Here is a 461,373-nt window from a genome sequence, read left to right on the forward strand (position 1 = left end):
CACGTTCTTAGAAACCGCTATGTATAAAATTAACTAGCCATAAAAAAAGCCTAATCTGTGAAGACTAGGCTATAAACTTTGAATCTTTTTCGTTGGTAGCGGGAGCTGGATTTGAACCAACGACCTTCGGGTTATGAGCCCGACGAGCTACCAGACTGCTCCATCCCGCATCAACGAGTTAGCTTTATACGCCCTAAGCGTGCACAAAGCAAACTTTATTTGTAATATAAGCCGTTATTACATAAGCAGCATACAAAATACTAGTGTTTAACCAATGCTTGCTTCAGTGATAAAAGCAGGATGTAAAGCTCTATAGATGCTTAATCTTGTTTTTTCACTGTCTAAAAATGACCTAGGCTCTTCAGACCATATTGATTTCCTAGAATCAAGACCCGAATGACTTAAAGCCCAATCAGAAACAGTACTATAAACAAAAGTATTATCAGCGAAAACTAATTTTGTCTTCCTTCCTACACTACTTATAAGAACTTTATGTGTAGGTAATGATCCAAATGTACTAATTTGGGTGTAAATGTATTTATAGGTTTCAGACATAGAAAAAAGTACTTAAATGACAGCGCTACTATACCATTTTAACTCTTGAAAAAGCCCACCATTTGGCGAGCTTTTTCTTACTGATCTTTATCCATGGAATGTGGCGTTGTAGTTTTATCCTGCTCTTTCGTATCTGTATCTCTTTTTTGGCATGCCGTTAATCCCAGCATTAAAACTAAACTTACTATTGCAAATATTTTCATCATTTTTGCCTAGCACGATTTAAAAATATAACTTATCAAAATCTAGAGATTTAAATGTTTAATTTATGAAACAACATGATTCTCTTCTTACAAATGAGGTGCTTAGCGATTTAGAGCTTTATGTGCCCAATGAATAAATTTTTCCTTTTCATGGAAATGTGGAATATTTAATAAATGAATATGAGTAACCTCACCGAAATTACCTGAAATTTTATTCGGGGCCAAAACAACAAAATTCCTCTTATCCCCCACATGTAACTCCCTAAAGAATTCCATAACTTTAAAATGAAGATTCAGAGCAGTGAATCCTTCTCTTTCAATTAGAAAGTCATAGATTTGGCTGAGTACATGTAATTCAAATTTTTTGTTCATGATCTTTTATTCTCATAATTATTTTAACAATCGGTATAATTTAACCTAATTTTATTTTTTGTTAAAGCAGATAAAAAACCCAGCCTCTGGAGAATCAATAGAGCTGGGTTAATGAAACATCATTGTCAAATTTTATTTTATTCTTGAAATTGATTCTAACGCACAAACCCAATAAATGCAAATAATTCTCAATTACAATGCAGTGATTTCAAATATACCATGCCTAAAGATACATACAATTATCTACATCACCTATCAAACAGTGGGCTTACGATATAGATTAAGCAAAGAGAGTACGGGTATCGGGAGGTAGTTACCATTCACAGACACCTCTCCCCCATCTTTTCTGTGCTGTTCCCAGTATTCAATTAATAGTAAAGCAGCTTGTTTAATGGCAGATGGATATTCCGATCCAAAATTATCTGTAATATAATTTTTAATTATAGCGTCAGCAGCAACAATAAAGCTTTTTAATGAGGCATCATTGCTATCATCGGCATAGTGTAAGTGGCGCTTCACTTCATGTAATTCAACAATACTCATAAATCACTCCATTTTTCCGAGTCAGCTTTTACACTTTCATCACTAAACTCGTTCCTAGAGTCTTTTAGGGTGTCATAGCAAATATCACAATTTCACCTCATTCCTATTCTCATATTGATTACTTGGCATTGAAATCCCTTTATCTAGGGATTTTTCTACTATTCTTAATCAGTCCTTCAAAAGATTTCTTATAGATCAATTAATATTTGTTCATATATTTTTTAAATAAGCCATTCAGGCTAAAAAACTAAATCTTTTCGATCTGCTTTTAAATAAACTTCAGGTGCACTATATAAATCAGAGATAATTGCAACTTCTTGAGCACCTAACAAATCTTCATAAATTTTTCTTGCGAAGTTATTCACGCCTGTCGTCACCAGTACGTTTTTTATCTTCTGATTTCTTTGCAATAATTCATTCTCAACGTCCTTAAGCGAGTCTATAATTAGTTTTTTGCTTAATCCCAAACCTTGAAAATCTGGATGGATCGCTATTTGATCTAGTTCCAGTATCACTTCCTCTCGAAAGCCAGACTTTTGAGCCCAAAAAATATAGCCAACCGTTTTATCAGACACGATTACGTGACAAAAAACCGAGGATAAGCCGCAAGTGTTGATGCTATCCATTGCTTAGAATCTGCTTGACGTATAAATGATTTGTGATGAATTTCTGCGATGTCTGTTAAATCATTTTGATGTGCTTTTCTAACTAATTTTTCCATGAACTCATATCGTTACCTGTTTAACTGAAGATTCTATCAATCCCTAAAGGCAGCGGAATTACGGGATCTTAACAACGAATAGTAAACAAGCTGCCATTAAAAAACCCGCTAACTGAAGCGGGTTTTTTAATTCACAATATTCTTAGATTACTGTGATAGAGCTTGCTTGAGGGCCTTTTTTGCCAGCTACAATCGTAAACTGAACACGTTGACCTTCATTCAACACTTTGAAACCGTTTGATTGGATTTCGCTAAAGTGTGCAAAAACGTCTTCTCCAGTATCGCTAGAAATAAAACCAAAGCCTTTAGTTTCATTAAACCACTTAACGGTACCAGTTGTAATGTTTGACATAAATATTCTCTTAAATTTTGAAAAATATAAGAATTAATCTTTTAAATCATATACATCGGATAAACCGCAGAGTTGAATCAATTGCGAAATAACTTTAGTAAATACAATAAAATAAATAATTCTAATACACTATCACTATAAGCTTTTTAGCGCGCAATAGATAGACCTTAACATATTATTTTATTGCTACCACCCAACCCCACATGAAATGCTTTTTCATCGATATTGATAAGAAAATCTTCACTAAAAGCGAATAAAGCTTATTTACCCGCTTCTAGCTAATTTTTCTTTCCTAAAATCAACTCAACTTGATGAGTAACATCCCATATTTTCATTTCTGCATGTCGCCAAAAATTAAAGACTTGATCGCCCTTAACATACTTTTGCTTGATATAGCTCGATGATTTATTTTGATCTATCTCTTTTGCATTAAATCGCATCTTATTTAAAATCACTACTTGACCATCCAAGTCACCACCAATACAGATATTCATATTGTTCTGCCTGCTAAGTAACAATTAAACTATAGCACAAATAGAAAAGCCTACTCTTTGATAAGCTTTTGAGGCTTGTTATCGAGCCTTTGGCTGTACTCCATAACTATTGTTCATAGTTCATCGAAAATTAGAAACATCGTTTTGATATCTTTTTTGCATGATGGTCACGCCCAAAGATGACTTGTAATGACAAAGTAAGGCCTATCCTATCTCTTAAGCGTGAGTTGTATTAGGAATTAGATGCCTTTTAAAGTTGTCATCCTATTCATTGAACTATTTTCTGTTTAATTTATTAAAAAAAAGAATTTCAAAAAATGGAAATATCATAAGTTAAACTCTCCTCAATCTATTGCACAAATTTTGCGCCAGCCGTCATAATAAAACCGATAACAGACTAAATAATACTCATTATCCTTAATAATCGAACCCACCCAGCATCGGAACAGCAATCAAATGATTTGACAGTTGATATCGACCAATATACATATAAACTCATCACTTTTTCGACCGACATAGTATACTGCAACTGCTGTTTCGGCTCACCTTTTATCATGTGTTCTCTGTTTATGAATAAAAAGCTGTTTCTTTCTTCTGGTTTAAAAACACTAAGTGTCTTGGCCATATCTATAGGCTTAACTGCCTGCGGTGATCGTTCATGGTGGACAGATGATGAGCCTAAGCTCAATGCTGAACAAATCGCACGCATCATTCCTGGACGCGTAAATGACCGCCGTTCATGGGCTGAAGATATTTACGATATTTCAGAACAGTTTGGCATTCCTCAAAATAAAGAGAATATGTGTTCGATCATTGCCGTGGTTGATCAAGAGTCTAACTTTGTTGCAGATCCACAAGTTTATGGTTTAGGTGAAAAAGCGGTTAAAGAAGTCCAAGATCGCTTAGATGAAAAATTTAAAGATAAGCTCGGCGATGCCATTGGTGGCACCATCGCAGGCTATTTCCAACAGGTTTTAAAAGAGCAGCCGAGTCCTGAAGATAACTATTTAAGTCAAATGCGCCGCGTTAAAACAGAACGCGAACTGGATGAACTGTACCGTGAAATTTTTGACTATATGTCAAAGCACTATCACGTCAGTGCGCTCACAGGTGCAGCCAAACTTGTCGGTCAGGACGTAGGCGAAAAAATGAACCCGATTACCACGTTGGGTTCAATGCAAGTGCATATCGGTTATGCCAAAGATAATAAACGTGAAGGTGGCAGCATGGCTGACCTACGTACCGACCTTTATAGCCAATATGGTGGTCTGTATTACGGTATTCACCGCCTGATGATGTACCCTGCTGACTATGACAAACCGCTCTACCGTTTTGCCGACTATAACTCAGGTATGTACTCAAGTCGAAATGCAGCCTTCCAAAGTATGTTGAATGACTTAACTGAAGCAGAACTTGATTTAGACGGCGACCTGTTACTTTATGGCAAAGATGGCTCACCTAAATCTGCAAAAAGCCAATCAGAACGTGAACTCATCAGTGTTTTCGCTCAGCACAATATTTTGGTTACGCCGCGTCAAATTCGCTCTGACCTGAAAAAAGAGAAAGAGAAGAAATTTGAAGATACAGCAACCTATCGCGCGGTGGCTAAGCTTTATCAAGAAGTCACTAAAAAAGAACCTTTCTATGCCATGATGCCAGAAGTTGTCATTTCTGGTCCAAAGCTCAGCCGTGACTATAATACCAACTGGTTTGCCACTCGTGTCAATGGACGTTATCAAACATGCATGCAACGTGCAAAGCGCATAAAAATCTAGCCTTATTTGACTTTGATGGTACCCTGTATGACAAAGACAGTTTTACAGGGTTCATCTTCTATGTACATTCAAAACGGCATATTGCTCTACAAGGCTTAAAAGTTCTGCCTTATATTCAAAGTTATTATTTAGGTTTTTATCCTGCCCATCATATGCGCTCTAAACTCTTCCATGCGATGTTTAAGCAAGCTGAAGTGAGCGAAATTGACGCTTATGCAAAACGCTATGCAGAAGTCTTAATCAAAGGACTCAACCCAGCACTTTATAGGCAACTAAAACAACACCAAAGTTTGGGCGATGATGTGGTTTTGGTCTCTGCTTCAATTGATATCTATTTAAAATATGTGTGTGAAATACTCTCAATTGAACTGATCTGTACCAGAGTTGAACAAGACCAACAACGCTATACAGGGCGCTATCTGACTGCGGACTGTAGCTGTGAGTACAAAGCTCAACGTATCCAAGAAAAATATGAGCTAGATAGCTATCATGCCGTTTATGCTTATGGGAATAGCATTGAAGATAAACAAATGTTGTCTTTGGCTGATTTTAGCTATTTGGTAGGGACAGATTTAAGCCTTCCCGACTTGTCAAAAACATCAAATCATCGTCAAATAAGCTAATTATTAAGAATAGATTAATAATTAATCATGTTGAATTTTTTAAAATATTTATTATTAAAATTCAGCATGTTTTATTTACCAAAAAATATATTTATGATAAATTTTGCCTAATAAAAATATTTTGAGAACCATTCCACTTAAATTATAAAAAGGCATCAGTATGGAACAGTTATCTCCACCCAAGTATGTCAAAGGTCTTTCGATCAAATTCGGTGAAAGTCCCTTTGTATTATTGGCGCAGTTCGCTTTTAATGCTTCAAAACAAAAATGGTTAAAACACGAAATTGAACATGTGCTCAATATCGCCAAACAAGGTGATTACAATCATCTGGTAAAGACATTACGTCAATTTAGTAAATAACAAAAAAAGCCACTTCAAATGAAGTGGCTTTTTACTTACTTTTTAAAGGGAAACGCATATTTCACAATACGTTTGATGACGCTACCATACTGTTTTAATAAGCTGGCATTGTTATAGTTAATGCCATACTTTTCACACACCGCTTGTACTTTCGGTGCCATTTTGCGGTAACGACGCGCAGGTACGTCTGGGTATAAGTGATGCTCAATTTGATGACTTAAGTGCCCTGTCAAAATATGGAATGCTTCTGAACCAGTTAAATTCGACGAACCACGAATTTGGCGCATGTACCAGTGACCACGGCTTTCATTTTCCAGTACTTTTTTCGGGAAAACTTCAACGTCTTTGGTGAAGTGACCACAGAAAATCACACTAAATGTCCACATATTGCGGATACCATTTGCAACCAAATTCCCTGTAAACACAGGCAACGCCGCAGGCCCTGCAATGAGTGGGAAAAACACATAATCTTTAAACAATTGTTTACCAATTTTGCGCTGCATAGGTTTCCATTCAGCTAAAGTCTGCGCTTTGCTTTTACGTCCCTTGAAGTATTTGCCTAATTCCAAGTTTTGGATCGCAACGCCCCATTGGAACAACAAACAAAATGGAATGCTATAAATCGGTTGCAATAAAAAGCCCGGTTTCCAACGTTGTTCTGGGAATAATCGAAGCAGACCATATCCAATGTCATCATCCATTCCTTTAATATTGGTATAGGTATGATGCTTGTAGTTATGGGTCTGACGCCAATTGTCTGCTGTACCTACGATGTCCCACTCATAGTTTTGACCATTAAACTTAGGGTCGTTCATCCAGTCATATTGACCGTGCATCACGTTATGACCTAATTCCATGTTTTCCATAATCTTGGCAAAACTCAGCAAGCCCGTGCCCAACACCCATGCAGGTGGGAACCAACCTGCAAATAAACATGCACGACCTGCAATAGATGCATAACGCACCGCTGCATAGACACGACGAATATATTGCGCATCTTTCTCGCCAATATCATCCAGTACTTCTTGCTTAATGGCATCTAGCTCACGTGCAAGTTCATCTAACTCAAATGTCGTTAACTCACGATTCTTCGGGTTTTTAAAATATTCAACTTTAACAGGCATATTCATTGTATTTATTCCCCTTATAAATCAACAATAAGATCGGTTTGTGCCGTATTGACACAAATTTTTAGAAAATTTCCAGGCTCAGAATTTTGTGCACCATTGACCAAGTTTTTGGTTGAACCTTCCACTTTGTTGCAGGCACATTTGTTACAGATTCCCATACGGCAGCCATGTTGAGGCTTCACATTTTGCTGTTCCAAACTTGCAAGAATAGATTGACCTTTTGGAATGCTTAAAATCTTTTTCGACTTTGTTAAGGTAATATTCACAAAACCAACATCATCGTTTGCAAATGGACTCATGCTAAAAGCTTCAGTTTTTAAGGTGTTAGCATGAGCGAAAAGCTGCTCAACCGTAGCCACAAAACCTGAAGGGCCACATGCATATACCGTTGCATTTTCAATCTGATCCAATCCAGACATATGGTTTTGGTTTAAACGCTCACCTTCATCTGATTCTTGGGTATAAAACATGCTGAATGTAAAGTTTGAGTATTGTGCTGCCAACTGCTCAAAATATGCTTTGAAAGCTGCATCAGTATGTTTTTTCACCCAATACATCAAATGTACATGCTGCTTTTTAAGCTTGGCAGTCTTCTCTAAACGTTTCAGTAAACTCAGCATGGGGGTAATACCACTGCCCGCAGCAAGTAAAATTAGCTGTTGATCATTTACAGTCAATTGCATATCGCCATAAGGCTGGCCGAATTCTAAGACATCGCCGATTTGAGCCTGCTCACATAGCCAATGACTTGCCTTGCCTTGGTCTACCATTTTTACATTGAGTAAGACATGTTGCGTATCAATCTGGGTCAAACTATAGGTACGTTCATAACGTACGCCTTGCACCACGACATATACAGGATGGTGTTGCCCCGCTTGCCCCATTTGAAAATGACGATTGGTTTGCAGCGTTAAACTCACCATATCGTGTGCAACTTGCTCTTTTTTTACCACTTTACCCAAAGCTTGGTGTATCGACCAAAGTGGGTTGATTTTTTGAAGCCAAAAGTTAGCAGTGTGTCGGTCTATAACACTCTCAGCATACTCAGTTAAAGGAGATTTAGTTTTTTCAAGGATCTGCATAGTAAAGGACCACGCCATAGATTTTTAATTATTATACACATGTATATATATTTGTATATATACTCTGATTGTTTCGTTTCGTTTCACAATGCCGACCAGTGGGGCTATAATGAACCGATTGATTTAATTGCTTGATAAATATGACACCGACCACCATTCAAACCCATACAACCAACACAGAGCATGAAGCTTCAAAAAAACATGCACCAGTGCTTGCACGTAGTGTTGGTCGAAAAGCAACGATTACAAAAGATGAACTGTTTCAAGCTGCTTTAAATTTGATTGGTCCTGAAAAAAGTATTGCATCCCTGAGCTTGCGTGAAGTCGCACGTGAAGCAGGCATTGCGCCGAATAGTTTTTATCGTCATTTTAAAGATACCGATGAACTGGCTATCGAGTTGATTGAACGTGCAGGTGTTGTGCTACGCCAAATTTTGCATGAAGCACGGATCAAGGCCATTCGCCAAGAAAGTATTATTCGTAGCTCAGTCGAAGTTTTTATTGAACAACTCGATGCGGATGATGGCAACTTAAGCCTGCTATTACGCGAAGCATATACGGGTTCGGCATCTTATAAAAATGCGGTCGAAAGACAGTTGAATTATTTCCAACAAGAACTGAAAGACGATTTAATTCGTTTAGAACGTTTAAATAATAGCAAACTCTTCCACCCTGAATTGGTGTCCATGGCAATCACCCAATTGGTTTTCAATATGGGTGCCAAAGTGATTGATATGCCAAGTGTAGAGCGTAAAAAAATGGCTGAACAAACCATGATCATGATTCGCATGATTTTGGAAGGTTCACGTCATTTGGATGAGGCGATGATTCGCTAATCTGTTATTACACTCAACAGACTCACAGAAATATTTTCTTATTTGTTTCGCTGTTGCTCTTTAATGAGCTGGTGTACAAATTCTGCGGTCTGTTTCGGTTGTTCTAGCGGAAACATATGCCCGCCTTCAAGCACACTATAGTCGATCGCATAGGTTTTTTTCATCCCTTGGGGTAAACCTTGCTTATAGAAATGGCTATCTTTTGCAGTCAACACATGAATCGGCATATCAGGTGCTTTGCGTGGGGTACGCCACCACCATGCAGGCACTGTCCTGAAGATCTCAGCTTCAGTATGTTTGGGAATGGTTAGCGTCACCCCATTTCGAGTCGGATCACTTTTTAAACCACACGCTATAAAGTCTGCAAAACACTGTTCATCAAAGTCTTTAAAAATACGATTCGGTCTGAGCACCTGACTGGCCTGCTCAATACTTTCCCAATGATCACGCCGTTTGACGGTCACCGCAGCTGGGGTAAGTTTTTCAATGGACTTTGATCCCAGCTTTTGTAACGCTTCAAATAAAAAGGCTTTTGAACCGATCACAAACGGTGGGTCCATGATAATCACTTGAGAAAACAACTGTGGTTTTTTATAAGCCGCCATAAGCGTAAGTAAAGAACCAAAAGAATGCCCTAAACCAATCACTTGTTGCCGTGGAAACTGCTGTTCAATATCTGAAATAACTTGATCGACCAACGCTTCCCAACGGTATTCCACAGGATAGTGCGGATCTAGACCAATCATCGGGATCGCTTTGACATCAAAATCTTTATTTAAAAATTGGAAAAATTTTTGATAGCTGCCCGAGGGAATGCCGTTTGCATGGGTAAAGTGTAAGGCTGGTTTGCTCATGTCATTCAGATCTATTGTTTTATAGCCTATTTACCATAATCGTTTTTCAAACTAAACGAAATGGCGCAGGATGAATCCTAAGTCATGGACTTTGATCACTTCGGCCAATTTTTAAAAATATTCTGGGATAGATCTGAGATCACTTTGCAGAAACAGTTAGATTTTGATTGCCTAAGAAAGTAGCGCCACAGTTGGTTTTGTCTCCTGCAATCACCACAGCACGCCCCAAGACCGTTGTACTCTGATCTGCTGCAATCGCAGAAACCACCATTCGACACTTTGGACAAAAGTGCTTCATTCCATTTAAATGCACAGCAATACCATTGATCACAAAACTGTTTTCACACTCAGTGACTATGCCACCATGTGTTGTTTTTGAACCCATTGTTACTAGAGCTTTAGACATAATTTATTGTTCGATACATTAGAGTTTTAATGGCGAAAATTCTAGCATAAGCAAGCGCTTAAAATTTCAATGAATTACTTTTCAAATACAACTTAGACATCCCTTTTTTAAGGATCCATTAAAAAAGCACCCAAAGGTGCTTTTCATACAGCAATTCCAATTATGGTTTAACCACAACCATCACTTGAATTGCTTCTGGTGTAACCGATAGGCCATCTAGCAAACCAAGACCTTCTTTTTGCAGTTTTTGTAGACGTGAAATTTCGTCTTCACGAATACTCGGATTAAACTGCTTTAAGTAAGTCAGACGGTCAATTTCGTATTGCCACTTACTGCCGTAGACTTCTTTCGCCTGTTGCACAAAGCTCGGTAAAGCCGCACGTGCAAGCTCTAATGCTTGTACATAACGCTGTTCAATCACTTCACGGCGTGCTTTCACGACTTGGCGACAGCTATTACCATCCAAATGATGTAAATATGGTTTTAAGATTTCAGGCGCAATTTTCTGCGACAGGTCTTGACCCTTTTCACTCAACAAAACGCGAACCAGCTGCTGCGGTAAGCTTGAAGGCAAATTCAATGCTTTCGGTGCAACCACATCGACCTTAAACCACACTTCTAACAACACCGAACCTTGTGGTAAAGCAGCTGACTTCAACACTGCAACGTTGGTACTACCAAAACCTTGAGTGTTGATCATTTCCATCACACTTTCAGTAAATGGATGTTCAAGGGTTAAATACTGAGCATCTTCACGTATCTGAGCTTGATCGCGGTAGAAGGTTGCAGTCATGCCTTCTTCGTCCAAGGTTAAACCTTGAACTTGCATTTGATCGGTTGGTTTAATGATGACTGTACCATTGCTTTGCTCGTCAAAATCAATGTTTGTCGACGCCATAAAACGCTTCATAAACATTGGCAAAGTGGTGTTGTCATCATAAGACTCAAGCGCTTGCACAATTTCTTGCGCCACAATTGGACGACAAGAGTTGTATTCAAGCAAACGGTCGCGACCTGATTGTAACTCTGCTTCTAAGGCTTCACGTTGTACGCTGACCGCTTCGAGTAAGTCATCAAACTGCTGACCTTGATCTGTCAGTAAACAATCTTTCAATTCAACAATAAAGTTTTCTTGTAAAGTTTGAGCAGTTGGCGAGATATTACTGAAAATATTCAAGGCTTCGTTATACCAACGGAACATACGTTCTTGCGCTGTACCAATTAGATACGGCACATGAATTTGAATCCGGTTTTCTTGACCAATACGGTCTAAACGACCAATACGTTGTTCAAGTACATCTGGGTTTGCAGGCAAGTCAAATAAAATCAAATCTGATGCAAACTGGAAGTTACGACCTTCAGAACCAATTTCAGAGCACAGTAAAATTTGTGCACCATAAGATTCTTCAGCAAAGTAGGCCGACGCTTGGTCACGCTCAAGTAAACTCATGCCTTCATGGAACATAGCGGTACGAATACCCGCATGTAAACGGAGTACATTTTCAAGCGCTTCAACTACTGGACCACTACGTGCAATCAACAACACTTTTTTGTGTTTTAAATCTGTACGTAGTTTTTCCATGAGCCACATGACACGCGGGTCAGCTTCCATCCATGCACCGTCAAGCTGCGCTTCTTCTGGCCACATTTGTTCACGTAATTTACCATCTTTAGACCAGTTTTCTGGTGCAGGCAAAGGTGCAGGTTGACAGTCACGACCTGGGAAGCCTTGAATGGCCTCACGGGTGTTACGGAACAAAATACGCCCTGTACCATGACGGTCTAAAAGCTCATGAATGGCACGGAAACGTTGTTCGGGTGCATCTTCAATGCGATGCCCTAGCAAACCTTCCAATGCAGCCAAATGCCCTTCTTCAAGTGGCATATCTGACATCAGTACTTCAGCAATTTTTGCAGTTTGTTGATACTGGGTTTCTTCATCCAAGAAACGATCCAGTGAACTAAAACGCTGTGGGTCAAGTAAACGTAAACGCGCAAAGTGACTTTCCACACCCAGCTGTTCTGGAGTTGCCGTTAACAGTAAAACACCTGGTGTTTTTTCTGCTAACTCTTCGATCAAGTCATAGCGGTCATTACCACCGTCTTCTTCATTCCACATCAAGTGATGCGCTTCATCGACCACTAACAGATCGAAACCAGCTTCTAGGGCTTGTTCACGCAAGTCATCATGATCAATCATCAAATCGATTGACGCAATAATGCATTGTTCAGTCAGGAATGGATTCAGTTCAGGGTCATGTTCTTTGATTGAAGCCGTACGGGTTAAATCAAATAATGAGAAGTTCAAATTGAAACGACGACGCATTTCAATCATCCACTGATATTGCAGTGAATCGGGTACCAAAATTAGGATGCGTTCTGAACGGCCCGTTTTAAGCTGTTGATGGATGATTAATCCAGCTTCAATGGTTTTACCTAAGCCCACTTCATCGGCTAAAAGGACACGGGGAGCAAAACGCTGACCCACTTCGTGTGCAATATACAACTGATGAGGAATCAAACCGACACGTGAACCGACCATGCCACGTAAAGGGCTCGACTTCATATTGGCTTGCATCAGCATTGCTTCAATACGTAAGTCGTACCATTCTTTATAGTCAATTTGGCTTGCCAATAAGCGATCAAGCGGTTTAGACAGCTGAATTTGAGCGCCAATGCGAGTCTCATTCAGTGATTTACGTTCTTCCGTACTATCTTCTAAGCGACGAACAACATTATAACGCACCACACCATGACGGTCTTCATGTGATTCAACCGTCCACTTGGTGCCTTCTTGATCTTGTAATTCATCGTTCACGTTAAAAATGATACGTGATAAAGGTGCATTATTCCGTGCATATACACGTGTTTCATCACTTTTAGGGAATAAGATGCTGACAGATCGCTCATCTACATCAATAAGAACTCCTAGACCGAGTTCCGTTTCAGTATCTGATAACCAACGTTGACCAATAGCAAACTGCTGCAATTTTTCCACCTTCATCTACAAGTTAGGACTGCAAATTTAATGCTCAAACATTGTTTGATATTTGAGCAAAATTATACACCTTTAAGCAATATATTTTGACATAAAGCTCACTAAAAAAGTGAGCAAATTTGATGATTCCACGTACTTAAAATGGTACTGGACAAATAAATTCGATACGTTCATTGGTTTGGGGATGATGAAAACTCAAACGCTCTGCGTGTAAACACAAACGCGGCATCAAATCTTGCTGGTCAGGCGCAGCATAGAGCGTATCTCCCACGATAGGATGACCTAAAAACTGCATATGTACACGAAGTTGATGTGAACGCCCTGTAATGGGGGTGAGCGCCACACGAGTCACGGGCTGACCCTGTATTTCAAAATGTTCAATGGCTTTCCACTCCGTCAAAGCAGGCTTGTTATGACTGGGCTCTGCAATATGTAACGGTGGACGGGATGGATCATAAATCACAGGCACATCAACAGTGCCCTGACCATCTAAATGACCAGCCACAATCGCTTGATATGTTTTATCGGTTTGACGTTCTTGAAACTGACGAGAAATGGATTTTTGCCCCCAACGGCTGAGACCAAAAACCAAGATACCTGAGGTATCGCGATCAAGACGGTGGATCAGTAGTGTTTTAGGTTCTAGTTTGACTAAACGATTGATCATACAATCTTGTAAGTCTTCTGTCTTCCCCGGAACGGTGAGTATACCTGCAGGCTTATGGATGACCATAAAGTCTTCATCTCGATGAATCAGGTGTTCGGTTAGAAAATTACTCAAGGTTCCATTCCAAGCTGATCGCGAAAACAAGCGGGCAATAATAAAAAGCTTAAGCCAGAAATACAATGCAAAAATCGTTTTTTTTAATCATGAACCGATATTGATTGCATTATTTAACGTCAAATGCCTGATCACAGTCTGTATCGATAAGCGATACATAAAGATACACTCTATTATGACAAACGATTTCGAAATAACCACGCAGCCAAAGGCAAAGTAATTATGGCTAATATCAACATCGGTACAAAGTCCCATTTCACTTGCGCAAAACTCGCACCTTCCAAATACACCCGTTGTACCAAGTCTATGCCAAAGCGTAGCGGGTTGGCATAAGTCAGCCAATTCAACACTTTTGGCATATTTTGTACAGGAGTTAGTAAACCAGATAAAAGTGTCAAAGGCATGATCAAAAAGAAAGTATACAGCATGGCTTGTTGCATATTCAGTGCAATTGCTGAAATCGACAGTCCCACACCCACAACGGCAATATTAAAGGCAAATAATCCAAAATAAAGTAAGGTCAAGGAGCCATTCATCGGGATCTGAAACCAGAACAGAATAATCGCTAAAATAATGGAAGATTGAATAACTCCAATAATAATCGGCGGAATGGCCTTACCAATCATAATCTGCGTCGGGGTATAGGGTGTAACTAAGAGCTGATCAAAAGTCCCTTGTTCACGCTCGCGTGCTACTGAAAGTGCCGAAAGTAACAGTGTCTGCATCATACTTAAAGTTGCAATCAGAGATGGCATGATGCCCCATCTCGACTCGACATTCGGGTTATACCATGTCCGCGCTTGTACCGTAATCGCTAAGCTAGTTCCCAATCGTTCTTGATTGACCTGCCCCACCACACTACTGATGTAGGAGCCCGCCATACTTGCAGTCGATGAGTTTCTCCCATCTAGAATCACTTGAATCGGCGAAGACTCTTGATTATTTAGCTTATCCTCAAAATCAGCAGGAATGGTGATGACCGCCAAGGCTGTTCGATCATTAATCACCTGTTGGATTTGTTGATTATTTTGCAAATCTGCTGTTCGTTTAAAAATTCCTGAACCATCTAAATGCGCTAAAACTTGTTGTGAGCTTTGGCTTCGGCTTTGATCCAGCACGGCATAATCAACATGATTCACATCATAACTTGCGGCATAACCAAACAAGACCGCTTGGATAAATACAGGCGCGATTAAGGTCACCCGATTGGCTGGATCGACTAAAATAGCTAAAAACTCTTTTCGAATCAGTACCCAAAGATAACGAAACCAGCGCATTAACGTTGCCATAACACCATTTTTCCTTTCGTTAGCCCAAGCGCTTTTTCAGTGTACGCGCGGTCATTGCTGTGAATAGCACGATATAAATCAATAAAATGCCACACTCTTTGAGCCACAAAGACCAATCATCACCACCGAGTAATAGAGTTTTAATCAAAGTCATATAGTGCGTTGCAGGTAAAACATTGCTGACGATTTGCACAATTAGCGGTAGGTTTCGTGTGTCGAACACAAAACCTGAAAGCATCAAAGCGGGCATGAAGCTGGCAAGCAGTGCCATCTGACTGGCTTGAAACTGACTTTTTGATAGGCCTGAAATCATCAGCCCCAACAGTAACGACACCATTAAATATAAAAAAGAAGCGCTCATGACAGAGAGCAGTGATGCGCGAATGGGTACATCAAACAGAACATGTGCTGCAACTAAGCACATCACAATATCAATCATCCCAATCACGATATAGGGCGCCAGTTTTGAAAGTACAATTTCTAGAGGACGTACGGGCGTAACATATAATGCTTCTAAAGTGCCACGCTCGCGCTCACGTGCAATCAGCAAACCTGTTAAAAATGCTCCGACCAAGCTCAAAATCAAGACAATTAAACCCGGTACTAAAAACCACGTACTATTTGCGGACTCGTTAAACCACATACGTTGTTCAACCGTGATGACGCTACCCACCGAAGCTGCATTTGTTCGGTCTGCTTGTATCAAACTGGCGGTATTGAGCGCACTGGTAATATAGCCCTGCAAGGCCGAAGCAATACTGGTCGAACGGCCATTGGTAATGACCTGAACAACACCCTCTCCATTTGTATATTGCTCCGCAAAGTTGCTGGGTATATTGACGATGGCATCAATTTCAGCCTTGCCTATTGCGGCTTCAGCTTGGCTAAAGCTTGGATAGTGCTTGACGGTAATGTATTTAGAGCCGTTTAAGCCACTCATCAGTTGCTGACTCTGTGGCGTGGGCTGTTGCTCCACAACCCCAACTCGTCCGTTGGTTAAGTCGAAAGACAGCCCATAACCAAACAGCAAAATTAAAATAATCGGTAGAATGAAACCGATCGCCATACTACTTTTATCACGAAGCAGCTGTTTGGATTCTTTACGTGTCAAGGCAAACAGTCGTGTCCAGAAAGCTGAGAAATGATTCATCTGACGCTCCTCAGTGAGCCTGCATGTCCGCACGGGACTGTTCAACGATGGCAATAAAAGCGCTATTCATATCGTTTACACCCTCTAATTGTGCCATCCCACGAATCTGTTGAGGTGTGCCAATCGCCAACAATTTCCCTGCATCTTGAATCGCAATCCGATCACAATATTCAGCTTCTTCCATAAAGTGTGTGGTCACAATAATGGTTATGCCTTGGTTCGCTAGCTCTCCAATGGTGTACCAAAAAGAGCGCCTTGCTAACGGATCAATACCACTGGTCGGTTCATCTAAAAATACAATTTCAGGCTGATGTAACAGTGCTGCTGCCATCGACAAACGCAGTTTAAAACCATTTGGTAGATCACCGCTTTTTGCGTATGGCTTAATTTCAAATTGGAGCAACGCTTTATCAATTTGCTGCTTTAACTGTTTGCCCGATAAGCCATAAGCGCCACCAAAGAATTTTAAATTATCCAACACGCTCAAATTGCCATACAGGGCAAACTTCTGCGATACATAACCAATTTTTGCCCTTGCCTGCGCACGAGCTGTACGTAAATTCATGCCTGCCACTTCCAACACACCACTGCTGGCGGGCAGTAAGCCACAGAGCATACGAAACGTCGTGGTCTTACCTGCACCATTAGGGCCAAGTAAACCAAAAATTTCGCCTCGATACACATCAAACGAGGTACTGGCCACGGCGGTAAAATCACCAAAGGTGCGTACCAAATCCTTCACCACAATCACAGGTTTTTCAAGCTGCTGTTTTACACTCTGCTCTGTTTTCACTTGTGGTGGATCAGAGTTTTCTATCAAAGTTATTGAAGGGTCTAAAGCTAAATTTTCCTGTGCCAATACCATTTTTTGAGTATGCTTCGCCACATGTAAAAGCAACATAAATGCATCTTCTAATTCTGCTGGCCTCTGTTCCGCAACAAGGCCTTTGGGTAACAGATCTGTAGGAAGTGTTGAGCTTTCAGTTCGCGTAATAAAACGCACTACATCTCCTTTGGGCACTGTATCGGCAATATAATATTGATTATCAAGTAAATGTGCTTGTAACACCCGCGCCTTCATGTCAGGTCTGGGTTTTACTTGCCATGTTTGTCCCTGTGCCTGAGCCGTCAGCTCGTCGGGTGTACCTTGCTTTAAGACTTGCCCATCCAACATGACATAAACCTGATGACAGCGCTCAGCTTCATCCATATACGCCGTACTGAGAATGACACTCAGGCTCTCCTCCCTCACCAATTGTTCAATGATGATCCACAAATCACGGCGTGAGAGTGGATCGACACCGACACTTGGCTCATCCAACAGCAATAGTTCAGGTGAACGGACTAAAGTGCAGACCAAACCTAACTTCTGCTTCATACCCCCAGAGAGTTTTCCTGCGGGACGTTCAGTAAAGCGCGCCAAGTCGGTAATCTTGAGCAAACGTGCAAAACGCTCCTTGCGAACGTCCACTGGCACGCCATGCAAATCCGCATACAAGTCTAAATTTTCTTGAATACTGAGGTCTTCATACAAACCAAACTTTTGCGGCATGTAGCTGATACGATCTTGCACAAATTGCGGGTCTTTGGCGACATCCATTCCTAAGACTTTTAAGCTTCCAGTAGTTGGCTCATATAAACCTGCGATCAATCTTAAAAATGTAGTTTTACCTGCACCATCAGGCCCAACCAAAGCCGTCAATTGTCCTGTTTTGATCTGCATATTTATGCCTTGCAAAGCCTGCACATCATCCAAACCTTTTTGTTCTGCTTTAAAGGTTTTGTTTAAATCCGTGGCAATCACAATGCTCTCTACTGACATCGACATATTCCCCTGCCTTAAGGATTGTTCGTGGCCATTGGGCGAGATGATTTGGCTATGTTCACCGTCACAGGTTGTCCCATCTTCAGTTGGTCATTCGGGTCATCGACATAAATACGGACTTCATAAACCAAAGTCGTGCGAATATCTTCGGTCTGTACCGTTTTCGGGGTAAATTCCGCGACAGATGAGATATAACCAATTTTTCCTGTGATGGGCTGATTCGGTTGTGAGTCACGAATAACTTGTGCTGCTGCGCCCATGTTGATATGCCCAAGATCCATTTCATTGGCATAAACACGCACCCATTTAGGATGGATCAGGGCAATGGTATAGACGGACTTGTTTGAAGTCGTCATGTCACCAACTTCTTGTAAACGTGCACGAATTACGCCATTCACAGGTGCTTGCAGCTGACTTTGTGTAATTTGATAATCAATCAAATCAAGATTGGCTTTGGTCGATTCATATTGTGCTTTAGCCGCTTCACGATCTTCTGCGCGTGCACCTTTCAAAAGTAGCTCTAGGTTGGCTTTTGTTTCACCTACGGCCGCTTCCGCCATTTTCATATTGCTTTTTGCAGCATCAACCTCTTGCTTACTCACCGCTTGACCCGCAGTACTCCGATTCAAGACATTTAAACGTTGGTATTGTTTATCGGCATTTTCAAATTGGGCTTGGGCAGACTGTACTTTCGCTTTCGCTTGGGTAATCTCTTCAGGTCGATTGCCCGCAGCTTGTTCATTTAAGGTTTGCTGTTGAACTTGTAACTGCGCTTGGGCTTGCTGTGCTTGTATAGTCAGCGAGTCAGTATTCAGTTCTGCAAGAACCTGACCTTTTTGAACGCGATCACCTTCTTGAACAGCCAAGCTTTGAATACGCCCAGCCGTTTCAAATGCAAGCGAGACTTGTCGAATATCAACATTGCCATATAGCACCAGATGATCGGGATCGGCTTTGTCTCGACTGAACCACAACAATGCAGCCGCTACAGCAATGAGCAACACCCCAACCAGCAGTATGAACTTACTTTTGTTCATGCACACCAAACCTTCGCTTAGTTTTAATACAAGTTTAAATTTAATTTAAACTATAACAATTCAGTTAAGAAAGATATACTTCAAGTCTAAATTTTGATGCAGAGTAAATAATGTCTAGAGCTGGACGTAGCGATGGTGATTTAACCAAATCGAAAATTTTGGATGCTGCTGGCCGCCTAATTGCTCAGGATGGTTTTGCAAAAACCACGAGTAAAGCTATTGCCAAGCTGGCCGAAGTCGATTTAGCTGCCATTAACTATCACTTCGATGGTCGTGATGGCTTATATCGTGCCGTACTTGCCGAAGCACATACACATTATATTGATGAACAAGAACTCTTGACCTTGCTTAACAGCTCTAAAACGCCCACTGAAAAACTGGAAGCTTTTTTTGAAAGCCTGATCGGTAAACTGGTTGAAACCGATGTCTGGCACAGCAAAGTGTTTGTTCGCGAACTTTTTTCACCGACTACCCACCTATACACGTTTATGCAAAATGATGGTGCGCGAAAGTTTCTTTTGGTTAAAAAAATTATTAGCCAAGTTTCAGGTATCGATGAAAATCATCCTGCACTTTTGCCTTGTGTACTCAGCACCGTCGCGCCTTGTATGATGCTGATTTTGGCAGATGCAAATGGTCCAAGCCCTCTTAAAAATGTCTCCAAGCTTGAACCTGCACTTTTAGTCAAACATCTCATGACCTTTTCAGTCGCAGGTTTACAAGCCGCTAAACAACTTTATCTTTGATAAACCAACTGTCCTTGCTTATAAGTTGCAAGGACTTTGATATCTTTGATTTTAGACGGATCAATTGTGATTGGATTGTCACTTAAAATAACAAAGTCACCGTATTTCCCTGTACTTAAAGTGCCTTTAATATCTTCTTCAAAATACTGATATGCAGCCCAGTCCGTCATCGTTTTAAGTGCGATATACGGGCTGACTTTTTGTGCCTCACCCAAAACTTTGCCTGTTCGCGTGGTGCGATTAACCGTTGCATCCAACACCATCATGCTTTTCGGTGGGATAACAGGAGCATCGTGATGCTCGGTGAAAATCATGCCTTTTCTTAAGGCTGAACCTGTTGGTGAGATGTGTTCAGCACGCTTTTCACCTAAGGTTTGTGCCACATGCCAATCCCCCCAGTAGTAGGTATGCAAAGAAAAGAAGGATGGAATCAAATGAAGCTGCTTTGCTCGATCCAGTTGATCCTCTCGCATAGTTTGCGCATGAATAATGACATCTCGTCGCTGTGAGGCATCATATTTCTTTTGCGCATTGGCAATCACATTGAGGTATTGATCAATCGCAGCATCACCATTGGCATGTGCCAAAATGGGCCAATGCTGCCTGAAAGCCAAATCAATCATGTGCTGGACTGTTTTTTGCTCTGGAAATGCAGGATAGCCACGATAGTTCTTATCTTTCCCTTCAGGCGGAACCACATAGGGTTCAGTTAACCATGCTGTTTTACCTTGGGGTGAACCATCTAAGCTAATTTTCACGCCACCAATTCTAAAGTGATTGACATAGTTTTTGCTTACTCCTTTTTCAAGCATATATGCCTGTTCTGAACTGATATCAGGATAAGAGACGACATCAATCGCTAATTTGTTTTGATTAGCCAAACTGCGCCAAAGTTCTGAAGTACCACGATCAGCTCGTCCTTCTTGTACCGTGGTGTAACCATTTTTCATATAAGTCTGTACCGCAGTCAACGCCATCTGCTGCATCATTTCAGGTGGGACCGTTTTAAACGCCTGTAGCATGGCTTCAATCACAACACTTTCTTCCAGTACACCATTTGGAATATTTGTCCCGACTACTCGTCGAATCACACCACCACTGGGGTTACTACTTTTTTCATTAATGCCTAACAACTCTAGCACTTTGTGATTCACAGAGGCCAAATGTCCAGACTGATGCAAAATCAGTACAGGTTGAGTCGTTGAAATCTGATCTAAATCTGTGGCTGTTGGATGAGCTTTCTCTTGTAGCTGGGCATCATCATAACCATTGCCAATAATCCAGCCAGAAGTCGCTTGGACAAAGGTTGGCTTTTGCTTCGCCCACGCCTTCATTTCTTGGATAAGTGTGGCAATACTCACCACCTTGCCATCTGGCGGCGGATATAAATTTGCCACAGTTTGCTGCATACCGACAGAGTTTAAATGACTATGTGCATCGATGATGCCAGGGATGACGGTCTTGTTATTCAAGTTTAAGCGTTTCGCCTGTGGCGCAAGCTTTTCAGCCTCAGACAATGGGCCTGTATAACGGATCTTTCCATCTTGAATTATCATGGCATCGACATAGCTGGGCTGCATGCCTTGCATGGTTAAAATGTGGCCACCATAGACCAATAAGGCATTTTGCGCCTGTTGTTGTGTGTTTGAAGCGGTGCTAGACAGACTGGTTGCACAACCACTCATCATTACCACAGTGGAAGAAAGTAGAGCCGTGAGTGCAAAAGAAACCTTATTAAAAAGCATGGGTTAAACACCCCATATTGCTAAATATTATATTTTGCTCCGTACGAGCATTCGTTATAGTTATAAAACTTTAAATACAACACATCATCACTCTACCTTAGCACTTTAAGCCAGCTCTTGTCAGGCAGAATAAAGTGCTCAATATTCAACGAATTATTGCAATAACTTTAAGATGTGTTGCAAACGGACATTGTCTATATTTTCTTTATACACTGCATAAATCGGCGCAATACATGGGTTATTGGCCTTAAGCGTTTTATAAACAATCTGCTTATTCCAAAAGTCACGAATGGCCTCAGGCACGATGGATAAACCAATCCCTGCAGCAATCAAGTTTAAGCTTGAGGTTAAACGTGGCGCTTCTTGTACAATTTTGGGACTAAATCCAGCTTGGTAACAACTGGCCAAAATATTATCGAATAAATCTTGTCCAGCTAAACGTCGGTATAACACAAAATCATGCGGTTCAAGATCCAGCAAGTGAATCGGTTCGGCTTGTTCAGCCAAAGGATGATTGTTGGGTAAAGCCACAATGAGCGGTTCATCTAATACATGTAGACTGGTTAAACCAAGGCCAATCGGTGCAGGTTTGCGTAAGAACACAATGTCATTTTTTTCATTACTAATGGAGTCTATCAGCGAGCTACTGCCATCTTCTTCCAGATGAATTGAAACACGTGGAAAAGTTTCCCGAAAGTTACGCAGCAAGGCCGGTAAAAAAGGATGTAAGCCAACCGAGTTGGTAAAGCCAATATTAATCTGACCTTCGACCCCCAAAGAAATATCCTGCACACGTTTAGGAATTAACTGTGCATGCGCCAATATCGCAAGGGCTTCTTTGTACAATACCTTGCCCGCCTCCGTTACCTCAACACCACGCGGCAAACGCTTTAGCAGTTGTGTATTCAACTCTTCTTCCAAGCTTTTGATAATCCGTGTCAACGGTGGTTGTTGCATATTCAAACGAACAGCTGCATGCGAAATATTACTTTCTTCTACCACTGCAACAAATGCTCTGAGTTTATGGATATCGATCATGTCTGCCCTATTAAACATACTTTTTCAGTATATAAAACGTCAAAAATAGCATTTTTCAACATATCTCTACAGGTTCATACTGGGCACATTCCACAAAAGGCGAAAGACATGAACACTGAAGTGCTCCCTGCTGAACAAATAACCCATCCAACTTCACGGGAATTATTTGCAGGCTTTATGAAGCTGGGACTCATGGGCTTTGGTGGCGTATTGCCACTTGCACATCAAATGGTTGTAGTAGACCAAAAATGGCTCAACACGGAAGAGTTCACGCACTTATTGGGTGTCTGTCAAATCCTCCCTGGAGGAAACATCATTAATATGGCCGTTGCCATTGGTTATGAGTTTCAGGGGGTTAAAGGTGCGATTAGTGCCGTTCTCGGGTTAATTTTTGCACCGACGGTGATTGTGATTTTACTGTATCAGCTCTATAGCCAATTTCAAAGTATCCCCGTGATTCAGCACATGATACAGGGACTGGCAGCGGCAGCAGCAGGTTTACTATTTGCGATGGGGCTAAAAATGCTGAAACCCATTCTGAAAAGTTACCTCACGATCTTTACCATTGCGCTGACCATTGTCTTTATGCTGATCATTAAGATTCCCTTGGCATTAACGTTACTGATCTTAGTGAGCATCAATGTCGCAGTCTTAAGCTTGAAAAAAAGAGGAAAAAACGCATGATTTTACTCACCTTAGCTATCGTTTTTACCCAGCTTTCTATACTGGCCTTTGGTGGTGGCAATGCCATTTTGCCAGAAATGCAGCATCAAGTGGTTGAAGTGCATCGTTGGCTTACTGCCACAGAGTTCAGCACCATGTTTGCCATGGCTCAAGCGGCTCCGGGCCCCAATATGATGATTGTGCCACTGGTCGGTTGGCATGTGGCTGGACCTGCTGGACTGTTCGTGACTTCATTGGCAAAGTTTGGGCCCTCTTCTATACTGACTGTATTTGCACTCAAGTTTTGGAACCAGTTTAAGGATCATCCACTACGCAGCATGTTTGAAAAAGCACTGAAACCGATTACCGTCGGCTTGGTTTTGGTCAGTGCATATATTATTGCCGCAGCATCTGCTCAGAACTGGTTACTTATCGCGATCGTTATCGTTGCGACAGGGTTAAGCTTAGTGAAAAAAATTCATCCACTGTGGGTCATGCTCTTCGGGGCAGTGTCAGGCGCACTGTTTTTATAAACGGTGTGTCATAAAAGTTCGTGTTCAATAGTACATACTATCTATTTTATTATTACTTTCAAATACATAGTATAAGCCTTGCATCTGAAAACCAAGATGTAAGGCTTAATGGTTTGGTCAATCACCGATTGAAAAGAAAGCAAGTGTTTAGGAAATATTCCCACCCAAAGCAGTCATTAATTGCGCTGTATTTTTTAATTGCATTTGTTGTAACTCTAATGTGCTCTGTTCAGCTTGCAGCCTTAAATTCTGCGCCGTGACCACTTCCAAATAACTGACTAAACCTGCGTTATAACGTCGCATCACTACTTGTTCATTTTCTTTAGTTAGTTGCAGTAACTGAGCTTGCTCCAGTTGTTGTTGTTTCAAACTTGAAGTTTGCATTAAAGCATCATCAACTTCCTTCCAGCCCGTAAGTACAGCTTGCTTATAGGCTGCTAATTTTTCATCATAACTTGCCTGCGCTTGGGCAATTTCAGTTTGCCGTTTTCCACCATCAAAAATAACCGAAGCCGCTTCTAGTCCCGTAGACCATAAATATGCAGGGGCTTGGAACAACTGACCCAACACTTGACTATTTAAACTCGCATTAAGACCAATATTAATATCTGGCAACCATGCCGTTTGTGCTAAACCCAACTGTGCATGTGTACTCGCAAGCTCCCGCTCTGCACGAATCACATCAGGACGTTGCATGAGTAAGCGACTTGGTAACTGTGCAGGTACAGTAGGAATACTCAAACCTTGCTGACGTTTCACCAGTTGAAACTGAACCACACTTTTACCCTGTAAGACCGCCAGCACATTTTCCTGTAAATTACGTTCACGCTGCATTTCAATCTGCTGTATTTGCACTTGTTTCAACTGCGTTTCTGCCTGTATAACATCTGCCCGCGCAATCATCCCTGCTGTATATTGGTTTTTTAAAATTTGCACTGAACGCACGTAACTTTTTTGGGTTTGCTGCAATACATCAAGTTGCGCATCCAAAACACGAATGTTCCAATAAGCCTCAGTCGCCAATAACTGTTGATTCAGTTTCACTGCGGCTAAGTCCGCCTGCACCGCTTCTAAATTTGCCTGTTGTCCCTTTATCGCTTTCGCCACACGTCCCCAAACATCAGGAATCCAGCTGGCCTGAACCCCAGTACTAAACTGACTATTTGGAGAGGTATGCTTTGCGCCATTACGCTTGGCAGCACTTTCTAAGCTTAGACTGGCAGAACGACTGGCTTTTTGCTGCTCAAGTAAAGCATTGGCTTGTCTATAACGTGCCTCGGCCTGTTTCAAATTTAAGTTTTCTGCATTTAACTGTTGCAGCAGTTGGACTAAAACGGGGTCTTCATAAATTTTCCACCATGCGACTGTCGCTCCTTTTAAGCCTGCGGTTTCTGTCCAATTGAGCGCAGCATATTTATATTGCTCATCCGTGTGAATCAGCGGTGTTTTATATTCGGGAGGACGTATGACAGCTGTAGAACTACACGCAGTTAACAACAACACACAACGGCTTTGTTGCACAAACCTATCTCTAAAGGCTTATTCCACAATATAATTCTCAAATGAATAAGCCCACACCTAAAATCTATCGTACAACCAATTGGTCTTCTTATAACAGTGCATTAATAAATCGAGGAAATCTCTCAATTTGGTTTGATCCCAAGACTCAATGGTACGCTCAACCCAAAGGTAAACATGGTCGAAATCAAACTTATTCAGATACAGCCATCCAATGCTGTTTAATGATCAAATCCTTATTTCGTCTTTCTTTACGCATGGTCACTGGCTTTGTGCAAAGTCTCATTCATCTTTGTAGATTAGATTGGACAGCACCAGACTATTCCACCATCTGCAGAAGACAAAAGCATATTGATATTGCAATTAACTATCAAAAAAGCAGTAATGGTCTCCAGCTACTCGTCGATTCTACTGGCTTAAAGTTTCTAGGCGAAGGTGAATGGAAGCGTAAGAAACACCAACCTGAATATCGTCGCCAATGGCGTAAACTTCATATTGGTATAGATGCTGAAACCCTTCAAATACGCGCTATTCAACTCACTACAAATAATGTGAGTGATTCACAAGTGCTTGGTGATTTACTCGATCAGATTCCACAAGATGAGCAGATTGACTCTGTCTATACTGATGGGGCTTATGACACCAAGCAATGCCGTCAAGTAATTGCAGACCGACAAGCACATGCGGTGATTCCGCCAAGAAAAAATGCGAAACCTTGGAAAGATACAAAGACCAGCTCGCTAGAGCGAAATGAATTACTTCGAACAGTTAAACGTTTAGGAAGAACAATATGGAAAAATTGGTCAGGCTATCATCGCAGAAGTCTGATAGAAACCAAGATGCATTGCATCAAATTATTAGGCGATAAACTCCGTGCGAGAAACTTTCAAAGCCAAGTCAATGAGATTCATGCACGTGTGGCCGTATTAAATAAATTTACAGATTTAGGTCGACCTCACACCCAAGTTGCCACTTAAATTTAGATAACTTGGAAGAAGTTTAGCTTTTGAATGTTTGTGCAACAAAGCCGTTTTGAACTGCAACCCACCATTTATTTAGTCCTTGCAGCCTTTGCAATGGGTATGGGCTATGGCGCATGGAATATTGGTATATTGCATGGCAATGTCACGCTCTTGGCTGCTGCGTCGTATTTTATTCCTGTATTTTCCGCTGTAGTTTCCGCCTTCATTTTAAGTACCCATTTAACTTTCAGTTTTTGGCAAGGCGCGTTGATGGTCTGTCTTGGCGCTCTACTCTGTTGGGTTTCGACCAAAACCAAAGCTTAAATGATTCAAAACAGCGTCTCTTTCAAGCCAATTTTCAGCGCTAATCCTTATGTTTTAAACCAGTAACTTAATAAAAAAGCCAACGCATGTGATCTCATCGTTGGCTTTGTATTGTTTTAAACAAAGTGGATGGATATTAGCGTTCACGCAGTGCTTCTTTGGCTTTGTTAAACGGTTTAATTAGATAGTCCAACACAGTCTTATGCCCCGTTTTAATATCCACGACTGCCACCATACCCGGTGTAATGTTAAATTGTTTACCCTGCTTATTGATGAGTTTATCTGAATCTGTACGGATATAAGCACGATAATAGAACTGATCTTGTTTGACTTCGTCTCGTAATGTATCTGGTGAAATGACCGTCACTTTTCCATGCAAACCGCCATAAATTGAATAATCATAGGCCGTCACTTTCACCAAAGCTTCTTGGTCAGGTCGAATAAAAGCAATATCGCGTGGCGAAATGCGGGCCTCAATTAAAAGCTGTTCATCTAAAGGAACGATGGTCATCAACTTTCCATTTTGTGGAATGACACCACCAATGGTCATGACATCAATTTCTTTGACAATGCCCCGTACAGGTGACTTAAAAACAGTGCGCTGTAAGGTATCCGTTTTGCCTTTAATCACCTGTGCTTGAGTTTCAATATCAATATTGGCTTTGGCCAATTCTTCCCGTGCTTTCACATAATATTGATTGCGAATATCGTTCATCTGATTTCGAAGGTCATTGGCCTCTCGTTTCAAACGAAGCACCTCTACTTCACTAGCTGCCCCTTTTGCGACAAGGGGCTCTGTCATCGCAAGCTCCTGTTCCACCAAAACCAAAGCCTGACTTAAGCCAGATACCGAATCATTTAAATTCGAACGGCGAGATTGATATAATGCAGTTTCTTCACTGACTAACTTAGGTATTTTTAGCACATCTTCTGGAAATACCAAGGGAGTAGCGTTGACCTCCGCACGAAGTCGTGCAGCAGTCGCTTTTGACGCAATTAAGAGTGATTCTGACTCACCTACATTTGAAGCAAAACGCGTTGGATCTAGCTGTGCTAGAACTTGTCCTTGCTTTACAATTTCCCCTTCACTGACATACAGTTTAGTTAAAATCCCGCCTTCTAAGGATTGAATCGATTGTTCTTTAGATGATGGAATGACTTTACCTGAGCCTGTAGAGACTTCTTCTAATTCAAAAAACCATGCCCAAGCCAACAGCACAAGTAATCCAATACAAATCACCCAAATGAACTTGCTAACACTCGGTAAAGGCGGTTGAAAGTTGAGAGCAGAAACGCTTTTTTTACTAGATTCCGTTTGACTCATGACTTCAACACCTCAGCAGTTTTTTGTTGTTTTGATTGATTTAGAATCTGATCTCGTGGTCCATCCATTACAATCTTTCCGTCGTTCACCACAATAATCCGATCGACAAGTTCTAAAACCGCACGACGATGCGTCGCAATAATCATGGTTTTTGGTCTTAACCAGTGCTTTAAATGATCAATTAATTGTTTTTCTGTGACTTCATCTAAAAATGACGTTGGTTCATCGAGCAGTAAAATATTCGGCTGACAAATCAACAAGCGCGCCATTAACAAAGCCTGACGTTGCCCACCTGAAAACCCAGTACCACCTTCTAAAATTTGAAAATCAAGCCCTTCCTTTTTAGCTTGAATAAAATCGAGTGCACCTGTAATTTTTAAGACATTTAAAATTTCTTGATCACTGGCCAGAGGTGCTCCAAGCGTCAAATTCTCTCGAACTGTGCCAAAAAAGAGATGTGCATTTTGATTGAGCAATCCCATATCTCGCCTTACATCTGCGGGATCAATCAGTCTTAATTCCAGTCCATCGAGTTTAATTTTGCCTTGTGTGGGTTCTTGCATCCCCGATAACAACTGTAATAAGGTCGATTTACCTGCACCATTTCGTCCAAGAATCGCAATTTTTTCGCCAGCTCTTATGACCAATTTAGCAATGTGTAAGTTGGGCTTTTCATCTCCATCACTGTATTTAAAACTAACGTCTGTTAAGTCATAATCACCATTGATCACAGGTCGATGAATTAAATGTGCCCGCTCAGGTTGATCAACAGCACGTTTCATCAGTTCATCTAGACCTGTTTTTGCAACTTTTGCCTGTTGTAAGCGCCCAAGTACCCCTGCAATTTGGGCTATAGGTCCAAGCATGCGAGAAGACAGCATCGAACATGCCACCAATGCCCCCGTTGTCATTTCACCTTTCATGACCGCAAAACACCCCACTAACACGACAACAGCAAAGGTCAACCCTTGAATCTTCTGTGTCCATGCATTCAACACACCCACCAACTTTCTCTGACGCATGGAAATATCAGCAGAAATTTCATTCATACGGTTCCATTGATTTTGAAAGCGAGACTCAGCTCTAAGCAGTTTAATGTCTTCAATACCCTGTACCACTTCAACGAGCATGGCATTACGAATCGCACCTTCACGCATACCTTCTTTAGCCAATTTTGCTAAAGGCTTTTGAATCAGTAGACCCGGCAAAATCATCAAAGGAACAACCACAAGCATGACCCAAAACAGATTGCCGCCAATAAGCCAAAAGATTACTAAGAACATTAAGAAAAAAGGTAAATCGGCAATTGCTGAAATGGTGGTTGAAGTGACCAGTTCACGAACCCCTTCTAATTCTCTAATTTGAGAAATAAATGTCCCTGTTGATTTTGAGCGTTCTTTATTTTTAATGCGTAAAGCATGACCAAAGACCCGATCCGATATCTTTAAATCTGCTCTTTTACCAATAATGTCAGATAAAAAAACCCGTGCAACGCGTATCGAAAACTCAAAAATTGCCGCAATTAATACTCCACCTGCCAGCACCCACAACGTTGGGATTGACTGTGCTGGAATGACACGGTCATAGACATTCATAGAAAAGACGACGGTTGCTAATGCAAGGATATTCGCCATTAAAGAGGCAAACATAATGTCGATATAACGTTTCCAGTCTTGTAATACAATGCCCCAAAACCAACTGGCTTCATAAGGCTTGATGTATTCATCAACCCGGACATCACTCACCGATTTTTCAGGTCGAATGATATAAACAAAGCGAATATGTTCTTGTAGTTTCGTAATGGTATAGGTTTGTGTAAGCCCTGCGTCAGCACTAAATTGGATGCTGATATTGCCTTCTGAATCTGCTTTTTCAATTACAGCAACTTGTCCATCCGATAACTCGACAACAACAGGTAATAACCATGGATTGAGCAAATCTTGACTGAATGGTACTTGACGTAAACTCATCCCCAGTTGACGGGTCATGAGTGTCAGAGTCTCTACAATAGAATCACTTTGATTCCAGTTGAGTTGCAAACGCAGTTGTTCTTCTGATGTTTCAATACGATAGTGCTTTGCAATACTAAGCACTGCTTTTAGCCATGGTTGGTAATTTAATGAACTGCTCATGACACCACCTCAAGTCCCTGAATAGGCGTATTATTTAATTGATAAACAGCTCTACTACGGCCAGTAATTTCAATATATCGAATCAGTGCTGTATAAATATCATAGCGAGCAGCTTCAATTTCCTGAGCTGCACCATGTATTGCTTGTTCAGCATTGAGCAAGTCAACAACAGTTCGTGTGCCTAATTTATATTGTTCTTGATAGAGTTCTTTGGTTCGTTTTGTGGTTTCACGTCGTTGAGCAAGAACCACCATTTGCTTTTGCTTACTTTCCACTTCTGTCTGAATCAAACGAGTTTGATCCAATACATCTAAATAAACAGTACTGACTTGTGCTTTAGCTGCTTCCTCTGCATAACTAGCAGCACGGTTTCTCGCACTAATCGCTCCACCTTGAAAAAAGGTGCTTGAAGCTTCAAGCATGATAGAATTATAAAAACCATCATCTTCGTTATTATTTGGATTACGACCATTTACCGCCTGACTCAGGCTGCCTTTAATATTTAACGTTGGATAGACATTTAATTTGGTTTGCTGCTTCTGAAATTTCGCAATCTGAACTGCAGTTTGTGCGGCCATCATTTTGGAAACGTTATTAAAATCAATTTCATCGTATAGCCCTGCTTTTTCAACTAAAAAACTGGGCATATTTATATTTACATTTGAAACGTCGTATCCCAATAAAGTTCTGAGTTTTTGTTGATACTGATGTAATTGGGCTTCCTGAACCACCTTGGTCGATTGCGCTGCTTCTAAATTTGACTGCGCTTGAATCGGATCTGCTTGACTACTAATACCAGCTTGTGCACGTAACCGCGCTATTTCGGCGATACGACCAATACCACTAATTTGTTGATCAGCAATTTTTACGAGCTCTTCATAGCGTTTGATGTTCACAATTGCATTGGCTACTTGGTATGAAATATCATCAATTTCAAGTAATAACTGTGCTTGGTCTTGCATCAACTTTGCTTGTTCGACAGTCACAGCACTTTTTATTTTGCCGAAGTCATAAAGCATTTGTGTCGCAGAAATACTAAAAACTTGTCGGCCACGCTCTCCTGTCGTAAAGTCGCCAGTATTAAATCCTCCTGAAATTTGAGGAAAATACTGTGATTTAACGGTATCAATGTTTGCTTGCTGCTGAGCAACTTCCGCAATGCCTTGAGTAATTTCGGGACGACGTTGCAATGCCTGCCGAATCGCATCTAAAAAATCCAGTTGGCTTCTTTTTGTTACAGCGACAGTCCTTACACTACTACTAGGCATGTCAGTCGTCACTGCGGCACTTATTTTTGGTAACTCTTGGACTGACGATGTATTGGTGAATAAACGATTAAAATCATCAATTTTAATCGTATTGGCTTGATCGTCAGGTTTAGGCTGCCATATTTGATTGATTTTACTTTTAACAGAAGATGGTTGTTCTGTATTGGCACTTGCAAATGTCACGGGAAACAATAGAACTAAACTTAAATATAAAGAGGAGTGCCAAAAACCAGAACTCTTAAGCATACAAATAAAATACGTTCTTTTTTCGGCAATAGACCATTTGTTCATTAAAAAGATGGATTCAGATTTTAATTCAGAGCGAATCATTTCCTTTTTTTTCATTTATAAAATTTCTCATTTGCCAACATGCGCACTTGCTGTGTCTTCGGGTACTTTTTTTCTGTTAGCAATTTTTGCATGGCTTCTCCGCCTTGCTTTTTATATGTTTTACAGTAGGTTGCTGAAACAGCCAACTCATCTAATGCCCGCCATTCATAGACACTAGCATCAACAAATAAACCATCTGTTGGTACAGGAATATCAATTGCCTGAACTGCAAAATAACAAGCTAGATCAAAATCTTTTTTCAATCGGTAGTAACGAGCTAACTCGTAAAGTGGTTCTGCACGATGTTGCTTAGCTATCCAACTCTTTAAATATTCATGATGTACAACTCCTTCATCCAACCCCAAACGATCAGCCATTTGAGCTGCACGTAGCTGTGCCATCCAACGTTCTTCTTCCCAACCCTCTGCAGCTGCCCGCTTTAAATAGAACTCTCGACTCTTTTCAAACATCCCAGCATCACGGTAACTTTGTGCCAAATAAAAAACATAGCGTAAATTATCTGGCTCATCTATGAGTCCTTGTTCTAGCAAAGCAATATCATTGAGATATGTATTTTTATTTTTTGCTCGAGCACCATCATGCTGAACAAATATGTTCAAGCCTTCAAGTGTTTGCCAACGGTGTAATTGCTGTGAGTGAAGGTATTCATGTATGACCCCTTTCCAAGTCCATTCTAGAGCTGTAGAAATCATGGCATTGCGTCGATAACGCAAAGCGCCATAAATCACTGGAAAATAATAGGCTTTCGCCGTAAGTGCAGGTAAAACAAAATCTTCAGCGGCTTGTAACTGTTCATCCGCATCAATGAATAAGAGATAATCCGCAGCAGGCAGATCTTCTGAGACTGCAAGCTGTAGTGCCTCTGTACGGTTGTACCCAAAATTTTTCCAAGGCCGTTCATATAACTGCCCAGGAATGTCTTTTAAATAGTCTTGAATAATGTCCTGTGTTCCGTCACTAGAACCGGTATCTACAATGCACCATGAATCTATCCAAGGTTTAACTGACGCCAAACATCTTAAGATGACATGCGCCTCATTTTTAACAATCATATTTAGGCGAATATGCTTTTTCATTTATTACTTATATCCAATTCATCAAATACATAGAGAAGAGATGCTTTGTGTTTAAACCCACAAAGCATCCTTTTTATTCATTTCCTTCTGTTTAGAAAATGATTTGATTATTGTCTAACAGTGTTTTGAGTTGATCCTCAGCAGTAGCACCCAAATCAATAGCATTGATATTATTGAGAACCAAGAGATCTGCTTTACCAAAACCTCCTGCACTGCCATCACGGTCAATTGCAATCACTGCATGTCCATTCACATCAGTTGTCACAGAGATATAGTTACCTATATTAGTCGCAGTCTGTTGCCCATCAAGCAATGCAGAAACATCAATTTTGTCCGCCCCTGCACCGACAGTAAAGTCAGTCCAAGTATCGACTCCATTGCCACCTGTTGGCGCGTTACCTAGATTATCGAGTAGTTCATACAACACGGTGTCGCTACCTAAACCACCTATGAAGGTGTCATTTCCTGACCCTCCAATCAGTAAGTCATTCCCTGCACCACCAATCAGTGTGTCATCACCATCGCCACCACGTAACAAGTCATTGCCTGAACCACCTGTTAATGTGTCATTACCAGCATAACCATATAAACGCACCCCATCGGTTGCGGTAGATTGGTCTAAAGCATCTACACCTGTCGTACCCTCAAAAATAAACTCACTACCATTACTGAAGTTATCCAGTAGGTTGATATTAATTAGACTACCGCCACTCTCCGTTGAGGATGCACCTTGACTATCAATGGCTGTCATTGAAACTGAGTTCAGTACATTTGTAGTTAACAAAGTACCTGTAAGTAATGTGCCATCTTCCGCATGCATTTCAACGGCAGCCAATAACTCATTAATAGCCAAGTTACTAATGGTTCCACCATCTAGTGCCGTAATGATGAGTGTATTGCTATAGCCGAGTAGATTGAGTAAACCACCATCTGTCACTGAGGTCACTTTCAAACCCAGCTCAGTAGCCAACTCTGTACTTACGGTAAAGTAAGCACGTGTTAAGCCAACATTAACTACAGGTTGATAAACCAATTCAACACGTTGCAGGTTGTTGTTTACATCGACAACTGAATAAGCTTGGCGACTTAGATCAAGTAGACCTAGTGCATCTACACCGATTAAACCTAAGAGCGTAGATACTTCTAGGCTAATCTCCGGAGCCACATTATTTGGATCAAAGTTAGGTTGATATTGATTGGCATCCTCTAGACTACCCACGCCTAAATCCACAGTATGGGTATCGGTATCTCCATCGCCATCTTTAACTTCAATACCAATATTAAGCTCATTATCCGTTTTAATGGCATCATAAGTAGCTTGGTCAACCGTTTGCTCCCCAATCACCAATTTTCCAGATTTAAGCAAGTAAGAAATTAGTTCATCTTGAGACGCAAATTGCCCTACAAAGCCAGTTACACCTTCCAGAACAATAACTTGATCTACTCCACCATTTCCTGCTGTGCTGATATGAATTTCTGTATTGCCTGCTACTTCAACAAACGATACATAGTCCCCAATGTTGACTGAACTTGTACCTACTCGGTCTGCATTTGGCAACAACCCGGATAAATCAATAATGTCTCCACCTTGGGCAACTGAACGAATATCAAAATCGATGACTGTATCTCGTGCAGGAGTAACAGTCGTGCCTTGGTCGCCAGACTCCCACTTAAAGACATCACGACCTAGGCCGCCTGTAAGCGTGTCATCACCTTTGCCACCAATAATAATGTCATTACCTGCACCAGCATTAATTGTGTCATTTCCAGTACCACCGCGGATAATGTCAGCAAAGTTACTGCCAGTGATAGTGTCATCGCCATCTAAACCAAAGATTTGAACAGACGATGTCGCACCACTTTGGTTAAGATTGGAACCGTTATCTTTAATCACAGTAGTATTCGACTGGATTCCATCACTAAGTAGCCCTAACTGAATCGTTAAATCTTGAGATTCTGGAGCGCTTAGTGCCCCAGCCTGATCTGTTGCTTGTAGATTTAAAGTAGTGAGTAGATTCAAATTTGAATCAAGTAGATCTAACAAACCACCGCCACTATCTGTTGCTTCAACTGTCCCTAATAACTGATTGACAGCTAATGAGTCAATGACACCATTAGCAGTTAGCGACTCAATGACTAAGCTCGCTTTGAAGTTATTATTATAATCACCCGCAACAGCTGTAACTTTTAAACCTAACTCAGTTGCCATCTGAACATCATAATCAAGAACGAGTTTGCCATTTAATACCTCATTCAACAAGTCAGTTAATGGCTTAACAACTGGTGCTACTATCCCTGCAATTAAACCATTTGGATTTGTAATTAACTGATCTATAAGATCTGTAACACCCAAACCCTCCAAGAGATTAGCAACTACATCTCCTAACCCTAAAATATCTCCTGGAATATTTCTTAATCCATCAACAACGCTATTCAACTGCTGTGTAACCAATACATCTAATGCTGAGCTCAAATTAGAGGTTTCATATCCAACATTCACCTTGGTCAAGTTCTCATTGTTATCCGAAACGGAGAACGTCTGTGTTTGTGAAAGATCTATCACGCCCAATGCATCAGCATTGATAATGCCTCCACCAAGTAAGCCGCCAGCCCCTGCAATGTTTGCCTCAGGCGCTTCATTGACTGCAAGACCTTGACCTGTAACTTCAACAGTATAATTTCCGGTGTCTAAATTCACCGTAATTGTTTCACCACGAGCAGTAGTAACCACTAAAGACGTATCTGAACCATCCACTACAGTATGTGAGGCAACAACACCTGAGTTACCAAAGTCATTAGGTGTTGTCACTGTCGTACCATCATAAGTAAACTCGATACCTTCAATAGTTACTTTACTGACATGTGCTCCCTCAGCATCGCCACCAAAGGTTTCAACAGCAGAGCCACGGTAAGTTTGCGGTACGCTGATATCGAGCGTATCTGCACCTTGTGTAATTTGCTGTGTTAAGTTAGCAGTGCTATCTGTCGCTGCAGTAGGCACACCATCTACAACGTCTAGTATCAATACATCATGCGCAACACCACCATCGAGAACAGGTACAGTAATTGTGATTTTGTCTGCACCAGCCAATGCATGATCCAAACTATGGTTTTGAACAATCGTATAGTCGCCATTGTTATTGATCGTGATACTCAATACTGGTTCTGCAAGACCTGCTACCGTTGCAACAAATGGACTTGCTGCTGTTCCTGCCCCACTCCAAACCACAGCAACGCCACCTACAGCAAGTGTAACTGGGTCACCATTGCCATCCACAGCTGTGACTGGCGCTGTTGCATGATCCATCGTTAGGCTTGTACCTGTTTTAACAGTACTGCCTGTAACAGGTGGATTTAAACCAACTCCTGCAAGTTCAGAGTCATTCAGTACGGCTGGAATATCTAGGGTATAAGCCGCATCAGCCGTTGCAGGTGAAGCATTTCCTGCAGCATCTGTAAATACAGCCTCTACAGATACATTTCCTGCACCATCTGCAAACTGACTACCTGGAATACTGGCTGTCCACGTATTGCCCGTTACTATTGCTGGATAATCCGCTCCATTCACAGTAACTATGACGGTTGTAGTGGCTGCATCAGTTGGAGTCGTAAGCGTTCCTGTAACCGTGATAGTGCCACTCGCCTCGGTTGTGTCAACTACACCATCCACAGCGATAGGCGTATCAATTGAAACAGCGCCGCCTGTTGGTGCAACTGTATCAATTTCGAAAGTTAATGATGGTGACGAAGTCGAAGTATTCCCGTTAGTGTCCGATACCGTGTATGTAATAATATAATTATCATCATCCCAATCCGCTGCTGGGGTATAACTCCACTCACCATCAGGCTGAACGATAATTGGTGTTCCTGCTCCAGTGACTGGTGCTCCATTGACATAAAGGTTAATGGTTTCACCCGGAGCTCGACCAGTCCCTGTAATTTCAGGACGGCTATCATTGGTCACAGAATTATTGGCAATATTTCCAGTTTGAAGCTCAACATCATCTACTGCTGTAGGTGCAAGTGTTGGTGTAGCTGGTGGTAAAACATCGACAACAATAGCATCAGAAATTCGATCTACATTACCCCACTCATCTGTTGCACTAATTTCGATTGGGTTCTGACCTTCACGTACCGAAACATTGACATTTAAAGTTCCATTCGCAACTTCCGTTGCACTCAGAACATATTTGTCACCATTAACAACAACAATGTCTCCAACTTGAGCATCGGCTCCTAAAGTAATTTGAACAGGTGTATTGTTTTTACCATTGAGTTCTTGTCCATTTAGCGTACTGTTGTTATCTAAATCATCTGGGAAATCAATAGACTCCACAATATTACGAGCCGCTCCATCAATCTGCACATCCCTAGACGCATCGTCTAATACACCTCCTGCATCTGATATCGTAACCTGCAACGTTTCTGTTTGCCCTTGAGTGACTGGAACACCAGTAAAGTCAACATACATATTGGCTAAATCTGCTGCTGTAACCGTATGTGGAGGTTGACCCGCTAAAGTAACGATGTCTCCTTCGCGGACATCTGCACCAAGCTGGACGCGTACATCTATTGTGCCACCATTTCCTAGCTCACTGTTATCAATAATATTATTGCCATTCGCATCATTAATGATATTTACATCACCAATATATTGTCCGTCTAGCACTTCAAAGAATTTGAAATCTAGCTCTGTTTGTCCATCCGTATTAGAAGCATCTACACGGATGAAATTCAGACCATCTACTACAGTTACAGGAACGGTTATTTTTAAAGCATCAATTTCAGTTTGAGTTAAGGTGTACAAAGTTCCATTAACAACTATCGTATCCCCAACTTTAGCATCTGCCCCTAAAGTGATCGTGACTGTATTTGTTTGTTGGTCACGAATTTCTCCCTGAGTTAATTTTCCGTTTGTATCGGTATCTGCATTTAATGTAATGCCATTAGGGTCTGTTGACATTTACTGTTCATAATTAACCCTATAAAGGTAGCCATAAAAATATACAGGCTAAAGCAACAGAACTTTGATAATTTCTTTTGAGCTTGTCATATCGAGTAGCTATTCCTCTAAATTGCTTTAATCTACAAAACATATTTTCAACTAAATGCCTGATTTTATATAAATACCAGTCCATATGGTCATTGTTCGATTGGCTATTTGTTTTCTTTGGTATATTCGCTTTAGTCCCTGTTTTCCTGATCTGTTCACGCAGTGGTTCTGAATCATAGCCTTTATCTGCACATACCACTTTTGTCTCTTTTAAATCTAATGTTGATATTAAATCAGGTGCAACTTTAACATCATGTGTGGTTCCATCGGTAATCATGAAATCAATAGGATTGCCATGTGCATCAACAATCAAATGTATTTTTGAGGAGTTTCCTCCTACACCTTTAGAAATAGATTGATTCGCTATGCCGGCAGAATGTTGATGAGCACGTACATGAGAGCCATCAATAAAAATCCACTCCATATCGGGGCATGAGGCTAGTAATTTGAATAATCTAAGTAACTTACCGCTGCTTGACCAACGATTAAAACGTTTGAAAATAGAGTTTGAATGACCAAAACAACAAGGAATATCTCGCCACGGACAGCCTGTTCTAATTCTATAGAGAATAGCTTCAATAAAATTGCGTAAATTTGAGTTGTGGTGAATGGATAAATTACGCAGAATAACTTTCAACTTTTGCCAGTGTTGATCTGTCAGCATGGTACGAGGCATAGCGAATAGTAAAATTGGGTTTGGCGATTTGATTTTACTACTTCGCTATTTTTTTAAGCTAAAAGTGTCAACACACCCTAATCAAATCCGCAGATCCGCTCGCTCCCGTTGCGCCTGTCGAACCAGTGGCTCCTGTAGCACCTGTATCACCCGTTGCGCCCGTAGCGCCCGTAGCACCTGTGGCACCTGTAGCTCCCGTGGCACCATCAGCACCATCTGCGCCTGTGGCTCCTGTTGCACCATCAGCACCAGTAGCACCATCTACGCCAGTAGTGCCTGTAGCTCCCGTTGCGCCTGTGGCACCAGTATCACCCGTAGCGCCTGTTGCACCTGTGGCACCAGTATCACCTGTGGCGCCCGTTGCACCATCAGCACCATTCGCGCCAGTAGCACCTGTAGCTCCCGTGGCACCATCAGCACCGTCTACGCCCGTAGCTCCAGTGGCACCTGTTGCACCATCAGCACCCGTAGCACCTGTAGCTCCCGTGGCACCATCAGCACCATCAGCACCATTCGCGCCCGTAGCGCCTGTAGCTCCCGTGGCACCTTTTAAGTATTCTATAAGATCGTTAATGTCTGAACCCGGTGGTAATTCACCCGCATCAATCAAAAGCTCTAGTGCTGACTTACCATCTGCACCTGTGGCACCTGTTGCGCCAGTCGCACCATCTGCACCTTTGAGGTAGTCAATCAGATCGTTTGTATCTGAACCCGGTGGTAATTCACCCGCATCAATCAAAAGCTCTAGTGCTGACTTACCATCTGCACCTGTGGCACCTGTTGCGCCAGTCGCACCATCTGCACCTTTGAGGTAGTCAATCAGATCGTTTGTATCAGAACCTGGTGCTAACTCACCCGCATCAATCAAAAGCTCTAGTGCTGACTTACCATCCGTACCTGTGGCACCTGTTGCGCCAGTCGCACCATCTGCACCTTTGAGGTAGTCAATCAGATCGTTCGTATCTGAACCCGGTGGTAATTCTCCAGCTTCGATCAGCAACTCTAGTGCTGACTTACCATCCGCACCTGTGGCACCTGTTGCACCTGTTGCACCAGTCGCACCATCTGCGCCTTTGAGGTAATCAATCAAGTCATTCGTATCTGAACCCGGTGGTAATTCTCCAGCTTCGATCAGCAACTCTAGTGCTGACTTACCATCCGTACCTGTGGCACCTGTTGCGCCAGTCGCGCCATCTGCACCTTTGAGGTAATCAATCAAGTCATTCGTATCTGAACCCGGTGGTAATTCTCCAGCTTCGATCAGCAACTCTAGTGCTGACTTACCATCTGCACCTGTGGCACCTGTTGCGCCAGTCGCACCATCTGCACCTTTGAGGTAATCAATCAGATCGTTTGTATCAGAACCCGGTGGTAATTCACCTGCATCAATCAGCAACTCTAGTGCTGACTTACCATCTGCACCTGTGGCACCTGTTGCACCAGTCGCACCATCTGCACCTTTAAGGTAATCAATCAGATCGTTAATGTCTGAACCCGGTGGTAATTCACCCGCATCAATCAGCAACTCTAATGCTGATTTACCATCTGCACCTGTGGCACCTGTTGCGCCAGTCGCACCATCTGCACCTTTGAGGTAATCAATCAGATCGTTTGTATCAGAACCCGGTGGTAATTCACCCGCATCAATCAAAAGCTCTAATGCTGATTTACCATCTGCACCTGTGGCACCTGTTGCACCAGTCGCACCATCTGCACCTTTAAGGTAATCAATCAGATCGTTAATGTCTGAACCCGGTGGTAACTCACCCGCATCAATCAAAAGCTCTAATGCTGATTTACCATCTGCACCTGTGGCACCTGTTGCACCAGTCGCACCATCTGCACCTGTGGCACCTGTTGCTCCGGTTGCGCCATCTGCGCCTTTGAGGTAGTCAATCAGATCGTTTGTATCAGAACCCGGTGGTAATTCACCCGCATCAATCAGCAACTCTAATGCTGATTTACCATCTGCACCTGTGGCACCTGTTGCGCCAGTCGCACCATCTGCACCTTTGAGGTAATCAATCAGATCGTTTGTATCAGAACCCGGTGGTAATTCACCCGCATCAATCAAAAGCTCTAATGCTGATTTACCATCTGCACCTGTGGCACCTGTTGCGCCAGTCGCACCATCTGCACCTTTGAGGTAGTCAATCAGATCGTTTGTATCAGAACCCGGTGGTAACTCACCCGCATCAATCAAAAGCTCTAATGCTGATTTACCATCTGCACCTGTGGCACCTGTGGCACCTGTTGCACCAGTCGCACCATCTGCACCTTTGAGGTAGTCAATCAGATCGTTTGTATCAGAACCTGGTGCTAACTCACCCGCATCAATCAAAAGCTCTAATGCTGATTTACCATCTGCACCTGTGGCACCTGTGGCACCTGTTGCGCCATCTGCGCCTTTGAGGTAATCAATCAAGTCATTAATATCAGAGCCCGGTGGTAACTCACCCGCATCAATCAGCAACTCTAGTGCTGATTTACCATCTGCACCTGTGGCACCTGTGGCACCTGTTGCGCCAGTCGCACCATCTGCACCTTTGAGGTAATCAATCAGATCGTTTGTATCAGAACCCGGTGGTAATTCACCTGCATCAATCAAAAGCTCTAGTGCTGACTTACCATCTGCACCTGTGGCACCTGTTGCGCCAGTCGCACCATCTGCACCTTTGAGGTAATCAATCAGATCGTTTGTATCAGAACCCGGTGGTAATTCACCTGCATCAATCAAAAGCTCTAGTGCTGACTTACCATCTGCACCTGTGGCACCTGTTGCTCCGGTTGCGCCATCTGCGCCTTTGAGGTAATCAATCAAGTCATTAATATCAGAGCCCGGTGGTAATTCACCTGCATCAATCAAAAGCTCTAGTGCTGACTTACCATCCGCACCTGTTGCTCCCGTTGCGCCATCTGCACCTTTGAGGTAATCAATCAGGTCATTAATATCAGAACCCGGTGGTAACTTGCCCTCATCTATCAAAATCTCTAAAAGTGATTTGCCATCTGCTCCTGTGGCACCTGTTGCGCCATCCGCTCCTGTCGCCCCAGTAGCACCATCATTACCCGTAGCACCTGTTCCCCCTGTGGCGCCTGTTTCACCCGTAGATCCAGTGGCACCCATTTCACCTATAGCGCCTTTAGAACCAGAACCTGAATCATCATCTGAATCATTTGCTGCCCAAGCTATCATGCCTCCCGCAGCTAATGGAATTGCAATCCACGCTAATGCAGACATTCCATTATCATCGTAAAGTAAAGGTTCAATATCACTCAAAGTTGAATATGTTGCATTTATAGCATCGCCATTAGCAACAAAATCTACCCATATTAAGGCATTACTACCTTCTAAAACTAAACTATTATCCGATGCGAAAAAACCAACAATTGTTATAATCTCTCCATTATTTAAAATAACTTTGAGATCATTCCCTTCTTTTGAAAAACTCTTAACATCATCTTTATTTAGCTGAAGCTTGACTACCGAAGGGTTTTCTTTTGATAACTGAACTTTATTTGATCCTCCCATATTAGCCACAGCTTCTTTATGAGATTCCTTACCTACTATTGAAATTTGAGTAACCATACAAATAACCCTCTGAAATGGTATTGATTTGTTATTTCCATCCAAAAATAAAAAAACGTTTTCTAGTCTTATTAAACTTAAACAACTTTCAGCTACTCATAACCTGTATGTTCTTATGGTTCATTAAATAAAAAATGAGTATTAAAAGTAAATTCTTTCTTCTCTAAGTGTTTTTACACTAGTTTATTATTCTTTAAAATACACCTGCATAAACCCACTCAATTCTGACAAAAAATTATTAAGATTTTTTAAAAAATCTTATTAAACCTTTTAAAATCCACATGTTAAACCAATGTTTTAAAAATTATTTTTTATATAAAAAACAAATAGATAACAATAATTAATATTTTTAACAAATCGAAAGATATCTATTTTTAAAATTATACACATTAAAAATAAAATTGTTTTTTTATGTAACATTAAGAATGAAAATGCACATTTTTTTTATGGCTTTTTATGAGAACAAAATCACAATAATTTATATATACTGTATTTAAAAACACAATATTTTATACACTGAGTACAACCCACTCCCAAAACCACAAAATCACTATTTTGATTTTACACACACTTTTTTTTATTTTAGATACCCATACATCTAGTACTGAATTAAACGGCTTTGTTGCACAAACATTCAAAAGCTAAACTTCTTCCAAGTTATCTAAATTTAAGTGGCAACTTGGGTGTGAGGTCGGCCTAAATCTGTAAATTTATTTAATACGGCCACACGTGCATGAATCTCATTGACTTGGCTTTGAAAGTTTCTCGCACGGAGTTTATCGCCTAATAATTTGATGCAATGCATCTTGGTTTCTATCAGACTTCTGCGATGATAGCCTGACCAATTTTTCCATATTGTTCTTCCTAAACGTTTAACTGTTCGAAGTAATTCATTTCGCTCTAGCGAGCTGGTCTTTGTATCTTTCCAAGGTTTCGCATTTTTTCTTGGCGGAATCACCGCATGTGCTTGTCGGTCTGCAATTACTTGACGGCATTGCTTGGTGTCATAAGCCCCATCAGTATAGACAGAGTCAATCTGCTCATCTTGTGGAATCTGATCGAGTAAATCACCAAGCACTTGTGAATCACTCACATTATTTGTAGTGAGTTGAATAGCGCGTATTTGAAGGGTTTCAGCATCTATACCAATATGAAGTTTACGCCATTGGCGACGATATTCAGGTTGGTGTTTCTTACGCTTCCATTCACCTTCGCCTAGAAACTTTAAGCCAGTAGAATCGACGAGTAGCTGGAGACCATTACTGCTTTTTTGATAGTTAATTGCAATATCAATATGCTTTTGTCTTCTGCAGATGGTGGAATAGTCTGGTGCTGTCCAATCTAATCTACAAAGATGAATGAGACTTTGCACAAAGCCAGTGACCATGCGTAAAGAAAGACGAAATAAGGATTTGATCATTAAACAGCATTGGATGGCTGTATCTGAATAAGTTTGATTTCGACCATGTTTACCTTTGGGTTGAGCGTACCATTGAGTCTTGGGATCAAACCAAATTGAGAGATTTCCTCGATTTATTAATGCACTGTTATAAGAAGACCAATTGGTTGTACGATAGATTTTAGGTGTGGGCTTATTCATTTGAGAATTATATTGTGGAATAAGCCTTTAGAGATAGGTTTGTGCAACAAAGCCGGATTTAATCATACCTTATCAACAAAATTAAACTTATAAAAAAATCGTTAGTTTTATCATTCACCAACGATTTTAATATATAAAACTAAAATAGATATCATTAAAAAATAAGACTCAAATTTATAAAACCCGAGATAAAAAGTTTTGAGTACGCTCTTCTTTAGGATGTTCCAGAACTTGTTGAACGGTTCCTTGTTCAACAATTCGCCCTTGATCCATAAACACCACATGGTCGGCAACTTCTCGTGCAAAAGCAATTTCATGCGTTACAATCACCATGGTTTTACCTAATTTCGCCAAGTTTTTGATTACATTCAAGACTTCACCTACCAACTCAGGGTCTAAGGCGGACGTTGGCTCATCAAATAAAATTACTTTGGGGTCCAGTGCCAAAGCTCTAGCAATCGCAACACGCTGCTGCTGCTGCTGCCCCCCAGAAAGTTGTTTGGGCCATGCTTCAACTTTATCCCTTAGCCCAACTAGACCCAATAATTGATTGGCTTTTAAAATCGCTTGATCTTTACTAAGTTTTTTATGTGCTAAGGGTGCTTCAATAATATTTTGCAAAACATTTAAATGTGGAAATAAATTAAAATTCTGAAAAACATAACCCACCGATTTACGTTGTTTTAAAATGTCTCGTTCTTTTAACTCATAGAGTTTATCGCCTTTTTTATGATAGCCGATAAACTCATCATCAATTTGAATAAATCCTGCATCTACACGTTCTAAATGATTTATCGTGCGTAGTAAAGTTGATTTACCCGACCCAGATGGACCAATAATTACCGTGACAGATCCCGCAGGAATATCAAGACTAATATCCTGTAATGCCGCATGTCACGCATAGTTTTTAAATACATGGCTCACTTGAATATGACCATTTGTAGGCGATGCTGATTGATTAATTATCATAGCTGGCTCCTATACGCGGCTGAGTTGTGTGTGGCTGCGCTTTCTTGAAAAAAGCAAAGCTATTAATCGCTGATTTCCGTTCACCTTTCGCCAATATTTTTTCGATATACCATTGCACTATGGAAAAAACACTGGTGACGATTACGTACCAAACGGCGGCAACCATCAACAACGGAATCACTTCTTGGTTGCGGTTATAGATCATTTGTACTGTGTAAAAGAGTTCAGGCATTGCCAAAACATACACAATTGATGTGCCTTTAGATAAGCCCACACATTCATTGATAATCGCGGGGATAATACTGCGAATCGATTGTGGTAAAATAATGCGCGTCGTACGGCGCCACCATGACAGACCCAATGCTGCCGCTGCTTCAAATTGACCATGATCGACAGACAGAATCCCACCACGGATGACTTCCGCGGTATAGGCACTTTGTACAATCACCAAACCGACTAAAGCTGTTGAGAACTGATCTAGTGCATTGATGGTTTTAAACTGGGCAAAGACCGTGTCGGTAAAAGGTACACCGACATTAATGTATTCATATAAATAAGAAAAGTTATAGAGAATAATCAACACCAACAGCAATGGTAATGATCTGAACATCCAGATATACACCCATGCCAATGAGCGAATTAACCAAGATGAAGACAGTCTCATCATGGCTACAATGGTGCCCAAAATTAAACTAAACACGATACCCCACTGGTCGATGTGATGTTGGTGCTATTGATCGTGTTTATCATCACGGCGCCTTTATTAACCAATAGCGTCAAGGTCAACTTACCCAAAGCTGCACCGACACAATCTACAGATCAAAACAAAGCACTGGTGATTAGTGTAAAACCTGATGGCGCAATCTTTTTAGATAAAGACCCAGTCAAACTCGAAAATTTTGAGCAAGAAATCACACAGCGTAAAAATACCAACAGCAAGTTAGCATTAAACCTAAATGCCGATGAAACTGTCCCTTATGGCACTGTGGCTAAACTTTTAGCCAGTATAGAACGTGTCGGTGTAGAGAAGTTATCGGTGATTACTGAACCGAAATAATTGATTTTCCATTTGAAAATGAGACCTCTACAACATATCGGTCTGTATTGATAAAAAAGCACCTTCAGGTGCTTTTTTATTCATTCAATATAATCCAAATTCTCTATTGATAGACTTAGCGACTCACTCGCTGAATGGCCTCATCATAGGTCACACTTGGCTTGTATTGATTTGCCAATTGATAATGTTGTTTGGCTTGAACATAGTCCTGATTATTTTCATAAATTTTACCAATGTTGTAATGTGAATACGCTTTGGTATTGTCATTAGACGCTAAGGCTATCGCCTTTTGATTTGCCCATAATGCTTCAGATGAACGATTCAACTTTTGATAAGCAACAGCAAGATTGCTATAGGTTTGTCCAACGTTTGGATTATAATCAATGGATTGTTGATAAATCAGGGCAGCTTGTTCAAATTGATTGTTTTTATACGCTTTATCCGCTTTCAAATTCAGAGCTTTAGCCCTTGCCTGTGCGTTGGCTGAAACAGAAACAGAATGCAACTGCATCGCTTGGCTTTGATAACTCGATACAGTTGAACCAACTTGGCTTGCGCCAATAGTTGTCCCCGAAATACGGTTAATATCTTGGATTTCCCCCTCTGGACTAATGCGGAACACAGTCCATAAGTTCCCTGTCCGCCCGGTTGGAATATAATAAGAACGGATCAAAGACTCGCCAGCATAGACCATAACTTTTGCTTGGCTATTCGATAGGTTCGCAGTATTGGGTTTGGCGCGATCTGAATAATCATGCACTGAATAAACATAATATTGCCCGTCTAAACGTTTATCGATGGTTACGGTTTCAGGGCCATAAGAGTCTGTGTCGTCGACATCTAAATTGGCATCTTGCCCTTGTTTATTGTCCCAATAGACATGTTGATTTTTATAGCTTAAATGCGAGTCCAAATCTAAAGGACTCTGTCCCCAGTTTAAAACAATTCGCATACTGTTTAAGTCTTTCAATACAGGACTTAAAGCATAGGTCATACCATCACAGGGACATTTTGCAACCAGTGTTGAATAGCCTGATTTTTTGATAATCAATAAATTGTCTGCGCCATTCGCACTGCTACTGTTCACCGTTGCTCGGCCGTCTGCATTAGTTGAAGTTGATGCAGACTGTTCACCATTTTTTTGTAAAATGACTTGTGCATTCGCAATATTTTGATCTTTTACCGTTGCACTTAAAACATGAATATTGGTTGTATCTGCATAGCCCAAAGTAGGGATGCTTAAACCCAAGATAGAAGAATAAAGTAGATGTTTTTTAATTGCATATCTCTTATTAAATTGCTTATTTCATTTTAAAGTCTTTTTCAACGCTAGAACTTAAACATTAAATCATTCAAATTATGCGGTACATTTGATGCATATACTATGGCTTAAATATCGATAGTCTGCTTAGGCTATTTCAAAGATGCATCATCAATGTTTACTCTTCATCACCTATCTAACTCAGCATTAGCCATGCTCTAAGCTCTTTGAATGATGCTATTTTAATAAATTAAGCAAGCGTCTCTTCACTTTTTAGGACGGGTTCTAAACTCAGTTTCTGCGCAATAAACTGGATAAAGACCTCTATTTTCGGAGCTAAATAGCGTGTCGGTGGATATAGTAACCAAGCATCTCCACTATAATAAGTCTTGAAATGCCAATCTGGTAATACTTGAATCAGTGCTTGGTTATTTAAAGCATATCTCGCCATAAAATAAGGCAAACTTGCGACTCCCATATGCTTTAAAGCCGCATTTAGTCGGATACCCGTATGATTCGCCGAATATCGTCCTTTTACAGTCACACTGGTGGTTTTATTGCCTTTTTGGAATTTCCACTTTGAATCACTGACTTGTTCACCCAAATAAATACATTGATGTTGGCTTAAATCACTCGGTTGCTGAGGTGTTCCATTCTTTTTTAAATACTTGGCTGTCGCCACTAAGACATGGTCAATGCGAATGAGCTGTCGGCCCTTTAAGCCTAACGGTGGTTCATTGGTAATGCGTATGGCCAAGTCAATTTCATCATCAATAAAGTCTATGAAACGATCTTCCAACAGCAGTTGAATATCTATTTGAGGATAAAGTTCAAGAAACTCGGGTATATACGGATGAATCAGATAATGCCCTACGGCTTTCGGTACACTGATCCGAATGGTCCCACTCGGTTCAGTATTGAATTTGCCTGAATGCTCAATTACGGCTTGGGCAGCTCTAACCATCTCTAAACAATGGTCATACGTTTGTTTCCCACTCTCACTTAAACGCAATTTTCGTGTTGTTCTTTCGAGCAGCCGTGTTCCTAAAGCCCGTTCCAATCGGCTGATGGCTTTACTCACTGCGGACGGTGTATTTCCAAGCTGTCGAGCCGTTTCTGAAAAACTGCCAGTCTCCACAACTTTAACAAAAATAGCCATTTCTTGGAGTAAAGCCATACTTTGATTTGTGCTCATGAGGAAAAAGTAATTTAATTTTTTACTAGATTATCATCAATAATTAAGCCTCATATAATCTTTTCTGTGAAATTTTGACAGAGATAACCATGACTCAAGCTTTATATCTATCTGACATCACTCAGGCTGAGGTAGAAATTTTAAGATGTGAACCTACTGACGATGGACGATTTTCCATTCAGCTTGCCCAAACACCGTTTCATCCGCAAGGTGGTGGTCAACCTAGTGATTTAGGTAAAATCAATGGTGTGGATGTGCTTCATGTCGCTATGCAAGATGATCAAATTATTCATTATTCTAATCACGCGATTACTTTAGGTCTGGCACAGGCTCAAGTTGACCTCAACCGACGCCACTATCACAGTCGCCTACACTCCGCAGGACACTTAATCGGGCATGTGATGCAAGCCTTTGGTTGGCAACCCACCAAAGCACAGCACTGGCCAGACGAATGCAAAATCCAATTTATCAAACAAGACCATTCTGAAAACCAAGATTTAGAAACTTTACAGCAGATATGCAATCAATATATTTCAAGTCAACTCGTCAGACTGACCCAACAAAATGCTGATGGCTACCGTGAAGTCAGTTTTGGGAATTTACCTGCATTTTCTTATGGTGGAACTCATGTCCAAAATTTATCTGAAATTGGAACGCTCAAAATTACAGGCTATAAACTAAAAGAAGATAAGTTAACTGTGAGTTATCGCGTTTCGGATGAGCATCAATAATATGTGGATGCAATATAGTTCAGAATTTTTAGCTTTGGCTTTGGTGCATTTTCTTGCGGTCCTTTTACCCGGCCCCGACTTCGCAATTACAGTTAGAAATAGTGTGCGCTATGGCTATGCAATTGGGTGCATCACGGCTATTGGCATTGGTATAGGAATTTCAGTTCATGTTTTATATACCCTTGTAGGCTTGGGCATTATTATTCAACAAAGTCCGTGGTTCATGCTTATTTTAAGAATCTCAGGCGCACTATATTTAATTTATTTAGGTTGGAGTTTATTACGTGCCCCCTCTGTCAATATCGACCCCTCAATTGAAGAAACTGCCAATATACCTTTGAGTCAAAGCAAAGCCTTTATAACGGGCTTTATGACCAATGCACTCAATCCCAAAGCGACTATTTTTTTTCTGGCTATATTTACCACACTCGTCAGTCCTACAACCCCCATGAAAGTGCAATTTGCTTATGGGATATGGATGTGTAGCATCAATACACTCTGGTTCATGCTGGTCGCTGTTTTGTTTTCTCGACCCGTCGTTCGACAGCAATTTTTAAAGATGGGAAAACAGTTTGAGCGATTGATGGGCCTCATATTAATTGCTCTGGCGCTGAAGCTATTATTTATCCATTTATGATGTTTCATAGCACCAGCAACTGTGGATTATTCAGAATATCGGCGCTGCCGATATTCTGAATAAGTACATAAAAATATGAGCAGCATATTTAAATTATAAAATGTGCAATCATTTCACTAAATCTGGCTGTACATTGGTTTCTATTGATCTTCTAAGGATATCTTTTCGACTCACCCGACATTAAAATAAAACTGTGCTAAAAATAATCAAACAAGCCATACTCTATTTTTATATCATGTGGTAAAAATATATAAAAAAAGGAAATGACATGAAAATAAAAGTATATTCATTACTTTCAATCGGTATTTTTATGAGCCAAAGCACTCAGGCTAAACGCTTTATAGAAGGCTGGCACAGCGCGTTAAAACTGAACCCGAACATGTATGCCTTTGGTGCAGATGTAGACAACACAATAGGCCAAAAAAACTTGAATTTTTTTGCTGACTGGAAAACAACTACAACCTCTCAAGAAAAACATGCATTGTCCCTACCTATTGCTTTAAATACCCAATTAGATCAAACCAGTTATAGAATTTACAATCAAGCGTATCTATCTCCTGAGACTACACAATTCAAAGCAATCTAAAATAAATCTCGGAACGGGTTATCGTTATTTTGAACACAATTATAAAGCGAACAATTTTTATTAAGACATTTAACACCACAGTTACCTATTTTCTAAGAGAGCATGATAATGAACAATGTATTAAAAAAAGTATTATTTGCCGCAGGAATATTTGTGGTAGCAGAAGCTGCTATGGCATGTACTCGTGTGGTTTATCTAGGCAATAATGACGTCATGACAGCACGTTCGATGGACTGGAAAAGCGATATTGGAACCAACTTGTGGATTTTACCCAATAATGTCAAACGTAATGGTATGGCGGGGCCAAAATCGATTCAATGGACATCAAAATACGGCAGTGTGGTTGCAACGGGTTATGACATCTCCACTACCGACGGCGTCAATGAAAAAGGGCTAATGGCAAACTTACTGTGGTTGGTTGAATCTGAATATCCAAATGTGAAAACCTCTAAAAAGCCAACTTTGGGCATTTCACTGTGGGCGCAATACGTCTTAGATAATTATGCCACAGTGAACGAGGCCATTCAGGCATTGGAAAAAGAACCTTTCACGGTGGTGACCGACCAAGTCCCAGGTGAAAAACGGTTAGCGACACTGCATTTATCTATTTCAGATGCCACAGGCGACAGTGCCATCATTGAATATATTGGCGGAAAACAAGTGATTCACCACAGTCGCCAGTACCAAGTAATGACCAACTCACCAATCTTTGATCAGCAGTTGGCGCTAAATGCTTATTGGAAGCAAATTGGTGGAACAACCATGCTCCCGGGTACAAACCGCGCGGCCGATCGTTTTGCGAGAGCATCTTTTTATATCAATGCCATCCCGAAAAATGCGAATTATAAACACTCATTAGCGAGTGTTTTTGGTGTCATTCGCAATGCTTCCGTACCCTTTGGATTGAACACAGAAGAAGAACCAAATATTTCATCAACCCGTTGGCGTACAGTGGTCGACCATAAACGCGGTTTATATTTCTTTGAATCTGCTGTTTCACCCAATGTGTTTTGGGTCGATTTAAAGGAAATTAACTTTAAAGATGGTCAAACCAAGAAGTTAGAACTTGGCCCAGACCAAGCGATGACATATGCAGGCAAAGCCAATGCATCCTTTAAAGTCACCAAACCTTTTGAGTTTTTAGGAACTAATCTCTAAGTTTTCATTTAGATCATCGGCTTAACGATATAATCCCCCCCAATAGTAGCCCTGATCAAAGGGCTACTTATCATCCAAAAGAAAGTTTCTTACTTTTTCTTACCCGCGACCAAAATTGACGGAGCATTGTTTATTCAGCATTTTTAAATTTGAGATTTCTCCCACATCAGCATATTCTAAACAGACAGATTTCACTTCCAAACACGCCTTGTAGCGTAGGAGTATTCACCATGTCAAAGAAGTTACCCATCTACTTCTCGGACGACGCATGGTCGTCTTTACAAGATCTCATGGGGCCAGACGGCAAACCCAGCCCCACCATCAATAACATGCTCGAACAAATTGCGCAGCAAGCTGAACTTGCGGATCAACTTGGGCTGACTCCTGTTCTACCTCAGTCCAAAGTATCTATTCCTGTTTCTTTAGAACGCATTCCAGCAGGCCCAGCGTTCAGCACTAAAGATGAGCAAGGCAAAGCCATCGATCTCAATGAATTCTTAATACAAAACCCCATTTCAACGTTCATCGCTCACGTAGACAGTGAGTCAATGTTGGGCGTAGGTCTTGAAGTAAATGACCCGATTATTATTGATCGGAGTATTGAAGCCAAACACTACGACATCGTGGTGGCTTTAATTGATAATAAAGACTCCACTATTAAAAGACTGATGATGACAAACAAAATGTCAAAGTCGGACATCAAAGACATTTTTGGAGATGAAAACTACCCTCTGCCTCAACTTTGGTTGAAAGCTGAAAACCCTGAATATGAACATATTATTCCTACAGAAAATCAAACCTTTGTTATTTGGGGAGTGGTGACATTTAACTTAAAACGTTTGTATCACCGTTAAAAATAATAAGAAGAAGCAACATGAAAAATGAAACTGAAATATTCGCGCTCGTTGACGTGAATAATTGCTATGTCTCGTGTGAACGCGTATTTAATCCAAAGCTCAATGACCGTCCTGTGATTGTGTTAAGTAATAATGATGGTTGTGTGGTTGCTCGAAGCCAAGAAGCCAAGGATCTCGGCATTGGCATGGCTGTCCCTTTTTTTCAAATTCAAGAACTTGTCCAGCAGCATAATATTCAAGTGTTTTCGAGTAACTATGCTTTATATGGGGAAATGTCTCGCCGCTTCATGCAGTTATTGGGGCAATATGTGGCAGCCGATGAACAAGAGATCTATTCCATTGATGAATGTTTTTTAAAGCTAACGGCTTATGAGTATTTATTTAACCTCACTGACTATGCCAAAGACATGAAAGACAAGGCATGGCAGTGGCTTGGTCTTCCCTGCTGTATTGGAATTGGTCGTTCCAAAACAGAAGCCAAAATAGCCAATCATTTAGCCAAGAAAAATAAGGCGTTGAATGGCGTGTGCAATTTGGCACACATGGATCCATGTACTGCTGAATACATGCTTGCAGATGTGGAGGTCGGTGAAGTCTGGGGCGTCGGTCGACAGAACTGCAAAAAGCTGAACGCGATGGGTATTTATACGGTTTTAGATTTGATCGACTCCAAGCCGAGTGAAATTAAAAAGCAATTTAGCATAGTGATGGAAAAGACTGTCCGTGAACTTCAAGGGATGTCTTGCATCAATATTGAAAGTGATGCGGTTGCACATAAGCAAATTATTAGTAGTCGCTCATACGGTCAAGCTGTGTATGAAATTGATGACATCAAAGCCTCTGTACGCTTATACGTTGCCAGTGCAGTTAAACGTCTACGTCATGATGGCTCTATTTGTAAAATGATCGGGGTGTATATTCAAACAGGTCGTTTTAGTCAAAGTGAACGTTACTCGCCCTATACCATTGTGCACATGCATGAACATACCGATGATCTACTTGAAATTACACAAGCAGCTATGAAAGGCATTGACCAAATTTACAAGTCAGGGTTTAAATACAAAAAGGCAGGCATCGTCCTTTTGGAAATTATGGATAAATCTAAATTTGTGCATGATCTTTTTACCGACTATAGCCATAAAAATAACCGTGAAGAACTCTCCAATACCATGGATGCTATTACTGAACGTTTTGGTAAAAGTATGATTTCTTTAGGGGTTTGCCATGAGAAAAGAGAACCTTGGCAAATGAATCAGTGCAATCGCTCCCCTGCCTATTTAAGCAACTGGTCGGAGCTATTTAGAGTGGGTTGAAGTTAAGTCTTCATAAAAGTAGCTCACTTTATACTACACGAATACTCATAAGGATTTTTTAATGAACATCACGATTCGAGACGAACAGCCAGAAGATATTGAAGGCATTGAGAAGTTGACTCGCGCTGCATTTTTAAATGCAGAACATACCAGCCATACGGAACAATTCATTGTGAACAGTCTCCGAAAAAGTGGTCAACTCCCGATCTCTTTAGTTGCTGTTGAAGATGATTCAATTATCGGTCATGTCGCCATTTCACCTGTATCTATCTCGACAGGTACAACTGGTTGGTATGGCCTAGGCCCAATTTCTGTCTACCCAACTAAACAAGGTTTGGGCATTGGGTCACAGCTGATGCAGGCATCCCTTGAAAAATTAAAACAACTGGGTGCCAAAGGCTGTGTTCTACTAGGGGATCCCAATTATTATCATCGCTTTGGGTTTCGACCTTATCTAGAGTTGGTTTTACCTAGCGTTCCTAGCGAATACTTTCAATCCCTTAGTTTCAATGGAGAAATACCTCAGGGCGTTGTCAGTTATCATGACGCATTTAATGCCACTGAATAAATTGAACTTTTAAATATCAATTTACTCTGTTGTGTAAAGTTTGAATGAATACTTTAAACCGTATTTTGAACCGCTTAAGGTGAATAACAGTACGTTTATACAACGTAAAACTCCATTTATGTAAAGCGAATGTAAAGCAAACTTTTAAACTTAAGATATACCAAATAGTATATATGGACTTATGATTTATATATAAAAAGGTCATTTTTATGAAAAATGCTTTAGGTGCAACACTCGTTACTTTAGCCTTAGTGGGTTGTACTTCTGCACCAACAGGAAAAGTCACTCAAGAAAACACATCAAGCAATAATACTGCAGAAACACAAGTGATTCACTTCACAGGACCAATGGATTTAACCATTGAACTGAAGTCATCTGATAATTTTGAAACAGCGATGATGACGGATAACTCAGATCGAACATTCATGCTGAAAAGTGCACCAGCCGCAAGCGGTATGTTTATGACGGACGGCAAAGGCGTATCGATTCACATCAAAGGAAGTGAAGGCATTGTCGAGTTTGTCAAAGATAAGCCGATCCAGATTACTGAGTTTAAGAAATAAACGTCATAGCTAATACAGCTAATCGTTTATTAGAAAAGGTCATGTAGGACAACTCCCACATGACCTTTATTTTGTCTTTACTCAGGATACGTTAATCAGTTTTCAATATTTAGTGAACTAATACACCACTCAACTTTTGAAACTCATAAGGTGTGTGATTCATAGAGATCGTTTCAATTTAGCGATCTCTAAATCCATCTTGTAATTGGCGTGGGCTTTGTTGCACAAACCTATCTCTAAAGGCTTATTCCACAATATAATTCTCAAATGAATAAGCCCACACCTAAAATCTATCGTACAACCAATTGGTCTTCTTATAACAGTGCATTAATAAATCGAGGAAATCTCTCAATTTGGTTTGATCCCAAGACTCAATGGTACGCTCAACCCAAAGGTAAACATGGTCGAAATCAAACTTATTCAGATACAGCCATCCAATGCTGTTTAATGATCAAATCCTTATTTCGTCTTTCTTTACGCATGGTCACTGGCTTTGTGCAAAGTCTCATTCATCTTTGTAGATTAGATTGGACAGCACCAGACTATTCCACCATCTGCAGAAGACAAAAGCATATTGATATTGCAATTAACTATCAAAAAAGCAGTAATGGTCTCCAGCTACTCGTCGATTCTACTGGCTTAAAGTTTCTAGGCGAAGGTGAATGGAAGCGTAAGAAACACCAACCTGAATATCGTCGCCAATGGCGTAAACTTCATATTGGTATAGATGCTGAAACCCTTCAAATACGCGCTATTCAACTCACTACAAATAATGTGAGTGATTCACAAGTGCTTGGTGATTTACTCGATCAGATTCCACAAGATGAGCAGATTGACTCTGTCTATACTGATGGGGCTTATGACACCAAGCAATGCCGTCAAGTAATTGCAGACCGACAAGCACATGCGGTGATTCCGCCAAGAAAAAATGCGAAACCTTGGAAAGATACAAAGACCAGCTCGCTAGAGCGAAATGAATTACTTCGAACAGTTAAACGTTTAGGAAGAACAATATGGAAAAATTGGTCAGGCTATCATCGCAGAAGTCTGATAGAAACCAAGATGCATTGCATCAAATTATTAGGCGATAAACTCCGTGCGAGAAACTTTCAAAGCCAAGTCAATGAGATTCATGCACGTGTGGCCGTATTAAATAAATTTACAGATTTAGGCCGACCTCACACCCAAGTTGCCACTTAAATTTAGATAACTTGGAAGAAGTTTAGCTTTTGAATGTTTGTGCAACAAAGCCCTTTAAAGCTCAACTTGCTGAAATTACAAAAAAAGAGAAAAAACCTTTAGTCTTTATTGTTGATGAACTTGACCGCTGTAAACCTGAATTTGCGATTCGCCTAATCGAACGTATCAAGCACTTTTTTGACATTCCAAAAGTTGTATTCATTCTTGCTGTGAATAAAAATCAACTAGAAGAATCGATCAATAATTTTTATGGATTTTCGAGTACTGCAAATTATCTTGAGAAGTTTATAGATTTTTCTGTGATGTTGAAAAATAAAGACTTAGATGGGAGCAGGTATGCTGAAATACTAAATAACTATAATAAAGATTATCAACTTGACCTTCAGAGAAATGAACTTCATACTTTCATAGCCTTATGTAAGACATATTCCCCTAATCCAAGGCAACTTGTTAAAATTATTAATAAGTTTTCCTTATTAAAATATGATTTGAATGAGACACAAAAAGTTTTTCTATTTATTTTCCTAATCTATTCTGAATTAAGATTAATTACCTCCTTTACAGATACAGAATTTTCTACGCATTTCTACAATCACCATAAAAATGTTTTCCATAAATTCAATTTTAATAGTACTAATAGCCCAGCAGAAAAGAGAGCTTCATTTTTTCAATTCTTAACTAATGATATTTACTCTAAAAATTCAAACACTAATATTTTCGCTTATTTATCTGCGTACATTGAGTATCAAAATTTATCACCTGCTGAGTCAATAAATTCTAAATATCGCCACTATAAAGATTGCAAAAACCATTACTACCCTACTGAAAATCAATCAAATGATCTAATGGATGAGTGGTATAAGTATGTGCATATGATTGAGGGGTAAAACTTCGATTTTAGCAAAAGAAAAGTGCCTCTTAGGCACTTTTCTTTTGTTGTTTTTCTTCATTGTTATTCATATATTTACAATATTCTAAGTAATCAATGTTGTATTTAATAACTGTTAGTACGGTTTCCGTATATTCATTTTTTCTAAGCTCCTCCAAGAATGAATCAATCATTCCTAAGTAGTTATTTTTTTGCTCGATATGTTCTTTGCAAACGTCTATACTTGAATCCAAATCAGATAGTGAGTAAATTGAAGCTGAATTACATCTAACTTTTTCATAATATACTGGCTCTCTTCCCTCCACCTTAAAATAATTTTCAACATACTCAATCATACTCTTATACTCTTTTATATACCCCTCATAATCTTTAATTTCATTAATTTTTTTATAATATGAAATAGATTTTTCCTTAATAATTTCAATGTTATTTTCCGTGAAAATTAATTCATTCATCTTCCAAGAAATTAGTGAATTAATTGATGCAGCAACTCTAATTGAGTTTAAATTTAAAATGAACTTTACATCTTTTAGTTTTATACAAATACTATTAAAATCCTTCTCACTCAAACCAAATTTAATTCGACTTAACTCATCAAAATAAGATTTATATGCATCACTATCTTCGAAAGCAATTCCATTATATTTATACGCGAATCTAGATATTTTATTTATAGCCTTATGATCATAAACATTGTTTTCAAAAAGAATATGTTCAAATATCCCATATTTTTCAACTAAACTCTTAAAATTATCCTTGCCATATTTCCCTAAGCAATTAAAGAAAAATACTTCAAGCTCATATTGTGTCAATGTTGCTCTAAAGATATCAAAATATTCTTTTCTCTTTTTAGAGTAGTGTTCAGTATCAGTATGACCATTAAGATCATCTGTATTATCAATTAATTTTGTAATTTGATAGCAAATTCGAAAATAACTACCCATGTAATCTAAGAGGTTATGCCGATAGTATTCTTCCCAAGCCATAGAGGTTTGAGATTGTTTGAATCCTTCTATACCATATTTTATGGCTTCTTTTCCAACAAATAATTCTGCTTCCTGATGTCCTTTAGCTGTTCTAAAATATCTAATATCATTCGTAATATCAGTTTTTGCTTTTAACAACTGGAAAAAAAGGCTTTCAAAATTTTGAAGTGCAATTTGTTGTTGTTGTGCAATTGCTGCATCTTGCTGACTCTTCAATGTATCTTTATTTAACTCTAAAATCTCAACTTGAGTTTTTACGTTTTCACTTTCAAGCCTAGCAATTTCTTCTTGATGTTTTGCTGACTCTTCTTGAGCTTTAGTCGCTTTAGCCAACTCTACTCGTGTTTCTTTTAACTCTTTAATTTGTAGTCGAACTGAATATGTCAGCCAGTAAAAGGCAAATAATGCAAAAATTGGGTTAAGAATGCCCCCAAAGAAATCGCCTACTGGTCCCCAACTTTGAGCAGATTCAGTAACTTTAAGATTAATAAAAATCATATAAAAAAATATAGCTGTAATAAGAATCAGAAAAACCATGATTCGATGGAAATTGATATCTCTATCAATTTTGTCTAAATCAGCATTGTCTTTTTTATCAAGTTGGTTCATATCAAATTATTAGCAAGCAAGTCGATTCAAGCCACAAGTATAATTTGATACGCAGTATCTATCTATTTTTAATTAATATTTTTAAGTGATTTAGGCAGTCAAATTAATTTGAGTCAATCGGTACTGCTCTGCTTCATGAATAAAAATTTGAACATCCTGCTCATATTGAGCATGACTTTCTGATTTATAAAACTCAAGCACAAAATAATGATGTATACCGTTATGCTCGAAATAAGAATAAACTAAATAGCTATCGCTGGTGCATTCCCATTGGGTTTTCGCAGAACCATCAAGAAAGTCCCACTTAGAATGAGGTTGCTTTACGTGCAAGTGTTGAATATTCTGATTACTAGCTTCAGGGTATTTTTTATCGAAACGATCACGCCCAAACAAAGGAGATAAACTTTCGTAGGTTTCTTGTGCATGACGTCTAGGTGATGGGTGTTCATGAGGTTCACTATTTTCTTTGTAATAGCAAAACTCCTCAAAAACTTCTTTGAAATCTGAGTCATTATTAAATTTTGAGTGATATGCAAATACAAATTGAGACAATCTTAGCCTCGAAGACTAACAGACTGTCTCACTTTTTCCATACGTTCTGTACCACGTTGAGCTGCTTGTTCAGCAGTATTTACTAACGTAGCTAAACGTTCTGGTGACATTTCACGACGGTTGGTACGTTTTTCGGCTGGACGAGGTACTACCATAGTGTTCATAACAGACCTCCTTTTTTAATAAATGATGGGCATATAAGATACTATGCTTGGAAGTTCTTAAGAACTTCCAAGCATAGTATCTAAGTAGCATTTTTTGTTCAATTGTTTTTACAAAACTTATACTATTTCTTATCTATCTAAAAAAAGAAAAACTCCATGAACTACATGGCGATTATCTAAATAATCGCCATGTAGTTCATGGATTATACCAGAGTATCTAAGTACCCACAATTGCCGAAATGACATTTCTTATTTTTTTACACCTAATTTAGAAAATTGTATCACATTTAAACCCAACCACTCATTAATCGGGTTTGCAATTCTTTGCATGAGAGGTTCTATCTCCGCATTCCAATGAACTTCTTGCGCTTCCGTAATAGAGCCAAAACCACCCGTATTATTGGGAATAATGCCTAGTAACTGAGGTGGTGTACGCATAGCCGCCAATATGTCATCCCGAGTAATAGACTTAATATGTGCAAACTCATCCTTCGCTGCCACTTCCGACACGGGTATTAACTTAATACCATCGGGCTTACCACTGGGTGAGTACAAAAACAGATTTCTAAAGTTCCCTGGTCCTTTACTGTCTTTAAGTGCCTGACGTAAATTATTTACATCGTCTTCATTCTGCTGCGGATCGGTCAGGTACAAAATAAACCCAGCATGAGAACCATTGTTATAGTACTTACGACGGAACAAAGTCGCAGACTCATTTAACCAAGCAGACTGCAAAGCTGCCAAATATTCAGGTGTGCCATACACTTCCTGATTTATATCGCACTCACGTACCTGAAAAACTGAATCACGCTCAAAATGGTGGTACTTCCAGTTTTCTGTAATCATTAAAAATTCTTTCGGGTCTTGTTTACGTCGCATGTATTTGGCCAAAGGCGTAGTCACCTGCACCACTTGGTTTGAACGACTCTTTACTGCTTCCACATAGCCCATACCAAACACCAAAAAGTCCATGACCAACTGCTCAAAGGCTTTGGAAGACATCAACTTATTCGGCTTAAATGCAGAAACCAACTGATTGCGCTTATAAATAATAGCGGTCGACAAATAAGGTGTAGAACGGAAAGACTTTGCCAAGCCCTCAAGACTCACTGGCGGCTCATAGTAAGTCCCATTCCAATACACCTGAAACATACTCATGTAATCATGCGTATTCATGACAGGTTCAGGGTCACCAAAGGTAAAGGCTTGAATCGCATTGTTTTGCGCCACAGCAGGCAAGTTTTGAGTTTCAGACATTAGAATATTTCCATTGCAGCAGTATTGTGGACGTTACGCCCTTCCAGTGGTTCATTTGCAAAGACATGCATGCACGCCCAAGCAAGGTCGGCATGCCCTACTTCTTCTGAACGTGTAGCTTCAAAAGTGAATTGGCGACCTGAGCCTGTCATGGTCTTTTTGATGGCCATAAAGCTTTGTGCGACATCGGTCCAGCCTGCATCAAACTCAAAACGACCTTGATGAACCACATCCATGGCTTTCAGTACCAACATTGTTTTAACCTCTACCGAATAGCTAAAAGTGGTTAGTGCTGGGAAGAACTGGCGTACCAATTGGGCAACCCCTGTCCCCATGCCTGTGGTGTCTAAACCAATGTAGGTCACACGGTAGTTTTCACAAACTTTTTTGATGTAAGCCGCCTGCGCCTGAAAGTCCATACCTTTAAATTGATGACGTTCCAGTAGGCGGAATTTTGAATAATTAATCGATGGTGGTGCAATCACCACTAAACCCGCTGTGTCACCCGATTCAGCAGGGTCATAACCGACCCATACTTCCTGATAACCAAATGGCCGAAGGGCTAAAGGTTTAAAGTCTCTGTCCCACAGTACCCATGAGTCCACCATGCACGGCTGCATAACTGAAAGTGGAAAGACCGAATGTCCATCATCCATGAACATACACATGAGCAAGTTGGCAAAACTTTCTGCCGAATACTCAAAGCGTAATTCATCAATATCGAATAGGTCACAACCGCCGCGTTCAGCATCTAAAATAGTGACAATCTGTCGCCAAATTTTGTCTTCACAGAGTCGACCATCTTTTAAGGCTTCATGGCTGACATCAATATTCAGTCGTTTATCTTTAGGTCTGCCCTTGTTAAAGATTTCCCCTGTCCAAAAGTTAAAAGCTTCGTGGCTTTTTGATGATGGCGTAGAGAAATAGGTTTTGCGCCAGCGTTTGTGCATAGCCATACCAGAGGCAACTTTCTGTAAGGTCTGAAAACCATGTACCCAAAAGTATTCATCGAAGTAAAAATTGCCGTGGAAGCCCTGAGCTGTTTTGGCATTGGTACCTAAAAATATTAGTTCTGAAGGTGGACCTTCTTCAAAGTTCAGGACGATTGGATCGCCCTGTAGATCAAGATCAATCGACTCAGCAGCAAAGGACTTAATATAGGATTTAAAAACGTGTGCCTGTGCTTTGGAAGCAGAAAGAAAAATCTGATTACCTCCGCCTGTGATCGCATCAACGAAAGCTTCTCGCCCAAAGTAATACGTCGCGCCAATTTGACGACTTTTTAAGATATTGCGTGAGCGCTGATTTTTGGCTTTGAACCAAGTACGTTGATAGTCAAATAATCCCTCATCAAAATCTGCCTGAACCTTTTCAATCATGGCCTGCGTAATCAAGTTTCGCTTAGGCATCTTTTTCGGTTTGGCATTACGGTTTTGAATTTTGGGATTGATGTCGGCTTCATTACCGCCATCACTGAGGTATTTTTCGCGTCGGCTATATTTGTCTTTTTGACGTTCTAATAGGTCGATTTCTTTGAAATCCCCTGGTGTTTTTTTCTCGAGCAAATACAAGGTACACAAACGGGCTTCGAGTGCCTGTGCAGCAATTCCTTCAGGTGCTTCTTTGTCCCATTCGTCACGGGCTTTCCATGAATGAACGGTTTTTTCATTTTCCTGTAGGTATTCCGCAATGCTGCTGATACGCCAACCCATCCAGTAAAGGAACTTTGCCTTTACTCGGTTATCAAATGTTAGCTCGAAGCGTTCGGTGTCAAATGTATTCATGCGCCAATTAAAGCAATGCACTTTGTACAAAGCTTGATTTAGCTTTTGTATGATCCCCTCTTACAAAGGGCTTTATTTAAGAACTTGGATAAGGTTAGAAAGTGCTAAAAGGATTGGTGCAGCTTGAGTAATCAAAATTCCAATTAAAACGTAGGATATGACAACATAAGTCCAAGTACGTAATTCCTTATTTTTAGATTGTTTTTCCATCATTGAGGTAGGCCTACATAAAATGAAATTATATTTAAAAGTGTTCTTGTCGCCATTAGAGCTATAGCAATTAATGCAAGATTCCAGAATATTTTCACAAAACTTTCTGGTTTTAAGTTCATAGCTTCCATTGTCGCTCCTAGAAACTTAACTAAAAATTTAGTATTGTTATCTCTCATATTTTTGATCCTTACTTGATCTAAGGGTTGGAAATAAAAAAGCCAAGAATTGCCGTTCTTGGCTTTTTGCTTTTGTGCCTATTATTCAGTTTTCCTACCTCAGATCATTCCTTGTGATTTGTAGCATCCCCTCTTACAAAGCAGATTTATTTACTAATGCCGTCGGACTTTCAATGATGCTCATTATTTGATGAGCAAATTTCTGAACGGTTAAAACACCATGACAAATAAATCAAAGTTCTTTCGTGTTGCAGTCGAAGGAGAAACCATTGATAAGCGCGTGATTGAACGCTCTTGGATTGAACAAGCTGCAAAAAACTACAACCAGTCTGTATATGGCGCGCGTATTTGGGTTGAGCACCTACGTGGTGTAATGCCCGATTCTTCCTTCCGTGCTTATGGCGATGTGCTTGCAGTCAAAGCCGAAGAAGTCGACATGAACGGTGAGAAGAAGCTGGCATTGTTTGCACAAATTGACGCAACTTCTGACTTGGTCGAAATGAACAAAAAGCGTCAGAAGATTTTCACCAGTATCGAAATTGACCCGAATTTCCAAGGTAAAGGCGAAGCCTATTTAGTAGGCCTAGCAGTGACTGATTCCCCTGCTTCTATCGGTACTGAAAAACTCAGCTTTTCCAGCATGGTTGCTAAGTTTGGTGAAAACTCTGAGAAGAATGCCTTTTCCATTGCTGCAGAAACTCAAATCGAGTTTGAAGACGACAGCAAAGGCTTATTTGCTGGAATGGTTCAGAAGTTCAGTGACCTATTCTCCCCGCAAATTGAACAACAAGGCGCAGAAGCCAAACTGAACTTTACCGAAGTCAAAAAAGTACTCGAGCAAATTGCAGAAACCTTTGGCAAGCAAAGTACGGCTTTCTCAAAAATGCAGCAGGAACTAAACGAGCTGAAAACCCAATATAGCGAACTTGAGCAAAAACACAGCACCCTTTCAGACTCATTCAATCATCAACCTGACCCAAATCATAACAAACGACCTGAAAGCACTGGGCATTCAGGCAGTAATGCTGCTGTCGTTTACTAATACGGAATTTCTTAATCATGCGTAACGATACACGAAAAAAGTTTAATCACTACATGGGCGAAGTTGCCCGCATTAACGAAGTCGACAGTGCAGCGGTTCAGTTCACTGTTGCACCAACACCGGCACAAAAGTTGGAAGAAAAAATTCAGCTATCAAGCGAGTTTTTAGGTCGTATCAATGTCATTGAAGTGGTTGAGGCAACTGGTCAAGCCATTGGTCTTTCTGTAAATAGCACCATTGCTGGTCGTACTGATACCACAGGTGATGCCAAACGTAATCCATCCGATCCGACAGGTCTAACGGCTAACACCTATGCCTGTCAAAAAACAGACTTCGACATTGCCTTACTCTATTCAAAAATCGATGCCTGGGCAAAGTTTGCCGACTTCCCTGAAAAATGGGCAGGTGCTTGTGCCAAAGCGATTGGCTTAGACCGCATTATGATTGGCTGGAACGGTACAAGCATCGCAACAACCACCAACCGCAACACCAATCCATTGCTGCAAGATGTAAACGAAGGCTGGCTATATAAAATTCGTACCCGCAGCCCTGAACGCAATATGACCGAGGTCGTACAAGGCTCAGGCAAAATTACTGTGGGCTCTACAGGTGACTATAAAAACTTGGATGCCTTAGTGAAGCAAGCTGTTGATAGCTTGATTGATGAAGTTCACCAGGATGCGACGGATCTAGTAGTGATCTGCGGTCGTTCTCTATTGAACGATAAGAACTTTGCCATTTTGAACCAAGATCAAGACAACCAAAACACGCTTGCAGGTCAGGTTTTGGTAGGTCAAAAGCAAATTGGTGGCTTACCTGCCGTTCGCGTTCCCTTCTTCCCAGATAACACGTTCCTGATCACCTCTCTCGACAATTTGTCAATTTACTACCAAGAAGGTGGCAAACGTCGCTTCATTCGTGAAGAACCTGAGAAAAACCGTGTTGCAGACTATCAATCGAGCAACGAAGACTACGTGATCGAAGCCTATGAAAAAGTGGCTTTGGTTGAAAACATCGAAGTTCTGTAGGTGACAAATGAATCACGCACGTAACCACTTTCTTCGCGTTTTGGCAGAGAAATCTGCCAAGGCGGATGCCTTTGGAGCAACCCGCCATGATGCATCGATCTATCAACTCCAGTTGGCGGAACTGAAAAATGATAAATCACTGCTTTCACATATCAAATCAGATGAAAGCCGTGCTGAAGCTAAAGGCAAACTGATTCCAAAATACCAACCTTATGTCGAAGGTATTTTGGCGGCCAATCAAAAGGTGGACGACGAAGTTGTCACCACCATCATGCTGTGGTGTTTTGATGCTGGCATGTTCCATGAAGGCTTAAAGATTGCTGTGTTTGCTTTAGAACACGGATTAGATATGCCTGACTCTTTTAGCCGGGACACTCCAAGTATTGTGGCTGAAGAAATTGCTAATGCTGCATTGACCAAGCTGAAAGCAAGCGAAGTATTTGATTTAAATACTTTGCTTGATGCTGAAAAACTTACTGAAGGTTTTGACTTACATGATCCTATTCGCGCCAAGTTGTACTGCGCAATTGGGAAAGTTTTTCTGTCTGAAGACAATTATGTACCTGCAATTGAGTACATGAAAAAAGCGATTGCCAAGAAAGACAACGTCGGCTGTAAACAAGACCTTGATCGTGCTGAAAAGCTCTTGGCCAAACAATTAGAAGAACAGCAAGCTGCTGCATCTTCTTAACCTGTGCCCCCCGCACCTGGTCGGCATGATGGGGATGACAAAACTTTTAAGTTGTTGTTCTGAACCATCATCCACCGACCACCTAGGATATGACTATGACTGGTTTTAGCTTTAATGCACCTACAACCATGCCAGATGAGTCGATTAGCAATGATGGGTTCTTTCCCAATCTTCAATTGAATCTGATCCGGGAATCTGTGCGTTTAGATGGCAGCATTTCCAACCCTCGTCTAAAAGATGCCGCGATTGCAGCCATGTTAGAAATCAATGAGCAACTACGCTCGCTCAAATTTAAAGCATCGGCACTAAGTGAGCTCGCAACTTCGACCATCGATGGAAAGCCCAATACTGAACTTCTGTATTTACGTGCAATTCATTCTGCGATCGCAGCGGACATTAATGAAAAATATCGAAGCTATGACAGCACAGGTGATGGCCAGAAACGGGCTGAAGAATTGTCACCGACCATTGATGAACATCGACGTAACTTGCGTTGGGCGATTCGTGACTTGCTTGGTACCAGTCGCTGTACCGTGGAATTGATATGAAAACAGTGAAGTCCGTTCAGGGGGACACGATTGATCTGATCTGCTGGCGCTATTACGGTCGAACCGCTGGTGTTACTGAGACAGTGTTGGAAAGCAACCCGGCTTTGGCTGAACAAGGTCCAATACTGGTGCTTGGCACTGAGGTTGTTTTGCCTGATATCCCCGCCCAACAGCAGATGACAAAAACAATTAATTTATGGGATTAAGCATGCCTGAACCTACCACGACAACCACAACGGCAACAGCTATCAGTTTAAGTGCCGTTTCCATCCTGCCTTTTATTAATGGTAATGCCCTACTCGGCGCTGTTTTAGGTGCAGCATTTATTGCCACCTATGAAAAAGATTTATCTGCTTGGCAGCGCTTACGCACGATGCTGCTTTCAACGGGTATTGGCTATTTGCTTGCATCTGAAATTACCAGCCGAACTTTTATCACCAGCGATGCGACAGCAGCGCTTATTGCATCCACATTTTCACTTTTCATTTTGATTAAAGCAGTTGATTGGGTGAAGACATCCAAACTGTCTGACATTTGGAAGACTTTTAGAGGTGGAGGTGCCTCATGATCGAATTCTTATTTCAATTTATCGCTGTTTTGGCCTATCTGATTTGCGGTATCCGCATTGCTTGTTATAGCCCTAAAGAAACCGCTTTCCATCGTGGTTACTCATGGCTGGCAACATTGCTTATTGCCTCTTTTCTTGGGCAGTCGGTTCACATTCTCTTCTTTAAAGATCCCGTCACCCTATGGGATGCCATCTTTGCACTGCTTCTTGCTGTCATCGTGCTTCGCAGCAGAGGAAATGTGGCCAAACTAATTTGGAGTCCATCATGAAGCTACTTAAATTTGGAGCTAAGGGTTCAGCCGTTTCTGAGCTACAGCAACTTCTGATTAAAAATGGCATGAAAGGTAAAAATAATAAACCTCTATCTATCGATGGCCACTTTGGTGAAAGTACTGAATATGCCGTGATTCAATTCCAGAAGAAGATGGACATTAAAGTGGATGGCATTGTCGGGAATACCACATTGAATGCCCTCAAAGGTCTGGACCTATCTAAACATCTAAAAGATGCGGACTTAACGATTGGTGCAAAACGGCTTGATGTCCCTGAAATTGTGATTCGTGCGATTGCCGAAGTTGAAACACAAGGCGAAGGGTATTTGCCTGATGGTCGACCGAAGATTCTGTTTGAACGTCACCGTATGTATTTCTACCTCAGCCAGAAACGTGGCAAAGCTTTTGCAGACAAAATGATGAGCCAATATCCCAATGTGATAAATACCCAAACAGGTGGGTACCACGGCAATGCTGCCGAATACACACGGTTAGCTTTAGCAAAGCAAATTGATGAAGACTCTGCTCTGATGTCGGCTTCATGGGGGCGCTTTCAATTGATGGGCGAAAACTGGAAAGACCTCGGTTATTCCTCTGTTCAGGAATTTGTAGAGCAGCATTATCAAAGTGAAAGCCTACAGTTTGAAGCCTTTCTCCGCTTTTGTGAATTTAAGTCGGGAACGGTCGCTGGGAAAAAATGGACTTTGCTAGAAGCATTACGCCAAGAGAATTGGGATGCAGTCTTTAGCTTATATAACGGTCGCAACTATAAAAAGCTGGGCTATGACAGCAAGTTCCTTCGAGTGATGAATCGCCTCGATCCAAACTACCAGAGAAAAACTGCATGAAAAAGCCGATTAGTCTGCGCGAACATTTGGTGAGTCATCTGAAGTTCCTCCAGGACAACCCAGATAAGCTCAGCATGCATATTGAAAGCGGTCGTTATCGTACTACGCTTGCAAATGGCTACGGCATGGAAAGTATTTCACCTGTGAAGTTTGTCATTCAAGACTTTACAGGTGATGCTGACCTGATTGCCTTCTTACTGTTTCAATGGATTCGCGTACACCAATCAGAGTTACTCGCCAATTTAGATAAAAACAAAGATGCTGTGAAGTTCGAGGCTGAATTTATTGATAACGATAAAGTCGATGTCATGTTTGAATTAGAACTGACAGAACGTGTGATTATTCAACTGCAAGAGCATGGTGGCTACAACTTTTCTTATCCCGAAGAACCTCAGTACCAACCCGCTTCACCTGCAACCGAATGCGAATTGCTAGATGATCAAGGCAACCTCTTAGCAACGTGGACCAGTGTTGAAACTTTAAATATAGTCGCACTCGAAATGCCTTTAGCGAAGAAACCATAAGGGTCAAGCCATGCGTGATAACTTAGACGATTTGGTCAAATACCTAACGCCGATGCTGAATAAACTCAGCGATGCTGAAATGACGAAGCTGAATAAAAAGGTTGGAGCAGATTTAAGAAAAAGCCAACAGCAACGTATTGCGGCACAAGTTGGCCCAGATGGCTCAAGCTTTGCTCCGAGACGTTTACGCGAAGGCAAAAGAATTCGTCGTAAAATGTTCACCAAACTCCGATCGCAGCGTTATTTTAGAAATTTTTCAAATGCCGAGATGGTAAGCGTTGGTTTTCTGAGTAATGTCGTTTTTGTAGCTCGTATCCACCAAGATGGTTTACGTGCCCGTGTCAGTAAAAATGGGCCATCCATTACCTATCCCAAACGTGAATTGTTGGGGTTTGCTCCAACTGATATTCAAATGATTGAAGACTCAGTCATGAGGCATTTAAAGCCCTAAATCTTAGAGCAAAATGAAGTCTCTCTATTTGTAATATCCCCTCTTACAAATTGCCATTAATGCAAGCTTTGAACCCTTAACGCAAAGTAGGCACATGAGTGCTGAAATCCATCGCCGCTTAGAAAATTTGATCCGTTTAGGACGAATTAAAAGCGTTACCCCTGCTAAACCTTTTCATACCGTCACAGTCGACCTCGGCGATATCGTGACCGATGAATTACGTCTATTTAATTTACGCGCAGGTGCAGACCTAAGTCATGACTTACCTAGCATCAATGAGGAATGTGTCGTCTTCAGCCCAACTGGTGAGCTTGCCCTCGGCATTGTTTTGGTTGGTTTAAACAATGAATCTTTTCCGACTCCATCATTGAACCCAAATATTAAATTAAGAGTCTATGAGGATGGGGCCATGATCAGCTATGACACTGCTAATCATTCATTACAAGCCATCCTCCCCAATGGAGGAACGGCCATTCTTACTGCATCTGGAGGTATCACGATCAATGGCGATACCTCCATTAACGGTAATTTACAGGTCAATGGCAGTACTGCCATGACTGGAAATAATACAGTAGGTGGCAGCCAATTGATCCAAGGTAGCAGTCACTCTACTGGCAACTTCAGTACAGAATCTGATGTGAATGCCGGAAGCATTAGTCTTAAAAACCACAAGCATAGTGGGGTTCAATCTGGTGGATCAGATACAGGAGTGTCAAAAGCATGATGTCACGTGAAACTGGTCAAAGCCTCGAGGTCATTCCTCACATTAAACAATCCATTCAAGACATTTTATTTACGCCCATTGGCAGCCGAGTGATGCGTCGTGAATACGGTTCTATGATTTTTAAATTGCTCGATCAACCCTTTAATGATGCTGTCCGCCTTCAAGTGATGGCCGCAAGTGCTACAGCCATTTTGACTTGGGAAGACCGAATCAAACTGATCAATGCTCATTTTTCTAAGGCAGAAAATAGCCGTTTCCAATTGGATCTAGAAATGCAAATTGTTGGTTCTTCAGACATCAATAAATTATCAATTCCATTAACAATGGGCGCTTCAACATGACTCAATCGACTAATGCAATTGATCTATCTCAACTACCTGAACCAACAGTTGTAGAGCAAATAAACTACGAAACAATTTTAGATGCTGGACTACAAGAATATTATCGTCGTATGGATGCCCTTGGTATTTCTTATACACGACTTCGTGAATCTGATCCTGCTTACAAACTAGCAGAAGTCTTTGCATTTCGAGAAATGATTGTACGTCAGCATGTCAATGATTCGGCTAAAGCCGTATTACTTGCATATTCTTCAGGAATAGACCTTGAACATAAAGCTGCTGAAAAAAATCTAAAACGCCAATTAATTACTGCTGAAACCTCAACAACAAAAGCTATATACGAAACTGATGCATCACTCCGTAAGCGTGTGCAACTTGCACCTGAAGGCCAAACTACTGCTGGTAGTGAAGGTTCATACATTTTCCATGGCCTCAACGCCGATGTACGGGTTAAAGACATTTATCCTTATGCGCCATTAGATGAAAACCAAAACCCAATGGGTATTTGTAATATCTATGTGCTTTCTACTGAAGGCAATGGTACTGCATCAGAAGACCTTTTAAATGTTGTGAATACAGCTTTGAATGCTAAATCAGTTCGCCCTTTGACAGATCGTCCTATTATTTATTCGGCATCTATTATCAATTACATCATTGAAGCAGAAATTTATATTGATGAAGGTCCAGATGAAACTATCGTTTTGAACAGTTGCTATAAAGCCACAGAAGAATATATCCAAAAAGTCCATTCATTTAATGATGGCGTTTCATTGTCTGGGATTTACCAAGCACTCCACCAAGCAGGTGTCAGCCGTGTCAATTTGATTTCACCTGCAAGCAATATCGATACTTCAATCGGCCAAGTTGCGTATTGCACCAGCATTAATATTTCAAAGGTGGACACATGAGTAAATTACTGCCCCCAAACTCCACTAAATTTGAAATGAATTTTGAAAGTGCATTTTCACGTGTTTCAAATATTGAAGTAAATATACGCAGCTTTAATGATCCACTGAATGCACCAGTTGAAGTTTTGCCATGGTTAGCATGGGAACGTTCAGTTGATGTATGGAATAAAGATTGGACCGAAATTCAAAAGCGGCAAGTCATACAAACCTCCCTGAAGAACCATAGTATTAAAGGTACGATTGGATCGTTAGATGGCGCGCTTAATTCATTGGGGTTTCCAATTGTCGTACAAGAATGGTTCAACATGGTGCCACAAGGTAAGCCTTATACATTCAATATTTTTATTAAGACTAGTCAAAATAATATCAGTAAGTTTGATTTTAAAGAGTTAACGAAAGTTGTCCGTACTTATAAAAATTTACGTTCTCACCTTACTGGAATATCACTCGTTCTTGAAAGTACTTCGAGTATTTACACAGCAGCGGCCGTTATTACTGGCCAAGAAATTGAGTTCGCTCAGGCCGCAGGTGGATTGTATTTAGATGGTACTTGGTTACTCGACGGCAGTTATAGATTAAATGGAGTCAATTTAAGTGAGTGAAATAATCAGTAAATCAGAGTGGTCCCCAATTCGTTTACTTGAAAAAAATGAATTAGCTTTGGGCGGCATTAATGGCAACATGAATGAACAAGCAAAAGCACTAGGAAATCGAACTCTTTTTTTGAAAGATCAAATAACAGAGATAAGCAACTATTTAGGCCAAGATTCCACTCAAGAAGCTTTTCATATCATTGAAAGTACCATCCCTCGTTTTTCCGCCGACTGCTGGACAATTGATGGGCCACGAAGTATGTCCTTCTGCCTTGTGGGTGAGGCTGAAGATGCTTTTGATGTCTATTTTACTTCACGACGTCAAAACGATTTCGCTGCAGCTATTTTCTTTAGTGAAGATCAAGCGATGCACCCATATTTGGCCTATGAAACAAAAGGTGATTTTAGAAACTGTACTTTATCTTTTTCTATCGATACTTCAGGTGATGTGCCTGCAATTGATAATGAACATCTCGGGTTAGTCATGACGATTATTGTTAATGACGATAGCGAAACAGGCCAATCACCTTACTATTTACGATTAGCAAATCTTGCTGATCCAGTAACTTTAACAGCAACCCATGCCGATATCACGATTGATTGGAACACTGTAGTCAGTGGTTATGAGCAGAACATTCCATTTCCGAAAGAAGACATTCACCGTATCTTTATTGGATGTTTAACCCATGGATTTAATGCTGAGTTAAGTGATCCTTTGGAGCGACCACAACAAGGTGAATTGCATGTTAGCAAGATTCGATGTACTGGAAGCAATAGCACGTATAAGCGTAAATCTTTAAGTATTCCACAACATACTTTAGGCATGTGTACTGGCTATGACGATAGCTACAATGTGAACCCAGCTCGCTTGATAAAAAACTGCTATGACTTAGGTTATCGAGGTTTTATTAATCACTATTGTGGAATGTCTCATTTTTATGATTCCCGTTGGGATATAGAACAACAGCGGTTTATCGTCAGACGCGGTCCGGGTGACGACCAATTCGACTCTTACTTGAACCGAGAAGCAACAATTTGGCATACCCATTTTGCCCGTGCAGCACATAAACATTTCATGAAAATGATTTTTTCTATTTCATACGAGATTTATAGTGAAGCAGCAGAGCTTAGTTGGACGCAGCGGGATTGGGATAACAATTATGCATATACAGGTTATGAACCCCCTAGTTATTTGCTGAGTCCCTGTATTCCTGAAGCAATGAATTGGCTACAACAAGTCTTTATCGAGTTTGCAGGCATTTTAAATAATGAAGGTCATACTCCTTACATGCAAGTAGGTGAGCCGTGGTGGTGGATTAATCCCAATGATAAACCGTGTATTTATGACTATCCAACAAAGGTTAAATTTAATAACGAAACAGGTTTGTATGCACCAGAAATTGCCGATCGGATGAGTGATGTTTCAGGGGCGACAGAACAAGAATATTTGCTTTTCTTGCAAGAGGAGCTGGGCAACTCCGTGCGTCGCATACGCGCAGTAGTCAGGGATTATTATCCTAAGGCTCAGGTCTCCACACTTTTCTTTTTACCAAGCATCTTAGGTGAAGGTAGTGGCATTGCTTCAATCATGAATTATCCAATTGAACATTATCGTTATCCGAATTTGGATTTCATTCAAACTGAAACATACGATTGGTTGATCGTCGGAGAGTTTAATAAAGCGCTTCGGGGATTTACCTCAGCAATTGATGAATTGGGATATCCAGCGGACTTAGTACATTACTTAGCAGGATTTGTTCCTGATAATTTCTTAGGAAAGCTAGTAAACCCTGAATATGACTTAATCAATGATGGCCCTAAGGTTTGGCAAGCCATTATGGGTAGTGCCTATCTTGGTAAAGAGTACAACGTCGCAAAGCAATATATCTGGGCATATAACCAAATCATGCGAGATGGCTTAGTTGTACTGCCAGAAGACACGCTTAAACGGTTTTGGCTTGCAGATAAAGCTTATATGAGTCAAACAAGACAAAGTGAAATTACAGGTACTCCTATTCCTGGATTACCAGTCAATCCAACTCGCCCTCCGAAACCCGAAACACCAAATTATCCTGCATGACCTGAACATTGTGGAATTATAAGATTGGAGAATTTTTAGAATGTTATATAAAACTATTCATACAACAATAGGTCTGCAGCTATTAGCAAGTGCCGAGGCTACGGGTTCAAAAATTGAAATCACCCATATGGCTGTTGGTGATGGAAACGGTAATGAAATCATACCCAATCCGACGATGAAACAATTAAAACGTGAACGGTTTCGTGCACCAGTCAACCGAATATACCAAGATCCAGAAAATGAAAATTTATTCACTGCAGAGTTAATTATTCCCGTTGAAACAACGAGTTTTGTCGTTCGTGAAATTGCTGTATTTGACAGAAATGGCAATATGCTCATGATTGGTAATACACCTGAAGTACATAAACCATCTTTAAGTGATGGTGCATTCAGTGACTCTGCATATCGCATTCCATTTGTTGTGAGTAACAGTGACAGTATTGAGTTAAAAATTGATCCCAACGTGGTTACTGCGACACACAGTTGGATCATGAATACTTTGACAACAGCATATTTTTTCCCGGGTGGAACGATTGGTCAAGTTCTGAAGAAAAAATCGAACATTGAAGGAGACATAGAGTGGGATGATGCTTCTAATGCGGACGTCTTTGTTAATACAGTTGAAGAAGAGCAATCGCTAGTTGCTAACCAAACTATTGTAGATCTCACTAGCACGACTACCCGTGGTGCAGCGGTGTACATTAATGGCGAACGTATTACCAACAAAGTTGGTGCCAATGGTTGGCTTGCAACCTCAAATACGCAAATTACTTTGGGTAAGGCTTATGCTGGGGCCAAAATCCTGATTGTTCAAAATGAACCTTTAGGAGCTGCACCTTATCCTTTGGCTCAAAAAAATAACCTTTCCGACATCTTAAATAAACCTTTAGCACGCCAGAACTTAGGTGTCATGAGTTCGGATGAGGCGAGATACAATGACTGTCCACCTGGTACTGTTATCACTTTGGCTTCACAAAATATCCCGACTGGTTACCGATTATTAAAATGTAATGGTGCAGCTTATTCTCGGACTGCTTATGCAGATCTATTTGCTGCAATCGGTATTTATTATGGTGCTGGCGATGGCGTAAATACTTTTAACGTGCCTGATGCACGTGCAGAGTTTCCACGTTATGCAGATGATGGACGTGGTATTGATGTTGGTCGTTTAATCGGCAGCAAACAAGGTGATGCAATTCGAAACATTACAGGTGACACACCTGGTGGGTCAGGTGCAAGAGTGCCCGCATCTTCATATACTGGCGCTTTTTCTCTAAGTGAAAAAGCGGCTGGAAGAATTTCAACAGGTGAAAATTGGGGCTTACTCACAGCAACATTTGATGCATCGCGTGTTGTACCCACTGCAAATGAAAACAGACCACGTAACATCGCATGGCTTGCCTGTATCCGCTATTAAGGAATGAAACATGAATCAGATTACCGTGTATCAAACCAATTATTCAGGTTTATTTGTTGGAGAGACAATAGCCAATGAGTCACCACTTGAACCTGGTGTATTTGCTATCCCTGCAGGTTGTGTCGAGATAGCACCACCTTCTGAATGGTCTGAAGAACAATGGCCACGTTGGAATGGTTTCAAATGGGAACTGATCCAAAAGCCTGAAGTTCAGCAAGTGGAAACACCAGAAGAAAAACTGGCTGAATTTTTGAAAAACAATCCTGATGTTCTGTCTTTAATAAACTCCAATTTGTAGCATACCCTCTTACAAAACCTCGCGCTTAAAACGTGGGGTTTTGTATGTAAGCCTTTTGATGAACTAGAACATCAACAAAAGGTTGCCCTATGGCATTAGATGAATATCACCACGGTGTCCGTGTTGCAGAGGTCAATAACGGTACGCGTTCGATCCGTACAGTGGCCACCAGTATTATCGGTTTGATTGCAACCGCTTCAGATGCGGATGCTACCTCCTTTCCACTCAATACACCTATCCTCATCACCAATATCCAAAGCGTGATTGGTAAAGCAGGAAAGTTAGGTACCTTAAAGTCGTCGCTACAAGCGATCGTCGACCAAACCAATACAACGGTTGTAGTTGTCCGTGTGGATAGCGCTGAGACAGAAGCAGAACAAAGTTCACTTGTCATTGGAACTACAACAGCTTCAGGTCAATACACAGGCTTAAAAGCCCTACTCACGGCAAAAGCAAAACTGGGTGTGACTCCTCGTTTAATTGGTGCACCAGGACTTGATACCCAAGCAGTAACGACAGCACTGGCGAGCACTGCACAAAAGCTACGTGCTTTCGCTTATGCCTATGCTTATGGCTGCGGAACCAAAGAAGAAGTTGTGGCTTATCGTGAATCGTTTGCTGCACGAGAACTCATGCTGATCTGGCCTCAGTTCATTCATTTCAATACCGAGACTTCGCAAAATGAAGCTATCTCCCCTGTAGCTTATGCACTGGGGCTACGTGCCAAAATTGACAATTTAACAGGTTGGCACAAAGTTATTTCCAATGTCGCGGTCAGTGGTGTTGTTGGTATTAGTAAAGATGTCTGGTGGGATCTACAGCAAACTGGCACAGATGCCGACTATCTCAACTCAAATGGCATTACTACGCTCATTCGTGAAGATGGCTTTCGCTTTTGGGGCTCTCGTACCTGCGACGCGGAAGGACTATTTCCTTTCGAGAACTACACACGCACGGCTCAAATCATTGCTGACACGGTTGCTGAAGCGCATATGTGGGCAGTCGATAAACCACTTCATCCATCACTGGCCAGCGACCTCATTGAGGGCATTCGCGCCAAACTCAGTGACCTAACCAATAACGGCTACCTCATGGGTGGTGAAGCTTGGTATGACGAGACAAAGAACCCTGTAGAAAATTTAAAAGCAGGAAAATTCCGCCTCTCTTATGACTACGGTCCAGTTCCACCACTTGAAGATCTTGGCTTCTACCAAATGATCACAGACGACTACCTCGCAGATTTTGGCGCACGAATCACAGCATAAAGCTGTGATTTGTCCTCCCCCTATTTGAGTAAACACACATGGGATTACCAAACAAACTTAAAAACATGAACCTATTCAATGATGCTGAATCATTGGTCGGTGAAGTTGCGGAATGTACGCTTCCAACCTTAGGACGTAACTTCGAGAACTGGCGAGGTGGTGGTATGAATGGCCCTGTTGCCATCGACCAAGGTATGTCTGAAGACTCTATCGATTTTGAATGGAAAATCGGAGGTCTCAATCTGACATCACTACGTCAGTTCGGCATTACCTCTGCCTCTGGCGTCTTACTACGCTTCGCTGGTGCATATCAACAAGACGACACAGGTGCAGTCACTCCTGTCGAAGTTGTGATTCGTGGTCGTCATGAAGAAATCAGTATGGGTACCCAAAAGCCTGGTGATGACACTGAACAAACCATTAAAACCAAATGGACCTATTACAAGCTTACGGTCAACGGCAATAAAGAAATTGAAATCGATACTTTGGCCATGAAAGAAATCGTCAACGGTGTCGATCGTTTAGAAGCACAGCGTAAAGCCTGCGGTCTGTAATGCCCGACCTACTGCACAATTTTATGCAGTAGGTCTTTTTTAAACTTAGGAATTCAAACGCGATGAATATGCAACAACAAGCAGAAAACCTCGAAGTAATCAAAAACCCAAACGAAGCCCAATACACCCTTGAAACACCAATTCAAGTTGGTGGACAAACCATTTCGGAAATTATGATTCGTAAGCCAGGTACGGTCGCACTTTCTGGACTCTCCCTCCAGGACATTTACCGTTCCGATGTAAATGCACTCTGCCAAATCATTCCCAAATGTGTATGGCCACAAATCCCACGTGAAGCAATGCCCCTTTTAGACCCAGTTGATCTTGGTCAAATTGCAGGTCACATCATCTATTTTTTGATGCCGAAGTCGCAACGTGCAGCGACCGATATCCAATTATAGACAGTATTCCCGATGTCATGGCCAACATAGCTTTGGTCTTCCACTGGTCACCACGCGACTTCGCAGAAATGAGCCTCAGCGAATTATTTATGTGGCACCAAAAAGCTTTAGAGCGTAATCAAACCAACGAGTGAAGGTATTCCCACCAATGTCGACCTTAAATTTACGCGTTTTTTTTGACGCAAAGGACAATATGTCTGGCCCCATGAAGGCGATTATTGGTGGCTCACAGAACCTCGGTACCGCCTTTAAAAAAACGCGTACTGAGCTTAAAGCGCTTCAGGATCAACAAGGCCATATCAACCGCTATAAGGAAACGCAAACTGCCTTAGAGGCTACAGCCAATAAAACGGCAGAGTATCGGAGTGAATTAAAGCAACTACAAAGCTTACAGAAAAACGGTAACACCTTAACCGAGACTCAACTCAACAAAATTAAAAACCTCGAACAAGGGATTCGCCGGCTCAAGAGTACTGAAACCACCCAACGTAACGAATTGCAAAACCATATCCAAACTTTGCAAAAAGCTGGACTCAATGTCGACAAACTATCCAGAGGTGTAGAACAGCTCACTGACGAAGAAAGTGCGCTTAAAAATAAAATCCACCTCACCACCATGGAGTTGAATAAACGTCGTGATGCCTTGGATAAAAACAGTAAGGCGCAAGAGCGTTTTGCCAAAACCCAAGCCATCCTACAAAAAGGTTCAGACTTCGCCAAAAAAGGCTTAATGGTGGCAGGTGTTGGCACGGCAGCCATGACTGTGCCCGTAAAACTGGCCATCGATTATGAGTCCTCTCTAGCCGATGTCAAAAAGGTCTTTAACGGTACCGAAGCTGAGTTCAAATCCATTAATAATGAAATTGTTGAAATGTCGACTCGTTTGCCTATGGCAGCCAAGGACATTGCTGCGATTGTCGCCGCTGGTGCGCAGTCCGGTATTGCAAGTAAGGAGCTCACCACCTTTGCTGAAACGGCTGTAAAAATGGGTGTAGCCTTCGATATTTCGGCTGAAGAATCTGGTCAGTCGATGGCTGAACTACGAACAGCTTTTCGGATGTCACAGGCACAAGTAACCACCCTAGCCGACCAAATTAACTACTTAGGCAACAATACCCCAGCAGCAGCCAAAGGCATTTTAGAAATTGTACAAAGGATTGGACCCCTTGGTGAAGTCGGAGGCTTTGCTGCCTCTAGTATTGCCGCGTTAGGTGCGACCTTACGAGGTATGGGTATTCAAGAGGAAATTGCTGCGACTGGTATTAAAAATACTATGTTGGCCTTGGTTGCGGGCGAGTCTGCAACTAAGGGGCAAATCTCAGCCTATAAAGAGCTTGGTTTGGACTATGGCAAAGTCGCAAAAGACATGCAAAAAGATGCCAACGGGACGACTCTCATGGTGTTAAAGCAGATTGCTGCCTTAGACAAATACAAACAGGCTTCCGTTCTTTCAGATTTATTTGGTAAAGAGTCATTGAGTGCGATCGCACCGCTGCTCACCAACATGAGCGCCCTTGAGAAGAATCTGGGCTTGGTAGCAGATAAAAGCCAGTATGCCGGCTCCATGGAAAAAGAGTATGCAGCACGTGCAGCAACGTCGGCGAACAATATCAAATTATTAAAAAATGGCGTGGCTGCATTAGGTATCGATATCGGTAACGTCCTACTGCCACCACTAAATAGTTTAATCCTCAAAGTACGTACGTTTACCAATGACGTCCGTAACTGGGCAAAAGAAAATCCAGCACTTGCTGCAACCCTCACCAAAGTGGCAGTCGCAGGCATTGTTTTACTGGGTGGTATATCAGCGCTTGTGCTGGGTATTGTGACCTTGCTAGGGCCGTTAGCTATTTTAAAAATGACATTCGGCGCTTTAGGGATTGGTTTTGGTGCCTTAGGTGCAATTTTCTCCCCTGTCGGTTTAGTTATTTTAGGGGTAGTCGCTGCGGTAGCAGGTGCTGCCTATCTCATCTACCGCAATTGGGAGCCAATTTCAGGTTTCTTTAAATACGTTTGGTCAACCATCAAAACCGCTTTTAGTGGTGGGATTTTAGGTGTAAGTGCACTCATCCTAAACTGGTCACCATTAGGTTTGTTCTATTCTATATTTGCCAAAGTCCTTTCTTGGTTTGGCATAGAGCTTCCCGCTAAATTCACTGGCTTTGGTAGCATGTTGGTGAAAGGTTTAATCAACGGAATTAAATCAATGTTCCCTGGGCTGCAAAGTATTTGGTCACAAGTCACCAATTTCATGCCCGACTTTATGCGGAAGAAAATGGATATTCACTCTCCGAGCCGTGTCATGGCAGGCATGGGCGGTCATATTGTCGATGGTATAGGTGTAGGACTGAATAACCGCACACCTGCCCTACAGAGTCAGTATCGGCAAACGCTTGGCGTCTTTGATAGTGCTATGCCAACAGTGGGCTCAGGCACCAAACAACCTTTGATAGGTGCAAGCGCCTCAAAGGGAAATACCCAACCATCAAAATCGATGAGTGGCCACGATGCTTGGAATCAAAATGCACCCAAATTTCAGAGAGCAACGCCTATTCAAAACCATAGGAATATCACGATTCATAATAGCGACAATATTCAGATTCACATCGACAACAGCGGTAAAGGTGTTTTACACAACGCTGCCAATGAAGTACGCCAAGCTTTAGCCCAGCGCGATCGGGAACGCAGTGCGCTGATCCGTCGTATGTTGACAGATCGGGAGTAAGACACATGATGATGGCACTTGGTTTATTCGTATTTCAACTCTCGACCGCATCTTATCAAGAGCTACAGCGCTCAACGGCTTGGCGACATCCAAGTAACAGCCGTGTGGGCAATACCCCTGCCTATCAGTTCACTGGAAAAGATGAAGAAACCATCAATTTATCCGGTGTAATTTATCCTGAAATTACGGGCTACCAAAACTCGCTCGATATGCTACGCAACATGGGTGACACAGGTAAGCAGTACATTTTAATTGAAGGGACTGGAAAGATTTATGGGTTGGTGATTATTAAGGACGTTCAGGAAACCCGTTCCAACTTTTTCCATAATGGCGGTACCCGAAAAATTACGTTTAGCGTCTCTTTAATCATCACCGAAGACACTACCAAGAAACTGTTGGGTGCTACAGGTCAGGCATTGTTAAGTCTTGGGGGTCTCATTTTATGAGTTTTATGCCCTCTAACACTGAGCAATATACAAGCCTCAATAACTATCCGCATGCTATTTACCGCATTACCGTGAATGATATTGATATTTCATCGACTTTGGCATCGCGTCTCGTTGGACTGAGTTTGCAAGACAACCGAGGAATGGTGGCAGATAGTGTCGACCTCACTTTAGACGACAGTGACAACGCGCTCGAAATTCCTTCTGTCGGTGCAGAAATGAAAGTTTGGCTCGGTTGGTCGGACACGGGCCTGATGTATAAAGGGTCTTATTTGGTCACGGGCGGTTCACATTCTGGTGCCCCAGATGTTCTGAGAATATCGGCTGAAAGTACCGACCTTGCAGAAGCATTTCGTCAAAAGCGAGAGCGATCGTTCCACCAACAGACCATAGCAGAAATTTTCCAGGCATTGGCCTTTGACTATGGTTTAAAAGTGATGGTACACAGCAGTTTAAGCAGTCGTAAGGTTTCACATATCGACCAGAATGACTCCGATGCCAATATCATGACCCGCATAGCCGATGAACACGATGCGATTGCAACAGTCAAAAACAATACCCTTCTTTTACTTCCCATTGGTGAGGCACAGACCAGTTCAGGGCTCGACCTACCTGCAGTTGAACTGGTCAGATCTGACGGTGACCAACACTCATATTCTTATGGGCAAAGTCATGACAAAGTGGAGTGTGTAAAAGCCTATTATCACAGCCCGAAAAAGGGTGAAAAGCTGTATGTGATTGTCGGTAGTCATACGGATAACCCTAAAGAAATTCGCTTTATTCACCGTGACAAGAAAACAGCCGAACTGGCCGCTTTAGCTGAATTAAAACGATGTAAACGGGCTGAGCAATCTTTGTCTTATACCTTGGCCAAAGGTCGACCCGATTTACTCCCGGAGCAAGAGTTTTCATTTGTGGGTTTAAAGGCTCAGATCGATGAAATCGTTTGGCTAGGCAAAACCATTACCCATGACTTAAACGAATCTTCAGGCTATACCACACGTATAGAGCTAGAGGTACAACTGCCTAATGCTGACGATGTTTCCATACTGTTTGATGACACGACTAAAATTGAGCAAGAGAAAAAGACCAAGACAGGTTCAGGGCAAAGAAAAGCGAAAAACTATAAAACCTATACTGGTGTAAAAACATGGTATTCGGCAAAGCCTAAACCTCAGCTTATGACGGTAGGTGACCAAAGCCAGCCTTTGATATTGGTACGCACTTATAAGAGTAAAAAGACGGCTCAAGTGGCATTAAATCGGGAGTGGGCTCGTATTCAAAAAGCCAAAGGCGAAAAATAAAAAAAGCTGCCAGTTATTCACTGAGCAGCTATCAAGAGGGTCTAATTAAAATAACGATATTTCGTACATAAATCAACATTAAATCACCATATATAATACTTTTATTATACAATAAGTACGATAAACCGAGAACAGGTCACGTATGGCAAATACAAGAAATCAGAATGCTTGTCCGCACTGCGGATCTAAAGTGATTATTCGGCATTCTCAAGTTGAAAATCCGCTTTTAAAAACACTTTATGGACAGTGCCAAAACCTTGAATGTGGTTGGACTGGTCGGGCTCATTTGGAATGGGCTGCCACGATTTCCCCATCAGCTACACCTAACCCCGCTATCAAGCTTCCTCTTTCACAATGTGCGCTTGCAAGAAACATCATTAACCATGACGCACGCCAGCTTCGGAGTCGTCATGGCTGATATTATAGATATCGCTCAACAACGCCAGCTAGAACAGGTTCGTATCCAACCTAAGGACTATTCACAGCCTTCACTTTCTGAGTGTGAAGAATGTGGGAATGACATTCCACCAGAACGTCAAAAGTATGGTGCAGTGACTTTGTGTGTTGCTTGCCAGAGTAATTTAGAGTTAAAGCGGAGTTTATACCGATGATTCATTTTGGAATTATTTTTATTGTTTTGTTTGTGGTGGCTTTGGTTCTTTTATGGATGATTTTGGACTATCAATACATTCGTATGCAAAGCTTGCTAAAACAAGAGCACAGCATGATTGAACGTTGTATTGATAAAGTGCGAGCAAGGGAGATCTAAATGTGGATCTACCCTTTTCTCATGGGCATTATGATTGGCTGTATTTCTATCAGTATTTATTTCTTATATTTCATAAATTAAATGCAAGTTTTCAACTTGAAAGCTCATTTCCAAAATAAGAAAAGTCAATTTGTATTATCCCCCTCTAACAAATTGAAGTCCGTGAAAAATGCTTCTTTCAAAAATAGACTCACCAGACAAAGCAAAACCCCAAAGATTCACAGTCTTTGAGGTTTCTGTATTCAAGCCTTACACCAACTAAGGATCAAATCATGTCTGAAAGTATAGCATTAATCGTTAAAAGTTTAGAGGTCATCATGGAAAAATATGGCTACTGGAAAGTTAGTTTTCTGATTATCTTATGTATGATCATCTGGCGGTGTTCGTATATTATTACGGCACTAAGATGGTGGTGACTTTAGAATTATCTACCCAAGAATATTTCCTACATCTATAAAACTAAAAGCTCGTAAAGAGCTTTTAGAAAATCCAAATCAAAATAAAGAAAACAATAATTCCAATCCAAATCCAATGAACAGAGCTTTTACTTTTAGGTTTGCTTCGAACATACTGCGAATATGAAGAATATGAAAGACCCGTTTTAGGAATACCGACTGTAGTCCTAGTTCCTTTCTTTCCTAAATTTACCCTTGCACTCTTTCCACCTAAAGAAACACTACTGATTCCTTTTTTGGATACATTAAGTTTTACGCCAGGTGCAATTTTAAAACTTTTTCTAAAATTAAAACCCATCATAATTCTCCTTAAGAATTATCTTCGTAAGCGTCCGCTGAACACACCTTATGAATTCATCCTATAAGCCTTAATTTAGTCCCCACTTAAAAACAAGTGGGGACTAAAATTTATGACTACAAATAACCAGACATCCATCGCATCTCTTGCGAAAAAACGAAGAACATACAGTGCTGAATTTAAACAGCAGATCGTTCAGGCTTGTAAAGCACCGGACGTTTCAATTGCTTCGGTCGCTTTGCAACATGGATTGAATACAAATCTTGTATCCAAATGGATTCGCTTAATTGATGCTAAGCCAGGGAATGATCGCTCACCACTACCGAATAAACCTGCATTTATTGCCTTATCCTGCTCTGCACCATTAGATCCTACTCCTACTGACATATTAACGGTTCAAATTACTTTACCCCACTCAAAAGCAGAAATTGGCTTGAAATGGCAAGTATCAAAAATATCTGCTTTAGCAGAATTACTCAAGGCACTGGCAACATGATCCGTATCGATGAAATCTGGTTGTCTACCCAGCCCATGGACATGCGAGCAGGAATGGATACGGCCATGGCTCAGGTGGTGAGAGCCTTTGGCTACATCAAACCGCATTGTGCTTACCTGTTCTGTAATAAACGTGGCCATCGCATGAAAGTACTGGTGCATGATGGACTGGGGATCTGGCTGTGTGCCCGGCGGCTGGAACAGGGCAAATTTCACTGGGCTAAAGTTCACCAGGGTGAAAGCGTAGCCCTCAGCCCGGAACAGTTACAGGCACTGATCCAGGGTTTGCCCTGGCAGCGCATTGGACAACAGCAGGTAGTGACGATGCTCTAAACCAGGCTGCTACATTCTGCTATTCTCCAAACGTTCTATTTCCTCTGCGTCATGACCTCAGGCATACTGCGGTCATGAATACGCTGCCTGACTTAAGCCAACTGACCCATGAACAACTGCTGGAATTTACCAGACAGTTGGCAATGCAGCATCAACAACTCGCAGAAGATAACCAACAATTAGATACCAAAGTTCAGCATCTTGAAGCATGCAACCAACATCTTTCCATTCTCAATCAAAAATACGAGCATGAACTGGCGCTGTTTAAAAAGCACAAATTCGGCAGTAAAAACGAACATCTCACCGCAAAACAAATCCATCTCTGGGATGAAGCGGTCGAAGAAGATATTGCAGCCGTTGATCTAGAATTAGAACGATTAAATGCAGATAAAACCGATGCAGCGACACAGAAAGCCACAGTCAACAAACCTAAACGTCGACTGCTACCCGATCATCTACACACCATCCGTATTGAGCATGAACCTGCATCAACCCAATGCAGTTGTGGCTGCCAGTTACGTCGTATCGGCGAAGATATCAGTGAAAAACTGCATTTCAGACCGGCACAGTTCTATAAGGAACAGCATGTACGTGGCAAATGGGTCTGTGATCAGTGTGACACCCTGACTCAGCAAGCGATGCCCGCCTATGTGATTGATAAAGGTATTGCCAGTCCTGAACTGCTCAGCCATGTGCTGGTATCGAAGTATGCCGATCATTTGCCGCTGTACCGTCAGCGCCTGATCTATCAGCGGGCGGGCATTGATCTGTCCAGATCCACGTTATCTGACTGGATTGGTCGCTGCGGTGTAGAACTGGAACCTCTGGCCAATGCCTTAAAACAGGTGATGCTGCAACAGCGGGTGATCCATGCCGATGAAACGCCGGTCACCATTATGCGGATGGGTGAGAATGAGAAAAAACCGAAGAAAGGTTATGTCTGGGCCTATGCCACCACACAGTACAATCCAGTTCAGGCAGTGATCTATGACTTTCAGGATAGTCGTTCAGGTCAGCATGCTGAAGCGTTCCTGAATGGCTGGCAGGGTCATCTGGTCTGTGACGATTACAGTGGTTATAAAGCACGCTTTAAATCAGGCCAGGTCATTGAGGTGGGCTGCATGGCGCATGCACGTCGTAAATTCCATGAGCTACATGTGACTGGGAAAAGTCAGATCGCTGAACAGGCATTACTGATGATTCAGAAACTGTATGCGATAGAAGCAGAACTCAGGAAAAAGACCGATAGTACAGCAGAACACCGCCGCGAATACCGACAACAGCACAGCCAACCGGTGATGCAACAACTGTATGAATGGCTCAACCAACATTATCTGACGGTGCCATCGAGTTCTCCAACCGCCAAGGCCATCAATTACAGTTTTAAGCGTTGGCCAGCTTTAAGCCGCTATCTGGATGATGGCAATCTACCCATTGACAATAACTGGGCAGAGAACTCAATGCGCCCCTGGGCCTTGGGACGAAAGAACTGGCTATTTGCAGGTTCGCTGCGCAGTGGTCAACGAGCAGCCAATATCATGACTTTAATCCAGTCAGCAAAGCTGAATGGGCTGGATCCGTATGCCTATTTAAGTGATGTGCTGAAAAGGCTGCCGACACATAAAGCGACCCAAATAGAAGAATTACTGCCACATCGCTGGAAATCCAACTCAAATTAAAAAATAGGCATGGGGTTCAGCGGACGCTTACTTATCTTCCTGTGCATCTCTTTTTAGACTGGCTAACTGAACCATCTCTACACATAAATTTTCCTTCTGCGGTACAGTGTTTAACTCCACCCTTAGAACCTGAGCATGGTTGGCGTCCACGCCCTGCATCTGCGATAGAAGCAAACCCCACAGAAAGGATTAAACCTAGACAGATTTTTTTAGATATATTTCTCATGATACTTCCCCCTAATTATTAATTTTAAATGCAAGGGAATAGTATCTAAGCTACTTATTTTTATCTACAAAAATACAAATTGTTTAACCCTCTTTAGTCTAATTCCGACTCAGTTCACGTTTATTTTTATACTCTTCTCTTATCACCCAAATTGATTTTATTGCGCCCAAAGTACACGCAAAATATGAGTGTTAAAATAATGGACAATAAGAAGAATACTGGCGCGATCGTGCCTTCAGGATACTTAACTGCCGTTTCGATGCCTAAACCGAGAATCATAAACAGCGTAAGGATCGATAAGAAATGGTGTGTAAAAATAGACATCCGTGAAGGTGTCTCACCATTAAAAGTCAGGAAGTAAGTTTTCGGTAGTAGCAAATACCAAATCATAAGTACTGGGATCGCACACCAAATACCTAAGCCAAACATCAAAGCGTAAATCATATTTTACCGCTCCTTATCCAACCTTATTTTCTTTAACTAAGACAGGATTCTTAGCAATATTTCTTTCTTGCTGACTTTCATCTATTTTTTCTATCTCTAAAAAGTAAAGCGCGGCAAATGGTTTCAAAGTTCTGAATGTATACACTAGCGATATGATAAAAAAGACTATAAAGAAAGAAATGCTTTCAAGTACATTAAAATTAAAAGAAATAAGCTCTGGAAATAAACTAGAAATAAGGTTTAAAAAAATTGGTAGGCCACCTATACCATTTATACCAAAGTACATATAAGGAGTTCTCTTTTCTTGGAGTTCTATACTCTCTTTCGTATATTTAGGTTTTAACTTATATGTTTTTGTCTCTTTATCTTTTTCTAAATACTCACAGCCTTTTTTGTACAGACGAATTGCTCTTTGAGAATCCCTGCATGAAATAATATATTTCAGTAAATCTATATCTTTGTTCTTAAATTTTAAGAAGTTTTCAAGTTTAGAAACTTTGATATGGTATTCCATATCGCCTTTAAATTCGCTTAATGCTTCATCATTCAAAAGGTCTTCTTTTTGCTCAATTTCTCTCAGATATTTTTTATTACTATATTCAGAGTAGACTTTAAAGTGTGAAATTATTCCTGACTTGCCAAACATGTATAAAAATGCAGCTAGAACAATTATAAAAAGTAATGAGCAAATGAAAACTAAACCATATTCACTTTTCATGATTTCACTCAGAATAGCAGTAAAATCTACTTTAGCATCAACATTCGCAGCCATACCTTACCCCTTAACTTTCAACACATCAGTTGCAGCTTTCACCATTTCTGTTGTGCTTTTCAATTGGTCAGAGATCAGGTTACTCATATCTTTATGAGCAGCTCCATCTATTTCACGACCGAAGTATTTCAGCGCAAGTTCTTTACGTACCGAAGCGGCCTCTTCAGTTGGTATGCTTTCCATAAAACTTGGATATGCTTGTAGCTCTACTTGGGTTTGGTAGTTTTGGTCTGCAAGACGCTGATAATGAGTAGATTGCTTTAAAAAATAAGTAATTAAAGTAACTCCGACTACTATTATTGAAGCCTTAAGTACCCAAAACTCAACATTTCCAAGAAAAGCTGGAATTAATACTTTTTTTAGAAAAAATGTCCCTAACGAAATTGCTACCGTTAGTCCAAGTGCCCAATAGAAATACCATCTATAATCTTTTTCTAAACCACGATATTTAGTAACAGCTTGATCATAAATATTCTCAGTTTTCGCATTATCTGCTATATTTCTAATACGACGAAATCTACTTATTTCATCATCAGCATGTAATATTATATTTCTAATTTCATCTGTTATTACTCGACTGTAATTATCTTTTTCACGTTTTAATGCTGTGATAAATGATTCCATAGAAAATAAACTAGCATTCGTTACAGCCAAATCATTTGGCATTAAATAGTAATTTTCCTCATCATACTCCTTGATTACAGTTTTTAAAGGAAGGGATATTGAAAATAAATAATCTAAGTTTTCACTATCTGTTTCAATACTTTCAATTATACTTTTTAACCTTGCGGCTTGCCTGACGCATCCACCTATCAAGTGTTTATTAAGATCAAACAAATCAGGATATTTATCACTGGCTTGATAATCAATATGCTTACCGTCTTTTAATTCCTCTAAGTAATCTATCACCTTTTCAATTTCAACAGTAATTTTTGATTTTATCTTCATATTATCATCTTTAATTCTTTCTATTAGTTTCTGATTATCGCTACTAGTATTACGAATTAAATTCTTTATTGGTTCATCTATTATCATGTTAAATTCAACTTAAGTCACATTCTTTAAAATATTGAAGTTCGTATAGCATCTAAGCTAAAAATTTTTCTATAATAAAATCAGTTACAAACACTAAATATAAAATATCAAGCCGCATCTTTCGGTGATTTATCATCCTTTGGTGCTTCTGCCTTTGGCGACAAATCCTTCACTGCTTTAATAAAGTCTGTATTAGCTTTAATGTTTTCATGCATCAAGTTCTCACCACCTGTATAACTTTCGTGGTGAATACTATTACCAAAGTACTTATAAGCAAGGTCAAAGCGAATTTTTTCTTTCATTTCTTCAGGCATACCTTCCATATATCGTGGAAGTGCATCTAACTCTTTAGCTGTGCGGTAGGCATCATCAGCCAAACGACGGTTCATAAACGAACGTTTTAAAAGAAATGCCGCAAGTGTTGTAGAAAGTACTAGCAGGGATACTTTTTGAATATAAAACTCTGGCGAAAGTTTGCCATGAATTTTTTCTGGAAAATCGGCTTCAATAAATAAAAAATTAAAATTATTTACATAAAATGTTAAGCCTAAAAAATAGAGTATCAATACACCCACTATTGAATAAAATGCAAATTCATAGAAGCGTGCTATTAATCTAAATTTTGTTGAATCATCTTCAAAAATTTTATGGACTTTAATATTTTTCTGATCATCTATCAATGTATTAAGATGATTAATTTTAAGACTTAGCATCTCCTCTTTTGACTTTAACACGTCAACAAGCTCTTCTGACTTCCCCTTATAATCCTTATATGTCTGAATTTGAAAGTCTTTCAAAACACTTCTAGCTAAAACTAAAATTTTGACTTTAAATTCAAGAATGAAAGCCTTAAAATGATTAAAATCACTTATATTTTTTATCTCCTCTCCACTTAAGGAAATAAGATTTTCAATTTCAATCTCAAGTGTTTTTGAAATTACATTAAGTCTTTCAATATAATCAAAAATTTCATTAAATTTCTCGTCTATATCTATTAATAATTTTTCAAAATATCCTGCTTGATCAATAGGAACACAAACTTTATCTAGTGTTTTAGATATTAAATCTTTCAAAGATGAAAGTTCTGACTTTATTTTATTGAAGCGTTCAGTATCATTATGACAGCTTAAATTTAATTCCTCACCCATCCCCAACCCCCCACCCAAATCACAATTTTTTATAAAGTATTGACGCGCATATAGTATCTAAGCTACTCTAAATTTACCACAGCAAAATCTGTGGTTAGGCGTGGAAACCTAAAAACACTAACAGGCGTAAAAAGTCCGCCCATGCGGCTATTTTTTTGCGTAAAATTCGGCTGTGCCTTTTATGGCAGGCTGGATAGGGCAGCTTCGGCTGGCCGTTACCTGTTAGTACGGTATTTCCACCCCTATTCAGTCTGTCACCAATACCGTGGAAAGTGTTGGTGTCAGGTTTAAAACTTGACTAACAGGAACAAGCCAATGAAAACATTCGCTTCAATGCATTCGCACACTTCAAAAAAAGTAAAAGAACATTCCCCTATCTATGACCTAGAGGCATATCTCGAGCGTCAAAGAAAACTCAAACAGCAAAAACTCCTCAAAAACTTTGTCGATGCCACAGTATTTCTAAGCATGGCTGTCATGACCTTTTCTATTTTATTTATGGGGAGCTGATCATGAGTGTACCCACCCAAAACACGACTAAACCAAGCTCAAGGCTTCGCCTAAAGTCGTACTAAAAACGTCATAAAATCAGTAAGTAGTGCGACACTGAAAGTCGCACTACCCTATATTTTGTTAAAGATATTTTAGAAAATATACCCATGATCAATAGACAGGGGGAGCAATGCACTCAACAATAGAAATTAACAGCCATAAAGACATGACTGCCGAACAAATACTGGAAGAAGTTAAATTCCCAATTGAAAACTTAGAACTAATGCTTTCCGCACTCACAAAAATGCATTTAGACCACCCACTCACGGGTGAAGAATTAACGGCTCTATTCAACACACTTCACTATCAAGTCGCCCAAATCTCAAAGGCGGTAAAGAATAAATGAGGAAAACCCTAGCTTAGGCTAGGGTTTCTTTTTTTTCATCGAATACTTTTTGCCAATTAAAAGATTCAAAATTTTTATCTTGGTAAAACTGTATTCCATAGTGAACGAGTTTTTTGTTAAAAAATAGATTAAATATTCTGCCATTTTTTAACTTAGCGTAAACTTGAGGTGTTACAGGTGCAATCCAAAATAAAGTTATTTGCTCTCTCATCGTCATTGACGAGCGTAATACATTAAAATAAAAGTCTTTATCTTTCTCTGTTAAATCGCTTGTATTAATAAAATCAATTAAATTAGCTATTTGTAAAAAATGTGCATACCAATCAGAAAATTCTTTTCCATCGTTTACTTCTAAATCACACTTTCTTATGTGGGAATATATATCCTGCTCAATATATGTAGTTAATTCCTTCCACTCTTTTTTAAAGAGGTTATCAAAGTAACAAAAATAAAAATCAAAAATTTGACATCCAAAATATTCAATCCCATCTCTCTTTACACTTAGTGTTTTTAACTTCTCATCTTTGTAGTTAAGTAATGCATAAAATTTAGTCGCAAAAATTGCATTTCTAGATTCATCCATTTGCTCAGTAGTAATTTTTCTTGTTTCCTTTAAGGAAATAACTTGAAGATAAGTAGTGAATGCAATTGCACATAATGCAATAGATGAAACTATTGTATTCAAACTTCCATAAATATCACCAAGTGGTCCTAATTTAGTAAAATCTGTAAGTTCATTTTCAGGAACATTCCAGAAATTTACTGCCCACCAATTGAAAAAAATTGGATATGTCAGCAATACAAACAAACCTAAAGTGATTGAAATTAACCAAACATAGCTAACTTTTCCTGTAGTAAACCAATTTTTTAAATTTGGAAAAAACTTATGACCCAGTGCAAAAAAACCAACTGCTAAAATTACCCACGCAGATACTTGTAAAATTATTGACATATTTATTAGTGATTTAAAAATTATTTAAATTGATTCGCATAAGTTTCAATAAGTGAAACTAATCCCCCACGCATTTCTTCACGCGTCTGACGGTACAGCTCTATTAGCTTTACTTCAGCCTCAGAGAGCTCCCCACTTTTTACAGGTTGTTCACCCCATAAAATAAAATGAATATTAAACCCGTGAGCTTCGAGCTTGTCTAAATAGTCAGTATTCAGCGGCTCATTGTGCTTCTCAAAACGTCCAATAGAGTTCTTTTTTACCCCAAGTATTTCCGCAAGTTCTTCTTGAGTTTGTATCCCCAAACGCTTCCGTTCATCTCGCAAACGTGTACCGCGAGTATTTAAATCATCATTTTTCATACTTTTTCCTAAAAAAGCACTTATAAAGCATCATAAATAGTACTAAATTTAGAAACACTAAGTATCTAAGTACGATTTATGGTGATTTTCGCATGACTTCAACAAACATTCAAACAAAACCAAAACACACCGAACTAACCCAAGTGCGTTGGACGAAAAAACAGTTAAAAGCCCTCAAGAAAATTGCATTCGAAAATGACACCAAAATTGCCATCTATATCCGTGACTTTATGGTGAAACATCATCCCGAACTACAAGACCCTCCAAGCGATGCGCAATTGTAATGAAAGCATTTTAATAAACATCGCATTGCTACAAAAATGCAAAAAAATACACAAACTCAAACAGTTAAGCCGTTAAATTTTAGTGGGTCTAAATGTCAAATATTCACGTTCTCATAGACGAAAAACTGAATCAGCTCTTCAGCTTTAAACGCGTTGGAGAATGGTATCGTCAAGGCATCTGCCCGAACTGCGGTAAAAAAGAACTCTACACACATGCAGTCAACCCGCGTGTGGTCAAGTGCGCCCGCTTAAACAAATGCGGATATGAAGAACACGTCAAAGAAATCTGCGAAGACCTTTTTAAAGACTGGTCAAAAGACTTTCCGCGTACCAAAGAAAATCCAAATGCCGCAGCAGATGCCTACCTACTCCATGCCCGTGGTTTCGACCCAAACATGCTCAAAGGTCTGTACACGCAGGAACTCTTTAGAAACGACCTCAAATACCCAAACGAAGTCACCGCAACCATTCGCTTTAAACTGGCAAGTGGTATTTATTGGGAACGCTTTATCGACCGTCCAGAGCGCTTCGGACGTCAAAAAGCAAACTTTATTGGTAAGTACGAAGGACATGCATGGACGTTAGAACAGCTCGACACCCTGTGTAATGCACAGTCTATTTGGATTACAGAAGGTATTTTTAACGCAATTGCCCTGAGTTTTAGCAAACAACCAAGTATTGCTACGCTTTCGACCTCAAACTATCCAAGCCTCATTCTCAAGCAAATTACCGACCGTTGTATCGAACTTAAAAAAGACCGACCGCGCCTACGTTGGGCTTTTGATAACGACAAAGCGGGCAAAAAAGCCATTAAGAAGTTTCACCTCCGTGCATTACAGGAAAAGTGGAACTCCACCGCAGCCCTGCCATCTGGTCAGTTAGACTGGAACGACCTCTACCAACGCGACCAACTGCACTCCGAATACCGTGACCAGTACAAACATTATGGCGAACTGCACATAGCTGAATCACCTGAGCAAGCAGGTCTACTCATCTATAACTATAAAGATGCTCGTAGAAAAACCTTTTGGTTTATTCATAACTTCCGCTTGTACTGGTTTAATCTCGACATGGACAAATACACTAAAGAACTGGAACGCATCGAGGCAGATCCAGAGCGCGATTTACTTCTCGATAACCAAAAACGAGAGCTCGCACTCCAGCAGTGTGCTGCGGTTTCCGAAATCTGTAATCGACAGCTCAACCCTCTGTATTTTCAGCGGAATGAAATAACCGATGAGTCCTGGTACTACTTCCAAATTTTAAACCCGGAGAGCGAGGCCAAAGCGACCTTTACCGCAGACCAAATTTCCGCACGGGGTAAGTTTGCCCCGCGTTTATTGTCGGTCCAGGTAGGTGCATGGTGGACGGGGAATGACCATCAACTACTCACCTTCATGAAAAATCAAACCGAGCGTTTACGTGAAGTTAAAACCATCGACTTTATTGGCTACAGCAAAGAATATCAGGCCTATATTTTCAACAAACACGCGGTTTATAAAGGACATGTCATCGACATAAATGACCATGACTTCTACAAAGTCGGACGTATCGAATTAAAAACCTTGGCCAACAGTCCAAATGTTCAGTTAAACCCAAAGTCCACATTTAAACCGACATGGTGGAAAGACTTCTACCGCGTGCGTGGTGCCAAAGGTCTGGTCGCTTTAGCATGGTGGACAGGCTCATATTTTGCCGAGCAAATCCGCACTATGCACAGCTCTTTCCCCTTTATAGAAATCGTCGGTGAAGCGGGTGCAGGTAAGTCACGTTTAATCGAATTTATGTGGAAACTTTCAGGTCGACCAGACTATGAAGGTTTCGATGCAAACAAATCGACCAATGTTGCGGTGTATCGTAACTTTGCTCAAATCTCAAACTTACCTGTCGTACTCATTGAGGGCGACCGTAACGACCAAAACGGTAATTCTGTGGGTAAGCCTAAGTTTTCATGGGATGAATTAAAAGACGCCTATAACGGCCGTGCAATTCGCTCAAAAGGCTTAAAAACCGCAGGAAATGAGACCTATGAGCCTCCGTTTCGTGGTGCAATCATGATTAGCCAAAACACCGCTATTCAGGCATCTGAAGCAATTCTGACACGTACTTTGCACCTACATGACCCATTGCCTCCGTCATGAGGACGCCTTTCTTAAAACCTATGCCGAAAAACTAGAGCAAACCGAAAAAGAGTTTCATAACAATGGCATTACCCATACACGTATTGCCCTTTGCCATGCACAGGTTTCGGCACTCATAGATGCTGTGGCCAAACACATTTTGCATGACGTCATTGACCTTGAAGAAGTCTGTGCAGCCCAAGACATGCTACTCGATATGGCGCATGAACGTGTGAAACAGCTCAATGGTGACCATCCATTGGTGGAGCAATTTTGGGACGTTTACGAATACCTCAATTCAAGCCGGTCTACCGAGTTTTCTATTAACCATTTTGACCATGACGCACATCAAATTGCCATCAACTTGAACGAAGTCTACAAAGTCGCTGCGAAGAACTATCAGCAGCTCCCAGACATTAAAGAAATGAAGAATCTTTTAACCGCCAGCCGACGCTATAAATTTGTCGACAAGAGCCGAGTAGTTAAAAGCCACCGTTATCCAGCAGATGAAGTTAAGAATGCTCTGGAGGACAAAACCTTACGCGAACATACCGTTCGTTGTTGGATATTCCAAAATCCTGCCATTTCAGGAAGCCCAAACTCATGAAAATACAAAACAACAGTAAATCTATAGACTTAACTCATGCACAATTTCACGCAATAGAAAAACAGGGAGGCATAAATGGCTGAGTATGTGATTACGGTTGAAGCCGACCGAGCACCTGAAATTTTATTGGGGCAAAAGCTTTTTGGTGGCAAAGTGACTGCATTAAATTTGGGTAAACGTAAACTCGTGTCGGCATCAGAACTTGCTAAAAAGTATGGTTTATCTAACACGACCGTTAGAACCAAACTGGCCACTATTAACCAGGGAACTTGTGGGAAACATTTATACGATCCAGAAATGGCAGATGCCATGCTCACCAAGAACACACGCACCCATAACCGTAGAAAAAACTAAGTAAAAGAATTAAAAATACCCGCCTTGTGCGGGTTTAATTTTCTCGATTAAATGCTTCCACCAAATCTTCAGCATTTGGGTTGTAGTAAGTATTTACCAAGACTTCAATTTTCTTATGGCCAGTAATTTTCGCTAAAATCTCTACTGGCAATTTACGCACCCGTACCATACGCGTAATCGCCTCATGGCGCGTATCATGAAAGTGCAAACCATTCAGACCAATCGCTGCTTTTCTCTTTTCCCACATCAACCGAAAGGCATTTTCAGTCTGTGGAATAACTTTCTTTCCATCATGTTTAATTAAATCGAGTAGTGCCCTGGCTTCTTCAGACAAAGGTACATTGCGCGGTTCACCATTTTTTGTTTTAGGCAGATGAATATGACGTTCATGCACATCCTTCTTTTCTAGTGAAATCAGCTCACCACGACGTAAGGCAGTTTCTAAGGCAAATAAGAAACCCCAAGCAACATAGTGCTGCGGTAAAACCGGTGTATCACCGACTTCATAATCTAGTGCTTTCAGCACCAGTGCAACTTCAGACGGATGGATCCGTCGAGATCTGGCCTTAGGTTTCTTCGGCTTGGTAATGAGCATCCATTGATTGTCATCGAGTAGAAATAGCTCTTTCTGAGCATAGGTAAAAATTGCGCTATAAAAAGAGATCTCTTTTAAAACAGTATTTGCCCCAACTTGAGTCAAACGTCGATTACGCCAGTTGGTTAATTGCTTGGGAGAAATATCATGTACCGATGTACCAGACAGAAAGCCAAATTTCTCATCAAAGGTACTAACCTGTCCTTTAATCCAATTCCTTGAACTCTTGGACTCCCTAAACTGGCCAACGTGCTCATAATAATGATCGACCAACTCTCTAAAGGTAAATTTAGGCTTTATCCCTTGCTCTACTTCTTTCGTAGCAATTTTTGACTCTAAAAATTTTGTCGCAGCCCAATGCTCACATTCTTTAATAGTGTCACGGGTACAGGAGATTCTTTTTCCATCAATTTGGATTTGAATACGGTAAACATCGCCTCTTTTTACGGGCTTTGGGATTTTCATTGGGGAAATCTTGGTGCATTTCTGGGGAAGTTTATTAATTATTTCTACTATTTTTTGAAATATCTAGGGAAAACAACAAAATTCAAACCATAAAAAAAGGGCCTACAAGTCGTTGAAATTGCTTGTAAACCCTTTGTATATCTTGGTAGGTATATCCAGACTCGAACTGGAGACCTCTACGATGTCAACGTAGCGCTCTAACCAACTGAGCTATACACCTGAAGTAAAAGCATAATATTCACTTTTAAAAAGTATGACAAGCGCTATTTCTTGTTTTTTAAAGCAGATGCACAAGTTTTAAGCACTCGTTTAAATTGTTGAATATTTTTTGAATTCAACCTATTGGAATAACGCATTTGCTGATAATAATCAGCCGCCTGCTTAAATAAAACTTGCTGTTCAGGTTTAACGTCTTGAGCTAAACGCAACAACCATTTGTTTACCGTTTCGGCATCTTGTTTACGCTGCTCAGTTGTTAAGCTTCGAGAAAAAGATTGAATGACAATGTCATATTCAGAAGTTTGAGCACGTTTACGGCAAAATATAACCCACCAGTACAGTAAAACTAACCCACCAATGCTAATAATAATCAGCAATACCAATGAATAAGTGGATTGGAGTCCTAGCTTCTGCAACCAACCTCGTTGAGCCTCTGCATTATAGCCAACCACCTTACTTTGCCATTGGTAACTTGCATAGTCACTCCAAATGCGGATTTTGTTTAATACCGAATAGCGCTGTACATTCCATCGACTACTCTCACCCCAAACACTGGCATCTTGGCTCATTAAATCTTGCATACCCTGTTCAATACGCTGCGGTGCAATCATGGCTGTTGGGTCATAGCGTTTCCAGCGCCCATCCACAAAGACTTCCGTCCATGCATGCGCATCTAACTGTCGAACTTCCCAACTTTTTGCATTTGGTGAAGGCTGACCACCTTGATACCCAACCACAATACGTGCTGGAATTCCTGCATAACGCATCAGCATCACGAAGCTAGAAGCATAATGTTCACAAAAACCTTGTTTGGATTGAAACAAAAATTCATCAATACGATGCTGCCCCAACAAACCTGGTTGCAAGGTATAGCTAAAACCATTGTTGCGATACCATTGCAAAACATTTTGGATATAACGTTTCGGGTTCTCGTTACTTTGCTTAAGCAGCTGTTGTGCCAATTGCTGCGCTTTCAAGTCCATGTGCTCAGGCGCTTTTAAGTTTATGCTTCGTTGTATCTTAGATAATTCACTTTGGGAAAATTGAACATTTCCCATCCATTGCAATGCAATAGGTTCCACACGCTGCACTTGACGATAAGCCTGAATACTCCAATCCTGACGTAGCTGATAACGTCGCTCTAAGGGTTGTGAATATTCCAATGCCATAATCCACGGAATCGCGACATCAGCGGGTAAATATTGATAGTTCCATTTTTTGGATGTAGAGATTTGCGTTAATGTATCATCCGAAATACTTTGTTGATTAATAAAACTACTGGTCCACTTTTGCCCATCATATTGATCTAAGACCATCGCGCGCCAATAAAGCTCTGAACGATTTGGGAGCTGAGTGACATCACCAATAATACGAAAAGCCAAATGACTGGACTGGGATAATTGCGCAATATCTCCAGGTGACATACTGTCACTCATGCCTGTCACTGCTTTATTTTCAGGAATGGGAATATGCCAAAGTGGGGGTAAACGCGGAAAAAAGATAAACAGCAGCACAAAAAAAGGCAGTGCGAGACCTACAAATTTAATGACGTGTTTTGCATCTTGCCTTAATGCCATACGATTCGAGTTTTCAGATGCAAAAGCATGGGTTTGCACTCGATACAGCCCCAACAAACAACTCAATAAACACAGCAAAACCATGGCAGCCGTCATAAATGACTGACTATATAAAAACATACTCGCCGCAACAAATAAAGCAAAGTTAAACAAAATGATCACATCACGCTGCGTTTTTGTTTCTAAGGCTTTCGCAAAGAGAAAGATGCTTAAAACAGCTACGCCCGCTTCTACCCCTAAAAAGCTTTGATAGCTCCAAAAAGTGACCGCTAGAACAACAAGGGTCAAAATGTAAATTGCCCATTTCGGGAAATGGTTGCCCGTGGATTTCATGAAATACCATAGACAGCCGATACAAATGGCGAAAATGACACTCAATAGCACAGGACTAAAACTTAGTTGTGTGATCCAAATCAAACTTAGTGTCAGTACAATGGCAATACGAATAGAAGAATGCATACTGTTCTCGCTATGCCTGCGCCAAAAGTAATTTGGCTTGAAGGTATTGTTCTCGTCCTATCCCTTTGGCTAGTTCAGTATGGGGGAAATACAGTGCATAGGCATACTGCAACTGCTCACATTGTTCAACCAAGCCCATCATCAAGCTTAACTTTTCTTCATGCGAAGGACTCGGCATATGTGCATAGTGAATGTCTAAACTGTGTTGATCCTGATGTTGCTCAAAGACTTTAATAAATAAACCTTGTCCTTGTGCCACTTGTTTCCATGAAACCGCCTGTAAAGAGTCGCCCTCTTTAAAATTTCGTAATTCTCGAAATTCATCCATGTCCGGTTCAAAACCGTGCTGTTGCTGTTTATTTTCTGCCGCTAAAGACTTAGCTTTAGGCGCTATCCACACAGGTGCTTGGATAAAAAAATAACTCCATGCACGAACGAGACCAAATGGATAAGTCGAGTAAATTTTAATCTCGGGAAAACTAAACTGTCCGCGCTCTTTTGGAAAAAAATTTAAATCGACCACCTGATGGGTATCTTGAATAAACAACTGTTCTATATGATCAGCATAAGCGAGCCAAAGGTATCGAGGCTGTGAATGCTGTTGTTTGAAATGCATTTGTAATTGCAATGCACTCTCAACCTGCCCTATTTCAGGCAATACAAGATCAACACTTAACCCATGTAGCTGTTTAAAGGTCAAATAAAAACTCATACACAGCACGGCACTGATTAAAAAACAAAACGCTAAAATTAAGTTATTGGCATAATTCACCCCAGCAATAAAGGTGATTAAAATCAGCACCACATATACATATCCTTGCTGATAAATAAACACCAGTACATCTTTTTGGGTCAGTTGTTTTTCAGCCTTAAATTTAAAGCGTTTATTGATCCAGTTTTGCCACAGCATGCGTCAGCTTATCCTATTAGTGAACTTTGACTTGCTTCATAAGCTGCTCAGTTTCAGCTTCACCCAGCCCAATACGATGCGCGGTCACTGCGACAAATACAGCCTGTACATCATCGGGTGTAACAAATGCACGGGCTTTAACCAGAGCATAGGCTTGTGCTGCTTTCTTCAAAGCCAGTACGCCACGTGTAGATAACCCATGTCGACCTTTACGAGTCTCAGCCACCAAATCTAAAATATAATCCAAGACTTCCTCAGACAAATAAATCTGTGGCACCAAAGTTTGTAAGGCAAGAATGTCTTGTTCAGAAAATACAGTCATCAACTGCTGAATCAAGTCATGACGGGATTGTTGCTGCAATAAAGCCTTTTCTGCCTGACGGGATGGATAACCCAAAGATAAACGCATAAGAAAACGGTCGAGCTGTGACTCTGGTAGTGCATAAGTTCCACTTTGAAAAAGTGGGTTTTGCGTTGCAATTACCCAAAAAGGCTGCGGTAGTACATAACGACTTGCATCGATTGTCACCACACCCTCTTCCATCGCCTCTAAGAGCGCACTCTGCGTTTTCGGACTACAGCGGTTAATTTCATCTGCGAGTAAAATTTGAGTAAAAATTGGCCCTTGCTTAAACTCAAACAGATGTTCTTTTTGGTTAAACATATTCACCCCAATCACATCGCTTGCCAGCATGTCATTGGTAAACTGAATCCGTTTAAATTGAAGACCAGCCAAATGGGCCAAGCTACTGGCCAATGTGGTTTTGCCTAAACCAGGCAAGTCTTCAAATAAGATATGCCCACCAGCTAAAAGGCTGCATAAGGCTAATTGGGTTTGTTGATTTTTATCTAAAACGATTTGATTAACTTGATTGAGGAATTCTTGGATTTTTGGATAAAAAATACTTAACTGTGATTCATCGAGCATGTCATATTGCAACGTTTCTACCGTTTTCTCTTTTCCCCAAAGCACCTTATTCTCCCCAATCAAAATATAAATCAAGGTTTAACATACAGGTTTTTCAACCATACTCAAAGATGATCCTTATAAATATTCAATGATTTGCGTATGAATGACTTACCTCACCTCAAGCTATTGTTTCGATGCCGATTTCAACTGATCTTTTACAGCATCTGCGCTCATTGAAAATGATAGAGATGATTTCTCTGCTTGCTTAATCAATTCTATGAGTCGTGCATTGATTGGAGCCTGTCTACCACATTGCTCTGCAAGTTTTAAAACCTCACCATTAATCCAGTCGACCTCTGTGGGGCGACCTGCAATTAAATCATCTTGCATAGACGACCGGGCTAGTGGATCGATTGCCAACATTTTACGACTTAATAATTTAAATAATGGATTGGGTAAACTCAGTAATTTTGGAATCAAATGGGTCGGAACTGCGGTTAACTTTGCAGGTTTAATTTGTGCATAATCAAGCAGTGCTAAGGCTTCCTGCTGCGCCATTGCCACACATGGGCGATATTTATGAATCGACAATTGTTCCTTTAACGGTTTTTTTGACAATACATTGATTGAATTATTTAAATTAAGTAAAAGCTTGGCCCACTGCACAGCCGGCATGTCTTTTTCAAAAACAATCTCTAACCCTGCTTTTTGAAATGCATTCTCAAGCAAATTTTGATTCGGATATTGCTTAACACTTAATGCACCAGAGGTACCTTGATGATAATGCCCAGCTTCTTGCGTGGCGACGTTAAAAGGAACCATTCCCTCTAAAATCATTTGCTCTTGCAAAACCCTTTTTAAAATAGGGACATTGCTTAAACCATTATGAAAGCTGATGATCAGCGGTATTTTAGTTCCTAAATATTCTTTAAGTTCATGCGCAACTTGTTCCGTTGCTGCCGATTTCACACAAATAAAAACAACATCAGCATTCACAACCTGAGCAGGATCAGTCGTTAGTTTGAGTTGATGAGGTGCAAGTTTGATCTTTTTGCCTAAATAATCAGTTAAGACTAAGCCCCATTGGGAAGCTCTGCATGAATACGTGGACGCGTGATAAAAGTAACATCATTACCTGCAGCAACCAACCTTCCGCCTAAATAACACCCAATGCTTCCAGCACCATAAATATATATTTTCATTCAATTTCCCTTTGCAAACATTCCAGTATTTTAAGAACTATAACAATCAAAAGCTGTCAAATATACAACATGAACCTTTTATGCCTCACACTCCGTGTTGCGTTATGATTTAAGCCGTGATGTAACAACTTGCTTCATGCAAAAAGTACACTGTCGAATCTAACACGAGCAACCGCATGTAATTGAGTATTTTCACAAAAAAAACGGCACCGAAGTGCCGTCTTTGAATTGATTAATTATATTAACATGGGCACTTTTTCATGCCATTCGTTGCAGATGGATAACGCGCATCCACACAATGACGATAAAAAGTTTTAGCATCCATCGCTTCTAAATCAGGATGGTGCTTTTTCATATGCTCCAAATAGTTTGGATAGTCAGGCACCCCCACCATCAAGCGGAAACTTTGCTGCAAACGTTGCCACAGCGTCGCAATTCGAGACCAATTTTTAGGGTTCAGAATCAAATCTTTCTGCGACATCACGGTCATTTTAATGATTTTATAAATCATCGTTTTTCCACTTTTAGCAAATTTTAGATTCATCTGACTCTCCTTAATGTCCAGCTTTTGATGGCTGAATGTCTTCAGGATCACGATAAATGGCTTCTGCTTCATGCACAGTCGGAACTGGGCTTGCCAATGCACGACGAATTACTCTAATCGCAGCAAAGAGCATCACGATCGCCACAATCATAAAGAATCCACACAGTGCAGCATTGATCTGATTCGACATCGCAACAGTTTGCATTTCAGCAACCGTTTTTGCTGGTGCTAAAATTTCATTGTTTGCAATTGCATTGTTAAAGCGTTCAGCTTGTGCCAAGAAACCAATTTTTGGATTTTCGTGGAAAATTTTCTGCCAGCCCGCGGTCATACAGGTTACCAACAAGAATACTGTCGGGACAATCGTGACCCATACATATTTCTCTTTCTTCATTTTGAAGAGGATAACCGTACCTAAGATCAATGCCATTGCCGCAAGCATTTGGTTACCCACACCAAACAGTGGCCATAAGCTATTGATGCCCCCGAGCGGATCGACGACACCTTGGTAAACAAAGAAGCCCCACCCTGAAACCGCAACTGCTGTACCCAACAAGTTTCCGAAAAAGTTATGTGAGTTTTTCACCGCAGGAATCACAATCCCAACTGTGTCTTGCACCATGAAACGACATGCACGCGTACCCGCATCAACAGCTGTTAAGATGAAAAGTGCTTCGAATAAAATGGCAAAGTGATACCAAAACGCCATCATTTCACGGCTATTGAAAATTTCCGTAATGATGTGAGCCATACCAATAGCAAAAGTTGGCGCACCGCCAGTACGTGAAAGAATGGTACTTTCACCCACTTCTTGAGCCAGTAAAGTTAATGTTTCTGGAGTAACAACAAAACCTAAGTTACGAACAGCTTCAGCTGCGGTGTCTACACTTGTACCCAGTAAAGCGGCTGGAGAGTTAATCGCAAAATACACACCTGGATCAAGCACTGCGGCACAGATCAGAGCCATGATTGCAACAAATGACTCCATGAGCATACCGCCATATCCGATCATACGAATATCACGCTCATTGTTCACAAGTTTCGGCGTGGTTCCAGACGACACTAATGCGTGGAAACCTGAAATTGCGCCACAGGCAATGGTAATAAATAAGAATGGGAACATTGAACCTGCAAACACAGGGCCTGTACCATCAATAAATTGCGTGAATGCTGGCAGCTTCATTTCTGGCATTGCGAAAATAATACCGACTGCCAAACCTGCAATAACACCAATCTTTAGGAAGGTTGATAAGTAATCGCGTGGTGCAAGCAATAACCACACAGGTAGTGCTGAAGCCACGAAACCATAAATAATCAGCGCCCAAGTCAACTGAGTGCCCGACAGTGTAAAGAACGCACCCCAATATGGATGCTGTGCAATATTTTCACCGTAGACAATACCGAGCATCATCAAAACGAAACCAATAATAGATACTTCTGCAATTTTACCCGGGCGGATAAAACGCATGTAAATCCCCATAAAGAGCGCAATTGGAATCGTTGCCGCAATACTAAATACGCCCCACGGGCTGTGTGCAAGTGCTTTGACCACGACCAGTGCCAAAACTGCAAGGATAATAATCATTACCCCCAACGCACCAAGCATAACCACAATCCCTGCAAAAGTTCCAAGCTCTTGCTTTGCCATTTCACCGAGTGAACGTCCATCACGACGGGTAGAAATAAACAACACCAAAAAGTCTTGTACTGCACCTGCAAGCACGACACCGACAAGTAACCAAATCGTGCCAGGTAAATAGCCCATTTGCGCTGCTAAAATAGGCCCTACTAATGGACCTGCACCTGCAATCGCTGCAAAGTGATGTCCAAATAGAACACTTTTGTTGGTTGGAACATAGTCCAGACCATCATTTAAACGATGCGCGGGAGTTAAGCGACGTTCATCAAGCTCAAAAACTTTATTTGCAATAAATAAACTATAGAAGCGATAAGCAATACTATAAATACAGCCCGCAGCAAGTACGAGCCAGATGGCATTGACATGCTCACCACGACTCAGTGCCAATATCCCAAAAGAGACTGCACCGACGATGGCTACCAGTAGCCAGATGATTTTTGAAGTCAGGGTTGACTTCGGCTGAACAGATTCCATTTCAATCCCTCATATTTGTTGCATTCAATCAGCGTCTTTAATTATTCGAGGTACTGCTGTTTTCCTTTGCGACTTTACTCTGCATCTCCTTGTTTTGATCTAATACTTTGGCATAAAAAAAGGGATGATTTTCATCATCCCTTCCGATAATAGTCTATTTTTAAACCATTATGCACGTTCTAAATAATCGCCAGTACGAGTATCTACACGAACGCTTTCTTCTTGCTGTACAAATAATGGAACACGTACTACAGCACCTGTTTCCAATTTTGCAGGTTTACCACCACCGCCAGAAGTATCACCACGTACACCCGGATCAGTTTCAACAATTTTCAAAACCACGAAGTTTGGTGGGTTTACTGTTAATGGCACGCCATTGAACAGCATAATAGTACATTTTTCATTTGAATCATCTTTTAACCATTTTGCAGCATCGCCCATTGCTGTTTTGTCAGCAGCGATCTGTTCAAATGATACAGGATCCATGAAGTTCCACATTTCGCCGTCGTTGTACAAGTATTCCATTTCCACTTCTACAATGTCAGCCGCTTCTAAAGAATCACCAGACTTAAATGTTTTTTCTAAAACTTTACCAGAACGTAAATTACGTAGTTTTACGCGGTTAAATGCTTGACCTTTACCTGGCTTTACATATTCATTTTCCATGATTGAACATGGGTTACCATCAAGCATAACCTTAAGGCCTGACTTGAAATCATTCGTAGAATAATAGGCCATGACTGGCGCACTCCAAACTAACTAACTTAAATATTTATGTCTTTATCTTAGACACCAAAGCTTTGTAAAGCAGGGCCATAAAGATAGGGCATCTTTTTTGATGCCTCGTATTGTAAATGAGCAAGGTGTTATGAAGCAATGAAAATCCACTGCCTATAAGCCGAAGATCTTGATAAAATAGCCCTGTTCCGCGTGTTTTTGTGTATTGAAAAAGCCTTTTTAGACCACGCACATCCGAACAACTCGTTTCGACATCACCCGATTTGATGACCTAACTTTCTTTTGACCTAGTATTTGACCCCTTATTGCATGACTCATTATTTGTACCAAGAGCAAAATTGGCAAGCTCAACTCAGTGATTTAATTACTGACCCTTTAGAATTACTTAACATTCTAGAGCTTTCTCCTGAGCAACTGCTGTCAGGCGCACTGCTTGCATCAACCCAATTTAAACTCCGTGTTCCCCGTGCTTTTGTGACAAGAATGCAAAAAGGTAATCCGCTTGATCCTTTACTCCTTCAAGTCCTGCCCCATCATCTTGAGCTGGAAGAACATCCCGACTTTGTGACTGACCCTTTGGGTGAGGAACAAGCCAACCAACAACCTGGTGTTTTGCACAAATATAAAACTCGTTTTTTACTGACGCTGACTGGGGCATGTGCCGTTCATTGTCGTTACTGTTTTCGTCGACATTTCCCCTATCAAGAGAACCTACCAAAGTCAGAAGATTGGATCAATATTCAACACTATATTCAGTCTCAACCTGACATTAATGAGGTCATTTTGAGTGGCGGAGACCCCTTAACGCTGTCCAATCGTAAAATAAAATTATGGATTGAACGTTTAGAAAGTATTCCCCAACTTAAATTTTTGAGAATTCACTCACGAGTTCCTATCGTAATGCCTAACCGTGTCGATGAAGAGCTAATTTCCATCTTAAAAAACAGTAGGCTGCGCATTATTCTAGTGGTACACTCAAATCATGCATCGGAATTGGATGATTTTACCTGCCGTCAATTACAGCAATTAGTCGCAGAAAAAATCACCGTTTTCAATCAGGCGGTTTTGTTGAAAGGGGTCAATGATCACGTTCAAATTTTGACAGATTTGAGCTACCGTTTATTCGATGCAGGTGTATTGCCATACTATTTACATGTTTTAGATAAAGTAAAAGGGGCTCACCATTTTGATTTAAACTCGCAAGACATTGATTCTCTGTATCAAGGATTATTGGCGAATCTACCCGGCTATCTGGTTCCCAAGCTGGTCAGAGAAATTGCGGGAGAAAAGAATAAGACACCACTTTTCGGGGTTTCAACTTTTTGAGTTAAATAATAACGATGATGACGACGAGTACTTCAGATATCTTCCAAAAACCAACCGAATTAAAGTTGGATAAGCTTAGTTTTTGCCCAAGCACAGTCAAAGGCTTACAAGAATGGTTAGCAAACTTATCCATTTTACAATTGGGTGACTCTTCTCGTTCCTTATTTCAAGCATTACTTGAAGTCTCCGAACTTCAAGTCAGCGAAACACTTCGCTTTGATTTAGTTCAAGTACTGCATCCAAATTTGGAAAATGTGCTTACCAGTTTAGAGAAACATTTTTTTAATCAAGGCCTCATCACCACTGACCGAAATGACCATATTATTGAGCTTGCCTTATTAATGCGTAGTCATTTTGCTAAAGTCTATATCGACATTGCAAAACGTGTTTCTCAGCAAATCACTCAAAATAAGTTTTCTCTATTTGCTTTTAATCAAAAAAAGAACCTACAAACGGCTCGAACCGTATCGAGTTATTATGCTTTACAACAACTGTCACTGTTGTTGTACCAACAACACTTGCTCTATAGTTCTCCTATTCCGGGGCAGTGGCTAGCAGCTCATCAGCTCTTAGATTCTGCTATCCAAAATAACTTCTATTTGACCAACATTAATCAAATACAAGGCACGCAGCATCAGCTCAACAATATTAGCCAAGCCTATGCGCAGCTCATTCTATTGGATATTTTTAATACCCATCAAATCCGTCCAGGTGAAATTCAAGGACTATTTTTGTGTAGTTTTGATTGGGCTAAGCTGATTCAAATATTACCTAAAGAAACCACCTTATCTCGCTATATTGTCGATGCATCAAAAGACTACCCGCCGACCTATAATTCTCAAAAAAATAGTCATATTCAGCCGAATATTTTTATATCGACACAAGCTCTGCTTGATCATCTCTCGGAGATGCAAACCAAACGCGCTGAGCCACTGTCGCGTGATGAGAAGATTTTCCTTACCCCTGCTTTGCATTTTCACATTCATAACTTATTGACCAATAATATTGAACGTAAGCATGAACGATATGAATACTCGGCCCAATTACAAATTTGTTTTGGCCTGTCAGTCGCACATTTCTATTTGTCTAAAGGCAAGAACTTTAATGAAACTTTAGAGCTAGAAGGTAACTACAACTTTCAAAATGAAAGTCACCTGATCAACTCCATGAACAGTAATATTCCTGTGGAAACAAGTTCTGCTCGTATGATTGATCGTGAGTCGAAACAAATCTACCCTGCCGAAGTTTTAGATATTAGTGTGAATGGTTACCGTATTCGCTGGACTGGACCAACACCTGCGCATTTAAAAACAGGTGAGTTTATTTTGGTTCAAGAAAATGCACATAGCCAATGGCGCGGTGGTGTGATTCGCTGGATTAAACAATCAAGTGAGAAAAGCTTGGAACTGGGTTTAGAAATCTTAGCGCAAGATCTTTTCCCATGTGCTGTTATGGTAAAAACAGACCGAACTACTCAGAACTATCAGCCTGCATTATTGGTACAAACGTCCCAACTAGACGAAGTACAAACCAGCCTCATTGTGCCAGGTTCGAATATGTACAGAGAAAAACAAACCATTCACTTACGCCTAGGTGATGAAGATCTTAAAATTTATTTAGTAAAAGCACATTTAATTACGCAAAGTTTTATTCGTTTTGATTATGAATTGTTGAATGACCAACAAGAGCCATTGGTTCAAAGTTTTATTCAAAAGCAAATGAATGCTATTAAGAATCACGATTTATGGGAAGCATTGAAGTGAGAAATCCATTATTATCTAAAAAGTTAAAACGTACGGAAACACGTTTACTCATTATTGATGATAATCAGATCCGTTATAACCAAATTCGTGACCTTTTAACTTCTAGCGATCATCAAGTCCATGCCACCTTACTGGATGACTTACAAAACTTTGAAAAACAGCTTCATCTGCCTTGGGACGTGGTAATTTTTGGTCGCGCCTATGACCTAAAGTATGAACAAGCACTAACTTTGATTCGCAACTCTAACCAAGTCAATTTACCACTAATTTTATTAAAGCCCGATGAATATCAATCAACCCAATACGCAAGTTTTATTCGTAAAGGGGTCTATGATATTTTGGACTTAGAAGAAGCGGATAACTTTTACTTAGGTCTACTGCGTGCACTGTCATTAAGTCGTTTATTGCAAAGCCAACAACAACTCATGAATGAGCTTGAAACAGCGCAAAACCAAGCACAGGCTTTAGTTGAAGAAAGTAATAAAGCCATTGCTTTAATTCAAGAAGGGATTCATGTTTCAGCCAATGCTGAATACTTACAACTGTTCGGCTTAAGCTCTGAAGATGATATTATCGGTCAACCTTTGCTTGATATTCTCCAGCCGAAAGATGTAAACGATTTTAAAATCCGTTTTAAGAAAATTTCACAAGGTCAGTTTGATTTAGGTGCTTTTGAAGTTGCTACTCTCAATAGCAATGCCCAAACTCACAATCCTTTAAAAGTTGAGTTTTTAACTGCGCCTGAAGATGATGCGCTCCAACTGACGATTGAAGCCGAATCTGAACGCTCTGCTGCTCCATCAGTCAACACTGAAAATCATGCGATACAACCTAATACGTATCAACAAATTAACCGTGCTATGACCAAACAACCTTCTGATCTGAATGCCTTAGTTAGCTTTGCACTCAGCTCTTGTCCAGATGAAATTTTTAAAGCCAACTGGGCAACCACGCGTGATTATTTTAACAATATTTACAGCTTTTTAAATGAACAAACTCATATTCCTCTGTTTAAGGCGGGTGGGCAAACCATCGTTGGTTTATTCCAAGCAGAATCACAGGCCAAACTTGAATCTAAGCTGATTGCGTTAAATGCGCTCACCAAACCACAACTCATTACCGTAGAAAACAATAGCTATCCAGTAAATTTGCGCATTGGCTATACTTTATTGAAAGGTGAAATTTCAAATCAAGATCAGTTTGAAAACTTATTGTGCTCAGCCTTTAAAACCGCTTTACCGACCAATCAAGACGATTGCGAAATTGAGCAAAAAGCCAGTATTGACATGCCTGTGATTGAGTTGATCAACCCTACTGTCAGCGATACTTTAGACACTCAAAAAACAGCAAATGAACCTACGGTGCTTAAAGCCTTACATCTTGCATTAGAGCGTGGCGAGATTCATCTTAAATATCAACAGCTTTACGACAAAGAAGACACTAATTTATACACCTATGAAGTTACTAGTGGCTTTATTTATGGTAATACGTGGAAAAATATATCGAGCCTCAAAGAGTTAAGTGAAGACCACGAACTGTCTATTAAACTTGACCGCTGGATTTTAGTTGAGTCGTGTAAACAGCTACACAATTTTATCACTCAGTATCCTGAAGCAAAGTTGATTGTAAATTTAAACAAAGCCGTACTGTTGAATGACCGCTCTTTCCCTGAATTTATCGCCAAACTGATTACCATTGTACGCAGTAAGTTAAGTCACCCAATTACCCTTCAGTTCTCTGAGGATGATATCAGCCAGAACATTGCTGAAGCGCAAAAATACATTGCCCAGCTTCGCCAATATGGTGCTGAAGTTTCGATTCGTGACTTTGGTAATAGCATTTATAGTGAATCTATTCTACGTCAGCTCGATATCAACAATCTCACCTTACATGAAAACTTAACTCGCATGCTCAGTAGCGACGCCAACACGGAAGAGTTGCAAGAAAAAGTTGCGGTATATCATCAATTGAAAAACATTCAAATTATGTTACGTGATCTGAATGATATGACGTCATTTGCCAATGCATGGAATGTCGATGCCCGCTTCATTCAAGGCGATTATTTCCAAAAGAAACTCGATCATCTGATTGATGTGCAGGATCAGTAAAGCTTTGACCTTGGATACTAACCTCTAAATTTCAAGACCCCTATACGGGGTCTTTTATTATATGGTCTAACTAGCAGCCCTATGACTCTGTATTCAAATATCATAGGCATAAAAAAACGGGCAAATGCCCGTTTTTTTCTTTTGCTATTAGTCGCGTTTGATAGAACGTGACATGCCAGCAAAACGTTGTTTGAACTTGTCGATACGACCGCCAGTGTCAACGTTCTTTTGCTTACCAGTGTAGAATGGGTGGCAAGCTGAACATACGTCTAGGTAAACAGTTTCTTTACCAAGTGCTGAACGAGTTTCGATTACGTTACCGCAAGAACATGTAGCAACTAAAGTTTGGTATTTTGGGTGAATATCGGCGCGCATCGTCGATTACTCCATAAAAATTAAAGAAGGTTTTGCTGTCATCGCAATTGATCACTCTCAAAATTGAGGAAAGGACCACTTAATTAAATTAAGTTGCAGATCAACACCATAACAGACCATTCTTTTGGCCCACCGAGACGGATACCGTCAGAGCTAAGCACAACAAGTGGCAAATATTATACGAGATATAGTATCAGATAGCCAATTATTCTTTCGTTTCAATTTCAGATTGCTTGGCCCAATAGTTAGCAATAATCCCACACACCATCAGCTGGATTTGATGAAAAATCATAATCGGTAAAACAATCATCCCCAAAGGTTGTCCAATAAAAAGAATCTGTGCCATTGGAACACCACTAGCCAAAGTCTTTTTTGAACCACAGAAAAAAATGGTTTTCTGATCGGCACGGTTAAAGCCTAACCAACGTGGTAAAAACAACCCAAGCAACATAATAATCGTCAATAAGACTGAACACACAATAATCAATAGGATTAACGTACCAACACTCACCTCTTGCCATAGGCCCGCTACCACAGCACTGCTGAAAGCACCGTACACCACCATTAATATCGAACCCTGATCGAATGCTTTGACGATGCTTGGCATTTTCTGCATATACGGAAATACATATGGTCGAAGTAACTGCCCAAGGACAAACGGAACTAGCAGCAATAAGGTAATTTGAAGTATAGACGAGGTTGGATCAAAACCATGCTCTGATTGCCCCAAAATAAAAAAAGCCACCATCACAGGGGTAATAAACATCCCAATCAAATTTGAGAATGAAGCACTACATACCGCCCCAGCCACATTGCCTTGCGCGACCGAAGTAAACGCAATTGAAGACTGTACTGTCGATGGCAAAAAGCACATAAACAAAAAGCCCCAATACAACTCCTGCCCAAGTAGTGGTACCAATACAGGTTTAGCAAGCAAACCTAAAACGGGAAAAAGGATGAAGGTAAATGCAAAAACCAAAGCATGGAGTTTCCAATGCATCATGCCCTGAATCACCGCTTCACGGGATAGTTTAGCGCCATGCAAAAAGAATAATATAGCAATCGCGACCGTCGTCAATACACCAAATACACTGGCGGCTTGGCCTGAAACAGGGACTAAGCTGGCTAAGAGCACCATAACAAATAGCAATAACGTAAACCGATCGAGTGCCAATAATTTCAACATACCAACATCCTGTCATTCCTCTAAAAATGAAAAAGCCCAGTGACTCATTTACCTTTGGGTAAATTCATCTTACTGAGCTATATAAGTAAAGCTAGCTTTTACAGGATATGTTCAATATTTTTTTAATTAATACTGTGCATACACACTGCATATGACCTAATAACGGCTTAGTTATTACGTGCATTACTATCTTGTTGAATCAGTTCAATTTTATAACCATCCGGATCTTCTACAAAGGCAATAACCGTTACACCACCCTTCATTGGTCCAGCTTCACGCACGACATTACCACCGCGCGCTTTGATTTCCTCACAAGCTTTATATGCATCGTCTACCGCAATAGCAATATGACCATAAGCATTGCCCAATTCATAACTGTCCGTATCCCAGTTATGTGTCAGCTCTAAAACCGTATGATTTTCTTCATCACCATAACCCACAAATGCCAAAGTAAAACGACCTTCTTCGTAATCACGCTTACGAAGTAAAGTCATACCAAGCACTTCAGTATAGAACGCCAAAGATTGTTCTAAATTGCCTACACGTAGCATGGTATGTAGCATGCGCATGGAATTTCCTCATGATTTATTCTCAGCCACCAATATAGGCAAAACCGTCCTATATTTCAAACCTCAACCATAAAAAAGTAGCCACAAGAGCTACTTTTTTAATTCGAGACAAGTCGATGCTTTAACTTTGTTCAGCGGCATGCTCTCGTAGAAGTTTCGCCACCCAGACCACTAAGATTAAAATTGGGATTCCAATGAGTGTGGTCAGCAAGAAGAAATTTGGATAGCCAATATTGGACACAATTGTCCCCGAATATCCACCTAGAATTTTAGGTGTTAACGTCATCAATGAACTAAAAATCGCATACTGAACAGCAGTGAAAGATACGCTGGTCAAACTTGATAGAAATGCAATAAATGCAGCACCGGCTAAACCTGATGCCAAGTTATCGACAATAATCGCAAAATACAGCCAGTTTGAACTATATTCCTTAATCACCTTCCCTTTAACTTCTAACTGTCCATCAACTGCTTTATTCAAGTTGATTGGCTGAAGATCAACATCTAGAGTTGCAGATTTTTCAGCTGCAGGATCCACCTGATAATTCAGTGCAGTGTGTTGTTGCGCACGCTCATTTTGCATCAATACAGCATTCAGCTTTTTAGAGTTTGAATCAAGGAGCTGTTTCACAGGGATTGCCGCACTAAATACACCTTCTTTGTCTAACTTTGTATCAAAGCTTTGACCATCTAAGCTCAATTTAATACTTTGGTTTTCAGCCAGTGTAGCAAGGTATTGACCTCTTACCACGATGCTTCCTTCAGACTCTCGTTGATTAATCACATTATCAGCCGTGATCGGAAGCAACAGCAATACCCTAGATGCACCCGTTTGACTGATATAAGGCAATGTGACCGAGACAGGCTGTGAAGTATCATTTTGAAAACTGGCCGTTGCAGTTAGACTTTCATTTGCCTGAAGCTGCTTAACAGGAACCTTAATTGTCCATGCACCTGTCTCATCCGCTTGAGTTTTGAAACTTTGCTCACCGACATTGATCACAACATCATTTAAAGGTTGTCCTGATTTGACCAAGCCAATAAAGATGAGATTGGTTGAACTGGCCAAGATTGCTCCGACAAACATCAATTTCATGATGTTCATACGCTGCGCCAGTAGTCCTCCTAAAAAACCACCAACCAAACTAAAAATCACCCCATAAACTTTCACCGCTTCAGCAATCTGTTCTTTGGTAAAGTTTAAGTCTTGATAAAACACATTGGAGATCACACCTGCAATAATGTCGGAAATACGGTAAAATCCAATCAACAACAGCAATACCAACGCCAATTTCACGCCATAACGCTTAAAGAAGTCTGCAACAGGATTCACCCATGTTTCATAGGCCATTTGTTTGTTCACAGCACCCATTTTGACTAGGCTTGAACCCACTAAAAATGCAACAGCACCAGAGCCAATAAAACGTAAAGCCTCAAAACAAAACAGTGCAAAACTATCTTTGATCGACCAGAGCTGAATCAGCATTTCAGTTAAGTTGCCTGAATAAATATAGCTCAGTACAAAACTCACCACAGACACAAAGAAAACTGCCACTAAACGATAATAATCTACTCGTTTATATTCTTTACGTACCCGATCAACTTGTGGCTCACGTATGCATAAAGTGGTTGCGATCCCGACCAACATGACCGCCGCCATTGCCAAATACGTCCACTTCCACGCCTCATAAATATAGTTACCTTTGGCTGTACCCAAATAAGCCGCTAAAAATAACGCACCCGCACCTGCAACGATCATGCCGATGCGATAACCAGCGTTATAAGTTGAAGCCAACACTGTTTGCATTTGCGTTTCTGCCAGCTCAATACGATAGGCATCAATCACAATATCTTGTGTCGCAGCAGAAAAACCTAAAAGCACCGCACCCGCAGCCATTTGGTAAAGATAACTCTGACCAAGAGACGGATCTGAAAAAGCCATGATAGAAATGGCACAGATAATTAAGAGTTGTGCGATCAATAGCCATGCACGGCGACGACCCAATAATTTGGTTAGCACTGGTACAGGTAATTCATCGACCAAAGGGGCCCAAACAAATTTGAATGAATAACCCAGAGCAGCCCAACTAAAAAAAGTCACAGCGCTCTTATCGATACCTGCCTCACCTAACCATAAAGATAAGCTCGAGAAAATTAACAGGATTGGGATACCTGCTGAGAAACCCAAAAACAGCATGATCAACGCACGGCGATCTAAAAATGCAGTAAAGGCGGATTTCCATCCTGAAGATTGTGTTGTCATTACGTTTTTGTTGTCTTAAAACCAATGCTGCTATTCAAACCCTTAATACAATTTGTTTCAACCTGATTTATAAAATCAATGTTCTATTTTTGTCGACAAACACTGCGACTTTGCTTGATCTTTTGCATTAAACCTGTATACCTTTAAGTTTCTAACGCAATCTTTAGTTTCGGATTTCAAAGTGACCCAAAAACACGATCAAATGAGCTCTTCTTTATCTGTACCGCCCGCATTAAATAGTCAAGAAAATCCAGAAAACAACCTTAGTTCAGCATTTGACCAACCCGAAATTCAAACGACCTTAGCAAAGACACAACTTCAAGCAGAGCAACTGACGCATATCCCTGCTCTGGATAAGATTCCAGCCTCAACGCGTCGTATTAAACCGCTCAATAATTTTTTAGGGCAAGATCGTGCACGTGCTTCAGTTGAAGCAGGCATTTCCTTACCTTATTCTGGCTATAACATTTTTGCCGTAGGGACAGCTGGTTTGGGCAAGCGCACCATGGTCAAGCGTTTACTCCAGCAACACGCCAAAAATATGCCGACACCGAACGATTGGGTTTACGTTTATAATTTTAAAAGCCCACGTCAACCGATTGCTTTAGAGTTGCCTGCGGGTCAAGCAGTAAAATTTCAAACCATGTTACATCAAACATGGCAAACCACTTTAAAGCAGCTCGAGCGCCGCTTTACTGCTGAAACCTACCACAACCGTATAGAAGCCATTCGCCAACAAACGGGTGACGTTCAGCAACAAGCCTTGATTGAATTGACCCAAGAAGGCGAAGAACTCGACCTCAAACTGGTCTCTCGGAATGATGAGCACTGCTTTATCCCTGTCCAGTATGTAGACGATAAAGTATTGGAAATGACGCAGGCCGACATCAATGCTTTAAGCTCTAAAGAGCGTTCTGAAATTAATGCCAATATACGCCACATGGATAAAAAACTTGAACGTTTAGGCATGCATTTAGGCGACTTGGAAGAAGATGCCCGCGATAAAGTTCAAGTGTTGAACCGCGATATTGCCAAGCAAGTTTTATTGCCTAAAGTCGAACAGTTACTGACTAAGTTTGCTGAGGTTGAGGGCTTAAAAGACTATTTAAAATATTATGCTGAAGACATTATTAACAATGTCGAGGTGGTACTCGAACAAGAAGAAGATGACTTTACCCCAGGCCTGTTTAGTCGTATCCCTTCGCGCTACCAAGCCAATGTGATTGTGTCGCATAAATCCAATGCTGGTGCACCGGTTATTTTTGAAGACTTCCCCACTCACTACAATTTACTTGGCCATGTAGAGCAACTGACTCAACATGGCACCATTACTACAGACTTTACCCTAATCCGCCCAGGGACATTGCATAAAGCCAATGGTGGTTTTTTAATGTTAGAAGCAGAACAACTGCTTGAACAGCCTTATGCATGGCAAGGTCTAAAACGTGCTTTAAAATCAGGCCAGTTAAAACTTTCTTCACTTGAGCATATGCTAACACTGACAGGAAGTATCTCAATTGAACCTGAGGCAATCCCACTGAATTTGAAAGTGGTTTTATTGGCTGAGCCTGAAATTTACTATGAAATACTCGAAGTAGAACCTGAGCTTGGCAGTGTCTTTAAAATCCGTGCCGACTTTACTGATACGTTGCAGCGTAATGAAGTAAATGAACAAGCCTATATGCAACTGATTGCAGACTATGTACAGGCCGACAAACTGCTTCCTTTCGATCGATCTGCACTTTCTGCACTTTTGACCGACTCTAGCCGTCAAGCCGAAGACCAAAGCTCCTTATCTCTACATGCCCTCACTTTGGGTGATTTGATTCGTGAGGCGCATCATCACGCCTTCCAATCAGGTGATAAAATGGTCTCGGATCAACACATTAATATGGCACTAGATCATCGTAAATATCGCTTAGGCTATTTACGTGAGCTCTATTGGCAGGATTTATCTCGTGGTACACAGCTCATCGAAACGCGTGGACACCGCCTCGGTCAAATTAATGCGCTTTCGGTCATTCACTATGCAGATGTTGAATTTGGCTTGCCGTCACGTTTAACAGCCTCTGTGTATCAAGGCGGCGGCGATATTCTAGATATTGAGCGTAGTGTCGAGCTCGGTGGCTCTCTGCATGCGAAAGGTGTGCTTCTGATGTCCTCATTCTTAAAAGCACATTTCGGTCGTGAGCAAACCCTACACTTCTCTGCTGCGCTTGCCTTTGAACAAAGCTATGGTCAAGTCGATGGTGATAGCGCCACAGTTGCTGAACTCTCCGCTTTAATCTCTGCAATTAGTCAGCTACCGATTGATCAGTCTTGGGCGATTACTGGCTCAATGAACCAATTGGGTCAAGTTCAACCGATTGGTGGTGTCAATGCGAAAATTGAAGGTTTCTTTGATGCATGTAAACTTCAAGGTTTAACTGGTAAGCAAGGTGTGATTATTCCACGTCAAAACATGCAACATTTAATGTTACGTAAAGACGTGATTGAAGCGGTTTCAAATGGCCAGTTCCACATTCATGCTATAGATACGATTGATCAAGCGCTTGAACTACTTATGGCTCGACCAGTCGGCACTTTAGACAAGAAAGGACGCTATACCAAGAAGTCTATTTATGCGGCGGTGATGGATCAGCTAGATTATTGGCAAGCCATTGAAGATGGTGCTGAGTTTGAAGAAGAGCCGAAGAAAAAGAAAAAAAAGAAGAAGGACAAAAAAAAGGCAAAAGCTGAAAAGAAGACTGTTGCAACTGAAAATGCAGCGGAACACACTTCTGAAGCTGTAAGCACTGTAACTACAGCGGATTAACACTTTCCCTCAAACAAAAAAAAGCGCCTCAATGGCGCTTTTTTTTACAACTGAAGATTAAGCTTCAGGTGCTGGACTATGCTGTTCAACTAAAGGTTGTAATTCACCTTTTTGGAACATGTCTAGAATAATGTCACTACCACCAATCAACTCACCGTTGATCCATAACTGTGGGAATGTAGGCCAGTTTGCAATTTGTGGTAACAAAGCACGAATATCTGGATTTTCAAGAATATTCACATAAGCAAACGGACGACCAATTTGACTAAGCGCTTCTACAGCACGTGCAGAGAAACCACATTGTGGAAACTGTGGGGTGCCTTTCATATAAAGAAGTACAGCGTGTTTTGCAATTTGGTCACGAATTAACGCTTCGGTATCGCGTGCTTGTTCAGTCATTGATCAATCCTCAACTAATCTAACCCGCATTATACCCAAAACGTAGAAAAACAGTATGCCTAAAGCAATATTTCGACTTTTATTTAGATTTAGGCTTTAAAACTACAAGCATAATTGCTTAATATTGGATTTCACTTACCCTCTAACAGATAAGAGTTAGTCATGAATAACATTACCCTTGCTCCTGTACAAACTGATCAACCCTCTCATTTGATGCCAGTATTTGGCCGTCAGCCGATCAGCTTTGTCCGAGGTCGAGGCTCTTATCTGTACACAGAAGATGGTACTGAATACTTCGATGCACTGACGGGCATTGCAGTTTGTGGTTTAGGTCATGCACACCCTGTCATTGCAGAAGCGATTGCAGAACAAGCTGCAACGCTCATTCATACCAGTAACTTGTTTGAAGTGCCTTGGCAAACGGCTGCAGCACAAAAACTTGCTGAAGTTGCTGGCATGGAAGAAGTATTCTTTTCAAACAGTGGTGCAGAATCCAATGAGGGTGCAATCAAAATTGCCCGTAAATTTGGCTACATGCAAGGCATTGCCAATCCAAAAATCATTGTTGCAGAGCACTCATTCCATGGTCGTACCATGGCAACTTTATCAGCAACAGGCAACAAAAAAGTCCAAGAAGGCTTCGGCCCATTGGTTGAAGGTTTTATTCGTGTTCCATTCGGCGACATTGAAGCCATTGAAGAAGCCGCAATTCACCATCCAGACATTGTCGCAATTTTTGTCGAGCCAATTCAGGGCGAAGGTGGTGTCAACACTGCTCCGCAAGGCTTTAGCTATTTGGAAGAGATTCGTCAAATCTGTAATCAACACAACTGGCTGATGATGCTGGATGAAGTTCAAACAGGTAATGGCCGTACAGGTGAATACTTTGCCTACCAACACACCAACATCATTCCTGATGTACTCACCACAGCCAAAGGTTTAGGTAATGGTTTCCCCATTGGTGCGGTGATGACTCAAGGTCGTGGTGTAGGCGTATTGACCGCGGGTAACCACGGTTCTACGTATAGCGGTTCAGCATTGGGTTCGCGTGTGGTGTATACCATCATCGACATTATGCAAAAAGAAAACATCGTTCAAAATGCGGCTGAACAAGGCGCTTACATCGTAGAACAACTGCGTAAGCAACTTGCCGATCAAAATGTGATTGTACGTGGCTTTGGTTTGATGATTGGTGTGGAGCTACCAAAAGCATGTGGTGACTTGGTCAACATCGCTCGTGATGAATACCACACTATTATTAACGTTACTGCAGGTTCTGTGGTGCGTTTACTGCCGACCTTGAATATTACCAAAGAACAGGCGAATCAACTGATTGAACGTCTAGTGAAAATGATTAAAGCGTACTTGGCTTAAGACAAAAAAGTCTGGTTCTAAAATTGCTTTTTGCATATTTCGGAACCAGACTTTTTGAAATGAATCGGCCAACTAAATATTAAAGTTTTGGATCACGCATTTGCACCAAACTTGCATTGGTTTTAGTTAAGGTTTCTATCACTTTATTCATGACTGCTGGTACCAAGGCATCTGCAATTTGCACAGCTTGTAAGCCCAACTTCTCACCTAAAGTCGGTTTCTTACGCGTTGAGATGACATAAACATCATGATCGGTCAGTAAATTAAGTAAATAAGCATCTGAAGTTTGTAACTGATCGACCAAATTCAAATCTAAAGCATCTTTCCCATACCAGTGCTCACCTGTCGCAACTTTTTCAACATTGAGTTGCGGACGGTATTTTTCAACAAAGTGTTTAAACAGCACATGCGTCTGTTGTAACTCTTCTTCAAACTTCGCCTTACCTTCGGCTGTATTTTCACCAAACATCGTCACTGTACGTTTATATTGGCCTGCTGTGTACAGTTCAAAATCGATATTGTGTTCTTTTAGCAGACGATTAAAGTTAGGAACTTGCGCGACCACACCAATTGAACCAACAACCGCAAAAGGTGCAGCAATAATCTGATTGGCGATACATGCCATCATATAACCGCCACTCGCTGCAACTTTATCGACACAAATAGTGAGATTGAAACCTGCATCACGTAAACGCACCAATTGGGCAGCAGCCAAACCATAACCATGTACCATACCGCCTGGGCTTTCTAAACGCACCACAACGCGATCACGCCCTGCTTTGGCTGTCGCTAAAATCAAGGTGATTTCTTCACGTAAGCTTTCTACCGCTGTTGCCGCAGTATCACCTTTAAAATCTAGAATATAAACTTTTTGATTAGCCTTTTTACGGTGACGAGACTCTTTCGCTAACTGCTGAGTCAGTTGCAATAACTCCAATTTAGATGCTGTAGTTTGCGTAATTTTTTTACGTTGTTCATTAATACGCGCATTTAAATGTGTAATTCGAATTTCAGCGGGAAGTTTCGGTAAATGAAATAACATAGAAATTATATTCTCTAAAATAATACGTCGGTATATGACCTAGATTAGGTCAATGGCATTTTTTTTCAATAGCCATTTTTTGTTTTATTCTGTAATGCGTTACCTTTCACATTTAATCATTTACAAGATGAGTCTATATCTCAGACGGCACATCTTCGCATCTTTTGTTCAATGTGACGCTAATACGCAATGTCCATCATCATGGCTGTTTTAGTCACCAGACTTAATATCTGCTTATAACAAAAAAACAGAGCATTTAGGCTCTGTTTTTTCAAATATTTCAAGTTATGCGTATTAACCGAAACGACCTGTAATATAAGCTTCAGTTAGCTGATGATCTGGCTGAGTGAAGACTTTCTCGGTTGAGTTCACTTCAATCAAGTCACCTAAATGGAAGTAAGCGGTACGGTCTGATACACGTGCAGCCTGCTGCATTGAGTGCGTCACAATCGCAATCGTATACTGCGTTGAAAGCTCAGAAATAAGCTCTTCCACTTTCGCTGTTGCAATCGGGTCAAGCGCTGAACATGGCTCATCCATCAGAATCACTTCTGGGCTTACCGCAATGGTACGCGCAATACATAAACGCTGCTGCTGACCACCCGACAAGCCTGTGCCCGGTTGGTTTAAACGGTCTTTGACTTCATCCCAAAGACCCGCTTTACGTAAGCTGTTTTCTACAATTTCTTCTAAGTCATACTTATCACGGGCCAAACCATGGAGTTTAGGGCCATAAGCCACGTTATCAAAAATTGACTTTGGGAATGGGTTTGGTTTCTGGAATACCATACCTACTTGAGCGCGAAGCAGTACCACATCTAGGTTTGGGTCATAAATATCTTGATTATCCAACATCACTTTACCCGTCACACGACAGCTATCAATGGTGTCGTTCATACGGTTCAAAGTACGTAAGAAGGTCGATTTACCACAGCCTGATGGCCCAATAAATGCAATCACTTCATTTTCGTAGATATTCAGATCAATCCCTTTAATCGCTTCAGCTTCGCCATAGTAAACATGTACATCTGAAGTGCTGAGTTTGACTTGTCCTTGTGCCTGATCTTTCTTAGTAGAAGTCTGTGTATCAAACTGCGACACAAAAGAAGTACCCTGCTGACCTGAGGTCGTATTTGGGTTTGTAAATTGAGTGTGTTCTTGATTCACTGTTTGATCCTGATCTAAGGAATTTTTAACAACGGTATTCATATTTTGCCCTCACTTACCAACGGACTTCAAATTTCTTACGTAACCAAATTGCAATACTGTTGAGTCCAATCATCATTGCAAGCAGAACAATAATCGCAGCTGCTGTACGTCCTTCGAAGAAGTTACGCAGCTCATTACCTTGCCACAAGAAAATCTGTACAGGTAAAGCACTCGATTGATCAAATGGAGTTGTAGGTACACTTGCAACAAATGCACTCATACCAATTAATAACAGCGGTGCAGTCTCACCTAATGCTTGCGCTACACCAATAATTGCACCTGTTAGAATCCCTGGTAGTGCAAGTGGTAAAACGTGATGGAATACGGTTTGTACACGTGAAGCACCTAGCCCTAAAGCGGCCTGACGAATTGAAGGTGGTACAGCTTTCAACGATGCACGTGTCGTAATAATCACCGTTGGTAAAGTCATTAAGCTCAGCACCAAACCACCGACCAATGGCGCAGAAAGCGGTAAATGCATCCAGCCAATAAAGATCGCAGCACCGAGCAAACCAAAGACAATTGATGGTACAGCTGCAAGGTTGTTAATATTGACTTCAATGACATCAGTGATCCAGTTTTTAGGCGCAAATTCTTCAAGATAAATTGCAGATGCCACGCCAATTGGAATCGAAATAATGATCACGATCAGCATCATGAACAGCGACCCCATGAATGCCCCTGCTAAACCTGAAGTTGCAGGAGAACTACGCGAGTCTGGACTGACAAAGATGTTGGTATTGAAAGTATTTTCCATTACCCCTGAAGCTTTCATTTCATCGGCAAGTTGACGAACTTCTGGGCTCAACTGTTGCTGTTCATCAGGCAAACTACGGTCAATATTTCCTGCGAGCCACACATCAACGTTTGCATCAGCAAGCACTTTAATGTCTTCTTTCTTACCGACCAATGATGGATCTTTCATCACCATATCACGTAAGCGATATGCTTCAGAACTAGTGTACAAAGAAGCCAAGTCATCTCGTTTAGAACCAAGTGCTGGATCTTTTGCAATCATGGCATTCACGATTAAAGCATCCCAATCCACCATACCCATTTCAGTTTGCCAAGCAATAAAACGCTCTTCAAACTGTGCTGGAGATTCACCTGCACGCTGTACAGGTTTTGCACCTGTCGTAATAATGGCAGGGTCAAAGTACACGGGTAAACTCATGCTACTTTGCCAAAAAGCAGGTAAGCCTTTCGATAAAATACTGCCAAAAAGTAGCGCGACAAAGAATAAACCTGCAATCACTGCTGAGAAACCAAAGAAACGAAAGCTTTTTTCTTTACGGTGACGTTTTGCCAATGAATTACTGATCGTTTGCTTACGCTTTTCTCGTAATTCTGCCGCATGTTGTGGATCAAATACTTGATCTGCTGTGCTATTAGAAGTCGTCATTAGTCGTATTGCTCACGATATTTACGCACGATGTACAGTGCAACAATGTTCAAACCAAGCGTAATTACAAAGAGGGTCAGACCTAGTGCAAATGCCACCAAAGCTTGCGGGCTTGCAAAGTCAGTATCACCGGTCAATTGGTTTACGATGGTAATGGTCACAGTTGAAATGGCTTCAAGTGGATTGGCATGCAATAAAGGACTATTCCCTGCTGCAAGCACCACAATCATGGTCTCACCGATGGCACGTGACGCTGCAAGCAAGAACGCGCCGATAATGCCCGGAAGTGCTGCAGGTATCACCACCTGACGAATGGTTTCAGACTTTGTCGCACCCAAACCTAATGAGCCATCACGTAATGCACGTGGCACCTGCGTGATAATGTCATCAGACAGCGATGATACGAAAGGAATAATCATGATCCCCATGACGAAACCAGCAGTGAGTGCGCTGGTTGCGTTGATGTGTAAACCAACGGATTCGCCAAGCATTTTAAAGAATGGGCCAATGATCATCAGTGCAAATACACCGTAAACAATGGTTGGAATCCCTGCGAGCACTTCAATGGTTGGTTTTGCCCATGAGCGGAAACCAGAAGATGCATATTCAGCAAGATAGATCGCGATCATTAAACCCACAGGGACTGCAACCAAGAGTGCAATACCACTGACCATTAAGGTGCCCCAAAGTAGAGGAAGCAAACCATAACTGCCCTCTGCACTACCTGAAGTACTAAAACCTGGGTTCCATTCTGTACCGAAGAAAAAGTCGAGTGGACTCACGAAGTGGAAGAATCGCATCGCTTCGCTGAACATCGACATCACGATACCAATCGTGGTTAGAATCGCGACACCAGAACAGAGCGCAAGTGCAACATTAATGGTTTTTTCAACTTGGTTACGCGCGCGGAATTGAGTTGCAATGCGCTTTTTCGCAGCGACTAAACCTGCCAGTGCAGCACAAATCACCACTGCAATTTTTGCAAATGTTCCAATGCTTTGAAACTTCGCCAGTTGCTCCGCAGCAGCAAGCTCATACGCGGCTGGTGTATCTGTGACACCAAAACCTGAGGCAATCGCTTCTACACGGTTAATCAACACATCCGTACTAGCAGCATCTAAGGTTGCAGCGACTTGTGCTGGCACGTGATTTAACACCACATGATTCAAAACATTTGGTTCAACAATATTCCAAACAATCAAAATTAAAAAAGCAGGGATACCACACCACAAAGCCACTAACGCACCGTAATACCCCGGACGTGAGTGTAATTTTGCAGAATTATTTCCCTTACCTGCTAAGTTACGGCTCTGACTTAAGCCCATTTGATAGGCTATGGCAATCAGTGCCAATAACACACCTATAAGTAGCAGATTCATGTATTCTCCACGGTTCTTTCAATTTTCATTATTTGAAAAAACTTAATCCTAGTAAAAAACGTCAAAGGTAGGACTTGCCTACCGTTGACTGTTTCTACGCTTAATTACTTAACCGCTTTGCCTGCTTTGAAGTTCGCAAGAACTGCTGCACGCTCTTTGTCTGACATTGAGATCAAACCAGCACGCTCAAGCTTAGAACCTTTACCTGATACTTTCTTGCTGATGAAGTATTCCGTGTATTCTTTTAAGCCTTTGATTGATTTCAAGTGCTCACCCTTCACGTAAAAGAATAGTGGGCGAGAAACTGGGTATGAACCATTCAAAATCGTCTTTTCAGATGGTGCAACATTGTTCACTGTAGCTACGCGTAACTTGTCACGGTTTTGGTCGTAGAAACCCAAACCAAACACACCTACTGCGCTAGGCGAGGTTTTTAAGCGCGCTAAAGTTTCAGTGTAGTCACCCGCAATCTCAATCACTTTGCCGTCTTTACGGAAAGTTGAACATGCTTTCTTTTGTGCATCTTTATCCATTGCTTTGATTGCTGCATAAGTTTCGCAGCCTGCATCAACCATTTTTTCTTGGAACACTTCACGTGTACCGTGGTTTGATGCTGGAATCACTAAAGTGATTGGTTCGTTTGGAAGGCTTTTGTCAATTTGGTTCCAACGTGTATATGGGTTTGCAACCATTTTACCGTTAGATGGTAACTGCGCTGCTAAAGCTGCATAGACGTGCTGTGGACGTAATTTATATGCTGCTTTGCTTGCATTTGAAGCGAATACAATACCGTCATAGCCAATTTTGATTTCGATCACTTGGTTCACACCAGCTTTCTTACAAGCAGCTAATTCTGTATCTTTAATTTTACGAGATGCGTTTGCGATATCAATTGTGTTATCACCCACACCATTACAGAACTGTTTTAAGCCACCTGAAGAACCGCCAGAACCAACAACTGGTGCTTTAAATTGTGGGAAAGTATTGCCAAATTCTTCAGCAACAATACTTGCATATGGTAAAACTGTTGAAGAACCCGCAATTTGGATTGTGTCACGAGCTGCGTTTGCCGTGGTTGCTACAGCTGCCCCAGAAACTACTACTGCAAGTGCGATATGGTTTAAGCGCATATTTGTTATCTCACATATTAAACATTTTGAAGTACGCCACTTTTTATTCAGTCTTGTACTTTTTTGGATAACTGCATTTTGATTTCAGAATATGACAAGCAAGTTACAGCATTGTGACACTTTCATGATGTTTATTTTTATTTTTATTTTTCCATGATTCGTTACACTTTGTTCAATTTCACCCAGTCTAAACACGTAAAGAATTTTTCTTATTTCGATATACCGAGAGTGCGTAATTCATTTTACATAAACATCTTTTACGCTTTTATAAAAAATAAAACACATTTAGAATCAATACATAAAGCAAAAAAGAACTCCATAGACTTTGATTTATTTAACATTGAATATCCCTTCTAATCTATAAAACTTTGCGTATACCTATATGCAAAATCCATATAAATTTTCGCCATTTGTCAGAATTTCATAACCTATAAATGACAAATGAGTGGTGTCATATTTAGAAAATTGAGCATCATTTAGGTCTTAATTTTTACCTTTTATCCCTTATTTATTACTGAAAAATAGCATGCTCATCTCAAATACGAGAGCAAATTTATGACTTTCAGACTCAGGTACTTTTCTTATTTTTAGAAATATTTGTCCGAATAATGGGTATTTCTGACGACACCGCTTTATCTTTTTTCTAAAAGATAGCTCAAAGAAGGAGATTTTGGGTTTCTCCTCCCCTTACTGCCGCCTTAACCATTCATTTTTCGTAATAAGCGTGACAAGTCATATGAGTGCGACATTTCCCATGACAGCTAGCCAAACACGTTTATTTACCCCCCAATTTTTCGGGATTATGATAAGGACTTGCCTGTCGTGCAGGTCATACCTTTAACTTGAAAATTCGTGAAGGAAATCATTTGCCTGTTGAAAATCAAAAGCCCGAATATTTAGCTTTAGTCTTAACTATTGAAGCTCATTTTCCTGAAAATCATAGTTGAAGCAGATATCGACAACTACTTCATAGAAAAATAAAGCATCTCCAACATAATTAAAATTAGAAACTTAGCCAGTGATGTTATGTTCTTTAATATTTAGAACACATAAAAAAGGAGCTGATATCAGCTCCTTTTTTAACACAAACAATCGATTAAGCAATTGCAGGTGTATAGGTTCCATCTGCGATTGGACCTTTGATACGATCCGCTTCTGCAAGGACAAGACTAAGCAGGTTCTTCACGTTATCTAAAGTCGCAACTGGACTTAAAGTCGTCATTTTCAATGATTGATTTTGGCCTACTTTAGTTACACCAATATTCGCTTCACCACGTGCAAACAATTCATCTGCAACGTTTTGGTTTAAGGTATCAAGCAATTCTACTGGATAGCCTGCTGGAACCACACGGAACAATACAGATGCAAATTGTGGATCAACCAACATCTCTAAACCAGCAGTTGCATTGATATAATCAGCAACGTCACGAGTTAAAGTAACGCCGTGGTCAATCATAGAACCATAGAGCTCTTCACCAAGTGCTTCAACAGTCATCCAAAGCTTCAACGCATCAAAACGACGGGTTGTTTGAAGTGACTTAGACACCAAGTTTGGCACGCCATGCTCTTCATCATAAGCTGAGTTTAAATACTCAGCTTCGTAGTGCATGAAACGATAGTTCGCTTCATCTTTTAACAAGAACGCACCACAAGAGATGGTTTGGAAGTAATGCTTATGGAAATCAAGCGTAATAGAGTCAGAAAGCTCGATCCCATCCAACATATCACGGTGATTGTTCGATAGGATTAAAGCACCGCCCCACGCCGCATCAATGTGCATCCACGCGCCATATTTGTTGGTGATTTCACGAATTTGCTTCAGTGGATCAATCGCACCTGCATCGGTTGTGCCCGCAGTTGCAACCACACATGCCACGATTTTACCTTCAGCTTGAAGGTGAGCCATGGTTTTTTCAAGTGCATCCACATCCATCTGAGCGTTTTCGTTCACAGGAACGGTTACGACTGATTGGAAACCCATGCCCATCATCGCCATGTTCTTTTGCACAGAGAAGTGTGCATTTTCAGAACAAATAACTTTGACGTTGCGCATCGCATCGCCCGGCACGCCATCACGCTGTACAGACCACGGATTACCGTTTTCGTCTTTCCAGTTTTTCGCAATACATGCATCACGTGCAAGCAGTACACCCATCAAGTTTGACTGTGTACCACCAGAAGTGAACACACCAGCTTGACCTGCACCATAACCCACTTTTTGACGAAGCCAGTCAATCAACTGAACTTCCATCAATGAACCTGCAGGACTTTGGTCCCAAGAATCCATTGATTGATTCGTTGCATTAATCAGCACTTCAGCAATTTGACTAGTCACCATAGTTGGGCAGTGCAAATGCGCGAGCGAGTGCGGGTGATGGACTTTTAAGCTTTTGTTTAAGAAAAGCTCAATCATACGTTCAAGTGACTTTTGTACACCCAAACCTTCTTTAGAAGGATTAAATGCAATCGCGCTGCGTAGCTCTTTAATGCTACCGCCTGTGTACATTTTATCATTTTGCAACCATGCTGCAACTGCTTTAGTCGCTTGGTCCATTGCTGACGAATAGTCAGCAATGGATGCAGCATCATTGCAGAGTAACGCCTTACGGTGTTCTGCAAAATCAACCATGATTACGCGCCTCGAGTTGCAACAAGTGCTTCAGCAATTGCTTTCTTAAAGCGAACAATTACTTCTTCACATTCAGCTTGAGTGATAATAAGTGGGCAAAGTAAACGAATCACTGTACCGTTACGACCGCCTTTTTCTAACAATAACTTGTTGTTAAAGCATGCCGCTTGAATCGCTGCTGCCAGTTGACCATCTGCAGGTAAAGACCCCATATGATCCGCTGGTTTACGCTCATCAACAATTTCAACACCAATCATCAAACCACGACCACGCACGTTACCGATACATAGGAACTCTTGAGCAAGCTTTTTAAATTCAGCTTGTAAGAAATCACCACGTTCTTGTGCATTTTGCGCAAGCTTTTGTTCTTTGATAGTTTTGATCGTTGCAAGACCAGTACCCATTGCCAATTGGTTACCACGGAAAGTACCCGTGTGACCTGCTGGCTGCCAAGCATCAAACTTACGTTTAATACCCAATACAGCAAGTGGTAAGCTACCACCAACGGCTTTAGACATTACTACTACGTCAGGTTCAATACCCGCATGTTCAAATGCGAACATTTTGCCTGAACGTGCAAAGCCTGCTTGAACTTCGTCAAGAATCAACACAATGTTGTGTTTTTCAGTCACTTCGCGGATTTTTTTCAACCATTTGGTTGGCGCTGTTACCACACCGCCTTCACCTTGAATTGCTTCAAGAATGACAGCAGCTGGCTTGGTTACACCACTTTCAACATCTTCAATGAAGTTTTCAAAGAAATATGTCAAAGCATCCACACCCGCTTCGCCACCTAAACCAAGTGGGCAACGGTATTCATGCGGATACGGCATAAATTGAACGCCTGGCATTAAACCATTTACAGCATTTTTCGCAGACAGATTACCTGTCATTGCAAGAGCGCCGTGCGTCATACCATGGTAGCCACCAGAGAAACTAATCACTGTGCTACGACCGGTATACGTCTTCGCTAATTTAATTGCTGCTTCCGTGCCATCTGCACCAGATGGACCACAGAACTGTAAACAATACTCTTCCTTACCGCCTGGTAATTGTTCAAGCAATGCTTCAGTAAATGCATCTTTTAAAGGTGTCGTTAAATCCAAAGTATGTAAAGGAAGGCCACTTGCAAGTGTATCTTGAATACTTTGAATTACCGCAGGATGATTATGGCCCAAAGCCAATGTTCCTGCCCCAGCTAAACAATCGAGGTACTCTGTACCTTCAACATCAGTAACCCAGCAGCCTAATGCTTTGGCTATCGCTAACGGTAATTTCCGTGGATAGCTACGAACATTGGATTCCATCTGACTTTGGCGAGTCAAATAGTATTCGTTAGTAGTATTAGTGGCAGGGTTTACAGAAGAAACGCTCATATCGAATTACCATCTCTGATATGGGTTGAAAGAAATAAGTCGGGTGACTTTTGGTCCTTTGACTCGGCGCTTTATAAATTCTAGTCAGATAGAGTTTGGATACTTCATAACTAGGAGGCGGATGATACAGAAATTTTCAATAAAATAAACAGCTTTTGCACATTATCTGCCAGAAATTTACTAAAAAAATATATCATGCCAAACCATAGCTTAAATTATCCTCTTATAGTGTGACAACGTAAAGAAAAGCCGATGAATTTATTTATTTTTCAACTTCGCCACAAAAATTCAAAATACTCACCTTGGTTGAAAAATAAGTTTTTGAAATAAATAGATTTATCTAGGTTTTTCTGAAAAATATTTTATACCTTTTTTTTACAATCGAACCACAATATTTTCGCAAATTCACCACAAATTGGCTTTAAGCTTTTTACAAATGTTGCAAAACTCCTCCTAAATAAAAAAGGAATAAAAATGCGTCAATTCTTCATCCCAGCAATCGCGCTTAGTGCTTTATTTAGCTCAGCAGTTTTTGCTCAGTCTGAGAACCAATTAAACTACAATATTGTCAATGTTCAGGCCGAGGCAACACGCCAAGTATCCAACGATTTAATGAATGCAACGCTTTACGTTGAACGTAGTAACAAACAACCTGCCGAGCTCGCTACACAAATTACGCAGCTGATGAATCAAGCCACAGCTTTAGCTCGTAAATATCCAAGCGTAAAAGTCGAAACAGGTTCTCAAACCACCTACCCAATTTACAACGATGACAACCAAAAGTTAAAAGAATGGCGTGGTCGTGCTGAAATTAATTTAGAAAGTACCGATTTTAAAGCGGCGAGCCAATTGATTGGTGAGCTACAGCAAAACTTCCAAACACAGTCAATCGGCTTCAGTGTGTCCGACACACAACGTAAGAAAGTGGAAAATGAGCTGATTGTTGAAGCATCGAAAAACTTTCAACAGCGTGCGCAATCATTAGCACAAGCATGGAGTAAGTCAGGTTATAACTTGGTTAACTTAAACATTAATACCAGCAACTACTACCCTCGCCCAGTCATGATGCGTGCAGAAAGTGCAAAATTTGCAGCAGCTGATGCGCCAATGCAAGATGTTGCAGGCGGTGAATCTAAAATCACTGTGAATGCAAATGGTACTGTTCAACTTAAATAATAGATTTCATTCAAATTCATCTCAAAAGCCATGTTAAACGTGGCTTTTTTATTGTGTATCCATCAATAAAACTTTAATTCGCCTATTAATTTTAGTGTTTTAATTGCAATAAGTGATAATGATTATTATTTAATTTCAACAAAGTTCAGCATATGATAGCCGCGCTCTTTATTATGGATTGCGCACAAAAGAATGATTTCATCACGTCTTCATCTGCAGGATCGCAGATTATTCAAAGCCAAACAACTCAGTATTGCGATTGGACTTTCTATGAGCTGCTTGACCTATGCACAAGCAGAAGAACTCACTGAAGCAACCAGCAACAATGTGCTTCCGACCATCAAACTTGAAGCACAAGGCAACTGGTTAGAAGATGCCAATGCAGAGAAAGTGCAAAAGCATGCAGGCGCTCGTACGATTATTACTCGCAATCGCTTAGATGAAGTTGCTGCGACTTCAATTAAAGATGCCCTGAAGCAAGTGCCTGGTGTTCAAGTCCAAGAAAATAATGGTACTGGTGGCAGTGATGTTTCACTCAATATTGGGGTCCGTGGTTTAGCCTCTCGTTTATCTCCTCGCTCTACAGTACTGCTTGATGGTGTCCCGCTATCATTTGCGCCTTATGGACAGCCTCAGCTTTCTCTAGCACCAGTATCATTAGGCAATATTGAATCTGTGGATGTGGTTCGTGGTGCAGGCTCTGTACGTTTTGGACCGCAGAACGTTGGCGGTATCATTAACTTTGCAACTCGCGCGATTCCTCAAGAGTTTGCAGGTAATGTCAGCCTAACGACCGAATATGCTTCGGGTACAGATCAAGTCAAATACAGCCCGAACTTATTTGTAGGCGGAACCTTAGATAATGGTTTAGGCCTTGCTTTACTGTATTCTGGCACAAAAGGTGATGGCTACCGTGAAGCCAATAATAAAACTGACATTGACGATGTCATGTTAAAAATGGCCTATCAAATTACAGATGCGGATGCGATTGCCTTAAACCTATATCACTATGAAGGTTATGGTGAAATGCCTGAAGGCTTAACTGCTGAAAAATATGCACAAAACCCTTATCAGTCAAATAAGTCACGTAATTATTTTTCTGGTCGCCGCTCAGATGTGTCATTCCGCTATACCCATCAAGATGAAAAAATAACTTTGAATTGCTGACCTATTATATTGACTCATTTCGCACGAGCGACTTAGAGACAGATGTTAGTGCAACGACTTCGCGTATGGACACCTCTCCACGCGACTACAAAGTTTTTGCCATTGAACCGCGCTGGTCTCGTGCATACCAATTAGGTAACTCAAATAGCGAATTCACTATCGGCTATCGTTATTTAGATGAAGATAGTTCTGAGTTCTCAGGTCGCTCATCGACATATGCATTGAATGTACCTGTGACCGAAATTAAAGCACGTACCACGAGTGAAGGTGGCACTAAAGCACATGCAATTTATGCAGATAACCGCTTCGATTTAGGTAACTGGGTCATCACACCGGGACTACGTTTTGAATCAATTGAAACGCATAACAATTTTACTGCCTATAACCAAGGCGTAGCAGTTAATACCGTTTCTCCAAAAATTGATTCACATGAGTTTTTACCCAGCCTATCGGTCATGTATAAAGCAACAGACAATTGGAACATTTTTGCCAATGCGGGCGTTTCATTCGGCCCACAGCAATATAACCAATTGGCACGTTTAGAAGGTGGTGTTGCACAAAGCACAACTGATGGCTTGCATCCTGAAAAGTCCAATAACTATGAAATTGGGACGAAATATTTAGGCAATGGTCTAAATGCAGAATTAACCGCGTTTTATTTAGACTTCAAAAAAGAGTTAATTTTAGAACGCGATGCCCAGAACAATGGCATTTGGACAGACTTAGGCGCAACCAGCCACAAAGGTGTAGAACTTGGTCTGGCTTATGACTTTGCCTATTTAACCGATGCGCTTGAGGGCTTAAAACTCTATAGCAACTACACCTTCACCAAAGCTGTGGCTGAAGCAGGCGACTTTGAAGACAAAGATCTTCCATTCTACTCACGTCACACAGCAAATGTTGGTTTAGGCTATAAAGTGAATCAATGGAGAGTCAATGCAGATATGTTTGCCCAATCTAAGCAGCATTCTCCAGGTTCGGGTGATACCTATCAAACTGACGAATCGGCTGATGGAAAATTAGGTGATATTCCAGGTTATTCCACTTTTGCCGTGCGTACAGCATATGACTTTGGTGAGCAATTTCACGGTTTAAAAATCGCGGGTGGCGTTAAAAACGTGTTTGATAAACAATATTTCACACGTTCTACTGACTCAACAGGCGGAAAATATGTAGGGCAACCACGTACCTTCTACCTTCAAACGTCATTTGATTTCTAAAACTGAAAGCTAATTAGTTCAACTACATTGAACTGTTAAAAAAGACTACATTTTTGTGGTCTTTTTTATTTTAACAATATGACAAAATTATGACTCTCTTCCGTATTTATAAACACAATCCACTTTCATGACTCTTTCAGAACTTAATTTATCGCTTTTTTCATGGATTAATGCTTCTCCTGAAGCCACTAATACCAGTATTCATTTTGCCATTTTTATCGCCAATGACCTGCTCTATTGTATGATTTTACTGTTTGCTTGGTTTTGGCTACGTGGTAACTATGACACTAAAAAACAGATATTGAAGGCGTTTATTTTTACCAGTATCGCCATTTTGATCAGCCAATGTATTTCTCATGTGTATTATCACCCACGGCCTTTTGTCATGGAGGTCGGACGCACTCTCATTTACCATGCACCCAATGGCTCTTTTCCAAGTGACCATATGCTGATTTTTAGCAGTATCGCCTTTTCTTATCTATTCTCTGCGCAGCGTAAACTGGGAATTTTTCTCTTGGTCATGGCTTGGCTGGTTGCATGGTCACGTGTCTATCTTGGTGTACATTTTCCTTTAGATATGCTCGGCGCTTTTCTATTGGCTTTTGCCTTAAACTTCTTTGGATTAAAGCTTTGGAATCTCTATAAAGAGAAAATCATGCAATGGGCACTCACCCTTCACTTTTACTTATTTAAGCCCCTCATTCAAAAAGGCTATATCAAATAACTTTTGCTTTAAAACAAAAAATCCCGCTCGAAAGCGGGATTTTTTTTAATGCATTTAAATCAGTAGATCGCCATGTGGTTGCGATGAATCATCTCAAGTGAACGTGCTTCACCTAGAACTTGGTGAACTTTATCTGACGCCAAGCCCTTTACCAGCTCCGCAGAGCGCGAACTAAAGTTGACACGCCCGACCGCAACACGGCCACCTTGGATATCAACACATTCAACCACGTCACCGCGTTCAAAATGCCCTTCCACAGCTTTCACACCAACTGGAAGTAAACTACGATGATTATCTTTAATGGCTTTGACAGCACCATCATCCAACACTAAACGACCCGCAGTTTGTAAGTGAGCCGCCAACCACTGTTGATGAGCGGTAATGCGGTCATTATCTGTAATAAACAATGTCCCGAGCATTTCACCATCCATCAAACGCGCAAGCACATTGTCGCTTTCACCACTGGCAATCAGCGTTGGACAGCCAGACTTTGCAGCTAAGCGTGCAGCACGGACTTTGGTCAACATACCACCACGACCAAACTTGCCGCCACCGCCAGCCATATCAAACAAACTCTCATCTAGAGCACGCACAGTATGGAACAGTTTAGCGTCTGGATTTGAACGTGGATCTGAGTCGAACATACCTTGCTGATCAGTCAAAATAATTAACAAATCTGCATGGACTTGACCTGCAACCATCGCAGCAAGCGTGTCATTGTCACCAAAGCGAATTTCATCGGTCGAAACCGTGTCATTCTCGTTGATTACAGGAATGACATGCCATTCAATCAAGTTCTGTAAAGCGTCACACGAGTTCAAATAACGACGACGGTCTGCCAAATCATCATGGGTTAATAACACTTGCGCGGTCTGAATATGATGTTTTTCAAGCACACTTGACCACGTATGAATAAGGCCCATCTGACCAATGGCAGCACACGCCTGAAGACTGGGTAGATCGGTGGGTCGGCTGTCTAGCTTCATACGAACCATACCTTCAGCCACAGCTCCTGACGACACCAGAATAATCTCATGTCCTGCATTGTGTAGATCTGCAATTTGTTTCGCCCAATGCGAAATTGCATCTATATCTAGACCTTGCCCATTTGCTGTGAGTAAAGATGATCCGATTTTAACAACGATTCGTTTACAAGCTTCGAGCTTACGTTGCCCATCTACCACTTCTATCATCTTGTCCTCAGTTACTCATTACGAGCTTAACGTACGTAAAACACTTCCATTTCGCCGTCATCTTCATCATCGTCTTCATCATCATCAGCCAACAGGCCTGCAAGACGTTGTTGGCGACGCATTTCACGATATGCTTCTTTAGCGGCAATAGTTTGTTCGCGTGTTTCAGCTTCAAGCTGCTCACGGAATGCTTTCACTTCTGCTGCATAGTCAGGATCTTCAAGCTCACGTTCACGTTGTTGCTCAATTTGATCCATCAGGTAATAAACAACTGGTTTTGTCCCTTCAGACATCAAACCTGAAGTTTTAAATACAGGGCCATCCCACTGCATTTCATCTAAGATATGCTGACACCATTCATCACGCGTATCGTCTGCAAGTTGGTCAACTTTGTTTAACACTAGAACGATAGGTAACTTTGAAAGTGTCGGAGAGAATTTCTCTAACTCACCCAAGATCGCTTTTGCATTGTATGCAGGATCAGAACCATCAATCGGCTGAACATCTACAATGTGAAGCAAAATACGCGTACGCGCCAAGTGCTTTAAGAAACGAATACCAAGACCCGCACCTTCAGAAGCCCCTTCGATCAAGCCAGGAATATCCGCCATTACAAATGAACGGTGACTGTCTGCATCAACCACACCAAGGTTTGGAACCATCGTAGTAAATGGATAGTCTGCAACCTTAGGTTTTGCTGCTGATACGGCACGAATAAACGTCGATTTACCTGCGTTTGGCATACCCAGTAAGCCAACATCGGCCAGTACTTTTAGCTCTAAGCGAATTTCACGGAATTCACCTTTAAAACCATGGGTACACTTACGTGGCGAACGGTTCGTCGATGATTTGAAGTGAGTATTCCCCAAACCACCATCACCACCCGCTGCAACAAGCACACGTTGACCACTTTCAACCAAGTCGCCAATAATGTCACCTGAGTCAGTGTCAACAATGGTTGTACCTACAGGAACCTTTAATACTGTGTCTTCACCACCACGGCCTGCGCAGTTCGCGCCACGACCATTTTTAGCTCGCTCCGCACGGAAGCGGCGAGTATAACGGAAGTCTACAAGGGTACTGGTATTATCATCAGCTTCGATAAATACGCTACCACCACGACCACCATCACCACCGTCTGGACCACCAAAAGGTACGAATTTTTCACGGCGAAAACTGGCTACGCCATTGCCACCGTCGCCAGCCTCTACGGTAATGACTGCTTCATCAACAAAGCGCATGCTGCCAATCCTCTAAATACTTTAAAACCGCATATTCTGCCATATTTTACAAAATTTCTCGAATAGAATTATTCAGCGAAACATGAAATTTAGTCACAAAAATACCAAAATCTAATTTTTTGACACTTTTCACCTGATTTTCTTCATTTTTTAATTTAAATGTGCTGACCATTTAGTCGTTAGGCCACTCTTCGATTCACTTTATTCAATCCTACTCAACTTTTACTTTCAAAAAGGATTTTCACATCAAAATAGCGCACTAAAAGAATAGCTTGTTTGATAACAAGACTTTTCACAGCCTGAAATTTGAATCAGCTCTAATCCACTTCCGCACTCCTGAGGGATTCACTATTAAAGTGTAATTAAGAATTCACGCAACCAATCCACATTACTTGTCATCTTTTATTTTAAAGCTGCTACTCGCTCCTTGCTTTCTAGAATTTCAGGCAAACTTTTTTCAATCCAACCAATCAAATACATGGTTTTCTCAGCGGCTTGAGAACCCAAGATCGTCAATTGGTACTCTACTTTGGGCGGCACCACGGGATAGACCGTCCGTAGAATAAAGCCATCATGCTCAAGCGTTTTGAGCGTCTGAGAAAGCATTTTCTCACTCACTCCTTCTATACGCTGCTTGAGCTCACTAAAACGATGTACGCCATCACTTAAACAGCGCAACACCAGTACCGACCATTTACTCGTAAGATGCTCCAAAATTTCACGAGATGGACACTCCGTGGATAAAACTTGACCTAACAATTTGCTTGTCGCATAGGTGTGCATCATTTCTCTCCATTTGGTTTATTACTTACTTTTTGGTACGTACTTACATTTAGTAAGTTAACAGATTAAGATACAACCATCAAGTATAGAAAACAACCAACATAGGTGAATTATGAAAATTGCAATCACAGGCGCAACAGGACAACTTGGCAACCTCGTTATAGAGCAACTTTTGCAGCTGACCGCTGCCCAGAATATTGTTGCGCTGGTTCGTAACATTGATAGAGCTGAACATTTCAAAGTCCAAGGTATTGAGCTGCGTGAGTTTGATTATGACCGCCCTGAAACACTAGCTCCTGCTTTATTAGGAATAGATAAGTTATTACTCATTTCAGCCAATGAAATTGGTCGCCGTACACCTCAACACAAAGCAGTGATTGATGCTGCGAAAGTGGCCGGCGTACCTTATCTTGCTTATACTAGCTTACTTCGTGCAGATAAGTCCCCACTCGGCTTAGCCCAAGAACACCGTGAAACCGAAAAACTAATTCAAGACAGTGGAATCACTTATACCTTCTTAAGAAATAACTGGTATAGCGAAAACTACCTTGCAGGTGTTGCTCACACCATTGAAATTGGGACGCTTTTTGGCGCAGCTCAAGATGGCCAAATTAGCTCAGCATCGCGTATAGATTATGCTGAAGCTGCAGCCAAAGTTTTAACTTCAACAGGTCATGAGAATAAAACCTATGAATTGGCAGGTTCTGAAAGTTTTACTAAAGCTGATTTGGCTCAATTCATCAGTCAGGCAACTCATAAGCCAGTTATCTATCAAAATTTGTCTGCCGATGACCTGCGTCAAGGCTTAATTCAAGCCAACCTCCCATCACACTTGATTGATGTGATTGTGGATGCCGATGTGCAGACCGCCAAAGGCGCGATGTACAGCAACAGTAAAGACCTAGAACAATTGATTGGACATAAGACCACCAGTATTCAAGATTCGATTAAAGCCGCACTTTAAGCCAATCATTTAATCTTCACATTCAAACACCACCAGTGATTGGTGGTGTTTTTTATGGATGAATGTTCTTCACAGGTAGTGTCATATTCATCTCCAAATTCGCAGTCGTACTCCGTTCCGTGTTATACATGGTCGCATTGAAGCTTGCTATTTTTCGCATAGTCATTGGGTCATTCAAATTTAACTGTGGTGCAAACTGATGTAACACATGCAGACGCACTTGCTCATCAAACTCAAAATAGACCAAGCCATTAAACATAATTTTGATTGGGATCTGATAGTCTTGCTTTAAATGAAATGGTACAGCCAGCTTAATCGGAATATCTAAAGTGAGTGGGAACTTAGGCAATAGTTTATTTTGATAAATTAGGTCTGTAGTTGTCTCCAACGGCATATTTTGATCAATGAGCACCTCTGTTTGATAATCAATAGATACTGAAACGGGTACTTCTACTTCAAACTCTAAATTTGCCAAATATTTCCCTGTCAAAGGCAGGTTGATTTTCTGATCGATTTTCAGTTGCGTATCTAAAGTCCCAACGGATTGGGTTTCTAAATAATTACCCACTTGGATTTTGGTCGGTAAGGAGTCTGATAGTTGAATTTGGGCTTCACTCGCTGACACTTGCATATTAGCTTGAATATTCAGGTACAACCAAAACAGCACAGCCACCAAAATTACAATGCACACAAAACTCAGTATAAGCCGCTTTGCAGACTGGAATATCCGCATACTCCCCCCCTATGGCTTCACGTGTTCTTGAGGTTGAGGTTTTTCACGCAGTAATTGCAAGCTATTGAGTGGAATTTTCAACTCCCCCTGCTTAATTTCAATTGGCAATGTATTCTGTACATCCACCGACGCTTTCAATGCCGTTTTAATGGGAACCTTTAAATGCCCCTGTATTGGAATATTGGTCTTAACCACTGTATTTACTGGAATATGTAGATTTTCTTTCAGTACGGTTTTCACAGGTGCATCAAATTTGAGGTGTACTTGCTGTTCAAGTGGCACATCGATATGAATCGGCACATCCAACTGAATAGGAATATTGCCTTTTAAAGGCAAAGTCACATCTCGCCCCATGACTTTCACCTGTACCTTGGTATCTACAGGCATGTTCTGATTAATTTTCAAGGTTTCACGCACTGGAATGGTGGTTTTAATCGGAACCTGATTATCAAAATACACTCGTGGAGTCAGCGTTTGGGTCAGTGGAATATTCAGGTTTTCACGGATCGGAATTTCTGCATTGACGCGCCCTGTGATATCAACATCTAAGGCATCATGAATTTTAACCTCAGCTTGTAAAGGCTCTTGCAGATCAATACTGACTTTTTGATTTTCTAAGGGAATATAAATATTAAAGTGTTTAAACATCCAAATAGCGATAAGCACACCGCATACAGATGCCAACACAATGAATGCCAATCCACTTAGCACATGCTTCACTTGCAAATTCAAATTCCTTTTGTTTTATTTTCTTTTATCTGACAAATATCATCCGGTTGTCAGCTTAGAAAGTCATTGGGGGCGGTATACCAACCAGACTCTATAATTTTTATCACCCTATTCTACACAGTATTCTAATTATTCTAAGTAAATTAGTAGGGATTAAACATTGGCAACTCTTACCACTCAAGCCAATACTTATGTCACCCCAACGCACCTGATTGGCCTCATCCACAACAACAGCGCAAAAAAAAGAGCCTCAATTGAGGCTCTTTTTAGTCGCTATTACAAATTATGCATTTGTTTCAGCTGGAATTTTTGGATAGCTTACGCCGCCCATTTGCTCTGCAATACGTAAAACTTGGCAGCTATAACCAACTTCATTATCGTACCAAACATATGCAGTTAAACGGTTGCCCGAAGTGATTGTTGCTTGCGCATCAAATACACCTGCTGTACGCGAACCGATAAAGTCAGATGATACAACTTCAGTCGAGTTGGTATAACCGATCTGACCTTGAAGGCTAGAGCTGATTGAAATTTTACGAATGTATTCGTTCACTTCATCACGATCAACTTCTTTATCTAAAGTTAAGTTCAAAATCGCAAGTGAAACGTTTGGTGTTGGAACACGTACAGAGTTACCTGTTAATTTACCTTGAAGTGCTGGAAGTGCTTTAGCAACCGCTTTAGCCGCACCTGTTTCAGTAATCACCATGTTCAACGTTGCAGCACGACCACGACGGTCTGCTTTATGGTAGTTGTCGATTAAGTTTTGGTCGTTTGTGAACGAGTGAACTGTTTCAACGTGACCATTCAACACTGTGTATTTGTCATGTAAAACTTTAAGTGTTGGTGTAATTGCGTTGGTTGTACAGCTTGCAGCAGAGATAATGGTATCTTCATCAAGAATGTCTGCTTGGTTCACACCAAACACTACGTTCTTCATGTCGCCTTTACCTGGTGCAGTCAAGATCACACGTGCAGCGCCTGGGCACTTAAGGTGTTGAGCAAGACCTTCAGCATCACGCCATTTACCCGTGTTGTCGATCACTAACGCATTGCTAATACCATAATCGGTATAATCAACTTCAGTTGGGTTCGACGCATAAATCACTTTAATGAATTGACCGTTTGCAATGATTGCTTCGTTTTCTTCATCAACAGAAATCGTACCAGAGAATGGACCATGGATTGAGTCACGGCGTAATAAAGACGCACGTTTTTCCAAATCACCATCAGATGACTTACGAACCACAATCGCTTTTAGGTTCAAACCACGGCCAAGACCAGACTGACCAATCATTAAACGTGCAAGAATACGACCGATACGACCAAAACCGTAAAGAACAACGTCACGGCCTTCTACTGAAGTCGCACGACCTTCTACAGATTTAACAGCTGCTGCAACAAATGCATCAACATCGCCACCTTGCTCTTTAAACGCAACGGCTAATTTGCCTAGATCAATTTCAGCAGTACCGATATTTTCAATTTTAGCTAACGCTTCAAGAATTGGGAACGTGTGTACAACTGAAAGTTCAACGTCCATCATACGAGTGAAACGGTGCGCTTTTAAAATTTGGATAACTGAACGGTTAACTAAAGAACGTCCAAACACTGAAACCACAATATTTTTTTCACGGTAAAGCTGACCGATCAAAGCGATCATTTGTTCCGCGATTTCTTCACGGTTTTTCCAGCGACCTTGGTGTTCTGCGTGTAGGGCGATGATAGTCTCTTTGCTCACAGATACGTCCTCTAATTAATTTAATCTAAGCATAAATTTTAAAACCCAACAATTGTAAAGGATTTAGCGCCAAGTTTGAATCGAAAGCTGTAAATGCATGATGTTTTTTGTCGTATATTCATTATTAATTTAAGAAATGATTGCATTTAGTCTTATGATTTTGCAGTATAAAAATTAAAAAAATATTTTTTTAGATAAAAAATAAACAGTTACGCAAATGATGTTTTATCAAACAGTCAATTATTCTTAAAGGGCAAAAAACAAATCAGAAACATGCTTATCGCCCAAATTCTAGTGCAATGACAGCTCCAAACATCATCAAATTAGTCTGAATGTTGCTGTTTTTCAAAATGCTCAATATTTCGTTCGAGCTGTTTTTTATTTTGTTGCTGTTTATATAAATGCAACACGCCTTCAATAATAAGCAATAAGACTGCAAACCAAATTGGAATATAAGTAAACCACTCACCTGCCTCTATACGCTCTCCCATGGCAACTGATGCTCCTGCCAGTAAAACTGGCTCCAAATAACTCAGCAAACCAAAAATCACAAAAGGTAAATAACGACTCGCGAGTATATAACTTCCAAGCCCCATCGCACTTAAGAAACCCAGTCCAATGACCGCCAAAATCAGATGTGGAAACTGTTGTATCAAAGCCAAACTATCGCTATGCACAAAGCCCAAATAGAATGCGACAGGTAAAATCAAAAACAGATCCCACCAGAAGCCACCCAAATGATCCGTTTTACAAACACGGCGCAGGAAGAAATACAAAGGATAAGCCAAAGCGATATAAACCGTTTCCCATGCCATGCTACCAATACGCCAAATTTCATGTCCTACCCCAAGCATAGCAAGGGCTACCGCAGCCATTTGCCAGCGGGATAGTTTTTCCTTGTAAAGGATGCAACCAACCAACACCATGACCAAAGGCAGTAAAAAATAGCCGAGCGACACCTGTAGGCCGCGACCATTCATGGGCCCCCATAAAAATAGCCACAACTGCGTGGTACATAAAACCGAACTAAACAATAACCAAGCAAACATCCAAGGTTGTTTAAAGATACGCTTAAACAACTCCGAAATGAGTTTTAAATCACCACTCCACCACATGAATGCGGTTAAAAAGGGTAAGGTCGAAAGCATACGCCAAGCAAAAGTTTGTTCACTATCCAAAGGCTTTAAAAAAAAGGTATAAAAATACAAAACCCCAAAAGTGACGGATGCTAAAACCGATAGTGCAACACCTTTATACATCCTTCACTCCACATTGATTTACGCGATTTTTACCAGGCTCCGATTATAAAGCGTTCGACTGTATAAAGCTTTATTATTCAAGTTTTAAAATACGTATATGAAACTAAAAAAGCCATGCTTCAGCATGGCTTTCAAGGCTTAATAGATTTTATTTTTGCAATTGTTTGGTATGAATCAAATCATTCAAGTCATAACCCACTGACTTTGCATATTCTAAGTATTCATTAATGACTTTTTGGTCTGGTTGTGGCGAGCGAGAAAGCACCCACATATACTTACGGCGTGGCTCACCCACTAAAACCGTTTCATAGTCATCATCAATTTTTAAAATCCAATAATCCCCCCGTGCCATGGGTAACCAACGCACCACTTCAGGTAAAAAACTCACTTTCAACTTACTGTTAAAAGGTGGGTTTTGTACAAATGCTTCACCTATGGACTGCATCAACTTACCATCTTGGGCATAACATCGGTTATCTACCGTCACATTGCCATTTTCATTCAGGGTATAAGTAGCCGAGACATTACTTCCACATTTATTTTGGAAGTACATGGGCTTACGTGCAATTTCGTACCAAACACCCAAATAACGGTCTAATTCAACCTTATCCACCACAGCTAAGGGTTTGCTCTGGGCATAAGCCATGGTTGCCATGCCTAACCCGACTAAAACAGCACCACCTACAGCAATTTTGGCAAGCGTAAAACCCGCCTTTGGAAGATTTGCAGACATAAACTGTACCTTTAATATTTCAGAATTTATGATCTAAAAATAAACATCTCTTTAAAAAATAATGCTTTCTGCCCAAATTACTGTAGCGTTATGTAAATGCAACTTAGGTTAGAAGTTGTGCTTTTAAGCGCAAAATTTCATCTCGCAGACGTGCAGCTTGCTCAAACTGTAGCTCTTTAGAAGCTTTTAACATTTCTTTTTCCAACTTGCTTAAATGCTTGGCAAGAAGTTTCGGATCGGACAGCAAGTGCTGCTGATCTGCACTTAAGGTTTGGTGTTGATCTGTGATACCACTTTCAACTTGATCATCTGTCAGCACTTCGCCTGTATCAATATCCTTTTTATTTTGTCTGATAGTGCTACGCGGAATAATGCCATGCAGCTCATTAAAGGCCATTTGTTTTTCACGACGACGGGCTGTTTCATCAATGGCTTTTTGCATCGAATCGGTAATCCGATCACCATATAAAATCGCTTTGCCTTTTACATTACGCGCTGCACGACCAATGGTTTGAATCAAAGAACGCTCAGAACGCAAGAAACCCTCTTTGTCCGCATCTAAAATAGCCACTAAAGACACTTCAGGCATGTCCAAGCCTTCACGTAGTAAGTTGATCCCGACGAGGACATCGTAGACACCCGAACGTAAGTCATGAATAATTTTCACCCGTTCAACGGTATCAATATCTGAGTGCAGATAGGCAACCTTGACGCCATACTCTTTCAAATACGAGCTTAAATCTTCTGCCATACGTTTGGTTAAGGTGGTTACCAAAACACGCTCATCTAGATCTTTACGGATATTGATCTCAGACAACACATCATCAACTTGAGTCAATACCGGACGTACTTCAATTTCGGGGTCAATCAACCCTGTAGGACGAACCACCTGCTCAGCTATTTGCTCGGCTTTTTCAATCTCGTATTTGGCTGGTGTAGCACTGACATAAATCGTTGCTGGCGTAATCCGCTCCCATTCTTCAAACTGCATTGGGCGGTTATCTAGCGCACTAGGAAGACGGAAACCATAATTCACCAAGTTTTCTTTACGCGAACGGTCACCTTTATACATCGCGCCAATTTGCGGCACAGTCACGTGTGACTCATCAATAATTAGTAAGGCATCGTCAGGAACATAATCAAATAAGGTTGGCGGCGCTTCGCCCGCAGGACGACCGGATAAATGACGTGAATAGTTTTCAATACCGTTGGTATAGCCCAACTGCTGCATCATTTCTAAATCATAACGGGTACGTTGTTCAATTCGCTGTGCTTCAAGCAATTTGTCATGTGCACGAAAGAAACCTAAGCGTTCTTTTAACTCTTCACGAATCGTGCCGATGGCGCGCTCTAAATTATCTTTCGGTGTTACATAGTGACTTTTTGGGTAAATAGTTATGCGCGGAACTTTACGTACCAGTTTGCCTGTCAGTGGATCGAACCAACGAATCGAATCGACTTCATCATCAAACAACTCGATTCGAATCGCATGCTGGTCTGATTCCGCAGGGAAAATATCAATAATTTCCCCACGAATACGATAGGTACCGCGTAAAAACTCAAGCTCATTACGGCTATATTGCATTTCCACCAAACGACGAATGATATCATCACGTGCAATACGATCGCCCTGTACAATATGCAGCAGCATGCTCATATAGGCATTGGGGTCACCCAAACCATAAATAGCAGAAACTGAAGCAACAATAATTGCATCGCGACGTTCTAAGAGCGAACGTGTTGCAGATAAACGCATTTGGTCAATGTGGTCATTGATCGCTGAATCTTTTTCAATAAATGTGTCTGAAGATGGCACATAGGCTTCGGGTTGGTAATAGTCATAATAACTGACAAAATATTCGACGGCATTGTTCGGAAAGAAAGATTTGAACTCACCATAAAGCTGTGCGGCTAAGGTTTTATTATGTGCCATGACAATGGTCGGACGTTGCGTCCGCGCAATCACGTTGGCCATGGTATAGGTTTTACCTGAACCCGTAACCCCAAGTAACAACTGGTCGTGATAGCCCTTTTCTATTCCAGCAACAAGCTTTTCGATGGCTTGCGGCTGATCACCTGCGGGTTGGTAATTGGTGACTAAATCAAAAGGTTGTTTCTCACTCACAGACATATCCCAAGATTTGCTTCTTCAACCGACTATTTTAACAGATTCAATCCCGAGCAATTCTTGCTTTTAGATTTTTAATGTAATTTACTGAAAATATTACAAAGATTTTTCACTTGACCCCCCCGTATTTCAAGGGCAACATGAAGTGAAGAAGAGCGAAAAATCAGAGCCTATGACATACCAATATCATGACGAAAGCATCGTCAAAAACCTAGATGAACATACCGTATTTGTGTTTGGTAGTAACATGGCAGGTCAACATGCGGATGGTGCTGCCCGAACTGCACTTGAACACTTTGGCGCAATAAAAGGCGTCGGACGTGGTTGGTCAGGGCAAAGTTATGCCATTCCCACCATGAACGAACACTTACAGCAAATGCCGCTCTCGCAAATTCAACACTATATTGATGACTTTAAAATCTATACCAAAAATCACCCTAAAATGACTTACTTTCTAACCTCTATCGGCTGTGGTATTGCAGGTTATAAAGTTGAAGAAATTGCTCCTATGTTTAAAGGCATTTCTCATAATGTTATTTTCCCCGCATCATTTCGCCCATTTGTGGAAAGAACACTACCACGTCTAAATAAAAAGTTTTTGCATACCATTTTTAATGATGCCGTGATTTTCAGCACTCAAAATGATGACATGCTGATTCAGCATTTGGCCTTAACCGATAATGAAAAAAGTTTAGCCAAAATTATTCTCAACACACGCATGTATCCAACCGACAGTAATGGTCGCGATCGTGTTTTTGAAATTGAAGATATTTTACATGCGCTGTCAGGGAAAATATTTGATTTTGAGACCAACGCGGAGGGGCGCATGCTTTTTGGTGGTGCCATTTTAGCGCTGTTGGAACTTTATAATATCAATGAACAAGACTTCATTGAAGTTTGGCAAGGCAGCCGAGAAATCGCACCGCCAAAACCCGAACATCGTGCGCGGAAAGCCTCTCGTTGAAACCCATCTTTCAAACCCCAAAAGCCAACTCTATGAGTTGGCTTTTTAGTTAAAAATAATAGAGTTGTTGAAATCTTCCCTACCCCCCAATCGCCAACTACTACAAAAAATGTGACGGTATTGTTCCTGCTTTTCCCTTTTTAACTTTTAAAGGTTCACTTACACTCTGAATCATAATCATACTTTTCAAAAACTTAAATAAATCATGAAAACAAATAGACAACTTGAAGCCTTAAAATCCAAAAGAAACAAGCATGCACTTTTCAGTATGGCTATTGCCGTTGTCATGCTGATTGCATTTTATCAACTGCCTCAATTTCAGGATTTTAGTTTTATAAATCTATCCCCAGTCTACTTTATCTTCATTGTATGCTTATCCTTCCTCAAAAAGACAAAGAACGAACAACCGAAAAAGAACAACCTCCTCTTAAATATTTTATTCATGACGGCACCCTTCTTCATCATTAATGTTTTTGCACTTTCCAGTCTCAGCAAATTTACTGACTATTCGGCTGTACGTATTGCAAAACATATACCTAACCCACAACACATCGAGGGCCAAATTCGGTTAAATAGCTACACTGTGGGCTCTGGGCGTAATAAATCACACTATGAAGATATTGTATTAAATGAAGCTTCTCAGCAGCAACCACTAAGACTGGTTTGTAATTTCATGGATCGCTTTAAAAGCTGCCCGCTATTAGAAGACCTTCAACAACAAAAGGTTAGTATCCGTTATTACACAGACAACCGTCAGTTTATCTACCCAGAAGTTTTAGTGTTATCGGTCACAGCAGACAACACAACCATCAGCAGCCAAGACTTCATGCAGATCTATCAACAACAACGAAAGAATTTTTTGATTTATTTATTCTTCATGGTATTGATTCCAAACCTATTGGTAATCAATTTATTTTGGCGCGACCATCAATATCAACAATCACAAACTTTTCGCTATCGACCTCAAAGCATTTAGCGCTTATCGCTATCAGCATAAACGCTCTTTAAGCTCCAAAACCATTGGAGCTTATGCACTTTCTATGCGCAATCAATATGCATTTTTTGACTAAATCCCCCATAAACTCACATAAATTTTAAAAATAACTTTTTTTATCACATTATTTTAAAAAGTTTTTTTAGCGCTTATACTGCTTTAAATTCCAACATAAAAACGAGATATAAATGCAATTATTGGACTCTCCTATTTTTGAATTATCTCCCATTGCCATGTGGTTAGAAGACTTTAGTGAAGTACAAAAACAATTTGATCTTTGGCGGAGTGAAGGTGTTGAAGATATTGCGTCTTTTCTGTTGGAAGACAAATCACGTATTTTAAGTTGTGCGCATAAAATTAAAGTCCTGCATGTCAACCCGCAAACCTTAAAACAATTTGAAGCCGAAAGTTTTGAAGATTTAACTGCGAACCTTGCGCAAATTTTTAAAGCAGATATGTCAAGCACTCATTTAAATGAGCTGGTCGCGCTTTGGAATGGTGAGACCTTATTTGAAAACACTGCCGTAAACTATACGCTTACAGGTCATCGCCTTGACATTCGCCTGCGCGGGACAGTACTTCCTGGTCATGAACACGATCTTTCATTGGTTCTGATCAGCACGGAAGACATCACGCCTTATGCCAATGCACAACGCTTAGAAGAAAAAAGTCGTTTAATTGCTGAAGCACGTTTTCAATACTCGCCTACTTCGCTTTGGGTTGAGGACTTTAGCCGAGTCAAAGCACGTTTAGATCATTTACGTCGTTTGGGGATCAGTGACTTTAAAACTTTCCTTGATGTCCACAATGACTTTATTAATGAATGTCTCAGAGACATCATGGTTACCGATGTCAACCAAGCTACACTCGATTTGTTTGCTGCACGTGACAAAGACCATTTACTTAAAAATTTGCATAAAGTCTTTCAGAACGCAACCCAACAGACCTTTCGACATCAGCTGCTCGAACTGTGGGATGGCAATATTCAACATAACTGCGAAGCAGTCAATTATGCACTCGATGGAAGTATTCGCCATGTGTTGTTGCATTTTGCCGTGTTTCCAGGCTTCGAAGACGATTGGGGTATGGTACAACTGGCGCTCACTGATATTACTGCGCGCAAAAAAGCCGAAAATTATCTTGAGTATTTGGCCAAGCATGATGTCTTAACCAAACTTTATAACCGCTCTTTCTACAGCACCGAAATCAACAGACTTGAGCGCAACAACCTACGTCCTGTGTCTTGTATTTTCCTAGATATGAATGGCTTAAAAGCTATCAATGATAACCTTGGTCATGATCAAGGCGATAGCTTATTACGCCGTATGGGTAATACCCTGAATCAGTTAATTGAAAATACCCAATACTCTGCTTCAAGGATCGGTGGTGATGAATTCGTGGTGCTATTACCTGCCGCCGATGAAGCCGCATTGAACCATTGTATTGAAAGTTTGCATGAGCTTTTAATGGTAGATAACCAATTTAATAATCATCAACCGATTAGTGTGTCGATTGGCACTGCTACCAGCCAGCCAAATGAGCGGGTTGAAGATATACTTAAACGTGCCGACACTGCGATGTATGAACACAAAAAAACCTACTATGCACAAAATGATCGACGGGTTAGCAATTACAACCCAGCGAATGATCAATAAAAAAGCGCCCTAACCAGGGCGCTTTTTTATTTCAATGGCGAATTAACGTTTACCCATTGAACGACGGGTGCCACGTGGTGGCATCCAAGTACGATCTGCATATTGTTCAGGTTTTGGACGAACCTGATTATGTGCAACATCGTCAGCACTTTGTTCTGCATTTGGCATTGGGAATGGGAGATTCACCAAAGGTTTTTTTGAAGTAGGCTGTTGCTTACTCATGACCATCACTCTCATCAAATTGCGCTTATTTTAAAGTTTTTTTCATAAAGATGCGAGAAACTTCCTAATTCTGTACATTTTTGAAATCATTAGGGTGTGTTGACACTTTTAGCTTAAAAAAATAGCGAAGTAGTAAAATCAAATCGCCAAACCCAATTTTACTATTCGCTATGCCTCGTACCATGCTGACAGATCAACACTGGCAAAAGTTGAAAGTTATTCTGCGTAATTTATCCATTCACCACAACTCAAATTTACGCAATTTTATTGAAGCTATTCTCTATAGAATTAGAACAGGCTGTCCGTGGCGAGATATTCCTTGTTGTTTTGGTCATTCAAACTCTATTTTCAAACGTTTTAATCGTTGGTCAAGCAGCGGTAAGTTACTTAGATTATTCAAATTACTAGCCTCATGCCCCGATATGGAGTGGATTTTTATTGATGGCTCTCATGTACGTGCTCATCAACATTCTGCCGGTATAGCGAATCAATCTATTTCTAAAAGTGTAGGAGGAAACTCCTCAAAAATACATTTGATTGTTGATGCACATGGCAATCCTATTGATTTCATGATTACCGATGGAACCACACATGATGTTAAAGTTGCACCTGATTTAATATCAACATTAGATTTAAAAGAGACAAAAGTGGTATGTGCAGATAAAGGCTATGATTCAGAACCACTGCGTGAACAGATCAGGAAAACAAGGACTAAAGCGAATATACCAAAAAAAACAAATAGCCAATCGAACAATGACCATATGGACTGGTGTTTATATAAAATCAGGCATTTAGTTGAAAATATGTTTTGTAGATTAAAGCAATTTAGAGGAATAGCTACTCGATATGACAAGCTCAAAAGAAATTATCAAAGTTCTGTTGCTTTAGCCTGTATATTTTTATGGCTACCTTTATAGGGTTAATTATGAACAGTAAATGTCAACAGACCCTAATTCAAAATTGAATTTTTTTATGTTTTTTGCAGAAAATCTGTGTTTTTAAACGCCTTGCTTGAGTTTTTTAAGCTAATATAGTGTGCTTTTTATTTTTTAAACCCTATAAGAAGGAATACTGCCGTGGACGTACGTCTCTCTGATCGTGTGAATGCCATCAAACCGTCCCCAACTCTTGCTGTTACCAACAAAGCTGCTGAATTAAAAGCGGCTGGCAAGAACGTTATTGGCTTGGGCGCAGGTGAACCTGACTTCGACACCCCACAACACATCAAAGATGCAGCAATTGCAGCGATTAACAACGGTTTCACAAAGTACACCGCTGTAGATGGTACGCCTGGCCTTAAAAAAGCGATTATTGCAAAATTCAAGCGTGACAATAACCTTGATTATGCTGCAAACCAAATTTTGGTTTCTTGTGGCGGCAAGCAGTCATTCTTTAACTTAGCATTAGCTTTGTTAAACAAAGGTGATGAAGTAATCATCCCTGCACCATTTTGGGTAAGCTACCCAGACATGGTGATTATCGCTGAAGGTGTTCCTGTTATTGTAAAATGTGGTGAAGAACAACGTTTCAAAATCACACCTGCTCAACTTGAAGCAGCGATCACAGACAAAACTCGTTTAGTGGTTTTAAACAGTCCATCAAACCCAACAGGTATGATCTACACTAAAGCTGAATTAGAAGCTTTGGCTGATGTTCTTCGTAAATACCCAGAAGTTTATATCGCTTCTGACGATATGTACGAACCAATCCGTTGGGATGACGAATTCTACAATATCGCAACAGTTGCACCAGACCTTTATGACCGCACAATCGTGTTAAACGGTGTGTCTAAAGCATATGCAATGACTGGCTGGCGTATTGGCTATGCAGCGGGCCCTGCTAAGCTTATTGGCGCAATGAAAAAAATCCAATCTCAATCAACTTCAAACCCAACTTCTATTTCACAAGTTGCTGCTGAAGCTGCGTTGAATGGCCCTCAAGACGTTCTTGAGCCTATGATTGAAGCATTCAAACGCCGTCATGACTTAGTTGTTAGTGGTTTGAACGACATCAACGGTATTTCTTGCTTACCTGCTGATGGCGCATTCTATGCATATGCAAACATCCGTCCATTAATTCGTGCGAAAGGCTTAAAATCTTGCACAGAATTCTCTGAATGGTTATTGGAAGAAACTGGCGTTGCCGTAGTTCCTGGTGATGCATTCGGCTTAGGCGGTTTTATGCGTATTTCTTATGCAACTGCTGATGACGTACTTGTAGATGCGCTTGCACGTATCAAGAAAGCGGCTGACTCAATCGAAGGCGTAGACGCTGCGATTGCTTCAATTGCTGCTGAAAAATGATTTAACCTTTAAAGTTAGATTAGAGAAACCCGCGAACTTCGCGGGTTTTTTATTTTTAAACAAAATCTGAAAAATTTGCTCTTAAGCCCGTTTAAATAATTTTAGAGCCGTGTAGTACCAGCAGAATCTATTGTATCTACGTCTTTCTTGCGAGATGACGCCGAGATCACCAAGGCAATGCCTGCCAGAATAATCGTCGCAGAAATAATGATTCGGAAACTCAACGCTTCCCCAATAAACAATGCCCCACCCAGAATCGCCAAACATGGCACAGACAATTGCACGCTACTGGCCGTGACCCGATCAATTTTCTTCACTATTGCATACCAAAGTACATATGCTCCACTCGATGCCAAACCACCAGATAAGAGCGCCAACAGCATACCTTTTGGCTGGATAAAACTCTGTGTGTAAAAAAATAAATAGACCAAGACAACAAAAGGAATCGCCACTACAAAATTTGCCAAGCTACTGGCCAGTGGGTTATGCATCTTTTTACCTACAATGCTATACATCGCCCAACCTATGCCTGAAAGTACCATCAATGCAGCATAACCCAAAGGAGGTGCCGAAGACGCTGGTAGCAATAAAATCAAAAGACCTAAAATAGCGATCACCAGCCCCAACCCGCGTCGTAAATTGATTTTTTCACCATGACACAGGCCATAACCAACCATACTTAATTGAACTGTCCCAAACAGTAGTAATGCACCTACACCCGCGTCGATATGCAAATAGGCCAGTGAAAAAGCCACAATATATAAGGCAAGAAAAAAACCGTTTTTTACACTCCACTCTATTTTGGCCTTATGAGTAGAGAGCATATACAGTAGAAATAACACCATTGTACCGCTACAGACCCGAAGTAAGCTAAAACTCATCGGATCAATCTGCTGCTCAGCCAACGCTAAACGACATAGCACCGAATTGGCTGCAAAGGCCAACATTGCAATGGAAATTTTAAGCAGCATGTTTGAGCATCCTTATTCAACAGCCTGCTGATATATCGAATATATCTTATTAAATCTAGAGAGTTTTTCTCATACAATTTATCAATAATCTCGATGTGCAACTCAGATGATTCAGCCTGAATATCTTATTTTTTAGCATCATCTGGTGAAAATAAAGCAATCACATCCGCTTCAGTGAGCTGCTCTGTAGAATACTTGAATTGGTAAAAATCAGGCTTATTATCAATATAAATTTCTGTTGTAAGTTTTAAATCTTTTGGCTGTTCTTCCATCGCAAACACATTGATATTACAATAGCTGCCGTCCTGAGTTCGCCAAAAAAGTGACGTGCCACATTCGCTACAAAAACCACGCTCCCCCCAATCCGATGACTTGAATAATTTTAAATATTCTTGATTGTCAAACTTTAAACTATTGGGTTCGACATCAATACTCATGAGTACCCCGCTCGACTGCTGGCGGCACATCGAACAATGACAAGCATGCACATCATGATTTTTGAGTGCGGCTTGGAACTTAGTTTTACCGCATAAACAGGACACGTTCATTGTGAGTTCCTTCTTCATGTGAAGACTGTATAAAATTACTAAAACCTTGTTTATCTTATATATAAATAAAAAACAAAGAGTGTATAAATTTTGTGCACCACATTAAAACAATGCTCACGTTTAGGTTACTCAGTTCTATCAACACTCAAATCATCAAAATGAATACGCTTACACTTTTTACATGCAATCCGTTCGCAACATCATCTCAATCCGTGATTACGATTTCGTTGATTTTGTACTGATCAATCCAATGCTCAATATTGACGAAAAGACTGAATTTTGTTTAATTGGACAACAAGTTCCAAAAAGGAACTCATAGATAAATATAGGAATGAACAAGATGAATCCCAAAGAAATGACAGGACTACAACTCTTAGAAGCCATGTGTGCAGGAAAAATTCCACCAGCAAGTATCAGTGAAACTATTCCCATGCAGCCTTTTGAAGTTTCTGAAGGAAAAATTAGCTTTAAAGCAAAAGCGGATCACCGCCATTTAAATCCGCTTGGTGGCGTGCATGGTGGCTTTGCAGCAACAGTACTCGACTCAGTAACAGGTTGCGCTGTACATACTATGCTTGAAGCAGGTGTTGGCTATGGCACCATTGATCTGAATACTAAAATGTGCCGACCGATTCCAAGAGACAAAGAACTGCTTGCCATCGGCAGCGTGATCAACATCAGTAAGAACTTAGGTATTTCTGAAGGTAAAATTGTAGATGAAGACGGTAAACTCTACGCCCATGCCACAGCCACCTGTATGATTATTCGTTCCTAAAAACGAAAGGCACTGATAAATTTCAGTGCCTTTTTTACGCCAAATTAAACTTTACTTCAGCATGACAGATCAAATTGCGGTTTTAAACGTCTTCAGCGTCTGCAATTTTGAGGCATCAGGACGCTCAACTCCTTTATAAATACAATAGTATTTAAATGCGCTGTCTAAACTCACGTCTAAACTTTTACCTTCAGCAGCAGACCAGACTTTTGAACGATTATTACCTGATAAAGCACTGCCTGACAACTGATACAAATACAGATCATGTTCTCGCTGCACAGTCTTTTTAAGAGTACTTGTCGACTGTGCGGAAAGCAACTGACAAGGACTGTTGACCAGCCAACGCTCACTAAACCAAAGTTGTAATAAATCACCCAAATACAAGTCTGTACAACCGACTGGCCAAACATCAATATAGGCTGACTCTACAGAGATATAGTATTGTTCAGGGTTGGAAATAATAGAAAGATACTGATTTTGATAATCAGCTAGGTTTGCAAAAATATCGGAAATAGTAAGCGTATTCATTCGCTTTCTCCTGTTTAGCCATTTTAGTGCTGGCAAGTTGGTTATAAATCCACACTGTTTAAGTTTTCACTTAAACGCTCTGTTGTTAAAGTCAGACTATCAACGACTTTCCCACATTGCAAGCACTTCAATACGATTTTTTTTGAAAATGATTTTTTTGTTCAAATAAAAAGCATCCAATATAAAAATGACAGCAACATGACATTTTAGACTTGACCCACTATGAAATGTCCTTATAATCGCATGCAGATTCTCCAATAGCTCAGTCGGTAGAGCGACGGACTGTTAATCCGCAGGTCCCTGGTTCGAGCCCAGGTTGGAGAGCCAAATTCAAGAAAGCCCACACTATAAGTCGTGGGCTTTCTTCTTTTCTACACATTAAAAGTTTTACCGCTTAAGGTGTAAATCCTCCAGCTAAGTTCAACAGAAAGCCAGAACTAAACTATTCTCGAAAAATAACTTATCTTAAAAACACTAAAAAATGATTCACAAGAAAAATCATGAGCACATTTAAAACACATGTGGATGTTCGTCCAGATCACAGCAACTGAAATGAAAAAATGGAAAGGGCAAAAAAATTGGGAATACCAGCTTAGTTTTAGTGATCCTGCTTATAAAGATATTTCTACTGGATGTAATCATTATGAGTAAAATGACAGATTATTTTTAATTTTTATTCACCCACCACAGCCAATCATTAAAAATATTTTTTAAGAAAATAGATCTTTCCACCCAATTAAGTCATGTCTCTGAGACTTTGCGAAATACTCTTTCTGATGTAACCATTTTTCATGATGTGCAATGGTGGAACGTGGAAGATATAAAAAAGTACAAGAAATCATCGTCAAAATTCTAAGCACACCTACTCAAATAACTCATTCCACTGACTCATATTTCGCGATTTTATGGAAAGGAATTACAGCTCTCAATACATCATATCTACCCATCTCTAATTAAAAAGCCCAATCGATAAAGATTGGGCTTTTTAATGAGTTAGAATTATCTACACTGAGAATTTGCAACTTTCGAACAGTCTACAAACTGTGGCATTCACCCACCTTATTTCTAAGTCGCTTGCATAGGCACGCCACTATGGAAACGAAACACATCATCAGGTGTAATAATTAGCTCTTTTTCGACGTTACGGATATGTTCAATACGGGCTTGAATATCTTCTTTCGGATTTTTCAATTTCCCCGTTTGCGCAACATCTAAAGCCAAAGCTAAATAGTCTTCAAAATGGCGTGATTCAGACTTCAGCAGGTAGCGATAGTAACGACCTAATTCATCATCGACCAAAGGTGCTAACGCGTAGAAACGCTCACATGAACGTGCTTCTACAAAGGCACCAATGATTAAAATATCAATTAAAGCCTCAGGCTCATAAGTCCGCACTTCTTTACGTAAACCACCCGCATAACGACCAGCGCTCAGATTGCTCCACTCTAGCCCGCGCTTTTTCATAAATTCAAGCACTTGCTCATAATGCAGCATTTCTTCACGAACCAGTTGTGCAAGCTTGACTTGTAAATCGGTAAAAAAACTATATCGAAACATCAGGTTCATCGCTGTACCTGCAGCTTTCTTCTCACAATTCGCGTGGTCTTGCATCAGCACATCAAGATTAGTTAGTGCTTCAGCCAACCAAGCTTTTGGTGTTTCACAGCCCAAGAAGTCCATGACGGGCTTCATGAGTTCATCATAATTGATATTCGACATATTCAAATCTTAAAAACTTTAAAATTAACGTGCAGCTTTAATCACTGCTTTCATTTCACGCACGGCTTGTTCCAAGCCCACAAAAATTGCATCGGCAATCAGTGAATGACCGATATTTAATTCGTGGATCTGTGGAATTTGCGCAATTGGGGTTACATTTTCAAGGTTGAGTCCATGCCCAGCATTGACTACTAAACCCTTAGATGCCGCATATTCAGCACCTTTGACAATACGTTCAAGCTCATGTTGCTGAGCTTCAGGTGTTTCTGCATCAGCATAAGCGCCTGTATGAATTTCAATGGTTGGTGCACCACAAGCAACCGCTGCATCAATTTGTGCAAAGTCAGCATCAATAAACAAGGACACATCACAACCAATCTCAGACAAGGCTTGAGTTGCCGCTTTAACATCGTCAAAATGTCCAACCACATCCAAACCACCTTCAGTCGTCACTTCTTGGCGTTTTTCAGGAACAAAACATACATGGTGCGGTTTAATTTCTTTGGCAAATGCAATCATTTCATCTGTGACTGCCAACTCCAAATTCATACGTGTTTTAAGCGCTGGACGCATACGACGCACGTCATCATCTTGAATATGACGACGGTCTTCACGTAAATGCAAGGTAATCCCTTCCGCCCCTGCTTGCTCACAGATCAGTGCTGCATTGACTGGATCAGGATAAGACGTTCCACGCGCTTGTCGTAAAGTTGCCACGTGGTCAATATTTACACCAAGTAATGCAGCCATATTCATTTCCTAATTACGATTGAGTTTGAGTGTTCTGAATCCACAACTGACGACTTTTTAAGGGGCGATCGCCCAACAATGAACTGATCATTTGTCGATACAACTTGGTCAGTAATTGTAACTGCTCCAAACCAAAATCCCTACCCTTTTCATATTGGCACATGCTTAAAATTTGCTGTCCATTTAAGGTCGATCGCGAGGCTTGTGCAGTAGGAATAAAGCCTTCATTCAGCTGGAATATATAGTTGAGTGATGCCTGAATTTCAAGTTGATTGGCATCGGTCGAAAAATCTAAGGCATAGCCTAAATCTTCCAGCAGTTCGTGCTCAAACTGTCTTAGAATTTGTTTTAAAAATTGATTAGGATCGGCTTGCTGTGCCAGTTGTTGTAATTGCGTTAGCGTATGCGCATATTGAGCAAAACTTTGCTCCATTTGTACTTCGAGCGGACACAGCCTGAGCAGGATCTCATTGAGATAAAAACCTGAAAAAAAAGCATCCCCGAAGAAAAAAATCGGCTGATTGACAATTTCAAGTTTTGTAAAATTTTTGAGTTCAGATTTACCCGAAGCTTGTAAACAAATCGGCTGATATTGTGGCGGCGGGGTTTGCCTTAGAATACCATCAACTCGCCCATGCTCTTGGGTAAATAAATGCACAATATGACTACGTTCACGGTATTTTCTATGGTGAATTAAATAACCATGCAGTACTTCATTGCGCATGAGAAATTAACTAATCTTTTTTATCTTTATCATTCTGTTCACTGTCTTCATCATCCCCATCTGGGATAACAGCACCAACCACAGCTGCGGTTCCTTTCACCACGCCTTTTGTGGTTTTATAAGCAATCTTTACAGGAACGGTGACGATCTTGTGTATACAACCTTGCAAAAACAACATACAAGCCATTACTGCGAACACTTTGACCATAACACCATCCCTATAAAAATTTGTTTTCTTAAAACTTAGATATCGCTATAACCTAAGCTTTTCAATGCACGTTCATCATCAGACCAACCGCCTTTCACTTTAACCCAAAGTGTCAACATGATCTTTTGTTCAAACATTTTTTCCATATCGATACGGGCATCCATACCGATTTTCTTAAGCTTAGCGCCTTTTTCACCAATCACAATTGCTTTCTGGCCTGGGCGGTCTACAAAAATCGTTGCATCAATATATGTACATGCTGGTTTAGGACGACCTGTTTTTTCATTCACCGTTGCTTCTTCAGTCTTAAACGACTCAATTTGCACGGTTAAATCATAAGGTAGCTCTTCACCCAACTGACGCATAATCTTTTCACGGATAATTTCTGATGCCAAGAAACGTTCAGAACGATCTGTCAATTGATCCAATGAATACATCGGTGGCTGGAAAGGTAAATATTTTTCAATGGTATCGCGCAGATGGTCTAAGTTTGCACCACGTAGTGCAGAAACAGGAACAATCTCAGCAAAATTCATTAATTTTGCACGCTCTTGAATCAAGGGTAATGCATGGTTTTTATTTTCAAGTATATCAATTTTATTGATCACTAGAATCACTGGCATCTCTGCATTTTTGAGTTTTTCCAAAACGAGCTCATCGTTTTGAGTCCACTTGTCTGCATCCAGAACAAACAATACCAAGTTGACATCACGCAATGCAGAAGACGCAGCACGGTTCATCATTTTGTTGATGGCGCGTACTTCTTTTTTATGCATCCCTGGCGTATCCACAAATACTGCTTGAGATTTTGCACGTGAATCAATTCCCACAATCTTATGCCGTGTGGTTTGTGGTTTACGTGAAGTAATCGATAATTTTTGACCCAATAAATGGTTCATCAACGTAGACTTGCCTACGTTTGGACGACCTACAATTGCCACAAAGCCGCTACGAAAATCCGTTGGGATTTCTGTGCCTTGTTCGCTAAAAAACTGGCTAATTAAATCATTACTGTCGCTTTGCGACTCGTGATCAGCATCGATGTGATCGGAAGAATTTGACATGGCAGATTACTGCTCCAAAAGTTTTAAAATATCCGCCGCAGCAGCTTGCTCAGCAAAACGACGACTGGTGCCCTCACCATTTACAACAGACAATCCATCCACTTTACATTCCACTTTGAAATGCTGATTGGGTGCATCACCTTGAATATCAACCACATCATAAACTGGGAGAGCTTTTTTTCGTGCCTGAAGATATTCTTGTAAACGAGATTTAGGATCTTTAAGTTGATCGGTTGGCTCGATATGGTCTAAATATGGCTCGTACCATTTTAACACAATCGGCTCCAACACCGTTAAATCACTACAATCCACATAGATTGCACCAATAATCGATTCAACCGTATCCGCAAGGATGGACTCGCGATGATGTCCACCTGATTTTAACTCGCCTGTACTTAAAATGAGTGACTGGCTCAGTTTTAAATCATTTGCAATTTTACCTAAAGCTTCCTGACGAACCAAGGTTGCACGCATACGCGTCAAACGGCCTTCGTTCTCAGTTGGATAAGCTTTATAGAGATAATTTGCAATAATCATCCCTAACAAAGAATCGCCTAGAAACTCTAGGCGCTCATAATTGTATTTGTGGCTCACCGATCGGTGGGTCAGTGCAAGCTGAAGTAATTCAGGTTGTTTAAACTGATAACCGATACGGCTCGCTAAGCGGGCTTCACTTAGCTTGGACTGAGCTTTGATCAAAACTTTTCTCGAACTTTAATACTAAATCTATATTCAGTAAGAAGGGTTTTCTTACCTCATACTCCTTTTTCACCTGCAACCCTTCGGTATTGGTGACTTGCATAATTTCTTTAATCTTCACATCGCGAATACCATTCATATCCAAACGCTTTGAAAGCTGACTCTCAAACTCCGCGGGCTGAATATTTTTCGGGCTGCTTTGAAATACTTCCTCAATTTGGCTATTGATCATCCGATCATCAAAATAAGGAGCCCAAACTGCAATTGCCACTTTCGCCATAAATGCAAACCCCATGATTGCAAATAAAATGGCGATATAAGATGCCCCTTGTTGATTCTTGCGCATTTTTTATTTTCCGAATCGATATTAGTCAATGCTACCGTTACGGTTAAATGACGGCAACTTAAAGCCAGGTTCTTTATGCATCCAAATATAAAATGCACGACCCGTTAGGTTCTGTTCAGGAACCATTCCCCAGAAACGACTGTCAGCACTTTGGTCGCGATTATCCCCCATCGCAAAGTACTCACCTTCTTTTACTTTCACTTCCCAATATAAACCATTTTCAGCAGAGTATTTACCATTTTCTACAAAGTTAATATACGGTGCTTGGCGTGCAACATTGACACCCTCTAACTCACGCATGGTAAAGGTATGCTTGCCAATGGTTTCTTTATGATATATCGAAGTAGGCGTATCTAAACGGTCTTTTTCACGGCTAAATTCAACAGGAACTTTAGCAATTTTTTGACCATTAATGGTTAATTGGCCATGATCAAAAACAATGTGATCGCCAGGAATACCAACCACACGTTTGATATAGCTGATCGTCGGTTGCGGTGGATAACGGAAGACAATCACATCACCACGCTCAGGCTCACCCACATCAATCACTTTTTTATTCACAATCGGCAGGCGAACACCATAGTCAAACTTATTGACCAAGATGAAGTCACCAGTTTCTAAAGTCGGGACCATCGAGTCGGAAGGAATATTAAAAGGTTCATAAAAGAATGAACGTAAGCATAGAACAATCGCAAGGACTGGCCAAAAATCATAAGCCCAAGTAATGACAAAATTTTCATTCCCCTTGCCTTTTGTCGCTCGTTGTTTAAATACAAACTTATCGAGCAACCACACCAAAAAGAAAATCAGTGTGACAGGAACAAGTATCAAATTAAAATCAAAATCCATGGGCTTATATTCCTACCTTTTTATCTTTCTACTTTCAACACAGCCAAGAACGCTTCTTGTGGGATTTCTACACTTCCCACTTGCTTCATGCGTTTCTTACCTTCTTTTTGCTTCGATAGCAGTTTCTTCTTACGAGAAACGTCACCACCATAACATTTCGCCAATACGTTTTTACGCATTGCCTTTACGGTTGAACGAGCAATAATTTGTGCGCCAATGGCCGCTTGAATTGCCACATCAAACATTTGACGTGGAATCAAATCTTTCATTTTTTCAACTAATGCAATACCACGGTGACGTGCATCTTGACGGTGACAAATCATTGCCAAGGCATCGACTTTATCGCCATTGATTAGAACATCGACTTTTACCAATGATGAACTTTCAAAACGTACAAAGTTATAATCGAGCGACGCAAAACCGCGTGAACACGACTTCAATTTATCAAAGAAGTCCATCACCACTTCCGCCATTGGAATTTCAAAAGTGATCGAAACTTGGTTCGCCATAAACTTCATGTCTTTTTGAACACCACGGCGTTCCACACATAAAGTCATGACATTACCCAAATACTCTTGTGGTACAAGGATATGGCACTCAGCAATCGGCTCACGTAGGTCTTCGACCGTTGAACCATCTGGCATTTTAGATGGGCTATCGATATAAATCGTTTCACCATTCTTCATCACCGCTTCATAAATCACAGTCGGTGCAGATGAAATGAGGTCTAAATCATACTCGCGCTCTAAACGCTCTTGCACGATTTCCATGTGTAGCATGCCTAAGAAGCCACAACGGAAACCAAAACCTAAAGCATCTGAGCTTTCAGGTTCAAAGAATAACGCCGAGTCATTGATCTGAAGTTTATGCAAAGCTTCACGGAACGGTTCAAATTCACTTGAATCAATTGGGAACAAACCTGCATACACCTGCGGCTTCACTTTTTTAAAGCCTGGCAAGGTTTTGACTTCTGGTGTGTTGGCAAGGGTAATCGTATCACCGACTGGCGCACCAAAAATGTCTTTAATCCCTGCAATTACGAAACCAACTTCACCCGCTTCAAGGATGTCTGTCTCAGTATGTTTAGGATTGAAAATACCCACAGAAGTAATAATGTGCGTTTGGCCTGTTGATTTCATCAACATCTTGTCGCCCTTACGCACACGACCTTCTTTCACGCGCACCAAAGAAACCACACCTAAGTAGTTATCAAACCAAGAGTCGATAATTAAAGCTTGTAATGGCGCATTACGATCACCAGTAGGTGCAGGAATGACATTAACAAGGGTTTCTAAAACGCTATCAATCCCAAGACCTGTTTTTGCCGAACAGGTTGGCGCTTCAGTCGCTTCAATACCAATAATGTCTTCAATTTCTTGAATCACACGTTCAGGTTCAGCCTGTGGTAAATCAATTTTGTTGAGCACTGGTAGAACTTCGAGACCTTGCTCAATTGCGGTATAACAGTTCGCAACCGACTGAGCTTCCACGCCCTGCGCAGCATCTACAACCAACAATGCACCTTCACAGGCAGCCAATGACCGTGACACTTCATATGAAAAATCGACGTGCCCTGGTGTATCAATAAAGTTCAATTGATACTCTTGACCATTTGGATGAGTGTAATACAAAGTAACCGACGCAGCTTTAATGGTAATACCACGCTCACGTTCAAGTTCCATGGAGTCAAGTACTTGTGCTTGCATTTCACGATCTTGCAAACCACCACAGGTTTGAATAAAGCGGTCAGCGAGCGTTGACTTCCCGTGGTCAATGTGAGCAATAATGCTAAAGTTTCGTATATTATTGATATCTACAGACTTTTTTACAACTGCCATAAACTACTCTAAAAATATGTACACAATCATGTACTCAACTGTAAAAGTACAAACGACGTGCAAAAAGAATGTTGCTAAAAACTTCGCACAGTATAAGCAGATAAGTGTTAAAAATATATATTGTGATTGAGAAAAACTATCTTACAGAACAAACAGAATACAACTCATACATTAAAGCTATAGCGTTGCCCTGATTCATAAGGTTGTCAGCATTTTTTATTTTAATTGTACTTATATAGTCACCCTCTTTAAGTCAAAAAACTATTTATTCTTTTTATGCATATTGTTATTCAATTAAATCCATTACCAAAAAATTAAACATGTTATAAATTAAACAAAATATGTTGAGTTTATAACATGAAATTATCATTACTTGTATCATCACCTCCTAGTCAAAGTACTGCCGCCAGAATGCGAATTTGGCGTTCATTAAAATCGAATGGTGCAGCTACACTAAGAGATGGCGTCTATCTCCTACCAGCAATATATTCTGAAAAATTTGATACTGTTATCGATGATCATTTCAATGAAAATGGACATGCTTATATCTTTCACGCTGAAGCTCCTGCACATCTAGATCTGGGACAACTTTTTGATCGGAGTGGAGAGTATGAGGAACTCAGAACTGAAATTTCTCAAATACAAAGTAAGCTTGAAGAAAGTAAGAAAAAAGAATATCTCAAACAAATCCGAAAATTAAGAAAGTCCATCAATTCACTGGTAGAAATAGACTTTTTCCCCAATATTCAACAAAGTAAAACACTGAATGAACTCACCCGATTAGAACATGCTATTGCTCGTTTAGGTGAAGATGATGAACCCAATAATTTTGAACAGCAAATAAAAGTCCTATTCAAGCAAGATTTTCAAAATAAAATCTGGGCAACTAGAAAGCGTCCTTGGGTTGACCGTTTGGCATCAGCATGGATCATTCAAAAATTTGTAGACCCTCAGGCAGAATTTATTTGGTTAGAGCACCCCGATGATTGCCCAAAGGATGCCTTAGGTTTCGATTTTGATCATGCCAAATTTACGCATATCAATAATCTAGTCACTTATGAAGTGTTAATGCATAGCTTTAAATTACAAAACCCTGCTTTAAATAAAATCGCTGAAATTGTTCATTTTTTAGATGTTGGAGGAAATGAGCCTGCTGAAGCATTAGGTATTGAAAAAATCTTACAAGGTCTCAGAAGCACGATCACAAATGATGATCAATTACTCCAGCTTTCAAACCATATTTTTGATGGCTTGTATGCAGACTTTCAAAGGAATTTAGCATGAACAATAAGCCATCTTTGTCAAATGAAATAGAAATTGAATCTATTAGCTTTTGGCAAGCTTTTAAATTTTGGTTAAAACTCGGATTCATCAGCTTTGGAGGCCCTGCTGGGCAAATTGCTGTTATGCATCAAGAGCTGGTTGAAGAAAAAAAATGGATTTCAGAAAAGCGGTTTATGCATGCTCTGAACTATTGCATGTTGTTACCTGGGCCTGAAGCTCAACAACTCGCAACTTATATTGGTTGGTTAATGCATAAAACCAAAGGAGGCATCGTTGCAGGTGTTTTCTTTGTTTTACCCTCTCTATTTATCCTGATCGGGTTGTCTTGGGTTTATGTTAAATATGGAGATGTCCCGATCATTGCGGGCTTGTTTTATGGCATTAAGCCAGCAGTTGCAGCCATTGTATTTCATGCCACTTATCGTATTGGTAGTCGATCATTAAAGAATAAATTTCTATGGGCAATTGCAGTTGTCGCTTTTATTGCAATATTTATTTTTAATGTCCCTTTCCCTTTAATTGTTCTATGTGCAGCTATATCAGGCTATTTCGCAGGTAAAAAGCTTCCAGAGTTATTTCAGGTAAATGCACATCATTCCAGTCAAAAATCTTATGGTCGTGCAATTATTGATGACGACACTCCCACACCTGAACACGCCATTTTTAAATGGTCGCATCTAATCAAAATAGCAGTAATCTCAGCACTTTTATGGATAATTCCGCTCATCTCTTTAACAGCAATTTTTGGATGGAGTCATTCTTATACTCAACTTGCTTGGTTTTTTACTAAAGCTGCTCTTATGACATTCGGGGGAGCTTATGCTGTTCTGCCTTACGTATATCAGGGGGCCGTCGGTTTTTATCACTGGCTGACACCAACTCAAATGATTGATGGACTAGCTCTAGGTGAAAGTACTCCTGGTCCGTTGATCATGGTGGTGGCTTTTGTCGGCTTCTTGGCGGCTTACAATCAATCTCTATTAGGTGTTGAGCATCAATTTATTGCGGGTGCATTAGGTGCAATCATTGTCACTTGGTTTACGTTTATTTTCTCATTTTTCTTCATTTTAGCGGGGGCGCCTGTCATAGAGTCCACGCATAATCAAATTAGATTCACAGCCCCTTTAACAGCCATTACCGCTGCCGTGGTGGGTGTAATTCTGAATTTAGCTCTCTTTTTATGTTACCACGTGCTTTGGCCAAAGGGCTTTGAAGGAAGTTTTGATTATATTTCTGCCATTATTGCTATTTTAGCTATAGTCGCATTATTTAAGTTTAATCAGAGTGTGCTCCGAGTCATCATCGGTTCGGCGTTACTAGGATTAGTAATTAAGCTCATAATCTGAAAAACAGCTGCGCAACTTATAAGTAGCGCAGCCAATTTTATCACTCATCCTATTACTTATCTTTATGCATTGTCCTTCTGAGAAATTTACGTATTCTGACAGGTGCCAAGCAATTATTTCTCGAAAGAGCTCCTGCAGCCTTTGATAAATGCATCATTGATATTCATTTCAGGATCATCCTTTTCATCATCGCATTGATCCGCACTCTTTAGGTTGTTATCACGTGCGTATTGATAACCGTAATACTCTTCTGTGCCTTCCTTAAAGCCACCAAGCGTGTCAGGTCTCATTTGATACTGGAAAAAGATGAAGGCAGCTATGCCGATGACTGCGAGTATTGCGTTGACGATCCTAAATTGTTTTGAAATCATTTTTTATTCTTGGTTGGGTTATTATTTGTGCGATGATCATAAAGAATAAACAGGGATAAGTCTATGTGCGCAAACTTCGAAGCGATCAGAAAGAATCGTGCATTTCTGTTAGACCTTCCTGAGCCTGATCAGTTGGAGTTCCCTGAAGACATTTTTCCGAACTATCCCTCACCTTTAATCTTTTCAAATAACGGCAAGATCGAATGGCGATCGGTTAATTTTGGGATGATTCCTAAATGGGCTAAAGAAAAGACCTTCGGTAAGTACACCTACAATGCCCGGACTGAAACGGTCGCTGAAAAACCCAGTTTTAGGGAGGCTTGGCATAAGTCTCAGTTTGGCCTAATCCCTGTCGAAACCATATTTGAGCCAAAATACATTGATGGGAAATCACATTGGTATGGAATTGCACGTGAGGATGGCATGCCCTTTACCGTGGCAGCCATATATGAGAATGCCGTAATTGCTGGGGAGCAAATCCGATCGATGAGTATGTTGACCATCAATGCAGATAATCATCCCTTTATGAAGCAATTCCATAAGCCTAAAGATGAGAAGCGCTCTATCATCGTTATCCCTGACGAATATCGCGAAGAATGGCTAAATTGCAGCTTTAAAGAGGCTCATGAGTTCTTCTTTGAAATGCAGGATGAGTACATCACCTTTCCTAAATCCCGCTTATCTGAAAATGGTGCTCAACCTAATTTAATTTGAAGGCCCGTTGATTATCCACAGCTTTTAAATTTGAATTTATTTTGACCGAAATCTACAATCTTGAAATCTGTTACAGAAATCAAGTTTGGCTATGAACGATATCAAAAACCATGGTGGTACAAGACCGGGTGCGGGGCGAAAGCGTTCAGAGCTAACCACGCTTATCCGTGTACCAAACTCTTCTGTTTTAGAAATCAAAGCCTTTCTAAAGAAGGCTAAAGCTGATCCCGAAATCGATCACATACGCCAAGTTGACCCAGTCACGCATATGGCTATCCCCTTAGCGACAGAGCGCGTTCAAGCGGGCTTCCCTTCCCCTGCACAAGATCATGTTGATAAGACCCTAGACCTAAATGAGCACCTGATAAAGAATCCAGCCGCGACATTCATTGTCCGAGTTAATTCACTGTCACTCATCAATATTGGTATCGATATTGGCGATGAGTTGATTGTCGATCGTAGCCTTGAGGCAAAGCACTGGGACATCGTGATTGCACTGGTCGACAATGAGTTCACCGTTAAGCGTCTTATGTGTGAAGATGCTGGTGTATGTTGGCTAAAAGCTGAAAACCCTGATTATGACGACATTCATTTCAGTGAAGGACAAGAGTTCATTATTTGGGGTGTTGTCACCCGTGTTCTGAAGAGTTTCAGATGAGAAGCGAAAATAAGATCTATGCCTTAATTGACGTGAACAATTGTTACGTCAGTTGTGAGCGTGTATTTAATCCAAAGTTGAATAATAGACCGGTCATTGTACTTTCAAACAATGACGGCTGTGCAGTTGCACGTTCACAGGAAGCTAAAGATCTTGGGATTAAAATGGGTGTGCCCCTATTCCAAATCAAAGACATTGTTGAAAAGCATAATGTAGAAGTACTTTCGAGCAACTACAAAGTCTATGCAGAAATGTCCAAGCGCTTTCACAGTATTCTTGCCGAGTATGTTGCACCAGGAGAGCATGAGATCTATTCGATCGATGAATGCTTTCTAGATCTGACTGCATATGAGCATAAATTCGATTTAACTGAATACGCTCAAGACATGCGCGAACGTATATCGAAGTGGATCGGCTTGCCCGTATCAGTCGGAATTGGTCGAAGTAAGACCGAAGCCAAGATTGCCAACCACATGGCCAAGAAAGCCAAACGCTTTTCGGGTGTCTGCAATTTGGTAACCATGGACCCAAAACATAAGGATTACTTTTTTAGTTTGATCGATGTATCTGAGGTTTGGGGAGTCGGTCGACAGCACAGCAAGAAACTGCATGCCATGGGCGTGCATACTGTTCAGGATCTCACCCGTACAGAACCACGAAATATGAAAAGACTCTTTTCCATTGTTATAGCCAAGACGGTAGCCGAGCTGCAAGGTATTTCCTGCATTGAGATTGAACACGCTCCACCCGCCAAGAAACAAATCATCTCATCAAGGTCATTTGGCCAACGTGTAACGGATAAAGAATCTTTGTCTGAGGCAATGAGTGATTACCTGCAATCAGCTGTTAAACGTCTACGTGAAGACAAAAGCTTATGTGGCTGCGTGATTGCTTTTGCTGAGTCCAATCCATTTGATAAGAACAAACCGTTTTATAAGAAATCAATCAGTGTGGGTTTTGCCGAACCTACCGACTCAGCTGCAGTCATGAACAAAGCTGTGATGAAGCAAATGGATGAACTGTTTCAAGAAGGTATTGAGTTTAAAAAGTGCGGTGTGATTTTAACGTGTATTGAGAACAAGGCAGCCTATATTCCAGACTTACTCAGTGATGTCGAGTCTATAGAACGAAATGAAAAGCTGCAGCTTGCAATGGAAGGTGTAAAAGAAAGGTTTGGGGATAAGAAGCTTGCGATCGGACCTTGTAAATTACCGAATCGCGGCTGGTCGATGAGTCGGGGAAGCTTGACAAGGGATTATTTTAGCTGGGAAGGTATGTTGACTATAAATAATTGAATTAATGTCTAACACTAGATAGTAATGCGAGCTCATTTCTAGTGCGTAGAGGTGGGGAGTTTTGGAAAGGTGCTAAGGTTGTTAGTAGGTAAAACATGATGCAAGATTGGGCTGATATGATGGATGGGTGGAAGGAGTAAATAGTGAATTTTTTATACGGGAGCTCAGAATTTAATGATCTACTACAAGAGTGCTACCTAGCTCAATCCTCCATCCTATCTGGGATAGAATTTCTTGTAAAAGCTAATATTTACGATAATAAAGATGGGTTATTTTATTCTTCATTTTTCAACCTAAGTATAGGTGTGGAAAGGTTTTTAAAAATTGCTTTGGTTACCGAATATATGTATTCAAATAATTTTCGAAAACCCAACTATACATTTTTAACAAGTAAAAAGCATAATTTGATTACTAGCTTTAATGATTGCGCAGATGTCTTTAATAAATATGGTGCTAAAATTCCACATCTTGATGAAACACACCAAGCTCAGGAACTATTTAATTTTTTAAGCACATATGCTGAGAAGACTAGATATCAAAATCTAAATAAACTAACAAACAGTAATAAAACTGACCCAGTACACCCCATACACGCTTGGATGGAGATATCTGAAAGTTATTTAAGAAAATATATCAAAAATGAAAAAATTAATGCTGAACTGCTAAAACATTACTCCAAATACCCTATGGCTACTGGGTTCACCTACCACCTAGACTTTAATGGATCACCATTATTGGCTATAGATTTGCTCATGTATCAATACATAATTAAAAAATCTAGACCATATATAATTAATGATCTAATTCAGACCCTAAGGCCAATACATCAAATGCTAAATAAAATTTCATTAGAAACCAATAATAATCCTAATGCAGATCTTAATGGCGCAGTGCCATTTCCGTACTATGGAGATTTATTTCCTTTCTTTTTTGCAGATATAGGCCTTTTAAAAAGAGTAAAAAATTGGACTCATAGGTATTAAAGCCCTCACTTAAAGAGCTTTTACACAAATCCCAACATTCACATTCGTCGAAATCGAATGAGCTGTGCAACCTGAGAGTAGGAGGCACAGCAATAAAGTAAATAACTTCATTTCAAAAATAAAGCCTTTTCAACAGTCCGGCGATTCACCAGGCCTTGCATACGTTTTCCACCCGCATTCACCCATACATCAAACTGATCCGCTGCGCCGCGAATATCATGAACATTCAGCTTTTTAACTAAAGTTGATCCACTAAATGCACCTGTCCCAATGTTGTAAGCAAGTGATACCAGTGCATCAAACTGATTTTGGTTCAGTGGCATCTTCACCGAATTATTTACAGCAGCTTCAAACTTCTTTAAATCATAGGTCATGTAAGCCTTAGCTTGTGCTTCAGTGCAGGTATCACCTTTTTTAACTTTAATACCGTTCGGATAAACCGTGGTACCAAAACCAATCGTCCACACTCCCACCCCATCATCATAGGCAGTAAGTCGCTTTCCCTCAAAACCGCAGATGAGATCCACACCGAAAAGACTGACCACCATCTGGTCGATCGCAAGACCCAACATATCAGCCACAGCGGAATCTGTAGCTGTTGTAATCACTTGATTAGCAGCATCAACTTGTTTTTGAGTAAGTGTTCCACCACTGATCTTTCTTAAATAATCAAATATCTGTTTCATTTTTCACTTACTCACTTAAACATCGCTTTAAAGGCTGATCGAATTTCAAAGATTAATTCACCAATGGTTTTACCACGTAACAGCTGGATTGCTTGATACCAGATGCCAATCAACAACATTCCGAAGATCGCAAAGATCAACATCACAAAGCCTTGTGTCATATGTGAATAGACATGCCAACCATAATACTCAATGAATGCAGATCCACCATACAGACTAATTGCTACGCTAAAGGTGAATTTCATAATCACACCCATGGTGATTTTAATTCGCCCTTCAGTGTCGATATCCCCCGATAATGTCAGGGCAAAGATTGCCCCAACCACTGCTGCAATAATTTTGAAAAGCCATGGTAGGCCCTTGATGCTTAACGGGTCATTCATAGACCACTCCTAATTTTTGGCAATAAAAAAGCGCCTTGCGAAACAGTGTTTCTCAGAGCGCCATTCACTTTTTCTAAACTTAAACTTCGATTTGAATCACTTCACCTAATGGCGCGAGTCGTTTGATCTCACCATCAGATACAAATACGGTTGCTCCTAAGTTGTAACGTGTTGAACTGGTGACCAGGTTTAAACCTGAACCACCCACCACCAACACTTTGTAACTGGGGTGGTCTACGCTGGTAATGGTTCCTACAAACTCTGCAGCTGTAGGAAGTAAATCAATTAGACGCTGTAATGCATTACTCACGATTCACACGCTCCACTTTCACAGTTTGATTGACGATCGCATGGCTGAAAGAGACGCTGACACTGTCCACAATGCCCCACCATTCCGCATTAAATGCCAGCACCTCTCCTGGTACACATTCACCTACTTCAGGCGAAATCGGCATGCTGTAGGTATGGGTTTCGACCATTCCTGCTTTGGCAAGTTTGGCTTTGCCATACGCCCCCATGCTGACATGGTTAAATAGCGGGTTGTTTTCAGGCTGAAGTAAGGTATCAGCACTGGTTCCAGTGCGTTTCACTTGAGCGACCAGCGCCTTTCGGTCATTGGTCAGCGTAATGCCGTTGTAATCAGGATAGATCTGATAATCCGTGGACTGACTCACTACCACAGACTCAGGTAATAAGCGATCATATTCAGCGATCAACAACACATCCCAAAAGGTCTTTTTATAAAGCTGTTTAATGGTCAGCGTATTACTGCCCTTTTCGCTATAAATAAACCCACCACCACTTTCAACCACCATCTTGATCGCATCAATCGGTGCTAAATTGGAATAACTTAAGCTCTCACGCTCAACGATCCAACCCAGTGCATCGATCAACTGCCAATTAAGTACCGTATCGCTAAATACGCGATCCAGTTCCGCTTGGCATAACTGGACGGAGGTTCGATCATTCTCTTGTAAGAATGAGCGTAAAGGCGCTGTCGGTGCCGCAAGCAGTGCGGTTTGACTGCGCCCAATCAAGGTATAAGTGTCTTGGGCAAACTTACGAGAACGTCGTCGGTTCTCAAGCAACATTTGATGTTCTGTACCATTCACGATAATTTTTAAAATCACAGGTTGGCCATTGATCGGTTCAAGTTTGCCAATCTGGGATGCCGGTACGGTCAAACTATAGGACCAACACCAGCAGCTGCGATCGGTACTGTAATTCCCATCTAGCACATTTATTTCCTCGCCATTATCTAGGCGCGTCACAGATAAACTATTCAATATGTACCACCAATTACGATTTGGTATGCCGGGTATGCAGTCGTCTGCACCGAAGTTAAGATCAACATTGTGTGCATCTACTTCATGACATAGGCATACGAAATTAAGATCTCCTGTACCTTCATACTGAGGAATTTCAGGCTCTGGCCATGGTTCAATCGGATGCTTGCGATAATGGATGGATTTGGCCTTATCCCACGAAATTTCGTCCTGTGTGACCAGCTCTAACCCTTTGTCCCAGTCAAAGCTGAAACGCTTTTCAAAGACATGTGCGACTTGGTGTGAATACGAAATATTGCGCCGCTTTCGGATCATCTCCTGATGGGCGAATTCACGGTTCAATCGAAGCTTAATTGGTTCATTAAAATACAAATCACGCGCAATACGAATCTTGAGATTTTCTTGCCAACGTACGCCTTGATTTCGACTGAATTTTGCACCTTGATCAAAGGTGCTATGGATGGATTCAGATAACGTCCGTCCATGCTGAAAGCCAATGTCATTGCCATGACTAACCACTAATCCTTGATCGAAAAAAAGAGCCTCATTTGAGACTCTTAAAACTGATTTAAACCACGATATTTCAGTGTTTGTTAATCGATGCACTGCCTTCTTAAAAACATGGTTAAATCCCTTAGACACCCCTAGAAGGTGATTAATATCAGATGAGCCCAAGATTCGTGGATTTAATCGGCAACTGATTGGAATCCTTACAAGGCCATGATTATCAACTGGACGTACATTGGTACCAGTCGCTCTAAACTTAAACGCTGTTTTAACTTTAATCCGCGCAAGCGACAGTACTGTTTCAGCACCAAAATCTAAAACCAAATGATGGCTATCAATTGGGCTTTGCTCATCTGTGAAATTTAGATCAACATTAAGTGCATCAGGTGGTGTGTAGTTCGACATTGACCACCTCTATTCGGGTTCAATAAATATCGCATCCAGTTGCTGGGTGGATCCCAAAACAATCTCATAACTATCTAACTCAATCTCAACCCCCATGTCCAAGTCAATCACTGCTTGACCTGCTGCATTGTATAAGCGTGCCCAAATCGCAGTAGCAGTTTTAGTCGCCATTGCTGCATCACTGGAGTGAAGTTCGATTGAATTTTCATTTACTTGTTTTACACAAGGGTTAGGTAAGGTCAACGTAACCAAGCGTGCTGAAGGATCGACAGCCACCTCTACAGATGAGGGGCGTACACCATCGTAATACACCATGGTTGCATATCCCTCACCCTGATCTAAGTTTGCAGCCAGCGCTTGCAGCATGGCCATTTTTACAACGTGAGAAGGCTCTGTCATTTTGCGATCACCTTATCTTGAATTACAGCGTTGTATTGATTATTTGGGTCAAAAGCTACGATAAAGCACTCCAAACCTACAGCGAGATTGCGGAACGCATAAGAGCCATCAGTTTTGGATTTTATTTCCCAGAGTAATTCCCTTGTGGATCGCTTAAATACACAAACATTGACAGATGAGTAATTAGCGCCTACTTTTTTTGTTGTGCCTTTAATCTGACCAAAGCCCTGATTGTTATTCACAACAGTAATAATTGGACGGGGTGGTTTTGATATTAAATAACCAAGGTCTGCTAATTTTGAATAATTTGGTAGGTATTCACCAAAAAATGATCTTAAAATTTTAAGCGCCAATTTTTATCTCCTCAACAGGGGCTGCAAACCAGGCATCATTACCTACATAAGACATATATTGCGTTAAAACAATCGAATTTAGATCTATATCTCTAGTTGCTGCAGGTGTGGTTACAATTGTTTTTGTTGGTGTATTGCTGGCTGCATAGCAAGCCTGATAAAGCCCTCCTGAACAATTTCCAATATTTTGCCTCTCTGTATCTGTATAAATAGATAGCGGCATGCAAGCAGTAGTATTAAAAGAATCAATACTACTTGGTAAAAAACTTGCTCCTGCGATGTTTGTGGTCGCAATATTAACACTGGATAAAAAAGTAAAGCGGCAGTTCTGTTTACCAATATATGCTTTCAAATTCCCTAGTACGTTTGAGTTTATCTCTGCACTAGCAGATCCAAGGTTTTGGGAAAGCAATAAAGGTAAATTAATTGAATTGTATGTAGATGCAAATGGCAAGATTGCTGAAACACAACCAAGCCCAGACGACCCAATATTATACATAAAAACAATATGATATAAACTACCAACAACCTTTGAAAGACCGTATGTTCCCACTCCTTGTGGGTAGGTAAATTCATTTTGCGCTGTTCCAAGATACGGGCTAGACGTAAAATTGAAATATAAGCGGGAAGTTGCATCTGCAAGTGTTGTGCAGGTCGCGAGATCGTCTAGGCAGTTTTCATCAGTAATCACACCTAAGCTCAAATCCACAGTGCGACCTATACCAACTGCAACTGCATTGCGCTGTGTTAAATTGGTCTGGAAGCAAAAACGTGCGTACATATCAGTATCATCAATATGCTTAAACTTGTAGACATGAATGTGCGCATTCTCATACACGAGTTGCCAGCCTAACGAAGCAATTCGTGTCGTAAAGTTACCAGTAATTGAAATTGGTGCGTTATCTAATGTAAAAGTAACTGCGTTCGTAGTAGCTGAATCAATCCAAAACTCACCACCATTGATCGAAGCTAAAGCCCCAGAATCAACTTTTAAAACGCGGTCTGCAGTATAGCCATGTGCACCACCATATGTGAAGGTGATCTGATTTCCCGCTACAGCGACACTTGTTACTGTCTGGACGTTATAGCCAAGCGACAGCATTTTCTTAAAACGATCTGGAAATAGGTTTTTAGAACCCACACAAAAGTCCAGACCTACATCAGAAAAATCAAATAATTTGGTTTGCGTCTGCTTCATTGTCATTTTTATTTACTCATAAAAAAGACCGCATAGAGCGGCCATGTTTGATTTAATTTTTAAACTACGCGGTCAATGTCACCACGCAGCATGATCTGGAATTGATCTGACATAACATTTGGCTCAGATTGCTTCACCGTACGAATCACCCAAACTGGAAAATTTGCAGCCACAGTGTTGAAGCGCAACACGTTACCGCTTGCCCAACCTGCACCCCAACCTTCTTCTTTTACCGTGAAATATGGCAAACCAGTCACCGGGTTAATCGGTGCAAAATCAATATTCACGCTACCGGTACCAATTTGACCAGAATATTCACCAACACAGCGGAAATTCGTATTGTCTGTAAAAATCAGCGCCCATCGTTCCTGAATCGCGCCTTTGTTCGTCACAGTAATTGGATATAGAGCATCGTTATAGTTGGCTGAAATACCACTACCTGTTGCCTCATCTGCCCATGCGTTATTCCACGTTTGTTGCACAAATTTACGTGTGTAGCGGGATTGCATATCACCAATCACTAGGGCTGAACCAACAATGGTATCAGTTGGATCATAGTTGTGGGTCAAAGGCTTGGTGAAAGTCACTTGGCCATTGATTTTAACATCACGTACCAACCCCATATCCTGATAGCGATACTTAGCAGTAAGTGGTCCAGTTAAATTACCCAGGGCAAAATCACCGTTTAAAGTCACTTTGCCGTAGTCATAATCAACCACATACATATCAAATGGAATTTTAATGCCATCGGCATCTTCAAGTTCACACCAAGAGATCCGCGCATCATTCAATAGATAAGTCTGGCCTGCCACATAGTCAGGGAACTCCTGCGACTTACTTGCACTAACAATCACAATCTCACCCGATCGGAAAATTGGAACTCGCCCATCAATCGGTAAACGCACTGCAGACAATCCAAGTAACTCCGCATCAATCGGTATATAGCTATAACCCACCGCACTGTATTTAATGGTTTCAGGCAGGACCATGATGGGCTTGTGAATCCACTGCTTGCCATCTTTGGTGTATTCCAGCTCAGCCACGTACCAATCCTGCGCCATAATTTCAGCACGGTTGGCAGAAGTCACTTCAATCTTTTGCCGGAAAACAAACTGGCCATAGCCTTGGTCAAAGTTAAAGAAACCATCGCACTCTGCTGTATCAATCGTACCCGAGCCATCAGGCGTGATATTCAATACCCCGCCTCCCACCTTGGTTGCTGACAAAGTTAAGGACTGCGCCCGGATAGGGATCATCGGTGCACGGTATGAGACTTGGTTGGTTTGCACACTTTCTAGTTGAGTCACCAAGGTCTCTAAGGTCGGATTATTCGCACCACCTACATCCCAAGCGGATAACTCGACCGCACCATTTCCATAGTGGATCTGGCCAGCTACCGTTCCCGCACCCGTGGTCACTGAGGGATTACGGTAAAGCGATCCGAGTTTATCAACATAGGTTGAATCAGCCAGTTTAAAGCGAACCGAACCTGCAAGAATCTGCTCAGCAAAGCCTTCTGTTAAATCCGTTTTTAGAACAGAACCAATGATGGTATCCGACCACGACTGAGCCGCTGAACTATCTCGATACGAGACACTCACCGTCACCGCAGTCGCCACTTCATTCAGGCTTAGAGTATGCGTCTCACTTGTATTTTCATACTTAATAGTCATCCCTAGCATACCTGCCGCAATTGCCTCCTGAGACGTATTATGCGTTCCATAGTAAGGGCGCATAATCTTCTCACGCTCGATCGCTTCAAGTGTAGTACTTGGGGTGATACTCATGGTACGAGACGCATAGTTGATGGTGCCTTGTTGCTGACCTGTACCATTGATTAAACGGCCAGTAGTGGCATCAATCGGCATATCACGCAGTTCAACCTCACCTGTATAGCTCATGTACTTTACAGGTACACGCACCTTCACAGACTTAGGAATCAATGCAGCAGACCCATTGTCCAATTCAATCGAAATGGTGCCGCCAGTAGGTACCGCAGTCACTTGAATTGAAGATATAGACCCTTTCTGACCTGATACATTAAACGTGGTACCGCCATTGGGTAACAAGGTTGGCATCAGCTTCGCTATACCATCCGCATAGTCAATGGTGCCTGTGGCATCCCCTGTGAATTGCCCTTGGCCATTGTCGTTTGCTGTCTTGGTGACCCCATTTAATAACCAGTTGACCGTCAAAGTACCTGCCACAATCGAGTCATTCACAGGAATCTCAACATAAGCTTTATTAATCGTTAATCCTGAGCGCTCCTGAGCCGTGATCATATTGCTCCACGTGATCAAGATTGCACTGCCGACATCGGCGAGCTCACCTGTTGTTAATGACATGGTACCCGTATCGTAATCAATACTGCCTGAGCCAAATGACGAATCCCCACCGCGCAACTGCCCTGCACCATTGTCTCGAAGCGTGTAGACCTGATTCTGTACCAAGTACGACACTTGCAAACTGCCTGGTGATGGCAACGGAACCAAGTTACGGATCCAGTTAAAACTGATGTTCTCTTGATTGACATAGATCAGATCAGATTCAACAGGTGCTGTCACCGCTGCAGCAGGCATAAAGTTAATCGTGAGGTTGGTAGTACCCGTCCCCGCGCTTGCGTTCCACACAATAGAACCGTTTTGATAGTTGATGGTACCAATGGAAGTACCAGCGGCATTTTTAAGTTCACCGCCCACGTCGGTAACCGCCGAACCAAATAAAGTAAACTCAACTGATTTTGGCATGACCGACGAGCCGACATATAAGCTCGACACGGTATTAATGGCGACATTATTAAAAGTCTTGCTCAGGACACCATTCTTGGCTTTCACCAAAGCCACAGAATCACCTGCAGCATTGATATTCACCATCGGGGTTTCTGTCTGCGCTGAGGGTACCAACTGCGTATAGACATCCTCTGCAACCACAGAATAATCACCGACTTGTGCGACTTCTTTTAAATTCGCACTGGAGTAATACTTCCCTGTATCCGCCACAATGGTGTCACGGATGATGGTGGTACTCTTTTCACCGCTATACCATTGCTTCGCAGACAGGCCGACAAAATCGGCTTTCAATGCATCACTCAGGCCATAAGTGGCAATCTTATATTCAACTTGTTTGCCATCAACCATCACATAAGCCGTGCGGGTCGATACTTCAGTAATACGTAGGTATTGCTCAATCTCTAAAGCTTTACCTTCATTCGAAATCAATACAATTGATGTACCAATAGCGCTTTCCGCTTCCTGGGGAAACATGGCCACTTGTAGAGACTTCATGCCTTTCCAATGTGTGTCGAGTGGTGTGCCGGCAATCTGTGCACCTTTGGCATTATAGTTTTCAATGCGGTTCTGCGCTTCTTTACGCTCATCCGTCCAGCTATCGGTACTGAATAACACGGCGGACACATTGGGATCTTGTGCATTCTGAGAAATGAATACCGTCGCACCCATTAAAGCATCGGTATCGGCTGTATCCACTGCAGCATAGATCTTTTGGATAGAAGTGCGACCTGTGGTGCGGTCCATCTCTGAAATATCATTGAACAGGTTATTACTTTGACCGTCGACAATTTCACGGCCTGAGTATTTTCCCCCACCATCATCAGCATCCGTACGAATGCGTTCTGACTCAAGGAGCTTTAAATTATTAGTTTCAATTGTCATCGCTTACCTCAATGAATCGCATGGTGACGTTAAAATAAGTATCAAGTGATGTTGCTGGAGTGCCTTTAACTGTAGAGCTTTCCAGTGCACCGTCTTTATGATTCCAAATCACATTGAACTCACGCTGGTCATGTGGCCACTCAAACTGAAGCGTGAATTGCTCCTGCAGGTTCTGCCATAAACGAAGCGTGTTCAGATCGCGCAGTTTGATCCAACCTTTCGTTTTATTGGCTGGCTGCAATGTGATTGGTCGGCCTGCTTGTTTGCGTCCCTCTTGAATAATCAAGGCACCACTAATGGCATACTCCTGGTTCTGCTCGATCTCAGACCAGTTTTCATCAGACCAAAAAAAACCATCCTCAATTTGGATGGTCTCTCCGGTCGACTTTCGTGTTAATCGCATTACGATCTTCCTTTAATTGCTTCAAGTTCTCGCATCATTTCCTCAAGAGCTGTGGCTTGATCGGGTGCCGCTGATACTGTCGCTGTCTGACCTGTTCCCATATCAATTTTGATCTCCATACTTTGCTTGGTCTCCATACCTTCCATTGGTTGAATATCAAGACTAGTCGCGATAAGTGGAGCATCAGGCACGGCGGAAATCTGCTGAGCTGTATCACTACCATTCGACAGTAATGAAGCATTACCACCACCTGAACCACGCGCTTGTGATTTGGCATTCAGCTCATCCGTACGCGCTTTCATCTTGGCTTTGAAATCATCCCAATGGTCATTCGTGGCTTGTTGTTCAGCACTGATCTCGGGTTGCTCTCGTGCCGTAGATTGGCTCACTTGACTCACAGTGCGCTGAGTCTCGATTGCTGCTTGCTGGATCTCACCAAGTTTAGAAACGGTGGCTTTGCCTGTGGCATCAACCTGAACCTCAAGGCCAAGCATATAAGCCTGTGTTGTAATCGTGCTATCTGCAATACCTTTATTTGCCGCAATGGCTTTTTCAGCATATTGCTTGAAAGCTTCTTGCTGCTGGTGAAGTGTTGCTTGGCCACTATTCTTCATTTCAGTAAAGGCTTGTTTGTACTGCTCAGCAACACCTTTAAGCTGCTCAGGAGTTTTCATGCCAAAAAGTGAAAAGGCCTCAGCAGTGGAGTTGATTCCAGATCGAGCCTCATCAGCTTTATTTTTAACATCAATTAACTGCTGCCCAGCTTGTTGCAACAACCCGTCAGCCACTTTACTTCCAAGTACTCCGCGCAAGCCTTCAATCTTAAGTTTTAGAGCATCTAATTCTTGCTGATTGGTGGCTGTATTGATTGCATTTGAAATACTTGCATCTAAAGCGCGACCAACATCCACCCCTTTATTCTTAAGCTCATCCATATTATTAGCAACAATACTCACATCACTAGATGCTTTCTCAAATGCCTTGGTGGATTTACCTTGTAATTCCTCATAACTCAAACCAGTACGACGAATAGCCTCGTCTAGAATGGCACCCTGAACCATTGCTGCGCCCTGCACGGAATTAGCATACTGAACATGTAGAGCACTAGCCTCAGCTTGAAGCTTTTCAATACCAGCTCGCTGCTTCTCGACTTGCGCATCCCAGTCCTTTTGATTCATATCCGAGTTAGCTTTCTTCCATGCATCTAGCTCGGCCTGTTTGGCTTTTATCTTGGCATTAGTTGTTTCAAGTTGCTTTTCAATGTTGACTGGAATGGCCGCTAAACGGCCTTGAAACTTAACCAAGTCCTCGTCAGAAAGAATGCCTGTTAGGGCTTTTCTAATTTCCTCTGCGGTAGCCTTTCCTTGAGTCTGGAGTGCCAGTAACGCAGTGAGTCCATCATTAATACCTGTAGTGGTGCTGAAATTGAAAGATTTTGCAATTTGCCCCAAAACATCTGAAACCTTAGCACCCTCCTTGACAAGTTTCTCAAACTCCACAACTGTTGCTTTAGATGCCTCGTTAAGACCAAGAGAGGCATTTTTAAGCATTTCAGTGCGTTCGGCATTTTTTGCTTTTACAGCCGCAACCTCCTCCTGCTTCTTACGTGAGGCCTCTTCAGCTGCAATAAATTCCTTTTCTTGATCCACTAAGGACTTCGTACCAGTGGCTCTAGATACAGCCCAATCAATGAAATCAGACCCTTGCTTTAATAGCCACTCATCCGTTTTCTTAAATCCATCAACAATTAAATCACTTGCTAAAATGACACCAGCAGCCGCTGCTCCATAGGCACCAAAGCGAGAAAGAACCCCCGCAATACTCCCCTTTAAACCATTTGCAGCAGTCGATACTCTTCCAATAACACCTGATGCTGCTACATTCGCTGTATTACTTGCATTTGTAGCGGCTGTGAGTTGATTTTTCGCAACAATTGCTACCTGAGTTGCTCGGGTATTTACCAACTGTGCTTGAGTGTTTGTAACAATGGATGCTGTTTCAGTGGCAATTGCAACTTGGGCAATTTTGACAGCATTTGCTTTTTCTAGAAAGCTTGCTGCAATACCAAGTGCTTTATAAGCAACATATGCTTGAGCCACTGTTGTGAGAGTTGAAACTAAAACTTCAAGGTTTTCAGCTACAAATTTAATTGCTTCAGCTACTTTTGTGCTTGCACCAGTTGCAGAATCCGCCTCACCTATATACAAGGTCCAAGCAGTCTTAAGATTCTCTATTGACTGACCTATTGTGACAGGCATTTTCCCAAATTCAGCATTTAAGGCTTTGGATTGACTTTCAAGTGCCTTAACAATCACTTCGGATGTAAGCTTTCCTTCACCCGCCATTGCACGTAACTTACCAATATTTACGCCCAAGCCATCTGCAAGAGCTCTCGCCAAACGTGGCGCTTGCTCCATCACACTATTGAATTCTTCGCCACGAAGAACTCCTGATTGCAAGGCTTGGTTAAATTGATAAATAGCCGCTTCATTTGAAGCCGCAAGACCACCACCCACAATTAATGACTTGTTAACCAAATCCGTTAAATTTAATGCCCGTTCTTGCGAATATCCAAGCTGATCAGTTGCAGTTTTTACTCGGGTAAATAATTCCGCTGTAGCCGTAAGATTGGATCTTGTTTCAATCGCAATCTTTTTAACACCCTCAAAAGCTTGAGTAAAATTCCCGCTTTTAGATGTAACAAGCCCAATTCTTGCTTCTAAAACCTTAAACTCGTCCGCAGTTCGAGCAATTTCAGTTGCAGATGCGCCAATACCCAATGCAGCCATCGCACTCGTTAGTGCCGTATATCCAGTTTTTAAACCCTGAATTTCACCACTTGCTTGCTTGGCAAATGTCTCGTTTTTCTGAAGTTCTGCATTCGTTTTACCAAGCTCTGAATCAAGCTTTTTAACCTCCACCGCTGCTGTGGTAGATTCTTTGCCAAGCTGATCAATACCCTGTGTAGCATTATTAGTTGCTAATCGAGTTTGGTTTGCTTCTTGTTTAATAGCCTCAAAAACTTTAGATACAACTTGTTCAGATTGCTTGGCAGCGGCTACAAGGCCTTTGCTATCACCATCCATGATTAATTTGAAAGTTAGATTTTTTCCAGACATGGCGACCTCAATTTTTGGACGTAAAAAAACCACCAATTGGTGGTTAAATTTAGACATTTAGAAAGCACCCTAAGGTGCTTTTAACTTACATTTTATGATGGCTTACAATAATCAAGGAGAAAGATTGCATTATCCATTGAGGATGACGCGACTCTTGAGTTTATATCCGATTCCTCTTTGTTGTCCTTCATAAACTCCAAAAAACCATCAATTGTGTATTCATAAGAGTTGAGGAGACTGCTTCTCATTATGTCCTCACAATCTGTCTTGGGTTGTCGCGCATCTAGATCTCTTTTTAGTTTTTGTAGCTCTTGAACAGGATCTGATAGGCTGATTCTAGCTGTAGCTTCGGCAACTTTTAAGGTGTCCGCCCACTTTCCACTTAAATTTTTGTAAAATAAAATATCTTCACTGCTCATTTTTGGTGATTCAATTAACTTGATAGCGATTGAATCCCTTAGGTCTGGCATGCGCTTCTGTAGCTCAGCAACCTTGACCGTTTTATTCTGCTGCTCCGTGTAAGCTTGACCGCTTGCTGCAACTCTTGCAGCATCGTCCTTGTTGCTTTTGTGCATAAAATAAAAAAGACCAATAATAATAACAATAACCCCAATCAATCCGTATTTCATTTCTAATCCTCAGCGACGTTCCCAAGTAATTTTAGATACGCGACCTTCACGAACGGTTACGGTATAAATCTCGTTTCCAACTTCATAAATGTAATCTGTCACTGAGATCGTAGTATTGTTGCCAGTATCAATTGTATAAGATTGCTGGTAAATAGGCTTTCCTGCTTTAATTACCAATGAGCCAACCGAATCGCCAACTTGAACAATATCACCCCCTACACGGAAGCTGCGAGTTTCAGCAGCCATAACCGAAAATGATGTGACTAATAACAAGCCAGCCAATAATTTTTTCATGAATTTACCCCTCGTTATAATTGGATAAATCATAACCTGCTCAAATTCACAGCACAATGTGAATGTTACTGGTCTTTCTCAAGACTCTTAATGAATTCATTGAACTTCTTATTGATGGCATTCTGCGCCCTTGTTGCGATCGCTAAATTACGCATTTTAATGCGCTCGGCCTTTTGAGCTGCTTTGAGATAGTGTCTAAATGAGCCATAGCTCATTTGCATGATGCTTTCATGTGAGTGGCCATTCGAAGCCAACAACTGAAATACATCAAACCAACTGCTCTTTTTACGTGGATCTACATCGTCCCGGTGTTTAGGTTTGGGCTCGGAAAAAAATGCGTCATTCACCTTAATTACAGCATCCAATAACAAGATATTAATTTCGCCCTCTTTCTTGAATAGATCGATGACCTGTTCAATGTTGTGTTGCAAACAATGGGCTATCAATTGCGTCGATTCAAACGAATGAGCATCAAAGATCATTTGTGCGGTTTCATCTGGATGATTATTCAAAAAGTCTTTGATGACCTGCGCTGCACCCGACCACTCATCAAAGTTATGCATCTGCAGCTGGTACACCAATAGATCGCCAACTTTGACAGGTCGATTTGAAGCTATAAAAAAATCATTCATGATGAAATCTCAAAAAGTACAGGCACAAAAAAAGATGCCTAATGCATCCTATTTAAGTGCCTGTAGTGGGTTTATGCAGCTTTAGGGATTTGGGTGTAATAGCCGTATAAGCCAAGCGCACCATCTTTATCTTTAGTCAGATCACCCAATGCATCACCACTGATTTCGTATGAACCAAATTCTTCATGAATTAGGCCAAAGCTCGAATCGGGCGATTTAATTGTACGGTGCAAAGCTAAGAACACTTTGTCTTTGCTGATCTTATCAATACCTTCAAAGAACAATGCATATTCAGCACCGAAATCAGATGCGATCGTAGTATGTGTCACGGCGCCAGTGGTATAACCAATCACAACTTTTGGCAAATCATCAAGAAACTCAATCGTGCCATAAACCGCATCTAGCTTATATTTCGTTGATTCAATAGGAACTGGTATTGATGCTCCATCAGTCACTGTTGGTAGAGTTAGATTAAAACCATCCAGTTTAATCTTCTGACCTTTGGTGACTGCACCTAAATCAAGATCAGCTACGGTTTTGGTCGCTACAGCTACATTTTTACCTGACAGGATATATGCCAGGTTATCAGCATCAACTTGCTCAAGTGTGCCACTGAACGAAACCGCAGTGGTGTTGTATAGCACCAAATCAGTCGTATCATCACCTGACATTGACTCGGTATGCTCAATCTTGTCAGCGGTGATTTCAAGCGTAAAGTCAGGAATGTTGCCAAGTTCACGCATGGCACCAACAACGCCTTCAACAATTGGGGCAAGGGAGAACTTACCACGCAATGAAATGTACTTCTTAGCCATTCGCAGGCACCTCTTTTGATTTTGGTTTGGCTTCTGCTTTTACGTCTGGTTTGATTGATTCAATCACACCATCTTCTAAAAGCTGTTTAATTTTTTCTTGTGGTAGATCACCCACAATTTGACCTTTCACCCATGGACCAATCGGCTTTAAGGCTTTGTATTGCATTTTCATAAGGTTCCTTAATCAGGTTCGGTTTGAATGAATAGCTCAGACTCTAAAACCACAGTTGAGTAGACACAGCTTTTAGAAATGTCTTCCTCTGTATTTATATAAATCAGTGGTTCAGCACTGGATTCAGGCTCCCAGCCACTCAGTTTTTTAATGATCTTAATGGTTAGATCACCAGCCATATCGAATGCTTTAGAACCATCTGTCACCTGAGATGCTGCATGCTTGCAACAAGCTGTCACTTCCCAGACCACCTTCAGCTTAAGTGCATCCCCCTTACTCACCACTCCTGCACTTTTGGTACGGCGGAAATTCACTTGAATGTTGGGTGTGGTTTGGGACAGTTCAGTCGTCATACCTAGATTTTTAGGGGTATAGATTTTCTTTACACCCCACTCATCCATGAATTGCTCGAGGCGCGCTACGATCTCATCTCGTACCGCATATAGATTTTCATCACTCATCTAGAACAACATCCTCAACAATGGTTAATAGGTCCTGCTCGTCATCTACAGTTAAACCCAACCAAGCACGTGCAGGCATTTTCACGGTATAAGCACCAACGCTTACGTCTTGAGAAAAGTTAGATCGTGTTTGGCGAACAAAACGATTACCGACAACACCAGTCTTTTGGTTCTGCCTGAAGTAAACCGTGCTTTGACGAGCCTCATGTTTAATTTCACCGCCAAAGTGATGGATCGCACCATACTCAACGTCCGTACCAACCTCAAAACCATTGCTGATTGTATTGTTGGTAATAGAGTTCATTAGACGCGATGTATCGCGAAGCGTGGTACCGCCTTGGCGCATCACCCTTACGGATAATGGCCACTTGCCGTATAAGCCCTCCCCGCGTGACCAGCGTTCGCGGATATTCTCCACCAAGGCTGCACCCATACGCTCATAGAGTCTAGACTGACGCTCCTCAACATCAGCATACAAACTTAGAGCTTTAGAGATCGCTGAGTCACCATCGGCACGGATTTCAATTAATGCGCCTGGCATGCATCACCTCACTTAATGCTCGGCATTTTTCCAAGGACATCGTCACCAAAGACACCACCTGTATAAGTCGTACCAATTGGTGCTGTAGATGGTTTGTTTTTGGGTTGATCATCCACGATCTGGCTAGTTTCCACATTCTGAATTTGCAAATGTGCTTTATTGGTTGCAACCAGCTTTAAAAAACTGACTGCATCCTCATAACGCTTACGCACTTCTTCAGTGGGTTGCTGGAAATAAAGCCGATAACGTGCAATATCACACGCCATTCGCTCTAAGTTGCTTGGCACATTTGGAAGAGGTAAAGGATAGCGACCACCGATATACCCATTAATTTCTTCTGATGCGTCTTGTAAGGCATCCTGAACAGCAGTTGATGCACTTGCATGCATCAACTTCAATTCATCAATCTCACCACCAAACCGCGCAACTAGATTTGCTTCAGTCGCGTACATGGGTCACCTTATTTATCAGTAGTAGCTTTCTTGGCTTCGGTGGTGGCTTTCTTTAAAGCAGCTTCAGTTGTGGCTAAAGCCTTTTCAAGTTCAGCAACTTTCGTTTCAAGCCCATCTTTTTCCTGATCAGACTTCGCTTTCTCTTCAGTCATGAGCTTGATAGTTCCTGCTTGTTCAGCATTTTCCTTTTCAAGTTCAGCTAAACGTTCAGCAGTACCATCAGCCTTAGGTTGTTCTGGAGCTTTTTCTTCTTCAATAGCTCCAGATGCTAAAAGGGCCTGAAGTTGTTTATCTTCAAGCCCTTTGATTTCATCACCTGGCATAAAATGCCCGATGGATTGTTTTGCGATGTACTTCGGCATGTCTTACTCCTTATAGGGTGATAAAGCCGGTACCACCGACTACACCATTTTTGTTAGAAGGCACGACCAATGGAGCAGACTCTGTCATCAACATGATGCCGCTTGGATCTTCACAATACCATTGACGGTCAAAGTATTGCTGAGCAACACCGTTGGCCAACATATTTTTGATCTTACAATGTGCCACTGAGCCGTTGGTATCAGAAATCAAGGAGAAGTAATCTTTTGGAATAAAGCGCTTCACCTGACCTTTATTGCGGTAAGTTGCGTCATATACCCAGAATTCGATTCCATCAAATGTCCCCTTAAGGGTCGCAGACTCTTTGACACCAAAGCTTGGTGTAACAGGAACAGAAATACCAGCGTACGGTGTGATGAATTCTTTCTTGAATTCTTCGTTATTCCATAAAGCAGCCCATACCAAGCCAGACATGATTGCTTTTTTGGCCTCACCTCCATCGGCTGCCAACTGACGCTCGAGCATGGTTCGGATATCTAAAACAGGTTTAGCACCTGCTTCATTCCATTTGATCAACGGCGTATATGTCAGAGAGGCATCACGACGGTAATCAACCAAGTTGTATTCATAGTCATCTGAATGAAGGGCATATTTACCATTTTTCAGAAGATCAATCGCCATCATTAGGACTGAGTTATCAATGGCATCATGGTTGCGTTTCATCACCGCAATTTGGGAAATAACCATCTGCTCTTGTAGAGACAATTGCTGATTTCCAGTTGAGATAATGCCAGCGGTGCGTAAACGCTCAAGTAATGAGATTTCAAATGTATCGGCCGGACTAACCTGATTTTTTGGCTTGTAGTAGGCCGGTTTCACATGGCGTACTTCACCCGATTGAGTGGTATCAAATGGCTTACCGGGTTGTTGTGGTGAAACCAGTGGTGCTAGATCATGTTCAGCTGACAATTCAGCCAAAGGTACATCATCACGTGTGAATAATGGACGATTTGGAAATAGTTGGTCTAATAGCCAAGTATCCATCGGGCGATAGTTTGAGTGGATTAGTGCTAACTCACCCACATCAAGCAGTTCTAGTGGGGTACCTTCAATATTAAAAGCTTGTGGCATGTCATTTACACCTTAGAAAGTTCGATTTTGTTTTTGGTTGCTTTGGCGCGTGCTGCAGCGTATTGAACTGTGGTGAGTAAAGTGCCACCAAGTGATACTGCTTCAACGTTAAATACACCACCGTAATACACTGGAATTTCGATTCCATCAGCTGCTTTTATTGTTGCTTCTGCTGCAGATACATCCTGACCACAAATCACATCCCATGTTTTTTCATCAGTGGCATGAGCCAGTACATTGGTATCTGATAGCGTTAACAGGTCGCCATATTTAAATGCCGTAGCTGTCGGCACTTTTGCATTAGCACGACGTAACTTTTCATTATCCAAAATCAGTCGTTTTGACGTGACCGAGATAGGCGGTACATAGTGAGTAACCATGAATTATTTCCCCTTTTGTTCTGCGAATGCTTGAGCACCAGCTGTGAATTTGTGTTTATCACCAGCGCCTTGATTGCCATCTTGCCCTTGACCACCCTGACCGCCTGTAGCTTGGTGTGTGAACAAATGATTAAGATGTGATGGAATTTGTTGCTGTTGCTGACCAGCTGATGGTTGATTACCTGCTGAGAATTGCGTTAATTGCTGAGACATGAATGCAAATGAAGTGTCATCCATATTGGTATAAGACGTCTTTTCTTCAGCGCTAAATTGCTTATTTAAAGATGTCTCAAGCGCTTTGATGTCCCCTTCACGCTTGTCAGCTTTGAACTTTTTAAGTTCTTCCTGAGCATCATCACGCTCTTTTTCAGCTTGTTTCTGTGCGGCTTGCGCCTTTTCTAATTCGGTCACGTCTGTGTCCTCTGTGGGTTGGTTAGGGTTATGGCTTGCGGCTACTGCCATCGTGTTTTCATCTGCACCTAAGGCACAAAATGAAACTTCACGAATACGACCACCGCGGAATATCGTAATAGGTCCTTGAAGCGTCTTTCCGTTAACAATCACTGTTTGATCAGCTGCAACTTCTTCAGTCTTAGCAGGCTCAATACGGACAGACATCTGCCAAGGAAATCCATCATCTGAGTCTTGTGCTACCTGAGTACCAAACTCATTGCTCATCAAGTCCCCATGTACAACCAAACCCTCTTGATGGCTAATCGTATGAGTATTGATTGCACCTGCCCGTTGGCGTGAGCTGTGTTCTAAAAGTGCTGGAATGCGACCCTTAATCTGCATACTATCCAAATCAAAAATCACTCGTGTCCAATACCAGTGATCTGTAATAACCTCACCGCTATAAGCCACTCCTGAGAAGGTGCGTTTCTTTTTACCTTCCTCAACAGGATCTACACTTAGGTCACCAAGCCGAAAGCAATAATGATCCTGCTTTTGTTCATCTGGCATTTTTCATGCTCCATAAAAAAACCGCCCATTAGGCGGCTTCAGTTAATTTTGACTCATGGTTTCTTTGGTGGTCGAGATAGAACGCAGCACATAGCTCGTACAAGATTATTCACTCTCGATGGGCTACCAATCACAACTACTTTTTTCTCGCAGCCACACGGCGAAAAACCATTACCATTTCGACCATCCAAACCACGTCGACACGATTCACATTTTGCAGTCATTAATTCACCAATGCTTTCAGTGTGTAAATCATCTTGCCATTCAGTGTTTCAATCGAAACCACTTCAAATGACAAGCCTATTGGCATTAATACGCCATGACCAGCATTCAACTCGTTTAGATCGATCCCTAAGCCTTTCGAATTCTCAATCTGCAACACCACATCGGAAGCATTCTCGGCTAACAGTAATGGCGAATTAAATTGAATCGTTTGCCCAACCTCATAAGCCACTACATGCTGCAAGGTCACTCCGCCTGTCACGATTGCAGCTGAATTACTCGCCACGGCGTTTAAGGCTTGCATGTCCTGTCTGAGCCATTGCTTTAAAACATCAGCCGCTTTCGAACTTACAGACGCATTTAGGTAGTTCGTGATTGCAGCATCATTGCCCTGCACATAATCCAAGAAAGTCTTGATTGCACTTGGTCTAATGGATGGATCTAAAGGAATAACCGTATTGGCCACCGTGTTGAATAGATCTCTCGATTTATCATCCATCGGGGCTAACAGACTGGTGAGCTTTTTGGATGCAGTCCATTCGGCCTTAATTGCTTCTTTCTGCTCTAGTAGATATTCCTTATCAAGTAATGACTTAGAAATCTTCTGATCCACCAATGCCTCAAACTCTCCAAATTGCAAAGGATGGGAGCTCCAATCCAAAGCTTCAGCAACCTCTGGCAACTTGTCATCTGGTGTGATGCCGTATTTAAGCGCTTGGGCTTCAGTTAAGGCTATACATGTGCATCTACAGCGAAATCCAGTGGGAGGGTAATGCGTTAGCCAAAACGGATGATCAATCGGTAATACAATTCGATTCAATGCCAAATGTGCTGGACGCACACGTGAGTCATTGATAGCCGAATACATCAGATACTGACGTTTATCTTTATTCCGTTGCTGTTGCTGCCAACGTCCATGGCCATATGCACTTTGGATATTGGTCCGAAATACATTATCCAGGTAATGCTTGGGTAAAACGATTTCCGACTCAGCGACAAGCTTCTGAAAATCATTAAAGGTGCCGCCCGATGCTAATGTTTTGTTAAGTGACTTAATCACCGACTCAGCTTGTTCAAGACTCGACAAAAAACTAACCGTAGTTGCCATTTGCCGTGTCTTAAGATCCATTGAGTAAAACTCATCAGGTAGCACTACTTTCTTACTATGCGCATACTGCAGCGCTTCAAGAAACGTGACTGGTTGCATCTATTTCCCCTTTGCTGCTGTTGCATACCCCAATACATCTGCAGCATATAAAGCCTGATCCAAATGCGCTGTAAATTGCGACTGTGTTGCACCAGGTATTAATCGAGACAAATTGAATAGCAAAGCCTCCGGTGTCTCAGACTCAGCTGCCAATTGTCTAATCTGCTCATTGGTCAATAGCTCAAGGTCATCCTGAGCATCTGTCAGTTCATCCAACTCTTGCTGCTCAGGTGACGGCTTTTGCACTGATGCCTTAAAGCTGAATGCTTGATGAGGTAGTGCAGAGAATTTGGTGTTAGGGACTGCATCACTGGTATTCATCTTGAAATGCTCAGCCTTAATGCCGTATGTCTCAATCACATATTGATCATTAAACTCAACACCTAATGTTTTAAGCTTAATATCACGATCAACAACAGCGACCTTAAGATCCTGCTCACCGCCCAGGACAATTGTGTGCTTTTCAAAGTTATTCAGCAGGCAGAGTGCGTCTATGAGCTCTTGAATCGTAGGCGTGATCATGCGTAGGTCTGAATTACGCTTATCTAAGCGAACATCGTTATGCACTTCACCCAAAGCTCGACTTCCAACACCATCAGTCCCACTTGTGAGCGTTTGACCTAAGACTACCTTTTGAATACGGCGGGTTAATACATTGTCAAAAGCTTCAAATGCTGTGCTGCCACCATTGGAAGAGCTTCCACCAATAGTTTCTACAGAATCCTCTGCGCCAATAGACATAACTGATTGAGCATGTGCATTGAGCAAAGCCGATGTCATAGCATCAATATCATCCTGTTTACGATCTTTACCCCCAACTTTCCCTAATAAGATTGGTGTGCCAAAGCGTTCTAAAAACTTGACCCAAAACTTTGTTGTATTGGTACGGAAGAACCATAGCCAATAAAGCTTCGACAGTAATGGATCACCATAAGGCTGTTTGAATGTAGGTTTACGGCGTGTCAAAAAGAACTTGAGTGGATATTTGGCATTCACATCAATTTCTGTAGCATTTTGTCGGTAAATTAAACGTCCATCATTCTTGGGCTCAAACCATTCTAGAGGCTTAACTACAATCTCATTTAAGGTGAATTTACTATCACTGGTAAGTGCATAGTTGGCTTCCATAACCGAATAACCATAAGGACAAGCTTCCCATGCACCTGAGACGATTTCAGCATGCCAACGAGTGAACAAATCCTTTAGAAAAACCGTTTGTTCACCATGATCTTCAACAAATCGCCACGGCGCATTGAGAACTGCATCAAGACGCGTTTCCATGGCCTGCGCAATCTCATCATCTACCATAAGGACTGATAATCGTTGCCGGGTTAGCCCAGCCTGGCGAAGTACTTCGTCAATATCGGCTTTACGCCCCAAAGTGAATGCAAGGTTCTCAACTGCAACCTCTGTCATCAAGCCGGCTGATTTAGGCTTTGTTTTCTTACTTTCTGACTTCTTTGCCATCTTAAAAACCTTTTAGAAACTTCGTGAACCTCCACCTCCTGGTCTTAATCGTGCAGGTGGTTTGATATCACTAAAACAGATCATGACGCTATCAGCCCGGTTAGGTGACAAGGCACCATCGGGTTGCTTATTTACAAGGATTTTGCCAGCACCGTTTTTACTGTAGGTCGGCTGTGATAACTCACGCTTAAGTTGCTCTAGTTCGCGCTTATCCAAATCTTCAGTCGATAGCGAGATAAGTGCATCAGGATCGTATTGCATGCCTTGTAGTGCTCTGTACGTGTTCTGGAAGCGCATGCGCAAACTCCACCACATTTGAGCTTTTAGATTTGCGAAGAAATCGATATTCTTCCTAGCTTCTACCATCTCAAGTTCTGGGTTATGTACTGCACCCGAGCCCCTGAACGGATCTGCTTGGATCTGATCAATTCCTTTTGCGTTGTTCTGCTCATTAATAACTCGGGCATCGCCGCGAACTCCAGCTCCCAAACCATCAGCATCGTAGAAGAACAAATTCAGTTTTTGCTCTAAGCAAATATCGATTGCCTTTTGAGTGGTGCCAAAGATGTCATCGCCAATGCCTGACCAGGTATCCAAATACTGCAGAACAATGCCATGACGCGAGGCAAAGGAGTTCTTATCCTTACCCTCATCTGCCACATCAAGTGCACCATTACGCTCACCTGATGGCTGTATATCGAGTTTTATGTGCGAATCTATAGCTGCTTCAACCCATGCCGATGGAATCAACACACCTTCAACTGAAGCGGCATAGTCAATATCAACTTCTTGGGCTAATACAATGTCGTCAAGCGTCGCAATTTGCTTTTCATACCACGGATGAATCAACTTCCCATGGAGTGAGACAGTCCAGTTTTTATCTGGGTTGTCACGCCACGCCATCGTAAACACGGCATAACGACCGCTGAACCGATCTTGGTGAAACTTGTCACCAATACCGTTTGGCGTTGATCCCTTAATATGAACGTTTGTGTTCTGCGATATAGCTGCATCTACAGCTTCTTGACGCTCTACGAATGCCCATTCATCAAGAAAGTACATCGTGGTACGTCCACCACGACCAATATTATCTCCAGCCTCGCCCGTAACTGTTGCGCCATTATCAGGATTGATAATACGCATGTAGTTGTCGTGAACCTTTTCGACAAAACTTTTCGGCTTCATCCAATCAGGAAGTTTTGAGAACATATCTCGGAACTTATGCAACAGGGTTTTAGGATCGCCCTTCTTATCAACCAGATCCTCTTTACGACTACCCACACCGCCAGCAAAGCCCTCTACAAATAACCATCTATGTAAGTAGAAGCCCAGCACAACATAGCTCATACCTTCATCACGACTCTTCTCAATGAGGCCATGAGTTTGAGTGCTTTCCCGCTCAAGTAACCAGTCGACCAATTCAACTTGACCAGGGCGAAGTACAAACGGAATATTTGCCGGTAATCCAAAAGGCATCCCCCTTGGATCGTAGGTCCACACCCAATGATTAAACCAATGTGCTGGATCATTCTTACACTTATATATCTCAGCCTGAATGCTGAGCTCGCTTTGCTCAATTACTGCTCGGTAATAGTAACGTCTGGTCATCTCAGCAATGACTTCAGGCAAACGTGTGCTAATCGTCCACTCTTTGATGAGGGGCGCTATTTCTTCAATTGCGTAACTCATAATTTGCCATTAATTGCTAAGCGAGATAGCTCCTGCGCTGACATCCCAGCAAGCTGCTCAGGGGTATACATAGGGGGTTGAGTTTGTTCATTCTCAGTTTTTATAGGTCCACCATCAGCGCCTGTAATTTCTTTACGGTTGGTATAGAGCCCACCCACTTCTTTTGCAGCTTGCTCCAATAGATCAGGAACAATAACGGCGTTATCTTTATAGCGATCATGATCTATAAAGTTTTGAAGCCGCCTTAAGCGATAGGCAATATTTGCAATTGGAATTGAATTAACGTTCTTATTCATATCCTCTCGGATTCGATAAAATTCATTTTTGAATTCTTCGCTTAAATCCTGCCCAGTCTTTTTGGTTGGGTCGTATGCTTCACACTGTTGTTTCGTTACCGTAATGCCAAATTCTTCTTGGACGCCCTTAGCAGTTTCAGTAGGTGTCTCATAGGTTGCTAATGACCGAACTATATAGAGTTTCACCCGTTTATTAAGTCTTGCCATTTATCCAAATCCGTCCAAGTACGTCCAAGTAAAATGGCAAAAAATTTTAAGCCAATTTTAAAAGACAGGTACCACATGCATGTGCAATTTTAGCTTTTCCAATTGTTGGCCCATCATTAGCAAGGTCTACCATCTTCTGCACATCTTCTGATGCACCATAGCGTTGAACCACACCATGAAACTCTTCGACATCGTGTGGTCTTAAATAGTATTTATATTCACCCGTTGAAGGACTAATTAAGTAATTCCCATCTTCGTCCCGCTTAGCACCCAAGTGGTAAAGCTCATGCTCAATTAATGCGCAAAATTCTGTATCACTTGCCTGTGAGGCGAACTTTGCATCAATGGTGATAATGAAGTCAGGCACACAACCAAACCAATCAATCATCTGTTTTTCTTGCCGTAACTTGCGCCATCCACCCGCCATAGGTGCAAACTTTTCAGTTTGGCCCAATACAACTCTGTCAGCTTTGATGAATGCTGAAGATGCCCATAGAACTTTAAATAAGGTGCTAGGCCACGGCGATATGTGTGCGTGATCAGGGTTATAGAGCTTTCCATCACTGGAAATGAAAGTATCGATAATCCACTCTTCAAGCTCTTTTGCTGGCTCAAAATCAACATTATTTAAAGGGTCTATATTTAGAAGTCGCTCTGGTGGTTGTGGCCTTTTCATATATTTCGCCCATTAAAAAACCACCCGAAGGTGGTTTAGTTTAAAACAACATCGACATCTGCCCAAACTCATAAATGATTAATGTAAGGACAAAGGCCGAAACCGAGATTATAAGCACATCTTGTGAAGCCATACTTTTCTCCCTTTATTGTTCTTTTTTTATACTCTCACAATTAAAAAAATTATCAACACTAAAAGAATACATTTCTCACAATTTATAGGGATAGATATGTAAGAAATTATACAAGAGTGGTTTATTTGTTAATTAATCGTACAGGCTTGTTCTTAAATTCTTAACCCGCTCTTTCAACTTAATCATGATGCCATCTATCGCCAGCATCTGTTTGACACAAGATCACCAATAAGGGAAATTTTACTCAATTTTATTTAGATACACTAAAAATATTATTTTTTGTTTAATTACAGTTAATTAATTCTATGATAATGTATCAAAAATTTGATTTTAGTGTGAGGTAAATCTCATGAATAGGGCCTTATGTATAATAATTATGGTTTGCTTGATCACCTTAATCCTTGCTTGTCTTGGGTTATGGATTTACTCAAAAGACATATTTTTTTTAGGTATTGGAGTATTATTAGCAATTGCTTTGCTTTTAGTATCCCTAGAATTTAAGAAAATAAGAAAGGATCCTTTTTCTTAACACTACCAAATAAGAAAAGAAAAAACCCCGCCAAGTTTGTTATCTCAGCGGGGTTTATGTGCCGTAATACGTTCGGCAAATGCCACCGAAGTGGCGAGGGTTCACTTAACTTCTTTCAAACAATCACGACACACTTTGATTTCTTCATCATCAACCGTGTAATCGATCTCAATTGCACCATGTAGGCCGAATAAACACATCAGTAATCTAAGCATGATTTTACTCCTGGACAATCAAGCAATCATGTCGCAAGAAATGTCAGTTACTTTTACTTATAAAACATAAATTTAGAATATTTATTACCGAAATAATGTCAGTGATTTTGTCGAACTAAGAAAGATTTCTTCTTGGTTAATCAAGCAATGATCAAGCATTTTAACTTGGTGTGATTACACTAATATTTCTCAGGGCAATAAAAAGCCCACCATTTGGCGAGCTTTCCTTGATGCTTAAACCTACTCTTTTGAACACTTCACTTCAAACTGGTATTCGTCTTGGGTAACCTTAATTTTAATATTTTTATATTTTCGTTTGTTTGGATCCATTGCCGACCCTGCTACTTCCTCAAAAAAGCTACGATCATTCATTAGCTCGCCATACGCTTTATAACCCAACAAAATCTTTTCAGGTTTTTTGCCGTTAACTACTAATTCACTAAGAGTATCATCTAATTTCTTGACAGTTAGAATTGCCATTTCAGTTAAAGCTCAAAACAAAAATTCATTATTGCTTATTTTCATGAACAAACAATGTCAAAAAAAGCCCATCGTTTGATGAGCTTTTAAAGCTTGGTCTCGGATAAACCGTAATACGACCAGTATAGTGAAACTATAGCTTAGTCTTCGCAAAAACGAAATACCTATGCCTTTAATTCTTTGTAAGTATTTTTCTTATACAACTCTATTGATTTTGATGCTTCATTAATTGCTGACTCGATCGCCATGACCATTAGCTTTTCGTATTGCTTCCATGTCATCCGATAATTATCAACATTCATTTGCATGGTATTAATCCCCGCATAGTACAAACGTCCTTGAGCAGTGAAGTTATTCTCAAGCTGGGGATCTAAAGAGAAATCTATAACCATGCGTGCAATTAAGTAAGCCAAATGATTCATGGTGATTTGCTCAGGCTCCCGTTTCTTATCAGCCACGGCGTTTTGAAGCATGATATTTACCAGGTGCATACGCACATATTCATAATCACTTTCACACTTACCATCAAAGACAATTAATGAAGTAACCGACTTCGCCAACTGCGTATCCATTGTAGCAATGGAACCTAAACGATCTTCGTAATTCAAAGGTTTCTCCCCAGTGCCATGAGCTTGTGGCTCAAAGTTTGGTGACTTCGCAGTAATGCCATGAGTCAACCATTCAAATTGTTCAAATTTATCTGCCATAACTGCATTCATCCCAAATCCCCTCAAATCAAACTCAAATCTAAAATTGTCATGGTTCCCCAGTGAACCGCACCAGTATCAATCCAGTAGCAGTTATCGCGCTTGCATGGCTTCTGAGTAACCGTATGCCCCATGATTACCGCATCAACTCCTGAAACATGGGTGTATTGTTGGTTTTCTTCATCCAGTCGATCACGACCCCACATTGCTAATTCAGTAGGGAAGCGTTCCTTTTTGATAATGTGCTGAGCTTGATCAAAATTATTTAGAATGCTTTTAAACTCATCCCAATTGTTCTGTTCGATATGGCCATGAACAAAGCCAAATTTTCTAGCTTTGTGATTAATCTCCAAAGCAATCGGTAGAGTTTTTAATTTTTTAATGATTTCGCGCTGCACCTGATAATCCAGGTCATAAAACCACTCACCACCATTTTGAATATGGCAATTGAAGTAAGAGCGATTAACATCACCCATGATGACCAAATCTTCATGATTACCCTTTACGGATGTAAACCAAGGCTCATCAATTAGACTTACGCATTCTTCGTTCTGAGTTCCACGATCCACCAGATCACCAACCGCAACCAGCAAATCATTTTCAAAGTCGAAGCCAATTTCTTTAAGTCGAGTCATGAGCAGGTTGTAGCAGCCATGAATATCTCCAACCGCATAAAGCTTGCCTGTTATCTCTTTGTCCCAAACCTTAACCATTGCCATTCCATCACCCTATTAATTTTAAAATTTGCTCAATCGCTTTGCCGCTTTTCACTTGCTCAGTGCTAAACCGTATAACCTGATAACCCATCATCGTTGCTGCGTTATATTTCTCTAAGTCTCCTAAATACCCTTTACCCCTTGTATGCCTGCCATTACTCCAGATTCCACCTTCCACTTCGACTAATATCTTTTTACCCTTCAAATGGAAATCAGCTCTCCATTTACGTGAGGGGTGAAACTTAAACTCCTGTTCAAACTCAATCTTTAAAGCTCTCAGAGCATTGGCCAATATCACCTCACCCTCACTCTGTACTTTTTGACCTTTTATTTTTGGGCGCTTAGATCCTCTTTTGGGTTTATTCGCTCCGATCATCTTTTTGTATTCAGCAATGGAGTAGCTGCTAGTCAAAGTACCCGCTCCAGCATTGCTAGGCATGAACGGTATGCAAATACACGCTCATCCGACCCATCTTTTATTGCACTACCAAGGGAAGCTTTTAGGCTGGCAATTAAGTGAAGATGCCTTGCATTCAGTTTTGCGCATTTCGTCTTATATTCAGCTAGTTCCTTTTCAAGCACTTCTAAACGCTCAACAGCCTCTTCATGTGTAAGCTTGTTGAAGCACTCACCGTCATAGCGACAAAAGCCAAGCTCTGGGCAATCCTGTGCAGCACTTTTACAACGTGCCAATGCATTTCCATAAGTGTTGTCATCAGCACTCATAAGGTCGGCTTCACATGGAATGCGGCTCATCCCTTCACCTCAAACAACTGCTTTGCCTTATCCGTTAAAAAGAATCGTGATCCATCTGTAAAACCTGAATCTTTTCGTTTGATATACCCGGCTTGCTCTAAACCCTTCAGGTATCGCTGTGCTGTTCTTAAACTGAGATCACTTAATGCTGTTTTGCGAAGCTCAGATACCGTTGCTATTGGGGTAGTTTCAATCGCCTTGAGCGCATGAATTACACGTTCAAATATTGCAATCTGATTCACTGGAGTACTTAGATGCTTCATGCTTCCCCCCCAACACGTTCATCTGCCCAATTGCACTCAACCACATCCAACCCATCATGCTGAAAACGAGACCAGAGACGATCACCAAGGTCTTGTTCCAATTCATGTGCTGTCATGTTTGAAATCAACATGGTTGGCTTGCCAGCGTCATAACGTGAGTAAAGAACTTTGTGCACCAGCTGGAGACGGTTTTCATGGCGGTCATGCAATCCATATTCATCAAGAATCAATAGATCGTATTCAGTGAAGCGATGAACAGCGTTTACTTCACTATCATCAGCCTTGGTCCATGCATTCGCTATTTCATTGGCCATGTCTTCAGAGGTCACATAGCGGGCATATTTTTGGGTCTCGAGAATGTTTCGAGCTACGGCGCAAGCTAAGTGTGTTTTCCCAGTACCGGTGCGACCAATCATGATTAAGTTGCGCTTGATCCCCTTCGTGAAATCTTTCACAAATGTGACGCATTGAGTTTTTGCATTTTGCTGACCGCTATTCGCTACCAAGTATTCTTTGAACCCACTGTTCGCATGACGGGTTGGAAGTTTTGCGCCTTGGAAGTGCTTTTCACGTACCATGGCATTCACGGCGTTGTGGTGTTCTGCTTGAGCTTTGTTAAGCGCTTCCGTTGAGCATTGCTTGCAGAACGATTTACCACGGAAAGAAACCATTTGTGCCTGGTGCAACTGGCAAAATTCTGTTGATTTCTGAATATCAAAACTAAGCGGTGCGATTGCGTTCATAGGAGCCCCCTTGTATCCACATCACCTGTTGCTGGTTCATAGTTCTGAACTTCACCCCAAGGATCATTCACGTTGCGGTTATTTGGTTTTTCAGAAGATTTTTTGCGTGTTGGTTTTCTTCCTTCACGCTCTGTCTTGGTTACTTGCTTCTCAAATTCCTGCACCAACCAAGCTGCGAACTTTCTCGTTTTTTGGTTTTCGGTGAGATAGATTTTGTTTTCCCAGTGCGCATTGAAACTACCCAAGTGAAACCGGAAATCAGGCATGGTTAAAATTTCATTTACGCGATGGCTGAATTTCGTTTGAAGCAAAATTGTGCTTAGGAAATTTTGATCAGGTTTCCATGAATCATCCTGAGCTGAATTTTCAGGCAATTCCTGTTGTGTGTTTATATCTGTAGTAATCTCTGTAGTAGTCTCTGTATTTGTCCCCTTTTTGAAATGGGGAGGGTCTGCCTTTTCAAATGGGGAGCCTCCCCCTTTTGAAAGTGGGAGGGTGGTCATTTCAAAAAGCACAGGTGTAATGAGCTCAATAAACAAAACATTGTTGTATTTCTGATTGTTAGCTTCAATTGTTCGGAAGTGACGTTTTAGCACCCCACATTTCTCGAGACGATCAAATGCCTCTTTGACTTGCTGTTTTGAGAAGCCATATTGATCAGAAAAACTCTGGTAAGAACGCTGCAAAAGATCAGATTTAAACTTCTTTTTTACGCGCACAACTTGGCCTGAATATTCATCACGCACCACTGTAGGTCGATGCCAATAAACGATTTCTGAAAGCACAACGATCGCGTTTAAATCAGGTTTTCCGCTCTCTAAAACGAATGTGCTAAACCAACTGGTCGGCAAGATATTGCCTTCAAGGTGAACGCTACCAACCTGATCCACAACATCATGGCCAGTGCTGAATAAACTCATGCAGCATCCCCTTTTTCGATATTTTTAATAAAGCGCCCAAACATAAAAATCTGTCCTGCTCGATGCAGGCTTGAAATGATTTCACCTGCATACCAAACTGAAACATGATGTTCATTGATCAACGTTTCCATAAACTCATCTCGCGTGACTGCAGCATTCTTTTCATCACCCTTGATCTTGCGAAGATTTGCCCTACGGATCTCCAGCAATCCATCTAATGTGCGAAGTGCTGGCTCGTACCATGATTGAAGCTGCATCACCTGCTTATGCTCAGGCTTCTTTTGAATGGCCTTGTTGGTAATCATGGAACCTCCGCTAAGGCTTGTTCAGCTAAAGTGAGACGGCGTTTTAATTTCAGCTCCAATGTTGTTGCATGACGAACCTCTGTTGGATCTACAACTACAACGATCACACCATTCGTTGTAACGCCAATACCACCCAACGAAGTTATGTACTCAACGGAAAGTAAATCACCTGTATCAAAAGTACGATTCACTAGAGTCACTGGAGCGATTAGCACCACCGTATCCCCTTGTAAGAAATCGTTATTTGCATTGTCTTGAATTGCTTGTTGTGCTAAATTTGTTTTCATATTCATTGGTTCCGATAATTAATGAATTGAAAAGCCTGATTTCTGCGATCAGGCTTTTTCTTTTTGAGCATTTGCTGTGTACTTCTGCATTTGCTTAAGTGCTGCCTGATCCACTGCGGTAATCAACTCGATCAAGCCCTGGGTAATCTGGTGGATCTCTTCGTATTCCGCTGGTGTAATCACCCCATCCTCATAAGCCTCATACACAACTCGGTTTGCTTTCCCGCTCTTAATGTTGTGTTGCATCATTGCTTCAAAGATCGATAGCTCATGATGTTTGCTTGAGTCACAATCCACTGGTACTAATGCGTATCCCATCTGATGCGCCCACACCTTTAAAATTTCAGGGTTCTGCGTATACAACATGATGGTTTCAAGCTTCTTTAAGCTCGGTAAATGGTTCGGCATCCCTACGTTGCCGTAGTTGCAAATCGTGTTATGCGAATCACCAGTGACCTGAGCAATTTCCTTTGGTGAAATTCCCTTTGTCTGGTTAATCATTTTAAAAATTGCCGTTTGAGCTTCACGGCTTAGTGTTATTTCTTGCATTTGTGAAATCCTTTATTTGTTTCACGTTTCTTTCAAGGTTTGACAAAGTGATAATTGGTTATATTGCCAATTGCTTGAAATCATTAAGAGATGGACATAACTCAACCGCTTTGAATTTTCCATCTGTCGCCGCCTGGGCTCTCATCGCAACGATCTCAGACATTCTTTTTGAGCCTCGCACCCAGCCAGACACTGCTGGTTGTTTGACCCCAAGGGCTTTTGCTGTATTTTCCTGCCCACCAAAATGGGTTACGAGCAACTGGAAAATATTATTTGTGGTGTTACTCATAGTTATATCCTCACTAGATATAACTAATATTATAACTATAGTTATTTTTAGTCAATAACTATAACTATTTGAACTCATATAACCAAGGTTATATATTTGTTATTAAGATTTTGAGGTTCTGAAAGATGGAATTAAAAGACAGGCTTAAGCAGTCAAGAAAGCGTGCGGGGAAAACCCAAGCAGAAGTAGCGGAAGCTGTGAAAATGTCTCAGCCTGCATATCAAGCCTTAGAATCTGGTCGAAATCTGAAATCATCTTTCCTTCCACTGATTGCTAATTTTTTAAATGTTGACCCTCTATGGTTAACAACTGGTAGTGAATCAACTCCAGAAAAGAGCAATGCCGATATATCAGCGATGGAGGTTAGTATCTATCAATCTGGCGATCCCGTTCCAGATGGATACGTAGCTATTGATTATTATGACGACGTTTTTGTGAGTGCTGGAAATGGTTACTTAAATCTAGAAAAGCCAAGCAACAATAAGATGCTATTCCCTGTTGATCTAATTAAAGAATGTAATGTTCAACCATCCGCAACCAAGGTAATCCATGTCCGCGGCGAGAGTATGTTTCCTAAATTAAAAGATGGACAGGCCATATCAATTGATATGTCTGCTAGAACCATTTACGACGGGGAAATTTATGCTTTTCAGGTTGGGGATGATACAAAAATTAAATACTTGTTTAATTGGAGTGATGAAGGTAAGGGAGGCTTTAAGGCTGTCTCAGCAAACCCTGATAAAAATCAATTTCCTGATGAATATTATTCCCCTAGCCGAATAGAATCAGAAGGTATAACCATATTAGGGCAGTACTGGTGGAAACAGGTCGTAAAGCGCATTCGACGCTAACAAAAAGCCGCTATATGCGGCTTAATCACGTAATGAGAATGATTAATGAGTAAAGAATACAATAACATTGAGGTGAGTAAATACAGCGAGCTAAGCAGTGATGAACAAACTGCTATTCATGAAATGCTTATCTCATATGTACGCACAGATCATTTCTACAATATTGTCTTACTCCATGATAGTGAGCCTTATGATCTGGTCAAACTTGTAAGTATTAGCTTCGAGAATCAAGATGCTGCAATATGGGTTCACTTCGAGACCATTACTGCTGAGAGACTGACTATGCCTTTAGACTTTATTTCAAGAATAGAATTATGTAATCAAGAAGAACTTTTAAATACTGCGAAGCTGGGCCGGTATGAGTTTGTTTAGGTTATCTCTGGATGTTTATAAAGCAAGTCATCAGTGACTTTGAAAAAGAATAAAAACTGCGAACCCGACGCAGTCCTTTTGAGCAGATCGGGTGGAGAATGACCGTGTACTTACAGCCTTTAACCTCAGAGTGGTCGGAGAAAACCATAGCTTTAGAAGATGGTTGTAAGTTGATTGGTAAAGTTGTTGGCTTATATAGAAAGATTTAAAAAATAAAAGCCGCTATATGCGGCTCTTAAAATTTAAATTTATCGACACTATTCTTCTTTACTAAATCTAGTACAATTAAGTTATGTAATTTGGAGCTTTATGAATTAATGGCTATTCAATTGGTTGAGCACTCACCCATAGCACTTCAGCGCTATATGACTGACATGAGCTTGTCAGCGGATGAGCTCGCCTATTTAACAGGAATATCCAATAATAAAATTAATAAAGCCTTGGAAGAAAATAATGTTTTTAAGCTTAGTCAGCTAGAAAATATTGCAAAAGCACTGTATGTACCAACGGTTTACTTAACTACTCATGATTTTTTTTATGAGCGAAATAATCCTGAATTAATTGAATTTAGAAACCAGGTTAATATTTCTGAAGATAAATATAAAGAAAATGCATTAGTTCAAGAATTTTGTTTGGTAAGGGATAACTATATATCTGTTATTGAATCATTAGATGAGGAAGTTCAATCGTTTAATCTTCAGCTTACAGGTGAGAATCCAGAGCTAGATGCAAAACTAATCGTTGAATATTTTGGCTTTTATAGTCACAGCAAAAAAACGAAAAACTCTGATGATTATTTTAATGCCTGGAGGGATATTGTAGAACTCAAGGATGTTATTGTGATTGATCGAGGGCGAGAGAAGTTTGGTTCTGATGGCATGTGTCTATATTTTAATGCAGCTCCAGTCATTGCTATTTTTAGCTCAGGCCAGTCTCCTTCAAGAAAATTATTCACATTAATTCATGAGATCGTGCATTTAGGCTTAGGTGAAAGTGTTTTTGATGGACACTTGTTGGAGTCTAACAGTAAATTAGAAAAATACTGCGATCGTGTGGCTGGCTATGTGGTTGCTCCCCCACAAATTGTCAATGAGTCTTTCAATAAAGCCTTAAATCTTGAAGATAATATTTTACTTATTCGCAAAAAGACGAAAGCGAGCAAAGCAGCAATTGCGATTCAGCTTAAAATATTAGGATTGATTAATCAAAATCAGCTAAATGAATACCTTGACTATATCAAACCCAAAGAAGGCGGTGGGTTTGGTTCAAAAAAAGAAAATATGGTTCTCAAGTATTTTGGGCATAGTTTTGTTGAGAAAGTAATGAGTGCAATGTGGCAAGATCAAATATCATCAAATATTGCAAAAGACATTCTGGGTTTTCACAAGAAATCTAAGCCTTCTGCGTTTAAAGAATTACAGCAAAAGGTATTCTAATAATGATGAAAATTAGTTTAGATACAAATGCTGTATTAGATTTTTGCTACAGAACATATCCTGAAGATGTCTTTCCTCAATTATGGGGAGTTTTGCACTCCTTTAAGCTTGCTAATACAGTCAAATTCTTTATATGTGACTCTATCTTAAGTGAAATAGAGCAAAAAATTTCTGATTATAATTATGATGAGGATATTTTTCAGAATTTCTTAGATAGATTTTCGGTTCGAAAAATCACATCAGATGAGCATGGGGCTTCTACTCTAGAGCTTAAAAAACAATTATTAAGGTTCCCCGCCTCCTCTGACTCCCATCATGTTAAGAAAGATAATTACGCTGACTTGGATGTTATTAGTCTTAGCCATCATCTTGGCTCGGGTGCTTGTGTTTTAACGTGTGAGCAAAAAGCGCCTGTGTTTAATTGGGATGCGAAATCCCATAAAGGAAACCTTAAAGTTCCAAATATATGTGAAAAGTTCTCGCTAGATTGTGGTAACTGGCCTCAGGTCTTATCAAAACTTGGAGTTGTAGTTTAATTTAAGTCAAATATCTCTTAATCAACCCACCCCAGCGGTGGTTTTTCTTTTGTCTATTAAAACATAAAAATTCTTACAACTATAATTTTATATAACTTTAGATATATTTTATTTGCTTTTCTATTGACTATAAAAATAACTATAGTTATATTTATCTCACAGACATTAAAAAAGCACTCAAGACTTCGAACCCTTTGAGTGCTTTTACAGAAACTGCGAGATCAATTATGAACAAAACCTTATCCCCTTTCAATACCATCAAGATATCTCTTGGTGTAGCTGTTGTAACAATAGGCGTAAGCGTCCGCTGAACACACCTTATGAATTCATCCTATAAGCCTTAATTTAGTCCCCACTTAAAAACAAGTGGGGACTAAAATTTATGACTACAAATAACCAGACATCCATCGCATCTCTTGCGAAAAAACGAAGAACATACAGTGCTGAATTTAAACAGCAGATCGTTCAGGCTTGTAAAGCACCGGACGTTTCAATTGCTTCGGTCGCTTTGCAACATGGATTGAATACAAATCTTGTATCCAAATGGATTCGCTTAATTGATGCTAAGCCAGGGAATGATCGCTCACCACTACCGAATAAACCTGCATTTATTGCCTTATCCTGCTCTGCACCATTAGATCCTACTCCTACTGACATATTAACGGTTCAAATTACTTTACCCCACTCAAAAGCAGAAATTGGCTTGAAATGGCAAGTATCAAAAATATCTGCTTTAGCAGAATTACTCAAGGCACTGGCAACATGATCCGTATCGATGAAATCTGGTTGTCTACCCAGCCCATGGACATGCGAGCAGGAATGGATACGGCCATGGCTCAGGTGGTGAGAGCCTTTGGCTACATCAAACCGCATTGTGCTTACCTGTTCTGTAATAAACGTGGCCATCGCATGAAAGTACTGGTGCATGATGGACTGGGGATCTGGCTGTGTGCCCGGCGGCTGGAACAGGGCAAATTTCACTGGGCTAAAGTTCACCAGGGTGAAAGCGTAGCCCTCAGCCCGGAACAGTTACAGGCACTGATCCAGGGTTTGCCCTGGCAGCGCATTGGACAACAGCAGGTAGTGACGATGCTCTAAACCAGGCTGCTACATTCTGCTATTCTCCAAACGTTCTATTTCCTCTGCGTCATGACCTCAGGCATACTGCGGTCATGAATACGCTGCCTGACTTAAGCCAACTGACCCATGAACAACTGCTGGAATTTACCAGACAGTTGGCAATGCAGCATCAACAACTCGCAGAAGATAACCAACAATTAGATACCAAAGTTCAGCATCTTGAAGCATGCAACCAACATCTTTCCATTCTCAATCAAAAATACGAGCATGAACTGGCGCTGTTTAAAAAGCACAAATTCGGCAGTAAAAACGAACATCTCACCGCAAAACAAATCCATCTCTGGGATGAAGCGGTCGAAGAAGATATTGCAGCCGTTGATCTAGAATTAGAACGATTAAATGCAGATAAAACCGATGCAGCGACACAGAAAGCCACAGTCAACAAACCTAAACGTCGACTGCTACCCGATCATCTACACACCATCCGTATTGAGCATGAACCTGCATCAACCCAATGCAGTTGTGGCTGCCAGTTACGTCGTATCGGCGAAGATATCAGTGAAAAACTGCATTTCAGACCGGCACAGTTCTATAAGGAACAGCATGTACGTGGCAAATGGGTCTGTGATCAGTGTGACACCCTGACTCAGCAAGCGATGCCCGCCTATGTGATTGATAAAGGTATTGCCAGTCCTGAACTGCTCAGCCATGTGCTGGTATCGAAGTATGCCGATCATTTGCCGCTGTACCGTCAGCGCCTGATCTATCAGCGGGCGGGCATTGATCTGTCCAGATCCACGTTATCTGACTGGATTGGTCGCTGCGGTGTAGAACTGGAACCTCTGGCCAATGCCTTAAAACAGGTGATGCTGCAACAGCGGGTGATCCATGCCGATGAAACGCCGGTCACCATTATGCGGATGGGTGAGAATGAGAAAAAACCGAAGAAAGGTTATGTCTGGGCCTATGCCACCACACAGTACAATCCAGTTCAGGCAGTGATCTATGACTTTCAGGATAGTCGTTCAGGTCAGCATGCTGAAGCGTTCCTGAATGGCTGGCAGGGTCATCTGGTCTGTGACGATTACAGTGGTTATAAAGCACGCTTTAAATCAGGCCAGGTCATTGAGGTGGGCTGCATGGCGCATGCACGTCGTAAATTCCATGAGCTACATGTGACTGGGAAAAGTCAGATCGCTGAACAGGCATTACTGATGATTCAGAAACTGTATGCGATAGAAGCAGAACTCAGGAAAAAGACCGATAGTACAGCAGAACACCGCCGCGAATACCGACAACAGCACAGCCAACCGGTGATGCAACAACTGTATGAATGGCTCAACCAACATTATCTGACGGTGCCATCGAGTTCTCCAACCGCCAAGGCCATCAATTACAGTTTTAAGCGTTGGCCAGCTTTAAGCCGCTATCTGGATGATGGCAATCTACCCATTGACAATAACTGGGCAGAGAACTCAATGCGCCCCTGGGCCTTGGGACGAAAGAACTGGCTATTTGCAGGTTCGCTGCGCAGTGGTCAACGAGCAGCCAATATCATGACTTTAATCCAGTCAGCAAAGCTGAATGGGCTGGATCCGTATGCCTATTTAAGTGATGTGCTGAAAAGGCTGCCGACACATAAAGCGACCCAAATAGAAGAATTACTGCCACATCGCTGGAAATCCAACTCAAATTAAAAAATAGGCATGGGGTTCAGCGGACGCTTACCAATAGGCGTGCTTAGCTGTGGGTTTAAGACCTCACCGCAAGCTGCTCAACCTATCGTTGCCAACGTAGCACCTTCTGAATATCAACTCCTTGCATTACGTATGACTGGTGATAACCACGGCGAAGCTGTTATTCGTTTGGATGGTTTCCGCGTTACTGCACGTTTTGAAGTTGAAGCATTTGAAGACAGCTACGGCGTACCAGGTAGTGAATTCACCGCTGTAGACGTAACCAGCCTTGATGAAGTGACCGTTTCAGATGCCTTAGGCAATCCATACAACGACTTCACAAACCACATCGACCATCAGAACTTCAATGCCCTCATCAAAGGCTATATCGAAAAACATCGTTTAGTGGAGGCAGGCTAATGACTACTTCTACTCAAAAGTTTTCTGAGTTCATCAGCCAAGATGACGAAGGCAACATTCGTATGCGTCTAGGCCATTCAACCTACTTTGAAAAAGGTCGCCATATTTATGTAATGAATAAGGATGGTACCGAACAGCTAATTACGCTTGAGGTTCATGCAGCTAAACCTTGGATCCGTGAAAACTTTGAACGTGAACGTGCTTTCCAACAAAGAAAAACTATGGCTATTCGTCTTCAGAAGTCACTTACACGCACTTATCCAAAATCATATAAACGAGCTAAAGGCTCACTGTTCTGGGCATAAGGGGAATTACTCATGGGAGTTCATGTATTCACACCCGAAAACACCCTGATCGTTGAAAGCATTAAATGCTATCTCTATACAGATCCGGGTATGGGTAAAAGTACCATTGCTCATACAGCTGACAAGCCTGTTATCTTCGACTTTGATAAAGGTCAACACCGTGTATCCGCTGAACTTCGTCGCGGTACCATTGTTCGTATTGATAGCTGGCTTGATCTTGAAAACTTAAAAGATGATTTCTATAACAGCTTTAAGACAATTGTTGCTGATACTGTCGGCGCGATGCTGGATGCGATTAAAGACCACCTCGCTAAAAACACTGACAATCTACAGCGTGATAAATCCCTCACGCTAAAGGCCCAAGGTTTAGCTGGGAACCTATTTTTGAAAATGGTTCGCAAATGGGAGAATCTTGGTAAAGATATCGTTTTCATTGCCCATGCAGTTGAGCAAGAATCTGGTAAGGATAAAACTAAGATTGTACGTCCTGATCTAGCTGGTAAGAACAGCAGCATGCTCTATCGCATGTCAGACATTATGGGCTACTTGCATGCTTCAACTGATGAAAATGGAGATGATCTACGTACGATCTATTTCAACCCCTCTAATTCACATCATGGAAAGAACTCAGGTCGTTTAGGTCGAATTCATAAGAATGAAGATGGCGCAGAAATCTGTACTGGTCAAGTGAATGTGCCTGAGCTATCAGCCTCTCCTACATTCCTGGCTGACTTATTGAAACAAGCCAAAGATCACATCAACACGTTGACACCGTTACAAGTTGAAGAGCTGAAGAACATTACTGATTTTAACCACTGTAAACAAGTTTGTACTGAAGCTAATCATGCAGGTGACTTGAACCAATTAACTGAGTCATTGGTACCAGAACATAAATACGTAAATGAAATGTGGCGTGCAATTAAAGCCCGTGGCAAGGAAATGAATTGCCAGTTCAATACAGAGACTAAGCGTTGGTACAACCCTCCTGCTTTTAAGGGCATTAATGAAGCTCAGCGTGATGAACTTCAAGAGCTGCTAAATGAGGTTGAAATGGATGTTGCTGTCTTCTGTGAAGATCAAGGTATCGATAGCCTATTAGGCATTGAAGCCCAGCATTTTGAGAATGTAAAAGCTCACATCATCAACTCCACCCAAGGACAAGGGAGAGCCATTGCATGAGCTATACATACTCTTCTATTACCCGTGTGCTGTTAATTCAGCACAACGGGCGGGTAAGAACTTACAGAGATATCAACCTCTTTGGTATTGAGGACTGCATTCAAAATTTTGTTAATACGTGGGGGTATCGATGATCTTCAGAATTAAAAACAAGCATGCCCTTGCCTTCATGATTTGGCTTGAATTGCTGGGCTATGTAAAGAAAGTGCTGGCCGATGGAAGTTGCACATTCTCAGGCAAAGGCACAAAGAAGTCACTGAGCTATGTGTTTGTAAAAAACGATTTAACAGGTAATGCAGCTTGTCAGTCACTGTATGAAGAATACGTGAATTACCAAGAGTCTAATTATATCGAAATGAAGGTGGCGTGATGGAAAATAATAAATTGTGGTGCATAGGAATCTGTCCTGAAGATGATAGTACTCATGAGCAATCACCTGCTGCATCAAAAGAAATTGCTGAACGTGCTTTGGCTCGCTACAGAGCAATGACTAAAGCTGAAGGTAATGAGTTCATGATTGAGTCATTTGATGAGTATTTTCAGGTTCAAGAGTGGGAAGGTACAACCGAAGAACACCAGAAACAAATGTTTTATACAGAAGACTGGTTTAAAGAACCGATGTACCAGTGCAAAAACATGCAGCAGGCTGAACAAGCTTTTAAGTACGGTGAAATCGTGCACTGCTACAAAGATGGTGTTGAGTTAATTACTTCTGATTTTGATGAAGCTAAGCGCTTCTATGAGGTCGCGTGATGGATATTCGCAATACTTAAAACGCGATTAAATAAAGATTTAGAGCAATTATTTGCGCAATTTCAACCATAAATCAGGATTTTGCGCAGATGTTTGCTCAGGAGAGTGTGATGGAAATTCAAAAACAGAAGAATCTTTATTTAGCAAAATTGCTTGAACAAGAAGTCATAAAACAGGATGAGTTTGAAGATCTTGTGTTTAAGCCGGAAATCAATGCGTTTCATTCCAACTATCTATCTTCAAGATTTATGGACAACATCAATTTTGGATGGTCAGCATGGCAAGCAGCCAAAGCCCAAGCTGTTCCTGAAGGTTTTGTTTTGGTGCCGAAAGAGCCAACATTAAAAATGTCAATTGCCTATCAGAAAAATGCAATTGCTCCAGTTTCAAGTTTAAGCATTAGTGGTTACAAAGCCATGATCGAAGCACAGGAGCCAGTCAATGACTAACCTCCAACACATCGCCCAAGAACTTGCCGAAGAATTTGCACCACTCGTCATAGGTCAATCAGGCACAACCAAAACATTCACGGCGGAGCAAGCCTCTGCCCTTTATCACATCCTTGTAAGTTTTGGATATAAGGATGAATGCAAGGGCTTGGATACCAAATTACCGTTTGAGTTAATTGATATTAAGAAGGAGGTATTATGAATAAGTTTGAAGGAATGACTATTAAAGAGGCGCTTTGTTCACGCCCAGTACTAAAAACTCCTGACTTAGAGGAAATTTTTGGTAGGTCGTCGCGAACTCTAAACCGTTGGCAGAATGGTGAGCTTTATGAAAACCCAATGCCCAAACCCTTTTCTGAATGCAGAGGCGCAGGAAATAACTATGATTCTGGCAAACTTTTGGGTTGGTATGAGTCGTGGCCACTACAAAAAAAAGCGCTAGTTATCTAGCGCTTCATTCTTCCAAATCGATTCCAGCCTATCCACCCACTTCTCGTACGCTTCAGTCTGCTCAGATAAATAATCATGCTTATCGTATGTACCCCATATCTTTGGAAGCGCATGCCCCAACATGATTTCACAAACGTGAGGCTGTGCAATCGTTGACATATTGGTACGCATAGTTCTGCGAAGATCATGTACAGACCAGTGCTCCAGATCAACACCTTTATGCCTCTTAAGCCATTGGAAAATGTTGTTTGGCATTGTGAGATGGGATGTCTCACCTAGCGGCCTTGTAGTCCCATCAATTGTAAACAAGTAATCAGAACCTTGGCTGAATTCCATTGCTTCAAGCAAGTAGGGTTTAATGTTTTCCGTAATTGGTCTTAAAATCGGCTTTTTACTTTTCTTCCCTGTTTTGTGATTTTCAGGAGGAACAGTCCATATCATCTCTTTTAAATCAAAATGAGATTTTTTGGCAAGCTTAAGCTCACCCACGCGGCAGCCGTAGATAATCAAGAGTGTTAGAAACAGCTTATTTTTATAAGTCATCTTGGTTCGCTTTAGGGCATACCAAGTTAAATAGATTTCCTTGTCACTCAGCGCTCGTTCTTTTACGCCTTTTTCAATACGCAGGTCATGCTTGGCTGAAACATTCATTAGGTGATTGACTGAGATTAAACCGCGCTTCTGCCCCCACTTGAGGCACTGGTTTGCATTAATCAAAAGACGGGCAGAAATGGAAGGTGATTTCTTTGCTACATCCTCCAGTAATGAAAGCCACTGATATGCGCTTATATCATCACTATTCTGCTTTCCAATATTTGGAAGCACGTATATCTCAAAAGAACGCTTTATCTCATTATGACTAGATTTATTGGGTACACAGAATTTCTCATACCATTCATAAAACAAAGTCTCTAGTGTGTATGCATCTCTAATGCTCACCTTCTCTTTCAATCTTACCTGTTTGGGATCAAGCCCTTTTTCAAGTTCTGCTCTAAGACGATCTGATTCTACGCGTGCATTTTTCAATGTTAAATTTGGATATGAGCCAAGATCTAGCCGATGCTGCTTGCCGTTATACCTGTAGCGTAGCTGAAAGACGATTTTACCTTTCGGAGTAATACGAACACTCATAGCATCGCGATCGGCGAACTCTTCTATTTTTTCTCTGTCTTTACCAAGTTGAGCTTTTAGCCAAGCCTCTGAAATCGCCATATATCACCATGTACACACTAGATCCGCCAAACTTGTGCCATATTGCTAAATATGTACACGGTTGTGTACATATTTAGGTTGGCTCATAGTTTCCATTAGTGTTTCATTGTGTCTTATAGTGACGCATAAAAAAAGCCTAATTAAAGGCTTTTATTGTGTTTCATGGCTTAATGCGTCTAGTTGTGTCTTATAGCTTCTTAATGTCAGTCATAAATGTGAGCAATAATACTGAAATTACGGATATTTTTAATATCAACAGATTTTTTAGCTTGCGCCATGGGCTACCTTGAACAAAATGAAGCGTTATGCAGACAAATTTCGATGCACAACAAAAGCCGAATAGAAATTGCGAAGGATTATAACAGATGGTTTTTTTAAAGTATCCATATTAATACGCTTCCTTTTCACAACTCTGACGCTTTTTTACGTGTTTTCGCTTTTCACTGGGCTTTTTGAATAATCCATTGAAAAATCTAGGGCATTCACATCTTTTGCAAGCGGTTGGTAAGCTTGAGTAAAACTGGGTGACATACGTTTCGCACGTCCTGTTTCAATCTCTACGCAAGCCCACTTGGTTTGAGCAACAAATAAAATGCTATTGTCTTTGGGTCTATAAAACACATATTGGCGTGATGAATATAATGCGTTTATATCGTCAAACCATGTGCGTAAGATTATTTCATCCTCTTTAAATGCAGCTTTTCGGTACTGCACATGATGCTCAACCGCGACCATGGCATGTTTTAACTCGATATATTCTTTTAAGCCTAAACCCAATGCATCAATATGTGCTGTTGCGACATCCTGCATCCAATGCATATAAACCACATTATTCACATGGCCTAACTGGTCGATATGTTCTGCTTGTACCTGAAGTCTTAAGTCAAAAATACTACTCATAAACACTCTATTGAATCTAAATATCCTTATGAAGATGGAAGTGTACGCAAATAACAGACATCATCAAATTGCAAAAAATAAAAAACCACTCCAAAGAGTGGTTTTTTTTCGCTTATTGGATGCGCATCCCTAAAATGGCTGGTGTGCCTTGTCGGATGATTCCAACGCGGGCAACCTGACCTTTTTTCAATTCAGATGCCGCTTGGACAAAATCATTGGTGTCGTTTACGACTTTACTATTAATGTGAGTGACCACATCACCAGCCGCCATACCTGACTGTGCTGCTGCGCCGCCACGTTTCACTTCTTGAATTAACACACCACCTTTCACATTGAGTTGTGACAATTCAGCAGGTGCTAAATTTCGGATAGCAATACCTAAGACAGGTCCTTTACTTTGTGTGACTGTGTCTGATTTTGCAGGTGTATCATCTGGTGCAGTAGTTAATGTTGCCGATATATTCCGCTTTTTATCATCACGCAGTACTTCAAGCTGTACCGTTTGATTTGGCATGGTACGATTTAAATAGTTCAATAACTCAGAGGTACGTGAAATCGGCGTTCCATTGAATTTTAAAATAATATCGCCTGCTTTTAGTCCCGCTTTCTGCGCAGGTGAATTTGGCTGAACATTAGTAATCAGTGAACCTTCAGGTTTTGGCAAATTATAAGACTCTGCCAAATTTCGATCTAGATCTTGTAGATTGAAGCCTAAATAAGAGCGCGTAACTTTACCTGTTTTCTTAAGTTGGTCAGCAATATCCATTGCGACATCAATGGGAATCGAGAAAGACAGCCCCATATAACCGCCCGTACCACTGAAGATACGCGAGTTCACTCCAACCACTTCACCCTGCTGGTTAAATAACGGACCACCTGAGTTTCCTGGGTTGAGAGCCACATCGGTTTGAATGAAGGGTACCGATGTCTCCCCCATCATATTACGCATTTTCGCACTCACGATTCCCGCTGAAGCCGAGTAATCAAAACCAAACGGTGAACCGATCGCAAGCACAGGTTCGCCTACGCGCAGTTGATCAACATTGCCTGCGCGGAGTGATGGAAAATTCGTACCATTCACCTTAAGCAAGGCCACATCAGTTCGTTCATCACTACCTACCACAGTCGCATCCAGTTCACGACGGTCATTAAACATAATCGTGACTTTCGATGCATCTTCTACGACGTGGTGGTTTGTCAGTAAATACCCATCTTTACTAATAAAAAATGCGCTGCCATAAGCCGTTTTTTCTTGCGGCGCTTGCTGCTGCGGAATAATGACTTGATTACCAAAAAAACGCTTCAAAATCTCAGGTATTTGCTGCTGCAATAACTCTTCTTGAGTCATCTTTTTAACCACATTTACACTCACTACCGCAGGGCTGACTTGCTCAACCAAGTTTGAGAAATCAACAGGTGCTGCTTGTGTTTGCACCGTAGCCATTGTGCATGCAACAGCAAAAAAACCAGTTTGTATCGCGCGACTTTTCATATCAAGTATTGACCTATATGCTTGTTATCAGTTTATGTATTAGCGTTTTTAGCATAATCTTTGTCTATCTTGGGTAATAATATGTTCTATTATGTTTGTATAAACAAGAGCTTAAAATTTGCTTAAAAAATACGTTCTTTATTTATATTTCCCATCAATTGTAGAGATTTTACTCTTGCCTTTTCGTGAAAAAAGCGCTGTCATTAGCGAACTTTTTTCCAAATTAGCTGATGGACATGTCTAATTTAAACACAACACATCATTTTGATGTGATTATTGTGGGAAGTGGCGGTGCAGGCCTGAGCTTAGCCTTATCGTTGCCTCAACATTTCAATATTGCTGTTCTTGCAAAATCAAACCTGACCGATGCAAGTACCTTCTATGCGCAAGGTGGCGTTGCCGCTGTTTTAGATGAAACGGATTCCATCGAACAGCACATTGATGACACCATGATTGCGGGCGCTCACTTGTGCGAGACCGAAGCCGTAAAGCAAACCGTTGAAGGTGGTAAACCTTCTGTTGATTTTCTATTGAAACACGGCGTGCAGTTTACCCTTGATGATCAAGAACAGTTGCATCTAACACGTGAAGGTGGACACTCTCAACGCCGTATTATTCATGCCGCAGATGCTACAGGTCGAGCCATTTCAACTACCTTAGTGGAACGTGCGATTGAAAAAGATAACATCACCATTTTTGAGAATTACATTGCCATCGATTTAATTACCTCTCAAAAACTGGGCTTAGAAGAACAAAATCGTGCATTAGGCCTCTATGCACTCGATGAAAAGACTGAAAAAGTCCATACCTTTTTAGCACCCTTTACCGCGCTGGCGTGTGGCGGTGCCATGAAAGCCTATCTGTATACCTCGAACCCAGACATTGCAACGGGCGATGGTATTGCCATGGCGTTTCGTGCGGGTTGCCGCGTGGCCAATATGGAATTTAACCAATTCCACCCGACCTGTTTATACCACCCGCAAGCACGCTCTTTCCTCATTACCGAAGCAATGCGTGGTGAAGGTGCTTATTTACGTTTACCCGATGGCGAACGCTTTATGTTGCGCTTTGATGAACGTGCAGAACTTGCTCCACGTGACATTGTGGCGCGAGCGATTGACTATGAAATTAAACGTTTAGGTATTCGTCACGTTTGGCTCGACATTAGCCATAAGCCCGAAAGTTTCATTAAAGAACATTTCCCAACCCTGTACGCACGCTTACTTGAACTCAGCATCGACATTACCAAGGAAATGATTCCTGTTGTTCCTGCTGCGCACTATACCTGTGGCGGTGTGGTGGTTGATGAACATAGTCAAACTGACATTGCAGGCCTCTATGCGATTGGGGAAACCTCATATACTGGCTTGCATGGCGCCAACCGTATGGCCAGTAACTCACTATTAGAGTGTTTTGTGTATGGCATGAGTGCAGCAGAACACATCGAAAAAAGTTTTGATATAACTTACCAATCTCCTACTGCCCCATCTTGGGATGACTCACAAGTGATGAATCCTGATGAAGATGTGGTGATTTTGCAAAACTGGGATGAACTCCGTCAAACCATGTGGAACTACGTCGGCATTGTGCGTACTACGAAACGTCTTGAACGTGCGCTACACCGCATTGAAATGTTGAAGCGGGAAATTACCGAGTATTACCAAGATTACCAAGTCAGCAAAAATCTGATTGAACTGCGCAATTTAGTTTTAGTCTCTGAAATGATCGTGCGCTGTGCCATGGAGCGTAAAGAATCGCGTGGTCTACACTACACTTTAGATTACCCTGAACTGTCGAATGAACTGCGTAAAACCGTACTCACCCCTTTCAATTTTAAAGTTGAAACCCCTTTAGTGAATAACTAATTTAAAAAAAGCCTGATTCGTCAGGCTTTTTTATTCAGACATTTTTTAGGATTTGGGTGGAATAGAATAAGTTCCTACCACATGTGCAATGGGTTCATCCTTACCCACTGAATACAACCACACATCCCCAACCACCAATGCTTTGCCAACTTTCATTAACTTACATTCACCGCGGATATTTGTTGAAGCTGCGGGTTTACTTAGAAAGTTGACCGATAAATTGGTGGTCACGGTTAAACCGACCAGCCCAATTTCCCCTAAAATGGCGATATACAATGCATAGTCTGCAAGAGTCATCATGGTTGGGCCTGAAACCGTCCCACCCGGTCTCAAATCGCGCTCATCTACCTGATACACGACTGTTGCTGCGCGCTCAGTGACAGATTCGATACGACATTTTTCTAAACTTTGCGGGAATTCCTTTTCTAAAAAAGCCACAATCTCAGTTAAGTTACTTTTCATTTTTCCTTCAACATTCAGTCCTTTGTCACTGACTATAAAAGAAAAATGCATTTCACTACAGCATGAAATAACATTTCTGGCTTATTTTTTAGTTTAAATATTGCAACGCTTGTGCAAAAACCTGCTCTGGTGACTGGGTCGCATCCAAACGTTTAACCCGCTCAGGATATTGTTCCCATAACTGCTGATAACCTGCTCTAACTTTTTCAAAGAAAGTGGCTTTTTCTTGTTCAAAACGGTCCAAAGCCCCCCTTTCCCGCGCACGAGACATGCCTGTCTCAATCGGGGCATCGAGCCAAAATGTAATATTTGGCATATGGCTGACAAAGTTTTCATTCAGAAGTTGCAGCTTCGACTGGCTTAAACCACGTCCTGCACATTGGTAAGCAAAGCTGGCATCGGTAAAACGGTCACACAATACGGTTTTATGTTTCGTTAAAGCAGGCACGATCAGTTGTTGTAAGTGCTGTGCACGAGCCGCGTACATCAGCAGCAGTTCGGTATCATTCGACATCGACTCTTCATGATTGACTGACAATAATAGCGAGCGAATTTGCTCAGCCATTGGTGTACCACCTGGCTCACGCGTTAAAACAACCTGCTGACCTTGTTGTTCTAGATGCTCATAAATTTTGCGAATCAGTGTGGTTTTACCGACACCTTCTGTGCCCTCAAAACTAATAAACATCTATTCATCCTTCTTGGTTTTTAAAACGCTGAGATATTCTTTTACAGCTTGATTGTGCTGCTCTAAAGTCTCACTAAATGTGTGTCCACCATTGCCCGTTGCAACAAAGTAGATGTTTTTACTGTTATCTGGGTGCATGGTAGCTTCAATGGCTTTTTTACTTGGTAAAGCAATTGGCGTAGGAGGTAAACCATTGATGGTATAAGTATTATAGGCTGTTGGAGTACGCAAGTCTTGGCGGGTAATATTGCCTGTATATTTATCGCCCATGCCATAAATCACGGTCGGATCCGTTTGCAAACGCATGCCGAGTTGAAGACGACGCGCAAACACACCTGAAACTTGCTCCAGTTCGCGGTCAACATTGGTTTCTTTTTCAATGATAGAGGCCATGATCAGGGCTTCGTATTTGTCTTTATACGGCAAATTTGCCGCACGGTTTGCCCACGCTTCATCTAAAGCTTTCATTTGGCGTTTGTATAAATCCGTTAAGATTTTTTTGTCTGACTCACCTTTGGCGAAGAAGTAAGTATCGGGAGCAAAAAGCCCTTCAGCATGCGTATACGGAATATCTAATGCTTTTAAAAGCTGATCCATGGGTAAATTGGAGACTTCCTTTTTAACCAATGCATCCTTTTTCAACGCCTCGATCAGCTGTTTAAAGGTCGTCCCCTCAATCACCAATATACGATTCATCTCGGCATTATCGACATTGGAAATCATATCCAAAACTTGGCGAATACTCATACCTTCACGCACTTCATAAACACCGGCTTTCAAGGTGTCATGAATAAATATTTTTTGGTAAAGCTTTAAAATAATAGGAAAACTAGCCATGTCTTCTTTGGCTAAGCGGTCAATAAAACCGGAATAGGTATCGCCAGAGTTAATTGCCAATAACTGCTTTTTACCCTCAACAGGATAGGACTTAAATAAACTCGACCACAGTACAATCATCAATAAAACAATGATGCTCACAGCAATCAATAACACCCCTTTCATTTTTCGTTGGGGTGGTTGCGTTTTCTTTTTCGATTTGGTTTTGGCTGCGGACATACTACTGCATCTGATTAAGTTGAAGACGATGGAACAAATCTATACACGGCTGAACATCTAAGTGCTGATGATTCAGACTTTTGGCTATTTTCATAGGACTCAAGGCATTGCAGAAAAATAAACTTTGAAAGCGTGGAATTTCTTCCATATCAATCATTCTCAGCTCACAGCTCATTCCTTGTTGCTGCATCCGTGCCAATATTTCGGCACGCATGACACCATGTACGCCATTATAACGAAGTTCGGGACTAATCCATCGATCATTTAGCAGAATGAAACAATTACTACTCACACCTTCAACGACAGAACCTTGCACATCTGTGACCAAAGCTTCCAACAAACCGTGCTGTTCTGCTTCATGCTTGAGTAAGACTTGCTCTAAACGGTTTAAGCTTTTCACACCCACCATTTGCGGCATACTTAACCCCATCGCATGTTGCAGTACCCCTGAATCAATTTCGCTGTATGTCAAAACCTCTGATGCTTGCGGATAGAAAAATACCCAAACGTCAGCAGGATGTGCTGGCAAACTATAACCGCGCTGCCCTTCACCCCGACTAATAATAATTTTCAGCGTTCCGTTTAAGTGTTCATAGGTTTGTTTTAATTGCACGATGCTGCGCTGAATAAAGGCTAAATCTGCTGACAACAACAGTCTTTCACAGGCCAATTTCAAGCGTGCTATGTGTAGAGACTCTAGCTCAATCACACCCTCACGGATACGCGCTGTACTAAAACAGCCATCTCCATAGTGAAATGCACGATCTAATAATTCTATTTGTTTGACTTCTTGTGCATTTTTATAGCAATGCATGCCAATCTACCCTGAAACAATTTTCTGCTTTAGTTTAATGAATTCTAAGCTGAACTCTTTTTCTTTTTTATTCATATAAAATTCATTTTTTATTATTTTTTTAGCAATAAGACTCACAGTATTCTTGCCTCATGTTTAAAAACGTTTAAAATTTGAGGTTTCACATGAGCTTATCTAAGTTAAAAATTGGGGTACTAGCGGCGCTAGTTTCAGTCACATCTTTTGGTGTTGCAGCAAAAGATTTCCTTAACGTGTCGTATGATCCAACACGCGAACTGTATGAAGATGTCAACAAACAGTTTGGCGCTTATTGGAAACAACGCACAGGACAAGACATTAACTTCAAACAATCTCACGGCGGCTCGGGTAAACAAGCCCGTTCGGTCATTGATGGTTTAGGTGCAGATGTTGTGACACTTGCTCTTGCAGCAGATATCGATGTAATTGCTGAAAAAGCGAAACTTTTACCGACAAACTGGCAAAAGAAATTACCCAATAACTCGACACCATATACTTCAACTATCGTGTTCCTCGTCCGTAAAGGAAATCCACAAGGTATTAAAGACTGGGGCGACCTCGTTAAGCCGGGTGTTGGCATTATTACACCAAATCCAAAAACATCAGGTGGTGCACGCTGGAACTACTTAGCAGCTTGGGCTTGGGCGAAACATCAACCTGCGGGTAACGATGCCAAAGCACAAGAATTCGTGCGTAAAATTTATAAAAATACCAAAGTGCTGGATTCAGGTGCACGTGGCGCAACCACAACCTTTGCTGAGCGCGGTATCGGTGATGTTCTCTTAGCATGGGAAAACGAAGCACACTTAGCAATTCGTGAACAACCGGGTAAGTTTGAGATCGTGACGCCTTCGCTATCTATTTTGGCAGAACCACCCGTTGCCATTGTTGAAAAAAATGCGGAAAAAGACGGCAATCTGAATCTGGCGAAAGCATATCTCAACTATTTGTATTCACCTGCAGGACAAGAAATTGCAGCGAAAAACTTCTATCGCCCACGTAATGCAACTGTCTTGAAAAAATATGCAGCCACATTCAAACCGTTGAAGTTGGTGACCATTGATAAAGAATTTGGTGGTTGGAGCAAGGTACAAAAACAGCACTTTGAAAATGGTGGTGTATTTGACCAAATTGTGAAAGCCAATACGACGAAATAAAACCGAGTCCAGTAAATAGCTGTAAGGGAGCATCGACATGATTCATACTGTAATTGTACCAGGCGTGGGTGGGAGTGAACATGACCACTGGCAATCATGGTTACAACGTCAGCTCAAGTCGTGCTCTCGTGTGCAGCAGCAGGATTGGAATAAACCCATACTCCATGAATGGATTGAACAATTTATCAAAACAGTTCAATCCATTCAGGAACCGATTCAAATTGTGGCGCATAGCTTTGGCTGTCTAACGACAGTCGCTGCTTTAGCACAGCATCCTGAACTAAATCAAAACATTAAAAATTTAGTTCTGGTTGCACCGGCCAACCCTGCTCGCTTTGGTGATGCTGGTTTTGCTCGTGATAGCCAAAATGACTATCAACAATATTTCCACCAACTCAAGCTACAAGTTCCTACCCAAATGATCATCAGTGAAAATGATCCTTGGCTCAATTTTCAAGATGCGCTGCAACTGGCAAAAGCATGGAAAATTAGGCCTAAGAACTTGGGCCAAGTCGGACATATTAATGTTGCGTCAGGTTTTGGGCCATTCCCTGAAATTTATGATTTTTTGATTTCAGAAAATGTGCTAAAAAACATTAGTTTTCACAATGAAAGCAAGTATTTATTTAAATTTGCAATTTAACACTGCAAATGATACTTGTGCCGAAATTCAGTTTTATTTGAGCTGACTCTTTTTAGGTCAGCTTTCTCTCTTTGAGGAGTAATCATGTCGCAGCGATCCCGAGTGCTGCCAGGATTTGGTCTTTCTCTAGGCTTTACCCTAGCATATTTGTCATTAATCGTTCTTATTCCGTTGTCCGCTGTTTTTATTAAATCTTTAGGCATAGGTTGGGATGGTTTATGGGAAATTTTAAGTTCAGAACGTATTTTAAAATCTTTGCAGCTCAGTTTTAGTACAGCCCTGATCGCCGCGTTTATTAATGTGGTTTTTGGTCTCCTTCTAGCATGGTGTTTGGTTCGCTATCGTTTTCCGGGTAAACGCATTGTAGATGCCTTGGTCGACTTGCCGTTTGCCTTACCCACCGCTGTTGCAGGTATTGCACTCACCTCACTTTATGCGCCTACAGGTTGGATCGGTCAGTATCTTGAGCCTTTAGGGATTCAAGTGGCCTATACCCCAATTGGTATTACATTGGCACTGATTTTTATTGGTATTCCTTTTGTAGTGCGGACTGTGCAACCTGTTCTCAGTGACTTGGAAACAGAGTTAGAAGAAGCAGCATCAGCATTAGGTGCCAACCGTTTACAGATCGTGACCAAAGTGATTTTGCCGATTTTATTTCCAGCACTCATCACAGGTTTTGCACTTGCCTTTGCACGTGGCGTCGGTGAATACGGTTCAGTGATCTTTATTGCAGGGAACCAACCGTTTAAAACAGAAATTGCGCCGCTCATGATTATTTCACGCTTAGAAGAATATGATTATGCGGGTGCAACCACAATTGCAGTCGTCATGTTGGTGCTGTCTTTTGCCATTTTATTCCTGATTAACTTGTTACAAGCATGGGCAAGCCGTCGTACAGGGAGAACAGCACGATGAATATCAACAGTAATGCGCTTGCTGAAAAGTTACAATCGCGTGATGCAACACGTGAGCCAACTTGGGTTCGCTACACCCTGATTACGATTGCTCTACTGTTCTTTTTAAGCTGTTTGATCTTACCGCTGATTTTGGTGTTCGTTGAGGCCTTTAAACAAGGGGTTGGCGTCTATGCACAAGCCTTGGTTCATCCAGACACTCTCTCCGCAGTCAAACTCACTTTATTAACCGCGGTGATTGCAGTCCCACTGAATGTCGTATTTGGTGTTGCAGCCGCTTGGTGTGTGGCCAAATTTAACTTCCGTGGCAAATCCATCTTGACCACGATTATTGATATGCCATTTTCAGTATCCCCTGTTATCGCGGGCTTAATGCTGGTACTGATTTTTGGTACGCAAGGTTGGTTCGGTAGTTGGCTGATGGATAATGACATCAAAATTCTGTATGCCGTTCCTGCCATTGTATTAGCAACAATCTTTATCACCGTTCCTTTTGTTGCACGTGAACTTATTCCGCTCATGGAAGCCCAAGGAACTGAAGAGGAAGAAGCTGCGATTGTACTCGGTGCATCAGGCTGGCAAACCTTCTGGAAAGTAACCCTACCCAACATCAAATGGGGTTTAATTTACGGCGTCATTCTGTGTAATGCACGTGCCATGGGTGAGTTTGGTGCGGTATCGGTCGTTTCAGGTCATATTCGTGGTGAAACCAATACCTTGCCTCTGCATGTCGAAATTCTCTATAACGAATATACCTTCAGTGCGGCTTTTGCTGTCTCTTCACTCTTGGCGCTTTTAGCGATTGTGACTCTTGTTTTAAAAACATGGGTTGAGATTCGTCAAGAAAAGCAAAACAAACATAATGATTCAACAGTTTAAAGGAATGACCTCATGAGTATTCAAGTTAAAAATATTGAAAAACACTTTGGTGCATTCCATGCGCTGAACAACATTTCCCTCGATTTCCCTGATGGTCAATTGGTTGCATTACTTGGGCCATCGGGCTGTGGTAAAACCACCCTACTTCGTATCATTGCGGGTTTAGAATCGGCAGATCGTGGACAAGTCATTTTAGAAGGTCAGGACGCAACCGATGTGCATGTGCGTGAACGTCAAGTCGGTTTTGTTTTCCAGCACTATGCCCTATTCCGCCATATGACCGTATTTGACAATATCGCCTTTGGTCTCCGCGTTCGCCCACGTGCAACACGCCCATCTGAAGCTGAAATTAAAAAACGTGTCACGCGTTTACTGGACTTAGTCCAATTGGGGTTCTTGGCAGAACGTTACCCAGCGCAACTTTCTGGCGGTCAGCGTCAACGTATTGCACTGGCACGTGCTTTGGCGGTTGAACCACGTGTACTGTTACTAGATGAGCCTTTTGGTGCTTTGGATGCAAAAGTACGTAAAGAGCTCCGTCGTTGGTTACGTACTTTGCATGATGAACTTCATATCACCTCAATCTTTGTAACGCATGACCAAGAAGAAGCTTTAGAAGTCGCAGATCAAATCATTGTGATGAATAAAGGGAATGTTGAGCAAATTGGATCACCCCGCGAGGTTTATGAAAAGCCTGCAACGCCGTTTGTGTTTGACTTCTTAGGTCAAGCAAACCGTTTCGAAGGTCAAAACAACGCAGGGACAATCCAAATTGGTGAAGACCGTATTCAATTAGACTCTTTACGCAATGCACCTTCGGGTGACGTGATTGCCTTTGCCCGTCCAGATGAATTACGTATTCATGCACAGCCGCAAGACAATGCCATCCAAGCAACGTTCGTACGAGAATTATGGATCGCGGGCAAAGTGGTTGCCGAGCTCCATGATCGCCAAGGCAAACTGATTGAAATCTCACTAACTTCTGAAGAAGCAAAATTACACCAATTTAGACCGAATCAAACGGTATGGTTAAGCCCATCAAACTTGCATTTATTTGCAAAACCTGCGGCTTAAGACCAATTGAATGGGGCATGTTAAATGCCTCATTCATCATAAAAGAGATCCAAAACTATGAACTTTCAACAACTCAGAATAATTCGAGAAACGGTGAGACAAAACTTCAACCTCACCGAAGCCTCTGCTGCACTATATACCTCTCAGTCGGGGGTGAGTAAGCACATCAAAGACCTAGAAGATGAATTAGGTGTACAGCTTTTTATTCGTAAAGGGAAACGCTTACTAGGTTTAACTGAACCTGGCCAAGCACTATTGGGTATTGTTGAACGCATGTTGGTCGATGCAGACAATATTAAACGTCTTGCAGATGATTTTAACCGTGTCGATGAAGGTACTTTGACGATTGCAACTACACATACGCAAGCGCGTTACGTGCTACCCCCGATTGTCAATCAATTCAAAAAAGAGTTTCCAAAAGTTCATCTTATTTTGCAACAAGCTAGCCCTGTTGAAATTACCGAAATGCTTCTACAAGGTGAAGCTGATATTGGTATTGCAACTGAGTCACTCACCACTGAGGACAATCTGGCCAGTGTACCGTTCTATAATTGGCAACACAGCATTATTACCCCACAAAGCCACCCACTGGCGAGCAAGCAAAATATTAGCATTGTAGACTTGGCGGAATATCCACTGATTACCTACCACGGCGGTTTCACAGGTCGCTCAAAAATTGACAAAGCCTTTGAAGATGCCGGTGTGGATTTCGACATCGTAATGTCTGCTTTAGATGCCGATGTGATTAAAACCTATGTTGAACTGAATATGGGTGTTGGTATTGTCAATAATGTGGCCTATGACGTTGAACGTGACTATCGCTTAAAACAAATTCCAACTGATATTTTTGGTCTCAATACCACATGGATTGCAGTGCGTAAAGGTCACCTCCTACGTGGCTATGGCTATGAATTTATCTCGCTGTGCTCACCAGATGCAGATATTAAAGCACTGAAAAGAGTAGCTTATCCTGAAGACTAAAACGCTTTTATTCTAAAAAGAGACCTCAGAGTCTCTTTTTTTATTTTTAAAATCATATACTTTAAATGAGTATAGTGTATTATTTGATCAACTGATATAAACAATAGTGAGCAATAACAGTGAGTAAAAATCTGTTGGGCTCTCCATTACTTTGTTTATGTTTCTATTCGTCGGGATCAAGTTTTGCTGCTGCTTTTGAACTGTCAGGTCAAACAATACAACCCTTTTTTGAACATGGAAATTATGCAGAAATTTCTCTGGCTTATATTGATCCAGATGTTTCTGGCCAAGTTCAACATACAGAGATACTGCAACAGTTTGGCATCACTGACTTTTCAACAGGCAATTTAAGCAATAAACAAGTAATGCTGGGAGCTGCGTTAAAACTGCAACTAAATCCTCAATTCAACTTTGCTGTCATTTATGACCAGCCTTTTGCTGTAGACATCGATTATCGCTATCGCCCAAAAATTTACGGTGAAAGTTATGAGGTTGAATCTGCCGATATCGACTTTGAAAGTCATAATCTCAGTTCGCTTTTAGGCTACAAAATCAACCCACAATGGGAAATCTATGGTGGTTTAAGCTATCAAAGTTTTGCAGGCTCTTTAAAAGCGAAAGGTCAGGCCTATTCTGTGTTTGATGGCTATGATGCCGAGTTTAAACAAGATGAAAGCTTGGGCTGGTTAGCAGGTATTAGTTATCAAATCCCTGAATATTATTTTAGAACGTCTTTGACTTATCGCTCAGCGATTAAACATGAAATCACCACAACAGAGTCTATCGAAGTCGGCATAGATACACCCAATGTGATGGAAGTGAAAACACCACAATCTGTAAACCTTGATTTCATGACAGGACTTCCCAATCAAAATATCTTGTACGGGACAATACGCTGGGTAAATTGGCAAGACTTTGTCATTCAACCACCCAAATTTAAAGCTGTGATCGATTATGTTGCGATATTTTACCCTGAAGCCACAGAAGTCAAACTTATTCAGTACGATGAAAACCAATGGTCTGCAAAACTCGGCTTAGCCCACGTATGGAATAAAAAATGGCTGAGTACTATGGAGCTGCTCTGGGACTCTGGGATTAATAATCCTGCATCTACCCTTAACCCAAGTGATGGTTATCAAGGCATTGGTCTAGGCAGCATGTACACATACAATACTGATTTTGATATCGCGGCTGGTCTTTATTATTTGCGTTTTAAGAAGTCCAAAACTTCTTCCGACTCAAATCCGCTGGCAAACATTACAGGACTTTCAGCGCTGAATGACAATGATGCATGGATCTTTGGACTCAAATTTGCGCATCACTTTTAAAGGCTTTAGCTAAAATCAGATAAAAAAAAACGAGCCGAAGCTCGTTTTTTATGTTTTGATTACCAGTGATAACTTACACCTAATTTTGCAACTGGCATCCATTCATGTTTATCATCTGTACGGATTTTTTCCTCATCAGCCGCAATGTTATCTTCAAGTGAACCACGCGTTGGGTTAGGTTCTGCACCACCGCTAACTAATGTTAAGTTAGCATCAGGATTACCTGTATAGTATGCACCCACTTCACCAAACACTCCCCAGTTTTGGTTAATCTTTGGAGCCCAACCTAAACCCACGTATGGAGCGAAATCATTTTTATAGTTCATTTTACCATTAATATGTGCACCGTTCGCTCCAGCAACAAAATCTGTATGATTTACAGAGAAACCTTCACCTGCTTTTACACGACGATCTAGCTCATATTCATTATCAATATAACCAATACCAGCTGCAACATAAAGACCCTGTGCCCATGGATTTGTACTTGCACCCCAAGGACGAATTTCAGCATTTAAATAACCAACGCTGTTGTCCATATCCATATCATACTTTGAGCCATTGATAGATAAATCATCAGACCATGAAATGTCACCACCGTTGTAACCTAAAGCTAAACCAACATATGGATTCGCTGTCCACAACAAGGCACCACCATAACCAGTTGTACCGACTTCAGCACGAACACCAGTAGGAATTAATTTATTTTGGTCAAAAGCATAACCATCTTTTACGACTGCATCATCAGCAAAAGCTGTACCTGCGACTGCTGACATTGCTGCTGCGATTGCAACTAAACGTAATGATTTCATGTTTTTTCTCCTCCAATTAAAGATTTTTTTACATCATTTACCATTTTTTGATGAGCCCATCTTAAAACACCCCCTGACTATTTTTTATTCTAGATTTAGGCTGTTTTTGTTATTTTTTGATACATTTTATACTTTCTTGTTGTTTTAAATGGTAATTCTTTACTTAACACCTCTACTCAAACAGCTCTAAAAGTCTTATTTCCAATCATTCATTATTATTTCCGATCCTATGCTGTTTTTTCATCTATTCTCTGCACAATTTAGTGTAAAATCAGGAAAATTTTTTTTCTGGAAGGAAGATCATGTCTCAGCTTTCAACAATTATTGAACAAGCATTTGAAGACCGTGCGAATTTTACAGCAGCGGACTGTCCTGCTGAAGTTCGTGCAGCAGTTGAAGAAGTCATTGCTGGTTTAGATAACGGGACATTACGTGTTGCTGAAAAAATTGATGGTGAGTGGGTTGTTCATCAATGGGTGAAAAAAGCTGTGCTTTTATCATTCAAACTAAATGACAACAAACCAATTGAGTCATGTGACCTTCAATTCTACGACAAAGTAGATACCAAATTTACAGGTTGGACTGAAGAACAGTTTAAAGCGGCTGGCGTACGTGTTGTACCTCCTGCGGTTGCACGTAAAGGTTCTTTCCAAGCGAAAAATGTGGTGTTAATGCCTTCTTATGTGAACATTGGTGCATATGTTGACGAAGGCACCATGGTTGACACATGGGCAACTGTTGGTTCATGTGCTCAAATTGGTAAAAACGTTCACTTATCTGGTGGTGTAGGAATTGGTGGTGTTCTTGAGCCACTTCAAGCAAACCCAACGATTATTGAAGACAACTGCTTCATCGGTGCACGTTCTGAAATCGTAGAAGGCGTGATCGTAGAAGAAGGTTCTGTAATTTCTATGGGCGTGTTCATTGGTCAATCGACTAAGATTTTTGACCGTGCAACTGGCGAAATTCACTATGGTCGTGTACCAGCAGGTTCTGTTGTAGTTGCAGGTAGCTTACCTTCTAAATGTGGTACTTACAGCCTGTATGCTGCAATCATCGTGAAAAAAGTAGATGCACAAACACGTTCTAAAACGAGCTTGAACGATTTACTACGCGACGAATAATTTTTCGTTGTCGTGCGGAACTCAAGTTCCTCATCTCTACGGTTAAGACTAGCCGTAGAGATTTTTGTTTTTCTAACCTGTGGTTTAATTTTGCTATGAATACGCTTCGATCTTCTGCTATCCCTGTTTCTGATCCTTCTGCGGGTCTACGTATCACGGAGATCTTTTATTCTTTGCAAGGAGAAGCCAACACCTCAGGACTGCCAACAGTTTTTATTCGTTTAACGGGTTGTCCACTACGTTGTACCTACTGCGATACGACCTACTCGTTTGAAGGTGGCGAACGTCAATCTTTAGATCAGATTATTCAAACCACACTTGATTTTAAAACTCCTTATGTCTGCGTGACAGGTGGTGAACCTCTTGCACAGCCCAATGCATTACCTCTAATGCAACGTCTTGCTGACCTTGGCTGTGAAGTCTCTTTGGAAACCAGTGGCGCTTTAGATGTGTCTAAGGTTGACCCACGTGTTTCAAAAGTATTAGATTTGAAAACCCCAACTTCAGGTGAAGTTGCACGAAATTTGCTTTCGAATCTCGACCATTTAACCCAGCACGACCAAATCAAATTTGTAATTTGTAACCGTGAGGATTATGAGTGGTCAAAACAGCAAGTTGAAGACTATAAACTCAATGAAAAAGTCAGCACAGTATGGTTCTCTCCTGCTTTTGCCGTTGAGAAAGGTGCTGCTCGTTTACCTCAACTTGCACGTGACTTAGCGCAATGGATATTAGAAGACCATCTCCCTGTTTGCTTCCAACTCCAACTCCACAAGTTGCTTTGGAATGACGAAACTGGTCGTTAATACATTGCCTATTCATCTTTAATTTATATTTGGAGAAATTTGTATGCGCCCTCGTGCCATAGTTTTGTTATCTGGCGGTTTAGACTCAACAACTTGTTTAGCATGGGCGCAAGCACAGTATGACTGTACAGCGCTCAGCTTTATGTATGGTCAACGCTCAACCACTGAGCTCGATGCTGCACGTGAACTTGCGAAAAAAGCAGGTGTAGAACATCGTGTCATTAATATCGACTTAGGTAATTTGGGCGGTTCTGCGTTAACAGACCATAGCATTGATGTTCCAGATCATGAACAAGACGGTATTCCTGTAACTTATGTTCCAGCACGTAACACGATTTTCTTGTCTTATGCCCTAGCAGCAGCAGAAGTTTTAGATGCCGAAGCCATTGTGATTGGTATTAATGCTGTTGATTATTCAGGGTATCCTGACTGTCGACCTGAATTTATTGAGGCATTTGCCAACATGGCTCGCCTTGCAACCAAGGTTGGCGTTGAAGGAAAACCTCTTAAATTTGAAACACCTCTGTTACATTTATCCAAAGCAAATATTATTCGCTTAGGTATAGAACATGGCGTAGACTATAGTCAAACGGTGTCTTGCTACCAAGCAGATGACCAAGGACGTGCTTGTGGGAAATGCGACAGCTGCCGTCTTCGTAAAGAAGGTTTTGCAGATGCTGGCGTAACAGACCCAACGCGTTATATACCGTAACGACAAGGTACAGTTTATGAAAAATTTAAAATCAAACATTTTGCTTTCTACATTGGTGTCTGCAGCTGCATTGTTCGCTACAGCTTCAAATGCTGCTGAATCGAACAAATTACAAGAAGCGTATAAAAGCAGCAATGTAAAATCGGCATTAATTAATGTTTGTAAAGAAGAAACCGCAAAAAGCAAAAAGCTTAGCGCAGCAGAAGTAAGCAAATACTGTACTTGTGCAGTTGAAGCTGATGGTAAGTTGACCAATGCACAAAAATGGGAAATCCAAAGTGCGATCAACCAAAAGAAAAGCCCGTCTACTTTAGCTTTTGTACAAAAGCAAAATAACGACTTACAAACATGTTTCGGTCCACAGTTAACAGGTAAATTAAAATCTTTAACTGAAGAAGCCATGAAAGCTGCTCCGAAAAAATAATTCACTGAATGTGAATGAAGCCTGCTCTATGCAGGCTTTTTTATATGTTCAAAATAGATAGAACCTGAAAATATGCTCACCGAATGGAACACACGCGCCCAAAATCGCAAATTTGTTGCGTCATATAGTGGTGGAAAAGACAGCAGCCTTGCTTTATACCAAGCGATGCAAATGGGTGAACCTGTTGCATTAATTGTCATGTTAGAAGAGCAAGGTCTGAAATCACGCTCACATGGAATGTCCCTCGGTATTATTCATGCGCAGGCCAAAGCAATTGGGCTTCCCATCTATAGTGCCTCTGCGACGTGGCAAGACTATGAAAACCAGTTCATTCAACTGTTACGAAAAGCTCAAGCTCTTGGAGCAGAAAGCTTAGTTACAGGTGATATTGATTTAATGGCACATGCCGAATGGAATCAATCCGTTTGCGATAAAAGTGAGCTCAGCTTATGTATGCCACTGTGGCAACGTCCGCGTTTAGACATTGTGCATGAGTTTATTCGACTTGGATTTCAAAGCATCATCGTTACTGTCAACTTAAACTTAGGCATGACAGTTGAAGACTTAGGTCAAGTGCTTAGCCTTGAATATGTCGATCAACTGGTTGCAAGAGGTATTGATCCATGCGGCGAAGCGGGTGAATTCCACACTACGGTGATTGATGGCCCGATTTTCAAACATCCACTTTCGGTCGTTAAAGGTGATATTCTGTATCACGAAAATTATGCCTTTTTACCACTTGAATTAGAACACCGTGACATTTAAGGATAGAACATGACTGATACCATCCAACTTCCAAATCAGAACTTTCCAGCCACAACGGGTGAAGTGAACTTAACTGAAGTGCCGACTGAGTGGCTGATTGTGTATTTTTACCCGAAAGATTCAACGCCTGGTTGCACAACTCAAGCTGTTGGTTTTTCATGTTTAAAAGATCAGTTTGATGCCATACAAACCACGATCATTGGTGTTTCACGTGACTCGGTTAAAGCGCACCAAAATTTTACGGAAAAGCAGGCTTTAACCATTAATTTAATTAGCGACAAAGAAGAAGTGCTGTGTAAACACTTTGATGTGATTAAAGAAAAAAATATGTATGGTAAAAAAGTGATGGGCATTGAGCGCTCAACTTTTATTTTCTATAACGGTAAACTGGTTAAAGAGTATCGTAAGGTAAAAGCTGCGGGACATGCTGAACAAGTTTTAGAAGACTTAAAAGCATTACAGGCTTAATGTACATCAGCCCGCAGATGCGGGCTTTGTTTTTTGTGATTTTTTAATTTATAGTTTTTTATTGCACACGCTTTTCATTTCACAAGCAGTGAAATGGCGATTCCCCACATCACTAAAGCAATAATCGCATCTAGCACATTCCACGCTTTCGGATTTGCAAAAATGGGGATAAGCACACGAGCACCATAGCCCAAAGCAAAGAAAAACAACCAAGATGCACACACAGCCCCTAGAGCAAAGTACGCAGGTTGCTCAAACTGTGTTGAAATAGAACCCAGTAAAATAACCGTATCCAAATACACATGCGGATTAAGCCAAGTCAGCGCCAAACACAGCAAAACAATATTCACTAGATGATGCTTTTCAATGGAACTTGCCTCCAAGCCCTGCTGTGATTTGAATGCCTGCAGCGCATGTTGGAATCCATAACAAAATAGGAAAAGTGCCCCCGCCCATTTGGCAAACTGAATAATTTCAGGATAGTGCTGAAGCACTTTTGAAAAACCAGAAACGCCCAAGACAATTAAAATCGAATCCGACAGTGCACAGACAAAACATACCCAAAAAACGAACTGCTTTTTGAGCCCCTGTTTTAGCACGAATGCATTTTGAGCCCCAATGGCAATAATGAGGCTCATCCCGACTGCAAGCCCTTGTACATATGTACTTAACATTTTGACTTTTCAACTTAATTGATGATGTCAGGATTATCTTTCATTTTTAGTTAAATTAAGTATTATTTAGAAAACATTAATATAACTAAAATATTTTTAGTTTAAAGCGAGCCTTGATATGCTGAATCACAAACAGTGCGACGCATTTTTAGCAGTGGCAGAAACGGGAAGTTTTGACCTTGCTGCCGAACAGCTATGCATTACTGCTTCTGCCGTCACTTTACGCGTACAGAGCCTAGAAAAAAGTTTGGGGCATTTATTAATTGTGCGGGAAAGACCTTGCCGCCCGACACAAGCAGGTCAATCGCTGCTACATTATTTGCAACATAGCCGACTGTTAGAGCAAAGTTTCATTCAGAACCTCACGGGTCATATGAACACCTCTGCTTTTTATCAAATCAACATTGCAACCAATGCCGACTCCTTAGCGACATGGCTGTTGCCATTGCTACAGTCAACATTAATTGAACAAAAGATCGTGGTGCATTTTCAGGTCGATGATCAATCGCAAACCCATCACTTACTTGAAGCCGGTTTGGTGAATGCCTGCGTGACAGATGAATCACAAGCCATGAAAGGCTGTGTAGCCAAATACATTGGCGATATGAACTATCGTTTTGTCGCCACGCCAACTTTTGCGCAGCAATGGTTTAAACAAGGTGTCAACCGAGAGTCTCTACGTGCAGCCCCTGCACTGATCTTTAATGCAAAAGATCAACTCCATACAGCGTATATCCAACAAAAGTTTGGACTCAATCCAACTCAATATCCACATCACTTTATTCCATCTTCCAGTGCATTTTTTGATGCGGTTACGATGGGACTCGGCTATGGTTGGTTGCCCTATTACCAAGCCAAACCGCGTTTGCAGGATGGCTCATTGGTTGAGGTAGATCCTCAACTCAATATCGATTTGCCTTTGTATTGGCATCATTGGAAACAGCAGTCGATGCAGTTAAATCAGCTAACAGATCTCTTGATTGAACAGGCTCACGCAGCGATGAATTAAACAAGACCTGAATGTAGGTCTTTAAGATATGAAGCCTCTATTGCACTTTCCACTGCCCTGACAGTTGAATATTCACTTTTTCGCCTACGCCTCCAATGGCTTTTTTCATGCCAAAGTCACTTCGGTTAATCACGGCTGAGGACTGAACATCTAGCAGATTAGCATTATTAGCACTTGGTTTTAAGGTCGTGCTAAAGCTAACAGGCTTGGTAATGCCGCGAAGTGTTAAGTTTCCGAGAATATTATATTGACCGCCACCCAAATCTTTAAAACTGGTGCTTTTAAAGTTAGCGGTTTTGTACTTGGATGCATAAAACAAATCTTCACCCAAAATCATATTTTTCAATGAAGGTTTACTCAAGCTTAGGCTATTTACATCCATGACAAAATTCGTTGAGGCATGCTGTGGTGCTTTGGCATCAAACTGCATGCTGGATTGCACCCGATTAAATTTAGCTCTTACAACGGTCACGCCTAAGGATTTAATTTCAAAGCCTACATTACTCTGAGGCGTCAATGTCCATGACTGGGCCTGCACTTGAGTGCTGAATGCAAATGTAACACCTGCAATCAGCAAAGCATTTTTAATGGCCGTATGACTTGCAATCTGTTTCGTCTGTTGTCTTCTATCCATTGAACTCGATCCTCGTCGAAATATTTTTATTCGAATGGGAACCTTAGTCTAAATTGGATGGGTCCTGAGTTAAAAATTTGTGTTGTAACTGTTTATATATTTCACTTTGTTGGAATTTATGTAAAAACTCACTGGTTCCCAATGGAAACGCCTGCTCTAAAATATCACCTCGATAATAAGCCTCACGAACAGGTGTTGCAGACATCGCGTCTTGTAGACTATCGAGCTCAACCATTTGCCACTCAGGAAAAAGCTGTAAATAATACGAAGAATCATCTTTAAAATGGCCAATCAGTCCAACCTTCGCCTCAGGTGTGACTACATGATTCACTAATTTTTTTACCAATTGCACCCATTTAACATCATTATAAACATCAATTACATGTACAAAGTGAATCCGTTTTTGATGTGCTTCTGAAAAGTTCGATAAAATCATTTCTTCACGTTCAGATGCTAAAAATGGATTTTTCGTATTTCGTTCATTTTGCGCAGAGCCTAAAGCCAAAATGACATTTTGACTTTGCTCTAAAGCAATCTTGATGGTTTGCATATGTGCCAAGTGAAATGGCTGGAAGCGACCAATGAATACGAGATAATCAAATGTATATGGCATAAATCTTTTACTTTTTTATGAACTGGTCAGTTGTGTCGATCATAAAATTATGCGACATAATGAGCCCATAAAATTAAACCAAACTTTCTAGCAAGGATAGTACGATGACACTGAGCTGTATTCAACAACCTCATCAACATTTGAATGCAAAATTAGACAATGGCGTACTGACATTAGCCATTCACCGTCCTGAAGCAAAGAATGCGTTGTATGGCGAACTTTATTTATGGATCGCAAAAGCTTTAGATGAAGCAGATCTAGACAATAGCGTTCGTGCTGTCATTCTACGTGGTGAAGACGCGGACTTTACCGCAGGCAACGACATGCAAGATTTTATGAAATCTGCAGCGCAAAAAGGTCAAGCACCTGCGGCTGAAGGCCCTCCATTTATTTTACTTAAATCTGCGGCAAAATTTTCTAAACCGTTGATTGCGGCTGTACGTGGTGTGGCGATTGGTATTGGGGTAACGATCCTGTTACATTGTGACTTGGTTTATAGCGACAACACTGCCCTATTCCAGATTCCATTTGTAAGCCTTGGTTTATCTCCAGAAGGTGCTTCAAGCAAATTATTGGTAGAACAAGCAGGTTATCACAAAGCTGCTGAATTACTGCTGACCGCTCAGAAGTTTGACAGTGCAACTGCAGTTGCTGCAAACCTTGTCAACAGTATTGAAGATGATGTCTATGCAGCAGCAGCTAAAAAAGCGGCACAATTGTCTGCTTTACCTTTAGCCTCTTTAGTGCAGTCTAAAGCTTTGATGAAACACAATGTAAATGAAATTGTGGCTTGGATTGATCATGAAGCTGAAATTTTCATGGATCGTGTCGGCTCTCCAGAAATGATGGAAGCCGTATCAGCATTTATGCAAAAGCGTAAACCTGATTTCACCCAGTTCAACTAATCCTTCATCGTTGAATGACTAAAAACCACTGTGTTGCATATTACACAGTGGTTTTTTTATTTTCCGTCCCAACATATTTAAGAACCCATTCGGAAAAACTACTTATGTCGAACACTACAGAAAAAAAGCGTTACTTTGAGCCTGCACCACAAGGTATCGATGTTGAAAATTTTAAGAAAGTCATCCAAAGCCGCCGTTCGGTTCGCAAATTTACCAAGAAAGAAATTCCAACTGAAGTACTTGATGACTGTTTAGATTTGGCCCTACTTGCACCAAACTCATCTAACTTACAGCCTTGGACTTTTTATGTGGTGCAGAATCCCACTAAGAAAAAACAGCTGGTCAAAGCTTGTCTAAATCAGCTTGCGGCAAAAACTGCGTCAGAACTGATCGTGTGTGTCGCGCGTACAGACCGTAATGATGAAATGGCAAAACGCAACATTACAGAGTTCCCTTTTCCTGAAGCGCCTGCGACTGTACAGAAATATTATAAGTTCATTCCTTATAACTATAAGACAGGTTACTTAAATGCACTGGGTAACTTTAAGAAAGTGGCTTTCAAAATTGCACGTAGCTTAGACAAACAACTGCCTGTAACTGCATTTAATCAAGCCGATGCAAAACTTTGGGCAAGTAAAACCACAGCTTTAGCATGTGAGAATCTAGTGCTAGCTTTACGTGCCTATGGTTTCGATAGTTGTATGATGGAAGGTTTTGATGAGCCTTTGGTTCGTAAACTGTTAAATCTAAATGATCAGCAATACCCTGTGATGGTGATTGGTGCAGGTGAGCGTGCAGAAGACGGTGTGTTTTTCCCGCAGTATCGTTTTGATCGTGAGTTATTTATTCAGAAGGTTTAGCTGCTGTCTTAATTACAGTGATTGCAAAAGTTTGATACGCGTTAAGGTCATCAGCAACTGTTCGAGCTAACCTAAATACCTATCATAGAGTTTCTGCGACTTATTTAATCAAATGATGAAAGCAGTCGAGTTTTGCTGATGACAATGGTTTTGCCTACTTTTCCCGAAAGAAAAGTAGGTCGAACCGAAGGTTAAAGTCTCAATTAAATATTAAACCTTAAGACTCCGCCACAAACTTCTTTTAAGATTAAATATCCACGATTTGAATAAACTCAAAAGCGGGTTCTTCATAGGGATGACTTAATTTTAAAGCCTTTGTCACAGCAGAAGCTTTTTCCTCTGGAACAATGGTTTCCACCCGCCACTCTGGAATTTGCTCCAAAGCATCTAACTGACCTATAAACGGATTTGCGTCTTTTACAGGTTTAAACTGCCCTGTGCCCAAAACTTGCCATGCACAGTGTTCATAATTCCCTATACCACCTGCTCCTGCTTCAAAAATCGCAAGTTTGGTGGATTCAAGATGAGATTCGGGGACATAGTAGATGAGTTTGAGCATAGCGCTTTAATGTAGATTTTATTAATATCACATCAATCATATTGATCGACTGTACCTATGTCTAATAAAAATATTGCCCGTGAACTTGCTTTAACAACAACTGAAAATTTAGCAGATGAAATTATCTTTAAAACAGCCAATACTCTGCTAGAAGACACAATTAAATCTATCCCTTTTGCATCTTTAATTACAGGTTCAATTGAAAGCTATACTAAATTTCGTACTTTGAAAGAACAAAAACAATTATTAGCTTTTATTGAAGAAGCAGAAAATATAAATGTTGGGTTTATCGAAAAGTTTTTTAAAGACAAGGACAATTTAGAATTAAGCATTGAAATTTTAGGAATACTTGATCAAACCTACCTAGAAAAACAAGCAAAAATGATAGGCCGTGCTTCTGTACTGTTTAAAAACCTTAGTATTTCAAAGCAAATTTTTGATAAATATACATATATTATTACTAGATTAAATAGCCATTTAATTTACCTAATAGAGGAAATTTACACCATAGAAACCAATCGTGATGATCCTGAATTCGAATATGATATTAAAAATCCCAATATGGAATTAGTAAACTTTGGTTTTTTAATTGAGGTACCGTCACAACTTTATCCTGGTTCAACACAAATTTCTCAATTTAAAAAGACCAGTGACTTTTACTACTTTTATGAAAACATTTTCAAAGGCTAAATTCAATCACATGACTTGTGACATAGATGTCGCCCGTCAAACTGTGAACAAGGATGCCCCATCAGACGAACAAAGGGCTTTTGTTACTTTTCGCCCATGAAAAGTAAAGTCATATAGATATAAATTTTGTTTAAAATTACGCCAACTAAAAATGCAGTCTATTTTATATAAATAGTACATTCAATAAAAAACCGCCTCTCGGCGGTTTTTTTATATTCTCAAAATCACATCTGCAACATATACCCCAAAATCAAAAAGATCAATTGCAAGCTCAAAATCACAGCAAACAACTTCCATCCTTTTTTACGTAACGCAGACTTATCGACTGCTTCGTATGTAACTGTTTTAATCATGTCATCACCTCATACATAAGTGTTGATACTGAAATTGTTTAGTAATCCATCTTTCTTCTATTTTGCATGATATTTGTGCACTTATTACACAATATCACTTTCACATAAATATAAAAGCAAAATCTAAACCAACTTCAACGGGAGAAATAAAAATTCAAAAAACAAAAAAATTAATTCAATAAAAAAGCCACCCGAAGGTGGCTTTTCAAAACACAGACTTCAAATTAACCAATGAACTTACGTGCATTACGGAACATACGTAACCATGCACCATCTTCCGTCCACTCTTCAGGCTTCCAAGAATGCTGTACCGCACGGAAGTTACGTTCAGGGTGCGGCATCATAATCGTTGCACGACCATCTTTCGATGTGACACCTGAAATCGCTTCTGGTGAACCATTCGGGTTCATTGGATAGTGTTGAGTCGGGTTCCCTTGGCTATCGACATAACGCAAGATCACTTGATTGCCTGCATTTAATGCAGCCAAGTTATCCGCGCTTGTTACCACACGACCTTCACCATGTGCAACTGCGATCGGCAGGATTGAACCTTCCATACCTTCTAACAATACAGAGTTCGATTTTTCAACACGAACGTTTACTGCACGCGCTTCAAACATCTCAGAAGTGTTGCGGTGGAAACGCGGCCAAGCTTCAGCACCCGGAATCAGTGGCGCCAATTGCGACAACATTTGACAGCCATTACAAATACCAAGAGAGAACGTTTCGTCACGATTGAAGAATTTTTCAAATTGGTCACGAAGTTTTGGGTTGAACAAAACTGATTTCGCCCAGCCACCACCAGCACCCATTACGTCACCGTAAGAGAAACCACCACATGCCACAAGACCTTCAAAGTCATCTAGGCTGATACGACCTGCAAGCAAGTCGCTCATGTGCACGTCTACAGTATTGAAACCAACTTTGTCGAATGCCGCAGCCATTTCAACATGACCGTTTACGCCTTGTTCACGTAAGATCACCATGTTTGGACGGCGTTCGTTGATGTACGGCGCTTCGATTGGCTCGTTCAAATCAAATGTAGGTTTTGCAATAATACCTGCATGTGATTTGTCCGTGATCAATGCAAATTCTTGATCCGCTGTTTCCACGTTATCACGTAGACGTTGAATCTGATGTGACACTTCAGTCCACGCCACTTGCAAGTCTGCACGTTCAAGCACTAAGCCATTTACAGTCAATTGATCTGTATTATTTACAGTACCAATAACCGCAATTGCATCGCGTAATGTAGATGCCGCAACTTCTTCTGCAAGTGTTGCCCAATCAGACGCGCTGATTTGAAGCACTGCACCAATTTCTTCTGCAAATAGACTTTCAGTTGATTGATCTTCTAAAGCCACACCGAGACGTGCCGCAAACATCATTTCCGCAACAGTTGCAAGCAAACCACCATCACCGATGTCGTGGTAAGCCTTAATTAAGCCGCGGTTATTCCAGTCTTGAACCAATGTAAAGAAAGCTTTGAAGTCGTCAAAACTATCCACATCAGGTGTCACTGAACCAATCGCTTTATAGACCTGAGCAAGGATTGAGCCACCTAAACGGAACTGACCTTTAGAAAGATCGATACGGACAAGTACTGATTCTTCATTTTTCAATTCAGGCGTTAAGGTTTTACGTACATCAGTCACAGGAGCAAAGGCTGTGATTACACCTGACATCGGTGAAGTCACCGATTTGTCTTCGCCTTCATCATTCCAAGTCGTACGCATTGACAATGAGTCTTTACCGACTGGAATTGCAATACCGAGTGCAGGACACATTTCCATACCGATGGCTTTTACACCTTCGAATAAAGCTTGGTCTTCACCTTTTTGCCCTGCCGCCGCCATCCAGTTTGCAGACAATTTAATGTCACTGATCTGGTCGATTTTTGCAGACATAATATTTGAAATCGACTCTGCAACCGATAAACGCGCAGATGCCGCAGGATTTAACAAGGCAACAGGCGGACGTTCACCCATCGCCATTGCTTCACCTGTATAGCCTTGTAAGCTTGTTGTGGTTACTGCTGCATCTGCAACAGGAACCTGCCAACGGCCTACAAACTGATCACGTGCAACCATACCTGTAATTGAACGGTCACCAATGGTGATCAAAAATGATTTCGATGCAACCGTTGGATTTTTAAGTACACGGTAAATTGCATCTTTCAAATCTGTGACTTTAGATGCATCAAAGTCGTCACCTTGACGTTCAATCGTTTCATACGAACGACTCATACGTGGTGTGCCACCTAGCATGACCTGCATTGGCATATCCACGGCTTTGTTTTCAAACAATGGATCTTCAACAGTTAAGTGACGTGCTTCAGTCGCTTCACCCAATACTGCAAACGGACAACGTTCACGTGCACAAAGTGATTCAAACAGGCTTAAAGAACTTGGACGAATAGCTAAAACATAACGTTCTTGCGCTTCGTTTGACCAAATCTCCATTGGAGACATGCCCGGCTCAAGCGATGGAATCTTACGCAAATCAAGAATCGCACCCAGTTCGTGGTCATTCACCAACTCAGGCATTGCGTTAGAAACACCACCTGCACCCACGTCATGCACAGACACGATTGGGTTGAAGTCTTCCATACGCCAGCATGCATCAATCACTTCTTGGCAACGACGTTCCATTTCAGGGTTTTCACGTTGTACAGAAGCGAAATCTAAGTTTTCACCGAGTTTACCGCTGTCTACAGAAGATGCAGCACCGCCACCAAGACCGATCAGCATTGCAGGGCCACCAAGGACGATCAATAAATCGCCTGGTTGAATCGCATCTTTTTCCACGTGGTCTGGACGGATATTACCGTAACCACCCGCAATCATAATTGGCTTATGGAAGCCTTTCACATCGCCATTCACGTTTTGTTCAAAAGTACGGAAGTAACCGTTTAACGCAGGACGACCAAACTCGTTATTGAACGCAGCACCACCCAACGGCCCTTCAATCATAATTTGAAGTGGAGATGCCATACGAGATGGTTTACCGTAGTTTTCTTCCCAAGGCTGTTCAAAGCCCGGAATATTTAAGTTTGAAACCGTAAAGCCTGTTAAACCTGCTTTTGGTTTACCACCACGACCTGTTGCGCCTTCATCACGGATTTCACCGCCTGAACCGGTCGCAGCGCCCGCAAATGGCGCAATCGCTGTTGGGTGGTTATGCGTTTCCACTTTCATGAGGATGTGAGCGGCTTGACTCTTGTATTTATAAACGTGGTGACCAGTCGCTTCATCTTTCTTTGGATAGAAACGCTGAGTATCAAAACCAACGATCACCGAAGCATTGTCTTTATATGCTGACAATACATCTGTTGGTGATTCTTTATAAGTATTTTTAATCATTTGGAACAATGACAATGGCTGTTTTTCACCATCAATTGTCCATTCAGAACCAAAGATTTTATGACGACAGTGCTCTGAGTTTGCCTGAGCAAACATCATCAGCTCGATATCGTGCGGATTACGACCGAGCTTGTTAAAAGCAGCAACTAAATAATCAATTTCTTCATCAGAGAGTGCAAAACCAAACTCAGAGTTCGCCTTCACTAAAGCATCTTTGCCCTGACCTAAAATGTCGATTGCATTTAAAGGTTTTGGAGCCGTTTCAGAGAACAATGCAGCAGCGTCTTCAATTTGATTGAACACACTTTCAGTCATACGGTCATGTAAAACTTGTTTTACTGCATCCGATACTTCAGAAATACCTTTTAAAGTAAACAAAACACCGCGTTCTAAGCGGTGTATCGGGGTATTACAGTTAGCAAAAATATCCGTTGCCTTTGATGACCACGGCGAGATTGTACCTACACGTGGCGTCACAAGGACTTGAACTTCATCACTTGTCGCTTCGCGAACTTGGAAGGTTGCGCCATCATTTAATAGCTGCAAAGCAGATTGCTGTTGTTGCTCGTCGAGCGCTTGGTCGAAAAGGTAAACCCATTGGCTTTCTATTGATTGAACAGAACTGATAGACGATAGACGTGTTAAAAGTTGTGTTTGCTTAAAAGAAGAGTGTGCAGGTGCACCGGCAACGATAAACATGCTGTTTTTGGCTCCACGGGCAGGTCTAGACAACCTACCTCAATGTGACTTGAAGAGAGCGCATATTCTACTGTGAATGCAAGTTTTGAGCTAGTCATATCAGACTTAAAATATGCTGAAATCGTGGTTTTAAATGTCCGAATTTCTTTGACTTTCGCTGCTAAACATGATTAGTAACAATTGATTTACTTGACTGAATATATGTACTCGCCTGTTTTCGGATCTTCTTTAGCAATGATGCCGTTCTTTTTATAAAACATATTCCCACATTGAAGCTCTTCATCAATTTCACCATCTATTGCATAAGGAAGTTGCACATTCACTCGCTTTAAATAAGGATGATCAAAAGCTGGTTCGATAAAAAATGCATCTAAACTTTCCATGTTATAACAAACATAGATTTGCTCAGGTGTACCGTTTTTATTCAGGTCAATGCTAAAGGTGTGATCAGAATTTTGTACTATTCGATCATTTTTCAATGATACAAAATTAACTAAATCACCTTCTCTATCAATTTCATAGGAATATTTTTGATTTTCATCCTCTGAGCCACCATTACAGTTTTTAATTGGTTTTCCAATTTTAACTTTTTCGGATTGAAGCTCTTCTTTGGTAAATTTAGATTTACCATTTATTTCATTACTGAGCAAAATCGCCCAATAATTTTTCCCCTCTGCGCGTGGAGCATCTGTCCAAATACAATTTTTAGCAATGAACTGATCGCCCTCTTGTTGAAAGGCAAAAGTAGCGATAGGTAAATCTTGGATCACTTTATTTTCAACCGATAAGTTTGGTTTAACTTGAGAAACTTTTGATTCAACTTTTTCAGATGCAGTCATCTGTTTATTTTGATTAGGTTGGCTGCAAGCGGATAATAAGATACTGATAGCTAATAATAAGCTTTTATTCATATTTTTCTCAGGCTCATAATAAATAGGTTCTGGATCCCATCCATTGTGGAAAATCAATAGTCGTTTACACTCAAGATATAAAATAACTGATTTCAAATCTTTATATAGGGTGTGTTGACACTTTTAGCTTAAAAAAATAGCGAAGTAGTAAAATCAAATCGCCAAACCCAATTTTACTATTCGCTATGCCTCGTACCATGCTGACAGATCAACACTGGCAAAAGTTGAAAGTTATTCTGCGTAATTTATCCATTCACCACAACTCAAATTTACGCAATTTTATTGAAGCTATTCTCTATAGAATTAGAACAGGCTGTCCGTGGCGAGATATTCCTTGTTGTTTTGGTCATTCAAACTCTATTTTCAAACGTTTTAATCGTTGGTCAAGCAGCGGTAAGTTACTTAGATTATTCAAATTACTAGCCTCATGCCCCGATATGGAGTGGATTTTTATTGATGGCTCTCATGTACGTGCTCATCAACATTCTGCCGGTATAGCGAATCAATCTATTTCTAAAAGTGTAGGAGGAAACTCCTCAAAAATACATTTGATTGTTGATGCACATGGCAATCCTATTGATTTCATGATTACCGATGGAACCACACATGATGTTAAAGTTGCACCTGATTTAATATCAACATTAGATTTAAAAGAGACAAAAGTGGTATGTGCAGATAAAGGCTATGATTCAGAACCACTGCGTGAACAGATCAGGAAAACAAGGACTAAAGCGAATATACCAAAAAAAACAAATAGCCAATCGAACAATGACCATATGGACTGGTGTTTATATAAAATCAGGCATTTAGTTGAAAATATGTTTTGTAGATTAAAGCAATTTAGAGGAATAGCTACTCGATATGACAAGCTCAAAAGAAATTATCAAAGTTCTGTTGCTTTAGCCTGTATATTTTTATGGCTACCTTTATAGGGTTAATTATGAACAGTAAATGTCAACAGACCCTAATTCTTCCGCATCAATTTGTGCTGAATATTGATCATAGTTTTGATCTGAAATATAAGATTATTCGTGTAGGCAAGGTATTTCCCCTAAAGAAATAATCGTATTACACTTACACAGGAGTTTTGGCATACCGCCCATAGTTAGTTTATTTAAAAAATCAATATAGTTAGGTCTAATTAGTCATACTTGATCAAAACAGAGTGGAATTTAGAACAATCATGATTGTTTCCCCCCTTTCAGCACGAAATAAATGGCAGATGATTGAAATGAATTTATATGATTTCATCATCCATTTTTTTCAGAATAATGGTGAAAAGTATAGGGAAAACCAAAAGTCATAAATTAAAAGACAACTTATGTCGCAGCCCTCTAGAGCTCGTCACACTTTTTTGGCATGATGAAGCCAATAACTCACTGAATAACGATAAATGATGCAAATGCGTTGGTTGGAACTGCTCTCAACAGTTCGTATTGGAAGTAAAAAACAAAATACCGAATTGGCACGTAGCCCATTTCACAAAGATTATGATCGAATTATTTTTTCCCAAAGTTTTCGCCAACTGAACCGAAAAACCCAAGTCCATCCACTGACTCAACACGATGGCATTCACACCCGTTTAACTCATTCGCTCGAAGTCTCCTGCATTGGACGCTCTCTTGGCATGCTCGCAGCGGAAAAAATCAAAGATGAACTACCAATGTGGATTTCCCCTGCCGATGTTGGAGCCATTATTCAAGCGGCTTGTTTAGCACATGATATTGGGAACCCACCGTTTGGTCATGCGGGTGAATATGCTATTCGTGAATGGTTTGACGATGCGTCACATGGAAACTTTTTAGAGAAACTTTCCGCAGAAGAACAAGCCGATGTACGTCAATTTGAAGGTAATGCCCAAGGTCTACGCTTACTGACTAAAATTGACTATCACCCTAATGATGGTGGCATGCGTCTGACTTATGCAACACTTGGGGCTTACTTAAAATATCCATGGTTGTCTAAAACCATCGAGTCACAAGGTAATACTCCTGCCAGTAAACGTGCCAAATTTGGTTGCTATCAGGCAGAAAAAGAAATCCTTCAACAAATTGCAGAGCAACTTGGACTGATTCAACTGGGTGAATATCATTATTGCCGTCATCCGCTGACTTATTTACTTGAAGCAGCAGATGATATTTGCTACGCCCTGATTGATCTTGAAGATGGCATTATTTTAAATATGTTGTCTTATGAAGAAGTCGAACCGACTTTTTTAAGCTTACTAGGTGAATATAGCGCACCAACTGAACTGTCGATGCCAGATACAACTTGGCAGCAAAAAATTGCAGCCCTACGTGGACGAGTGATGAAACGTCTGGTTGAAGAAGTCACATCGGCATTTGCTAAGCATCATTTTGAAATTTTAAACGGACAACTGGCTGGCAGCTTACTGCAATACTGCGCTGCTGATATTGAGTTAGGCATTAACCGTGCAAAGGATTTAGCTCGCGATAAAATATTTGAACACCCACAAAAAGCGGGTTTGGAAATTATTGCCCATCAAAGCTTACAAAACATTTTAGATGCCTTTATTCCGCTCACTACACCGCATAAAACATTGAGCTTTAAAGAACAACGCTTAATGGCTATTTTATGTCGTTCTGGTGCGCACTTTGGTAGCAACCACTATGAAAATATCATGCAGGTCTTAGATATTATTTCTAAATTTTCGGACCACCAAGCGTACAACTTGTCTCAAGAGTTACAAGGCAATAAGGCAGGATTGATTTAAATAAGTCATCAACATCCAGTTTGATGATAAAGCCATCAATCCGAACTCAATTTTCCATGAGTCTTTTGCCTTTCTGCGCAATGCTCACTACTATGCAACCATAGATAAAAAAGTGAATCACACAACATGATCGGATGTCTTATTGGTGAAGTCTTCGCACTAGAAGCACCCACCGTACTTTTAAATGTAAATGGTGTCGGTTATGAAATTGATACACCACTGACGACCTTCTGCCAACTACAAAAAGGCCAGAACATTACCTTATGGACGCACCTTGCCGTGCGTGAAGATGCTCAACTGCTCTATGGTTTTCTACATCAACAAGAAAAAATCATTTTTCGCACCCTATTAAAGGTCAACGGTGTCGGCCCTAAAATGGCTTTAGGTATCTTATCCACGCTCAGCGTCGATATGCTGATTCATACTGTCGAACATGAAGATATAAATACACTGGTTAAAGTACCGGGCGTGGGTAAAAAAACTGCTGAACGTTTGATGATTGAGTTACGTGATCGCTTTAAAGCGATGTCTTCAGGCACTGTGCCAAGCAACTCAACCGTTGAACAAATTCAGTTCACAGGCAACTCTGCCGTGGCAGAAGCTGAAGCGGCCTTACAATCTTTAGGTTACAAACCTTTAGAAGCACAGAAATTGGTCAATGCTGCAAAAGGTGATTTTACTGAAGCGAGCGACATCATCCGTGCTGCACTCAAATCGATGAATAAATAATCCAAAATAGACACACCAATACACCTAAATTGGATACATGAAGGCGACATGGATGTCGCCATGTTGGATTGGGATATAAGGACATATCCTCAATCCAACATAAGATTTTTGTTACTTTTGATCTTTCAAAAGTAAGGCAATGCCTACACAATGGTACCTAAACACAAATCATAATTTGAGGCTGTGCCTCGAAAGTTCAGCCAGAGATTGATTTAACTATATGCAAGACCGTCTCATCGGTGGTTCCGAAAAACCCGAAGATCATATCGACCGCGCTATCCGCCCGACCTCACTCGATGACTACATCGGTCAGCCCGTAGTTCGTGAGCAAATGGAAATCTTTATTGGCGCAGCACGTGGTCGAGGTGAAGCCCTCGATCACACCTTAATTTTTGGTCCACCGGGACTAGGTAAAACCACACTTGCCAATATTATTGCCCGTGAAATGGGTGGAAACCTCAAGTCGACTTCAGGCCCCGTACTAGAACGGGCTGGGGATTTGGCAGCCATGCTGACCAACCTTGAAGAAGGTGATGTGCTGTTCATCGACGAAATTCACCGTCTTTCCCCCGTGATTGAAGAAATTCTTTACCCAGCCATGGAAGACTACCAACTCGACATTATGATTGGCGAAGGTCCTGCGGCGCGTTCAATTAAGCTCGACTTACCCCCTTTTACTTTAGTTGCCGCAACCACACGTGCTGGACTCCTCACCTCTCCTTTACGTGACCGTTTTGGTATTGTGCAACGCCTTGAATTCTATTCAGTCACTGACTTGACACATATTGTGACTCGTTCTGCCAATTTGATGGATGTACCTATTACACGTGAAGGTTCAGCAGAAATTGCACGTCGTTCACGTGGTACACCACGTATTGCAAACCGTTTACTGCGTCGTGTCCGTGACTATGCGCAAGTCAAAGGTACTGGTGAAGTGACACAAGATATGGCTCAGCGTGCACTCGATATGCTCAATGTCGATAAAGATGGTTTAGACACTTTAGACCGTCGTTATTTGAGTATGTTACTTGAACGTTTTGATGGCGGCCCTGGTGGTGTAGAAGCTTTGGCAGCTGCAATGGCTGAAGACTCAGGTACTTTAGAAGATGTGATTGAACCATATTTGATTCAACAAGGTTATGTCATGCGGACAGCCCGTGGCCGTATTGCCACCAATATGGCGTATTTGCAGTTTGGTATGACACCGCCTGAACCGAAGGATAAACCCTAAAATACCTGTTTAATGCAAAAGAAGGAGGCTTAATGCCGCCTTCTTTTTGGTTCACTATCTATTCTTTGTTTCTTTAAACTCATTAAAGTCTGCTTTACGGATCATGGCATGAATACCTTTGGTACGATCAACCACTTGGGATACCTCAAAGTCTGTAGCGGCACTTAAATAAGCATATGCAATTTCTTCTGAAATACCATATTCATCAACCAAAAAGCGAATCGCTTCACGTGTTGATTTACGCATTGCTTCGTCCAAATCTTCGTCTAAACCAGGCGTAATCCAAAACTCCGCATTCTCTGCTAGAGGTTGTCTAATGGTTTTACCAGGTACTTTATCCTTGCCCGCTTTTAACAATGTAATTTTAAACGTTGCCCGTGCTGATCCCTCAAGAGCAGTCAAGGAAACTTCACCATCTCCTTGAACAAAATGACTATCACCTGTATAGAACAGTGCACCTGGCACTTGTACAGGATAGTACACCGTTGCCCCAGCACTTAACTCATTAATATCAATATTTCCTCCATAAAATGATGGGGGTACTGAATGCACAGGTTCGCTTGTATTTGCAGCCACCCCCATAGTTCCCATAAATGGGTTTAAAGGAAAGCGGATTGATGGGCCTGTATCAGTTTTTAAAACACCTTCCCAAACTCCATTTTTATTTTTTTCAATTGGCGTAAAGATAGAAACATTACCATATGCATCTGGATTATTTGCTGAAGCTCCATCCATCTTTTTACGCTTTGGAAACTCAGGTAATGTACCCTTTCCATGTCTATTTGAAATCACACCATAAGGAACTCGTGGTTCAACTTTTAAGATTTCAACTTTTAAAATATCCCCAGGCATTGCACCATCAATTGCAATTGGACCTGTGATGATGTGTGGACCATCTTTATGAAAATCATGCTTTAAATTGGAGCGCGTAATTAATTTTGCTTCATCTAGAACATTTTCAGATTCAACCCCATGCGATGAAAAATACTTTTCAGCATCTCTCCCCTGATCTTCAAGCAATCCTTCATGTGAAACAGTATCAAAGGTCACTGTACTTTCCGATGGAACTGTTAATACTGGTTTAGCATTCTTATTTGGTAAATAGCCCCATGTAATTGTTTTTAATGTACTTGGAACATAATAATTCCCTTGATATTCACCTTTTTTTAATAACATTGGCTTATTTTCTAGTTGTTTTAAAACCTGAAAGTCATCAGCAAAAGTGAAAGATGAAAGTGCTAAAAGACCAGATGTGACAGCTATAGATAATGCTAAACGCGTTGACATATGTAAATTTCCCTAATTTAATTACATAACGCTAAAAGCAAATTTAATGCCATTTTAAGTTATTATTCACGTTTTAATAAAGTTATACCTAGTCGCTCTATTAGTCAGCTTCTTAATACAATACTGGGTATGCATTTATAAAATATTTAAATAACATTATCTTTTTTTTAAACGAGAATCCATCACAAGCCTTGGCTATACATCCCCTCTCGACAATTTATAAAGAGGAAATTTCTCTCACCTCTTCGACCAGCATTAACTCACACGCCCCATTCCCTGTGTCTGTCCGACTCAGTGAACTGCGCCACGTCCAACCATCAGCCGATTTAACTTCAACCAGTTGCCCTTTTAAATAAACCATGTCGTCTACATCAATATCTGCAAGTTTTTGTGCAACAACTTTATTGGCTGGGATCAAATGCGTATTGGCACTACTCGAGGCAATATCATTTACTGGAATGGGTGGATTGTTCTCATAACGCCGATAATACCAACGATTACTTTGTGTAATAGATAGTTGCTTGTAGACTTCAGGCTTCGCCATCTCGTTCCAACCCAAAGCAAAATCCACAGGACTTAGCTCTGCTTCACGACCCATCCTATAGTTTTCACGCGCCAACACACGAAACTCTCCCGCATATGGTTCTAAGGAAGTAATTGTGTAGCCTTCAACTTGCTGTACATTTTCAATCGGTGAATATAACTCTAAACTTCTGCTTCCTTGCTCAGGCTTAAGCCAATATGTCCACAGCGCAAATGCCACAGCCAAAATAAGCAGCAGTTTAAAATAACCATTCATTCCCTTATCCTTATATTTTTATAGCCATACAGCGTTCAACTCCCCCAACAGTCATGAATCACAATATTTGACATCTTGTGCCATTGGAGTGAAATCTCATAATGCTAAACTGCGACGCATTAGTACTTTGACGTGCATCAATTTTAAGACCCTGTCCTTAAATATAAAAGCGCCAAGTCAATCTAAATCGACTCGTACAACTGGAAAAACGGAATACTCTCATGGCGAATAAATTTGAATTCAACATTCGTGTCTATATTGAAGATACTGATGCAGGTGGCATTGTTTACCACGCCAATCATATTCGCTTTATGGAGCGTACCCGTACTGAGTGGTTACGTGCTTCTGGTGTAGATCATTACTGGCATCAAAAAGACTATAACTTCGTTGTACACAAAATTAATGTGAAATATTCACGTCCAATTTTAATGGATGATTTAATTACTGTTACAGCAAGTGTTGTTTCGTGTAAGGCTACGTCATTTGTGTTGCAACAAAATATTTATCGTGGTGAAATCATGCTTGCATCTGGTGAGGTCGAATTGGCATGTATCAGTTCAGAAATGAAACCACGTCGACTTCCCGATGAAATCCGCGAACTGATTCTAAAAGAATTAGGACAAGACTAAAAAAATTATTGGCACATGTAGTAACTATGGCAACTCAACTCGAATCATCTCTTCAAGTTTCAGATCTAATATTACAAGCAAGCCCAGTCGTACAACTGGTAATGCTGGCTTTACTTTTGGCCTCGCTGTTTAGCTGGTATCTGATTGCCAAGTTACACATGAGTTATAAAAAAGCACAGGCAGACGATGACCATTTCCAAAAAATTTTTTGGTCAGGTGCTGAACTGAATACGCTGTATAACAATGCGCAACTTAACTCCAAACGTGTCGGCCTTGAGGATATTTTTTATCAAGGTTTAGGCGAGTTTTTAAAACTAAAAAAACGCAATGCTGCTACAGCTCAAACCATTGAAGGCACAGAACGTATTTTACGCGTCGGTCTAAGTCGTGACCAAAGCCAACTTGAACAAGGCTTAGGTGCTTTGGCCAGCATTGGTTCTGTTGCCCCGTATGTTGGCTTATTTGGTACCGTTTGGGGCATCATGAATGCATTCATCGGTTTAGCAGACGTAGATCAAGTCACCCTTGCAACGGTTGCACCCGGTATTGCTGAAGCCCTCATTGCTACAGCGATTGGTTTATTTGCAGCGATTCCTGCAGTATTGGCATTTAACCATTACACAGGAAAAGGCGAAACGGTTTACTCCGATCGTGCTTTATTTGCAGAAGAAATGGTTGCGTTATTACAACGTCAGTCTTTGGGTGAAACTAAGGAACATGACTAATGGCAATTCAACGTTCAGGACGCTTCGAGCGCATTAAAAAACCACTAAAAAGTGAGATGAACGTCGTCCCATATATTGACGTCATGCTCGTATTATTAGTGATTTTTATGGTCACCGCACCCATGATTACTAGCGGCATCAATGTCGATCTTCCTCAGGCCAATGGCAACCCCATTGAATCAAAAGATGCACCTGCAATGGTCAGCTTAGATAAAGAAGGTCGCTATTTCCTTAAATATAAAACACACAGTTCAGCTGAACCTTTGGCTTTATCTGAATTGACGTCTATTTTAAGTGAAGCACAGCAACAAGCTCAGGCTGAAAATAAAACTTTAACCGTTGTTGTGGAAGGTGAACAGTCACGCTCTTATGGCGAAGTCATGTCGCTCATGAACAGCCTACAAGAAGCGGGCCTCAGCCAAGTTGGATTACTCACAGAGCCATTAAAGTAATTTATGAAAGATTTTAAAAAGCCACCTTTTAAACAAAAAGCCATCGCGCTTGGATTTACCTTTGGTGTCCATGTGATTGCTGTTGTTGGCTTACTTTATCTTGGTATGAGTAAACCACCAGAGCCACCGAAGCAAATTAGAACTGTGCTCATCAAACCTGAGGACTTAAAGCCTGTTACGCTTGAAGAAACAGAGTTTACGGAAACAGCACATGAAAATGTAGCCAAAGAAATCACACAAACTGCTCCACCAGTTGTAGAGCCTGCACCTGTTATCCCAACTGCACCACCTATAACACCCGTTGTGCCAAAGGTCGACGCTCAAAAGGCAGCAGCGGATGCTAAAGCTGCTGAAGCGGCAGCGCGTAAAGCTGAACTACAGCAGCAGATTCAGGCACGTGCAAAGGCTGAAGCTGAAAAACTACAAGCTCAGCAAGAACGTGCTGCTGCCCGTGCAGCGGAGCAAGCTAAAAATGCTGAGAAAGCCAAAGCAGATGCAGCGGCGAAAGCCGAAGCAGATGCCAAACGCCGAGCAAACTTAGAAGCATTGAAAAAAGCAGAGGCAGTACAAAAAGCGAAGCTAGAGGCACAAAAGAAAGCAGATCTCGCTAAAAAGCAGCAACAAATTACTGACGCCAATAAAGCTAAAGTTGCGGCTGATGCAAAAGCCAAAACCGATGCCGATAAAGCCAAGGCTGCCGCTGATGCAAAACGTAAAGCCGATGCGGACAAAGCAAAAGCCACCGCTGATGCAAAAGCCAAAGCAGACGCCGATAAAGCCAAGGCAAATGCCGATGCTAAAGCTAAAGCAGATGCAGCGAAGGCCAAAGCTGACGCTGATGCGAAACGTAAGGCTGATGCGGATAAAGCTAAGGCAAATGCTGACGCAAAAGCCAAAGCTGATGCCGAAAGAGCCAAAGCTGCCGCTGATGCCAAACGTAAAGCCGATGCCGATGCCAAAGAGCGTGCGGCTGAAGAAGCACGTGCTTCATCTGCAAAACAAGCTGCCGAAGAAGCCGCACAAAAGAAAGCTGAAGCAAAGCAAATTGCTTCAACGGCAAAGCGCGACTTTGAAAATAAAATTAAGCGTGCTTGGGATACCCCAGCAGGTTCAACGGGTAAAACCGCGACTGCACGTGTCACGCTTTCGGATAGTGGCGCTGTACGTTCTGTGATCGTGAGCTCCAGTGACCCGGACATGAAAGCCAGCGTCGAAGCAGCTGTTCGTTCTGCTGCACCCTATCCAATGCCTTCAGATCCAGAAGCGCGCCGGCAAGCACAAAGCTTTACCTCATCCTTTACTGCAAAATAATCCAAATCCCTCTGAACAGTCAGGGGGATTTTTAGCCTAAATCTCAGTACTTTTATATACTCAAATAACTTATTTTAAATACGTTTAATCTGTATCCATGTTCAATAGTAATCGATGTGAAGTCTTTAATTTCAGTCGATATTTCACTCCATATAAGCAAACCGCCACTCTCCCTTATCACACATATCTACCTATGTGTTTTTGCATTTACGCTTAAACGACTTAATTCTTACTCATTTTTCACAGTGTTATAACAGATCAGTCATAATTTCATGCTTTTAATATTAGAAAATCATGCCATTATGTAGAACAATTAAACCCACAATAAAAGCCGTTTGTTTGAGTAAATAACGAATGATGGAAATGACGCGTAAACACCTTCTTAGCCTAGCCATTTTAACTGCTTTCAGCCCAGTCTTAGTGACTCAAGTGCATGCTCAGCTTCATTTAGAAATTGCAAAAGCACCTGAAGAAGCGCCTAAAATTGCAATCGTACCTTTTAGCAATGACAGTAGCCTCTATCCTATTATTGAAACAGATTTAAACCGCTCAGGGAAATTTACCAGCGCTTCAAAAAATTTACCTGCAACCGCCAGCATGAATAATCCGAACGCAGCCAACTGGCAGGCTGCAGGTGTTCCATATGTCGTTACAGGAACAGTAAAAACCACTGAAAATGGCAGTTACGAAGTTCATTACCAACTTTATGATGTCCAAAAACAACAATATCTTTTAAATGAATTATTAACTGTTCCAGCATCACGCGTTCGTTCTGCTGCACACATGATTAGTGATGCTATTTATCAAGCATTAACTGGTATTCCAGGAGACTTTAGCGGTCGTATTGCTTATGTACTACGCAATCCTGCTACACCAGAGCAACGCTATACACTACAAATCGCGGATACTGATGGTGAGCAACCACGTACAATTTTAACGTCACGCGACCCCATTCTATCGCCTGCTTGGACTCCAGATGCCAAGAAAATCGCTTATGTGTCGTTTGAAACCAAACGCCCTGCAATTTATGTCCAAGACCTTTCCACAGGTGCGCGTGAAAAGCTTGCTAGCTTCCGGGGTCTAAATGGCGCACCAAGCTTCTCTCCAGACGGGAAAAGTATGCTGTTCACCGCTTCTATGCATGGCAACCCGGAAATCTATCAAATGAACTTGGAAACCCGTCAGCTGCAACGTATGACCAACGACAGTGCCATTGATACTGAAGCGCGTTATGCACCAGATGGTAAGTCATTTATCTTTACTTCTGACCGTGGTGGTTCTGCACAAATTTACCGTTATGACTTGGCAAATAGTAATTATAACCGCCTGACCTTCCGTGGCGCATTCAATGCACGTGGTACGCTCAGTGCCGATGGCAAAAAGCTGGCACTGGTTCACCGTCCAAGTGGTAGTAACTATAAAGTCGCTATTCAAGATTTAAACTCAAGTGTCACCAATATTTTAACGCCAACCAGTTTGGATGAATCACCAAGTTTCTCGCCAAATGGGCAGATGGTGGTCTATGCAACGCGTGAAGGTTCACGTGGTTTGTTGTCGATCATGTCACTGGATGGCCGTTTCCGTATGAATTTACCAAGTGAACAAGGTGAAGTCCGTGAACCCGCTTGGGCACCCAAATAACTTTTTTAATGACTAGTCATTTAATAATCATCAATTTTCATGGAGATGAAGAATGAAATCGATCAAACTTTTAGCCCTTCCAATCTTAGCGACTGCTCTTGTAGTTACAGGATGTGCGAGCCGCAAACCCGCTGCGACAATTGAAGCGGGTCAAAACCCAAATGGTTCAACCACAGTCAATACTCAAGGTCTAAGTGAAGATGCTGCTTTAAATGCACAAAATCTTGCAGGTGCATCGGCAAAAGGCGTAACTGAAGCCAACAAAGCATTTTTAGCAAAACGCGTTGTGCATTTTGACTATGACAGTAGCGACCTCAGCAATGATGATTACCAAACGCTACAAGCTCATGCGCAGTTCTTAATGGCAAATGCAAATTCGCGTGTGGCGTTAACAGGTCATACCGATGAGCGCGGTACACGTGAATACAATATGGCATTGGGTGAACGTCGTGCCAAAGCGGTTGAAAGTTTCTTAATCACCACAGGTGTGAGTCCGAACCAGCTTGAAGCAGTTAGTTACGGTAAAGAAATGCCAATCAATGCAGGCCATGACGAAAATGCATGGAAAGAAAACCGTCGCGTAGAAATTAACTACGAAGCAGTGCCACCACTTTTAAAATAATGCTGGTATTACAACTGAAATAAAAAAAGCGCTCCTTTCGATGAGCGCTTTTTTTATGACTTAAACTTGTTCAGGCTTGGGATTTTCATCAGATTCTTCAGCATGTTGCATAGATTCAATCATGTCATGTTTATTGAACTTTTTATACTCAGCCTTTGCTTCGTAATCTTGCCACGCTTTTTTCACGCTATCGTCTGAAATATCATCTAAGTTAATCCCTTCGCTCGGCGTTGGAGTCGCATCAAATTTTTGCGTTGTCATTGTTGTGCTCCTATTTTTACCTGATATTCCTTCCATCAACATAGCACTTTCCACAAGACTTGCAAGGGTAAAATCGAAGCAAATAGTCGAGTTTAATTGTTCTTTTGTCTCGTTCTCGACTAAAATATAGCGCAATGTTGATTTTGTTACGTATTCAAGTTTTAGTGGAGTCCTCCCCCTTATGTCATATCTCAATCTGTCCCAATTTTTAGAACAACAAACGGGAAATCTTACGCCTGAATTGGCACAAGTGATTAGCACCATTGCTGCTACTTGCCAAACCATCGATCAAGCTTTACAAAAAGGTGCTTTAGCTGGTGTCTTAGGTAGCGCGCAGCATGAAAACGTGCAAGGTGAAGAACAGAAAAAACTGGATGTAATTTCAAATGATTATTTGATTGATGCTCTAAAAATCCACCCACAAGTTGGTGGTTTAGCGTCTGAAGAATTGGATGAATTCACGCCAGCTCAAGAAAATGGCAAATATTTAGTTTTATTTGACCCACTTGATGGTTCAAGCAACATCGACATCAATATGTGTGTGGGGACTATTTTCTCAATCTTGCCTGCAAAAAATGCAGTGACACAAGCTGAAGACTTTATGCAAGCAGGCAACCAACAAGTTGCTGCGGGTTATGTACTTTATGGCCCATCAACCATGTTGGCACTAACAGTCGGCGCAGGTACGGTGTTCTTTACCTTTGACCCAGAAACTCAACAATTCTTGCTCACCTCTGAAAATATTCAAGTGGCAGCAGATACCAAAGAATATGCCATTAACTCATCAAACCAACGCCACTGGGAAAACCCAGTAAAACGTTATATTGAAGAACTTCTTGCAGGTAAAACAGGTCCACGTGAGAAAGACTTCAATATGCGTTGGGTGGCTTGTATGGTGGGCGACATTCACCGTATTCTTTGCCGTAGCGGGATTTTCATGTATCCATACGACCTCAAAGATCCGAAAAAAGCAGGTCGCCTGCGTTTAATGTATGAAGCAAACCCTATGAGTATGCTAATTGAACAAGCTGGCGGTGCATCAACAACGGGTCGCGTTCGTATTTTAGACATCGAACCAACTGACCTACACCAACGTGTCCCAGTGATTATTGGTTCTAAAAACGAAGTCGATTTAGTGACCGGCTACCACAACTAATTTTTTTTAAATGCGCATAGCCATCTGAAGCGTTATGCGCATGAGTCTCTCCCATGTCAATCGTTTTTCTTGAATCAAAAGACAACCCAAAGATTAAACATCTGCGCGGTTTAATAGAGCAAAGTAGCTACCGTAAAAAGCAAGGTCAAACTGTGCTTGAAGGGACACACTTAGGCTTAGCTTGGGTTGAAAAAAAGAAGAAACTCAATTCTATTTTCACCACTGAAAATGCACTCGAACACCCTGATATTTGCGATATTTTAGATGAATATGAGGGTGCTGTTTTTGTCATTGCTGAAAGCCTATATCGTGACTTAAGCACATTAGGGACCACTTTGCCCTTCCTGGCAGTTGTAGACTTACCAAGTTCAAGCCAAAGTGTAGACTTTAGCTTCGATACCTTGATTTTGGAAAACATTCAAGATCCAGGCAATGTAGGTACACTGCTCCGCTCTGCTGCAGCAGCGGGTATTAAGCAAGTTATTTGTACCAAAGGTTCTGCTGCACTCTGGTCACCACGTGTATTACGCGCAGGCATGGGTGCACACTTCTCACTCAACACCTATGAAAACGTTGCCATCGAAGATGTACTCGAACGCTTTGAAATTCCAGTGTATGTGACCAGCTCACATCAGGCCGAAAGTTTATATCAAAAAGATTTAACACAAGCTTGTGTCTGGATCTTAGGCAATGAAGGCCAAGGAGTTTCTGACTTTGCTTTGGCACATGCTCAAGCACTAAGCATCCCACAGCCTGGTGGCCAAGAATCTCTCAATGTCGCTATTGCGGGTTCAATCTGCTTTTTTGAAATGGTGCGTCAACGACTTTAAAATCGTTAAGTTATATTAACTAAAGTCGGCTCAGTAGAAAAAATAGATTACACTAGAAAAAATAATTACTTGTGTTGTCAACCAAACCATTATTTCCAACGTTATAGGCACATGATCGAGGAAATAATGGTGGGTATCCGATGACAGGATTTTCCATCTCTATGGATTTAGCACCCAAACAGTCTAAAACGCAGGATTCTAGTACTCTAAAGAGTACCGCCGAGTCTCGCCTAAAAAACTTCATGCAAGAAGTGACTGGTCGTGCGTTAGTAATGATGGAAACTGCCACCCAAAACCAGCAGGGTATCGCCATGGATTTGGTGCAAGAAGCTTTTATTTCATTACACAAATCTTATTCAGATCGATCTACGGAAGAATGGTATCCCCTGTTCTATACCATTTTAACCAATAAATTACAGGATTGGCGTCGTAAAGAAGCACGTCGAGCACAACCGTTTTCTTTCTTCAAAAAAGTCAGTCTTGATGATGACGATTTTGAAGTCAATGAGGTGGTCGATGAAAGAGCGCTGAATCCTTCAGACTTCTTAAGTCAAGCTGTCACTGCGGATGAAATTCAAGAAGCCATTGCTGGTCTTCCGGTTCGTCAGCAGCAAGCATTTATGTTACGTGCATGGGAAGGTTTTGATACTGCAACCACTGCGCAAATCATGAATTGCTCTGAAGGCAGCGTTAAAACTCATTACCACCGTGCGATTCAAGGCTTACGCAATGCTCTCGCACATTTGAATCCACATCTAGGAGGATCATCCGAATGAAAGATGATTTCTTAAAGCAAGTAACCTCCAAACTTGATGGGCTCGCGCAACACCACAAGAACAAACCCGTGGTGATGCAACATGTTCTTGATGACATTCAAGATCAAAAGTCCTCACGTTATGGCCTTTGGAAAATGTCTGGTTTTGCTTTAGCTGCGGCTATTGCTGGCTTTGTCGTACTTCCGAACTCTATAACCCTTGATGAAAAGCCACATAACCAAGTGGTTTCGACTCCTAAACTTTCACCTCAAATGGTTGAAGATTTAGAAATGTTATTGGTTTTAGGTGAGGACACTGTTCCACATGGCAGCTAAACGTGTCGCTTTCGCACTTTGCACGCTAGGTTTTTTACAAACCAGTTTTGCAGGTTTTGATCGTTTTTGGATTTTTTCTAAAGATGCAGATACCCAAGTGTCTGAAACATGGGAGTCGTTGTCTGAAGAAGAACAACGAGCGTTGATTCAACGTTACCAATCCCTTAAAGAACTGCCCGATGCGCAAAGTGCAGCCCTGCAACAACGTATGGACTGGTTTACTCAGTTACCTGAACAAGAAAAGCAAAAAATGCGTGACACTTGGCAACAGATGAGCACCCAAGAACGACGTGATTTACGTGTACGCATGCAAAAAGCAGATGCAGATGAACGTGTGAATATTCGAAATGAATATATCAACAAGTACATCCATAGCAACACTGCTACACATTAAGATGCCTAGTTGAATGTAAATACTTTAGAAACAGCCATAAAAAATGCCTCATGTGAGGCATTTTTTATGGCTACATTTATATTTTTCGTCGTTGTCTAAACCACGCTAATGACAACAATCCAAGCACCCCAAGGCCACTGATTGAGCCACCACCACCGCCACTCGCTTCCGTATTGGTATTTTTAGCGGTGTTCGTAAAATACATCATCGCAGATTTAGACTCTTCAGCCTCTGCATCATAGATCACATATTCAATTTCATAAGGGAATGGACTGAAATTATTGCGGACTTCGACTTCAATATTGCCGCCATAACATACATATTTTTCATATTCTCCCGGACAAGAACCTGTACGTTCTGGCTTAATATTAATGCCTGCATCCTGACGTACAATACGAATAGCAAGATCCTTTCCATTCGCATCACGGTGAAATGCTGGACGCTGATGTTCTGCCGCGACTGTACTAATCGGTCCATCACCATCATCACTATCATTTGCAAGTGGATTTACATTGAGTTTTAAAGTGCCACCATAATTCAGGGTGTATTCATCCGTTTTGGCAATAGGTTGTATATTGCTAAACTCCGCTTTTAGAATCCCCGAAGAACTTGCCTGCGTAGCCTTACTCTTTACACTATATTGGCAATACACATATTCCGTGCTTGTTGTAGGCTTACCATCGGTGCGATAAATCATGATTTGTTTTAAATCATCCTTCCACTCACAGCGTAAAGTTGGATCCGCTCTGAGTTTTGAGGTATCCAACACACCATCTTTGGCGCTGAGAACACCTACACCTAATACCTGAGTTTCAGTAATGGTATAATTCTCAGTGTTCATTTCTTTTAAAGCCGACGTTCCATCAGCAGTGTTGACCACAGCCTCATCTTGCAAGACAAACTGAAAGGGATCGACATAAATCGCTCGGTATTTTTGATGTAGTTTGGTTGCCGCTAAAAGCTCTTTATAACGCTTTAACTCTTCATTAAACTCGATCAAAAAGTCTGGATTGGTGTTTTTATCGGCGATTAATTCTTCCAATTCCTTAATATTATTCTCATACGCCTGAAGACGTTCTGCCTGCGAGGTATTTTTCAAATCAGCAATATCCGCTGCTGCTAAACGACGCAACTCAACCGATCCAATATCACAGCTGTTAGCTTCCGCAGGTGCTAACATCAATGTTCCGTCGACAATACGGTCTAGACCACGCTGGTCACTATCATTGCAGCTCAATTTACTGTTGGTATCTAGTAAATCAACTCCTCCACTATTCACTTTCGGAAAATACATTGGGCGGAATAAATTATATTTTGATGGCGAAGTTAAGGAACTGAGTAGACTTCCTATAGCCACATTTTTCACATCAATATTGGTATCTGTCGTACCATCGAGTATTCGTGCACTTGCTGCCAGTTCACACTGACTGGTTGCAGTATCAAACGCATTGTAACCTGCCGTCACACCGGCATCATATTTGTCGGATAGTGTCTGAGAACCGACATAGCGGCATGATGTATTTCCATTATATGCAAGTACATTGTAATACAACGACTTCGTACCGAAATCATCATAATCCAAAACGCTCGCGGCACTGTTTTCTACAATGGTGTTATTTGAAAATAAGAAACTACTTTCAAGACTCAGATTATGCTCTCGGGTATTAACGGCATACAAGATGCTCCCGTTTAGAGTATTCACAGTATTTTTTGCGATCGTATTATTCGCCATAGCAACTTTTGGGTTACCACAAAAATCGAATGTATTTAGATTCGATATCTGACCATTTGAAATAATACTATTCGCTCTAAACTCTATATTCGTTTTTACATCCAACAGCCCTGCATAACATTGCATTGCAAGCACACTACCTACAGTCGCTTGGTTACCTTGTAATACACTATTATTTACAGTCACCTGATGCTCACCAGAACCAACGAGATAGAGTGCTCCACCTTTTTTATCCGACTTTGAGTTTAGAATTTGTACATTATTTAAGGTTAATGCTCCACCGACCAGTAAAGCACCGCCTTCATCTGCCGAATAACCATTTTCTAGAATGACATTCTCTAGCGTCAAACTGGTCTTGGTAATGGTATTAAATAAACGTGACTTTCCACCCGCATCAATCCGTGAAGTCAGCTCACCTAGCGCTGGATACTTAAAAGTGATGGGATTTTTTTCACGATCTAAATAAGGGCTTTTCCCAAAAACCACCACTTTAGACTCGGGAACAATTTCCTTACTCAGCTTATACGTCCCGGCTGCTAACTGAATATAATCGGTTTGACCTGAACCCGTATTCCCAGCACTACAGCCGCCATAAGCCTTATTTAAACTGGCTGTTTTGATTGCCTCACGGAGTGAACATTGATTCATGTTCACATTATCTTCATCATCAAATGTGTTGACATGAATTGTTCTATCTTCTGCAGCCATTAATGTCATAGCAGCTACCACCATGACACCCAATAGTCCTTTTTTAAAGTGTTTCATGTTCGCCCTTTTCTTTTTATTTTCGACGCAGCAAAATTAAAGCAAATAACCCCAGTAAGCTCAGAATACCCGTGCTGCCCCCAGAAGTTTTAATTTTGTCACTTTCCATATGATTTTGCGGTTCTTGTACAATTTGTACATTCACTTCGACGAACGGAATATGTTCATCAAAACGTGTCGTGGTTGTGACCAGCTGTAACCTGAAAATATCAGCACCATGCCATGCTCCATTTGGCGTGTAAGTAATATTTCCTAGTTCATCAATCACCACTTTACCTTTCGATACCGTTTGAGTCTGCTGCACCCGCATACAACCGGGTTGCCACTCTTCACCATTTGGCGCTTTAGCCGATTTGAACAAGCTTGCACATTCGGTTTTGGACAGTAGATCACTATCTCCAAGCAGATCTGCAACAGAAAGTTTAGCTACTTGCCCCGCTATCAGATCTTCACCAATTAAGCTAATGGTCGTTGGGACCTCAATCTCAATTGCACCACGGTCACAAAAGGTATTATTCGTATTTCGATTCACACCACGTTGATCTGAATTTTCACAGCCAATTAAAGAATCCGTTGTGTTTACAACCACTTTACCCTTGTTCACAATTGGAGAATCTAACCAATGCGTCTGACTCATTAAAATGCGTGGACGGATATAGCCTAAAAATTTTTGGTTGGGAACAATATAAGGACACAATAAACTGTCAGCATCTGCAGACATGGTTTTACACTCACCCACCACATCACTGCCTGCAATCAAAGCGCCAGACCAAAACTCATTCGGATAATAGCTCGCACCACTGCCACAGTCACTTTGCGTGACTAAGTTGTTCTGAAGAACTGCTTTACTTAAATCCCCAGCACAGTTTTGTGTGATGGTATTTTCAGCATTCCCTAAAACGATACTATTGGCCAGATAAGCCAAGTTTGTAGATGGATTGAAATAAATCCCTTTACTGTTTCCCACCACCGTTAAGTTATTCAAAGCCATGCCATCTCGAACATTGACGACATAACCTGTATTTTTCACAAAGGTACTACTGACCAGACGTGATGCTAAACTGGATAAGGTTGTATCTTCTTTAACAGCTGCATTATTGACAGAGTAAATATTGGCACTGCTTGCATCTGTTGTTTTATTTTCTTTGAAAACTGAATTATAAATCCGAAAAGAAGGCGCGTCCCCATACAAAATAGCACCTTGTGCCGCTTGGTTTTGCTCAACCAGAGTAGAGCGAATTTCAACTAGACTACGACTAGTACCATCTTTGAGCAAGGTTGCGACATTGTAAATCGCACCCCCTTGCCCTGCAAAACCACCTGTTAATTTGACGTATTCAAGACCTAAATATTCATTGTTATAAATTAAACCACCTTGATTCACACCGCAGTCTTTCGCACAGCCCTGTAGAGTAACCTCTTTTACTAACACACGAATTAAAGCATTCTCAGCATTATCAACCCTTAATAAGTTGTCAGAACCATTCATTTTTAAGATGGCATTACTTAAACCCTGAACAGTTTCTTCCCCCACAGAACTGTCATAACTTGTTCTGAGTGTTAAATCTTTTTTGATCGCAAGATGGGTATTTAGCAAATAGGTTTTATTTTTCTCAAGCATGACGGTGGAAATCGCATCTTTGCCCCCGCAACCATAATAACCCGCCTCAGGCATACCTTGATTAATATAGTCGATAGCTTCGCGAAGTGAACATTCCGTGTCATTTTTGACAATATCGTCAGTGATGGTCACTTTAATATTATCCGAATAGGCATGACTCGCCACCAATAGCGTAGCTACACCTATGCTCTTCTTGAGCATAACGATCTCCTTGCTTTTATTTTATCTTTTCTTTTTATTCTTAGATTGCAAAATCCCTGCAATATCTAACAATTTTTTGTACTCTGTCACAGCTCGGACAATTTCTCAAGTAATATTATGATTTACCGATATTCGTCAATTAGCGCATAAATTTGTCTGAGATTTGCATTACTCAGTTTGGTTTTCTCACCTTTTAGTAGTTGAATTAGTTGTTCTAAACTTTGCAATAATACCGAGGTTTGATGCGGCCCATGCGCGAGTAAATAATCAATAATCTGTTGATCGATATGAATCCCACGACGCGATAAAACCGACATCACTAATGTAGAACGATCGGCATACAAACTTCCGTTTGGTACTTTCACACTTACAGCTTGCGTCAGGCGAGATTGTAAATCAGGTAGTTCAAGTTTTAATTCAATCGGTGCAACACGAGAAGAGAACACCAATTGGCCGCCTTCTTCGTTATTGTAGTTGATCAGGTGAAAAACCGCTTTCTGCCAATGCGGCACACCGCTTATGGCTTCGATGTCATCTAAAGCGACAAGGTCAAAACGCTCTAAAGAAGTAATTGCTTCTGTTGGCGCATCCAACAGTTCAAGTAATGAAACCTGAATCGCTGTTTTACCCACATCCAAATAAGAATCACAAATTGCTGAAAGTAAATGACTTTTCCCAGAACCTGCACTACCATACACATAAAAACGATTCATTAAACCCGCATGTAACTGACGAATCGCATCGATAACATGCCCCCATCCCGGCCCAGAAAAATCACTGATTCGGGCATCGAGTTGGGGTTCAATATCTAGTTGCAATTGACGCATGCTGGTTTGTGTATCCTAAATTTCTTTATGGTCTATCTGATCAATCTTACTTGAATTTTCAGATGCTTGCTGAGCTTTTACCGCTTGATTTTTTAGTTCAATATCAACATCGACCTGATCAGTTTCAATCGTAATTGAACCCGCTGATGAATCTTGCACAACATAAGTAGATGTACTATACATTGGGCTGTTTTCATAAAACTCACGTGCATGTCTTAATAAGACCACAATCACAGCAGCGACAGGCAATGCAATTAACATTCCTAAAATACCGCCCAATTGCGCACCAGCCAGCACTGCAAATACCACAGCAACTGGAGACAAGCCAATTTTATCGCCCAACAAAAACGGTTGTAATATATAGCCTTCCACTGCCTGACCAATCATAAAGACCACGCCAACCAAGAGTAGTTGCATCCAATCAATACCAAACTGGAATAAACTTGCAATCACTGCAGCAATAATTCCGACAGCAAAACCTAAGTACGGAATGATACTGCATAGCCCAGCCACCATCCCAATAATCAAACCGACTTCAAGTCCAATTAACTGTAAGCCCATTGCATAGACCACGCCCAAGAGCACCATGACCAAGAACTGACCTTTAACAAATGCACCAAGTACACTATGACATTCTTTAACAATGACTAAGGTCTGTTCTTCATATCGCCGTGGAATAAGACGACGGAAACTGTCCAGCATGCGATCCCAATCTAATAAAAAATAGAATGCAATAATTGGGATCAGCACAACAGTACCACCAATCTGAATGAAGTTCAGTCCAGACTGAGCCAATTTGGCAATCATAGCCTGAATACTGTCTGCACTATAGTTGGTCTGTACATATTCCATAATTGCGGCTGAAATCTGATCAACATCTAATTCCATTGGGACCAGATTAAAACTGTCAGATAACCAAGGGAGGAATTTATAATTTGCCCAATGTATACCTGAAGGAATGCTGTTCTTTGCATACATCAACTGTTCCCATACCAGTGGAACTAAATACCAAAATGCCAATGTAATGACAACGCCAATACCGATAAAAACAGCACTAATAGATAACCAACGTGGTAAGCCAATTTTATGCAGTTTATCGACCAGTGGACTAAACAGATAAGCGACTAAAAATGCACCAATAAAAGGTAAAACAACAGGCTTGAGTAGATACAACACCCAGAGTATGAGCGCGATTCCTGCCAAAATAAAAATACGTTTAAGTGTACGATCTTGCATGCAATCTCGCCTTTGTCAGATTTAATCGTTATTGAGAAAAATATTTTAGTAAAGATAACATTTTAGCGCAGAAATAACATATGTGTTTCGTATATTCAGGTATAATCGCCCCGCGAATGCGGAGACTTCATTATGAGCAACTCAACTTCTACCCCAAACACTGGTTTAAGCTACAAAGATGCAGGTGTCGACATTGAAGCGGGCGACGCGTTAGTCGATCGTATCAAATCTGTCGCGAAGCGTACTACTCGTCCTGAAGTAATGGGCGGATTAGGTGGCTTCGGTGCACTTTGTAAAATCCCTAAAGGTTATGAAGAACCTGTTCTCGTATCTGGCACGGACGGTGTTGGTACAAAATTACGTTTAGCATTGAATTTGAACCGTCATGACACGATTGGTCAAGACTTGGTTGCAATGTGTGTAAACGATCTTCTTGTATGTGGCGCTGAGCCATTATTCTTCCTTGACTACTATGCAACTGGCCATCTTAATGTAGATGTGGCTGCAAACGTAGTTACTGGTATCGGTACAGGCTGTGAACTTGCTGGTTGTGCATTGGTTGGTGGTGAAACTGCCGAAATGCCTGGCATGTATGAAGGCGAAGATTACGACTTGGCAGGTTTCTGTGTAGGCGTAGTTGAGCAAAGCAAAATTATTGATGGCTCTAAAGTCAAAGCGGGTGACGTTTTAATTGGTGTTGCATCAAGTGGTGCTCACTCAAACGGTTACTCTCTACTTCGTAAAATTTTAGACGTGAAAAACGTTGACTTGGCGCAAATCGTTGATGGTCGTCCACTTGCCGATGTTGCAATGGAACCAACACGTATTTACGTGAAGCCTATTCTTCAACTTTTAAAAGAAGTTGATGTACACGCAATGGCGCACATTACTGGTGGTGGTTTACCAGGTAACTTACCACGCGTATTGCCGAATGGTGCTCAAGCTGTTGTGAATGAAGCATCTTGGGAATGGCCAGAATTGTTTAAACTTCTTCAACGTGAAGGTGGTGTTGAACAGTTCGAAATGTATCGCACATTCAACTGTGGCGTAGGCATGGTCTTAGTTGTTGATGCAGCTGATGCGGATAAAACAGTTGAACGACTCAATAGCCTTGGTGAAAAAGCTTTCACTATGGGGCATATCGCAGACAATGCTGAGTCAGTTGAAGGCGCAGACGAAAAAATCCGTGTGGTATTCGCTTAAGTCATATGATTAAAATTGCTGTTCTGGTTTCGGGAAGTGGATCAAACCTTCAAGCCTTGATTGATGCCAATCTGTCAGGGCAAATTGTGGGTGTCATTTCCAACAAACCTGAAGCCTATGCGCTACAGCGTGCTGAAAATGCAGGTATTGCGACAGCGGTCATTGAGCACAAACAGTATCCTCATCGTGAAGCTTTTGATGATGTCATGCATCAACAATTGCTCGATTGGGATGTGGACTTGGTGGTTCTTGCTGGCTTTATGCGTATTTTAAGTGAGAAATTTGTCAGTGCTTGGGAAGGGAAAATGATCAACATTCACCCTTCTCTTCTACCGCATTACAAAGGTATGCATACCCATCAGCGCGTCTTGAATACTGGCGATCAACTGCATGGCTGTACCGTGCACTATGTGACGGCTGAACTCGATGCAGGTCAAGCTTTAGCACAAGGTGTACTGCAAGTTGGTTCACATGATGGTGTGAATAGTTTGGCCCAGCGTGTACATACGCTTGAGCATATCATCTACCCGCAAGTGGTAGAGTGGATTTGTACACAAACGATTCAGCATACAGACCAAGGCGTTCTCTACCGCGACACCTTGATGCACGAGCCAATTCAGTTTTGCAAATTTTGAAAATAGAAAACGCCTCCAAGGAGGCGTTTTTTTATGGTTGCTAAAAAGTACTATTAAACATTTTCTTGAATCAGCGCCTTAATCAGAGCAACCGTTTCTTCTGGTCGCTCCAAAGGAAACATATGGCTTCCCTCAACGATTTGATAAGGAATGCCAAATTTCTTTTTCACTATTTGTGGAAAACCTGGACCAATAAAAGGACCTTTTTTAGCAATCATTAAATGCATCGGCACTTGTGGTTTGCACTGAGGTAGCCACCATAAAGAAGGATTGGTTCTGAAGATATGAACTTCATCCATTTTTGCAATCGTAAGTTCAACACCGCCACGGACACGATCTTCCGTTAAAGCATATTCAATATAAGCTTGAAAGCAGTCTGGATCAAAGTCTTTATAAAAACCTTTTGGACGTAAAAGTTCAGCTGCTTGCTCACGGCTTTCCCAATGGTCACGACGCCGTAAAGATAGCGCTGCTGGTGACATGGTATCAACCATTTTTAACTTCAACATTTTCGCAAAGTGTAATGCAAACGAGGCTTTGCCCATGATCAAAGGCGGGTCTATCATGATGACTTGTTGAAATAACTCAGGACGCTGTAACGCCGCCTGAAACGTCAGCACTGATCCTAATGAATGTCCTAAACCAATCACTTTACGACCCTGTGCCTGACGAACAATACTGTCAATCACTTGCTGAGTTAAGCTTTTCCAATGGTTATCAATCGGGTAGTTTTTATCTGGTCCTAGTAAAGGGACATAGATCACATCATACTGATCTGACAATAAATCAAATAATTTCTGATAGACCTTAGAAGGCACGCCATTGGCGTGCGCAAAATGAATTAAAGGTTTCATTGCAGTTTCGTGGTCTGTTCAGATTGCATTTGATTTGAAAGTGAAGATGCAAAACCAGCTCCCATAGATGCACCTAAACGGCCTAATACAGCATCTAGTGGGCTATGTACCACCGTATAATCCATCGCTTTATCGGTATTTAGTTCACGTTTTAAAGTATGTAAATTACCAATACGATCAGCAATACCCAGTTTGACCGCCTGATCCCCTGTCCAGAAAAGACCTGAGAAAAGTGCAGGATCGTTCGACTTTAACTTTTTGCCACGACCTTGTTTCACAGCATTAATAAAATGCTCGTGTACATTATCAAGTACACCTTGAACATGTGCGCGCTGCGCAGGGTTAACGGGTTGTGTCATTGATAATAAAGCTTTGTTTTGACCAGAGGTCATAGTGCGGTCTTCAACACCTAGTTTTTGCATGAGGCCATTCACCCCATAGTTCGGCATAATCACACCGATTGAACCCACTAAACTCGAAGGATTCACCAAGATTTCGTCCGCAGCAGATGCGATATAGTAAGCACCTGATGCACCTGTATCACCAATCACCGCATACAATTTTTTATCGCTATGCGCTTTTTTCAAATATTGAATTTCTTGCCAGATTTCATCCGACTGAACCGGAGAACCGCCCGGTGAATTAATATTGAGCACCACCGCTTGGCTTTGTTTATTTTCAAAAGCTTTCTTTAATGACTTAATCGTGTCATCACTGTTTACGCTTTGCTCATCAGCGGCAATGGTACCAACAATATCAACTACAGCTATGTGTTTAGATGCGGTTGCATCCGTACCACTAGTCGAACAGCTCTTGGTCATGGCAAATAGAATAAACAAAAGATAGGCGAAAGTTAGACATTTGAAAAAGATGCCCCAACGACGTGCACGACGTTGTTCCTCGACGGAAGCTAAAACTGCTTTCTCTAAAAGTTTCCATTCGTTTCCTGTCGGTTGTTCATGTACAGGCTGTTGTTTCGGCGTTTCATTTTCTGGTTTTGGTGGCCAATCGGACATATAACAATCCAAACTTGAATAAAATTGCCCTCATTATATACACTGATTTGTAGAAAACTGTCGAAACAGTTTATTTTAGCCTATAATATTTTATGTTTTTATCCACATGCACCATTGACTCTAAAGAATGACTAAAGCACAAGAGCAAAACTCGACTTATCGTTTACTGCGTTTTGTAAGCAAACAACCTATTAAATTTGCACGTTTTTTTGCTAAAGGTTTAGCAGGCTTAGTCAATCTTTTAAAAATCAGTAAAAACAATGACGCCCTCAGACTCAACTTAAAAATTGCACTGCCTGAGCTGAGTGATGAGCGACGTGAAATGATTGCGAAGCAAGCAGTGCGTAATGAACTGACCACCTATTTTGAGTTTTTTAGTATCTGGGGTTCAAGCAACCAAAAAAATATTGAACGCGTCCAAAAAGTACATGGCGAACATTTGCTACATCAGGCGCTTGCCGCTCAGAAAGGTTTAGTCTTAATCGTACCTCATTTTGGGACTTGGGAAATTATGAATAGTTATGTCGCCCAATTTACTGAAATGACTATTATGTATAAACCGGTCAAAGATCCTGGTGCTGACTTATTTGTTCGTGAGGCGCGCAGTCGTGAAGGCGCTCAGCTTGTGCCGACCGATGAATCAGGGGTACGCCAAATTTTTAAGGCGCTCAAACAAGGGGGAACAACCGTAATTCTGCCCGATCATACCCCAAAACAAGGCGGTGAAATGATTCCTTATTTTGGCTTTCCTTTGGCTTCAAGTAACCTGAGCGCCAAACTGATTCAAAAAACCAAAGCCAAGGCTTTACTGCTCTATGCTATTCGTAATGACGATGGCTTTGATATGTACATTGAAGAAATGAGCGAAAGTATTTATCAAGGTACAGCCAATGATGGCACCTTCGTCATTCACCAAGCTATTGAGGACTTGGTCCACCGTTATCCTGAGCATTATCATTGGACCTATAAGCGCTTTAAAGCCAACCCTAAACTTCGAGCACTGTATAACCTTCCCTTTAATGAGGCTGTGACCCGTTTAGAGCAATTGCGTTTGGAACAACAGAATCAGTCGACTGCAACCACTGTCGAGTCTGACGTTGTATCGTCAGTTCAATAATCCCTGTAGGCTGCACAATAAAACCGATACTGCCTTGCTCTACTGTTGTTAAGAGTGGGATATTTAAAGCTTTCAAACGAGTTTGCGTTACTGTACTTGGATGTCCATAACGGTTATTGAACCCTGCTGAGGCAATTGCTAATTTCGGTTGATAATGTTTTAAAAACGCATAGGCTGAACTATGTCGACTGCCATGATGACCCAAGACCAATACATCAACTTTTAAGTCTGGATAATCCTGTAATAATTGAAACTCGGTTTGCCAGCCTGCATCCCCCATAATCAAAAAATACTGATAAGGCTGTACACCCTTCACTTGTATATAGACTACACAAGATAACTCATTTTGCTGATATGGCACTTGTGCCAATTGATTGGCTTTCGGTGACAAAATTTTGATTTCCACTTGTTCAGACCATTGCCAGATCTGACCTTGTTGGCAATAGTTAAAGTTTGACGTAGTCGCCACATCCAATTGCTGATTAGAGTAAACTTGATTGATCGACAACTCATTTTTTAATGTGGCATAACTTCCACTATGATCTTGATCCAAATGTGTAAGTATCAGCTGATCTAATTGGCTCACGCCTTGCTTCGATAAAAATGGCTGAATAATCTGCTTAGCAACGCTAAACTTCGATTCATCATAGGAGCCACCAACATCAATCATGGCATGCTGTTGCCCATCTTGCATATACACCGCTTGTCCCTGACCGACATCCAATACGACCAACTCAAAAGGACGGTTTTGGCTGCTAAACCCCAACAAAGGAATCAAACCTAACACCAGCCATGATTTTGGTAGACTCGGTTTGGGCATAAAAATAATGATTAAGAGCACAATCAATAAAATGACTTGCCAAGTATTGAGCGCAATCGGGTATAACTTAATCGGTAGTAGCGCATCCAATCCATTGAGTATGCCCAATAAAAATACCAGCACCCAATCTGCCAACTGAAACAAAAGGCTGCTCAGCGGTTCAAAAAGATAAAAAGTAAATGCTGCCAAAACCTCCAGTGGTACAACCAGTAAACTGATCAGTGGAATAGCGACAAGGTTACTGATTGGACTCACCCATGAGACTTGCTTGAAGAAAATAATCACCAAAGGCATCAGAGCCACAAATATTTTCCACTGCGACTCAACCAAAAGTTTTAAGCTAAAAACGAGTTTTTTCTGCCAAGACTGCGGGCGACTCAAATCCAGCCGAATAGTCGTTTGATAAATGCGTAAAAGCACAAAGCATGCACCATAGGACAGCCAAAAGGCAGCTGATAGAATTGAAAAAGGGTCTAACAGTAAAAGGAGTGATGCACTCAATAAGAGTAACGTCAAAGCTGAAATTTTCTGCCTGAGCCAAATCAACACACTTAAACAGAAACAACTGAGTAAAGTACGAAGTGCAGGAATTTCAAAACCAACAAAGGCACAATACAGCAATACGCAGCAACAAAATGGCAGTAACAATGCATAAGGTCGTGGGATTTTTAGAAAAATCTGTGGCCAATAACGATTCAGCACCTTTTGTAACAGCCAACACAGCATCACGGCAAAGATCAGCACATGTGGCCCAGAAATCGCTAATAAATGGCTAATGCCAAAGCGTTGAAAAAGTGCTGTCGTCTCCTTATCTAAAAAACTTTCATCCCCAGTCAGGAGTGCTAGAATTAAGCCCTTATGGCTTAAAGGCTGGCTATAAATAAAATGACGAATGTTTAAGCGCTGTTGTTCTATACCCAGTTGAATTTTATTGAGTACACCCTGCTGTTTTCTTAAATAATGGGTATAGCCTAATGCAGAAATTTCTGACTCAGACAAGGGGTGTATGTGCTTGAGTTTAAAACCCGACATGAGATTACGTTGCAGATACCACTGCTCAACATCGAATACACCTTGCACCGCATAACTATGCGCAGGACGTATTTCCCCTATCAGTCGGTAGTATTTCCCAAGTTCCAAGACCACTTGCTCATCCGAGATCCTTTTTTGAAAACCCAACCACTGCACTGGTTGCACATGTCGGTTCAAGACCTGTATTTCTTGCTGAATGGTCTCAGCACCCAGTTGGTTAACTTTTGCGATATAAACAATAATTTCAGCATCTTCAACTTTTGTTTCTTTATAGGCTAGACGCTGTTGCAAAGCTGATTGTGCATAATGATATCCTGCAGTTAAAAACAACATTGAATAAATCAGTCCACATAAAAACTGCAAAATAAGGACGTGTTTGTGCTTAAAGAGAAAAAGCTGTAACGGCAAAAGTACAGTGACCAAAATCAATGCTGGGTAAAAAAGGTGATTTAGGATGGGGACGGTCTGCCCCATCAGTGCAATTCCTACAATCCAAGCAGCAGCATATAAAAACTTCATTCTTTTAATCAGTTATTTTTTTATTGGCGCCATAATAAAGCCCACCGAAGTGGGCTTCAATAGATAGTGGCTTTATCTCATATTTTTATCGGCACTCAGCCTAGTCATTGACCCAAAGACCATCTTGCATATGCAAAATCGAATCGGCGGACTGAGCCAGTTGTTCATCATGCGTCACGATCAACATCGCCATATTGAATTCCTGACGTAAATCCATCAGCAGCTCAAAAATTTTACTTGCTGTTTTACGATCTAGGTTGCCTGTCGGTTCATCTGCCATCATCAACGCAGGCTTGGCCACCAATGCACGCGCTAATGCAACACGTTGCCGTTCCCCGCCCGAAAGCTCACCCGGTTTATGGGTTAAACGATGCGTCAATCCTACACGTTCAAGTAAATATTCGGCTTGCTTTTGTACATCTTTAAAGTTGGTGCCTTGACGTAACATCAGTGGCATTGCCACATTTTCCAAAGCCGTAAACTCAGGCAACAGATGATGGAACTGGTAAACAAAACCTAAGTGTTGGTTACGTAAATAACCACGCTCAGCTTCATTCAAACTGTCAAAACGACTGCCCTGCAAAAACACTTGGCCCGAACTCGGACGGTCTAAACCACCCAAGACATGCAACAAAGTACTTTTACCCGAACCACTCGACCCCACAATCGAGACAAATTCACCTGCTTTGACTTGTAGAGAGAGGCCTTTAATCACCTCAACGGTCGACTTACCGTCAGTAAAATGCTTTTCAATATTTTGCGCTTCTAAAACAATTTTACTCATAACGTAATGCCTCCGCAGGTTGGATTTTTGCGGCACGCATTGCAGGATAAATTGTTGCAAGGAAACTTAAAACTAAAGACAGTGACACAATGGTTAATACATCTTGCCATCTTAAATACGATGGTAAGTAATTGATAAAGTAGGCATCAAACAGATGAAGTCCCATCACATTGTTTAACCAACCCACAAAACCACTAATTCCAGAAGCGAAAACAATGCCGAGAATCGCACCCGATACCGTACCAATCACACCAATAATCGTGCCCTGAACCATAAAAATACGGGTAATGGTTGCAGGTGAGGCGCCAAGGGTACGTAATATGGCAATATCCGATTTTTTATCGGTCACGACCATCACTAAGGATGACACAATATTAAATGCAGCCACCAAGACAATCAGGAAGAGCAATAAGCTCACCATGGCTTTTTCCATTTGGATCGCACTAAATAAATTGCCGTGAGTATAGGTCCAATTCGAGGCATAAAAACCGCTTGGCAGATCCATCACAATTTCATCAGCCACTTTAGGTGCTGCAAAAATATCATCCAATTTCAAGCGAATGCCTTGCGCGCCATCAGGTAGGCGTAACAACGTTGATGCATCATTCAAGGCAATGTAGCCCATCATCGAATCGACCTCAGCACCAATGCTGAAAATGCCCACAATTTTGAAACGTTTAAAACGCGGTACCACACCCGCTGGTGATGGTGTTGCCTCCGGTAAAACCAAAGTCACACTATCATTTAAACCTAAACCTAAGGCATCGGTCATTTGTTTGCCTAAAACAATACCAAACTCACCTTTTTTTAAGTTATCAATACCACCTTCAACCATGTGGTCTTGGATAATCGAAACCTTTTTTTCATATTGAGGTTCGATCCCCGTGACCATAATTCCAGCCACTTGGCCTTGTGCCGTAAGCATCCCCTGCAATTGAGTAAACGGTGCTACGCCTGTGACGTGTTCCTTTGTCTCAATTTTTTTTGCAAGTTCAGGCCAATCTGTTAAAATTTGTGTTGAAGAAACAGTGGCTTGAGGTATCATTCCAAGTACACGTGTTTTCAACTCTCGGTCGAAACCATTCATTACAGATAAGACTGTAATAAGTACAGCCACACCCAGTGTCAGACCGATCATCGAAACCAGTGCAATAAAAGAAATAAAGTGGTTGCTACGCCGTGCGCGAGTATATCTCAACCCTATATACAGCGAGATTGGTTTAAACATACCATCTAGTCCGAGGTCATAATTATGGAAAATTTACAGCATCAAAACGTTCAAACAGAACGTCGTGTGATGTCACGAATCGATGCGGCCTTGAGAATTAACTATCAGATCATTTCTGATGATGTTGCCCTGAATGACCCTTACGATCCTAATTTTGTTTTACCGCGCTATTTTCTACTACTCGCAGAATTAGATCAATTTGATCATGCACTAAACTACGAATTAGAACAATTATCTGAAAAAGATCAACAAATTGCTCGAATCTTATCCCTATTTAACCAGAAATTAAACCTGATCACGGGGTCTTTGTACGACACAATTGTACAAACCATGTTACCTACGCCTGAACATGTGAATTTTTCTGAAAGTGGTTTGAGTTTCTATAGCGAAAAACAAATTCAAGATGGTACCTATATCCACTTAACCTTGAGCCACCCTGAAAACTTCTTCCATATTGCCGCGATTGCACAAGTGGTGTACAGCAATGAAGAGGAAAATGGCAAGTGCCGCACGGGAGCATACTTTATTACCTTGCACCCGCAAGATCGTGTCAAATTGGCCGACTGTATTTCTTTGACGGTCGAAGATCATTAAAGCCAGAACCTTGGACTAGTTTTGGCTTTTTAACTTTTGGGCAAGTTTCCGACTTGCCTGAAGATCTTTATAAAAGTAAACGAATAAACCTGACAGTAAAACCACTGCACCCAACATCACCATCATCGAAAGTTTTTCCTGATTCAGTACCGCACCTATAAATAGAGCAATCATCGGCGTCATGACGGTAGTCAGCGATAAAGTCGTAGGTTGAATTTTCTGTACCAATTTAAAATAACAGAACATCGCAATCAATGACGCCATGACGACCGTATATAGCAGCGCCAAGCAAGTTTTCAAATCGGGCATTTGCTGCGGTGCATGCTGCCAAATAAAAGGCACAATACATATAGCCGCCAATGTCGACACCAAAATTGAACCTGTCGCTTGTGCAACGGGTTCAATATTCGCATTGACTTTTTTCACCCAGAAAATAGAGGCTGCATAAGAAAATACACTAAGTAACATCAGTCCAATCCCAAACGGATGGACATGCTGTGCTGTACCTGCAAGGCAAATTATCGCAAGTCCTAGCAGTGCAATACACATTCCAAACCACTGCATTGCACTCAAATAGCTCTTAAAGTAAAAACGTCCGATCAGCCCTGCCATAATCGGTGCTAAGCCAAACATCAATGCAATCATGCCTGAACTAATATAATTGGTGGCAACATAGGTAAAAAACTGCGAACCAATCAAGCTAAAAGAACCAGCCAAATAACTATGCCAAGCGACTTTATCGGTGGGGAACTGTCGTTTTAAAACCAATAACAAACAAATCGCCAAAGGCAAAGCAATGAAAAAACGTAATACCAATGCCCACAGCATATGTAAATCGGTCACACTCCACACAATCGCTAAAGGCGTTGTGGACCAAATAAAAACCAATAATCCATAGGTTGCCATCAGATTGGCTTTAGAAGACATAATCAGCTCGATGCTAAATGGCAGTTTTGCGTTTTTGCTTTTGAATGGTTTGGTCTAAAGAACTAGAAAATTCGCGTTTATCACGCTCAGAAATAGGTGGTGGCCCACCCGTGTTTACACCTGCTCCACGTAATGAATCCATAAAATCACGTAAATGTAGGCGGGCTTTGACATTAGCGGTAGTATAGATTTCACCACGTGGGTGAATTGCGATTCCACCCTTTTCAATCACCTGTGCTGCCAGCGGAATGTCTTGTGTCATCACAATATCATTCTCTTTCATGCGTTCGATGATTTCTTTATCCGCGGCATCCGCCCCACTCATCACTTGAATCGAATTAATACGAACGGAAGGCGTAATCCCGACATTTTGATTGGCCACAAAGGTCACTTCAAGTTGATAACGATCTGAAGCACGTAAAATCACTTCACGTAAAATTTTAGGCAATGCATCTGCATCGACCCAGAGCTTAAATGGCAGCACTGCACATCCATAAACAAAAGAAACTGCCTTAGTCTAACAAACTCAGTGCTTGAGCATAATAGATAAAACCGCTCAAAATCACCTATACAAAGCTCGCTTCATACTTTTTAAGTATCAGATGAAAATACTTTGTTCTTTTGTCTATCAAATAAAGTAAGGCTTTACTCTTTTTTGATGATTTTCTAGTAAAAATAAAATATAGGACTTGAAATATAGAAATAACCCTCGATTTAATAGGGATATATAACCTCATTCAATCGTGCATATGAACAATCAAAATAGTCCAGAAATAATCACCATTGATGACCAAAACTTTGGTAGCCACGTCGAGCATTGGAATTTACTCACAGATAACCCTGCACAAGATGTCCCTAAATGGTTAGGTTTAGCTTTAAATGCACCAATCATGCCGATGGGTTTATGCCAGACTGAACAAGATATGGATACGGGTTGTTGGCTCATTCAAGGTCCAAGTCAAGCGGCTGTTCAACTGACTCAAGTCATCGCGGTTGAAGACAATAAACCCAAGGCCGTTAAAACTGCATTTCCAAGTTTTAATAGCCCCTATAAAGTGTCTGCTGTGGTTGAACGCATCATTCGCGGTCAATCCAACACACAAGCCGTTTTACGTTTAAACTTAGGCAATAACAGCATCGTCTACGCTTATGACAGCTTATATAGCGTCAATCATGCTCAATACCAAAAAGACCAAACCTATATTGCACATCTCAATGCATGGGCATATGAACTAGAAGCAGTCGCAGAGCACGAGCAACTAGTGGTTGATGACCCTGCATCGATTAAACATCATCGTGCCTTGAACGATATTTTGGCAGCAAACAATGGCATTGCTCCTGCAAACTTGCAAGAACAGATTGATGCATGGGAACCAAAGTCGGATGATGACAAAGAACCTGTGACTGTCGATTTTTCAAAAATGGTCGCTTATTTGTATGGAGAAAAGATAGGTCAGGAAGATGAAGCATGGTTCCAAGGGAATATTGTTGGCAAAACCAACATGCAATTTATGGAACAAGACTACACTCTGCTTGATGTTGCCTTGATTCATGAAGACAACCAAGCTGCAACACTGATTCGTATTGCCACTAAAAATCCAGAGTACGCCAACTTTAATATCGGACAATACATTCGCGGCAATATTTGGATTCAAGCCAATATTTATGCATTAAATCAATAATTTATAAAAATAAGCCAACGCAGCCTATACCAGATCGATGTATAGGTTGCGTTGGCTTTTTTATTTATATCAGTACGATTTATTTTAATTTGAATTCATTTGTATAAAACTTATCCACATATTTTATTATCTCTTGGCATTTTAAATTCATTTAAAAGAACTTTTATCCACAGTTTTAAATTCAATTATCTTATTTTAACGATGAATAATAAAATCTTAAGTTCTATGACTTTCAGATAGTTAGTTATTGGTAGCTACTGGCTTCTGGGTTAACTCAGCATAAACTTGAATATTTAAGTGATTATGTATAGTGGAGATCTGATTATTTTTAATTAGTACTTTATTTAAGCAATTTTTTATGTTAAAAATACAAACATGCAATAGGATTTTAACGATAATTAAATCGGAATAAAAACTTCCATGAAAATTATGCAAGAAGAAAATATACAGCATGTTGAACATCAATTAGAAAAGCGTTATCAGCTTGACGCTTATTCGTGCATGTTTTTTGTGTTAGGCATGATGATTTCTGCCTACTTCTTACATCAGTTCATCCTGTAACTGATTTCACGTCGCAGCCTAATTCAAAAAAGCCAACTTTGTTGGTTTTTTTATGTCTAAAAATATCTGCTACGCCGTATCACTGGATCATTCTTTCCATGTTCTACGCTAAGAAACATGGCACCCACAAAATTACTTGCCTCTCATAAGCAAAGTTGCTCCCTCCCCCCTTACTTGTCACACTCACCTACCACCGCATAAATCGTTAAAAAGTTTTAGGCATTTAGATATGCCTACACTTACAAAATAGCAATTTTAGGTATAAAAAAACCTGCAAGTCTAAACTTACAGGCCTCTGAAAATACTATAAAAATTAGAATAAACGATTCATACCATTTAAGGTCGCTACACGATATGCTTCAGCCATCGTCGGATAGTTAAACGTCGTTTCTACGAAATAATTGATGGTATTGTTTGGACTATTCATCACCGCCTGACCAATGTGAATAATTTCCGATGCGTTATTACCGAAGCAATGAACACCCAGCACTTCCAAAGTTTCACGGTGGAATAAAATTTTCAATTCACCCACTGTGTCACCTGTAATTTGCGCACGCGCCAAATGACGGAAAGAAGCCTGACCCACTTCATACGGAATTTTTTCTTCGGTTAACTCTTGTTCAGTTTTACCAATCGAAGAAATTTCTGGAATGGTATAAATTCCTGTCGGAATATCAACCACAGGTTCCACACCCACTTCACCGCTCATGTTTGCACCTGCACAACGACCTTGGTCATATGCAGCAGAAGCCAGTGAAGGCCAACCAATCACATCACCAGCAGCGTAAATGTTTTCCACTTCGGTTTGGTATTGATCATTGACTGTAATTTGACCACGGCTGTTTGGTGTAATACCCACATTTTCTAAGCCTAAGCCATCCGTATTTCCAGAACGACCATTACACCACAAAATAGCATCTGCTTTAATTTTCTTACCGCTTTGTAAATGTAGCACCACGTGATCATCATAGGTTTCAAGATGATCAATCTGCTCATTATGGCGAATCAAGACACCTTGTTGACGTAAGTGATAAGACAAAGCATCAGAAATTTCATCGTCTAGATAACTCAGCAATTTATGCTGTGTATTAATCAGGTCAACTTTATGATCTAGTCCAATGAAAATAGACGCATATTCGCAACCAATTACACCTGCACCATAAATGATGATTTTTTGAATCGAATAATCAAGGTCTAAAATTTTGTCCGAATCAAATACACGTGGATGGTTAAAATCAAGCGCCGCAGGACGGTATGGACGGCTACCCGTTGCGATCACGATTTGTTTGCACATGATCGTTTCTTTAATACCTTCAGGGCTAAATACTAAAACTGTATTTTGGTCTTGAACGTAAGCACGACCATGGTAAATATCAATTTTATTGCGGTCATAAAAACGTGAGTGTGTATCAACCTGTTGTTGAATCACTTTATGTGCATTTTGAAGCACTTGCTTCATGGTAAACTGGCGCCAGTCGCCCATTTTTTTAAACATTGGGTCACGGCGATAACGGATAATACTCGATACCGTTTGACGTAAAGCTTTACTTGGAATGGTCCCCACGTGGGTACAGTTACCACCGAGCTGCTCACGTACATCTACAATCGCAACACGCTTTCCAGATTTGGCAAGTTTCATTGCCGCGCCTTCACCCGCAGGGCCTGAACCTAGAACGACCGCATCGTATTTAACGAAAGTTCCACCAACGACCTCTTTTTTACGTGGCATTCAACGCTCCTTCTTCAAAAACTTATTACTTATCTTGGGCATATTATGACGTAATTGCAGGCAATTTGCTGTATTTAGCTTACATATATTAAGTGATAACCACATTTAGTAAATGAATAGTATTTCCGCCCTATCAATTCGCATTTCCGCTATACTAATACTGCTATTTTTAGCATCTCCCCCGTCAAAAACAGTGGAATAGTTGAATATGTCTGAAAACCGTAAACCTGAGCAGGGTATCAAACTTCGTGGCGCAGAAAAGGTCGCGCGTATACCTGTAAAAGTTATTCCTACGGTTGAAACGCCACGCAAGCCGGATTGGATTCGCGTGAAAATGGCAGCACCCGAAGAAGTGCAACGCATTAAATCAACCCTACGTGAACAAAAACTGCATACCGTTTGTGAAGAAGCTGCGTGTCCAAACCTCCCCGAATGTTTTGGTGGCGGTACTGCAACCTTTATGATTATGGGTGACATTTGTACACGTCGTTGTCCTTTCTGCGACGTGGCACATGGCCGTCCAAATGCACTTGACGCAGACGAACCACGTCACATGGCTGAAACAATTTCAAACTTAGGTTTAAAATATGCCGTGATTACGTCTGTAGACCGTGATGACTTACTTGACGGTGGCGCACAACACTTTGTTGACTGTATTAAAGAAGCACGTGCATTAAGCCCGAATACTTTACTTGAGATTTTGGTACCTGACTTCCGTGGTCGTATGGACATTGCGCTTCGCATTATGACTGAGTGTCCACCTGATGTATTTAACCACAACATTGAAACTGTGCCGCGTTTATACAAAGCGATGCGTCCAGGTTCAGACTACCAACACTCTTTAAATCTGTTGAAAATGTTTAAAGAATATTGCCCTGACGTTCCAACCAAATGTGGTTTGATGGTCGGTATTGGTGAAACTGAAGAAGAAGTCATTTCACTTTTAGATGATTTGCATGCACACGGCGTTGACTATGTAACAATTGGTCAGTATTTACAGCCTTCAAAAGAGCATGCGCCGATTGACCGCTTCGTTACACCAGAAGAATTTGAACGCTACACTGCGCACGGTCAAAAGTTGGGTTTTAGAAATATTTGGGCAGCACCGATGGTTCGGTCAAGCTACTTCGCTGACCGCCAATACTATGGTGAACCTGTACCAGCAGTACGTCGCAAAGCAGATCCTGCGAAAAAGATTGCTGTTCAAACGATTGAAGCTTAATTTACTGTGGCGTTAAACAGTTAAAACGCAAAAATTAAAAGCCCTCATATGAGGGCTTTTTTTATTACGATCTTCGTTCTTTATATTTTTCAATTACGTATTCATACATTTCTAACACAGTCATTGTTCAATAAACATCCTAATCTAATTCAAAGTCTAAAATAATCGTGATGCTACACATCACATCAAATTCATTTTATTACACCTTTTTAGTCTACGTTTTTGCCTTATTTTCCGTGGAATTCTATAAAACGTATGACTGACCTCACGGTGTAAACAACGGGAGGTTTCAATGGGTTTCATTTTCGCCATTCTGTTTTTAATCTGTATCCTCTGGGCTATTTTTTATTTTGAACTCAGTCGCTTAATGGCAACTGCAATCATTATTTTTACGTCCCTCTTCGCTGCTATTTTTATCAGTCCGTGGTCATTACTTCTAGGTCTGCCCTTAATTATTCTCAGCCTGATTGTGGTTATTGATCCATTACGAAAGTCTTTAATCACTCAACCTGCCTATAAAGCTTTAGCCAAAGCCATGCCGAGTATGAGCAGTACCGAGCGTGAAGCATTGGATGCAGGCACCAGTTGGTGGGAAAAAGAATTATTTATGGGTGCGCCTGACTGGAAAAAATTTGATGGTTATGTCTACCCAACTCTGTCTGCTGAAGAGCAATCCTTCTTAGATCATGAAGTTGAACACCTTTGTGGTTTACTCAATGAATGGGAAATTCATCACCACTTAAAAGATCTTCCTGTTGAAGCATGGCAATACATCAAAGAACAAAGCTTTTTAGGTTTAATTATTCCCAAAGAATACGGAGGTCGTGCCTTTAGCTCCTTTGCCCAAAGCCGCATCATGAGCAAAATTTCTTCACGTTCACTGACCACTGCCGTCAGTTGTATGGTGCCCAACTCTCTAGGCCCAGGTGAGTTGCTTTTACATTATGGAACTGAGGAACAAAAACAACGCTACCTACCAAGACTAGCCAAAGGCGAAGAAATCCCCTGCTTTGGTTTAACCAGTCCTGAGGCGGGTTCAGACGCTGGTGCGATACCTGATACAGGTGTGGTCTGCTATGGTGTGTTTGAAGGCCAAGAAGTACTCGGTTTACGTATGAACTTTTCAAAACGCTGGATTACACTGGCACCTATTGCGACTGTGATTGGTCTCGCTTTTAAACTCTATGACCCTGATGGACTATTAGGCGATGCAAGCAAAACTGAATACGGCATCACCTGTGCCTTATTACCGGCCAGTCATGACGGCGTCCAAGTCGGCGCGCGACATAATCCTGGTTCCCCCTTTATGAATGGCACGGTCGATGGACAAGATGTTTTTATCCCACTCGATTGGATTATTGGTGGGGTGGAAAATGCAGGTAAAGGTTGGCGCATGCTGATGGAGTGCTTAGCCGTAGGTCGTGGGATTTCACTGCCAGCGCTCTCCACTGCTTCAGCTGAAATGGCTTATTTAAGTGTCGGTGCTTTTGCCAAAGTACGCCAACAATTTAAAATTTCTGTAGGACATTTTGAAGGCGTGCAAGAAGCCACCAGTGATATTGCCAGTGGTACATATATGCTCGAAGCTTTCCGCTATATGGTCACTTGTGGTTTAAACGAAGGCGGCAAGCCCGCAGTGATGACAGCTATGGCCAAATACTATGCCACCGAAACCATGCGTAAAATTGTCAATCATGGGATGGATGTCGTTGGCGGACGGGCAGTACAAATGGGGCCGCGCAATTTTTTAGCATTGAATTATCAAGCCATCCCCATTTCAATTACCGTTGAAGGGGCCAATATTTTAAGCCGTTCTTTAATGATCTTTGGTCAAGGCTCAATGCGCTGTCATCCTTATTTATATGAAGAACTCCAACTCCTTCAAGCAGAAGATACAAAGTCAGCTTTAGCGCCTTTCGACACGCTACTTTTTAAACATTTGGCTTATACTTTTAACCGAACAGCCCGTTCATTCAGTTATGGCATATTCGGTGGCCCTTCAGATGCTTCCGCACAGACAGATGCTTTCTCACGCCCTTTTTACAAAACCATTAACCGTTTCAGTTCAAACTTTGCCTTAACAGCAGACCTGTGTTTAGGCTTACTTGCAGGCGATATTAAACGCAAAGAAATGCTTTCAGGACGTTTGGCTGACATTCATGCCCATCTATTTATAGCAACCGCTATTTTGAAGTTTTATGAAAAAGGACAACGTAGTGAGGCTGAACAACAGCATGCTCAACTGGCTTTAGAAAAAGCATTTGTCCAAATTCAGGATGCATTTGATGGACTATTCGCAAACTTTCCTATGCGAGCCGCTGCTTGTGTAGTCAAGTTCATCTGTTTCCCTTTTGGTCGTGTTGCTCAGCAACCAAGCGATCAGCTAAAAACGCAATTAGGACGTGCGATCATGGAAAATAATCCTTTCCGTGAACAACTGAAGCAGCATGTTTTTTACAATACCGATCCCAATGACGTCTTTGGGCGTATGGAAAATGCCTTCCAAGCTGCATTGAAAATTGATCCACTATGGACGAAGTTTAAAAAAGCGGAAGCCAAAGGACAATTTGAAGGCTTAGATTTTGAATCGCATATTCAACATGCACTTGAAACAGGATTCATAAGCCCTGAAGAAGCAGATCAGTTGATTCATTACAATGCTCAACGCTTCGATAGTATGCTCACCGATATTTTTGATCATGAGCTTGAACAGACACTAGATTTAAAGAATCCTTACAATACTAAGGCTTCCGATATTCAACTATAACCTTTCATCGGTTTTCGAAACTCCTAAAAAATAAAAGTCCGTTTACGGGCTTTTATTTATCCACACAATATAAACCAGACATCAAAGCGAAGTTTTAAATCCAATACACGTTTAAACGATAATAGAACTCTTCCACTTCCAAACGAACTTGATATCCCAGTTGGGTCAGTTCTGCTGAAAAATGACGAATATCTTCTAGGGGTAAATGTTTTGGCAGAACTGTAAATACCGCAGTATTTCCCTGTTTCGCACTCTCCTCAATGAGTGAAGCTAAACGTAATTTATAGACTTCAATATCTAAATACGCTTGGTTGGACATAATTTTTGCCTGTTCGGCATTAATAAAAGCAGCCATCTTTTCCTCCAAATTCGCCCAAGTATTGACTATGAAACTAACGCAGATCAAAACAGCGTATAACGTGATTTGGTAACACTGTGTAGCCATTCCTTAGAGAAATAACAATAAGAATCAAATCTATTTAAAAAGGCAGCGACTACAATCCAAATTTTTCTGTTCACCAAACTCACTTACCGTTACAGAAAAAATAAATAAAGTTACCATCTATTTTATTTAAATAATAATTGTTATCATTTGCAATATTGTTTACTAATACACCAACTCTCTTCCATGAATAGCACCACTCAAATTGATGCCTTGGTTCATTCGGAAAAAGTCCATCCGAAGCCTGCCAAAAAGAAGAAAGTCGACACACCACTTAGCTACCGTCTGATGGTGTTGTATCGATTTGCACTTGCATTGCTCGGAGGTTATCTCCTTGCTGCACTCTCTGCATTAACCATTGCTAAAGTCTTTATTGCAAATCCTGTGAATGCGGCCATGAGCGCCACACTCATTGCATTTTGTCTTAACTGTGCTGCCTTTATTTGGGTCTTTATGGTTCAAAAAACCTTAAAAGCAACACTCGGCATTGCTGTGCCATGTATTGCACTGTATGCCCTACTCAAATTTTTAGGATAGTTTTTCAATGCGTGTTGATCAAAAAGCGGAAGGACCGCGCCAATCCATGTCATGGTTGCATACATGGGCCAGTCTCATTTTAGGGTGGCTGCTGTATGCAATTTTTGTGACTGGAACCCTCAGTTTTTTCCAAAATGAAATTTCTACTTGGATGAAACCCGAAACACATCAATCTATCCCTGCGCAGTCTCAAGTGCAACAAATGCAGGTCGCGCTCAACTATTTACAGAAAAACCACCCAGATGCAGGCAGTTGGAATATTCAACTACCCAACTCACGCCAAACCACAACTGAAGTGACTATTCGTGCCGTTGGTGAAGACCCGAAAGCACGTCGTGGTGGAACACGCATCACCTTAGACAGTGCGACTGGTGAAGTGATTGAACCACGGGATACGCGTGGTGGTGGATTCCTATATCGTTTCCATTTTGAGTTGTACGGTTTACCCCGCCTGTGGACGCGTTGGTTAGTCGGGATTGCCACCATGTTCATGTTGGTCGCAATTGTCAGCGGCATCATTGCCCATAAAAAAATCTTTAAAGATTTCTTTACCTTTCGCTCAGGCAAAGGTCAGCGCTCATGGCTGGATGCACACAATGCAACCGCTGTTTTTGCACTGCCTTTTCATCTAATGATTACCTTTAGTGGCTTACTACTGCTCATGTTTATGTTCATGCCTTGGGGAATTAACCAAGCGTATGAAAATCGACAACAGTTTTTACGTGACCAACAGGCCAGCATGATTGAGCAGCCCCAAAAGGCTGAAGATGTGCCACGCGAAGGCGAAAGAGCGGCTCGTGGAGAACGCGGACAGCAACGCGGTGAACATACAGAAGGTCGTGGTGAGGAACATCCAAAACCCGAACTCCGCCCTGCTCCACTGACAGACTTAGCCCCAATTATGGCAGCGGTACAACAACAGTGGAAAGACAATCCAATTGCTTCAATTAACATTATTTCACCCAATACAGACCAAGCCAAAATTGAATTGCGTGCTTTACGTGCTGAAAGTGTCGCGCATCGCAATGTGTATGCAACCCTCAACTACAATGGGGTCACGGGTCAAGACGAAACGGATAAAAATATACGAATCAAAAATCCATCGATTCCAAGTGCCATCTATAACGTGGTCACCGTCTTACACGAAGCGCGTGGCCTCGACTTAGCGCTGCGTTGGTTATTATTCTGCTCAGGTATTTTAGGTACGCTCATGGTGGCTACGGGTCTTATCCTTTGGTGTTTAAAACGTGCTCCCCAACAGCAGAAACAAGGCTATAAATCGTTTGGTTTCCGACTGGTTGAAGTCTTAAATATTACAGCCATTATTGGTTTGCCTTTGGCCTGCGCGGCATATTTTTATGCCAACCGTTTCATTCCTGCAGATGTAGAAATGCGCCTGAACTGGGAAATTCGTAGCTTCTTTACCGTATGGTTACTCACGCTAATTTATGCCATTTTCCGTACCCACCGCCAAGCATGGTTAGACTTACTTTTATTGGCAACACTCGCTTTCGTCCTGCTGCCAGTGGTCAACTTGATGACAGGCGGTCAAGCTTTGTGGAACAGCATCGCGCAGGGCCAATGGATGATTGCATCGGTTGATTTAGCCATGTGGGTAATGGCAGTGATTTTCTATTTCGCTTATGACAAAGTTAAAAAACATCAAGGTTTGCCGAACAAAAAAGTGAAAGTAGCTGTTCAGGAGGCCGAAGCATGATTTGGTTTCTGATCATTTGGACTTTAGCGACCTTAGGTTTTTTTTCACTTGCCAGCAGTATGTCTAAGCACCAAAAGCAAATCTTTGCTAAAGAACTGACACTTCAGCAAACACGCTTAGCAACCACTGTGGGTTGGTTACTGTTAATTGTTTCTTTGCTCATTTGCTTAACGCAAGGACATTGGAGCACTGAAATCAGTTATTGGATCGGCGTGATTAGCTTCGCAGCACTGTTTGTTGGACTTTGCTTAAGTTATTTTGAGCAAAAAATTAAGAATATCGCTGTTTCAGTTTTACTCTTATTTATATTCAGCCTAACTTTGCACCTGATCTGAACCTAAAAGCCAATCTTCGGATTGGCTTTTTCACTTGAAAGCATTAGGCTATCCACAGTTTAAATCTTTGGTTATTTGTATGCCTAAATCTCCTAAAATTCCTGCTGAATTGGTCAACCTTGCAACAACAGGCAATAGTGACGCTCAATTTGAACTCGCTGAACTATATATGCAAAGTGAAAATGAAGATGACATTACGCTTGCAGAAGAATGGGCGCTCAAAGCAGCAGCATTGGGTCATGTAGAAGCCATGTATTGGCTGGGTGAAGGTTATGCTTTTTATGCCAAAGAACTTCGAGAAGAAGATCCAAGCGAAGCTGAAACCTACTTTGGACATGCACATCACTGGTTAAAACAAGCCGCTGAACTGAAACACCCTACTGCAATATTAGAGTTAGCTGGTTTTTACCGTCGTGGTGATGTGGTTGAAAAAGATGTCGCTAAGTCAATTGAACTGGTACAACAAGCAGCGGAACTGGGTGAGGCTCAAGCCATGCGTGATTTGGCATTCATTTATGAAAATGCGCTAGGTGTCGATACAGATGAAGCAAAAGCCAAATACTGGCACGACAAGACAGATGCCGCAGAGCAAGAATAAGCAAAAGCCCATCCTTTGATGGGCTTTTTACTACTTAAAACTTATGCACAAAAATAATATCTAAATCCTGCTTCGGCACAAAATTCTTTTCTGTCATTTGAAATTGTGTCGAACTGATCTTTTTCACCTGACCCTTCCAACAAAATGAAACCAACTCATTCGGGTCACGCTCAATGGTCAGTTTAAAACTTTGAATAGGTTTCGCCCAATTTGCACCCGTTTTTAAGATATAGCCCAAAGCTTGATAAGGTGGATATTGCGACTTGGCCTTTTTCAAACCCGCTTTGAAGTTTTGATCCATACAATAGGTTTTTTCATCCTCTTCAGGATATAAAGAGACCGAACCACCGACCAATGGCATGTACTCATGTTGTACATAGGTCAGCGCATTGGCCTTAAACGTCTACTGCCAACTATAAATAATTTGCGATTCCCAATAAATTTCATCATCCGCCTGATAGGGCTTTAAAAGCTGCTGTACCGTTTTGTCCTCACAACGATACAAACGCTGATTAAGCGTAGAGTCTTGTTGCAATAACCACGGATGCATCAAATCTCGATCTGAAAAACCACATTTTTTCAAACCTGCAGTCACATCGACGACGTCACCATTGGAACTGAAGTCTCCAGTTGCTGTTAAAGCAGGTAAAAATGCACGCACATGTGTTTCTGGCTGAATCTTTTGTGCATTGGCTTGTACTTTAAAGCTTTGAATCAATTGTTCGGTATGCGCAAAATCGCTTTCACGCGAACTGCCCACACGCGGCAAGGGAAATAAAACAGTTTCCGTAATATCTTGAGCGGTAAGATTTTTAAATTGGTAATTCACCCGAATGATGTTTTTACTGATAAACAAATCTTCACTTTGCATACTGATTTTTGGATTTTTCAGATATTGCACACCGCCCGTTGCCACATAACCCGTGCTGTCATTCGCGCTGATCTGCATAGAGATGAACACGCATAGTCCGAGGATCTTTTTCATTTAACATCTTCTTTTCATGTTTATTGTGCTGTTTCCATGCGAGCGTTTGAATGATCAAGCACGATCACTTGTCGGCAGATGCCCTCGACTTGACGTTGCTGCTCAAATACAGATGCAGGCATCGCATCAAAACTGTCAAAGAAACAGATTTCCTGCTCATCTATAGAATAAACCAGTGAATGGTTTCCGACGCCTTCTAAAGTATCGTAATAGACAATGATAAATTTATTTTGCTCAAATGCCTGTTGAATTTGTTGGTAATTGATGGCCGCTAAAACTGGCAGCTTTAGTTGCTCAGCTTCTGCATAACTCAATTTTTCTTGTGCTTGAAGCTCTGGGTCTTCATCAGTATAAAATTGAACATCAAAGCCAAATTTCTTTAATCCGACTGCCAAGCCAATGGTTGTCGTTCCGTTTTCTGCATCATAACCGCAGACCTCTATCAACTGTTCAATATCCGCATCGATATATAAATGCTGGAGTAGCATCCATACCGCATAAATACCACCATTAGCTTCAAGGTTCATTAAGGATTCAGGGATATTCAAGGCCATAACACAATTCAAAAAAGATGATTGTGTTGATAATAAACAAAACATCGTTGGAACTGAATCAATTTCCAAGTACAATACTTCGCTAGTCGAGGGATGCTGCGACTTTTTCACAGGTACATAAATGTGGAATCGCTAGGCTCGACGATTCGGTTAGACACTCGTTCCAATCAACAACGGCATCCGCGAACATAATGATCAATTTTTATTTTAAATTAAGGAGATCGTAATGAACGCGGTTACTGCTTCATTTACAGATTACAAAGTTGCTGATATTTCACTTGCTGATTACGGCCGTAAAGAAATCAAACTTGCTGAAGCAGAAATGCCAGCACTTATGGGCCTACGTAAGCGTTATGCTGCTGCAAAACCACTTGCAGGTGCGAAAATCCTTGGCTGTATCCACATGACCATTCAAACTGCTGTTTTAATTGAAACATTAGTTGAATTAGGCGCAGAAGTTCGTTGGACTTCATGCAACATCTTCTCGACTCAAGACCACGCTGCTGCTGCAATTGCAGCTTCTGGTGTTCCTGTATTTGCTTGGAAAGGCGAAACAGAAGAAGAATACATGTGGTGTTTAGAACAACAAATCAATGTGAATGGTACCCCTTGGGATGCCAACATGATTTTGGATGATGGCGGTGATTTAACCCTACTTGTTCATGAAAAATATCCTGAAGTGATTGCAAAAATCCACGGCGTAACTGAAGAAACGACGACAGGTGTTCAACGTCTGTATGAAATGCTTCGTGACGGTACTTTGAAAGTTCCTGCAATCAACGTGAATGACTCTGTAACTAAGTCTAAAAATGACAACAAATATGGTTGCCGCCACTCACTGAATGATGCCATCAAACGCGGTACAGATATGCTTTTATCTGGTCGTCGTGCACTTGTGATTGGTTACGGTGACGTAGGTAAAGGTTCTGCACAATCACTTCGTCAAGAAGGCATGATTGTACGTGTGACTGAAGTTGACCCAATATGTGCGATGCAAGCATGCATGGACGGTTACGAAGTTGTATCTCCATACAAAAATGGCGTACAAACAGGCAAGAAAGAAGACATCAATGTTGACCTTCTTCAAAATACTGATCTAATCGTAACAACAACAGGTAACTACCACGTATGTGACGCTGCAATGCTTGATTCATTAAAAGCAGGTGCAGTGGTGTGTAACATCGGTCACTTCGACACTGAAATCGACACCAACTACTTACGTGGTTACAAATGGGTTGAAGTGAAGCCACAAGTTCACCAAGTGTATCGTTCAGAAAATGACAGCGACTACCTCATTCTTCTTTCTGAAGGTCGTTTAGTTAACCTAGGTAATGCAACGGGTCACCCATCACGTATTATGGATGGTTCTTTTGCCAACCAAGTACTAGGTCAAATGCACTTGTTCGCTGAAAAATTTGCTGATCTCGCTGAAGATCAAAAACAAGCAGCGATTCGTGTAGAACTGCTTCCTAAGAAATTAGATGAAGAAGTTGCTGCGGCAATGGTTGCTGGTTTTGGTGGTGTCTTGACTCAATTGACTCAAGAACAAGCAGACTACTTAGGTGTAGCTGTTGAAGGTCCGTTCAAATCTGACGCTTATAAATACTAAGTTGCAAACCTCTCTTGCGCTGAACTTTAAAGCAGTGCTTAAAGTCTGCTCAGGAGAGGGACTTTCATTACCGAATGATGTTAGCAGTGAAATCTTGTTATCTCTATTCAATGTAATGAATCCCCTTCTCCCTCTGGGAGAAGGATGGGATGAGAGCAAACACAAAAAATAGCATTTATAAAAAAGGATTTGATGATGAGCAAAAAAGTTCCAATTTCTTTTGAGTTTTTCCCAACCAAAACCGATGCTGGTGCAGAAAAACTTAAAGTCGTACACCAAGAACTTCAGTTATTAAACCCAGAGTTCTTCTCAATTACTTACGGTGCTGGTGGTTCTACCCGTGAACGTACCCTTGCTGCCATTGCTGAATTCAATGGTAAAGGTACGCCTGTTGCACCGCACTTATCTTGTATTGGCGATGACAAAGCACGTATTGCTGAATTACTCGACATTTATAAAGATCAAGGCATTGACCGTATTGTGGCGCTGCGTGGTGACTTACCTTCAGGTCAAGTCGGTCTAGGGGAACTACCTTATGCCACGGATTTGGTTCGCTTTATTCGTGAACATTCGGGCGATCATTTCAAAATTGAGGTTGCCGCTTATCCAGAAATGCACCCTCAAGCAGATAGTTTTGACCTAGACATTCAACGCTTTTGCGACAAAGCCAATGCAGGTGCGAATGCCGCACTGACTCAGTTCTTCTTTAATCCAGATGCCTACTTCTACTTTGTCGATCGCATTCAAAAAGAAGGCGTGAACATTCCTGTAGCACCAGGCATTATGCCAATTACCAATGCCAGCAACTTGATTCGCTTTGCAGATGGTACAGGCGCTGAGATTCCACGTTGGATTCGTAAGCAACTGGCAACTTATGGTGATGACACTGCCAGCATCAAAGCATTTGGTCATGAAGTGATTGTGAAACTTTGCGAACGCCTGATTGCAGGTGGCGCACCGAGTTTGCACTTCTACACCATGAACACCACTGATCCTACCCGTCAGCTTGTACTAGACCTCGGTTTAGCATAAGCATTTAAACTAGATTCACCCTATTTGAGAGTAAAACCGAATGCCTCGTTTTTTTATGGAAGCAGAACTCAATGTTGATCACACTGTCGAACTGACTGAAACTGTGTTTCACCACTGGGTAAAAGTTTTGCGTGCTCAAGTCGGTGAAACGGCTACTTTGTTTAATGGACAAGGCGGCGAATATGAAGTGACCTTAAGTGACGTTGCTAAAAAGTCAGCATTAGTTCAGGTCACTGCTTTTAACCCAACCAATCGTACGCCTGCGTTTAAAACTTTACTCGGTCAAGTCATGAGTAAAGGTGATCGTATGGACTATGTCATTCAAAAGGCAGTTGAATTAGGCGTTTCGGAGATTCAACTATTAACGTCTGAACGCTGTGAAATGCGTTTGAAATATGACCGCGATCAAAAGAAAATTGATCACTGGCAAGGCATCGCCATCGCAGCTTGTGAACAATGCGGCATGAATATTGTTCCAAAAATCCTTGCACCACTCAGTTTAGAGAAATGGCTCGCATCCGAATTACCTGCGACTCGACTTGTACTCGCCCCGAATAAAGAAAAAATCGATGTTTTGGCACATGCGACACCAAACATTGCACTACTCATTGGGCCTGAAGGTGGTTTAAGTGAGGCTGAAATTACAACAGCCAATGAGAACGGTTTTATTAACTGGTGTATTGGTGAGCGTGTATTGCGTACAGAGACAGCACCAGTCGTAGCTTTGTCAATCCTCAACTACAATTTAGTGATTTAAATCACATAAACAGCAGAGTCACCCTTTTGTTCTGTTAATATATTGATTATGATGTACAACAATATTACCCTTGACTTATATCAAAATATAAATTGATTGTGTTTTACACAATGTATTTAAATTTGAAAAAAGACACAACACAATGCCATTGGGTCATAAAAAAAATAAGGTTTCGCGATTCATGCCAGATATTTCTACAGAAAATCTTGATCGGCACTTGCAGACTGCGCAAATATCGCATTCCATTAGCCATCTTCGTTTCCTCATCAGTAGTTTACTGATTCTAAATTTTTATATTTTCTGCGCATATCACTATAATTTTTCTCAAGATTCTTTTTATTTTAACCTGTGGTTTTTTGTTTCTGAGTTTATTCTCAGCATTTTTTGGCTCGTGAACACCGTGTATTTCAACCCGAAAAATCACTCTGCCAAACATGCACACCGCTGGATTCAAGGCATCTGTTTAAGTATTGGTCTTTTGGTTGCAGCAGGCGTCGTCTGTATCTATTACTATTTACCCAGCCTATCTGGCAATTTTAACTATACAAATGCCCTACTCTTGTCTGCACTTTTAGTGATTGTCACACAGACCGTTTGCCTTACCTATTTAACGCAGCGCATTAGTTATTTTTGTTTGGTTTTTATTCCGTCCATCACCCCTTATGTCCTCTCGCAATTTATCAACTTCGATGCCAATCACACTCTTTTTCACCTTGCTGTGAACTTTATTCTGATTGTGATTTTGCTCTGTGCCAATGCCACCAACCGTATTAATCAGCACTTATCTCGTCTCTCAATTAAAAATCGAGAGCTCAAAAAAGAAGCTGAAAAACAAGTCTCTTGGACCGATGATTTATGCAAACAGCTACAAAACGAAGTGAATAAATCCAAAGAAATTGAACAACAGTTACAACTGAATAATCAATTGCTTGAGCAAAAAGTACGTGAACGAACCTTTGATGTAAATCAAATCAATAAAGACTTAAAAAATAAGCAAGAAAACCTATCGCTTGCCCATGAAATTTCAGGTATTCGTCCTTGGGATTGGAATATTAAAGATCGGCTCATTTCCCTGACCAATCACAAACAAGAAAAAGTACTTAAAAATTCCACAGAGCATCAACTTCAGCTTCAGTATCTAATTCATCCAAATGATATTGCCCCGTTTAAATCTGCAATGAAAAGTCATTTACGGGGTCATTCAGACCGCTATGAAGCCACTTACCGTGTGCAACACAATAACGGGAAATGGTACTGGGTACATGACACTGGGCGTGTCATTGCTCGCGATCCAATCAATCAAAAACCGTTACAAATGGTCGGTATTCGACGTGACATTCAACATGAAAAAAGCAACCAAGAACGTCTGCGACTAGCAGCGAGCGTACTTGAACAAGCTGAACAAGGGATTTTCATCTTAGATGAAGACCTGCGTTATATCGACGTAAATCCGTTCTTTGAACGTTTGGCTGGCTTTGAAGCTGCACAAATTAATGGCAAACATCTGTTTGATATTGTTGCGAACTATAAGTCGCATCAACGCAGCACACATAACCAAATCATTGGACAGCTCCTAAAAAAAGGCGAATACGACGGTGAACTTAATGAAAAGTTCCTATCAGGCAAAGAGCTGTGTATTTGGATGCATCTGAATGCTATTACCGATGAGCAAGATCGTGTCACACATTATATTGGTATCGTGTCCGATTTAACCGAACGCAAACTGCAAGAACAGCGTTTATCCTATTTAGAAAACTACGATACGCTGACCGACCTACCCAACCGTTTTTACTATAACTATCAGCTTCATCAATATTTGGTTTCTCAACAAGACAGCATTAAACAACTGGCGATTATTCGACTCAATATTGACCGTTTCCGTCCATTGAATGAATTCTTAAGCAATAATGGCGGCGATGAACTGCTGCGCCAAGTTGCCCAGCGCCTTCGTTTAACCAATGCTGAAGCCCTTATGGTGGCTCACTTAAATGGTGACGATTTTGCAATTGTATATGAGGTCTCTCATATTCGCCCCTCCGTTCAGGAACATATCGATCGCATTAACAAAGCCTTTAGTCTACCTTTTGATATTTTTGGTCAAGAGCACATTATTACGCTTTCAATGGGGATTTCGCAGTACCCTGAACATGGTCGTCAACTTGACTACTTAAACAACTGTGCAGAACAAGCACTGAGTGAAGCAAAACGTTTAGGTGGAAATGCGACCAAGTTCTACAGCCTGAGTAATACCGTTGCATTAGAAGAAGGGATTTATTTAGAGCGCGATTTAAGACTAGCGATACAAAACAATGAGTTGGTGGTTTACTACCAACCCAAAATCAACTTTCACGATCAGAAAATTTATGGTTTTGAGGCGTTGGTACGTTGGAACCACCCAAGCAAAGGCATTGTGCCGCCAGGTCTCTTCATTCCGATGGCAGAAAAAACCAGCTTAATTTCAGACATTGGCCGCATTGTAATTTTACAAACCGCAAAGCAAATCAAAGAATGGAATAAATTGGGTTTTGATAATATCTGCGTCTCGGTCAATGTGGTTGCTCAACAATTACAACGTGGACAGCTTTTAAAAGACTTAGATGAGGCTCTTGATCGATACAAAATCAGTGGTAGTAGTCTCGAATTAGAAATTACAGAATCCACTTTGGTTGAAAACTCAGAAGCGGTGAAGAACCTCCTTGAAACCATCAAATCGCGTGGCATTCACATTTCTTTAGATGATTTTGGCACAGGTTATTCATCGCTGTCTTACCTCACTGACTTCCCAATCGATACTTTAAAAATTGATCGAAGCTTCATTTCAAAAATTGGGCACTGCAAACAAGAAGCTATTGTGAGTGCCATGATTGCCATGGGGAAAGCCATGGGTATGACCGTGGTGGCGGAAGGAATTGAGACCGAACAACAACTGAGTTACCTGCAAAACTTAGAATGTGATATCGCGCAAGGTTATTTATTTTCAAAACCTCTTCCACAGCTCGATGCTACCCAATACTTAAGAGATCATCTAGATACGCCCTCTTATACATACTTAATATAAATCAGACTGTTTTAGCTCTAAGTTTGCCTTAAAAAGCACCAGCTATCACTGGGATATACCAGCAACTAATGGTATATTCGGTCTTGTCTACTAAAAAACCACCAGCTCCGCTGGCTAACCCACGCTACAAAGAGATTCAGATGGACGATCAATCATTAAAACAGCAAGCTTTGTATTATCACGAATTTCCAACTCCAGGGAAAATCAGCGTTACACCAAGCAAGCAGCTGGTCAACCAACGTGACTTAGCTTTAGCTTATTCACCAGGTGTTGCTGCACCATGTTTAGAGATTGAACGCGACCCGTCTACTGCGGCGCTTTACACAGCGCGTGGTAACTTAGTTGCTGTGGTCAGTAACGGTACAGCCGTTCTTGGCCTTGGTAACATTGGTCCTTTAGCGTCTAAACCTGTTATGGAAGGTAAAGGCGTACTGTTTAAAAAATTCGCTGGTGTTGACGTTTTTGACATCGAAATTGCAGAAAATGATCCTGACAAAATCGTGGACATTGTCGCTGCATTAGAACCGACTTTTGGTGGTATCAACCTTGAGGACATCAAGGCACCAGAGTGTTTCTATATCGAGCAAAAACTACGTGAACGCATGAACATTCCTGTGTTCCACGACGACCAACATGGTACTTCTATTATTGTCGGTTCTGCTTTGCTAAACGCTTTGCAGTTAAATGGCAAAAAAATTGATGAAATCAAGATTGTTGCTTCAGGCGCAGGTGCTGCAGCATTATCTTGTTTAGATCTTCTTTGTGCAATTGGTGCGAAGAAAGAAAATATCGTTGTGGCTGACTCTCGCGGTCTGCTCACCACGAAACGTGAAGGCTTAGATGAGTCTAAAAAACGTTATGTGCAAGATATCGAAGGCACTCAACTGGCTGACGTGATTGCAGGCGCAGACATGTTCCTTGGTTTATCTGCTGCGGGTATCTTAACCAAAGAAATGGTTAAGGTCATGGCGAAAGATCCGATTATCTTCGCACTTGCTAACCCAGATCCTGAAATTCTTCCTGAACATGCACATGAAGTTCGTGATGACGTGATCATGGCGACAGGTCGTTCAGACTATCCAAACCAAGTGAACAACGCACTTTGCTTCCCTTACATTTTCCGTGGTGCTCTTGATGTAGGTGCAACAACGATCAATGAAGAGATGAAAATCGCATGTGTCTATGCAATTGCGCGTATGGCACACATTGAAGCAGATGCAGCATCTTATGGTGAAAAATCAGCATCTTTTGGTCGTGACTACCTTATTCCACGTCCACTCGATCAACGTCTGATTTTAGAAATTGCACCTGCTGTCGCACAAGCAGCAATGGACTCTGGTGTAGCTGATCGACCAATTCAAGACTTCTCTGCTTATCGTCAGCGTCTGTCTGAGTTTGTCTACAACTCTGCATTTATGATGAAGCCTATTTTTGCTCAAGCAAAATCCGACCCAAAACGTATTGCCTATGCTGAAGGTGAAGACCTACGCGTACTTCGTGCAGTACAAATTGCGGTCGATGAAGATCTTGCAAAACCAATTTTAGTCGGTCGAACTGCGGTTATTGAAGCGAACATTAAAAAGTTAGGCTTACGTCTTGAACATGGTGTGAACATCACGATTGTCGATCAAGAAAAAAATCCTGACTACGAATTGTTTGCAGATGACTACTACACGCTTATGCAGCGTAAAGGTGTAACACCTGAATATGCACAACGTGAAGCACGTCGTCGTTCGACCTTGATCGCGTCGATGTTAGTGAAACATGGTAAAGCAGACGGGATGCTATGTGGTACGTATTCAAGCTACGATATCCACTTAGACTTCGTTAAAAACATCATTGGTAAAAAAGAAGGTCACAACTCTTTCTTTACATTGAATGCTTTAATGCTTGAAGACCGCAACCTGTTTATTGCTGACACTTACATCAACCGTAATCCAACGGCTGAACAACTGGCTGAAATGACTATTTTAGCCGCTGAAGAAGTGCGTCGTTTTGGTATGACACCACGTGTTGCGCTACTATCTCACTCAAGCTTCGGTTCAGACCAGACCGACCCAAGCGCACAAAAAATGCGTAAAGTGTTTGAGATTTTGTCGCAAATCGCGCCAGAACTTGAAGTTGAAGGTGAAATGCATGCGGATGCAGCATTGGATGAAAACATTCGTAGCTTTGCATACTCAAACTCACGCTTCAAAGGTTCTGCGAACCTATTGATCATGCCGAACTTGGATGCAGCCAACATTTCATTTAACCTGTTGAAATCAACGTCAGGTAATAATGTCACCATTGGCCCTATCCTACTGGGTGCAGCAAAGCCAGTTCATATTTTGACACCGACAACCACAACACGTCGTTTAGTGAATATGACTGCACTAACTGTAGCTGAAATTCAAGAAGCGGAGAAAAACGGCGAATAATTGTTTGTCGTTGTACTCGCATCTTGTGACTTGAGAAAACCTCTATTCTGTAGCATGATGGCTGTAAGAGTAGAGGTTTTTTCATGCAAGTTTATTTAGTAGGCGGTGCGGTCCGAGATCAGCTTCTGGGTCACCCCTATCACGAAAAAGATTATGTAGTTGTCGGTGCAATGCCTGAACAACTGCTTGCCCAAGGTTTCCAACCTGTAGGTAAAGATTTTCCTGTTTTTTTACATCCTGAAACCAAAGATGAATATGCGCTGGCACGCACCGAACGTAAGTCAGGGCATGGTTATCATGGCTTTGAGTTTTATACCGACAGTACCGTTACCCTAGAACAAGATTTAATTCGACGCGACCTCACCATCAATGCCATCGCCATGGATGATGAAGGCACACTGTATGACCCCTATGGTGGCCAGCGCGACTTAGAGCTGCGTGTTTTAAGGCATGTTTCTGATGCTTTCGTAGAAGACCCTCTACGCGTCCTCCGTGTTGCACGATTTGCTGCACGTTATAAAACCCTAGGATTTACGGTAGCCGAAGAAACGTTGGCACTGATGCAGCAACTCGCAGACTCGGGTGAACTGGAGGCACTAACTCCTGAACGCATTTGGAAAGAAACCTCTCGTGCTCTGATGGAAGATCATGCCGATGAATATTTTGAAGTGCTACGTCGCTGTGGTGCTTTAAAAGTACTTTTTCCAGAAATCGCGGCACTTTACGGTATTCCACAGCGCCCTGAGTATCACCCTGAAATTGACTGCGGTATTCATACCATGATGTCATTGCAGCAAGCATGTCGTGCCAACTACGCATTGGATGTTCGTTTTGCTGTTTTAGTGCATGACTTAGGCAAAGCTTTGACACCTGTGGACGAGCTACCGCGTCATATCATGCATGAAGAACGTGGGGTCAAACCTGTGACAGAAGTGTGTGAACGTCTAAAAGTTCCAACGCAGATGAAACAGCTCGCAATTACGGTCTGTAAAGAACATTTGAAATGTCATCAAGCTCTAACCTTAAAACCAGGCACTTTATGGCGCTTACTGCAACGCTTAGATGTACTACGTCGTCCAGAACGGGTTGAAGCCTTTGTGCAGGCCTGTGAATGTGACTCACGTGGTCGTTTAGGGCTTGAAGATCGTGAATACCCACAGTCGGCATATATTTTAAAGGTGATGGATGTTGTGCGAAATATCAAAGCACAAGACCTACCTGCGGATATTAAAGGCCCGGATATCGGTGAAATGCTGATTGAACGTCGAATACACGCAATTGGAGAACTGAAGGCTCAATACAGTTAAACCTTGATCGACTCAAATAAAGCGCCACAATCGGCGCTTTATTTAATTTCACTTAAGAAATGGATGCGGGAAAGGTAATCACCTTTTCCAACTGCATGTGTTCTGTTGCAATCATTAACAAACGATCCACACCTAAAGCAATACCTGCACATGCGGTCATTTGAGGCAAAGCAGTCAATAAAAACTCATCAATTGGCATCACATGTAAGCCTAATTTTTCACGTTCAGCATTATCGGCTTCAAAACGCGAACGCAACACCTCTGCGTCGATCAACTCATCATAAGCATTGGCGAGTTCCAAACCTTCAATATACAGCTCAAAACGTGCTGCAACCAATTCACCGTCTTCATCCGTTTTAGTTTTGGCAAGCGAGGCTAGCTCTGGTGGAAAATCGGTTAGAAATACGGGCGTATCAAAACCTAGACTTGGTTCTACAAAATGTGAAAAGAGCAAATCGATATAGCCAAGTCGGTCATCGCCCAAGTCCAAATTTAAACCTACGCGATTACAACAGTCTTTTAACTCTTTCAAACTGGCTTGCAGTGGGTTCAAATCCAAACGATCCATAAACGCATGCTTATAGCTCAAAATGGTAGGGCGAACCTCACCAAAACGCTGCTTTAATGTGACATTCAATAAATCTGTCACTTCAAACATCAAATCCTTCAAACTGAAATTCGGTCTATACCATTCCAGCATGGTAAATTCACTATTGTGTTTACGACCATGTTCATCATCACGGAAAACTTTACAGATTTGATAAATCGGCCCACTACCACTGGCCAATAAACGCTTCATGGCAAACTCAGGTGAGGTCTGCAAATAATGCGTTTGTTGTTTGCCTTGTACATGGCGCTGCGCTTGAACCGAAGCCAAATGCACATCGGTCACACCAGCTTGAGATAAAACCGGGGTTTCAACCTCAAGCACTTCACGTTCAGCAAAAAACTGACGAATTTGGCTATACATTTGCGCACGCGCTCGCATGGCTTTTAAGTCACAGGTTGGCTGATAATGGATCACGTCCTGACTCATGCCTTCGGCCCTCCATGTGCAGCCCATTCACGGCGTAATGGATAGGTCTTTCTTAAATGATCAAAGGCTTTTTGGTCAATCATTCCCTCTTTTAAGCAAGCACGTAAGGCTTGGTCATCTCGTGCAATCGGGTAGATTTCCCTTAAATGCTGTTGAAGTGCAGATTTCAAATCTTGCCCTTCAAAATATTGAGCACATACAGGCAACTGCGACTCGAAGCTTTTATCTGCTTCAAATTGGAAAGTTTTACAGAAAGCCTCATAGATCATTTGTGTACCACGCGCTTTGCCTTCTAAGCTATAACCTGCGATATGTGGTGTCACCAGACTCACAGCATTCAACACTTGTTCAGAAATCACAGGCTCATGCTCAAAGACATCTAGTACCACTTTGCGCTGCGTTTTTTCGATGTCGGCCAATAAAGCTTGCTCTTCAATCACAGGCCCACGTGCAGAATTAATCAATATTGCTGTCGCTTTCATCGCAGCGAAAGCTTCGGCGTTGAATAAATGATAGGTTGGATGTGGTCCTGTTTTGGTTAAAGGTACATGCAATGAAATTGCATCGGCAGTGCTTAATAGGGTATTTAAATTGACCTGCTGAATCGTATCTTGCTGTACAAAAGGATCATGACCGATCACATTCCAGCCCAATAGTTTGGCCATATAAGCTAAGCGAGAACCGACATTTCCTAGACCAATGATCCCTAAAGTAAAACTTTCTTCAGCATTCAGCAATGCTGGCTTGAGATGGAGCAAAGCCGTAATCACATATTCAGCCACCGCCTGTGCATTACAACCTGCAGCATTCGCCCATTGAATATTCTGCTTTTCAATAGCGTTAATATCTAAGTGGTCTGTACCAATCGTTGCACTACCCACATATTGAAGTGTGGTGTTATTGATTAATGCTGGATTGACTTGAGTTACGGAACGCACCAACAGTGCTTTGGCATCTACAACATCGGCATGCGTTAAAGTACGCCCTGCTTTGTGCTCAACTTCACCAAATTCGGCAAAAAAATAATCGGTAAATGCGAGATTTTCATCTGCCACGATTTTCATAATGTCTTCCAACGCTTTGTTGACTCTATGATAACCGTTGCACAAGCTCAACACTATGTTGCTCTGCAATACATCTGAATAAACAGTCACGATGTTTCATCTTCATGGTAAAAAACCGAATACTTTAAAGAATTGTTTAATATAGATTTACTTCGTTCAAAATACTGAAAAATATAAAGTCAACTCCGTAAACGCTATGATAGTACAAACAACTAGACAAATAATTTAATACTGTTATAAAAAAACCTTCTCCCAACATTTCAGAGAGAAGGCAAAACCTCAAGCAAGTAATAAGCGAGATAATTATTTAGATTTATAAGAGAGTTTCATCCCCACGATATAGCCTGTATTGTCCTCAAACTCGCCAACAATACGACGATCCGAAGTTTCACCTTCCGCATCACCAAACCACATATAGCGACCACCTACGCTGAAAGCCATTTTTTGACTAATATTGTATTTAGCAGCCAAACCAGCACCCCAATAACCCTTCACAGGACCTAAAGTTGGTGCGGGGTCACCTGCACCTGAGTCCCATAAACCAGAGACTGCAATTGCTAAATTTGGCGACAATTGTTTGCCTAATCCAATTTCGACTGCCATTTGATCTTCAGAATAATCAACTAAAGGTAAACCTTTACCTAAAGCTTCTGTCGTTGCTGCTTTCAGTACTGGTGGGCTTTGTTGCACAAACCTATCTCTAAAGGCTTATTCCACAATATAATTCTCAAATGAATAAGCCCACACCTAAAATCTATCATACAACCAATTGGTCTTCTTATAACAGTGCATTAATAAATCGAGGAAATCTCTCAATTTGGTTTGATCCCAAGACTCAATGGTACGCTCAACCCAAAGGTAAACATGGTCGAAATCAAACTTATTCAGATACAGCCATCCAATGCTGTTTAATGATCAAATCCTTATTTCGTCTTTCTTTACGCATGGTCACTGGCTTTGTGCAAAATCTCATTCATCTTTGTAGATTAGATTGGACAGCACCAGACTATTCCACCATCTGCAGAAGACAAAAGCATATTGATATTGCAATTAACTATCAAAAAAGCAGTAATGGTCTCCAGCTACTCGTCGATTCTACTGGCTTAAAGTTTCTAGGCGAAGGTGAATGGAAGCGTAAGAAACACCAACCTGAATATCGTCGCCAATGGCGTAAACTTCATATTGGTATAGATGCTGAAACCCTTCAAATACGCGCTATTCAACTCACTACAAATAATGTGAGTGATTCACAAGTGCTTGGTGATTTACTCGATCAGATTCCACAAGATGAGCAGATTGACTCTGTCTATACTGATGGGGCTTATGACACCAAGCAATGCCGTCAAGTAATTGCAGACCGACAAGCACATGCGGTGATTCCGCCAAGAAAAAATGCGAAACCTTGGAAAGATACAAAGACCAGCTCGCTAGAGCGAAATGAATTACTTCGAACAGTTAAACGTTTAGGAAGAACAATATGGAAAAATTGGTCAGGCTATCATCGCAGAAGTCTGATAGAAACCAAGATGCATTGCATCAAATTATTAGGCGATAAACTCCGTGCGAGAAACTTTCAAAGCCAAGTCAATGAGATTCATGCACGTGTGGCCGTATTAAATAAATTTACAGATTTAGGTCGACCTCACACCCAAGTTGCCACTTAAATTTAGATAACTTGGAAGAAGTTTAGCTTTTGAATGTTTGTGCAACAAAGCCCATTTGATCTCATAGCTACACCTCATCCTCTGCGATCTCATAAACATTATTATGATCATATCAAAAATATAAAAACCTAATTTTTACCCTACACTGACATCTGAGTACTTCCGACACCATTACATATGTACGTTTCCACAAGACTCCAAAACTCCATCATTTTCACAATTACTCTTAAAATGACGTTGAAAAATTCATTCACTTTGAAGAAAAGTTTCATGGATTAGAATATAGGACTATGTAAAATTTGTCCTTTTTGATGCCCATAGACGAGAGCCATTTGGATCTAAATACTCAGAGCCAATTAATATTAATCATCGAGGATGCCCCTAACTCCTAAAAGTTGAGACTTTCAATCACACGGCTATTTTTTATCAGTAATATGGATTAATTTGTGAGAAAAATATGAAAAAAAAAGCCCCCTGTAACTACAGAGGGCTTTTTAAATTTGGCGGAAGCGGTGAGATTCGAACTCACGGAGGGGTATAAGCCCTCGTCGGTTTTCAAGACCGGTGCATTAAACCGCTCTGCCACGCTTCCATGTGCGCCATCATACGGAGCTTTTGTTTTGATGACAAGTAAAACTTACCGTCAAAGCAATCAACTGCATATTGTTTCATCAAAAGTTTATAATTTCGAAGCGATTTCAGCACCTTCACGAATCGCACGCTTCGCATCTAGCTCAGCAGCCAGTTTAGCACCACCAATAATGTGATAATTCGCTAGTGTATTTTGCTCAGCACTTGGCATCAGATCCTTTACAGACTCCTGCCCTGCACACACAACGATAGTATCGACACGTAGCAATTGATCTTGTCCTGCCATATCCACCCAAAGCCCTTCATCAGTCACAGCTTTGTACTGAACCCCACGTAACATACGTACTGCATGCTTTTTCAACTGTGCACGGTGTACCCAGCCCGAAGTTTTGCCCAAACCTGCTCCAAGTGCAGAGGTTTTACGCTGTAATAAATAAATCTCACGAACAGGCGGATGAACTTCTGCGGCCTGCGTGCCTCCTTCAGAAACATAATTCGGGTTTGGATCTACGCCCCATTCACGTTGCCAATCTGCAAGTGGTTGTGGCTGAGGTTGATGCTCTGGTTTCAATAAATACTCAGACACATCAAAACCAATCCCTCCAGCACCAATCACTGCAACCTTTTGACCGACAGGTGCGCCGCGTAACACTTCTGCATAAGACAAGACTTGCGGTGAATCACTCCCTTCGATACGTAATACGCGTGGCACAACACCTGTTGCAATAATAATTTCTTCAAAGCCTTCACGCTCAAGCTGCTCACGATTCACCTTGGTGTTTAAACGTAAGTCGACGCCAGTTTTTTCAATCTGTACTTTGAAATAGCGAATGGTTTCATGAAACTCTTCTTTACCGGGTACAACTTTTGCCAAATTGAACTGTCCACCCACTTCATGACTTGCTTCAAACAGAGTCACTTGGTGTCCACGACTGGCTGCAACTGTCGCGGCTGACATACCTGCGACGCCACCACCCACAACCGCAACTCGTTTCGGTTGTTTCGCTTTCAAATAAACCAACTCAGTTTCAAACGCTGCACGCGGGTTAACTAAACAAGTAGCACGTTGGTTTTTAAAGGTATGATCTAAGCATGCTTGGTTACAAGCGATACACGTATTGATTTCATCGACACGATTGGTCGCTGTTTTATTCACCCAAAAAGCATCAGCCAATAACGGACGCGCCATTTGCACCATATCGGCTTTGCCCGATGCCAAAATCTCTTCTGCCGTGTCTGGCATATTGATACGGTTTGAAGCAATCACTGGCACAGCCACGTGCTTTTTCACTTCCGCAGTATAGTCAACAAAAGCAGCACGTGGCACCGAAGTCACAATGGTCGGAATACGCGCTTCATGCCAGCCAATTCCTGTATTCAATAAGGTAATGCCTGCTTTTTCTAGTGCTTGCGCAATCGTAACCACTTCTTGCATGGTATTGCCGTCATGCACCAAATCGAGCAATGACAAACGGAAGCAAATAATAAATTTCTCGCCGACTTGTGCACGTATCCCTTTGACAATTTCGACCGCAAAACGCATACGGTTTTCAATCGGCCCGCCCCAACGGTCTTCACGTTGGTTCACATGACGGCTTAAGAATTGATTCAGTAAATAACCTTCTGAACCCATAATTTCTACACCGTCATAGCCTGCCTTTTTGGCAAGACTGGCACAGTTAACATAGTCATCAATGGTATTTAAAATTTGCTTTTCAGACATTTGACGCGGTTTAAAAGGCGAAATCGGCGACTTGATTGGACTGGCAGACACAACAAAAGGTTGGTAGCCATAACGTCCAGCATGCAAAATCTGCATTAAAATTTTTGCGCCATGCTTATGTACGGCATGGGTCACTAAACGATGCGGAGCAATATCCCCCAGCGTATTCATCGTCCCGCCCGCAGGAAGAAGCCAACCTTGACGGTTTGGAGAAATCCCGCCTGTAATGATCAGGCCGACTCCGCCTTTAGCACGCTCACCGAAGTATGCAGCCAATTTTGGATAATTATAAAAACGATCTTCCAAGCCCGTATGCATGGAGCCCATCACCACACGGTTTTTAATGGTGGTAAAACCCAAATGTAAGGGTTTTAAAATATGTGCATAGCTATTGGTTGTCATCATGAATCCTTATCTTTGGCTTTGCAACTTGTTGCATACTACTTTAGCTGTTTTTTAAAATATTGGGATGACAATTTATAAAAAATTCTTGGCATCTACGGTCAATCCGACTGAACTCTCAAAAACATACGACAATAAAAAAACCAGTGACGTTGCCCTCACTGGTTTAGTTTTTTAGACCAAAGCCCTTTACTGCCAATGCTTCAGCTTACTGGTTTGACCAATACCCACATTAAAACTATTGGTTGGATCAAGCTTTTCATAATGCGTTCGTAGTGCAGGTTTTGCTACATATAAATGTCCGACATTATGCTCGGCTGGGTATTCGGCCCCACGTGCATCCAGTAAATGCCACATTTGGTGTTCCATCGCCAAAGGATCCACGCCCTTTTTCACAATATAGTCCTGATGAAACACATGACATAAAAAGTGACCATAATAGAGCTTATGAACAATCAGATCATCCATCTCTTTGGGTAAGGTTTCCACCCACTCTCGATCATTACGACGCAATGCGATATCCAGAGCTACAATATCTTCAACTTCTGAACGGTGCGTATCCCGATAGCGAATTGCTGCACCTGCAACGGCAAAGCGATGTAAAAATGCTTTACGTCCTTCTTCCTCGGTACAGTGGAAAAAATCACCTGAGGTTTTATCTTGGAAATAACGTTTTAAAAAGATTTCAACTGTCTCGACATCTTGATTTTCAATCCGAATAACCAAATGATGTTCATACAGGTCACGAAAAGCATTCATCCGTTTCGGTAAATGATTGGGCATGAATTTGGTCACCAGCTGCAAAACTTTATCTGACAGACCTTTCATACCAAATTTTTCTAAGTACGCATCGACCTTATCTTTCATTGCAAATGCAGCAGGTACTTTGGCTGTGCCGAGTTTTTCAATGAACATGAAGGTGTCTTTACCGTACTCTGCCCCAATGTCATAAGCCACGCGGTGGATGTATTCCCCTGCAATCGGCAATCGCGGCAAATCTTTTAGTAAAAAACGGCGGATTTCAGTCAAATCATCATGTGAATTTGTACCCACGTAGAATACTTGGCTTGGAATTTTTTCAAAGGTATCCAAACGTACGGCAAAAACACACACTTTACCCGCCGAACCCGATGCTTCATATAAACGAGATGGATCGGCATTAAAACGCGCGGGCGTATTTTCATCAACTTGTTTAACATCATGTCCATAACGATGGTCCGATGCGCAGCAGCCTGAGTTATTAATAATATCGCCGATTTGATAATTTTTCGTTTCAAGCTTGCTTAGAATTTCTTCAGGTGTTTCGCCTAGGTTCACTCCCAAGTGATTAACCAACTCTAACTGACCATCATCATTAACACGGGCATACAATGCCAGCTCAGTATAAGCAGGACCACGGCGAACCAAAGCACCGCCTGAGTTATTACAGACGCCACCTAAAACTGAAGCTCCAATACACGATGAACCAATCACCGAGTGTGGCTCCCGATTAAATGGCACCAATTCTTTTTCAAGTCGATCTAATGTTGCACCAGGTAGACAAATCACTTGCTGACCGTCATTAATGACCTGAATGCCAACCAAACGACGCGTGCTGATCAGAACCACAGGACGGTCATAGTCATCGCCAAAAGGTGTTGAACCACCAGTCAAACCTGTATTGGCTGCTTGCATAATCACAATACAATCTGCATCAACAGCCGCTTGCAGTACTTGCCACTGTTCCAGTAATGACCCTGGTGCAACAACAGCGAGTACTTTCCCTGCACCGTAACGACGACCTTGGCGGTATAAACGTGTGTCTTTATCGTCAGTTAAAACGTGTTGTTTACCCACAATAGTGATGAGCTTTTGAATAGTTTGCGGTGCGTCTAAATTGGATTGCATTTTATATCCTGCCCATTAATTTTTTGAGCTTTTCAATAAAGCTAGATTATGAAATAACACATTCATTTTTTAAGCGTATTAATCACGGTATTCGATGTCGTGTGGCGGCATGGATGCCGGCGTTGGGCGGGGTACAGGACCTACCCCTCGCCCAACAAAAGATTTTTGTTACTTTTCATCTTTGAAAAGTAAGGTATCGCCTACGCAATTGAACTTAAATTTTTTAATTCAAAATGAGGCAAAGGATGCTTCTTTATATTCATTCGCTTTTATTAGAGAGTTTTACTCAGCCAACTCTCGTTCTAACTTCACTAAACAGTCAGACGTAATATCAGCAATGGTTTTTGCACCTGTTAAAGTCATTGCCACACGCATTTCTTTATCAATTAAATCAAGCAGATTTGAAACACCCTCACCGCCTGCCGCACCTAAAGCATAAACAAAGGCACGACCGAGCATACACGTGTCCGCACCCAACGCCAGCATACGTACCACGTCTAAACCATTACGAATACCCGAATCCGCGAGGATTTTAATATCACCCTTCACTGCATCTGCAATTGGTGGAAGTGCACGTGCAGAAGATAAAACGCCATCCAGCTGACGACCACCATGGTTTGAAACCACAATCCCATCTGCACCGAAACGCACTGCATCTTTGGCATCTTCAGGATCCAAAATTCCTTTAATGACCATTGGCCCATCCCAAAACTCACGAATCCACTCAAGGTCTTTCCACGAAATAGACGGATCAAAGTTAGAACCTAACCAACCAATATAATCTTCTAGACCTGTAGGTTTGCCTAAGTATTTAGAAATATTGCCCAAGTCATGCGGACGTCCCATCATGCCGACATTCCATGCCCAATGTGGATGGAAACACGACTGCATATAACGACGCATTGCTGCATTTGGGCCACTCATACCCGAGTGGGCATCACGGTAACGCGCACCCGGTACAGGCATATCCACGGTAAATACCAAGGTTGAACAGCCTGCCGCTTTAGCACGTTCCAAAGCATTTTTCATGAAACCACGGTCACGCAGCACATAGAGCTGGAACCACATTGGACGCTGAATCGCAGGCGCCACTTCCTCAATTGGACATACTGAAACGGTAGAAAGCGTAAACGGAATACCCTTTTTATCTGCAGCGACCGCAGCTTGAACTTCGCCGCGGCGTGCATACATGCCTGTTAAACCGACAGGAGATAATGCAACAGGCATCGACAAAGTTTCATCAAACAGTTTGGTCTCTAAACTTAACTGTGACATGTCGTTCAGTACACGCTGGCGCAAAGCTATTTTTGATAAATCTTCTACATTACGCTTCAGGGTATATTCTGCATACGCACCACCATCGATGTAATGGAATAAAAATGGCGGTAAACGACGTCGTGCCGCTTCACGGTAGTCATTGGCAGAAGAAATAATCATGCTTATATCCTGTTTAATCGACTGGCGCGCTGACGACGAGCTTCTTCTTCATCAATCATTCGCACCTGTTGTACTACAAACTCAATGTGTCCACAGACTGCTTTACGTGCAGCTTCTGGATCACGACGTTCAATTGCATTCATGACTTGAAAGTGCTGATCATGCAATTGATCAAACCGGTGTGCTTCGCTATAGACTTTTCGGCGTCCCAAAGCGACGTTGAACTGCAACAAATCAAACAGACCACGCATCATCTGAATCAAAACCAAATTATGAGATGCTTCAGCAATCGCTAAATGAAATTTCGCATCTGCACGAGCCGCCTCGTCATCATTTCCCAAAGCCTGAAAATGGTTAATCTGATCATAATGATGTCGGATGTTCACCAGATCTTCTTGGGTTGCGCGTTGTGCTGCATACCAAGTTGTTCCACCTTCTAAAATAATGCGCGCCTCTTGCACATCAAATCGGTAGGCAGGATCTTCACTTATCAAATTACTAATCGGTTGTACGATTTGATAACTGGACCAAGTTGCTGGTAATTGTTTTAAAAAAGTTCCCGCTCCCACTTTGCTGACCAACATACCCATGCTGGTCAACTGCGAAATGGCCTCTCTTAAAGAAGAGCGAGAGACTTGAAGCTGTTCACACAGTTTTCTTTCAGCAGGCAGACGGTCTCCAACTTGCATATTGCTTTGTTCAATCAATACACGCAGGCTTTGTACAGCTTTATCGGAGACTTTCATCTGCTTTCCTTAACGTTGATACACAATTTGTGTTATGGAATCATCCATGGGAACACATAGGCTTGTAGGGTAATCATAATACCCATCATAATTGTGAACGTTATACTGTGTTTTAAGGTAAAACGGAATAAATCAGACTCTTTACCAACCAGTCCTACTGCCGCACACGCAATCGCAATCGATTGCGGTGAAATCATCTTACCGGTCACACCACCGCTGGTATTTGCTGCCACCAGTAAAACTTCTGGCACACCAATTTGCTGAGCTGTAGTAGCCTGAAGTGCTGAAAACAGTGCATTGGCAGAGGTATCTGAACCCGTGAGGAATACACCCAACCAACCCAAGAAAGGCGAGAAGAACGTAAATGCCGAACCTGTATGTGCAAGAGCCAAAGCCAAGGTCGAAGACATACCCGAATAATTTGCGATAAAAGCAAAAGACAACACCATACCAATTGAATAAATGGGAACTTTCAACTCATTCAGAGTTTCACCAAAAGTTACCACAGCATCTTTCGGTTTCATCTTCAAATAGGCAATTGTGATCAATGCTGCAATAAAGATCGCAGTTCCTGTAGCCGAGATCCAATCAAACTTGTAAATCGCGTCATAGTCTTTAATTTCAGCAACCACGGGTGGCATTTTTTGAATCATTTGATGCAAAAATGGCACTTTGATTGAAATCACGAGATCATGCAATGCACCGTCTTTGGCAAATAAATCCTTAAACGGTTTCACACTCCAGATCGTCACCATCACAGTTAAAATCGCGAATGGAGACCATGCTTTTGCAATTTGTCCTACAGTGTATTTTTGCTGTTTTTGTGCAGCCACATCTTCACTCATCGTTGCGTCTTGATCTGCAAAACGGAAAATGTGCTTCGGCTGCCAGTATTTAAACAAAATCGTTAAAGAAACCAAGGATGCAATTGCAGCCGTAATATCAGGTAATTCTGGACCGACAAAGTTAGAAGTTAGGTATTGTGCAATTGCAAAGCTACTTGCACCCACCACAACTGCAGGCCATGTTTCTTTAACACCGCGCCAGCCGTCCATAATTGCCATAATCCAGAACAACACGATTGGCACCATAAATGGTAGCTGACGGCCCACCATTTGGCTGATTTCCATCGTATCAACACCAGAGACTTGTCCAGCAACAATAATTGGAATACCCATTGCACCAAAAGCCACAGGTGCTGTGTTTACGATTAGACAGAGACCTGCTGCATATAACGGTTTAAAGCCTAAACCGACTAATAATGCTGCAGTAATCGCCACAGGAGCACCAAAGCCTGCAGCACCCTCTAAGAAAGTACCGAAAGCAAAACCCACCAACAGCATTTGTAAACGCTGATCTTCAGTAATTGAGAGAATAGAAGAACGAATGATGTCAAACTGGCCTGTCTTCACTGAAATTTTATACAGGAATACCGCACCAATAATGATCCATGCAATTGGCCATAAACCGTAGAGGAAACCATAAGCCATCGATGCGAATGCCATCAGCACCGGCATCTTATAGGTAAATAAAGAGACAAGAAGTGCAAGTACAACAGTGATCGTACCTGCCACACTGCCTTTTAAACGAAATATCGCGAGCGCCAAAAAGAAGAAGATAATCGGAATCAGTGCAATTAGACTTGAAATCCAAATATTCCCCATCGGGTCATACATTTGCTGCCATTGAAGCATTGTCATCTCCTTGAAATGCTTACTAAGATTTAATTTTGAGCATATTATTGGCACTTTTGCCAATATTGGACAGACCAATATGAGCAACCGTAAAGAGAAACAAACCAATAATGACTTATACTTGGCTTATTTTGATTTAAAATGAAGTAAAACTTCAATTAAAAGTTAATATTGGTATGACCAATATCAACTACCTTTATAAACACGATCATATTTCAATCAAATTAATATCATTGTTTTTACTGATATTTTTATGAAAATAATGCTAATTTTAGACTTTAGTCTAATAATATAAAAAATAATCACCGAACTTAAATCCAGCTTAATACTCAAAAAATGGAAAAATCACACAATATTGGTAATACCAATTTAAAACCAAACCAACCTCCCCACTTTTTTGATTAATTTACAGCCTAAACATCTTCTAAAAAGACAAAAATTGAGCACACAATATAGAAACCGATTTTATCCAGATTTTTTTCAACAGTATCGATATGCACATGAGCCTTAATATTTTTAAAGCCCTATGATTTTTTAGAAAAACCATTTGGAAAAGTGCTACAATCGCGGACATATGTATTCTTTCAGGCCACCCATTCTCGGTGCCTATATTTATATCGTTAGGATTAACAATGACTGATAATGCAACTATCTTGCAGAATGTCCCAGTTGGCAAAAAAGTTGGTATTGCCTTCTCTGGTGGTCTAGATACTTCAGCTGCACTTTTGTGGATGAAACAAAAAGGCGCAGAACCTTATGCTTATACAGCAAACTTAGGTCAGCCTGATGAAGACGACTACGATGCGATTCCAAAAAAAGCGGAAGCGTATGGCGCAGTCAAAGCTCGCTTAGTTGACTGCCGTTTACAGCTTGCACTTGAAGGTATTGCTGCAATTCAATGTGGTGCGTTCCACATTTCAACTGGTGGTGTACCGTATTTCAACACGACGCCATTGGGTCGCGCAGTAACAGGGACTATGCTTGTTACCGCAATGAAAGAAGATGATGTCAACATCTGGGGTGATGGTTCAACATATAAAGGAAACGATATTGAACGTTTCTACCGTTATGGTTTGTTGACCAACCCTGCACTTAAAATCTATAAGCCTTGGTTAGACCAAACGTTTATTGATGAATTAGGTGGCCGTGCTGAAATGTCGCAATTCTTGATCGACAACGGCTTTGACTACAAAATGTCAAAAGAAAAAGCGTATTCAACTGACTCAAACATGTTGGGTGCGACCCACGAAGCAAAAGATCTTGAATACCTCAATGCAGGGATCAAAATTGTTGACCCAATCATGGGCGTTGCATTCTGGAAAGACGACGTAGAAGTTAAAGCTGAAGAAGTATCGATTACTTTTGAAGAAGGCTTCCCTGTTGCAATTAATGGTCAACGTATCGAAGACCCTGTTGAGTTCATTCTTGAAGCCAACCGTATTGGTGGTCGTCATGGTCTAGGTATGTCTGACCAAATCGAAAACCGTATTATTGAAGCAAAATCTCGCGGTATTTATGAAGCACCAGGTATGGCACTTCTACATATTGCTTATGAGCGCTTGGTTACTGGTATTCATAACGAAGACACGATTGAACAGTACCGTATTAACGGTCTACGTTTAGGTCGTTTACTTTACCAAGGTCGTTGGTTCGACTCTCAAGCATTAATGCTTCGTGAAACTGCACAGCGTTGGGTTGCCAAAGCCATCACTGGTACTGTGACTTTAGAGCTTCGTCGTGGTAATGACTACACCATCATGAACACTGAGTCTGAAAACCTCACTTATGAAGCTGAGCGTTTGACGATGGAGAAAGGCGATTCAATGTTTACGCCAATGGACCGTATTGGTCAGTTAACTATGCGTAACTTGGACATCACAGATACTCGTGCGAAACTTGGTATTTATACCAATACTGGTTTATTAGCTGTAGGTACTGGTTCTGCTGTTCCACAGTTAAAAGACAAAAACAAATAAGTTTGTTGAATGTCAAAAAAACCGCTCATAAGAGCGGTTTTTTTTATTTTAGCGATTCATTCTATACAAGTCGATGTGGTTAAGGGCTGATAATAAATCTGGTTACGCCCCAATTGCTTGGCGCGGTATAAAGCCTGATCTGCGATACCCAGCAACTCGACTTTACTCAAATCCACCTCACCTTTAAAGACCGTAATTCCTAAACTAATGGTGACAAATGGAGATACTTCAGACATTTGATGCGGAATTTCCAAACGTTCAATCGCTCGGTAAATATTTGAAGCCACCGCATAAGCGCCATGTGCATCAGTTTCAGGTAATAACACCACAAACTCTTCGCCGCCATAACGCGCCACAAAATCCATATGCCGAATCGCATTTTTAATAGATTTTGCAATCGATGAAATCACATCATCGCCCTTTTGGTGACCATAACAGTCGTTATATTTTTTGAAAAAATCAACATCAATAAACAAAATCGACAAGGGTGTTTCATCCTGACGTGATTGCTCATAATAAGTATCCATCATTTCGTCAAAATTACGCCGATTTGATATCTTCGTCAGCTCATCATTCTGACTCAAATGCAGCAATTCTGAAGTATGTATTCGATGTATTTTTTCACTAATTTTAGCGCGACGAATATTTAAAAAAATGATGCGCTCGCGGGCGTAGATCATACGGCTGATGATAAACCCCAGCAAACAGCTACCAAACATTACACGCCCCATCACGATCGCATCAAACTTGACCAGAGTCGAAATCAGGACTAAAAATGAAACCCCAGCGGCTGCCATACCAGTCATAAAAACATATCCTGGTTTTACCCCAGTCAGCAAATACCCCAAGACATAAATCATGCAAATGATCATCATCGCTTGATGACGCAAAGCTTCGGTATGCACCGATATGGTCAACCAAGTCGTCGAGACCACGGCCCAAAACACAGCAAACATGGCTGCATAGGCAAAAAAAGGCTTCAGCTTGACAAAATGTGAAAAAACATAAAGAAATAAAAGACAAACTGCACCATTTAGCAGCCCCAATAAGCAATGAATAAAATCTTGTTTAAAGTGAGACTGTTCAATAATCCAGTAATCCCCCGGAATCGTCAAAATGGCGAAAATAAAATAAGCCAAAACACCAGACCAAAGAAAGTCATTAATATTGCGACGTGCGCGCTCTAAGTTTAATCGCCAAAACTCTTGTTCTAATTTCTGAGGAAAAACCTGACCAATGCGACGGTTGTGTCGTGTAATCAGCTCTTCCATTTTTTCTTTGTCATACTGAAGTTTGGCGAGGTTGTATTTATATTCCATACCAGACCAGATTTAATTCTTGTAGTTGCCTAAAAATAACACAAAATTACAAAGATAAATCATAATAATCAGACAAGATGCCTTTATTTGTCATTACCATTTTTGGCGCATATGCATTATCATCTGTTTTATTTCTTTGACAGAAATCGCCTTGAATACGATTACGATTCTCCAGCCAGATGATTGGCACGCTCACCTTCGTGATGGTCTTGCATTACAACGTACGGTTCCCGATTTAGCCCAACAGTTTTCACGCGCTATTTGTATGCCAAATACCGTACCGCCTGTTAAAACGGTTGAGGAAGCGAATGCGTACCGTGAACGCATCATGGCGCACGTACCAGAAGGTAATGCTTTCGACCCACGTATGGTGTTGTATTTTACTGACACAACTTCACCTGAAGAAGTCAAGAAAATTAAAAACTCTGAGTTTGTAAATGCGATTAAACTCTACCCTGCTGGCGCGACCACCAATTCAGACAATGGTGTAAGCGACATTCGTAAAGTCTATGCCGTTATTGAGCAACTTGAAGAACATCAGGTTCCATTACTGCTGCATGGTGAAGTCACACACAATCATGTCGATATTTTCGACCGTGAAAAGCGATTCTTAGACGAAGTTCTTTCTCCGTTGCTAAAGCAATTTCCAAAACTGAAATTGGTTTTAGAACACATTACCACCAGTGAAGCGGCCAACTTTGTTTTAGAACAAGACCGCAATGTCGCTGCAACCATTACCCCGCAGCATTTACTGTTTAACCGCAATGATATGTTGGTTGGTGGCATTAAACCGCACTTCTATTGCTTACCCATTTTAAAACGTCAAACCCATCAGCAAACTTTGCTCGAAGTTGCGACCAGTGCCAACCCTAAGTTTTTCTTAGGCACAGACAGTGCACCACACTCTAAAAATGCCAAAGAAAATGCATGTGGATGTGCAGGCTGCTACAGCGCACCAACGGCAATTGAACTTTATGCTCAAGCCTTTGATCAAGTGGGTAAACTTGAACGCCTTGAAGGTTTTGCCAGCCACTTTGGTGCAGACTTCTACGGTCTACCGCGCAATACTTCAACAATTACACTGGTAAAAGAAGACCAAGTCATCCCTGAGAGTTTAGACTATTTGGATGGTGAACAGATTATTCCGCTGTATGCGGGTAAAACCATTCAATGGAGAAAAGTGTGACAAATGAAACATTGCCAATAATTGGTCAGCGTTTCCGTGGTTTTCTACCTGTTGTTGTCGATGTCGAAACAGCAGGTTTTAATGCACAGACCGATGCCTTATTGGAAATTGCTGCAATTCCGATTATTTATAATGAAGAAGGTCAATTTGTACCGGGCCCTGCACATCATGCGCATATCAATCCCTTTGAAGGTGCAAATCTAGACCGTCGTTCACTGGACTTTATTGGTATTGATCCCTTTAATCCCATGCGCATGGCCATGGCTGAAGACGAAAAAACAGCATTAAAACGTATTTTTAAAGCCGTCAATGAAGTCCGTCGCCAACAGAACTGTACACATGCGGTCTTGGTCGGTCATAACGCCCACTTTGATTTAGGCTTTGTACAAGCAGCGATTGCACGTACAGGTACTAAAAATCAAAACCCATTTCACAGTTTTTCAGTATTTGACACCGTCACCCTAAGTGCTGTGATGTTTGGTCAGACTGTTCTTGCGAAGTCATGTATTCAAGCTGGGATAGAGTTCGATGGTAAAGAGGCCCACTCGGCTTTATACGATACTCAAAAGACCGCCGAACTGTTCTGTTATATTTTGAACAAACTCGCACCACACCTACTTGACACTCTGATGGCGGATCAATAAGATACCGCCATCCTCGCAACGTCCCTATCGTCTAGAGGCCTAGGACATCGCCCTTTCACGGCGGTAACCGGGGTTCGAATCCCCGTAGGGACGCCATCTTATTCTATTTCTAGAACACATCACTTTTCATTTAATCGGCTATTGACCACCGATGTTTCATTTCAGTTTTAACCATACGCTCGCTATACTATGGTCTGTGTTTTTCAAGGTTGATTGTTATGCTTAAGAAAATTCTAATCTTTTTATTAATTCTATCGCCTTCTATTTTTTATCTATGGTTTGTCCAACAAGGAACCAATAACACTAAACAAGACCCTGTCGCACAAGAAATCCACTCAAGTGTTGAAAACAGCCCTTCTTACCCAACACCTGACCACTAAAAGATAGTCTTTAAGCATTTGTTTTTTAAATTGATACCGATAGTTCATCAGAAAATTTCAATTCACGTGATTTTTCATCTTATTAAAAACTAGAATATAACTTTAAGCCCATTCTTTGATTTTCTATGCAATCTGCAACGCCGCCTTCGCAGTCGTCAACTGATTCACTGCAAAATACCTCATTAAAACGTGCCATGAGCACACGCCACCTGATCATGTTATCGCTTGGTGGTGCCATTGGTACAGGCCTGTTCATGGGCTCAGGCGAAGTGATCTCTCAGGCAGGCCCTCTCGGTGCTGTGCTGGCTTATATTATTGGGGGTTTGATCGCATATATGGTCATGCTTTGCCTTGGAGAGCTTGCAGTACATTTACCTGTTTCTGGTTCATTTGGTGCCTTTGCAACACGTTATATTGGCCCTGGCACAGGTTATATGGTGTCGTGGATGTATTGGCTCGGCTGGTCGGCAACACTTGGCACCGAATTTACCGCAGCAGCCATTTTGGTACAGGAATGGTTCCCACATACGTCGATCTGGTTATGGACGCTAATCTTTGCCAGTGGCGTCCTGATTTCAAACCTTAGTTCAACCCGAGCTTTTGCAGAGTCTGAGTTTTGGCTGTCCATGATTAAAGTCGCAACTGTACTTATTTTCATTCTATTAGGCTTTGCCTGTATTTTCGGTGTTATCCCTTTTCAAGGGTATGAATCTGCCCCCTTATTTGACAGCTTAACCGCACAAGGCTGGCTACCAAATGGCCTTATTCCGTTGTTTACCACCTTATTAATTGTGAACTTTGCCTTTAATGGCACAGAAATGATTGGTATTGCCGCAGGTGAAACTGAAAACCCAGAAAAAAATGTACCCAAAGCCATTCATGCCGCGGTTTGGCGCCTGATTATTTTCTTTGTTGGTACCATCATTGTCATCAGTTCGCTACTTAGCTACACAAACACAGGTTTGCAAGTAGGTGGACATGGCGGCTTAAGCAGCAGCCCGTTTGTGACTGTATTTACCCAGATGGGTATTCCTTACGCCGAAGATTTTATCCGTTTTGTGATTATCACGGCATTATTATCAACCGCAAACTCAGGCTTATATGCTGCATCTCGTATGATGTGGGCCCTGTCCTCACAAAACCAACTCCCCAAGCTTTTTGCCAAAGTAAGTAAATCTGGGGTGCCTTATATTGCCATTTGGGTCACCATGATTGGTGGCTTACCAGGCTTGCTCTCTGAGCAGTTTGGTGCAGATGTCATTTTTAAGAACTTGATGGGTGTTGCAGCATTCACTATGGTGATTGTCTGGATGAGTATTTGCTGGAGTCAGTTTAACTTCCGTCGCCAATGGTTAAAGCAAGGTCATGCTTTATCGGAATTGAAATTCCGTACCCCGTGGTATCCGTTGGTTCCGATCCTAGGCTTTATCTGCTGTACTGCGACAGGTTTAAGTATGGCGGCAGACCCTGAAATGCTTTCAGGTTTTATTGGCTGCTTGCTCTTTATGGCCGCTTGCTATACCAGTTACTATTGGCTCTATCACAATAAAAACTAAGCATCTTCAGCAAAGTGAGCTCAAGCTTATTTTTTGAGCTCACTTTTGCAACAATAAAAAATTCATTCAATTTAATTACTTGTTTTGCCTAATGTTTGAACTTTCAACCATCACAGAGCAAAAACCCTTTTGACAAATAGGCCTTTAATCCTTAATATACGCATCACCTCACAACGTCCCTATCGTCTAGAGGCCTAGGACATCGCCCTTTCACGGCGGTAACCGGGGTTCGAATCCCCGTAGGGACGCCATCTCTTGATCTTATCCGATCAACACTTATTCATAATTACTATTATTTCATTGCAGATTTGCAGTTTTTCACTACAATAGCCCGCTTCATTCCTGAACTTATTAACGCTTATGCACTCATCTCCGAATGATGCTTCGCATCAGGGCAATTCTGCGCCTTTAAAACGCGCTATGAGTACTCGACATCTGGTTATGATTTCGCTTGGTGGCGCAATCGGGACTGGCCTATTTTTAGGATCGGGTGAAGTCATTGCACAAACGGGGCCTGTAGGTGCCATTATTTCTTATTTCCTCGGCGGGATCATTGCATATATGGTCATGCTGTGTTTAGGGGAACTTGCTGTTCATATGCCTGAGTCTGGCTCATTTGGCGCCTATGCCAAACGCTATATCGGACCAGGTACAGGTTATACCATCACATGGCTGTACTGGCTAACGTGGTCAGTCACGCTAGGAACCGAGTTTACAGCTGCCGCACTGCTCATGCAGGAGTGGTTTCCAGATAGTTCAATGTGGATGTGGACTCTAATTTTTGGTGCATTTGTATTTAGTTTAAATATGATTTCGACCAAATGGTTCGCTGAATCTGAGTTTTGGTTGGCTTTAGTCAAAGTTATCACCGTTGTTATTTTTATTTTATTGGGTCTACTCGCTATTTTTGGCGTGATTGGCTACAGAGGCTATGAAGCTGCGCCTTTATTTAGCAACTTAACAGCTCAGGGTTGGTTCCCAGAAGGCTTGTTCCCTATCTTTACCACCATGTTGATCGTGAACTTTGCATTTTCTGGTACAGAGCTGATTGGTGTTGCTGCGGGTGAAACCAAAGATCCTGCTAAGAATGTACCCAAAGCCATCAATACTGCGATTTTCCGCTTATTGATTTTCTTTGTGGGTACCATATTGGTCGTGACTTCACTCCTTCCGCATCAAGAGGCAGGTTTAGCGGCTGAAGGCGTGAGTAGTAGTCCATTTGTAACCGTATTCCAACACATTGGCATTCCTTATGCTGAAGATATCATTCGTTTTGTGATTATCACTGCGTTGCTATCTGCTGCGAACTCGGGACTATTTGCCGCTTCGCGTATGATGTGGTCGTTGTCTTACCAAAAACAGTTGCCAGCAGTCTTCTCAAAAATCAATGCACGTGGTGTCCCTTATGTGGCAGTCATCGTGACCATGATTGGGGGGATGCCGGGTTTACTGTCTGAACAGTTTGCACCTGAAGCCATTTTTACAAACCTTTTAGGTATTGCAGCGTTTACCATGGTCGTCGTTTGGATGAGTATTTGCTTAAGCCAATTTAACTTCCGTCGCCAATGGTATAAACAAGGACGTAAAAAAGAAGAATTAGGTTTTGCAGCACCCCTGTTCCCTATTGTGCCAATCCTTGGCTTTATCTTCTGTTTTATCACCTGCGTCAGTATGGTGTTTGATCCAAGTATGCGTATTAGCTTCTTTGGTTGTTTACTGTTTATTGCAGTATGTTATGCAAGTTATTACACCTTTTATCACAAGAAATCTTAATCCTTACTGTTAAAAAGAGCGACTTCGGTCGCTCTTTTTTTTATACTGTTTTTATCGAGTACATCATCGGTGCATGCCTGATGAATATTGTATGGATTCATGGGATGAATCAGCAGCACAAGACTGCGCGTACCCTGCTTCAACATTGGCTTATGATCTTACAACAGGTACTGAGCGAACTTGGCCGTGCAAATGACCTTCGCTATCTTCAGCGGCACAGTCGGCTGGCCTTTTACGGAGATCTTCTAACACGTCAGCATTTAGAAAACACCCTCAATGCCAGCACCCTCATGCCACAACATTGGTCTCCTTTTTCTTTTTTACATCCTATTCACCTGACGCACACCGCTGCACCCAATATCGAACATCAAGCTGAAATTTCTAAAAACCCCCAGCTCACCATTTCAGATGAACTCTCATTCAATAATAAAATTAAATACATCAGCCTCCTCAGCAAAGATCTGGCCTTACGCGACTTAGCTAGTTTAATCAACCACTTCCCAGAGCTGCATAGTAGCTTTATTCATCGTTTTTTGATGGAAGCGTATCTATATTTATCCAATCCACACTTCATCCACACCGTGCATACGCGTCTGCATGAGCACTTACACGGTACGAAACCCAATATTGTGATTGCCCACTCTTTAGGCAGCGTGATTGCCTATAATTATTTAATTCGACACCCTGAACTTAAGATTCAAGCACTAATTACCCTCGGTTCACCACTTGCTTTTCGCGTTATCCAGTGCCATTTACAGCAACCTATTCAACGGCCTGCAGCTTTATGTGGCGATTGGATCAATTTTTATTCAGATGCTGATTTTCTGAGTGCTTTTCCACTGAACCAAAAACCGTTTGCTTTTACTCCCGCCATTATCAACAAGCAAATCACCACCGATCTTGCTCATCCTCATCTGATCGAAGGCTATTTACGCCATCCCGAGTTCATCAACAACTTGCTTAAGTTGCTTAAAAAATCGGCTTAAATCATATGATTTTTAATCATTTTATCTAGATTGTTTTAAATTTATGCACTCAACACTTAAAACTAGAATTATTTAGAGAAAAGCGTTTGACACCCCTCTATTTTCGCCCTAATATACGCCCACCTCTGAAACGTCCCTATCGTCTAGAGGCCTAGGACATCGCCCTTTCACGGCGGTAACCGGGGTTCGAATCCCCGTAGGGACGCCAATTTCAGAAGTAAAGTTTTATTAAGTCCCTATCGTCTAGAGGCCTAGGACATCGCCCTTTCACGGCGGTAACCGGGGTTCGAATCCCCGTAGGGACGCCATTACTTAAGATCAAAAGTAATTGGTTTTAAAACATCACTTCTGTACTGTCCCTATCGTCTAGAGGCCTAGGACATCGCCCTTTCACGGCGGTAACCGGGGTTCGAATCCCCGTAGGGACGCCATATTCGAGATTGATTCTTTCTAAAGTCATCTCACAAAAAAGCCCAAGCATTATGACTTGGGCTTTTTTATTGCTTGTCTATTTACGATCAACTTCAATTAAAGCGGTCGAGGCAAAAATAGCCTGTGGCGCAATCACAGTTTCATTCAAGGGAATGTTTTTCCCATATCGCTGTTGCATGAGTTGCTTGACTTCAGGCGAACTTAAATTAAATTGCTTCAGTTTGGATAACGGCGCCAACTCAATGCCTAAAGCATCATGATAGGCCTTCCAGACTATTTCTGAGCAATATAAAGCACGATTGTCCCACTCAAAATAAAGATCATAAGGCTGGCCTAAGTATTGTTCTGCGTTCTTGATCAAGTGCTGCTTTTGCTGAACAGTCAAATTCGTTTTAAAGCGCTTCACCACATAATGCCGTTCAACCCCGCGATCAATCCACTGCTGAAGTGCAGTATATTTCACAGGCTGAACCGCCTCTAAAACCCATGATTTTCCATTTTTATGAACAATTAAACCCATATGGCTATAACGGGACTTGGTCGCTTTTTGTATCCCTAAACTTTGCTGAGACTTCGAAACATGAAAAATAATATCGCCCGTTTGATAGGACATATTCGCCCATAGCAGCTGAGGACTTACCAACAGTAAAACAGCACTTAAAATCGCAACATTTCTATTTTTCATCCTAGATTTCCTTTATTCTTCTTTTATAGATACGATCAATCACTTAAAACTAAAAATATTTATGATCTTACATCATCTTCAAAACTCGCGTTCACAACGTATTCTTTGGCTACTTGAGGAACTTGAGCTATCTTATGAACTCAAGCTGTATGATGCAACACAAGCTAGACAAACGAATCTGAAATTTCCAACGCTCGACATTCCACATTATACTCAGACGATACGACTTACGGAAAGCAGCGCAATCGTAGAATACTTATGCCAACTGTGCCAGAAGTTGATTATTCCTCATAAGCATACACAGTATTGGAACTTCTGTTTTTATAGCCATTATAGCGATGCCAGTCTCATGCCCAATTTGGCATTGAAACAAGTTTTCCAACACATTAAACAACAAACACCTTTGCTTGTACGTTTTGTGAGTTTGGCCTTTCAAAGCGCGTTCAATCGTGCTTATTTAAACCCTGAGCTACATCGGCAACTTAAAGAAATTGATACCCACTTAAGCACGCATTCATACTTTGCAGGCGATGTGTTTAGTTATGTGGATATCTTGATGTGGTTTCCAATCTATGCGGCCAGTTATGCCACTCCGCAGTTTGCCCAGTATCAGTCTATTCAACACTATTTCACCCAAAAACAAAGCAGACCTGCCTTTAATGCTGCAATGGCACGTGGGCAATGGTCTGCTTCTTATTTTGAACACTATTGGTCTATCACACAGTGAGGCTATGCTTAAGCTGACTTTCTAGAGTTGACTTGCCCCTTAATCACGGCTTTCACATTGCCTTTTAAATAATTAAAAAACACTTTGAGCGGTGACAGTTTCGGATTTGGTTGTTTACCTTCTGCGATATCCTTAAATTGTGCGGCATACCAGATCACTTCCATAATCGCCATTTTATCAATCATCGAAATACCTGTTTTGATCTTATCGACTGCATAACGTACATCTTGCCCTGCAATTAAACGATTGGTCACGTCGGGTTCTACCGCAAATGGACGCGCCATCCCAATAAAATCACACGCGCCACTCGCTAAGGCTGCGTTCATACCCGCAGCAGTACGAAAACCGCCTGTCACCATCAGCTTACACTGGACTTGTTCACGAATTTTTTCAGCAAACTCTAAAAAGTAAGCCTCACGTGCAATGGTCGACGCTTTACGTTTTTCTTGCTTCACCCCTGCCATCGCAGGTGCTTCATAGCTGCCCCCTGAAATTTCAATCAAATCAATCCCAGCCGCATCAATAGCTTTAAATGTCGCAATGACATCTTCTTCACTAATCCCGCCACGCTGAAAATCTGCTGAATTAAGTTTGACAGAAATAATAAACTGATCCGAGGTCGCTGCACGTACCGCTTTATAAATTTCCAATAAAAAACGCATGCGGTTTTCAGCAGAGCCACCCCATTGATCTTGGCGTTTATTGGTCAACGGCGATAAAAACTGACTGATAAGATAACCATGCGCACCATGTAATTGCACGCCTTCAAAACCCGCTTTTTCACAGATGGCGGCTGAAGTTGCAAAACGTTGGATAATATCAAGGATTTCATCTTCACGAAGCGCTCGCGGCGTTCCGAAGCTCATTGCTAAAGCAGGGCTAAACGGTACTGCTGAAGGTGCAACCGTTTCCTTATTTAAACCCTTAGGACATTGACGGCCCGGATGTGACAACTGCACCAATTGCACCATGCCATGTTTTTTACCAATCGCAGCCCATTGTTTTAGTGGTTCTAAGTCACGTTCGGTTTCAATCACCACCACGCCTGGTTCATTTTTAGCTCGGAAGTCCACCATCACATTACCTGTAATGGCACAGCCTAGGCCTCCTTTTGCCCAAGCCTCATACAAGCCTAAGTGCAAATGATTCGGCTGGCCAGCATGATTGGCCAGTGCTTCACTCATTGCCCCTTTAATCATCTTATTTTTAAAATGGACCTGCCCAATGTCGATTGCGCTTGCAAGCTGGCTCATGAAAATTCATCCTTTAATATTTTTTAGTGTTTTTACTCTATGTGTTTTTTGGCTACAGTCAAGAGAATTTGACAATTCATTTTGTCAAAATTTCTGATCTTTTATTTAGAAAATGATTTTACTGATACTGACTGGCTTGAATCAATTGACGCGTATAGTCAGACTGCGGTTGCTCAAAAAGTTGTTCAGTGGCTTGCAATTCCACTACTTTGGCATGTCGCAAAACCAAAACCTGTTGGCAGAGTGCACGTACCACTTGTAAGTCATGGCCAATAAACAAATAGCTGATACCCTGCTCGTGTTGTAGACGGCGTAATAACGCCACAATCGAACGCTGCGTACTTCGGTCTAAGGCCGAAGTTGGTTCATCTAAAATCAATAGTTTAGGTTGAAGCACCAAGGCTCGTGCCAAAGCCACACGCTGCCTTTGCCCACCAGATAGCTCATGTGGATAATAGCTTTTAAATGCGACTGGCAACTCCACCTGAGTTAAGACATTCTCAATACGCTGTGTTCGCTCAAACAAAGACAAAGGCTTTAAAGTCAAACCTTCTGCAATGATCTGTTCAACACTCATGCGTGGGTTCAAACTTGCGAACGGGTCTTGAAACACGATTTGAAAATCACGACGTAGCGGACGCAATGCCTTTTGCGAGAGTTGGTTTAAATCATGTTCTCCAAACTGGATCTTTCCTCGACTTTCAATCAGCCTTGCTACGGCCAGTGCCAAAGAACTTTTGCCTGCACCACTTTCCCCAACAATTCCCAAAGAATGCCCTTGAGCCAAGCTCAAGTCCAAAGCTTCAACCGCAGCAAGATACTGTGTCGTGCGATTAAACCAGCCTTTTTTAATCGGAAATTTAACCTCAAGTTGTTTTAAGCGGAGCAAAGATGCTGCATCTTGTACGTTAATGGCTTGACCAAAAGAATGATTGAGTAGGTTTTGAGTATAAGTAGACTGCGACTGCTCAAAAATCTGCGCAACCTCTCCTTGCTCTACAACCTTACCTTGATGGATGACCACGACATCATCAGCATAGTGTTTCACCAAGTTGAGGTCATGGCTAATCAAAATCATGGCCATGTTATGGCGCTGTTGTAAAGACTTCAGCAAGTCTAAAATTTGAACTTGCAGCATGACGTCTAGTGCTGTGGTGGGTTCATCTGCAATCAAAATATCAGGCTCTTGCACCAGTGCCATGGCAATCATGACCCGCTGACGCTGCCCGCCAGACAACTCATAAGGAAAACGCTGTAACACACTTTCAGGATTTGGAATACCCACATCCTCTAGCAAGGTAATTACTCGTTGTCGCGCTTGAGCTTTCGACCAACCCTGTGACCATAAAGTCTCGGCAATGATCTTTTCCACCCGATGCAAAGAATTTAAAGCGGTCATTGGCTCTTGAAAAACCATCGCGATTTTTTGCCCACGAATCGGCCTAAGTTGCGCATCGCTCAGCTTTAAGAGATTTTTTCTGTCTAATAATAGTGAGCCTTGCACTTGTAAATCTTTCGGCAATAAACCCATCAAGGCTAAAGCACTGACCGATTTTCCTGAACCGCTCTCTCCAACCAGCGCCAAAGTCTGCCCAGCACGTAGTTCAAAACTGAGCTGATCGACTAATACCCGTTCTGAACTGTGAATGCTCAGGGCATTCACTTCAAGTATCGGAGCTGTTCTATTGGCGTCTAGGGTCAAATGCATCGCGCAAAGCCTCCCCGATATACATCAGCAACGCAAGCACAATAGCCAAGCTAAAAAAGCCAGACAGAGCTAACCATGGTGCATTTAAATTATTCTTGCCTTGTAACAAAAGCTCACCTAATGATGCCGCATCAGGCGGTAGGCCATAGCCCAAGAAATCCAGTGCGGTTAGCGCTGTAATATTGGCTGTTAAGATAAAAGGCAGTTGTGACAGACTCGAGCTGATTGCGTTAGGTAAAATATGCCGAAAAATAATAGCTCGGTTGGTGACACCTAAACTTCGCGCAGCACGGACATAGTCCAACTGGCGGGCCCTTAAAAACTCAGCACGTACCAGTGGAACTAAAATCGTCCAACTAAATAACAGCATGATTAAAAATAACCAGTAGATATTTGGGCTGAACATGCTGACTAAAATCATCACCATGAATAGCATGGGTAGCCCACCCCACACTTCTAAAATACGCTGTCCGATTAAATCGACCCAACCACCGTAATAACCTTGTAGTGCACCAATCACAATGCCCAGTACAGCTGAGCTGAAAGTCAAAACAAAACCGAACAACAATGAGACACGTAAGCCATATAATATTCGTGCCAAAACATCACGACCTTGGTCATCTGTCCCGAGCCAATTTTGCATCGTGGGTGGTGACGGTACAGGGACAGTCAAATCTACATTGGGAGTTTGATATGAATATTGGATCAACGGCCAAACAACCCAACCTTTTGCTTGAATCAGCTGTTGTACCACTGGATCTTTATATTCAGTTTCAGTTTCGAACACACCGCCAAAAGTCGTTTCAGGATGGTGTTTCAATACAGGGAAATACAAAGCATGATCATACTTAACCAACAGCGGCTTATCATTCGCGATCAATTCTGCAGCTAAAGACAGTACAAAAATACAAAGAAATAAAATACAACAACTAAGACCAAGCTTATTTTGCTTAAATCGCTTGAAACCTGCCTGTAAAATAGGTGACATCAGCCTCTCCCTTGCGAATCAAAATGAATTCGCGGATCAATCAACTGATACAACACATCGCCAATCAGACGCAGCAGCAAGCCCAACAAAGTAAAAATGAACAATGTGCCAAAAATCACAGGATAGTCTCGTTGCACAATCGCCTCAAAGCCCAATAGGCCTAAACCATCCAGATTAAATATGATCTCTATAAATAAATTGCCCACAAAGAAGTAAGCGATTAAAGCTTCAGGTAAGCCTGCCACCACAATTAATATCGCATTACGAAACACATGACCATACAACACTTGAGACTCAGTCAGGCCTTTAGACCGTGCCGTCAGCACATAAGGCTTGCTGAGCTCTTCCATAAACGAATACTTGGTGAGATAAGTCACTGTAGCAAAACCACCAATCACCATCGCTAAAAGCGGTAAAGCCATATGCCAGAAATAATCTTTAATTTTGCCCCATAGTGACAAGTCCGCAAAATTCTCCGAAACCAAACCTTGTAAGGGGAACCATTGGAAGTAAGATCCGCCTGCAAAAAAGACAATCAAGAGAATTGCAAAAATAAACGCAGGAACCGCATAAGCCACTGCCAACAGGAGCGATGTAGACTGATCAAACACTGTGCCGTGGAATCGGGCTTTTTTAATGCCCAAAGGAATCGAAATCAGATAAATCAGCAAAGCACTCCACAGCCCCAAGGACAGCGATACAGGTAATTTATCCTTAATCAATGCTGTAACGGGCTGGTCTTTAAAAAAGCTCGTGCCGAAGTCCAGTTGCGCGTAATTTTTCACCATTTCAAAGAAGCGTATATGCATGGGCTGATCAAAACCATAATGTGCTTTGATCTTTGCGAGCATTTCATCACTTAGTCCTTGCGCGCCTTGGTAGACATTTGAGCCTCCACCTGCACCGCCCAAATTACCCAAAGTTTGCATAGCTTCCGCTTGTTGAATGGCTTGCTCAACAGGCCCACCAGGTGCAATTTGGATCACAGCAAAATTGATCAGCAAAATCAGAAATAAGGTCGGAACGATCAGCAACAGCCTTTTGAATATATACATACGCATCTCAAAACCCCCTATGCCAGCTTATGGCTTGGCTGCCTGACCTAAGTACTGACTCACCTTTTTCGCCTGTTTGGCATCACTCCACCAATAATCCAAACCGACATGCAACTGTGGACTCCGTGCTGGTTTTTGATACATGTTCCAATAGGCATACCATTGATCCGCTTTACCATAGGTCGGTATTTGATAATAACCTGCACGCAACAAGCGATCTAAAATACGCGTTTGCACGACCACTTGCTTACGATCAGGCGCTTGAATCAACTGTTGAATCATCTGATCAATCACCGGATTTTGAATACCCGAATAATTATAATTTCCCACCTGATGGGCTGAAGCACTGCCCCACAGTTGCACCTGTTCTTTACCCGGTGTCAAAGACTGCGGCATCGTTTGTAGGGTCATATCAAAATCTTGAGTACGCATCCGCTCATAGTACTGCGGTGTATCAACCTGTCGAATGTTCAGCTGTATTCCTAGGCGCTTTAGATGGCGAACAAAAGGCGTAATTTCACGTACAGCATCACTCGGCTGAATCAGAAATTCAAACTGAATCGGCTTATTTTTCCGATCCAACAATTGCCCTTTGGCATTATATCTATAGCCGTTTTTTAATAAAATCTGTCGTGCGATAAGCAAATTATTTCGATTATAGCCCGATCCATCTGAAGCTGAATAACGCCAGTTCTTTAAAACGCCATCTCGCTGTACGGGATGCAATTTCGCCAAATAAGGCTTTAAGATTTTGATTTCAGCAGCCGAAGGCACACCCTTCGCCTCTAGTTCACTATTAGAAAAATAACTTTGCAAGCGTTGATATTGCCCATAGAACATCGCTTTGTTTTGCCACTCAAAGTCGTAGGCATAAGTTAAAGCTTGGCGAAAATAAATATCTTGAAAGGGCTGACGACGGGTATTAAACACAAAACTTTGCGTCGGTATCGGATTGAAATGCTTAAAGCGATATTTTTTAACGAGACCTTGTTTTACTGCAGGAAAATTATAAGCAGTCACCCATTGTCGTGCGGACTCTTCCTCATGCAAGGTATATAAACCCGCCTTAAATGCAGTAAAAGCAATATCTTTGCTACGATAATACACATAACTCACGCGGTTAAAATTATAGCGCCCTTGGTTGGCCTTTAAATCTCTGGCCCAATACTTTGGATTACGTTTATAAACAACCCTCTGCCCTGCATTGATTTTCTCTAAGAGATAAGGGCCTGATCCTAAAATCGGTTTGATCGAAGTTTTACTAAAATCTTTGCCTTGCCAGTCTTTTTTGGAATAAATTGGCATTCTGGCCACAATCAAAGGCATTTCCACATTATTCCGGGTTTTAAAATGCATTTTGACGCTGTATTTGGACAACACTTCTGTCTTGGCTAAATCTGACAAATACATCTGTAAGCCAAAATTGGATTTGCTTTGAAAGATATCAAAACTGAACTTTACATCGGCTGCGGTAACAAGACTGCCATCACTAAACCGTGCGTTAGGGTTTAAATGAAAAATGATAGCGTTAAAATTTTTCGGGTCATAGCTGACCTTTTCTGCCAGCAACGGATACATCACCGCAGGCTCATCCAAAGAACTACTCATAAGTGAGTCAAATAAATAGTTGGTTCCCTCAACCGCAGTACCGCGACCATTCATGCTGTTTAAGTTATCAAAACTCCCAATGACTGCACGTGTTAATTCGCCACCCTTCGGTGCCTGCACATTGGCATAAGGCAGATGATCCAATTGGCTGTATTTCGGCGTACCATAAGGTGCAATAAAAGGCATGGTCTGCAGTGCAGACCATGCCTTTAAAGGAATCGTTACAAGGCTGAACAGCAAGAGTGTTGTTCTAACCGTCATCGAAGCTTTCTCTGAAATTGCATTTCAACTCAATATTAGTTCGGCACCTTAATTACATCGCCAATGCGCAACTGCGTATTCGGTTTAATGTCATTGAGCTCAGCCAATTGCGAAGTGTCCATACCATAACGACTTGCCAGTCCAATTAAGGTATCGCCACGTTTTACTGTGTACTGCGTAATCAGTTTCGGGATTTGAATGGTCTGCCCAACTTGTAAGCCTGCACGTGCACTCAGGTTATTTAAACTAGCAAGCTCTGACACCGACATCCCAGCACGGCTTGCAATTGAGTTTAACGACTCGCCTGACTTCACTTTATAAGCTTCAGTTGCTCGACCTGAAGTTGCTTGTGATTTTGCTGCCACAGTTTCTGTTTTGACTGGAGCTGAATCAACATCACCTTCAATTTTCAAACGCTGACCGACACGAACATTCGCCGTCCGACTCAGGTTGTTCAATTCAGCCAAATAGTTCAGTTGCAAATGATATTTACGTGCAATGCTATTTAGGGTTTCACCCGATTTCACAACGTGAATATCGGTTGAGTTATTACTTGCAGTGGTTTGTTTTTCGACTGTTTTCGGCGTTTCAACAGCAGGCACTTCACCGGTTAATTTGAGTTTTTGACCTGCACGTAAGCCTGCTGTACGACTCATGTTGTTGAGGTCAGCAATATAATCCATACCCAAATTATATTTCGAAGCAATCGCAGTTAACGAATCTCCTGACTGAACGGTATAAGTATCTGGCACAGTTGAACCCGCAGGGATCTTAATACTTTGACCCACTTGTAAACCGCTATTGGTTGACAGATTATTGAGATCAGCCAACTCCGACAAGCTCATCTTCGACTGTGATGCAATGCTATATAATGTGTCACCACGTTGTACTTTATAACTTTCAACTTTGAACTGTGGCTCAGCTTTGACTGGAAATGCTTTGGCACTACTTGTCGTTAAGCTTTTGACATCATTGAGTGGCACATTAATTTTTTGTCCCACCAACAGGTTGCTGCCCGCATTTAAACCTGGTGTTAAATCTGCCAATTCTTGATTTGACAGCGCATAGCGGTCTGCAATCAGTTTCAGATATTCGCCACGTTTCACCGTATACGACTGGGTTGCCACTTTGGTTGGGCTGCTAGTTTTTTCATCGTTGGATTTAGTACGGGATTGAGCTGTTTCTTTTAAAGAAAGCTTTTGCCCCACACGTACACCACTCGTTACGCTTAAACCGTTATAATCAGCCAACTGTTTTAAGCTTAAACCGAACTCATCCGCGATACCGGTTAAGGTATCATTGGCACGAACAGTATAACTCTCAGGTTTAGTCTCAGCTTTCACGGTAGAACGTACTTCTACTTTTTCAGCTTGTGGCTTTGCATCATATAAATAAATCGATGTACCGACATAAAGTGTGGCATTGGCATCCATTTGGTTCCACTTCGCCACATCACGCCAGTTCACCCCATTTTTGGCAGCAATCAGCGCCAAAGTATCACCCGGTTGTACGGTATAAGTTGAACGTTTACCTTTTGGCGGAACAATTACAATTTCAGAGTCAGTCTTAACAAAATTTTTGCCTTGATTACGCTTCACTTCATCTGAATCTAAACGAGTATTGTCAGCCACAGATTTTGGATAAGCAAAACCTTTGGTTAACTCTTTACCTTGCAGCTCTGCCACAGACTGACTGGTTTGAATTGCGGTGAGCTTAATTTTACCATCTAAAGGATCCACAATTTCTGTGCCTTGAGGGGCCAAAGCTTGAATTTCAGCTACCACTTCAGCTTGCTCTGCTTTCGTCGCAACTGGTTTCAGAACTTCATCGACAGTTTTGCTTTGACCTTCAGCTTGAATTGCCGCGGTTAACTGCTCACGTTCTGCTACTGAAATTAGTGGTTCAACGGAAACTGGTTTCACTGGGGTCGCTGGCGTCACCGCAACTGGAATACGCGGCGCACTTGGAATATCGCTATTGGCAGCAAAAGCAGCCAGTGCATTAGAACCCTTAGGCGTTGAACCACGAGGCGGCGTAGAGATAGCTGCACCGCTTGACGACGTAACCACAGATGAAGTGGTAGGCTTTCCTGTTGTGGTTTTTGTGGTTGTCGTCGCTAAAACAGGTGGTGTAGTTTTCGACGGTGTGATCGCTTTGGTATTTAACCTCGGTGATTCAATTTTGCTTGGTTGAATCGTTTGGTTATTTTCAGGCAGTTTGGTATTTGCAGATGCCCACAAGCCGCCTGAACCACCCTGTAATTTTTTCAAACGTACATCCACTGAAGGGCTCAAATCCGCAGGAATTAAAATCCGCATTGGACTTGCACCATCAATCCATTCACCACGGTGTCCCGGATTTAACTGATACAGCTCGGCACGACTTAAACCGGTAATCGACGCAACTTCATTTAGACTCACCGCGCCCACAGTGACTTCTCTAAAGTGCGGACGATTGGCAATCGGCGGTAAATTGATGTTATAGGCATTTGGATTTTTAATGATCTGCGCAACCGCCAAGAAACGTGGCACATAGTTCATGGTTTCTTCAGGCAGTTTTAATGACCAATAGTCCGTCGGCAAACCTGCGGCTTTATTACGGTTAATCGCTTGTTGAATACGGCCCGGACCTGCATTATAAGCTGCTAGGGCAAGTTCCCACGAACCGAACTGGTTATATAAACTGCCCAAGAACTCATACGCAGCCCGTGTTGACTCCACCACATCACGGCGTCCGTCATATTGGCTACTTTGTTTTAAGCCATAAATACGTCCCGTACTTGGAATAAACTGCCATAAGCCGGCAGCCGCAGCACTACTGGTTGCAGCAGGATCGTACGAACTTTCAATCACAGGCAGAAGAGCCAGCTCTGTTGGTAATCCGCGACGCTCGGCTTCTTTAACGGTGTGATACAAATAACGTGAAGCACGTGCACTTAAACGATCCAAATACGGTTGACGTGAAATGAACCACCCGCGCTGTGCATCAATACGCGGATTCCAATGATCGCTGTTCATTTTAAAGCCCACGGTCATACGCTTCCAAACGTCACCGTGCTTTAACACCAACAGGCGATCCCCTTCCACCGCACGCATGTCGGTTGCAGAAAGTAAATCTTCTAAAGAATCTAGACTATTTGCGTCTAAGTAGTTTGATCCGACTTGTTTGGATTTAGATGTTTGCGTTGCACTTTGCGTCGAGGAGCAACCAGCCAGTCCAAGTGTCGCGAGAGCTGAACCGAGTACTGTAATTTTAAATAATGTCGGTAACATCGGTTGGCCAAAAATGGCAGCTGACTTATACATAAGAAAATCCAAACAACTCGTATAAAATTTATTTTTTAGATCTGCCATTGTAGTAAAGCACGCCGCAGACACAAGGCGTTAATTTAACTTGAAATCAGTATAAATGTTACAAGAAATTAAAAAAGCTGCATCTTATACACTTCTCTAGTGCATTTGCGTTATACAATGGTGCCCGCTTAGTTTTAATTTTCAGTTTACGGAAGTTGTGTATGTCACAAACAATTACCCTGTATGTCGATGGTGCTTGTCGTGGAAACCCTGGTCTTGGGGGATGGGGCGCCTACATTATTACAGAAACTGAAGAACATAAACTGTGTGGCGGTGAAGACAACACCACCAATAACCGTATGGAACTCACCGCGGCCATTGAAGGCATTCTTTTTTGCCCAACCGATGCAAAGTTGGTTGTCTGGACAGATTCAACCTATGTCAAACGCGGCATTACCGAGTGGATTACGGGTTGGAAAAAGAAAAACTGGAAAGATGTTAAAAACCCAGATTTGTGGAAAAAACTCGATGCAGCCTGCCAAGGCCGTGATATCGACTGGCACTGGGTTAAAGGCCATGCAGGTCATGAAGGTAACGAAATGGCAGATCAATTGGCAAACCTTGGTGCCGATCAAACACAGGCTCAACTTCGTCAGTCTAAAACAGCGACAACAGAACCGTCTGTAGATAAAAAAAAAGTTGAACCAGACTGGTTGTTAAACGACCCTTTTGGTTTAGGTTTCGATGACGAAGAAGCCGATGACAGCGAAGATTTAGCCGAAAGTGAAATACACGTTACAGAACAAGAGCCAAGTTTAGTCGCTGAACCAGAACTTGCTACAACAACTCAGTGTTCTATTGAACAAACGCCTGAAGTTGTGGCAAGTGTGGATTTAACACAACTCAAACAACATCCACAAATTGTGATTACTCCACGTAAGGTTGAGGTCTTTGGACCTCGACAGCTCATCCTCGATACAGAGACCACCGGTTTTTATTATCAAGATGGCGATCGCATTATTGAAGTTGGTGCGATTGAAATGGTGAACCGGAAGCTCACAGGCAGCTCTATTCATATCTACATCAACCCGAAAAAACCTGTGGGCGATTCTGAAAATGTCCACGGGATCTCTGATGACTTTTTAAAAGATAAACCGCTGTATCAAGAGATTGCTGACACTTTATTTGCCTATCTCAAAGGTGCGGAAATCATTGCGCATAATGCAAGCTTCGATATGAACTTCTTAGACATGGAGTTCAAGCGTGCAGGATTTGTTGCACTTTCTGAAGTTTGTGCAGTGACAGATACCCTCGCGATGGCAAAATCTAAGCATCCGGGGCAAAAAAACTCACTCGATGCCTTAGTTCGCCGTTACGAAATTCCACAGCGTGACCGTACCTTCCACGGGGCCTTACTGGATGCTGAAATTCTAGCCGACGTTTACTTGGCTATGACAGGTGGTCAGGTTTCCTTTGATATGGATGCCCTGTCACATAGTGAACAACAAAATGGGCAAAGTCAGCGTCAAACACTGGATATTGAACTGGCGGTAATTCACCCTTCAGCCGAAGAACTTGAAGCACATGAGACTTGGGTCAAACAATACCAAGAAAAACATGGCACACCCTGCCTTTTTGCCAAATAAATTCTAAAGTTTTTGTTAACTTTTGTATTACAAGATTTTTCAGTTAGGCTATAGTGATAAACAAGTTGCTATGCCTTCTTTGGGCCGCATATAAACACGATAAAACACTAGGATAGGTGCAGATCAATGTCTTACCAAACCTCTATTCATTTTGATCCAACGGCGCTGCTGATAATAAAAAATGAAGTGGATAACTCCATTAAGCTGGTTGAATCAGCTGTGAGCACCTTAGCGGAAGATCAGACTTTACCTTTTGGAATTGACGATGCATTAAACCAATTTGAGCAATGTGCTCAAGTGCTTGCATTGATTGATATGTCGAGCTTAGCCAAAATTGCTGAATATTCCGCAGAGCTTATGCGCAAGATCATGGGGAATCCTGCACAGATTAATACGCAAGATGTGATTGCACTCAGCGAAGGCACGACCATGCTGAAGCGCTATATTGAATTCATTTGTTTAAGAGAAGTGAAAATTCCACAGTTTTTACTCGACACCTTAAACCGTCTTGAAATTGCATTAGCAAAGCCTTTAACGCAAGAAGGTCAGCACATCGAGTCCTTACTAGACTGTATCACCCCAGATTTCAGCCTCCCTCAAGCACCAAGTCTTGAAAAATCTCAATATGTTCACCGCCTGTACAAGCTGTCTTTAAGTCAAATGTTGAAACAAGAAGAAAGCGAACTTGATTTACAAGCAATGAAATTGGTGGGCACTTATTTAGCGGGTCTAGCAGAACAAACGCCGAGTAAACAATATTGGAACTTGGTCTATGTTGCACTCAATCAAATTGAACAATTGCTCATTAATGAACCACGTTTACGCACTCTGATTAGCATCGAACGTAACATTGCACAGTTCTTTACTGCGCCTGAACGTTTCAAAGCCAGCCTCACCGATCTTGCCAACATTCTCAGCTTATGTATCAGCCAAGAAGACGAAGTGTCTCAACACATCCGTGGCAAACTCAATATTGGCGACGACCTACTCACAGATACGCAGCTGCAAGTTTTCAGTCGTCATCTGTATGGCCCAGATTTCGACACGATGCATACCATTAGTGATTTGGTAACCACCGAAATGTCGCAAATCCGCAATGACATTGAGTACAACTACCAAAACATGACCCCTGAAAAGACCCAAGAGCTCCAAGCAAAACTGGTCGATTTGGCGAACATTTTCAAAGTATTGAACTTAAATGAAGCGCATAATGACTTAAACCGTCAAGCAGCATCACTTAGTCAAGCAGATATGCTGAAAGATGAAGGTTTTGCGCAGCAGTTGATGAACGTGATCTTGTCGGCAATGAACTCGATTGGCGTGTTAGAACGTCACCATACTTCAAGCCGCCTACAGCTTCGTGTGAACAACATGAATATTTCACTAGACCGTTTAGATGAAGCCCATGCTGCTTTATTGACTGAGACTAAAACGTCTATTGACTTAAGTAGTCAAGCGTTGGCGCAATATCAGCAAGAACAAGATTTAACTGCTCTTGAGAATACTCCTGCACAACTACGTGAAGTTGCTGGCGCAATGCTGTTCTTAGGCGCTGAAAATGGTCAAACTGCTCTGAATCTTTCAGCAGATTTTGTGCAACAACAAATCACGGCTGAAACTGCGCTCACTGCCGCTCAGGTGAATCATGTACTTGATGCTCTCGCAAGTGCAGATATGCTGATTGATAACTTAAAAAACAAACAGCCTGTATTACACAGTATGTTTGATGTAGCATTGAACAGTAGCCAAAAACTAAAGACTGTTGCCTAATGTCAGAACTTTCACTTGCTTATATTTTCCACCAACAACAATTGTTGGTGGACCATAACTTTCAATTGCCTCGTGTAGAAAAGCTAGCAAGTGATTTAAGTTTTCACTCGGATGATCAAGTGATTGCCCGAGACCTGCTAGACAATGAGCCGATTCCTGATGGCTTAGAACTCATCCCAATTCGCCAGTTGCTTCCACTCTGGAGCACCAAACAATTCGAACAGGCCAGCCGAGCTATTCAACTGTTAGAATGGCGTCGCAATCATAAATTTTGTAGTCATTGCGGCCACGCCACAGAAGCGCATGCCAGCGAATATGCCATGATCTGCCCTGCCTGCGGTTATCATCAGTATCCACGAGTACAACCCTGTGTTATCACCGTCATTACACGAGGTGAAGATGAAATTCTGTTGGCAAAAAATGCGCGTAATACCCGTAGCAATATGTATGGGTTGATTGCAGGCTTTGTTGAAGTCGGTGAAACCTTAGAAGAAGCGGTACGCCGCGAAACCTTGGAAGAAGTCGGCATTCAAGTTAAAAATATTCAATACTTGGCGAGTCAGCCTTGGCCTTTTCCAAGTAACTTAATGATTGCGTTTAAAGCAGAATACGCATCGGGTGAGCTTTGCTTACAAGAAGAAGAAATCAGCGATGCCCAGTTCTTTAAGTTTGATCAATTGCCTGAAATTCCGTTCAAAGGCAGTATTGCACATGCCATGATCATGCATGCGACAGAAGGCACAACGGTCGCAGATGATACACGTGAGTGGCTGTAAGCTCACTCACCATCGCTACAACAAATACACTTTAAAACCTAATTAGTGCTTAAGCGCATCCTCGAGCGCCTGCATAATTTTTTGCTTGGTCGTGAAGTAACGACTAAACAAACTCGATACCGAACCAATCATTGAAATATGACCAATGCGTGGCACCGTCCAAAGTTGACTGTAGTTGCCTTTTTCTTTCAATCTACGATCCAAATCAACAGCATTGCTTAACCCAACAACATCATCATTCTCAGCAACCAACAGATAATGTTTAACCCTATTCGACTCGACGAAATAATATGGCATCACTTCTTGATAAGGTCTGTTCTGATCAAAAGCATCCGCACAAATTGGATCACCTTTATAGTCAAAATGATAAGGGCCTGCCAAACCAATAATAGCAGTAATTTGACTGCGGCATTGTATTTCATATGGCTTCGGATGATAGAGCGCAGACATCACATTAAACGCGCCCGCAGAATGCCCCATCAACACCACTTTTTCCGTTGAAATTTGATATTTAAGCTGATGTACATTGAGATAATTTAAAGCCAAGCTGAGATCATCAATAGAGGCAGGAAAAATATGCTCAGGCGCCAAGTGGTAGTTAATTACAGCCACATCAAAGCCTTCTTTTGCAAAGGCTTCTCCAATAAAACGATAATCTTTTTTATCGCCATGCATCCATGCGCCGCCATGCACAAATACGATCAGAGGTCGGTGTTCACGCGGTGTTTGTGTACGAAACAAATCTAAACGATGTCGCGCGCGTAGCCCATAGGCCACATTTTCTTGGACCGAATAACCCTTACGCGGTGTTAAACGGTTTAAGGCATAACTACCGACATCATAAATACGAAAGTCACGATAGAGTAATCTTGCATACTCTACCGAACGATTCAGTCTTTGAACAAAAGGCTGAAGCTTATTGAACATTATTTGGCTCAACTTGGTCTGGGTCTATCGCAACAGGCGTTTGCTCTGTCGGTGTTGAATTAATCATTGGTGATGCAAATGCACTGGTCGTTTGCGTCTGTTGCTCTATATTATCCACCAATGTGATAATTTTAGTCACATTCCCCACTTGCTGTAACACTTGGTTTAAATCGGTAATTTCAGCACCATTTAAACGTCCCATCACATATAACACGCCATCTTCGGTGTGAATACGCACTTTCGCATCTGAAACAACAGCAGCTTTCATGATCAAGCCACGTGTATTTGCTGTAACTGAGGTGTCTTGCATGATGGTGCTATAACTAATTTGGTTTCCAACTGTAATGTAGTTATGCACGGTTTTGACATCCGACATCGCACGTACATTGTCTTCAGCCAATTGACGTAAGTGTTGATCGGGTACTTGTCCTGTTAATAAGACATTGCCATGAAAACTTTCGATATTGACACGTGACTGTTTAAAACGACTGTCCAATTTATATAAGTTAATTTTTGCAGTACGCTCAATTGAAGAGTCAATAAAGACCTGCCCTAATGAACGTGCACCGCTTTCTGTTCCTACAGCGGCTGTTCCTGTCCCACCCGAAATGAAACTTGCACATCCAGATAAACTTGCGACGCATAATACGGTCATTGCAATACGATTGAACACTCAGCAAGACTCCTCAACTTTTCAAACTATTTTAATTCAGCATTTCAGCTTTGATTTTGTTCAAAGATTAATAAAGTCTTGATCAAAAGTAAAAGCATTTTCTATCCATTGCTGATCATAAGTGAATTTTGAAAAATCTTGCTGTATGGTTTTTGCAATTTCTTTAAAAAAATCAAAACAAATCACATCAAAGCGGCAATAATATTGCTGGAAATGTGGATGATCTTGTAAAAATAACATGGCCGTTTTTGCTATTTTGCGTTGTTTTGAATAGGAAATTGTTTCAATAGCCTGCGCAAAACGCGTTTTTGAGCGTGCTTTGACCTCAACAAAAACCAATTCCTGCCCTTTTTGTACAATCAGATCAATTTCACCAAAGCGCGAGTGATAATTGGACTGCACATGAACATAACCCTGTTCTTCTAGCACAGTCAAAGCTTGTTGCTCTGCCCATTGTCCCAGTTTCATCTCTTTATCTTCCCTACTTCGTTTTTATTTTTTTAATCATCACATTTCGAAAAACTAAATATCGATCAAAAATCTCACGTCTTGATGTTTAAAACCACTGCTGTGAGTCTCTCGAACCAAACAATTCATTTCATTCTACGTTTTAAAGCCTTTTTGGCGTTTAGATTTCAATCGAATGTCTTCCCGACTCCTGCAAATCCATCGCCGACAATATTCTAACTCACGCCACGACGGACAATTCAGGTAGAATGCTTATCGTGGTATCGGTTGAATGCATCAAAGCACTCAAGCCAACCTATTATTTTATTATTTTGCAGCGCGGAGAAAACCCATGAGTGCCCAGTTATTTGTAGTCGCAACCCCTATTGGGCACTTAGATGACATGACTTACCGCGCAATTGATGTACTAAAATCAGTCAAAATCATTGCTGCTGAGGATACACGAACTTCAACACAATTACTGAAACACTTTAATATTCAAACACCTCTCACCGCATGCCACGATCATAACGAAAGCAACAAAATTGACACCCTTATTCAGCGTTTGTTGAAAGGTGAAGATATGGCGCTTATCAGTGATGCAGGAACGCCTCTTATCAGTGATCCAGGTTTTAAATTGGTTCGTGCGGCACAAGAGCATAATATCCGCGTAATCCCTGTACCGGGCGCATGTGCTGCCATTGCAGCTTTAAGCTCAGTGGGCTTACCAAGTGATCGTTTCAGCTTTGAAGGTTTTTTGTCTTCTAAACAAACCCAACGACTGGCAAGTTTGGAAAAGCTCAAAGACGAAACGCAAACCCTTATTTTTTATGAAGCACCACATCGTATTTTAGACAGTGTCAGTGACATGGCTAAAGTCTTTGGTGCTGACCGCCCTGTCGGTTTTGCCCGTGAAATTACCAAAACCTTTGAAACCATCAAGAAGATGACATTAGGTGAGTTGGTTGAATTTATTGCAAACGATCATCATCAACAAAAAGGTGAGATTGTATTGGTTGTTGGTGGCGCGACCACTGAAAAAGATATGGCACAAGAAAAACTCGACCAGCTTTTAACGCGTCTCTTACAAGATTTGTCAGTGAAAGCTGCATCACAGTTAGCGGCTGATTTGACAGGTATTAAAAAGAAAATTGCATACCAACGCGCTTTAGAACTAACGCAAGATCAGGCTGAATAGGCTTCAATAGCTTAGAATAAAAGTACTGTTTTTATTGTGAATGAAAAAAATAAAGAGCAACAGACGTAAGTGCTTTGGCCTTTCTCTGCTGCTCTCCATGTTAAGCGGTTCCATGTGAACCGCTTAACTCAAATTATGTAGTTATATCATTTAAAATTTATAAGCATGTGTATGGGTTGACTGATCGTCAGTTATAATCTCTATCGAATTAGCTTGCTTCTTGGTAAATACGACCGCCGGGTAGTTGGCAAAAGTATTGTTTCAATGCATCCAAACAACGATGGATCTTCATCGGCTGTTGCTCATGCTTTGAAATGATGGCATATAGCGTAAAGTTAGGGAGCTTCCACTCTGGAAGAACTTCCACTAAAGAACCGTTAACCAATTCTTTTTGCACATCCAAATATAAAATACGTGCAACCCCATGCCCATGTTGGCATAAAGTCTTTGTCACTAAAATATTATTACTGGCTACTCTTGATTTCATCTCAAGTTTAACCGCGTCACCTGTCACCACATTTTTAAAATCAAAATCATGATTATTTTTCATAATCGTGATCGGAATAAGATCATGATTTTTCAAATCTTCAGGTCGTGAAATTGGTGCAGACTGATTCAAATAGCTCGGTGAAGCAACCAAAATCTGTTCCACACGCGCCAGTGGCACGACATGTACACTTTGATCGTCAACTGTTGGGCTCATTCTTAGGGCAATATCAATTCGCCCATTCATCAAATCCACATAATGATTATCTGCTTCAATATGAATAGATAATCCGCGATGTGCAGACATCCAATGCGACAAAGCAGGAATCACATGATTGGCACCTAACTCTGGCGTAGTGGCTATTCGCAGCTCACCCACAAGATCATCGCGCAATTCATTGATACGTATTTTGCCACGTTCAGCAGCGGCGAGCATTTCTTGACAGCTGTGGAAAAAAGCTTGGCCTGCTTCAGTTAAATTCAACTTTCTTGTTGAGCGATGTAAAAGAACAACTTCCATCTCTTGCTCTAAAGAACGAATTTGCTGACTCACAGCACTTGTAGTGATGCCTAACTCACGCGCGGCCCCACTAAATGAACTCTTTTCAACAACACAAGCAAAAACACCCATTGCCCGTAGTTGATCTAACATAAAATTCTCTCTGGATTCATGAGAAGTTTTCATCTATTTGATAAAAACAACTCATTGTATTATACGGTGAATTTTTTGCGTTGCATCCAGATTTTTTAATTTAATGGTAAAACTATAGTCGGATTGATTGGCTTGCCATCTAAGCGTACTTGGAACTCTAACATGGTGCGCGTTGCACCTGTGGATCCCATTTCAGCAATTTTCTGTCCTGCCGTCACATTTTGACCGCTCTTCACATTCATTGCACTGTTGTGTGCATATGCTGTGATATAACCATCAATATGCTTAACCAAAATTAAGTTCCCATATTCTTTCAATCCGTCTGCTGCATACACCACTTGGCCATCTGCTGCTGCATAAATTGGATCACCTTGGTTACCAGCATAGCGAATACCTTTTACATTATTTGCTAAATTATAACCTTGCAAAACAGCGCCGTTACTTGGTTTTACCCAGCGTAAAGTTGAACTTTTCGAGCTCGCAACAGGTGCGGTCGGTACTTTAGCAGGAGTTGTTGTAGTTGTGGTGGTCGTATTTTGACTCGGGAGACCAATATTTTGACGTTGAATTGGAGCGGTTTGTGTAATAGGTTGCGTCGTGGTTGTACGCGGACTACCCGAACCTTTTAAACGTAATGACTGCCCCACATAAATACGATACGGCGCAGCAATATCATTCATGTCTGCAACAGAGGTATAACTCAGCCCATAACGAGTTGCAATACCGCTCAGCGTGTCGCCTGAACGAACTGTATAATAGTCTGGTGCTTTCGCAAAACGTGTTGCATTGTTAACCTGTGGTTTAGAAGCACAACCACTCAAAATAACAGTTGAAACTACAGCTGTGGATAACACGACAGTTTTCAGTAGTGCTGTAGGAATTGCAATGAAACGAATTTGAGACAACACAGACATTTATCTTACTCTCTAAAAATACAAAAAAATAATCAGTTTAATTTGCGCTAAGATTAGCAAAAAAGTATGTGAAAATAGTATCTCTGCGCGTATTTTCACAAAGTTATAACAAACAGCTGAATACATTCCTTGTATTGCTCAGCTGTAGCGCCTTTTAAGCACTTATTTGCCCTTGTAATGCATGCAAAACTTCATAGTTGGTTGCATCCATCTGAATAGGCGTAATACTCACAAAACCATTCGCCACAGCGAAAAAGTCTGACTCTACCTCATCATAACCTCTTTTCGGTTCTGCCACAGCTTCACCCGCAAGCCCAATCCAGTACACTTGACGACCACGTGGGTCAACATGACTGGTAATCGGCTTAGACTGACGACGACGTCCTTGATAAGTAATTTTAGCGCCCTGTAACTCAGCGACATCTGGAATATTAATATTTAAAATATGGCGTGGTGGCAGTGCTGGCAAACCTTGTTTCACAAAGTCATGCACCCACTGTGCAGCATGATGATAATCTTCTGGGCTGTTGTACGATCGCACTTCAGGGCCCGCAAGTGATACCGCAATGGCTGGCTGTTTCATCAGTCGCCCTTCAAAGGCTGCTCCGACTGTACCTGAGTAGAGTACATCATCACCCAAGTTTGCCCCGCTATTGATACCACTAACAACCAGATCAAACTCAAAGTCAAATAAGCCATTCATGGACAAATAGACACAGTCGGCGGGTGTTCCATTGACTGCCCACATGTCGGGTGCAATTTCGATTGGGCGTAAGGGGCGATCTAAAGTCAAAGCACTGGAAAAACCACTGCGTTCACTTTCAGGTGCTACAATCACCACGCGACCTAATGGACGTAAAGCATGTGCGAGCGCTTGAATACCTGGTGCAAAAACACCATCGTCATTGGCTATTAAAATATTCACAATAATCTTCTTAAATCTATATTAATCTAAAAATATTTAAAAAACCTTTATTTAGGCTTAAATTTAATCTACTTTAGTCTGTATTGGTTCGCACTAATCTATCAAAAAAACGGGTACTTTTGCGGGTAACTTATTTAACTGAACAGGTAACTTAATGCTATCAGATACTAAAATAAAATCACTAAAGTCTAAAGAAAAAGTATATAGAGTGCTTGATGCAGAAAGGTTATACATTGAAGTTAGACCCACTGGCAAGAAAATCTGGCGATTCAAATATACATTAAATGGGAAGGAAGGAACGATCAGTTTTGGTGAATATCCCATTGTCTCACTTGCAGAGGCCCGCAAAAAGAAAGATGAAGCTAGGGCCTTGCTAAAAGACGATATAAACCCTGTTGATGAAAAAAAGAAAAAGAAGGCCGAATCTGTTACAGCCTCATCCAATACTTTTAAAGCTATAGCTGAAGAATATGTTTTAGAACAAATGAAATATCGAGGCGAGGATTATGTTGAACAATTCAAACGATCCATGGAGAAAGATATCTACAAAATTATTGGCCACAAACCCGTTAAGAATGTTAATTCCTCAGATGTTTTAACCATCATGAAAGACACAATAGTTAGGGTAAAAAAACTAGGTCACTATGGTACAGGTGAAGCAGCAGCCAATCAAAATCGAAGATTCATCAGTTTGGTAATGAAATATGCAATTGTTACTCAAAGAGCCGACAATGATCCAACCTATGCCGTAAGAAGCGCTATAGAATCTCCAGAAATAGAACACGCTCGTCCCTTAGAAAAAGATGAACGCATAAAACTAAGAACTAGACTGGAACTATATGGAGGTACAACAACGGTCAGAAACGCTTGCTTAGCAATGATGTACTCCATGTTGCGTGCTTCAGAGGTTAGACGTATGCAATGGTCATATGTTGATTTTGATACATGTGTAATTGAGTTTCCTAAAGCTTCACGACGACGTAAACAAAAACGCAGTAACAAGAAGAACCATATACACCTAGTTCCAATGTCTAATCAATTGTACGCCTTATTGAAAGAACAATATGAAATCTCTCAAAACCAAACATATGTTTTTTCTGCACCTTTTAAAAAAGATGCAATGCTGGCAAGAACAACACTAAATAGAGCTTTGGTTTTTATTGGATTGCCCGAGGTAACCACACATGATTTTAGGGCAACGGCGTCAACCTTGTTAAATGAACAAGGATATAAACAGGACTGGATTGATAAGCAGTTGGCACATGTTGAAGAAAACAAGACAAGAGCTACATACAACCATGCTAAATATTTAAGTGACCGTAGAAAAATGCTACAAGATTGGGCAAACATTGTTGATAGTTGGAATGCATAAAATTTGAATGTTGGACTGCAGAAGATAATGAGTATGTCGGTCTATGTGCCGAATGGCTTTGTTGCACAGAACTATCTGTAAAGGGTTTTTCAGCGATATAATTTTCAAATGAAGAAGCCTACACACAAAATCTACCGCACAACCAATTGGCCCGCATATAACCGAGCACTTATGAGTCGCGGAAATATTGCCATTTGGTTTGATCCTGCTACGCAATGGTATGCGCCATCAAAAGGCAAACAAGGGCGAAATCAAACCTACTCCGACGCAGCCATCCAATGCTGCTTAATGATTAAATCCTTATTTCGTCTGTCTTTACGTATGGTTACTGGCTTTGTACAAAGTCTGATTAAACTTTGCGGATTAAATTGGATAGCTCCAGATTACACCACGCTTTGTAGAAGACAAAAGCATATTGATATTGTAATCAGCTACCAAAAAAGTAGCGATGGGCTGCATCTACTCATGGACTCTACAGGCATGAAGTTTCTAGGTGAGGGCGAATGGAAACGCAAGAAACATGGACCTGAATATCGTCGCCAATGGCGTAAACTTCATATTGGTATAGATGCTAAAACCCTACAAATACGAGCAGTTCAGCTTACAACCAATAATGTCAGTGATTCACAGGTACTTGGTGATTTACTTAATCAGATTCCACAAGATGAGCGGATTGACTCTGTTTATACCGATGGAGCTTATGACACCAAGCAATGCCGTCAGGTCATTGCAGATCGGCAAGCGCATGCAGTGATTCCACCTAGAAAAAATGCGAAACCATGGAAAGATACAAAGAGTAGCTCGCTAGAGCGAAATGAATTACTTCGAACAATTAAACGTTTAGGCAGGACACTATGGAAAAAATGGTCAGGCTATCATCGGCGAAGTTTGGTTGAAACTAAGATGCATTGCATCAAATTATTAGGAGATAAACTCAGTGCAAGGAGTTTTGATAGCCAAGTGAATGAAATCCATGCACGTGTAGCAGTCCTAAACAGATTTACGGAATTAGGTCGACCACTTACCCAAGTTACGCCTTAAATTTAGCTCAATTAGGGGCGCTTTGCATTTCCAATCTTTGTGCAACAAAGCCGCTTAAAAAAACATAAAAACTAGCCAACTTCATTTCTTATATTATTGACCATATGCAGAAGTCGTGGGGCGATCGACGTCTCGATTTTTTCCTGATTCAGTAGGAAACTTGGTCCACCACAGTTAAAGACCAATAAACCATGTTGCTCATGAATAAACGGTACCGCTACTGAGTTGACATCTTTGTGCCAATCTCCAATCGAAAAGCAATAACCATATTCTTGATAATCTTTGAATGCTTTATCTAAATCTCGTTTAATATTATTCCATTCACTCAGATTTTTATTACGAATCGCATTCATCAAAAAATCTCGTTCATCCTCAGGCATAGCCGCTAAGCAAGCTCTGCCCATCGAACTAAGATGAATGGGTAAGTGAGTACCAATCTGACGACGCATTGTGACATTGCCTTTACCTTGCACCACATCTAAATAAATCATATTCAAGCGATCGCGCGTTGCCATTGCTACTGCTGCTTCTGCATAATCGGCTAGGCCTTTCATCAAAGGATGAGCAATAGAACGAATTGATAGATTCGATATCATTGAATATCCAAACGAAAGTACACCCACCGACAATTGAAACTTACTCGAATTTGCAACCTGTTTTAAATATCCCAAACGAGACAAGGTATGAGTTAAACGAGTAATTGTGGGTTTGGGTAAACCTGTCATTTTTGACAATTCTTGATTGCCTAGATGTTGGTGCTTAGGACTAAAACAACGTAATAATTCTAGTCCTCTAGCCAATGCAGTAATAAATTGACGGTCATTTTCATCCTGCATGTCTTCGATCGGATGTAATAACTCATGACGCAAAGTTGCAATTAAATTTTCTTCTATCTGATCGGTTTCAGGGACATCATCATACATGTCTTCACCGTCCTTTAATTTGATAATATCTGTTTCGCATGGCGAAATTATACTATAGTTATTCTGCACATAGCAAAGAAGCAACTTATATGAAGTTGCTTCTTTGCTTAGCCTGTTGAATTTTAATTCAAGTTAACCGATCACGCCATTTTTCTTGAGTCGCTGTAATTCCTCAGTATCAACTATACGCGATAAAATTTCATCGGTATGTTCACCAAGCATGGGTGGTGCTTTCTTATATTGCACTGGAGTACGGGACAGTTTAATAGGTGAACCAATCACTTGTAATTTGTCTTTCAATGGATGCTGCATTTCAATCAGCATATTACGTGCTTGAACTTGTGGTTCTTGGAAGGCTTGTTCAAGATTGTTAATTAAGCCCACAGGTACTTTAACGGCATGAATTGCTTCAACCCAATATTTCGCTTGATTAGATCGAAAATGTTTAGATAACAAATCACCAATTTCTTGACGATGTTGAATACGTAAAGCATTGGTGGTGAAACGTGGATCATTCGGCAAATCAGGCAAGCCTATCGCCTGACTTAAGGCCACAAACTGCTTATCATTACCACAAGCAATAATAAAGTCTTGATCTGCGGCTTTAAACACTTGGTAAGGTACAATATTCGCATGTGCATTACCATAGCGACCTGGGACTTTACCTGACGCTAAATAGTTCATGCCCTGATTGGCCAATAAAGCCACTTGTACATCAAGCAGTGCCATGTCAACATGTTGACCCAGACCCGTAATATGACGATTCAATAAAGCTGCTTGAATAGCAATCGTTGAATATAGACCTGTGGTCAAATCTGCAAATGCCACCCCGACTTTTTGAGGGCCACCACCAGGTAAATCATCTTTTTCACCGGTTACAGACATTAAACCGCCCATACCCTGAATAATAAAGTCATAACCAGGTTCTGGTGCACGTGGACCTGTTTGCCCAAAACCTGTAATTGAGCAATACACCAAGCGTGGGTTAATTTCTTTTAACGTCTCGTAATCGAGACCATATTTCTTTAAAGAACCCGCTTTATAGTTTTCAATTAGTACATCTGACTCTGTAGCCAAGGCACGAACCAATTCCTGCCCTTCTGGCGTTACCATATCAATAGCAATCGACATTTTATTGCGGTTTGCCGACTGATAATACGCTGCTTCACGTGTATCTTCACCGTTGTCATTTTTCATCCATGGTGGCCCCCACATACGGGTATCATCACCTGTTTTTGGACGTTCAACTTTAATCACTTCGGCGCCTAAATCTGCAAAGATTTGACCACACCACGGACCTGCCAGTACGCGACTTAAATCAAGTACGCGAATACCCTCTAATGCACCCATGTGTTTTTCCTACTTATACGCGTTCGATAACCATTGCGAGACCTTGTCCCACACCAATACATAAACTAATAACGGCATATTTCTTGCCACGACGTTGCAATTCACGCGCAGTACTGAGTGCCAAGCGAGCACCCGATGCACCCAGTGGATGACCCACTGCAATTGCCCCCCCATTTGGATTTACACGCGGGTCATCCAATGCAATATCCAAACCTTTCAGGCAAGACAATACTTGTGATGCAAACGCTTCATTAATTTCAATAATGTCCATATCTGCCAAAGTCAGGTTGGCACGTTTGAGTGCTAGTCTAATGGCATCGACTGGACCCGCACCCATAATGCGAGGCTCAATGCCCGCAGCACCTGATGCAAGAATCTTTGCAATTGGGCGAATACCTAGCGTTTTTTCTGCTTCAGCTGAACCAATTAACAATGCTGCTGCACCATCGTTCACCCCAGAGGCATTTCCTGCTGTGACAACACCGCCTTCGAACAATGGTTTCAGTATTTGTAATGCTTCCATATTAGACGATGGGCGTGGATGCTCATCTACTGTGATTAATTTAGGCGGCAACTTACGGCCTTGCGCCACTTCCACAGGATTAATTTCACCCTCGAAGAAACCCGCTTGCTTTGCAGCTTCGTATTTTGCTTGCGACGCTGCTGCAAACACATCCGCATCTTCACGGCTGATACCATATTCAACAGCAACATTATCGCCAGTTTTTGGCATTGTGTCATCGCCAAATTGCTTTTCAATCATTGGATTTGGAAAGCGTGCACCAATGGCAGAATCAAAAACTTTAAAGTCACGACCAAATGCTTTCTCAGATTTTGCAAAAACAAATGGCGCACGTGACATGGATTCCACACCACCGGCAATGAAAATATCCCCTTCACCACAACTAATGGCACGTGCAGCATCAATCACGGCAGCAAGACCTGATGCACAAAGTCGATTGACTGTTTGAGCCGGCGTTTTAACATCAAGACCCGCCAATAATGCAGCATGACGTGCAATATTACGGCTGTCTTCACCAGCTTGGTTGGTATTGCCCAAAATAACATCATCATAGATGTTGTTTGGTAAGTTATGCTTTTCAAGCAATGCTTTGATTACACCTGCCGCAAGATTATCAGGACGAATGGTTGCAAGTTCACCTGCGTGACGACCAAATGGTGTACGTAAACCATCATAAATAAATGCATTTAACATAGAGTTTCCCTTTTGGTTCGCTTAAACAGAAGCTGTGTGAAGTAAAGATAAATTCAACTGTGCACGACGTTTTAGCCAAGGACTTGGGCGGTAGCGTTGGTCACCTGTGTTGGCTAAAATACGTTCTAAAATCAGTAAAATTCGATCGGCACCTAAAACATCGCCCCACGAGATTGGACCATGTGGATAGCCAAGACCCAATTTCACCGCTTTATCTATATCGGCTGCGGTGGCAATCTGTTGCTGTGCGATATCACACGCTAAGTTCGCCACCATCGCCAACACGCGCTGTGCGACAAAACCAATACTTTCGGCAATGACCGAGACACCATGACCCTGTTTAGCAAATAATGCGTGCGCCTGATCAATGTACGTTTTTTCAGTGGCAATCGATGGCATTAACGTACGGCGCTTGGCAAAATCTGTGAGCATATCGATACTCACTGCTCGACTCGCATCGACGCCAAAACGTAACGCGGCTGTGGTGGTATCTTCACCATAGGTTGCCAACAGAATTAAGCTCTGTGCCGCAGGCGTCTCAGCAGCATCTATTACAAGACCTTGCTCTCGAATATAATCACGCAAGATGCTCTCATCAGTTTCACGATCTGCCTTAATCCAAATTGGGCTGAATTCGGTCACTTCAGGTACAACTTGTGGAGCTGCTTCATTGGTCTTTTGACCATCGACATATTTATAGAAGCCTTCGCCAACTTTACGACCGACTTTTTTTCCTGCCAACATTTGACGGGTTAAAGCACTTGGGCGGTAACGGTCTTCTTGATAATACTGATTGAAAATCGATTCCATCACCGGATGTGACACATCAAGCGCAGTCAGGTCGAATAATTCGAGTGGTCCCATACGGAAGCCCGCACCTTCACGTAAAATACGGTCGATTTCAGATACAGATGTCACACCTTCACCCAGAATTTTCAGGGCTTCAGTGCCATAACCACGACCTGCGTGATTGACGATGAATCCCGGTGTATCTTTGGTGCGTACACCAAAGTGTCCCATACGCTTTGCAAGTTCCAGCAAGTCTGCAACAACAGTTTCATCTGTTGCCAATCCTGCAATTACTTCCACGATTTTCATCAGGGGTACAGGGTTAAAGAAGTGGAAACCTGCCATGCGACCTTGATGTTCAAGATTAGACGCAATTGCGGTGACTGAAAGCGATGAGGTATTGGTCGCAAGAATCGTGTCTTTCGAGATAATCCCTTCAAGCTGCTTAAATAGACTTTGCTTGATGTCTAAATTTTCAATGATGGCTTCAACCACCATATCGACACCGGCCACTTGTTCAATGCTGTCTAAGATCTTAAAGCGTGCTAAGATTTCATTCATTACTTCGACGCTAAATTTACCTTTGGCCTGAAGTTTTTCCAAGGTGGTGGTAAGTTTTGCAAGACCTGCTTCTGCAGCGCCAGCCTTGGCATCAAATAAACGTACTTCAAGACCCGCTTGCGCAGCAATTTGCGCAATGCCCATCCCCATTACACCAGTACCAATGAGCGCCATAGATTGAATGGTCATGTCTTATTCTCCAGTGTATTGAGCAGGACGTTTTTCAAAGAACGCGTTGACGCCTTCTTTTTGGTCTTTGGTATCAAATAAAATTTGGAATGCTTTACGCTCAAGTGCGAGCGCACCTTGTAATGATTGATCCTGACCTAAGTTCGTTACTTCTTTAATTTGCTGAACCGCAATTGGAGAGAGACTAGCAATGGTCTGAGCCAGTTCTAATGCATAAGGAATGGTATTTTCATCTTCAACAACTTCTGAGACTAAGCCCATTTGACTGGCTTCTTGTGCAGTAATGAATTTTCCTGATAACACAAGCAACATGGTTTTGAATTTGCCAATAGCTCGCAGTAAACGCTGCGTCCCACCTGCACCTGGCATTAAGCCGAGTTTCACTTCAGGCTGACCAAATTTTGCCGATTGACCGGCAATAATGATGTCGGCATGCATCGCAAGTTCACAACCACCACCTAATGCATAGCCATTGACTGCTGCAATAATTGGTTTAGGACAATCCACTAAACTCTGCCAATACTGTTCGGTATGACGTAAATACATTTGCGCAGTCGTTGCAGTGGTGAAGTCCTTAATATCAGCACCTGCTGCAAATACTTTCTCGCCACCAGTAATCATAATGACACGTACAGCATCATCTTGACTTAACTGTTGAAAGGTGTCTGAAAGTGCTTTTCTTAATTCAAGGTTCAATGCATTACGTGCTTCTGGTCGATGCAATTGAACAACAGCAACGCCATTTTCCTGAATATCAAGACTTAATATTTGTGTATTTTCCATAACTCAACAATTTCGCACTGCGGTATTTAATACACAATATACACAATATACGATGATTGTAAATTATCAATATTTCTATTTTAATTATTTTAACAACCCCGTTTTTTTTAATTTTTTTATTAAAAACATGTATATATTTAAAAAAAAAAGCATAAAAACAATATACCGCTGTGCGAAATATACTTTCGTATATATTGATTACTGTCTCGCTTTTAATTAGTATCCGCTTAAATTTAGTGAGCGATGAGTTTTTGTTCATTTTACATATGATATGGACAGGCTTGAGCCAAAAGACGGAGTTAGGACATGGTTCGTGATCAAGAAACCTTAAACCAATTGGTTGATATGATTCGTCAATTTGTTGAGGGTGTTTTAATCCCTAATGAAGAAATTGTTGCGGAAACTGATGAGATTCCAGCAAACATTGTCCAACAAATGAAAGAACTAGGTTTGTTTGGATTAACTATTCCTGAAGAATACAAAGGTCTTGGCTTGACCATGGAAGAAGAAGTGTATATCGCTTTTGAACTTGGTCGTACATCCCCTGCTTTTCGTTCACTGATTGGGACCAACAATGGTATTGGCGCATCTGGTCTAATCATTGATGGTACAGAAGAACAAAAACAATACTTCTTGCCAAAACTTGCAAGTGGCGAAATTATTGGCTCGTTTTGTTTAACAGAACCTGATTCTGGTTCTGATGCAGCATCACTGAAAACCACAGCAGTCAAAGATGGTGATGATTACATCTTGAATGGCACTAAACGCTTCATTACCAATGCACCACATGCAGGCGTATTTACTGTAATGGCACGTACCAATGCTGAACTTAAAAGTTCTGCTGCCATTTCTGCCTTTATTGTTGACAGTAAATTACCTGGCATTTCATTGGGTAAACGTGACAAAAAAATGGGGCAAAAAGGTGCACATACCTGCGACGTTATTTTTGAAAACTGCCGAATTCCTGCTTCTGCACTGATCGGTGGTGTTGAAGGTGTTGGCTTTAAAACTGCAATGAAAGTTTTAGATAAAGGTCGTATTCATATCGCTGCACTAAGCGTTGGCGCTGCAACACGCATGCTAGATGATTCTTTGCAATACGCGGTTGAACGTAAACAATTTAGTCAACCTATTGCAAACTTCCAACTCATTCAAGGCATGCTGGCAGATTCTAAAGCTGAAATTTATGCAGCGAAATGTATGGTACTTGATGCAGCGCGTCGTCGTGACGCAGGTCAAAATGTCAGTACTGAAGCGTCTTGCGCAAAAATGTTTGCTACAGAAATGTGTGGTCGTGTTGCTGATCGTGGTGTGCAAATCCATGGCGGTGCAGGCTACATCAGCGAATACGCGATCGAACGTTTCTACCGTGACGTACGTTTATTCCGTCTATACGAAGGCACTACCCAAATTCAGCAAGTGATTATCGCGCGTAACATGATTAAAGAAGCTACGCGCTAACAATTTGGCTAGGTCACTCTCCTTGCGACCTAGCTTTTTTTATAGAGTAATGGATTATGACGATTAAGAACACGATCTCGAAAATCGGTCCTAACACATGGAAAGTTGCTTTTGCTTTCGCATTCCTTGCGTTATTAGTCGATGGTGCTGATTTAATGCTATTGTCGTATAGCTTAAACAGTATCAAAGCCGAGTTTGGCTTAACGCCTGTAGAAGCAGGTATGTTAGGTAGCTTTACCTTAGCTGGTATGGCGATTGGTGGTATTTTTGGTGGTTGGGCATGCGACAAATTCGGACGCGTCCGAATTGTAGTGATTTCAATTATAATGTTTTCAGTATTGACGTGCGGTTTAGGCTTTACAAATAGCTTTGCTGAATTTGGGGCTCTACGCTTCTTTGCGTCACTTGGTTTAGGCTCATTATATATCGCCTGTAACACTCTTATGGCAGAATACGTCCCAACCAAATTTCGTACAACTGTACTGGGTACGCTACAAGCGGGTTGGACAGTGGGTTATATCGTTGCGACTTTACTTGCAGGTTGGTTGATCCCGGATCATGGCTGGCGTGTATTGTTCTATGTGGCTGCATTGCCAATCGTATTGGCAATCTTAATGCACTACTTAGTGCCAGAACCCGCAGCTTGGCAAGAAAACCGCTTTAAGAAAGTCGATGTATCTGCACCTAAAGCTGAATCGACCTGGAAAATGATCTTCCAAGATAAACGTAACCGTAATATGTTTATCCTTTGGGCGCTCACAGCAGGTTTCTTGCAGTTTGGTTACTATGGTGTAAACAACTGGATGCCGACTTACCTAGAAAGCGAATTAGGTATGAAGTTCAAAGAAATGACGGCTTATATGGTCGGTACATATACTGCAATGATTTTAGGTAAAATTCTTGCAGGCTATATGGCGGACAAATTGGGGCGACGTTTTACTTATGCATTTGGTGCAATCGGTACAGCGATCTTCTTACCATTGATCGTCTTCTATAATTCACCTGAGAATATTCTCTACTTACTGGTTATCTTTGGTTTCCTATATGGTATTCCTTACGGTGTAAATGCAACATATATGACGGAAAGTTTTGCAACCAATATTCGTGGTACCGCGATTGGAGGTGCATATAACGTTGGTCGTTTAGGCGCTGCAATTGCACCAGCAACAATTGGCTTCCTTGCAAGTGGTGGGTCAATTGGACTAGGTTTCCTAGTAATGGGAGCAGCTTACTTCATCTGTGGTGTGATTCCAGCACTATTTATTAAAGAAAAACAGTACGATCCACAGAAATCATAGATGATATTAAAAAAGCCTCTTCAGAGTAATGCTGATCAGTTAAGACAAAATAGCTGAAATGCGGTAAAAATGAGCGTATCCAGATACGCTCATTTTTTTATGACTTTTTCTCAGAATTTAAGTTCAGCATTTCAGCAGACAGCTCCTTCACTTTCTAATTTTAGCGAATTAATTGATTTAAACTGGATTGAAGACTGTTTAAAACGGACCGGGAAAGCATCGGTCAGAAAAAGAAAACTCCCCGCAGAGCATGCTGTATGGCTAGTTATTGGACTTGCATTGTTCCGCGACCAGCCCATCTGGTATGTTGTTCAGCAGCTGCAGCTGGTTTTTGGCACGGCTGAAAGCTGCGCCCCAAGCGCATCAGTGCAGGCCAGACAGCGCTTGGGTCTGGAGCCTTTAAATGTCCTGTTCAATACACTGAGTCAGACATGGTTTGAAGATTCTCAGCCGCAATATTCCGCCTTTCATGGCCTAAGCATCTGCGCTGTAGATGGAGCCGTCTGGTCCATGCCCCACACAGATGAGAACTTCAGGCACTTCGGTTCTTCCAAAGGCAAAACGATAGCAGCACCTTGGCCGCAAGCCAGAGCGGTTTGCCTGATCAACACCAATACTCATGAAGTGATTGATGCCGGGATTGGAAGTATGGATCAAGGCGAGCTGACTTTAGCGAAGAAATTGAAAGTGCCTGCAAATAGCCTGACTTTATTTGACCGGGCCTACTTCTCTGCTGATTTCTTATCAGGGTGGCAGTCTCGGGAAAACTGCCATTGGCTTATGCGGGCTAAAGACAATCTGCGCTATGAAATTATCAGGAAAAACTCAGCGCATGACTTTCAAATCAGAATGCCTGTTTCTCCAAGAGCGAAGAAACTGAATCCGGATTTAGGTGACTATTGGGAAGCCCGCCTGATTGAAACTGAACAGTCTGGAAGGGTTAGACGATACGTTACATCATTATTGGATTCAAAGGCTTATCCTCTGGAAGTGGTCAGTACGCTGTATGCTCAGCGCTGGGAAATCGAGATGTGCTACCGTGAAATCAAGAGCGACCTGCAAGATGGGATGCATTTAAGAAGCAAGCAGCCTGAATTGGTGTATCAGGAATTATGGGGTGTATTGATTGCTTATAATATTCTTAGAAGGCAAATGAAATTTATGGCTCAACGGGCGAAAGTCAGCCCTTTGCGTATCAGTTTCCATATTGCTTCAATCAGCATTATCAATATATTAAGGCATACTCCGCTGGAATCGGCAGGGAATTTGCCCAAGCATTTAGAGCGTTTGCTGGAACAGTCTAAAATGTTTGTTTTGCTTGAAAGAAGATCAAGGCAATGCCCTAGAGTCGTCAAAATAAAGCCTCAAAAGTACCCAAGAAAATGCCAGTCAATTTCTTAACTGACTGGCATTACCTCTTCAGAGGCTTTTTTATTTAGTACTTCAATCTAATTTAATATTTAAAAAAAAACACAATGTGCTAAAATACCGCTAAGCGAAATAGGATTTCTTATTATGGAAGATATCATTAGAGAATCGATGGAGTTTGATGTCGTTATTGTAGGTGCAGGCCATGCCGGTCTCTCTGCTGCGATTAAAATTCGTCAACTTGCAATTGAAAACAACTTAAATGATTTGTCGGTTTGTGTCGTAGAAAAAGGCTCCGAAGTCGGTGCGCATATTCTGTCGGGTGCGGTCTTAGAGCCTCGTGCAATCAATGAATTATTCCCTGACTGGAAAGAACAAGGTGCACCTTTAAATGTGCCTGTGACCGAAGACAAAACTTACTTCCTGCTCTCAGACGAAAAATCACAAGAAGCGCCACATTGGATGGTGCCAAAAACCATGCACAATGATGGCAACTATGTCATTTCTCTGGGTAACGTGGTTCGTTGGTTAGGCACTAAAGCTGAAGAGCTTGAAGTATCCATCTTCCCGGGCTTTGCTGCATCAGAAATTCTTTACCATGAAGATGGTTCAGTCAAAGGCATTCAAACTGGTGACATGGGCATTGGTAAAGATGGTGAACCAACCCATAACTTTACCCCAGGTTATGAACTGCATGCGAAATACACCATTTTCGCTGAAGGCTGTCGTGGCCACCTCGGTAAACGCCTGATTCAAAAATTCAATTTAGACAAAGATGCCGATCCACAACATTATGGTATCGGGATTAAAGAACTTTGGGAAATTGATCCTGCAAAACATAAACCAGGTTTGGTGATGCACGGTGCAGGTTGGCCTTTAAGCGAAACCGGTTCTTCAGGCGGTTGGTGGCTCTACCACGCTGAAAACAACCAAGTAACGTTGGGTATGATTGTTGATCTGTCATATACCAATCCACACATGTATCCATTTATGGAAATGCAACGTTGGAAAACCCATCCTTTAATCAAGCAATACTTGGAAGGTGGTAAGCGTATTTCTTATGGTGCGCGTGCAGTGACCAAAGGTGGTTTTAACTCGCTCCCTAAATTCACCTTCCCAGGTGGCTCTTTAATTGGTGATGATGCAGGCTTCCTGAACTTCGCGAAGATTAAGGGCTCACACACAGCAATGAAATCGGGCATGCTTTGTGGTGAAGCAGTGTTTGAAGCGATTGCTGCTGGTGTAGATAAAGGCGGTGATCTTGCGGTTGCGCGTGTGACTGAAGGCGAAGACTTCTTCGTAAAAGAGTTGACGGCTTATACAGACAAGTTTAACAACAGCTGGCTGAAAGAAGAGTTATACAACTCGCGTAACTTTGGTCCTGCAATGCATAAATTTGGTCAATGGATGGGTGGTGCATTCAACTTTATCGATCAAAACGTCTTTAAAGTACCATTCACGTTACATGACTTAGTGCCTGACTTTAGTGCACTGAAAACAGTAGATGCTGAAAGCTTTAAGCCAAACTATCCAAAACCAGATGGCAAGCTGACCTTTGACCGTTTATCTTCAGTGTTTGTATCCAACACGGTACACGAAGAAAACCAGCCTGCGCATTTGAAACTGACCGATCCTTCAATTCCAGTCAATGTAAACCTACCGAAATGGGATGAGCCTGCACAGCGCTACTGCCCTGCGGGTGTTTACGAAATTATGGAAGAGAATGACGGTTCAAAACGCTTCCAAATTAATGCGGCAAACTGCGTGCACTGTAAGACTTGTGATATTAAAGATCCATCACAGAACATCACCTGGGTCGTGCCTGAGGGTGCGGGTGGTCCGAACTATCCGAACATGTGATTCAGATAGTTCTAGCAAATCTGAAGTTTATATCTCAGATTTGCTTACCCCAAAATGTAGACGTTAGTGTTAACGCTTCATTTAATTTTTTTAGGTAATCCCAGTTCCTAAGGGAGCTGGGATTAATAAATAGTCTTATACTATTTCAATGATAGTCTATGCTACTGGATAACTAAACGCATAATCCTTGACGTTATATTTATTTAAAGCTGTAGCTGAAACGTATAATGCTACGTTATGACTGTTGATCTAATGAATCATTCCTTGATGAGCAAGTCATTTTTAAGTGCACAACTTTGACCCTATTTCAACCATATGCAAAATTCTTTGAAATTACTGATGGCTTTAGTATTCCCCTTTTTACCGCCAATTTATTATCTGTAATGTTCTTTACTTATAAAATCAATCTATTCCCATGGTGAATCAAAAATATATAGAACCTAAATCCAACTTTAGCCAGATTTAGGTTTAATCATTATTTATTCTGCTTTCTGAGGATCATACTGTTTGTCCTTAATAAAGATTCCAGACACTGCACCACACAACAAGTATGCACCTCCCATAATTAAGAAGCCTAAACCAATTGAACCTCCGCTTGCTGCTGCACCAATAATCGCAGGCGCAAACATGGCACCAATACGACCTGCATTATAAGCACCGCCTACTGCGGTACCGCGGATCGAAGTCGCAAAGCTTTCAGTCATGTAAGTTGCATTAATGGCATACGGAATACCATAAAGGAAACCGAAGAAAATCAGCAGATACGCAATATTATCTGGAGTGTTGAACAGCACAATCACTGGCAGGAAAATCGCGGTACCAATCGCACCAAAAGAGAAAACAGCACGTCTGCCTAAACGGTCTGCAGCAAAACCGGCCAAAACTTTACCAAAAATCATGGCGACATAGGTTCCGATCATGTAGCCCGCCATTGATTTAAAGTTCATATGTAATTCAGATTCGAGATAAGCCGGCATCCAGTTATTGACTCCGTAATAACCAAACTGTAAAAAACCGGCAGTGAAAATCCACAAAATAAACATTTTACGATTCGCAGGATCCGAAAAGATTTCCTTAACAGTACTTCTGCTAACAGGCTGTTTCGTCGTCACCTCAACTGGCGCATATAAACGCTGTAACCTTGCACGCTGCCAAGATTCTGGCTCAGGAACTAGTTTTTGAATAAAAATAGCCATGACTGAAGGAATAATGGCGATAAAGAATAGGGTACGCCAGCCATATTCTGGAATAATCCAGCCAGCCAGTACAGTGGCTACGATATAACCGACAGTCCATCCTGCCTGTAACGTACCTAAAACTGTGGTGCGATATTCGGTTGGTACATATTCGGCCATAAGCGTATTGGCTGCAATATATAAAGAACCAATGCCAAAGGCAGAAAGGAAGCGCAAAATAGCGAACTGTTCAAAGTTTTGTGCAAAGCCTAAGGCTGCAGTCAATATAGAAAATACTAGAATCGAAATGACTACGGTACGTACCCGACCTAAGCGGTCACAGGCCCAGCCACCCATAAAACCGCCAACCGCCATACCTGCCAAGGTAAAACTGCCCAGCGCACCGGCCTGTAAATTACTTAAACCAAACTCTGCTTTTAGACTGTTTAAACTAAATGATAGCAATAACATGTCCGCACCATCGACCAATAGTGCCAGAAAGGCAAAGACAAAGGCGATCTGCTGGGTCCGTTTTGTGGTAGGTTTAATCTTTTTTAGTTCTCTTTCTAAATCTATTTTTCTTAGTACTTCTGTCATCTATAAATTTCCCTATTATTACTATCCTTAGATTTATTTTTCATTTTCATCTTGTATATAAGCTCATCTAGATGAATGCGCTTCACCGCTCATCAGTTATCAAACCATTACACTTACTCCTGTTTTTTACAGTCTCAATCCTGAGATCTTTTTAATTTTCTCTTATTTTGAATCATGGTTTTCTCTCCATCAGGCTAAAGAAGTTAAGATGATTTTTCAATCATTTTAGATGTTTTATTTTGTTATACGAAACTAAGAATCATAAAGTTGATTGTTTGTTCATTTTAATATAGCTTTAACGTAATTATTAGAATGACATGTAATATGAATAACATCGAACAGGGAGCGTAACGATGGGTGCTTTAACAGGCTTTCGTGTACTGGATTTAAGCCGGATTTTGGCTGGTCCTTGGTGTAGCCAGATTCTGGCTGACCTAGGTGCAGAAGTTATTAAAATTGAAAAACCTGACCATGGAGATGACACACGAATCTGGGGACCACCATGGCTTAAAAATAATCAGCAGGAAGATACCCATGAATCGGCCTACTATCTTTCAGCCAATCGCGGAAAGCATTCGGTTGCTGTGGATTTATCTACGCCTGAAGGCCAAAGCATTATCAAGAAACTTGCTGAACAGAGTGATGTCGTCATTGAAAACTACAAAGCCGGTTCTTTAAAAAGATATGGTCTGGATTATGAAAGTCTGAGTCAGTTAAACTCACGTCTGGTTTACTGTTCAATTACCGGTTTTGGTCAGAATGGTCCTCGTGCTCAAGAGCCCGGTTATGATTTTATTGTTCAGGGTATGGGTGGCATGATGAGTGTCACTGGCGAGCGTGATGATCTGCCAGGTGGCGGGCCGCAAAAAGCGGGTCTGGCCTTTGCTGATCTGACTACCGGTTTGTATGCCGCGATTGCGATTCAAGCCGCTTTATTGTCACGAGAAAAAACCGGTGAAGGCCAGCATATTGATATGGCGCTTCTAGATACTCAAGTCGCCTCACTCTCTGTTCTGGCGATGAATTATCTTACCTCAGGCAAAGTACCTGGCCGTTTCGGTAATGCCCATGCCAATATTGTGCCTTATCAGGTATTTAAAGCACAGGAAGGTGAATTTATTATTGCCTGTGGTAATGACCTGCAGTTTAAAGCCTTATGCCAGGCCATTGGTTTGGCTAAGGTTGCAGAAGATCCGCGCTTCTTTAAAAATTCAGGCCGAGTTACACATCGTGAAGAACTGACCACGATTCTACAAGCTCATTTCTATAATCAGCCGGCAAAAACCTGGGTGGATTTGATTCACGCGGTTAAAGTGCCCGTGGGCATGATCAATAACTTGAAACAAACGTTGGAAGAAGAACAGGTATTGGCACGTGAGATGGTGATTCAAATGCCGCATACCTTACGTGAAGATTACACCTCGATTGGTTCGCCGATTAAACTTTCCAAAACACCGGTAGAATATAAAAAGGCTCCGCCATGTCTGGGTGAAGATACAGACACAATTTTGAGTCAATATTTGAGTCCTGCTGAAATAGAAGAACTGAAAAGTAAAAAAGTCATCCAGCAGCGATAGGCCTATATGCAATAAAAAAAGGAATCTTTCGATTCCTTTTTTCATTTTAAGCATAATCGACTAAATCTTTGTTTAGCAGGCTTTAGCATTGAACTGAACGGTTCGGGGCAACTCACGGCGTAGAATTTTACCTACCGCAGACTTTGGTAATCCAGGCACGAACTCAATATATTTCGGCAATTTATAACTGGTCAGTTGTTGCTTCAGATAAGTCAAGATTTCATCTTGGGTCAGGCTGTCATCCTGTTTCACAATGAATGCCTTCGGTAGCTGTCCAGATTTTTCATCATCAATCCCAATGACAGCACATTCCAGTATTTTCGGATGTTTGGATAAAACACCTTCCAGCTCATTAGGATAAACATTAAAACCCGATACTAGAATCATGTCCTTTTTACGGTCCAAAATGGTGATATAACCCTGTTCATCCATACAACCGATATCACCTGACAGGAAGAAACCATCTTTGGTAAATACCTGTGCTGTCGCTTCCGGTTGTTGCCAATAGCCTTTCATCACCTGAGGGCCACGAATAGCGATTTCTCCAGGCTGATTCAGCTCTACAGGTTTTCCTTCATCATCCAGAATCAGAATTTCGGTTCCTGCTAGTGGTAAGCCAACGGTACCACTAAAACGACGGCTTAAAGGCGGATTAAAGGTTGCAGTTGGCGAAGTTTCAGAAAGCCCATAACCTTCATAAATATGACAGCTAGTTACCTCATACCATAATGCTTCTGTACTCTTCAGGATAGAAGCACCGCCACCTGTGGTCGTTTTCAGACGAGAATGATCAAGCTCACGGAAACGTGGATGATGTGCCAAGGCGTTAAACATGGTATTCACGCCCGGGAAAACGGTCGGTGGATGTTTATGATATTGATCCACCAAAGCATCCAAATCTCTTGGGTTCGGAATCAGGACATTAGCGAAACCTCGGCTCAGACCATAACTGAACAGGCAGATGGTAAAGCCATAAATGTGATACAGCGGCAAGGCACAGAAAACATATTCATCTTCAGTGGCATAGCGATCACCAAAATGGCTGATAAAGACTGTACTGTTTTGAGCAATATTAAATAGAATATTACGATGACTGAGTTCAGCGCCCTTGGATACACCCGTTGTTCCACCGGTATATTGCAGAATTACGGTATCGTCCTGATGCTGTAGCGGTGTTTTAAAATCAATCACCTGTACCTGATCAATTGCCTGTTTAAAGTCAGAAAACTGTTTATCTGGATATTGTGCGGACTGACTATAAATAGTCTCAGGCTGATCCTGAATAAAATCGAGCGGTTGAGTGGCAATCACATATTTAAGCGCAGGACACTCATTCAGATGATTCAGTTGCTCCAGAGTTTGTCCCATGACAATCAAGGCTTCTGCCCCTGAATCTTGTACCTGATGATACAGCTCACGCTGGGTGTACATTGGATTAACATTGACCAGAACATAACCAGCACGAATAATCGCAAAAGTCGCAATCGGATATTGAATAATATTGGGCAACATTACGGCGATACGACTGCCCGCGGCTAAGCCTAAATTCTGCAGATAGGTCGCTAGTTTCTGGCTATAAACATCAACATCTTGATAGCTAAACTTCTGATCTAGATAAAAAAATGCAGTCTTATCCTGAAACTTAACTAAATTCTCAGTAATCGTCGTGCTCAAAGTTTTCTCAGGATCAGGCCGATTAAATTCCGGATTTACATTCCACTTTTTATATTCTTCCATCCATGGCTGACTTGTCATTACAGCTCTCCTATCCCTGCTTATAAAAGTTATTTTGTATAGTGAAACTTTATTTTAATAAAAAATAATAACGTTATACTTCACCTCAAATCAATGTAATATTTAACTAATTTCAATTTTTTACAAATTATATCATTTAATGAATAGCTAATTATTTGAAGATATTTTATCAATTAATAATAAAAATTTTCATATAGCAAAACTATAAATCAGTATAAGCAATAAAAGAATGAGAATTCATTCTTATAAAACAACAATGTAACAAGAAAAGGATGTCTATGATGACGTACGAAACTTCGGTGATAGAAGCTGAACGAATCAAAGTTCAGCCTAAAAAAATATGGATTACTGCGTTTATTCTATGTTTTCTTATCTTACTCGCAGACGGTGTGGATCTGGCTTTTTTGGCCTATAGCCTTACCAGTATCAAAGCTGAATTTAATTTAACCACCGTTCAGGCAGGTGCTCTAGGCAGTTGGAGTTTAGTCGGCGGGGTGATAGGTGGCTTAATTGGCGGATGGGCTTGTGACCGTTTTGGTCGGGTGAAAGTCATTGTATTTTATATGATTCTAGCCTCTAGCTTGTCCTGTACTTTAGGCTTTGTAGAATCTTATCATCAGTTTTTAATTATCCGTAGTATTGCTGCAATAGGACTGGGTTCCTTATATATTGCCTGTAATACCTTAATGTCAGAATATGTTCCAACAAAATATCGGACTACCGTTCTTGCGGCTCTTATGACTGGTTTTACTCTGGGATCATTATGCGCAACATTGCTCGCTGGCTGGATTATTCCTGAGCATGGCTGGCGTATGCTGTACTGGATTACCATTTTCCCGATCGTTCTCGCTTTCCTGCTTTATTTTCTTGTTCCGGAGCCGGATTCTTGGTTACGTACACGTGAATTAAAACGTCAGCAAGCAAACAGTAAGATCAAAGTAAAAAACAGAACCCCTATACAGTCATTCTTAAAGATAAAAATCACCGCTGGATGTTTTTACTCTGGATTTTAAGCGCAGGTGCCCTGCAATTTGGCTATGCCGGTTTAAGTAACTGGTTACCTGCCTATCTGGAATCAGATCTGGGAATCAGCTTTAAGGCCATGACGGGTTATATGGTCGGCACCTTTATGATTATGATTTTTGCCAAGGTGGTTGCAGGTATTCTGGCAGATCGGTTCGGACGCCGTGCCTTATTTGCTTTTGGAACCATGGGAACTGCGCTGTTTCTCCCGATCGTGATTTATTTTAATACGCCGACCAATATCTTGTACCTGATGTTAATGTTTGGTTTTCTGTATGGTATGCCTTTTGCCATTAACGCAACTTATATGACTGAAAGCTTCCCGACTTCGATCCGTGGTACGGCAGTAGGCGGTGCATTCAATATAGGACGTATCGGGGCTGTATTTGCGCCACTCACCATTGGTTATTTCGCCCATGGGGGATCAATTGGAACAGGGCTACTGGTGATGGCAGGTGCCTATTTTATTTGTGGTCTAATTCCTGCACTATTCATCCGTGACCGTTTATATGATCCGCAAAAAGCAGATTAATCGTTAAAATTATTTTATAAAAAACCAGTCATATAGACTGGTTTTTTATTGTAGAAGATTTACAAATCAGATTACTTTTCTTTGAGCGTTTGCGATGTATTCATAATGGTAACCACTACGAATAAAATGCTGGTTTTTATCTCTAAATGAGTGTGCATAATCCGGCCAGACCAAAGTCAATTTGCGACTTACCGGGTCCAGGTACCAGCTTTTACAGCTTTCTGACAACCAGACGCTGCCTTGAGACAGTTGCTGTAGCTCCTGCATATAGCTATTTTCTGCTTCCTGATCTGCTTCGAAAATCTGAATTTTTTCCTGTCTAAAAAACTGTAAGGCATCTAAGATCAGATCAAATTGGGTTTCTAGGAAATAAAGTGCTGAATTATGCCCACTTCCTGTATTTGGCCCATTCAGAATAAATAGATTTGGAAAATTATGCACAGTTGTAGACTGATAACCCTGCATACCGCTGGACCATTGCTGTTCTAGGCTTAAACCATGTTTACCAACGACCTTTGCAGCATAAGGTGGACGTGCCGCTTCAAATCCGGTGGCAAATACGATGATATCTGCTGAAAATTGATGTCCTGCCTGACTCATCACGCCATCTTTGGTTACTTGTGCTAATGCTGAGTCTTCAAGCATGACATTCGGTTTTAAAAAAGTCGGATAATAATCGTTGGACAGCAATAAACGCTTACAGCCCGGCTCATAATTCGGCGTCAATTTACGCTGTAATTCAGGATCTGAAATCTGGTGTTTTAAGAATTGCAGGCAGTTTTTCTTGACCCGCTCAATCTGACTTTTCATATTGCGGCGCTGAGCAAAATTATATTCATTGCCCCAGAACAAGGTATGCCTTAAGTCCGACATACTGTCCGGATCTTTTCGGAAGAGCTGCTTTTCTGAATCAGAATAAGGTCGATCTGGTCGCGGCAAAATATAAGGTGCACTGCGTTGCAATACGGTCAGGCTTTTGGCTGTTTTAGCAATTTCAGGCACAAGCTGGATGGCGGAAGCGCCTGAACCGACTACAACGACACGCTGATTTTCCAGATTTACTTCGTGGTTCCAACGTGCAGAATGCATCACCTGACCTTGGAATTCTTCCAGACCCGGAATTTGTGGTAGATGTTCATCTGCCAGATGCCCGGTTGCTGTAATTAGAAATTCCGCTTCATAAAGACCTTTAGAGGTCTGAATTTCCCAAATACGTTCTTCGGCATTCCAACGGGCTTTTTCCAGTTGGGTATGAAAATCAATATGTGGCCGGATATCTTCTCGATCGCAACATTGAATTAAATAACGCTGAATTTCTGCCCCTTGTGGAAAGACACGTGACCAGTTGGGATTTTTGATAAAAGAAAAAGAATATAAATGAGATGGTACATCGCAGGCGACACCGGGATAGGTATTATCACGCCATGTTCCGCCCACTTCTGCTGCACGTTCAATGATTTTAAAATCGTGAATGTCCTGCTGTTTAAGTCGGATCGCCATTCCTAATCCACCAAAACCGCTGCCCACAATTAAAATCTTGCTACGCTGTGTTTGAGCTTGCATTATTTTTCTCCCTTTTAAGGCATAGAAGGCTGGATTTTTTGATTCGCTGGATACTGTTCTGGGTGCTGGCTAAACTGATTAATCAGTTGCACGACTTCTGCAGGCGCTTCAATATGGATTGCATGTCCTGAAGAAATTTCGATATAGCGGCTATTCTGAATCGAAGCAAACAGTAATTTGGCTTGTGCTAATGGCACCATCCGGTCTTCACGGCAAGCCACGATCAAGGTCTCAGCAGAGATGTCCGACAAGATGGCAGTAATATCAACGCGATAATTCAGTTCACGCTGTTTAGCTGCATCTGGGGAAGGCTTTACAAAGCGTGCCAGATCGAGCACCTGTTGTTCGGTACGTGCAGACAGGTAATCATCGCTATACAAGCAATAATTAACAAAATGCGGCAAGGCGGCAGATTGATCATTAAATAACTGTTGCCAGATGGTGGTACGCAGCTGTTGTACCGAGCTGGTCTTTGCCCAACCTGCTAACAGGACCAAACGTGCTACGCGCTGTTTTAAACTGGCTGCCACTTGTGCAGCAATGACAGCACCTAATGAATAACCAACAACTGTAATAGCTTCATCTGCTGCAACTGCATGCTGAATCAATGCTTCGACTTGTTGGCTAAAATCGGTCACCGCCAGATCGGCTTTATCTGGGGTATTTAAATCAATTGATAAAACCCGCTGATGAATGCCCAGCATGGGAAAAATATAGCTGAAATGTTTATCGGTATTTCCACCAGTACCATGAATCAGAATAATGGTGGGAAATGTGGAGCGCTGTCCGACTTCATAATAAGTGAGTTGCATATCACCATAAGGACACTGTCGAGTAATTGTGTCTAAATCCATATAGACTCCTGATTTTATTGTTTTATAGTTAATTCAATACCGAAAATACACCTCAATATTGACTACTGTACGGGATTAAAAAAATAGTAATTTTCGAAAAAAACCCACGATTAGATAATCGTGGGTCAATAGGTTTAATCGAATTTGAACTCTTCTGGTTCAAGCAAGAACAGGCTCTCGCCACCGGCCTGAATATTGGCAATGTGGGTTGAAGTTCTTGGCAAAATACGTGCAAAGAAGAATTGTGCAGTCTTAATCTTAGCCGTATAGAATGGATCAGTATTGCCCTCTTCAATTTTCAGTTGCGCGGTAATTGCCATTTTCAGCCATAGATAAGCAGAAACCACATAACCAGAGAAATATAAGTAGTCGACTGATGCCGCACCAATTTCATTAGCAGAGTTTTGTGCCTGAGCCTGAATCGTTTTGGTTAATTCCAACCATTGCTCAGTCAACTGACTGACTTGTGCAATTTGCTGGCTAAACTGAGCATGTTGTTGGTGCTCTTTCACATAGCCCTGAATCTCATCTGTTAATGCTGTAAGCAAACCAAGTTTTGAACCCAAAACTTTACGTGCTAGCAAATCGATGGACTGAATTTCAGTAGTTCCTTCATATAGGCTGGCAATACGTGCATCACGGGCAATCTGTTCCATGCCATGTTCAGCAATATAACCGTGACCACCGAAGACCTGCATACCATGTTTAGCTGCTTCTACGCCTGTTTCGGTCATTAACGCTTTGGCAATTGGCGTTAATAATGCCAGACGATCTTCTGCTGCTTTCTTCTCTTCTGGATTGTCTGTCGCTTCAGCGATATCTGCATAGGTCGCCAAATAATATGCAAGCGCACGTGAACCTTCTGCAAATACCTTCTGAGTCAGCAACATATTACGCACAGCTGGATGCACGATAATTGGATCCGCAGGCAAGTTTGGCGCTTTTGCACCTTCAAGTGAACGCATTGCCAAACGGTCTTTGGCATAAGCCAACGCGCCTTGATAAGAAGATTCTGCTGCTGCCAGACCCTGAATGGCTGTGCCGATACGCGCAGAGTTCATAAAGGTAAACATGCAGTTCAAGCCACGGTTTTCAGGCCCAATCAGGAAGCCTTTAGCATTGTCAAAATTCAGTACACAGGTCGCATTCCCGTGAATACCCATCTTGTGTTCAATTGCGCTACACACCACGCCATTACGCGAAGCCACATTTCCAGCTTCATCCAGGTTAAATTTAGGAACAATAAATAATGAAATGCCTTTAGTACCTGCTGGTGCATCCGGTAAACGTGCTAATACGATATGCACGATATTTTCAGACAGATCATGCTCACCTGCAGAAATAAAGATTTTCTCACCGCTGATGCTATAGCTGCCATCTTCATTTGGCACCGCTTTGGTACGGATCAGACCCAGATCAGAACCGGCATGTGATTCAGTTAAACACATGGTTCCAGTCCAGCGACCCGCAATTAAAGGTACCAGGAACTTCTGTTTTTGTTCATCGCTACCGTGATGTTCCAAAGTACGCATCGCACCATGTGACAGGCCTGGATACATGCCCCAAGACCAGTTCGTAGCCGTAATAATTTCAGAAATAGCAATACGGTATAAGGTTGGGAAGCCTTGACCGCCATATTTTTCATCGCCAGTTAGTGAGGTAAAGCCAAGTTCTACATATTTGTCATAAGCAGCTTTAAAACCATCCGGTGTCGTTACGACGCCATCTTGCAAACGGCAGCCCTGCTGGTCGCCTGTCGCATTAATCGGTAGAAGTTCGTTTTGACAAAAGTCCGCAGCGACTTCCAGATATTGTTCCATAATATCCATAGAAACTTTGTCTGCGAACTTTGCATAGCCTTCGTATTTCTGTTCAACATTGAGCAGATCTTTTAGCACAAATTTCATGTCTTTTAATGGCGCAATATAGTTTCTCATTGTAATTCCCTTGTATGAGTTCTAATTCATGTATTTATGACAATTAATTTCATAATACGAAATTATGTTTTAAATTGAATATAATATAAGTCTACGGATAAAATCTAGTCATTACATAAAAAATCACATTTAAAAATTAAAATCTTTGGTATAAAAAATGCCATCCAGTTATGAACGGCATTTTTACCTAGCGACTAAATTAAAGCTAATTAACTTGGGAAAAATTGAGCCAAACGTTGATGAACAATCTGCTCTGCATCTTGCATGATATTTTCAATCAGCTCCTGACAGGTTGGAATGTCATGAATTAGCCCCATGACTTGGCCTGCCGTGAGTACGCCAGCATCTACATCGCCATTTTCTAAAGCCAGTTTGCCTTTTAGACCACTGACATAAGGTCGAATCTGTTCAAATTCCAGATTTGGATCTTCACTCATTTTAACGACTAGATCAGACACTGCATTCTTGGCAACACGGGCCGTATTTCTGAACTGTCGGTAAAGCAGATGTGTGGCTCTTTCATCATTGTCGACATAAAACTGCTTGATATTCAGGTGGATCGGCGCTTCTTGAGTGGCACAAAAGCGTGTGCCCATATTGATGCCATCTGCACCTAAAGCTAAAGCTGCGACCAATCCACGGCCATCAGCAAAACCACCACTAGCCACAATCGGTACAGTGAGTTGATCTGCTGCTGCAGGAATCAGGATCAGACCAGGAATATCATCTTCCCCTGGATGGCCCGCACATTCAAACCCATCAATCGAGATGACATCTGCACCGATTCTTTGTGCTGAAAGCGCATGACGGACCGAGGTACACTTATGAATGACAATGATGTCATGCTGTTTAAAAGCTTCAATATGTTCATGCGGCTTATTCCCTGCCGTTTCTACGATCTTGATGCCACTTTCAATAATGGCCTGTCGATATTCTGCATACGGTGGTGGATTTACAGCGGGCAGTAAAGTCAAATTGACCGCAAAAGGCTGATCGGTCATTTCACGACAACGTGCAATTTCTTTGACTAGTGCTTCTGGGGTTGGTTGAGTCAGTGCAGTCAATGTTCCCAAACCACCTGCATTTGAGACTGCACTGACCATTTCCGCAGTGCCCACCCACATCATGCCACCTTGAATAATCGGATAGCGAACCCCTAAAAGCTCGGTAATACGAGTTTGAATTTTCATGAAAGCTCTCCTTAGCGTCCGGTAAATTGTGCAGGGCGTTTTTCGACAAAAGCCTGTACACCTTCTTTATAGTCTTGGCTACTCAGGGCCAGGTATTGCAGATTTTGTTCCAGCTCTAATTGTTGATTCATGCTATTTTCAGCGCTACGTTGCAGCGCCTGTTTGGTTAAAGCCAGTGCATAGGTCGGCTGTAGTGCCAGTCGCTGTGCAATGTCATCGATATAAGCTTCAAATTCTGAATCCAGAACCATTTTCCAGATCATACCCATTTCAGCTGCTTCTTTGGCATTTACAGGCTCACCCAGAAAAGTCAGTGCCATGGCGCGTGCATAGCCGATTAAACGCGGTAACATCCAGGTACCACCAGCATCAGGAATCAATCCAATTTTAGAAAAGGCTTGAATAAATTTGGCACTTTCCTTGGCAATAACCAGATCACAGGCTAATGCGATATTGGCACCAGCACCCGCAGCCACACCATTTACTGCAGCAATCACAGGCTTGGGACTTTGGCGGATAAGATTAATCAACGGATTATAATATTTGGCCAGCGAGCCTTCGGGAGGTAAAGGCACATTACCCAGCTGTCCGGCACGTTCTTTTAAATCCTGCCCGGCTGAAAACGCCCGGCCATTGCCGCGAATGACAATCACCCGAATATCCGGATCTGTATTCCAGCTTTTAAGTGCCTGCTGTACTTCCTCATGCATTTGCCGGTTAAAACTGTTGAGTGAATCTGGCCGGTTAAAGCTTAAAGTCGCAACGCCTTGCTGGACTTGGGTTTGAATCATATCCCACATCATCAATTTCCTTATTTTTTCCTGTATCCCTACAATTAATAGCCTTTATTGACATCCACCTGATGACACAAATCCAAGCCTTGGTTTAAACGAAGATCATTTTCCAAAATTTGTTCAACTACCACAGACATTGGTGCATGTGAGGCCACATGTGGTGTCACCACAATTTTTTCGTGCTGCCAGAATGGATGTTCAGCAGGTAATGGTTCTTGCTCAAACACATCGACAATTGCACCACGTAGATGACCTGAATCCAGCGCATTCAATAAATCCTGTTCGATTAAGTGCTGGCCTCGCCCGACATGAATTAAAGCCGCCTGTTCAGGCAGTTGCTGAAATAATTCAGCAGAAAGAATGCCAGTATTATCTTCAGTGAGTGGCAGCAGATTAATCAGAATCTGGCTTTGGGCAAGGAACTCAGAAAGTTGTTCTGTACCTACATAACTTTTGACCTGATCAATATCTTTTGGGGAATTCGACCAGCCTGACACTTGATAGCCCATTTCTGCGAAACGTTCTGCTACGTATCCGCCCATATGCCCCAGTCCCATAATCCCGATCTGGATATGATGGCTATAACTTTGGCGATACTGCTTCCACAGCTGCTGCTTTTGTTGCTGGATCATGCTGTCAAAATAACGCTGAAAATACAGTACACCCCAAAGCAGATAATCAAACATGCCCTTTTGATGGTGTGGATCGAGTACCCGGCAAACTGATTGATCTGGGCGTATAGCATTTAAGTTTAAATGTTCGACCCCTGCAGCAATCGAGTGAATCAGACCGAGTTTCGGGAGCTGTTGTAATTTTTCCATATCTGGAAACCAGGCAGCAACTGTGGTTGCCTGCTCTACTTCTGGGCTGTCTAGCGTACAGAAACTGCCTGCAGGTGCATATTTTTGAAAAGCCTTCACCAGAATTGCTTCAATATTAGGAATAGTACTAGAAATTACAATCATGATGCATACTCCGTATATTGATGCTCAATCAGGGATAAAGCGGCCTGCCAGGCACGCTGTAAAATCGGTTCAATTAAAGGACTTGCGAACTGCTTGGCTGTTTTAATTCGTACTCCTTCATTTGGATAATGCAATTCTGCACCGCCACTTAAGGCCTTGACCTGTGCCTGACAGGCGCGTTCCAGGAAATAGATTTCATGAAAGGCTCGTGCAATCGTTTCCCCAGCCGTTAATAGCCCATGATTACGTAAAATCATGGCACGATGGCCGCCTAAGTCCTGAATCAGACGCTCCTGTTCATCTGTTGAGAGCGCAACGCCTTCATATTCGTGATAAGCCACATGCTGATAAAATTTCATGGCATGCTGGGAGATTGGGAGAAGTCCGTGTTTCTGTGCAGATACTGCAATCCCATCTGCGGTATGCGTATGAATGACACAGTTCAGATGAGGATGGGCTTCATGAATTGCAGAGTGAATTACGAAACCCGCCATATTCACCGGTTTGTGCTGCTCATAGCTTTCTACCACTTGCCCTTCATGATTAATCTTGACTAGCGTTGAGGCGCGCATTTTTTCGAAAGCGACACCATATTGATTAATCAGAAAGCAGTCTGGCTGATCAGGAATCCTTAAACTGATATGCGTATCAATCAGATCCGTCATCCGATAATGCGCAATAATGCGATAAAGCGCTGCGAGCTCACAGCGTGCCTGCCATTCAGCATCTGTGACGAGATTTTTTATTGTCATCATTCTATCCTGGAAAAATATAGCATTTCGATCACTATCTGTTATATCATAATTTTAGAAAAACAGAATATTATTTCATAAAGCGAAATATTTCATTAGAGGGAATCTATATGACCACAGCACAAATGAATGGACTTGAATATCTAACTGCAATTAAAAATGGTGAATTACCCGGCTCAGCAATGGGACAATTGATTCCTATGAAACTCAATGTTGTCCGGGAAAACTATGTGGAATATGAAGTTTATCCAGATCAGCGCCATTTCAATTTGCAAGGTGGTATTCATGGTGGATTCTGCGCCACCGTTCTGGACAGCGTTACAGGTGCGGCAGTACATACCACAGTAGAGGCTGGCGTCAGTTTTTCGACCATTGACCTGAATGTCAAAATGTTGAAAGCCATGAAAAATGGCGAAACCTATACAGCCATTGGTGAAGTGATCCGGACCGGACGCACTGTGCTGACTTCAGAAGGACGAATCGTCGACAAAGACAGTAAAATTTATGCCTTTGGTTCAGCAACTTTATTGGTCACTGGCCGAAAATGATCCTTACGCTGATTCAATTAATCCCTGCGATATGCAGGGATTTTTATTTCTATATAAGTAGTCCAATAAAAAATGCCATGTATATCATCTATACATGGCATTAATACGATGACTAAAGCTGTTATGCAGCTTCAGGGTTTTCGATGACCATCGCCAAGCCTTGACCTAAACCGATACATAAACTGATCACGGCATATTTTTTACCAGTACGCTGTAATTGACGCGCAACGGTCAAAGCCAAACGCGCACCTGAACAGCCCAATGGATGGCCAATCGCAATTCCACCACCATTTGGATTAACACGTGGATCATCAAGAGCCACATCCAGACCTTTCAGGCAAGACAATACCTGGCTGGCAAATGCTTCATTGATCTCAATAATATCCATATCATCCAAAGTTAAGCCGGCGCGTTTTACCGCCTTTTTAATCGCTTCAATTGGACCCGCACCCATGATGCGAGGCTCAATGCCTGCGGCTGCAGAAGACAGAATACGTGCTAAAGGTTTTAAACCATATTGTTCCTGAACTTTTTCACTGCCGATAATCAGTGCCGCAGCACCGTCATTGATACCTGATGCATTACCCGCAGTCACCACGCCACCTTCAAAAAGTGGTTTTAGTTTGGATAATGCTTCAAATGTTGAAGATGGACGTGGATGTTCATCTTCAGTCACTAATTTAGGCGGTAATTTACGCCCTTGTGAAACTTCAATCGGGGTAATTTCACCTTCAAAGAAACCCGCTTCTTTTGCAGCTTGATATTTCGCTTGTGATGCAGCAGCAAAAGTATCTGCTTGTTCACGAGTAATACCAAACTCTTCAGCGACATTATCACCTGTTTCAGGCATGCTGTGCGCACCAAACTGCTCGGTGAATTTACGGTTTGGGAAACGTGTACCGATCGTGGTGTCATAGATTTTTGCATCACGTGAATACGCACTTTCAGCTTTACCCATTACAAATGGTGCACGCGTCATACTTTCTACACCACCGGCAATATACAGCTCGCCTTCACCAGCGGTGATTGCACGTGCTGAATCGATCACAGCACCCAAGCCTGAAGCACAGAGACGATTCACCGTTTGGCCTGGAACTGTCACTGGCATACCTGCTAAAAGTGCAGCAAAACGAGCTACGTTTCGGCTGTCTTCACCGGCTTGGTTAGTACTACCAAAAATCACATCTTCTACATCTGCTGCCGGAATGCCGGTTTTTTCTAACAGATTTTTAATTACTGTTGCTGCTAAGTCATCTGGACGTACGCTTGCCAAACTTCCTGCATGGCGACCGATTGGTGAACGTAAACCATCGTAGATATATGCGTTTAACATGAGTGTTATTCCTTTAACTTTTTAATTAATGTGTAGTATGAACAAGAGGTAGACCAAGCTGAACGCGGCGGCGCAGCCAAGGACTTGGACGGTAGCGCGGGTCACGGGTAATTGCGGTCATGCGGTCTAGAGTTTTCAGGATTTTTTCAGCGCCTAGTACATCGCCCCATTCAATTGGACCATATGGATAACCAAGGCCTAATTTCACTGCGATATTGATGTCTTCTACTGTTGCAATACCTTGCTGGGCAATATCACAACCAAGATTCACAATCATCGCTAAAGCACGTTGAGCTACAAAACCAACACTTTCCTGGATTGTGCTCGCACTCACACCATCTAGATTAAAAATGGATTGCGCTGCATTTACTAGTTCAGGTTTAGTGACAAAAGTTGGCATTAAAGTACGGTGTTTATTCAGACCATAAAGCAGATCGATACATACCACTTGCTGAGGCGCCACCTGATAACGAACTGCCGCTGAAGTTGCATCTTCACCATAGGTCGCAATCAGAATCAAAGCTTCTGCAGAAGGCACCTCACCTTGCTCGATCTGGATATTGAACTGTTGCAGATATTGCTTAAGTGCCTGATGGTCTTCGCTGTATTCTGTTCCCAGCCACACTGATGGATATTGCTCTAGCTTTTCAGCCAGTGTTGGAGCCACATCACCCTGCTTACTACCCGAGGTGTAATCATAAAAACCTTTACCAGTTTTACGGCCGAGTTGCTTGGCAATAAAGCGCTGGCGGGTAATCACGCTTGGACGGTAACGTGCTTCTTCATAGTACTGTTTATAAATCGATTCACTTACCGGATGTGACACATCCATACCGGTCAGATCGCCTAGTTCGAACGGCCCCATCTTGAAACCGATACCGTCACGGTAGATTCGGTCAATATCATAAAATGGCGTGACATTTTCATTCAGAATTGCATAGGCTTCGCTACCAAAGGCACGGCCAGCATGATTAATGATAAATCCTGGAGTATCTTTGGCTTTTACTGGACGATGTCCCATCTTGACTGAAAGCTGGGTCAAAGCATCAACAATATCGGCACGTGTATTAAAGCCTTCAATCACTTCCACCACTTTCATTAACGGTACCGGGTTAAAGAAGTGATAACCTGCGATACGTTGTGGCTGATTACAATTGGCAGCAATCGCACTGATCGACAATGAAGATGTGTTTGATGCCAGAATCGCTTCTGGTTTTACAAGTCCTTCCAGCTGTTGCATCAGTTTTTGTTTGATTTCCAGATTTTCAATAATCGCTTCTACAATTAAATCGCAATCCTTCAGATCTTCTATTTGCTGGGCAATTGACAGATGAGCGATATCTTCAGCGGCTTTTTCATGACTGAATTTACCTTTGTCAGCCAAAGTATTTAATGTTTTAGCCAGTTTTTCCTGCGCCTGTTCAGCAGCGCCAGCTTTGGCGTCAAACAGCACCACTTCATGTCCAGACTGAATAGCGATCTGAGCAATGCCCGCGCCCATAGTCCCTACGCCAATAACACCGATTTTCTGAATTTTAATGCTCATGCTTATCGTCCCTGATAACTTGGTTTACGTTTTTCAATAAAGGCTTGCATGCCTTCTTTTTGATCTTCTGAAGAGAACAGCATCTGGAAAGATTTTCGCTCTAGAGCAAGTCCAGCATTCAGTGGCACATCTTCAGCCAGTAACGCTACTTCCTTGATTTGTTCGAGCGCGATTGGCGGTAATTTTGCCAAGCCCTCAGCCATCTTGATTGCTGTTGCAAGGGTTTCACTGTCTTCGGTCACCTGAGACACCAAACCGATTTGATAGGCCTCAGGTGCGGGCACTAAACACCCAGTCATGATAATTCGCATGGCATGGAATTTACCTACAGCACGAAATAGACGCTGTGTTCCACCCGCACCTGGCATCACCCCTACTTTGACTTCAGGTTGACCGAACTGGGCACTTTTCCCGGCAATGATGATGTCAGCATGCATCGCCAGTTCACATCCACCACCAAGTGCATAGCCGTTTACAGCTGCAATGACTGGTTTTGAACATTGCGCAATAGCTTGCCAATACTTTTCTGTGCGTCGTTGCATCATCTGAATAGTTTGGGCATTTGATAGCTCTTTAAGATCAGCACCCGCTGCAAAATCTGTTTCACCACCGGTAAGAATAATGGCACGAACATTTTCATCGTCATTCAGTTGCAAAAAAGCCGCCGCAAGTTTCTGGCGAACTTCTGTATTCAGGGCATTTTTCGCTTCTGGTCGATGAATTTTAACCATCGCTACATGTGCTGAAACTTGTTCTACTTGAACTACCTGTTCCATTAAAATCTCCATTTATTTTGTATAGCGAAATTTTATTTTATATAAAACTAAGGTTTCTCAAGCTATAAATCAAGGATTTTTAACTCCAGAATGCAAAAAAGTTATTTTTTACTAAAAATAGAGTAAAAACTCTTGTTCATCTGGTTGTTTTATGATTAATTGATTTCGCAATACGGAATTAAGTATTTTAAAGGCAGAACTTAAAATTAATTTACGAAATCAAATTTTCCAGCAATGAGATGATTTTGATTTAGCGTAAAGCGTGAAAAATCGAATGTAGCCTGATAAAAAATGCAGCGGCTGTTGTGTGCAGAGCGAGTCTGTTAAATCAGGAAAACTATGTTTCCGTGAGGAAGAAAAATGGATTTAGCGGTAGCAGAGGAAATGCTACTTTGAATATATAGAGGATATAAGAATGACAAGCGATACCATCGTAACAGGAGACAATAAAACCGATGTCTCCTCCACGGATACCATTAAACAGGCACCAAAACGTCTTTGGATGACGGCTTTTGTCTTTGCTTTTCTGATTTTGCTCTGTGACGGTGCAGATATCGGGATTCTGGCTTTCAGTCTGACCAGTCTGAAAGCTGAATGGGGCCTGACTTCTGTACAGGCGGGTGCCTTGGGAAGTTATTCTCTTTTAGGTATGGGGATCGGAGGCTTTATTGGTGGATGGGCATGCGACAAATTTGGACGTGTCCGTGTCATTGTACTGGCCACCATCGCCTTCTCGATCTTATCCGCCTACTCAGGTTTTGCACAGTCTTATACTGAATTTGCAATTTTACGTACTCTTTCTTGCTTGGGTTTAGGCTGTTTATATATTGCCTGTAATACTCTGATGTCAGAATACGTACCGACCAAATACCGTACTACTGTACTGGCAACATTGATGACTGGTTTCACTTTAGGTTCATTGGTGATTACCATGATTTCAGGCTGGATTATTCCTGAGTTCGGCTGGCGTATGCTGTACTGGATCACAATTGCTCCATTAGCTTTGGGTATCCTGATGCACTTTATGGTGCCAGAGCCAGAATCATGGAAACGTGTCCGTGAAATGAAAAGAACTGGTCAGATTGTGGATAACGATACCAAAAAAGGTAATCCATACATCACCATTCTTAAAGATAAAACTCATGGCAAGATGTTCATCTTGTGGTCTTTCAGCTCCGGTTTCCTGTTATTTGGTTACTTCGGTGTAAGTAACTGGTTGCCAAGTTATCTTGAAGCTGAATTAGGCATTAAGTTTAAAGAAATGGCACTGTATATGGTGGGTACATTCATCACCATGATTTTTGCCAAAATCATTGCAGGTTATGTTGCTGATAAAATTGGTCGCCGTATTGTGTTTGCTTTCGGCACCATGGGAACAGCGCTATTTATCCCTGTCGTGGTGTATATGCATAATGCCGATAACATTGGCGTACTGATGCTAATCTTCGGCTTCCTGTACGGTATTCCATATGCCATCAATGCAACCTATCTAACCGAAAGTTTCCCGACTGGTGTTCGTGGTACAGCGGTGGGCGGTGCATTCAATATTGGTCGTATCGGTGCAATCTTTGCGCCAATTACGATTGGTTATCTGGCGATGCATGATTCGATCGGTACAGGTCTGTTGGTAATGGGTGCAGCATATTTCCTATGCGGTTTGATTCCTGCCCTGTTTATTAAAGACCGTTTATACGATCCGCAAAAAGCAGAATAAACCCTACTTCGGAAGGCAGGTCAAATCGCTGCCTTCCTCACTTCAAATATTTACAACACGTCAGTATAGAAAGGTCTCCTATCATTCAGGATTAAAAATTTCTTTAGGGATTAAGAAATGAAAAAATTAGTTTTAGCGACATTATGTGGTATTGCTTCAGCACAGGCATTTTCAGCAGAAGCTTCTGAAGACCGTATGCAATTTCTTGAGTCACAGTTAAAGCAAATCCAGGCAGAACTAGAACAACAAAAAGCCGCGCAACTTGCATTAAAGAACCAGCAGGAACAAGCCAAAGCGCAAGACTCTAAAACGCTGAGTTCAATGGTAGATAATGTCGATGTTTATGGCTTGATCCGCTTTGATGGTGCAGTCGATTTCAAAAGTACTACTGAAGCCCGTGGCCGTACCATTAACCAGATTAATAAAGTACCTTTTACTGAACCGGATTCTGTACGTTCCGATTTTACTGCGGCTGCCAGCCGGATTGGTTTCCTGGCCAAAGATCTAGGAGGCAATCCGAATGTTTCTGCTCGTTTAGAAGCCGACTTCTGGACCAACAATGGTAAAGGCGATGGTGGATTACGTATCCGTCATGCACACTTAAAATACTATAACTGGACGTTTGGTCAGGCCTGGTCATTGATGTCAACACCAGAGATTAGCACTGAAGCTGTCGACTACAGCTTGTTCCTGGGTGGATCAGTCTTACGTACACCTCAGGTGAGCTATGCTTTCAAACTTGATCCGGAAAATACCTGGAATGTCGGTCTGGAGTACATGGCCGGTGGCGATCGTTCTTCTGCCTTACCTGCCTTAAGCACTAAATATGTTCATCAATCAGGCCCTCTTCATTTATTAGCTCAAGGCTTTGTCAATCAAAAGCAAGCGCAAACAGATACAGGTGATATTGAAAAAGTTGGCTGGGGTGTGGGCGTTGGTGGACGTTACCGTTTAGATGATCAAAACTCAATTCAGGGGAACTATTTCCATATGGTCGGTGATCAGCGTATTGCAGCTTTCTTGACTCAAGGTTCAACAACCGATGGTGCTGCCTGGGGTGGCGATTATTCAGTCGATCCAATCAATAATGAACTTTTATTGAATGAGTTCAATAGTATAAATATTGGCTTCACGCATAAATTTACGCCGAAACTACGTAGTAGTATTAATGCCAGCGTGGTTGATTTTGATGATTCTAGCGATTATGCCAAAGCCAATCCGGAAACCAATAAGCGCTTAACCGACTATGTGGCTAACGTGATCTATTCTCCTGTTCCAAAGATTAATTTGGGTGCAGAATATCATCATGGCAAGCGTGAAACCTTTGACAATAAGGAAGCAGATATTTCGCGTATCAACCTCTCTGCCAACTATAGTTTTTAAAGCCTCAGGAGACAAGGATGTCAGCCCAAGGGCAAATTTCACGCCGTTTCATGTTCATGATGGCAATGACCTGCGCACTCTGCGCAGGTTGTAACTATTTTAACCAGCCCTTGATTTATTCTATTGCAGAGGATCTGCAGATCAGTGTGGCTCAGTCTGGCTGGACTGTAGTACTGACCCAGATTGGCTATGCCACCGGATTATTTTTGTTTGTCCCTCTAGGCGACTTATTTGAAAAACGCCTCTACATTTGTAGCTTGATGCTGTGTACTGGTCTGGCGCTGATCGGACTTTCTGCGAGTACCAATCTGCATATGCTGTACGGCTTTACCCTACTCGCTTCTTTCTGTTCGATTACCACTCAGATTCTAATTCCCTTTGCCGCAAACCTGTCGCAGCGTGAAAAAAGTGCCGAAGTCGTTGGCCTGCTTATGAGTGGTGTACTGGTTGGGATTCTTTTTGCACGTACCATCTCCGGATTGATTTCCACCTTATGGTCTTGGCATGCGGTATACCTGTTTAGTGGCTGTTCTATTCTATTGCTCAGTATCGCAATGTGGTTCCATTTACCAAAAGCTAAAAGCCAATTACAGATGAGTATGATGCAAATTTATGGCTCATTATTTACCTTTGCCAAGACGGAACCTATGCTTATCCGTCGTAGCATAATCGGCGGCTTGGGCTTTGGGATGCTGAGTATTATTTTTACCACCATGACTTTTGTTCTGGCAGAAGCACCCTATTATTTTAATGATTTCCAGATTGGCTTGATGGGGATTGTCGGTGTTGTCGGCATCTGGTCATCCCAATGGACGGGGAAAATGATTGGCCGGCATCGGGAAAAATGGATTGCACACTTGGCCACATGTGGACTGATTCTGGCCTGGATTCCCTTGTTCTTTGCCCAGAGCTACTTATGGATTTATATTATGGGCTTAATTCTGGCTTATTTCGGAATTTCCTGTTTGCATGTCTTGAACCAGAATCTGGTCTATCGAATCTCGGTAAAAGCGCGTTCACGAATTAATGCCATTTATATGACCTGTTATTTTTCAGGTGCTGGGATTGGTGCATTTCTATCACTCAACCTATGGAAAATGTATGGTTGGTCAGCCTGCGTTGCATTAGGCTTTGTTTTTGCCTTGCTGATCTTTAGTATTAACCGCTATGACCTAAGCCGCAAACGCAATCTGGTCGATATCCAGCCTTCGTCCTAATTAAAATAAATTTAAATACTGTGGACTCATAGAATATTAGTTTGAATTCACAGTATTACACCTTAATTGTGTGCCTTCATTTATAATTCTATGCTGGAAGATGAAAGACCCAATTTTCTAACATTAGATTTATCTCCTGCCAGCATCCTCTTTATCTTAAATCTTCTTTAGAATTAAAAATAGAACGTGGTTCAAAGCTCTAATAGCTATCATTCTCTGAATAGTAGTTTAACTATTTTATAAATCATCATTCATTAGCGATTGATAAAGTCTGAGCTGAATAAAAGACTTCTTTCATAAGTTATTTTTTACTCAGTTCAATATTGTAGATTCCAGCAATTAAATTGAATCTTAAACCCAGTCTTTTTCCTCGATTACGATATCGCTCGGCAAGGATTTTGAAAGTTTTTAAACTGCCAAATACATGCTCAATCCCAATTCTTCTTTTGTTGATTTCTTGATTATAGGTTTTTAGCTCAGGATTCAATTTACAGCGCTTTTTTGCTTTTAATGGCAATAGGCTATTCGGATACAATGCGTAAATTCCTTGATAGCCTTTATCTGCAAGAATAAAGGCTATCAAGGAATCTGATTCAAGTTGCGTTTAAAGAGTTCGAAATCATGTACAGCACCGCGACTCGTGCATAAACTCAGAATTTGCTGAGTTCTATAATGAATGATGGCCTGTACTTTGAAAGTATGTGCCTTCTTTTTGCCACTATAGCTTTTCTTCTGTTTTTTTAGGTCTTTGTATTAGTATTTCTGTGGCATCAACAATTACCACGTTCCAGTCGATGCCATCGCCCTCAGGCAAATACTTTGGTAAATTAAAGAGATTAGACTTGATCAGACAGTCTGAACCGTACCGGGTTTGTCGGAGAGTCAATATTCTGAGAGACTATCCCGATGACAAAATTAAAATATACCCCTGAAATCAGAGAAAGAGCGGTTCAATTATTGATTGAATCTGAAAAAGATTATCCTTCTACTTGGGCTGCAATCACAGCAATTGCGCCTAAGATTGGTTGTACTCCTGAAACACTTCGTGCCTGGCATCAAAAGCATTTAGATCAGCAAAATCCTATTAAAGTACAACAGATATCTGATCAAGAAAAAATGAAGCAAATGGAACGTGAAATTAAAGAATTAAAGCGTGCCAATGAAATTCTACGTAAAGCAGCCGCTTTTTTCGCCCAGGCGGAGCTCGACCGCCCACACAAATAATGGTGGATTTTATCCATAACAATAAAGACTTATATGGTGTTGATGCGATTTGTAGGATTTTACCGATCGCAGCTTCAACCTATTACCGGACTCTAGATCTCTGCGAAAATCCAGAACATCGAGCAAAGCGAGATCTACATGATGAGCATCATGCTGAACAAATTCAACGAATTTGGAAGGAAAGTTCAGGTCGATATGGTGTACGTAAAGTCTGGCAAAAACTGAAACGTGAAGGCTATATTATTGCACGCTGTACTGTTGCTCGATTAATGAAAAAGCTAGGTATACAAGGTGTTTGGCGAGGTAAGAACAAACAAACCACCCGTAGCCGAGATGACCAAAAACGAGCACCTGACTTGGTGAAACGGAATTTTAGGGCTGATCAGCCTAATCACTTGTGGGTTGCTGACTTTAGTGTGCCGCAGCAAGCGGCGTAAGAGATGAGGGTATGGCCCCTCGCTATCGGCTTGCAGGAGCAGGTAGCAAACCACCATAAGCGGCTTGGATCAAAAGTCCCGGTCGTGAGCGTTATGGAAAAGGCGTTGTAAAGGCGTCAGGTAAGAATTAGGAAGGCGAACACCAGTGAACTGCCGTTCAAGTGTCGAAAGTACTCAAATGACATCAAAACCGGGGATGGATGTTGCCCCGCGATCAGTTTGGCCGTTACCTGCTTACGGGCCATTCGGTGTCCGGCGTAGAGGCAGCGCGATCCTAATTCAGGCTTTTACGTTGAACTGCGGGAACCTTCGGTGGCGATGTCAAGCGAAAGGTACAAGCTCAAAAGGCAAGGCCGATAATAGCAATGCGTCACCAAGGGGCGGAGCAGCTCGTAGTAGTGTTGAAGTTACTGTAATGGTAATGGAGCGAAGGGGCTGCATTATCCAGGTCTGCGGTCTTGTCAACTGCACAAGCAGGAGGAACAAGGCTTTATGACCAAACCATTTAACATTCCTAAAGCGTTAATTTGGGAGGCATTCAAGAAAGTCAAAGAGAATGGCGGTGCTGCAGGCATCGATCATGAATCTATTGAGCAATTCGAACACCACTTAAAAGGCAACCTGTATAAACTATGGAATCGACTTTGTTCAGGCAGTTATTTTCCACCGCCAGTCAAAGGTGTTCCGATTCCAAAGAAATCAGGTGGGGTACGTATGTTAGGCATTCCAACAGTAGCGGATCGAGTAGCACAAACAGCTGTCAAGCTTATATTGGAGCCACAGATTGATCCTCTATTTCATCCAAACTCTTATGGATATCGTCCAGGGCGTTCTGCCCATGATGCGATAGCTGTGGTGAGACGACGAAGTTGGGAGTATGACTGGGTTGTGGAATTTGATATCAAAGGTCTATTTGATAACATTGACCATAATCTACTCATGCGTGCACTTAAGAAACACTGCGAAATTCCATGGATTCTTCTCTATGTAGAACGCTGGTTAAAAGCACCTATGCAAAATGTAGATGGTCAAGTTTTAGAAAGGAATCACGGCACACCGCAAGGTGGAGTTATCAGTCCTCTATTGGCTAATTTATTTATGCATTATGCTTTTGATATGTGGATTACCAAGAATTTTGCGAGTGTAAGATTCTGCCGCTATGCGGATGATGGAGTAATTCATTGCCGAAGTTTATCTCAAGCCAAACTTGTTTTACAAAAGATTGGTGCACGATTTCGTGAATGTGGACTCGAATTGCATCCAGATAAGACAAAGATTGTTTATTGCCAAGATGTGAATCGTCGCCAAGCATATCCAGATGTTCAATTTACTTTTCTCGGGTACACGTTTAGGCCCCGTAAGGCTGTGGACAAGTATAAAAGAGTTTATGTAAATTTCTCTCCTGCAGTCAGTCGTGATGCACTTAAAACAATGCGACAGACTATTCGGAAATGGCATCTACATCTGATGTGTAATCGCGAATTAAGTGATTTATCTGCAATATTTAATCCAATTCTTCAAGGTTGGCAGCAATACTATGGTCGATTCCATGGTTCAGCAATGTCAGCGATCTGGCAACACATGAATGCTTATCTTATACGCTGGATGAGGCGTAAGTATAAAAACTTGGCCCGTCATAAAAGACGGGCTAGATATGCCTTAGGGCGACTTGCGCGTGATTTTCCAAATGCCTTTGTGCACTGAAAAATGGGATGTTTACCATCGGTTGGATAATGGGAGCCGGATGAGCTGAGAGGTTCACGTCCGGTTCTGCGAGGGGCTAAGGGTGAGATTCCCTTGGTCTACTCACCCCTATATTCAAACAAATTCAGGCTGGGTCTATACCGCCTTTATTATTGATGTGTTCTCACGAGCAATTGTTGAATGGAAAGTATCTACACGGATGAATACAGATATGGTACTCGATGCACTTGAGCAAGCATTGCACGATCGAGGCATGCCAAAGAATGTGATTCATCATTCCGATAGAGGTGTTCAATATCTTTCTATTCGCTATACCAATCGTTTAGAAGCTGCAAATTTACGAGCATCAGTCGGTACAACTGGTGATTCATACGATAATGCTCTGGCTGAAACGGTGAATGGCTTATACAAAACAGAGGTGATTGAATATTTAAAAGCAGATTGGCAAGGTTTAGCAGATGTACAACTTGCGACACTAAACTGGGTATATTGGTTCAATAAAAAGCGTGTACACAGTGCACTGGGTTATGTATCGCCTTTTGAGTTTGAAGCAATGTACTATGATAAGATTAACCCGTTAGGTCAGGTGGCCTAACTTAAATAAAAAAGTCTCCGACAAACCCGGTACGGTTCACTATAGCCAACCACTTGCTTCGTGTAAAGGTCTTTTACCGCTGCTAAATACAGCCATCCTTCAACAGTCCATATGTACGTAATATCACTTGACCATGCTTGATTTGGTCTAGTCATTGAGAATTGTTGCTCCAGCAGGTTTTCATAGATCGCTCGATTATGGTCACTATTCGTAGTCCTTTTAAAACGCTTGTGTCGCTTACAATACAGGTGGTTCAGCGCTTTTATCTGACGTACAGCGTACATACTCATTTTTATGCCCTGAGCTTGTAAGTATTTGGTTAATCGAATATAACCATAGCTCTGCCTTGTCTCCTCATGGGCTATTTTCACCAATATCGTCTGTTGATTTCGTTGAATCGTTCTTTTGCTCACGCCTCTCTTGAGCCAATCATAAAAACATGAAACTGAAACATGAAGTAATCGAGCCATTAAGTTAATTGGAAAAGAATATCTTTTTTGTTTCATATAGGCGTACCTTACTGACTTTCTTTGGCAAAGTACGCTGCTGCCTTTTTTAAAAATTCACGTTCCATTTCAGCTATTTTGAGCTGTTGTTTGAGTTTTTTATTTTCTTCGAGTAGAGCGTTTAGATCAGGTGAATACTGTTTGGTACCTGCTAAAGTTCCAGCCTTTGCTTTGGTATTCCAATTTGAAAGAGTTTGCATTGAAATGCTAAGTTGTCTAGCTGTTTCCGAGACATTGCCTTGATTGGCTTCAATTAATTTGATGGCTTCAGCTTTAAATTCTGTGGTGTAAGTCTTGTGTTTCTTGCTCATGGTAAACTCCTGATGAGTGTGTTTAGTTTACCAAGTTAAAACCTCCTGTTTTTTCAGCACACATCACTTAAAACTGTGTCCAATATTTGTTGACCACTACAATACTTTCTTTCGATTGATTAACTAATTTTGAATTATCTATTGATTCAGCATGTATAGAACCTATGCATAAAAAACTCAATAGAACACTACATAATGGGCCTTTCATAAATACCACCATCTCAATTATTAAATTTACTTCTTATCTCTAATTCTTAAGTGTAATGAAAATTTATCCAAATAAGTTAAATTTTAACTCATCCAGTTAACATAATGGATATTATACAAAGTACATTTGTAAGCCCAAAATAGAAATGTCCGCTTTTAGAATACGCAACTAAGCACAAAAATATATAGCACATAAAAAAATCGCAGCCTAAGCTGCGATTTTGAAAAATGGTTTCATTTACTTAAATTATCAAACTGATACTTTTAATTTCTCAGTAGAACGACCATCAAGTAACTTACAACCGGTTTGTTGCTGTAGCTCTTCAAAACTTAGCCCATCGACCATTTCCACTACCCAAGCCTGGTTAGCTTTTAGCTCAATGATACATAAATCAGTATAAATTCGGTCTACACAGTTTTTACCAGTAATTGGATAAGTCAATTCTTCAACAATTCTTGGCTCACCATTTTTAGTGACATGTTCCATACAGACATAGACACAACGTGCGCCCACCGCTAGATCCATCGCCCCACCAACTGCAGGTACAGCATCTAGTGCCCCAGTGTGCCAGTTAGCCAGATCACCATTCACTGCGACCTGAAATGCACCCATAATACAGAAATCTAAATGGCCACCACGCATAATATCGAAGGAATCCGCAGAGTTCATAAAACTGCCGCCATCTAGCATGCTGACCAGCTCTTTGCCAGCGTTGATCAGATCATCATCTGCTTGTTCAGGATTTGTTAAAGCAGAAAAACCCAGAACGCCATTTTCAGAATGCAGGATGATATCCTGTTCAGGCTTTAAGTAACCGGCAACGCGTGTCGGTAAGCCAATGCCCAGATTCACAAAAGAACTGGTAGGAATATCCTGTGCAACTTTTTCTACGATCTGCTCACGTGTACGTTTTTGAATAGTCATTATTTGATATCTCCTACCTTCACCACATGCTGTACAAAAATACCCGGGGTCACGATAATCTCAGGATCAAGATCCCCCAGCTCCACAATTTCATGTACTTGAGCAATCGTAATTTTGGCTGCTTTTGCCATTAATGGGCCAAAGTTACGTGCTGCTTTACGGTAGGTCAAGTTACCCCATTGATCAGCCTGCTTGCCATAAATCAAGGCATAATCGGCATGAATTGGATATTCCAGCACATAGTCCTTGCCATTGATATGACGGGTCTCTTTGCCTTCAGCAATCTTGGTTCCAAAACCTGTAGGCGTAAATATAGCACCCAGACCGGCACCTGCTGCCTGAATTCGGCAAGCTAAATTCCCCTGTGGTACGAGCTCTAACTCTACTTTTCCAGCTTTATACAACTCTTCAAACACTTTGGAATTATTGGCACGTGGGAATGAACAGATCATTTTCTTAACAAGCCCTGACAATAACAGGTTGGTTAGACCACGGTCACCAGAAGCTGCATTATTGTTAATAATAGTCAGATCCTTAGGGCCAATATCAATCAATGCTTCAATCAATTCGATTGGCTGTCCTGCCAGACCGAATCCACTCGTCATAATATGCGCACCGTCTGGAATCTGCTTTAGTACGGTTTCGATATCCTGTGTGATTTTATTCATTCTATTGCTTCCTAGCATTTACCTGTCGCTATAAAAATATTTGATCTGCAAATTAGTCTGCTTTTTGTGGGTCAAATAAACGGTTCTTAATGAAAATGGCCGGAATAAGACCACAAATAAAATAAGCCACACTCATAATCAGTAGACCCGTACCAATCGAGCCACCTTGAGCAAAATACCCGATCGTTAAGGGTGCCAATACTGCGCCTAGACGGCCGATGTTATAAGCGCCACCTGTAGCTGTACCACGGACTTTAGTAGAGAAACTTTCAGTCATATACGTAGCGTTAATGCCATATGGAATGCCGTAAAGGAATCCGAAAAATAGCATCAGCCATAAGATATTGTCTGGTGTATTACCAAAGACAATGATTGGAATAAAAATTGCGGTACCCATCGTACCGAAAGCAAATACGGCACGACGCCCTATTTTGTCAGCGATAATGCCTGCGATAACTTTGGTACACATCATGATTAGGAAGGTCCCAATCATATAGGTGGTCATTTCTTTAAACTTGATACCCAGATCTGATTCAAGATAAGCCGGTAACCAGTTACTCACACCGTAATAACCAAACTGTAAAAATGCCGTACTAAATGACCAGAGAATAAACATGCGACGACTTAAAGCATCAGCAAAAATCATTTTGAAGGTATTCTTTGGTTTTTCCTGCACCACTCCGGTAGTTTTAGCTTCTAAGCGTTCTTGACGGGCTTTTAGCCACGCTTGTGGTTCTGGCACCAGAAAGAACATTCCTATGGCAAGAACGATCGGAATAATGGCAATATAATAAAGATAGCGCCAGCCTAACTCTGGGAGTAACCATCCTGCCAATACAGTTGCAACCACTGAGCCTAGTGTCCAACCTGTCATTAACGCTGCAAGTACTGTAGAGCGATATTTAGTTGGCACGTATTCTGCCATTAACGTATTACAGGCAATGTAAAGTGCACCTAAGCCAATTGCAGAGAAAAATCGTAACCACTTAAACTCATCATAGCTTTGAGTGAAGCCCAGCCAGAATGTTAATGAAGAAAATAATGCGATAGCTATAACAATCACCCGAACTCGGCCGAATCGGTCACAAGCCCAACCACCAAAAAAGCCACCAATTGCCATACCAGCAAGTGTCCAACTACCGAGTGCACCTGCTTGAATACTACTTAATGAAAACTCTTGCTTAAGGCTAGTTAGACTGTAGGCTAATAGCGCAAGATCTGCGCCATCAACTAGCAATGCTAGAAATGAGAATATGAAAGCCAGAATCCAAACCTTTTTTTTGGGCATATTTTCTTCTGGTAAGTGGTTTTGTTGCGTACTGAGCGTATCCATAATGTCCTTTTCACTTTGCTGGCACTCCTGTGCCTTTAAAATTTATATTTCACCTAACTCATTAAATGAAATATATCTTATTTAATCATTCTTTAACTTGTAGATTGGCTATGCAGTACATTCAAAGATATTCTCGAGAGCTAACTTTAGTTACTTATGAAATAAGGCCAACTAAAACAAACTAGCCAGCAATGCTGGCTAGAGAATTATTTGGATTTAGTTAGAAAATGCAGCAATTCCAGTCTGTGCTCGGCCTAGAATCAAGGCATGCACATCATGAGTACCTTCATAAGTGTTTACCACTTCCAAGTTCACCAAATGACGTGCTACACCAAATTCATCAGAAATACCGTTACCACCCATCATGTCACGGGCAACACGTGCAATATCGAGTGCTTTACCGCAGTTATTACGTTTAATCAGTGAAGTTCCTTCTACTGAAGCAATACCTTCATCTTTCATACGGCCAAAACGCAAAGCAACTTGCAGACCTAGAGCAATTTCAGTTTGCATATCAGCTAACTTTTTCTGAATCAACTGATTTGCCGCAAGTGGACGCCCAAACTGTTTACGGTCCATGGTGTATTGATGTGCTGTATGCCAGCAAAACTCTGCTGCACCCATCGCACCCCAAGCAATACCGTAACGTGCACTATTTAGACAAGTAAATGGACCACGTAAACCACGAATTTCAGGGAAAGCATTTTCTTCCGGTACAAATACGTTATCCATAACGATTTCACCAGTAATTGAAGCACGCAGACCAACCTTACCGTGAATCGCTGGTGCCGATAAACCTTCCCAGCCTTTTTCCAAAATAAAGCCGCGAATGTCACCAACGTTACCTTCAGGAGAAACTTCTTTCGCCCAGACCACAAATACATCTGCAATCGGGCTATTGGTAATCCACATTTTTGCACCAGTTAGACGGTAACCACCATCAACTTTCTTGGCACGAGTAATCATGCTGCCTGGATCAGAACCATGGTCAGGCTCAGTTAGACCGAAACAGCCGATATATTCACCTGAAGCAAGTTTCGGTAAGTATTTTTGTTTCTGCTCTTCAGAACCGAATTCATTAATTGGAACCATCACCAGAGAACTTTGTACGCTGGCCATTGAACGGTAACCTGAGTCAACACGTTCAACTTCGCGGGCAATCAGACCATAGCTGACATAGTTTAAGCCTGCACCGCCATACTGTTCAGGAATAGTTGGGCCAAGCAGACCTAATTCACCCATTTCACGAAAAATGGTTGGATCAGTTTTCTCATGACGGAACTGCTCCAGAACACGTGGTTGAAGCTTACCCTGACAATAAGCGCGTGCAGATTCCATAATCATGCGCTCTTCTTCTGTGAGTTGCTGCTCTAATAAAAATGGATCTTGCCAGTTAAATCTAATTTTTGTCGTCATTTTAATATTCCCAATTTATGCAAATCAATTTTTATGCAGTTGCTTGTTTAATGAGTTCACGAGCAATAATAATTTGCTGAATTTGCGTCGTACCTTCATACAAACGGAACAAACGTACATCACGGTAGAAACGTTCAATTGAATATTCGCTGATGTAGCCAGCGCCACCATGAATTTGTAGACAACGATCCGCTACACGACCACACATTTCAGTGGCAAACATTTTCGCGCAAGATGCCTCTGTGGTGACATTCTGACCTGCATCGCGCAATCGAGCCGCATCAAGTACCATGCATTTAGCTGCATAGATTTCAGCTTTAGAGTCGGCCAACATACCTTGAATTAGCTGAAAATTGGCAATCGGTTGACCGAACTGTTTACGTTCCACAGCATAGTTTAAGGCATCTTTCAACATCCTTTCTGCCATACCGACGCTATATCCAGCAATATGTAAACGACCTTTATCCAAAACACGCATCGCGGTCTTAAAACCAATACCTTCAATACCACCAATCAGTTGGTCTTGATGCACACGACAATTGTCAAAAATCACATCACATGTATAAGAACCATGTTGGCCCATTTTTTTATCAATTTTACCAAGACTTAAACCCGGGGTGCCGGCTTCGACAAGAAATGCAGAGATACCACTGGCACCTTTAATATCTGGATTAGTACGCGCCATAACAGTAAAGGTTGTTGCACGCGGTGCATTGGTGATAAAGCGCTTAGTGCCATTTAAGATGTAATGATCGCCATCTTTAACCGCATTGGTTTTTAATGATGCAGCGTCCGAACCAGAATCTGGTTCCGTTAAACAAAATGAACCAATGATTTCACCAGTCGCATACCGTGGTAAATATTTTTGCTTTTGTTCTTCCGTTCCATCAATCACAATCCCGCTTGACCCAATGCCATTATTGGTCCCAATTAAAGAACGGAATGCTGCCGATGTTTGTCCTAACTCCATTGCCACCAGAATTTCTTCTTCCATAGTGATGCCTAAACCTCCGTATTGCTCCGGAATGGTCAGACCAAATAGACCCAATTCTTTCATCTGATCTACAATGTGTTCTGGGATCGCATTTTTTTCTTCAACTTCATGTTCCAAAGGAACAAGTTCATTTTTTACAAAATCACGAATTGTACCTAACAACTGTTCCAGCATTTCCGGATCACGAATCATGTTTTACTCCCTATTTAATATTTTTTGAGTAAATTCCTTTACCCTTATCGATTTCACAATACGAAATAAATAATCAAAAAACAAGGGAAATAGCAAGAAAAATTTATTTTTCAGCCAAAATAACATCGAAATCGACTTATCAAGCTGATTTTTTATAAAAAATAAAATTTTGCAGAGCGAAATAAATCTGCTTTTGGAAATAAAAGCAGTTCATGATTTTTGATCCAATTACACTTTGATCTGAATTGTTCACTTATTTCAGTGTTTGAATAAGTATTTCTCCCATCAATATTGCTAGAAAATGCCGAATTTTCAAAAAAATATTTTGGGTTCGTTATACTTTTTTTCTAATTATTTGCTATACAACTAAGATCGTTATGCAATCTAATCCATGATATTAACAATCTAAATATTCTAATATGAGCCATATATGTAGTATGTAAAGGCAATAAACAATTTCTCTAAATTGGTTTGTAGGGATATATGATTTCAACTAATAATGTGTGAAATTGGCTTTAGATTCTAAAATACAGTTTTTATATTTATTTAAAACTTCAAATGAATTGTATGAATCGCCATTCATCTTTTATAGTAGGACAAAACAAAACATTTATTTTGTATCGTGAAATTAAATTGATATGATGCTTCTATAATTGACTTTGAACGAAGTAGCATGACATCCAAAAATAAATCAGAAAACCCTAATTTCGATGAAATTCGCTTAGATCCAATTTCGCATATTCATCGTGAAAACAACCCACAATTCATTGCTTCAATTGCTCGTGGTCTTGAAATTTTACGTTGTTTTTCATCAACTAACCAGCTATTGGGTAATCAAGAAATTGCTCAACTTACTAATTTACCCAAGCCGACAGTCGCGCGTATTACAAGCACTTTAGTCTCTTTAGGTTATCTTAAACAATTACCTAGCACGACTAAATATTTGCTGGATATTGGTGTCTTAGCATTAGGTTATGCAGCTCTTGCTAATATTTCCGCACGTACTCAAGCACAACCATTTATGGAAGAAATGTCACGTTATGCACAAGCTCCTGTTGCGATGGCAACACGTGATCGCTTAACGATGATGTATTTAAATGTAGTTCATACTGATTCGACATTAACCATGCGACGTCCAGTAGGTTCTACTTTACCCATTCACTCAAGTGCAATGGGACGGGCATGTCTAGCTGCAATGGAAACGAAGGAACGCGAATATTTAATTGAAGCAATTCGTAAGCGTAATCTAGACAATTGGCCAGCAATAAAGCGTAACCTAGAACGTTCATTGAGAGATTATCATGATTACGGCTATTGTCTCTCGATAGGAGATTGGGCTAAAGATGTTAACTCTGTAGCTGTCCCACTTATCCATTCGAAACATGGCATCCTAGTCTTTAATTGTGGAGCTCCAAGCTATTTACTTGACCAAGATAAATTAGAAAATAAGATTGGCCCACGATTAATTCACATGGTAAATAATATATCCGCAAGTTTAAATAATATGTGATCAGTTCAACATAAAATCGAAAAGAAATTCTAGTCATATAGACTAGAATTTCTTTGGAGTTGATCTTAGTTGTCACTCTAAGTCGAAGCGCCATAATGACCCAGAACAATGGAGTTATGACATCATTAAATTAAAATATTATAGCTGCTTCTAGAAAATAGTTTTGGTCATTATTTTTCAAACCAATCACCAATTTAAAGTATTGATGTGTGCTGAAAAAACAGGAGGTTTTAACTTGGTAAACTAAACACACTCATCAGGAGTTTACCATGAGCAAGAAACACAAGACTTACACCACAGAATTTAAAGCTGAAGCCATCAAATTAATTGAAGCCAATCAAGGCAATGTCTCGGAAACAGCTAGACAACTTAGCATTTCAATGCAAACTCTTTCAAATTGGAATACCAAAGCAAAGGCTGGAACTTTAGCAGGTACCAAACAGTATTCACCTGATCTAAACGCTCTACTCGAAGAAAATAAAAAACTCAAACAACAGCTCAAAATAGCTGAAATGGAACGTGAATTTTTAAAAAAGGCAGCAGCGTACTTTGCCAAAGAAAGTCAGTAAGGTACGCCTATATGAAACAAAAAAGATATTCTTTTCCAATTAACTTAATGGCTCGATTACTTCATGTTTCAGTTTCATGTTTTTATGATTGGCTCAAGAGAGGCGTGAGCAAAAGAACGATTCAACGAAATCAACAGACGATATTGGTGAAAATAGCCCATGAGGAGACAAGGCAGAGCTATGGTTATATTCGATTAACCAAATACTTACAAGCTCAGGGCATAAAAATGAGTATGTACGCTGTACGTCAGATAAAAGCGCTGAACCACCTGTATTGTAAGCGACACAAGCGTTGATGTGAGCTGAAATGCACGTATTAGCAGCGTTTCAGTATTTATAAAAATGTGAAACTTACGCAATTGGGCCGACATTCAGGCCGATATTTCTTGCGTTTCCATTCACCTGCACCTAAAAACTTTAAGCCAGTAGAGTCGACGAGTAGATGTAGACCATCACTGCTTTTTTGATAATTAATAACAATATCAATAGGCTTTGTTGCATAAAGATTTTAAAGATAGAGCTTTCCTGAGTCGCTCAAATTTAAGTGACAACTTGGGTATGAGGTCGGCCTATTTCTGTAAATTTATTTAAGACCGCTACACGAGCATGAATTTCATTCACTTGACTAGGAAAGCTTCTTGCCATTAATTTATCGCCTAATAATTTGATGCAGTGCATCTTGGTTTCAACCAAACTGCGTCGATGATAGCCTGACCATTTTTTCCATAGTGTCCTGCCTAAATGTTTAACAGTACGAAGTAATTCATTTCGCTCTAGCGAATGAACTTTTGTATCCTTACAAGGCTTCGCATTTTTTCTTGGCGGAATCACCGCATGCGCTTGTCGATCTGCAATAACCTGACGGCATTGTTTTGTGTCATAAGCCCCATCTGTATAGACTGAATCAATCTGTTCATCTGGTGGAATTTGATCAAGTAAATTACCAAGTACTTGTGAATCACTGACATTATTCGTCGTGAGCTGAACTGCCCGTATTTGCAGCGTTTTAGCATCTATACCAATATGCAGTTTACGCCATTGCCGACGGTATTCAGGTTGATGTTTCTTGCGTTTCCATTCACCTTCACCTAAAAACTTCAGGCCAGTTGAATCTACAAGTAGATGTAGTTCACCATGACTTTGCTGATAGCTTATCTCAATATCAATTTGCTTTTGTCTTCTGCAGAGTGTGAAATAATCTGGTGCCGTCCAACTTAAACCACAGAGTTGAATAAGACTTTGCACAAAGCCTGTAACCATACGTAAAGAAAGTCGAAATAGACATTTGATCATCAAACAGCATTGAATTGCTCTATCTGAGTAGGTTTGATTTCGTCCTTGTTTACCTTGTAATTGAGCATACCATTGAGTCTGAGGATCAAACCAAATCGAAATATTTCCACGATTAATGAGTGCTCGGTTATATGAAGACCAATTGGTTGTACGATAAATTTTAGGTGTAGGCTTATTCATCTCAGAATTATATTGCTGAATCAGACCTTACGAACAGCTTTGTGCAACAAAGCCTTATCAAGTGGCTTTGAGCAAAGCCCGAGACCATACGTAAAGAAAGTCGAAATAAAGATTTGTTCATCAAACAGCACTGAATCACTGTATCTGAATAGGTTTGATTTCGACCATGCTGGCCTTGTGGCTAGGCATACCATTGAGTTTTGGATCAAACCAAATTGAAATATTTCCTAGCTTGATTAAAACTTGGTTATACGAGGACCAATTGGTCGTGTGGTAGATTTTAGGTGTAGGCATCTTCATTCTGAAATTATATTGTTGAGTAAGTCTTTAAGAATAGATTTGTGCAACAAAGCCAAGCAAAACTATAAGTTAAAACATTTAGTACGTGCTTCACAAATGGCTCGAAGTACGTACTTTTATCATGAGTAGCAATCAAACTTTGATAATAAATACAGTGATCTCAAACAGCAAATCAAGGTAATTTATGATCAACATAAAGGGCGATATGGATATCGCAGAATCACGCTTGCCTTAAGAAACGTAGGCATAGAATTAACCACAAATGTGTACAGCGATTGATGCAGATAATGGGCTTAAAATCACGAGTACGCCCTGTAAAATATAAATCGTACAAAGGGCAAGTAGGTAAGATTGCCAAGAATGTATTACAGCGCCGATTTAATGCCGATCATCCTAATCAGAAATGGACAACCGATGTAACAGAATTTAATGTAGATGGAGAGAAACTTTACCTATCATCGATCATAGATTTATTTAACGGGGAGATCGTTGCCTATCAAACCAAACGAAGACCATAATATGATTTAGTCAAAGAGATGCTTGATAAAGCATTCAGCCGACTTACATCAAAAGATGAGTTACTTCTTCACTCGGATCAGGGTTGGTAATATCAAATGCGCCATTATCAGCAACAGCTCAAACAACCAGGAATTACGCAAAGTATGTCAAGAAAAGGAAATTGTTTGGATAATGCTGTCATGGAGAGTTTCTTCGGAATACTTAAATAAGAATGCTTTCATGGGCAAAAATTTAATTCAGTTGAAGAACTGGAGCAAACCGTGAAAAAATATATTCATTATTATAACCATGAAAGAATCAAGGTTAAATTAAATGGACTAAGCCCTGTGGAATACAGAACTCAGTCCTTAAAAGCTGCTTAATCAAACCGTCCAAATTTCGGGGTGCAGTTCAATTGCTCCCACTTTTTATTTTTGTTCATGTTCTTTGTAGTACTGATGTGCTCTCTTAGAATTATGTTTCCAACTTTTAGCAACTTTATAAACGCAAGTCGGAAAATCATCCCAAACATGAGGTAATCCTGTACCACGTGCTACACGAATTTTAAGCGAATAGCTTTTGTATTCAATACAATGCAAAAAATAAAAGCTACGCTCTTGCTGAGTACTAAATTTCTTAAATATAGAACTTCTGACATTAGGGTAAACCTTCCAAAGATAATCGTGTCGAGTACTTTGTATTGATTGCTTGTATTGATGTTTTAGTTTTTTCATTGTTCCTCCTAGGTAACATTACCTAGAAGGGATCCTCTGCGAAATAGTACATCGTCTTTAGCCCTGTGAATTAAAATTTAGCATGTAAAAATATCACCAAGTAGTATGAAATAAACTACTGCAAGGTAGTATAACTAAAATCAATGTATACAATATGTGAGCCCCATTATTTACTAAATACTGTCTTGTTTATTGGGCTCAGGAAAAATATGAGGAATTCAAAACATTCTTAGCATTAAATCCTGAAGCAGGAGATGTAGAGCCTAATGCAGGTGGCAGTCCAATTTTCATAATCACTCATCAACCTTTTGATCCATTTCGGCAAATCCGCTGAAAGTAACTTTGCATACTCGTCAAGTGATAACTGATCTTTGATCGCTTTTATGATCTTATCATCCACAACATTTGATCCTAAATAGTATAAAGCAGAGATCGCCATACCTACTTTTTGTAAAGGGTATTGGAGCAGTCGCTGATCATCCGTGTGATTCAGTACCACATCTACCCCAGCCAGTTTGAATCGCCTTGAACGGCCATTGGTATGTAAGACATAATATAGAGGAACTTGAGTACTTAACCCAAAACGATTGGCACAATAGCCACCATCATATTGAAACGTCTCACCAGTTAATCGAGTTAACGCGGCTAACACTTTGGAGAGGTCAGGCGGCAATACTCTCGGCGGATTCAACAGATGAGTGTATTTAACTTTATAGTAAATGTTAAACACAACCTGACTGACCTCCCCCTGATCCAAATAGGGTGATAAAAAGCTTAACAGCTGCTTCTTGGAAAGAGCAACACTGAAATCTTGAACAGAAAATACTGAGCCTGCTGCTAAATTTTTCAATTCAGTGGCCAATCGTCTTTTAATATTTTCATCCATAGGCACAATTCATCATCTTGATATACTTATCTCAGACCGAAATTTTCCAATGCAGCTTCATTAAAATCCTGATTAAACATCTGCTTCACCCGATGTTCTCTTTTTAACGTTGCGACTGTAGCGAAGAAACACGCCTCACATAAATACAGTTCATAGTATTCTCCAGCATGCTTGGAGCCATTGCCCCAATTGGCAGACAGGACAGCATGGTTCAGTTGAGTGGACTCCTTACAAACGTCACATAAAACATCTATCGTTTGCTCTAGGTTGTTGTATTCTTCTAAGTCTTCCTGTTCTTTGCTTTCCACATTAGTCTCCTCACTTTTGATGCTTGTGAGATTTATGTCAGTGTCTGAACCAAAGCAATCAGGATCTCACCCTTTTGGCATTCACTGGGTGGAGGTAAACTCCGACCCTCTTCAAGATAGAAGTCTACACTGGTAAACAGCGCATCTTTGGCCATCTGTAGCGCATCCTCGAAATTGTCACCACAAGTCATTGCCTCTGGAATATCCCGAAATGAAATGTTGTAAGCCTGCCCTTCTTGTTCAAATTTTGCTGGATAAAATATTGGACTACACACCATGATCGAATTCCTTTAATACTAATCAAACCATTCATTTCTTGCTTTTAAAGCCCCTGTCTCAGCAAGGGCCTGTCTTGATCATTGTTTTAAATGCTTTATCTAAAATAATAACCCAGCGTATCGTCTTTTGAGTCTCCCCACCCTGTCCAGATTTCTGTCAGCTGGACATAATCCTGATTGATGCTTTTGACTTTGTATAAAAAGCTACGGGGCGGCGAAGTCTCATTGAGGCGTACTTTTTCGATTAAAATAAAGGTCTTGTCATCCAACCATCTGACCCTAAGCGGCATAGGATCCTGACACTGTCCCAATTCTGCATACATCGCCGCATCTTTACCATTTTTGGAGAAGGACAAGCCGGCACATTGGACCTCAGGGATGTCCATCACCAGACGTTTTCCGATCAGGCTTTCTTTGGCGCCCGCACAGGCCAAGCTTGAAAGACTGAGACATAAACCCGCTAAAAATATTTTTTTCATGACGTTACTCTTTCTTTATTCAGTTGAAGCGGTTTAAGACATATTGTCAATAAAGCCACACTGTAAAATGTGCAGTGATGGATCTATTGGATGGTCATACAGACTGATATAAGCAATCATGCTGCTCAGATCAGAAACATCCCGTTTGTAATGTTGGGTATAGATGTAAATCTGTTTAGGGCTGTAACGCTTTCCATTTTGAAAGACCTCGCCGTTAAACACCTTTAAATGCGGATACTGTTGAAAGACCTGCTGGGTCTTAGTACGTTTCTCATTGTCATGTGCTGAGGCTTGATCCCACTGCTGTTTAAAGCGTTTAAATTGCTGCCCGCTATAGGGACTGAACTGAATCTTTAACCCTTCCTCTAGCTTCTGCTTGGTTTGGGCCATATCATCATTGCGATAAATCGAAGTACTTGCCCCAGCCACACTGACCTGCATCAAAGCCTCAATCCGTTGGATCGGATTGCTTTTATCTTTGGGCAAATAGACTTCTATTTCAGGACAATCCTCACAGTAGTTTTCATCGTCTGGATCATCCACAACGCTTGATTTTTGCTGGGTGTAGTGCTGCTTAAATTGTTGTTGCAGAGTCGTTAGATTAGAGGCTGCGGTATGCGTCCAATCTCCTGTGGCCAATTGATTGCTAAAAGACTGTTCTTGCTTGGCCCAATCCAAACAGTTTAAGCCCTGCTCTAAAGTCACTGCATTGGAAGTAGAAACCGGCTGTGCCACCACAGTCTGCAATGCCAATAATGAAGCGCTGGCGAGTAAAAATGATCTCAGCTTAAATCTCATTGGATGATTCTCCTGCTGAGCGTTGTTCTCCTGATAAGCGTTGTTCACCAGACTGATCATCAACTTTAAACCAGTAGGCATAATCCTCAGCTTTTCCATCCACCATCACATGCTGCACATTAACGTCATAGATCACGTTGTATTCCATTGCGCTAAAATGAAATTGCAGATTATTGGCCACTAAACCATAGCTGATATTGTCATACTGGATGTTGCTGATCGTTTGAACTTGCTGATTGTCTCGTCTAGTCACTGTAAGCTTCACCTGTGAAAAATCCACCGTATTGTTGGCATAGGCATTTTGTGGATTGACTAAAATCGACAGGGATAAGGGTTCGGTTTTTGCAAAGAATTTCTTCGGATACACATGATACGGATAGGCAATCACCCCTTTTGGCATCGTGGTACTTAGGGTTTGCGATGCATAGGGATAGACCACTTTCATGGCAGCGCCTAAGATGGTCGCTACGCTTTTAGCCTCGGTATTGGAGACTTCGCCATAGGCGGTTTTAGTCAGGAATGGACTCAAGATATGACGTCGATGTCCAATACTGGCCGAGTTTTTTTCAATCAGCCAGTTGATCACATGGGTATCTGCACCGTAGCTGGCTAAAGGCTGATAGGCTTGAACAAAGTTCAAGTTCGATGTTGAAGCCCCTTGATAGCCAATGTCACTAAAACAGCGCCAAGTACGATCCGGATAGTGTGAGGTCTTTTCATTCACCGCCAGTAACATAGAGGCTTGCATCATCTGATCTTCATAGGCTTGGTCATAGCGAACTTTCGGCAGATTATGTAAGGCACGAATCTCATTCAGGGTATTGATAAACAGCTGACGCTCCGCCTCACTGGGTCTCCCTGCCTGACAAGCATTCAAATCTTTATGCTCCTCTGCATCCGCCTCAATGACATCTACCACCATCGTGCTATTCACAGGCAGAAGCTGTGAGGTTCCCGCCTGTGTCAGTTTTAAAGTACATTTGCCCAAATCTAAGGCTTTTAACTCGCCTTGTTCGAAGTCACAAATATTCGGACTTTCACTGCTAAAACTGAGGGCCAGATCTTGATCCGTCTTTAGGTTCAACTGATAGGCCTGACCTTTGAGAAAGCGCTGGAGCTGTAAGGGTTCAAAGCGTTGTGCTGTCTTGTTTTTACAGATCCCTTCTTGGAGATATTGCGTTTCAGAACACGTGACAGGCTGAGGTGAAGTACCACCATCGTTTGCTCCATCCGTTCCACCACTATTGGAACCAGTGCTTCCGCCTGAACCACCACCGCCACATCCGACCATGGCCATACTGATGGCCAGCATCAAGGTGCTGGTTCTAATCGATGCTATCCCCGTTTTTGAATGTTTCATCATTTTATTAGCCCTCTTATTCTTGGTTTTTATTGGTAATGATCAGCCGACAGCAGTTGACGAATTTCACTGGCCATTTTTGGGCTACGCCAAGGAAACAACACTTTGAGGCAGTAATGCGGTTTGAATTGATCTCGTGTTCCAATATTGACTTGGTATTCTCTTTTGACTGGGCTGCGATGTTCGTGATGGTGGATATGCGTTCCCGTCATCAGATTGCTGGTGACTGTGCTGGTATAAGAGACTTTGTCTTCAACTAAGTTGAAGTGGCCGACTGAGGTAATATAGTCAAATGGGTATTTCACTAAACGCTGTTCAGGTTCATCAAACAGAATGATGGTTTTATGCTGACTGTTAATCCAGACCCCACGATTGTGATAATTAAACTGTTCACCTTGGCGGGTCAGTTGCTCCGTCATACCTGCAAAGTAGGTATTGCCATATTCATAGAAGTAATAGGTGATCACAAACCACAACAGCCAGATGCCAAAGAATAGAGAGCCAAACCAGCCAAAGGAAAAGACTTTGGCCATAATTAAAAAAATGACGATCGGCACGACAATGCACTTTACAAAGACTTTAGATTTTGGTGGGCGATTTTCGATTGGAATGATTTTTGGTTGAGTGAATTCAGACATCATTGTTCCCCGCATGTTCAATGCAATTGACAATCACAAGGGGATATAAAAATAAGTATTTTTTTATAGGCGTGATTGAGCCATCCACCTTAGAGATTGTTCGTGTAAAAATGTTTTTTTAATACAGCTTAAAAATTAAAATCAGTGCTATATGCCCTGTTGAAAGACACAACAAGGTTGCACGAGTGCGGAGGCACAATAAAGAAAAGATGGATACAGCATGAGAAGCTCCTAGATGTAATAGAAGTTCTACCAAATTACTGTCAAATAATGGTGGCAGAACGAAAAGGGGTTGACAGACTGATCATCTAGGAATCAGCACACCCGAAAGTGTCCCCCTTCCGTCCTACCATAGAAAAAAAGGGGGACGTGAAGATTCCCACATTCAGTTTATATCCAAAAATATAAACCTCATGTGCTAGATGAATCGGTCTGTCAAAACCGACTGGCAATGTAGGCCAGCGAGCTCATATTAGATTTATCCAGCGCTTTAGTCAATTTCGCGATACGATAAAATTCACATGATCGCCTTGAATAAATTCAGTTAAGTTATTGATTTCACCCATAAGCTCAAATTAAAACCATCAATGGGCTGATTTTGATGCTATGGATCGGTTTAAAATGAACTGCTCTTCTGTAATAAAATAAATGAATAAAATGATTGAATAGATCTTCACCAAACATTCACTTTTTTAAGTGGATCTGAAGAAAAGCCCTGCCGTATCCAACGACATACTCCTGTTCATCATAGGTAAACCCAGCCGTCAGACTTCCCCAATAACTAAAGCTTAATCAATGAATTAATTAAATGTAGCGTTTTGTAAAAATATGCAAATACAGCGTTGACAGTGCAATGGATACGCAGATAAGCTTATAGGACACAGCAAAATCTGTGTTCAGGCGTGAGAACCTGATACAATCTAGGTGCAAATTAATGTCGCACTCGCGGCTATTTTTTTGTCTACTGTTTTAGCAGTCGTTATGGCAGCTTGATAGGGCAACCGTAAGGTTGGCTGATCCTAGATTCAGTATTCTCACCCCTGTCTCGCTGCCACCATTACCGTGAGAAGTAATGCTGGTAAGTATTTAAAACTTATCTAGGACTACTGCTATGAACGCTACTTTTCATGGTGCATACACTTGCACATCTAAAAAACAAGCCTCTCAACTGATTGTTGAACTTGGCAAAAGCATTTCAAATCCCCAGCGTCAAAGTCTAACCCATCTTTATCAAGCACTCGATACTGCAGACTCCTTGTTGACCGAGCTTGAACATGCGCACCAAATTATTCGTCAATGTATACGCCAGATGAATGATGAACAAATCGCTGAAGTCGCAAAACTCAATCAAAATAATCATACCCCATCGCTCTGGGCATTCCGCACCCATCAACGTCAAAACCTGATTGAACGTGCTGAGCGTCTTTTGGGAGCACGTTATGAAGCATAATCAGCATATTCTGCTGGCTCCCTCTGACTACCCTTTAATTGCTTCGCCTACGCTTGCAAAAGCGTATGGCGTCGCAGCCGCGACTTTTTTACAAAAGCTGCATTACTGCTTAGAAAAAAGTGATGCTCAAGTCCACAAAGGAAAAAAGTATTGGTTCCATAGTTATGAACAATGGCAACAAACCCTCGGGATCTATAGTGTCTCCACCATTAAACGGATCGTCGCTAAATTAAAACAAGCGGAGATTTTAGTAATTAAAAAGCTCTCAAAAAATAAATGGCTCCAAATCAATTTTTATTCAATTAACTATCGAAAGTTAAAACAATTGATCCAGCCGAATACTGAAACTCAAGCTCAACCGCAATCGTCTACTCAAACGGCAAAGACAACAGATTCAAAGTCCATAAGCAGTGTACATCCTGCTGAAGACACCCAAGCTGATACGCTAACGCTGTCAATTCAACAGGCGTTTCACACTCTCAAAGATCAGGCGATTACACACGAGCAGTCCTTAAAATCAGAGAAATGCTCCGCACAGCCAAACCTTGTAATCTCAGAACATACGACGGCACAAGGATTGAGTCAGCCACTCTCCCCGATCGCTACAAGTGAAATACTCAAAAATATGAATACAGATTATCGTCATTTTTATCAAGCACTGTTGCAGCAGCGCGTTGATATTCATTATGCAGATCAGCGCATCCAAAATTTACTCAAACAGCAGAAACACGTGATTCGACATATTGCCTACATCAAACAATCCTTTTGTGGTCAGGAGCGATATCAATGGCATCCACTTGAGCAATTACAAATCGACAGCTATTTAATCAAGTGAGCAAGTTCAACTTATTCAGATTGAACTTACTTATGACTCAGCCAGACAATCAAAATAAATTAGAAGTCTAAATCATTGGATTTAGGCTTCCGAGCAATATCGTTATTTTCATATTGATACTGATTTCTTTTGGACAATTCAAACTGATACTCGGCTTGATGCAATTCATATAAATTCGCTTCTCGAATCTCTTTAACTATTGTTCTAACCATTTGAATTTTTTCTTGAATATCCGGATCTTTACTATGTAAATAATGTCGAGGTATTTGCGGAACATCTTTTAAATTGGTTCCATTTTTTTGGTTATAATCTTCATTCGATAAACATGAGACCTTATTTTCAACCTGTAGTTTCACACCGTAAATTTCAATTTCTTTAACTGGTGCATATTCTTTTAAAAATTTATTTATGACATTTTCTGTGATTTTTCGATAATGATTAATTTGATGACGACCGAGTCCAATTACATCTGCTGTTAGTTTCTTGGCACCGCCTCTCTCAGGATTCTTTGGACAGTGTCTTTGAAAATACAGTTCTGGTGTTCGTTCAATGCCATCATAAATACTTCGTTCAGAATATAATAAATGCAAATGCGGTTGTTCATAACGCCCATCTAGGGTTGAAACATGATTATGAATGGCAAAGCTGTAGGGCATCTGATATTGACCGCAGAATTCATCTACAAGTTGATTCGACAATTCAATACGTTGCATACAATCAAGTTCTTTCGGCAGAGCAACGGTAATATGCGTAGATGTTCGACCATTCATACTTTCATATTGATCTGCTGCATTCCAAAATACTTCGGGGCTATCAGCTGCCCAGATTGGCATATTGGCTGATGCTGTATATTCAAGCTCTTCAATATCTTGTTTATGCGTTGAAAAATATAATGTTCGCGTAATGTAGTGATAACCCAACTCTGAAGAATGTCTAAATTTGTCTTTACGCAAATTTTTATGCTGAATTTTTAGTTCTTTCACATTATGACGTAAATCAAAATAATACATGGCGAATTCAAACATGAGGTGCGACAGTTTCAAAAGCCATATGATAATCAACAAGCTGAGCAAATTTCTCTAATGGTGTAAGCCAATCTAACGCCTTTCTAGGACGAGTATTCAGTGACATGGCAACTTGATTTAAATAATGCTGATCTGCCTGATTTAAATCAATCCCTTTAGGTAAATATTGCCTAATTAAACCATTCATATTTTCGCATGTGCCTTTTTGCCAAGGTGAATGTGGGTCACAGAAATATACATCTATGCCTAAATCTTCTTCGAGTATTTTATGTTCTGACATCTCGCGTCCACGGTCATAGGTCAACGTTTTACGCAGTTCTGCAGGTAAATATTTCAGAGCTTCAGTTAAAGCCTTGCGCACTGATTCTGCCTTTGCATCAGGTAATGTTGCCAAGATACAGAGCCGTGTATTTCGTTCAATAAGTGTTGCTATCGAACTTTTATTGTCTTTACCTTTAATTAAATCAGCTTCCCAATGACCCGGTATTTTTCTTTCTTGAACTTCGGCTGGGCGCTCATGAATAGTTTTAATATCCTGTAATATAGAATCTTTTTTAGGTTCACCGTTAGCTTTTCGCTTTTTATTTTCATGACGCAGACAGGATAATAAGTCTTTTTTCAACTCACCCTTGGGTAATGCTCGTATCGTTGAATAAATCGTTGTATGGCTTACATTCATTGTTTGATCCAAATCAGGAAATGTCTTTAAACGCTTTGCTATTTGCTGAGGAGACCATAAACAACGGATCGCTTCAACAATAAATTTCCAGAGGATTGAATCGATTTTGAGTTTTCTGTGACCACGTCTACGTCTAGCGAAGGTGTTATCAGAAGCATATCGAGCTTGATAAACGTCATTGATGCTATTTCTTTTAAGCTCACGATAGATCGTACTAGGATGTCTTTTAATGAGTTCAGCAAATTTTCTGGCTGAAAAGCCTTCTTTTCTTGACTCAAGCATTAATGCAGTACGATCTTCAAAGTTAAGATGATGGTATGACAATTTTATATACTCCATAAACCCTTTAAATTAATTAGGTGGTTTATGTCGCACTTCAAGTTTTACTCTGCCCATATACAAATCCAATTTCAAATAAAGAAAATGGAGCATATAAAATTATTCAAAAATTTTATTCGTTTGATGTAGAAAATGAAAAATAATGCGTTTTTTTATAGAAAATATATCAGCATCATAAATATACGTACTTTTAACGTGTAACACCCCCAGTTTTAACGTGTAACACCTCCCATTTTAACGTGTAACACCGATCAAACTTTAAGCAAAAAAACATGTAACAGCCCAAATTTTTAACGTGTAACAGACGTTTGTGTTATTTTTAACCATCTCAAGTGCTTTTTCGAATATTCAATAAATAATATATTTTAAATACAATAACTTAAAAAACTAAAAGTGCTCCGCAGGACGAGATGTAGTGTTCATTTTGATTCGCTGAAAGCGAATTGAAATGAACACGGAGACGAGATAAAAATCTTTTTTTTGCATTCGCAAAAAATGATTTTTATCCCTCACCACTAACAGTAAAACTAAAAGTGACTAGCAGCGAGCAGAAAAAAAAGCAGAACTTTTTTTTGAATATTTAAACTTTTCTCAAGTTTTAAAATTGACATGTGATATACATTTTTTATTTTTTTAGTGAGAAAATATCAAGATGAGTCGTACAGCATTAACAACACAAGATCACATTTATTCAATAGAATATTTTGCAATGAATAATCCCGCTTTCGAAAAAACACATTATGATGTCATTCAATTAATCGAACGCAAAGATTTAGAAGACTTTAATGAAAAAGAAAAGCAATTAATCAGAAAAACATATCTATATACAAAAAGAAGAAAGAGGTATGATAATGAACTTCTTTTTATATTTAAAAAAGATCCAAACTCGATCACAAAAATAGAACGCGATATTTTAGATTATAGTTATTTCGGAGAAGATGTTCCTCCAGTGCTTGAACATTATTTTTTAGCGGAGAAAATGTTAGACAATTATATGTCAAAATTACCAGAAAACATGAAAATAAAAATTCATCAAAACATCTTGGACACGGATGATGCTTTAGACAAGCAACAAAACATTAAAAAGAGAAATAGAGAGAATCATCAAAAATTCTTTATTGGCGGTACATTACTGTCGCTACTTAAATTAAATAATATTGATGATGATCCACTCGATCTATTATTTAAGATCATAAAACTTCATCTAATGCAGGATTACTTCAATAAAGAAGTATTCTCAGATACAGAGTTAAGTGAATTTAATATCTCTGATATCGGCAGAGAATTCAACAATAAAAAGAACGCAATTTCTCTCAATTTAAACAACCCATTTAAAATCTATGATGAGTAACCATTAAAAATTAACAGAAAAAGTAGCAAACGTTAATAGCCGACCTAAATTAAGGTCGGCTTAGCAGTGTGCGTTTCTAAAAATTCAATTCTCTTATTTTATAATAATATTTTTTAATAAATCACTTTACAAAACAGAATTACACATTTTACAAATTACCATCTAAATAAACTTAAGATTATTTTACTGATATAATAAATTAAAAAATAAACCTTTTTTTTGTTTTTTTAAACTTTTCTCATCTTTTTTTAAAATATTTTGATAATGTGAATTTGAAGATTTTTTTACACATTTGAGATAATTAATGAGTTTATACATTGGTCTACTAAACACCAAAAGAATCTTAAATCATATAAAGGTTCAGTTGATCACAGATTATAAGATGCAAAAAAAATTGCGTACTCCTCCATAGACTAGTCACGATTAATGGAAAAATTCACGGCGGAACATGCCTTTGTACACAATTGTAGTTTATTGCAAAGTATTCAGATGAAGTACGAAATAACTTTGCAAATCAATTAAAACAGGAATCTTAATGAAAATTGATCGTCGAGTCAGAGCGAAAGAGTTTATGGAACTTCTTTCAATTAAAAAAGATGCATTTTATAATAGAGTGAAATTAGGCGAAATTCAGCAGCCTATTCGAATAAATAAGAAAGATGTTTTTTGGCATGAATCTTATGTAAAACAGAAAGTTGAGGAACATAAATCTGAAAATTGTACTGCCTGCATATAGCAGGCTTTATTTTGCAAATTATTTCAAAAAAAACGGGTAATAAAACGGGTATTTTAAAGACATCTTCAAATATATTATTAAATATCATAAATTTAACATATCAATATGCATAAGCTATTAAAATATTCACTGATGGATCTTCTTAAATCTATATGAGTCGGTAAAAGCCTTATACATCTATTTTGCACTCGTCTTCGTCTTTTTAATCTTTACGGGTAGCTTGAAAAAACTAAATCTTTAAAGCGAAAAGAAAAGCTATAGAGTCCTCGATGCAGAACGACTATACATTGAGATCAGGCAATCTGAAAAGATGAAATCATTGATCTGGGTGAGTACTTTAATCTTGCATGAGCAGAGTGCAAAAAAAGAGAGAGCCTAAAAACAGAAGAAGCTCAGCATACGTTCTATTACAGAAAATGCTTTTAAGTGTTTTGATATTAAGCCAATTTATTCGCGTTTTTTACTCATTTCGGATAACAAATCCAGTTGTATTTCTTGTATTTGGGTTAACCTATTCCACTGATGCATCAACAGATGATCTAGTTTTTCATTTAAGTGTTGAATTTCTAACTCTGCCTTTAAATTAATTTTATAATCGTTTTGCGAACGCAATCTGTCTTTGGCTTCCTGTCTATTTTGGCTCATCATAATCACGGGAGCTTGAACCGCAGCAATACAGGATAAAATTAAATTTAATAAAATAAAGGGATAAGGATCGGCAGGATGCGTAACCATGACCACTGTATTAACAATAATCCAAATGGCTAGGAAAGTCGCAAAGCACATGAGAAAAGCCCAACTACCGCCAAAGGTCGCAATTTTATCTGCCAGCCTTTCCCCTAAAGTCCAATTTTGATCCAACTGGTTTTCAACATTCTTGGTGATCACTTCATGTTGTTGCAAACTTTTAATCACCTCATATTCAAGATCAGTCACTTCCCCCTTTTCAGACTTTAACAGGGAATGAACATACTGAATTCGATACTTGGTTAAGTCTGCTTGGCATATATAACTTTGAGGCGACCATTCTGGAAAATCATGTGAAATTTCTTCGGTAATAGATTTTCGTATTGCCCCCATAGGAATGAGGTTTTTAATGAGGAATTTCTGCCCACAGACTAAACATTCATGACTTTGATTTTTTTCGCTCATGCTCGTTCTCTTTTATAATCATTATTGGTTTTGGGGAGATAAACATCATCGAACAAATTTTAAACCAATGTCAAATTTTCACCATCACTCAGAGTAGCTCCTCATTAAGATTTTTCTAGACAGTAGCCATGAATAAAAAAATGCCACAGATATAATCATGATTCTGTGTCTTAAATAAGGCTAAACAAGTTCATATCATCAGGCTAAAAATTAAAAAAATCCAGCTTTAGAGCAAGGAGACAATCAATGCCTAACTCCGCAAGGCCTATGCGTTTAGGTCTACTTTTTCACGCCATATTACTCACAGGTGTCGCAGCTAATGTAGATGCGAATACACCCTCTGTAGTGTTGAGTTCTTCCAAAAATTTTATGTATCCAGATATAGATCATGGTCTAAGTGAAAGTCTTTATCCGAATGAGGCCGCCACTGCTAAAGAAATCGCGAATATCATTGAAATGACGATCCGAAAACAATATGCCACAGATATCGCACTACGTGATGCACACCCTAAAGCACATGGTTGCGTACGCGCAGAATTTAAGATAAACGAGACATTGCCTCCAAACATGGCTTATGGTGTTTTTATTCCGGGGAAAACTTATCAAGCATGGATTCGTTTTTCGAATGGATCGAGTAATGCAAAACAGGCGGATATAAAAAAAGATGCACGCGGCATGGCGATCAAACTTTTAGCCGTGCCAGAGAAAAACCTTTTAGATGAACCTGCGCCTACGCAAGATTTTATCATGGTCAATCACCCTGTATTCTTTGCCAATGACCCTGCTCGTTATCTATCATTTATGCAAGATATCAATAGCGATCGTTTTCTAAAAAAACTGCATGTCCCTTTTGCATTAGGAGCTAAAGGCACTTGGATTGCCTTGAACACTAGAAATAAAATTTCAAATCCACTGCAAACCAGATACTGGTCTATGGTGCCCTTTCAGTTAGGAGTTGGCGATCATCGTCAAGCAGTAAAGTACTCTGCTCGTGCATGTTCAAGCGTTGTTAGCCCGATTCCAGTTACTCCTCAAAAGGACTTTTTAAGAGAGGCACTTCGAACGACCTTACAAGACCGTGATGCCTGCATGGAGTTTTTAGTACAACCTCGAACATCCAACTCAATGTCTGTTGAAGACTCGATGACGGAATGGAAAGAAGACCAAGCCCCTTTCTATAAGGTGGCCACTATTCGTATTCCTCAGCAAGTTTTTGATACCCCTGAGCAAAATAAGTTTTGTGAAAATCTATCCTTTACACCATGGCATGCATTAGCTGAACATAAACCACTGGGTGCGATAAACCGAATGCGCAAAGTCATATATGACCAGATTAGTCGCGTCAGACATGAGATGAATTCGGCTAAACAAACAAACGCTAACAATGTCGAAGATCAATAAGGAGTCCTATGGTTAAACTCAATGGCCTGTTAATCTGTGTGTCTAAAGAAGAAGTCTGTATGGTGATAGAACTCCTTCCAGCGCATATTGAATTAACTCATCAAGAAGAAGGCTGCATTTCTTTTGAGGTCAAGCAAAGCCTCGACCCTTTTATCTGGGAGGTGCAGGAAGTGTTTGATAGCATGAAAAGTTTTAAGCATCACCAAAGTAGAACGGCCTCGTCCATTTGGGGAGTGAAAACGCAAAATATTAAACGGCAGTACAAAATATCTGAGGGTGAATAAGGTTTAAGTTTCTAGCTATAAAATGACAGGTCTATGACTAAAACTTGAAATAGCCCTCAAATGAAAGCTCTCTCTATTCAGATCATAAAATTTAAAAATGTTCTGCACTAAAAAACACAATGAAGAATAGCGGTTTTTGTATGGATCATCATGCATTGATCAGGTGTTAAAGCTAAGAGCTTTTTTAGTGAGCAATCGCTGCTGCTTTGGGTTTAAAAGCCACCAAACAAAAGACGATAAAAGCACATAGAACAAAGGATGCGCCAAATCGACTCAGATCCAACCCTCCGTGACTAATGGGCTTATCTAGGAAATCCCCCAGTACGGCACCTAATGGTCGCGTGAGTACAAATGCAGCCCCAAATAAGAAAGTTCTAGAGATTTTGGTCCACATATAAAGCATGGTCAGCAATAAAAGTAAACCGCCAAAGATAAGTGCTGCACTGGTATAGCCCAGCCCTTGTGTATCTGCTGTCCAATCCCCTAGCGCTGTGCCCAATGTTTGGGAAAACATGATGGTCAGCCAATAAAACGCTTCACTTTTGGAAGATTGAATACTTTGTACCGCAATTGACCCGCTGCTGTAGTACCACGCCAATAAAGATAAAATAAGTAAGCCGAATAAGATTAAGCTGCCACCTAAATAGCCCAGTCCTAAGGTACGATCAACATAGTCCGCTATAGTTGTCCCTAGAGTTGTTGTTGCAATAATTGTAGACCAATAAAAAAATGCATTATATTTTTTGGCCTTAATCTGTGCCGCAACGAATATTGCAAAAATAATGGCGAAGATGCCCGTACTTACGATATATCCCAGATTAAGCGACATGGATAAGGCATCCCCCGCTGTTTCACCCAGTGTTGTTGCCGCAATTTTAATGATCCAAAACAACAAAGTGACTTCAGGCACCTTGCTCAACAACTCATGCAGTGTTTTTTCCTCAGTCATGATACGTACCCAAACCTTATTCTTTTGTCTATGCTGAATAATAGTGCTCACAACTGAAACCAATCTTAAATTTCAAAGACCTCGCCCATAGAGGCTGTTTATGGCTTTCAACACCACAACATCTATAGACTTTTCATTCGCTTTATAAATCGTATATTGACCATGAAACCAAGCTGAGTTGCGTTAAACAGCTAAGCTCATGTTGTCGCTCGCTACTCGTAAAGACAGCTGTAAAATAAGTCATGACAAATGTTCTGTTCGCATCAATTTAATTTGCGATATTTTTGAATTTACCTGATTGACCCGTCTATAAGTAAAGGGTTTAGCTTAATGGAACAATGAACGAATGATGGAAACTATGCTTACTGTATCTCGCTTAGCGAAAAAACTCGGTTTATCCAGAACGACTATTCTCTATTATGAGCAACAGGGTTTATTAAAACCAAGCTTAATCGCTGAAAATGGATACCGGTGGTACGGTGAAAGTGAAATTGAGCGTCTTAAAAGCATCATCTCCTACCGTTCTTACGGACTATCCATTTCAGATATTCGTTTTCTTTTATAACCACTTAGCATATCCCAAGGGCAGATCTTGGAAAATCATTTTCGGGCATTGGAACAAGAGATCAATAACTTAAGAGCTCATCAAAAAGCCATCATTGAGTTATTGAAAAAGTCCATTTTATTAAAGGAAAAGTTCGTGAATAAAGCTAAATGGGTAGAGATTATGATCGCAGCAGGTTTATCAAAAGAAGATATGATGAAGTGGCATCAAAAATTTGAAGAGATGGAACCTGAGGAGCATCAAAAATTCTTAGAGTCACTCGACATGACACAAGATGAAATTACAGCTATTCGAAGCTTATAGTGCTTTTTAGCTCTCCAATCTTGAACATGGTGACTATCAAACTCAAGACTCAGTAGCTCTCATCTAAGGGCTATTGTGGATTCACTGCTTACCTATCGTCAGTATTTTTTATCCCTAAATATGATTCCTGCACCAACAAGCAGCTCATCCTAAAGACCGCCAAAACAGAAGATTAGAAGTCGTTAGGATGATCATTGGCGATTAAAAGGTCCAAAACAAAAAACTTTATTAAAAAATGACTGGTCAGAACTTTTCATTGAATTCTAACTGAAAATATATATATTGAGTCTCCGCATCCACCATAAATATGTGATTTTAGAAATGATTAAAAGCTTAACATTACGTAATTTCTTCGGATTAGGCATGGCTATCATGATTTCTCAATCTGCTTTTGCACTAGAGGGATTAAGCACAGAAGAAGCCAACACCATCGTGAAAGAAGATATTGCAGCAGCGCAAGTCATGACCGAATTTTGCCCTGCTTTGGTGGGTCAAGGCCCTAAAATTGAAAGCAACATTCAAACTTTAATTCAAACCTATTTACAAGACTACTCAGATAAGTCGATGACCTATGCAAAATTACAGTCAGACAGCGAATACCAGTCGATTCTGAAAGAAGCTCGTACAGATGCAAAGGGTACTGACAAAGCAGAACAAAAGTCAGTATGTGATGACGTTGTAAACTTTGAAGGTTAATTCAAGTTCTACATCTATATCGCAAAAAAGGATGAATAATGGGGTTATTCATCCTTTTTTTATTGGACGGAAAAATGTAAAAACAATGAAGCGACTTCAACAGCTTCTATACATTTTTGCGCTTACATTTACTTAAAATTTGTTTAAGCTCATCCTATTATGGCAACAACATGTATGCACTTAGGGTTTAGAATGAATTTAAATGTAATGAAAAAAGTGATTTTGGCAGTTTGTGGTTCTTCTTTGATTGCCATCGGTTCGGCTCATGCGGCCAATAAAGACGAAAATATTGAAGTGACTCCACTGCAACAAGTGACGCAGCAAGAGTTGGCTGCAATTTATGTCCTATCAGAAGTTTGTCCAAGTCTCGTTTCAGACCAGAGTCAGTTTGAAAATGGCTACAACGCTTTGGCTATAGAGTATCTACCGCAACAGAAAAATCCGACTGAATACCTTAAAAGCCTTAGCAAAGAGAAAAAATTCAAGCCTATTTTAGCCGAAGCTCAATCCGATGCGAAAAAAGCAGGCAAAGCAAAAAACCAAGAAATTTGTAAAGAATTGAGCACTTACAGCAAATAATACCAATTGGTTACAATATCTTTGAAATAAGCCGATTTCTACCGTAGAAGTCGGCAGAACTTTGTCCTAAAATGCAAAGCTCTCGTGCTTATACTAAAGAAATCGGAACCCCTTAGAATGATTCAAAAAAGCGCCCTTGCTGCGGCATTACTCGTACCAAGCATTTCATTTGCAGCAACTGTCTTATCCTCACCACCAGAACTAAATAATAAATCATATGTGCTGATGGATTATGAGACTGGGCAAATCCTCGCATCTAAAAATGAAAATGAAAAATTAGCACCAGCATCAATGACAAAAATGATGACGAGTTTCATTATTGAGCAAAAGTTGTTGGCGGGTGAGCTAACCGAAGATGAAAAAGTTCGGATGAACGAGTCTGCTTGGTGTCGTGGTAGTAGTTCAGAATCATGTATGTATGTGCCATTAAATGGTACTGCGACTGCATTAGAGATGTTACGCGGCATTATCATTCAATCGGGTAATGATGCATCTAAAGCTATGGCTGAGCACATTGCTGGGAACGAAGGCACTTTCGTTCACATGATGAACACTGAAGCAAAACGTATCGGCATGACCAATACCAGCTTCATGAACTCAACAGGCATGCCTGCTGAAGGTCACTACTCGACCGCTAAAGACATGGCAACGCTTGCACAGCACATCATTCACGACAGTTCAAAATATTATCCGATTTATTCTGAAAAAGAATTTACCTTTAACGGTATCAAACAAGGCAACCGTAATGCTCTGCTTTATACTGACCCAAGTGTCGATGGTTTAAAAACTGGTCATACTGACGAAGCGGGTTATTGCTTAACAACTTCGGCTAAACGTGGCCCAATGCGTTTGATTTCTGTGATTTTTGGTGCGCCAAGCATTCAAGAACGCGCAACGCAAACACGTGAAATTTTAGCGTGGGGTTATGCAAACTTTGAAACCAAAAATGTTCAAGCTGCGAACCAAGTTTTAGCAAAATCAAAAGTATGGTTTGGTAAAGAAAATGACGTACAAATTGGTTTAGCTGAAACCTTCAACGTAACGATGCCGAAAGGCCAGGCCAACGCAATCAAAACACAACTGGTGGTTCAACCAAAACTGACTGCACCGTTGAAAAAAGGACAAGTGGTTGGTAAATATGTAGCAAGCCTTGATGGTAAAGTGATTGCTGAAAAACCACTTGTGGCGCTAAAAGATGTTGAAGAAGCAGGTTTCTTTGCACGTATGCTTGACCACATCAAACAATTCTTCTCAAACTTATTCTAAGCAGCAACATTTAGACTTAAGTTAAAGCATCCACACCTCGGTCTGGGTGCTTTTTTATTTTATAATGGACACCTACATAAAAGCAGAACACCAACATGGCTAAAAATATTCGCCCTTATTTGAACAGCACGCCACAGCTTGGCAACAACTGCTATATCGATGAAATGTCGGTAGTGATTGGTGATGTCATCTTGGCTGAAAATGTTTCTGTATGGCCTTTTGCCGTAATTCGGGGTGATGTAAACCATATTCGGATTGGTAAAAACTCGAATGTACAAGACCATGCAATGCTGCATGTTAGTCATAAAAAAGCGGACAAACCAAATGGCTCGCCTTTAATCATTGGTGAAGATGTCACCATTGGTCACCATGTCACCTTACATGGCTGTACCATCGGCAACCGTGTTTTGATTGGTATCAATAGCATTGTTTTGGACGATGTCATCATTCCTGACGATGTTATGATTGGTGCAGGAACACTGGTTCCCCCAGGTAAAGTGCTTGAAAGTGGCTATTTATATGTCGGTAGTCCTGCCAAAAAAGTTCGCCTTCTGACAGAAACAGAATTAGCATTCTTACCATATTCAGCACAAAACTATGTCAAAGTATCGGGACATTATTTAGAGCCATGATCATTGGGAGCATTTTGCTCCCCTTTTCATATCAGATCAAATAACAAGCATCACCTTCAAAAATGCTGAATCTGCGGATTAATACTTCTCAAACTCAGTCACTAAAAAATCAATTAGTGCTTTTACCGATGGTAATAAACCACGTCGAGAGGTATAAGCCAGATGAATCAGTTCGGGTTTTGGCTCCCAGTTTGGAATCACTTTGACCAAACGGCCTTCTTTTAAATCATTATGAATAATCAGCTCTGGTAACTTGGCAATCCACGCCTACCACAATACCTGTATAGCCTAGCGGATGAAGAAGATACCAAAAGCGTGGAACTAAGCTACTAATTTTATATCCATAACATAGCCACCACCGCCTAAATTTTGTAGAATACTCCTTTTACCCCATGGTGCTTTTACATGACCGCTTGGACAGCTCACGTCACCGTCGCAACTGTTGTTGAAAAAGACGGAAAATTTCTATTTGTAGAAGAGCATACTGCGGGTGTGACACACACTGTATTTAACCAACCTGCAGGCCATGTTGAATCAGGTGAAACACTCATCGAAGCTGCCATTCGTGAAACTATGGAAGAAACTGGACATGAAGTGTCTATAGATGCGTTATTGGGCATTTATACCTATACACCACCTATGTTTCCAGATCGCACGTATTATCGTTTCTGCTTTTTAGCGCAGTCACTTCATCACAATCCAACGGCCGAACTCGATACAGGTATCGTGGGTGCAGTATGGATGACTTTAGATGAGCTGCTCGAAACGGCTCGTGCACGTAGTCCATTGGTGATTAAAGCGGTTCAAGACGCACTCGCGGGGCAAAAATATCCTTTATCGCTCGTTTATGAGCACCAAAATTCTCCCCTTATTTCAAGTTTGGATGCCTAGTCCTATGCAACAACGTGTCATCGTCGGTATGTCGGGTGGTGTAGATTCATCTGTTTCTGCTGCTCTTCTTCTTCAACAAGGTTATCAAGTTGAAGGTCTTTTCATGAAGAACTGGGAAGAAGACGACGGCACGGAATACTGCACGGCGATGGAAGACTTAGCCGATGCTCAAGCCGTCTGTGACAAACTAGGGATTAAACTACACACCGCCAACTTTGCTATGGAATATTGGGATCGTGTATTTGAGCATTTCTTAGCGGAATATGCTGCAGGCCGTACTCCAAACCCAGATATTTTATGTAATAAAGAAATCAAATTCCGTGCGTTCTTAGATCATGCTATGCAACTGGGCGCAGACTTTATTGCGACTGGTCACTATGCACGTCGCGGCGAAACTATGACCAACTCTAAAGGTGAGGAATACGCACCTTTACTGCGTGGTTTAGATAAAAACAAAGACCAGACCTATTTCTTACATGCTGTGCATGGCCGTGAAATTAATAAGACGTTGTTCCCTGTAGGGGAAATTGAAAAGCCTGAAGTACGTAAAATTGCGGAACAATACGACTTAGTCACAGCGAAGAAAAAAGACTCAACGGGCATCTGTTTTATTGGTGAACGTCGTTTTAATGACTTCTTAAAACAATACTTACCTGCACAAGCTGGAAAAATCGTCTTAGATGATGGCAAAGAGGTTGGTGAACATCACGGCTTAATGTACTATACGCTCGGTCAACGCGGTGGTATTGGTATTGGTGGTTTGAAAGGTGTAGCTGAAGGCGCATGGTTCGTTCTACATAAAGATATTGAAAACAACCGTTTGGTGATTGGTCAAGGTCATGAACATCCACTGATGCAAAGCACTGCGCTTTGGAGTGAAACGATTGACTGGGTCGCAGGTGAAATGCAGATTCCTGAAACAGGTTTCCGTTGTACCTCACGGACGCGCTATCGCCAAGATGACCAAGATTGTGTGATCTTTAATGATCCGACTACCCAAGGTGGCGTACGTGTTGAGTTCGATGAACCCCAACGTGCCGTGACGCCGGGTCAGAGTGTCGTATTCTACTCAGGTGAAGTTTGTTTAGGCGGTGGCGTGATTCATCATACCAATGCTCCTAAACCTGATTTTATTTAAAGGATTTTAAGACATGGCTGAGTTACCGTTTCAACAGCCTCAAACTTTGAACGAACGCCAAAACCGAGCTTTAGCGTTGGCGGCTGTTTTTCAGTCCGCGCAACTGACGCATATGACCGCCTTGAGCGGTCAGCAAAGTATTGGGGAAAGCGGTAACTTCTATTTAGAGCAGTTGATTAAAGCCAGTTTAAATATCCGACCAAAGGGCAACCAAAGCGGACAAACTTTAGACTTCTTTCATCAGCTGGCGGACATCTCCTTAGGACTAAAAACCTTAGAAAGTAGCATTACCCAACCCTTTAATACCTCACCCAAAACTCGAATTCCCAAATTATCCACTGCTAAACTTCCCATTACTTATGCCATGGCGCTCTTACAACTCGAAAAGAAAGTGTATAGCAACCCCAAATTCGTTGAAATTATTGAACAGTCCCAACAAAAAATCTTAAGACAGCTTTCTTTTTTCGATAATAACTATTTACATCCAAGCATCATTGCCAACCTCGCACAAACCTACGTCGACACCGCAGGACAAATTAACCCACGCATTATGGTGCGAGGTAATGCAGAAGCATTTAAAGATTCATCGCATACCAACCGCATTCGAGCTTCCCTCTTCACTGGCTTACAAATGGCACATTTATGGCGTCAGCTCGGTGGAAGTTCATGGGGCATGGTGTTTAGCAAACGCAAATTGCTTAAAGATATTCAAGATCTCGCTCGTTTACAGTATCAGGTGATTTAACACATGATCGACGGGCTTTTTAGTTTTACGTTTAATTCCAAAGTTTAAGGAATCGCTATGAACGCTTTAACCGCACTTTCTCCATTAGATGGACGCTACGCTAGCAAATGTGATGCGCTTCGTCCTTTCCTCTCTGAGTTTGGTTTAATCCATGCTCGTGTGACTGTTGAAGTGCGTTGGTTACAAGCGCTTGCAAACCGTCCAGAAATCACTGAAGTGCCTGCTTTCAGTGCTGCGACCAATGCTGCACTTGATGCAATTGTTGCTGACTTTTCTGAAAACGACGCCAACCGTATTAAAGACATCGAACGTACTACAAACCATGACGTCAAAGCGGTTGAGTACTTCCTGAAAGAAAAAATTGAAGGCATCGAAGAGCTTAAAAATGCGGGTGAATTCATTCACTTTGCATGTACGTCTGAAGACATCAACAACTTGTCGCATGCATTAATGCTGAAAAGTGGTCGTGATGTATTGGTTGCATCTATGCAGCAAATCATTGACTCAATGGTGGCATTGTCTGAAAAGCATGCTGACCAACCTATGTTATCTCGTACACATGGTCAGACGGCAAGCCCAACCACTTTGGGTAAAGAAATGGCAAACGTAGCTTATCGTCTTGCGCGCCAAATTAAACAGTTCAAACAAGTTGAGCTTTTAGGCAAAATTAACGGTGCGGTAGGTAACTATAATGCTCACCTTTCTGCTTACCCAGACATCAACTGGCCTGCACACTCACAAGCATTCGTTGAGTCTTTAGGCCTAAGCTTTAACCCATACACCACTCAAATTGAGCCGCATGACTATATGGCAGAACTGTTTGATGCTTTACGTCGTTTCAATACGATTTTGATCGACTTTAACCGTGACGTTTGGGGTTATATCTCGCTTGGTTTCTTCAAGCAAAAACTCAAAGATGGTGAAGTGGGTTCTTCAACGATGCCACACAAAGTAAACCCTATTGACTTCGAAAACTCAGAAGGCAACTTAGGCTTAGCCAATGCTGTACTGGCGCACCTTGGCGAAAAACTTCCAATTTCTCGCTGGCAGCGTGACCTAACGGACTCAACTGTACTACGTAACATGGGTGTTGGTTTTGCACAAAGCTTGATCGCTTTTGAAGCCTGTTTAAAAGGTATTGGTAAACTTGAACTGAATGCTGCACGTATTGATGAAGACTTGAACAATGCGCAAGAAGTTCTAGCTGAACCAATTCAAACGGTAATGCGTCGTTACAACGTTGAAAAACCATATGAAAAACTAAAAGCATTAACTCGTGGTCAAGCCATGACACGTGACATGATGGTTGACTTCGTCAATGGTAATGAACTTGAAGCTGTCCCTGCTGCTGACCGCGCACGTTTAGCGGAAATGACACCTGCAACCTATACAGGTAACGCAGCTGAACAAGCAAAACAAGTTGCTGACTTAATTTCTAAAATCTAATTTTTAGAAATTGAAAAAAAGCGGAGCTTAGGCTTCGCTTTTTTATCTATAATTCAAACAAGAATCTCCTATACGCATAATTGAAAAACCAATAAAAATGATGACAATCCTGAAAAGTAAAACAACGAAAGCTCACATTGACTATCAACTGAAAAAGCCGCATTGGATTGCGCTCATTGTACTCGCTGTCGCCATTGCTTTCGCATCGATCCACCCCCTTGAACTCAGCTCTTATATTTTGCATCAGGTCGGAACCGTATTCATGTTGGTGACGCTGATCATTTGTCTTTATAAAATGGGGCTCAGCTTAATCAGTTTTATGCTTTATATTGGATTTTTGCTGATTCATATACTCGGTGCGCATTATCTATATTCTTATGTACCCTATAATGAATGGTCAATTCAATATTTAAACCTCGACCTCAACCAAAGTTTAGGTTGGACGCGGAATATGTATGATCGCTTTGTACATTTAGCATATGGTCTGCTGCTCTACCCGTTTTTCTACCGTCTGTTTCAAGTGTGGCTGCCTCAACTTTCTAAACTCACCCTATTCTTGCTGGTCATTCAATTTGTGATGGCAAGTAGCCTCATTTACGAATGGATTGAATGGTTTATTGCGATGGGCTTATCGCCTGAAGATGCTGAAAACTACAATGGGCAACAAGGTGATATTTGGGACGCACACCAAGACATGCTTTTAGCCACAGTTGGTGCAATCATCACAGGCATAGCCTGTCTATTGAAAAAGTAATCATTTTGCCTACGATTCGTCTAGCACAACAATTAACGACGATACAGGACTCATTCAAGCGCAAGTGATTTGTACATCAGTTTTAAAAAACAAAAAAACACCACGTCAGGCGTGGTGTTTTTAACTCTCTTAGTCTTTCGCAGACTCATCTGTTGGCACTTCAGTAATTCGGCCACCGCGAGCAAGGAATGCCGCAACTTCGTCTTCAAGTGCTTGGCGTTGTTTTAATTTTGCAGTCACCGTAAGTGTTTCAGCTTCGGCAACATCACCATCACTTGCAGCATTATCAGAAGAATCTGATGCGCCTTTTTCCGCTGCTTGAGCTTCGTCTTCGTCGACTGTTGAGTCTTCTACATCATCATAATCATTTGAATCAGTCATCTTAATCTCCCCACAAATGACATTTTAGGTTCCCATGAATTACTGGTTTCCAATTATGTTGAAATTTAACAAGCTCTCAGCCTTTCGCATAGTCTTATTCAACGGAAAATCGTATCTTTTTTAATCAAAATCGTAATCTTATTTTACGACTGGCTAAAAAATAACACTTCCTTTCTTACACAGCATAACGCGTCTCTTTGAGCAACCCTAAACCATTGGCCTGTGCCATAAAAGCATCTTTTAATACAGGCAATTTTTCAACCTGTTTCAAACCAAAGTTTCGCGCCCATACCACAGGAAAGAGTTGTGTGGTTTCCATCCAACCGATGGCAGACATACTATGCATCATGGCATCATTTTGTCCTTTACGGCGGTGTTCATAACGCTTCAGTGTTTGCTCATGTGCCCACACGCCACGTGCTAGATCATGTAGTAATACATCACACAGTACAGCCGCATCAAGACAACCAATATTCACCCCCTGTCCTGCTAAGGGATGAATCACATGAGCCGCATCACCAATTAAAGCCAAGCCCGCTTTAACATATTGCTGTGCAGCACGTGCTTTGAGTGGGAAAGTGGCACGCGGTGTTGCTTCCAACACTTCGCCTAACATATGATGACTTTCTCGCGTTAACAGCTGGGTAAATTCAGCATCTGAAAGTGCAGCATATTCTTCTGCATAATCATCGGGGAGCGTCCATACGATAGACTGCCAATGCCCTGCTTGCTCTGGTTTTAAACTCGCCATTGGTAAAAATGCCAAAGGCCCCGTTTCTAAAAAAATCTGACGTGCAACGTGTTGATGAGGCTGTGCAGTGCGAATGGCACAGCTTAAACCAGCCTGTTTGTAGTCCAGCACATCGATATCGATAAACGCTTGTTCCCGTACAAAAGAGTTTGCACCATCTGCACCAATCACCAGTTTGGTTTTCAACACCGTACCATCGGCCAAATGGATATACCATAGCCCAACACCTTCTTCGACACGCGTAACTTTAACTTGGGTGCGGTAATCGTTGAGTACAGCAAGCATCTGCTGTTGAATCGCTAAATTAAGCAAACTTGGCTCAACCATAGAACCGAGGGCTTGTTCGCCATGTGGTTCCTGCTTGGACGCATGACCAAAGTTAATTTCACCATAGCCATTTTTATTCCACACCTGCATGCCACTATACGGCATCTGGCGGGCAATTTTATCCCAAACATCAACGGTTTTAAGTAGGTGTATCGTCGCTTGACTGAGTGCCAAGACACGTGGGTTTGCAACACTTAAGGTCTTGTGCTCATCTAAAATAGGTGCAGCATCCAATACGGTAGCTTGCACACCGCCTTGTGCCAAAAGCAAGGCGGTCAGTCCACCAACCAAACCACCGCCAATAATCACCACATCTAAAACATCAGTTTGAACATGACTCATGCTTTTAGCCCCATGGCATAGTTGGCAACGAGTGGTTTAATGCCTGGAATCGTATCAAATGCGACCAGACCAGTATTCCGAATAAACTTTAAGATTGGATTGCTATTGCTAAAGCCTCGTACCACCGAATCACAGAACTTAATTACGCGTTGTTGATCGGTCAAACGTGAAGCCTCATAGGCTTGCAGCATTACGGCATCGCCCAAGTCGGCATTTTGCGCAATTTGCTCCGTTAAATAACGTACTAAGACGTGCGCATCTCGCATACACAAGTTAAAACCTTGCCCCGCAACGGGGTGAATGGTATGCGCAGCATTGCCCATTAAGACCACTCGTCCTACGGCCTGCTTTTCTGCTAGTACTTGTGATAATGGAAAGCTAAAACGCTTACCTGTTTTTTGAAACTTTCCTGCACGGTCGCCATAAGTGTCTTGTAAGGCATCTAAGAAATGTTGGTCATTTTCATCGCCCAACCATTCACCTTCAGTACCTTTTTTCACAGGCCAAACCACGGAGCGACGGTATTCACCTGGAAGCGGCAACAGTGCCAATGGCCCTAAGCTACTAAAACGCTCAAAACCCACATGGTTATGCGGTTTTGAAGTTTGTACCGTGGTCACAATAGCGACTTGATCATAGTCATGCTCCGAAGCACCTATTCCTAAGGCTTTACGGCAGAATGAATCACGTCCATCTGCGGCAATGACAAGTTTTGCTTGCAATGACAGTTGTTCTTCTCCACGACTCGCTTCTATGTAGGCCATATCAGCATCTTGGGTCAGTTGGGTGACTTGTACACCATCAATCAGTTCAATGAATGGTTTCTTCTGAACTTCCGTCAGTAGTACACGACCGAGCCATGCGTTTTCTATGACCTGTCCGAAGCTTTCGACTTTTTCTTGTTCTGCTTTGAGTCGCGCCTTCCCAAAGCTACCTTGTTCGGTGATATTCACTTCTAAAATAGGTGTTGCATGTTCTTGTAAAGCGCTCCACAAACCCAGTTCTTGGTAAATTTGAACTGTCCGACGTGACAAGGCGCTGTTTCTTGCATCAAAGCTAGAGTGGTATGGTGCAAGGTTTACATCATCATAATTTGGGTATTTGATCGCCTCTAAAAGCTTCACCGCAATGTTTTGTTTGGCTAACATCAACGCCAGACTGAGTCCGACCATACCACCACCGACTATGATGACTTCTTGTTGCATGCTTCTATCCTTTTTATGGCGTACCTAAAGTCAAAAACTTCAAATACCTATAAGTTTTAATGGATTTATATTACATCAAAGATTTTCTTTTTTATAATGAAATGGATGTTTTTACGTACTTTCACCGTAAAGTGTCATGTCATGATTTCTGAAAAGACAGTCTTTTAAAGTTCCCTCAAAACTTCTTCAGGACACTGTTTAAACAGACTTATAAGAAATGTGCAACTTTAAACAAATAATGATCATGAAAAATGAATAATACATAAAAAAGCCCAACCACTTCAGATTGAGCTCTTCAATAAAACATAAGCAATTGAATTTAAAATGTAATTTAAAGGATTACTAATAAGGTGTATTATGTTATTTTTAGCAAATTTAAACATTTACCTTATAATTCAACTGTAGTTCATCCGCATTTCTCCCTCTAATGCCCCAGTTTTCTTTAGGAGTTTCAAATATAGTTATCTCAACATCATTTGAATCAATACCGCATAGATTGTTTATATTTTCGAATAGAGACCTAATAAATGCTTTTTTAGTCTCTTTTGTTCGTCCATCGAACATAGAAATTTCAATAATTATATAAGATTTACTGCGATCTACTGGATATACAAAATTCTTGGATTCTAGTGCGATAAAACGTTGAAACCTTTTCTCTTCAGGGTATTTTAATTCTTTAACTAAAGCCTGATGGATAGCTTTACTTAAATTATCACGATGTAATTCTATTGTTTCATTTAAAGCATAAATTTTTATCTGAGACATTACTTTCTCTAAATTAAAATCCTAATTTTAGCTTAGTTTCTCCCCTATTTAACATAATAGTGCTTATTCGAAACAAGAGTCTTAGAATCTAATCAAAGTATCTCTAATTCCTTTAATGCAATTCTCAGCGTCCGAATTGCGGAAGCACGAAAAAGAGGATTTGTCCCATCAGCGGAAGGATTTTTATCTGTCCAAGCGATTGCGGCAAGACATTGAATACCCACATAGAATAGAAATTTCATTTTAGGCACTGTCTGCTTATATGTACACTCCCAACCTTCTAAAAAAGCATTCCGTAATTCTAAATCAGAGAAATCTATATCCACCCAAATAATTTTGGCTAAATCATAAACCGCATCTCCAATACGAGCAGCGTCAAAGTCTATAATACCCGAAATCCGATTTTCACTGTCTGCAAGGATATTTCGACCAATATAGTCACAATGCAGTAAATGAAGCTGTGTCGGCTCACATATCGCTTTAGCGTATTTTCGTAACTCATTCAATTGGTCACAAAACTCATGATAATCAGATGACAATGGATTTATACGAGACATCCATTTTGAGATCATCAATTCTAATTGTTGCTTCCACAATACCCAATGTGTTGATAAGCCGTCTCGATCTTGCCAGAACCTCATATTCAATATGCGCGTTTGTGGAAGCGCACGATGAAGTTCGCCCAAAGCTCGTCCTACATTCCAAAGCAAAGAGATTTTCTGTACCCGCGTACAATTCTTTAATGCTTGATCGACTTGAGTACCTTGTATGGCACTCATGACAAGGATAGAAGAACCTTCCCATTCAAACTTATTTAATACATTTGGCGTTAGTGGAAATTCTTTGAGAGCTTCTAAGATTTCACAGTAACGATCATTAGCCGTTTGATTATTTGCTATTTTGATAAAGACTTCTCCTTGAAAGGATTGCCCTTGATACACTGAAACCCCATTTCTCTGTGTAACTAAATCTAACGTCTTTGCCTGAATTCTATGCTTTAAATCAGATAAATCTTTCATGCTGTCTAATTTCTGTTGTTAATAAAAATGATGATGAAATAACTAAAATTTTTTATTTATAAATATTAGAACTATTGCAAAAGTCAAAAAAACGATCATTTATTGGCAATATAATGAGTGTTGAATGTCACTTTCTCTTGGTGAGAACGTCAGGATGAGGGATGATTCTTCATATAAATCCTCTCCCTAGCCCTCTCCTTTGAAAAGGAAAGGGAACTTTCATTGTGATTTCAATACAGTTCAAAAAACGACTTATGCAAGAACACTATTCTACTTGTCTATTTAACAACTCCATAAACACCTTATAAAAAATAAAAGCCGATCTCATGATCGGCTTTTATACAGTAAATTATATTTATCGCGCCATTAACGCTTCAATCTCTTCTACCGACTTCACCACTTTCGCAGTCAAATTCAGTGGACCGTTTTTGGTTGCTACGATGTCATCTTCAATACGAATACCAATGCCACGCCATTTCACATCAACCGTTTCATCATCAGGTGCAATATACAAGCCTGGTTCAACCGTCACCACCATGCCTTCTTCATAGGTACGCCACACACCTTCTTGCTTATATGAACCAACATCATGCACATCCATACCGAGCCAATGTCCTGTACCATGCATATAAAACTGACGGAAACTTTCCTTTTGGATAATCTCTTCAATATCACCTTGCATAATCCCCAGATCAAGTAGGCCTTGGACTAGAATGCGCACAGCAACATTATGTGGTTCTTTATACGAGTTGCCTACACGCACTGCGTCAATTGCAGCAAGTTGTGCATCGAGAATTACATTATAAAGAGCTTTTTGCTCAGGGCTGAACTTTCCATTGACGGGGAAAGTACGGGTGATGTCTGAAGCATAATATTCATATTCACACGCTGCGTCGATCAGCACCAAATCGCCATCTTTTAGCTCTTTGTTATTCTCTACATAGTGCAAAATGCAAGCGTTTTCACCACCACCGACAATGCTGTTATACGACGGTACACAGCCATTTTGACCAAATACATAATTCAGCTCAGCTTCTAGAGCATATTCCATCATGCCTGGCTTAACAGTTTGCATGGCACGAGTATGCGCTTGTGCGGAAATATCTGAAGCTGTTTGCATCAATGCAATTTCTTGTTCTGACTTAAACAAACGCATTTCATCTAAAATACGATCGAGCTGTATCACTTGTGCAGGTGCAGCAGTCCCACGACGTGACTCACCATTGGCCGTCGTGATCCATTTTGCTACACGCGCATCAAATTCGGGCTGTTGCCCAATACGATAAAATAATTTTTCTTTGCTTAAGAGTTTTTCAATGATTTCTTCATCTAACAAATCTATCGCATACGCTTCGTCAGCTTCATAGTCGTCTACCGCACCATCCACACCTGCGCGGTAACCATTCCAGATTTCCATCTCGCGGTCACGTTCACGGCAGAACAAACTGTAGCTGTACCCGTCTTCATCGTCTTCGGCAAAGGTTTCAATAACCGCTACGGCTTCGGGCTCAGCAAAACCAGTCAGATAAAAGAAGCTGCTATCGGTACGGTATTTATAGTCTGCATCACGATTACGCATCGCCACTGGACTGGTTGCGATAATGGCAATACTGTTCGGACCCATTTGTGCAGCTAAACGGTCACGGCGTTCCTGAAAATCCACTTGCGTTAGTTTCATGTTTGATCTGTCTTTTTTATACCAAAGAATAAAAATGCCACGCGCACCCTATCATGTACGCGCAGCAAGTCTTATGCCAATCAGCTTGGGCGATGCGGCGTAAACATTTCTACAACATTGTTCGCTTCTGTTACAGAACGATCAATTTTTTGCTTGTTATGAAAGTGTTTAAGCAGCGAACTTTCATCAACTGCAATCTTTTTGCGGCCTACAGATAAGCTCACAGGAATTAAACGTACAAACTCGTATAACTCTTGATAGCTCTCTTCACCCTCTTCATCATCATCAGTTTCTTCAAACTCAACTGCCGCCACATCTTGTAAATGTTCGATAAGTTCCATTTCATCTGGGCGAATATGACCCGACGCCAAACCAAAGCCCAGCACTACGCCTGCGCACCAATCCGCCAAAGCTTGTACACGATCTGCTAGCGTATGAGTGTCATCGGGAAGTAACGGTAAATAGTCCAATTCATCGTCAGAAAGTGCATGTGCGACATCTTCTGCTTCATCGGCTAACAAAGCCAAAGCTTCTTCGCTTAACTCAGGAATTTCCAAAGTCGTGAGGATGTGTTGCCACTCTTCACGGCTCGGTGCCTGAGTTACACAAATGATACCCGTGAGTAAACCATGTAACTCACTTGGGCTAGAAATCTCTTCAATTTTAGAAAAATTTGGCTGCCATTCTGACCAACCTGAAATATCGTCTTGCATTCGTTTATCCAATCTCTATACTTCTTATATATTACCTTTGTTTGCAGCACTGTGCGACCACGATATGTTAGAAGAATTACAGCGTCTACAGGCGCATATTGGCGTTTTAAAAACGCGACTTGCTCATTTTGAAAGTGAAAATAGCACTTTAAATGCAGCTAAACTGGATGCTGAAGAACAGCACCGTTCTCAAGTTGTGCAAAAAAATGGCTTAATTACCCAGAAGCAAGAACAAATTGATGATTTAACTGAGCAATTAAGCAGCGCTCAGACCCAATATCAACACTTAAACACTGATGCGACTGCTTTGGCCGATCGTTATAGTCGTTTGGAAAAAAGTTGTACGGATTTAAAAAATCGCTTTCAGGAAATCTTGGCTGAACGTAATGAATTACGTGCAATTAAAGAAAAAATGAACAATGATCAGCGGCAAGCTCAGCAAGAAATCCAAGCACTTCAGCAAGAACGTGAAAGATTGTTACAAAAAAATGAGCATGCCAAAGCTAAAGTCGAAGCCATCATCCAACGTTTGGCTGTTTTAGGCACAGAGCAAGATCATCACGCGCAAGAAATTCAACAACTTGCCCACCCTACTGAAGCTGGCGAGGAAGTTTAATCATGAGCGAACCAATTACCGTTGAATTACGTGTCTTAGGTCATAGCTTTCGTTTAGTCACAACGGAAAAAGAAAAAGCCGACCTTGAACGTGCAGCTCTGCTTTTAAATGATAAATATGATGAGTTTCGCCGTAAAGCGCCACGGGTAGAACCCAGTAAAATTATCATTATGGTGGCACTAGAGTTAATGCAAGAAGTATTGTCGATGAATAAAACACTGCAAGAGTATGCACACGCAGAACGATTACTGGCAAATATTATCGATGACGTTGCGGAACTTGTTTAAACTCGACTGAATTGAATAAAGTATCAATACTTACTCCAGTTGTTTACAGTTCGTAGCGGTGTATGAGTTGCCATCAGCGTGAGATTCGTTATACTTAAGGCAACTCTGAGGTGTTCGCCAGCGGGTCTATTCCCCTGCCGATACTTAAACTTATGGATGTGTTCTGTATATTTAGAGTGTATGCCCACTTTCATGTGGGAAACCCAGCAAGTATACGTCGCGTCCACCTTGAACTCATCGGGTTCAGGGTAACGACACATGCAGCGGCATCTTCGGAGTACTTTAAGTGATTGTTTTTTAATAATCATGAACAAAATTTCTAAATTCTCTATCAAATTAATTTTCATTTTCTAGCCCTTTGTATACTCCATGTATACCAAAGATCTAATCACTAATTCAGCTAGTGCTGTTAGGAAATGAAAATGTCTAATAAGAAAGTAATTATTACCCTCTCGTTTGTTAAAAACCTGATTAAACAACTGTCAGATCCAAACGCGGAAGATTCATTAAAAGAATCAAAATCATATTGTTTTGATATTCCCACGGGTAAACAAATCTTCTTTCGTGACCTTAAACTTATTGGCTTTGCTATCAGGGCCACTCGCCATTCTCTGGTATATACCGTTGAGAAAAAGATGCCAAGTGGCGCTCCTTGTCGTGTAACCATCGGTGATCATGGTCTTTATACACCTGAAACAGCAAGGCAAAAAGCTACCGAGTACCTTCTAGAGATGTCCCAAGGGATAAACCCTAATGACAAAAAAGAACAGCTACGTCAAAAAGCTTCTCAGGAACGTCATAATCATCGGCAAATTCCGACTGTGTTAAATGCTCATAAACACTATATTGAATCTAAATCAGAGCTAAAACCCAATACAGTCGCTGTATATGACAGAGATATGAATCTGTATTTAAAAGATTGGCATCATTTAAAAATTACAGATATAACCATGGAAATGGTAGTTGAAAAGGGCTTTGTTGCACAAACCTATCTCTAAAGGCTTATTCCACAATATAATTCTCAAATGAATAAGCCCACACCTAAAATCTATCATACAACCAATTGGTCTTCTTATAACAGTGCATTAATAAATCGAGGAAATCTCTCAATTTGGTTTGATCCCAAGACTCAATGGTACGCTCAACCCAAAGGTAAACATGGTCGAAATCAAACTTATTCAGATACAGCCATCCAATGCTGTTTAATGATCAAATCCTTATTTCGTCTTTCTTTACGCATGGTCACTGGCTTTGTGCAAAATCTCATTCATCTTTGTAGATTAGATTGGACAGCACCAGACTATTCCACCATCTGCAGAAGACAAAAGCATATTGATATTGCAATTAACTATCAAAAAAGCAGTAATGGTCTCCAGCTACTCGTCGATTCTACTGGCTTAAAGTTTCTAGGCGAAGGTGAATGGAAGCGTAAGAAACACCAACCTGAATATCGTCGCCAATGGCGTAAACTTCATATTGGTATAGATGCTGAAACCCTTCAAATACGCGCTATTCAACTCACTACAAATAATGTGAGTGATTCACAAGTGCTTGGTGATTTACTCGATCAGATTCCACAAGATGAGCAGATTGACTCTGTCTATACTGATGGGGCTTATGACACCAAGCAATGCCGTCAAGTAATTGCAGACCGACAAGCACATGCGGTGATTCCGCCAAGAAAAAATGCGAAACCTTGGAAAGATACAAAGACCAGCTCGCTAGAGCGAAATGAATTACTTCGAACAGTTAAACGTTTAGGAAGAACAATATGGAAAAATTGGTCAGGCTATCATCGCAGAAGTCTGATAGAAACCAAGATGCATTGCATCAAATTATTAGGCGATAAACTCCGTGCGAGAAACTTTCAAAGCCAAGTCAATGAGATTCATGCACGTGTGGCCGTATTAAATAAATTTACAGATTTAGGTCGACCTCACACCCAAGTTGCCACTTAAATTTAGATAACTTGGAAGAAGTTTAGCTTTTGAATGTTTGTGCAACAAAGCCACATAAAATTAACTTTCAATACGATATTGGAAGGTATTTTTAACATTCGACACACTGGTCGGTTTGCCATCGACGAGACGAGGCTGATATTTAAAAGTGAGTGCAGCCTGAATCGAAGGTCGTACAAACATCGGATGACAATCGCCTTGTGCTTTAGGATTTTCTACCCGTCCTTTTTCATTTACGCTATACATCACTGTGCAATCCCCCTCAAGTTTACGATCCAAAGCTTGTTCAGGATAGGCTGGTGCTATTTTTGCAACAGGTTGATAATTTTTAACATCAAATGTTTCAGGATGAGTTTGTGCTTTGGGTTCTACTGATTTCTGGGTCTTTGTCTGAGTTGGTATATCCGCTTTAGACTGCGTATCTACTGTTTTCTGAGATTCAGCTGCTGCCGTTTGCTTTTCTGTCATGACTTGCTGTGTCGGTTTAGCCGCTGTAGGTACAATTTTGTTGCTCTGTGATTCTACAAACTTCTTGGTGGTTTTCGGTTGAACTTCAGCAGGTTTCACAATCTGTTTTTTTGGGACAGGCTCATGTAGCAGTTTTTCTTCGACTATCAGTTCAGGCTTTTTAGGTTGTGGTTGCTGTTTGGCAGGAGGTGGTATTTGCACAAATTGTAATTGAATGGTTTTCGGCTTAGGTTCCACCAATGTTTCATGCATCTCAACCGTACATAACCATGCAATTAGCGCAATATGCAATCCAGCCGTGACCGAAAGCGCTAGACCTTGATCACGAAACCTAATTTTGGAAACGGTTGCCATCATGATTGTGGTTCCTCTGTCACTAGCCCCAAGTTCGTTACCCCACTTTTTTGCAAGGATGCTATGGCCTGTGCAACCAGTTGATAATCGGCATCCTGATCGGCACGCACATAAAACTGTAGGCTTTTATCTTTTTGAATAATCGGAACGAGCTTTTGTTGCATACTGGCTAAATCAATGGCCTGATCCGTGACTTTCTCAGTATTCACTTCCGAACCAATATTCCAGTAATACTGACCATTGGCTTGAATAGATAAGGTCACAATACGCTGCTGTTGTGACGCGGGCATGACATTGGCATCCACTTTAGGCAAATCAATTTGAATGCCTTGTGTCAACATCGGTGCAGTCACCATAAAAATCACCAATAGCACCAACATGACATCAATATAAGGAACCACATTCATTTCAGCATTGAGTTTTAATTTTTGAGGACGCTTAATCATGGCTGTTGCTCCTTAACGCGAAGCGCGCTCAGTGTGCCCCAACAAACGATAAATACGCGTTTGCAACTCATTGGCAAAACCGTAATAACGACTGGAAAGCTTGTCAGCACGTGCCGAAAAGCGGTTATACGCGACTACCGCAGGAATAGCGGCAAATAAACCAATGGCTGTTGCAATCAGCGCTTCTGCAATTCCAGGTGCAACTGTATTGAGGGTTGCCTGTTCAACGGCAGACAGTCCAATAAACGCATTCATAATGCCCCAGACCGTTCCAAATAAGCCTATATACGGGCTGACTGAACCGACTGTTGCAAGAAAGGTCAGATTTTGCTGAAGCTTTTCTTCTTCTTCACTGATGCTGCTGAGCAAACGACGTTCTACCCCATCAATCACATCACTTGTAGTGAGTTGCTCATCTTTGATCAATTGATGGTATTCATCCACCCCATGTTGAAAAATGCTGACTACGCCTTTCTGTTGTTCAGGCTGTTGGTAATCTTGCTGTAAAAGATTGAGATCTTTTTGCTGTCTAAAATTCTTTAAAAAGCGGTTCCAAAGCTGCTCTTGTCCACGAAGTAACATACCGTGACGCACGATTAAATACCAACTTACTACTGAGGATAAAACCAAAATCAACATCACTACTTTCACCAACACACTGGCATGGCTAATCAACATCCAAACCGACATTTGATCCATTGTTGCTTGCATAACGCACTCCAATTTTTTACTGCATGGTGCAGTACATGTATATTTTTAAAATGGGCTGTGACTCTTTGCCCCAGCCTATGTACTAAAGCGCTATTTAGTCTAAATGCAGGGCTTGAGCGATTTTTTCCCATGGCACATATTTAAAGTTCTGATTGGTTTCAGGCATCCGTTTACGTCCATCTTGCACCACCAACATGCCTTGCTTACATTTGCCACCAAAATTTAGGGAACTCACATCTAGTCCATCTGTTTCAGACACAGCGTCAATGCCTTTGTCGATATTGATGCCTACACGAAATGCGCCACGAACCGTATAAGGTGCTGCGGCATCAAGCACCACAAAGCTGTCATTGCCTTGGCTTGAAACTACCAAATAACTTTGCTTTTTACCGTGATAAAGTCCCATTCCCTCAATGTCATCATGCATCACCTCTCCTACACCTATCACCTGCTGCATAGGGAGCTGAGTTTTTGGATTGAGATCTTTTACCCACACCGCGACATCTTCTTCACCCAAGAAAATACGTCCTGTGGCGTCGTCTACGACACAGCCTTCAGGTTGGGTTTTAACTGAAAAACGTTGTACTTCTTCAGCCCTTAATTTTTGCTGCGTAGCGGTAATGTGGTATTGAACAAAAGTCCCGTTTTTATCGTTTGGAATGGCATAGATTTCACCTTGAGCATCGCGATACATACAAATGCCGTAGATGTCATCTAAAGTCGTTGGTAACTCACCAAGCACAAAGACCCTGCCTGTTTTTGGTTGAATCGCAAATACATGTAAGCTGTTGTGGTCTCGGTTCGATGCCACAGCCAAATCAACCGTTTGATTACCCCACTTAAAGCCATGGCGTACATCGACATTATTGAGTCTCCCGACTGGCAAATACTGTACAGCTTTACCTTGTAGGTCATTGACTTGTAAGCCGCCTTGTTTATCTGTCGCTAAAATACGGGATTGACTCGGCTGTGTGGCATTGTGCCAAATAGCAGGATCATCAGCCGCATCACCTGTACTTGGCACACCCTCTGTCTGCACTTCTGCAGGGATAGTGATGATACTTTGAGCTTTGGTCTGGGTCTGAGTTTCCCATTCAACATCGGCTGCTTTCACCGTTTTATCATCTAAAATCAGTAGAGATTTATCGGTTAAATTTCCGCGAATACTCAGACTTTCCGCCTCCTTTAAACCACTCAGCTGTAATGGTTCTAGGATGTTCCAATGCTTGTCTTGTTTTTGATAACGATAAAGCAGTGGTTTTTCTTCATCAAGCACCGCAATGTGATCATCCACAATGCTAATTGCGGATGGTGTCCCTTGAATCGAGCCAAACGGTTTTACCAAATCGACTGCTTGGCGCACCATATCTGCTTCAGAATGGGCAGGATAGACCCAAACACCGACATTTTCTTCATTGATTAAGAGTTCTGCACTAGTATCATTCACCTTGCAAACAGTACTTGCAGGTGGAAAACTTAAACGACGTACCAACTGCGGCAGGGCCAATGCTTTTTCACGATTCGCCACAAGCCACTGCTCACCTATCCCTTCTTCACCGACTAAAAAGGCAAAACTCAAGCCTTGAGCATCGGTGTATAGACAAACATCTTCGGACTTAAATGAACGCTTTGGAATAAAGCTGGCTTTGTCCCATACTTTATTTTTTAAGTTCATGCTCATCAGTTGAATTTGCTGTTGTTGCAAATTCGATGCAGCAATCAATAAACGCTCCGAACCAATCCGGTAATCAAAACGTCCAAACTGCCCTTGAATGTGATGCAATACATTTTGTTCATCATCTAAAAACTGAAGACCTTTATTCTTACTGCTCAATAGAGCTGTCACTTCTGGCCATGTACTTAAGCTCAACCATTGCACATCTTCAGTTTTAGCTTCATTTGTATCAACTTCGCGTAATTGGAGCTTTTCTGCTGTTGGCTGATCCACCGTTAATGGTTGTGAGCTTACAGGAGATGGAGAAACACCATGCTGACTACATGCTGTCAGTAACACTATGCAACTTGTTAAAACAGACAATTTAAAGCTTGAAAAATTCATAAAATTACTCAAATTTGGGCAACCATATCTCGAGGTTTTCTTCTCAACAAAGAAAACCTGAGCGTTTATTTAGTGAAATTTAAAAATGGGTGTAAGTCAGAGCAAGCTTATAGGCTGGGCCATATTCTTCATACTGCGCGTTGTAAGCCTTCGCACCTGCGTAGTTGTAATAGTGCTCATCGGTGATGTTTTGTACATCAAACTTTAATTGTAAATTTTTTGACAAATTCAGATGACTACTAAAGTCGAGAAAGACTTGCTCATCGGTATAAGTATCTTTTTCAGGCGTATCAATATCACCTAACTCATATAAATAGCTAGACTTATAGTTTGCAGACAAACGTACGCCGAAACGCTCATTTTCCCAACCAATCATGGCATTGCCTACCACATCCGACTGGTTTGGTAAATGAATACGACGGCTCAGAAGTTCGCCATCTTTCATCGAATCAATATCTGCTTCTGACTTACTAAAGGTCGTATTAAAGCCCAGCAAGAAACCATTCCAAGGCGCTCCTAGATGGTCAAACTTTTGTGAGTAGGCAAACTCCATCCCGTACAGTTTTGCTTCATTACCATTTTTATAGGTAATAGCTTCATCAAAGTCAGCCCATTGCCCTGTTCCTGCAATATTGGTGTTATAAATAAAGTTATCGATATCTTTATAAAATGCGTAGAAACCCACCATACTGGCTTTGCCAAAATACTTTTCTACACCCAGATCAAAGTTAGAAGACTCTAAAGGCTTTAACATTGGGTTACCAAACTCAGCTTCATCACCATCGATATAGACACCTGGTGCACTTTGCGCAAAGTTCGGACGTACCACACTATTGGTCCAAGCGGCACGGAGGTAAGCGTTATCGGCCAATTGATAACGTAAATGTAGGCTTGGCAACCAATGATCATAGTCATTTTTATATTTAGTCGCAGTGATCACATCATCGTTGAACTCAAAACCACGTGCTTCAAAGTTGGTATTTTCATAACGTAAGCCTGCAATCACACGCAGTTGATCCAAATCAACGGTATTCATGACATAAGCCGCTTGTATGTCTTCATTCGACTTAAAGTCATTAATGATTGAACCGTCAGCAACCACATAATCATTTGGATTTAATCCACTGATTTTATCTTTAATAGCGTTTTTATTAATGGTTGGACCAAACTGACCCAGTTCATAATGGCTGTTTGAATTGAAATCTGAACTTGACGTACTGAGATCTTCATATTTCCATTCATCGGTATTGTTGGTTTTTTCACGTTGGCTGATTTTTCCGCCGAACTTCAATGCAGCAGCATAATTCCCCAGCATATAGTCTTTCAAAAAGTCTAATTTACCGTTGTATTCTTTATCGGTGGTTTTAGATTTTTCCCACGACACCGAATCTAACTCATAGTTGGCCGCATCATAAAAATCTTGGTCTGCCGTAATTACAGGTTTTTGCGTACTATTAAATCCAACATTACTAAAATCACCTTGGTATTTTGCCCCCGAAATTCCCCCTGGATTTTCCTCCGATGCTTCGCTATAACCGAGCTGACCTTCCACCGTCCACGTGCCAAAACCTTGCTTACCACCGAGGACAAAAGACTGTATTTCTTGTGTTTCTTCACGGCTCTTCAGTGAACGAGTCACTTCTGCATCACCACGCTGGCCTGCAAGTTGTGGATCAGAAAATTCAGCCGCCACTTCCTGACGTGATTCAGTGTCTTTAAAGCGACTATATAAAGTTCTTAAATAGTATTCGCCTGTGTCATTCGGACGGTAATCAAAGTTTAAACCCGCACCAATGCGCTCACGCTCGATGTCATATTGACGCATTGCGGTTTCTTCAAGTGCGTCACCATCCCAAGCCCCACCCGTTTCAACATTGTCCGAGCCAAATTTTCGGTTTTGATAACTCAGTGCCAGTGCCACCCCAAGGTTGTCTTGCCCCTCACCAACACTGAAACGATTACTGAGAGCACCAGATGCTTTAGGGCTATATTTTTCCCGTTTTTCATCATAACCACCTTCAACCGTTCCCGTATAAAACAAACCGTCATGGTCAAAAGCCGATAAACTTTCAACCTGCACCGTACCACCTAATGAGTTGGCATCCATGTCTGGTGTCAGCGTTTTCACCACAGCCAATGACTGTACTAGCTCTGAAGGTAAGACATCCAATGCTACGCCACGGCGATCGCTTTCAGGTGCAGGAACCAAAGTACCATTGATGGTTACTGCATTTAAGTCAGCGCCTAAACCACGAACGGAAACAAAACGTCCTTCGCCTTGGTCACGCTCTGTAGATACACCTGGTATCCGTTGCAACGCTTCTGCGGCATTGTCATCGGGTAATTGTCCAATGCCATCGGCATGTACCACACTGCTGATTTGGTCGGCACGTTTTTGTTCTTTGAGTGCTTTATCCATACTTGCAGCTTGACCAATGACCTGTACATATTCCACCGTGTTATCTTCGGCATGTAGATGCGTCATGCTCAGCATTGACAGGACCAATGTGCTGAGCTGAAAACCCGCACGCTTATGTTTCATGAAACGGCTCTGATTATTTTGCATTATGTTCTTCCCCTCAAGCCAAAGTGGCATGGTTTGAACGCACAATAGAAATTGAATGTGAACATGATGTGACAGTGCCTTTTACGATCTGCCCTTTTTATTTGTTTTTGGCCTTTTTCAGCAAAAAGTGAGCTAATTTGATCTGTATAGAGAAAATACTGAGCATACAGAATGATGCATATTCCCCTCAAAGATAGGGTTTTTCAGCATTTTTATTCTCAAAAATCAAAAATACCCTGATCTATTTTGACCCTAGCCATTGCCATCAAACTGTCATCTAAATCTGTTTAGCTTGGGCGAAAATAAATCATTTCAAAAAATGCTATGCCTAAATACTTTGCTTACTACCGCTGGCCTTTATTATGTGTAGCGACTGCCTGTAGCTTATCCCTTTGGTTGTTTATCTTACTTGGGCAGAGCAAGTCATTTGCTGAATGGAACTGGGTCGATATTTTAGGTGAAGGGGGAGCAACTGTTTTTATTGGTATTTGGATTTTCTTTATTATTAAAAGCCGTCCTTTGGGCCGTGTAACCAACTATATCTTTTATGGACTGTGTTTTATTTTTTTCCACATGTGGATGGACAGCTTAGATGAGTTTATTCGCCTGCCTAAAGAAATCATGTGGGATGCATGGCTTGAGTCCATTCCTTTTCCAATTGGACTGTGTCTATTTACCATCGGGATTTATTTTTGGCATCAAGAAGAACTGGCGATTTCTAAACACATGCAAAAAAGAGAACGCATTTATCGGGATCATCGCTTATTCGATGCACTCACCCCTTTGGCCGATGCTCATTATTTTAAAACACAGCTCAAAGCCGCAATCGAGCAAAACTTGCATGAACCCAGCGACATGTCCGTCATACTGCTAGATATGCATAATTTTAATCAGATTAATCAAACACATGGCTTTGATGAAGGCACATCTATTTTACAGCATGTTTCACAATTGATTAGCTTAAACTTACGACCACAAGACCTGCTCTGCCGCTTCGCAGGAGATCGTTTTATTATGTTGTTACCAGAGACTAAGCTACAACAGGCTGAAAAAATGGCTGCTCAACTTGAACGCATGCTTATGGTCAGTGCTTATTATCAACGTGATCTGTCCGTGCACATTCCTCTAAAAGCACTCACGACCTGCTGCGCTGTCGGACAATACCAAACTGTCCAACAACTCTTGAGTGCCTTAAATCAGCAATTGCTCCAAGTGAAGCAGTACTACTCACCGAAGCGAGTCATGGTATGAGCTTTGAATGCGACTACAGCTACATTCCTGCGCATCATCAATTGTCTATTTTAATTGATTTGGCAGCGAGTCATGAAGTCGAACATCACGTCCTGCTCAGTGGCAGCAGTATTTTCTTAGAAGATATCTTTTCGGGGCAAAAACTAATTAGTCAACAACAGTTACAACAGGTTTTAAAAAATGCTGAACAGTGTTTTCGCAATCAGGACATCAGTTTCTTATTTGGTCAGCGCAGTTTAACCACTCCCTTTAATGACGCCATTAAATCCATGCTTTATGCATCGACCTTCGATGAGGCACTTAGCCGTTATTTAGAATTTTCCGCGTCCGTTTCACCATGGTTATGCCCTCGACTCATGTATAGTCAAAGCCATATTCATATTTATTGGTTAGATGAAAACAAGCTTGAAAATCGCTTTTTAATCGAAAGTGCAATGAGTGCAATACAAGCGTTTAGCCGTCAACTGTACCAAGCCAAATTAGCGTGGAAATTCGAGTTTAATTTTTCTGAACCGGATTATATTGAACAATATTGGACACATTTAGGCAGTGCTTTAGAGTTTAATCGCCCGATCAACATGATGAGCCTACCTCGCGATTTGATTTATGAAAAACTTCCCAATGCCTCTTCGACCTTAGCTTCAATCAGTTATCAATATGCGCTGAAAGAAATGACAGCTCAAAATATTCAACAGAGTTTTTTGCTCAGTTTGCACCAATATTTAATGCAGAATATTCAAAATAATATTCAACTTGAACAAACCGCTGACTATTTTCAAATGAGTTCTGCCACCTTAAAACGTAAACTGAAAAAGCATCAGACCCATTTTCAAGCGCAACTCGATCAAAGTCGTTTGCATACTGCCATCATTTTATATCGTGTACATGGTTTTAAAACTGAACAGATTTCTCAGTATTTACAAATTAACGATGCCACTAATTTTCGACGTGCGTTTAAGCGGTGGAGTGGTTTAACCGTACAAGCGGCACAGTCCTAAGCGCTTATTTTTCCCAAAAAAATCACGGGTATTTCTATTGTAACGTCGAAATTAAAAGTCAAAAACTCATCGGCTAATCACTAAAGTCCGCATAGTCACGTTCGCTGTATTTTTCTGTTTGTGTCCAAGGTGTAGCAACATGTTGGCCAATTTTGCGCACGGTAAAGGTTTTGGCATAGCCTGAGGTCGGTTTGAGCAATTCATATTTTTGAACCAGTTGATCCTGTTCACTCCATATAATATTCAACGTTTGCCCAGCACTGCGTATTTGATAATGCGCTAACTTCGAATCACGTTGAATCAATTGTGCTCGCTTTAAAATGTCAGGATGAATCAAACTATATTCACAGCGCCAACAGTTTTTCATCCCTAGCATTTCTTGATCGACATCCTGCAATTGCACCCGCATTTTTTCATCTGGCAAAATATAAAAACGCTGAAACGGACTTTCTACGTTTGCTTGCCCGACTACATCTTTGCGCTGCATCCACTGAATTGCACTGTCAAAACTCACATGCTCATGGGTGTCTGTTTTGGCAGACACATGAGTGTTGCTATGTATCTGGGCTTCGTCAGCATGCGTTTGTGTGTTTAAACGTTCAATCCAAATATTTTGCTCATCTCGAATTATTTTCTCACTGTATTTTTGAATGGTCGTGACCCCATTGGCATCCAACCGTTCAATCTGATAATCAATACGATATTCATCGGCCGACCATACCCATGGACTGAGCAAACTGAAAGACAATGCTAAGAATTTCATTTTGAATTTGAACGGCCGTATAAATCTTGTATCCATTAGAATCCAAACGCCTTTTTCAATTGCTCAAATACCCATGTATTTTCTTGTGTGCCTTTGAATAGATTTGAATTCTTTCCTTCAGCAAACAGCATCACATCTCCGCCGCCATGTGTTTCGCTTTTCGTCAGTTGTACCCCGACTTCTTGTTTATAGTCGTCAGCAAAGGCTTGCTCGTTGCTAATACTGTCACGAATATCTAAACGTTTACCCGTACCATTTCCAAAAACAAGCGTCGTTCCTGTTGCCCCATTTACATCGCGGTATGGATTATGTACTTGGCCATCAGCCAGCACTTTGCTGTAAGCATTTTGCTCTTTTGCAATATTATAGTCATAGCTCAGCCCCAAAATACCTGGATTAGTTTCCGTCGTTTGACCCGTTCGTGCGGCATAACCATTAAAGGTCATCACATGGTCATGGTCTGCCGTCACTACAATCAAGGTATTGCTCAAATCCACTTTATCCAGTGCAGTTTGAATTGCATCATTAAATGCCTTGGTTTCCTGCAATGCCCGTTTGGCATTATTGGCATGTAGCGCATGGTCAATACGCCCACCCTCAACCATCAAGAAATAGCCTTGTCCATGACTCTGTGCTTGCAGTGCATCAATCGCTTTACTGGTCATCGCCGCCAGACTCGGTTCAGTCTCTATATTCTTCTTGAGTCGATCCAAATCAAAATTTAAATGCGACTGTGTGGAGAACACGCCGAAAATTTTCTGAGTATTGACCGTCTGTGCCAAATCACTTTGGCTTAAAACGGTTTGATAACCCTGCTGTTTAAACTCTGCCAATAAATCACGACCATCCAAGCGCCCTTTGGGGTTAGAGACTGCATCATAAGGCGTCCAATGATTTAAGCCGCCTCCCATAAGGACATTAATGCCATCCAATAAGTTTGGATTATAAGCTTTACCTTTTGGAACAGCTTGAAGCGCTATATCGTATTGCGCATCACGGTGACAGATATGTGCATAGGTTGCCGCAGGTGTGGCATGGGTGAGTTCGGTCGTCGTCACTACGCCAACCGCTTTACCCTGCTTTTTTGCCAGTTCTAAAATACTTAACGCAGGCATCCCTGCGACCATACTACTGCCCTGTTCTGGACAACGGTTGATGGCTTTCGCTAAGCTTTTGCCATTCGGCAATTTTCCTTCTTCAGGTTCGACCGCAACCGTTCCTGTTGTCATGGCAATCACTTCATTTTTATTTTTCTGCCCAGTCATATAGGCGCCCATAGAGGGAGCGCTATCTGTGGTTTGACCATCCTCAGAATAGGTTTTAATCCTTGCTGCGTGCTTCATGCTGTCCATGGCCAGTTTGCCATTTTCCCCCACAGCATAAATACGACTTGCCGTCACTGTGGTTGGTCCCATGCCATCGCCTAAAAAGAATATAACGCTTTTCGTCGGTGTAACTGTGGTGTCCGCAGCATACAAAGCACTTGAAGAAATCGACGCTGTAAGCAGAAGCATCATGTATGGGATGGTTTTTAAAGTATGTTTCATGTGATATCCCTCTGCTATAAGCCTGTGATCTTACGAATGAGGTGATTGACCTCAATATTTTCAAGGCTACCTGAGAACTGATCGGCTCCCTGACCAATCGCACCTAAAAACACATCTGCACCGCCATGCGTTTCTTTATCTTTATAGCCCGTTTGAATCACAGCTTCTTGTTGGAAATCATCCGCAGCAGTGCCCGTACACCAACCCGTTTCAGCCAAAGGATAGGTGAAACTATATTTTTCACCTTGTGGTGCCTTTGGCCCTTGTACAGGATGACAGACATCAGTGTCTTTTAAGTTCAGTACCAAGTCATCCATACGGTTTTGAGTGGGGCGTTTTTTGCCCGTACCAAAACCGATAATCGGATAAGGTTGACCATGAATATCTTGAGCAAAGCCCGCTTGATCATAGTTTTTTACCAATCCAAGCACACTGGTTTCCTTACCTTCGACGTATTTTCCTGTACGCTTGGCATAACCATTTAAAACCAAGGTGTGATCATGGTCGGCTGTGATTACAATCAGTGTATTTTTAAGTTCAGGATCACTTTGTTTAAGCTTTTGAATGGTTGCTTCTAAAGCATCATTTAAGGCAATCGTGTCTTGTAAAGCACGTTTGGCATTGGTGTCATGCAGCGCATGATCTATACGCCCGCCCTCCACCATCAGGAAAAAACCTTTTTTATTTTGCGTCAGGATGTCTAAAGCAGACAGCGTCATTTGCTTGAGACTCGGCTCTGCCAAGTTTTTCTTGGTGCGATCCAAGTCGTAATTTAAATGGCTGTGATTAAATAAACCCAATAATTTTTCATTTTTCGCCAGCTGCACTTGGGAGAGTTGGTTTTCATCAAAAACTACGCGGTAGCCTGCCTTTTGCATCTCGGTAATTAGATTGCGCCCATCAGTACGCTCTCCGTCTGCATCTTTAGGCAAAAATTGACGCTTGCCGCCGCCTAAAACCACATCCACTCCATCTTTGAGTTTTGGGTTATATCTTTGATAAGCATCCCCTTTTGAACTCGGCACCAGCTGTGATGCAATATCATTTTCAGCATCACGGTGGCAAATATGCGCATAAGTCGATGCTGGTGTGGCATGCGTGATCCGCGTCGTGGTCACAACCCCTGTCCCCCAACCCTTTGCTTTGGCTAATTCGAGTAAAGTCTGTGTGTTTTGCTTATTTTTGTTTTGTGGGTTAGTCCCGCACTGGTTATTCCCTACTGAATCAGGTTCAACTGCAATTGTCCCTGTCTGCATCGAGATCACCTCATTTTTCATCTTCACACCGGTCATGTACGCACCCATCGAAGGTGCACTGTCAGTGACTTGCGCATCTTCAGAAAAGGTACGAACAAAGGCAGACTCAGGTAACCGATCAATTGCTAACTGACCATCTTCACCGACAGCATAAATGCGGGAAGCGGTAAGTGTAGTCATGCCCATTCCATCACCCAAGAAAAACACTACACGTTTCGGTTGTTGGACTTTTTGTTGTTTGAGTAGTTGTACTGCATGAGTTGGTTGAGCTTGCATTAAATCACTACTTTGACAAGCGGAGAGAAATAAAGCATTCAAACTTATATATGCCACACTGATTGTTTTTAATTGGAATTTTTCAAGAAAACCGAGCATTGCATCAACCCATCTAAAGATGGCTGAAACATACACTTCGGATATTTAAATCCGATGACATTTAAGCATCAATATAAATTTACTCACTTTCGAAACGCTTTTTCATTTTTTACAATTATCAATATTAACCATCAAATTTGTAACGCAATCTAACGTCTTTATTCTCATTTGACAATGGTTATTATTTACTTTTTGGTAAAATTCAATCAAAATCCCCCAGCCTTCTACAAACCAATCTTTTGAATTACTGCTAAAAATGAAATAGTTAAGCTTTTTTATAACGTATCTTATTAACTTTATGCACTTTTTTACAATAACCACCACTCTCGGGGATCTTAAATGAAACGCTCTTCCATGTTACTTGCTATAGGGCTCTTAATAACCACTCTTTCAGGCTGTGCGACATCACGCGGATTGATTCAAGTTCCAACGCCTAATACTTCCGCATCCTCTCAAGAAGTGCCGAGTTCTAAGAAAGCAATTATCGCGCTGGTCGAAGATAATAGAACATTCCAAGACAAACCCACCACACCTGATATTCCGTCTTTAAAGGATGGTTTAGCCAAAGCAACTACTGAAGAAAAAGCAAAAGCTGTTGCGCGTAAAAGAAATGGCTACGGAAAAGCGTTAGGCGATATTCTTTTAGAAAAAGAGACCGTGTCTGAGTTATTACAAAAACGCACAACTCATGCACTTAAACAATCAGGTTATGAAGTCATTACAGACAATGAAACCAATCGAGCAAATGCCGATCTAATCCTCACCATTAAAATTAATAAATTTTGGTCATGGTTCCAGCCTGGATTTGCGTCAATCAAAATTCACTCAGAAATAGATACAAATGTCGTGAATGCGAAAGACTTGAATACAGCCCCTCTCCACATTTATAGCAAGGTGACAAAATCAGCTCAAATTGCCAATGGTACGAAATGGGTAGAAAACATTGATGGGGTACTTGATGATTATGAGTCTAAATTAATTTCTGCATTGCCAAAAGCAAATCCATAAATAGCTATAAAGTAAAAAAAGCCCTATGTAGAGGGCCTTAAAAGCTAACGAATGTTATACGTTAAAACTTGGGCCATTCTTTAATGACCCATGTTTTTTTAACCACAAATAAAGATAAGTACTACCACTTATGACTATAAGAAACTTTTAACGTTGCTCCATTCGCTACTAAGTGACTTGTGTTGTCACCAGATCTTAGCAATTGGCTATAAAGTGGGTAATATTTTCGGTTAAACATATTTTCTAAACCAATAGTTACAATATCTTTTTTGTTAAGCGCAAAACTACTGATTAAGTCGGCCGTTGTATAAGATTTCACATCATAACGACCAAAACCGTTTACGCCATTCAACCTGTAGTCCTTCGCACCAAAGTAAGTTGCCTGTAGTCTATTCGTCCAAGTATCAGTTGGACTATAAGAGATGTAACCAGTCAATTTTAATGGTGGGATTCTGAAGCCCGTCATATCTTGTTCTTTATTCGTGTTTTGTGGAGTTTCACGACCTTTCATCCACGTTACACTCCCCCCAGTCCCCCAAACATTAACATCATCAATGTAGTCAATAGTTGCTTCAACACCAGAAACTTTCTCTTTTGTTCTAGCAAGAACCAATCCATTGTTAAAAGATTGGACACCTCCAAGGTCAGAGGTTGAATGGAATACGGCAAAACTAGATGAGATATTTTTAAAATCACCCTTCCAACCCAGCTCATAATTATCAACTTTTACAGGTTCTAAAAATGATGAAGCAAGGTTAAAACCGACTCCAGCATTACGTATAACTAAACCAACATCAGGAAGTTGAAAGCCTTGATTAAAAGAGCCGTATATCGAGTGTTGATCAGTTGGAGAGAAAGTAAGATTTGCATTATATAACCATGCATCAGCTTTAACTTTACCCCCTTGGACTGTATAAGGGTTTGGTTTACCTAACTGAGATAATGGGATGAAACTATCGATTTCAGCGTAACTATCTTCATAACGAGTTCCAATCTCAGCAGCCCATTGGTCATTAAATTGATGCTTAAATTGAACAAATCCGCCAAGACTTTGAGTTGTGAGCTCAGGCAAATAAATAAGATTCCCAATTTTAACAAACTCTAGACCACCAGACTGATCATAAATTTGAGGGTCAAAAATATCCAAGGGCATCTCGCTCTTTTCACGACTAAAGTCACCGCCCCAAACGACAGTTGTATCACCCAAGAATTCAAGTGGAGTCGAGACTGTTAAGCGACTACCTAGGACATTATTTTCTTGGTAAATTTGATCTACTTGTTTTCCACGATTTGCATTACCACGCGCATCAAATGGTGAGAAGCGAGTAAAGAAGTCTCGATAGTAAAGTTGTGCATCAACTTTATTTCCTAATAAATCTTTATTGATATAGGTCAAATTATAGATTTGATTTTCATTTTTATTTTGATCTTTTAATTTTAAACCTTTAATTGCTTGAGCAGGTACACTACCAAGAGGATATTTTTTTGTGCTCGTATCAGCTGCATAATCAGAATCTTGTTCTGCATTATAGTAATTCGCCGCAAGCTGTAGGTATTGATTGTCATCAATATGATAGCCAATTTTACCCCCTATGCTATAGGCATCAGCATCATAAAGATCACCTTGACTGGGTTCTGGAGCAACTCTATCACCACTGGCATCATATGGACTACCAATACGTTGATAGCCAAAGTCCAATGCATAGTCAAAATTATCCAAGCTTCCCGTAAAATATTGGTGAATATCCCCACTTAATGCATCTGTACGGAAATTAGTTAAAGGGCTTTGTAAGCCAATAACAGTTTTAGCTGTAGGTTCTCCACCAGCAGCTTTAGTTGTTATAGATATAATCCCGCCTGCTGCACCACTACCGTAAATGGCGTTGCTTCCTCGAATAACTTCAATATTTTGAATACTTTCCGGATCAATAGAAGAAAGACCTCTAGAAGTATCACGCGTTAAATTCATCGGAACACCATCAACTAAGATAAGTGCATTTCGCCCACGTAATGTTTGTCCATAATCTGTAATTGTACGACTTGAATCAGATAAGCCAGGCACAGCTTTTGCTAAAACAGTTGCAATATTCCCTGAAGAACCATTTTTTAAAAGTTCAATTTGTTTTTCATCTAAATTTGTCACTTGTTTTGATTTTTCTTGTACTTCATCAGCACGTGAGGCAGTGAATGTCATTGTTTCTAACTGTTGTACAGTATTTTCTGATGGAGAAACCTTTTCTGAGTTTTCTGCAAAACTCGAATTAGAAATGAAAATTACACCTGTTGTTGCTAATATTGGGAAAAGTTTTTTAGACATAGATATTGAAGAGGGCTTTTTCATAATTTGCAAATAGTAATAAGAATTTTTATCAAAATAATTCTTGTTTACTTTCCAGTCAATTTTTTTATCAAATAACTTTAAATTATTTATTGTAAATAAATAATTTAAAGAAAAAACTAGGGTGTGTTGACACTTTTAGCTTAAAAAAATAGCGAAGTAGTAAAATCAAATCGCCAAACCCAATTTTACTATTCGCTATGCCTCGTACCATGCTGACAGATCAACACTGGCAAAAGTTGAAAGTTATTCTGCGTAATTTATCCATTCACCACAACTCAAATTTACGCAATTTTATTGAAGCTATTCTCTATAGAATTAGAACAGGCTGTCCGTGGCGAGATATTCCTTGTTGTTTTGGTCATTCAAACTCTATTTTCAAACGTTTTAATCGTTGGTCAAGCAGCGGTAAGTTACTTAGATTATTCAAATTACTAGCCTCATGCCCCGATATGGAGTGGATTTTTATTGATGGCTCTCATGTACGTGCTCATCAACATTCTGCCGGCATAGCGAATCAATCTATTTCTAAAAGTGTAGGAGGAAACTCCTCAAAAATACATTTGATTGTTGATGCACATGGCAATCCTATTGATTTCATGATTACCGATGGAACCACACATGATGTTAAAGTTGCACCTGATTTAATATCAACATTAGATTTAAAAGAGACAAAAGTGGTATGTGCAGATAAAGGCTATGATTCAGAACCACTGCGTGAACAGATCAGGAAAACAGGGACTAAAGCGAATATACCAAAGAAAACAAATAGCCAATCGAACAATGACCATATGGACTGGTATTTATATAAAATCAGGCATTTAGTTGAAAATATGTTTTGTAGATTAAAGCAATTTAGAGGAATAGCTACTCGATATGACAAGCTCAAAAGAAATTATCAAAGTTCTGTTGCTTTAGCCTGTATATTTTTATGGCTACCTTTATAGGGTTAATTATGAACAGTAAATGTCAACAGACCCTATTCAGCTGTTTTGATACGTAATTTTCTAATATTGAAGGGCTTTGTTGCACAAACATTCAAAAGCTAAACTTCTTCCAAGTTATCTAAATTTAAGTGGCAACTTGGGTGTGAGGTCGGCCTAAATCTGTAAATTTATTTAATACGGCCACACGTGCATGAATCTCATTGACTTGGCTTTGAAAGTTTCTCGCACGGAGTTTATCGCCTAATAATTTGATGCAATGCATCTTGGTTTCTATCAGACTTCTGCGATGATAGCCTGACCAATTTTTCCATATTGTTCTTCCTAAACGTTTAACTGTTCGAAGTAATTCATTTCGCTCTAGCGAGCTGGTCTTTGTATCTTTCCAAGGTTTCGCATTTTTTCTTGGCGGAATCACCGCATGTGCTTGTCGGTCTGCAATTACTTGACGGCATTGCTTGGTGTCATAAGCCCCATCAGTATAGACAGAGTCAATCTGCTCATCTTGTGGAATCTGATCGAGTAAATCACCAAGCACTTGTGAATCACTCACATTATTTGTAGTGAGTTGAATAGCGCGTATTTGAAGGGTTTCAGCATCTATACCAATATGAAGTTTACGCCATTGGCGACGATATTCAGGTTGGTGTTTCTTACGCTTCCATTCACCTTCGCCTAGAAACTTTAAGCCAGTAGAATCGACGAGTAGCTGGAGACCATTACTGCTTTTTTGATAGTTAATTGCAATATCAATATGCTTTTGTCTTCTGCAGATGGTGGAATAGTCTGGTGCTGTCCAATCTAATCTACAAAGATGAATGAGACTTTGCACAAAGCCAGTGACCATGCGTAAAGAAAGACGAAATAAGGATTTGATCATTAAACAGCATTGGATGGCTGTATCTGAATAAGTTTGATTTCGACCATGTTTACCTTTGGGTTGAGCGTACCATTGAGTCTTGGGATCAAACCAAATTGAGAGATTTCCTCGATTTATTAATGCACTGTTATAAGAAGACCAATTGGTTGTACGATAGATTTTAGGTGTGGGCTTATTCATTTGAGAATTATATTGTGGAATAAGCCTTTAGAGATAGGTTTGTGCAACAAAGCCTCTTCGGAGTACTTTATTTAGTTAAAATAATAATTACATACAACGCTAATACTCTTTCATTTTTATTTTTCAAGCTTATAGTTTTCATCTTGTCTCTCTGCTACCAAACAAAATGATTATTGAATATCTCTATCTCTTAAAATAACGCTTTTATTGGACTATTAAATCTTTATCGAACCATTTTTCCACTACATTTGTCCATAAAACAAAGCCAATCAGCCCTCAATTATTAAGAATTTCTAAATGAAAAGCCTGACTTAGCTAAATGCTGCATCAGGCTCATTCACATGATTTAATTTTTTAGCAAATCGATCCAATAATATGCTCTGCGTGACAGGTCGCTCCCTGCTGAGCTGTCAACTGAATTACCCCACTTTGATGTGCAAGTACAGGAACTTCCATTTTCATGGCCTCCATAATCGCAACCACTTGCCCCTCTGCAACCTGCTCCCCGTTTTCTACTTTCCAAGCGCTAATTACGCCATTGATTGGTGCAAGTAAGTGTTCAGCACTCACTGCTGTTTCTGTAGCCGGTTGGTCTTGAAACGTCATTGTAGGGTTTTGTGCAAACATACCCGCAGGTAAGCCTAAACGATGTAATTTCCCATCAATTTCAATATAACTGAGTAACATCGGCTGTTGATGATTCGGAATACTGCGTTTCGTTGGCTTTAAGTCCTGTTTAAAATCATTTTCAATCCAACGAGTATGGACATTAAATGTGTCGGTAAAATCAGCTTCATTTAATACAGCACGATGAAAGTCTAAAACCGAAACAACACCTTCAATTTTAAATTGCTTCAGCGCACGTTTAGCGCGAGCGATCGCAATTTCACGGGTTGGGCCTGTGATAATCAGTTTTGCCATAAGCGAATCAAAATGACTCGACACCAAAGAACCAGTACGAACACCTGTGTCTACGCGTACGCCCTGGCCAAATGGTGCTTCAAATAAACTCAATACACCAAATGCAGGAATGAAGCCGCGAGCAGGGTCTTCAGCATTGATACGAAACTCAATGGCATGCCCCTGCACTTTCGGGGTTTCTTTGATTGAAAGTTCATGGCCTTGAGCCACTCGAATTTGCTCAACCACCAAATCGACTTTGGCCGTTTCTTCCGTGACAGGATGTTCCACCTGCAAGCGGGTATTTACTTCTAAAAATGAAAGCTTTCCATCACGGCTTAGCAAATATTCAACGGTACCCGCACCGACATAGTTGGCTGCCTGACAGATATTTTTGGCTGAAGTTAAAATTTCTTCATAAATTGCATCGCTGATAAAAGGCGCTGGGGCTTCTTCAACCAACTTCTGATTACGACGCTGTAGCGAACAATCACGTGTACCTAAAACCACTACATTGCCATGTTGATCGGCAATCACTTGCGCTTCGACATGGCGAGGCTGATCTAAGTATTGCTCAACAAAACACTCACCGCGGCCAAAGGCAGCTTGCGCTTCACGTACAGCCGAATCATACAGCTCTTTTACATCTTCCAGTTTCCAAACGACTTTTAAACCGCGACCACCACCGCCAAACGCGGCTTTAATCGCAATAGGTAAACCAAACTGCTTTGCAAACTCGAGGGCTTCATCAGCATTATGTAAGGGGTCTTGTGTGCCTTGAACTAAAGGTGCACCCACTGAAGCAGCTATCTTACGTGCTTCAATTTTATCACCCAATTTTTCAATGGCGCTTGGCGATGGCCCTACCCACTTTAAGCCTGCATCAATTACGGCCTGTGCAAATTCAGCACGTTCAGATAAAAAGCCATAACCCGGATGCACCATGGTCGCTTTGGATTTTTTAGCAACCTCAAGAATGGCTGGAATATTCAAATAAGTTTCACGTGCAGTTGCACCCGCCAAACCCCATGCTTCATCCGCCAGTTCGACATGCATACTGTCCATATCGTCATCAGCATATAAAGCAACCGATGAAATACCCATATCACGGCAAGCATGAATAATACGAACGGCAATTTCACCACGGTTTGCAATTAATAATTTTTCAGTAGTCATCATTCATTCTCAAAATCTGTAAATTCGGTCATTTTTTTAAATTTGATTTGGCAATCTGCTGGAATCTGTGCCACCAAGTCCCAATGGTGCTTCGCCACAGCCGCAATCACGGGGTAGCCACCAGTTAAAGGATGGTCATTCATAAACAGTACAGGTTGACCGTTTGGCGGAATCTGCAAGGCACCAATACAAGTTCCTTCACTTTCCAACTCATGAGTAATTTTGCGCTGCAACGGCTGCTCACCTGAAAGCCTCAGTCCAACCCGATTACTTTCATTGGTCACAAGCCAAGCTTGCTGACATAAGCGCTCAATGCTCTCTACTTCGAACCAATCCGTTCGCGGTCCCATTACAATGTCGAGCTCAACCACATCGCCGACTTTGGGCAAGTGTAACTTCGCAATTTCGGTATTACTGATATTTGAAACTTCAACCTGTCCTTGATTAACCGTATCCCCCATTTTTAGAGGTTCTGGTCCTAATACAGCCAAACTATCAAATGAGGCGCTATTCAGCACAGGCTGTACGTCGATACCACCACGAATCGCCAGATAATTTCTTAGCCCTGCCGTCGGTGCTTGAATCTGAAATTCATCACCTTCATCAAGGGCAATCGCTTGATAACTCTCAAAGTCAGCCTTTTGGTCATCACTAAATTTCACGTGGATGTTTGAAATTGCTCCCGTAACCGCAATGACTGCGGACTGATGCATTTTGGCTTTCAAACCACCATTTAAAATTTCAATCACAGGCGTCGGAGTTGGGTTACCGACAATTCGATTTGCACTGTGCATCGCCGATACATCCATCGCCCCTGCAACACCAACCCCAATCTTGGTCTGGTTAAAACGCCCTTCATCTTGGATCAGCATCTGTAAACTCGGTGCTGTTACCGTAAACAAAGGCATGGATTGTTTAGGTTCAACTGTACGAGTGACTTGCTGTGGTACGCTAACCGTGGTCGGTTGATGTGTGACATCTTCAAAATGTACTGTCATCCCCGGTAACAGTAGCGCTGGATTTTTACGTTCCAAATCCCACATTTTTTCAGCAGTCGTACCGATCAACTGCCAGCCCCCCGGACTGTCTTTCGGGTAAATCCCTGAATATTGTCCTGCCAGTCCCAAAGAACCCGACGGTATTTTTTTACGTGGCACAGCTAAACGAGGAATATCTGTAAAAGGTCGATCGGGACTGCTCATATAAGCAAAGCCCGGCGCAAAGCCAATAAAAGCCACATTCCAAACACTTTGACGATGCTTCAAGATAACTTCAGCAATTGAAAGCCCTTGTAACTCTGCAACTTGAGCAAGATCTTCGCCCGTATAGCAGATAGGAATAATCAGCTCTTGGACATTACGCTCAACGCCTGAACCAATTTTTATAGTCTGAATCGAAGCAACCAGTGTTTTAAAGGTGGTTTCGATTTCATTAAAAAACACTAAAATTGTTTTTGCAGCAGGGACTAAGTCTTTAATTCCATTCAATTGCATCGTGTGCAATTTATTGTACAACGCCAATGTTTCCTCTAGGCTGGCAAGCTCTATGAGAAAACAATCCGCGTTTACCGATAAAAAACGCATGTGCCTATCCTTTTTAATTGTTCTTTCGTCCCGCTTAACCTATCCATGCACGATCAGGAATGTCGGTAATGAACATATGACCGGGTGCATGGCTAATGGCAAAAGGAATTTTTGAGTTCATCACCGCCGCTTGTGGGGTTACACCACAAGCCCAAAACACAGGAATTTCCCCAGCCTCAATACGTGAAGCATCACCAAAGTCTGGCTGATTCACATCACGAATGCCTAAACCTTCAGGATGTCCAATATGTACAGGCGCACCATGCACACTTGGCATCCGTGCTGTAATTTTGACGGCATCCGCGATTTGATGGGATGGAATTGGACGCATAGAAACCACCATATTGCCCGAAATACGTCCCGCAGGCTGACACTGAATATTACTCAAATACATCGGCACATTGGTCTGATCATGGATATGACGAACTTCAATGCCCGCCTCTTGCAATGCAGTTTCAAAAGAGAAACTACAGCCAATTAGAAACGTCACCAAGTCAGGATGTGCATGATAAATGTCACTCGCATCCGTTACTTCATCGACCATTTCACCCTCTTTCCAGATGCGATAACGTGGAAAGTCGGTGCGTATATCTGAGTTTTCTGCCAGTCTTGTGGCATAAACACCTTCCTCTAGCACGTCTAAAACAGGGCAGCTTTGCGGATTGCGATGTGCATACAGTAGAAAATCATAAGCCCAATCTTTAGGTACCGAAATCATATTGACCTGCGTCATGCCCGCAGCCATACCCGCCGTTGGTTTGTCAAAGCCTGCACGAATTTTTAAACGTGCGGCTAAAGCGGCTTCAAGCTGCGCTGAATCGACTCGGATATCCTTATACATTGCTTACTTCCTCATGCTTTAAGACAAAGGGACGAATTTCAATATGATGATTTAGCAGTTCAGCTTTAATCGCAGCCGACATCTCTAAAGCACCTGCGGTGTCACCATGTAAGCAAATCGTGTCCGCTTGAATAGGGGTAAATACACCATCAATCGACTCAACGCCGCCATTTTTCAACATAGACACCACACGGCGTGCCACAAAGGCTGAGTCATGTAAAACAGCCCCGTCCAAACGTCGTGAAACCAATGAACCATCACTGTTATAAGCACGGTCTGCAAATGCCTCAGATACAACCTTTAAGCCTGCTGCACGTGCTTGCTCAACCAAATGGGAACCTGCCAGTGCCACCAAAACCAGTTCTGGGTTATACATTTTAACGGCATCAATCACCGCAGCGGCCTGAGCGTGATCGTGTGCAATGGTGTTATACAGTGCGCCATGTGGTTTCACATATTGCACGTGAGAACCAGCCACTTTAGCTAGACCATCCAGTGCAGAAATTTGATACAGCACATCGGCAATCAGCTCATCACGTGACACATCCATATTGCGGCGACCAAAACCAACGAGGTCTGGATAAGATACATGCGCGCCAATCGCGACGTTTAATTCAACAGCTTTACGCAGTGTCTTTAAAATCCCCAGCGGATCTCCTGCATGAAAACCACATGCAATGTTGGCACTTGTCACCACGGGTAGAATTTGGTCATCATTGCCCATTTTCCACGAACCAAAACTTTCACCTAAGTCACTATTTAAATCTACAAACATGGCTTAATTCCTTTATCACTTCACCGTCTACTGGCTTAAAGTTTGGTTAAATAATTAAAGACTGTGGTAAAGGACATATAGCCCATCCACCATGTCAACATACATGTGAGTACACCCAAAATAAGTAACCATTTTGGATAGTTATAATTCCCCATCATATCTTTACGGCAAGCGGCAACATAAACAAAAATAGTTAAACCAATCGGCAGTACCAAACCATTAAAGCCACCAACGAAGATCAATAATCCAGCAGGGGTCGCGCCCAGTACGACATACAGTAATAAAGCCAAAGCGATAAATGTAATGGTGGTGTAATTGGTTTGTTTTGGACTGAGGTTTTTCTTAAATGCGGTAAAGAATGAAACCGAAGTATAAGCCGCGCCAATGGTACTACTGATCCCTGCTGCCCAGAAAATCAGACCAAATAATTTATAACCGAAAGTCCCTGCGGCATATTGAAAAGCTTGTGCTGCTGGGTTGGCATCATGGCTGGCTAAATCAATGCTTGCACCACTCACCACTACGCCCAAGAAAGCTAAAAACAGCACATAACGCATGATGCCCACAACCACAATACCTTTGGTTGCAGCTCTTGCGACTTCATCAATATTTTCAGGGCCAACCGCGCCTTTATCCAGTAAACGATGGGCGCCTGCATAACAGATATAGCCGCCGACCGTTCCACCAACAATCGTGGTGATGATGGCAAAATCAATCTGGTCGGGTGCAAACGTTTGATGAACAGCTTGGCCCACAGGTGGCATCACAATGACAGCAACAATGATAATCAAGATGATTTTGAGCAACCCCAAAACGATCATGCTTTTATCCATCGCCAGCGTGGCTTTTCTTGAAGCAAAAATTAAAATGGCTAAAGCACCACTTAAAATGCCGCCCCATTTAGTGTCTAACCCAAATAAGGCATTGAGACCTAAAGCCGCACCTGCAATATTACCAATACTGAAGAAAAAGCCACCCAAAATGACCAGAAAAGCCAGTAAATAACCACTGCCCGGCAAGGCTTTATTGGCAATATCCGAGGCACGCATTTGCGTCAGCGTTACGACACGCCAAATGTTTTGTTGAACCACATAATCAATCAAAATAGACACGAGAATGGCAAAGCCAAACGCCGCACCCAATTTCACAGTAAAGACCGCGGTTTGAGTGAGAAAACCAGGTCCCATGGCGGAGGTTGCCATCATGAAGATTGAAGCAACAATGGCCCATTGGCGATCTGATAAAAAAGAAGATTTTAATAAAGACATATTTAATGCGTTCCTCGTCCATTTGAGCTTAATAACGCTATTTTCAAGTTGAACCAAGAACATCATTTTGTTTGCAAATTCTGTTCTTAAATCCCTTTAACTGACAAAGATTCCCTGTTGCCCAACCAAAGCCATGGCGGATCAAATCTTCTATTTGAAATAAGAACATAGGCAAGCGCGATGAACAATACGACTTTTTACATCCATTATTAAAACTAAATGGCTGTATTTTATTATTTTTTATTTATTAAAAGTCTAATGATAAATTTTACTTATCACGCACGATAAGCTGCTTTTATAGTTTTTCAAACAAATTACGTTTTGAGATAAAGAAACATCACTTGTCAAAAAACTGCGTACGCCTCAATTATTTTTTAATTTTCTCAAGCAATCTTTTCATTGCGCTTTCAGAAACAGTGACTGCGACATCGGTTAATTTCTCTTTCAAGGCAGCATCATTTCCTTGCATATAAATCGAGGTGAAATGAAAGGTCTTGAGCTGGATCGGGGTATTTAAAATTTCCAAGCGACCATCGGTAATTTCCTTTAGCGCCGTTAAGGTCGGCACAACGGCGATTCCCAAACCTTGCTCCGCAAGACGCAATAAGGTCGCAAGCGAATAACTGGTAATTGAAAGCGGCTCATCCAGTGCCTGCTCTTTCATTTTGGCCTTGAGCTCTTTATAGGGATAGGTAATTTTTGGGTAAGTTAAAATGGTATGAGACATCAATGCCTTAAATGACATTTGCCCCACACCACCTTTAAAAGAAGGCGCTGCCAAGAAACTCAGTTCAAAGTCGCACAGCGCCTGCTCTACACACTCGAAAGCCAAAGTCGGACCCAGCAAAAAGGCCATGTCCAAATCTCCCGTACGCACACCTTCTTGCAAATTTGGGGTTAAATCCACCACAATTTCCACAGAAACTTTGGGAAACTCTTTTTGCACTTTTTCGATATATTCAACCAACCACGTATAAACGATGGTCTCGGAAACGCCTAAACGAATTGTTCCTGTGAGGTGCTGGTTTTCAGTCAGCTCAGCCACCAAATCGGTTTCTAAACGCATAAACTTTTCAGCATATTTAAACAGGGTCATGCCTTTATGGGTGGGTTTAAGCTGTCGAAAGCTGCGATCTAGAACTTTAAAACCTAAATCATTTTCAAGAGAGGTGATTTTTTGTGAAACGGCAGGCTGAGTCGTTTGTAATTTTGTGGCAGCCTTATTGAAACTATTTAAAGTCACAACCCAATAAAATGCTTCTAGATTTTTTAAATTCACCCTGAATCCTGCCTTTACTCCATCCCGCTTATAGTACGGCAGTTCCCACTATTTTTTAAGTTACTGTTTTATATAATTTCAAAATGTCTCACGAGATGATGATCATTCAAGCGCTATGCCTTGCCCAAATACATCTATTTTGCGTCTTATACAACCTTACTCGCTCGAACCGGATCAAGGCTCTTTAAATCAAGTTTAGTCAAAAAAAGACGCTTGTAAAAATCAATGTTTATTCGCGCTGCACTTCATCCCATCACGAATCATCATAAAAAAAGCACCTTTGTTAAAAAGATGCTTTTTTTAAACTCAACTGAAAAGGGAGTGTAAAAATCTAAAAGCGCTTATTTACTCTTCTGTAAACGTAAAGCATTTAAGACTACGGACAATGAGCTCAATGACATAGCCACCGCAGCGAACATTGGGGTGAGTAATAACCCTGTTAATGGATAGAAAATTCCTGCTGCCACAGGTACACCTAAACCGTTATACACAAAGGAAAAAGCAAGGTTTTGTTTCATATTCCGCACACCCAGTTTCGCCATATGTAGCGCATCGGCTGCGCCACGAATATCACCTTTAACCAAAGTCACTTGTGCGGTTTGTTTAGCAATATCGGTTCCGTTCCCCATTGCAATTCCGACATTGGCTTGTGCCAAGGCTGGTGCATCGTTAATGCCATCTCCCGCCATCGCCACAATTTTACCTTGGGCCTGATATTTCTTCACGATGTCCAGTTTTTCAGTTGGAGTGCAGTTGCCATATACATGCTGAATCCCCAGTTCTTTTGCGACTAACTGTGCATTCTGCTCATGGTCACCTGTTGCCATCACCACTTCAATGCCATCAGCCATCAATTGCTTAATGACCTCTTGCGCATTTGATTTAATCGCATCGTGAATAGAAATATAAGCCAGCACTTCTTGGCTATTGCTTAAGAAACTGATCACATTGCCTGTCGCACGCTGCTGGTTCAACTGGCTTTGCAAAGTATCATCTAAAGTGATGCCGAGCTGTTCAAGCAGCTTTTGGCTACCAATATAGAGGGTTTGCTCGCCAATCTGACCTTTGACACCAAAGCCAGTCACATCCTCAAAGTCTGCCACTTTCAGCAACTGCTGTGAAGGCACAATTTGCGTCAAAGTCTGTGCAATCGGGTGACTTGAATATTGCTCAATCGAAGCAATCCACTGTTCCGCTTGCGCTTGGTTCACATTTGGGCTGAGCAACTGAATTTCTTTAAGGCTTGGTTTACCTTCCGTCAGAGTCCCTGTTTTATCGACAATCAGGGTATTCACTTTACTTAAAGCTTCAATCGCCTCTGCATCTTTAAATAATACCCCTTTTTGTGCCGCGCACCCTGTAGTGGCCATCACGGACATTGGCGTCGCCAAACCCAGCGCACATGGGCAGGCAATAATCAATACCGCCACCGCACACATCAGAGCCAAGTCAAATTGCGCACCACCAAACACCATCCATGCAACGAAAGTCAAAACACTAATCAGTAACACCACAATCACAAAATACTTGGCAAACACATCGGCCAAACGTTGTAACGGTGCTTTAGAACGCTGTGCTTCTGCCACCGTCTGAATCATTTTCGCCAAAGTGGTATTCGCCCCGACCGCCGTGGTTTGAATACGAATACTGCCTTGTTGATTGACCGTACCACCAATGACTGTGTCATGCATTTGCTTTTTCACAGGTACAGGCTCCCCTGTCATCATGGCTTCATCGACATAGGTTTTGCCTTCCACCACCACACCATCTAGTGGAATCTGTTCACCTGAAGAAATCTGTAGAATATCCCCCTGCTTCACCATGCTAATTTCAACTTCAACCACCTGATCGGCTTGTACCAATTTGGCAGTATTCACTTGTAACTTTAACAAGGCTTTCAGCGAATCTGCGGTTTTGGCACGCGCTTTCAGCTCCATGATTTGCCCCAGCAAGCTTAAGGACACAATCATACAGGCTGCTTCAAAATACACCGCCACGCCATGCCCTGTTTTGGCTGCCATCGGAATCAAACTTGGGAAAATAGTCGCCACCACACTATAAATATAGGCCGCTAACACCCCGACACCAATGAGGCTCCACATATTTAAGTTGCGGGTTTTATACGAGGTCCAGCAACGCTCAATAAACGGTTTACCCGCCCATAGCACTACAGGAGTCGCTAGGACCAACTCAATCCACGGCTGAATATGCGGTGAAATGAAACTATGAATATGTGAACCCATCGCCAGTACAAATACAATCAACGTAAGCGGCAAAGTCATCCAAAAGCGATGGCTAAAATCCACCAATTCAGGGTTCGGTGCATCATCTAAAGTCGGTTGCATCGGCTCGAGTGCCATACCACAAATCGGACACGTCCCCGGTCCCTTTTGTACAATTTCAGGGTCCATCGGACAGGTATAGTCCATATCCGCCGCCCCTTCAGGCACAGGACGCTGATCGGGTGGAATCAGATAAAATTCAGGGTCAGCCTTAAACTTATCTAAGCACGAAGGATTACAAAAATAATAAGTCTGTTGCTGATAATCCGTTTTTAACTCTGTATTCGGATCGACTGACATGCCACAGACAGGGTCCATAAACTCAGCTGATCCAGATGGAGCATGATGTTCATGTTGATGTTTCCCACCACCACAGCAACTACTTTGGGCAACTTCTACCTTCGGCTTGGGTGCACAGCAACTTGCTTTGCTGTCTGGTTCTATTTTCGGCTTAGGCTCACAACAAGATGTTTTTTTCTCTGTCTCTTTCGGAGTTGATCCACAACAGCCAGCAGTAGAAGTAGACACCGATGCTGCATCTTCAGTTTTTACATAAGCCTCTGGGGTTGCAATAAACTTTTGCAAACATTTTTCACTACAAAAATAGTAGTCCTGTCCCTGCCACACGGTATGCGGTTTAGTTAAATCTGTTACGGTCATACCACACACAGGGTCAATAAATGTGGTCTTCTCTGCATCTGACACAGGTTTTGATCCGCAACCACAACCTTTGGAAGTAACTACAGCACTTTCCTCTTTCCCCTGAGATGAAGCATCGCTTATATCTGTTTTGGATTGACTACAACAAACACTGGGCGCCCTTTCTGATGTTAAGTAAGCCTCTGGATTGGCCGAAAATTTCTTTAAACAGCCTGAGCAACAAAACAAATAACGAACTGATTGATACTCATACACATGAGGAGAGTCCTCTGCGACCGTCATCCCACAGACAGGATCGATATTCACCACCATCGGCGCTAATTTCTGTTTGGAACAGCAAGACGTTTTGTGTTGCTCACTCATTCTGACTCACCTTTTATTTTTTGATTGTGTTAGCATAAAGTCTGTACCTAGGTACTGAGTCAAGCCTTTTGGAGATTATTTTATGCTCACTATCGGCAAGCTGGCAAAACACTGTCAAGTGAATGTGGAAACCATTCGTTATTATCAACGGATCGGTCTGATGCGTATTCCTGAAACCACACAAAACTATCGCTACTATAGTCAGCAAGATATTGAAACCTTAAGCTTTATACAAAAAGGTAAAGATGCGGGCTTACAGCTCAGTGAAATTCAAGATCTACTACATTTGCAACTGGATGACCGTGAAAAAGTCCGTGATGTGATTCAGCAACGACTGGAAAAAATTGATCAACGGATTCAAGAGCTGAATGCTTTGAAACAACGCCTTTCAAGCTGGGTGGATGAATGTAAAACCACCACCGACAGTTGCTGCCCAATTTTGCAAGAGCTAAAAAAAGGTTCAACGATTGCACCATAAACAGATACCATCTTTGAAATTTGACGATCATTTTCACACACACCTTTTCGATTCTCAGGACTGCGTTCACCATGTCGATTGAACTTGCCCAACTCAGAAAACAGCTTCGCAAACAACGCAGACAAGTTTCCGCCTATCAACAGCAGCAGTCCGAACTTCAAATTTTACAACGTTTAAGACGTGTGCCCGAATTTAAACATGCCACCCGTGTCGGGATCTATCTACATGCTTTTGGGGAAATTCAAACCCATAAAATCATTGAATATTGTTTTCATCAAAAAAAAGCAGTGTATTTACCGATGATTTGCAATATGAATCAGCGCTTAGTGTGGGTCAAAGTTTCACGTCATCAATTTCAAAATAAACGCTTTTCTCACCATCCGTTGGGTATGCAAGAGCCTATGGCAACACGTGGTCAGCACGTTTCACATTTAGACCTATTACTCATGCCCTTATTGGCGTGTGATCCTTATGGCACACGCATTGGCATGGGTGGTGGTTTTTATGACAAAACCTTGGCTTCTGCGCCCTATCACCGTCCGTTTCGTTTGGGTTTGGCCCATCACTTCCAGTTGGTGCCACAGCGCTTAATTCGAGAAACATGGGATCAACCTTTGGATGGGCTGCTGACCCCTCAACAGCATTTACGCTTCAAGCGCTAAAATTGACATTTTTGACTGTTGAGAATACTTAAAAATCACATGTTTAGTCATTTTTTATACAATTTATTTTGACCTGCCCTTGTATTTTTTAAAATACCCATCACTATAAAAAACATGGCAACACCGTTGTCACTCATTAGGAGTGCCCATGTCTGAAATTATTATGAATCAAGAAACCTTAGAGCCTCAGGTTCCAAGTGTATTACCACTTTTAGCGTTACGTGATGTGGTGGTGTATCCGCACATGCAAATTGCGCTATTTGTAGGTCGTGAAAAATCGATCAATGCAGTTGATGTGGCTCGTAACAGTGACAATCTAGTATTTGTAGTTGCTCAGAAAGATTCTCTTTCAGAAGAAATTGATCACGACAACTTATATCAATACGGTACTGTCGCGAAGATTGTGCAAGTTGTGAATCATGAAAATGATGAAAACTGTATAAAAGTATTAATTGAAGGCTTGCATCGTTCAAAGCTAGAAAAAATCATTGATGAAAATGATTATCTAACCGCAGAACATGCGCTTAGCCCAATGTCAGTCCACATTGACGAAACCACGCAAGAAACACGTGTCCAAGAATTACGTGCCCTATTTGCTCAATATGCTGAAGCAAAGCTGCGTAATGCACGTGAACTGATTGCTGCTGCGAACAAAATTGACGATTTACTGCAGTTGTTATTCTTCGTAGCGACCCGTGTTCCACTGAATATTGATGTGAAGCAAAAATTCCTCGAACACGATGAGTTTGAAGCCCATCTACAAGAACTGATGACGTATTTATTGCAGCAATCTGAAGAACAACAGATTGAGCAAACTTTACATGACTCAGTGAAGCGTCAAATGGAGAAAAATCAACGCGAATACTTCCTCAATGAAAAGATGAAGGTGATTCAGCGTGAGCTTTCTGACATGAATGGCGGCGCGGAAGATGACGTTGCTGAAATTGAAAAACGTCTTGCCGAAGCTGATTTGCCTGAACACGTGCGCAAAAAAGCTGAAAGCGAATTCCGTAAGCTTAAAGCGATGCAACCTGCGTCTAGTGAAGCGGCTGTGGTGCGCAATTATATCGAGGCCATTTTAGATACGCCTTGGAATAAAGCCAGCAAAGTCAGCATTAACTTAAGCAAAGCGCAAGAAATTTTAGATACCGATCATTACGGCTTAGATGACGTAAAAGATCGTATTGTGGAATATTTAGCGGTTCAATCTCGCGTGAAAAAACTCAAAGGCCCAATCCTTTGTTT

426 protein-coding genes, 9 tRNA genes, 1 other RNA gene, 22 pseudogenes and 1 other annotated feature (1 of these 459 running past the window's edge) are annotated in these 461,373 nt (G+C 41.2%); of the genes and pseudogenes, 207 read left to right on the forward strand and 251 right to left on the reverse strand.

Features of this window, described 5'->3' with window-relative positions:
• Positions 1-93: 93 nt before the first annotated feature.
• From ACSC9N_RS08930 to ACSC9N_RS08970, 9 genes are all read right to left on the reverse strand, one after another.
• Positions 94-170: transfer RNA gene (locus ACSC9N_RS08930), tRNA-Met, on the reverse strand.
• 97 nt (positions 171-267) lie between these two features.
• Positions 268-555: a hypothetical protein gene (locus tag ACSC9N_RS08935; protein WP_081241755.1), complete on the reverse strand. Its 288-nt coding sequence runs from the start codon at positions 553-555 to the stop codon at positions 268-270.
• A 77-nt stretch (positions 556-632) separates the two neighbouring features.
• The gene (locus ACSC9N_RS08940; RefSeq protein ID WP_017397253.1) at positions 633-758 is read right to left on the reverse strand and encodes a hypothetical protein; all 126 of its coding nucleotides are present in this window, start codon (positions 756-758) and stop codon (positions 633-635) included.
• Between the two features lie 102 nt (positions 759-860).
• Positions 861-1,130, reverse strand: a complete 270-nt coding sequence (locus ACSC9N_RS08945; protein WP_010326556.1) for a hypothetical protein — start codon at positions 1,128-1,130, stop codon at positions 861-863.
• A gap of 255 nt (positions 1,131-1,385) precedes the next feature.
• Positions 1,386-1,673, reverse strand: a complete 288-nt coding sequence (locus ACSC9N_RS08950) for a head-tail connector protein (protein ID WP_010326555.1) — start codon at positions 1,671-1,673, stop codon at positions 1,386-1,388.
• A 239-nt stretch (positions 1,674-1,912) separates the two neighbouring features.
• Entirely contained in the window at positions 1,913-2,248 is a 336-nt protein-coding gene (locus ACSC9N_RS08955) for a GNAT family N-acetyltransferase (protein ID WP_263507264.1), read from the reverse strand.
• A gap of 2 nt (positions 2,249-2,250) precedes the next feature.
• Positions 2,251-2,394: a hypothetical protein gene (locus tag ACSC9N_RS08960; RefSeq protein WP_224466390.1), complete on the reverse strand. Its 144-nt coding sequence runs from the start codon at positions 2,392-2,394 to the stop codon at positions 2,251-2,253.
• 142 nt (positions 2,395-2,536) lie between these two features.
• On the reverse strand, positions 2,537-2,746 hold the full coding sequence (locus tag ACSC9N_RS08965; RefSeq protein ID WP_004693516.1) for a cold-shock protein: 210 nt from the start codon (positions 2,744-2,746) through the stop codon (positions 2,537-2,539).
• Positions 2,747-3,024: 278 nt separating this feature from the next.
• Positions 3,025-3,240, reverse strand: a complete 216-nt coding sequence (locus ACSC9N_RS08970; RefSeq protein ID WP_004693517.1) for a hypothetical protein — start codon at positions 3,238-3,240, stop codon at positions 3,025-3,027.
• A gap of 569 nt (positions 3,241-3,809) precedes the next feature.
• Between ACSC9N_RS08970 and ACSC9N_RS08975 the strand changes: the two genes are divergently transcribed.
• From ACSC9N_RS08975 to ACSC9N_RS08985, 3 genes are all read left to right on the forward strand, one after another.
• Positions 3,810-5,015 (forward strand): DUF1615 family protein, encoded by a 1,206-nt coding sequence (locus ACSC9N_RS08975; protein ID WP_004980175.1) that lies wholly within the window; start codon positions 3,810-3,812, stop codon positions 5,013-5,015.
• A complete protein-coding gene (locus ACSC9N_RS08980) occupies positions 4,982-5,638 on the forward strand; it encodes an HAD-IB family hydrolase (RefSeq protein WP_010326553.1) in 657 nt (218 codons plus the stop codon). The genes ACSC9N_RS08975 and ACSC9N_RS08980 overlap by 34 nt, the downstream gene beginning before the upstream one ends.
• Before the next feature lie 160 nt (positions 5,639-5,798).
• Entirely contained in the window at positions 5,799-5,999 is a 201-nt protein-coding gene (locus tag ACSC9N_RS08985) for a hypothetical protein (RefSeq protein ID WP_010326552.1), read from the forward strand.
• A 35-nt stretch (positions 6,000-6,034) separates the two neighbouring features.
• Here ACSC9N_RS08985 and ACSC9N_RS08990 read toward each other — a convergent pair whose 3' ends face one another.
• On the reverse strand, positions 6,035-7,129 hold the full coding sequence (locus ACSC9N_RS08990) for a fatty acid desaturase family protein (protein WP_010326551.1): 1,095 nt from the start codon (positions 7,127-7,129) through the stop codon (positions 6,035-6,037).
• 14 nt (positions 7,130-7,143) lie between these two features.
• Positions 7,144-8,211, reverse strand: a complete 1,068-nt coding sequence (locus tag ACSC9N_RS08995) for a ferredoxin reductase (protein WP_010326550.1) — start codon at positions 8,209-8,211, stop codon at positions 7,144-7,146.
• A gap of 140 nt (positions 8,212-8,351) precedes the next feature.
• Here ACSC9N_RS08995 and fabR point away from each other — a divergent pair, with 140 nt between their 5' ends.
• Positions 8,352-9,047 (forward strand): HTH-type transcriptional repressor FabR, encoded by a 696-nt coding sequence (gene fabR / locus ACSC9N_RS09000; protein WP_004693528.1) that lies wholly within the window; start codon positions 8,352-8,354, stop codon positions 9,045-9,047.
• A 38-nt stretch (positions 9,048-9,085) separates the two neighbouring features.
• Here fabR and ACSC9N_RS09005 read toward each other — a convergent pair whose 3' ends face one another.
• From ACSC9N_RS09005 to ACSC9N_RS09040, 8 genes are all read right to left on the reverse strand, one after another.
• Positions 9,086-9,901, reverse strand: coding sequence for an alpha/beta fold hydrolase (locus ACSC9N_RS09005; protein WP_010326549.1), 816 nt, complete (start codon positions 9,899-9,901; stop codon positions 9,086-9,088).
• Between the two features lie 139 nt (positions 9,902-10,040).
• The gene (locus ACSC9N_RS09010; RefSeq protein ID WP_005399638.1) at positions 10,041-10,307 is read right to left on the reverse strand and encodes a PAAR domain-containing protein; all 267 of its coding nucleotides are present in this window, start codon (positions 10,305-10,307) and stop codon (positions 10,041-10,043) included.
• A gap of 160 nt (positions 10,308-10,467) precedes the next feature.
• Positions 10,468-13,305 carry an RNA polymerase-associated protein RapA gene (gene rapA, locus ACSC9N_RS09015; protein WP_058869470.1) on the reverse strand — a complete coding sequence of 946 codons (2,838 nt, stop codon included), beginning with the start codon at positions 13,303-13,305 and terminating at the stop codon, positions 10,468-10,470.
• 136 nt (positions 13,306-13,441) lie between these two features.
• Complete coding sequence (locus ACSC9N_RS09020) at positions 13,442-14,086, reverse strand: RluA family pseudouridine synthase (RefSeq protein ID WP_010326546.1); 645 nt, start codon at positions 14,084-14,086, stop codon at positions 13,442-13,444.
• Positions 14,087-14,259: 173 nt separating this feature from the next.
• The gene (locus ACSC9N_RS09025) at positions 14,260-15,375 is read right to left on the reverse strand and encodes an ABC transporter permease (protein WP_029575002.1); all 1,116 of its coding nucleotides are present in this window, start codon (positions 15,373-15,375) and stop codon (positions 14,260-14,262) included.
• A 19-nt stretch (positions 15,376-15,394) separates the two neighbouring features.
• Positions 15,395-16,525, reverse strand: a complete 1,131-nt coding sequence (locus ACSC9N_RS09030) for an ABC transporter permease (RefSeq protein ID WP_058952063.1) — start codon at positions 16,523-16,525, stop codon at positions 15,395-15,397.
• Positions 16,526-16,535: 10 nt separating this feature from the next.
• On the reverse strand, positions 16,536-18,347 hold the full coding sequence (locus ACSC9N_RS09035; RefSeq protein WP_395475186.1) for an ATP-binding cassette domain-containing protein: 1,812 nt from the start codon (positions 18,345-18,347) through the stop codon (positions 16,536-16,538).
• A gap of 17 nt (positions 18,348-18,364) precedes the next feature.
• On the reverse strand, positions 18,365-19,387 hold the full coding sequence (locus ACSC9N_RS09040) for an HlyD family efflux transporter periplasmic adaptor subunit (RefSeq protein ID WP_010326542.1): 1,023 nt from the start codon (positions 19,385-19,387) through the stop codon (positions 18,365-18,367).
• A gap of 110 nt (positions 19,388-19,497) precedes the next feature.
• Between ACSC9N_RS09040 and ACSC9N_RS09045 the strand changes: the two genes are divergently transcribed.
• Positions 19,498-20,133: a CerR family C-terminal domain-containing protein gene (locus ACSC9N_RS09045; RefSeq protein WP_004693547.1), complete on the forward strand. Its 636-nt coding sequence runs from the start codon at positions 19,498-19,500 to the stop codon at positions 20,131-20,133.
• On the opposite strand, the gene ACSC9N_RS09050 is transcribed toward ACSC9N_RS09045, so the two are convergent.
• Both ACSC9N_RS09050 and ACSC9N_RS09055 read right to left on the reverse strand, forming a co-directional pair.
• Positions 20,124-21,878 (reverse strand): amidohydrolase, encoded by a 1,755-nt coding sequence (locus ACSC9N_RS09050; RefSeq protein ID WP_010326541.1) that lies wholly within the window; start codon positions 21,876-21,878, stop codon positions 20,124-20,126. The genes ACSC9N_RS09045 and ACSC9N_RS09050 overlap by 10 nt on opposite strands.
• 153 nt (positions 21,879-22,031) lie before the next feature.
• Entirely contained in the window at positions 22,032-22,916 is an 885-nt protein-coding gene (locus tag ACSC9N_RS09055; RefSeq protein ID WP_010326540.1) for a LysR family transcriptional regulator, read from the reverse strand.
• 108 nt (positions 22,917-23,024) lie between these two features.
• Between ACSC9N_RS09055 and ACSC9N_RS09060 the strand changes: the two genes are divergently transcribed.
• Both ACSC9N_RS09060 and ACSC9N_RS09065 read left to right on the forward strand, forming a co-directional pair.
• Positions 23,025-23,600 (forward strand): chromate transporter, encoded by a 576-nt coding sequence (locus ACSC9N_RS09060; RefSeq protein ID WP_439036025.1) that lies wholly within the window; start codon positions 23,025-23,027, stop codon positions 23,598-23,600.
• A complete protein-coding gene (locus ACSC9N_RS09065; RefSeq protein ID WP_010326539.1) occupies positions 23,597-24,112 on the forward strand; it encodes a chromate transporter in 516 nt (171 codons plus the stop codon). Before ACSC9N_RS09060 ends, ACSC9N_RS09065 begins: the two co-directional genes overlap by 4 nt.
• Before the next feature lie 147 nt (positions 24,113-24,259).
• On the opposite strand, the gene ACSC9N_RS09070 is transcribed toward ACSC9N_RS09065, so the two are convergent.
• The gene (locus ACSC9N_RS09070; protein ID WP_010326538.1) at positions 24,260-25,633 is read right to left on the reverse strand and encodes an efflux transporter outer membrane subunit; all 1,374 of its coding nucleotides are present in this window, start codon (positions 25,631-25,633) and stop codon (positions 24,260-24,262) included.
• Between the two features lie 41 nt (positions 25,634-25,674).
• On the opposite strand from ACSC9N_RS09070, the gene ACSC9N_RS09075 reads away from it, so the two are divergent.
• Together ACSC9N_RS09075 and ACSC9N_RS09080 are read left to right on the forward strand one after the other, a co-directional pair.
• Positions 25,675-26,607: an IS5-like element ISAha1 family transposase gene (locus tag ACSC9N_RS09075; protein ID WP_004637176.1), complete on the forward strand. Its 933-nt coding sequence runs from the start codon at positions 25,675-25,677 to the stop codon at positions 26,605-26,607.
• A gap of 75 nt (positions 26,608-26,682) precedes the next feature.
• A pseudogene (locus tag ACSC9N_RS09080) lies at positions 26,683-26,916 on the forward strand (EamA family transporter); the annotation flags it as partial.
• Positions 26,917-27,052: 136 nt separating this feature from the next.
• On the opposite strand, the gene ACSC9N_RS09085 reads toward ACSC9N_RS09080, so the two are convergent.
• The 10 genes and pseudogenes from ACSC9N_RS09085 to ACSC9N_RS09130 all read right to left on the reverse strand — a co-directional run bounded on the left by ACSC9N_RS09085 (position 27,053) and on the right by ACSC9N_RS09130 (position 45,654).
• Entirely contained in the window at positions 27,053-28,240 is a 1,188-nt protein-coding gene (locus ACSC9N_RS09085; RefSeq protein WP_010326536.1) for an HlyD family efflux transporter periplasmic adaptor subunit, read from the reverse strand.
• Positions 28,237-30,372, reverse strand: a complete 2,136-nt coding sequence (locus ACSC9N_RS09090) for a type I secretion system permease/ATPase (RefSeq protein WP_010326535.1) — start codon at positions 30,370-30,372, stop codon at positions 28,237-28,239. Before ACSC9N_RS09090 ends, ACSC9N_RS09085 begins: the two co-directional genes overlap by 4 nt.
• A complete protein-coding gene (locus ACSC9N_RS09095) occupies positions 30,369-31,985 on the reverse strand; it encodes a TolC family protein (protein WP_010326534.1) in 1,617 nt (538 codons plus the stop codon). Before ACSC9N_RS09095 ends, ACSC9N_RS09090 begins: the two co-directional genes overlap by 4 nt.
• A complete protein-coding gene (locus tag ACSC9N_RS09100; protein WP_004980250.1) occupies positions 31,982-33,067 on the reverse strand; it encodes a tetratricopeptide repeat-containing glycosyltransferase in 1,086 nt (361 codons plus the stop codon). The genes ACSC9N_RS09095 and ACSC9N_RS09100 overlap by 4 nt, the downstream gene beginning before the upstream one ends.
• A 91-nt stretch (positions 33,068-33,158) precedes the next feature.
• Positions 33,159-38,030 (reverse strand): beta strand repeat-containing protein, encoded by a 4,872-nt coding sequence (locus ACSC9N_RS09105; RefSeq protein ID WP_439036026.1) that lies wholly within the window; start codon positions 38,028-38,030, stop codon positions 33,159-33,161.
• Positions 38,031-38,796: pseudogene (locus ACSC9N_RS09110) on the reverse strand (IS5-like element ISAba31 family transposase). It abuts the gene before it with no gap.
• A gap of 67 nt (positions 38,797-38,863) precedes the next feature.
• The gene (locus ACSC9N_RS09115; RefSeq protein WP_439036027.1) at positions 38,864-42,385 is read right to left on the reverse strand and encodes a BapA/Bap/LapF family prefix-like domain-containing protein; all 3,522 of its coding nucleotides are present in this window, start codon (positions 42,383-42,385) and stop codon (positions 38,864-38,866) included.
• 667 nt (positions 42,386-43,052) lie between these two features.
• Positions 43,053-43,985 carry an IS5-like element ISAha1 family transposase gene (locus ACSC9N_RS09120; RefSeq protein WP_004637176.1) on the reverse strand — a complete coding sequence of 311 codons (933 nt, stop codon included), beginning with the start codon at positions 43,983-43,985 and terminating at the stop codon, positions 43,053-43,055.
• Between the two features lie 174 nt (positions 43,986-44,159).
• A pseudogene (locus tag ACSC9N_RS09125) lies at positions 44,160-44,879 on the reverse strand (amino acid ABC transporter ATP-binding protein); the annotation flags it as partial.
• 64 nt (positions 44,880-44,943) lie between these two features.
• Entirely contained in the window at positions 44,944-45,654 is a 711-nt protein-coding gene (locus tag ACSC9N_RS09130) for an amino acid ABC transporter permease (protein WP_010326531.1), read from the reverse strand.
• Positions 45,655-45,675: 21 nt separating this feature from the next.
• Between ACSC9N_RS09130 and ACSC9N_RS09135 the strand changes: the two genes are divergently transcribed.
• Entirely contained in the window at positions 45,676-46,011 is a 336-nt protein-coding gene (locus ACSC9N_RS09135) for an ExbD/TolR family protein (RefSeq protein WP_010326530.1), read from the forward strand.
• A gap of 115 nt (positions 46,012-46,126) precedes the next feature.
• Here ACSC9N_RS09135 and ACSC9N_RS09140 read toward each other — a convergent pair whose 3' ends face one another.
• Both ACSC9N_RS09140 and ACSC9N_RS09145 read right to left on the reverse strand, forming a co-directional pair.
• Positions 46,127-47,290, reverse strand: coding sequence for a tetratricopeptide repeat protein (locus tag ACSC9N_RS09140; RefSeq protein WP_010326529.1), 1,164 nt, complete (start codon positions 47,288-47,290; stop codon positions 46,127-46,129).
• Positions 47,291-47,522: 232 nt separating this feature from the next.
• Complete coding sequence (locus ACSC9N_RS09145) at positions 47,523-48,467, reverse strand: LysR family transcriptional regulator (RefSeq protein WP_439036028.1); 945 nt, start codon at positions 48,465-48,467, stop codon at positions 47,523-47,525.
• A gap of 89 nt (positions 48,468-48,556) precedes the next feature.
• Between ACSC9N_RS09145 and ACSC9N_RS09150 the strand changes: the two genes are divergently transcribed.
• The 10 genes from ACSC9N_RS09150 to ACSC9N_RS09195 all read left to right on the forward strand — a co-directional run bounded on the left by ACSC9N_RS09150 (position 48,557) and on the right by ACSC9N_RS09195 (position 56,967).
• Positions 48,557-49,198, forward strand: a complete 642-nt coding sequence (locus tag ACSC9N_RS09150) for a hypothetical protein (RefSeq protein ID WP_010326527.1) — start codon at positions 48,557-48,559, stop codon at positions 49,196-49,198.
• A 1-nt stretch (position 49,199) separates the two neighbouring features.
• The gene (locus ACSC9N_RS09155; protein ID WP_010326526.1) at positions 49,200-49,835 is read left to right on the forward strand and encodes a LysE family translocator; all 636 of its coding nucleotides are present in this window, start codon (positions 49,200-49,202) and stop codon (positions 49,833-49,835) included.
• 268 nt (positions 49,836-50,103) lie between these two features.
• Positions 50,104-50,421 carry a hypothetical protein gene (locus tag ACSC9N_RS09160; protein ID WP_010326525.1) on the forward strand — a complete coding sequence of 106 codons (318 nt, stop codon included), beginning with the start codon at positions 50,104-50,106 and terminating at the stop codon, positions 50,419-50,421.
• A gap of 108 nt (positions 50,422-50,529) precedes the next feature.
• Positions 50,530-51,579 carry a linear amide C-N hydrolase gene (locus ACSC9N_RS09165; RefSeq protein ID WP_010326524.1) on the forward strand — a complete coding sequence of 350 codons (1,050 nt, stop codon included), beginning with the start codon at positions 50,530-50,532 and terminating at the stop codon, positions 51,577-51,579.
• A gap of 230 nt (positions 51,580-51,809) precedes the next feature.
• A complete protein-coding gene (locus ACSC9N_RS09170) occupies positions 51,810-52,433 on the forward strand; it encodes a LexA family protein (protein WP_010326523.1) in 624 nt (207 codons plus the stop codon).
• Positions 52,434-52,453: 20 nt separating this feature from the next.
• Complete coding sequence (locus tag ACSC9N_RS09175) at positions 52,454-53,749, forward strand: Y-family DNA polymerase (RefSeq protein WP_010326522.1); 1,296 nt, start codon at positions 52,454-52,456, stop codon at positions 53,747-53,749.
• Between the two features lie 61 nt (positions 53,750-53,810).
• Entirely contained in the window at positions 53,811-54,317 is a 507-nt protein-coding gene (locus ACSC9N_RS09180) for a GNAT family N-acetyltransferase (RefSeq protein WP_010326521.1), read from the forward strand.
• Positions 54,318-54,526: 209 nt separating this feature from the next.
• On the forward strand, positions 54,527-54,880 hold the full coding sequence (locus tag ACSC9N_RS09185) for a hypothetical protein (protein WP_010326520.1): 354 nt from the start codon (positions 54,527-54,529) through the stop codon (positions 54,878-54,880).
• 267 nt (positions 54,881-55,147) lie between these two features.
• Positions 55,148-56,080 carry an IS5-like element ISAha1 family transposase gene (locus ACSC9N_RS09190; RefSeq protein ID WP_004637176.1) on the forward strand — a complete coding sequence of 311 codons (933 nt, stop codon included), beginning with the start codon at positions 55,148-55,150 and terminating at the stop codon, positions 56,078-56,080.
• A gap of 29 nt (positions 56,081-56,109) precedes the next feature.
• Positions 56,110-56,967 carry a KAP family P-loop NTPase fold protein gene (locus tag ACSC9N_RS09195; protein ID WP_010326519.1) on the forward strand — a complete coding sequence of 286 codons (858 nt, stop codon included), beginning with the start codon at positions 56,110-56,112 and terminating at the stop codon, positions 56,965-56,967.
• Positions 56,968-56,998: 31 nt separating this feature from the next.
• On the opposite strand, the gene ACSC9N_RS09200 is transcribed toward ACSC9N_RS09195, so the two are convergent.
• The 6 genes from ACSC9N_RS09200 to ACSC9N_RS09225 form a co-directional block, all read right to left on the reverse strand.
• The gene (locus tag ACSC9N_RS09200; RefSeq protein WP_010326518.1) at positions 56,999-58,564 is read right to left on the reverse strand and encodes a putative phage abortive infection protein; all 1,566 of its coding nucleotides are present in this window, start codon (positions 58,562-58,564) and stop codon (positions 56,999-57,001) included.
• Between the two features lie 90 nt (positions 58,565-58,654).
• A complete protein-coding gene (locus tag ACSC9N_RS09205; protein WP_010326517.1) occupies positions 58,655-59,116 on the reverse strand; it encodes a type II toxin-antitoxin system YafO family toxin in 462 nt (153 codons plus the stop codon).
• Positions 59,117-59,118: 2 nt separating this feature from the next.
• Entirely contained in the window at positions 59,119-59,280 is a 162-nt protein-coding gene (locus tag ACSC9N_RS09210) for a hypothetical protein (protein ID WP_155115399.1), read from the reverse strand.
• Positions 59,281-59,529: 249 nt separating this feature from the next.
• Complete coding sequence (locus ACSC9N_RS09215) at positions 59,530-60,537, reverse strand: phage portal protein (RefSeq protein ID WP_010326516.1); 1,008 nt, start codon at positions 60,535-60,537, stop codon at positions 59,530-59,532.
• The gene (locus ACSC9N_RS09220) at positions 60,537-62,321 is read right to left on the reverse strand and encodes a terminase large subunit domain-containing protein (RefSeq protein ID WP_058952066.1); all 1,785 of its coding nucleotides are present in this window, start codon (positions 62,319-62,321) and stop codon (positions 60,537-60,539) included. The genes ACSC9N_RS09215 and ACSC9N_RS09220 overlap by 1 nt, the downstream gene beginning before the upstream one ends.
• Before the next feature lie 209 nt (positions 62,322-62,530).
• Positions 62,531-62,710: a hypothetical protein gene (locus ACSC9N_RS09225; RefSeq protein WP_029574996.1), complete on the reverse strand. Its 180-nt coding sequence runs from the start codon at positions 62,708-62,710 to the stop codon at positions 62,531-62,533.
• Between the two features lie 220 nt (positions 62,711-62,930).
• Here ACSC9N_RS09225 and ACSC9N_RS09230 point away from each other — a divergent pair, with 220 nt between their 5' ends.
• The 27 genes from ACSC9N_RS09230 (at position 62,931) to ACSC9N_RS09360 (ending at position 82,507) form a co-directional block, all read left to right on the forward strand.
• Positions 62,931-63,752, forward strand: coding sequence for a GPO family capsid scaffolding protein (locus tag ACSC9N_RS09230; RefSeq protein ID WP_010326514.1), 822 nt, complete (start codon positions 62,931-62,933; stop codon positions 63,750-63,752).
• A 17-nt stretch (positions 63,753-63,769) separates the two neighbouring features.
• Positions 63,770-64,780 carry a phage major capsid protein, P2 family gene (locus tag ACSC9N_RS09235; protein WP_010326513.1) on the forward strand — a complete coding sequence of 337 codons (1,011 nt, stop codon included), beginning with the start codon at positions 63,770-63,772 and terminating at the stop codon, positions 64,778-64,780.
• 7 nt (positions 64,781-64,787) lie between these two features.
• Entirely contained in the window at positions 64,788-65,471 is a 684-nt protein-coding gene (gene gpM / locus ACSC9N_RS09240; protein WP_010326512.1) for a phage terminase small subunit, read from the forward strand.
• Positions 65,472-65,566: 95 nt separating this feature from the next.
• Positions 65,567-66,019, forward strand: coding sequence for a head completion/stabilization protein (locus tag ACSC9N_RS09245; protein ID WP_010326511.1), 453 nt, complete (start codon positions 65,567-65,569; stop codon positions 66,017-66,019).
• Entirely contained in the window at positions 66,016-66,225 is a 210-nt protein-coding gene (locus tag ACSC9N_RS09250) for a tail protein X (protein WP_010326510.1), read from the forward strand. The genes ACSC9N_RS09245 and ACSC9N_RS09250 overlap by 4 nt, the downstream gene beginning before the upstream one ends.
• Before the next feature lie 2 nt (positions 66,226-66,227).
• Complete coding sequence (locus ACSC9N_RS09255) at positions 66,228-66,587, forward strand: putative holin (protein WP_010326509.1); 360 nt, start codon at positions 66,228-66,230, stop codon at positions 66,585-66,587.
• Positions 66,584-66,856: a phage holin family protein gene (locus ACSC9N_RS09260; protein ID WP_010326508.1), complete on the forward strand. Its 273-nt coding sequence runs from the start codon at positions 66,584-66,586 to the stop codon at positions 66,854-66,856. Before ACSC9N_RS09255 ends, ACSC9N_RS09260 begins: the two co-directional genes overlap by 4 nt.
• Entirely contained in the window at positions 66,853-67,707 is an 855-nt protein-coding gene (locus ACSC9N_RS09265) for an N-acetylmuramidase domain-containing protein (protein WP_010326507.1), read from the forward strand. The genes ACSC9N_RS09260 and ACSC9N_RS09265 overlap by 4 nt, the downstream gene beginning before the upstream one ends.
• Entirely contained in the window at positions 67,704-68,231 is a 528-nt protein-coding gene (locus ACSC9N_RS09270) for a phage tail protein (protein ID WP_010326506.1), read from the forward strand. The genes ACSC9N_RS09265 and ACSC9N_RS09270 overlap by 4 nt, the downstream gene beginning before the upstream one ends.
• A gap of 10 nt (positions 68,232-68,241) precedes the next feature.
• Positions 68,242-68,682: a phage virion morphogenesis protein gene (locus ACSC9N_RS09275; protein ID WP_010326505.1), complete on the forward strand. Its 441-nt coding sequence runs from the start codon at positions 68,242-68,244 to the stop codon at positions 68,680-68,682.
• A 94-nt stretch (positions 68,683-68,776) separates the two neighbouring features.
• Positions 68,777-69,406, forward strand: a complete 630-nt coding sequence (locus ACSC9N_RS09280) for a phage baseplate assembly protein V (RefSeq protein ID WP_010326504.1) — start codon at positions 68,777-68,779, stop codon at positions 69,404-69,406.
• Positions 69,403-69,747, forward strand: coding sequence for a GPW/gp25 family protein (locus tag ACSC9N_RS09285; protein ID WP_010326503.1), 345 nt, complete (start codon positions 69,403-69,405; stop codon positions 69,745-69,747). Before ACSC9N_RS09280 ends, ACSC9N_RS09285 begins: the two co-directional genes overlap by 4 nt.
• Complete coding sequence (locus tag ACSC9N_RS09290) at positions 69,744-70,655, forward strand: baseplate assembly protein (RefSeq protein WP_010326502.1); 912 nt, start codon at positions 69,744-69,746, stop codon at positions 70,653-70,655. Before ACSC9N_RS09285 ends, ACSC9N_RS09290 begins: the two co-directional genes overlap by 4 nt.
• Positions 70,652-71,257, forward strand: a complete 606-nt coding sequence (locus tag ACSC9N_RS09295; RefSeq protein WP_010326501.1) for a phage tail protein I — start codon at positions 70,652-70,654, stop codon at positions 71,255-71,257. The genes ACSC9N_RS09290 and ACSC9N_RS09295 overlap by 4 nt, the downstream gene beginning before the upstream one ends.
• Positions 71,250-73,328 carry a non-contractile tail sheath protein gene (locus tag ACSC9N_RS09300; protein ID WP_010326500.1) on the forward strand — a complete coding sequence of 693 codons (2,079 nt, stop codon included), beginning with the start codon at positions 71,250-71,252 and terminating at the stop codon, positions 73,326-73,328. The genes ACSC9N_RS09295 and ACSC9N_RS09300 overlap by 8 nt, the downstream gene beginning before the upstream one ends.
• 40 nt (positions 73,329-73,368) lie before the next feature.
• Positions 73,369-74,745 (forward strand): phage tail-collar fiber domain-containing protein, encoded by a 1,377-nt coding sequence (locus ACSC9N_RS09305; RefSeq protein WP_010326499.1) that lies wholly within the window; start codon positions 73,369-73,371, stop codon positions 74,743-74,745.
• A gap of 10 nt (positions 74,746-74,755) precedes the next feature.
• Positions 74,756-75,043 (forward strand): hypothetical protein, encoded by a 288-nt coding sequence (locus ACSC9N_RS09310; RefSeq protein WP_010326498.1) that lies wholly within the window; start codon positions 74,756-74,758, stop codon positions 75,041-75,043.
• An 89-nt stretch (positions 75,044-75,132) separates the two neighbouring features.
• Positions 75,133-76,308 (forward strand): phage tail sheath protein, encoded by a 1,176-nt coding sequence (locus ACSC9N_RS09315; protein ID WP_010326497.1) that lies wholly within the window; start codon positions 75,133-75,135, stop codon positions 76,306-76,308.
• Between the two features lie 38 nt (positions 76,309-76,346).
• Positions 76,347-76,862 (forward strand): phage major tail tube protein, encoded by a 516-nt coding sequence (locus ACSC9N_RS09320; RefSeq protein ID WP_010326496.1) that lies wholly within the window; start codon positions 76,347-76,349, stop codon positions 76,860-76,862.
• 62 nt (positions 76,863-76,924) lie between these two features.
• Complete coding sequence (locus ACSC9N_RS09325) at positions 76,925-77,263, forward strand: phage tail assembly protein (protein ID WP_010326495.1); 339 nt, start codon at positions 76,925-76,927, stop codon at positions 77,261-77,263.
• A 17-nt stretch (positions 77,264-77,280) separates the two neighbouring features.
• Positions 77,281-77,397: a GpE family phage tail protein gene (locus ACSC9N_RS09330; RefSeq protein WP_081241752.1), complete on the forward strand. Its 117-nt coding sequence runs from the start codon at positions 77,281-77,283 to the stop codon at positions 77,395-77,397.
• Between the two features lie 59 nt (positions 77,398-77,456).
• Entirely contained in the window at positions 77,457-79,988 is a 2,532-nt protein-coding gene (locus tag ACSC9N_RS09335) for a phage tail tape measure protein (RefSeq protein ID WP_256732932.1), read from the forward strand.
• Between the two features lie 5 nt (positions 79,989-79,993).
• Positions 79,994-80,434, forward strand: coding sequence for a phage tail protein (locus ACSC9N_RS09340; RefSeq protein WP_010326493.1), 441 nt, complete (start codon positions 79,994-79,996; stop codon positions 80,432-80,434).
• Complete coding sequence (locus tag ACSC9N_RS09345; protein WP_010326492.1) at positions 80,431-81,738, forward strand: contractile injection system protein, VgrG/Pvc8 family; 1,308 nt, start codon at positions 80,431-80,433, stop codon at positions 81,736-81,738. Before ACSC9N_RS09340 ends, ACSC9N_RS09345 begins: the two co-directional genes overlap by 4 nt.
• A 142-nt stretch (positions 81,739-81,880) precedes the next feature.
• Positions 81,881-82,156 (forward strand): ogr/Delta-like zinc finger family protein, encoded by a 276-nt coding sequence (locus tag ACSC9N_RS09350; protein WP_081241753.1) that lies wholly within the window; start codon positions 81,881-81,883, stop codon positions 82,154-82,156.
• Complete coding sequence (locus ACSC9N_RS09355; protein WP_029574995.1) at positions 82,149-82,349, forward strand: TraR/DksA C4-type zinc finger protein; 201 nt, start codon at positions 82,149-82,151, stop codon at positions 82,347-82,349. The genes ACSC9N_RS09350 and ACSC9N_RS09355 overlap by 8 nt, the downstream gene beginning before the upstream one ends.
• The gene (locus tag ACSC9N_RS09360; protein ID WP_155115398.1) at positions 82,346-82,507 is read left to right on the forward strand and encodes a hypothetical protein; all 162 of its coding nucleotides are present in this window, start codon (positions 82,346-82,348) and stop codon (positions 82,505-82,507) included. The genes ACSC9N_RS09355 and ACSC9N_RS09360 overlap by 4 nt, the downstream gene beginning before the upstream one ends.
• Positions 82,508-82,987: 480 nt before the next feature.
• On the opposite strand, the gene ACSC9N_RS09365 is transcribed toward ACSC9N_RS09360, so the two are convergent.
• Entirely contained in the window at positions 82,988-83,260 is a 273-nt protein-coding gene (locus ACSC9N_RS09365) for a DUF4236 domain-containing protein (RefSeq protein ID WP_035330444.1), read from the reverse strand.
• A gap of 112 nt (positions 83,261-83,372) precedes the next feature.
• On the opposite strand from ACSC9N_RS09365, the gene tnpA (ACSC9N_RS09370) reads away from it, so the two are divergent.
• The 3 genes from tnpA (ACSC9N_RS09370) to tnpC (ACSC9N_RS09380) all read left to right on the forward strand — a co-directional run bounded on the left by tnpA (ACSC9N_RS09370) (position 83,373) and on the right by tnpC (ACSC9N_RS09380) (position 85,767).
• Positions 83,373-83,756, forward strand: a complete 384-nt coding sequence (gene tnpA / locus ACSC9N_RS09370; protein ID WP_098733097.1) for an IS66-like element accessory protein TnpA — start codon at positions 83,373-83,375, stop codon at positions 83,754-83,756.
• Positions 83,753-84,088, forward strand: coding sequence for an IS66 family insertion sequence element accessory protein TnpB (tnpB, locus tag ACSC9N_RS09375; RefSeq protein WP_004282310.1), 336 nt, complete (start codon positions 83,753-83,755; stop codon positions 84,086-84,088). Before tnpA (ACSC9N_RS09370) ends, tnpB (ACSC9N_RS09375) begins: the two co-directional genes overlap by 4 nt.
• 74 nt (positions 84,089-84,162) lie before the next feature.
• Positions 84,163-85,767: an IS66 family transposase gene (gene tnpC / locus ACSC9N_RS09380; protein WP_004835366.1), complete on the forward strand. Its 1,605-nt coding sequence runs from the start codon at positions 84,163-84,165 to the stop codon at positions 85,765-85,767.
• Between the two features lie 683 nt (positions 85,768-86,450).
• On the opposite strand, the gene ACSC9N_RS09385 is transcribed toward tnpC (ACSC9N_RS09380), so the two are convergent.
• The 3 genes from ACSC9N_RS09385 to ACSC9N_RS09395 form a co-directional block, all read right to left on the reverse strand.
• Positions 86,451-87,209, reverse strand: coding sequence for a hypothetical protein (locus ACSC9N_RS09385; protein WP_010326488.1), 759 nt, complete (start codon positions 87,207-87,209; stop codon positions 86,451-86,453).
• 3 nt (positions 87,210-87,212) lie between these two features.
• Complete coding sequence (locus ACSC9N_RS09390) at positions 87,213-88,244, reverse strand: CydX/CbdX family cytochrome bd oxidase small subunit (RefSeq protein ID WP_010326487.1); 1,032 nt, start codon at positions 88,242-88,244, stop codon at positions 87,213-87,215.
• A gap of 107 nt (positions 88,245-88,351) precedes the next feature.
• A complete protein-coding gene (locus ACSC9N_RS09395; RefSeq protein WP_058952067.1) occupies positions 88,352-89,392 on the reverse strand; it encodes a hypothetical protein in 1,041 nt (346 codons plus the stop codon).
• Between the two features lie 315 nt (positions 89,393-89,707).
• On the opposite strand from ACSC9N_RS09395, the gene ACSC9N_RS09400 reads away from it, so the two are divergent.
• A complete protein-coding gene (locus ACSC9N_RS09400; RefSeq protein ID WP_010326484.1) occupies positions 89,708-89,902 on the forward strand; it encodes a hypothetical protein in 195 nt (64 codons plus the stop codon).
• Between the two features lie 172 nt (positions 89,903-90,074).
• Positions 90,075-90,290, forward strand: a complete 216-nt coding sequence (locus ACSC9N_RS09405) for a hypothetical protein (protein ID WP_010326483.1) — start codon at positions 90,075-90,077, stop codon at positions 90,288-90,290.
• A gap of 13 nt (positions 90,291-90,303) precedes the next feature.
• On the opposite strand, the gene ACSC9N_RS09410 is transcribed toward ACSC9N_RS09405, so the two are convergent.
• Together ACSC9N_RS09410 and ACSC9N_RS09415 are read right to left on the reverse strand one after the other, a co-directional pair.
• Complete coding sequence (locus ACSC9N_RS09410; protein WP_058952068.1) at positions 90,304-91,242, reverse strand: putative phage abortive infection protein; 939 nt, start codon at positions 91,240-91,242, stop codon at positions 90,304-90,306.
• 20 nt (positions 91,243-91,262) lie between these two features.
• A complete protein-coding gene (locus ACSC9N_RS09415; RefSeq protein ID WP_010326481.1) occupies positions 91,263-91,604 on the reverse strand; it encodes a helix-turn-helix domain-containing protein in 342 nt (113 codons plus the stop codon).
• Between the two features lie 92 nt (positions 91,605-91,696).
• On the opposite strand from ACSC9N_RS09415, the gene ACSC9N_RS09420 reads away from it, so the two are divergent.
• The 3 genes and pseudogenes from ACSC9N_RS09420 to ACSC9N_RS09430 all read left to right on the forward strand — a co-directional run bounded on the left by ACSC9N_RS09420 (position 91,697) and on the right by ACSC9N_RS09430 (position 94,969).
• A complete protein-coding gene (locus ACSC9N_RS09420; RefSeq protein WP_010326480.1) occupies positions 91,697-91,888 on the forward strand; it encodes a hypothetical protein in 192 nt (63 codons plus the stop codon).
• A 92-nt stretch (positions 91,889-91,980) separates the two neighbouring features.
• A pseudogene (locus ACSC9N_RS09425) lies at positions 91,981-94,615 on the forward strand (toprim domain-containing protein).
• 75 nt (positions 94,616-94,690) lie between these two features.
• The gene (locus tag ACSC9N_RS09430) at positions 94,691-94,969 is read left to right on the forward strand and encodes an HTH domain-containing protein (RefSeq protein WP_010326477.1); all 279 of its coding nucleotides are present in this window, start codon (positions 94,691-94,693) and stop codon (positions 94,967-94,969) included.
• A 34-nt stretch (positions 94,970-95,003) separates the two neighbouring features.
• On the opposite strand, the gene ACSC9N_RS09435 is transcribed toward ACSC9N_RS09430, so the two are convergent.
• The 9 genes and pseudogenes from ACSC9N_RS09435 to efp form a co-directional block, all read right to left on the reverse strand.
• The gene (locus ACSC9N_RS09435) at positions 95,004-96,029 is read right to left on the reverse strand and encodes a tyrosine-type recombinase/integrase (RefSeq protein WP_010326476.1); all 1,026 of its coding nucleotides are present in this window, start codon (positions 96,027-96,029) and stop codon (positions 95,004-95,006) included.
• A 143-nt stretch (positions 96,030-96,172) separates the two neighbouring features.
• Positions 96,173-96,249 (reverse strand) — tRNA-Val (locus ACSC9N_RS09440).
• 43 nt (positions 96,250-96,292) lie between these two features.
• Complete coding sequence (locus ACSC9N_RS09445) at positions 96,293-98,284, reverse strand: transglutaminase family protein (RefSeq protein WP_010326475.1); 1,992 nt, start codon at positions 98,282-98,284, stop codon at positions 96,293-96,295.
• Between the two features lie 10 nt (positions 98,285-98,294).
• Positions 98,295-99,194 carry a DUF58 domain-containing protein gene (locus ACSC9N_RS09450; protein ID WP_010326474.1) on the reverse strand — a complete coding sequence of 300 codons (900 nt, stop codon included), beginning with the start codon at positions 99,192-99,194 and terminating at the stop codon, positions 98,295-98,297.
• A gap of 16 nt (positions 99,195-99,210) precedes the next feature.
• The gene (locus ACSC9N_RS09455; protein WP_010326473.1) at positions 99,211-100,167 is read right to left on the reverse strand and encodes an AAA family ATPase; all 957 of its coding nucleotides are present in this window, start codon (positions 100,165-100,167) and stop codon (positions 99,211-99,213) included.
• Between the two features lie 120 nt (positions 100,168-100,287).
• Positions 100,288-101,306, reverse strand: a pseudogene (locus ACSC9N_RS09460) (2-dehydropantoate 2-reductase).
• 241 nt (positions 101,307-101,547) lie between these two features.
• Positions 101,548-101,850 carry a YbdD/YjiX family protein gene (locus tag ACSC9N_RS09465; RefSeq protein WP_004693572.1) on the reverse strand — a complete coding sequence of 101 codons (303 nt, stop codon included), beginning with the start codon at positions 101,848-101,850 and terminating at the stop codon, positions 101,548-101,550.
• A gap of 10 nt (positions 101,851-101,860) precedes the next feature.
• On the reverse strand, positions 101,861-103,963 hold the full coding sequence (locus ACSC9N_RS09470) for a carbon starvation CstA family protein (RefSeq protein WP_010326470.1): 2,103 nt from the start codon (positions 103,961-103,963) through the stop codon (positions 101,861-101,863).
• Positions 103,964-104,131: 168 nt separating this feature from the next.
• Entirely contained in the window at positions 104,132-104,701 is a 570-nt protein-coding gene (gene efp, locus ACSC9N_RS09475; RefSeq protein ID WP_004693574.1) for an elongation factor P, read from the reverse strand.
• 309 nt (positions 104,702-105,010) lie between these two features.
• Between efp and epmB the strand changes: the two genes are divergently transcribed.
• The 3 genes from epmB to ACSC9N_RS09490 are packed head-to-tail and all read left to right on the forward strand — an operon-like array spanning position 105,011 to position 109,898.
• Positions 105,011-106,027: an EF-P beta-lysylation protein EpmB gene (gene epmB / locus ACSC9N_RS09480; RefSeq protein ID WP_010326469.1), complete on the forward strand. Its 1,017-nt coding sequence runs from the start codon at positions 105,011-105,013 to the stop codon at positions 106,025-106,027.
• Between the two features lie 17 nt (positions 106,028-106,044).
• Positions 106,045-107,790: a hypothetical protein gene (locus ACSC9N_RS09485; RefSeq protein ID WP_029574994.1), complete on the forward strand. Its 1,746-nt coding sequence runs from the start codon at positions 106,045-106,047 to the stop codon at positions 107,788-107,790.
• Positions 107,772-109,898: a sensor domain-containing phosphodiesterase gene (locus ACSC9N_RS09490; protein ID WP_058952069.1), complete on the forward strand. Its 2,127-nt coding sequence runs from the start codon at positions 107,772-107,774 to the stop codon at positions 109,896-109,898. The genes ACSC9N_RS09485 and ACSC9N_RS09490 overlap by 19 nt, the downstream gene beginning before the upstream one ends.
• 147 nt (positions 109,899-110,045) lie before the next feature.
• Here ACSC9N_RS09490 and rpmE read toward each other — a convergent pair whose 3' ends face one another.
• The 4 genes from rpmE to ACSC9N_RS09510 all read right to left on the reverse strand — a co-directional run bounded on the left by rpmE (position 110,046) and on the right by ACSC9N_RS09510 (position 114,291).
• Complete coding sequence (gene rpmE / locus ACSC9N_RS09495) at positions 110,046-110,273, reverse strand: 50S ribosomal protein L31 (protein WP_004693579.1); 228 nt, start codon at positions 110,271-110,273, stop codon at positions 110,046-110,048.
• Positions 110,274-110,478: 205 nt separating this feature from the next.
• Positions 110,479-111,459, reverse strand: a complete 981-nt coding sequence (locus ACSC9N_RS09500) for a bile acid:sodium symporter family protein (protein WP_010326467.1) — start codon at positions 111,457-111,459, stop codon at positions 110,479-110,481.
• Between the two features lie 167 nt (positions 111,460-111,626).
• A complete protein-coding gene (gloA, locus tag ACSC9N_RS09505; RefSeq protein ID WP_010326466.1) occupies positions 111,627-112,028 on the reverse strand; it encodes a lactoylglutathione lyase in 402 nt (133 codons plus the stop codon).
• Between the two features lie 121 nt (positions 112,029-112,149).
• On the reverse strand, positions 112,150-114,291 hold the full coding sequence (locus tag ACSC9N_RS09510; protein WP_010326465.1) for an AmpG family muropeptide MFS transporter: 2,142 nt from the start codon (positions 114,289-114,291) through the stop codon (positions 112,150-112,152).
• Between the two features lie 181 nt (positions 114,292-114,472).
• Between ACSC9N_RS09510 and ACSC9N_RS09515 the strand changes: the two genes are divergently transcribed.
• The gene (locus ACSC9N_RS09515) at positions 114,473-117,106 is read left to right on the forward strand and encodes a Lon protease family protein (protein WP_010326464.1); all 2,634 of its coding nucleotides are present in this window, start codon (positions 114,473-114,475) and stop codon (positions 117,104-117,106) included.
• 57 nt (positions 117,107-117,163) lie between these two features.
• Here the strand turns inward: ACSC9N_RS09515 and grxD are convergent, their stop codons facing one another.
• Positions 117,164-117,505, reverse strand: coding sequence for a Grx4 family monothiol glutaredoxin (grxD, locus tag ACSC9N_RS09520; protein ID WP_004693588.1), 342 nt, complete (start codon positions 117,503-117,505; stop codon positions 117,164-117,166).
• 162 nt (positions 117,506-117,667) lie between these two features.
• On the opposite strand from grxD, the gene ACSC9N_RS09525 reads away from it, so the two are divergent.
• Positions 117,668-118,879: an aspartate aminotransferase family protein gene (locus ACSC9N_RS09525; protein WP_058952071.1), complete on the forward strand. Its 1,212-nt coding sequence runs from the start codon at positions 117,668-117,670 to the stop codon at positions 118,877-118,879.
• 79 nt (positions 118,880-118,958) lie between these two features.
• On the opposite strand, the gene sohB is transcribed toward ACSC9N_RS09525, so the two are convergent.
• The 7 genes from sohB to ACSC9N_RS09560 form a co-directional block, all read right to left on the reverse strand.
• Positions 118,959-119,930 (reverse strand): protease SohB, encoded by a 972-nt coding sequence (sohB, locus tag ACSC9N_RS09530; protein WP_291389646.1) that lies wholly within the window; start codon positions 119,928-119,930, stop codon positions 118,959-118,961.
• A 285-nt stretch (positions 119,931-120,215) separates the two neighbouring features.
• Positions 120,216-121,130 carry a phosphate ABC transporter ATP-binding protein PstB gene (gene pstB / locus ACSC9N_RS09535; RefSeq protein WP_058952073.1) on the reverse strand — a complete coding sequence of 305 codons (915 nt, stop codon included), beginning with the start codon at positions 121,128-121,130 and terminating at the stop codon, positions 120,216-120,218.
• A 13-nt stretch (positions 121,131-121,143) separates the two neighbouring features.
• On the reverse strand, positions 121,144-122,532 hold the full coding sequence (gene pstA, locus ACSC9N_RS09540; protein ID WP_058952074.1) for a phosphate ABC transporter permease PstA: 1,389 nt from the start codon (positions 122,530-122,532) through the stop codon (positions 121,144-121,146).
• Complete coding sequence (gene pstC, locus ACSC9N_RS09545; protein WP_058952075.1) at positions 122,532-123,911, reverse strand: phosphate ABC transporter permease subunit PstC; 1,380 nt, start codon at positions 123,909-123,911, stop codon at positions 122,532-122,534. Before pstC ends, pstA begins: the two co-directional genes overlap by 1 nt.
• A gap of 104 nt (positions 123,912-124,015) precedes the next feature.
• Positions 124,016-125,041, reverse strand: coding sequence for a substrate-binding domain-containing protein (locus ACSC9N_RS09550; protein ID WP_004693599.1), 1,026 nt, complete (start codon positions 125,039-125,041; stop codon positions 124,016-124,018).
• A gap of 1,096 nt (positions 125,042-126,137) precedes the next feature.
• Positions 126,138-127,670, reverse strand: a complete 1,533-nt coding sequence (locus ACSC9N_RS09555) for a pyridoxal phosphate-dependent decarboxylase family protein (protein ID WP_058952076.1) — start codon at positions 127,668-127,670, stop codon at positions 126,138-126,140.
• Positions 127,671-127,672: 2 nt separating this feature from the next.
• Positions 127,673-129,046 (reverse strand): diaminobutyrate--2-oxoglutarate transaminase, encoded by a 1,374-nt coding sequence (locus tag ACSC9N_RS09560; protein ID WP_010326460.1) that lies wholly within the window; start codon positions 129,044-129,046, stop codon positions 127,673-127,675.
• Between the two features lie 474 nt (positions 129,047-129,520).
• Here ACSC9N_RS09560 and ACSC9N_RS09565 point away from each other — a divergent pair, with 474 nt between their 5' ends.
• The 3 genes and pseudogenes from ACSC9N_RS09565 (at position 129,521) to ACSC9N_RS09575 (ending at position 133,333) form a co-directional block, all read left to right on the forward strand.
• Positions 129,521-130,222, forward strand: a complete 702-nt coding sequence (locus ACSC9N_RS09565) for an SIMPL domain-containing protein (protein ID WP_010326459.1) — start codon at positions 129,521-129,523, stop codon at positions 130,220-130,222.
• Between the two features lie 192 nt (positions 130,223-130,414).
• A pseudogene (locus ACSC9N_RS09570) lies at positions 130,415-132,609 on the forward strand (TonB-dependent receptor family protein).
• Between the two features lie 127 nt (positions 132,610-132,736).
• Entirely contained in the window at positions 132,737-133,333 is a 597-nt protein-coding gene (locus ACSC9N_RS09575; RefSeq protein ID WP_010326458.1) for a phosphatase PAP2 family protein, read from the forward strand.
• A 59-nt stretch (positions 133,334-133,392) separates the two neighbouring features.
• On the opposite strand, the gene proB is transcribed toward ACSC9N_RS09575, so the two are convergent.
• The 3 genes from proB to ACSC9N_RS09590 form a co-directional block, all read right to left on the reverse strand.
• Positions 133,393-134,526 (reverse strand): glutamate 5-kinase, encoded by a 1,134-nt coding sequence (gene proB, locus ACSC9N_RS09580; RefSeq protein ID WP_005399671.1) that lies wholly within the window; start codon positions 134,524-134,526, stop codon positions 133,393-133,395.
• Positions 134,527-134,552: 26 nt separating this feature from the next.
• Positions 134,553-135,767, reverse strand: coding sequence for an Obg family GTPase CgtA (gene cgtA, locus ACSC9N_RS09585; protein ID WP_004980365.1), 1,215 nt, complete (start codon positions 135,765-135,767; stop codon positions 134,553-134,555).
• Positions 135,768-136,169: 402 nt separating this feature from the next.
• On the reverse strand, positions 136,170-136,550 hold the full coding sequence (locus ACSC9N_RS09590; RefSeq protein ID WP_004980366.1) for a winged helix-turn-helix transcriptional regulator: 381 nt from the start codon (positions 136,548-136,550) through the stop codon (positions 136,170-136,172).
• A gap of 112 nt (positions 136,551-136,662) precedes the next feature.
• Between ACSC9N_RS09590 and ACSC9N_RS09595 the strand changes: the two genes are divergently transcribed.
• On the forward strand, positions 136,663-137,514 hold the full coding sequence (locus tag ACSC9N_RS09595; RefSeq protein ID WP_010326457.1) for an SDR family oxidoreductase: 852 nt from the start codon (positions 136,663-136,665) through the stop codon (positions 137,512-137,514).
• A gap of 52 nt (positions 137,515-137,566) precedes the next feature.
• On the opposite strand, the gene ACSC9N_RS09600 is transcribed toward ACSC9N_RS09595, so the two are convergent.
• The 6 genes from ACSC9N_RS09600 to uvrB form a co-directional block, all read right to left on the reverse strand.
• Positions 137,567-138,247: a hypothetical protein gene (locus tag ACSC9N_RS09600; protein WP_010326456.1), complete on the reverse strand. Its 681-nt coding sequence runs from the start codon at positions 138,245-138,247 to the stop codon at positions 137,567-137,569.
• 9 nt (positions 138,248-138,256) lie between these two features.
• Complete coding sequence (locus ACSC9N_RS09605; RefSeq protein ID WP_010326455.1) at positions 138,257-138,973, reverse strand: hypothetical protein; 717 nt, start codon at positions 138,971-138,973, stop codon at positions 138,257-138,259.
• A gap of 286 nt (positions 138,974-139,259) precedes the next feature.
• Positions 139,260-140,717, reverse strand: coding sequence for a glyceraldehyde-3-phosphate dehydrogenase (locus ACSC9N_RS09610; RefSeq protein WP_004980374.1), 1,458 nt, complete (start codon positions 140,715-140,717; stop codon positions 139,260-139,262).
• 323 nt (positions 140,718-141,040) lie between these two features.
• The gene (gene rarD, locus ACSC9N_RS09615) at positions 141,041-141,976 is read right to left on the reverse strand and encodes an EamA family transporter RarD (protein WP_010326454.1); all 936 of its coding nucleotides are present in this window, start codon (positions 141,974-141,976) and stop codon (positions 141,041-141,043) included.
• A gap of 148 nt (positions 141,977-142,124) precedes the next feature.
• Positions 142,125-142,709, reverse strand: coding sequence for a lipocalin family protein (locus ACSC9N_RS09620; RefSeq protein WP_010326453.1), 585 nt, complete (start codon positions 142,707-142,709; stop codon positions 142,125-142,127).
• A gap of 103 nt (positions 142,710-142,812) precedes the next feature.
• Positions 142,813-144,834, reverse strand: coding sequence for an excinuclease ABC subunit UvrB (gene uvrB, locus ACSC9N_RS09625; protein WP_010326452.1), 2,022 nt, complete (start codon positions 144,832-144,834; stop codon positions 142,813-142,815).
• A gap of 175 nt (positions 144,835-145,009) precedes the next feature.
• Between uvrB and ACSC9N_RS09630 the strand changes: the two genes are divergently transcribed.
• The 3 genes from ACSC9N_RS09630 to ACSC9N_RS09640 all read left to right on the forward strand — a co-directional run bounded on the left by ACSC9N_RS09630 (position 145,010) and on the right by ACSC9N_RS09640 (position 148,450).
• On the forward strand, positions 145,010-145,801 hold the full coding sequence (locus tag ACSC9N_RS09630) for an A1S_2505 family phage non-structural protein (protein WP_010326451.1): 792 nt from the start codon (positions 145,010-145,012) through the stop codon (positions 145,799-145,801).
• Positions 145,802-146,069: 268 nt separating this feature from the next.
• A complete protein-coding gene (locus ACSC9N_RS09635; protein WP_171056717.1) occupies positions 146,070-146,777 on the forward strand; it encodes a hypothetical protein in 708 nt (235 codons plus the stop codon).
• 206 nt (positions 146,778-146,983) lie between these two features.
• Positions 146,984-148,450 (forward strand): sensor domain-containing diguanylate cyclase, encoded by a 1,467-nt coding sequence (locus tag ACSC9N_RS09640; RefSeq protein WP_010326449.1) that lies wholly within the window; start codon positions 146,984-146,986, stop codon positions 148,448-148,450.
• Positions 148,451-148,492: 42 nt separating this feature from the next.
• Here ACSC9N_RS09640 and ACSC9N_RS09645 read toward each other — a convergent pair whose 3' ends face one another.
• The gene (locus ACSC9N_RS09645; protein WP_004693646.1) at positions 148,493-148,672 is read right to left on the reverse strand and encodes a hypothetical protein; all 180 of its coding nucleotides are present in this window, start codon (positions 148,670-148,672) and stop codon (positions 148,493-148,495) included.
• 170 nt (positions 148,673-148,842) lie between these two features.
• Between ACSC9N_RS09645 and ACSC9N_RS09650 the strand changes: the two are divergent.
• Positions 148,843-149,608 (forward strand): annotated as a pseudogene (locus ACSC9N_RS09650) (IS5-like element ISAba31 family transposase).
• A 140-nt stretch (positions 149,609-149,748) separates the two neighbouring features.
• Positions 149,749-150,975, forward strand: a complete 1,227-nt coding sequence (locus ACSC9N_RS09655; protein ID WP_004693649.1) for a pyridoxal phosphate-dependent aminotransferase — start codon at positions 149,749-149,751, stop codon at positions 150,973-150,975.
• Between the two features lie 101 nt (positions 150,976-151,076).
• Here the strand turns inward: ACSC9N_RS09655 and ACSC9N_RS09660 are convergent, their stop codons facing one another.
• Together ACSC9N_RS09660 and ACSC9N_RS09665 are read right to left on the reverse strand one after the other, a co-directional pair.
• Positions 151,077-151,946, reverse strand: a complete 870-nt coding sequence (locus ACSC9N_RS09660) for a DMT family transporter (protein WP_010326448.1) — start codon at positions 151,944-151,946, stop codon at positions 151,077-151,079.
• Positions 151,947-152,071: 125 nt separating this feature from the next.
• A complete protein-coding gene (locus ACSC9N_RS09665; protein ID WP_010326447.1) occupies positions 152,072-152,494 on the reverse strand; it encodes a GFA family protein in 423 nt (140 codons plus the stop codon).
• A gap of 340 nt (positions 152,495-152,834) precedes the next feature.
• Here ACSC9N_RS09665 and ACSC9N_RS09670 point away from each other — a divergent pair, with 340 nt between their 5' ends.
• Positions 152,835-153,269: a PaaI family thioesterase gene (locus ACSC9N_RS09670; protein WP_010326446.1), complete on the forward strand. Its 435-nt coding sequence runs from the start codon at positions 152,835-152,837 to the stop codon at positions 153,267-153,269.
• 69 nt (positions 153,270-153,338) lie between these two features.
• Here the strand turns inward: ACSC9N_RS09670 and ACSC9N_RS09675 are convergent, their stop codons facing one another.
• Complete coding sequence (locus ACSC9N_RS09675; protein ID WP_010326445.1) at positions 153,339-153,797, reverse strand: hypothetical protein; 459 nt, start codon at positions 153,795-153,797, stop codon at positions 153,339-153,341.
• A 251-nt stretch (positions 153,798-154,048) separates the two neighbouring features.
• Here ACSC9N_RS09675 and ACSC9N_RS09680 point away from each other — a divergent pair.
• Positions 154,049-154,124 (forward strand) — tRNA-Asn (locus ACSC9N_RS09680).
• A 738-nt stretch (positions 154,125-154,862) separates the two neighbouring features.
• On the opposite strand, the gene ACSC9N_RS09685 is transcribed toward ACSC9N_RS09680, so the two are convergent.
• The 9 genes from ACSC9N_RS09685 to lepA are packed head-to-tail and all read right to left on the reverse strand — an operon-like array spanning position 154,863 to position 161,994.
• Entirely contained in the window at positions 154,863-155,516 is a 654-nt protein-coding gene (locus ACSC9N_RS09685) for a tRNA-(ms[2]io[6]A)-hydroxylase (protein ID WP_010326444.1), read from the reverse strand.
• A 24-nt stretch (positions 155,517-155,540) separates the two neighbouring features.
• A complete protein-coding gene (gene pdxJ / locus ACSC9N_RS09690; protein ID WP_004980400.1) occupies positions 155,541-156,266 on the reverse strand; it encodes a pyridoxine 5'-phosphate synthase in 726 nt (241 codons plus the stop codon).
• A 13-nt stretch (positions 156,267-156,279) separates the two neighbouring features.
• Positions 156,280-156,990, reverse strand: coding sequence for a DNA repair protein RecO (gene recO / locus ACSC9N_RS09695; protein WP_004693661.1), 711 nt, complete (start codon positions 156,988-156,990; stop codon positions 156,280-156,282).
• A gap of 10 nt (positions 156,991-157,000) precedes the next feature.
• Positions 157,001-157,198 (reverse strand): NF038104 family lipoprotein, encoded by a 198-nt coding sequence (locus ACSC9N_RS09700; RefSeq protein ID WP_004693662.1) that lies wholly within the window; start codon positions 157,196-157,198, stop codon positions 157,001-157,003.
• A gap of 35 nt (positions 157,199-157,233) precedes the next feature.
• The gene (gene era, locus ACSC9N_RS09705; RefSeq protein WP_010326443.1) at positions 157,234-158,262 is read right to left on the reverse strand and encodes a GTPase Era; all 1,029 of its coding nucleotides are present in this window, start codon (positions 158,260-158,262) and stop codon (positions 157,234-157,236) included.
• 6 nt (positions 158,263-158,268) lie between these two features.
• On the reverse strand, positions 158,269-158,961 hold the full coding sequence (rnc, locus tag ACSC9N_RS09710) for a ribonuclease III (protein WP_004693665.1): 693 nt from the start codon (positions 158,959-158,961) through the stop codon (positions 158,269-158,271).
• Complete coding sequence (locus tag ACSC9N_RS09715; RefSeq protein ID WP_004693667.1) at positions 158,933-159,307, reverse strand: DUF4845 domain-containing protein; 375 nt, start codon at positions 159,305-159,307, stop codon at positions 158,933-158,935. Before ACSC9N_RS09715 ends, rnc begins: the two co-directional genes overlap by 29 nt.
• Before the next feature lie 21 nt (positions 159,308-159,328).
• Positions 159,329-160,156, reverse strand: a complete 828-nt coding sequence (lepB, locus tag ACSC9N_RS09720) for a signal peptidase I (protein WP_010326441.1) — start codon at positions 160,154-160,156, stop codon at positions 159,329-159,331.
• Positions 160,157-160,176: 20 nt separating this feature from the next.
• Positions 160,177-161,994, reverse strand: coding sequence for a translation elongation factor 4 (gene lepA / locus ACSC9N_RS09725; RefSeq protein WP_004693672.1), 1,818 nt, complete (start codon positions 161,992-161,994; stop codon positions 160,177-160,179).
• Between the two features lie 357 nt (positions 161,995-162,351).
• On the opposite strand from lepA, the gene ACSC9N_RS09730 reads away from it, so the two are divergent.
• Together ACSC9N_RS09730 and chrA are read left to right on the forward strand one after the other, a co-directional pair.
• Complete coding sequence (locus tag ACSC9N_RS09730; protein ID WP_395475194.1) at positions 162,352-163,278, forward strand: chromate resistance protein ChrB domain-containing protein; 927 nt, start codon at positions 162,352-162,354, stop codon at positions 163,276-163,278.
• Positions 163,275-164,624, forward strand: coding sequence for a chromate efflux transporter (chrA, locus tag ACSC9N_RS09735; protein ID WP_159153582.1), 1,350 nt, complete (start codon positions 163,275-163,277; stop codon positions 164,622-164,624). Before ACSC9N_RS09730 ends, chrA begins: the two co-directional genes overlap by 4 nt.
• A gap of 113 nt (positions 164,625-164,737) precedes the next feature.
• On the opposite strand, the gene ACSC9N_RS09740 is transcribed toward chrA, so the two are convergent.
• Complete coding sequence (locus tag ACSC9N_RS09740) at positions 164,738-164,995, reverse strand: hypothetical protein (RefSeq protein WP_058869416.1); 258 nt, start codon at positions 164,993-164,995, stop codon at positions 164,738-164,740.
• Between the two features lie 63 nt (positions 164,996-165,058).
• On the opposite strand from ACSC9N_RS09740, the gene ACSC9N_RS09745 reads away from it, so the two are divergent.
• The 4 genes from ACSC9N_RS09745 to ACSC9N_RS09760 all read left to right on the forward strand — a co-directional run bounded on the left by ACSC9N_RS09745 (position 165,059) and on the right by ACSC9N_RS09760 (position 168,645).
• The gene (locus ACSC9N_RS09745) at positions 165,059-165,709 is read left to right on the forward strand and encodes an SOS response-associated peptidase family protein (RefSeq protein WP_395475195.1); all 651 of its coding nucleotides are present in this window, start codon (positions 165,059-165,061) and stop codon (positions 165,707-165,709) included.
• A 91-nt stretch (positions 165,710-165,800) separates the two neighbouring features.
• On the forward strand, positions 165,801-166,367 hold the full coding sequence (locus ACSC9N_RS09750; protein WP_395475196.1) for a LexA family protein: 567 nt from the start codon (positions 165,801-165,803) through the stop codon (positions 166,365-166,367).
• Positions 166,364-167,662: a Y-family DNA polymerase gene (locus ACSC9N_RS09755; protein ID WP_395475197.1), complete on the forward strand. Its 1,299-nt coding sequence runs from the start codon at positions 166,364-166,366 to the stop codon at positions 167,660-167,662. The genes ACSC9N_RS09750 and ACSC9N_RS09755 overlap by 4 nt, the downstream gene beginning before the upstream one ends.
• 143 nt (positions 167,663-167,805) lie before the next feature.
• A complete protein-coding gene (locus ACSC9N_RS09760) occupies positions 167,806-168,645 on the forward strand; it encodes a hypothetical protein (protein WP_395475198.1) in 840 nt (279 codons plus the stop codon).
• A gap of 107 nt (positions 168,646-168,752) precedes the next feature.
• On the opposite strand, the gene ACSC9N_RS09765 is transcribed toward ACSC9N_RS09760, so the two are convergent.
• The 39 genes from ACSC9N_RS09765 to ACSC9N_RS09955 all read right to left on the reverse strand — a co-directional run bounded on the left by ACSC9N_RS09765 (position 168,753) and on the right by ACSC9N_RS09955 (position 200,502).
• Positions 168,753-169,331, reverse strand: coding sequence for a lysozyme (locus ACSC9N_RS09765; RefSeq protein WP_395475199.1), 579 nt, complete (start codon positions 169,329-169,331; stop codon positions 168,753-168,755).
• A gap of 11 nt (positions 169,332-169,342) precedes the next feature.
• Positions 169,343-169,714 (reverse strand): hypothetical protein, encoded by a 372-nt coding sequence (locus ACSC9N_RS09770; RefSeq protein WP_087010935.1) that lies wholly within the window; start codon positions 169,712-169,714, stop codon positions 169,343-169,345.
• A gap of 79 nt (positions 169,715-169,793) precedes the next feature.
• Positions 169,794-170,024, reverse strand: coding sequence for a hypothetical protein (locus ACSC9N_RS09775; RefSeq protein ID WP_395475200.1), 231 nt, complete (start codon positions 170,022-170,024; stop codon positions 169,794-169,796).
• A complete protein-coding gene (locus ACSC9N_RS09780) occupies positions 170,017-171,912 on the reverse strand; it encodes a hypothetical protein (RefSeq protein WP_395478871.1) in 1,896 nt (631 codons plus the stop codon). The genes ACSC9N_RS09775 and ACSC9N_RS09780 overlap by 8 nt, the downstream gene beginning before the upstream one ends.
• Positions 171,913-171,921: 9 nt before the next feature.
• Entirely contained in the window at positions 171,922-172,311 is a 390-nt protein-coding gene (locus ACSC9N_RS09785; protein WP_395475202.1) for a hypothetical protein, read from the reverse strand.
• Complete coding sequence (locus ACSC9N_RS09790) at positions 172,308-172,664, reverse strand: carboxypeptidase regulatory-like domain-containing protein (protein WP_395475203.1); 357 nt, start codon at positions 172,662-172,664, stop codon at positions 172,308-172,310. Before ACSC9N_RS09790 ends, ACSC9N_RS09785 begins: the two co-directional genes overlap by 4 nt.
• The gene (locus tag ACSC9N_RS09795) at positions 172,654-173,868 is read right to left on the reverse strand and encodes a hypothetical protein (RefSeq protein WP_395475204.1); all 1,215 of its coding nucleotides are present in this window, start codon (positions 173,866-173,868) and stop codon (positions 172,654-172,656) included. Before ACSC9N_RS09795 ends, ACSC9N_RS09790 begins: the two co-directional genes overlap by 11 nt.
• A 53-nt stretch (positions 173,869-173,921) precedes the next feature.
• Positions 173,922-177,533, reverse strand: coding sequence for a hypothetical protein (locus ACSC9N_RS09800; RefSeq protein ID WP_395475205.1), 3,612 nt, complete (start codon positions 177,531-177,533; stop codon positions 173,922-173,924).
• Positions 177,523-177,936: a hypothetical protein gene (locus ACSC9N_RS09805; RefSeq protein ID WP_395475206.1), complete on the reverse strand. Its 414-nt coding sequence runs from the start codon at positions 177,934-177,936 to the stop codon at positions 177,523-177,525. The genes ACSC9N_RS09800 and ACSC9N_RS09805 overlap by 11 nt, the downstream gene beginning before the upstream one ends.
• The gene (locus tag ACSC9N_RS09810; protein ID WP_439036029.1) at positions 177,936-181,112 is read right to left on the reverse strand and encodes a tape measure protein; all 3,177 of its coding nucleotides are present in this window, start codon (positions 181,110-181,112) and stop codon (positions 177,936-177,938) included. Before ACSC9N_RS09810 ends, ACSC9N_RS09805 begins: the two co-directional genes overlap by 1 nt.
• Positions 181,113-181,147: 35 nt before the next feature.
• Complete coding sequence (locus ACSC9N_RS09815; RefSeq protein WP_004693708.1) at positions 181,148-181,684, reverse strand: hypothetical protein; 537 nt, start codon at positions 181,682-181,684, stop codon at positions 181,148-181,150.
• A 9-nt stretch (positions 181,685-181,693) separates the two neighbouring features.
• Positions 181,694-181,978 carry a DUF2845 domain-containing protein gene (locus ACSC9N_RS09820; protein WP_130234781.1) on the reverse strand — a complete coding sequence of 95 codons (285 nt, stop codon included), beginning with the start codon at positions 181,976-181,978 and terminating at the stop codon, positions 181,694-181,696.
• Between the two features lie 65 nt (positions 181,979-182,043).
• Positions 182,044-182,610, reverse strand: a complete 567-nt coding sequence (locus ACSC9N_RS09825; protein ID WP_395475208.1) for a hypothetical protein — start codon at positions 182,608-182,610, stop codon at positions 182,044-182,046.
• 71 nt (positions 182,611-182,681) lie between these two features.
• On the reverse strand, positions 182,682-183,425 hold the full coding sequence (locus tag ACSC9N_RS09830) for a hypothetical protein (RefSeq protein ID WP_078425817.1): 744 nt from the start codon (positions 183,423-183,425) through the stop codon (positions 182,682-182,684).
• Complete coding sequence (locus tag ACSC9N_RS09835; RefSeq protein ID WP_078425818.1) at positions 183,418-183,597, reverse strand: hypothetical protein; 180 nt, start codon at positions 183,595-183,597, stop codon at positions 183,418-183,420. Before ACSC9N_RS09835 ends, ACSC9N_RS09830 begins: the two co-directional genes overlap by 8 nt.
• 8 nt (positions 183,598-183,605) lie before the next feature.
• A complete protein-coding gene (locus ACSC9N_RS09840) occupies positions 183,606-184,058 on the reverse strand; it encodes a phage tail terminator protein (RefSeq protein ID WP_078425819.1) in 453 nt (150 codons plus the stop codon).
• Positions 184,051-184,599: a phage virion morphogenesis protein gene (locus ACSC9N_RS09845; RefSeq protein ID WP_395475209.1), complete on the reverse strand. Its 549-nt coding sequence runs from the start codon at positions 184,597-184,599 to the stop codon at positions 184,051-184,053. The genes ACSC9N_RS09840 and ACSC9N_RS09845 overlap by 8 nt, the downstream gene beginning before the upstream one ends.
• Before the next feature lie 8 nt (positions 184,600-184,607).
• Complete coding sequence (locus ACSC9N_RS09850; protein ID WP_058869392.1) at positions 184,608-185,051, reverse strand: gp436 family protein; 444 nt, start codon at positions 185,049-185,051, stop codon at positions 184,608-184,610.
• A gap of 8 nt (positions 185,052-185,059) precedes the next feature.
• Positions 185,060-185,413: a hypothetical protein gene (locus ACSC9N_RS09855; RefSeq protein ID WP_395475210.1), complete on the reverse strand. Its 354-nt coding sequence runs from the start codon at positions 185,411-185,413 to the stop codon at positions 185,060-185,062.
• Between the two features lie 10 nt (positions 185,414-185,423).
• Entirely contained in the window at positions 185,424-186,503 is a 1,080-nt protein-coding gene (locus ACSC9N_RS09860) for a major capsid protein (protein WP_395475211.1), read from the reverse strand.
• A gap of 5 nt (positions 186,504-186,508) precedes the next feature.
• Positions 186,509-186,883: a hypothetical protein gene (locus ACSC9N_RS09865; protein WP_395475212.1), complete on the reverse strand. Its 375-nt coding sequence runs from the start codon at positions 186,881-186,883 to the stop codon at positions 186,509-186,511.
• Positions 186,884-186,886: 3 nt separating this feature from the next.
• Positions 186,887-187,846 (reverse strand): hypothetical protein, encoded by a 960-nt coding sequence (locus ACSC9N_RS09870; RefSeq protein ID WP_125273678.1) that lies wholly within the window; start codon positions 187,844-187,846, stop codon positions 186,887-186,889.
• 223 nt (positions 187,847-188,069) lie between these two features.
• The gene (locus ACSC9N_RS09875) at positions 188,070-189,275 is read right to left on the reverse strand and encodes a phage head morphogenesis protein (protein ID WP_395475213.1); all 1,206 of its coding nucleotides are present in this window, start codon (positions 189,273-189,275) and stop codon (positions 188,070-188,072) included.
• A complete protein-coding gene (locus ACSC9N_RS09880; protein WP_395475214.1) occupies positions 189,276-190,742 on the reverse strand; it encodes a phage portal protein family protein in 1,467 nt (488 codons plus the stop codon). It abuts the gene before it with no gap.
• A gap of 12 nt (positions 190,743-190,754) precedes the next feature.
• Positions 190,755-192,431: a terminase gene (locus ACSC9N_RS09885; protein ID WP_395475215.1), complete on the reverse strand. Its 1,677-nt coding sequence runs from the start codon at positions 192,429-192,431 to the stop codon at positions 190,755-190,757.
• Positions 192,428-192,934: a DUF2280 domain-containing protein gene (locus ACSC9N_RS09890; protein WP_395475216.1), complete on the reverse strand. Its 507-nt coding sequence runs from the start codon at positions 192,932-192,934 to the stop codon at positions 192,428-192,430. The genes ACSC9N_RS09885 and ACSC9N_RS09890 overlap by 4 nt, the downstream gene beginning before the upstream one ends.
• 46 nt (positions 192,935-192,980) lie before the next feature.
• Positions 192,981-193,610: a putative metallopeptidase gene (locus ACSC9N_RS09895; protein ID WP_395475217.1), complete on the reverse strand. Its 630-nt coding sequence runs from the start codon at positions 193,608-193,610 to the stop codon at positions 192,981-192,983.
• A 1,117-nt stretch (positions 193,611-194,727) separates the two neighbouring features.
• A complete protein-coding gene (locus tag ACSC9N_RS09900) occupies positions 194,728-194,967 on the reverse strand; it encodes a hypothetical protein (RefSeq protein WP_004693409.1) in 240 nt (79 codons plus the stop codon).
• A gap of 164 nt (positions 194,968-195,131) precedes the next feature.
• Positions 195,132-195,686 carry a hypothetical protein gene (locus ACSC9N_RS09905; protein WP_395475218.1) on the reverse strand — a complete coding sequence of 185 codons (555 nt, stop codon included), beginning with the start codon at positions 195,684-195,686 and terminating at the stop codon, positions 195,132-195,134.
• A gap of 11 nt (positions 195,687-195,697) precedes the next feature.
• Entirely contained in the window at positions 195,698-196,393 is a 696-nt protein-coding gene (locus ACSC9N_RS09910; RefSeq protein ID WP_395475219.1) for a metallophosphoesterase, read from the reverse strand.
• Positions 196,394-196,397: 4 nt separating this feature from the next.
• Positions 196,398-196,829 carry a DUF559 domain-containing protein gene (locus tag ACSC9N_RS09915; protein WP_395475220.1) on the reverse strand — a complete coding sequence of 144 codons (432 nt, stop codon included), beginning with the start codon at positions 196,827-196,829 and terminating at the stop codon, positions 196,398-196,400.
• The gene (locus tag ACSC9N_RS09920; protein ID WP_058869375.1) at positions 196,799-197,146 is read right to left on the reverse strand and encodes a hypothetical protein; all 348 of its coding nucleotides are present in this window, start codon (positions 197,144-197,146) and stop codon (positions 196,799-196,801) included. The genes ACSC9N_RS09915 and ACSC9N_RS09920 overlap by 31 nt, the downstream gene beginning before the upstream one ends.
• The gene (locus tag ACSC9N_RS09925; protein WP_395475221.1) at positions 197,143-197,409 is read right to left on the reverse strand and encodes a winged helix-turn-helix domain-containing protein; all 267 of its coding nucleotides are present in this window, start codon (positions 197,407-197,409) and stop codon (positions 197,143-197,145) included. The genes ACSC9N_RS09920 and ACSC9N_RS09925 overlap by 4 nt, the downstream gene beginning before the upstream one ends.
• On the reverse strand, positions 197,406-198,152 hold the full coding sequence (locus ACSC9N_RS09930; RefSeq protein ID WP_419282886.1) for an ATP-binding protein: 747 nt from the start codon (positions 198,150-198,152) through the stop codon (positions 197,406-197,408). Before ACSC9N_RS09930 ends, ACSC9N_RS09925 begins: the two co-directional genes overlap by 4 nt.
• A complete protein-coding gene (locus tag ACSC9N_RS09935) occupies positions 198,149-199,072 on the reverse strand; it encodes a hypothetical protein (protein ID WP_395475223.1) in 924 nt (307 codons plus the stop codon). Before ACSC9N_RS09935 ends, ACSC9N_RS09930 begins: the two co-directional genes overlap by 4 nt.
• Positions 199,069-199,377 (reverse strand): hypothetical protein, encoded by a 309-nt coding sequence (locus ACSC9N_RS09940; protein WP_395475224.1) that lies wholly within the window; start codon positions 199,375-199,377, stop codon positions 199,069-199,071. Before ACSC9N_RS09940 ends, ACSC9N_RS09935 begins: the two co-directional genes overlap by 4 nt.
• Entirely contained in the window at positions 199,374-199,664 is a 291-nt protein-coding gene (locus ACSC9N_RS09945; protein ID WP_395475225.1) for a hypothetical protein, read from the reverse strand. The genes ACSC9N_RS09940 and ACSC9N_RS09945 overlap by 4 nt, the downstream gene beginning before the upstream one ends.
• 48 nt (positions 199,665-199,712) lie before the next feature.
• Positions 199,713-200,213 (reverse strand): phage regulatory CII family protein, encoded by a 501-nt coding sequence (locus ACSC9N_RS09950; RefSeq protein WP_058869369.1) that lies wholly within the window; start codon positions 200,211-200,213, stop codon positions 199,713-199,715.
• Between the two features lie 58 nt (positions 200,214-200,271).
• The gene (locus ACSC9N_RS09955; RefSeq protein WP_058952049.1) at positions 200,272-200,502 is read right to left on the reverse strand and encodes a Cro/CI family transcriptional regulator; all 231 of its coding nucleotides are present in this window, start codon (positions 200,500-200,502) and stop codon (positions 200,272-200,274) included.
• Between the two features lie 125 nt (positions 200,503-200,627).
• Between ACSC9N_RS09955 and ACSC9N_RS09960 the strand changes: the two genes are divergently transcribed.
• The 15 genes from ACSC9N_RS09960 (at position 200,628) to ACSC9N_RS10030 (ending at position 210,009) form a co-directional block, all read left to right on the forward strand.
• Positions 200,628-201,353 (forward strand): XRE family transcriptional regulator, encoded by a 726-nt coding sequence (locus tag ACSC9N_RS09960; protein ID WP_348923447.1) that lies wholly within the window; start codon positions 200,628-200,630, stop codon positions 201,351-201,353.
• 45 nt (positions 201,354-201,398) lie between these two features.
• Positions 201,399-201,725, forward strand: a complete 327-nt coding sequence (locus ACSC9N_RS09965) for a hypothetical protein (RefSeq protein WP_125273660.1) — start codon at positions 201,399-201,401, stop codon at positions 201,723-201,725.
• 317 nt (positions 201,726-202,042) lie between these two features.
• Positions 202,043-203,161 (forward strand): XRE family transcriptional regulator, encoded by a 1,119-nt coding sequence (locus ACSC9N_RS09970; RefSeq protein WP_004695879.1) that lies wholly within the window; start codon positions 202,043-202,045, stop codon positions 203,159-203,161.
• Between the two features lie 2 nt (positions 203,162-203,163).
• Entirely contained in the window at positions 203,164-203,697 is a 534-nt protein-coding gene (locus ACSC9N_RS09975) for a DUF4411 family protein (RefSeq protein WP_395475226.1), read from the forward strand.
• A 382-nt stretch (positions 203,698-204,079) separates the two neighbouring features.
• Positions 204,080-204,463 carry an IS66-like element accessory protein TnpA gene (gene tnpA / locus ACSC9N_RS09980; protein WP_098733097.1) on the forward strand — a complete coding sequence of 128 codons (384 nt, stop codon included), beginning with the start codon at positions 204,080-204,082 and terminating at the stop codon, positions 204,461-204,463.
• Positions 204,460-204,795, forward strand: a complete 336-nt coding sequence (tnpB, locus tag ACSC9N_RS09985) for an IS66 family insertion sequence element accessory protein TnpB (RefSeq protein WP_004282310.1) — start codon at positions 204,460-204,462, stop codon at positions 204,793-204,795. The genes tnpA (ACSC9N_RS09980) and tnpB (ACSC9N_RS09985) overlap by 4 nt, the downstream gene beginning before the upstream one ends.
• Positions 204,796-204,869: 74 nt before the next feature.
• Positions 204,870-206,474 carry an IS66 family transposase gene (gene tnpC / locus ACSC9N_RS09990; protein ID WP_004835366.1) on the forward strand — a complete coding sequence of 535 codons (1,605 nt, stop codon included), beginning with the start codon at positions 204,870-204,872 and terminating at the stop codon, positions 206,472-206,474.
• Between the two features lie 9 nt (positions 206,475-206,483).
• Entirely contained in the window at positions 206,484-206,873 is a 390-nt protein-coding gene (locus tag ACSC9N_RS09995) for a hypothetical protein (protein WP_439036030.1), read from the forward strand.
• Positions 206,873-207,178, forward strand: a complete 306-nt coding sequence (locus tag ACSC9N_RS10000) for a hypothetical protein (RefSeq protein ID WP_395475228.1) — start codon at positions 206,873-206,875, stop codon at positions 207,176-207,178. Before ACSC9N_RS09995 ends, ACSC9N_RS10000 begins: the two co-directional genes overlap by 1 nt.
• Before the next feature lie 12 nt (positions 207,179-207,190).
• A complete protein-coding gene (locus ACSC9N_RS10005; protein WP_395475229.1) occupies positions 207,191-208,357 on the forward strand; it encodes an ATP-binding protein in 1,167 nt (388 codons plus the stop codon).
• Positions 208,358-208,487: 130 nt separating this feature from the next.
• Entirely contained in the window at positions 208,488-208,727 is a 240-nt protein-coding gene (locus ACSC9N_RS10010; protein ID WP_395475230.1) for a hypothetical protein, read from the forward strand.
• Entirely contained in the window at positions 208,727-209,110 is a 384-nt protein-coding gene (locus ACSC9N_RS10015; RefSeq protein ID WP_004695858.1) for a hypothetical protein, read from the forward strand. The genes ACSC9N_RS10010 and ACSC9N_RS10015 overlap by 1 nt, the downstream gene beginning before the upstream one ends.
• Before the next feature lie 110 nt (positions 209,111-209,220).
• Positions 209,221-209,559, forward strand: coding sequence for a hypothetical protein (locus ACSC9N_RS10020; protein ID WP_395475231.1), 339 nt, complete (start codon positions 209,221-209,223; stop codon positions 209,557-209,559).
• Positions 209,552-209,761: a hypothetical protein gene (locus tag ACSC9N_RS10025; protein ID WP_062034653.1), complete on the forward strand. Its 210-nt coding sequence runs from the start codon at positions 209,552-209,554 to the stop codon at positions 209,759-209,761. Before ACSC9N_RS10020 ends, ACSC9N_RS10025 begins: the two co-directional genes overlap by 8 nt.
• Positions 209,758-210,009 carry a hypothetical protein gene (locus ACSC9N_RS10030; RefSeq protein ID WP_004693796.1) on the forward strand — a complete coding sequence of 84 codons (252 nt, stop codon included), beginning with the start codon at positions 209,758-209,760 and terminating at the stop codon, positions 210,007-210,009. Before ACSC9N_RS10025 ends, ACSC9N_RS10030 begins: the two co-directional genes overlap by 4 nt.
• Here ACSC9N_RS10030 and ACSC9N_RS10035 read toward each other — a convergent pair.
• From ACSC9N_RS10035 to ACSC9N_RS10050, 4 genes and pseudogenes are all read right to left on the reverse strand, one after another.
• On the reverse strand, positions 209,998-211,221 hold the full coding sequence (locus ACSC9N_RS10035; RefSeq protein WP_395475232.1) for a tyrosine-type recombinase/integrase: 1,224 nt from the start codon (positions 211,219-211,221) through the stop codon (positions 209,998-210,000). The genes ACSC9N_RS10030 and ACSC9N_RS10035 overlap by 12 nt on opposite strands.
• Before the next feature lie 212 nt (positions 211,222-211,433).
• A pseudogene (locus tag ACSC9N_RS10040) lies at positions 211,434-211,499 on the reverse strand (hypothetical protein); the annotation flags it as partial.
• Positions 211,500-211,644: 145 nt separating this feature from the next.
• Entirely contained in the window at positions 211,645-212,121 is a 477-nt protein-coding gene (locus tag ACSC9N_RS10045) for an acyl-CoA thioesterase (RefSeq protein ID WP_010326440.1), read from the reverse strand.
• A gap of 112 nt (positions 212,122-212,233) precedes the next feature.
• On the reverse strand, positions 212,234-213,613 hold the full coding sequence (locus ACSC9N_RS10050; RefSeq protein WP_010326439.1) for a Do family serine endopeptidase: 1,380 nt from the start codon (positions 213,611-213,613) through the stop codon (positions 212,234-212,236).
• Positions 213,614-213,843: 230 nt separating this feature from the next.
• On the opposite strand from ACSC9N_RS10050, the gene nadB reads away from it, so the two are divergent.
• Positions 213,844-215,478 carry an L-aspartate oxidase gene (nadB, locus tag ACSC9N_RS10055; RefSeq protein WP_035330439.1) on the forward strand — a complete coding sequence of 545 codons (1,635 nt, stop codon included), beginning with the start codon at positions 213,844-213,846 and terminating at the stop codon, positions 215,476-215,478.
• A 45-nt stretch (positions 215,479-215,523) separates the two neighbouring features.
• Here the strand turns inward: nadB and ACSC9N_RS10060 are convergent, their stop codons facing one another.
• From ACSC9N_RS10060 to pabC, 4 genes are all read right to left on the reverse strand, one after another.
• Complete coding sequence (locus ACSC9N_RS10060; protein WP_010326437.1) at positions 215,524-215,940, reverse strand: PaaI family thioesterase; 417 nt, start codon at positions 215,938-215,940, stop codon at positions 215,524-215,526.
• A gap of 88 nt (positions 215,941-216,028) precedes the next feature.
• Positions 216,029-216,628, reverse strand: a complete 600-nt coding sequence (gene tmk / locus ACSC9N_RS10065) for a dTMP kinase (RefSeq protein WP_010326436.1) — start codon at positions 216,626-216,628, stop codon at positions 216,029-216,031.
• Positions 216,629-217,630, reverse strand: a complete 1,002-nt coding sequence (gene mltG, locus ACSC9N_RS10070) for an endolytic transglycosylase MltG (protein ID WP_371746436.1) — start codon at positions 217,628-217,630, stop codon at positions 216,629-216,631.
• A 55-nt stretch (positions 217,631-217,685) separates the two neighbouring features.
• Positions 217,686-218,498: an aminodeoxychorismate lyase gene (gene pabC / locus ACSC9N_RS10075; protein ID WP_439036031.1), complete on the reverse strand. Its 813-nt coding sequence runs from the start codon at positions 218,496-218,498 to the stop codon at positions 217,686-217,688.
• A 164-nt stretch (positions 218,499-218,662) separates the two neighbouring features.
• Here pabC and ACSC9N_RS10080 point away from each other — a divergent pair, with 164 nt between their 5' ends.
• From ACSC9N_RS10080 to ACSC9N_RS10110, 7 genes are all read left to right on the forward strand, one after another.
• Complete coding sequence (locus ACSC9N_RS10080) at positions 218,663-219,673, forward strand: sulfate ABC transporter substrate-binding protein (RefSeq protein ID WP_010326433.1); 1,011 nt, start codon at positions 218,663-218,665, stop codon at positions 219,671-219,673.
• Positions 219,674-219,710: 37 nt separating this feature from the next.
• A complete protein-coding gene (locus tag ACSC9N_RS10085) occupies positions 219,711-220,316 on the forward strand; it encodes an RBBP9/YdeN family alpha/beta hydrolase (RefSeq protein WP_010326432.1) in 606 nt (201 codons plus the stop codon).
• A gap of 84 nt (positions 220,317-220,400) precedes the next feature.
• Positions 220,401-221,234, forward strand: coding sequence for a sulfate ABC transporter permease subunit CysT (cysT, locus tag ACSC9N_RS10090; RefSeq protein WP_004693816.1), 834 nt, complete (start codon positions 220,401-220,403; stop codon positions 221,232-221,234).
• The gene (cysW, locus tag ACSC9N_RS10095; protein WP_004693818.1) at positions 221,231-222,112 is read left to right on the forward strand and encodes a sulfate ABC transporter permease subunit CysW; all 882 of its coding nucleotides are present in this window, start codon (positions 221,231-221,233) and stop codon (positions 222,110-222,112) included. Before cysT ends, cysW begins: the two co-directional genes overlap by 4 nt.
• A 12-nt stretch (positions 222,113-222,124) precedes the next feature.
• Complete coding sequence (locus tag ACSC9N_RS10100; RefSeq protein WP_010326431.1) at positions 222,125-223,186, forward strand: sulfate/molybdate ABC transporter ATP-binding protein; 1,062 nt, start codon at positions 222,125-222,127, stop codon at positions 223,184-223,186.
• Between the two features lie 57 nt (positions 223,187-223,243).
• The gene (locus ACSC9N_RS10105) at positions 223,244-224,167 is read left to right on the forward strand and encodes a CysB family HTH-type transcriptional regulator (protein WP_010326430.1); all 924 of its coding nucleotides are present in this window, start codon (positions 223,244-223,246) and stop codon (positions 224,165-224,167) included.
• A 119-nt stretch (positions 224,168-224,286) separates the two neighbouring features.
• Positions 224,287-225,495 (forward strand): OmpP1/FadL family transporter, encoded by a 1,209-nt coding sequence (locus ACSC9N_RS10110; RefSeq protein ID WP_010326429.1) that lies wholly within the window; start codon positions 224,287-224,289, stop codon positions 225,493-225,495.
• Between the two features lie 59 nt (positions 225,496-225,554).
• Here ACSC9N_RS10110 and carO read toward each other — a convergent pair whose 3' ends face one another.
• The gene (gene carO, locus ACSC9N_RS10115) at positions 225,555-226,304 is read right to left on the reverse strand and encodes an ornithine uptake porin CarO (protein ID WP_010326428.1); all 750 of its coding nucleotides are present in this window, start codon (positions 226,302-226,304) and stop codon (positions 225,555-225,557) included.
• A gap of 302 nt (positions 226,305-226,606) precedes the next feature.
• Between carO and dapD the strand changes: the two genes are divergently transcribed.
• From dapD to ACSC9N_RS10145, 6 genes are all read left to right on the forward strand, one after another.
• Positions 226,607-227,428, forward strand: coding sequence for a 2,3,4,5-tetrahydropyridine-2,6-dicarboxylate N-succinyltransferase (gene dapD, locus ACSC9N_RS10120; protein ID WP_004693827.1), 822 nt, complete (start codon positions 226,607-226,609; stop codon positions 227,426-227,428).
• A gap of 95 nt (positions 227,429-227,523) precedes the next feature.
• Positions 227,524-228,234: a 7-carboxy-7-deazaguanine synthase QueE gene (queE, locus tag ACSC9N_RS10125; RefSeq protein WP_005399705.1), complete on the forward strand. Its 711-nt coding sequence runs from the start codon at positions 227,524-227,526 to the stop codon at positions 228,232-228,234.
• A 43-nt stretch (positions 228,235-228,277) separates the two neighbouring features.
• Positions 228,278-228,946 carry a 7-cyano-7-deazaguanine synthase QueC gene (gene queC, locus ACSC9N_RS10130; RefSeq protein WP_010326427.1) on the forward strand — a complete coding sequence of 223 codons (669 nt, stop codon included), beginning with the start codon at positions 228,278-228,280 and terminating at the stop codon, positions 228,944-228,946.
• Positions 228,947-228,962: 16 nt separating this feature from the next.
• Positions 228,963-229,370, forward strand: coding sequence for a hypothetical protein (locus ACSC9N_RS10135; protein ID WP_004980581.1), 408 nt, complete (start codon positions 228,963-228,965; stop codon positions 229,368-229,370).
• A gap of 72 nt (positions 229,371-229,442) precedes the next feature.
• Positions 229,443-230,135, forward strand: coding sequence for a diphthine--ammonia ligase (locus ACSC9N_RS10140; RefSeq protein ID WP_010326426.1), 693 nt, complete (start codon positions 229,443-229,445; stop codon positions 230,133-230,135).
• A 9-nt stretch (positions 230,136-230,144) separates the two neighbouring features.
• Positions 230,145-230,603: a peroxiredoxin gene (locus tag ACSC9N_RS10145; protein WP_010326425.1), complete on the forward strand. Its 459-nt coding sequence runs from the start codon at positions 230,145-230,147 to the stop codon at positions 230,601-230,603.
• Positions 230,604-230,677: 74 nt separating this feature from the next.
• Here the strand turns inward: ACSC9N_RS10145 and ACSC9N_RS10150 are convergent, their stop codons facing one another.
• Positions 230,678-231,277, reverse strand: a complete 600-nt coding sequence (locus ACSC9N_RS10150) for a LysE/ArgO family amino acid transporter (RefSeq protein WP_010326424.1) — start codon at positions 231,275-231,277, stop codon at positions 230,678-230,680.
• A 118-nt stretch (positions 231,278-231,395) separates the two neighbouring features.
• Between ACSC9N_RS10150 and ACSC9N_RS10155 the strand changes: the two genes are divergently transcribed.
• Positions 231,396-232,286, forward strand: a complete 891-nt coding sequence (locus tag ACSC9N_RS10155; protein WP_010326423.1) for a LysR family transcriptional regulator ArgP — start codon at positions 231,396-231,398, stop codon at positions 232,284-232,286.
• A 37-nt stretch (positions 232,287-232,323) separates the two neighbouring features.
• Here ACSC9N_RS10155 and ACSC9N_RS10160 read toward each other — a convergent pair whose 3' ends face one another.
• A complete protein-coding gene (locus tag ACSC9N_RS10160) occupies positions 232,324-232,920 on the reverse strand; it encodes a YceI family protein (protein WP_010326422.1) in 597 nt (198 codons plus the stop codon).
• 43 nt (positions 232,921-232,963) lie between these two features.
• Positions 232,964-233,533, reverse strand: a complete 570-nt coding sequence (locus ACSC9N_RS10165; protein WP_010326421.1) for a nicotinate-nicotinamide nucleotide adenylyltransferase — start codon at positions 233,531-233,533, stop codon at positions 232,964-232,966.
• Positions 233,534-233,637: 104 nt separating this feature from the next.
• Between ACSC9N_RS10165 and ACSC9N_RS10170 the strand changes: the two genes are divergently transcribed.
• Both ACSC9N_RS10170 and ACSC9N_RS10175 read left to right on the forward strand, forming a co-directional pair.
• Complete coding sequence (locus ACSC9N_RS10170) at positions 233,638-234,438, forward strand: enoyl-CoA hydratase-related protein (RefSeq protein WP_004693847.1); 801 nt, start codon at positions 233,638-233,640, stop codon at positions 234,436-234,438.
• A 104-nt stretch (positions 234,439-234,542) separates the two neighbouring features.
• Positions 234,543-235,298 (forward strand): nitroreductase family protein, encoded by a 756-nt coding sequence (locus tag ACSC9N_RS10175; RefSeq protein WP_062034674.1) that lies wholly within the window; start codon positions 234,543-234,545, stop codon positions 235,296-235,298.
• A gap of 247 nt (positions 235,299-235,545) precedes the next feature.
• Here ACSC9N_RS10175 and ACSC9N_RS10180 read toward each other — a convergent pair whose 3' ends face one another.
• A complete protein-coding gene (locus tag ACSC9N_RS10180) occupies positions 235,546-235,857 on the reverse strand; it encodes an NIF3 1 (protein WP_010326419.1) in 312 nt (103 codons plus the stop codon).
• A 57-nt stretch (positions 235,858-235,914) separates the two neighbouring features.
• Between ACSC9N_RS10180 and ACSC9N_RS10185 the strand changes: the two genes are divergently transcribed.
• Entirely contained in the window at positions 235,915-236,547 is a 633-nt protein-coding gene (locus ACSC9N_RS10185; protein WP_010326418.1) for a hypothetical protein, read from the forward strand.
• Positions 236,548-236,771: 224 nt separating this feature from the next.
• Here the strand turns inward: ACSC9N_RS10185 and ACSC9N_RS10190 are convergent, their stop codons facing one another.
• From ACSC9N_RS10190 to ACSC9N_RS10200, 3 genes are all read right to left on the reverse strand, one after another.
• Complete coding sequence (locus ACSC9N_RS10190) at positions 236,772-236,900, reverse strand: KGW motif small protein (RefSeq protein ID WP_252716368.1); 129 nt, start codon at positions 236,898-236,900, stop codon at positions 236,772-236,774.
• A 224-nt stretch (positions 236,901-237,124) separates the two neighbouring features.
• A complete protein-coding gene (gene purL / locus ACSC9N_RS10195) occupies positions 237,125-240,961 on the reverse strand; it encodes a phosphoribosylformylglycinamidine synthase (protein WP_010326417.1) in 3,837 nt (1,278 codons plus the stop codon).
• Between the two features lie 185 nt (positions 240,962-241,146).
• A complete protein-coding gene (locus ACSC9N_RS10200) occupies positions 241,147-241,872 on the reverse strand; it encodes a hypothetical protein (protein ID WP_010326416.1) in 726 nt (241 codons plus the stop codon).
• Between the two features lie 185 nt (positions 241,873-242,057).
• On the opposite strand from ACSC9N_RS10200, the pseudogene ACSC9N_RS10205 reads away from it, so the two are divergent.
• From ACSC9N_RS10205 to ruvB, 4 genes and pseudogenes are all read left to right on the forward strand, one after another.
• A pseudogene (locus ACSC9N_RS10205) lies at positions 242,058-242,823 on the forward strand (IS5-like element ISAba31 family transposase).
• A gap of 442 nt (positions 242,824-243,265) precedes the next feature.
• Positions 243,266-244,606, forward strand: a complete 1,341-nt coding sequence (locus ACSC9N_RS10210; protein ID WP_029574990.1) for a deoxyguanosinetriphosphate triphosphohydrolase — start codon at positions 243,266-243,268, stop codon at positions 244,604-244,606.
• Between the two features lie 126 nt (positions 244,607-244,732).
• Positions 244,733-245,335 (forward strand): Holliday junction branch migration protein RuvA, encoded by a 603-nt coding sequence (gene ruvA, locus ACSC9N_RS10215; protein WP_010326413.1) that lies wholly within the window; start codon positions 244,733-244,735, stop codon positions 245,333-245,335.
• Positions 245,336-245,555: 220 nt separating this feature from the next.
• Positions 245,556-246,566, forward strand: a complete 1,011-nt coding sequence (gene ruvB, locus ACSC9N_RS10220) for a Holliday junction branch migration DNA helicase RuvB (RefSeq protein ID WP_005399718.1) — start codon at positions 245,556-245,558, stop codon at positions 246,564-246,566.
• A gap of 54 nt (positions 246,567-246,620) precedes the next feature.
• Here ruvB and ACSC9N_RS10225 read toward each other — a convergent pair whose 3' ends face one another.
• Complete coding sequence (locus tag ACSC9N_RS10225) at positions 246,621-247,853, reverse strand: acetamidase/formamidase family protein (RefSeq protein WP_094148599.1); 1,233 nt, start codon at positions 247,851-247,853, stop codon at positions 246,621-246,623.
• Between the two features lie 217 nt (positions 247,854-248,070).
• The gene (locus ACSC9N_RS10230) at positions 248,071-248,652 is read right to left on the reverse strand and encodes a hypothetical protein (protein WP_010326411.1); all 582 of its coding nucleotides are present in this window, start codon (positions 248,650-248,652) and stop codon (positions 248,071-248,073) included.
• 221 nt (positions 248,653-248,873) lie between these two features.
• Here ACSC9N_RS10230 and ybgC point away from each other — a divergent pair, with 221 nt between their 5' ends.
• The 6 genes from ybgC to pal all read left to right on the forward strand — a co-directional run bounded on the left by ybgC (position 248,874) and on the right by pal (position 254,032).
• Positions 248,874-249,281 carry a tol-pal system-associated acyl-CoA thioesterase gene (gene ybgC / locus ACSC9N_RS10235; protein ID WP_004693869.1) on the forward strand — a complete coding sequence of 136 codons (408 nt, stop codon included), beginning with the start codon at positions 248,874-248,876 and terminating at the stop codon, positions 249,279-249,281.
• A gap of 26 nt (positions 249,282-249,307) precedes the next feature.
• Positions 249,308-250,006: a protein TolQ gene (gene tolQ / locus ACSC9N_RS10240; protein WP_004980607.1), complete on the forward strand. Its 699-nt coding sequence runs from the start codon at positions 249,308-249,310 to the stop codon at positions 250,004-250,006.
• Positions 250,006-250,458 carry a protein TolR gene (gene tolR, locus ACSC9N_RS10245; protein ID WP_004693872.1) on the forward strand — a complete coding sequence of 151 codons (453 nt, stop codon included), beginning with the start codon at positions 250,006-250,008 and terminating at the stop codon, positions 250,456-250,458. The genes tolQ (ACSC9N_RS10240) and tolR (ACSC9N_RS10245) overlap by 1 nt, the downstream gene beginning before the upstream one ends.
• Positions 250,459-250,461: 3 nt before the next feature.
• Positions 250,462-251,769: a cell envelope integrity protein TolA gene (gene tolA / locus ACSC9N_RS10250; RefSeq protein ID WP_010326410.1), complete on the forward strand. Its 1,308-nt coding sequence runs from the start codon at positions 250,462-250,464 to the stop codon at positions 251,767-251,769.
• A gap of 357 nt (positions 251,770-252,126) precedes the next feature.
• Positions 252,127-253,410, forward strand: coding sequence for a Tol-Pal system beta propeller repeat protein TolB (tolB, locus tag ACSC9N_RS10255; RefSeq protein WP_010326409.1), 1,284 nt, complete (start codon positions 252,127-252,129; stop codon positions 253,408-253,410).
• 52 nt (positions 253,411-253,462) lie between these two features.
• Positions 253,463-254,032, forward strand: coding sequence for a peptidoglycan-associated lipoprotein Pal (pal, locus tag ACSC9N_RS10260; protein ID WP_004693879.1), 570 nt, complete (start codon positions 253,463-253,465; stop codon positions 254,030-254,032).
• A 60-nt stretch (positions 254,033-254,092) separates the two neighbouring features.
• On the opposite strand, the gene ACSC9N_RS10265 is transcribed toward pal, so the two are convergent.
• Entirely contained in the window at positions 254,093-254,293 is a 201-nt protein-coding gene (locus tag ACSC9N_RS10265; protein ID WP_004980614.1) for an NF038105 family protein, read from the reverse strand.
• A 181-nt stretch (positions 254,294-254,474) separates the two neighbouring features.
• Between ACSC9N_RS10265 and ACSC9N_RS10270 the strand changes: the two genes are divergently transcribed.
• The 5 genes from ACSC9N_RS10270 to ACSC9N_RS10290 all read left to right on the forward strand — a co-directional run bounded on the left by ACSC9N_RS10270 (position 254,475) and on the right by ACSC9N_RS10290 (position 257,763).
• The gene (locus tag ACSC9N_RS10270; protein WP_058952079.1) at positions 254,475-255,449 is read left to right on the forward strand and encodes a class 1 fructose-bisphosphatase; all 975 of its coding nucleotides are present in this window, start codon (positions 254,475-254,477) and stop codon (positions 255,447-255,449) included.
• A 53-nt stretch (positions 255,450-255,502) separates the two neighbouring features.
• Positions 255,503-256,279, forward strand: a complete 777-nt coding sequence (locus ACSC9N_RS10275; RefSeq protein ID WP_010326407.1) for a TrmH family RNA methyltransferase — start codon at positions 255,503-255,505, stop codon at positions 256,277-256,279.
• 161 nt (positions 256,280-256,440) lie between these two features.
• Positions 256,441-257,055 (forward strand): RNA polymerase sigma factor, encoded by a 615-nt coding sequence (locus ACSC9N_RS10280; RefSeq protein WP_010326406.1) that lies wholly within the window; start codon positions 256,441-256,443, stop codon positions 257,053-257,055.
• Positions 257,052-257,369: a hypothetical protein gene (locus ACSC9N_RS10285; RefSeq protein WP_010326405.1), complete on the forward strand. Its 318-nt coding sequence runs from the start codon at positions 257,052-257,054 to the stop codon at positions 257,367-257,369. The genes ACSC9N_RS10280 and ACSC9N_RS10285 overlap by 4 nt, the downstream gene beginning before the upstream one ends.
• A complete protein-coding gene (locus ACSC9N_RS10290) occupies positions 257,359-257,763 on the forward strand; it encodes a DUF3106 domain-containing protein (RefSeq protein WP_010326404.1) in 405 nt (134 codons plus the stop codon). The genes ACSC9N_RS10285 and ACSC9N_RS10290 overlap by 11 nt, the downstream gene beginning before the upstream one ends.
• A gap of 76 nt (positions 257,764-257,839) precedes the next feature.
• Here ACSC9N_RS10290 and ACSC9N_RS10295 read toward each other — a convergent pair whose 3' ends face one another.
• The 4 genes from ACSC9N_RS10295 to cxpE form a co-directional block, all read right to left on the reverse strand.
• A complete protein-coding gene (locus ACSC9N_RS10295; protein WP_010326403.1) occupies positions 257,840-260,260 on the reverse strand; it encodes a CSLREA domain-containing protein in 2,421 nt (806 codons plus the stop codon).
• A 16-nt stretch (positions 260,261-260,276) separates the two neighbouring features.
• Positions 260,277-262,082: a rhombotarget A gene (rbtA, locus tag ACSC9N_RS10300; protein ID WP_010326402.1), complete on the reverse strand. Its 1,806-nt coding sequence runs from the start codon at positions 262,080-262,082 to the stop codon at positions 260,277-260,279.
• A 122-nt stretch (positions 262,083-262,204) separates the two neighbouring features.
• The gene (gene hda, locus ACSC9N_RS10305) at positions 262,205-262,909 is read right to left on the reverse strand and encodes a DnaA regulatory inactivator Hda (RefSeq protein WP_010326401.1); all 705 of its coding nucleotides are present in this window, start codon (positions 262,907-262,909) and stop codon (positions 262,205-262,207) included.
• A gap of 15 nt (positions 262,910-262,924) precedes the next feature.
• The gene (cxpE, locus tag ACSC9N_RS10310; RefSeq protein ID WP_010326400.1) at positions 262,925-264,145 is read right to left on the reverse strand and encodes a chloramphenicol efflux transporter CxpE; all 1,221 of its coding nucleotides are present in this window, start codon (positions 264,143-264,145) and stop codon (positions 262,925-262,927) included.
• A 132-nt stretch (positions 264,146-264,277) separates the two neighbouring features.
• Between cxpE and purM the strand changes: the two genes are divergently transcribed.
• Positions 264,278-265,348 (forward strand): phosphoribosylformylglycinamidine cyclo-ligase, encoded by a 1,071-nt coding sequence (gene purM, locus ACSC9N_RS10315; RefSeq protein ID WP_010326399.1) that lies wholly within the window; start codon positions 264,278-264,280, stop codon positions 265,346-265,348.
• Between the two features lie 5 nt (positions 265,349-265,353).
• Positions 265,354-265,983: a phosphoribosylglycinamide formyltransferase gene (gene purN, locus ACSC9N_RS10320; RefSeq protein WP_010326398.1), complete on the forward strand. Its 630-nt coding sequence runs from the start codon at positions 265,354-265,356 to the stop codon at positions 265,981-265,983.
• A gap of 53 nt (positions 265,984-266,036) precedes the next feature.
• Here purN and ACSC9N_RS10325 read toward each other — a convergent pair whose 3' ends face one another.
• Both ACSC9N_RS10325 and sppA read right to left on the reverse strand, forming a co-directional pair.
• Positions 266,037-266,837 (reverse strand): alpha/beta fold hydrolase, encoded by an 801-nt coding sequence (locus ACSC9N_RS10325; protein WP_010326397.1) that lies wholly within the window; start codon positions 266,835-266,837, stop codon positions 266,037-266,039.
• Positions 266,834-267,853, reverse strand: coding sequence for a signal peptide peptidase SppA (gene sppA / locus ACSC9N_RS10330; RefSeq protein ID WP_010326396.1), 1,020 nt, complete (start codon positions 267,851-267,853; stop codon positions 266,834-266,836). The genes ACSC9N_RS10325 and sppA overlap by 4 nt, the downstream gene beginning before the upstream one ends.
• A 127-nt stretch (positions 267,854-267,980) precedes the next feature.
• On the opposite strand from sppA, the gene ACSC9N_RS10335 reads away from it, so the two are divergent.
• A complete protein-coding gene (locus ACSC9N_RS10335; protein ID WP_010326395.1) occupies positions 267,981-268,970 on the forward strand; it encodes a lysophospholipid acyltransferase family protein in 990 nt (329 codons plus the stop codon).
• Here ACSC9N_RS10335 and ACSC9N_RS10340 read toward each other — a convergent pair.
• The 3 genes from ACSC9N_RS10340 to ACSC9N_RS10350 form a co-directional block, all read right to left on the reverse strand.
• Positions 268,870-271,341, reverse strand: coding sequence for a DNA internalization-related competence protein ComEC/Rec2 (locus ACSC9N_RS10340; protein ID WP_010326394.1), 2,472 nt, complete (start codon positions 271,339-271,341; stop codon positions 268,870-268,872). The two genes, ACSC9N_RS10335 and ACSC9N_RS10340, sit on opposite strands and share 101 nt — an antisense overlap.
• Before the next feature lie 100 nt (positions 271,342-271,441).
• Complete coding sequence (lolD, locus tag ACSC9N_RS10345) at positions 271,442-272,125, reverse strand: lipoprotein-releasing ABC transporter ATP-binding protein LolD (protein WP_004693913.1); 684 nt, start codon at positions 272,123-272,125, stop codon at positions 271,442-271,444.
• Positions 272,118-273,353 carry a lipoprotein-releasing ABC transporter permease subunit gene (locus ACSC9N_RS10350; RefSeq protein WP_004980646.1) on the reverse strand — a complete coding sequence of 412 codons (1,236 nt, stop codon included), beginning with the start codon at positions 273,351-273,353 and terminating at the stop codon, positions 272,118-272,120. Before ACSC9N_RS10350 ends, lolD begins: the two co-directional genes overlap by 8 nt.
• Positions 273,354-273,377: 24 nt before the next feature.
• Here ACSC9N_RS10350 and ACSC9N_RS10355 point away from each other — a divergent pair, with 24 nt between their 5' ends.
• Entirely contained in the window at positions 273,378-273,947 is a 570-nt protein-coding gene (locus ACSC9N_RS10355; RefSeq protein WP_004693916.1) for a PilZ domain-containing protein, read from the forward strand.
• 15 nt (positions 273,948-273,962) lie between these two features.
• Here ACSC9N_RS10355 and ACSC9N_RS10360 read toward each other — a convergent pair whose 3' ends face one another.
• Both ACSC9N_RS10360 and ACSC9N_RS10365 read right to left on the reverse strand, forming a co-directional pair.
• On the reverse strand, positions 273,963-274,874 hold the full coding sequence (locus ACSC9N_RS10360) for a DMT family transporter (RefSeq protein WP_010326392.1): 912 nt from the start codon (positions 274,872-274,874) through the stop codon (positions 273,963-273,965).
• Between the two features lie 13 nt (positions 274,875-274,887).
• On the reverse strand, positions 274,888-275,358 hold the full coding sequence (locus ACSC9N_RS10365; RefSeq protein WP_004693920.1) for a YaiI/YqxD family protein: 471 nt from the start codon (positions 275,356-275,358) through the stop codon (positions 274,888-274,890).
• Positions 275,359-275,623: 265 nt separating this feature from the next.
• On the opposite strand from ACSC9N_RS10365, the gene ACSC9N_RS10370 reads away from it, so the two are divergent.
• Together ACSC9N_RS10370 and ACSC9N_RS10375 are read left to right on the forward strand one after the other, a co-directional pair.
• Positions 275,624-276,556, forward strand: coding sequence for a hypothetical protein (locus tag ACSC9N_RS10370; protein WP_010326391.1), 933 nt, complete (start codon positions 275,624-275,626; stop codon positions 276,554-276,556).
• A 420-nt stretch (positions 276,557-276,976) separates the two neighbouring features.
• Complete coding sequence (locus ACSC9N_RS10375) at positions 276,977-277,117, forward strand: hypothetical protein (RefSeq protein ID WP_004693924.1); 141 nt, start codon at positions 276,977-276,979, stop codon at positions 277,115-277,117.
• Between the two features lie 313 nt (positions 277,118-277,430).
• Here the strand turns inward: ACSC9N_RS10375 and sthA are convergent, their stop codons facing one another.
• Entirely contained in the window at positions 277,431-278,846 is a 1,416-nt protein-coding gene (gene sthA, locus ACSC9N_RS10380) for a Si-specific NAD(P)(+) transhydrogenase (RefSeq protein ID WP_004693926.1), read from the reverse strand.
• 208 nt (positions 278,847-279,054) lie between these two features.
• Here sthA and lipA point away from each other — a divergent pair, with 208 nt between their 5' ends.
• Entirely contained in the window at positions 279,055-280,068 is a 1,014-nt protein-coding gene (gene lipA / locus ACSC9N_RS10385) for a lipoyl synthase (RefSeq protein WP_004693928.1), read from the forward strand.
• 292 nt (positions 280,069-280,360) lie between these two features.
• Positions 280,361-282,835 carry an acyl-CoA dehydrogenase gene (locus ACSC9N_RS10390; protein ID WP_010326390.1) on the forward strand — a complete coding sequence of 825 codons (2,475 nt, stop codon included), beginning with the start codon at positions 280,361-280,363 and terminating at the stop codon, positions 282,833-282,835.
• Positions 282,836-282,929: 94 nt separating this feature from the next.
• Here the strand turns inward: ACSC9N_RS10390 and ACSC9N_RS10395 are convergent, their stop codons facing one another.
• Complete coding sequence (locus tag ACSC9N_RS10395) at positions 282,930-283,190, reverse strand: hypothetical protein (protein ID WP_010326389.1); 261 nt, start codon at positions 283,188-283,190, stop codon at positions 282,930-282,932.
• A gap of 273 nt (positions 283,191-283,463) precedes the next feature.
• Here ACSC9N_RS10395 and ACSC9N_RS10400 point away from each other — a divergent pair, with 273 nt between their 5' ends.
• The 4 genes from ACSC9N_RS10400 (at position 283,464) to ACSC9N_RS10415 (ending at position 286,464) form a co-directional block, all read left to right on the forward strand.
• Positions 283,464-283,814, forward strand: coding sequence for a hypothetical protein (locus ACSC9N_RS10400; RefSeq protein WP_010326388.1), 351 nt, complete (start codon positions 283,464-283,466; stop codon positions 283,812-283,814).
• Between the two features lie 7 nt (positions 283,815-283,821).
• Complete coding sequence (locus tag ACSC9N_RS10405; protein WP_010326387.1) at positions 283,822-285,531, forward strand: PepSY-associated TM helix domain-containing protein; 1,710 nt, start codon at positions 283,822-283,824, stop codon at positions 285,529-285,531.
• The gene (locus ACSC9N_RS10410; protein ID WP_010326386.1) at positions 285,528-285,866 is read left to right on the forward strand and encodes a DUF3325 domain-containing protein; all 339 of its coding nucleotides are present in this window, start codon (positions 285,528-285,530) and stop codon (positions 285,864-285,866) included. Before ACSC9N_RS10405 ends, ACSC9N_RS10410 begins: the two co-directional genes overlap by 4 nt.
• Before the next feature lie 79 nt (positions 285,867-285,945).
• Entirely contained in the window at positions 285,946-286,464 is a 519-nt protein-coding gene (locus tag ACSC9N_RS10415; protein WP_029574988.1) for a tetratricopeptide repeat protein, read from the forward strand.
• Between the two features lie 34 nt (positions 286,465-286,498).
• Here ACSC9N_RS10415 and ACSC9N_RS10420 read toward each other — a convergent pair.
• Positions 286,499-287,449, reverse strand: a pseudogene (locus ACSC9N_RS10420) (DUF4424 family protein).
• A 20-nt stretch (positions 287,450-287,469) separates the two neighbouring features.
• Positions 287,470-288,003 (reverse strand): cysteine peptidase family C39 domain-containing protein, encoded by a 534-nt coding sequence (locus ACSC9N_RS10425; protein ID WP_029574987.1) that lies wholly within the window; start codon positions 288,001-288,003, stop codon positions 287,470-287,472.
• 226 nt (positions 288,004-288,229) lie between these two features.
• Here ACSC9N_RS10425 and ahcY point away from each other — a divergent pair, with 226 nt between their 5' ends.
• From ahcY to ACSC9N_RS10455, 6 genes are all read left to right on the forward strand, one after another.
• On the forward strand, positions 288,230-289,612 hold the full coding sequence (gene ahcY / locus ACSC9N_RS10430) for an adenosylhomocysteinase (RefSeq protein WP_010326383.1): 1,383 nt from the start codon (positions 288,230-288,232) through the stop codon (positions 289,610-289,612).
• 195 nt (positions 289,613-289,807) lie between these two features.
• A complete protein-coding gene (gene metF / locus ACSC9N_RS10435; RefSeq protein WP_010326382.1) occupies positions 289,808-290,644 on the forward strand; it encodes a methylenetetrahydrofolate reductase [NAD(P)H] in 837 nt (278 codons plus the stop codon).
• Positions 290,645-290,684: 40 nt separating this feature from the next.
• Positions 290,685-291,401, forward strand: a complete 717-nt coding sequence (locus ACSC9N_RS10440) for a 16S rRNA (uracil(1498)-N(3))-methyltransferase (protein WP_010326381.1) — start codon at positions 290,685-290,687, stop codon at positions 291,399-291,401.
• A 181-nt stretch (positions 291,402-291,582) separates the two neighbouring features.
• Positions 291,583-294,459 carry a bifunctional diguanylate cyclase/phosphodiesterase gene (locus ACSC9N_RS10445; RefSeq protein ID WP_010326380.1) on the forward strand — a complete coding sequence of 959 codons (2,877 nt, stop codon included), beginning with the start codon at positions 291,583-291,585 and terminating at the stop codon, positions 294,457-294,459.
• A 140-nt stretch (positions 294,460-294,599) separates the two neighbouring features.
• Entirely contained in the window at positions 294,600-296,879 is a 2,280-nt protein-coding gene (locus ACSC9N_RS10450) for an NADP-dependent malic enzyme (RefSeq protein ID WP_010326379.1), read from the forward strand.
• Between the two features lie 83 nt (positions 296,880-296,962).
• Entirely contained in the window at positions 296,963-298,186 is a 1,224-nt protein-coding gene (locus ACSC9N_RS10455; RefSeq protein WP_010326378.1) for a multifunctional CCA addition/repair protein, read from the forward strand.
• A gap of 52 nt (positions 298,187-298,238) precedes the next feature.
• Here the strand turns inward: ACSC9N_RS10455 and epmA are convergent, their stop codons facing one another.
• The 3 genes from epmA to ACSC9N_RS10470 form a co-directional block, all read right to left on the reverse strand.
• Positions 298,239-299,222: an EF-P lysine aminoacylase EpmA gene (epmA, locus tag ACSC9N_RS10460; protein WP_010326377.1), complete on the reverse strand. Its 984-nt coding sequence runs from the start codon at positions 299,220-299,222 to the stop codon at positions 298,239-298,241.
• Positions 299,219-300,286 carry a 4-phosphoerythronate dehydrogenase gene (locus tag ACSC9N_RS10465; protein WP_010326376.1) on the reverse strand — a complete coding sequence of 356 codons (1,068 nt, stop codon included), beginning with the start codon at positions 300,284-300,286 and terminating at the stop codon, positions 299,219-299,221. The genes epmA and ACSC9N_RS10465 overlap by 4 nt, the downstream gene beginning before the upstream one ends.
• Positions 300,287-300,589: 303 nt before the next feature.
• Positions 300,590-300,976 carry an aromatic hydrocarbon degradation membrane protein gene (locus ACSC9N_RS10470; RefSeq protein ID WP_010326375.1) on the reverse strand — a complete coding sequence of 129 codons (387 nt, stop codon included), beginning with the start codon at positions 300,974-300,976 and terminating at the stop codon, positions 300,590-300,592.
• A gap of 41 nt (positions 300,977-301,017) precedes the next feature.
• Here ACSC9N_RS10470 and ACSC9N_RS10475 point away from each other — a divergent pair, with 41 nt between their 5' ends.
• On the forward strand, positions 301,018-301,950 hold the full coding sequence (locus ACSC9N_RS10475) for an IS5-like element ISAha1 family transposase (protein WP_131230075.1): 933 nt from the start codon (positions 301,018-301,020) through the stop codon (positions 301,948-301,950).
• Between the two features lie 501 nt (positions 301,951-302,451).
• Here ACSC9N_RS10475 and ACSC9N_RS10480 read toward each other — a convergent pair.
• The 6 genes from ACSC9N_RS10480 to lldP all read right to left on the reverse strand — a co-directional run bounded on the left by ACSC9N_RS10480 (position 302,452) and on the right by lldP (position 310,436).
• Positions 302,452-302,542 (reverse strand) — tRNA-Ser (locus ACSC9N_RS10480).
• Between the two features lie 87 nt (positions 302,543-302,629).
• On the reverse strand, positions 302,630-304,666 hold the full coding sequence (locus ACSC9N_RS10485) for an NADPH-dependent 2,4-dienoyl-CoA reductase (RefSeq protein ID WP_010326374.1): 2,037 nt from the start codon (positions 304,664-304,666) through the stop codon (positions 302,630-302,632).
• Between the two features lie 189 nt (positions 304,667-304,855).
• The gene (gene dld / locus ACSC9N_RS10490; RefSeq protein ID WP_010326373.1) at positions 304,856-306,553 is read right to left on the reverse strand and encodes a D-lactate dehydrogenase; all 1,698 of its coding nucleotides are present in this window, start codon (positions 306,551-306,553) and stop codon (positions 304,856-304,858) included.
• 282 nt (positions 306,554-306,835) lie between these two features.
• Positions 306,836-307,990 (reverse strand): FMN-dependent L-lactate dehydrogenase LldD, encoded by a 1,155-nt coding sequence (lldD, locus tag ACSC9N_RS10495; protein WP_005399760.1) that lies wholly within the window; start codon positions 307,988-307,990, stop codon positions 306,836-306,838.
• Between the two features lie 2 nt (positions 307,991-307,992).
• A complete protein-coding gene (lldR, locus tag ACSC9N_RS10500) occupies positions 307,993-308,736 on the reverse strand; it encodes a transcriptional regulator LldR (protein WP_010326372.1) in 744 nt (247 codons plus the stop codon).
• Between the two features lie 32 nt (positions 308,737-308,768).
• On the reverse strand, positions 308,769-310,436 hold the full coding sequence (lldP, locus tag ACSC9N_RS10505) for an L-lactate permease (protein ID WP_171056716.1): 1,668 nt from the start codon (positions 310,434-310,436) through the stop codon (positions 308,769-308,771).
• Positions 310,437-311,062: 626 nt separating this feature from the next.
• On the opposite strand from lldP, the gene argG reads away from it, so the two are divergent.
• Positions 311,063-312,406 (forward strand): argininosuccinate synthase, encoded by a 1,344-nt coding sequence (gene argG / locus ACSC9N_RS10510; RefSeq protein ID WP_004694013.1) that lies wholly within the window; start codon positions 311,063-311,065, stop codon positions 312,404-312,406.
• 56 nt (positions 312,407-312,462) lie between these two features.
• Here argG and ACSC9N_RS10515 read toward each other — a convergent pair whose 3' ends face one another.
• Positions 312,463-313,725, reverse strand: coding sequence for a GGDEF domain-containing protein (locus ACSC9N_RS10515; protein ID WP_010326369.1), 1,263 nt, complete (start codon positions 313,723-313,725; stop codon positions 312,463-312,465).
• A 151-nt stretch (positions 313,726-313,876) separates the two neighbouring features.
• Between ACSC9N_RS10515 and pyrC the strand changes: the two genes are divergently transcribed.
• The 10 genes from pyrC (at position 313,877) to ACSC9N_RS10565 (ending at position 320,681) form a co-directional block, all read left to right on the forward strand.
• Positions 313,877-314,911, forward strand: a complete 1,035-nt coding sequence (gene pyrC / locus ACSC9N_RS10520) for a dihydroorotase (RefSeq protein WP_010326368.1) — start codon at positions 313,877-313,879, stop codon at positions 314,909-314,911.
• Positions 314,896-315,555, forward strand: coding sequence for a ribonuclease T (rnt, locus tag ACSC9N_RS10525; protein WP_010326367.1), 660 nt, complete (start codon positions 314,896-314,898; stop codon positions 315,553-315,555). Before pyrC ends, rnt begins: the two co-directional genes overlap by 16 nt.
• Positions 315,556-315,575: 20 nt before the next feature.
• Positions 315,576-315,651, forward strand: a tRNA-Glu gene (locus tag ACSC9N_RS10530).
• 409 nt (positions 315,652-316,060) lie between these two features.
• A complete protein-coding gene (locus ACSC9N_RS10535) occupies positions 316,061-317,491 on the forward strand; it encodes an amino acid permease (RefSeq protein ID WP_439036032.1) in 1,431 nt (476 codons plus the stop codon).
• A gap of 175 nt (positions 317,492-317,666) precedes the next feature.
• A tRNA-Glu gene (locus ACSC9N_RS10540) sits at positions 317,667-317,742 on the forward strand.
• Between the two features lie 109 nt (positions 317,743-317,851).
• Entirely contained in the window at positions 317,852-319,264 is a 1,413-nt protein-coding gene (locus ACSC9N_RS10545) for an amino acid permease (RefSeq protein WP_058952081.1), read from the forward strand.
• A gap of 80 nt (positions 319,265-319,344) precedes the next feature.
• On the forward strand, positions 319,345-320,250 hold the full coding sequence (locus ACSC9N_RS10550; RefSeq protein ID WP_058952526.1) for an alpha/beta hydrolase: 906 nt from the start codon (positions 319,345-319,347) through the stop codon (positions 320,248-320,250).
• Between the two features lie 132 nt (positions 320,251-320,382).
• Positions 320,383-320,458: transfer RNA gene (locus ACSC9N_RS10555), tRNA-Glu, on the forward strand.
• 24 nt (positions 320,459-320,482) lie between these two features.
• A tRNA-Glu gene (locus ACSC9N_RS10560) sits at positions 320,483-320,558 on the forward strand.
• A 47-nt stretch (positions 320,559-320,605) separates the two neighbouring features.
• A tRNA-Glu gene (locus ACSC9N_RS10565) sits at positions 320,606-320,681 on the forward strand.
• A 77-nt stretch (positions 320,682-320,758) separates the two neighbouring features.
• On the opposite strand, the gene ACSC9N_RS10570 is transcribed toward ACSC9N_RS10565, so the two are convergent.
• Positions 320,759-321,367: a YiiX family permuted papain-like enzyme gene (locus ACSC9N_RS10570; RefSeq protein WP_010326364.1), complete on the reverse strand. Its 609-nt coding sequence runs from the start codon at positions 321,365-321,367 to the stop codon at positions 320,759-320,761.
• A 61-nt stretch (positions 321,368-321,428) separates the two neighbouring features.
• Here ACSC9N_RS10570 and ACSC9N_RS10575 point away from each other — a divergent pair, with 61 nt between their 5' ends.
• Complete coding sequence (locus ACSC9N_RS10575) at positions 321,429-322,094, forward strand: glutathione binding-like protein (RefSeq protein ID WP_010326363.1); 666 nt, start codon at positions 321,429-321,431, stop codon at positions 322,092-322,094.
• Positions 322,095-322,102: 8 nt separating this feature from the next.
• Here ACSC9N_RS10575 and ACSC9N_RS10580 read toward each other — a convergent pair whose 3' ends face one another.
• From ACSC9N_RS10580 to ACSC9N_RS10605, 6 genes are all read right to left on the reverse strand, one after another.
• The gene (locus tag ACSC9N_RS10580) at positions 322,103-323,347 is read right to left on the reverse strand and encodes an NADH:flavin oxidoreductase/NADH oxidase family protein (RefSeq protein ID WP_010326362.1); all 1,245 of its coding nucleotides are present in this window, start codon (positions 323,345-323,347) and stop codon (positions 322,103-322,105) included.
• A gap of 118 nt (positions 323,348-323,465) precedes the next feature.
• Entirely contained in the window at positions 323,466-325,055 is a 1,590-nt protein-coding gene (locus ACSC9N_RS10585) for an ABC transporter ATP-binding protein (protein WP_010326361.1), read from the reverse strand.
• Entirely contained in the window at positions 325,030-326,043 is a 1,014-nt protein-coding gene (locus ACSC9N_RS10590) for an ABC transporter permease (RefSeq protein ID WP_010326360.1), read from the reverse strand. The genes ACSC9N_RS10585 and ACSC9N_RS10590 overlap by 26 nt, the downstream gene beginning before the upstream one ends.
• Entirely contained in the window at positions 326,043-327,104 is a 1,062-nt protein-coding gene (gene yejB / locus ACSC9N_RS10595) for a microcin C ABC transporter permease YejB (protein WP_058952083.1), read from the reverse strand. Before yejB ends, ACSC9N_RS10590 begins: the two co-directional genes overlap by 1 nt.
• A gap of 21 nt (positions 327,105-327,125) precedes the next feature.
• Entirely contained in the window at positions 327,126-328,967 is a 1,842-nt protein-coding gene (locus ACSC9N_RS10600) for an extracellular solute-binding protein (protein WP_010326358.1), read from the reverse strand.
• A gap of 35 nt (positions 328,968-329,002) precedes the next feature.
• Positions 329,003-332,272, reverse strand: a complete 3,270-nt coding sequence (locus tag ACSC9N_RS10605; RefSeq protein WP_010326357.1) for a LysM peptidoglycan-binding domain-containing protein — start codon at positions 332,270-332,272, stop codon at positions 329,003-329,005.
• 209 nt (positions 332,273-332,481) lie between these two features.
• On the opposite strand from ACSC9N_RS10605, the gene dnaQ reads away from it, so the two are divergent.
• The 3 genes from dnaQ (at position 332,482) to nudC (ending at position 336,452) form a co-directional block, all read left to right on the forward strand.
• Complete coding sequence (gene dnaQ, locus ACSC9N_RS10610; protein WP_010326356.1) at positions 332,482-333,906, forward strand: DNA polymerase III subunit epsilon; 1,425 nt, start codon at positions 332,482-332,484, stop codon at positions 333,904-333,906.
• A gap of 126 nt (positions 333,907-334,032) precedes the next feature.
• Positions 334,033-335,676 carry a hypothetical protein gene (locus ACSC9N_RS10615; RefSeq protein WP_010326355.1) on the forward strand — a complete coding sequence of 548 codons (1,644 nt, stop codon included), beginning with the start codon at positions 334,033-334,035 and terminating at the stop codon, positions 335,674-335,676.
• Positions 335,676-336,452 (forward strand): NAD(+) diphosphatase, encoded by a 777-nt coding sequence (gene nudC, locus ACSC9N_RS10620; protein ID WP_010326354.1) that lies wholly within the window; start codon positions 335,676-335,678, stop codon positions 336,450-336,452. Before ACSC9N_RS10615 ends, nudC begins: the two co-directional genes overlap by 1 nt.
• A gap of 42 nt (positions 336,453-336,494) precedes the next feature.
• Here nudC and ACSC9N_RS10625 read toward each other — a convergent pair whose 3' ends face one another.
• From ACSC9N_RS10625 to ACSC9N_RS10635, 3 genes are read right to left on the reverse strand one after another with little or no spacing between them, the layout of a single operon-like run.
• Positions 336,495-337,379 carry an alpha/beta hydrolase gene (locus ACSC9N_RS10625; protein ID WP_010326353.1) on the reverse strand — a complete coding sequence of 295 codons (885 nt, stop codon included), beginning with the start codon at positions 337,377-337,379 and terminating at the stop codon, positions 336,495-336,497.
• The gene (locus ACSC9N_RS10630) at positions 337,369-338,052 is read right to left on the reverse strand and encodes a BON domain-containing protein (RefSeq protein ID WP_010326352.1); all 684 of its coding nucleotides are present in this window, start codon (positions 338,050-338,052) and stop codon (positions 337,369-337,371) included. The genes ACSC9N_RS10625 and ACSC9N_RS10630 overlap by 11 nt, the downstream gene beginning before the upstream one ends.
• 60 nt (positions 338,053-338,112) lie before the next feature.
• On the reverse strand, positions 338,113-338,520 hold the full coding sequence (locus tag ACSC9N_RS10635; protein ID WP_005399780.1) for a YraN family protein: 408 nt from the start codon (positions 338,518-338,520) through the stop codon (positions 338,113-338,115).
• Positions 338,521-338,851: 331 nt separating this feature from the next.
• On the opposite strand from ACSC9N_RS10635, the gene rsmI reads away from it, so the two are divergent.
• Positions 338,852-339,697, forward strand: coding sequence for a 16S rRNA (cytidine(1402)-2'-O)-methyltransferase (rsmI, locus tag ACSC9N_RS10640; RefSeq protein WP_010326351.1), 846 nt, complete (start codon positions 338,852-338,854; stop codon positions 339,695-339,697).
• 208 nt (positions 339,698-339,905) lie between these two features.
• Here the strand turns inward: rsmI and ACSC9N_RS10645 are convergent, their stop codons facing one another.
• From ACSC9N_RS10645 to surE, 3 genes are all read right to left on the reverse strand, one after another.
• Entirely contained in the window at positions 339,906-340,835 is a 930-nt protein-coding gene (locus tag ACSC9N_RS10645; RefSeq protein ID WP_010326350.1) for a LysR family transcriptional regulator, read from the reverse strand.
• A gap of 95 nt (positions 340,836-340,930) precedes the next feature.
• The gene (locus ACSC9N_RS10650; RefSeq protein WP_010326349.1) at positions 340,931-341,749 is read right to left on the reverse strand and encodes a peptidoglycan DD-metalloendopeptidase family protein; all 819 of its coding nucleotides are present in this window, start codon (positions 341,747-341,749) and stop codon (positions 340,931-340,933) included.
• 154 nt (positions 341,750-341,903) lie between these two features.
• Positions 341,904-342,674, reverse strand: a complete 771-nt coding sequence (gene surE / locus ACSC9N_RS10655) for a 5'/3'-nucleotidase SurE (RefSeq protein ID WP_005399784.1) — start codon at positions 342,672-342,674, stop codon at positions 341,904-341,906.
• Positions 342,675-342,828: 154 nt separating this feature from the next.
• Between surE and ACSC9N_RS10660 the strand changes: the two genes are divergently transcribed.
• Positions 342,829-344,046, forward strand: a complete 1,218-nt coding sequence (locus ACSC9N_RS10660; RefSeq protein WP_094148736.1) for a tyrosine-type recombinase/integrase — start codon at positions 342,829-342,831, stop codon at positions 344,044-344,046.
• A gap of 108 nt (positions 344,047-344,154) precedes the next feature.
• The gene (locus ACSC9N_RS10665) at positions 344,155-345,087 is read left to right on the forward strand and encodes an IS5-like element ISAba12 family transposase (protein ID WP_053579251.1); all 933 of its coding nucleotides are present in this window, start codon (positions 344,155-344,157) and stop codon (positions 345,085-345,087) included.
• Between the two features lie 71 nt (positions 345,088-345,158).
• Here ACSC9N_RS10665 and ACSC9N_RS10670 read toward each other — a convergent pair whose 3' ends face one another.
• The 5 genes from ACSC9N_RS10670 to ACSC9N_RS10690 all read right to left on the reverse strand — a co-directional run bounded on the left by ACSC9N_RS10670 (position 345,159) and on the right by ACSC9N_RS10690 (position 350,898).
• Entirely contained in the window at positions 345,159-346,010 is an 852-nt protein-coding gene (locus tag ACSC9N_RS10670; protein ID WP_094148999.1) for an IclR family transcriptional regulator, read from the reverse strand.
• Positions 346,011-346,142: 132 nt separating this feature from the next.
• Positions 346,143-347,360 carry a CaiB/BaiF CoA transferase family protein gene (locus ACSC9N_RS10675; protein WP_439036033.1) on the reverse strand — a complete coding sequence of 406 codons (1,218 nt, stop codon included), beginning with the start codon at positions 347,358-347,360 and terminating at the stop codon, positions 346,143-346,145.
• Positions 347,361-347,373: 13 nt separating this feature from the next.
• Positions 347,374-348,576 carry a 3-oxoadipyl-CoA thiolase gene (locus ACSC9N_RS10680; RefSeq protein WP_094149004.1) on the reverse strand — a complete coding sequence of 401 codons (1,203 nt, stop codon included), beginning with the start codon at positions 348,574-348,576 and terminating at the stop codon, positions 347,374-347,376.
• Positions 348,577-348,597: 21 nt separating this feature from the next.
• Entirely contained in the window at positions 348,598-350,115 is a 1,518-nt protein-coding gene (locus ACSC9N_RS10685; RefSeq protein ID WP_131230093.1) for a 3-hydroxyacyl-CoA dehydrogenase, read from the reverse strand.
• Positions 350,116-350,118: 3 nt separating this feature from the next.
• Positions 350,119-350,898 carry an enoyl-CoA hydratase gene (locus tag ACSC9N_RS10690; RefSeq protein ID WP_094149008.1) on the reverse strand — a complete coding sequence of 260 codons (780 nt, stop codon included), beginning with the start codon at positions 350,896-350,898 and terminating at the stop codon, positions 350,119-350,121.
• Positions 350,899-351,204: 306 nt separating this feature from the next.
• Here ACSC9N_RS10690 and ACSC9N_RS10695 point away from each other — a divergent pair, with 306 nt between their 5' ends.
• From ACSC9N_RS10695 to ACSC9N_RS10710, 4 genes are all read left to right on the forward strand, one after another.
• The gene (locus tag ACSC9N_RS10695) at positions 351,205-352,359 is read left to right on the forward strand and encodes an acyl-CoA dehydrogenase family protein (RefSeq protein ID WP_094149009.1); all 1,155 of its coding nucleotides are present in this window, start codon (positions 351,205-351,207) and stop codon (positions 352,357-352,359) included.
• 56 nt (positions 352,360-352,415) lie between these two features.
• Positions 352,416-353,657 (forward strand): MFS transporter, encoded by a 1,242-nt coding sequence (locus ACSC9N_RS10700; protein ID WP_094149011.1) that lies wholly within the window; start codon positions 352,416-352,418, stop codon positions 353,655-353,657.
• Positions 353,658-353,756: 99 nt separating this feature from the next.
• On the forward strand, positions 353,757-355,058 hold the full coding sequence (locus tag ACSC9N_RS10705) for an IS4 family transposase (protein ID WP_131230987.1): 1,302 nt from the start codon (positions 353,757-353,759) through the stop codon (positions 355,056-355,058).
• A gap of 114 nt (positions 355,059-355,172) precedes the next feature.
• Positions 355,173-356,885 (forward strand): electron transfer flavoprotein-ubiquinone oxidoreductase, encoded by a 1,713-nt coding sequence (locus tag ACSC9N_RS10710; RefSeq protein ID WP_094148796.1) that lies wholly within the window; start codon positions 355,173-355,175, stop codon positions 356,883-356,885.
• 479 nt (positions 356,886-357,364) lie between these two features.
• On the opposite strand, the gene ACSC9N_RS10715 is transcribed toward ACSC9N_RS10710, so the two are convergent.
• The gene (locus ACSC9N_RS10715) at positions 357,365-358,657 is read right to left on the reverse strand and encodes an MFS transporter (RefSeq protein ID WP_094148797.1); all 1,293 of its coding nucleotides are present in this window, start codon (positions 358,655-358,657) and stop codon (positions 357,365-357,367) included.
• 353 nt (positions 358,658-359,010) lie between these two features.
• Here ACSC9N_RS10715 and ACSC9N_RS10720 point away from each other — a divergent pair, with 353 nt between their 5' ends.
• On the forward strand, positions 359,011-360,234 hold the full coding sequence (locus ACSC9N_RS10720; protein WP_094148798.1) for a CaiB/BaiF CoA transferase family protein: 1,224 nt from the start codon (positions 359,011-359,013) through the stop codon (positions 360,232-360,234).
• A gap of 72 nt (positions 360,235-360,306) precedes the next feature.
• On the opposite strand, the gene ACSC9N_RS10725 is transcribed toward ACSC9N_RS10720, so the two are convergent.
• Positions 360,307-361,989: an AMP-binding protein gene (locus ACSC9N_RS10725; RefSeq protein ID WP_094148799.1), complete on the reverse strand. Its 1,683-nt coding sequence runs from the start codon at positions 361,987-361,989 to the stop codon at positions 360,307-360,309.
• A 281-nt stretch (positions 361,990-362,270) separates the two neighbouring features.
• On the opposite strand from ACSC9N_RS10725, the pseudogene ACSC9N_RS10730 reads away from it, so the two are divergent.
• A pseudogene (locus ACSC9N_RS10730) lies at positions 362,271-363,544 on the forward strand (MFS transporter).
• 66 nt (positions 363,545-363,610) lie between these two features.
• On the opposite strand, the gene ACSC9N_RS10735 reads toward ACSC9N_RS10730, so the two are convergent.
• From ACSC9N_RS10735 to ACSC9N_RS10765, 7 genes are all read right to left on the reverse strand, one after another.
• Positions 363,611-365,107, reverse strand: coding sequence for a flavin-containing monooxygenase (locus ACSC9N_RS10735; protein ID WP_094148800.1), 1,497 nt, complete (start codon positions 365,105-365,107; stop codon positions 363,611-363,613).
• Between the two features lie 14 nt (positions 365,108-365,121).
• Complete coding sequence (locus tag ACSC9N_RS10740) at positions 365,122-365,961, reverse strand: alpha/beta fold hydrolase (RefSeq protein WP_094148801.1); 840 nt, start codon at positions 365,959-365,961, stop codon at positions 365,122-365,124.
• Between the two features lie 134 nt (positions 365,962-366,095).
• Positions 366,096-367,898, reverse strand: coding sequence for an acyl-CoA dehydrogenase C-terminal domain-containing protein (locus ACSC9N_RS10745; RefSeq protein WP_131230091.1), 1,803 nt, complete (start codon positions 367,896-367,898; stop codon positions 366,096-366,098).
• 209 nt (positions 367,899-368,107) lie between these two features.
• Positions 368,108-369,088 carry an NAD(P)H-dependent flavin oxidoreductase gene (locus ACSC9N_RS10750; RefSeq protein WP_094148803.1) on the reverse strand — a complete coding sequence of 327 codons (981 nt, stop codon included), beginning with the start codon at positions 369,086-369,088 and terminating at the stop codon, positions 368,108-368,110.
• Positions 369,089-369,099: 11 nt separating this feature from the next.
• On the reverse strand, positions 369,100-369,888 hold the full coding sequence (locus ACSC9N_RS10755; protein ID WP_094148804.1) for an enoyl-CoA hydratase-related protein: 789 nt from the start codon (positions 369,886-369,888) through the stop codon (positions 369,100-369,102).
• A 35-nt stretch (positions 369,889-369,923) separates the two neighbouring features.
• Complete coding sequence (locus tag ACSC9N_RS10760) at positions 369,924-370,847, reverse strand: 2-hydroxyacid dehydrogenase (protein ID WP_094148805.1); 924 nt, start codon at positions 370,845-370,847, stop codon at positions 369,924-369,926.
• On the reverse strand, positions 370,844-371,599 hold the full coding sequence (locus tag ACSC9N_RS10765; protein ID WP_094148806.1) for a class II aldolase/adducin family protein: 756 nt from the start codon (positions 371,597-371,599) through the stop codon (positions 370,844-370,846). The genes ACSC9N_RS10760 and ACSC9N_RS10765 overlap by 4 nt, the downstream gene beginning before the upstream one ends.
• Positions 371,600-371,709: 110 nt before the next feature.
• Here ACSC9N_RS10765 and ACSC9N_RS10770 point away from each other — a divergent pair, with 110 nt between their 5' ends.
• On the forward strand, positions 371,710-372,147 hold the full coding sequence (locus ACSC9N_RS10770; protein WP_094148807.1) for a PaaI family thioesterase: 438 nt from the start codon (positions 371,710-371,712) through the stop codon (positions 372,145-372,147).
• A gap of 121 nt (positions 372,148-372,268) precedes the next feature.
• Here ACSC9N_RS10770 and ACSC9N_RS10775 read toward each other — a convergent pair whose 3' ends face one another.
• From ACSC9N_RS10775 to ACSC9N_RS10785, 3 genes are read right to left on the reverse strand one after another with little or no spacing between them, the layout of a single operon-like run.
• Complete coding sequence (locus ACSC9N_RS10775) at positions 372,269-373,480, reverse strand: 3-oxoadipyl-CoA thiolase (protein WP_094148808.1); 1,212 nt, start codon at positions 373,478-373,480, stop codon at positions 372,269-372,271.
• 25 nt (positions 373,481-373,505) lie between these two features.
• Positions 373,506-375,026: a 3-hydroxyacyl-CoA dehydrogenase gene (locus tag ACSC9N_RS10780; protein ID WP_094148809.1), complete on the reverse strand. Its 1,521-nt coding sequence runs from the start codon at positions 375,024-375,026 to the stop codon at positions 373,506-373,508.
• Between the two features lie 2 nt (positions 375,027-375,028).
• The gene (locus ACSC9N_RS10785; protein ID WP_094148810.1) at positions 375,029-375,802 is read right to left on the reverse strand and encodes an enoyl-CoA hydratase; all 774 of its coding nucleotides are present in this window, start codon (positions 375,800-375,802) and stop codon (positions 375,029-375,031) included.
• Between the two features lie 415 nt (positions 375,803-376,217).
• On the opposite strand from ACSC9N_RS10785, the gene ACSC9N_RS10790 reads away from it, so the two are divergent.
• The 3 genes from ACSC9N_RS10790 to ACSC9N_RS10800 all read left to right on the forward strand — a co-directional run bounded on the left by ACSC9N_RS10790 (position 376,218) and on the right by ACSC9N_RS10800 (position 380,116).
• On the forward strand, positions 376,218-377,516 hold the full coding sequence (locus tag ACSC9N_RS10790) for an MFS transporter (RefSeq protein ID WP_094148812.1): 1,299 nt from the start codon (positions 376,218-376,220) through the stop codon (positions 377,514-377,516).
• 117 nt (positions 377,517-377,633) lie between these two features.
• Positions 377,634-378,899, forward strand: coding sequence for a DcaP family trimeric outer membrane transporter (locus ACSC9N_RS10795; protein WP_004646966.1), 1,266 nt, complete (start codon positions 377,634-377,636; stop codon positions 378,897-378,899).
• A gap of 17 nt (positions 378,900-378,916) precedes the next feature.
• Positions 378,917-380,116 (forward strand): MFS transporter, encoded by a 1,200-nt coding sequence (locus tag ACSC9N_RS10800; RefSeq protein WP_094148818.1) that lies wholly within the window; start codon positions 378,917-378,919, stop codon positions 380,114-380,116.
• Positions 380,117-380,417: 301 nt separating this feature from the next.
• On the opposite strand, the gene ACSC9N_RS10805 is transcribed toward ACSC9N_RS10800, so the two are convergent.
• A complete protein-coding gene (locus ACSC9N_RS10805; protein ID WP_213062759.1) occupies positions 380,418-380,699 on the reverse strand; it encodes a transposase family protein in 282 nt (93 codons plus the stop codon).
• Positions 380,696-380,803, reverse strand: a pseudogene (locus ACSC9N_RS10810) (hypothetical protein); the annotation flags it as partial. The gene ACSC9N_RS10805 and the pseudogene ACSC9N_RS10810, both read right to left, overlap by 4 nt.
• 219 nt (positions 380,804-381,022) lie before the next feature.
• Here ACSC9N_RS10810 and ACSC9N_RS10815 point away from each other — a divergent pair.
• The 3 genes and pseudogenes from ACSC9N_RS10815 to ACSC9N_RS10825 form a co-directional block, all read left to right on the forward strand.
• A pseudogene (locus tag ACSC9N_RS10815) lies at positions 381,023-381,765 on the forward strand (IS3 family transposase); the annotation flags it as partial.
• Positions 381,298-381,414 (forward strand) — a sequence feature (AL1L pseudoknot). It overlaps the preceding pseudogene by 117 nt.
• A 504-nt stretch (positions 381,766-382,269) precedes the next feature.
• Complete coding sequence (ltrA, locus tag ACSC9N_RS10820) at positions 382,270-383,481, forward strand: group II intron reverse transcriptase/maturase (RefSeq protein ID WP_094148824.1); 1,212 nt, start codon at positions 382,270-382,272, stop codon at positions 383,479-383,481.
• 109 nt (positions 383,482-383,590) lie between these two features.
• Positions 383,591-384,076: pseudogene (locus ACSC9N_RS10825) on the forward strand (IS3 family transposase); the annotation flags it as partial.
• A gap of 11 nt (positions 384,077-384,087) precedes the next feature.
• Here ACSC9N_RS10825 and ACSC9N_RS10830 read toward each other — a convergent pair.
• The 6 genes and pseudogenes from ACSC9N_RS10830 to ACSC9N_RS10855 form a co-directional block, all read right to left on the reverse strand.
• Positions 384,088-384,893 (reverse strand): annotated as a pseudogene (locus ACSC9N_RS10830) (IS3 family transposase); the annotation flags it as partial.
• Between the two features lie 457 nt (positions 384,894-385,350).
• Positions 385,351-386,025 carry a 3-oxoacid CoA-transferase subunit B gene (locus ACSC9N_RS10835; RefSeq protein ID WP_094149038.1) on the reverse strand — a complete coding sequence of 225 codons (675 nt, stop codon included), beginning with the start codon at positions 386,023-386,025 and terminating at the stop codon, positions 385,351-385,353.
• Positions 386,025-386,693: a 3-oxoacid CoA-transferase subunit A gene (locus ACSC9N_RS10840; protein WP_094149036.1), complete on the reverse strand. Its 669-nt coding sequence runs from the start codon at positions 386,691-386,693 to the stop codon at positions 386,025-386,027. Before ACSC9N_RS10840 ends, ACSC9N_RS10835 begins: the two co-directional genes overlap by 1 nt.
• Positions 386,694-386,745: 52 nt before the next feature.
• Positions 386,746-388,026 (reverse strand): MFS transporter, encoded by a 1,281-nt coding sequence (locus ACSC9N_RS10845; protein WP_094149034.1) that lies wholly within the window; start codon positions 388,024-388,026, stop codon positions 386,746-386,748.
• Positions 388,027-388,242: 216 nt separating this feature from the next.
• Positions 388,243-389,442 (reverse strand): acyl-CoA dehydrogenase, encoded by a 1,200-nt coding sequence (locus ACSC9N_RS10850; RefSeq protein ID WP_094149031.1) that lies wholly within the window; start codon positions 389,440-389,442, stop codon positions 388,243-388,245.
• 31 nt (positions 389,443-389,473) lie between these two features.
• Positions 389,474-390,628, reverse strand: coding sequence for an acyl-CoA dehydrogenase family protein (locus ACSC9N_RS10855; protein WP_094149030.1), 1,155 nt, complete (start codon positions 390,626-390,628; stop codon positions 389,474-389,476).
• 673 nt (positions 390,629-391,301) lie between these two features.
• Here ACSC9N_RS10855 and ACSC9N_RS10860 point away from each other — a divergent pair.
• Together ACSC9N_RS10860 and ACSC9N_RS10865 are read left to right on the forward strand one after the other, a co-directional pair.
• Entirely contained in the window at positions 391,302-392,138 is an 837-nt protein-coding gene (locus tag ACSC9N_RS10860; protein ID WP_094149028.1) for an IclR family transcriptional regulator, read from the forward strand.
• 269 nt (positions 392,139-392,407) lie between these two features.
• A pseudogene (locus ACSC9N_RS10865) lies at positions 392,408-393,000 on the forward strand (IS3-like element ISAba22 family transposase); the annotation flags it as partial.
• Here ACSC9N_RS10865 and ACSC9N_RS10870 read toward each other — a convergent pair.
• From ACSC9N_RS10870 to ACSC9N_RS10880, 3 genes and pseudogenes are all read right to left on the reverse strand, one after another.
• Positions 392,989-393,194: pseudogene (locus tag ACSC9N_RS10870) on the reverse strand (transposase); the annotation flags it as partial. The pseudogenes ACSC9N_RS10865 and ACSC9N_RS10870 overlap by 12 nt on opposite strands.
• 53 nt (positions 393,195-393,247) lie before the next feature.
• Positions 393,248-394,180 (reverse strand): IS5 family transposase, encoded by a 933-nt coding sequence (locus ACSC9N_RS10875; RefSeq protein WP_094149114.1) that lies wholly within the window; start codon positions 394,178-394,180, stop codon positions 393,248-393,250.
• A gap of 46 nt (positions 394,181-394,226) precedes the next feature.
• Positions 394,227-394,480 (reverse strand): annotated as a pseudogene (locus tag ACSC9N_RS10880) (transposase); the annotation flags it as partial.
• A gap of 45 nt (positions 394,481-394,525) precedes the next feature.
• Between ACSC9N_RS10880 and ACSC9N_RS10885 the strand changes: the two are divergent.
• A pseudogene (locus ACSC9N_RS10885) lies at positions 394,526-395,361 on the forward strand (IS3 family transposase); the annotation flags it as partial.
• Positions 395,362-395,406: 45 nt separating this feature from the next.
• Here the strand turns inward: ACSC9N_RS10885 and ACSC9N_RS10890 are convergent.
• The 8 genes from ACSC9N_RS10890 to ACSC9N_RS10925 form a co-directional block, all read right to left on the reverse strand.
• Complete coding sequence (locus ACSC9N_RS10890; protein WP_094149115.1) at positions 395,407-395,712, reverse strand: hypothetical protein; 306 nt, start codon at positions 395,710-395,712, stop codon at positions 395,407-395,409.
• Between the two features lie 235 nt (positions 395,713-395,947).
• Positions 395,948-396,598, reverse strand: a complete 651-nt coding sequence (locus ACSC9N_RS10895; protein WP_228260981.1) for a DUF6088 family protein — start codon at positions 396,596-396,598, stop codon at positions 395,948-395,950.
• A gap of 26 nt (positions 396,599-396,624) precedes the next feature.
• Positions 396,625-396,906: a hypothetical protein gene (locus tag ACSC9N_RS10900; protein WP_094149079.1), complete on the reverse strand. Its 282-nt coding sequence runs from the start codon at positions 396,904-396,906 to the stop codon at positions 396,625-396,627.
• Positions 396,907-396,938: 32 nt separating this feature from the next.
• A complete protein-coding gene (locus ACSC9N_RS10905) occupies positions 396,939-397,184 on the reverse strand; it encodes a type II toxin-antitoxin system HicB family antitoxin (RefSeq protein ID WP_094149077.1) in 246 nt (81 codons plus the stop codon).
• Between the two features lie 95 nt (positions 397,185-397,279).
• Entirely contained in the window at positions 397,280-397,663 is a 384-nt protein-coding gene (locus tag ACSC9N_RS10910; RefSeq protein ID WP_094149075.1) for a hypothetical protein, read from the reverse strand.
• A gap of 33 nt (positions 397,664-397,696) precedes the next feature.
• Positions 397,697-398,461 (reverse strand): hypothetical protein, encoded by a 765-nt coding sequence (locus tag ACSC9N_RS10915; protein WP_094149073.1) that lies wholly within the window; start codon positions 398,459-398,461, stop codon positions 397,697-397,699.
• The gene (locus ACSC9N_RS10920) at positions 398,451-399,824 is read right to left on the reverse strand and encodes a CAP domain-containing protein (RefSeq protein WP_094149071.1); all 1,374 of its coding nucleotides are present in this window, start codon (positions 399,822-399,824) and stop codon (positions 398,451-398,453) included. The genes ACSC9N_RS10915 and ACSC9N_RS10920 overlap by 11 nt, the downstream gene beginning before the upstream one ends.
• Before the next feature lie 26 nt (positions 399,825-399,850).
• Positions 399,851-400,459 carry a hypothetical protein gene (locus ACSC9N_RS10925; protein ID WP_094149083.1) on the reverse strand — a complete coding sequence of 203 codons (609 nt, stop codon included), beginning with the start codon at positions 400,457-400,459 and terminating at the stop codon, positions 399,851-399,853.
• 1,111 nt (positions 400,460-401,570) lie between these two features.
• On the opposite strand from ACSC9N_RS10925, the gene ACSC9N_RS10930 reads away from it, so the two are divergent.
• Entirely contained in the window at positions 401,571-401,909 is a 339-nt protein-coding gene (locus tag ACSC9N_RS10930; protein ID WP_078424950.1) for a hypothetical protein, read from the forward strand.
• Positions 401,899-402,744 carry a hypothetical protein gene (locus ACSC9N_RS10935; RefSeq protein ID WP_131230058.1) on the forward strand — a complete coding sequence of 282 codons (846 nt, stop codon included), beginning with the start codon at positions 401,899-401,901 and terminating at the stop codon, positions 402,742-402,744. The genes ACSC9N_RS10930 and ACSC9N_RS10935 overlap by 11 nt, the downstream gene beginning before the upstream one ends.
• A 59-nt stretch (positions 402,745-402,803) precedes the next feature.
• Here ACSC9N_RS10935 and ACSC9N_RS10940 read toward each other — a convergent pair whose 3' ends face one another.
• Positions 402,804-403,754, reverse strand: coding sequence for a MobA/MobL family protein (locus ACSC9N_RS10940; RefSeq protein ID WP_263507268.1), 951 nt, complete (start codon positions 403,752-403,754; stop codon positions 402,804-402,806).
• Positions 403,755-403,761: 7 nt separating this feature from the next.
• On the reverse strand, positions 403,762-404,787 hold the full coding sequence (locus ACSC9N_RS10945; protein ID WP_004994718.1) for an IS30-like element ISAba125 family transposase: 1,026 nt from the start codon (positions 404,785-404,787) through the stop codon (positions 403,762-403,764).
• Between the two features lie 652 nt (positions 404,788-405,439).
• Between ACSC9N_RS10945 and ACSC9N_RS10950 the strand changes: the two genes are divergently transcribed.
• Both ACSC9N_RS10950 and ACSC9N_RS10955 read left to right on the forward strand, forming a co-directional pair.
• Positions 405,440-406,138 (forward strand): hypothetical protein, encoded by a 699-nt coding sequence (locus ACSC9N_RS10950; protein WP_094148768.1) that lies wholly within the window; start codon positions 405,440-405,442, stop codon positions 406,136-406,138.
• 535 nt (positions 406,139-406,673) lie between these two features.
• Positions 406,674-406,874, forward strand: a complete 201-nt coding sequence (locus ACSC9N_RS10955; protein ID WP_094149099.1) for a helix-turn-helix transcriptional regulator — start codon at positions 406,674-406,676, stop codon at positions 406,872-406,874.
• Between the two features lie 447 nt (positions 406,875-407,321).
• Here the strand turns inward: ACSC9N_RS10955 and ACSC9N_RS10960 are convergent, their stop codons facing one another.
• Entirely contained in the window at positions 407,322-408,026 is a 705-nt protein-coding gene (locus ACSC9N_RS10960) for a DUF1003 domain-containing protein (RefSeq protein WP_010326348.1), read from the reverse strand.
• Between the two features lie 246 nt (positions 408,027-408,272).
• Between ACSC9N_RS10960 and ACSC9N_RS10965 the strand changes: the two genes are divergently transcribed.
• A complete protein-coding gene (locus ACSC9N_RS10965) occupies positions 408,273-409,427 on the forward strand; it encodes a catalase family protein (protein WP_308469435.1) in 1,155 nt (384 codons plus the stop codon).
• A gap of 8 nt (positions 409,428-409,435) precedes the next feature.
• Positions 409,436-409,711 carry a putative quinol monooxygenase gene (locus ACSC9N_RS10970; protein WP_010326346.1) on the forward strand — a complete coding sequence of 92 codons (276 nt, stop codon included), beginning with the start codon at positions 409,436-409,438 and terminating at the stop codon, positions 409,709-409,711.
• A gap of 184 nt (positions 409,712-409,895) precedes the next feature.
• On the opposite strand, the gene ACSC9N_RS10975 is transcribed toward ACSC9N_RS10970, so the two are convergent.
• Positions 409,896-410,660, reverse strand: coding sequence for a COG4705 family protein (locus ACSC9N_RS10975; RefSeq protein ID WP_010326345.1), 765 nt, complete (start codon positions 410,658-410,660; stop codon positions 409,896-409,898).
• Positions 410,661-411,018: 358 nt separating this feature from the next.
• Here ACSC9N_RS10975 and ACSC9N_RS10980 point away from each other — a divergent pair, with 358 nt between their 5' ends.
• The 6 genes from ACSC9N_RS10980 (at position 411,019) to ACSC9N_RS11005 (ending at position 414,701) form a co-directional block, all read left to right on the forward strand.
• Positions 411,019-411,225, forward strand: coding sequence for a MerR family transcriptional regulator (locus tag ACSC9N_RS10980; RefSeq protein ID WP_228127597.1), 207 nt, complete (start codon positions 411,019-411,021; stop codon positions 411,223-411,225).
• Positions 411,226-411,252: 27 nt separating this feature from the next.
• Complete coding sequence (locus ACSC9N_RS10985; RefSeq protein ID WP_224466827.1) at positions 411,253-411,528, forward strand: hypothetical protein; 276 nt, start codon at positions 411,253-411,255, stop codon at positions 411,526-411,528.
• A 321-nt stretch (positions 411,529-411,849) separates the two neighbouring features.
• Positions 411,850-412,224, forward strand: a complete 375-nt coding sequence (locus ACSC9N_RS10990) for an MCR_0457 family protein (RefSeq protein ID WP_010326344.1) — start codon at positions 411,850-411,852, stop codon at positions 412,222-412,224.
• A gap of 192 nt (positions 412,225-412,416) precedes the next feature.
• Positions 412,417-412,803: an MCR_0457 family protein gene (locus ACSC9N_RS10995; protein ID WP_439036034.1), complete on the forward strand. Its 387-nt coding sequence runs from the start codon at positions 412,417-412,419 to the stop codon at positions 412,801-412,803.
• Positions 412,804-412,920: 117 nt separating this feature from the next.
• Positions 412,921-414,069, forward strand: a complete 1,149-nt coding sequence (dacC, locus tag ACSC9N_RS11000; protein ID WP_010326342.1) for a D-alanyl-D-alanine carboxypeptidase PBP5/6 — start codon at positions 412,921-412,923, stop codon at positions 414,067-414,069.
• 95 nt (positions 414,070-414,164) lie between these two features.
• Positions 414,165-414,701 (forward strand): gamma carbonic anhydrase family protein, encoded by a 537-nt coding sequence (locus ACSC9N_RS11005; protein WP_010326341.1) that lies wholly within the window; start codon positions 414,165-414,167, stop codon positions 414,699-414,701.
• A 78-nt stretch (positions 414,702-414,779) separates the two neighbouring features.
• Here the strand turns inward: ACSC9N_RS11005 and ACSC9N_RS11010 are convergent.
• A pseudogene (locus ACSC9N_RS11010) lies at positions 414,780-414,962 on the reverse strand (LysR substrate-binding domain-containing protein); the annotation flags it as partial.
• Between the two features lie 144 nt (positions 414,963-415,106).
• On the opposite strand from ACSC9N_RS11010, the gene ACSC9N_RS11015 reads away from it, so the two are divergent.
• From ACSC9N_RS11015 to ACSC9N_RS11035, 5 genes are all read left to right on the forward strand, one after another.
• Positions 415,107-415,592, forward strand: a complete 486-nt coding sequence (locus ACSC9N_RS11015; RefSeq protein ID WP_010326339.1) for an NUDIX hydrolase — start codon at positions 415,107-415,109, stop codon at positions 415,590-415,592.
• 4 nt (positions 415,593-415,596) lie between these two features.
• Positions 415,597-416,730: a tRNA 2-thiouridine(34) synthase MnmA gene (gene mnmA / locus ACSC9N_RS11020; protein WP_010326338.1), complete on the forward strand. Its 1,134-nt coding sequence runs from the start codon at positions 415,597-415,599 to the stop codon at positions 416,728-416,730.
• 13 nt (positions 416,731-416,743) lie between these two features.
• A complete protein-coding gene (hflD, locus tag ACSC9N_RS11025) occupies positions 416,744-417,475 on the forward strand; it encodes a high frequency lysogenization protein HflD (RefSeq protein WP_010326337.1) in 732 nt (243 codons plus the stop codon).
• A gap of 57 nt (positions 417,476-417,532) precedes the next feature.
• The gene (gene purB / locus ACSC9N_RS11030; protein ID WP_010326336.1) at positions 417,533-418,921 is read left to right on the forward strand and encodes an adenylosuccinate lyase; all 1,389 of its coding nucleotides are present in this window, start codon (positions 417,533-417,535) and stop codon (positions 418,919-418,921) included.
• Between the two features lie 97 nt (positions 418,922-419,018).
• Positions 419,019-419,675 (forward strand): DUF2238 domain-containing protein, encoded by a 657-nt coding sequence (locus ACSC9N_RS11035; RefSeq protein WP_010326335.1) that lies wholly within the window; start codon positions 419,019-419,021, stop codon positions 419,673-419,675.
• Between the two features lie 129 nt (positions 419,676-419,804).
• Here ACSC9N_RS11035 and ACSC9N_RS11040 read toward each other — a convergent pair whose 3' ends face one another.
• The 7 genes from ACSC9N_RS11040 to ACSC9N_RS11070 all read right to left on the reverse strand — a co-directional run bounded on the left by ACSC9N_RS11040 (position 419,805) and on the right by ACSC9N_RS11070 (position 426,856).
• Complete coding sequence (locus ACSC9N_RS11040; RefSeq protein WP_010326334.1) at positions 419,805-420,056, reverse strand: hypothetical protein; 252 nt, start codon at positions 420,054-420,056, stop codon at positions 419,805-419,807.
• A gap of 175 nt (positions 420,057-420,231) precedes the next feature.
• The gene (locus ACSC9N_RS11045; RefSeq protein WP_010326333.1) at positions 420,232-421,476 is read right to left on the reverse strand and encodes an FAD-dependent monooxygenase; all 1,245 of its coding nucleotides are present in this window, start codon (positions 421,474-421,476) and stop codon (positions 420,232-420,234) included.
• Positions 421,473-422,681, reverse strand: coding sequence for a 2-octaprenyl-6-methoxyphenyl hydroxylase (gene ubiH / locus ACSC9N_RS11050; protein WP_010326332.1), 1,209 nt, complete (start codon positions 422,679-422,681; stop codon positions 421,473-421,475). Before ubiH ends, ACSC9N_RS11045 begins: the two co-directional genes overlap by 4 nt.
• Before the next feature lie 375 nt (positions 422,682-423,056).
• Positions 423,057-423,446 (reverse strand): tautomerase family protein, encoded by a 390-nt coding sequence (locus ACSC9N_RS11055; RefSeq protein WP_010326331.1) that lies wholly within the window; start codon positions 423,444-423,446, stop codon positions 423,057-423,059.
• Positions 423,447-423,538: 92 nt separating this feature from the next.
• Complete coding sequence (locus ACSC9N_RS11060) at positions 423,539-424,465, reverse strand: phosphotransferase family protein (RefSeq protein WP_010326330.1); 927 nt, start codon at positions 424,463-424,465, stop codon at positions 423,539-423,541.
• A 355-nt stretch (positions 424,466-424,820) separates the two neighbouring features.
• The gene (gene pepP, locus ACSC9N_RS11065) at positions 424,821-426,143 is read right to left on the reverse strand and encodes a Xaa-Pro aminopeptidase (RefSeq protein WP_010326329.1); all 1,323 of its coding nucleotides are present in this window, start codon (positions 426,141-426,143) and stop codon (positions 424,821-424,823) included.
• Positions 426,144-426,223: 80 nt separating this feature from the next.
• Positions 426,224-426,856 (reverse strand): UPF0149 family protein, encoded by a 633-nt coding sequence (locus ACSC9N_RS11070; protein ID WP_010326328.1) that lies wholly within the window; start codon positions 426,854-426,856, stop codon positions 426,224-426,226.
• Positions 426,857-426,920: 64 nt separating this feature from the next.
• Here ACSC9N_RS11070 and ACSC9N_RS11075 point away from each other — a divergent pair, with 64 nt between their 5' ends.
• From ACSC9N_RS11075 to ACSC9N_RS11095, 5 genes are all read left to right on the forward strand, one after another.
• The gene (locus ACSC9N_RS11075; protein WP_010326327.1) at positions 426,921-427,472 is read left to right on the forward strand and encodes a hypothetical protein; all 552 of its coding nucleotides are present in this window, start codon (positions 426,921-426,923) and stop codon (positions 427,470-427,472) included.
• A 2-nt stretch (positions 427,473-427,474) separates the two neighbouring features.
• The gene (locus ACSC9N_RS11080) at positions 427,475-427,759 is read left to right on the forward strand and encodes a cell division protein ZapA (protein WP_004694243.1); all 285 of its coding nucleotides are present in this window, start codon (positions 427,475-427,477) and stop codon (positions 427,757-427,759) included.
• A 99-nt stretch (positions 427,760-427,858) separates the two neighbouring features.
• Positions 427,859-428,042: non-coding RNA, 6S RNA (gene ssrS, locus ACSC9N_RS11085), on the forward strand.
• 139 nt (positions 428,043-428,181) lie between these two features.
• Positions 428,182-428,757 carry an integrase arm-type DNA-binding domain-containing protein gene (locus ACSC9N_RS11090; protein ID WP_010326325.1) on the forward strand — a complete coding sequence of 192 codons (576 nt, stop codon included), beginning with the start codon at positions 428,182-428,184 and terminating at the stop codon, positions 428,755-428,757.
• 27 nt (positions 428,758-428,784) lie between these two features.
• A complete protein-coding gene (locus ACSC9N_RS11095; RefSeq protein ID WP_131230075.1) occupies positions 428,785-429,717 on the forward strand; it encodes an IS5-like element ISAha1 family transposase in 933 nt (310 codons plus the stop codon).
• Positions 429,718-429,777: 60 nt separating this feature from the next.
• On the opposite strand, the gene ACSC9N_RS11100 is transcribed toward ACSC9N_RS11095, so the two are convergent.
• The 5 genes from ACSC9N_RS11100 to ACSC9N_RS11120 form a co-directional block, all read right to left on the reverse strand.
• Entirely contained in the window at positions 429,778-430,542 is a 765-nt protein-coding gene (locus ACSC9N_RS11100; RefSeq protein ID WP_010326323.1) for an energy transducer TonB, read from the reverse strand.
• The gene (tolR, locus tag ACSC9N_RS11105) at positions 430,539-430,985 is read right to left on the reverse strand and encodes a protein TolR (protein ID WP_010326322.1); all 447 of its coding nucleotides are present in this window, start codon (positions 430,983-430,985) and stop codon (positions 430,539-430,541) included. The genes ACSC9N_RS11100 and tolR (ACSC9N_RS11105) overlap by 4 nt, the downstream gene beginning before the upstream one ends.
• 12 nt (positions 430,986-430,997) lie before the next feature.
• Entirely contained in the window at positions 430,998-431,696 is a 699-nt protein-coding gene (gene tolQ / locus ACSC9N_RS11110; RefSeq protein ID WP_004694253.1) for a protein TolQ, read from the reverse strand.
• Between the two features lie 94 nt (positions 431,697-431,790).
• A complete protein-coding gene (locus tag ACSC9N_RS11115) occupies positions 431,791-433,755 on the reverse strand; it encodes a phytase (RefSeq protein ID WP_439036035.1) in 1,965 nt (654 codons plus the stop codon).
• Positions 433,756-433,834: 79 nt separating this feature from the next.
• Entirely contained in the window at positions 433,835-436,321 is a 2,487-nt protein-coding gene (locus ACSC9N_RS11120) for a TonB-dependent receptor (protein ID WP_010326320.1), read from the reverse strand.
• A gap of 324 nt (positions 436,322-436,645) precedes the next feature.
• Here ACSC9N_RS11120 and ACSC9N_RS11125 point away from each other — a divergent pair, with 324 nt between their 5' ends.
• Positions 436,646-437,572: a diguanylate cyclase domain-containing protein gene (locus ACSC9N_RS11125; RefSeq protein ID WP_010326319.1), complete on the forward strand. Its 927-nt coding sequence runs from the start codon at positions 436,646-436,648 to the stop codon at positions 437,570-437,572.
• The gene (locus ACSC9N_RS11130; RefSeq protein ID WP_010326318.1) at positions 437,569-438,570 is read left to right on the forward strand and encodes a helix-turn-helix transcriptional regulator; all 1,002 of its coding nucleotides are present in this window, start codon (positions 437,569-437,571) and stop codon (positions 438,568-438,570) included. Before ACSC9N_RS11125 ends, ACSC9N_RS11130 begins: the two co-directional genes overlap by 4 nt.
• A 73-nt stretch (positions 438,571-438,643) precedes the next feature.
• Here the strand turns inward: ACSC9N_RS11130 and ACSC9N_RS11135 are convergent, their stop codons facing one another.
• The 3 genes from ACSC9N_RS11135 to ACSC9N_RS11145 are packed head-to-tail and all read right to left on the reverse strand — an operon-like array spanning position 438,644 to position 442,511.
• Entirely contained in the window at positions 438,644-439,333 is a 690-nt protein-coding gene (locus ACSC9N_RS11135) for a hypothetical protein (RefSeq protein ID WP_010326317.1), read from the reverse strand.
• Positions 439,334-439,368: 35 nt separating this feature from the next.
• Positions 439,369-440,880 carry an alkaline phosphatase gene (locus ACSC9N_RS11140; protein ID WP_010326316.1) on the reverse strand — a complete coding sequence of 504 codons (1,512 nt, stop codon included), beginning with the start codon at positions 440,878-440,880 and terminating at the stop codon, positions 439,369-439,371.
• A gap of 14 nt (positions 440,881-440,894) precedes the next feature.
• Entirely contained in the window at positions 440,895-442,511 is a 1,617-nt protein-coding gene (locus tag ACSC9N_RS11145; RefSeq protein ID WP_010326315.1) for an alkaline phosphatase, read from the reverse strand.
• 354 nt (positions 442,512-442,865) lie between these two features.
• Here ACSC9N_RS11145 and ACSC9N_RS11150 point away from each other — a divergent pair, with 354 nt between their 5' ends.
• Positions 442,866-443,519, forward strand: a complete 654-nt coding sequence (locus tag ACSC9N_RS11150) for a flagellar biosynthetic protein (RefSeq protein WP_010326313.1) — start codon at positions 442,866-442,868, stop codon at positions 443,517-443,519.
• Positions 443,520-443,640: 121 nt separating this feature from the next.
• Here the strand turns inward: ACSC9N_RS11150 and ACSC9N_RS11155 are convergent, their stop codons facing one another.
• Complete coding sequence (locus tag ACSC9N_RS11155; protein WP_171253705.1) at positions 443,641-445,860, reverse strand: TonB-dependent receptor; 2,220 nt, start codon at positions 445,858-445,860, stop codon at positions 443,641-443,643.
• 197 nt (positions 445,861-446,057) lie between these two features.
• On the opposite strand from ACSC9N_RS11155, the pseudogene ACSC9N_RS11160 reads away from it, so the two are divergent.
• Positions 446,058-446,823, forward strand: a pseudogene (locus ACSC9N_RS11160) (IS5-like element ISAba31 family transposase).
• Between the two features lie 105 nt (positions 446,824-446,928).
• On the opposite strand, the gene ACSC9N_RS11165 reads toward ACSC9N_RS11160, so the two are convergent.
• From ACSC9N_RS11165 to ACSC9N_RS11200, 8 genes and pseudogenes are all read right to left on the reverse strand, one after another.
• Positions 446,929-447,861: an IS5-like element ISAha1 family transposase gene (locus tag ACSC9N_RS11165; RefSeq protein WP_004637176.1), complete on the reverse strand. Its 933-nt coding sequence runs from the start codon at positions 447,859-447,861 to the stop codon at positions 446,929-446,931.
• Positions 447,862-448,215: 354 nt separating this feature from the next.
• The gene (locus ACSC9N_RS11170) at positions 448,216-449,937 is read right to left on the reverse strand and encodes an acetyl/propionyl/methylcrotonyl-CoA carboxylase subunit alpha (RefSeq protein ID WP_010326311.1); all 1,722 of its coding nucleotides are present in this window, start codon (positions 449,935-449,937) and stop codon (positions 448,216-448,218) included.
• Positions 449,937-451,520, reverse strand: a complete 1,584-nt coding sequence (locus ACSC9N_RS11175; protein ID WP_010326310.1) for an urea amidolyase family protein — start codon at positions 451,518-451,520, stop codon at positions 449,937-449,939. Before ACSC9N_RS11175 ends, ACSC9N_RS11170 begins: the two co-directional genes overlap by 1 nt.
• A gap of 34 nt (positions 451,521-451,554) precedes the next feature.
• Entirely contained in the window at positions 451,555-452,361 is an 807-nt protein-coding gene (locus tag ACSC9N_RS11180; protein ID WP_010326309.1) for a putative hydro-lyase, read from the reverse strand.
• Positions 452,354-453,136: a LamB/YcsF family protein gene (locus tag ACSC9N_RS11185; protein ID WP_010326308.1), complete on the reverse strand. Its 783-nt coding sequence runs from the start codon at positions 453,134-453,136 to the stop codon at positions 452,354-452,356. The genes ACSC9N_RS11180 and ACSC9N_RS11185 overlap by 8 nt, the downstream gene beginning before the upstream one ends.
• A gap of 35 nt (positions 453,137-453,171) precedes the next feature.
• Positions 453,172-454,426: pseudogene (locus ACSC9N_RS11190) on the reverse strand (NRAMP family divalent metal transporter).
• Positions 454,427-454,771: 345 nt separating this feature from the next.
• A complete protein-coding gene (gene mumR, locus ACSC9N_RS11195) occupies positions 454,772-455,683 on the reverse strand; it encodes a LysR family transcriptional regulator MumR (RefSeq protein ID WP_004694273.1) in 912 nt (303 codons plus the stop codon).
• 341 nt (positions 455,684-456,024) lie between these two features.
• A complete protein-coding gene (locus ACSC9N_RS11200) occupies positions 456,025-458,988 on the reverse strand; it encodes a heavy metal translocating P-type ATPase (RefSeq protein WP_058952085.1) in 2,964 nt (987 codons plus the stop codon).
• An 82-nt stretch (positions 458,989-459,070) separates the two neighbouring features.
• Here ACSC9N_RS11200 and ACSC9N_RS11205 point away from each other — a divergent pair, with 82 nt between their 5' ends.
• The 3 genes from ACSC9N_RS11205 to lon all read left to right on the forward strand — a co-directional run.
• Entirely contained in the window at positions 459,071-459,466 is a 396-nt protein-coding gene (locus tag ACSC9N_RS11205) for a MerR family transcriptional regulator (protein ID WP_010326305.1), read from the forward strand.
• Positions 459,467-459,537: 71 nt separating this feature from the next.
• Positions 459,538-460,128: a 5-formyltetrahydrofolate cyclo-ligase gene (locus ACSC9N_RS11210; RefSeq protein ID WP_010326304.1), complete on the forward strand. Its 591-nt coding sequence runs from the start codon at positions 459,538-459,540 to the stop codon at positions 460,126-460,128.
• Between the two features lie 148 nt (positions 460,129-460,276).
• Positions 460,277-461,373: the 5' end (the start) of an endopeptidase La gene (gene lon, locus ACSC9N_RS11215; RefSeq protein ID WP_010326303.1), read on the forward strand. It continues 1,333 nt past the right edge of the window; the window shows 1,097 of its 2,430 coding nt (coding positions 1-1,097); it begins with the start codon at positions 460,277-460,279; the stop codon falls past the right edge of the window.

It is taken from the genome of Acinetobacter sp. PC34 (assembly GCF_051789135.1).
Lineage (GTDB): Bacteria > Pseudomonadota > Gammaproteobacteria > Pseudomonadales > Moraxellaceae > Acinetobacter > Acinetobacter johnsonii.

Coding starts and splice junctions, on each gene's coding strand:
- ACSC9N_RS08935 (WP_081241755.1), bottom strand. CDS start 555: ATGTCTGAAACCTATAAATACATTTACACCCAAATTAGTACATTTGGA.
- ACSC9N_RS08940 (WP_017397253.1), bottom strand. CDS start 758: ATGAAAATATTTGCAATAGTAAGTTTAGTTTTAATGCTGGGATTAACG.
- ACSC9N_RS08945 (WP_010326556.1), bottom strand. CDS start 1,130: ATGAACAAAAAATTTGAATTACATGTACTCAGCCAAATCTATGACTTT.
- ACSC9N_RS08950 (WP_010326555.1), bottom strand. CDS start 1,673: ATGAGTATTGTTGAATTACATGAAGTGAAGCGCCACTTACACTATGCC.
- ACSC9N_RS08960 (WP_224466390.1), bottom strand. CDS start 2,394: ATGGAAAAATTAGTTAGAAAAGCACATCAAAATGATTTAACAGACATC.
- ACSC9N_RS08965 (WP_004693516.1), bottom strand. CDS start 2,746: ATGTCAAACATTACAACTGGTACCGTTAAGTGGTTTAATGAAACTAAA.
- ACSC9N_RS08970 (WP_004693517.1), bottom strand. CDS start 3,240: ATGAATATCTGTATTGGTGGTGACTTGGATGGTCAAGTAGTGATTTTA.
- ACSC9N_RS08975 (WP_004980175.1), top strand. CDS start 3,810: ATGAATAAAAAGCTGTTTCTTTCTTCTGGTTTAAAAACACTAAGTGTC.
- ACSC9N_RS08980 (WP_010326553.1), top strand. CDS start 4,982: ATGCATGCAACGTGCAAAGCGCATAAAAATCTAGCCTTATTTGACTTT.
- ACSC9N_RS08985 (WP_010326552.1), top strand. CDS start 5,799: ATGGAACAGTTATCTCCACCCAAGTATGTCAAAGGTCTTTCGATCAAA.
- ACSC9N_RS08990 (WP_010326551.1), bottom strand. CDS start 7,129: ATGAATATGCCTGTTAAAGTTGAATATTTTAAAAACCCGAAGAATCGT.
- ACSC9N_RS08995 (WP_010326550.1), bottom strand. CDS start 8,211: ATGCAGATCCTTGAAAAAACTAAATCTCCTTTAACTGAGTATGCTGAG.
- fabR (WP_004693528.1), top strand. CDS start 8,352: ATGACACCGACCACCATTCAAACCCATACAACCAACACAGAGCATGAA.
- ACSC9N_RS09005 (WP_010326549.1), bottom strand. CDS start 9,901: ATGAGCAAACCAGCCTTACACTTTACCCATGCAAACGGCATTCCCTCG.
- ACSC9N_RS09010 (WP_005399638.1), bottom strand. CDS start 10,307: ATGTCTAAAGCTCTAGTAACAATGGGTTCAAAAACAACACATGGTGGC.
- ACSC9N_RS09025 (WP_029575002.1), bottom strand. CDS start 15,375: ATGGCAACGTTAATGCGCTGGTTTCGTTATCTTTGGGTACTGATTCGA.
- ACSC9N_RS09030 (WP_058952063.1), bottom strand. CDS start 16,525: ATGAATCATTTCTCAGCTTTCTGGACACGACTGTTTGCCTTGACACGT.
- ACSC9N_RS09035 (WP_395475186.1), bottom strand. CDS start 18,347: ATGTCAGTAGAGAGCATTGTGATTGCCACGGATTTAAACAAAACCTTT.
- ACSC9N_RS09040 (WP_010326542.1), bottom strand. CDS start 19,387: ATGAACAAAAGTAAGTTCATACTGCTGGTTGGGGTGTTGCTCATTGCT.
- ACSC9N_RS09045 (WP_004693547.1), top strand. CDS start 19,498: ATGTCTAGAGCTGGACGTAGCGATGGTGATTTAACCAAATCGAAAATT.
- ACSC9N_RS09050 (WP_010326541.1), bottom strand. CDS start 21,878: ATGCTTTTTAATAAGGTTTCTTTTGCACTCACGGCTCTACTTTCTTCC.
- ACSC9N_RS09055 (WP_010326540.1), bottom strand. CDS start 22,916: ATGATCGATATCCATAAACTCAGAGCATTTGTTGCAGTGGTAGAAGAA.
- ACSC9N_RS09060 (WP_439036025.1), top strand. CDS start 23,025: ATGAACACTGAAGTGCTCCCTGCTGAACAAATAACCCATCCAACTTCA.
- ACSC9N_RS09065 (WP_010326539.1), top strand. CDS start 23,597: ATGATTTTACTCACCTTAGCTATCGTTTTTACCCAGCTTTCTATACTG.
- ACSC9N_RS09075 (WP_004637176.1), top strand. CDS start 25,675: ATGAATAAGCCCACACCTAAAATCTATCGTACAACCAATTGGTCTTCT.
- ACSC9N_RS09085 (WP_010326536.1), bottom strand. CDS start 28,240: ATGAGTCAAACGGAATCTAGTAAAAAAAGCGTTTCTGCTCTCAACTTT.
- ACSC9N_RS09090 (WP_010326535.1), bottom strand. CDS start 30,372: ATGAGCAGTTCATTAAATTACCAACCATGGCTAAAAGCAGTGCTTAGT.
- ACSC9N_RS09095 (WP_010326534.1), bottom strand. CDS start 31,985: ATGAAAAAAAAGGAAATGATTCGCTCTGAATTAAAATCTGAATCCATC.
- ACSC9N_RS09100 (WP_004980250.1), bottom strand. CDS start 33,067: ATGAAAAAGCATATTCGCCTAAATATGATTGTTAAAAATGAGGCGCAT.
- ACSC9N_RS09105 (WP_439036026.1), bottom strand. CDS start 38,030: ATGTCAACAGACCCTAATGGCATTACATTAAATGCAGATACCGATACA.
- ACSC9N_RS09115 (WP_439036027.1), bottom strand. CDS start 42,385: ATGGTTACTCAAATTTCAATAGTAGGTAAGGAATCTCATAAAGAAGCT.
- ACSC9N_RS09120 (WP_004637176.1), bottom strand. CDS start 43,985: ATGAATAAGCCCACACCTAAAATCTATCGTACAACCAATTGGTCTTCT.
- ACSC9N_RS09135 (WP_010326530.1), top strand. CDS start 45,676: ATGTTGGTGCTATTGATCGTGTTTATCATCACGGCGCCTTTATTAACC.
- ACSC9N_RS09145 (WP_439036028.1), bottom strand. CDS start 48,467: ATGAGCACAAATCAAAGTATGGCTTTACTCCAAGAAATGGCTATTTTT.
- ACSC9N_RS09150 (WP_010326527.1), top strand. CDS start 48,557: ATGACTCAAGCTTTATATCTATCTGACATCACTCAGGCTGAGGTAGAA.
- ACSC9N_RS09155 (WP_010326526.1), top strand. CDS start 49,200: ATGTGGATGCAATATAGTTCAGAATTTTTAGCTTTGGCTTTGGTGCAT.
- ACSC9N_RS09160 (WP_010326525.1), top strand. CDS start 50,104: ATGAAAATAAAAGTATATTCATTACTTTCAATCGGTATTTTTATGAGC.
- ACSC9N_RS09165 (WP_010326524.1), top strand. CDS start 50,530: ATGAACAATGTATTAAAAAAAGTATTATTTGCCGCAGGAATATTTGTG.
- ACSC9N_RS09170 (WP_010326523.1), top strand. CDS start 51,810: ATGTCAAAGAAGTTACCCATCTACTTCTCGGACGACGCATGGTCGTCT.
- ACSC9N_RS09175 (WP_010326522.1), top strand. CDS start 52,454: ATGAAAAATGAAACTGAAATATTCGCGCTCGTTGACGTGAATAATTGC.
- ACSC9N_RS09180 (WP_010326521.1), top strand. CDS start 53,811: ATGAACATCACGATTCGAGACGAACAGCCAGAAGATATTGAAGGCATT.
- ACSC9N_RS09185 (WP_010326520.1), top strand. CDS start 54,527: ATGAAAAATGCTTTAGGTGCAACACTCGTTACTTTAGCCTTAGTGGGT.
- ACSC9N_RS09190 (WP_004637176.1), top strand. CDS start 55,148: ATGAATAAGCCCACACCTAAAATCTATCGTACAACCAATTGGTCTTCT.
- ACSC9N_RS09200 (WP_010326518.1), bottom strand. CDS start 58,564: ATGAACCAACTTGATAAAAAAGACAATGCTGATTTAGACAAAATTGAT.
- ACSC9N_RS09210 (WP_155115399.1), bottom strand. CDS start 59,280: ATGAACACTATGGTAGTACCTCGTCCAGCCGAAAAACGTACCAACCGT.
- ACSC9N_RS09215 (WP_010326516.1), bottom strand. CDS start 60,537: ATGTCTGAAACTCAAAACTTGCCTGCTGTGGCGCAAAACAATGCGATT.
- ACSC9N_RS09220 (WP_058952066.1), bottom strand. CDS start 62,321: ATGAATACATTTGACACCGAACGCTTCGAGCTAACATTTGATAACCGA.
- ACSC9N_RS09225 (WP_029574996.1), bottom strand. CDS start 62,710: ATGAGAGATAACAATACTAAATTTTTAGTTAAGTTTCTAGGAGCGACA.
- ACSC9N_RS09230 (WP_010326514.1), top strand. CDS start 62,931: ATGACAAATAAATCAAAGTTCTTTCGTGTTGCAGTCGAAGGAGAAACC.
- ACSC9N_RS09235 (WP_010326513.1), top strand. CDS start 63,770: ATGCGTAACGATACACGAAAAAAGTTTAATCACTACATGGGCGAAGTT.
- gpM (WP_010326512.1), top strand. CDS start 64,788: ATGAATCACGCACGTAACCACTTTCTTCGCGTTTTGGCAGAGAAATCT.
- ACSC9N_RS09245 (WP_010326511.1), top strand. CDS start 65,567: ATGACTGGTTTTAGCTTTAATGCACCTACAACCATGCCAGATGAGTCG.
- ACSC9N_RS09250 (WP_010326510.1), top strand. CDS start 66,016: ATGAAAACAGTGAAGTCCGTTCAGGGGGACACGATTGATCTGATCTGC.
- ACSC9N_RS09255 (WP_010326509.1), top strand. CDS start 66,228: ATGCCTGAACCTACCACGACAACCACAACGGCAACAGCTATCAGTTTA.
- ACSC9N_RS09260 (WP_010326508.1), top strand. CDS start 66,584: ATGATCGAATTCTTATTTCAATTTATCGCTGTTTTGGCCTATCTGATT.
- ACSC9N_RS09265 (WP_010326507.1), top strand. CDS start 66,853: ATGAAGCTACTTAAATTTGGAGCTAAGGGTTCAGCCGTTTCTGAGCTA.
- ACSC9N_RS09270 (WP_010326506.1), top strand. CDS start 67,704: ATGAAAAAGCCGATTAGTCTGCGCGAACATTTGGTGAGTCATCTGAAG.
- ACSC9N_RS09275 (WP_010326505.1), top strand. CDS start 68,242: ATGCGTGATAACTTAGACGATTTGGTCAAATACCTAACGCCGATGCTG.
- ACSC9N_RS09280 (WP_010326504.1), top strand. CDS start 68,777: ATGAGTGCTGAAATCCATCGCCGCTTAGAAAATTTGATCCGTTTAGGA.
- ACSC9N_RS09285 (WP_010326503.1), top strand. CDS start 69,403: ATGATGTCACGTGAAACTGGTCAAAGCCTCGAGGTCATTCCTCACATT.
- ACSC9N_RS09290 (WP_010326502.1), top strand. CDS start 69,744: ATGACTCAATCGACTAATGCAATTGATCTATCTCAACTACCTGAACCA.
- ACSC9N_RS09295 (WP_010326501.1), top strand. CDS start 70,652: ATGAGTAAATTACTGCCCCCAAACTCCACTAAATTTGAAATGAATTTT.
- ACSC9N_RS09305 (WP_010326499.1), top strand. CDS start 73,369: ATGTTATATAAAACTATTCATACAACAATAGGTCTGCAGCTATTAGCA.
- ACSC9N_RS09310 (WP_010326498.1), top strand. CDS start 74,756: ATGAATCAGATTACCGTGTATCAAACCAATTATTCAGGTTTATTTGTT.
- ACSC9N_RS09315 (WP_010326497.1), top strand. CDS start 75,133: ATGGCATTAGATGAATATCACCACGGTGTCCGTGTTGCAGAGGTCAAT.
- ACSC9N_RS09320 (WP_010326496.1), top strand. CDS start 76,347: ATGGGATTACCAAACAAACTTAAAAACATGAACCTATTCAATGATGCT.
- ACSC9N_RS09325 (WP_010326495.1), top strand. CDS start 76,925: ATGAATATGCAACAACAAGCAGAAAACCTCGAAGTAATCAAAAACCCA.
- ACSC9N_RS09330 (WP_081241752.1), top strand. CDS start 77,281: ATGGCCAACATAGCTTTGGTCTTCCACTGGTCACCACGCGACTTCGCA.
- ACSC9N_RS09335 (WP_256732932.1), top strand. CDS start 77,457: ATGTCTGGCCCCATGAAGGCGATTATTGGTGGCTCACAGAACCTCGGT.
- ACSC9N_RS09340 (WP_010326493.1), top strand. CDS start 79,994: ATGATGATGGCACTTGGTTTATTCGTATTTCAACTCTCGACCGCATCT.
- ACSC9N_RS09345 (WP_010326492.1), top strand. CDS start 80,431: ATGAGTTTTATGCCCTCTAACACTGAGCAATATACAAGCCTCAATAAC.
- ACSC9N_RS09350 (WP_081241753.1), top strand. CDS start 81,881: ATGGCAAATACAAGAAATCAGAATGCTTGTCCGCACTGCGGATCTAAA.
- ACSC9N_RS09355 (WP_029574995.1), top strand. CDS start 82,149: ATGGCTGATATTATAGATATCGCTCAACAACGCCAGCTAGAACAGGTT.
- ACSC9N_RS09360 (WP_155115398.1), top strand. CDS start 82,346: ATGATTCATTTTGGAATTATTTTTATTGTTTTGTTTGTGGTGGCTTTG.
- ACSC9N_RS09365 (WP_035330444.1), bottom strand. CDS start 83,260: ATGGGTTTTAATTTTAGAAAAAGTTTTAAAATTGCACCTGGCGTAAAA.
- tnpA (WP_098733097.1), top strand. CDS start 83,373: ATGACTACAAATAACCAGACATCCATCGCATCTCTTGCGAAAAAACGA.
- tnpB (WP_004282310.1), top strand. CDS start 83,753: ATGATCCGTATCGATGAAATCTGGTTGTCTACCCAGCCCATGGACATG.
- tnpC (WP_004835366.1), top strand. CDS start 84,163: ATGAATACGCTGCCTGACTTAAGCCAACTGACCCATGAACAACTGCTG.
- ACSC9N_RS09385 (WP_010326488.1), bottom strand. CDS start 87,209: ATGGCTGCGAATGTTGATGCTAAAGTAGATTTTACTGCTATTCTGAGT.
- ACSC9N_RS09390 (WP_010326487.1), bottom strand. CDS start 88,244: ATGATAATAGATGAACCAATAAAGAATTTAATTCGTAATACTAGTAGC.
- ACSC9N_RS09395 (WP_058952067.1), bottom strand. CDS start 89,392: ATGGGTGAGGAATTAAATTTAAGCTGTCATAATGATACTGAACGCTTC.
- ACSC9N_RS09400 (WP_010326484.1), top strand. CDS start 89,708: ATGAAAACATTCGCTTCAATGCATTCGCACACTTCAAAAAAAGTAAAA.
- ACSC9N_RS09405 (WP_010326483.1), top strand. CDS start 90,075: ATGCACTCAACAATAGAAATTAACAGCCATAAAGACATGACTGCCGAA.
- ACSC9N_RS09410 (WP_058952068.1), bottom strand. CDS start 91,242: ATGTCAATAATTTTACAAGTATCTGCGTGGGTAATTTTAGCAGTTGGT.
- ACSC9N_RS09415 (WP_010326481.1), bottom strand. CDS start 91,604: ATGAAAAATGATGATTTAAATACTCGCGGTACACGTTTGCGAGATGAA.
- ACSC9N_RS09420 (WP_010326480.1), top strand. CDS start 91,697: ATGACTTCAACAAACATTCAAACAAAACCAAAACACACCGAACTAACC.
- ACSC9N_RS09430 (WP_010326477.1), top strand. CDS start 94,691: ATGGCTGAGTATGTGATTACGGTTGAAGCCGACCGAGCACCTGAAATT.
- ACSC9N_RS09435 (WP_010326476.1), bottom strand. CDS start 96,029: ATGAAAATCCCAAAGCCCGTAAAAAGAGGCGATGTTTACCGTATTCAA.
- ACSC9N_RS09445 (WP_010326475.1), bottom strand. CDS start 98,284: ATGCATTCTTCTATTCGTATTGCCATTGTACTGACACTAAGTTTGATT.
- ACSC9N_RS09450 (WP_010326474.1), bottom strand. CDS start 99,194: ATGCTGTGGCAAAACTGGATCAATAAACGCTTTAAATTTAAGGCTGAA.
- ACSC9N_RS09465 (WP_004693572.1), bottom strand. CDS start 101,850: ATGAATCTAAAATTTGCTAAAAGTGGAAAAACGATGATTTATAAAATC.
- ACSC9N_RS09470 (WP_010326470.1), bottom strand. CDS start 103,963: ATGGAATCTGTTCAGCCGAAGTCAACCCTGACTTCAAAAATCATCTGG.
- efp (WP_004693574.1), bottom strand. CDS start 104,701: ATGGCCTATTATTCTACGAATGATTTCAAGTCAGGCCTTAAGGTTATG.
- epmB (WP_010326469.1), top strand. CDS start 105,011: ATGACTCATTATTTGTACCAAGAGCAAAATTGGCAAGCTCAACTCAGT.
- ACSC9N_RS09485 (WP_029574994.1), top strand. CDS start 106,045: ATGACGACGAGTACTTCAGATATCTTCCAAAAACCAACCGAATTAAAG.
- ACSC9N_RS09490 (WP_058952069.1), top strand. CDS start 107,772: ATGGGAAGCATTGAAGTGAGAAATCCATTATTATCTAAAAAGTTAAAA.
- rpmE (WP_004693579.1), bottom strand. CDS start 110,273: ATGCGCGCCGATATTCACCCAAAATACCAAACTTTAGTTGCTACATGT.
- ACSC9N_RS09500 (WP_010326467.1), bottom strand. CDS start 111,459: ATGTTGAAATTATTGGCACTCGATCGGTTTACGTTATTGCTATTTGTT.
- gloA (WP_010326466.1), bottom strand. CDS start 112,028: ATGCGCATGCTACATACCATGCTACGTGTAGGCAATTTAGAACAATCT.
- ACSC9N_RS09510 (WP_010326465.1), bottom strand. CDS start 114,291: ATGACAACACAATCTTCAGGATGGAAATCCGCCTTTACTGCATTTTTA.
- grxD (WP_004693588.1), bottom strand. CDS start 117,505: ATGACTGAACAAGCACGCGATACCGAAGCGTTAATTCGTGACCAAATT.
- ACSC9N_RS09525 (WP_058952071.1), top strand. CDS start 117,668: ATGAATAACATTACCCTTGCTCCTGTACAAACTGATCAACCCTCTCAT.
- pstB (WP_058952073.1), bottom strand. CDS start 121,130: ATGAATACCGTTGTTAAAAATTCCTTAGATCAGGATCAAACAGTGAAT.
- pstA (WP_058952074.1), bottom strand. CDS start 122,532: ATGACGACTTCTAATAGCACAGCAGATCAAGTATTTGATCCACAACAT.
- pstC (WP_058952075.1), bottom strand. CDS start 123,911: ATGAATCTGCTACTTATAGGTGTGTTATTGGCACTGATTGCCATAGCC.
- ACSC9N_RS09550 (WP_004693599.1), bottom strand. CDS start 125,041: ATGCGCTTAAACCATATCGCACTTGCAGTAGTAGTTTCTGGGGCAGCT.
- ACSC9N_RS09555 (WP_058952076.1), bottom strand. CDS start 127,670: ATGGTTGATTTTGCAGAACACCGTAAGGCGTTACTCTGCAATGATGCT.
- ACSC9N_RS09560 (WP_010326460.1), bottom strand. CDS start 129,046: ATGAGCGTTTCTTCTGTAAACCCTGCCACTAATACTACTAACGAATAC.
- ACSC9N_RS09565 (WP_010326459.1), top strand. CDS start 129,521: ATGCGTCAATTCTTCATCCCAGCAATCGCGCTTAGTGCTTTATTTAGC.
- ACSC9N_RS09575 (WP_010326458.1), top strand. CDS start 132,737: ATGACTCTTTCAGAACTTAATTTATCGCTTTTTTCATGGATTAATGCT.
- proB (WP_005399671.1), bottom strand. CDS start 134,526: ATGATAGAAGTGGTAGATGGGCAACGTAAGCTCGAAGCTTGTAAACGA.
- cgtA (WP_004980365.1), bottom strand. CDS start 135,767: ATGCGCTTTGTTGATGAAGCAGTCATTACCGTAGAGGCTGGCGACGGT.
- ACSC9N_RS09590 (WP_004980366.1), bottom strand. CDS start 136,550: ATGCACACCTATGCGACAAGCAAATTGTTAGGTCAAGTTTTATCCACG.
- ACSC9N_RS09595 (WP_010326457.1), top strand. CDS start 136,663: ATGAAAATTGCAATCACAGGCGCAACAGGACAACTTGGCAACCTCGTT.
- ACSC9N_RS09600 (WP_010326456.1), bottom strand. CDS start 138,247: ATGCGGATATTCCAGTCTGCAAAGCGGCTTATACTGAGTTTTGTGTGC.
- rarD (WP_010326454.1), bottom strand. CDS start 141,976: ATGTATAAAGGTGTTGCACTATCGGTTTTAGCATCCGTCACTTTTGGG.
- ACSC9N_RS09620 (WP_010326453.1), bottom strand. CDS start 142,709: ATGTCTGCAAATCTTCCAAAGGCGGGTTTTACGCTTGCCAAAATTGCT.
- ACSC9N_RS09630 (WP_010326451.1), top strand. CDS start 145,010: ATGACATACCAATATCATGACGAAAGCATCGTCAAAAACCTAGATGAA.
- ACSC9N_RS09635 (WP_171056717.1), top strand. CDS start 146,070: ATGGCTATTGCCGTTGTCATGCTGATTGCATTTTATCAACTGCCTCAA.
- ACSC9N_RS09640 (WP_010326449.1), top strand. CDS start 146,984: ATGCAATTATTGGACTCTCCTATTTTTGAATTATCTCCCATTGCCATG.
- ACSC9N_RS09645 (WP_004693646.1), bottom strand. CDS start 148,672: ATGAGTAAGCAACAGCCTACTTCAAAAAAACCTTTGGTGAATCTCCCA.
- ACSC9N_RS09660 (WP_010326448.1), bottom strand. CDS start 151,946: ATGCTGCTTAAAATTTCCATTGCAATGTTGGCCTTTGCAGCCAATTCG.
- ACSC9N_RS09665 (WP_010326447.1), bottom strand. CDS start 152,494: ATGAACGTGTCCTGTTTATGCGGTAAAACTAAGTTCCAAGCCGCACTC.
- ACSC9N_RS09670 (WP_010326446.1), top strand. CDS start 152,835: ATGAATCCCAAAGAAATGACAGGACTACAACTCTTAGAAGCCATGTGT.
- ACSC9N_RS09675 (WP_010326445.1), bottom strand. CDS start 153,797: ATGAATACGCTTACTATTTCCGATATTTTTGCAAACCTAGCTGATTAT.
- ACSC9N_RS09685 (WP_010326444.1), bottom strand. CDS start 155,516: ATGTCGAATATCAATTATGATGAACTCATGAAGCCCGTCATGGACTTC.
- pdxJ (WP_004980400.1), bottom strand. CDS start 156,266: ATGGCTGCATTACTTGGTGTAAATATTGACCACGTGGCAACTTTACGA.
- recO (WP_004693661.1), bottom strand. CDS start 156,990: ATGCGCAATGAAGTACTGCATGGTTATTTAATTCACCATAGAAAATAC.
- ACSC9N_RS09700 (WP_004693662.1), bottom strand. CDS start 157,198: ATGGTCAAAGTGTTCGCAGTAATGGCTTGTATGTTGTTTTTGCAAGGT.
- era (WP_010326443.1), bottom strand. CDS start 158,262: ATGTCAAATTCTTCCGATCACATCGATGCTGATCACGAGTCGCAAAGC.
- ACSC9N_RS09715 (WP_004693667.1), bottom strand. CDS start 159,307: ATGCGCAAGAATCAACAAGGGGCATCTTATATCGCCATTTTATTTGCA.
- lepB (WP_010326441.1), bottom strand. CDS start 160,156: ATGGATTTTGATTTTAATTTGATACTTGTTCCTGTCACACTGATTTTC.
- lepA (WP_004693672.1), bottom strand. CDS start 161,994: ATGGCAGTTGTAAAAAAGTCTGTAGATATCAATAATATACGAAACTTT.
- ACSC9N_RS09730 (WP_395475194.1), top strand. CDS start 162,352: ATGAAATTATCATTACTTGTATCATCACCTCCTAGTCAAAGTACTGCC.
- chrA (WP_159153582.1), top strand. CDS start 163,275: ATGAACAATAAGCCATCTTTGTCAAATGAAATAGAAATTGAATCTATT.
- ACSC9N_RS09740 (WP_058869416.1), bottom strand. CDS start 164,995: ATGATTTCAAAACAATTTAGGATCGTCAACGCAATACTCGCAGTCATC.
- ACSC9N_RS09745 (WP_395475195.1), top strand. CDS start 165,059: ATGTGCGCAAACTTCGAAGCGATCAGAAAGAATCGTGCATTTCTGTTA.
- ACSC9N_RS09750 (WP_395475196.1), top strand. CDS start 165,801: ATGAACGATATCAAAAACCATGGTGGTACAAGACCGGGTGCGGGGCGA.
- ACSC9N_RS09755 (WP_395475197.1), top strand. CDS start 166,364: ATGAGAAGCGAAAATAAGATCTATGCCTTAATTGACGTGAACAATTGT.
- ACSC9N_RS09765 (WP_395475199.1), bottom strand. CDS start 169,331: ATGAAACAGATATTTGATTATTTAAGAAAGATCAGTGGTGGAACACTT.
- ACSC9N_RS09770 (WP_087010935.1), bottom strand. CDS start 169,714: ATGAATGACCCGTTAAGCATCAAGGGCCTACCATGGCTTTTCAAAATT.
- ACSC9N_RS09780 (WP_395478871.1), bottom strand. CDS start 171,912: ATGTCGAACTACACACCACCTGATGCACTTAATGTTGATCTAAATTTC.
- ACSC9N_RS09785 (WP_395475202.1), bottom strand. CDS start 172,311: ATGACAGAGCCTTCTCACGTTGTAAAAATGGCCATGCTGCAAGCGCTG.
- ACSC9N_RS09795 (WP_395475204.1), bottom strand. CDS start 173,868: ATGACAATGAAGCAGACGCAAACCAAATTATTTGATTTTTCTGATGTA.
- ACSC9N_RS09800 (WP_395475205.1), bottom strand. CDS start 177,533: ATGACAATTGAAACTAATAATTTAAAGCTCCTTGAGTCAGAACGCATT.
- ACSC9N_RS09805 (WP_395475206.1), bottom strand. CDS start 177,936: ATGCGATTAACACGAAAGTCGACCGGAGAGACCATCCAAATTGAGGAT.
- ACSC9N_RS09810 (WP_439036029.1), bottom strand. CDS start 181,112: ATGTCTAAATTTAACCACCAATTGGTGGTTTTTTTACGTCCAAAAATT.
- ACSC9N_RS09815 (WP_004693708.1), bottom strand. CDS start 181,684: ATGAAATACGGATTGATTGGGGTTATTGTTATTATTATTGGTCTTTTT.
- ACSC9N_RS09820 (WP_130234781.1), bottom strand. CDS start 181,978: ATGAAAAAATTATTGGCTGGCTTGTTATTAGTCACATCATTTTCGGTT.
- ACSC9N_RS09825 (WP_395475208.1), bottom strand. CDS start 182,610: ATGAATGATTTTTTTATAGCTTCAAATCGACCTGTCAAAGTTGGCGAT.
- ACSC9N_RS09830 (WP_078425817.1), bottom strand. CDS start 183,425: ATGGCTAAGAAGTACATTTCATTGCGTGGTAAGTTCTCCCTTGCCCCA.
- ACSC9N_RS09835 (WP_078425818.1), bottom strand. CDS start 183,597: ATGAAAATGCAATACAAAGCCTTAAAGCCGATTGGTCCATGGGTGAAA.
- ACSC9N_RS09840 (WP_078425819.1), bottom strand. CDS start 184,058: ATGAGTGATGAAAATCTATATGCGGTACGAGATGAGATCGTAGCGCGC.
- ACSC9N_RS09845 (WP_395475209.1), bottom strand. CDS start 184,599: ATGCCAGGCGCATTAATTGAAATCCGTGCCGATGGTGACTCAGCGATC.
- ACSC9N_RS09850 (WP_058869392.1), bottom strand. CDS start 185,051: ATGTACGCGACTGAAGCAAATCTAGTTGCGCGGTTTGGTGGTGAGATT.
- ACSC9N_RS09855 (WP_395475210.1), bottom strand. CDS start 185,413: ATGCCGAAGTACATCGCAAAACAATCCATCGGGCATTTTATGCCAGGT.
- ACSC9N_RS09860 (WP_395475211.1), bottom strand. CDS start 186,503: ATGCCACAAGCTTTTAATATTGAAGGTACCCCACTAGAACTGCTTGAT.
- ACSC9N_RS09865 (WP_395475212.1), bottom strand. CDS start 186,883: ATGGTTACTCACTATGTACCGCCTATCTCGGTCACGTCAAAACGACTG.
- ACSC9N_RS09870 (WP_125273678.1), bottom strand. CDS start 187,846: ATGCCAGATGAACAAAAGCAGGATCATTATTGCTTTCGGCTTGGTGAC.
- ACSC9N_RS09875 (WP_395475213.1), bottom strand. CDS start 189,275: ATGCAACCAGTCACGTTTCTTGAAGCGCTGCAGTATGCGCATAGTAAG.
- ACSC9N_RS09880 (WP_395475214.1), bottom strand. CDS start 190,742: ATGGCAAAGAAGTCAGAAAGTAAGAAAACAAAGCCTAAATCAGCCGGC.
- ACSC9N_RS09885 (WP_395475215.1), bottom strand. CDS start 192,431: ATGAGTTACGCAATTGAAGAAATAGCGCCCCTCATCAAAGAGTGGACG.
- ACSC9N_RS09890 (WP_395475216.1), bottom strand. CDS start 192,934: ATGGCAAGACTTAATAAACGGGTGAAACTCTATATAGTTCGGTCATTA.
- ACSC9N_RS09895 (WP_395475217.1), bottom strand. CDS start 193,610: ATGAAAAGGCCACAACCACCAGAGCGACTTCTAAATATAGACCCTTTA.
- ACSC9N_RS09900 (WP_004693409.1), bottom strand. CDS start 194,967: ATGGCAATTCTAACTGTCAAGAAATTAGATGATACTCTTAGTGAATTA.
- ACSC9N_RS09905 (WP_395475218.1), bottom strand. CDS start 195,686: ATGAATGCAGTTATGGCAGATAAATTTGAACAATTTGAATGGTTGACT.
- ACSC9N_RS09910 (WP_395475219.1), bottom strand. CDS start 196,393: ATGGCAATGGTTAAGGTTTGGGACAAAGAGATAACAGGCAAGCTTTAT.
- ACSC9N_RS09915 (WP_395475220.1), bottom strand. CDS start 196,829: ATGCCTAGCAATGCTGGAGCGGGTACTTTGACTAGCAGCTACTCCATT.
- ACSC9N_RS09920 (WP_058869375.1), bottom strand. CDS start 197,146: ATGAGCCGCATTCCATGTGAAGCCGACCTTATGAGTGCTGATGACAAC.
- ACSC9N_RS09925 (WP_395475221.1), bottom strand. CDS start 197,409: ATGAAGCATCTAAGTACTCCAGTGAATCAGATTGCAATATTTGAACGT.
- ACSC9N_RS09930 (WP_419282886.1), bottom strand. CDS start 198,152: ATGAACGCAATCGCACCGCTTAGTTTTGATATTCAGAAATCAACAGAA.
- ACSC9N_RS09935 (WP_395475223.1), bottom strand. CDS start 199,072: ATGAGTTTATTCAGCACTGGCCATGATGTTGTGGATCAGGTTGGTAGC.
- ACSC9N_RS09940 (WP_395475224.1), bottom strand. CDS start 199,377: ATGATTACCAACAAGGCCATTCAAAAGAAGCCTGAGCATAAGCAGGTG.
- ACSC9N_RS09945 (WP_395475225.1), bottom strand. CDS start 199,664: ATGAAAACAAATTTAGCACAACAAGCAATTCAAGACAATGCAAATAAC.
- ACSC9N_RS09950 (WP_058869369.1), bottom strand. CDS start 200,213: ATGCAAGAAATAACACTAAGCCGTGAAGCTCAAACGGCAATTTTTAAA.
- ACSC9N_RS09955 (WP_058952049.1), bottom strand. CDS start 200,502: ATGAGTAACACCACAAATAATATTTTCCAGTTGCTCGTAACCCATTTT.
- ACSC9N_RS09960 (WP_348923447.1), top strand. CDS start 200,628: ATGGAATTAAAAGACAGGCTTAAGCAGTCAAGAAAGCGTGCGGGGAAA.
- ACSC9N_RS09965 (WP_125273660.1), top strand. CDS start 201,399: ATGAGTAAAGAATACAATAACATTGAGGTGAGTAAATACAGCGAGCTA.
- ACSC9N_RS09970 (WP_004695879.1), top strand. CDS start 202,043: ATGGCTATTCAATTGGTTGAGCACTCACCCATAGCACTTCAGCGCTAT.
- ACSC9N_RS09975 (WP_395475226.1), top strand. CDS start 203,164: ATGATGAAAATTAGTTTAGATACAAATGCTGTATTAGATTTTTGCTAC.
- tnpA (WP_098733097.1), top strand. CDS start 204,080: ATGACTACAAATAACCAGACATCCATCGCATCTCTTGCGAAAAAACGA.
- tnpB (WP_004282310.1), top strand. CDS start 204,460: ATGATCCGTATCGATGAAATCTGGTTGTCTACCCAGCCCATGGACATG.
- tnpC (WP_004835366.1), top strand. CDS start 204,870: ATGAATACGCTGCCTGACTTAAGCCAACTGACCCATGAACAACTGCTG.
- ACSC9N_RS09995 (WP_439036030.1), top strand. CDS start 206,484: ATGGGGTTCAGCGGACGCTTACCAATAGGCGTGCTTAGCTGTGGGTTT.
- ACSC9N_RS10000 (WP_395475228.1), top strand. CDS start 206,873: ATGACTACTTCTACTCAAAAGTTTTCTGAGTTCATCAGCCAAGATGAC.
- ACSC9N_RS10005 (WP_395475229.1), top strand. CDS start 207,191: ATGGGAGTTCATGTATTCACACCCGAAAACACCCTGATCGTTGAAAGC.
- ACSC9N_RS10010 (WP_395475230.1), top strand. CDS start 208,488: ATGATCTTCAGAATTAAAAACAAGCATGCCCTTGCCTTCATGATTTGG.
- ACSC9N_RS10015 (WP_004695858.1), top strand. CDS start 208,727: ATGGAAAATAATAAATTGTGGTGCATAGGAATCTGTCCTGAAGATGAT.
- ACSC9N_RS10020 (WP_395475231.1), top strand. CDS start 209,221: ATGGAAATTCAAAAACAGAAGAATCTTTATTTAGCAAAATTGCTTGAA.
- ACSC9N_RS10025 (WP_062034653.1), top strand. CDS start 209,552: ATGACTAACCTCCAACACATCGCCCAAGAACTTGCCGAAGAATTTGCA.
- ACSC9N_RS10030 (WP_004693796.1), top strand. CDS start 209,758: ATGAATAAGTTTGAAGGAATGACTATTAAAGAGGCGCTTTGTTCACGC.
- ACSC9N_RS10035 (WP_395475232.1), bottom strand. CDS start 211,221: ATGGCGATTTCAGAGGCTTGGCTAAAAGCTCAACTTGGTAAAGACAGA.
- ACSC9N_RS10045 (WP_010326440.1), bottom strand. CDS start 212,121: ATGAGTAGTATTTTTGACTTAAGACTTCAGGTACAAGCAGAACATATC.
- ACSC9N_RS10050 (WP_010326439.1), bottom strand. CDS start 213,613: ATGAAAAGTCGCGCGATACAAACTGGTTTTTTTGCTGTTGCATGCACA.
- nadB (WP_035330439.1), top strand. CDS start 213,844: ATGGACATGTCTAATTTAAACACAACACATCATTTTGATGTGATTATT.
- ACSC9N_RS10060 (WP_010326437.1), bottom strand. CDS start 215,940: ATGAAAAGTAACTTAACTGAGATTGTGGCTTTTTTAGAAAAGGAATTC.
- tmk (WP_010326436.1), bottom strand. CDS start 216,628: ATGTTTATTAGTTTTGAGGGCACAGAAGGTGTCGGTAAAACCACACTG.
- mltG (WP_371746436.1), bottom strand. CDS start 217,630: ATGAAAGGGGTGTTATTGATTGCTGTGAGCATCATTGTTTTATTGATG.
- pabC (WP_439036031.1), bottom strand. CDS start 218,498: ATGCATTGCTATAAAAATGCACAAGAAGTCAAACAAATAGAATTATTA.
- ACSC9N_RS10080 (WP_010326433.1), top strand. CDS start 218,663: ATGAGCTTATCTAAGTTAAAAATTGGGGTACTAGCGGCGCTAGTTTCA.
- ACSC9N_RS10085 (WP_010326432.1), top strand. CDS start 219,711: ATGATTCATACTGTAATTGTACCAGGCGTGGGTGGGAGTGAACATGAC.
- cysT (WP_004693816.1), top strand. CDS start 220,401: ATGTCGCAGCGATCCCGAGTGCTGCCAGGATTTGGTCTTTCTCTAGGC.
- cysW (WP_004693818.1), top strand. CDS start 221,231: ATGAATATCAACAGTAATGCGCTTGCTGAAAAGTTACAATCGCGTGAT.
- ACSC9N_RS10100 (WP_010326431.1), top strand. CDS start 222,125: ATGAGTATTCAAGTTAAAAATATTGAAAAACACTTTGGTGCATTCCAT.
- ACSC9N_RS10105 (WP_010326430.1), top strand. CDS start 223,244: ATGAACTTTCAACAACTCAGAATAATTCGAGAAACGGTGAGACAAAAC.
- carO (WP_010326428.1), bottom strand. CDS start 226,304: ATGAAATCATTACGTTTAGTTGCAATCGCAGCAGCAATGTCAGCAGTC.
- dapD (WP_004693827.1), top strand. CDS start 226,607: ATGTCTCAGCTTTCAACAATTATTGAACAAGCATTTGAAGACCGTGCG.
- queE (WP_005399705.1), top strand. CDS start 227,524: ATGAATACGCTTCGATCTTCTGCTATCCCTGTTTCTGATCCTTCTGCG.
- queC (WP_010326427.1), top strand. CDS start 228,278: ATGCGCCCTCGTGCCATAGTTTTGTTATCTGGCGGTTTAGACTCAACA.
- ACSC9N_RS10135 (WP_004980581.1), top strand. CDS start 228,963: ATGAAAAATTTAAAATCAAACATTTTGCTTTCTACATTGGTGTCTGCA.
- ACSC9N_RS10140 (WP_010326426.1), top strand. CDS start 229,443: ATGCTCACCGAATGGAACACACGCGCCCAAAATCGCAAATTTGTTGCG.
- ACSC9N_RS10145 (WP_010326425.1), top strand. CDS start 230,145: ATGACTGATACCATCCAACTTCCAAATCAGAACTTTCCAGCCACAACG.
- ACSC9N_RS10150 (WP_010326424.1), bottom strand. CDS start 231,277: ATGTTAAGTACATATGTACAAGGGCTTGCAGTCGGGATGAGCCTCATT.
- ACSC9N_RS10155 (WP_010326423.1), top strand. CDS start 231,396: ATGCTGAATCACAAACAGTGCGACGCATTTTTAGCAGTGGCAGAAACG.
- ACSC9N_RS10160 (WP_010326422.1), bottom strand. CDS start 232,920: ATGGATAGAAGACAACAGACGAAACAGATTGCAAGTCATACGGCCATT.
- ACSC9N_RS10165 (WP_010326421.1), bottom strand. CDS start 233,533: ATGCCATATACATTTGATTATCTCGTATTCATTGGTCGCTTCCAGCCA.
- ACSC9N_RS10170 (WP_004693847.1), top strand. CDS start 233,638: ATGACACTGAGCTGTATTCAACAACCTCATCAACATTTGAATGCAAAA.
- ACSC9N_RS10175 (WP_062034674.1), top strand. CDS start 234,543: ATGTCGAACACTACAGAAAAAAAGCGTTACTTTGAGCCTGCACCACAA.
- ACSC9N_RS10180 (WP_010326419.1), bottom strand. CDS start 235,857: ATGCTCAAACTCATCTACTATGTCCCCGAATCTCATCTTGAATCCACC.
- ACSC9N_RS10185 (WP_010326418.1), top strand. CDS start 235,915: ATGTCTAATAAAAATATTGCCCGTGAACTTGCTTTAACAACAACTGAA.
- ACSC9N_RS10190 (WP_252716368.1), bottom strand. CDS start 236,900: ATGATTAAAACAGTTACATACGAAGCAGTCGATAAGTCTGCGTTACGT.
- purL (WP_010326417.1), bottom strand. CDS start 240,961: ATGTTTATCGTTGCCGGTGCACCTGCACACTCTTCTTTTAAGCAAACA.
- ACSC9N_RS10200 (WP_010326416.1), bottom strand. CDS start 241,872: ATGAATAAAAGCTTATTATTAGCTATCAGTATCTTATTATCCGCTTGC.
- ACSC9N_RS10210 (WP_029574990.1), top strand. CDS start 243,266: ATGATGCAAATGCGTTGGTTGGAACTGCTCTCAACAGTTCGTATTGGA.
- ruvA (WP_010326413.1), top strand. CDS start 244,733: ATGATCGGATGTCTTATTGGTGAAGTCTTCGCACTAGAAGCACCCACC.
- ruvB (WP_005399718.1), top strand. CDS start 245,556: ATGCAAGACCGTCTCATCGGTGGTTCCGAAAAACCCGAAGATCATATC.
- ACSC9N_RS10225 (WP_094148599.1), bottom strand. CDS start 247,853: ATGTCAACGCGTTTAGCATTATCTATAGCTGTCACATCTGGTCTTTTA.
- ACSC9N_RS10230 (WP_010326411.1), bottom strand. CDS start 248,652: ATGAATGGTTATTTTAAACTGCTGCTTATTTTGGCTGTGGCATTTGCG.
- ybgC (WP_004693869.1), top strand. CDS start 248,874: ATGGCGAATAAATTTGAATTCAACATTCGTGTCTATATTGAAGATACT.
- tolQ (WP_004980607.1), top strand. CDS start 249,308: ATGGCAACTCAACTCGAATCATCTCTTCAAGTTTCAGATCTAATATTA.
- tolR (WP_004693872.1), top strand. CDS start 250,006: ATGGCAATTCAACGTTCAGGACGCTTCGAGCGCATTAAAAAACCACTA.
- tolA (WP_010326410.1), top strand. CDS start 250,462: ATGAAAGATTTTAAAAAGCCACCTTTTAAACAAAAAGCCATCGCGCTT.
- tolB (WP_010326409.1), top strand. CDS start 252,127: ATGGAAATGACGCGTAAACACCTTCTTAGCCTAGCCATTTTAACTGCT.
- pal (WP_004693879.1), top strand. CDS start 253,463: ATGAAATCGATCAAACTTTTAGCCCTTCCAATCTTAGCGACTGCTCTT.
- ACSC9N_RS10265 (WP_004980614.1), bottom strand. CDS start 254,293: ATGACAACGCAAAAATTTGATGCGACTCCAACGCCGAGCGAAGGGATT.
- ACSC9N_RS10270 (WP_058952079.1), top strand. CDS start 254,475: ATGTCATATCTCAATCTGTCCCAATTTTTAGAACAACAAACGGGAAAT.
- ACSC9N_RS10275 (WP_010326407.1), top strand. CDS start 255,503: ATGTCAATCGTTTTTCTTGAATCAAAAGACAACCCAAAGATTAAACAT.
- ACSC9N_RS10280 (WP_010326406.1), top strand. CDS start 256,441: ATGGATTTAGCACCCAAACAGTCTAAAACGCAGGATTCTAGTACTCTA.
- ACSC9N_RS10285 (WP_010326405.1), top strand. CDS start 257,052: ATGAAAGATGATTTCTTAAAGCAAGTAACCTCCAAACTTGATGGGCTC.
- ACSC9N_RS10290 (WP_010326404.1), top strand. CDS start 257,359: ATGGCAGCTAAACGTGTCGCTTTCGCACTTTGCACGCTAGGTTTTTTA.
- ACSC9N_RS10295 (WP_010326403.1), bottom strand. CDS start 260,260: ATGAAACACTTTAAAAAAGGACTATTGGGTGTCATGGTGGTAGCTGCT.
- rbtA (WP_010326402.1), bottom strand. CDS start 262,082: ATGCTCAAGAAGAGCATAGGTGTAGCTACGCTATTGGTGGCGAGTCAT.
- hda (WP_010326401.1), bottom strand. CDS start 262,909: ATGCGTCAATTGCAACTAGATATTGAACCCCAACTCGATGCCCGAATC.
- cxpE (WP_010326400.1), bottom strand. CDS start 264,145: ATGCAAGATCGTACACTTAAACGTATTTTTATTTTGGCAGGAATCGCG.
- purM (WP_010326399.1), top strand. CDS start 264,278: ATGAGCAACTCAACTTCTACCCCAAACACTGGTTTAAGCTACAAAGAT.
- purN (WP_010326398.1), top strand. CDS start 265,354: ATGATTAAAATTGCTGTTCTGGTTTCGGGAAGTGGATCAAACCTTCAA.
- ACSC9N_RS10325 (WP_010326397.1), bottom strand. CDS start 266,837: ATGAAACCTTTAATTCATTTTGCGCACGCCAATGGCGTGCCTTCTAAG.
- sppA (WP_010326396.1), bottom strand. CDS start 267,853: ATGTCCGATTGGCCACCAAAACCAGAAAATGAAACGCCGAAACAACAG.
- ACSC9N_RS10335 (WP_010326395.1), top strand. CDS start 267,981: ATGACTAAAGCACAAGAGCAAAACTCGACTTATCGTTTACTGCGTTTT.
- ACSC9N_RS10340 (WP_010326394.1), bottom strand. CDS start 271,341: ATGAAGTTTTTATATGCTGCTGCTTGGATTGTAGGAATTGCACTGATG.
- lolD (WP_004693913.1), bottom strand. CDS start 272,125: ATGAGTAAAATTGTTTTAGAAGCGCAAAATATTGAAAAGCATTTTACT.
- ACSC9N_RS10350 (WP_004980646.1), bottom strand. CDS start 273,353: ATGTTTAAACCAATCTCGCTGTATATAGGGTTGAGATATACTCGCGCA.
- ACSC9N_RS10355 (WP_004693916.1), top strand. CDS start 273,378: ATGGAAAATTTACAGCATCAAAACGTTCAAACAGAACGTCGTGTGATG.
- ACSC9N_RS10360 (WP_010326392.1), bottom strand. CDS start 274,874: ATGTCTTCTAAAGCCAATCTGATGGCAACCTATGGATTATTGGTTTTT.
- ACSC9N_RS10370 (WP_010326391.1), top strand. CDS start 275,624: ATGAACAATCAAAATAGTCCAGAAATAATCACCATTGATGACCAAAAC.
- ACSC9N_RS10375 (WP_004693924.1), top strand. CDS start 276,977: ATGAAAATTATGCAAGAAGAAAATATACAGCATGTTGAACATCAATTA.
- sthA (WP_004693926.1), bottom strand. CDS start 278,846: ATGCCACGTAAAAAAGAGGTCGTTGGTGGAACTTTCGTTAAATACGAT.
- lipA (WP_004693928.1), top strand. CDS start 279,055: ATGTCTGAAAACCGTAAACCTGAGCAGGGTATCAAACTTCGTGGCGCA.
- ACSC9N_RS10390 (WP_010326390.1), top strand. CDS start 280,361: ATGGGTTTCATTTTCGCCATTCTGTTTTTAATCTGTATCCTCTGGGCT.
- ACSC9N_RS10395 (WP_010326389.1), bottom strand. CDS start 283,190: ATGGCTGCTTTTATTAATGCCGAACAGGCAAAAATTATGTCCAACCAA.
- ACSC9N_RS10400 (WP_010326388.1), top strand. CDS start 283,464: ATGAATAGCACCACTCAAATTGATGCCTTGGTTCATTCGGAAAAAGTC.
- ACSC9N_RS10405 (WP_010326387.1), top strand. CDS start 283,822: ATGCGTGTTGATCAAAAAGCGGAAGGACCGCGCCAATCCATGTCATGG.
- ACSC9N_RS10410 (WP_010326386.1), top strand. CDS start 285,528: ATGATTTGGTTTCTGATCATTTGGACTTTAGCGACCTTAGGTTTTTTT.
- ACSC9N_RS10415 (WP_029574988.1), top strand. CDS start 285,946: ATGCCTAAATCTCCTAAAATTCCTGCTGAATTGGTCAACCTTGCAACA.
- ACSC9N_RS10425 (WP_029574987.1), bottom strand. CDS start 288,003: ATGGCCTTGAATATCCCTGAATCCTTAATGAACCTTGAAGCTAATGGT.
- ahcY (WP_010326383.1), top strand. CDS start 288,230: ATGAACGCGGTTACTGCTTCATTTACAGATTACAAAGTTGCTGATATT.
- metF (WP_010326382.1), top strand. CDS start 289,808: ATGAGCAAAAAAGTTCCAATTTCTTTTGAGTTTTTCCCAACCAAAACC.
- ACSC9N_RS10440 (WP_010326381.1), top strand. CDS start 290,685: ATGCCTCGTTTTTTTATGGAAGCAGAACTCAATGTTGATCACACTGTC.
- ACSC9N_RS10445 (WP_010326380.1), top strand. CDS start 291,583: ATGCCAGATATTTCTACAGAAAATCTTGATCGGCACTTGCAGACTGCG.
- ACSC9N_RS10450 (WP_010326379.1), top strand. CDS start 294,600: ATGGACGATCAATCATTAAAACAGCAAGCTTTGTATTATCACGAATTT.
- ACSC9N_RS10455 (WP_010326378.1), top strand. CDS start 296,963: ATGCAAGTTTATTTAGTAGGCGGTGCGGTCCGAGATCAGCTTCTGGGT.
- epmA (WP_010326377.1), bottom strand. CDS start 299,222: ATGAGTCAGGACGTGATCCATTATCAGCCAACCTGTGACTTAAAAGCC.
- ACSC9N_RS10465 (WP_010326376.1), bottom strand. CDS start 300,286: ATGAAAATCGTGGCAGATGAAAATCTCGCATTTACCGATTATTTTTTT.
- ACSC9N_RS10475 (WP_131230075.1), top strand. CDS start 301,018: ATGAATAAGCCCACACCTAAAATCTATCATACAACCAATTGGTCTTCT.
- ACSC9N_RS10485 (WP_010326374.1), bottom strand. CDS start 304,666: ATGACAACCAATAGCTATGCACATATTTTAAAACCCTTACATTTGGGT.
- dld (WP_010326373.1), bottom strand. CDS start 306,553: ATGCAATCCAATTTAGACGCACCGCAAACTATTCAAAAGCTCATCACT.
- lldD (WP_005399760.1), bottom strand. CDS start 307,990: ATGATTATTTCTTCTGCCAATGACTACCGTGAAGCGGCACGACGTCGT.
- lldR (WP_010326372.1), bottom strand. CDS start 308,736: ATGAAAGTCTCCGATAAAGCTGTACAAAGCCTGCGTGTATTGATTGAA.
- lldP (WP_171056716.1), bottom strand. CDS start 310,436: ATGACAATGCTTCAATGGCAGCAAATGTATGACCCGATGGGGAATATT.
- argG (WP_004694013.1), top strand. CDS start 311,063: ATGACTGATAATGCAACTATCTTGCAGAATGTCCCAGTTGGCAAAAAA.
- ACSC9N_RS10515 (WP_010326369.1), bottom strand. CDS start 313,725: ATGGAATATAAATACAACCTCGCCAAACTTCAGTATGACAAAGAAAAA.
- rnt (WP_010326367.1), top strand. CDS start 314,896: ATGGAGAAAAGTGTGACAAATGAAACATTGCCAATAATTGGTCAGCGT.
- ACSC9N_RS10535 (WP_439036032.1), top strand. CDS start 316,061: ATGCAATCTGCAACGCCGCCTTCGCAGTCGTCAACTGATTCACTGCAA.
- ACSC9N_RS10545 (WP_058952081.1), top strand. CDS start 317,852: ATGCACTCATCTCCGAATGATGCTTCGCATCAGGGCAATTCTGCGCCT.
- ACSC9N_RS10550 (WP_058952526.1), top strand. CDS start 319,345: ATGAATATTGTATGGATTCATGGGATGAATCAGCAGCACAAGACTGCG.
- ACSC9N_RS10570 (WP_010326364.1), bottom strand. CDS start 321,367: ATGAAAAATAGAAATGTTGCGATTTTAAGTGCTGTTTTACTGTTGGTA.
- ACSC9N_RS10575 (WP_010326363.1), top strand. CDS start 321,429: ATGATCTTACATCATCTTCAAAACTCGCGTTCACAACGTATTCTTTGG.
- ACSC9N_RS10580 (WP_010326362.1), bottom strand. CDS start 323,347: ATGAGCCAGCTTGCAAGCGCAATCGACATTGGGCAGGTCCATTTTAAA.
- ACSC9N_RS10585 (WP_010326361.1), bottom strand. CDS start 325,055: ATGCATTTGACCCTAGACGCCAATAGAACAGCTCCGATACTTGAAGTG.
- ACSC9N_RS10590 (WP_010326360.1), bottom strand. CDS start 326,043: ATGTCACCTATTTTACAGGCAGGTTTCAAGCGATTTAAGCAAAATAAG.
- yejB (WP_058952083.1), bottom strand. CDS start 327,104: ATGCGTATGTATATATTCAAAAGGCTGTTGCTGATCGTTCCGACCTTA.
- ACSC9N_RS10600 (WP_010326358.1), bottom strand. CDS start 328,967: ATGACGGTTAGAACAACACTCTTGCTGTTCAGCCTTGTAACGATTCCT.
- ACSC9N_RS10605 (WP_010326357.1), bottom strand. CDS start 332,272: ATGTATAAGTCAGCTGCCATTTTTGGCCAACCGATGTTACCGACATTA.
- dnaQ (WP_010326356.1), top strand. CDS start 332,482: ATGTCACAAACAATTACCCTGTATGTCGATGGTGCTTGTCGTGGAAAC.
- ACSC9N_RS10615 (WP_010326355.1), top strand. CDS start 334,033: ATGTCTTACCAAACCTCTATTCATTTTGATCCAACGGCGCTGCTGATA.
- nudC (WP_010326354.1), top strand. CDS start 335,676: ATGTCAGAACTTTCACTTGCTTATATTTTCCACCAACAACAATTGTTG.
- ACSC9N_RS10625 (WP_010326353.1), bottom strand. CDS start 337,379: ATGTTCAATAAGCTTCAGCCTTTTGTTCAAAGACTGAATCGTTCGGTA.
- ACSC9N_RS10635 (WP_005399780.1), bottom strand. CDS start 338,520: ATGAAACTGGGACAATGGGCAGAGCAACAAGCTTTGACTGTGCTAGAA.
- rsmI (WP_010326351.1), top strand. CDS start 338,852: ATGAGTGCCCAGTTATTTGTAGTCGCAACCCCTATTGGGCACTTAGAT.
- ACSC9N_RS10645 (WP_010326350.1), bottom strand. CDS start 340,835: ATGTTAGATCAACTACGGGCAATGGGTGTTTTTGCTTGTGTTGTTGAA.
- ACSC9N_RS10650 (WP_010326349.1), bottom strand. CDS start 341,749: ATGTCTGTGTTGTCTCAAATTCGTTTCATTGCAATTCCTACAGCACTA.
- ACSC9N_RS10660 (WP_094148736.1), top strand. CDS start 342,829: ATGCTATCAGATACTAAAATAAAATCACTAAAGTCTAAAGAAAAAGTA.
- ACSC9N_RS10665 (WP_053579251.1), top strand. CDS start 344,155: ATGAAGAAGCCTACACACAAAATCTACCGCACAACCAATTGGCCCGCA.
- ACSC9N_RS10670 (WP_094148999.1), bottom strand. CDS start 346,010: ATGTATGATGATGTCCCTGAAACCGATCAGATAGAAGAAAATTTAATT.
- ACSC9N_RS10675 (WP_439036033.1), bottom strand. CDS start 347,360: ATGGGTGCATTAGAGGGTATTCGCGTACTTGATTTAAGTCGCGTACTG.
- ACSC9N_RS10680 (WP_094149004.1), bottom strand. CDS start 348,576: ATGTTAAATGCATTTATTTATGATGGTTTACGTACACCATTTGGTCGT.
- ACSC9N_RS10685 (WP_131230093.1), bottom strand. CDS start 350,115: ATGACCATTCAATCTATGGCGCTCATTGGTACTGGTGTAATGGGGATG.
- ACSC9N_RS10690 (WP_094149008.1), bottom strand. CDS start 350,898: ATGGAAAATACACAAATATTAAGTCTTGATATTCAGGAAAATGGCGTT.
- ACSC9N_RS10695 (WP_094149009.1), top strand. CDS start 351,205: ATGGTTCGTGATCAAGAAACCTTAAACCAATTGGTTGATATGATTCGT.
- ACSC9N_RS10700 (WP_094149011.1), top strand. CDS start 352,416: ATGACGATTAAGAACACGATCTCGAAAATCGGTCCTAACACATGGAAA.
- ACSC9N_RS10705 (WP_131230987.1), top strand. CDS start 353,757: ATGACTTTTTCTCAGAATTTAAGTTCAGCATTTCAGCAGACAGCTCCT.
- ACSC9N_RS10710 (WP_094148796.1), top strand. CDS start 355,173: ATGGAAGATATCATTAGAGAATCGATGGAGTTTGATGTCGTTATTGTA.
- ACSC9N_RS10715 (WP_094148797.1), bottom strand. CDS start 358,657: ATGACAGAAGTACTAAGAAAAATAGATTTAGAAAGAGAACTAAAAAAG.
- ACSC9N_RS10720 (WP_094148798.1), top strand. CDS start 359,011: ATGGGTGCTTTAACAGGCTTTCGTGTACTGGATTTAAGCCGGATTTTG.
- ACSC9N_RS10725 (WP_094148799.1), bottom strand. CDS start 361,989: ATGACAAGTCAGCCATGGATGGAAGAATATAAAAAGTGGAATGTAAAT.
- ACSC9N_RS10735 (WP_094148800.1), bottom strand. CDS start 365,107: ATGCAAGCTCAAACACAGCGTAGCAAGATTTTAATTGTGGGCAGCGGT.
- ACSC9N_RS10740 (WP_094148801.1), bottom strand. CDS start 365,961: ATGGATTTAGACACAATTACTCGACAGTGTCCTTATGGTGATATGCAA.
- ACSC9N_RS10745 (WP_131230091.1), bottom strand. CDS start 367,898: ATGAGAAACTATATTGCGCCATTAAAAGACATGAAATTTGTGCTAAAA.
- ACSC9N_RS10750 (WP_094148803.1), bottom strand. CDS start 369,088: ATGAAAATTCAAACTCGTATTACCGAGCTTTTAGGGGTTCGCTATCCG.
- ACSC9N_RS10755 (WP_094148804.1), bottom strand. CDS start 369,888: ATGTGGGATATGATTCAAACCCAAGTCCAGCAAGGCGTTGCGACTTTA.
- ACSC9N_RS10760 (WP_094148805.1), bottom strand. CDS start 370,847: ATGATTGTAATTTCTAGTACTATTCCTAATATTGAAGCAATTCTGGTG.
- ACSC9N_RS10765 (WP_094148806.1), bottom strand. CDS start 371,599: ATGACAATAAAAAATCTCGTCACAGATGCTGAATGGCAGGCACGCTGT.
- ACSC9N_RS10770 (WP_094148807.1), top strand. CDS start 371,710: ATGACCACAGCACAAATGAATGGACTTGAATATCTAACTGCAATTAAA.
- ACSC9N_RS10775 (WP_094148808.1), bottom strand. CDS start 373,480: ATGTTAAACGCATATATCTACGATGGTTTACGTTCACCAATCGGTCGC.
- ACSC9N_RS10780 (WP_094148809.1), bottom strand. CDS start 375,026: ATGAGCATTAAAATTCAGAAAATCGGTGTTATTGGCGTAGGGACTATG.
- ACSC9N_RS10785 (WP_094148810.1), bottom strand. CDS start 375,802: ATGGAACAGGTAGTTCAAGTAGAACAAGTTTCAGCACATGTAGCGATG.
- ACSC9N_RS10790 (WP_094148812.1), top strand. CDS start 376,218: ATGACAAGCGATACCATCGTAACAGGAGACAATAAAACCGATGTCTCC.
- ACSC9N_RS10795 (WP_004646966.1), top strand. CDS start 377,634: ATGAAAAAATTAGTTTTAGCGACATTATGTGGTATTGCTTCAGCACAG.
- ACSC9N_RS10800 (WP_094148818.1), top strand. CDS start 378,917: ATGTCAGCCCAAGGGCAAATTTCACGCCGTTTCATGTTCATGATGGCA.
- ltrA (WP_094148824.1), top strand. CDS start 382,270: ATGACCAAACCATTTAACATTCCTAAAGCGTTAATTTGGGAGGCATTC.
- ACSC9N_RS10835 (WP_094149038.1), bottom strand. CDS start 386,025: ATGACTATTCAAAAACGTACACGTGAGCAGATCGTAGAAAAAGTTGCA.
- ACSC9N_RS10840 (WP_094149036.1), bottom strand. CDS start 386,693: ATGAATAAAATCACACAGGATATCGAAACCGTACTAAAGCAGATTCCA.
- ACSC9N_RS10845 (WP_094149034.1), bottom strand. CDS start 388,026: ATGGATACGCTCAGTACGCAACAAAACCACTTACCAGAAGAAAATATG.
- ACSC9N_RS10850 (WP_094149031.1), bottom strand. CDS start 389,442: ATGACGACAAAAATTAGATTTAACTGGCAAGATCCATTTTTATTAGAG.
- ACSC9N_RS10855 (WP_094149030.1), bottom strand. CDS start 390,628: ATGATTCGTGATCCGGAAATGCTGGAACAGTTGTTAGGTACAATTCGT.
- ACSC9N_RS10860 (WP_094149028.1), top strand. CDS start 391,302: ATGACATCCAAAAATAAATCAGAAAACCCTAATTTCGATGAAATTCGC.
- ACSC9N_RS10875 (WP_094149114.1), bottom strand. CDS start 394,180: ATGAATAAGCCTACACCTAAAATTTATCGTACAACCAATTGGTCTTCA.
- ACSC9N_RS10890 (WP_094149115.1), bottom strand. CDS start 395,712: ATGAAAAAACTAAAACATCAATACAAGCAATCAATACAAAGTACTCGA.
- ACSC9N_RS10895 (WP_228260981.1), bottom strand. CDS start 396,598: ATGGATGAAAATATTAAAAGACGATTGGCCACTGAATTGAAAAATTTA.
- ACSC9N_RS10905 (WP_094149077.1), bottom strand. CDS start 397,184: ATGGTGTGTAGTCCAATATTTTATCCAGCAAAATTTGAACAAGAAGGG.
- ACSC9N_RS10910 (WP_094149075.1), bottom strand. CDS start 397,663: ATGAAAAAAATATTTTTAGCGGGTTTATGTCTCAGTCTTTCAAGCTTG.
- ACSC9N_RS10915 (WP_094149073.1), bottom strand. CDS start 398,461: ATGAGATTTAAGCTGAGATCATTTTTACTCGCCAGCGCTTCATTATTG.
- ACSC9N_RS10920 (WP_094149071.1), bottom strand. CDS start 399,824: ATGATGAAACATTCAAAAACGGGGATAGCATCGATTAGAACCAGCACC.
- ACSC9N_RS10925 (WP_094149083.1), bottom strand. CDS start 400,459: ATGTCTGAATTCACTCAACCAAAAATCATTCCAATCGAAAATCGCCCA.
- ACSC9N_RS10930 (WP_078424950.1), top strand. CDS start 401,571: ATGAACGCTACTTTTCATGGTGCATACACTTGCACATCTAAAAAACAA.
- ACSC9N_RS10935 (WP_131230058.1), top strand. CDS start 401,899: ATGAAGCATAATCAGCATATTCTGCTGGCTCCCTCTGACTACCCTTTA.
- ACSC9N_RS10940 (WP_263507268.1), bottom strand. CDS start 403,754: ATGTATTATTTTGATTTACGTCATAATGTGAAAGAACTAAAAATTCAG.
- ACSC9N_RS10945 (WP_004994718.1), bottom strand. CDS start 404,787: ATGGAGTATATAAAATTGTCATACCATCATCTTAACTTTGAAGATCGT.
- ACSC9N_RS10950 (WP_094148768.1), top strand. CDS start 405,440: ATGAGTCGTACAGCATTAACAACACAAGATCACATTTATTCAATAGAA.
- ACSC9N_RS10955 (WP_094149099.1), top strand. CDS start 406,674: ATGAAAATTGATCGTCGAGTCAGAGCGAAAGAGTTTATGGAACTTCTT.
- ACSC9N_RS10960 (WP_010326348.1), bottom strand. CDS start 408,026: ATGAGCGAAAAAAATCAAAGTCATGAATGTTTAGTCTGTGGGCAGAAA.
- ACSC9N_RS10965 (WP_308469435.1), top strand. CDS start 408,273: ATGCCTAACTCCGCAAGGCCTATGCGTTTAGGTCTACTTTTTCACGCC.
- ACSC9N_RS10970 (WP_010326346.1), top strand. CDS start 409,436: ATGGTTAAACTCAATGGCCTGTTAATCTGTGTGTCTAAAGAAGAAGTC.
- ACSC9N_RS10975 (WP_010326345.1), bottom strand. CDS start 410,660: ATGACTGAGGAAAAAACACTGCATGAGTTGTTGAGCAAGGTGCCTGAA.
- ACSC9N_RS10980 (WP_228127597.1), top strand. CDS start 411,019: ATGCTTACTGTATCTCGCTTAGCGAAAAAACTCGGTTTATCCAGAACG.
- ACSC9N_RS10990 (WP_010326344.1), top strand. CDS start 411,850: ATGATTAAAAGCTTAACATTACGTAATTTCTTCGGATTAGGCATGGCT.
- ACSC9N_RS10995 (WP_439036034.1), top strand. CDS start 412,417: ATGAATTTAAATGTAATGAAAAAAGTGATTTTGGCAGTTTGTGGTTCT.
- dacC (WP_010326342.1), top strand. CDS start 412,921: ATGATTCAAAAAAGCGCCCTTGCTGCGGCATTACTCGTACCAAGCATT.
- ACSC9N_RS11005 (WP_010326341.1), top strand. CDS start 414,165: ATGGCTAAAAATATTCGCCCTTATTTGAACAGCACGCCACAGCTTGGC.
- ACSC9N_RS11015 (WP_010326339.1), top strand. CDS start 415,107: ATGACCGCTTGGACAGCTCACGTCACCGTCGCAACTGTTGTTGAAAAA.
- mnmA (WP_010326338.1), top strand. CDS start 415,597: ATGCAACAACGTGTCATCGTCGGTATGTCGGGTGGTGTAGATTCATCT.
- hflD (WP_010326337.1), top strand. CDS start 416,744: ATGGCTGAGTTACCGTTTCAACAGCCTCAAACTTTGAACGAACGCCAA.
- purB (WP_010326336.1), top strand. CDS start 417,533: ATGAACGCTTTAACCGCACTTTCTCCATTAGATGGACGCTACGCTAGC.
- ACSC9N_RS11035 (WP_010326335.1), top strand. CDS start 419,019: ATGATGACAATCCTGAAAAGTAAAACAACGAAAGCTCACATTGACTAT.
- ACSC9N_RS11040 (WP_010326334.1), bottom strand. CDS start 420,056: ATGACTGATTCAAATGATTATGATGATGTAGAAGACTCAACAGTCGAC.
- ACSC9N_RS11045 (WP_010326333.1), bottom strand. CDS start 421,476: ATGAGTCATGTTCAAACTGATGTTTTAGATGTGGTGATTATTGGCGGT.
- ubiH (WP_010326332.1), bottom strand. CDS start 422,681: ATGCAACAAGAAGTCATCATAGTCGGTGGTGGTATGGTCGGACTCAGT.
- ACSC9N_RS11055 (WP_010326331.1), bottom strand. CDS start 423,446: ATGTCTCAGATAAAAATTTATGCTTTAAATGAAACAATAGAATTACAT.
- ACSC9N_RS11060 (WP_010326330.1), bottom strand. CDS start 424,465: ATGAAAGATTTATCTGATTTAAAGCATAGAATTCAGGCAAAGACGTTA.
- pepP (WP_010326329.1), bottom strand. CDS start 426,143: ATGAAACTAACGCAAGTGGATTTTCAGGAACGCCGTGACCGTTTAGCT.
- ACSC9N_RS11070 (WP_010326328.1), bottom strand. CDS start 426,856: ATGCAAGACGATATTTCAGGTTGGTCAGAATGGCAGCCAAATTTTTCT.
- ACSC9N_RS11075 (WP_010326327.1), top strand. CDS start 426,921: ATGTTAGAAGAATTACAGCGTCTACAGGCGCATATTGGCGTTTTAAAA.
- ACSC9N_RS11080 (WP_004694243.1), top strand. CDS start 427,475: ATGAGCGAACCAATTACCGTTGAATTACGTGTCTTAGGTCATAGCTTT.
- ACSC9N_RS11090 (WP_010326325.1), top strand. CDS start 428,182: ATGTCTAATAAGAAAGTAATTATTACCCTCTCGTTTGTTAAAAACCTG.
- ACSC9N_RS11095 (WP_131230075.1), top strand. CDS start 428,785: ATGAATAAGCCCACACCTAAAATCTATCATACAACCAATTGGTCTTCT.
- ACSC9N_RS11100 (WP_010326323.1), bottom strand. CDS start 430,542: ATGATGGCAACCGTTTCCAAAATTAGGTTTCGTGATCAAGGTCTAGCG.
- tolR (WP_010326322.1), bottom strand. CDS start 430,985: ATGATTAAGCGTCCTCAAAAATTAAAACTCAATGCTGAAATGAATGTG.
- tolQ (WP_004694253.1), bottom strand. CDS start 431,696: ATGCAAGCAACAATGGATCAAATGTCGGTTTGGATGTTGATTAGCCAT.
- ACSC9N_RS11115 (WP_439036035.1), bottom strand. CDS start 433,755: ATGAATTTTTCAAGCTTTAAATTGTCTGTTTTAACAAGTTGCATAGTG.
- ACSC9N_RS11120 (WP_010326320.1), bottom strand. CDS start 436,321: ATGCAAAATAATCAGAGCCGTTTCATGAAACATAAGCGTGCGGGTTTT.
- ACSC9N_RS11125 (WP_010326319.1), top strand. CDS start 436,646: ATGCCTAAATACTTTGCTTACTACCGCTGGCCTTTATTATGTGTAGCG.
- ACSC9N_RS11130 (WP_010326318.1), top strand. CDS start 437,569: ATGAGCTTTGAATGCGACTACAGCTACATTCCTGCGCATCATCAATTG.
- ACSC9N_RS11135 (WP_010326317.1), bottom strand. CDS start 439,333: ATGAAATTCTTAGCATTGTCTTTCAGTTTGCTCAGTCCATGGGTATGG.
- ACSC9N_RS11140 (WP_010326316.1), bottom strand. CDS start 440,880: ATGAAACATACTTTAAAAACCATCCCATACATGATGCTTCTGCTTACA.
- ACSC9N_RS11145 (WP_010326315.1), bottom strand. CDS start 442,511: ATGCTCGGTTTTCTTGAAAAATTCCAATTAAAAACAATCAGTGTGGCA.
- ACSC9N_RS11150 (WP_010326313.1), top strand. CDS start 442,866: ATGTTACTTGCTATAGGGCTCTTAATAACCACTCTTTCAGGCTGTGCG.
- ACSC9N_RS11155 (WP_171253705.1), bottom strand. CDS start 445,860: ATGAAAAAGCCCTCTTCAATATCTATGTCTAAAAAACTTTTCCCAATA.
- ACSC9N_RS11165 (WP_004637176.1), bottom strand. CDS start 447,861: ATGAATAAGCCCACACCTAAAATCTATCGTACAACCAATTGGTCTTCT.
- ACSC9N_RS11170 (WP_010326311.1), bottom strand. CDS start 449,937: ATGACTACTGAAAAATTATTAATTGCAAACCGTGGTGAAATTGCCGTT.
- ACSC9N_RS11175 (WP_010326310.1), bottom strand. CDS start 451,520: ATGCGTTTTTTATCGGTAAACGCGGATTGTTTTCTCATAGAGCTTGCC.
- ACSC9N_RS11180 (WP_010326309.1), bottom strand. CDS start 452,361: ATGTATAAGGATATCCGAGTCGATTCAGCGCAGCTTGAAGCCGCTTTA.
- ACSC9N_RS11185 (WP_010326308.1), bottom strand. CDS start 453,136: ATGTTTGTAGATTTAAATAGTGACTTAGGTGAAAGTTTTGGTTCGTGG.
- ACSC9N_RS11200 (WP_058952085.1), bottom strand. CDS start 458,988: ATGAGTGAGCAACACAAAACGTCTTGCTGTTCCAAACAGAAATTAGCG.
- ACSC9N_RS11205 (WP_010326305.1), top strand. CDS start 459,071: ATGCTCACTATCGGCAAGCTGGCAAAACACTGTCAAGTGAATGTGGAA.
- ACSC9N_RS11210 (WP_010326304.1), top strand. CDS start 459,538: ATGTCGATTGAACTTGCCCAACTCAGAAAACAGCTTCGCAAACAACGC.